Genomic DNA, 340664 nt, shown 5'->3' with positions numbered 1-340664 from the left:
CTTTGCAGGTTTGTCGGCCCGCCGTCAGTTGGCGGCGCAGAAATGGCGCTGCCCGTCATAACCCACGAAGGTGCCGCTGCTGGGGTCGAACGACCGGTAGCGGTTTTCGCAATAGCGGTACCATTCGGGGCTCCACGGCTCCATCGAGGCGCGATAGTAGACGCGCGGAGCTTCGCGGTAGACCGGCGCGGGACGGTAGTAGTCGCGGTCGGCATAGACCGGCTCGCGATAGACCGGGTAGGGCGCCGGGTAGACCGGTTCGCGATAGACCGGGCGCGGCGCGGCCGCACCGGCGATCAGCGCTCCGGTCGCAAGGCCCAGAACGCCGGCCGCGAGGAGTTCGCCGCCATTGTTGTGGTGCCGGTGGTGGCGCCAGCGTTCTCCCGCATTGGCGGGCATTGCGGCGAGCACGGTTGCCGCGACCAGGCTGGAAACAAGAGCATTCTTGACGATGCGGTTCATTGCAACAGTCTCCTTTTGCCGGGTAGATGGGGCGTTTCCGGCTTTCGGCAATAAAACTAGAAGCTTGTGGCTGAACGCAGGCTGAACAAGAAAATTCTTGTAACCGTTCGTTTCAGAACCGGCATTGCCAATGAAAAACAGCCCCACAAGGATGCGGGGCTGCAATTCGATTCCACGGCTCGTGAGGGAAAGTCAGACGACCGAGAGGTTGACGGCCTTCGGTCCCTTGCCGCGCTTGTCGGGCTCGGTATCGAAGGTCACCTTCTGCCCGTCCTCGAGACCCGGCAGGCCCGAAGCCTGGACGGCGGAGATGTGGACGAAGACGTCCTTCTCGCCGTCGTCGGGCGTGATGAACCCGAAGCCCTTGGCATGGTTGAAGAATTTGACGGTTCCGCTCTGGGGCATGGGAAAGCTCCTTATCTCCCATCGTTGCATGTGCAGGGACGGTAAGATCCCTCTGAGACTCGGTCCTTTACTGGGGGAGAAGAAACAGTTTCCTCGCGCCGGGATTTTGCCAAAACCCTCTCATTTCGCGTTCGGCCCGCCCTGCGCATATTGTTTTGGTTCTGCATTGTTATCGCAAATCCGGGGCATTCTATTCCAGTCTCCGGGCCGGCAAATGCCCGAACGGGCGAAACTGTCCTTCATTTTTTTGCGGCGGGCAAGAAAAAGATTCACGACGCTCTGCGGAAACGGAGAATGCCGGTCGTTTTGCCGGCGATCTACTGGCTTTTCTACCTGCTTGCACTATGTCTGCAGGGCGCCAGCGCGGTATCGAGTGCGGCCGCGGAGCTTTCCAACGGAAACTCCGCCATCGTCTCGAACGCGCTTCCGTCCGCCTCATTGCGTTCGGGAGTGACGTCGAAGACGAGGGATAGGTTCTTGCCCGCCTTCAGCGTCTCGATGAAATCGTCGCTGACGGAGGCCATGCCGTTCTGCATTTCCGACCCGGGGAAGAACAACACGGCCGCAGCGCCCGAGCCCGCCGCCACCAGCGGGAAGGTGCGGCCATCGATCCGCGCCTCGATCCTGCCGGGGATGTGGAAATATTTCGCCGGGTGATCTCCCTCGGCCGGCCGCACCGGCCCGCCGCGCGAATAGACCTCGACCAGATAGGGATCGCCGCAGGAGATGGCGAGCAACTCCATCGTGCTGTTGGTGGCTGCGGGCGCGACGATCGCGACGCCGTTGTCCAGCCGCCATTCGGCGAGCGCCGGCGTGGCGATCCCGAATGCCAGCAAGGCGATGACGGGCGGTTTCATGCGCCGATCCTGCGATGTCGGAAAGGGTTCGGCAAGCTATGCGGATGGATGAGCCCGGCGGGCCGCGTGAACCCGCCGGGCTATCCGCGTTTCGATCGTCCGCGCCGTTCAGCGGCCCAATGGAGTCGCGGGCGTCACGCAGCGGCGATAGAGATGCCAGGTGGCATGGCCGAGGATCGGCACGACCACCGCGAGGCCGGCGAAGAGCGGCAGGCTTCCGGCCACGAGCAGCGCCGCCACGATCAGGCCCCAGGCCGCCATCACCAGCGGGTTGGCAAGCACCACGCGCGCCGAGGTGTGGATCGCCGAATAGGCGCCGACATCGCGGTCGATGAGCAGCGGAAAGGCGATGACGGTGGTGCTGAGCACGATCACCGCGAATATGAAGCCGACCGCGTTGCCGATCACGATCAGCAGCCAGCCATTGGTGGTGCCGAACAGGTCGCTCACGAACTGGCCGATCGAGGCGGGCGGCATCGGCCCCATCAGCGAGGTGTAGAGGGCCTGGGCCACAAGCAGCCAGCTTATGAAGACGATGAAGAGCAGGATCCCCACGGCCGCGATCGAAGGCAGGGCGGGGGAGTGGCGCAGGTCGAAGGCGTGCCGCCAGGAAGCGTCCATCCCGAGCTCCCGGCGCCGGCTGATCTCATAGAGCCCGATCGCCGCGAAGGGACCGATCAGGGCGAAGCCGGAAGCCAGCGGAAACAGCAGCGGCAACGCGTTCGCGCCGGAAGTCCATGTGGCGAGAACGACGCCCATCAGCGGATAGATGAGACCGAGAAAGACGAGATGCGACGGCTTCGTCATGAAGTCGTCCAGTCCGGCACGCAGGCTGTCCGCGAGGTCCGAGAAACCAATGCGGCGAACCTGCGGATAGGACGGAGCTTCGTTTGCTCCGGCGATCACGTGGAAACTTGCCATGACCATTCCTCCAATCTTTGGGAGTGGTCACGGGTCCCTTCGGCCGTGCCTACAGCGAGGTTGTGGTCACGGCCCTATGGACCCACGACCCCTCGCGCCGGATCATAACGCAACCGGGGCCGGTTGTCGTCATTCCATATCGTTGGGGGAATCGCGCGTGTCCCCCCGTGTCCGCGCAAGCACTCCGCTCGGTCCGGAAGGAACAGGAGGCAGTCGAGGGGGCCAGCCTACCTCCCCGCCGACACGAGCAGGAACATCGGCCGGTCGCGTTCTTCCGCCCATTCGGGATGGTCGGCGAGTTGCTCGGCGCTGGGGCTCCATTCCTCCACATGGTGAATGGTGAAGCCGTTGGCGATCAGCGTGTTCAGCGTCGTGCCGATCGTGCGGTGGTGCTTCACCACGCCCTTGGCCAGCCAGTCGGTGACGCGCGGTCCCTCGATCGAATAGCCGTCGACGGGCCATGTTCGCCGGCCGTCCGCGGCGGTCACCCAGCCCGGATGCGTCGGTGCCATGTAGATCGGGTGTTCGATCGTGAAGACGAAGCGCGCGGCCGGCCGCAGTGCGCGGTGTACCGTCCTTGCCAGCCTGTCGAAATCCTCGACATAGTGGAAGGCCAGCGAGCTGTAGGCGAAATCGAAGGCGCCCTCGGGCAGTTCGAGCGCCTCCAGGTCCGCGATCGCGTATTCAACGGCGGGATCGTCGGTGTCGGTCCGCGCCCGCGCGATCATGTTTTCGGAAAGGTCGAGCCCGAGCACGTGGGCGGCTCCCCGCCGTCTCGCCCAGCGGCAGAACCAGCCGAAACCGCAGCCTAGGTCCACGACGCGCTTGTCTTTCATATCCGGAAGTATCGCCCGGATCGCGGGCCATTCCGCCGCGCCCTCCAGCCCATGCAGGGAGCGTTCCAACTGGCTGTATCCGGAAAAGAACTCCGGTTTGTCATAGATGTTCTGTGCCATTTTAGTGTCTTCTGAAGTTTCCGGCATGGATACTTGCGGTTGTGAATATCCGCCTCGTTCTCGACTTTACGTATCAAGGACAGGCGGGACGGTTCTCTTGCGCGGAGGCCTCTTTAACCGATTTCAGATTAGCAGCGGGCGGTCCATCTTGTCATTTTTGGCATTTCGTGCGATGTGTGCTTACGCTCGGGCATTTGCTGACCCGGAGACTGGACCGTTACGGACGACCTTTCCCCGACTTTGTGAACTCTCGACGGCCGCGACACTGTGCATGTAGCGCAGACGCAACAAACTAAAAAGGGAACAGGAGTTTTCCCATATGGCCCAGACCGGCACCGTAAAATTCTTCAACACCACCAAAGGCTTCGGCTTCATCACGCCGGATGGCGGCGCGAAGGACGTGTTCGTCCACATCTCCGCCGTTGAAGCCTCCGGCCTGCGCACTCTCGTCGACGGCCAGAAGGTTTCCTTCGACGTGGAGCCGGACCGCATGGGCAAGGGCCCCAAGGCGGTGAACCTCTCCGCGATGTGATTTTCCGCCGGCTCTATGGCCGGCAGGAATTCAAAGAGAAGGCGCTGCGAGCGATCGCGGCGCCTTTTCCGTTGGGCGATCCCCGCAACCCGGCGCCTTCGGCCGCGTTCTCTCCTCATGAACCATGGGAGAGAGCAATGCCGGACGAACTCACGGCCTTTGCCCTGAACTGCTCGCTGAAGGCGTCGCTGGACGAGGAAGCCTCCTCCACCGACAAGATGCTTTCCGACCTGCTCGACGCGCTGGAACCCTATCGGGTGACGGGCGAGATCGTGCGGGTGCTCGACCACGAGATCAAGCCGGGCGTCCTGTCCGATATGGGCGAGGGCGACGATTGGCCCGAACTGCGGCGCAAGATCGTGGAAGCCGATATCTTCATCCTCGGCACCCCGGTATGGATGGGCCAGCCGTCGAGCGTCGCGAAACGGGTGCTCGAGCGCCTCGACGCCTTCCTGTCGGAAACCGACGGCAACGGGCGCATGCCGGCGGCCGGAAAGGTCGCGCTGGTGGCGGTCGTCGGCAACGAGGACGGCGCGCACAATTGCCACGCCTGCTGTTTCCAGGCGCTCGCCGACGTCGGCTTCACCATTCCCGCCAATGCGGGCTGCTACTGGGTGGGCGAGGCGATGGGCAAGACGGACTACAAGGATCTGCCGAGAACGCCCGCCAAGGTGGGGCAGACGCTGGCCATGGCGGCATCGAACGCCGCGCATCTCGCGCGCCTTCTAAGGCGCGATCGGTTTCCCGGCGTGGAAGGATGACGCTTCGGCTGCGGCACGCGGCGGGTTGTCGTCATGACGAGCGACCGCCGCCGTTCGGATCTGATCGGCGGCGCTGGTTTCCGGCTTGGTAGCCGTCGCGGTCATACGGTGTGGCTCGGATCTTTCCTGATTTCCTCGAGCAATCCCGCATGCACCAGGTTCAGCGAGTGCCGGCGGCCCTGGCGATAGGCGTTCATCACGCGCTCGGCGATGGCGCGGCGGCGCGCAAGTTCGGCCGTTTTCACGCCGAGTTCGTCGCACACCGCTTCGAATGCCGATTGGATATGCGCAAGTTCGTCCGGCCGGTACACTTCTCCAGTGACACCGAACGGCCTTGCCTTCCCCGGTCGATTCATGACGGAGCTGGGCATCTCCAGATTCCTTCCCTGCCGGCGGAACCTTTTATCCGCCTTCTGCCCCTTATGCCCAAAACGAGTGTACGCCTTTCGATCTAGACATCAAGATGTAGAATATCGGGCCTCCTGATTCGCCTTTCCCGCTTTTTTCTGGATCGACATGCGCCGAAGTGTTAGCCGGGTAAGGGCTTGCAGGGGTGCGGGCCGTTCCAGGCGCGATCGCGCCGGCCTCCCCGGTGATGATGATTCAGCTCGCGGGACGATGCGGCAGGTAGACATTCCCATTTCCGGCTCATTCCAGGGTGGCGAAAGATGAGCGCGACGGTCTTTCTGGCCGTGCTCGCGGCCGCGGCGATGCACGCTTCCTGGAACGCGATGATCAAGGTGCGGCTCGACCGCTTCGCTTCGATCTCGCTGATGAGCTTCGCCATGGGCCTCGTGGTGCTGCCGCTCGTTCCCTTCGTGGCGTTTCCCAAAGGGGAGACCTGGCTGTGGATCGCGCTGTCGATGGTCTTCCACACCGGCTACAAATTCTTCCTCACCAAGGCCTACGAGACCGGCGATCTCGCCCAGTCCTATCCGCTGGCCCGCGGAACCGCGCCGCTCCTGACCACGATCGGCGGCGCCGTGCTCTTGGGCGAGTTGCCCGGCGGCGTCGCCGTTCTCGGCATTCTGCTTCTGTGCGCCGGCACTTTCCTGATGTCGTTTCGCGGCGGCGGCATCAACGGCTTGAGCAGGCGCGCGGTGGGCTTCGCGCTTCTCACCTCGGTCTTCGTCGCGAGCTACACGCTCACCGACGGTTCCGGCGCGCGGTCGGCGGCATCGGCCACGAGCTACGCGGTCTGGCTTTTCCTGCTCGACGCGGTCTGGTCGATCATATTCTGCGTGTGGTTGCGCGGCGCCCGGGTGATCCGCGTGATGCTTCCGGAATGGAAGAGCGGGCTTGCGGCCGGCCTGCTCGGCGCGGTCGCCTACTGGATCGCGATGTGGGCGATGACCAAGGCGCCGATCGCTTCGGTAGCCGCGCTGCGCGAGACCTCCATCCTCTTCGCCATGCTGCTTTCGGTGGCCGCCCTCGGCGAAACCATGACGCGCTGGCGCATCGCGGCAGCACTTCTCATCGTCGGCGGCGTGATCGCCCTGCGATTGGGATAAATTTTCGTCAAATCCGGTTTCGCGGCGGATATAATCTCGTCATTATCATTTGTTAGGGGGCTTCATTCTGTCACGAGGAATTTGATTCGATGAAGATTGCGGTTCTCGGTGGTGATGGCTTTATCGGTTGGCCCACCTGCCTCCACCTCTCCGACGCAGGTCACGAGATCCATATCCTGGATAACCTGTCGCGCCGCTGGATCGACACCGAACTGGGCGTCCAGTCGCTGACGCCGATGGATTCCATCCAGGAAAGGACGCGCATCTGGTATCAGGAGACCGGCCGGCGCATCCAGTTCCATCTGATCGATCTCGCCAAGGACTACGAGATCCTCAAAAACTGGCTGGCCGAGAACCGTCCGGACGCGGTCATTCATTTCGCCGAGCAGCGCGCCGCGCCCTATTCGATGAAATCCGACCGGCACAAGAACTACACGGTCAACAACAACGTCAACGCCACGCACAATCTGCTCAACGCGATGGTGGAGATCGGCCTCGACGCGCATCTCGTCCATCTCGGCACGATGGGCGTCTACGGCTATTCCACCGTCGGCGCGGCGATCCCCGAAGGCTATCTGCCGGTCGGCATCGACACCATGTCGGGCGAGACGGTGAAACAGGATATCCTCTATCCGGCCAATCCCGGCTCGATCTACCACATGACCAAATGCCTGGATCAGCTTCTCTTCCAGTTCTACGCGAAAAATGACGGGCTCCGTATCACCGACCTGCATCAGGGCATCGTCTGGGGCACGCACACCGAGCAGACGCGCCGTCACGTGCAGCTCATCAACCGCTTCGACTATGACGGCGACTACGGGACCGTGCTCAACCGCTTCCTGATCCAGGCGGCGATCGGTTATCCGCTGACGGTGCACGGCACCGGTGGCCAGACCCGCGCCTTCATCCATATCCAGGATTCCGTGCGTTGCATCGAGCTGGCGCTGAAAAGCCCGCCGGCGCGCGGCGACCAGGTGAAGATCTTCAACCAGATGACCGAGACCCACCGCGTGCGCGACCTCGCCGAGATGGTCGCGCGCATCGCCGGCGGCAAGGTCGCCTACCTGCCGAACCCGCGCAAGGAGGCCGCCGAAAACGACCTCGTCGTCAAAAACGACCAGTTCCTCGCACTCGGTCTCAATCCAATCACCCTCGAGGAGGGGCTGCTGGAGGAGGTGATCGACGTGGCCAAGAAATACGCCTATCGCGTCGACCGCAGCCGGATCCCGGCTGTTTCGGCGTGGACCAAGGACATCGAGCCGACGATCGACCGCGATCCGGAGGGCAAGCGGCTGAAGAGCGTGAGCTAGCACAACCGGAAACGTTTGTGCCTGCTGCTCCAATGACACGCCACGCCTACGTCACCCTCGTCACCAACGCCGACTATGCGCTCGGCGCGACGGCGCTGGTGCGCTCCTTGAAACTGACGGGCACGACGACCGACATCGTCGTCCTTCACACGGGCGGCGTTGCCGACGATGCTCTGCGCCCGCTCGCCGCGCTCGGCGCACGGCTGGAAAGGGCGGAGCTGCTGCCCACTTCCGAGGCCTTCAACGAGCGCCACCAGCGCGCGAGGCTGCACGCCAACGCCCCTTTCACCAAGGGCAACAAGCCGGCCTTCCACACGCCGCTCGACAATTTTGCCAAGCTGCGCCTCTGGCAGCTCGAGCGGTACGAGAAGATCGTCTTCATCGACGCCGACGCGATCGTCATCCGCAACGTCGACAGGCTCTTCGGCTATCCGGAATTCTCCGCCGCGCCGAATGTCTACGAGACGCTCGCCGATTTCCACCGGCTGAATTCCGGCGTCTTCGTCGCCAAGCCGTCGCGGGCGACCTTCGAGGCGATGCTCGCGCGGCTCGACGCGCCGGACGCCTTCTGGCCGCGCACGGACCAGACCTTCCTGCAGGCCTTCTTTCCGGATTGGCATGGTCTGCCGGTGTTCTTCAACATGCTGCAATATGTCTGGTTCAACCTGCCCGAGCTTTGGGACTGGAAGTCGGTTTCGGTGATCCACTACCAGTATGAAAAGCCATGGGAGGCGAACCATCCCAGGGCCGACCGGGTAAAGCCGCTGATCGAGTTGTGGCGCGCCTATGCGACGGGCGAGGGGATTCCCGACATTTCCACGCTCGCCAATCCGGGGGCTGCGCGATGAACGGTCCCGTCACGCTGGTCTCCGGAGGCACCGGCTTCGTCGGCCGCTTCGTCGTCGACGGACTGCTCGCCCGCGGGCATCGGGTGACGGTGTTCGGCCGGCGGCCGCCGGGGCCCGACTTTTTCGTCGGACCGGTGCGCTTCGTCGAGGGCGAACTCAATCCCGATCTCGATCAGGAGCCCGCCTTCGAAGGCGTCGAATTCTTCGTCCACGCGGCTTTCGACCATCTGCCCGGCCTCTATCGCGGCGGGGAGGGCGACGATCCGGCGGGCTTTCGCGAGCGCAATGTCCGCGGCTCCAACAGACTGTTCGACGATGCCCGCCGCGCCGGCGTGCGCCGCGCCGTCTTTCTCTCCAGCCGCGCCGTCTACGGCACGCAGCCGCCCGGCATGGAGCTCGAAGAGGAGACGCGGCCGCATCCCGATACGCTCTATGGCGATGTCAAGCTCGCCGTCGAACGGCAGTTGAAGTCGCTGAGCGACGAGGGTTTCGCCGGCGCCAGCCTGCGCATTACCGGTGTCTATGGCCAGGCCGGCCCCGGCCGCGAGGACAAGTGGACGCCGCTCATTCGGGCATGGCTCGAAGGCCAGGCGATCGAGCCGCGCGCCGGCACGGAGGTGCATGGCGAGGATGTCGCCGCAGCGGTCGAGCTGATGCTTTCGCTGTCGGAAGAGGCGGTGCGTGGCCAGGCTTTCAACGTCTCGGACATCCTGGTCGACAACAGCGACATCCTGTCGGTCGCCGCCCGCGTCACCGACTGCGCGAACGCTCTTCCCGCGCCGGCGGACGTCTCGCGCCTCAACGTCATGAACACCGAGCGGCTGCGCGCGCTCGGCTGGCAGCCGGGCGGCATGAGGCGCTTCCAGTCGACCGTGCAGACGCTCATAGAGCGCATCGTCAAGGACGGCCAGCCTGGCTGAGCTCGTTCCTCGCAAACGGATTCAACCTGTTCATGCGTTGATTCAAGTCGCTGCCGGGTTGAATCAACTGATTGACGAGCAGAATCCCGTTCTGCCGACAACCCTTTGAAATCACGGGAAAAGCGGTGTCTCCGTCATTTCCAGGTGCAGCGCCTGGCCATCCCACGGATGGGCATCGCACACCGCCTCGTCGAGTTCGACGCCAAGGCCGGGCTCCGTCGATGGAATGACCCAGCCATCCTGCCATTCGATCTTCTTCCCGAGAAGCCTGGCGTGGAAGCCGTCCCACTGCTTCAGCGATTCCAGGATCAGGAAGTTCGGCAGGGTGACGGCGAGCTGGATGTTCGCCGCGCCGACGATCGGTCCGCAATAGCAATGCGGCGCGATCTGGATGTGATGGGCCTCCGCCATCGCCGCGATCTTCTTCGTTTCCAGTATGCCGCCGGAGCGGCCGAGATCGGGCTGGAGAATGGCCGCCGCGCGCTGTTCGATCACGCGGGCGAATTCCCATTTGGTCGTCAGCCTTTCGCCGGTCGCGATCGGGATCGAGGTGCCGCGCGCCACCTCGGCCATCACCTCGGGCATGTCCGGCGGCACCGGCTCCTCGAACCAGAGCGGGTCGTAGGGTTCGATCGCGCGCGCCATGCGCAGCGCGCCGGCGGCGGTGAACTGGCCGTGCGTGCCGAAGAGGATGTCGGCGCCGGCGCCGACCGCCTCGCGGATCGCCTTCATCATGCGCGCGGAAAGATCGATGTCGGCGAGACGCGGCTGGTGGCCGTCGAAGGCGGTGTAGGGGCCGGCCGGATCGAGCTTCACGGCGTTGAAGCCCTGGGCCACATATTCGGCGGCGCAGGCGGCGGCAAGATCGGGATCGTTGTAGACGTTCTTCTCCGGGTTGTCGGCCTCGGCCGGCACCGCGCTTCCCGTCTGCGGATAGAGATAGGTGTAGGAGCGCAGCCGCTCGTGCACCTGGCCGCCGAGCAGCTTGTAGACCGGCTTGCCGGCCTCCTTGCCGATGATGTCCCAACAGGCGATCTCCAGCGCCGAGACGCATCCCATCATGGAAATGTCGGGGCGCTGCGAGAAGCCGGAGGAATAGGCGCGGCGGAAGAAGGTTTCGATGTCGTGCGGATCGCGGCCGACGAGGTAGCGCCCGGCGCAATCCTCGATCATCCGCGCCGTGAGGTGCGGGCCGAAGGTGGCGCTGTAGGCTTCGCCGTAGCCCGCCACGCCGCTATCGGTCGTCAGCTTCACGAAAATGAAGTAGCGCCCGCCGATGCCCGGCGGCGGATTGCCGACCACCCAGGTCTTCACGTCGGTGATTTTCATGCGGGCTCTCCCTTGGAATACTTACCTGCTCTCAATACCCCCTCCGGCCTTTCGGGCCGCTGCTCCCGCTTCGCAGGGCAGGAGCAGGCGTCGCGGCCGCCCGCAACCTGGATCCTCGCCGTTTACGGGGGAGGAGGACCGCCGAAGGCGGTGGAGGGGGCAACCGGCCTCATACATCCTCCAACACCATGTCCGCTCCCTTCCAGCCGGTCATGATCGCGGCGGCGTTGGTGTTGCCGGAAATCACGCTCGGAAAGACCGAGGCGTCGACGACGCGCAGGCCCTCGACACCGTGGACCTCGAGCCGGGGCGAGACGACGGCGCCTGCCGCGTCCGGTCCCATGCGGCAGGTCGAGACCGGGTGATAGACCGTGCCGGAGCGCCTGCGGAAATCCTCGATCAGCGCCTCGTCGGACGCGATCGAAGGTCCGGGCAGCACCTCCTCCTCGATCATCTCCGACATGGCGCGGGTGGCGGCCAGTCTTCTCAGGAATTTCACGGCGTCGAGCATCTCGGCCACATCGTGATCGGTCGAGAAGGCGTTCGCAACGATTTTCGGCGGCGCGAGCGGATCGTTCGAGCGGATCGCGATCGATCCCCGGCTGGTCGGACGGCAGTTCGACAGGCCCATCGAGAAACCCGGCCACGGATCGGGCGAAAGGATCGGCCGTTCGCCGGGTCTGGGCAGCACCGTCGAAAAAGCCTGGAAATAGAGCTGCATGTTGGGTCGGGTCTGCGACGGATCGGTACGGAAAAAGCCGCCGCCCTGATTCATGCTCATCGACAGCGGGCCGTCGCGCAGCAGGAGATAGCGCGATCCGGCGGCGAGCTTGCCCCACCACGGCCGCAGGTTCTGGTTGAGCGTCGGTGTCCTCGCCTTCCAGGTGTAGTTGATCCCCTGATGATCCTGGAGATGCGCGCCGACATTCGAATTGTGGTGGAGAACCGGAATTTCCAGCCCTTGCAGCAACTCGCCGGGACCTATGCCCGAAAGCTGCAGCAGTTGCGGCGAGTTGATCGAGCCGGCGCTTATGATGACCTCGCGGCCGGCACGGGCCTGACAGCTCCGCCCCTTGCGGGAATACTCGACGCCGACCGCCCGCTTACCCGCGAACAGGATTCTCGTCGCCAGCGCATGGGTTTCCACGCGGACGTTCGCGCGCTTCATCGCCGGCCGCAGGAAGGCGCGCGCCGCCGACATGCGGCGGCCGTCGCGCGTGGTGATCTGGTAGACGCCGACGCCCTCCTGCGAGGCGCCGTTGAAGTCCGCGTTGCGGCGCAGGCCCAGTTCCTCCGCCGCGGCGATATAGCGTCCGCAGAGCGGATGCACGAAACGGGTCAGGTCGCTGACATGCACCGGACCGTCGCGCCCGCGCCATTCGTCCGCGCCGGCTTCGTTGTTCTCCAGCGCCTTGAAGGCGGGAAGCACGTCGTCATAGCCCCAGCCGACATTGCCGGCGTCGCGCCATTCGTCGAAATCCTCGCGCTGGCCGCGTATCCAGACCATGGCGTTGATCGAGCTCGATCCGCCCAGAAGCTTGCCGCGCGGCCAGTGGTCCTCATTGCCGGCAAGGCCGGGATCGGGCTCGGCCCTGTAATTCCAGTTCACCCTCGGATCGAAGAAGGTCTTGCCGTAGCCGAGCGGCATCTGCACGAAGAAGCGGCGGTCGGTGCCGCCGGCCTCCAGCACCAGCACCGAATGCCTGCCGCTTGCCGAAAGCCGCTCGGCCAGAACCGATCCGGCGGAACCGGAGCCGACGATGATGAAGTCGTATGTCTGCGCGATTTCCGGCAAGGCTAGCCTCCTTCCCTACCGGCACTCTAGCGCCGGCCGCCACCGCCCGTCAGGCCGGCTTTCCGTCATGCCTTGTGAAAATTGCGACCGCCCGCTAGGTGGAAGGGAAGAAACGCAAGCCGAGGGGGAGTGCCACCCATGAACCGCAACGACGTCAATCCGGTGGGCGAGCTCACCCTGCGCACGCTGGCGATGCCGGCCGATGCCAACGCGGCGGGCGACATCTTCGGCGGCTGGGTGATGGCGCAGATGGACCTTGCCTGCGGCATCCGCGCGGCGGAACGCGCCAGGGGCCGCGTCGTCACCGCCGCCGTCAAGGAGATGTCGTTCGCCAAGCCGATGAAGATCGGCGACACGCTCTGCATCTATATCGACATCACCAGGATCGGCCGCACCTCGATGACCCTGCGCGTCGAGGCCTGGGCGCAGCGCTATCTCTCCGATCTGATGGAACGGGTGACGCATGCCGATTTCATCATGGTCGCCCTTGACGAAACCGGCAGGCCGAAGCCGGTGCCGGCGGAATAGCAAGAATGACAACACGGGAGCGAGCAATGCTGTCCAAGGCGAAAATCGGCAATATCTGCTATTATGTGAGCGATATCGACCGGACCGAGGCGTTCTACCGTGATGTCGTCGGTCTCGACGTCCAGCGCATGGGCGACGACGGAAGCGGCAACGACTGGCTGATGGCCAGCATTCCCGACAATATCGACCTGATCTTCTTCAAGCTGGATTCGCGTCCGGGCAACACGCCCATCATCGTCTTCGATCTCGCGGAAGGCGGTATCGACGACGTGGTCGCCGGGCTCGCGGGGAAAGGCGCGACCATCGTCACGCCGGTGAGCCCGGCCCCGGGCGGCTGGTCGGCCGATTTCGCCGACCCCGACGGTCATGCGATATCGCTCTACCAGTCCGAGGACATGCCGCGAAGCAAGGGCTGAACCGATCGCCGCCTACGCGGCCTCGGAGATCTTGTCGAATTTCGCCCGCGCGGCGTTGATGCGCCCGGCATTCTGCCTGGCCCATTCGCCGAGCGCGCGGACGGGCACCAGAAGGTCGCGCCCGAGATCGGTCAGTTCGTAGTCCACGCGGGGCGGGATCGTCGGATAGACGGTCCTCGTCACGAAACCGTCGCGCTCAAGCCCGCGCAGGGTCGTCGTCAGCATCTTCTGCGAGATGTTGCCGATCATCTTGCGCAACTCGTTGAAGCGTAGCGGCCCGCCGCCAAGGAACTCCACCACGAGTACGGTCCATTTGTCGCCGATCCGCGAGAGCACGTCGCTCACCGCCCTGCAATCCTCGGTTCTGTGTTGGTGACTAAGTGTCAACAAAGTGCCTCCTTGTGCAGTGCAAAACCGGTCTCTTATATAGCCCCAGTATCCAACGGATACCAGATTTATCGGAAAGGGAATAAATCAAATGGCAAAGCCGAAAATTGGGGTGATCATAGGTTCGACCCGTCCGGGCCGCTTCGCGGACAAGCCGGCGGAGTGGATCGCCGAACGCGCCGCGGCGCGTGGCGATTTCGACGTCGAGATCATAGACCTGCGCGACTATCCGATGCCGTTCTTCGACGAGGAACGCTCGCCGGCATGGGCGCCGTCCAAGAGCGAAGTCGCCCAGAAGTGGCAGAAGAAGATCGACGAGCTCGACGGCTACATCTTCCTCGCCGCCGAATACAATCACGGCCCGACCGCCGTCCTGAAGAACGCGATCGACTACGCATTCAACGAATGGTCGCGCAAGCCCGCCGCCTTCGTCGGCTATGGCGGCGTCGGCGGCGCCCGCGCGGTCGAGCAGCTTCGCCTGCACGCGGTCGAGGTCGAGATGACCCCGATCCGCGTCGGCGTCCATATCCTGTGGCCGGACTACATGGCCGTCACGCAGGGCACGGCGCTCGGCGAGATCGAGCACCTCAACACCAGCGCCGACACGATGCTCGATCAGTTCACCTGGTGGGTGAACGCGCTGAAGACGGCGCGCGACAAGGACGCGGCGACGGCGAAGGCCGCCTGAAACGCCTGATTTCGACTTGCGGGCGGCGCGGGGATCATCCTCGCGCCGCTTTCGCGTTTTGGGATGCTACCTGCCGAGGCTCTGGCGGTGAATTCCGGTGATGCGGCTCGCGAGGATCTTGTCGATCCGCCTCCCGTCGAGATCGACGACCTCGAAGCGCCAGCCGAGCGTCTTCACGTGTTCGCCGACCTTCGGCAGATGGTTCAATTCCGACAGGACGAAACCGGCAAGGGTCTCGTAGTCGCGATTCTGGGGCAGGGAAATGCCCAGCGTCTCGGCCATCTCGTCGGCCGGCATGAAACCGGCGAGCAGCCAGGAGCCGTCCTCGCGCTCCACCGCACTGGGCTCCTCGCCTTCTTCCAGGTCCGATTTGAAGACGCCGGCGATGGTTTCCAATATGTCGGCCGGCGTCACGATGCCTTCGAAATCCCCATACTCGTCGTGAACGAGCGCGAGCGGCGTTTCCGCTTCGCGCAGCGTCGTCAGCACGTCGAGCGCGTCGGCATAGTCGTGGACGACTGGCGCGGTCTTGAGATGGTCGCGCAGCTCGAAGCTCCGCCGCATGTTGAGGGCCGCGAGCGCCTCGCGCGTCCTGATCACGCCGACCATGTTGTCGACGCTGCCCTCGGCCGCCGGCAGCATGGAATGATTCGTCTCCAGGAGCCGCTTCCTGACGTTCGCCTTGGTATCCGACAGATCGATCCAGTCGACCTCGGTGCGCGGCGTCATGATGGCGCGTACGCTGCGGTCGGCAAGGCGCATGACGCCCGCGATCATCCTGCGCTCGTCGCTTTCGACCACGCCATGGCTTTCCGCCTCGGCGATGAGGCTGGCGATCTCCTCGTCGGTGACCTTGGTGCCGCTTTCCTCGTGCTGGCCCAACAGGCGCAGCACGATGCGGCCGGAGATGTCGAGCAGCCAGACGAGCGGCGCCGCAACCACCGAAAGGAGGTGCATCAGCGGCGCGACCTTGGCTGCTATGGCCTCGGGATTGCGCAGGGCGATCTGCTTGGGCACCAGCTCGCCGATGATCAGCGAGCCATAGGTGATGATCGCGACGACCGCGCCGACGCCGAGCGTGCTCGCTGCGCCGCTCGACATGCCGGCGTCGACGAGCCAGGCCGACAGGCGCAGGCCGAGCGTGGCGCCGGAGAAGGCGCCGGAGAGTACGCCCACCAGCGTGATTCCGATCTGGACGGTGGAGAGGAAGCGTCCGGGATGGGAGGCGAGCTTCGCGGCGCGCTCCGCTCCGCTCTCGCCTCGTTCGGCCATCGCCTTGAGCCGCGCGGGGCGGGACGAGACGACGGCGAGTTCGGACATGGCCAGGAGGCCGTTGACGCAGATGAGGACGACGACGATTGCAATTTCAAGGAGCATGGAAGTTGCAATAGCATTCATCGGGGCGGGTTGCGAAGAGCTATTTCGTACCCGCCAGACACGGCAGCCCTTCGCGGAAGGCGGGAACCAGCAGCCCGACGGTCGCCGTGCCGTCGGTGAAATAGGGATCGCCGCCGCCGTTGCGTCCCTTGCGTGTTGCTCCGACGCCCGCGATGCGCTGCGTCGACAGGAGCGCGCATGCCTTTTCGAGGTCGGCGATCAGGAGATCGCGCTCCGCGTCCACGTCCGGTCCGATGTGATGGGTGATCTGTCCCGTGTCGTGGCTGATGCCGACGCCCCGGTCGAAGCTTGCGGCGCCCAGCCACAGCGAGCTGCCGAGCCTGCTGCTCGCCTGCCAGAACCGGACATGGTGCCGCCGGTCGGCGCTTTCTCCCGCTGCCTTCTCGAAGGCGAGGTCCTGCGGGCGTCCTTCGAACAGCAGCGTGCTCACCGGCGCCCGCGCGTATGGGCGGTCGAGCACCACGCTAATGCCGATCTCGATGCTGGAGCGCAGCGTCACCGGATCGGCGGGATGCCAGCCCGCCGCCGCCATCGCGTTCAAGATATCGCCGTGCAGTCCGATCAGGCCGACATTGATCGGGTCGCCCGGAATACCTTGCTGCGTGTGCGTCACCATTTCGGAAGGCTCCCTGTTCAGGTCGCCCTCGTAGAGCTCCCACACGAAGGGGAGGAACAGATAGGCGGCGAGCAGATAGAGCGCGACGAGGCCGAGCACCGCCGTGGCCGCCGTCCGGAACCACCGACGGCGCCGTTTGATGGCCAAGGGTCCAGGCTCGCCGCTCATGCCGCGCAGGATATGCCGAAATTGCGCCTTGCGTCAGCGGCAGGCGACGTAGCCGTTCTTCCGGTTCTTTATGTCGAAATGGAAATGGTCGGCGTGGTCGGCATTGTAACCGGGACCGAGCACGGTGGTGAAGTAGTCGCAGCCGCCGGTGCGCACGTTCTTCAGCAGGCTGCGCTCGCGGAAGGCGAACCAGCCGGGCTTGCGCACGTCGATGTCCCTGCCGTTCTTCAGCTCGATGCGCATCACGTCGAGCGCGTTGCCCTTGGAGTGCTCCGACGGCACGCCGCCCGACCGCGCGATGTTGCGGCAGGAATAGCTCGACCCCTGGTGGATCGTCTTGACGCCGGAGAGATAGCGCCAGCGCGCCGCCGGGGCGAGCTCGTTCTTGGTCCAGGCCGCGAAGCTCGCGGCCATGCCGCAGGTAAGCGTGGCGGCGGGCTTCAGCCCGACGCTGCCCGAAAAACCGGTCACCTCGACTGGATAGTCGATGCGGCAGGCGCCGCCGTCGTTGATCGGCGCAAGGTTGCGATAGGTGACGCCAAGCCGGCGCAACTCCTTGCGGCAGGCGATTTCTTCCGCCGGCATCGTCATCTGCGGCGCGAGCGACGGGCGGTCGAGCTGCGGGTAGGTGGCCATGTATGGATTGGAGGGAACCAGCCTCTGCAGACCCCGCGCGGGGACCGATGCCGTCTGCACGCCGACGTCGACCTCCGGTATCGGCGTCAGCACGCTCGATACGGAGCAGGAGGCGAAGGCGAGCGCGCCGCCGCCGAGCACGGCCACCGTGGCGAGCGTGCGAATGCGATGTCTGAAAGCGGCGCAAAGCTTCGCTGCCCCGTTACGCGATACTGCGGGCATGTCGTCTTCCCAGTCCTGACCGAGGTCCCAATGTAACCGGCAAGGGTAAAGGAAACCTCAGCGCCCCGGTTTACGAGTGGGGCGGGAATGCGGCGTGGGGACCTGTCGTCAGCGGCAGTAGGTGCCGCCATTGCGCCGCTGCGCGAGGTCGAAATGGAAATGGTCGGCATGGTCGGCGTCGCTGCCGGGACCCAGCACGGTCTTGAACGGTCCGCAGGCGGCGCGGCGTATGCGCGACTGGAATTTCGAATTCTTCTGCTCCGAAAGCGGCTGCCGGGCGATCGTTATCACCTCGCCATTCGCAAGCTCGACGGAGGCCCAGTCGAGAGCGTTGGCGAAGGCGTGCTCGGAAAGCTTGGTCTGCCCGTTGCGCGACCGGCAGACATAGGCCGAGGCATGGTTCAGCGCGACGATCGGCGCGCCGAAGATATTCTCGGCCTCGGGCGAGGCGACGTCGCGCATGAAGCGTGCCGTCGCCTCCGCCATGCGGCAGTTCATCACCGCTTCGGGGCGGATCTCGACCTTTTCCGAAAGCGCGGTGACGGTGAGCGGGAAGGGCGCGCTGCAGCCCGACGCGTCCGCCAACGGCGGGTGGGGGGTGAACTCCACACCCAGATCCGAAAGGCGCTTGCGGCAGGCGATTTCCTCGTCGGACGGCTTGGCGGCGGTTTTCGGTTCCGTTTTCTCCTTCCCGGCGTCGGCGGGCTTTTCGCCCGCCTTTCCGCCCTCCGGTTCCCCCGGCCTTGCGGTCGGTGTCGGCGGCGTGGCGCCGTCGTCGAGTTTGCCCGCCTTTTCCTCGGCCATCGGCCGCAGCAGGTCCGGCGCCGCCATTTCCGCGGGCAGTTCCGGCGACTGGGCAAGCGCGAAGGACGCCTCTGCGAGGAGGCCCAGAACGATGAATAGAGGAGAAAATGCCGCGAATGCGGACCGGGAGCGGATCGTCATCACAAACAAAATGGCGTTCGCCCCGCGCGAGGCAATGCGATGAGGCATCACTTAAATTTACGGATCGTCGTCAGCCCTCCACGACCGCTTCCAGCCCTTCCTCGAGCCAGTCGCCCAGCATCGGCATGCCGAGGAGGTAGGTGGAAGTGCGGTTGTTGCCGCGCTGCTTGGCCTCGGCCACCGCGTCCACCCATTCGGAGACGTCGTAGTCTCCGCGCCCGATCCACATCAAGGCGATCAGTTCCGCCGCCTCGTCCTCGTTCAAATCGTCGATGAGCGCGCGAAGCTCCTTCTCGGTGAGGTCTTCTTCTTCCTCCTCGGCGAGCCCGTCATGCTGGTGCGCGTCGCGCGACTGGTCGTCCAGCTCGATCTCGTGATCGCCGCCGGCCTCGTAGTCGTGATTGAGGCCCGCACTCACCGCCCGCGCCTTCAGGATGAAAAGGCGCACGGTGTCGGGATCGATCGCCAGTTCCCATTCCCTTTCGACGGGTTTCTGCAATTCCTCCTCCCGCTATCCGCGCGAAATCCGACTTTGCGGCTTCAAGGTAGCGCAAAATCCGGCGGAAATCTCGCAGCGTGACGATTTGCATTGACAGTGCCGGAACCCGGCGCCAAATGGCGCGTCCTTTTCCTCGGGCCTTCCTCATGTCGCTGATCCTGTCGCCGAAAGTTCTTCCGGTACTGATGCTGCTCGCCTCGAACGTCTTCATGACCTTCGCCTGGTACGGGCACCTGAAATTCAAGGCCGCGCCGCTCTACGCTGCAGTGATCCTGAGCTGGCTGATCGCCTTCTTCGAATACTGGCTGGCGGTGCCCGCCAACCGCATCGGCTATCAGGCCTATTCGGCGGCCGAGCTGAAGACCATCCAGGAGGTCATCACGCTCTCCGTCTTCGCGGTCTTTTCCGTGCTCTACCTGAAGGAGGGCTTGAGCTGGAACCACCTCGCCGGCTTCGCGCTGATCGCGGGCGGGGCGGCCCTCATCTTCAGGGGCTGACGCGGCGCCGGGCGAGCCAGGGCGGCATCGCCTCGACGAGCAGGATCGCCGAGAAGATCAGCGCGCAGCCGACGAGGCCCGTCGCGCCGACGCGCTCGCCGAGCAGGATCGCGCCGAAAAGCGCGGCGAAGACGGCCTCCGTGGAAAGGAAGATCGCCGCTTGCGGAGCTGTCGTGTAGCGCTGGCCGACGGCCTGCAGCGTGAACGCGATGCCGCCTGAGAAGATGCCCGCATAGAGGATTTCGGGAAGGGCGGCGCGGATCGCGGTGCCGTCGACCGGCTCGATGGCGAAGGCTATCGCGAGGCCGAGCACCGCGCAGACCCCGAACTGTGTGACGGCCAGCGTCACCGGCCGGCCCGTATGCCCGGCCAGCCTGGCGATGAAGATGACCTGCAGCGCGCAGAAGGCGGCGCAGAGGATGGTCAGCCAGTCGCCGGCGGTCAGCGCGCCGAGCGAGCCGCCCGACAGCAGCCAGATGCCGACAAGCGCGAGAAGTGCCGCCGGCCAGACCACCGGATGCGGCCAGTGCCGGAACAGGAACACGCCGAAGAACGGCACCATCACCACATAGAGCCCGGTGAGGAAGCCGGAGTTGGTGACCGACGTCGTCAGGAGCCCGACCTGCTGCGCGGCGATGCTGGCGAAAAGCAGAAGCCCGATGAAGGCGAAACCATTCCAGTCCGCCACCGTCGCGGCGGTTTTGGCGGCGCGCGCCTCGCGCAGCGCGAAAGGCAGCATGGCGAACGTCGCGACCGCGAAACGCAGGCCGATGAACAGGAACGGTCCGATCGCCTGCATGGCGGTCGACTGGGCCACGAAGCCCATTCCCCACATGGCGCCCGCCACCAGGAGGACGAGATTTGCCTTGCTGCGTGTCATGCCGGATTGCCGCTTTCGAACGCTCCGGGCCTCCTTATCGATCTTCGCGCCGGGCGGGAAGAAGCCAGCCTTCGGTAACCGTTGCGTCACGCCATTTTGATTCTCGGGCGGGGACCGGGAGGGTCTATGTTTCGGAAGGGAGCTTTTTGCGGGCAAGCCGCCGCGGAAGGGCGGTGCCCTTTCGGAGGAATCCCGATGTCCAGAAACGTTCAACTTTGCGCGGCAGCATGGCTGCTGGCGACGCCTTTCCTCATTGTCCCGGCCTTTGCCGCCGGTGGTGGAGGTGGCGCCGACCCGGCCACGACCCAGTGCACCAAAGGCAAGGTCTGGGACAAGCAGCAGGGCAAATGCGTCGATCCCGGCCAGGGCTATATCGACACCGACAGCGTCTACGAGACCGGCCGGGCGCTCGCCGAGGCGAAGCGCTATGGCGAGGCCATCACGGTGCTCAGCATCGCCGCCGACCGCGGCGACCCGCGCATCCTCAACTATCTCGGCTATTCGCATCGCAAGCAGGGCAGGGTGCAGGTCGGGCTCGGCTACTATCAGGAAGCGCTGAACGTCGACCCGGACTACACGCTGGTGCGCGAATATATGGGCGAGGCCTATCTCCAGCTCGGCGACGTCGCCGCCGCTTCGGGCCAATTGCTGGAGATCGAGAAGCGCTGCGGCCGCGAATGCGCCGAATATTCCGAACTTTCCGAGCAGATCGCGGCGTTCCGCTAGAGCCGTGATCGTGGGTGGGCGCCGATCGGCGCCTGCCTGTGGTTCAGTCCGCGGGCGTGATGCGCAGGATTTCGCCGTCGGCGGCGTCCGTCAGAAGCCAGATCGAACCGTCGGGCGCGACGTTCACGTCGCGGATGCGGCCGAACTCGTTCTCGAACAGCCGTTCCTCGCCGGTGATCGCGCCGCTCTCGTCGCGCTCGAGGCGCGAGAGGAGCTGGAAGGCGAGTGCGCCGACCAGGAAGTCGCCTTCCCATTCCGGGAACATCTCTCCCTCGTAGACGGCGAGGCCCGAAGGCGCGATCGACGGGTCCCAATAGTAGACCGGCTGCTCGTAGCCCTCCGCCTCCGTTCCGACGCCGATCTTGGTGCCGCTGTAGTCGCGACCGTAGGAGATCACCGGCCAGCCATAGTTCTTGCCGGCTTCCGGCTGGTTGACCTCGTCGCCGCCGCGCGCGCCGTGCTCCACCGTCCACAGCGAGTTGGTGACCGGGTCGAACGCTGCGCCCTGGATGTTGCGGTGACCCTTGGACCAGATCTCGGGCAGGTGCCGCGAGCCGTCGGGCGAAGGGTTGTCCTGCGGCACCGAGCCGTCCGGATTGATCCGCAGCACCGCGCCGGCGTGGTCCTGCATGTCCTGCGAGCGGTCGCCCTGGCCGCGATCGCCGGTCGTCACGAACAGCGTGCCGTCGGGATTGAAGACGATGCGCGAGCCGAAATGCTGCCGCGTGGCGGTCTTCTTGTTCATGGAGAAGATGATTTCGAGATTGTCGAGGCGCGCCGCCTCGCCGTCGCGCACCAGCGTCGCGCGGGCGAGCGCGGTGCCGGCGCCGCCCTCGCCCGGTTCGGAGAAGGTGAAGAAGATCGTTCCCGTGGTCTCGAAATCGGGCGCGGCGGCGATGTCGAGAAGTCCGCCCTGGCCTTGCGCGAACACCTCGGGGACGCCCGCGACCGGCTCTGAAAGGTTGCCGTCGCTCACGATGCGGATGCGGCCCGGCCTCTCGGTTACGATCGCGGAGCCGTCGGGCAGGAAATCGAGCCCCCACGGGTGCTCGAGCCCGCCGACGACCGGCGCCACCTGGACGTTCGTCTGCTCGGTTTCATAAACCTGCTGCGAGAACGCCGGCGTCGCCGCCAGCCCGCTCGCCAGGAGCCCAATCATCGCCGCCTTGACCGTCATCCCGCATCATCCATTCGATTTCGTCGCTAGTCCTTTTGATCTAGTCGCGGGTGTGGGTGAAGCAACCTTTCGGCGTAGGCTTCCCACACACGAAAGGCATGGAGACGGTCACAAGCGTGTGAGGAGGATACGGCGAGGAGCGGTGCCGGCCGTCTGCGACATGACGTAACGTCATCCAAGAATTCACGTGAAAATCGCGTCAGGAGTGTTATATTCGACGAAACAAAGCTTGAACGGTTCGTTGGCCGAGGCTGCCGGACCGTTTTCTTTTTGTGTTTCGCGACAAGCGGACATGCGGAATCAACCAAGGAAGGGCAGAAAGGTCGATTGACATGAACAAGGTCCCGATGACCATCGGTGGGTTCGAGACGCTGAAGGAGGAGCTGCGCTGGCGCCAGCAGGAGGAGCGTCCGCGCATCATCGAAGCGATCTCGGAGGCGCGTTCGCATGGCGATCTTTCCGAAAACGCCGAATACCACGCCGCCAAGGAAGCCCAGAGCCTCAACGAGGGCCGCGTCAACGAGCTCGAGGACCTGATCGCGCGGGCCGAGGTGATCGACGTGACGAAGCTTTCCGGCGAGAAGGTGAAGTTCGGCGCGACCGTCGTCCTCGTCGACGAGGACACCGAGGAGGAACGAACCTACCAGATCGTCGGCGACCAGGAGGCCGACGTGAAGTCGGGACGGATTTCCATCTCCTCGCCGATCGCCCGCGCGCTGATCGGCAAGGAAGTCGGAGACGAGGTCGAGGTCAACGCGCCGGGCGGCGCGCGCGGCTACGAGATCGTGGAGCTTCGCTGGGTCTGACCCGCGCGCCCGAATCCGAGAGGTAAGCGCGTTGTCCAGCGTGGATATGTCCACGGTCAGGGTGATCGTGCCGAATTTCAAGCGCCGGCTGTCCGGCGTGACGAGCACGATCATCCAACTGGTGCCGCTGCAGGCCTCGCTGATCGGCATCGCCACGCTCGGACCCGGTTTGCCCGACCGCCTGCCAAGGATGCGCTGGTGGCAGGTGGCTTCCCTGCTGCGTCGCCCCGAGCGTTTCCCCGTGCGGGTGTGGCATGCGCGGCGCAACCCCGAGATGCTGGCCGGCGTGGTGTTGAAGAAAATCTTCCGCGCGCCGCTCAAGCTGGTCTTCACCTCGGCGTCGCAGCGTCGGCATACCGGCTGGACCCGCTTCCTGATTGGCCGGATGGATGCGGTGATCGCCACCAGCCGCAAGACCGCCGCCTATCTGCGGGTCCCCAACACCGTGGTCATGCACGGCATAGACACCGAAAGGTTTCGTCCGGCCGTCGATCGCTCCGAAGCGCAGCGCGCGGTGGGTCTGGAGCCCGGCCGGCATTATGTCGGCTGCTTCGGCCGCGTCAGGCGCCAGAAGGGCACGGATCTCTTCGTCGACGCGATGATCGAGCTGTTGCCGCATCATCCGGAATGGTCGGCGGTGATTGCCGGCCGAGCCACCGCGCAGCACAAGGCTTTCGAGGACGAGCTAAAGGCCCGCGTCGCCAGCGCCGGCCTTGCCGACCGCATCCTATTCGTCGGCGAGCATCGCGACATCGACCGCTGGTATCGGGCCTTGACGCTCTTCGTCGCGCCGCAGCGCTGGGAGGGCTTCGGCCTCACGCCGCTCGAGGCGATGGCGAGCGGCGTGCCGGTGGTCGCCGCCGATGTCGGCGCGTTTTCGGAACTGATTGAGGAAGGCAGCACCGGCACGATCGTCCCGGCGGACGATCCCATCGCCATGCGCGCGGCGATCGCCGCCTATCTCGACAAGCCGGAGCTCGTCGCGCTCCACGGCAGGCAGGCGCGTGATCATGTCGGCGCGCGCTTCCAGTTGCGCCAGGAAGCCGATAGGTTGATCGAGATTTACGAAGAGCTTGGCCGCGGGGCATGATGCTTCCGCGTTTGAACGGGTGAACGGCGATGCATGTCGAAGGCTTCGTGATACATCTGCCGCGCGCCGTGCAGAGGCAGCCGCAGGTCGAGCGCCTGTTGCAGGTGCTGCCGGTGCCTGCCCGAGTGGTCGAGGCGGTGGACGGCCGGGCGTTGACCCAGGAGCAGATCGCCGCGGTCTATCGACAGAGGCTTTACCGGCCGCGCTATCCCTTCGCGCTCGCCATTGGTGAGATCGGTTGCTTCCTCAGCCACCGCAAGGTCTGGCGCGAGATCGTCGAGCGCGGGCTGGACGCCGGCCTGATCGTCGAGGACGATGCCGAGATCGACGCGCGGCACTTTCCCGCGGCCATCGATCTTGCCCTGGAGCATCTGGGAACCAACGGCTATATCCGCTTTCCCTGGCGCAACCGCGGCGATGTCGGAGAAGCGCTCGCCGAGCGAAACGGCATCAGCCTCGTCGAGCCGAAGCTGGTGGGCCTCGGAACGCTGGCGCAACTCGTCAGCCGTGAGGCTGCCGCCAAGCTGCTGACGGCCACCGAGACGTTCGATCGCCCGGTCGACACGTTCCTGCAACTGCGCTGGCGCCACAAGGCGCGTATGTTGGCGATGCGCGGGGCCGGTGTTTCCAACGCCACCAACCAGGTCGGCGGCACGACCGTGCAAACGAAACAGAAGTCGCTTCAGAAGACCTTGTCGCGCGAGGTCAATCGCTCCGTCTACCGTCTGACGCTTCGCGCCCTGGCGGCGCGGCACGGCATATAGGCTGGCGATCAGATCGCGATCAGGCCTTCGTCCTTGACCTGGCGGATGGTGAGCGCGGTCCGCACCGTGTCGACGTTCGGCGCCGAGGTGAGCTCCTCGATGACGAAGGTCTGGAAGGTGGTGAGGTCGGACGCCACGCAGTGCAGCATGAAGTCGGAATCGCCGGAAACCATCCAGGCGCGGCGCACGATCGGCCAGAGGCGGGTGCGTTCGGCGAAAGCCTTCAACTCGGCGTCGGACTGGTGATGAAGGCCGATCAGGCAGAAGGCGACGACGTCGAAGCCGAGATCGCGCGCATTGAGCAGCGCCCTGTAGCCGCGGATGACGCCGGTGTCCTCCAGGCGCTTCACGCGCCGGAGGCAGGGCGGCGCGGAAATCCCGACGCGACGGGACAGCTCGACATTGGTCATCCTGCCGTCGCCCTGAAGCTCCTTCAAGATTTTCCAGTCGATCGCGTCGAGGTCGGCTTTCAAAGGCATCGGAGCATCCGGAGAGGCGAGAGAATCTCGTGTCGATTTTCGCGCAAAGCTAACGGATTATCGTTTCAGGGCCAAAGCATTTCCCGCTGTGGTGGTGCCGGTGCGGTGATTTGTGCACATTCGGCGGCGGTTTTTCTCCAGCTTTCAGGGGAGGAACGATTCGTCGCCTTGCAACTGGCATGTCCCAACACCTAAATTGCATGCGATAAGTGTATCTCGACTCTAGGATTTCCCTGCCGCGTGCCGTTGCGGCGGGAGCATTACGGAAAGCAAGGCGATGACCGCAAGACATGTTCCCGTCCTCATCATCGGTTCCGGCCCGGCCGGCTACACCGCCGCCATCTACGCGGCGCGCGCCGGCCTGACGCCGTTGCTGATTTCCGGGCTGCAGCAGGGCGGCCAGTTGACGATCACCACCGATGTTGAAAACTATCCCGGCTTCGCCGACCCGATCCAGGGGCCGTGGCTGATGGGCGAGATGCTCAAGCAGGCCGAGCATGTCGGCACCGAGATCGTCACCGATCTGGTGAGCGAGGTCGATATCGACGCGAGGCCGTTCCGGGTCAGGACGGACTCCGGCGCTGAATACACCAGCGATGCGCTCATCGTCGCGACCGGCGCGCAGGCCAAGTGGCTCGGCCTTCCCAGCGAGCAGACCTTCATGGGCTTCGGCGTGTCGGCCTGCGCCACCTGTGACGGTTTCTTCTATCGCGGCAAGGACGTGGTGGTCGTCGGCGGCGGCAACACCGCCGTCGAGGAGGCCCTCTATCTCGCCAATCTCGCCAAGTCGGTGACGATCGTCCATCGCCGCGACGAATTCCGCGCCGAGCGCATCCTGCAGGATCGTCTCTTCAAGAAGGAGAATGTCCGCGTCATCTGGGATCATTACATCGACGAGATCGTCGGCACGGTGCAGAAGGCGCCGCTGCCGCCTTCCGTCACCGGCATCAGGCTGAAGCACAGCAATACGGGCGAGGTCACGGAAATGGACACGCACGGCGTGTTCGTGGCGATCGGCCATGCGCCGGCGGTCGAGCTGTTCGTCGGCAAACTCAAGCAGAAGCCGAACGGCTATCTCTGGACGGCGCCGGATTCGACGGTGACCAGCGTTCCCGGCGTGTTCGCCGCGGGCGACGTCACCGACGACGTCTACCGTCAGGCGGTCACGGCTGCCGGCCTCGGCTGCATGGCCGCGCTGGAGGCCGAGCGCTACATCGCCGAGCTCGCCGTTCACCGCGAAGCGGCCGAATAGCCTGACGCCCGAGGGGAAACGGTGAGATGGCGCTCGATTGGGACAAGCTTCGCGTGTTTCACGCCGCCGCCGAGGCGGGGTCCTTCACGCATGCGGCGGAAAGCCTGCGTCTTTCCCAATCGGCCATCTCGCGCCAGGTAAGCGCGCTCGAGCAGGACGTCGGCGTCCCGCTGTTCAATCGCCACGCCCGCGGACTGGTGCTAACCGAGCAGGGCGAGATCCTCTACCAGACCGCGCATGAGGTGCTGATGAAGCTGGAGAACGTCCGGCTTCGCCTCACCGAGACCAAGGATAGGCCCTCCGGCCCGCTTCGGGTGACCACCACGGTCGGGCTCGGCTCCGGCTGGCTCACCGAGAGGGTGCAGGAATTCCTCGACCTCTATCCCGACATCCAGCTCCAGCTTATCCTCGCCAATGAGGAGCTCGACCTGACGATGCGGCAGGCCGACTGCGCGATCCGCCTGCGCCAGCCGCAGCAGCCCGACCTCATCCAGCGCCGGCTGTTCACGGTGCATTTCCACCTCTATGCCGCGCCGTCCTACATCGCCAAGTTCGGCAAGCCGACCTCGATCTCCGACCTCGACCGCCACCGCATCGTCACCTTCGGCGAGCCGGTGCCGCCGCATCTCGCCGACATGAACTGGCTGGAGATCGCCGGCCGGCCGGAAGGCTCGAAACGCATGGCGGCGCTGCAGATCAACAACATCATGTCGCTCAAATCCGCGGTGCAGAAGGGTGCCGGTGTCGCGATGCTGCCCGACTACGCGGTGGAGAAGGATTCCGGTCTCGTCCAGCTCATGACGGAGACCGAGGTGCCGTCCTTCGACACCTACTTTGCCTATCCCGACGCCATGAAGAACCAGGTGAAGCTGCACGTCTTCCGCGATTTCCTCATCGCCAAGGCGCGGAGCTGGTCATACTGACGCCAAACGCCCGCCGATGAGGCATCGGGCTGCGCCAAAATTCGTCATGCGCCTCATGCATAGGTGCAATGCAAAATACCCTGCTTGTTATTTGAGCAAATAAAGCCCATATCATAACCATCTCCCGGGCGCGTTCCTCCTCCCATTGGCGCCCGGTGAGTGTTCCCCTCTGGAGGTTTTGCCTAACGGCACTTCCAACAAACTCAGCCGGGTCTTTCCAGATCCGGCTTTTTTTGTGCCCGTCATGCGCTGAATCATCCTCCGGCCGACCCGGCTTCGGCTCCTTTTCGGCAGCGCCCGGGGGTTCGTCGGGGTTCGTTTTCGATCACGTATCGCCCGTTTCCCGGTCACAACAGGCGGTTTTTTCTCGAGGATGGAAACGCTACCGACGATGAAAATGCTAGCATTTACAATGGCATATACGAAAATGAACATATGTTACCGTGACGTGTAACATCTCGTAACCTGCGCAGCCGGGCATGACGGGTCTACCTTTAGGTCAGGACGCGGCGATGCTTCGACGTCTCGGAAGATGGGGGCATCATCCGAACCGCCGTAGCATGTCATGGCAACCGTCGTGTCCAACTTCTCCCCGGCCGGATCGCCCCTCCGGTCATGCGGCGGACCTGGCAGTGTCGCTTTGTCGATCGCGGTCTGCATGGAAACGGCGTCAGACCCCAAGACCTGGCGCCGTTTTCATTTTTCCTCGCTATTCCCTTGTCCGACCTCAGGCAGCCTTGCCGTGCCCGTTCGCCACGTCGTCGGCGAGCCTGCCGGTCAGCTCCGCCATATGCGCGAACCGCGCGACATAGGAAGCCACGCCGGCCGTCGCCGAGCGCAGCTCGACGATCAGACTGCCGATTTCGGCTTGCGGCATCATCGCTTCGACCACGTCCCAGCCGGCCCACCCGGCGCGCGCGTCGAAGCCGAGGATCTGGCCGCGCCGTTGCGGGACCAGCGCCGTGACCTTCGCCGTCGCCTCGTTGGGCGTGAAGATTTCCACCTTCAGGATCGGCTCGAGCAGCACCGGCGAGCAGGCGGACATGCCTTCCTTCATCGCCAGCTTCGCCGCCATCTGAAACGCCATGTCGGAGGAATCGACGGTGTGGTAGGAGCCGTCCGCGAGGTTCACCGAAAGATCGACCACCGGAAAGCCCATCGGCCCGCATTTGAGATAGTCGCGTATGCCGGCCTCCACCGAGGGGATGTACTGCTTGGGCACCACGCCGCCAGTGATCGTCTCGGTGAACTCGAAGCCGGTGCCGCGCGGCAGCGGCTTGATGTCGAGCACCACGTCGCCGAACTGGCCGTGGCCGCCCGACTGTTTCTTGTGGCGTCCACGCTGGGTGACCGGCTTGCGGATGGTCTCGCGGTAGGGAACCGAGGGCGCCCGCGCCTCCACGGGGATCTGGTATTTCCCTTCCAGCCGCTCGACGGTCACCCGCAGATGCATCTCGCCATGGCCGGAGACGATCGTCTCGCCGGTGTCCTGGTTCTGCTCCATCGCAAGCGAGGGATCCTCCTCGAGCAGCCGCTGCAGCGCGGCCGACAGCTTCACGTCGTCCTTTCGCTCCTTCGGGCGCAGGGCGACCGAATAGACCGCGGCGGGGGGAGGCAGGTCCACCAGTGCCGTCACGCTCCTGCTCGTGCCTACCGTTTCGCCGGTGCGGATGCCGTCGAGCTTGCCGAGCGCGACCGTCTCGCCTTCAGTCGCCGAGGCGAGCTTCGCCTGGTCCTTGCCGAGCATGCGGTAGACGCCCGATACCTTGGCCGTCGAGCCGTCCGAGCCGTAGACCTCGGTCGCGTCCGCGATCCTGCCCGAGAGCACGCGAGCGACGGAGAGCTTGCCGCCATGCGCGGTGTGGACCGTCTTCATGACCTGTGCGAGCGGCGAGCCGGTCGGCGCGCCCAGCCTCTGGCGCGTGGCCTCCACGTCGGGTGCGTCGTGGCGTATCGCCTTCAGGAGGCGCAGCACGCCGTTGCCCTTTTCGGCCGAGCCGATGAAGACCGGCGTCACCATGCCTTCGCGCAGGTCGGCCGCCAGATCGTCGAAGATCGCGTCGCGCGGCGGCTCGATCTCCTCCAGAAGCTGCTCCATCAGCGCGTCGTCGTGGTCGGCCAGCGTCTCCAGCATCGAGAAGCGCGCCTCGATCTCCCTGGCCTTCTCGTCGTCGGGAATTTCGGCGACCGTGCTTTCGGCGTGCTCGCGGTAGATATAGGCCCGCTCCAGCGCCAGATCGATCGAGCCGACGACGATGCTGTCCTTGCGCAGCGGTATCTGTCGCAGAAGCAGCGGTGTCGCGCTCGCCGGCTGCAACAGCTTCAGCGTCTCGCGCACGCCGGCGGTCGCCTTGTCGATCTTGTTGAGGAAGAGCATGCGCGGCAGGCCGAGATCGTCTATCTGGCGCATGATGAGCTGCAATGCGGGGAATTTCTTCTCGTCGGGCTCGGCAACGACGATCGCCACGTCGCAGGCGGCGAGCACCGGAGCCGCCTCGTGGGCGAACTCGATCGAGCCGGGGCAGTCGACGAAAGTGATGCTCTCGTCCATGAATTCGGTGGTGGCGAAGCTCGCTTCCACGCTCATCGCGTGCTCGCGCGCTTCCAGTGAATGGTCGCCTATCGTGTTGCCCGAAGAAACCGGGTTCTGCCGGGGGATGGCGCCGGTTCGCGCCAGAATGGCTTCGAGCAGGGTTGTCTTACCGCTGGCAAAGGGACCGATGATGGCGACGCATTTCGGTCCCGTGCGTCGTTCTCCGGCTCGTTTTCCCATGATCACCTGACCTCCTCTCACGCGTTTCCTCATGAGCGGCGGCCGGCCTGACGACCGTCGCAAGGCCGTGACGGCTCTGCGGCCGTCGGGGGCCTTGACCCATCGTCACACGAGAGCCGGGAGAGGGCAAGGGAGTAATGCCGCGAGGCTGGACTGCGGGGCGGGCGGAGGTTATCGAGTCCTGATGACAAGCGAGAACGCAGCCGCCGAACCCGAGTCCTCCTTGCAGCGTCTGCGGCTGAAGCTGCGCAAGCTCTATCACGGGCGCACGACCGCCGCGCTCCGTTTCCAGATCGCCGTCACCATCGTCGACCTGGCGATCATCGTCTTCTTCATCGTCTCGCCATTGCTGCGCGATCTGCCGTCCTTCCTCTGGATCGACTATTCCGTCGCGGCGCTTCTGGCCGCCGACATCGCGGCGCGGGCGTTTGCCTCCTCCGACGTCCTGCGCTGGCTCCGCCAGGCCACGGTGCTGGTCGACATCTTCGTTCTCGTCACGCTGCTCTTTCCCTACACGCTGTTCAATCTCGGCTTCCTGCGCATATTGAGATTGTGGTCGCTGTCGCGCAGCGGCGTGCTGTGGGCGCCGCTGGAGCGCAACGGCTACGGCGAATGGCGCGACGTGGTTCATGCGGTCATGAACCTGCTCACCTTCCTCTTCATCGTGACGGGGTTCGTCTATACGAGCTTCTTCAGCCACGGGCCGACCGTCGAGGGCTATGTCGACGCGCTCTATTTCACCGTCGCAACCGTAACCACCACCGGCTTCGGCGATATCGTGCTGCCGGGCGTGTGGGGCAAGCTGACGGCGATCGTCACCATGATCATCGGCATCTCGCTGTTCGTGCGGCTGGCGCAGTCGATCTTTCGCCCGGTGAAGGTGTTCTTTCCCTGCCCGCAATGCGGGCTTCAGCGCCACGACAAGGACGCCGTGTTCTGCAAGGCCTGCGGCAACATGCTGAACATCCCGAACGACGACGAGTGACCGGCGGCCTCACGCTGAAAGGGCGTGTTCCATGGGGCTGCTCTCGTTCACCCAGGACAGTTCCTCCTTACGGGCCGGCCGGCTGATGTGATAGCCCTGGAAGCGGTCGCAGCCGGCGGCCCTGGCGAGGATCAGTTCCGCCTCGGTCTCCACCCCCTCGGCGACGACCGCGAGATTCTGGATGCGGGCGATCTGCACCAGCGCCGAGACGAAGACCTGCGCCACCGGGTCGTGCCCAAGGCCCTGAATGTAGCTGCGGTCGATCTTGATGCTGTCGATCGGCAAGGTCTTGAGATAGTTGAACCCGCAATAGCCGGTGCCGAAATCGTCGAGCGCGATCTTGAAGCCCATCGATCTCGCGGCCTCGAGCCTGCGAAGGATCTCGGGCTTCGCGCCGGTCGCCACCGTCTCGGTTATTTCGAGGACGAAAAGGTCGGCGCGCCTGCCCGTTTCCTTCAGTACCCGGCCGAGCATCAGGAGGAAGCTGTCATGCTTCAACTGCTCTCCCGAAACGTTGATGGTGAGCCGGCAGCCGGGAAAGTGGACGATGTCGAGGCATGCCTGGCGGAACACCCATTCGCCGAGCGTGCCGATCAGGTTGGAGCGTTCGGCCACGGGAATGAAGTCGCCGGGCGGGATCATGCCGCGCACCGGATGCCTCCATCTCACCAGACCCTCGAGCGCGAGAACCGAGCCGCGATCGTTCGTGATCGGCTGGTAGTGTAGCTCGAGTTGGTTCAGGTAGATCGCGGCTCGAAGCTCGCGCTCTATAAAGCGGGAGTGCCGCTTGTCGGAAAGCATCTCAGGATCGAACACCGTCAGGCGGCCGCGGCCTGCCGACTTGCTTTCGTAAAGGGCGAGATCGGCGAGAAGCATCAGTTCCTCGGCCTGGCCGGCGTGGCGCGGCGCCAGCGCGGCGCCGGCCGAAACACTCAGCGAGACGGTGTGGCCCTCGTGCAGCCTTCCCATGCGAAGCGTGTCGAGAAGCGCTCTGACACGGGCGCGCGTCCGGTCGATGTCGGCGTCGCGCACGATCACCGCGAACTCGTCGCCGCCGAGCCGCCCCGTCGTGCAATCCGGAAAGAGCTGCTTGATGGACGATACGACATGAACCAGCGCCCGGTCGCCGAACGGATGCCCGAAGCTGTCGTTCAATTGCTTGAAATGGTCGAGATCGATCAGCACCAGCGTTGCATCGCGGGGCTTGAAGGGCGTGCCGAGGGTCCTCTGCAGTTCCTCGAGGAAGAAGCGGCGCGTCATTGCGCCGGTCAGGGCGTCGTCGCGCAGCAGCATGTGCCGTTCCTGCTCGGCAAGAGAGGCCTGGTTGAGCCGGTAGGCGATGGATCGCCTCAGATAGGCAAGCAGCGCGAAGCCCACGAACATGATCGCCAGACAGACGAGCAGGGCGGCAAAAACCCTACGGTCGTCGATGATCGTGAAAAGCGACCACACTATCATTCCGGCGCCGACCGTCAGCAGCAACTGGACCGTGTGGTAGCCGCGCTCGCTGTGGTCCTTGATCGACCTGTAATTGCTCATGGTTTCAGCCCCCGCCCCAACCCGGCGTTAGAGCTAAGCAACAGGCTTTAAAACTGTTTGAATCCGAATGATAAATTTTCGGCGCCGCGGCAAAAGAATCCACCGGGTTCCGCAAATGCGCGGGCTGGTCTCACCTAAACGAAAAACCCGGCCGTTGAGCCGGGTTCTTCGATCGTTTCGCGGTCGACCGTCTCAGCTCAGCGAGCCGGTGAAGCGCTGGATGCGCGTGCAGGCTTCCTCGAGCAGCTCGTCCGAGGTGGCGTAGGAGATGCGGAAGTTCGGGCCGAGGCCGAAGGCCGAGCCGTGGACCACCGCGACACCCTCGGTTTCGAGCAGTTCGGAGACGAAATCCTCGTCCGTCTCGATGACCTTGCCCGACGGAGCCTTCTTGCCGATCAGCGCCTGGCAGGATGGATAGACGTAGAACGCGCCTTCCGGCGTCGGGCAGGAGATGCCGCGCGCCTGGTTGAGCATCGAGACCACGAGATCGCGGCGGCCCTGGAAGATCGCCTTGTTCCTCACGATGAAGTCCTGCGGACCGTTCAACGCCTCGACCGAGGCCCATTGCGCGATCGTGCAGGCGCCCGAGGTCTGCTGGCCCTGGATCATGTCCATCGCCTTGATCAGGCTTACCGGCCCGGCGGCATAGCCGATGCGCCAGCCGGTCATGGCATAGGCTTTCGACACGCCGTTCATGGTCAGGGTGCGCTCGTAGAGCGCCGGTTCGACCTCGGCGATCGTCTTGAAGACGAAATCGCCGTAGGTGAGGTGCTCGTACATGTCGTCGGTCAGCGTCCAGACATGCGGGTGCCTGAGCAGCACGTCGGCAAGCGCGCGCAGCTCGGCTTGCGTGTAGGCCGCGCCCGACGGGTTCGACGGCGAGTTCATCAGCAGCCACTTGGTCTTCGGCGTGATCGCCTTCTCAAGCACCTCCGGCGTCAGCTTGAAGCCGTTCTCGATCGAGGTGTCGGCAAAGACCGAGGTGCCGCCGCAGATCGCCACCATCTCCGGATAGCTGACCCAGTAGGGGCGGGGGATGATCACCTCGTCGCCCGGGTTCAGCGTCGCCATGAAGGCGTTGAACAGGATCTGCTTGCCGCCGGTGCCGACGATCGTCTGCTCGGGCTTGTAGTCGAGATTGTTCTCGCGCTGGAACTTGGCGGCGATCGCTTCGCGCAGCGGCGCTATGCCCGAAACCGGCGGATACTTGGTCTCGCCGCGGCGGATCGCGTCGATCGCCGCGTTCTTGATGTTGTCCGGGGTATCGAAATCGGGTTCGCCGGCGCCCAGGCCGATCACGTCACGACCCTTGGCTTTCAGGTCGCGCGCTTTCTGCGTGACGGCAATCGTCGCGGAAGGCTTGACGCGTGAAAGGGCATCGGCAAGGAAGGCCATGACTTGATCTCTCCATTGGGATTCAGACCCGCCCGCGCGGGCCGGAGGTGTATTGTCCCATCGCGGGCGGAATCGCAAGGGATAAGCACCCCCAACGCGGCCTAAAATCGGGAAGTTTTTGCAGTTTAACAAAGGATCAAGTCTTGCGTGGGATGATCGGTGCTGAATATCGGGCCACCGGCATGGAGCAACCCGCGTGTCGCGCAGTATCGGGCTGGCGCATATCATCCGTCATGACGACGGCACCTCGACCGGGGTGTGGGGGCTGTTTACGCTCAAAAGCGCCTTCCAGCCGATCTTCGCGTTTCGCGACGGCAGGCTTTCGATAGCCGCCTTCGAGGGGCTGACGAGGTCGTTTCGCGAGAAGGAAAGCGTCGCGCCGCCGGCATTCTTCCGCGACGTTCCGGCCGCCGACCGGCTGCATGTCGAGACGCTGACGCGCACGCTGCATCTTCTCAACGCCGCACGCTTTCTCGACGACCGGTCGAAGATCTTCGTCAATTTCGATCCCTCGGTCTATTCGGAGCGCCGGCTTACCGAGGCGGCGATACGCGACATGCGGCTCGTGCTCCACGAAACCGGCATCGACCCGGACCGCGTCGTTTGCGAGGTGACGGAGCAGCGCTCCCGCTCGGAGCTGCAATTGAGCACCTTCGTTTCCGTGCTGCGCGACAGGGGCTTTCGCATCGCGGTCGACGATTTCGGCGCCGAAAGCTCCGACATGGAGCGCGTGACGACCCTCAAGCCGGACATCGTCAAGTTCGACGCCCATTGGATCAGCCGGCTGATGGAGACGCGGCCGGGCGTCGCGCTCCTCAAGGTCATGGTTTCGCAAATCGCCGACCGCGGGATCGAGACCGTATTCGAAGGCATCGAGCAAGGCCGGCAGCTCGAGCTTGCCGAACAGGCCGGCGCGGATCTCGTCCAGGGCTACGCGCTGGCGCGTCCGCGCATCGTTCCGGCCAATTTCACGGAATTCCAGGCGAGGATTCCGGCGGGCGAGATGGTGGATCGCGAGCACATATGCTCGCGCGAAAACGATCTCTCGCCCGCCAGACGACGCCGGGTGGACCATTCCCGACCTTTCGGACGCAGGGCATTATCTTAGCGCATGTATCATTTCACCGAGATCGACGACCTCATCGCCGCCGACGAGGTCGGCATCGAAACCGGGCTCCTGGGTGAGTTCAGGCTGAAGACGGCCTATGAACCCATCTTCCGGCGGCAGGGGCAGGGCTTCGTGCCGTTCGGGGTCAAGGGGCAGGCGAAGCCGTTCCTGCAGGGCCGGCCCTCATCGATGGAGGCGCTGTTCCGCAAGGTATCCGCGGAGAGACGCCGGGACATCGACCTGCTTTGTCGCGCGCTTTGCTTCCGCAACCACCGCAACATCGGCGTCGACGGCCTCAGGCTGTTTTTCGGTTTCGGGCCGGCCACGTCCGAGCGGGTCGACGAGGTGCTCGGCGGGCTCGACCGCATCGCCGGCGATCTCGCCGATATCGAGATCGCGCCGGAACTGATGGTTTGCGAGATCGCCGAGGGCGGCATGGCCGATCGCGATGCGCCGCGCCGGCTGGCCGACGGCCTTCGCGGGATCGGAATGGGCATTGCCGTCCGCGAATTCGGTTCCGGCCCCTCCAATTTCGACGCCGTCAGGCAGGTCTCGCCCGACATCGTGGCGCTCGGCAGCGCGTGGTTCCGCCGGATCGCGGAGAACGAGCAGGCCGTGCGCCTGCTTTCCGTCCTCGTCTCCGGCCTCAAGGCCGAGGGCGCGGAAGTCCTGATCGACGATATCGCGACGGTGCGCCAATTCGAGATCGCGCTGGAGGTCGGCGCGGACCTGGTGAAGGGGCCGGCGCTGAGGCGCGCCGCGCTGGTAGGCACGGTTTTTGACGAGACGCCCCTCGATGCCGCGCGCATCCTGCGGCAAGACGCGAACATCGTGCCCCTGTTCGGCAGGTCGCGCGCCGAGCCATAAGCGGCGCTGATGGAAGCTCGAAAACTACGAACTGGTCTTCGCCGCCCGCCGGCGCGATAATCCGCGCCGAAAGCTTCCATTCAGCCCGGAGGAACGATGCTCACCATCTATGGCATGCACGACAGCGGCAACTGCTACAAGCCACGCCTGCTCATGGCGAAGCTCGGCAGGCCGTTTCGCCACGTCGAGGTCAATTCCGTCTCCGGCGAGACGCGGACGGCGGAGTATCTCGCCAAGAATCCGAACGGAAAGGTGCCGCTGCTGGAACTGGAGGACGGCCGCCTCCTCGCGGAATCGAACGCCATCCTGCTCTATCTCGCCGAAGGCACCCGCTTGCTTCCCGGGGACGCCTACGACAGAGCGCTCGTCCATCAATGGCTGTTCTTCGAACAATACAGCCACGAGCCCTATATCGCGGTGCGCCGCGCGCTCATCAAATATCCCGAACGCGCCGCGCAGGCGACGCCGCAGCGCATGGAATTCCTGCTCGAGGCGGGAAGCAACGCGTTGCAGGTCATGGAGAACCAGCTTTCCAGGACGCCGTTCATAGCCGGCGACAGGATGAGCATTGCCGACATCGCGCTCTTCGCCTACACGCAGGACGCCGGTTTTGCCGGCTACGACATGTCGCGCTTCCCCGCCGTCGCGGCCTGGCTCGAGCGCGTGCGTGGCGACGAGGGCCATGTGCCGCTGCACTGGCTGCCGCTGTCGGCCTGACCTTCATTCGAAAGCTGAGGGTGCGTTTTTCCGCCTACGATTTTCGTATGATTTTCGCTTTGGTAGCGGTTTCTTGTGGAATTTGCGTTACGAAAGTTCACGAACCTGAAACAAAACTGTTGTGATCCTGTCATGGAGCGCCGATACTCCCGTCTGCGGAACTGATCCTTTCGCCAACGATATCGGGAGTGAAACCATGAAAACCTACGGCCTTGCGGCGGGCATTGCCGCCACCTTCAGCATTCTTTCCACCTCCTCCGCCCTGGCTGTCACCGAGATCAACTGGTGGCACGCGATGACCGGTGCGAACAACGAGGTCGTGGAGACCCTTTCGAAGGAATTCAACGAAAGCCAGAGCGACTACAAGGTCGTCCCGGTGTTCAAGGGCACCTATCCGGAAACGCTGAACGCCGGCATCGCCGCCTTCCGCGCCAACCAGGCGCCGCACATCATCCAGGTGTTCGACGTCGGCACCGGCGTCATGATGGCCGCCGAGGGCGCCGTGAAGCCGGTCGCGGAAATCCTTTCCATGGGCGGCAAGCAATTCGACAAGAGCCAGTACCTGCCGGGCATCGTGGCCTATTATTCCAAGCCCGACGGCACGATGCTTTCCTTCCCGTACAATTCCTCCTCGCCGATCCTCTACTACAACAAGGACATCTTCGAGAAAGCCGGCCTCGACGTCGACAATCCGCCGAAAACCTGGCCGGAAGTGTTCGAAGCGGCCAAGAAGATCAAGTCCAGCGGCGCCGCGCAGTGCGGCTACACCTCGACCTGGCTCACCTGGATCCATCTCGAGAACTTCGCCGCCTGGAACAACGTCTCCTACGGCACCAACGAGAACGGCCTCGCCTCGACCGACGTCGAGCTGAAGATCAACGCACCGATCTATGCCGAGCACTTCCAGCAGATCGCCGATCTCGCCAAGGACGACACCTTCCGCTACGGCGGCCGCACCTCCGAGGCCAAGCAGCTCTTCCTGTCGGGCGAATGCGGCATCTTCACCGAATCTTCCGGCGGTCTCGGCGACGTCATCAAGTCGGGCCTGAACTACGGCCTCGGCCAGTTGCCGTACGAGCCTTCCGCCGAGGGAGCGCCCCAGAACACGACGCCCGGCGGGGCGAGCCTCTGGGTGTTCGGCGGCAAGTCGGACGAGGAGTACCAGGCGGTCGCGGCCTTCTTCAACTTCCTCTCGCAGACCGATATCCAGGCACGCCTTCACCAGGTTTCCGGCTATCTGCCGGTGACGCTGGAGGCTTATGAGGCGACGAAGGAATCCGGTTTCTACGAGAAGAATCCCGGCCGCGAGATTCCGATCCAGCAGATGATGGGCAAGGAACCGACCGAGAATTCGCGCGGGGTTCGTCTCGTCAATCTGCCGCAGGTGCGCGACATCCAGAACGAGGAGTTCGAGAAGATGCTCGCCGGCCAGCAGACCGCCCAGCAGGCGCTCGACAACGCCGTCTCGCGCGGCAATGCGGCGATCCAGCAGGCGATCGGCAACTAACGCAAATCCAGGCACAACCGCCGCCCGCATGATTTCTCATGCGGGCGGCCGTTTTCCACGTCGAGGAAGTGATTTTTGTCCCCGCGCGTAACCTTCCCCAACAAGCTGTTGCCCTACCTGCTGCTGGCGCCGCAACTGGCGATCACCATCGTCTTCTTCTATTGGCCCGCCAGTCAGGCGCTGCGCCAGTCGCTGCTGCGCGAGGACCCGTTCGGCCTGCAAAGCACCTTCGTCGGGCTCGCCAATTTCCGCCGCGTGCTCAACGACCCCAACTACATCAATGCTGTCCAGGTCACGGTCATCTTCTCGATCGCGACGGCCTTTCTCGCCATGGCGCTGGCGCTGCTGCTCGCCGTCATGGCCGACAAGATCATCCGCGGGCGCGGCATCTACCGAACATTGCTGATCTGGCCCTATGCCGTCGCTCCGGCGATCGCCGGCATGCTCTGGCTGTTCATGTTCAATCCTGCGATGGGCACGTTCGCCTATATGCTGCGCTCCGCCGGTTTCGGCTGGGACCCGCTGCTCAATGGTCCGCAGGCGATGACGCTGGTCATCGCGGCGGCCGCCTGGAAGCAGATCAGCTACAATTTCCTGTTCTTCGTCGCCGGCCTCCAGGCCATTCCGAAGACGCTGATCGAGGCCGCCGCGATCGACGGGGCAGGGGAGAACAAGCGTTTCTGGACGATCGTCTTTCCGCTGCTCGCGCCGACGACCTTCTTCCTGCTCGTCATCAACACCACCTACGCCTTCTTCGACACGTTCGGCATCATCCACGCCGTGACCGGAGGCGGGCCCGGGAAGGCGACCGAAACGCTCGTCTACAAGGTGTACAATGACGGCTTCGTCAATCTGATCCTCGGCGACTCGGCCGCGCAGTCGGTCATCCTGATGATCATCGTCATCGCGCTTACTGCCATCCAGTTCCGCTACGTGGAAAAGAAGGTGCACTATGGCTGAGCAGGCGACCGCAAGGCCGTCCGGCAGAACCTCCACCGCCGCCTTTCTCGGGCGGCGTGAGGAAGGCGCGATGCTGGGCATCAGCCGCACCTCGCGCTACGTCGCTCACGCCATCCTGATCCTCGGCGTGCTGATCGTCGCATTTCCGATCTACTACACTTTCGTGGCTTCGACGCATTCGCTGCAGACGATCCTGCGTCCGCCTTTGCCGCTCCTGCCTGGCGACCGGTTCTGGGAAAACTATTCGACGGCGCTGTTCGGCGGCATCGGTCGCATCGGCGGGGTTGATGTCGGCACGCTGCTCTTCAACACCACCGCCGTCGCGCTCGCGATCGCGATCGGCAAGATCGTGATCTCGATCCTGTCGGCCTTCGCCATCGTCTTCTTCCGCTTCCCGCTGCGCATGTTCTTCTTCTGGATGATCTTCATCACGCTGATGCTGCCGGTGGAGGTGCGCATCCTGCCGACCTACAAGGTGATGGTCGATCTCGGCCTGATCGACACCTATACGGGCCTGACATTGCCGCTGATGGCGTCGGCGACCGCGACGCTGCTCTTCCGGCAGTTCTTCCTGACGATCCCGGGCGAACTGGTCGAAGCCGCGCGCGTCGACGGGGCGGGGCCGTGGCGGTTCTTCAAGGACATCCTGCTGCCCTTGTCGAAGACCAACATCGCCGCGCTTTTCGTCATCCTCTTCATCTATGGATGGACCCAATATCTCTGGCCGCTGCTGGTGACCAACCGCAACGACATGAACACGATCGTGATCGCGCTGAGGAAGATGATCTCCTTCGCCGACGCCGACACCGAATGGCATCTGGTGATGGTGACCGCCATGCTCGCGATCGTGCCGCCGATCCTGGTGGTGCTGTTCATGCAGCGCTGGTTCGTCAAGGGCTTGGTGGAAACGGAAAAGTGAGAAGAAGACCGAAATGGCAACCGTCGAACTGAAAGATGTGAGGAAGACCTACGGGGGTACCGTCGAGGCGGTGAAGGGCATTTCCCTGTCCATCCCCGACGGTGCGATGTGTGTCCTGGTCGGGCCTTCCGGCTGCGGAAAATCGACGCTCCTGCGCATGATCGCGGGCCTGGAGGCGATAACCTCCGGCACCGTCTCGATCGACGGCAAGGTGGTCAACACGCTGGGGCCGGCCGAACGCGACATTGCCATGGTGTTCCAGAACTATGCGCTCTACCCGCATATGAAGGTCTACGACAACATGGCCTACGGCCTGCGCAATCGCGGCACGCCCAAGGACGAGATCGACAGGCGCGTGCGCGGTGCAGCCGCCACGCTCGGCCTCACCGAATTCCTGGAGCGCAAGCCGCGCGAGCTTTCCGGCGGCCAGCGCCAGCGCGTCGCCATGGGCCGCGCCATCGTGCGCAATCCCAAGGCGTTCCTGTTCGACGAGCCGCTCTCCAATCTCGACGCCAAGCTGCGCGGGCAGATGCGCGTCGAGATCAAGAACCTGCAGCGCTCGCTCGGCGTCACCAGCGTCTACGTCACGCACGACCAGGTCGAGGCGATGACGCTGGCCGACACGCTGGTGGTCATGAACCAGGGCGTGGCCGAGCAGATCGACACGCCGATGGCGATCTATGCCAGGCCGGCGACGATCTTCGTCGCGGGGTTCATCGGCTCGCCGGCCATGAATCTCCTCGCTGCGGAAGGCGGCGACAACGGCAAGGGGCTGAAGCTCGCCTCGGGCGGCTTCCTGAAACCGCGCGACATAGTCCTGCCGGAGAGCGGCCGCAGCGTGCTCCTCGGCGTGCGGCCCGAGCACCTGACGCTGGTCGGAGATCGCAAGAATGCCGACATCGAGTTGAAGGTCACCGCGGTGGAGACGCTTGGCGCCGACACGCTGGCGCACGGCCATTCGGTAAGCGGAGATGCCCGCTCCGGCGAGCTGATCGCCCGGCTTCCGGGCAATGTCGGCGTCGACGTCGACGATCTCCTGCCGCTCGCCATCAATGCCGGCTCGGCGCATATCTTCGACGCGGGCACCGGCCGGCGCGTCTGACGTCTTCCGGTTCCAGTCGTTCGGCTGCCTGAAAATGAAAAAGGCGGGGGACTGGCCCCCGCCTCCTGTCGGCAATGCCGGCCGTCCGCGCGCCGGGCGCGGCCGCCAGTACATCCGTGACTTGCCGCGCTTTCGATCGAAACCGAGGCGCGAGCGGTCAGCCGGGCTTGCCGAGATTGTTGGGATCGTGCTTCGCGACGCTGCCGGAAATTCGGCTGTTCGCAGGAAGATCATCCGGATGAGACGACCGACAGTCACACCCGAAGCCATCGCCTCGGACCCATCGGCCGAATACCAACACGCCTCATATGGGAGTGCCGGTTCGCCGTTGCAAGAGCGGTCGCCTGTCGACGTGGAAGCGCGGCCTCGGGCTAGGCCACCTGCCGCCACTGCGGTGTCTGCCGTGCCCCAGGCCGGCTTTTCTCGGCCGGCATCGCGGCGAGAACGTCGTTCAGCTCGTCGACGTCGATATAGTAGTAGCGCGACAACTGGACCGCGATCTCCTCGTCCTTGAAGCCGCGGATCATCAGGAATTCCGCCGCGATCCTCAATTCCGTCCGCTCGGTGAGGCGGCGTTTGGCGCAATCGTCGGGGTGCTGGAACATTTCGATCCCTCTCGTTCGCTCGTTGAATGCGACGCGCACGCGGTACTCGAAATTCGAAGTAACCAGGGGAACAGGACTGAATATCCGCCGGGGATTCTCTTGGCGAATCAATAATTTCATTATGGCGATGGATTCGGCCGATGCAAGGACCCGTCGATGGCGATCGGCGCCCGCGCGGGCTTCAGAAGTCGAAGGCGGCCTGTGCCGACGGCGGCGGGCCGACATGCACGCCCTCCATCAGGAGCAGGCGTTCCTTGGTCGCGCTGCCGCCCGGCGCGGAAAAGCCGCCGATCTTGCCGCCGGCCGCGACGATGCGGTGGCATGGGACCACGATCGGCACCGGATTCTGCCCGAGCGCCTGGCCGGTCTCGCGCGCCATTTTCGGAAAGCCGGCACTGTCGGCGAGCTCGCCATAGGTCGTCACCTCGCCATAGGCGAGCCTGCGCGCGGCGGCGTAGATCGCGCGGCGGAAGGGATCGAGGCCGGGAATGTCGACCGGCACCGCCGAAAAATCCACCTGCTCGCCCCGGCAATATCTGGCAAGGAGGTCGAGCGTCCCGGCGACGAAGGCGGGTGCGTCTTCCAGTGCGGTCTCTTCCGTGTCGCCGGCGACACGGCGCGCGACGCTCTCGCGGCTCCTTCCGGGAAGCGCGAGGCGCGTCAGGCCGTCCCCGCTCCACCTGATGCCGATGAAGCCCAGCGGCGTTTCGAGAATATGATGACCGGTCCGATCGCATTCAGCCATGGGAGATCCCGTCCTTGCGCCCCGAACCTAGCATATTTTCGGCGTGGGAACAGACGGAGAACCGAATGTCCTGACAAGGCCCGCGATACCAGGCGCGACCGTCGCGCTTGCCGCGGGGCGTACAGGATCGTTGCCTCACTCTTCCGGTTCGGTTATTTAAATGTCGGGTGGGACCACGAAAATTCAACGAAAGAGAGAGCGCGGCCTTGCCTGCACTACGATCTTCCCTTGCGATCTGCGCACTCCTTTCCGGCATCGCCCTGTCGGGCTGCACCACGGCCGAACTCGCCACCGACCCGACGCTCGCCCTGAACGCCGACGATCCTTCCCTGCCGGATACGATCGCGGTGGTTCCTTCGCCCTCCAGTGCTGGCACGGTCGTGGCGTCGGCGGAAGATGCCGCGGTGACGCCGGCCGCCTATGCCGGCGCGACGCCCGACAGGCCGTTTTCCGAGGCCCTGATCGCCAACCGCCAGGTCGCCGCGCGCAGCCCCGAGCTCGACGCGCTGATTGCCCGCTATGCCTCGCACTACCAGGTCCCCGAGACGCTGGTGCGCCGCGTGGTGAAGCGGGAGAGCACGTTCAATCCGGCGGCGCGCAACGGACCCTATTGGGGGTTGATGCAGATCCGCCACGATACGGCGAGGTCGATGGGCTTCGACGGACCGGCAAACGGCCTGCTCGATGCCGAGACCAATCTGACCTACGCGGTGAAATATCTGCGCGGCGCCTATCTCACGGCTGGCGGCAACCACGACCAGGCGGTGCGTCTTTACGCACGCGGCTATTATTACGACGCCAAGCGCAAGGGCCTGCTGGAGGAGACCGGGCTCCGAGGTCCGCGCCGGGCGCATCTGCCGGCCGGCTCGCTCGCCGCGCAGGTGCCCGCACCGGCACCCCTGCCGCAGGCCGCTCCGACGCCGGCGGCCGAAAGGTTCGGCGCACCGGTCGCGGCCGCGTCCCTGCCCGGCGTCTCGGGCGAGGCGGCGGTCGGATTTGCCGCCGCGCAGGAAGAATCGCGCTAAAGTTCCCGCCTATTTCCGGTTCTCCAAGCCTTCTTAACCTTGGGTTGAAACGCAGGTGGACAACGCTTCCGCGGCATTTCATGATCGACCTGTTTTCGGACGGGATTGCTGAGAAACGGAGAGTTTCCATGAGGATGATTTTTGCCGCTCTTCTTCTGACCGCTGCCTTCACCACCGGGGCCCAAGCCGCCGACGCATGCGACAATGCCGAGGATCAGGCGACCCTCAACGAATGCGCCAACAAGGCATTCAAGACCGCCGACACGCAGCTCAACGCCGACTACAAGGAAATCGAGAAGCGGCTTGCCGACGACGCCGACGCCAAGAAGCTGCTGGTGGCGTCGCAGCGGGCCTGGGTCGCCTATCGCGACGCCGAATGCACCTTTCAATCGTCGGGCGTCGACGGTGGCAGCGTCTATCCGATGATCCACGCCAACTGCCTTGCGACGCTGACAGCCGCGCGGGTGGAGGATTTCAAGGCTTATTTGAGCTGCGAGGAAGGCGACATGAGTTGCCCGGTGCCCGCGGCGGACTGAGCGTCGTCGGAGACCGCGCGAACGCGCCGGTAAAATGTCGCTCAGGAAGATTTTACCGGCGCGGCGAAGATCGAGGGTGACGCGCGCGTTCCACTGCCTATCTTGTCGCCATGATCGCCAGACGCTCCCTCCTATCCCTTCCGTTCATTGCCCTTCTCCTCGCTGCCTTGCCCGTACGGGCGCAAACTCCGCTGGGCGGCGTCGCCGAGGAGGCGGAAGCGCTCGAACAGCTCGAAACGCTGATCGTGGCGCTCGATGGCGAGACCATTCTGGAGCGCGGCTTTCGCGGCCATTCGACCGAGCGCCCGACCAACATCAAATCCGCCTCGAAATCGGTGATCTCGGCGCTGGTCGGCATCGCCGTGGACAAGGGCCTGCTCGAAGGTCCCGACCAGAAGATCGCCCCGCTTCTCGCCGACGACCTGCCCGCCGATCCCGACCCGCGCATCAACGACATCACGATCGGCAATCTGCTTTCCATGCAGGCGGGGCTGGGGCGCACCTCGGGGCCGAATTACGGTCGCTGGGTGGCCAGCCGCAACTGGGTGCGCGCGGCGCTCGCGCAGCCTTTCGACGGCGAGCCCGGCGGCGGCATGCTCTATTCCACCGGCTCGACGCACCTGCTCTCGGCGATCCTCACCAAGGTCGGCGGCAAGTCGACGCTGGCATTGGCGCGCGAGTGGCTCGGGCCGGTCGACGGGTTCGCCATCGCCGGCTGGGACCGCGACCCGCAAGGCATCTATTTCGGCGGCAACCAGATGGCGATGACGCCACGCTCGCTGCTTGCCTTCGGCGAGCTCTACCGCAACGGCGGCATGGCGGGCGAAACGCGGGTCCTTTCGCGGGACTGGATCGAGCAGTCCTGGCAGCGGCGCACCAATTCGGTGTTCAACGGGGACGGCTACGGCTATGGCTGGTTCCTGCGCGAAATGGCGGGCCATGAGGTGCGCTACGGCTGGGGCTATGGCGGCCAGATGCTCTATATCGTGCCCGATCTCGGGCTCACCATCGTCATGACCTCGGCCGAGGAGGCGCCCTCCGCCCGCACCGGCTATCGCGATGCCCTGCACGGGCTCACCGAGAGGATCATCCGCGCCAGCGAAGCCGCCGAGTGAGGCATCGCGCACCGGCATGCGCCTTCATGAGGCGATGCCGTCCGGCTTGTCCTTCTCCCGGAGATTCCTGGCCGCGCCGAGCTGGCGCAGCTTCCGCAATGCCCGCCTCGGTTCCGAAACGATCCGGCGCGCCATTGCGAGCCGATCGCGCCAGCCACCGTAGCGGTTGATGGGCAGCACAAGCAGTTCGGGCCAGCGCAGCGCGATCGCATGGACGATCAGCGCGTTGCCTCGCCGCCATGCCGGCGGCGTCGAAAGCATCGCCGCGTAGATGCGCCGCGACACCAGCGGATTGAATTCGCGGTGGCGGGGCAGGGCGTAGGATTGCGCGAATGCCCATGAGCCCATGCGCAGCTCCATATAGGCGAGGTCGAGCAGCAGCAGGCTGTCGAGATGCTTCAACGGGGAGAGCCATTTCTCGACCGCCGCCGTCAGTTCCGCATTCGGCGGAAATTTCAGGCGGGAGACTATGCTCGCCGCGTCGACAGGCGTGTTCTCCTCGGCATTCAGCCAGAGAAAGCCGCGTCCGATCTCGCCGCCGAGACCACCGACGAATATCTTGCCGTCGAGCGGCCTCAAGCTCGGATGCATCGTCAGATTGGAGCCGGTCAGGCAATGGCTGACGCGCCGTTGCCATGCGCGCTTTTCCTCCTCGTTCGCTTCCGAATAGGGCAGGAAGGCGTGGGCGAGCCCGAAACGACGCGACAATTCGCGGGCGCGGGTCGTATCGAGGCCGGAGCCGGGTGCATTCACCGTGATGAAGCGGACATCGTTCAGCCGGTCCCTGCAGCAGGCGGCGAGCAGGCGGGTTTCGTGCCCGGCGGTCAGCGCGACGTGGACCTCGCCATCCCCGGCGAGCGCCTCGATCGCGCGTTCCACCTCGTCGGCGATCAGGCGCAGGACGGCCGCCTCGTCCGGCGCCGGTTCCACCGGCCCGCGCGGCCAATGCCGCGCCTGCGTCCAGCGGTCGAGATCGAGATAGTGGTTGCAGGTCAGCCTTTCGAGGCCCCGATGCGCGGTCAGGCCCGCCGGAAACCAGCCGTCCTGCGCGACGAGCAACGCATCGTAGAGATCGCGCCGGAAGCGGCTTTCATACTCCCTTGGATCGGAAATCGCGAGCGCGGCGGTCGCCGCGGCGGTCCGGGCTTCGGGATCGTAGACCAGCGACTTCGAGCCGTTGGCGTCGAGGTAGATGCGGCGCGTGCCCCAGCCGTCTAGAACGAACAGGAAGCTGCCGGAAAGCCTGTAGATGCCCGTCTCGACCGCCTCGTCGATGCCGGCGCCACCATCCGGCCGGCCATCGATGCGGTAGGTGCCTTTCACGACGCACCGGTCGTCGGTGTCGATCGGACTTCCGAGCAGCAGGCCGATGCGAGCGCCGGTCTCGTCCACTACCTCGACCGTGTCGAGCAGCGGAAAGACGTCGACATTCAGTGTGGCGAGCGGCCATCTGACGGCACCCGTGGGCGGCGCGGCGCCGTCCTTCTCCGAAACGAGAAACTGGCCTTCGAAATCCGCCATCGGCGCTCGCGCTCTCCCACGTTCCCCTGCCTTGGGCGGCAGGTCCTTGGAAGATTTGCACAGGCGACGGTCCCCGCAAGCTGCCCATCGGGCGGGGTGGCGTCGTGTTGCATCCTACTAAGGCGTGCCGGCCTCCTCATTGTGAGTAGGAAGGCGTCGTCGCGGGCGCCCTTCCGCGGACTCACGCCACCTTCGAAATGTCCGGCACCGCGTCGAGCAGCTTCCTCGTGTAGTCGGCCCGGGGGTTCTCGAATATCTCGTCGACGGGACCGTTCTCCACCAGCACGCCGTTGTGGAGTACGCCGACATTGCTCGACATTTGCCGCACGACCGCGAGGTTGTGGCTGATCAGCAGGTAGGTGAGGCCGAACTCCTCCTGCAAGGCGCTCATGAGGTCGAGGACCTGCGCCTGTACGGAAACGTCGAGCGCCGATGTCGGCTCGTCGCAGACGATGAATTCCGGCTGGCTGGAAAGCGTGCGGGCAATCGCGATGCGCTGCCGCTGGCCGCCGGAGAATTCATGCGGAAACTTGCGCATGGCGGCCGGATCGAGCCGCACCTTCTCGAGCAGCTCGGCCACGCGCGCCTCGATCTCGCCGCGGTTCCGCGAGAGCCCGAGGGCGCGGATCGGCTCGGCGATGATGTCCTTCACTCTCCAGCGGGGGTTGAGGCTGGCATAGGGATCCTGGAAGATCATCTGCACGCTCCTGCGCCGCTGCCGCCGTCCGAGGGCGCCGGCCCAGACGTCGTGGCCGTCGACGAATATCTGGCCGGCCGTCGGCGGCAGGAGCCCGACGATCATTTTCGCGCAGGTCGACTTCCCCGAGCCGGATTCGCCGACGAGACCGAAAGTCTTGCCCTTCGGAATGGAGAAGGAGACGTCGTCGACGGCGCGAAAAGTCTCGGTCTTGCCGCGAAGGCGGGCGAATGGCGCCATCGCGAATTCGAAGTCGCGCACCAGGCCCTTGATCCGGACGAAGGCGGAATCGTCGTTCGCCGCGACCGCCGGAGGGAACGCCTCGCCAGGCTTGCGCAAGATCGTCGGGATCGAGTCGATCAGCTTGATCGTATAGGGCTCGCGCGGGCGCCGGATGATGTCGGCGACCGTTCCCGTCTCGACGATCTTTCCGCGATGCATCACCACCATGCGGTCGGCCGTCTGCGCGATCACTCCCATGTCGTGGGTGATCAGCATGACCGCCGCTCCCCGGCTGGCGCAGAGCTTCTTCAATACCTTGATGATCTGCGCCTGCACCGAAACGTCGAGCGCGGAGGTCGGCTCGTCGGCGATCACCAGTTCCGGCTCGCCGGCAAGCGCCAGCGCGATCACCACGCGCTGGCGCATGCCGCCCGAGAACTGGTGGGGATAGGAATCGATGCGCTCGGCCGCCTTGGGGATTCCGGCCTCCGCCAGCAGGTCGATCGCGCGCCGGCGCGCCTGTTCCTCGGAGAGCGGCAGGTGCGTGCGGATGGTTTCCACGAGCTGCCGGCCGATCGTGTAGAGCGGATTGAGGCTCGTCAGCGGGTCCTGGAAGACCATGCCGATGCGTTTTCCCCGCAGCTTGGCCTTGATCTCCTCCGGCAGGTCGTCGATGCGCTCGCCCTGCAGGCGGATTTCGCCGCCCGCGATGTGGCCGGGGCGGTCGATCAGACCGATGACGGCCGAGCCGGTCATCGATTTTCCGGCCCCGGATTCACCGACGACGCCGAGGATTTCGCCGGGCATGATTTCGAAGGAAACGCCGTCCACCGCGCGAAAGACCGCGTTGCGGGAGGGGAATTCCACCACCAGATTCTTTACGGAGAGAACGGGTTCGCTCATCAGCGCAGCCTCGGGTTGAGGGCATCGCGAAGCCAATCGCCCAGGAGGTTGACGGACAGCGCCAGCGCCACCAGCGTGATTGCCGGGAAGAACAGGATCCACCATTCGCCCGAGAACAGGAATTGCTGGCCGATGCGGATCAGCGTTCCGAGCGAGGGTTGCGTGGGCGGAACGCCGACGCCGAGATAGGAAAGCGTGGCTTCCTCGATGATGGCGAGCGCGAGGCCGATCGTGCCGATGACCAGCACCGGCCCCATGACGTTCGGCAGAACGTGGCGGAGCAGGATGAGGAACGGGTTGACGCCGAGGATGCGGGCGGCGGCCACATAGTCCTTCTGGCGCTCCACCATGGTCGCGCCGCGAACGGTGCGGGCGAATTGCGCCCAGTTCGCCAGGCCGATCGCGATGATCAGCACCCAGACGGCGGCGCCCTCCTGCTGGTTGGGCGGAATGAGGCCGCGCGCGATGCCGAAGACCAGCAGCGCGATGAGGATGGCGGGAAAGGAAAGCTGCACGTCGGCGACGCGCATGATGATCGTGTCGGCCAGGCCGCCGGCATAGCCCGCGACCAGCCCCAGTCCCACCCCCATGACCATCGCCAGGAGCGTCGCCGATATGCCGACGAACAGCGAGACGCGCGAACCGTACATGATCGTGGAGAGCACGTCGCGGCCCTGGCTGTCGGAGCCGAGCAGGAAGTAGTTGCCCGACATCGACTTGGAATTGGGAGGCGTGAAGCCGTCCATCAGGTTGAGCGTTGCCGGATTGAAGGGATTGTAGGGCGCGATCCAGGGGGCCGCCGCCGCCATCAGGATCAGGGTCGCCGCCACGATCGAGGCGATGATCGTCACCGGCGAATGGCGATAGGACCATGCGAGGTCGGAATTGAGGAAAGCCGAAAGGCGCGACGTCTTGGCCGGCGCCGTTCGTTCCGAGTTGTGAGGCAAGTCTGTCACGGGCTATCTCCCGCTCTTGGCGCCGTCGCGCAGGCGCGGATCGACGAGGAAATAAAGGATGTCGACGATGAGGTTGATCACCACGAAGACGAGGGCGACGAAGACGAGGTAGGCGGCCATCACCGGCACGTCGACGACCTGCACGGAATTGACGAAAAGCGAGCCGACGCCCGGCCACTGGAACACCGTCTCTGTGATGATCGCGAAGGCGATGACCGAGCCGAGCTGCAATCCCGCGATGGTGATCACCGGGACGAGGGTGTTGCGCAGCGCGTGGCCGAAATTGATGGCGCGCTTGGAAAGCCCGCGCGCCCTGGCGAAGCGGATATAGTCCGTGCGCAGCACCTCCAGCATTTCCGCACGCACCAGGCGCATGATCAGCGTCAACTGGAAGAGCGAGAGCGTGATCGCCGGCAGGATCAGCGAGCGCAGGCCGGACTGGGTGAGCAGCCCGGTGCGCCACCAGCCGAGATTGACGACCTCGCCGCGGCCGAAGGACGGCAGCATCTTCAGCTCGACCGCGAACACGTAGATCAGGCCGATGCCGATAAGGAAGGTCGGCAGCGACACGCCGACGAGCGAGACGGTCATGACGACGGCCGTCTCGAGGCTGCGGGGGCGCAGCGCGGTATAGATGCCGAGCACGATGCCGAAGACCAGCGCGATCGTCGCCGAAGCGAAGGCGAGCTCGATGGTGGCCGGCAGGCGTTCCAGGATGAGCTGGGTCACCGGCTGCTGCAGGCGGTAGGAAATGCCGAACTCGCCCTGAAGCGCGTTGGCGACGAACCGGAAGAACTGCAGGTAGAACGGATCGTTGAGGCCGAGCCGCTCGCGCAACTGCTCATGGTCGGCCATGGTCGAATCCTGGCCGAGCATCGAGGAGACCGGATCGCCGACGAAGCGAAAGATGAGAAAGGCGACGAAGGCGACGACCAGCATGACGACGATCGACTGCAGGAGGCGCCGCAGGATGAAGGTCAGCATGACCCTATCTCCCAATATGAACCGCCGCGCCGGAACGGGATGCTCCGGCGCGGCGGTCGAGCTGCGCGATCAGGTCAGTCGAAGGCCACGTCGGTCATCAGCGGCTGGTTTTCCGGATGGACGGCCAGCGTGATGTTGTCCTTCATCGCGTAGGCGAGGACCTGATTGTGGACGGGCAGCAGGACGCGGTCCTCCTGCACGGTCTTCCAGATTTCGGCGATCGTGGCGTTGCGCTTGTCGAGATCGGTCTCGGTGCCGAGCGAGACGATCTTGGCGTCGAGCTCGGGGTTCGTGTAGAGGCCGACATTGTAGGTGCCGTGCTTGTCGGTCTTGGAATGGACCAGATCGTTGAAGATGTAGGCCGAATCGAAGGTCGGCACACCCCAGCCGAGCAAGTAGAAATCGCTCTGGTTGGCGAGGATGATCGGCGAATGCTCGGCCACCGGGCGCGAAGCCAGCGTGACCTTGATGCCGATCTGGCCCAGCATGCCGACATAGGCGGTCGAGACCGCCTCGTCGTTGACGTAGCGGTTGTTGGGCGTGTCGAGCGTGACGGTGAAGCCGTCCGGATAGCCGGCCTCGGCCAGCAGTTCCTTGGCGCGCTCGACATTCGGCGCCGGATAGGCGTCGAGCTCGGCCGTCCAGCCGTTGACGAAGGGCGGGGTGGCGACGCCGGCCGGAACCGACTGGCCGCGCATGACCACGCGCTTGATGGCGTCGCGGTCGAGCACGAGATGCATCGCCTCGAGCACCAGCGGATTGTTGAAGGGGTTGGAGTCCTTAATGTTGGACGATTTCAGCGGCTCCTCGCCGAAGCGGTAGCCGAAATAGATGATGCGGTTTTCCGGCCCGGTCTCGACCTTGAAGCCCGCCGTCGAGGACAGCCGCTCGATGTCCTGGACCGGCACGTCCTGGACGATATCGACGTCGCCCGAAAGCAGGGCGGCGATGCGGGTCGCGTTGTCGGCGATCGGCAGGTAGACGATTTCGGTGACGGCCGGCTTCGTCTCCGCCCAGTGGTCCTGGAACGCCGCCAGCACCGAGCGCACGTCGACCTCGCGCGACTGCAGCCTGTAGGGGCCGGTGCCGTTGGTGTTGAGGACGGCGTGGTTGGTCTCGCCGGCGGCGAAGTCCTGCACCTCGACCACGTTGTTGGCTTCCGACCAGCCCTTGTCCATGATGAAGGTGTTGGTGATGTTGTTCGGATAGAGCGGCGAGGGGCCCACCATGCGGACCTCGACCGTGTGGTCGTCGATCGCCACGACTTCCTTCACCTCCGCATGAAGCTGCTTCATGTTGGAGCCTTCGGAGCGGGCGCGGTCGAGCGAGAACACCACGTCCTCGGCGGTGAAGTCGGCGCCGTCGTGGAATTTCACGCCCTCGCGCAGCTTGAACACCCAGACGGTGGGATCGTCGGCCTTGACCGACCATTCGGTGGCGAGCCGCGGCTGCAGATTGCCGTCGGTGTCGCGGTCGAGCAGCGTCTCGTAGATGTGGTGGTTGAAATTGTGGGTGACGCCCTGGTTCTGCGAATGCGGATCGAGCGTCAGCGCGTCGGACGCGCGCGCCCAGCGCACGGTCTCGGCATGGGCGGCGCCGGCAAGCGCGGTCGAGACGAGGAGCGCGGACGCAATTCGGGCGAGAGTGGAATGCATGAATAGTCCCCCATTATCTTTGGTTATCCTCGTCGGCATCGTTGGCCGCGAGATTGAACTTCAGAAAAGCCTGTTTTTTCGCCACACGCAATGGGGGTATTTCCGGCGCGTCGGCACGCCTTGCTTTCAGATCGCCGGAAGGGGCGGGCTTTCGCGCGACGAAAGCAGTTCACCGATGATTTCAACCGGAAAAATACTTGCGATCCGCAGCGCCCGGAAGAAGCGCGTGGCTTGACCCCGGCCGATCCGCGGCAATGCGTCGCAGGGTCCGCGCCGGAGGGAGAACATGCTTCGCGTCGGTGCATCGGCCGCCGCGGTGGCGCGAAAAATTTCGCCGTGGCCATGTCGAAACGGACGTTGGCCGTTCGTCTTGTCGTCAGAACCGGCGCGGCCGGATCCGGACACAAGGAGAAATGGAAATGCTCAGAACCGCTCTCATCGCCGCCCTTCTGACGGCCGGCACCACCCTTGCACGGGCCGAGCCCGTGGGCGACCGCGTCGAGGTCAACGGCATGGAGATGTATTACGAGGTCTCCGGCGAGGGCGCGCCGCTGGTCGTGCTGCACGGCGCCTACATGAACATTCCCTCGATGGGCGAGATCATCCCGAGGCTCGCCGAGACGCGCAAGGTCTACGCGCTCGAATTCCAGGGCCACGGCCGCACCACCGACATCGACCGGCCGATCACCTATCCGAACCTCGCCGACGACGTCGCCGCCTTCATGGACGCGGTCGGCCTCGAGAAGGCCGACGTGTTCGGCTATTCGATGGGCGCGGCGGCCGGGCTGCAGCTCGCGATCCGCCATCCGGACAAGGTCGAGAAGCTGGTGGCCGCCTCCGTCGCCTACGACGCCGGCGGCTGGCAGCCGGAATTCACCGCCTTCATTCCGCAGATGACGGTGGAGATGTTCGTCGAGATGCCCTTCGCCGAGGACTACAAGAAGCTCGCCGCCGACCCGGACGGCTTTCCGGCGCTGGTCGAAAAGCTGATCCAGCTCGAGAAGGAGCCGATGGCCTGGGAGGAGGACGTAAGCAAGCTCGAGACGCCGGTGCTGATCATCTCCGGCGACGCCGACGTCAACACGCTGGAGCACGCGGTCTCGATGTTCCGCCTGCTCGGCGGCGGCGGCATGGGCGACATGGGCAAGCCGCTGCCGCGGTCGCGGCTCGCCGTGCTGCCCGCCACTTCCCACACCGCCGTCATCGGCCAGGTCGAGTTGCTTCATGGGCTGATCGAGCCTTTCCTGAAGGGCGAGACGCCGAAGGGCGTGTTCGAATAGGGGGCCACTGACGCATCGGGTTCACCTTTCTGATCCGGCGTTACCCCCACTCCTGACCCCTCCCCACAAGGGGGAGGGGGACTTGGCGGCCGCAATGTCCGCGCCCGCGCGTCGCCCCCGCCGGGGTTCCTGGCGGAACCGCCGGAGATTCTCCTCCCCCTTGTGGGGAGGGGTAAAGGGGTGGGGTGCGAAGCCAGCCTTCATCGGCGATCTCCTTTGACGGCGATTGTCCTTTGATCATGAAGCCGGGCGTTCTCCTTTGTTCCGCCTCCGCCTCGCCCGGCGACCAGCCGGGGGAGAGCCACGGGTCCCGATCCGTCCTTCGGCCCCCCTTGGGGGAGAGGAGACCGTCGAGGCCGGGCCATTCCTCCCGAAGGAAGCAAGGCGGGCGCGCCTCTTCTCCCCTTCTGGGAGAAGGTGGCCGCGAAGCGGCCGGATGAGGGGGCGCACTCAAGCCGAGGGATGGCGAGGCGTCGCGGCCGCGCGCCGTCCCCGCCACGCCCCGCTTCCGGTCTGGCCATTGATCCTTCGACCTTCGATCCTTCGACCCTTCGACGAGCTCAGGGCTCAGGGCTCAGGATGAGGGATGAGGGAGTAAGGTCGGGAGACGGGCGGCCGGAGGGTCGCTCATCTGAAAGTTGCGTGCGACCTTCCGGCCGTCCGCCCGGCGATTTGCGTCCGCGCCCGTTCCGCTGCCCTCCTGCGCCCCCGCGGGACCGTTCCCGCTCGAAACGCCGAAGGTTGCGTGCTCGCTCCAGCACACCCGGCGCGTAGTCGCCGGGGAGGAACCTCTGGACGCGGCCTCCCCGGCCGCGGCTTACGAGGCCGCGGCGGAGGCGCCGTCCCCTTCCCACGCAACCACCGTCATGATCGGCGCTCCCATGGAAGGGGCGCACGCAGGATAGACGCGGCGGCAAGGGCGTGGATGAAAAAGCGGACGCCGAAAGGCGAATGCGAGGGAAATGAAGGGGTTGGGCGGAAGGAGGGGGCGGATTTGTGCACGGTTCGTCTAGCGTCGTCTTCCCGCTTCGCCGGCGCGGAACGCCTGCGGTCGCCGTAAAGGGCGGCAGCCTTTCCGCTTCGTCATCCTCGGGCTCGACCCGAGGATCCATGCCGGAACGGCGACAAAGGCGGGACGGTTCAGAACGCAGGCCATGCCGGGTCTGCCGGGCAAGCACAACCGGACGAACAAAAAACACTTGTCGTCACGCTCGTGGTTGCGCAAAATCGCGCGGGGACAAAGGGGGGCGGAATTGATGAAATTGCCGAAGAAGTTCGTCGATCGTGTCGGCGCTAATCTGAAGAAGTACCAGCGTGTCGCGACTGCGCAGCAGAAAGCGGACGTTGCGGAAGCCGATACGGTAACGGTTGTCAAGGATATACTGGAAGACGTTTTCGGTTACGACAAATACGAGGAACTGACCTCGGAACATCAGATAAAATCCACTTACTGTGATCTCGCGATCAAGATCGGCGGCAAGTTACGCCTGCTCATCGAAGTGAAGTCCGCCGGAAGCAGTCTTGCCGACAACCATCTGAAGCAGGTGATCGACTACGGCGCACATCAGGGCATCCATTGGGTGATCCTGACGAATGCCGTCGAATGGCGGCTGATCCGCATCTATGTCGCCCACCAGATCAGCCATGAGGAAGTCTGCCGTTTCGTGCTTTCCGAAATCGCTCCGAGGAACGAGGATCATCTGAGACAGATGTTCCTGTTCGCCAAGGAGGGCCTTGCAACCGACGCGATGGACGCCTTCCACCAGCAGGCGCAATTGTTCAACAAATTCACCGTCGCCTCGATCGTCTGTTCCGAGCCCGTCGTCGCCGTGGTACGGCGCGAACTGCGGCGCCTGTTTCCCGACCTCAAGGTTGCGGCCGAAAACCTTCGGGCGCTGATCGCGGACGAGGTGATCAAGCGTGAGGCGATCGAGGGGGACAAGGCGAAGGAAGCCGCGACCCGGATCAAGAAGGCGCAAGGGAAGATCGAGCGGGCGAAGAGGAAAGAGGCGGTGGTGGTGGGATGAACGGGCCGTGAAAGCGGGGGATCGGAGAGACTGTCACTGAACCACCCCCTCCATGTTTCGCAGGAGAAGAGCCTCTAGCCTAGCGGGACAGCGCGCGCCTCTGTCCTGCCGGTCTTCTCCCCCTCGCGGGGGGAGACCGGCAGTTGCCCCCTCAAAAATAATCCTGCAGCGGCCTGACCTCCAGGCTTCCCGCCTTGAGCGCGGCGATGGCTTCGGCGACGGCGCCGGCGCCGGCCATGGTGGTGTAGTAGGGCACCTTCTGCATCAGGGTGGCGCGGCGGAGCGACTTGGAGTCTGATACCGCCTTCTGGCCGTCGGTGGTGTTGAAGACGATCTGGACCTGGCGGTTGCGGATCGCGTCCTCGATGTGGGGGCGGCCTTCGAGCACCTTGTTGATCTTCTCCGCGGCCACGCCGTTCTCGGCGAGGAAGCGCTGGGTGCCGCCGGTGGCGAGCACGCGGAAGCCGAGGCCGGCGAGGCGTTTCACGGCCGGCAGGATCTTCGGCTTGTCCTCGTCGCGCACCGAGACGAACAGCGTGCCCGAGCGCGGCAGGTCGACGCCGGCGCCGAGCTGGCTCTTGGCGAAGGCGAGCGCATAGTCGTGGTCCAGCCCCATGACCTCGCCGGTGGAACGCATCTCGGGGCCGAGCAGCGTGTCGACGCCGGGGAAGCGGGCGAAGGGGAAGACGGCTTCCTTGACCGCAATGTGGCCGAGGTCGCGCGTGTCGGGCTTGTCGCCGTAATGGGCGAAGGCGGCGTCGAGCGTCTCGCCGGCCATGATGCGGGCGGCGATCTTGGCGATCGGCCGGCCGACGGTCTTGGCGACGAAGGGCACGGTGCGCGAGGCGCGCGGGTTGACCTCGAGCACGAAGATCTCGCCGTCCTTGATGGCGTATTGCACGTTCATCAGGCCGCCGACCTCGAGCGCCCTGGCGAGCGCGGCGGTCTGGCGCTCGAGCTCGTCGACGGTCCCGGCGGTCAGCGAGTGCACCGGCAGCGAGCAGGCACTGTCGCCCGAATGGATGCCGGCCTCCTCGATATGCTCCATGATGCCGGAGACATAGGTCGTCTCGCCGTCGCAGAGGCAGTCGACGTCGACCTCGGTGGCCTCCGACAGATAGGTGTCGAAGAGCAGCGGGTTCTTGCCGAGCAGCGTGTTGATCTGGCCGGTCTTGTCGTTGGGGTATTTCTGCTTGATGTCCTCCGGCACCAGGCCGGGCACGGTGTCGAGCAGATAGGTCTGCAGCATCGTCTCGTCGTGGATGATCTGCATGGCGCGGCCGCCGAGCACGTAGGACGGGCGCACGACCAGCGGGAAGCCGAGCTCGGAGGCGACGGTGCGCGCCTGCTCGACCGACCAGGCGATGCCGTTCTTCGGCTGCTTGAGGTCGAGCTTCGTCAGGAGTTTCTGGAAGCGGTCGCGGTCCTCGGCCAGGTCGATCATGTCGGGCGAGGTGCCGAGGATCGGGATGCCGGCCTTCTCCAGCGCTTCCGCGAGCTTGAGCGGGGTCTGGCCGCCGAACTGGACGATGACGCCGTGGAGCTCGCCGGACGCCTGCTCGGCGCGCAGGATCTCCAGCACGTCCTCCGCCGTGAGCGGCTCGAAATAGAGCCGGTCGGAGGTGTCGTAGTCGGTGGAGACCGTCTCCGGGTTGCAGTTGATCATGATCGATTCGTAGCCGGCGTCGGCGAGCGCGAAGCAGGCGTGGCAGCAGCAATAGTCGAATTCGATGCCCTGGCCGATGCGGTTGGGGCCGCCGCCGAGGATGACGACCTTCTTGCGATCCGAGACCCTGGCTTCGTCGGCCGGCGCGCCCGCGAAGGGCACCTCGTAGGTCGAGTACATGTAGGCGGTCGGCGAGGCGAACTCGGCCGCGCAGGTGTCGATGCGCTTGTAGACCGGGTGGACGCCGAGCTTCGCGCGCTGCTTCTGGACCGCTTCCGCGTCGGTCTTCGTCAGCGAGGCGAGGCGGGCGTCGGAAAAGCCGCAAGCCTTCAGCATGCGCAGGTTTTCGGCGTCGTCAGGCAGGCCGTGCTCGCGGACGCGGTCCTCCAGGCGCAGGATGCCGGCGATCTGCTCGAGGAACCACGGGTCGATCTTGCACATGTCGTGGACGGCCTCGAGCGAGGTGCCCATGCGGATCGCCTGGGCGACCATGCGCAGCCGGTCGGGCGTCGGCGTGCCGAGCGCGGCGCGGATGGCGTTCTTGTCGTCGCCGGTTCCGATGCCGGGGATCTCGATCTCGTCCAATCCCGTAAGGCCCGTCTCCAGCCCGCGCAGCGCCTTCTGCAGCGATTCCTGGAAGGTGCGGCCGATCGCCATCACCTCGCCGACCGACTTCATCGCCGTCGTCAGCACCGGCTCGGCGCCGGGGAACTTCTCGAAGGCGAAGCGCGGGATCTTGGTGACGACATAGTCGATCGAGGGTTCGAAGGAGGCGGGCGTGGCGCCGCCGGTGATGTCGTTCTCGAGCTCGTCGAGCGTGTAGCCGACGGCGAGCTTGGCCGCGACCTTGGCGATCGGGAAGCCGGTCGCCTTGGAGGCGAGGGCGGAGGAGCGCGAGACGCGCGGGTTCATCTCGATGACGACGAGGCGGCCGTCGGCCGGATTGACGGCGAACTGGACGTTGGAGCCGCCGGTCTCCACCCCGATCTCGCGCAGCACCGCGATCGAGGCGTTGCGCATGATCTGGTATTCCTTGTCGGTCAAGGTCAGCGCCGGGGCGACGGTGATCGAATCGCCGGTGTGGACGCCCATCGGATCGACGTTCTCGATAGAGCAGATGATGATGCAATTGTCCGCCTTGTCGCGGACGACCTCCATCTCGTACTCCTTCCAGCCGAGCACGGACTCCTCGATGAGGACCTCGGTGGTGGGGGAGGCGTCGAGGCCCGACTGGACGATGTCGAAGAACTCGGCGCGGTTGTAGGCGATGCCGCCGCCGGTGCCGCCGAGCGTGAAGGAGGGGCGGATGATGGCCGGCAGGCCGACATGGTCGAGCGCCTGCGCGCCGATCGCCATGGCATGCGCCATGTAGCGCTGCTTGCGGTCGCCCTCGCCGAGGTTCCATTCGGTCTCGAGCTGGTCGAGGGCGGCGTCGAGGTCGGGGCCGGAATAGGTCGCCTTGAGCTTGGCGCGCTCCTCCTCGTGGCGGCGGCGGTCGGCGTCCTTGACCTCGGTGGCGTTGGCGAGCATGGAGCGCGGCGTCTCCAGCCCGATGCGGGCCATCGCCTCGCGGAACAGGGCGCGGTCCTCGGCCATGTCGATGGCCTCGGCGTTGGCGCCGATCATCTGGACGTTGTAGCGGTCGAGCACGCCCATGCGGCGCAGCGACAGCGCGGTGTTGAGCGCGGTCTGGCCGCCCATGGTCGGCAGGATCGCGTCGGGGCGCTCCTTGGCGATGATCTTGGCGACGACTTCCGGCGTGATCGGCTCGATATAGGTCGCGTCGGCCAGCTCCGGATCGGTCATGATCGTGGCCGGATTGGAATTGACCAGGATGATGCGGTAGCCTTCCTCCTTCAGCGCCTTGCAGGCCTGCGTGCCGGAATAGTCGAACTCGCAAGCCTGGCCGATGACGATGGGGCCGGCCCCGATGATCAGGATCGACTTGAGGTCGGTGCGTTTTGGCATGGATATGGTCCGTTCGGCGCGTTGCGCAGAAAACCGGGACGGGCGGACCCGGCCGGTTGTGCGCAAGGAGATTCTACTATCAGGCTAGGCGCGCCTTATAGGGTAAGGCGCGGGGCTATGTAACCCCAAAAAGTGCGAATCCGCACCGCGTTTCGGCAAGGCTGCCATGCGCGGGCGCGGGACGGGGTCGATCGGCGGGCTTTCGGGCCTGTCCGATGGCGGGGCGCTCAGGCCCGCACGGCCTCTTCCTCGGCCTCGACGAGCTTCTGTACCGCCGGCAATTCGACCGCCACGGCGATGATCGAATCGATCAGGCCGGGGAAGCGGCTGTTGAGATCGTCGCGGCGCAGCGTGACGATGCGCGTGGTGCCGGCGATCTCCGTGTGGGTGATGCCGGCCTCGCGCAGCTTGGCGAGGTGATAGCTGATGTTGGTCTTGGAGCCGAGATCGGTGAATTGCATGCAGATGGTGGGCTGGCCCTCGCGGCGGGCGAGATAGCCGATGATGGCGAGCCGCGTCTGGTCGCCCAGCACGGCCAGCACGTTCGGCAGCGCGATCTGGTCGATGTTGGGGTGCGGCAGGCTCATGGTCATAAGAAATAGCGCCGGGGACGCGGTTGTTCAATGAAGGGCAGGGGCGGTGACCTTGTTGTGAACGTCCGGCTTGTTTCGTGGGAGTGCCCCTCATCCGGCCACTTGGCGGCTGCTTTGTCGCCACGGGAGAGGCTGCTCGTGGAGGGGTATGCCGGCGTGGCATTCTGAGGTTTCGAGACCCGACTTTGCGATGTTGCGGAATAGTGAGCCTCTCGAGAAAACAATTGCTGATCTCCCGTTTACCCCCACACCCACAAGGCAGGGCGATCGCATATGGATCGGCCGGCATCCTCGCGGCTTCGTACCCCCACCCCTAACCCCTCCCCACGAGGGGGAGGGGACTGCCTGACTGCAACGCCGCGCATATTCGCCGATGAGCGGCGCCTTGACGCAATCCCTGCAAGGTCCCCCTCCCCCTTGTGGGGAGGGGATAGGGGTGGGGGTAAATCCATATGCGATTGCCTGCCGTAAGCGGAAGGGAAATCCGGCCGCGGTTCCGAATGCGCGCCTCCTGACATGAAGTTGGCAGGACGGATGTGCGAGAAGATTGACAGGTGGGCACGACAAGTTCAATAGTTCAATAACTTTTGAACTACGGCTATCCCGTCAAAGGCATTCCCATGGACAAGCGTCTCATATGGCTCGCCGTCGGCTCCTTCACGATGAGCACGGTGGGCTTCGTGTTTTCGAGCCTTCTGCCCTCGATCGCGGCGGACACGCACACGACCATCCCCGCGGCCGGCCATCTCATCACGGTGTTCTCGCTGTCCTACGCGATCGGCGCGCCGGTGCTCTCGGCGCTGACCGGGGCGGCGGACCGGCGCCGCGTGCTGGTGGCGGCGATGCTCGTCTTCGTTTCCGGCAACGCGCTCGCCGCGATGAGCACGTCGCTTTCGGCGCTGCTCGTCGCGCAGATCGTGATGGGCATGGCGAGCGGCCTCTTCGCCGCGACGGCGCAGGCGACGGCGGTGTCGCTGGCGGGGCCGGAGCATCGCGCGCTGGCAATCTCGGTGGTGGTCGGCGGCACGACCTTCGCCGTCGCGCTCGGCGCGCCGCTGGGCGCGCTGATCGCCGCGCTGTGGGGCTGGCGCGGAACCTTCGGCGCGATCTCGCTGCTCGCGCTCGCCTGCACGACGGTGCTGTGGCTGCGGCTGCCGCGCGGGCTGACCGGCGCCAGGCTGACGCTGAGGGAGCGCTTCAGCGCGATCGCCCGGCCGGGCGTCGCGCCTTCGCTGCTGGTGACCTTCCTCTATCTCTCCGGCGGCTTCATGATCATCTCCTATCTCGCGCCGCTGGCGATCGACGGGGCGGGGCTTTCCGCGCTGTCGCTGCCGGCGTTGCTGCTTGCCTTCGGGGTGGGTGCTGTGATCGGCAATCTCTCGAGCGGCTATCTCGCCGACCGGATCGGCGCGACACGGATGGTGGTGGCGTCGCTGATGGCGTCGGTGGCGGTCTCGATATCGATCGCGACGGGGCTGCACCTTTTGCCGCATCATCTCGCCGGCCCGGCGCTGATCGGCGTCATGGTGCCGTGGGGCATCATCGGCTGGGCCTTCCCGCCGGCCCAGGCAAGCCGGATCGTCGGTTATGCGCCGGACGCTGCGCATCTGACGCTCTCGCTCAACGCCTCGGCGATCTATCTGGGCATCGCCAGCGGCGCGGCGCTGGGCGGACGGATCCTGGAGAACATGCAGCCCGCCAATCTCGGCTTCTTCGCCGCGCTGTTCCCGGTGGCGGCACTCGCCGTGCTCCATGCCGGCATCCGCTCGCATCGCCGGACCATTGCGGCCGCGCCGGCGGAGTAGGGGGCGAGCATGCCGGCGCTATTCCGCCGGGCGTGCCGCTGCCTCGCCCCGGTCATGCGGGGTGGGGCCGGGTGGCGGGCGGAAGTCGAGTGCGAACGCTCATGACCGCCGGCTTGCCGGCCAGGTGGTCATCCGCAGCCGTGTCGCCGGATGGCTCGTTTCGACCGCCTGATAGCCGTTCGGCTCAATGCGACCTCGGCCGATAAGCCGCCCAAGCATGCGCCGTTCCTCGGTATGATCGGCGCGGCCGGTAGCTTGCTTAAAAAATGTATGGGTTGCTGTCGGATTTTGCAGGGCGCGTTCGTCCTAGAGAAGTAACGCCAGAACGAGGATCATGACGTGGTATCCAAAATCTCCATCAGCCTTCCAATCGAGAGCCGTAGAACGGCCCATGACTTCTATCGCAACGCACTTGATCTCATGACTGTGGGTGCGCCATCCGAAGATGGAATGCCTGAGCCGTTGCAGTTCGCCCTGGATGCGCGGACAAGCCTGTTACTCATTCCATCTGACGGTATGGAATGGGTGATCGGCAAAGGGCGGCTCGTTTCTGACGGCAGGAACGAATGTCTGCTATCACTCGAGGTGGCAAATGAGATGGATGTCCAACGCGTTTTTCAGCGGTGCGTCGACGCGGGAGCATCTGTGGTTAGCGAACCGAGCCAGAAAGAATGGGGATACGAAGGCATATTCGCTGACCCCGACGGGCATCTGTGGATGGTCGCCGCAGTTTCCAAGGAGAGAAAATAATCCAACCGATTGGCTGGGAATGTCGCTTCTTCAGGCGATCATTGACCGGCAAGCCACATATCTCACCCTCTGCGAGAGAAACGCTGTGGTACCATCTAGAGGCGCGCAATTCCTGAAGCCCGCTACATTGCCGGGTCGTGAGGATTTCGCAAAAGACAGGCTGCCGGAGGGTGACTGAACCGGCCCTTGTCGCCGTGAATTGAAGCTGCCGCTACGGTGCTCGATAGTGAGAAATCATTGATGCGTTCATTGCTTGAAGGGCTTACGACAGCCGCCTTTTTTCTTTTTAATCCATGGAGCATCGCGATGGCTAACGATAATCCGTATGCGGAGCGCTCGGCGACGGTTCTGCCAATCACACTGGAAATGGACCGCGGCGCGGCCGACGCTTTGGCACGCAGATCGCTGTCGGATCTGCAAGCAATTTATGCGCAACTACAGAAAGAAGCTGACCAGAGTGAGGAACTGATTAGCGATGGTGGCGTGGCCTGCGCTTGCGACGTTGCACACTCAAATCTGCTAATCGTCATCGGTTTTTCCATCAACAAGCTGGACGGGGAAGGTCGCTATCAGGATTGGATGGAAGATGACAGTCTTGGACTGCTGGCCGACTACCGTCAGCTTGTTGCTGCCTGTGGTGAAGATGCCCAATCCCCCGCTTTTTCCGGCATCACAGACGAGATGATCGAGAAGCTCTGAATTCATAGTTTGTCGCGCAATTTCCTGACTTTTGCGACAGTGATCTTGATGCGACAGGGAGCGCGTCAATGGACTTACGAAGCCTCAATCCGAAAGTCTTCCAGATGTGGGAACTGCAAAGGAGCGGAGGGACCGATTACTTCCAGCCAAGCACTCAAGAAGACATTACGGAGATCGAACGCTTGGTGGAAACAAGGATTCCGGACGACTACCGGGAATTCCTGCTGCAATATTCGACCGTTGTCGGGTCCATCAACGTAGGGGCCTATTTCTTCCCATGCCGCTTCAAGAAGAAGTCAGTCATCATGGGAGAATTTCTCGCTGGTGCCTTGGGCAAAGCTGACGATCAACGCCATCAGGGCCTATTGCAATCCCCATCCGGCTTTCGAAGGCGTCAGGCCGCGTGTATCTCGCGAACTGCTTCCGCTCACGCGCGACAACAACGCCACTTTGCTGATTGACCTTCGCCACGACAGCTTCGGCAACGTGTTGTATCTGCCCTATGTCCGGAAGCAGGTTTTCGGCAAGCACGCAAATTACGGTTGGGACAATGTCGGCTATGTTGCGCCGAGCTTCACCGACTTCATCGGGGAATTGGGAACCGAAGACGAACTAAAGGCGCGATATCCGGGCCGAAAGGTAATTTAGCCGTGTCGCGGAAGGTCCTGAAACCCGCTACGCTAAAATCCCTTCTTGCTGCGCGAACTGACTGCCAGTTTCTCAACGAGTTCTTCAGTGATAGGCTTGCTCACCGAGAACGTAACGCCGGTCTTGGTCGCCTTGAGTTTCAAAGACGCAATCTCGTCCACATGGGCAGCAATTGCAGCCGGATCAACATATAGACCGCATTGTTTGCTGAAGGCGGCATAGCCCGCGATGATCGTCTCTTCGATCTGAAATCCGGGCATATCGTACTTCATGACTTCCTCGGCGTCTGGGAGTGCCCGCGACAGCCGTGCACGCAGTCGACCCAACATGGCGCGAAACTGCTCCGGTGCGGCGGCTATATAGGCGTCATGGCTATCTTTCGTCATCGGGAAAGTATGCCTTTCGGCGTGTCCAAGCTCAAGGGCGGGCGTCGGTGCTCCAGAACAGGAATATCCGAGAGAGTAGACTTCTCTGAAAGGAGCCGTTCCGCTTTCCACCCCCTGTGCGACGGTCCGAAAGCGCGCCCAGGGCAGACCTCTGCTTGAACCAATCGACGCCTAATAGCCGTTGCTTTAGTGCCAGTGTACGTTGACGCAGGAGAAAACATAACTGGTACCTCGCGGACATACGCCAGCTTGCCTTGGGCAGACGTTTCGCGGGTCATCAGAGTGAGATGGTCGATGAGCCTAACAAAAGAATTCCAGGAAATTATCAACGACATCGGGATGCCGCAGAACAGTATGCCGCTGTCTGTGGAAAAGCTGAGCACCCTGGGGGAATGCGTACCTGGCACGATAAAGGAGTTCTGGGCGGCCTGTGGCATAGGCTCGTTCTTCGACGGGCTTTTCCAGATGTGCGACCCGGTGAAATTCGCATCGATACTGCCGCTCATCTTCAAATCGGATAAGGATTTCGACCACAGGGATTGCGTCGTGCTTGCCTACACGGCTTTCGGCTATCTCTACATATGGTCGCGCAGGCATGGTGTGGTGCGCATCGATCTTCCCCGCGGAATGGTTTTTTCGCGCACGCTTGCACCGACCGTTTTCAAGGGCGAACAGGCCGACGCCGTCCTGGCCGACAACGACGAGAGGACGGTCCTGTCGATCTTCCCGTTCTCCGCAGATGATGTTGACTATGCCGATGTGGACGGCAAGCCGATGTTCGAGCGGTGCCGTAAGGAATACGGATCGCTCGCTTCCGGCGAGTGCTATGGTTTCTTCCCCGCATTGGCATTGTCGGGTCGGGGGCAATCAGCGGGGCGCGTCGAGAATATCAAGCGTGTCGAGGCGCTGGGACATTTCACCATCCTCGCCCAGCTCGACACGTTCCATCTGACCAAGCTTTCGCCGGATGGATTCGCGGCAGTGCGGCCTATCGGATAGAGAGACCGCTGCTGTTGGTCGAGACGCGCGGAATGTGCAGCGGCCTGTCGCTTTTCACCCTATATCTGCCGTCACCTAGGTTCGCGACCTGAACCGTCTCCATAGGCGCGGCAGAATGCCTCCGCCAATTCCCAAGATTGCACCTATCAGCATGCCATGCAGCAGCAGCTTGGAAAACGACCACTGCTCAAAGGCGGTCACGAGATCCGTGCCGAGCGCGAACAGATAGAGCTGGAAGACGGCGAACAGCGCCAACCAGGAGGCGGCAACCCGAAGGATGGCCCGCGTTATTACAAAGCTGTCCTGATACTCGTTCATATAGGAAGGTTAACCTTCATTGTGGCTCCTGTCACGAAGGCTATGCAAAATAGCGTTTCGCTCCCACCCCCCTAGCGGCCCGTCGCAAACCACCCGAAAAGCGAACTGTCCGCTTTCCACCCCCCAACCCCGCCGCTTCGGACCTGCCGAGCGGCGTTGCGGCGACGCTGCTCGAACGGAGGACTTTCGACGCGGCCCCTTGGCTTTCTCCTGCATGATCTATATACGCTCCATATACGAAACATATATGGAGCCTCCGGTGGGCATCGTGAACATAGACGACGACCTGCACGATCAGGTGCGCAAGGCGAGCACGGTATCGTTTCGTTCGATCAATGCGCAGGCCGCCTACTGGATCAAGGTCGGCATGCTGTGCGAGACCAATCCGACGCTCAGCTTCACCGAGATCATCGAGCGCGAGCTCAGTTCCGCGGGCGTTTCGGCGCAATCGCTGGCCCTGGGTGAAGCATGACGAAAGAGCCTCGGGAGCTGGCGTTGCTGGCCGAATCCGGCCGGCTGCTGGCGTCCGTGTTCGAATTGCTGGATCGAACCGCGCTCGCCGGCATGTCGACGCTTCAGGTCAACGACATGGTCGAGCGTTTCATCGTGGACGATCTCCGGGCCCGACCCGCGAGCAAGGGCCAGTACGGCTACGGTTTCGTGTTGAATTCCTCGGTCAACGACGTGGTCTGCCACGGCGTTCCCTCACGGGCGGACGTGCTTCGGGACGGCGACATCGTCAATTTCGACATCACGCTGGAGAAGAACGGCTATATCGCGGATTCCAGCAAGACCTACCTCGTCGGCGAGGTAAATCCAGCCGCCAGGAGGCTGGTCCAGACCACCTACGAAGCCATGTGGATGGGCATCCGGGCGGTTCGCCCGGGCGCGCGGCTCGGAGACATCGGCTGGGCGATCGAACGGCATGCCAAGCGAAACGGCTGTTCCGTGGTGCGTGAATATTGCGGGCACGGCATCGGCCGGGAGATGCACGAGGAGCCGCAGGTTCGGCATTTCGGAAAGCCGGGAACCGGCCTCGCGCTGCGCGAGGGCATGGTTTTCACGATCGAGCCGATGCTCAATCGGGGCCGGCGCAGCGTGAGGACCGAGGCCGACGGCTGGACCGTCGTGACGAGGGACGGGTCGCTTTCCGCGCAGTTCGAGCACACCGTCGCCGTTACGGCTTCCGGCGTGTCGGTGCTGACGCTGCGTCCGGACGAACCAGACATGTCCTTGTCGCGACACAGCCGGGCCTCCGCCGCTTCTTTCGGTTGAGCCCGCAGCGAGCCTTCGTCAGCCGGTCGATGCGGCGGTGAAAACCGCCGCCTGAGCGTCGTAGGCCCGCTTGTAAGCGGGCCGCGTCTCGCCGCGGGCGACATAGGCGGAGAGGTTAGGATACTCCTCCAGAATGCCCATTCCTTCCAATCTGCGCAGCACCATGACCATCAACAGGTCGCCGGCGCTGAACGCGCCGTCGAGCCAGTCGGCATCGCCGAGCCGGTCGGAGAGCTCTCCCAGCCGCACGCGGATGCGACCCTCGAGGATCGGCAGGCGCTCCTGGTGCCAGGGCTTGTCGCCCTCCGCGTAGGGGGCCTGCTCGCGCTCGACGATCGGCGGTTCCACCGTGTTGAGCGCGGCGAACATCCACGTGATCGCGCGCGCCCTGGCATTCGCGTCGCCGGGCAGCAGGCCGGCATGGCGTTGCGCGATATGAAACACGATCGCCCCGGACTCGAACAGGGCGAGATCGCCTTCCTGATAGGTCGGAATCTGCCCGAAGGGATGAAGTGCCCGATGCGCGGGCTCCTTCATCGCCTCGAACGAGACAAGACGGACGTCGTAGGGCCGGCCCGCTTCCTCGAGCGCCCAGCGGACGCGCATGTCGCGCGCCAGCCCCCTGCCGCCGTCGGGCGAGCGTTCAAAGGCGGTGATGACGGGGGTCATTGGCTGCCTCCGCGTGATTGCATGATGCGATCGAGCGTGGCTCGAACGATCGCGACGATCCTTCTCATGGTCTTTCTCCGGTTTTGCGTTTCGCATCCAGAGGACGAATGGCGGGCGCGCCTTTCGACAAGCGGCCTCGGAAAAGCGGCAGCGTTCCCGCGCCCGGCGCCGTCAAACCGGCATGAAGCCCGTGCGCAGCGCGTGGGCCCATTCCGGCCGGCCCGCCTGCTCGGCCCGGCGCGCGGCACGCTCCCAGTCATAGGCGACGGCGAGGAACTCGAAGCGCGCCGCGCCGCCATCCTCCATGTCGACGATGCCGTAACGGGCATGCGGCGAACCCTGTTCCGAGGCGTGCGCCGGCTCGGTGTCGTCGAAATAGGCGGGGTCGCCGACGCTTCCCGGATTGAAGATCGTGCGGCCGTCGGGAAGCCAAACGAGCTCCGGCCGGTGGCTGTGGCCGCAAAGCAGCAGCCTGAAGGCGGGATCGAGCCCGGCCAGGCGCTTTTCGATCGCCGCCACCGGCGCGCGGACGAGACGGCCGCCGGCGATGGTCTCGGTGAGATAGCGTTCGTCGTGGTCGGGGCGCGCATGAAAGGCGAGCACCGAGGGCGCGACCTCCAGCCGGAGGGGCAGGGCGGCGAGCGCGCCGAGCCGTTCGGGTGTCAGCCGGTCACGGGCGAAGCGGTCGGACGGCCACATCGCGTCCGGCTCGTCCCCGGCGACGCGGCGGTCATGGTTGCCGCGGACGGTGGGCGCGGCGAGCCCTTCAAGGCGCTCGAAGGTCTCGCGCGGCCAGAGCGGCCCGGAAACGCAATCGCCGAGATTGACGACGAGATCGGCGCCGCCGCGCCTGTCGAGATCGTCGAGGACGGCATCGAGGGCCACGACATTGCCGTGGATGTCGGCGAGGACCGCTATTCTCATCAGCCTGCTCCCTGCTGCCGCCGATTTGTAGCCGCTGGCTGCGGGAATGTCAGGTGGTCCCGGCGATCACGGGACGGTATGTCGGCTGCGTCACGGAGGCGCCCGGCCGGATCGCGACCCGCCGCGAGGCGGGCCGCGCGGAGCCCGGATGGGCGGGGACTACTGGGCGGCGCCGATGGCGCTGAGACCCGCGGCGGCGCAGTTCGCGTCGATATCGCCCGAAGGCGCGCCGCCCACGCCGATGCCGCCCACCAGCGCGTCGCCGATCCTGACGGGCAGGCCGCCGCCCTGGATGACCATGCGCGAATCCATGTTGCGCATCCCGGCATTCGCCGGCTCCGAGGCGATGAACCCGGCGAGCCCCGCCGTGTCGCGGCCGAGCGCGGCCGAGGTGAAGGCCTTGCCTTCGGCGCTCGAACCCGTGTGCGGGCCGGAATTGTCGGCCTTGAGCAGCACCTTGGTGGCGCCATCGCGCGCCACGACGGCGACGCTGACATTGTTGCCTTCGGCAACGCAGGCTTCCAGCGCGGCCTGGGCCGCCTTGATCGCGGTTTCAAGCGGCAGATAGGGGGTGGTCGGCAGTTCCTGCGCGGTGGCGGCGGTGGGGGCGAGAAGCGCCGCTGCGAGCACGAGTTTGCGAATCATAGGACCTCTCCTTTTTCAGTCAACGTGGAAAGCTATCGCGCTTTGTGCCCGCTGTATAATTAGGGACTTATCACATAGACGGCGTCGAAACCCGCCAGGGTTGGGGGCCGCGTTGCCGGAGACCAAGACCATCGGCGGCTGGCGCAGTCGGTCGAGCGGGCGCTGGTCCTTGCGCGGCCTCGCGGGCCGTGCGAGATCGGTCCCGAACTTCCGGCGGAAGGCGGAAACACGATGCAGCTTGCAGGCGAGATACAGCACCTCCTGGCGGTCTACCTGGTCTATGTGATCGGGACGGCGAGCCCCGGGCCGAGCAACATGGCGATCATGGGCGTGGCGATGAGCCGGGGCAGGGCGGCGGCGCTTGCGCTCGCCTCGGGCGTGGTGACGGGCTCGCTGTTCTGGGCGACGCTGGCCGGGCTCGGCATCTCGGCGATCCTGGCGAGCTACGCCCAGGCGATCACCCTGATCAAGATCGCCGGCGGCTTCTACCTGCTCTATCTCGCCTGGAAATCGGCGAAAGCGGCGATGCGGAGCGCCGCGCCGGCCACCGGCCCGACAGCGCCGGCGGCGAAGTCGCTACGCAAGCTCTATCTCGGCGGCCTGCTGCTGCACCTGACCAATCCGAAGGCGATCCTCGCCTGGATCGCCATCATGTCGCTGGGGCTCAGGTCCGACGCGCCGGCCCATACGGTGGCGGCGATCATCGCCGGTTGCGCCGTGCTCGGCATCACCATATTCGGCGGCTATGCGCTGGTGTTCTCGTCCGCGCCGGTGGCGCGGCTCTACGGCCGGGCGAAACGCTGGATCGAGGCGACGCTGGCGCTGATGTTCGGCGCGGCCGGGCTGCGGCTGCTGTTGTGGAGGGCGTGAAAAGGCCCGCCGTCAGTGGCCCGAGGTCAGCTTGAGCCCGATCATGCCGGAAACGAGCAGCAGCGCGCTGACGATGCGGCCGAGCGTGGCCGGCTCGCCCATGATGGCGATGCCGACGAGGAAGGCGCCGACGGCGCCGATGCCGGTCCAGATCGCATAGGCGGTGCCGAGCGGCAGGGAGCGCATGGCGACCGCCAGCAGCCAGAAGGAGGCAGCCATCGCCACGAAGGTGACGATGGTGGGCATGAGCCGCGTGAAGCCCTGCGACTCCTTCATGAAGCTCGCCCAGACGATTTCCAGAATTCCGGCCACGACAAGGTAGAGCCACGCCATTTTCCGCCGTCCTTTTCGATGAATCCCGACTGTTGGCTCATATCGCATCGGCGGCGGGTTGGAAACGCGCCGGGGAGGCGACCAGCGGGCCGGTTGCGCGCTGATTGACCATGGCGTTTCTTTCCATCAGATAGACTGGTCTATCAATTGATCGGCGCCTCCATGCGAAAGATCGATCCGAAGAACATGCGGGATGGCGCCAAGTGATCATCGACGTCGCCAAGTCCTGTTTCGCCCAAAAGGGATTTCGCCGGTCCGGCACGGCGGAAATCTGCGCGGGTGCGGGCATGACCCCGGATCTCCATGCCGCGCTGCTGGCCGACATTTGCCGTACGCAGCCGGGAGACAGGTGATGGAAATTCCGGTTTCCGAGAAAGAACGCATCGTCGACGTGGACGCGCTGCGCGGTCTAGCCCTCTTCGGCATCCTCGTCGTCAACGTCACCGCGTTCGCCTCGGCCTATTACGCCTCCGGCGCCGTCGATCCTGCCTTCGACCGCGCCCAGGACCGTCTGGTTCTGTTCGCGACCGAACTTTTCTTCGCAACCAAGTTCTATCTCCTGTTCTCCTTCCTCTTCGGCTACAGCTTCACCTTGCAGATGCAGTCGGCCGAACGGTCCGGCGAGGCCTTCGTGCCGCGCCTCCTGCGCCGACAGGCCGGCTTGTGGGTGATCGGGCTCGCCCATGCGGTGCTGCTCTTCCACGGCGACATCCTCACCACCTACGCGGTGCTCGGCGTGGTGCTGCTGATGCTGCGCCGGCAAAGCGAGCGGCGCATGCTCAGGCTCGCCTTCTGGCTGATCGCCGGAACCGTGATCCTGTGGGCGGCGATCGGTCTGCTCGCGGCGATCGACCCCGACCAGGAGGCCGTCATTGCCGAAGCCGCCGCGAATGCGCAGGCGGCGATGCTGGCTTATCGCGGGACGCCGGCGAGCGTCATCGCTCAGCATCTGCGCGAACTTTCCTGGGTGTGGGTCGTTCTCGGCCTGATGCAGGCGCCATGCGCGCTGGCGATGTTCCTGATCGGCTTCGTCGCGGGAAGGCGGGAGATATTCACGCGGGCCGAGGCCCATGTCGGGCTCTTTCGCCGCCTGCTGCGCGTCGGCTTGGCCGTGGGCCTGCCCGGAGCTTTCGTCTTCGCCTTCTGCTCGATCTATCTTGAGGCCACGGGATGGGAGATTCTCGGGCTCGTGGTGGGCCTGGCGACCGCGCCGTTTCTGGCCGGCGCCTATGCGGCCGGCGCGATGCTGGCGTTCCAGAGCCCAGCGGGGCACAGGGTCGCGCGGGCGCTGGCGCCGGCCGGGCGGATGGCGCTTTCCAACTATCTCCTGCAATCCCTGGTCTGCGCCTTCGTCTTCCTGGCTTACGGATTGCGCATGATGGGCGAAATCTCGCCGCTGGCGGCCGCGGCCTTCGCGGCCGCGCTCTTTCTTGCCCAGCTCCTCTTCAGCCGATGGTGGATGGGGAATTTCGCCTACGGGCCGATCGAGTGGCTGTTGCGCGCCGTGACGATCGCCGGCCGGCCGCGCTGGCGCAGGAAGCCCGCCTAAGCCTTTCAGCCGGCGATGCGCAGGAGCGGGCCGGATTTGCGGGGCGCGGGCGTCATCAGGCAGAGGATGCGCTCGGCGGCGCGCGACTGGACGCCGTGCGGCGAGAGCGAGCGCGCCGCGCCGCCGTGGCGCGGATCGGCGCGTGCGACATAGCCCTGTCCGACGCGGAAGAACAGGTCGAGGCTTCGCGAGGAGGCGAGGTCGACGAGGGGCGCGAGGCTGTTCTTCGGAATGGGCTTCATAAGCTTGGCGGGCGGACGGAAGGAGGTGCGGCCGGAGCGTAGCGGCGGAGGCTTAACCGCTCGTTAACGATGATGGCGATCTCCGGGAACCGGCGAGGGGGCCGTCCGCGACCGCGCATGTTTTCGCTGCCACACCGCCACCCTTAACCCATCCCCACGAGGGGAGGGGAATCTCCGGCCGCAATGCCGGCTGATCGTCGACGATTGGCGCTGGCGAAACATCGCGCAAAATACTCCTCCCTTGTGGGGAGGGGGCAGGGTGGGGGGTTCCTCGTCCGCAAAGAGGAAATCGGCCTGCGTTACCCGTTACCGCGCGGGTGCCGCCTCGAGCGCGCGGCGGACCGCGTCGAAGGCGGGCTTGGGCTCGTCGTTCGCGTCGAAGAGCACCGGGCGCGGGTCCGGCTTGCGGTCGGCCTCGCCATGGCCCCTGGCGATCCAGTTGGCCGAGTCCGAAATGCCCCAGAAGCAGACGCGCCTGACCGCCTTGTTGGCGAGCATGGCGGAGAGGAATTCCTCGTAGTGGTCGGCGACCTGACGGTCGCGCGTGGCGACGTCGTCGGCGAAATCGACGTCGTTGAGATCGAGCTCGGAGATGTAGATGTCGAGGCCGAGATCGGCGACCTGGCGGACGAATTCGGCGGCGGCGCGCGGCGAGGTTTCGTAGCGCGAGGAGAGATGGCACTGCATGCCGACGGCGTGGACCGGCGTGCCGCGCTTCAGGAGGCTTTCGAGCAGGCGAAGCATGTTGGCGCGCTTGGCGTCGCACCAGCTTTCCCCGCAGGAGAGGTTGTAGTCGTTGACGACGAGGCGCGCTTCGGGCGCCGCCTCATGCACCGTGCGGAAACAGAAATCGACGAAGTCGTGGCCGAAGCGCGAGAGGAGGAAATCATCGCGCAGCGGCGTCTGTTCCTCGACGATCTCGTTGACCACGTCCCAGCTCGGGACGTCGGCGTAATGGGCGACGACGTCGCGCAGGAAGCCGCCATAGAGGCGCTTGACGGTGGAGAAATTCCCGCTTTCGGCCCAGCGGATGGCGTCGGCGTGCCAGAACAGCGCGTGGCCGTGCAGCTTCTGGCCGTTCTCGCGACAGAAATCGCGGATCGCGTCGGCCTCGGCGAAGCGGTAGGGGCCGAAGCGGTCGGGCTTGAGGAAATGCGGCTTGATCTGCCATTCGGGCGTGATCACGTCGCAATGGGTGCGCAGGATCTCGAGATATTCCGGCGAGCCGGAGCCGGAAAAAGCGCTGCCGACCTCGATTCCCCTGGCGCTGCCGATCTCGCGCAGGGAAGGGGCCGCGGCGCCTGCACGCGCGGGAAGGGCCGCCGCGGCGAGCGCGGCGGCGGTGCAGGCAAGGATTTCGCGGCGGCTGGGCAGCGTCCTGTCTCCCTGGATCTTCGCTGCGCCTTTATTAGCAGATGCCGGAACGGCGCGGGCGGCCATGCATTAACTTGGTAAACCGGGACCGGCCGGGTTTCGCCAACGGAGGATGCCGAGATGGGCATGAAGGAAGCGCAATCGAAGAAGGGCCAGGAATCAGCCGAGCGGGTGCACCGCGAGGCGATGAAGGAGGAGCGCAGGACCGAGGCGCGCAAGGGCTCCGACCTGAAGAAGGGCGGCGAGCGGTTCGAGGAGCGCGCGATGAGTTCGGACCGGCGCGGCAAGGACTGACACGGCAAGGACTGATCAAGATCGCCGATGGCCGTTGCCGGTCACTCAAGAATCCCTGTGACTTGCGTCATCCCTTCGGCTAGTTTTCCGCTTGTGGATTTCTGCATCAGGGGCCGGCGCGGCCCGCAAGCGAGGACGAAGAGATGCGTTGGAAAGGCCGTCGCGAAAGCGGGAATGTCGAGGATCGCCGCGGGCAGGGCGCGCCCGGAGGCTTTGGGCGCGGCGGGTTCGGCGGCGGACCGATGCGCATTCCGGTCGGCCGCGGCCTCGGCGGCGGCGGGCTTTCCGGCATCATCATCCTGGTGGTCCTGTTCTTCGCCCTGCGTGCCTGCGGCATCGATCCGATGCAGGTGCTGACCGGCGAGGGGCCGAGCGGCGGAACGACGACCACCCAGACCCAGCCGGGCGCGAACGACGAGATGACGCAATTCGTTTCCGTGGTGCTGGCCGAGACGGAGGACGTCTGGAACGGCATCTTCCAGTCGGAAGGCCTGCAGTACCAGGAGCCGACCATGGTCATCTTCAACGACGGCGTGCGCTCGGCCTGTGGCTTTGCGTCCGCCGCCGCCGGACCGTTCTACTGCCCGGGCGACAAGAAGCTCTATCTCGACTTCGGCTTCTTCGACCAGCTCGAGCGGCAGTTCGGCGCCTCGGGGGATTTCGCGCAGGCCTACGTCATCGCGCACGAGGTCGGCCATCACGTGCAGAACCTGATCGGCGTGCTGCCGCGCTTCAACCAGATGCGCCAGGGCATGAGCCAGGTCGAGCAGAACCAGATGTCGATCCGCGTCGAATTGCAGGCGGACTGCTTCGCCGGCATCTGGGCGCACTACACCGACCAGAAGGGCCTGCTGGAGCAGGGCGACATCGAGGAGGCGCTGAACGCGGCCAACCAGATCGGCGACGACACGCTGCAGCGGCGCACGCAGGGCTATGTCGTGCCCGACAGCTTCAACCACGGCACGTCGGAACAGAGGCGGACATGGTTCGAGAACGGCCTGCGCAACGGCCGGCTCGCCGATTGCGACACGTTCAACAATCCGGTGTGAAGGGTCGTGCGTCCTTCGAGGCTCCCCTTCGACAAGCTCAGGGTCGCACCTCGGGATGAGGGCGGTGGGGCGCTGCCGATGACCGCATCGCGGGGCCGGTGGCGCATGTGGTTCTCAAGCTCACCATGAAGGAGGCGCCGAGATGACGGCGCGTCGGCGTTCGCTCACATGCCGGCGAGGGTGACCAGCACCGCGCCGTCCTGGCCGAGAAGTTCCAGCTTCCCGCGCTGCGCGTCGATGCGCCAGGAGCGGACCTCATCGAGGGCGGCGAAGAACTTGCCTTCCTGATCCATCACCGCCGGCGGACAGGCCATCCGCGTACTGGCGATCGGGCCGAAGGTGATGTCGGCGCCGGAGACCGTCGCCTTTCCGGTCATGCGGTTGCAGCCGCCGCTGCCGGTCACAGCGCCGTCCTCGCCGATCTCCAGCACGGTCTGGAGGTTGTCGATGACGCCGCCGCCGCGAATGTCCTCGGCGAGCCAGCGCCCGACGGGGCTTTCGACCGTTGGCGCCTGGGTCTCCGCGCCGACGCGCTCGACCAGGATGTCGGTCTCGTCCTTTCCGCCGGCGAGAACGGAATGGCGGGTGGTGTTGATGAACCAGAGCCGGTCCTCCACCGTGATCCGCGCCTGAAGGGCGTAGGAATGGCCGGGCTGGATTTCGGCATCGTCGTAGCGAAGCTCGTAGGGGATCGGCACCTGCCGGTCGGCCGTCATCCTGGTTTCGGCGATGGTCCTGGCCGGCGCGTCGGCGAGTGAGACGTCGACGAGCTGCACCTCGATCACCGCGGCCGGCGGCAGGGCGACACGCTCGCGATAGACGACGTTGCCCTGGATCGTCCTGGCTTCAGCCATGGCGGACGCGGAATGAAGGACGACACCCAGCACGAGCAGGATCGTCGGCAAGAGCCTTGCGGCCGAGAAATTCATGAGAGAAATCCTTTAACAATGACGATCCCTTCACGCGAAACATAACCCATAAAGAAAAACCCGGCCAGCTTGCGCCGGCCGGGTCGAGACTTCGGACCGCGTTTCGCGGAATCAGCTGTCGAGGAACGAGCGCAGCTTGCGGCTGCGGCTCGGGTGCTTGAGCTTCCTGAGCGCCTTGGCCTCGATCTGGCGGATACGTTCGCGGGTGACCGAGAATTGCTGGCCGACTTCCTCCAGCGTGTGGTCGGTGTTCATGCCGATGCCGAAGCGCATGCGCAGCACGCGCTCCTCGCGCGGGGTGAGCGAGGCGAGCACCCGCGTGGTGGTCTCGCGCAGATTGGCCTGGATCGCCGCGTCGATCGGCAGCACGGCCATCTTGTCCTCGATGAAGTCGCCGAGGTGCGAATCCTCCTCGTCGCCGACCGGCGTTTCGAGCGAGATCGGCTCCTTGGCGATCTTGAGGACCTTGCGCACCTTCTCCAGCGGCATCGCCAGCTTCTCGGCCAGTTCCTCCGGGGTCGGCTCGCGGCCGATCTCGTGCAGCATCTGGCGCGAGGTCCGCACGATCTTGTTGATCGTCTCGATCATGTGGACCGGGATGCGGATGGTGCGCGCCTGGTCGGCGATCGAGCGGGTGATGGCCTGCCGGATCCACCAGGTCGCGTAGGTGGAGAACTTGTAGCCGCGACGATACTCGAACTTGTCGACCGCCTTCATCAGGCCGATATTGCCTTCCTGGATCAGGTCGAGGAACTGCAGGCCGCGGTTGGTGTATTTCTTGGCGATCGAGATCACGAGGCGGAGGTTGGCCTCGACCATCTCCTTCTTGGCGATCGCGGCCTCGCGCTCGCCCTTCTGGACCTGGTTCACGATCTTGCGGAACTCGGCGATCGAGATCGCGGTTTCCGTGGCGAGATTCTGGATCTCGGCGCGGATGTCGCGGATCGTGTCCTTCTCGTTCTGATAGAACTCCTTCCAGCCACGACCCGACAGGTTGGCGATCGATTTCATCCAGTTCGGATCGAGCTCGGTGCCCTGATATTCCTTCAGGAACTCCTCGCGGCGCACGCCATAGCTCTCGGCAAGCCTGAGCAGCCTGCCCTCGTTCTGCACCAGGCGCTTGTTGATGTCGTAGAGCTGCGCGACCAGCGCCTCGATGCGGGCCTGGTTGAGCGACAGCGACTTCACCGCCGTGATCAGCTCTTCCTTGAGCTTCTTGTAGGAGCGCTCCTGGCTGGAGGAAAGCGCGCCGGCGGCCGCCAGGCGCGCCTCAACCTGCTGATCCTGCAGCTTGCGGAGCTTCTTGTAGGTGGAGGCGATGACGTCCAGCGTCTCCATCACCTGGGGACGCAGCTCGGCCTCCATCGCGGCGAGCGACAGATTGGCCTCGTCCTCCTCGTCGTCCTCTTCCTCGGCACGGGTTTCGCCGCCGACATTGGTGATGTCGTCGTCCTCGCGCGAGCGGCGCGGCTTTTCCTCGGCCTTCGGCTTCTCGTCCTCGTCGGCGCGCACGACGACGGGCGCCTGCTTGGCCTCCGGGCCGGCATAGGTGGCCTCGAGATCGATGATCTCGCGCAGCAGGATCTTGGATTCGTTGAGCTCGTCGCGCCAGATGATCAGCGCCTGGAAGGTCAGCGGGCTCTCGCACAGCCCCGCGATCATCGTCTCGCGGCCGGCCTCGATGCGCTTGGCGATCGCGATCTCGCCCTCGCGCGACAGAAGCTCCACCGAGCCCATCTCGCGCAGATACATGCGCACAGGGTCGTCGGTGCGGTCGGTCGGTTCCTTCTTGGTGGTGGCGACGACGGCCGTGCCGGTCTGCTCGGCAAGCTCCGTCGCTTCCTCCTCCTCGTTGCCGCCGCCGTCGGCTTCCGCATCCTCGGCATTCTCGTCGTCCTCGACGACGTTGATGCCCATGTCGGAAAGCATCGCCATCGTGTCCTCGATCTGCTCGGAGGTGACCTCCTCGGAAGGCAGGACGGCGTTCAATTCATCCATCGTGACATAGCCGCGCTTCTTCGCGAGCTTTATCATCTTCTTGACAGCGTCGTCGGAAAGGTCGAGCAGAGGGCCGTCGGTGGCTCCGTCGCGTTCGGTTTCGACCTCTTCCTTTTCTTTAGTCGCCATATGCTGTATCTCCAAGCAGACGAGAGTACGTCGAAGCCGCCCCGGCTCCTGCGTTAGCGGGAAAATCAAGCGAATCCCGCGATTTAGCCGCGATAATCGCTTTTACCTTAATTCCCGATTAACCCTGCATATATGGCGGGAACCTTTGCCCGTCCACGACCCAGCGTTCCGCCGTTCATCAGCAGGGCGGGAAAAATACCCGCACATTAACTTTTATGGTCGTCCTGATTCCGTCATTCTAGCGGAAGGTCAAGCGGCAGAGACATGATTCGCGATAAAAAAGCGAATCAATTGCGAATCCGGTCGCCGTTCTCGGGGTCCTGAAACGACGGCGCGCCATATGGCCGCGCTTTCCCTGCGCCCCATATGTAGAACGCAAAAACGCATCCGCAAGGGCGCCGGCGCGCGGCGTCAGCCGGCAACCCGGCCGGAAGAGACGCCGAAACCGTCGACCAGCGCCTCCAGCCGCTCGAGATTGGCGATGTCGACGCTGATCGTGTTGAGCACCTGCAGGAGGTGCTGGCTCGACTGTTCTTCCCCGTTTTCCACAGCCTCGGCAAGCGCCGCCTGGACGCTGGCGCGCTGCTGGCGCAGCTCGCGGGCCCGCGAATAGAGCGCCGCCGCCTGGCCGAACGCCTCGCGCACGTCGTCGAGCGCGGCGTCCTCGAGTGCGGTCCATTGCCGCGCCTTGCGGATGAGCGCCACGGCGCGCTGCCAGATCTCGCCGAGGCCGGCCGCCTCGATTGCCCCGACCAGCGCCTGCCTCTCATGCGCGGTGCCGTGGGCCATGGCGTCGAGCAGGGCGCTGTGCAGCCGGCGCAGGTCGGGATGGCTCAGCGCCATGTCCTCGAACGCCTCGAAATATTCGTCGAGCAGAAGCGGGTGATTGACCATGGCGACCAGCATGGTGGTCTCGCGCAGGGGCGGGGTGCCGCCGCCGCTCTTGACCAGCGCCGAGCGGGCGAGGCTTTCCGTCATCGCCAGCCGGCCCGTGGCCTGGCCCGGCCGCCCGCGCGGGCCGTAGCCGCGATCGTTGTCGCCTCCCCGGCCGCGCTGCGGGCGCTGGGCGCCGAAGAAGCTGTTCACGCGCTCGCGCATGTCCTGCTGGTAATGGCGGCGCACGCTTTCGTCGCGAATGCGGCCGGTGAGCTCGCGCAGCGATTTTTCGAGCTCGGCGCGCCGCTCCGGCGTGTCGAAGACGCCGCCCGAGGTCTCGCGCAGCCAGAGCAGCTCGGCGAGCGGACGCGCCTCGGCGAGAACCTGCTGGAAACCGGCAGCCCCTTCGTCGCGGACGATGTCGTCCGGATCCTTGCCCTCCGGCAAGAGCGCGAAACGCAGCGTCCGTCCGGCCTGGATCATCGGCAAGGCGAGGTCGGCAGCCCGCCACGCGGCCTTGAGGCCGGCCTGGTCACCGTCGAAGCAGAGCACCGGCTCGCCGGTCATGCGCCACAGAAGCTCCAACTGGTTTTCGGTCAGCGCCGTGCCGAGGGGAGCGACCGCATTCTCGAAGCCGGCCTGGGCGAGCGCGATCACGTCCATGTAGCCCTCGACGGCGATGACGGTGCCGGCCTTGACCTGCGCCTTGCGCGCATTGGCGAAGTTGAAGAGCACGTTGCCCTTGTGGAAGAGCTCGGTCTCGGGCGAGTTCATGTATTTCGCCGGAATGTCGGCCGACATCGCCCTGCCGCCGAAGGCGATGACGCGACCGCGCGAATCCGGGATCGGGAACATGATGCGGTCGCGGAACCAGTCGTAGGAGACCGGCACGTCGGACCCGTGGCGCACCAGCCCGCAGGCCTCGATCTGCTCCTTGGTCACGCCCTTGCCGGCGAGGTGCTCCTTCAGCGCGTTGCGGCTGTCGGGCGCGAAGCCGAGCCGGAATTTCTGCTGGGTGACGGAGGAAAGGCCGCGGTCGCGCAGATAGGCCCTGGCCCTGGCGCCGTCGGCGCTGTGCAACCGTTCCTGGAAGAAGGCCGTCGCCATCTCCATCACGTCGATGAGCGAGGTGCGCTCCTTCTCGCGCTTCTCGGCCTCGACGTCGCGGGCGGGCATGGGCACGCCGGCCATCTCGGCCACGCGCTCCACCGCTTCCGGAAAGCTCAGCCCGTCATGCTCGGTCAGGAAGCGGAAATGGTCGCCGGAAACGCCGCATCCGAAGCAATGATAGCGGCCCTTCTTGTCCTCGCAGTGGAAGCTCGGCGATTTCTCGCCGTGGAAGGGGCAGCATGCCCAGAAGTCCCCCCGCGAGGTGTTGGTCTTCTTCCTGTCCCAGGTGACGCGCGGGCCGATGACCGAGGAAATCGGCACGCGGTCGCGGATCTCATCGAGGAAGGAGGTGGTGAAGCGCATTCTATGGGGACCCGTTCAGCCTTCCATATAAGCACGAAGCGGGAAAAGCGCGACATGCGGCTGCGGCTTTGCCCGTGATTCACAGGGGGGTGGTGGATATGGCTTACCCCCACCCCACAAGGGGAGGTGTATCGCATATGGAATCAGCCGGCATCCTCACGGCTTCGCACCCCCACCCCTAACCCCTCCCCACAAGGGGGAGGGGGACTTGCCCGCGCGGCGGCCAATCGTCGTGGATACCGGCGAGCGGCGCGCTCCCCCTCATCCGGCCGCTGCGCGGCCGCCTTCTCCCCGGGGGAGAAGAGGGCAGCGGCTGCGCCCGCTATTCGTCATTCCAGCGCGAAGCCGGAGCGCAGGCGCAGACCCTGGAATCCATGCCTAGACGTTCGGCAGGGAGCGGGTATCTGTGCCGCTCCGTCTCTCGCCACGGTTCCGGCATGGATCCTCGGGGCAAGCCCGAGGACGACGAAGGCGCGGGGCTCGATGGCGCAGGGACCGTTGGCCCTGGCGGGCCTGAGACTGCTCCTCTCCCGGAAAATGACGAAGTGGCGGGACGTGGCCGATCGCCCCGCATCCCCTTGTCGCCACAGGGTTTCACCGGACGGCGAGCTCGCCTCCGCCGATCGGATGGGCCGGCCCGCCGATGTCGTAAATTGGCGGTGAAAAAATTATCCGGCTAATATAAGATCGCATGGAACCATAAGGCTTTCCGGTGATTTGCAGATCATGATTCCAGCCTTTTCATCCATTTCGGGCGCCCTCGCGGCGGGCGGGCGGCGATGAGCGGATCGCTCGTTCTGGTCCATCTCGCCGGCGCGGTGGCGCTGCTGCTCTATGCCACGCGCATGGTGCGCACCGGCGTCGAGCGCGCCTATGGCGACGTGTTGCGCCAGAAGCTGCGCGAGACGATGCGCAATCCGTTCCTTTCGGTGATCGTCGGCGCGGCGCTCGCCATCGCCTTCCAGAGCTCGACCGCCGTGACGCTGCTCGTCGGCTCCTTCGCCGGGTCGGGCATCGTCGGCGGCATGGCGGGCCAGCTCGCCGTGCGCGGCGCGGAGATCGGCTCGGCGCTGGTCGTCAAGATCCTCTCCTTCGACCTGTCGCTGCTGGTGCCGATCTGCCTGGTGGCCGGCACGACGATGTTCCTCGCCACCGAGCGCCGCGCCTGGCGCCAGTTCGGCCGCATCCTCGTCGGCATCGCGCTGCTGATCCTGTCGCTGGAGATGATCGGCCACGCCTCGGAGCCGCTGCGCGACAGCCGCCTGCTGCCGGTGATCGTCGACTATTTCTCCGGCGACCCGGTGACGGCCTATCTGCTCGCCGCGCTGATGACGTGGCTGTTCCACTCCTCGATCGCGGCCGTGCTGCTGCTCGTCACGCTCGCCGGGCGCGGCTTCATTCCGCCGGAGCTCGGCATCGTGATGGTGCTCGGCGTCAATCTCGGCAGCTCGGTGATCGCGCCGCTCCTGACGCGGGCCGCCCCCGCCGCCGCGCGGGTGGTGCCGATCGGCAACCTCTTGATGCGCGGCGCCGGCTCGCTCGTCATGCTGGCGCTGTTCCTCTGGTTCCGGCCACCGGTCGAGTTCCTCGGCGCCGACGTCGCCGGCCAGATCATCAACGCCCACATCCTCTTCAACTGCGTGATCCTGATTGCCGGCATCCCGCTGGCGCGGCTCGTCTACCGCGCCTCGCAGGGCCTCGTGGCGCTCGGCACGCCGCCCGAGCCGGTGGATTCGCTCGAAACGGTCGAGCTCAGCGCGCTCGACGAAAGCGCGCTCGACCTGCCCGGCCAGGCGCTCGCGAACGCGACGCGCGAGGTGGTCGGCGTGTGCGAGACGGTGGAGATCATGCTCAAGGAGATCATGGAGCTCTACGAGGAGCCGGACCGCGACCGCATCAAGGCGCTGGCGGCCCTCGACGACCGGCTCGACCGCAAGCACGCGGCGATCAAGCTCTATCTGGCGAAGCTCACCACGCGGCCGCTGAGCGAGGACCAGGCGCTGCGCTGCCAGGAACTGCTCGGGGCGAGCGTGAAGCTGGAGCAGGTCGGCGACATCGTCGTGCGCAACATGCTGGTCCACGTGAAGAAGAAGCTCGACCGCGGACTGTCCTTCACGCCGGAGGGCTGGCGCGAGTTGAGCGGGCTGCATGCCTCCGTGCTTGCCAATGCGCGGCTCGCCTTCAACGTGCTGATCTCACGCGACCGCGACACCGCGCTGGAGCTGGTGCGCGAGAAGGACCGCCTGCGCGATCTCGAGCGTGACACCTCGCAGCGGCATTTCGAGCGCCTGCGCGAGGGCACGGCGAGGAGCCTGGAGACCAGTTCGCTCCATCTCGACACGGTGCGCGACCTGAAGCAGATCAACTCGCTGCTCGCCTCGATCGCCTATCCGGTGCTGGAGGAGCAGGGCCTGCTGCGCGAGTCGCGGCTGAAGGCGCTGTAGATCGTCCTTCGGACCCCCCCGCTTCGCAGGGAAGGATCAGGCGCGGCTGCCGGAGAGGCGCCGTTCGCGGGGACGGTCTCACCTCGTCCGGTTCAGTCCGCCTCGGTCAGCACGACGTCCATCGGGACGTCGTGCGGCTGCGGATAGATGGTCGGGATGCGCTGCATGGCGTAGCCGACGCCGGCGACGAGCCGGGGGCGCGGCAGGGCGGCAAGCGTGCGGTCGTAGAAGCCGCCGCCATAGCCGAGGCGGTAGTTGGAGGGATCGAAGCCGACCACGGGCGAGACGACGATGTCGGGCAGGACCGGCTCGCCATCGGCGGGAACCGGAATGTTCCAGATGCCCTTTTCAAGCCGGTCGCCGGGCTTCCAGCGGCGGAAGATCAAAGGCGCGGCCTTCTCGACGACGACCGGAAGGGCGACCAGCCCGCCGCGATCGATGATCGTTTGTGCCCAGCCCCGCGAATCCGGCTCGCCTCGGAACGGCCAGTAGAGCGAGACCGTCCCGCCGGCGACGTCGCCGAGAAGGGCGTCCAGCTTCGTGGCGATGCGCGCGGCATGGGCGGCGCGCGTGTCGGCGGGCAGGGCGAGGCGCTTGGCGATGAGCTGCGCGCGCTCGGCCTTGCGCCAGCGGGCGACATCGCCGGACGCCTGCCGGTCCGCCGCGCCTGCACGGAAGCCGGGCTCGAGCTCGTGCATGAAGCAGGGCGGCGAGGCGTATTGGCCGTGCTCTTCCTTTTCGTCCGCGACAGTCATGACGTCACCTCCGGACCAGAAGACTATGCGCTTCGCGCCCCGGAGGATATGCCGAAAACGACAGGCGTGCGTGTCGCCGCGCGGACGCGTCAGTCCTCCCGGCGGTCGTTCCAGTGGAAGAGGTGCAGCACGCGGTGCAGGACCGGCGCCAGGATGACGCCGAAGGCGGCGAGGAAGACGAGGCCCGAATAGAGCGCGTAGAAGCCGGCGAAGAGCTTGGCGCCGGTGCTCGCGGGCGCCGCGACGAGGCCGAGCCCGCCGAGCAGGGTCGCCGAATGGAGGAAGGCGTCGGGGAAGGAAAGGCCCTCGAAATAGACATAGCCGGAAACGCCGATCGCCAGCGACCCCAGCACCAGCAGAAGCACGACGCCGAAATGGAGGGCGACGCGCCTGAGGAAGGCCGGTAGGGGAAGGGGCGGTTGATCCGAGCTTTCATACATGGGCTGCGACGGCGTGTCCGGAGGGCTCTACGCGGCGCACATTATGCGGTTTCGGGGATTTGCGCGAGGGAGGGGGCGGCCGTTGGAATGCCAGCGACTTCGCACCCAAAGGACTCGACGTTCGTTCCACTTGCGGTAGAATTTCAAAATATGGCCGTGTCCCGCATGATCGACGAAATCGACACCCTCTTCGCAGGCTGGGCGCGGGCGGACTCGCCCGGCGCGGCGGTCTCCGTGATACGGGATGGTGAAATCCTTCTCAAGCGCGGCTACGGCATGGCCAATCTGGATCATGACGTGCCGATCGCGCCATCCTCCATCTTCCATTCGGCGTCTGTTTCCAAGCAGTTCACCGCCATGGCGGTCTATCTGCTGGCGGAAGAAGGCGGGCTCTCGCTGGACGACGATGTTCGCCAGTATGTCACCGAGGTGCCGGATTTCGGCATGCCCATCACACTCGACCATCTCATCCACCACACCAGTGGCTTGCGCGATCAATGGGAGTTGCTGATGTTGTCGGGCTGGCGCTATTCGAAGGACCTGATCACCGACGAGGATGTGCTGCGCACGATCGAGCGACAGAGGGTGCTGAATTTTCCGCCCGGCGCGCGCTTCATGTATTGCAACACCGGCTACACGCTGCTGGCCCGGGTCGTCGCCAGCATCTCCGGTCAGTCTTTCCGGCGATTCACATCGTCGCGGATATTCGAGCCGCTGAAGATGACGCGCACCTTCTTCCGCGACCGTCACGGCGAGGTCATCAAGGGCGCGGCCTATGGCTATCACCCGCATGAGGATGGTTTCGATCTCGCTCAGACCAACCTCGAAACGGTCGGCGCGACCAGCATGCTCACCACGGTGGAAGACCTCGCCCGGTGGGACGAGAATTTCCGTTCGGGCCGCGTCGGAGGCCGGTCCGTCTTCGAGCGGATGCACCGGCGCGGTGTCCTCAGCGATGGCTCGACCGTTCCTTATGGCGGCGGGGTGGGGCTCGGCACCTATCGCGGCCTCGAAATTGTCGAGCATACGGGCGGGGACGCCGGCTTTCGCTCGAACTTCATGCGGTTCCCGCACCATGGGCTTTCGGTCGCGATCCTGAGCAACCTTTCTTCCATCGAACCGCCGGCGTTGTCGCGGCGCATCGCCGATATCTGCCTGCGATCCAAGCTGGAAGCAGGGCGCAGGAACGATCCGCCGACAACGCCGCGCGTGTCCGATCCCGAGCGGCTCGCACGCATGGCGGGGCTCTATCTTGACCCGGAGGATGGCGACGAGTCTCTTCACCTTCATTTTCATGACGGTAAGCTGCGTGGCGGGGCGCCAGTCGCGGAACAGGCCCATGAATTGACAGAGATGGAAGACGGCCGGTTCCGCTATGCGCTCTATCCACGCACGGAATTCGTCGTGAACGAGGATCGGACGTTATCGGCGATGGTCGACGGCCGCTTTGCGAACCGCTTCATCCGATCCGAATGCTTCAGCTATTCTCCGCAAGACCTGGAAGAATTCGCCGGTATCTACGTTTCTCCGGAAACGGTCTACCCGTACGAAGTGGTTCTTCAAAAGGATGGTCTTGCCTCCACGGCGCTAAAGCATCCGCTTCAGCCCATGAGGCCGTTGGCGAAAGACCTGTTCATCGAAGGCCGCAGCCGCCTGCGCTTCACACGCGATGCCGCAGGGGCGATCCGTGGCCTCCTGCTCAACACCGACCGCTTGCGAAACGTGTGGTTCGAGCGGCTATAGCCTGACGACATGGGGCGGGACCCTCGTGGCCCGGTCGTTCCGGCATCGATCCTCGGGCTAGGCCCGAGGATGACGACGCCGTGCCGTCGGTGGCACACCATGGCACAGGCACGTGCGCAGGCTACTGGAGCAGGCCCTTGACGATGCCGCTGGCCTTGGAAAAGTCCATGCGTCCGGGGAACTTCTCCTTGAGCGCGTTCATGCAGCGGCCCATGTCGCGCAGGCCGTCGGCGCCGACCTCGTCGATGACCTGGCGGCAGGCGCGGCGTACGTCCTCCTCGCCGAGCTGGCGGGGCAGGAAGTCGCGGATGATCGCGATCTCCTCGCGCTCCTGCTCGGCGAGCTCGAGGCGGTTGCCCTCCTCGAAGGCCTTGGCCGATTCCTCGCGCTGCTTCACCATCTTGGAGAGGATCTGCAGGATCTCCTCGTCGCTGACGGGGTCCTTGCTGGCGCCGCGATTCGCGATGTCGCGATCCTGGATCGCGGCCTGGATCAGGCGCAGCGTCGACATGCGGCGCTTGTCCTGCGATTTCTGGGCGTCCCTGAGTGCCTGGGCGATCTGGTCGCGCATGGCGTCTTCTCCTGTTCTCCTGCGACGGACAATAGCGCCGGGCACTGCCCGGCGCAAACCGTTTCGGAACTAAGTCACTGTTCTTGCAGGCTTATGTTTTTCGGTCGGCGGAGCCGCCGCGGCATTGACCGCGCCAGCGCCTTCGCCTATTTTTCGTCACCTGCATGGATTGAACTTTTTCTTGCGCGGGGGAGTTGCGAAAAGCTGCTCTGCCCGTGCGTTTCGCTGCGCCATATGGTCCCGACGGGGCCATTTTTCAAGTGCGCCGCGCCCACGATGGAGAACCGGCCATGGCCGAAAGCACCGCCCAAGCCACCGCTCAAACCACCGCTCCCTGGGCCTCTCGCAAATCCACCGCGATGCTCGTGCTCGCCGACGGCACGGTGATCGAAGGCCACGGGCTCGGCGCCACGGGCGCGGCCAGCGCGGAGGTCTGCTTCAACACGGCGCTGACAGGCTATGAGGAAATCCTGACCGACCCCTCCTATGCCGGCCAGATCGTCACCTTCACCTTTCCCCATATCGGCAATGTCGGCACGAACGCCGAGGACATCGAGGACCTGAACCCGGCCGCCCGTGCCGGCGCGGTGGGCGCGATCTTCAAGGCCGACATCACCAACCCGTCGAACTTCCGTGCCGCCACCCATTTCGACGAATGGCTGAAGCGGCGCGGCGTCATCGCCATGAGCGGCATCGACACGCGCGCGCTGACCGCGCTGATCCGCGAGAAGGGCGTGCCCAACGCCGTCATCGCGCACGCGCCGGACGGGGTCTTCGACGTGGCGGCGCTGAAGAAGCAGGCGGCCGAATGGCCGGGCCTCGTCGGGCTCGACCTCGCCAAGGAGGTCACCTCCGGCCAGTCGTCGGTCTGGACCGAGACGCCGTGGGTCTGGAACGAGGGCTATGGCGAGCAGGCGGTGCCGACCATGCACGTGGTCGCCATCGACTACGGCGTGAAGCGCAACATATTGCGGCTGCTGGCCGGGCTCGGCGCCAAGGTGACGGTGGTGCCGGCGAAGACCTCGGCCGATGACATCCTCGCGATGAAGCCGGACGGCGTGTTCCTCTCCAACGGCCCCGGCGACCCGGCCGCGACCGGCGAATATGCGGTGCCGGTGATCCGCGAGCTGATCAAGGCCGAGATACCGGTGTTCGGCATCTGCCTCGGCCACCAGATGCTGGCGCTGGCGCTCGGCGGGCGCACGGTCAAGATGCATCAGGGCCATCACGGCGCCAACCACCCGGTCAAGGACCACACCACCGGTAAGGTCGAGATCGTGTCGATGAACCACGGCTTCGCGGTCGACGGCGAATCGCTGCCGGACGGCGTCGAGGAGACGCATGTCTCGCTCTTCGACGGCTCGAATTGCGGCCTCAGGCTCGTCGGCAAGCCGGTGTTCTCCGTCCAGCACCATCCGGAAGCCTCGCCGGGCCCGCAGGATTCGCACTACCTCTTCCGCCGCTTCGCCAATCTCGTCCGCGAGCGCCAGGGCGAGCCGGCGCTCGCCGAGCGGTAGCCCTTCGGATCCCCTGCCTTCGCAAGGGGAGGAGCCTTCGAGGTGGCTCGTGCGTCCTTCGAGGCTCGCTTCGCTCGCACCTCAGGATGAGGGAGGTGGTGCCTGGGATCGCCAGGCGGCGGGTTCGGGGGCTCCTTCGCTCGCTGCGCTCGCACCTCGGCCCTTCGAGGCTCCCCTTCAGGGAGCACCTCAGGATGAGGAGGTGGGCGCTGGGGGCTCGCCAGGCGGCGGGTTCGAGGGGTCATGAAGCGCTGAGGCGTTTGCCGGTAGCCAAGGCCGGGCGTTCTGGTAAAGACATGGCGTCTGGGAGGAGAATGCCATGTCGATCGAATTCCTGGTGACGACGCTGATCATCGTGGCTTCGCCGGGGACCGGCGTGGTCTACACGCTCGCGGCCGGGCTGTCGCGGGGAGGGCGGGCGAGCGTGCTCGCGGCGTTCGCCTGCACGCTCGGCATCGTGCCGCATTTGATCGCGGCGCTGACCGGGCTCGCCGCGCTGCTTCACGCCAGCGCGCTCGCCTTCGAGATCGTCAAATATGCCGGCGTCGCCTATCTCCTCTATATGGCCTGGAGCGCGCTTCGCGAGAACGGGGCGCTGAAGATCGAGGAGAAGCCGGACGCGCGCCGCGCCCGGCAGGTGCTGGTCGACGGCGTCCTGGTCAACGTGCTCAACCCGAAGCTGTCGATCTTCTTCGTGGCCTTCCTGCCGCAATTCATCGCCAGGGACGAGCCGCATGCGATGTTGCGCATGCTGGAGCTGTCGGCCGTGTTCATGGCGGCGACCTTCGTCATCTTCGCCATCTACGGCATATGCGCGGCGGTGATGCGCGCCCGCGTGGTGGGCAGCCCGCGCGTGATGGCGTGGTTGCGACGCAGCTTCGCCGCCGCCTTCGTGGCGCTGGGCGCAAGGCTCGCCCTGACGGAGCGGTAGGGCGGGCCTATTGCAGGCGCGTCGCCAATGCGAGGCGGGCGCCGAAGCCGACGAGAAGCCAGCCGAACAGCCAGCGCTGAACCCTCGCGGCCAGCGGCCGGCGCGCGATCCAGCGGCCGATGCCGCCGCCGGCCAATACGTAGAGGACGTCGAACGTAGCCCCCACGAGCACCAGCACGACGCCGAGGAGCGCGAAACGCCCCGCGACGTTGGCGGAACCGGAGCCGACGAATTGCGGCAGGAGCACGGAGCAGAAGAGCAGCGCCTTGGGGTTGAGGAGGTTGGTCAGGAAGCCGGCGCGGGCGGCGTGGACATGGGAGAATGCCGGCCCGGGCGCGGAGACGCCGCCCGCCTCGGGCGCCAGCGAGGACGCACGCAGGATGCCGACGCCGAGCCAGACCAGATAGGCGGCGCCGAGAATGCGGACGAGGTCGAAGGCTGCGGGATGAGTGCGCATGAGCGCAGCAAGCCCGAATCCCGCCAGCGCCACATGCGCCGAGCGCGCGGCCGCCAGGCCGGCGGCCGCGGCGAGCGCATGACGCCTGCCGCGCAGGGCGCCCAGCTGCAGCAGCAGGATCATGTCGGGGCCGGGGACGAGATAGGCGACGGCGAGCGCGCCGCCGAACAACCAGAGTTCGGACATTGCAGGTTCTTCCCGAGCTTCGTGAGCGTCGTGAGCCGACATTAGGCGGAATCGATGGGCAGATTTCTGCGAAATGTGCTTACGAACGGAAAGATGATGGCATAAAATGCCTCTTCCTGTTGGATTCGGGAGGATTCATGCCAAGTTTGGAACCGGACGCGATCGACCGCCGCATCCTGACCGCGCTGCAGCGCGACGGGCGGCTGACCAATGTGCAGCTTGCCGAGGAGGTGGGGCTCTCGCCGTCGCCCTGCCTGCGGCGCGTGAAGCTCCTGGAGGAGGCGGGCATGATCGCCGGCTATCACGCCACGCTCGACCGCCACAAGGTCGGGCTCGGGCTCACCGTCTTCGTGGGCGTGAAGGTGGAGCGCCACCATGACGAGGAGGCGAAAGCGTTCCGCGATGCGGTGCGGGCGCTTCCGCAGGTCGTGTCCTGCCATCTCGTGTCGGGCGAGGCGGATTTCCTGCTGCAGGTGGTGGTTCCCGATCTCGCCGGCTACGAGAGGTTCCTGCTCGGGACGCTGCTCAAGCTGCCGGGAGTCAGCGACATAAGGAGCAATTTCGCCATCCAGACCGTTAAGGCCGAGGGACCGCTGCCGCTCGCCCATCTCGGCGGGCGCTAGGAGGAAAGGCGATGGCGCAGACCACCATAACAGTCGAGACCGACGGCCAGGGCCTCTACGAGATCACCGACCGCGCGGAGCGCTTCGTGCGCGAGGCGGGCATGGGCACCGGGTTGATGACCGTGTTCGTGCGCCATACCTCGTGCTCGCTGGTTGTCCAGGAGAATGCCGACCCCGACGTGCGGCGCGATCTGGAGGAATTCCTTCGCCGGCTGGTGCCGCCGTCGAGCGATGCTTCGATGCGCTGGGTGACGCACCGGCTCGAGGGGCCGGACGACATGCCGGCCCATATCAAGGCGGCGCTCACCGCCGTCTCGCTGTCGGTGCCGGTCGGCGGCGGGCGGCTCCTGCTCGGCACCTGGCAGGGCCTCTATCTGTTCGAGCACCGCGACCGGCCGCACCGACGGGACGTGGTGCTGCATCTGTCGGGGTAGGGGCCTTTGGTGTGGGAGGCCTTGCGCCGTCTCTCCTCCACCATGCTGTGCGGTCCCTTTGTCAGGGTGAGCCGCTGGGTCTCGCTCGCCTTCGGACCCGCTTCGAAGGCAAGGCCATCGCGACATGCGCCCCCTCCACCGCCTTCGGCGGTCCCCCTCCCCCGTAAACGGGGGAGGATCCAGGCTGCGGCCGTCCGCGACACGGGTTCCTCCCCTGCGAAGCGGGGGTTCCGAAGGACGGGCGAGACCAGTGGCTCGCCCCGGCAGGGACCGCCGAAGGCGTGTATCGCGCGACAACTATGCCGTTGCGGGGAAAACCGGCTGGTGCGTCCTTCGAGGCTCGCTGCGCTCGCACCTCAGGATGAGGGAGGTGGTGCCTGGGCTCGCCATGCGGGGGTTCGAGGAGGGTCGAGATAGGTTTTTCTACGCTTCCGGGTGCCGTCGTTCGTCGCCGCCGGGCCGCCTCGCGGTTCGACGTGCTCACCATGACGGTTCGACGGGCTCACCATGGGGGCGCGAGGCTCACCGTGATGGCTGGCGCGGTGGTCCGTGCCATAGCCCATCCCGGCGATGGACCTTTGGGCCGGCCGGGTTCATGATGGAGGCGGGCGTGGGCACGGCAACACCGGTGCCTGACGGCACGGACCGGTCACGGCACCGAGGGAGGTGCAAGGTGACGACCTACATCATGCTCGTGAGCTGGACGGAAGCCGGCATAAGGAACGTGCGCGACTCGCCCAAGCGGCTCGACGCCGCCAAGAAGTCGCTGGCCGAGATGGGCGGCTCGTTCAAGGAATTCTACCTGACGATGGGCGACTGCGACATGGTCGCGGTGTGCGACGCGCCCGACGACGCGGTGGCGGCGCGTTTCGCGCTGCAGCTCGGAATGGGCGGGAACGTGCGCACCAAGACGCTGAAGGCGTTTCCGGAGGCGGCCTATCGCGAGATCATCAACTCGCTCGGCTGAGCGGCGACGCGACCGGGCTGGAGGACGCCTCGCCCAGCGCGGCGCAGGCGGGAAGGTGACGGCGCGCCCTTGCCCCTCATCGCCCCTCATCGCGCCGGGCCGCGGATGGAGCCGGCCGCGCGGCGGATGACCGGCGGATGACCGGCGCCTGCCGTCGATGACCATCGGAACTTCCGAAATGCGGGCTTCGTGATCCGGTCCCGGCTGCCCACCCGAAGCGGATGCGTTGCGCCGCGGCATGTCCACGGACAGCTCTCCGCCCCATGAAGCGCACGCCGTGCCGGATCGCAACGTCAAGCGCGACCTCGACATATCTTAAGATATATCTTGACTTGCGATCTGGCGGAGCCTATTTGCGATATATCTTAAGACATATCGAAAGGCATCGAAATGCGTAAACATCATCATTGCGGCGGCGGCCGTGTCGAACATGCCTTCTGGCAGATGGCGGGCCGCTTCGGCGGCGGACGCGGCCGTTCGGGCGGCTCCTTCGGCGGAGGAATGCGCGGCGGTCCCGGCGGGCCGGGCGACATGCTGCGCGCGGGCCGCATGCTCGGCGACGGCGATCTCAAGCTGATCACGCTGGCGCTGCTGGCCGAGGCGCCGCGCCACGGCTACGACATCATCAGGGAACTGGAGGAGCGCTCGAGCGGCTTCTACAGCCCGAGCCCCGGCGTGGTCTATCCGACGCTGACCTTCCTGGAGGAAGCCGGCTATGCCGCCTCGTTGCCGGAGGGCAACAAGAAGGTGTTCTCCATCACGGACGCCGGCCGGACGCATCTCAAGGACAATGAGGAACTGGTGGAGCGGGCGCAGCGCGCGCTCGACCATCTCGAGCGCTTCGGCCGCAAGATGGCCAAGGCGCGCGAATGGTTCGGCTGGGACGAGGACGGCGGGGAAGGGCGCGGCCGCAAGGGCGGCAATTCCGAGTTCCGGATCGTCAGGCAGCGGCTGCGGGCGGCGCTTGCCGAACTGGTCGACGCTCCGGCCGAAAGGCAGCAGGAGGCGATCGACATATTGAAGAATGCGGCCGAGGCGCTGGAAGGGCTCTTTCGTCGCTGAATTCCGCCGGGGCAGTTCAGGTTTTCACCGACCCCCCCCCTCCACCACTTCGTGGTCTCCCTCCCCCCATGAAAATGGGGGAGGATCCACGGTGTGGTCGGCCGCGACGCCGGTTCCTCCCCTGCGGAGCGGGGGAGGGGCGTTCCAAGCGGCGATTCCATTTCATCTGGAAACGCTCTAAGGCCGCTGGCCGTGGCAGCCGCTTCGGCCGCCGGGCACTTGCCGGGCGGGCTCGCGACCGGTACTGAACGGCAGGACATTCAAAATGCCGGACGGAACCTGAGGAGGTAGCCCATGTCTTTCCTGAAACGTCTCTTCGGCGGCGGTTCTTCCGAAGCGCCGGCGGCGAAGACGACCGCCAGCGATCCGGTCGACTACAAGGGTTTCTCGATCCAGGCGACGCCCTTCCAGGAGGGCGGGCAGTACCAGACCTGCGGCGTGATCCGCAAGGAGATCGGCGGCGAGACCAAGGAGTACCGCTTCATCCGCGCCGACCGGTTCACCTCGGTCGACGACGCCACCGACATCACCCTGCGCAAGGCCAAGCAACTGGTCGACGAGCAGGGCGAGCGCCTGTTCCAGTAGATCGCCGTCGGCGCGCGGCTAGCCGCGCCTGACGAGGCCGGAAATCATCGCCTCCAGCGTCTTGCGGTAGTCCCCGGCATCGCCGCCCGCCTCGACGGCGAGCGCGGCGCGGTCGAAGGCCGCCGACAGGAGCGCGGTCAGCGCGTCGAGCGGGAGCTCCGGCAGTTCGCCGGAGCCCATGGCGGCGGCGAGCCCCGTCCGCAAGGTGCGGGCGGCATGGCGGCCGTCGATCTCGTCCATGGCCGCGCGCCCGAGGACGGCCGGTCCGTCGAGCAGCAGGAGCCGGGTGCGGCCGGGAGCCGCCATCGCCTCGATGAAGGCGGCCCCGCCTTCGATGAGCGCGTCGCGCGCGAAGAGGACGGCCGGTGCCGCGCGGTCGATCTCGTCGGCGACGGCTGCGGCCTCCTCCTCCACCACGGCGCGGAACAGCGCCTGCTTGTCGGTGAAGTGGTGATAGAGCGCGCCGCGCGTGACGCCGGCGGCCGCTACGATCTCCGGCGTGCCGGTCTCGGCATAGGATTTTTCAACGAAGAGCCTTCGCGCCGCGGCGATCAGCGCCTTGCGGGTCGCCTCGGTGCGTTCGCGGTTCGACCGGCGTTCGGTTTTCTCTTGCATACATGCAGCCTGTATGTTAATAAAAGATACAGACTGAATGTATGTTATTAATCAGGGAAAGGGAAGCGCGATGAAGACGACCAGCTGTTATCCGGTGATCATGACCGACGACGTTGCGGGAACGGCGGCGTTCTACGGGACGCATTTCCGCTTCGTGGCGCTGTTCGAGAGCGACTGGTACGTGCACCTGCAGTCGAGCGAGGACGAGAGCGTCAATCTCGCCGTTCTCGACGGCAACCACCACACGATCCCGGCCGAGGGCAGGGGGCGGGTCTCGGGCCTGCTCCTCAACTTCGAGGTGGAGGACGTCGACGGCGAATACGATCGCGTGAAGGCCGCGGGCCTGCCGATCCTGCTGGAGCTGCGCGACGAGGCCTTCGGCCAGCGCCATTTCATCACGCGCGACCCGAACGGGGTGCTGATCGACGTGATCAAGCCGATCCCGCCGACGGGCGAGTTCGCGCAGCAATATCTCGATCCGGAAGCGGCCGGGTAGGGGCTGTATTAGAGCGTACGGGGGGTTGGTGTGCGCGAAGTACCCCCACCGCTTACCCCTCCCCACAAGGGGGAGGGGGATTTTGCGGTGGAGGGCGTGTATCGTGCGATAAGTCTGGCTCGTGGGGAAGATGCTCGGTGCGTCCTTCGAGGCTCCCCTTCGACAAGCTCAGGGTCGCACCTCAGGATGAGGGAGGCGGGGCGCCGGCGATGCCTCTTTCCGGCCGCCAACCTACCCGATCCAGATCAAACAATCCTCGGGCTCAGGGGCGCGCCCCTCCGGATGAGGGAGGTGAGGCGCTATAGCTAGCCTCCGTTGCGCTGCGCCCGGGTGGTGAGCGCGACGCCGGCGGCGATGACGGCGGCGCCGAGCCAGGTCAGCAGCGAATAGCGCTCGCCGAGGAAGGCCACGCCGGAGAGGAGGCCGACGGCGGCGGCGACATAGCCGATCTGGCTGAGATAGACCGGGCCGCCGACCGACTGGAGCCGGAAGAAGAAGGCGAACATGGCCGAAGACGAGGCGATCTGCGCCAGCACCAGAAGCGGCATGCCGGAAAGAAGCGCGAAGGAACCGGCGTCACCCTGGAGAAAAAGGCCGGCGAGCAGCATGGCCGCCGCCGCGAGATGGCTGCCGGAGGCGAGCTCGATAGGGCCGGCAGCCTTCGGCCAGTCGATCGTGCGGTAGATGTTGCCGGCGGCGAGACTGACCGGCACCATGAGGCCGACCACCACCCAGAAGATGTCGGCCGGCTGGCCCGCCTCGCCCCGCGTCATGGCGACCAGCGCCGCGCCGGCGAAGCCGACCACTATGCCGATGACGCCGAGCCTGTTGGGGCGGCGCACGCGCAGCAGGATCGACAGCATCAGCGTGATCACCGGCGACAGCGTGAACATGATGCCGGTGTAGCCGGCGCCGAGATGCGGCATGGCTGAGAACATCAGTATGTTGGGAATCGCATAGGAGATCGCCGCGGTGACGGCGAAATAGCGCAGGTTGCGGGGCGACAGCGAGATCGATTTCCTTCGCGCAAGGAGCGCGAAAAGCAGGATTGCCCCGGCGCCGAAGGAAATGACGAATGCCCACAGCATCGCCGGCACGCCGCTTTCGGTCGCCATCTTGCCGAAGGGGAGCGTGAGCCCGAGCAGGCCGCCGGTGACGACGAGGAGGCCGAAGGCGGAATTCCAGAGTTTCATTTGCCGGAAACCTTCTCGTCGAGATCGAAGGATTGGCCGCGCGCCGGCGCCGCGCGCGCCTTGACCGCCCCGCGGCTGAAGGATTTCCGGCGAAGGCCGCCAACGGAAATTGCGCCTCTGGTCATCGTTCGCCTCCTGAAAACGGGTGAGGGCGCCGAACGGCTTGGCGGCAGCCCTTTTTCAATGTAAGCTTAATGACAAGATTCTTTATGTCAAGATACTTAGTGGTGAGATAAATGGACAGGGCAGGCAGGGCGGTCGAGCAGTGGCGGCGCGAGCGGCCGGATCTCGATCCGAGCCCGATGGCGGTGCTGGGGCGGCTGAACCAGGCGGCGACGGCGATATCGCGCGACAGGCTGGCGCCGGTCTTCGCGCGTTTCGGGCTGCAGCAGGGCGAGTTCGACGTGCTGGCGACGCTGCGGCGGTCGGGCAAGCCATTCGCGCTGACGCCGACGGCGCTCTATGAAGCGACGATGGTGACGTCCGGGGCCATGACCAACCGGCTCGACAGGCTGGAAAAGGCGGGCTTGATCGCGCGCGGCCCGCATCCGCAGGACCGGCGGGGGGTGATCGTGCGGCTTACCGAGAAAGGACGCACGCTGATCGACGAGGCGGTCACCGTCCATGTCGAGAACGAGTGGGAGATACTGTCGGGGCTGACGCCGCAGGAGCAGGCGACGCTGGCGGGGCTTCTGGAAAAGCTGCTGAAGAGCCTGTCCTAGGCTGTTTCGGGCCGTCACTGAGCCTAGCCTCTGGACTTTCGGCGTCCTTCGGACCTGCGCTTCGCAGGGGGAGGCGCCGCGCTGTGGACGGCTGCAAGCTGGTCCTCCTCCGTTTACGGGCGAGGTGGCGCGAAGGACCGGAGGGGGCTGTCCGCAGAGGGACGAATCCACCCTATCCGGAAATGCTCGAAGGCCACCGAAGACGTTGGAGGGATTGTTTCCTCCGCGCGACGCGACGCCGCCTCATCCGCCACTATTCCAAAGGAGTAGGCGCAAAGCGGGAAACCTAGCCTTTTGGATGTGTCGGGACGCGTTTTCGCGCCGCAAGGGCGTGATGTAGTTTGCGCGCCGCGGGGATTGGGGCGCCAGACGACGGCCGGCGCAATGGCCGCGCTTTTCCAAGGCAGGTTTCCAGATGCAGACGATGAGCGACACAAGCTCGCCAACTCCTTTTGATCCGTCGGCTGGCGGCGGACGGCATGTCGCGCGCCGCGTCGCCTTCATTTCGCTGGCGGCGATCGCGCTCGGCTTCGTGATGCAGGCCGTCATCTTCGTCGCCAAGCTCGCCAGCGGCGCGGCCATCCCCGCTGCCCAGCTCTTCGTCGACATCGCGCAGGGCATCACCTGGTCGCTCCTCGTCTGCGTCGGCGTGGGGACCGCGACCTCGATAAGCAAGGCGCGCCCGGCGATGGCGGGGCTGCTTTCGATGCTGGTCGCGCCGGCCGCGCTGGCGGTCGCCCGGGCGAGCCAGAAGATCATGGCGAGCCTGGTGGAGGCGGCCGGCCAGCCGGCGGTGCTCTCGGTCGCCACGATAAGCACGCTGAAGGCGCTGGAATACGGGCTGCTGGGCTGGCTGCTGGCGCGGCTGGTGCAGCGCGGAAGCGCCTCGGCGCTGCCCTATATCTCGGTGGGCGCGCTGATCGGGCTCACCTTCGGAACCGCGATCTCGGTGCTGACCTACCGCGTGGCGGTGGCCAAGGGCACGCCGCCGCAACTGCCGGCGGTGGTCTCCACCTCGATCAACGAGATCATCTTTCCCGTCGGCTGCGCCTTCGTGATCTATCTCGGCCAGCTCGTCACCCGCAGCCTGATCGCGGGACCCGGACCGCAGGCGGGGTAGGCCCGGTCCAAAGGAAAGGGCGAATGCCGACGGGGCCGACAGGCTTTCTCGAAACGCGAAAACTGATGCCGTCACTTTGAACTTTGTCCGACCGGGCCGCCGCCATAGGATTTTCCCGGAAACGGGAGGATCGCCGGTGGCGCCGGAAATGCACGACCGCATCCGGTCGAACGCGGATCATTTGCAGAAAGCTTCCACTCGGGCCAGGGTCCGCCGGCTCGTGGATCGGCCGATCATTTCGCCGGACCTCTCCCCCGGCATCGGCTCGAACATAAACGGTCCGTCGCTGATCCGGGTGCCGGACTGGGTCCCCGATCCGCTCGGGCGCTATTACCTGTATTTCGCCTCCCATTATGGCGACCACATCCGCCTGGCCCATGCGGACGAACTCGCCGGACCCTGGCGGATATTCGAGCCGGGCGTGCTGCATGTGACGGAATCCCATTTCATCGATCACATCGCCTCGCCGGACGTCTTCGTCGACGAGGAGCGGCGCGAGATCCGGCTCTACTATCACGGGGTGGTCGACGCCTTCTCCAACCAGAAGACGCGGGTCGCGCTCTCGCGGGACGGGCTTCGCTTCGAGGCCGATCCGGCGATCCTCATGGATTGGTACGCGCGGGTTTTCCGATGGGACGGCATGGTCCACGCGATGACCATGCCCGGCACGATGTGGCGTTCCGGGGACGGGCTTTCGCCGTTCGAGCGCGGGCCGTCGCTGTTCACGCCGCAGATGCGTCATTCGGCGGTGCGGGTGCGGGGCGACGAGCTCGACATCTATTACACGAACCGCGGCGATTGCCCGGAATCGATCATCGCGACGACGCTCGACCTCAGACCGGACTGGATGTCCTGGAGCGTCGAGCCGGGCGCCGTGATCCTGAGCCCGGAGCGCCCTTACGAGGGAAGCGAGCTGCCGCTCGCCGCTTCCGAGATGGGCGGTGTCCGGCACCCCGTCCGCCAGCTCCGCGACCCCGCCGTCTTCGAGGAGGACGGCAGGACATATCTGCTTTACGCCGCGGCGGGAGAGGCGGGAATCTGCATCGCGGAATTGCTCTAACGGGAACGGACACAAACGGGAGGATGGAAATGATCGGGAAGAACCTGCTGGCGATCGCCTGTGCCGGAGCCTTGTGGCTCCTCACGGCCGTCGCGGCTCAAGCGGAAGACTGGGATGCGGTCGTCGAAGCGGCGAAGGCGGAGGGCGTGGTCAAGCTCTATTCGGCGCAGGTCGGCGTGCCGGAATTGAAGAAGATCACGGATTCCTTCGAGGCTAAATACGGCATACCGGTGCAGACGCTGGAGATGCGGGCGAGCGAACTCGTCGAACGCCTGCGGCTGGAGGGGGCGACCGGCAGAACCCAGGCCGACGTGGCCTTCAGCGGCGGCTCGGTGACGCTGGAGAAGATGGGCGTGCTGCAGCCGCATGGCGAGATTCCCAACATGGCGGGCCTGGACGAGATGTTTCCGGCGAGCGAATTCAGGGTGCCGATCTTTTCGCAGAGCTTCGCCATCGTCGTGAACGAGGGGCTGGTTCCGGAAGCAGACCGCCCGAAGAGCTGGGCCGACCTGGCGGACCCGAAATGGAAGGGCAAGATCCTCTCGGACGATTTTCGCGCGCTGGGTGGCGGCGGCCTGTTTTTCGCCGTGACCTACGACAAGCTCGGCAAGGAATTCCACGAGAAACTCGCCAGGAACGAAATCGTGTTCAGCCGCGAGATTCGGGAAAACGCGCGCCGGGTCGCGCGCGGCGAGTATCCGATCTACCTGCCCTATGTCCTACCCGACGCGCTCCTGAACAAGGGGCTGCCGCTGGCGGTCGTGCTGCCCGAGGAGGGGACGCCCTACGGCAATTTCGACGCGGGCGTCGTCAAGGACGCGGCCCATCCGAACGCGGCGCGGCTGTTCATCGACTTCTTCCTGTCGGAGGAGGCGCAGCTCGCCTATGCAGGGTCGGGCCGCCGGCCGACCGTGAAGGGGCTGGAAGCGTCGTATCCGGAAGACGCCAGACCGTATCTGGAGGTCGGGCTCCTGGGCACGCAGGAGGATCCGGAGGTGCGCGAGCGCATGCTCAAGCTGGCCGGCGAGATGTATCATTGAACACGGGACGGGCGGGCGTGACGCGGCTGGAGCCAGATTTGCCGGAAGACGGGAACTTCGTCTCCCGGCTCGCCGACGATCTCCGCCGCCATGCCGGCCTCTGGGAGAAATATTCGGGCGGACCCGGCGACGAGGGGACGGCAACATGGGTCGCAGAACGGATGCGCGCCGCCGGCCTGTCGGTCGAGGCGCAAGCCTTCGACGTCCCGTTCTTCACGCCGATGGTCTGCCGCCTGCAATGCGGCGACGCAATGGCAGAGGTTCTGCCGCAAGCCCCGGTCGTCACCACGGGAGCGACCGGCATCACCGCACGGCTGGCGCCGGTGCATGGCGCTCACGACGCCGCGGGGGCGGGCGGCGCGATCGCGCTCATTATTGCCCCGTACCGACGGCACGCGGCGATCTGGCTGCCGCCGATCGGCCCGTTGGTGCGGGCGGCGGCGGATGCGGGTGCCAGGGCGATCGTCATCGCGACGATGGGACCTTCGGGCGAGGCGGTAGCGCTCAACGCTCCGGCGGACGCGCCTTTCGTCGCCGTCCCGACGGCGATCCTCGCGCCCAGGAACCTGGAGCCCTTGCTTTCCGCCGCCGCGCGGGGCGAAACGGCGACGCTGACATTGGATGGCATCGCGGGGCGGAGGCCGACCGCCAATCTCGTCGGCAGGCTCGAACGCGGCCCCCGCTGGCTGGCCTTCTCGACGCCGAGGACCGGCTGGTTCGACTGCGTGGGCGAGCGCGGCACCGGGACCGCTGCGTTTCTCGCGCTGATCGAATGGGCCGCGATGCGCTACCCGGATCATTCGCTGTTCGCGCTCAATTCGGGAGGGCACGAATACCGCTTCGGCGGCGCGCACCGTGCGATGGAGATGGCGCCCGGCCCGCGCGACACGGCACTGTGGGTGCATGTCGGCGCGACGCTCGCCGCTCGCGACATGCTGGAGCTGCGCGATCGTTCCGTGGTTCTTCCCTCGGCCGATCCGCAAAGGATGCTGATGGCGACCGAGCCGCTGCTTGACGCGGCGGCGGCGGCGTTCGGCGGCCTCTCGGGCCTGGAACGCCCGCAGCCGGTGTTGAGCGAGGCTGGCGAGCTTTCCGTCATCACGGGGCGGGGATATGAAAAGGCCTTCGCCGTGCTCGGCGTGCACCGCTGGTTCCATACGCGGGAGGACACGCTCGACAAGGTGGACGCCCGGCTGCTCGCACCGGTCGTGCTGGCGCATATGCGGCTCATCGAGGCGGCAATCCCGGACTGAGTTCCCGAAAGCGTTCCGGCGGCCGTCTTCGCCTTCCATTCGTGCGGCACGATTCCGGTTTCCCCAGCCGGCGCTCGCCGCTAGGCTGCCCGCAATGCATGTCGCCATCGCCAGGGAGGTTTCGATGTCGCTCAGGAGCAAGACGCTGTTCATTTCGGGAGGCTCGCGCGGGATCGGGCTTGCGATCGCGCTGCGGGCGGCGCGGGACGGGGCCAATGTGACGATCGCGGCGAAGACCGCCGAGCCGCACCCCAAGCTGCCGGGCACGATCTACACGGCGGCGGAGGAGATCGAGAAGGCCGGCGGCAAGGCGCTGCCGGTCGTCTGCGACATTCGCGAGGAGGCGCAGGTGGCGGAAGCGGTGGCGAAGACCGCCGAAACCTTCGGCGGCATCGACATCTGCGTCAACAATGCCAGCGCGATCAACCTTTCGGGCACGCTCGACACCGACATGAAGCGCTACGACCTGATGCACCAGATCAACACGCGCGGCACCTTCCTGGTGTCCAAAATGTGCATTCCACACCTGAAGCAAGCCGAAAACCCGCATATACTGAACCTGGCGCCGCCGCTCGACATGCAGGCCAAATGGTTCAGGAACCACGTCGCCTACACCATGGCCAAGTTCGGCATGTCGATGTGCACGCTCGGCATGAGCGCGGAATTCGAGAAGGACGGCATCGCGGTCAACTCGCTGTGGCCGCTGACGGCCATCGACACGGCGGCCGTGCGCAACCTGCTCGGCGGGGCGGGAGTCGCGGCGATGAGCCGGTCGCCGGAAATCATGGCGGATGCCGCCCATGCGATCCTCAGCCGGCCCTCGCGCGGGACGACCGGCAATTTCTTCATCGACGAACTGGTGCTGCGCGAGGAAGGGGTTTCCGACTTCTCGAAATATGCGCCGGAAGCCAAGGGGCCGCTCGCGGGCGACTTCTTCGTGCCGGACGAGGTGTTCTCGAAGACGGACACCAAGGTGGCGGGAACATTCGGGTAGCGGCGCGAGGCCGGGGCGCGGCTCCAACGCCGCTCCCGGGCTCGTCCGCGCGGCAAATTAGTGGCTCGACGGCGCGGCTGCTCCAAATTATCTATAAATCATGACGACAGCCAGGGACGACACCATAGCCGTGCGGATCAGCAAGGTGCTGGCCGAGCGCATCATCGCCGGCGAGATCGAGGCCGGCGCCAAGCTCAGGCAGGACCATGTCGCCGAGGAATTCGGCGCGAGTCACGTGCCGGTGCGCGAGGCGTTCCGGAGGCTGGAGACGCAGGGCCTGGTGGTGAGCGAACCGCGGCGCGGCGTGCGGGTGGCAGGCTTCAGCCTCGACGAGGTCAAGGAGGTGGCCGAGATGCGCGCCGCGCTCGAGGTGCTGGCGCTGCGCCATGCCGCGCCGCATCTGACCAGGGCCATACTCGACGAGGCGGAGGAAGCGACGCGGGCGGGCGACAAGGCCGGCGACGTGCAGGCCTGGGAGGCGGCGAACCGGTCGTTTCACCGGCTGATCCTGACCCCTTGCGCCATGCCCCGGCTGCTCAGGGCGATCGACGACCTGCACACGGCCTCCGCGCGCTTCCTGTTTTCCGGATGGCGGGCCGAATGGGAGGCGCCGACCGACCGCGACCACCGCGCGATCCTCGCGGCATTGCGCGCGGGCCAGGTGGAGACCGCCGCCTCGGTGCTCGCCCGGCACGTGCAATGGGTCGGCCAGAAGCCGGGGACGCCCGCGGTCACGCGCCGTTGAGGAAACGTTTGTCGGGGGCTTCGCAAGCCGTGCCTTCGCGGCACCGGCGTTTCCCCCTCATCCGGCCGCTTCGCGGCCACCTTCTCCCCACAGGGGGAGAAGAGGGCGGTGGCGAGGCCGGTGCTTTTCCTGCGTAGGGCGTTTCCAGATGAAATGGAATCGTCGCTTGGAACGCCCCCTCCGCCATGCTTCGCGTGGTCCTTCAGGGCGAACCGCTTGTCTCGCCCGTCCTTCGGCCCCCCGCTCCGCAGGGGAGGAAGCAGCGTCGCGGCCGGCCGCACCTTGGATCCTGCCCCATTTTCATGGGGGAGGGGGACCACGAAGTGGTGGAGGGGGCGTGTCGGTGAAAACCCGAACTGTCCTAGGACCGGGAACGTGCATTGCGGCCGTTGCTTCTCCCGGCGGGGAGAGGTGGTTTGCGAAGCAAACCGGGTGGGGGAACGCAGGAAGTCGGTACGGCGCTCCACGATACCCCCACCCCTAACCCCTCCCCACAAGGGGGAGGGGGACTCTGGTTCTGCTCTCACCCCGTTCCCGCAAAGAGAAGGGAATTGTGATGCCGCGCCCACTCTTCTGCAGGAAAAATTCCCGTTTGTGGCGCGACGCAGATTCATCGGCGAGTCCGAATTCAAGCGAAGCCGCTGCAAAGTTCCCTTCCCCCCTTGTGGGTAGGGGTCGAGGTGAGTCCATCGCCGCGCCATTCCTCTCCCGCCCTGCCGTCTCTTTGTAGCATCCAACTGATAAACAAGGATAAATCCGGGCGTCGGGCGAAGCCGGAGCGCAAGCGGAGGCGCTGAGCTTGGGATCCTGTGTGTTTGTCCTGGTGCATGAAGGTTGTGGAAAGGAGGCTGATGGGACCTCGGTCGTCACGCCTGAACCACCCGGCCTGCACCTTCATCGCCGCTCCGACATGAATCCTCGGTCGAGCCCGAGATGGCGAAGCAGCGAGGGCGACGGCGCGTCGTGCCTTTGCCACTTATATCCGATTGAAAAACAACGGCAAATCCAGCGGCCACGTGCTTCGGAAAGGCGGGCTCTTGCCATCGCCGGATTTTTGTGGACTCCTTTAGAGATAGAATCGAAAAATTATCTATAATTATCCAAAGGAGATCCGAAATGAGCGATGCCGTCACCCGACCTGCCGCAAACCGAACCATGGCGGCCGCGCGAACCGTGCCGACGGTGATTGCCGGTGCGGTGCTGATGACGCTGGCGGCGAAGGTGCAGATACCGTTCTGGCCGGTGCCGATGACGCTGCACACGCTTGCCGTGATGGCGTTCGCCGTCGCTTTCGGGCCGCGCGTGGCGGTTTCGATCTTCCTCGCCTATCTGGCGGCGGGTGCCGCCGGCCTGCCGGTGTTTTCCGGCTCGCCGGAGCGCGGCGTCGGCCTTGCCTATCTGGCGGGGCCGACAGGCGGTTATCTCGCCGGCTTCCTCGCAGCCTCATGGCTGGTTGGCGTGCTGGCGAGGGGCAGGGGCGCGATCGGCCGCCTCGGCGCGATGCTTGCCGGGCTGGCGCTGGTCTACGCGGCCGGCATGGCGTGGCTCGCGGCCTTCGTTCCCGCCGGCCAGCTTCTCGCCGTCGGCGTCGCGCCGTTCCTGTTCGGCGACCTCGTCAAGATCGGCATCGTCGCGGCGGCCGGCGCGGTTCTGTCCTCCTTGCTCGCCCGGCTCAGGGACATGCGCCGATGACGGCGGCGGACGGAACGATGCGGCACGACTGGACGACCGAGGAGATCGTGGCGCTGCACGAACTGCCGCTGCTCGAACTGGTGGGGCGCGCCAACGCCGTGCATCGCCGCCACCACGACCCCAACAGGGTGCAGAAGGCGAGCCTGCTTTCGATCAAGACCGGCGGCTGTCCGGAAGATTGCGCCTATTGTCCGCAATCGGCGCATCATCGCGAGGTCGAGCTGACCCGCGACAGGCTGATGGACCCGGCCGGCGTGATCGCCATGGCGGCGAGGGCGAAGGCGGCGGGCGCGGAGCGCTTCTGCATGGGCGCGGCGTGGCGGCAGGTGCGCGACGGCAGGGAGTTCGACGCCGTGATCGCTATGGTCGAGGGCGTGCGCGCGCTCGGCATGGAGGCCTGCGTGACGCTCGGCATGCTGAAGCCGCACCAGGCGGAGCGGCTCGCGGCGGCGGGGCTGACCGCCTACAACCACAATCTCGACACCAGCCCGGAATTCTACGGCCGAATCATCACCACCCGCGCCTACCAGGACCGGCTCGATACGCTGGCGATCGTGCGCTCGCACGGGATCGACCTGTGCTGCGGCGGCATCATCGGCATGGGCGAGACGGTGCGCGACCGGGCGTCGATGCTGCGGGTGCTGGCGGCGATGGAGCCGCACCCCGAAAGCGTGCCGATCAACGCGCTGGTGCCGGTCGAAGGCACGCCGCTCGCCGGGCGGCCGCGCATCGACCCGCTGGAACTGGTGCGGATGGTGGCGACGGCGCGGCTGGTGATGCCAGCTTCCATGGTGCGGCTCTCGGCCGGCCGGTCGAGCCTCAACCGCGAGGCGCAGATCCTCTGCCTCGTCGCCGGCGCGAACTCGGTCTTCTACGGCGACAAGCTGCTTACTACGCCGAATGCCGGGATCGGCGAGGATGCCGAACTCTTCGCCGCGATCGGCCGGCCGGAGCCGATAGCCGAGCAGGCTTCGGCGGCGTGAAAACGGCGGGCCGACGGGGAGCCGCAACCTCTCCGTCATCCCGGGCAAGCGAGCGCGGCGAGGGCGATCCGGGACCTATTGAGAGGCGTGGCCGGGTTGCGGGTTCGCGCGGGCAAGGGGGCGCGCGTCGCTGCCGGGGCCGGGCGGCTGCCGAATGGTTCAAATCAGGGGCTCGCTTGGCCAGGGCGAGGACGAGGCCGTGCCGGACGATTTTCGGGCCAATGGGTCCCGGATAGCCTCCGCTTCGCTCCGGCTTCCGGGATGACGGGGAAGTGGATGGCTTCGCCCGGGATGACGGCGAAGCGGGTGGCTCGGCCGGAATGGCGCCGTGGGTATGGCTCAGGCCGGGATGACGGGTGGAGGAAGCTCAGGCGAACATCGCCGCCTGCACCAGGTCGGGAACGTTCTGGGCCGCTCGCAGGGCGGATTTGAGCTCGGATTGGCGGGCGCGGGAGAGCGCGGCGATCTCGACGCGGTTCGAGACCGGCACGCCGAGCTCGAGGTCACGGCTCTGCTGGGCGAGCAGCAACGAGAGAAGGAAGGCGTGGGCGTCGATCAGGTTCTCCAACTCGTCCGCGCCGCCGATGCCCTTCTCGATCAGGCCTTCGAGCCGGCCTCTCGTGCTGCGGCGGCGGATGCCGTGGCGGATCGAAAGCGTGCGCGCCGCCGTGACGATCGGGAACAGGCCGTAGTTCTTGAGGTCGAGGCGGCCTTCCTCTGCTCGCAGGCCGCCGATGAGGTTGAAGGGCGTCGCGAGCGAGGAGAGCGTTTCGCCCAGAAGCTTGGCGAATGCCGGCTCGGCCGAGCCGGCCGCGAAAGCGTGGGCGAAGAGCTGCGTGCCGAGCGAGAGCTCGCCGTGGACCGGCCGCTGGTCGAAGAAGATGTCGACATTGAGCAGATCCTCGGGGCGGGAGCGGCGGACCCATGCATCGATGCGCGCCCGCCAATGCGCGCTCGAGCCACGCCATTCGGCGTTTCTTGCCATGATGCCGCCCCTGCAATAGGCGATGCCGGTGACGTCCAGAATGTCGGCGATGCGGCGGCCGAGATCGGCGAACCAGCGATCCTCCGGTCCGTCGGGCGCGCCATGCTCGAAGACGATGGCGTTGTCCTGGTCGGCGGCGAGCAGGCTCTCGCCGCGCCCGCCCGAGCCCAGCACCATGACGGCGTAGCGGCAGGGCGGCCCGCCGGCGCCGGAAGCGCGCATGCCTTCCTCGGCAAGCTCGGCCGCGCGGCGCGTCGCCACCCGCAATTCCTCGCTGACGACGCCGGCGATCAGGCGGGCGTCGAGGCCTTCCGAGATGAGGGCGTTGGCGACCGCCGGCAGGGTCGCCCAGGCCTGCGCCATCTCCTCGGCGCCGCGCGCGGCATTGATGGCGTCGTCGAGATGGATCGCGGCACCCGCGCGCAGCCGCAGCAGGTCGCGCGAGGAGATGACGCCGGCAAGCCGCTCGCTTTCGTCGCGGACGGCGAGATGGCGGATGCCGAGGCGGTCCATGCGGCTGATGGCGCGATAGACGAAGGCGCCGCCGGCGATGCTCGCCAGCGGGCGCGAGGCGAATTCGCCGACCTTCATCGCCAGCGCCCTTTCGCCGTGCCCGGCGAGAAGGCGCATGACGTCGCGCTCGGTGACGATGCCGTAATCGGAAACGAGGCCGTTGCCGGCGGCGGCGTCGGAGACGAAGACCGAGCTGATCCGCCGCTCGGTCATCAGCTTCACGGCGTCCTGCGCGGTGGCGGAAGCCGTGATGACGGCGGCCGGCGTGCTCATCAGCTCGCGCACGCGGTGGCGATAGGCGTAGGGGTCGAACTGGCCGGTCGCGGGAAGGTCGGGGCGCGAGACGGGTTCCGCCCAGCCGGCGCGGTGGGCGTTTTCCAGATGGGAGGTGAGGTCGAGGCAGGCGCGCTCGGCCTCCGCCAGGGTGCGGATGCCGCGCTCGGCCAGATGCGGCTGGAGCGCGACGAAGATGTCGGCCGCGGCGCGCGCGTCGCCGATCGCGCTGTGGCGGCCGCCGATCCCGACGCCCAGCCACCCGGCCAGGGCTTCGAGCGAGGTGTCGGGCAATCTGGGATTGGCGATCGCGCCGAGCAGCCGCACGCAGAGCGAGCGCGGCTTGCGCCATTCGAACCCGGCGCGGCTGGCTTCGTTTTCGAGGACGGCGAGGTCGAAGCCGATCGAATGGCCGACGAGAATGCGGCCGGCGGCGAAGGTCTTCAGGCGCCCCCAGGCCTCCGCGAAGGGCGGGGCGCCGCGCACCATCGCATCGGTGAGGCCGTGGATGGCGGTGGATGCGGGAGGAATCACCTCGCCCGGGGCGACGAACGTGTCGAACGCTTCGTCGGGAACGACGCGGCCGCGCGAGACGGCGATGCCGGCGAGCTGGAGGATGCGGGCGGAAGCGGTGTCGAGCCCCGTCGTCTCGCTGTCGATCGCGACCGCCTCGAGTGCGGAGAGCGGCGTCGCGCCGGTCGTCCTTCTGGTCATCTGCGGTCCCTCCTCCCGCGCTAGGCCCGGCATATGGAACTCGACTTCGATCACCTCTCCCACACATCGCGGGGAGAGGAAGGGTGCCGGACATAGCGACCGGCGTTCCTCTCCCAAGCGAGGGAGCGGGGATCGAACCTGATATGCGGCAGCTCTGCTTCCCAGGCGGAAGGTAGCAGGGGAGGCCGGCCGAACAAAGCCTCGCGGACGAACCGGTCCCAGGGCGTTTCCAGATGAAATGGAATCGTCGCTTGGAACGCCCCTCCACCACGCTTCGCAGGGGAGGAACCAGCGTCGCGGCCAGCCGCACCGTGGATCCTCCCCCATCTTCATGGGGGAAGGGGACCACGAAGTGGTGGAGGGGTGTGTCGGTGAAAACCTGAACTGCCCTAGCGGGGTCTGGTCGCCTCCAGGAGCCGCTCGCGCAGTCGCGCGCGATCCGGCAGCGGAAGCTCGGCGAGATCGGCCAGCCAGATCCCGTCGGCCGCCAGCCGGACGATGGCGAGGCCGATATCGGCGTCGGTTTCCCGGTGCCTGTCGAGGCGCTTCCGGAACCATTCGACCCAGAGCGTGCGAAGCTCCGGTTCGGTGAGCATCGAGACCGACAAGGCCGCCCAGGGATTGACCTTGCTCGGCAGGCCGTCATGGAGAACGGCTTCCAGATAGGCGCGGGTGAAGGTCCCGTGGGCGACCGGGTCCGCCACCATGCGGCGATCGATATTGTCGTCGATCTGGTCCAGCATTTCCTGGAAGAGCGTGTCGAGGAGCGCCTGTTTGCTCGGGAAATGGTGGAGGAAGCCGCCCTTGGTGACGCCGGCCGCGTCGGCCACGCTCTGGACCGTCACGGCGGCAAGCCCTTGCTCGACGGCGATCCTGGCGGCTGCGTCGAGGAGCGCGCGGCGGACGACCTCCGGCTGCTTCTTCCGCTTATGGGCGTTTTCCATGGTCAGTGCGCGGCGGAGCTGGAAAAGGCGTTCACGACGATGACGCCGCCGACGATCATGGCGATGCCGATCATGCCCGGCAGGTCGATCGACTGGCGGAAGACGAAGGTGCCGACGAGGGCGACCAGAACGATGCCGAGGCCGCCCCAGATGGCGTAGGCGACGCCCAGCGGAATGACCTTCAGCGCGTGGGCGAGCAGGAAGAACGAGCCGGCATAGAAGGCGGCCATCGCCAGCGTGGGCGCCAGCCGGGTGAATTGCTCGGACTTCTGCAGGAAGGAGGTTCCCAGCACTTCGAGGACGATCGCGGCTGCGAGGGCGCCATAGGCGTAAAGCGGAGGCATGAGTTCACCGTGTGTAAAGTGAAAGAAACCGTCCGTACGGTATGTTTTGGAGGATGTCAAGCGGCTGGGCGGGCGGGTGGTTTACGCAGCAAGCGGCGAAGGGGCAAATAGTGTGGTCAAGAAAAATGCAGGCCAAAAAGGCTCTGCTCTCGGCCGCTGAAGGCAGGAGAGTTTGTCCACGCGGGCGAAGTGGCCCGCCCCTCCGACCCTTCGGACCACCTTCCCCGCTCCGCAGGCAGGGCGCGATCGCATATGGAATCGGCCGGCATCCTCACGGATTTACCCCACCCCTCACCCCTCCGCACAAGGGCAGGGCTATCGAATATGGGTGCGAAACACGCCCCCTCCACCGCCTTCGGCGGTCCCTCCCCCGTAAACGGGGGAGGGACCAGCGCTGCGGCCGTCCGCGACCTCGGCTCCTCCCCTGCGAAGCGGGGGAGGTGGCCCGAAGGGCCGGAGGGGCATCGGCCATGTGCGATTGCCCTGGCTCTACAGGGGAGGAGCCGTGTCGCGGATGCCCCCTAGCTCGGAGATTGCAAACGTGAAGCGCCGTGCCCCCATGCGTCCCCCACTCCGGTTCGCTTCGCGAACCACCTTTCCCACTTGAAGGGGAAGAGGTAGCGCCGGCGTGAGGCCTGGCACCACCACCTCTCCCGCGAAGGTGAGGCGAGGGCACTTCCGCCAACCCCCACCCCTCTAACCCGTTCCCACCAAGCGGGAGGGGGAACTTGCGCATATGACCGACACCCGAAGAATTCGGAGGGACGGGATCGCACCATATGCGATCGCTCATTCGCTTCGTGGGAAAGACGGTTCGGAGGGCGGGGTGGAGTATTTATAAGGAAGCCCGGCCGGCGGAGGGGGGAAACCGGCCGGGCTCCTTGCCATGTTCCCGAATGATCGGGAACGGGGCAGGGAAGCGTGGGGTCAATCCATTCGCGGTTTGGGCGCCGTGAAGGGATCGATCCTGGACCGCCGGGCGTCCGAAGGGACGTAAAGGAGGCGGTCCAGGTCGTGGTTCGAGCATCGGAAGCGTTCGAAGCCGGCTTCCGCTTTCGGACCGATGCTTAGTTGGCGCTCGCGACGGGCGCGACGAGCGGGGTGATCCTGCGGATCGCCACGCGCCTGTTCTCCCGTTCGGGCTCCTCGGTGTTCACCTTCAGATATTGCTCGCCATAGCCCTGGGTGACCAGGTTCTCGGGCGGAATGCCGAAGACGTTGGTGAGCGCGGCCGCCACCGATTCGGCGCGGCGATCCGAAAGGACGAGGTTCGCCTGGTCGGAGCCGACGGCGTCGGTGTGGCCTTCGATCAGGAAGCTCTCGGCGGGGTTCTTGTCGAGAAGCCGCTCCATGGCCTCGGCCACGCCCTCGAGCCTCGAAATCTCGCTCTCGGCGATCGAGGCCGCGCCGAACTCGAAGGTGATCGTGTCGAGGTCGATGCGGCGGACGCTGTCGCGCACGCGGGCCGAATATTTGACCTCGTCCACCGAATAGCGGCGTTGGATGCGCTCGACCGGCGGCTGTTCGAGGAACTCGTAATAGACGTCGGGATCCTCGACGCGGCCCGCATCGAGGATGTATTCCTCGACCGGAATGGCCAGATGCAGCGGCGGCAGGTCGGCGCCCGGATCGCGCCAGCGGCGCGGCGCCTCGTAGTCCTCGTCGCCGGCATAGACGAGCATGTATTCCTCGCCGTCCGGCATCACGCGCGAGCGCTGGATGATGTCGCCGTAGCGGTTGCGGATGGTGACGACCTGGACGCCGTTCGGACGCACGATGGTCTCACGGGTGCGGCCGCGCGGCAGCTCGTCGTAATAGACCTCGGTGGCGTCGCGCTCGACGCGCTCGCGGTCGTCGCTCTCGACGATCACCTGGTTGTTGAGCTGGATCACCATGCGGTCGCCCATCTCGCGGATGACATCGGCGCCCTCGCGGCGCTCGATGCGCTCGCCATAGGCCTCGCGGTTCTCGATGCGGCGGCCTTCCTCCTGGCGAAGCGACCGGATCTCGACGGGCGCGGCGCTGTCCTGAGCCTCGGCGTCGGTGGTCGGCGGAGGACCGGCTTCCGCCGGCGGCTGGGCGGGCTGTTCGGCCGGCCGTTCTATCGGCTGTTCGCCGGCGGCCTCGCCCTCGGTGCCTTCCGGAGCGGCTTCCTCGGCGGGAGGCGCCTCCTTCTCGCTGTCGAGCACGGGGGCTTCGCCCTCGGGACGAGCCTCCTCGCCCGGCTGGGCGCCTTCCTGCTCGCCGGCTGGCGGCTGGGTGGCGTCCTCGCCGGCGGGAGCTTCCTCTTCACCGGGCTGTCCGGTCTCAGTGCCGGGCTGCTCGGCGGGAGCCGGTTCCTCGGCGCCGGGCGCGGCTTCGCCTTCGGCCGGAGCCTGTTCGCCCTCGGTCGGAGCGGCGTCGCTCTCCGGAGCTGCCTCGCCTTCAGGGGCCGCAGGCCGTTCGTCGGCCGGAGCCTGCTGCTCGTCGGCGGGTGCTTCCCCGGCAGGCGGAGCGGCTTCTTCCTCGCCGCCAGGCGCGGCGGGCTGCTCTTCCTGCTGCCGCTGCTCGGGCGCCTCCTCCTCGGCCGGAGGCGCTTCCTCGCCGGCTGCAGGGGCCTCCTGCTGCGCGGGCGCTTCATCGGCCGGCGCCTGCTCGGGGGCGGGCGGTTCCCCCGCCGGGGCTTCCTGAGCGGGCGGTTCTCCAGCCGGCGGCTCGTCGGCTGCCGGAGGCTGCTCGGCGGGAGCTCCCTGTGGAGCAGGGGCTTCTTCAGGCGGAGCGGGCTCCTCCTGTGCCGGCTGTTCCTGCATTTCCTCGGAAGGAGCCTCCTGCGGCTCGGCAGGCTGTTCGGGCTCGGCCGCAGGCGGCTCTTCAGCGGCGGGCGGCTCCTCGGCCGGTGCCTGCTCGGCAGGCGCCTGCTCTTCCCGGGGCGCGGCCTCCTCGCCGCCTTCCTGTCTCCGGCGCAGCTCTTCCTCGCCCGGTTCTCCGTCGGACGCCTGCGCGAGGATGATCTGCGCGGTCCCGTGTGAAGCCGACACACCGATCGGCGCGGCGTCCGCCCGGCCCGGCGCGAGCGGCGCGGCGTAAAGCTGCGTCGTCGCCATGACCAGCCCGACGGCTGTTCCCGCCAGAATGTGCGATCTGATCTTCATCTGGAATTTCTCCTGTTAGGCGTCCCGTCCCGCCGGCAACTTAGAAGCTGCGTTTTTGTTCCCGAAAGGCGGTGAAATGGGCCATCCCGGGGCTTTTCGGGGGCGAAAGCGTGGCCGGCGGACCGTGCTTGACGAAGCGCCCGCAAAGGCTCACATGCGACGGATGACGGATGCTTTCTGGAAGACCAAGACGCTCGAGGAGATGAGCGCGGCGGAGTGGGAATCGCTCTGCGACGGCTGCGGCAAGTGCTGCCTGGCGAAGCTGGAGGACGAGGATACCGGCGAAATCCACTGGACGAGCGTCGGCTGCCGCCTGTTCGACGCCGGCACCTGCCGCTGCAAGGACTACGCGAACCGGCAGGCGAAGGTCTCGGACTGCATCAGGCTGACGCCGCAGACGGTGCGCACGATTTCCTGGCTGCCGGAAAGCTGCGCCTACCGGCTGGTGGCGGAGGGGCGCGACCTTTACTGGTGGCATCATTTGATCTCCGGCAGCCGCGACACGGTGCACGAGGCCGGCGTCTCGGTGCGCGGCCGCGTGACGGTGAGCGAGGACGACCTCGCCGAGCCCGAGGATTATTTCGAGCACATGCTGGATCACGAGCCTTGAATGGGGCATGAGGCTCGGGAAGGCTGTCCCGGAGGGCAGTCCGGCAAGGACAGAGAGGAGCACGGACGATGAGCGAAGCCGAAACCCGCAGCCTGATCGAGCGCTATTTCGCGGCCTTCAACGCCAGCGACAACGAGGGCATGCTGGCCTGTCTTTCCGAGGACGTGGCGCACGACATCAACGAAGGCGGGCGCGAGATCGGCAAGGACAAGTTCCGCTGGTTCCTCGGCATGATGGCCAGGCACTATCGCGAGGAGCTCTCCGACATCGTCGTGATGACCGGGCAGGGCGGCGGCCGCGCGGCCGCCGAGTTCACGGTCAGGGGCACCTATCTGTCGACCGCCGAGGGGCTTCCGCCGGCCACCGGCCAGACCTATTCGCTGCCGGCGGGTATCTTCTTCGAGATCGACGACGGGCTGATCTCGCGGGTGACGACCTATTACAACCTGAAGGACTGGAGCGCGCAGGTCGAAGGCGAGTGATCGTCGTCCGCAGGCTTTCCGACGAGGAGGTCCGCGCCGGCTTCGACGCGCTGGCGCGGCTGCGTATCGAGGTGTTCCGCGACTTTCCCTATCTCTATGACGGGGACATCGACTACGAGCGGCGCTACCTCGCCACCTACATGGAGGCGCCGGGCGCGGTCGTCGTCGGCGCGCTCGACGGAAGCGGGCGGCTCGTCGGCGTGGCGACGGCTTCCCCGCTCGCCGAGCATTTCGAGGAATTCGCCGGGCCCTTCGCGGCATATGGCCTCGAGGCGAAGGATTTCTTCTATTTCGGCGAGTCGGTGCTCCTGAAGGAATATCGCGGACAGGGGATCGGCGTGCGCTTCTTCGAGGAGCGGGAAAGGGCGGCGCTCGAGGCGGGGTTCGCGAACTGCGTCTTTTCGGCCGTGCTGCGGCCGGGCGACCACCCGCTGCGGCCGGCGGGCTACGTGCCGCTCGACGATTTCTGGGCGAAGCGCGGCTACGCGCGTCTCGAGGGGTTCGTCACCGGCTTTTCCTGGCGCGACATCGGCGCGGCGGAGGCGAGCGAGAAGCCGATGGAATTCTGGACGAAGCGGCTTTCCTGAAGGGGCGTGGGGCTGGCGGCTCCGAGAAGCGCCGTCACGCGGCCTCCGCTTCGCTCGGCCACCTCCCCCCGAGGGGAGAGGAGATCGGTGAAGGCCGCGCCTTTCCTCTTCTCCCCGCCGCCGGGGAGAAGGTGGTCGCGAAGCGACCGGATGAGGGGAGATAGCGGATACCTTTACGGCAATATTCTTCCAGACATTGTGCAGCTTTCCTGCTTGTCCGCGGCAAAAATCCCTCCATGAACACCGGATGAACGATGGGTTCGCGCCCGGTTCAGCTTGTCTCGTGCATCTTGCGGCCATCGCTCGAAGCGAACGGAATTCACAACCCTCGGGAAATGGAGATCGCAAAATGTTCAACTTCATCAAGACGGCCGCGCTTTCCGCCATGATCGGCCTGACCGCTCTCGCCGCCGCACCCACTGCCGCGAACGCGCAGAATGGCGGCGGCATCTATCTCGGCTTCGGCTCGGGCTATCACGGCGCCAATGGCGGCTTCCACTTCGGCGACCGCGACCGCCATCACCGGCCGGTCTACCGTCCCGGACGCCACGCCTGCACGCCCGGCCAGGCGGTGCGCAAGGCGAGCCGCATGGGCCTCCGCAACGTCCGGATCGTCGGCGAGAACCGCCGCGCGATTCGCGTGGTGGGCCGTGGCCACGGCCACCCCAGGACCATAATGGTCTTCGCCAAGGCGCCGCGCTGCCCGGTCATTCGCTGACGAGGAGACGCGGCGGTTCCCGACCGCTGCCTTCAGGAAAAAAGCAACGCCGGCGGATTTTTCCGCCGGCGTTGCGCGTTCGGGCTACTGCTTCAGCTCGAAGGTGACGTTGACCTGGACGCGATAGGTGTTCTCGCCGGCCTCCATCGGCACGTAGTCGGCCGCCGCCTCCATGCGCATCGCCTTGCCCTGAGCCATCGGCATGGGCGGGGGCATGCGCGACTGCTCCGACATCTCGAGGACCCGGCCGAGCTCGACGCCGGCGGCCTCGGCCAGCGTGCGGGCGCGATCGGTGGCATCCGCGACGGCGAGGCGGCGCGCCTCGCTCAGGGCCGCGGAAGGATCGTCGTTGACGAAGGAGACACTGCCGCCCTGGTTGACGCCGAGCGTCACGGAACGGTCGATCACCTCGCCGACCTTCTGCACGTCGCGCACGCGCACGGTCAGCGTGTTCTGGACCTGGTAGGCGACGATCCGCGGCTGCTGCTCGCCGTCGTTGTCCTTGGGATAGACGTAGCGCGGGTTGATCTGCAGGCCGGCGGTCTGCAGGTCGCGGCTCTCGATGCCGGCCTCCTTCATCGCCGCGATGACGTCGGTCATCGCCTTGTTGGCGTCGTCCATCGCCGCGCGCGCGGTCTCGGCCTCGCGCATGACGGTGAGCGAGAGGATCGCCATGTCGGGGGCGACGGCGGTCTCGCCTTCGCCGACGACCATGATGCGCGGCGTCGGCTCGCGATCCTGGGCATGGGCGGCAAACGGGCTGAAAAAGGCCGCGGCGGCGAGAAGCGGCAAATATCTGCGATGCATTTCGTTCTCCAAATGGTTGTAACCCCTTCACCCATCGCCGATAGGACGGGATTATGGGATGATTGCGGCGGTTGGCGCTTGTCTCGCGACGAAAAAGAAACTAACTCAACCCGCGTGGGGCCTGTAGCTCAATGGTTAGAGCCGGCGGCTCATAACCGCTTGGTTGGGGGTTCGAGTCCCTCCGGGCCCACCATTGGCATCCTTGCAGCAATGGTCGCACTTCCAAAGTCCGCTTCATTTTCCGCACGCAGAGTTATTATAGTAGCGAATATGGCCGCAGGGAGCGCATCCGACAGCGGAGGATTCCGCTCCAACCTCCTTGCCACAGATCCAGGCGGTGAACCCGATGAACGAAAGTTGCCCTGTCCCCACCCCGGCGCAAAGGCGGTACCTAGAGATACAGGACAAAGCCGAACGAACCATGTTGGCTGCGATTTACAAAGCTCTCGAGGATGCCGCCAAGCAAGCCGCCGAAGATCTGAAATCCACCGAATTTCAGAACAGCCCGCCAAGCTACGAATACTTTGCTGCGGTCGCGCACCAGAAGCTGTTCGCTTTGTTGTGTGGCGCCGACCCTCAAACCTTTGCGGGGGGAAATCCGGATATAGCCGCCCGTATCATCGAGAACGGGCAAAAATTATCCGACCACTATTGGGCTAAAAAGGGTGACGTCCCCCTCGACAGTTCTTCAAGCTGATCGGTAGATACTAGCTATATTCTGCGGCTTGGCCGCCGCGCATCCCGCCGGCAGGGCCCTTTCGAGGCGTTGCAGGCCCGGAGTCGTGCCGGCGGCCGTCGCCGGCTAGCCGCAGGAGGCGCGGACGATCTTGCCCGTGCTCTCGTCGGTCTCGATCGTCACGCGTTCCTGGCGGAAATCCATCGTGACCGGGTCGCCGGGCTTGATCTGGCGAACGCTGGTCGCGCCGGTCAATTGCTTGGCCTCCTCGTCGGTCACCCTGTCCTTGCCGACCAGGGCCTCGGCGGCCTCGGGCTTGCATGGGCCGCCCTCGGCTTCGGCGGCCTGAGGTTCGGCAACGGGCGATTCCTTCTGGCAGCCTGCTATTCCAAGGAGAAGAAAGGCGGTGGCCAGACCGATGAGGCGAGGTGCGCGAATCACGGATAAATTCCTTTCATCGAAAGCGCCAAAGTAATCAAAGGTGGATCGCGGTGGCAAGCGAACGGCCGAAAGCGCTCATCCCCGTATGTTCGTCATCTGCCTTGAATGACGCGAATGAACGCGGGGCTTCGCGTTCGGAAGTCGTCATATGAAATCCGGCCGTTTGCGATGCCGTTGAATGCCCGCGTGCAATAGATCCTCGCGACATTGCTCCTCGGGCTGACGTTCATGATCTTCGCCATCTCCGCCTTTCTCGCCGGCGAGGCACGATTGGTGCCCTGATAGCAGCGCTCGATGCCTTCGCGCTTCATGGCGGGACTGCCCCGCACGACCTCTTGCGCGCGGACGTAACTTGCTTCGGTCACACAGCCGGAAAGCACGATCGAGGCGGCGGCCAGCACGATCAGCGGCAAGGATCTCATTGTATCAACCCCCTCTCGGATGGCGAAGAGGATTCCCGCTATCCGTGCAAATGTCAAAGCCGCCGTCGCCTATGCCGCCGCAAGGTAGATAATTCTCCCGAGCGCGCCCAGCAGCAGGACGAGGGCCGCGATCGTCTGGATGAGGAAGCCGGGGTATCTCCTCATGGGATCGGAGAGGTAGCCGACGAAATAGGCCGCGCGACCGATCAGCCAGACGAGCCCCAGCGCCGCCGCCCAGGCCGCGCTCCAATAGATGGCGAACAGCCACATCGAGGGGAGGAAGATCGGCAGCCATTCGAGCGTGTTGGTATGCGCCCGAACCGCCCGTTCGAGCCGCGGATCGCCGGTCATCGCCGGAGCGAGTATCCCGGTTTTCGAATGGGCCCTCGCCACGGCGAGCGCCATCGCGAACAAGACGAGGCCGCAGAGAAGCGTCACCACGGCGACCGGATAGTATCGTTCCACGATCAACCTCCTTGACCACCCGCTTCAGGAGACCACATGCGGCATCGACCGACAATACTTCCGGATTGCTTCAGATTTTACTGAAATAACTGGCGCAACCGACCCATATTGCAAGAACAATCGGCATCTGCCATGTGGCGACCTCAAACAGGAGAGGCCCGCCTACATGCAAGAGAAAGTCCAATCATCCGTCGCGCTCCCGGTTCAGGTGGAGCGATGGCCAAGCGAGATACCGCTGCGCGTCGCGATCATATTGACGTCGATCGCGCTGTGGCTGCTGATCATCGTGGGAACGTTCGGGCTCGGCCTGATCTATGTGGTGCTGATCGCCGCCTTTCTGTTCTTCGTCCAGGTCGGCTTCATCGCGCATCTGCGCGGCAGCGCCATACGGCTCGGCCCGGACCAGTTTCCGGAAATCCATCAGCGCGTCGTCGAGTTCGCGCGGCGCGCGGGCATGAAGAAGGAGCCGGAAGCCTACATCATGCAGGCGGACGGCGCGCTCAACGCCTTCGCGACGAAATTCTTCCGCGGCCAGATCGTCGTGCTCTATGCCGATCTCCTGGAGGCCTGCGGCGACGACCAGGCGGCGCGCGATATGATCATCGGCCACGAGATCGGACATTTGCGTTGCGGCCATCTCGACTGGTTCATCCTGACCGCGCCCGGCCGGATCATTCCCTTCCTCGGCTCGGCCTATTCGCGCGCCTGCGAATACACCTGCGACCGCTGGGGGGTGGCACTCAGCGGCGGCGGAGAGGACGCGCGGCGCGGGTTGGTGGTGCTGGCCGCCGGCGGCGCCCACAAGAACAAGGTGAATGTCGGCGCCTATGTCCGGCAGCAGGAGAATCTCGATACGGGCTGGATGACCCTTGCCCGTTGGCTGTCGACATATCCGCCGCTGTCGGCGCGGGTGGCGGCGATCACGCCCGGCCTGGCCGAGCCGTACAAGGCGCGCCGCGGAAGAATGCGCGCGCTCGGGATCATCGCGGCCTTCATCGGCATTCCGGTGATCTTCGCCGCGTCGATGCCGACCGCCATTCGCTACCTGGAGCGGCCCATCAACATTCTGGCCGGGGACGTCGAGGCGGTGACGGAAACCGACGAGGGTGGAACGGCGGGCAGCGGCAGGTTTGCATCGGTCGACGAAATGCCGGCGCCCAAGCCCGTTCCCCAGATCGACGACGCCCGCTTCGCCGAACTGGCGACCGTCTGCCACGGCGGGGACATGGCGGCCTGCGACGAGCTCTATTTCGCGTCCGACTACGGCACCGTCGAGGAGGAATACGGCTCCACCTGCGCCGGCCGGATAGACGACAACGACCTCGAATGCACCAAGCTTCTGGCCGAGTGACACGCGGACCGGCCGGGACGCGGCAAACGCGGCGGCGCGGGTATCTCCCGCGCCGCTACTGAACGATCACCACCGTGATGGTCAATCGACCATCCATCAATTCTACTGCCCGGCCGCGCAGGGATTGGCGCTCGAGACGGGATTCGGGGCCGGAGCGGGGGCTGGCGCTGGCGCGGATGCGGGACGATCGCTGCTGTACTCGTCCGCCAGCCGGTCGTAGTCGCGCCGGGGCGCATCCCGGCCGGGCGTCTGACCGGCGCCGGCGCATGGATTGGAGGCCTCGGCTGCCTTCGGCGGAGCCGGCGCGGGTGCCGCGCGTTCGTCGGCCGCGATGGCGTTGGCGGCCGCGAGCATCGAGGCGCCGAATAGGAGTGTGCGTCTGCCGTTCATGTGCGCTTGTGTCCTTGTGGATGGATGGTTTGCCGGAATCGCCCGGGCGACGGGGAAGGCCCCTTATGCCTGCGCGAGAAGGCGGCGGGAAAGAAAGTCTGTTCCGAATCCGGCCGCCAATGGAAATTCCTTCACCTCAGGGCGATCGGAATAGAGGTTCGTTCCTTCAGGCGGCGCGGCGGCGCGAATAAAGTCGCCATGGTTCAACCGAGGCACCGAATCGTGACCATCCATGCAATCCGAGGCGCGCTGGCCGCGCTTGCGCTGGTGCTGGCCGGCGTCCAAGGCCCCGCCGTTCACGCCGCCGGCGCAAGTGCCGCGCAGCCGTCGCAGGAACGGGCGACGCTGGTGCAATATTCGGCCGAGACCGACCTCGAGGCATTGGCGGCCGAGGGAAAGACGGTCGTCTTCTTCTTCGCCACCTGGTGTCCCAACTGCATCCTGACGCTTTCCGAACTCTCGGAAAACTGGTCGGAGATCGACCCGGAGATCACGCTCGTGATCGCCGACTACGACACCGAGACCGCGCTCAAGGCGAAATATGGCGTGACCTATCAGGACACATTCGTCCTCCTCGATTCGGCGGCCGGCGCGGCGAAGCTCTGGAATGCCGGTGGCGTCGCCGGCCTGAACGAGAACACGCGGGCGGAATGAGCCTCGTCTTCGCGTTCGTTGCCGGCCTGGTGACGGTGCTGTCTCCCTGCGTGCTGCCGCTGTTGCCGGTGATCCTGGCCAACGGCGCGCTCGGGGGGCGCTTGAGGCCGATCGGGCTCATCATCGGCTTCACCGGCTGCTTTACCGCGATCACGCTCTTTCTGAGCATCTTCGTCCGTCAGTTCGCCATACCGCCGGACATCCACCGCACAGCGGCGGCCTCGATCTTCGTGGCGATGGGCCTGGTTCTCGCGCTGCCCGCGTTGAAGGCCCGCTTCGAGCTTTTCCTGTCTCCGCTGGCCGGCCGTTTCGCCGCCGCGGGCGGCACGTCCGACGGCTTCGGCGGCGGCCTCCTGTCCGGCGCCGGGCTGGGACTTGCCTGGACACCATGCGTCGGACCGATCATGGCGTCGGTCATAACGCTGGCGCTCAACCAGCAGACCACGGCCCTGTCGGCCCTGACCGCGCTCGCCTTCAGCCTGGGAACCGCCGTGCCGATGGCGGCCTTCGTCGTCTTCGGCAGCCGGGTCGTCGCGCGCATCGGCTTCCTCAAGCGTCACAGCGCCGGGATCCAGCAGGCGATGGGGCTCTTCATCCTGCTTGTCGGGGTGGCGATCTGGATCGGTCTCGACCGCAGCTTGCAGGTCGCGCTCTTCAGGGCGTTTCCCGGATGGGAACCGGCGCTGACGGGATGGGAACGCGCGGTCGCGAACTGATTTTGTGGTCCGTGCCCGGGACGGCGGAATATTAGTTCCGCCAGGCGGCTCAAATTGGCAGCGCTTTGATTGCCCGCCGGCATCGGCTCTGAAATCTTCATGCCTGGTTTTTTTGCAGGAGATTCAAATGCTTCCCAAATCGCATCGGCTGTTCGCCGCCAGCGCATTGTCCGTCCTCGCACTCGCCGCCGGGGCGCCGGCGGTCGGCGCGCTGGATATCCACCCGGCGCTGGCCATTTCGGCTCAGGCCCAGGAGGCGGCGCTTCCGATCATCGTCGATGCCGATCAGTTCAAGCAACTGGTCGACAAGGGTGCCAAGGTGGTCGACGTCCGCCAGCAGGCGGCCTTCGAGGAAGGCCACATTCCCGGCGCGGTCAACCTGCCGTGGGCAAAGCTGAACGTGTCGGAACGCGACGGCATCCGCAACGAGTTCGAGGACGACGAGATCATCGAGGCCGTCATCGGCCAGGCCGGGCTGGAGAACGGCGACACGCTGGTGATCTACGACAACAATTCGCTGCCGGGCCGCGCCTTCATCGCGCTCGAATATGCGGGCTTCAAGAACCTGCACGTGCTGGACGGCGGCATCGGCTCGTTCTCCGGCGAACTGGCGAAGGGAGCCGTCGAGGTGGCGGCCAGCGATTTCAAGATAACCGACAAATACGACGTTCGCGTCGACAAGGCCTATGTCGAATCGAAGCTCAAGACGGACGACGCGGTCATCGTCGACGGCCGCAATTCGGACGCCTTCGTCGACGGCCACATTCCCGGGGCGAAGTCGCTGGTCGCGGCCAGCCTGCTGACGGAGGACCGCAAGGTTCAGCCCGAGGACGTGATCAACAACCTGCTGGCGTCGCGCGGCATCGACAAGAACAAGGAGATCCTTTCCTATTGCGGCAGCGGCGTCGCGGCGGCGAACAACTATGTCGCGCTGCGCAATCTCGGCTACGCCAATGTCCGCATCTACGACGAGAGCTGGGACGAGTGGAGCCGCGATCCGGCCGCCGGCCAGTCGCTGGCGCTCGGCAACTTCGCCTTCACGGGCGACGACGTGTCGGGCGGCGGCGAGGAGGGGCCGCATTTCCTGACGGCGGACCAGGTGAAGGAACTCGCCGCCGACCCGAGCGTCGTGGTGCTCGACGTGCGCGCGCCCTCCGACTACAACGCCGGCCAGATTCCCGGATCGGTCAACGTCTTCTGGGACACCACGCTGGACGACAACCGCGTGCTGAAGGATGTCGCGGAGTTGAAGAAACTCTACGAGGAAGCAGGAATTACGCCGGACAAGCGGGTGATCCTCTTCACCCGTGGCGGCGTGCAACTGACCCACTCCTACACGGTCCTGTCGCTGCTCGGCTTCAAGAACGTCGACTTCTTCACCGGCAAGTTCGAAGGCTGGGAGAACGGCGCCATGCGCCGCGGCTAGCGCCTAGGCTTGGAAATCCTGATCCAAAGGCGATGCGGTGGCAGCGCGTTTGGATCAGGTCGGGCGGGCTGTCGTCATCGACCGCTCTACGAGTCGAGCGGCGAGGTTAGCGCTTCCGCGGACGCTCGAGGCTTCTCGACAGGACCTGACTCACGCCACGTACTCATATGTCGGTGACAGGTTGCGAAGCTTGCCAACGGCAAAATATCTTCCCGTTTCCCGGTACCCTATCGGTTCGATCACCGCCCTGATCGCCGATCTTTCCTTCTCTCCATGGGCTTCCGCGAAGAGCCGGGGCCTGGATTCTCGAAGGATGCGTTCGGCTCCGCGAAGAGCGGCGGGTTCCGCGCCCTCTATATCGATCTTCATCAGCGTTATGGGACAGGCGATCAGATCGTCCAGCCTTCGTCCCTCAAGCAGAACCGGTGCGGCGCCGACGACCGAGTGGACCTCGACCGGCGCATTCTCGTCCGACGCGGCATACGGAAGAATCTCCACCTTTTCAGTGAGATCGTTCGCCGCCAGGAATTCTCCCATCAATCGAATGGCCTTGGACGTCGGCTCGACGGCAATCACCTTCTCCGCCCGGGTGTTCAGCGCGAAGAAGACGCTGTGATTGCCGACATTCGCACCTACGTCGAGATATGTGCCGGCAATGCCGAGGGACGCGATATAGCTCAGCATCCTTTCCTCGTACCATCTGCCCTGATGGAGCTCGCCACCGATCCTTCCGCCAAGAGTGGCGGGGACGGTGACTTGTTTGGTCGGCATGGCGAAATTCAATACTTCCCCCATCGTGTTGTTCCAAGGATAGCAAACCCTTCGGCGGCGTGAAATCAGGAAGGGCTCCGCCGCAGCCGAACCATTCAACCAAGGCGGCAATGCGGCGTGCGGGCATTTCGTCCTCTGACGCCGGGCCAGCCTGACGATGTCAAAAGAGCCATTGCGGAGTCTAGACCCGTAAACTGTGGAATCATGCCAGCTTACAATAAAAAATAAATTTTGAATGCGAAGCGGGTTGTTCAATCGGATTTGATAACGAATCTTCCAAAACATCAAAAAATGAATCAGTGATATCTAATTGATGATATTTGCATAATGTGTATATTTAGATAGTTTTCAATTAATACTTAATATTTTAAAATATTTATTGATAAACAGGCGCGTATGGAAGGGTATCGAATTCAGTATCGGCTATATAGCGTGTGATCATGTCCTCAGGAACTCTGGCGTGCCTTCTGTTTGGTTGTTGACCTGCAGGGGGCGTGTAATTGATGGCGCCTATCGGAAAGAATTGTCATGAAGATTGCATTCGTTGTCCAGAAAATCGCCGGCAGAAATGGCGGGGCGGAAAGGGTATTAATTGAAACGGCGAATGAAATGGCTCGCCGCGGCCATCAGGTCGAGATTCTAGCTCACGAGAACCGCGGCATCGGCCCCTTCTATACTTTGGAGGACGGGGTCGTTCACCGAAACCTCTTCAAACGGCCGATCGAACACGTGGACAAGGAGCGGTACAAGAAATTTGAAAGATTCCGCGATTCTCTTCCGATCTCGTTTCCGGGTGTCCGCCTCTACAAATGGCATCTGCGCAACGGGCAGTTCATCAAGGATCTGCGCCAATACATCCTCGAACAGAAGCCCGACGTGCTCGTGCCGTTCATGCCGCCGGCAATGATCGCGAGCGCTTATGCGACCAAGGACATCGATGTTCCGATCGTGGCCTCCACGCACAATGCGCCGGAACAGGACTACGAAAATCCCGAACGCTGGGATCCCAATCCCGTCGACATACAGCGTCGCCGCAGGATACTCGAGCGGATGACGCGCATTCTGGTGCTCCTGCCGAAATATCGGGAATGGTACCCGTCCCACCTGCATGAGAAGATCATCGTGGTTCCAAATCCGGTGCAGCAGCTTCCGGAATCGGAGTTGAATGCGGCCGGGAGACAAAAGAGAGCCCTGTTCGTCGGCAGAATGGCGCATGTAAAGCGCCCTTTGTTCATGGTTAAGGTCTGGAAGCGGATCATCGACGAGTTTCCGGACTGGAGCCTCGACTTTTTCGGCGGCGGGCCGCTCGAGCATGATGTCGATCGCGCGACGGCTGCCTTTGAATTCACCCATCCGGGCAGGTTGCGCTATCGAGGCGTGACTTCGGAAATAAGCAAGGAATACCTGGCCTCATCGCTTCTTTGCCATCCGGCGGAGTACGAAGGATTCCCCCTGGCCGTTTCCGAAGCGCTCGCTCACGGATTGCCGGTTGTCGGTTTCAAGAGCTGTAGCGGGCTGAATGCGCTTGTAGAGGATGGCGTCAATGGCGTGCTAGTAGAGGACGGGAAGGACGAGGCCGAGTCGATAGAGCGATGGGTCGACGCCTTGCGCAAGCTCCTGTCATCGGACGAAACCCTGGCCCGGCTTTCAAAAAACGCTCCCGCGAGCGTGGCGAGCTATGCTCCCGTTTCGGTTTACGATCAGTGGGAGGAGATATTGCACGGGGTAACTGAAGCCAAGGAGCGCGGAGGAGCGCGTCTTGAAGCCGCCGGATGAGCTCGCGTTGGAGCACTCTGGTGGTCGAACCATTTCGTCCCTATCGCAAACAAAAATCGATAATATCATCCTGGATGACCAGTGTTGGGGGATGCTTGCAATCGTCACGTACGAAAAACGGATTTTCCCGGCTGTGGTCTGGCAGCCATGCGCGGCCGGGAAATTCAGGCATAACCGAGAGTTTAGAGCCGGAAAGCCGCGGAGCCCAGAGCCGGTTATCCGTTTGATGCGATGGGGGCAAATGAACGAATGCCGACGAAGCGCAACTGGGTGCAAAGCGTATCCCTATATCGCAGCCTCCGCCTCATCAAGAAAACGCACTCATTGATAGGAAGCCCCATGAGTACCAAGGAAGAAAGGCAGAAGCTCAAGCAGAGCATGCCGAGAACCCATTTGAGCCTCTTCCACACGGAGAATTGCCGCGTCCTGCCAAACAGGAGCGAACTGCTGTATCGCCTGCCGCATAACGGCGTCGCCGCGGAGATCGGGGCTGCTTTCGGCGATTACACGGCCGAAATCCTGGAGAAGAATCGCCCCAGTCAACTGTTCCTGATCGATGCTTGGGAGAGCGATCGCTACAAACAGGGATTGGAGAAGATCAAGGACACCTTCAGGGAGGTCATATCAGCCGGGAAGCTTCAATTCCGGCAGGGATATTCCACGGAAAAGCTCGCCGAATTCGACGACGAGTTCTTCGACTGGGTCTATATCGACACCAACCATTCCTATGGGACCACCTGGAAGGAGCTTCAGCTTTGTCATGCCAAGGTGAAGCGGGACGGCCGCATCGCGGGACACGATTTCTGCACGGGCAACGTCATCGATCCGGTTCCGTACGGGGTGATCGAGGCGTGCAACAGATTCTGCCATGATTACGGCTGGCAGTATGAATACCTGACCCTGGAATGGCACGGGCACTTCTCGTTCTGCCTTAAGCGACTCTGAAATCCGTCGATCGCGCGAGCGGCGACGCCGCGTGCGCGAAACGGAATTCCCCAGTCCTCGGCGGGTGCGGGAGCACTGTCATGGCGGCGTCGCCTCTCAGCGAAGCCGCCGGGTTTCACCTTCCGGCCATCGCCGGCCACGGGGGCGACATGGAAAGCGAGCCGCCACGCCAAGGCGCCCGCCTTGCTTTCTACGCCGACAGGTTGGAGCCGGCCTGCACGGCGGAGCGGAACTGCATCTCGGCCATGACCGCGTCCTGAAGGGCGTAGATCTCGGTGCGGATCGTTTCGTCGGAGAGACCGGTCGACCTCAGCTCATTCACGATCCCGGCGATGCGCGTTCGCCAGAATTCATTCGCGGCAGGACCATGGATGCGCTCCAGATCGTCGGCGATGGAGCGGACGAGGCGGGCGCGGGAGTTCAACGGGAAAGGAATCAAATCAGCCATAAGGTTAGAGCTAGCCGTTCATGGTTTACGGATGGTGAACGGGACGCGCGGCAAGTAACGGACGCGTGGGTCCGTGATGCCGACGAGGCGGCGATGGGCAACGTGCGGGCGACCGCATGTCGCCGATGCCCTCCGACCCTTCGGACCACCTCCCGCGCTACGCAGGGGAGGAGGCCAGGGCGCGGCTTGCGGCAACGTTGGATATTTCCCGGCGAGGCGGGCCCCGCATGAAGCATGGTGGAAGATGGGTTGGATCCTCCCGTTTGCGGAACCCGCGGGAATGGAGGAGACGGGCGGCTAGCCTGGGCGGGGACCGCCGAAGGCGGTGAACCGGGACGTGGATCGCGATGGCTCCGCCAACGAGATTGAGGGGTGAAGGACCGGCGAGACCGGCGGTTCGTCCGCAACGCGCCAAGTCCTGGATGCGGGACCCCTGGTCCTAGTTCCCGGCAGGGTCTTGCCGCGTCTCGCAGAACATGCGGTGGAGCAGGCGGATGAATTCGGCCGCGCGGCCGTCGGCAAGGCGGTAGAAGACCGATTTCGACTGCTTGCGGCCCTCGATGAGGCCGGCGCCACGCAATTCGGCGATCTGTTGGGAAAGGCCCGGCTGGCGGATGCCGAGCGTGTCCTCAAGGTCGCGCACCGAGCGCTCGCCCTCGACCAGCGCGCACACGATCATCAGGCGGTTCGGATTGGCGAGCTTCTTGAGGAAGTCGGCGGCCTCGGCCGAGCTTGCGAGCATTTCGGCGGTCGCGGGCGCAAGCTCCCGTTTCATCGGATCAGTCCCAGACGGCGCCCTCGAGGATGTCGAGGGGAAATTTCAGGTAGCGCTTGCCGTTGGTTTCGGGTTCGGGCAGGCGACCGCCATTGATGTTGACCTGCAGGGCGTGGAGGATGAGCTTGGGCATCGGCAAGGTGCGGTCGCGCTCCTCGCGGACCCTCACGAAGTCGGCCTCGCTGCGGCATTTCGAGATGTGCGTGTTGCTCGCCTTCTGCTCGGCGACGGTCGATTCCCACAGCGGCTCGCGCCCGCCCGGCTGATAGTCGTGGCCGGTGAAGAGGCGGGTCTCGTCGGGAAGGGCGAGGATCTGCTCGATCGAGCGGTAGAGCCGGCTGGCGCTGCCGCCGGGGAAATCGGCGCGCGCCGTGCCGCTGTCGGGCATGAAGAGCGTGTCGTGGACGAAGGCGGCGTCGCCGATCACATAGGTGATCGAGGCGAGCGTGTGGCCGGGCGAGAACAGGACCTTTGCCGGGATCGTGCCGACGCTGAAGGTCTCGCCTTCGGCGAAGAGCTTGTCCCATTGCGAGCCGTCGGCCGGAAGGCCGGGCCAATTGTAGAAATCCTTCCAGAGTTTCTGCACCTCGACGATCCGTTCGCCGATCGCGGTGGGTGCGCCGGTCCTTTGCTTCAGATAGGGCGCGGCGGAGAAATGGTCGGCGTGAGGATGGGTGTCGAGGATCCATTCGACCTCCAGCCCTTGCTCGCGGACATGGTCGAGTATGGCGTCGGCGTTCCTGGTCGCGGTCGCGCCCGACTTCTCGTCGAAATCCAGGACCGGATCGATGATCGCGCATCTGCGCGTCGCGGGGTCGGAGACGACGTATTGGATCGAGAAGGTGCGCTTGTCGAAAAAACCCTTGACCAGCGGTTTCGGCGTCATTCAGGTCTCCAATCGGTCAAAAAGAATCAATTGCATGTTATCGATTGCATAAGCTCGCAATCTTGGCGATGCCGACAAATCCTCCGTTCGGCCCGGCCGACAGCAAATCGGCCAATCGAAGCGCTTTCAATAGCCCGTTTGGATGAAATGTTCGGCTGAAATTCCAGCCGGTCAAGCATCGCGATGTCGCGTCCAATGGATGCCGTCGGCGGTGCATCGGTCGGAAGGGATTTTCGAGACCGCATTCGCCGGCGCATGGCCCACCAAGGAGATATCCCATGGATACGATGGTCAAAGGCGCGGCAGTCGCCGACGAAATGGTTCTAACCAATCCCAAGCAGAAGCTCACGGCTGAGGTGACGAAGGCGCTTTCGGCGCGCCGCAAGGCGCATGGCGAGCGGCTGGCGCTCCAAAACCAGGCCGATCTCGACCCGGATTTCAGGAAGCGCCTTCTCGAAACAAGGCGCTCGCTTCAGCGAAGCCGCACGGCCGGGGAGGCCGCGGTTTCAGGCTTCGAGGGCTACAATCCCGCCCTGAGCGACATCCTGGCCGAGAAGAACACCAAGGTCGCGACCCGGCTGAAGGACCGCGCCGTCAAGTGGAAGGACCTGGCCGGGGCGTTTCCCACGCTGCCGGTCTGGCCGCGACCGGTGAAGAAGGATCCGTCCTTCTGGTGGTCGGAGACGTGGTCGTTCGTCGCGCCCGACACGCGGGCGAGCTTCCACGACGACGGGCTGCGCTTCTTGGGCGGCCCGAAGGTGAACGATTACGACGGCGAGATGCATACCAGCTTCGGCGCGGTGGCGCGGTTCTGCCTGTCGCCCGACCGGCGCCCCAAGACCCCGAGCGGCTGGTATCGCTCGGCGCCGCATGTCGAGCTGTTCGGCGGTGTGGTCGCCTATGCGCCCGACTGGGACCTGATCCAGGGCAACGGCATCGCCTCGTGCAACATCTCGCTGAGGCACACGCTGTTTCAGTGGAAATTCGGTCCGGACGGGCCGGTCGCAGGCAAGGTGGCGGAGGCGACGGTGCAGGATCCGTGGCGCATCTACCTGAAGAACACCGGCTATTCGCGCCACGCGGCGATGCCGGGCTTCAAGCCGCTTCCCGCGCTCGACTTCCACCAGTCGCAGATGGTGATGCACGAGGATCTGTGGGCGGAGGTCGAGGTCCGCTTCGACATCTATCTGAACACGACGGGCGCGCTGGTGTGGTGCGATCCGAACGTGCTGCTGCGGACCTTCCAGTGGCCGCTGGTCGCGGTCTGAGCCGCATAAAAAAAGGCCAGACGCGAACGCCTGGCCAGTTGTGAAGGTAAAACCTCCAGAGGGGAACGCGTCGGAATCAATGGGAGGAGAAATTCCGACGCACCCTGGAGATAGGAGCTACATTTCACATGTTCAATAGTTGGCAGGTATTTTCGACGGAGCCAGCTTGGTTTGTCGGTTGGTCCAGAGGTTTGGGCCAGAGGCGATGCCCAAGGGCGGGGTTGGCACGAAACAGCTTCCGATTGTATATGCTGAAGGCATGAGCATCGAATCCGTTCGCGCCTTCTTCGCGGCGCATGCACCCGACATCGAGATCATCGAAACCGAGACGAGCTCCGCCACGGTGGCGCTGGCGGCCGAGGCGCACGGCGTGGAGCCCGCCCAGATCGCCAAGACGATCTGCCTGCGCGTCAATGAGGAAACCATGCTGATCGTGGCGGGCGGCACGGCACGGCTGGACAATCGCAAGTTCAAGGAACGTTTCGGCGGCAAGCCGCGCATGCTCGACGCCGAGCAGGTGGTGGCGACGACCAGCCACCCGGTCGGCGGGGTCTGCCCGTTCGGGCTTCCCGAGCCGTTGCCGATCTATTGCGACGTGACGCTGAAGCAGTTTTCCGAGGTGGTTCCCGCCGCCGGCGCGACCAATGCGGCGGTGAAGCTGGCAACCGACCGGCTGGCCTCGCTGGTCAATGCCGAGTGGGTCGACGTCTGCCAATAGCCGTTTCAGCTTATCACCGACAACGCTCCCTCCACCTCCTTCGGCGGTCCCTTGCCGGGGCGAGCCACTGGTCTCGCCCGACCTCGGGCCCCCCGTTAACGGGCGAGGAGCCGAGGTCGCGGACGGCCGCTGCGGCTCCTATGCGGACTTGCGCCACAGGATGGCGGCGATCGCGAGCCCTCCGACGAGGGAGACATGCTCGAGCGCGACCGTCATGTCGCGGAACGCCTCCTCGCCTTCCTTCGCCCAGAACGGATGCGCGATCGGGATGGTGAGGAGGGTGAAGACGGCGAGCGCGCCGGCCGCGAGCCAGACGCCGCGGCCGAAGACGATCATCAGCGAGCCGCCGATCTGAAGGATCAGCGTCGCCGTGTTGAACAGCCAGCCGGGATAAAGGCCGAAGCCTTCCATGACGGCGGCGTTGGCGCCGAAATCGAAGAGCTTGGCGAGCCCGCTCGACCAGAAGACCAGGGTGAGGACGACCCGCGCCAGGATGCCGAAGACGCGGGAATCGAGGATCGTCGCAATGATGGCCGGCATGCCTCACCCCTCTTTCCGGGTGAGGCGCACGGCCCTGAACGCCACCAGGATCGCCACGGCGGGCGCGAGCGCGAAGATGCCCGTGAGCCACAATGCGGCGCTCGAGGCTCCGACGACGCCGCCGGGATCCGCGATGCCTGCGAAATTGGCGACCATGCCGGCGCAGGCCGTGCCGAAGGCGATGGCGAAGAGCTGGACGGTCGTCATGCCGCCGGCCGCCAAATCCTGTTCGGTTGCGGGCGCGCTCCGGTAGATGCGGGTGACGAGGCTCGGCCAGGCGAGGCCGATGCCGAAGCCGACCAGGATCAGCCCGAGGCAGATCGGCGCGAGCAGCGTCCACTCGCCATTGCCCTCGACGGGTATGAAGGCGGCGAGCAAAGCGAGGCCGGCAAGGGTGAGGACGGGGCCGGCGACGACGAGGCGATCACCGCCATCGTCCTGCCAGCGCGCGCTGAGCAGGGAGGCCGCCGTCCAGCCGATCGACATCAGTGCGGCGAGATAGCCGGCCCAGAGCGGCGATTGCGCATGCAGGTTCTGGAGCAGGTAGGGCACGAATATCTCCGGCTGCATGGCGAGCATGAGCAGGGCGATCATCAGATAGAGCGCGCCGAGCGGGGTGGCGACGCTGAAGGACCGCCTGGGCAACAATCGCGCCTTGGCCCGCGTGTCGACGGCCGCGATCAGCGCGATCAGGGCAAGGCCGCCGACGAGGCCGGCGATCTTCCAGGCGGCGTTAAGGGAGAGGCTGCCGGCCGAGACGGAAACGACGGCGCCCGTCAGCATGACGAGCTGCAGGAGCGGCACGGCGGATTTCTCGTTCCGGTCGCTGCTGCTGCGAGGAAGGGTGGCGAAGGCAAGGATCGCGAACATGGCCGTGAAGGGCAGCAAGAACCAGAAGGCGGCTCGCCATTGGCCATATTCGGCGAACACGCCGCCGACGGCCGGGCCGATCAGCGTCGCGATGCCGAACATCGCAGAGATCAGCCCGATCGTGCGTCCCCATAGCCGTTCGGGAAGCACCAGCCGCGTCAGCCCATAGGCGAGGGCGTAGAGGAAGCCGCCGCCCAGCCCCTGGATGGCTCGGCCGGCGAGCATCACCGGCATGTTGATCGCCAGCGAGCAGACGAGCGTTCCGGCCGCGAAGAGCAGCGTCGCCGCGATGTAGGCGCCACGCGGGCCGGCGGTCTTCATGAGCTTGGCGGCGAGGGCGGCGCCGAGGATCGAGCCGACGACGAACAGCGTCGTCGCCCAGGCGTAGAAATCGAGCCCGCCGATGTCGATGACGACGGAGGGCATGACCGTCGTGGCGATGTACATGTTGACGGCGTAGAGGGTGACGCCGCCGGCAAGGGTGAGCGCGTAGATGGCGTTCTTTCCGCTGAGCAGGTCGCCCCAGCCGGCGGGGGCGGCTTGGACGCCGCTCGACCCCGGATCAATCGATCCCGACGAGAGCGTATCGTCAATATCACTGTGCAATGTCGGCACTCCTTTGTTGTTGCCGACATGGCTTATAGAACCTCAAGCATGGTTGAGATCAAGGTCGAAAAGACCCCCGCGGATGCGCGAAATTGTCCGCCGCCTCTCCGCGCGGGAAGCCGGCGGCCGTTACGTTCAGGAAGCGGAAATCACGGCTTCGAGATCAGCCTTCTGGGGCCGGCGCCCTGTCCGCCGAGCACGTCGTCAGGGTTCCTCAGCGGGCATTCCTCCAGCGAGAGGCAGCCGCAGCCGATGCAGCTCGTGATCTGGTTCTGGAGCTGCAGCAGGCTGGTGATGCGCTCCTGCAGCATGTCGCGCCAGGCTTCGGTGAAGCGCTTCCAGTCGTCGGCGGTGGCGACGTGCTCGTGGGGCAGGTCGGCGAGCGCGTCACGGATGGCGGAAAGCGGAATGCCGGCGCGCTGGGCGATGCGGATGATGGCGACGCGGCGCAGGACGGCGCGATGGTAGCGGCGCTGGTTTCCCTCCGTGCGCCAGCTTTCGATCAGCCCCTTCGATTCGTAGAAATGCAGGGTGGAGACGGCGACGCCGCTTCGCCCGGCCACCTCGCCCACGGTGAGGGTCTGCTTGACGGCGGCTTTGCCCATCGACTGTAACCTCAATTATGGCTGAGGTTATAGGTCGCCCATTGGATCGAGCACAAGCGACCGTCATGCTCCGCGGCGCGGACAAACTGTCGCGAATGGCCTCAGGGTCGCGGCTCCCGCGTGCTGCGCCGGCAGTAGATCGAGTAGCCGATCAGGCTCGCGAAATAGAGGCCGGTGCCGAGAAAGGGCGTGACGTAGATCACCGCGGCGAGCTCGCAGGCGCCGTCCTGGCAACTGCCGAGATAGCCGGCATGGGCGAGCCCGAGGGAAATCGCGAGCGCCATCGCGATGCTGAGCGAGAACACGGCGGCGATCGCCAGCGCGCGCAGGGCGGATATGAGAAGGGCCATCCTTCCTCCCGATAGCCGATGCCCCTTCCGCCACGCGAAAGCATAGGTCGAATGATGGCGAGAGCTGGGCAACCGGTGGTAGAGAACGTCGGTTCAGGTCGTGAGCGATTGCGAGAGGCCGGTGCGCCTGGCGAGCACCCGTTCGAGCGCGGAAAGCGCGTCGTAGATCAGCACCGCCAATATGCCGACGATCAGGCCGCCCTGCAGCACGAAAGCGAGGTTGTTGGAAAGCAGCCCGGCGATGATGACTTCGCCGAGCGTCCTGGCGGCGACGGTGGAGCCGATCGTGGCGGTGGCGAGGCTGATGACGACGGAGAGCCTTATGCCGGCGAGGATCACGGGCAGCGCCAGCGGCAGTTCGATGCGGGTGAGGCGTTGCCAGCCGGTCATGCCGACGCCGCGCGAGGCTTCGGTGACGGATTTCGGCAGCGTGGTGAGGCCGGTAAGCGAGTTCTCGAAGATCGGCAGCAGGCCGTAGAGGAAGAGCGCGATCAGCGTCGGTTTCTCGCCGAAGCCGACGGCGGGGACGGCAAGGGCAAGGACCGCGACCGGCGGGAAGGTCTGGCCGATATTGACCAGGCTGCGCGAGAGCGGCAGGAACTCCGCGCCGGCCGGCCGGGTGACTAGGATGGCCAGGCCGAGCGCCACGATGGTGGCGGCGACGGTGGCGATGAGCACCGTGCGCAGATGGAGCAGCGTCAGCGTCATCAGGCTGCCCTGGTTGTAGATCGCCGGCGCGTTGTTCTGGGTGAGCGGGCGGAAGACCGGCTCGAACCAGTCCGGCCGCGCGAGGAAGGCGACCAGGACGATGAGCGCGACGAGGCGCAGAACCGTCGGCAGCGACAGCCTCATGCGGCGGGCCTTGCTGCGCGCTTGACCAGCGCATCGATGGTGACGCGGCCGAGGATGGCGCCGTCGCCGGCGGCGACGGGCAGGGCGCGGCGGCCGGACCACAGGAGCTCGGCCAGCGCGTCGCGTTGGGTGGCCGTGGCCGGGATGGCATTGCCTGTCGCCTTGCCGGGTTCGATGGCGTCCTCTACCGTTTCGAGCGAGAGCAGCCGGAAAGGCCGGTCGCCCGTGCCGATCAGCGTCTCGACGAAGCCGGTGGCGGGCTTGGCAAGGATTTCGGCCGGCGCGGCGTACTGGATGAGCTTGCCTTCGTCCATCACGGCGATGCGATCGCCGAGATGGATGGCCTCCTCCATGTCGTGGGTGACGAGGATGATGGTGGTGCCGAAGCGCTTCTGGATGGCGAGGAGGTCCTCCTGCGCCTTGGCGCGGATGACCGGATCGAGCGCGCCGAACGGCTCGTCCATCAGGAGCACGTTGGGCTCGGCGGCGAGCGCGCGGGCGACGCCGACGCGCTGCTGCTGACCGCCGGAAAGCTCGTGCGGGTAGCGCGGACCGAACTGGGCGGGGTCGAGCTGGTAGAGTGTCAGCAGCTCGTCGACGCGTGCGTCGATGCGGGCCTCGTCCCAGCCGAGGAGCACGGGCACGGTGGCGATGTTCTGCGCGACCGTGCGGTGCGGGAACAGGCCGTGGCCCTGGATGGCGTAGCCGATGCGACGGCGAAGCTCGTGGCCGGGGACGGAGCGGTTGTCCTCGCCGTCGAGCCTGATCGTGCCAGATGTGGGCTCGACCAGCCGGTTGATCATGCGCAGCAGTGTCGTCTTGCCGGAGCCCGACGTCCCGACGATGACGGTGACGGTGTGCGGCTCGACGACGAAGGAGACGTCGTCGACGACGGCGATGTCGCCGTAGCGCTTGGTGATGTGCTCGATCTCGATCATGCGGTGCGGACCTCCGTGCGTTCGGTGGCGGTCATTTCGATGATGGCGTCAAGGATGACGGCGGCGGCGAAGGCGAGCGCGACGGTCGGCACCGCGCCGAGGAGCACGAGATCCATCGCCGTCTGGCCGATGCCCTGGAAGACGAAGACACCGAAGCCGCCGCCGCCGATGAGGGCGGCGATGGTGGCAAGGCCGATATTCTGGACGAGCACGATGCGGATGCCGGTGAGGATGACGGGAAAGGCAAGCGGGAATTCGATGCTGAAAAGGCGCTGCCAGCCGGTCATGCCCATGCCGCGAGCCGCGTCATTGGCCTCGCGCGGGACGCCGGCAAGGCCGACGACCGTGTTGGCGACCACCGGCAGCAGCGAATAGAGGAACAGCGCGACGAAGGCCGGCGCGACGCCGATGCCGCGTATGCCGAGGGCCGCCGCGCCCGGAACATTGGCCGCGATCCAGGCGAGCGGCGCGATCAAAATGCCGAAGAGCGCGATCGACGGGATGGTCTGGACGATGTTGAGCACGTTGAGGATCGCCGCGCGCACGCGCGGAACGCGGTGGCAGAGGAGGCCGAGCGGAATGCCGGCGACGACGGCGGCCGCGAGCGAGCCGAGCGCCAGCGTCATGTGCCGCGCCGCCTCGCTCCAGAAGGAATCGGCGCGGTTGGCGTATTCCTTGAGGATCGACAGGCCGTCCCAGGCGCCTGAACGCAGGATCAGCCCCAGGCAGAAGGCGGCCATCACCAGCGCCGCGATGCGCGCCAGCGGCGCGAGCCGCAGCCTGGTGAAGGCGTCGGTGGCAAGCAGCGCGAAGGCGAAGACCAGCAGCCAGAAGCCGGAAGCCGGCGAGACCCGGGCGTAGGTGTTTTCCGGAGGCGTGAGGTGATCGGCGGCAAGGCCGATCAGGAGGGCGAGGACGGTGAGCGCCGCGAGGCCGGCGGCAAGACGCAGCCAGGCGGAATTGCGCAGGAGCGCGACGACGATCGCCGCGGCTATCACCGCGAAGAGCAGCGCGGCCGCCCAGCCCGGAAGCGCGGCGGCGATCGCCTGCGCCTCGCCCTGGACGATGCGGTTCGCCCGGAAGGTCGCGAAGGGCACGGCGAGCGAGGCATAGGCCGCGATCGCCGCGATGACCACGCCGAGCTTGTCCGGACGGAAGCTCATGCGGGGCTTCCGGGAGTGTCGGTGGTGTTTGGGGATTTGCAATGTCCGGTTCGCCGAGGCCCGCGGTTTCCCGCAATTTTCTCGAAGGCGGAGCTTAGGCCGATGTTCCCTCCACCGCCTCCGGGGGCCTCATTCGCCCCCTCCGGCCTTTCGGGCGTCCTTCGGACCCCCCGTAAACGGAGGAGGAACCAGGGGGCGGCCGGCCGCGATGTCGGTTCCTCCCCTGCGAAGCGGAGGAGCGGGGCCATGCGAAGCATGGTGGAGGGGGCGGTTCCACTCCCCGATGAGGAGATCAACTCCCAACTCCGCGTCGGCCGACCGCCGCAGAAGGAATGACAAGGCGACCGTTCCGCCTGCTTCGGCGGACGACGGCTGCCTTTCGCCGAGGGCAAGGCGGACCGGAGAGCGGTGGCAAGGAGCGCCAAGGAAGGACTCTCCGAAAGCGTCAGTTCAGGAAGCCGTTCTGCTTCAGGAAATCCTCGGCCACGGCCTTGGCGGGCTCGCCGCCGACCTGCACGCGGCCGTTGAGCTCCTGGAGCGTGACGAGGTCGAGCTTCTCGAAGACCGGCTTGAGCAGTTCCTCGATCCGCGGATTTTCCTTGAGCACGGCTTCGCGGATGATCGGCGCCGGCTGGTAGACCGGCTGCACGCCCTTGTCGTCCTCGAGCACGACGAGGCCGGAGGGCGCGATGCCGCCGTCGGTGCCGTAGACCATGGCGGCATTGGCGCCGTTGGTCTGGTTGGCCGCCGCCGCGATGGTCGCCGCCGTGTCGCCGCCTGAAAGGGTGATGAGCTGTTCGGGCTTCAGCGTGAAGCCGTAGGTGGTCTGGAAGGCGGGCAGGGCGGCGGCGGAGTTGACGAATTCGGAGGATGCCGCAAGCACGACCTCGCCGCCGTCGGCCACGTATTTGCCGAAATCGGTGAGGCTGGCGAGGTTGTTCGGCTCGGCGACGTCCTTGCGCAGCGCGATCGCCCAGGTGTTGTTGGCCGGCGAGGGCGTCAGCCAGACGATCTTGTTGGCGTCGTAGTCGAGCTTCTTGGCTTCCTCATAGGCTTTCGCGGCGTCCTTCCACAGCGGATCGTCGGCCTTCTCGAAGAAGAAGGCGGCGTTGCCCGTATATTCGGGATAGATGTCGATCTCGCCGGCGGTGATCGCCTGACGCACGACCGGGGTGCCGCCGAGCTGGATGCGGTCGGTGGTGGCGATGTCGTTGGCGTTGAGCACGGCGAGGATGATGTTGCCGAGCACGCCGCCCTCGGTGTCGATCTTGGACGAGACGACGACCTGCGCGCTTGCCGCGGCGGTGGTGAGGCCCAGGGCGAGGGCGGCAATTGCGAAAGTCTTGCGGGGAGAATTCATCGGTCGGGTTCCTTGCGGTTCGTGAAGCTCTGTTGAACACGATTTTCGATGCGTTTTCGGAGCATGGCATTTCCTAAACGCCAGGTCGCGCAAAAAATATCCCTCTTTGTCAGTAGGGTTTACGCGAGGCGTGGCGGGCGATGCGGGCGAAATGGGGTTCGCACGAATTGAGCTTGGTCCGGCGCGGCTGTAAGTGAGGCGCTGGGTTTCAACAGGGAAGGCGCGGACATGAGACGGCAGGTTCTGGTGATCGGCATCGGCGCGGGCAATCCCGAACATTTGACGATCCAGGCGGTCGGGGCGCTCAACCGCGCGGACGTGCTCTTCATTCCCAACAAGGGCGACGAGAAGGAGGATCTCGCCGCGCTGCGGCGCGAGATCTGCGAACGCTACATCGAGAAGGATTTCCGTCTCGTCGAATTCGAGGTGCCGCGGCGTAGCGCCGCCGCCGGCTACCGCGCCGGCGTGGACGAATGGCACGGCGCGCTCGCGGCGATCTACGATCGGCTGCTGGCGGAGGAACTGGACGAGACGCAGGTCGGCGCTTTCCTGGTCTGGGGCGATCCCTCGCTCTACGACAGCACGCTGCGCATCCTCGACCGCGTCGAGGCGATCGGGCGGCTGCGGCTCGAGCGCGAGGTGGTGCCCGGCATCACCAGCGTGCAGGCGCTGACGGCCGCGCACGGCACGGTGCTCAACAACATCGGCGAGCCGGTCGTCATCACGACCGGGCGGAAACTGTCGGAAGGCTGGCCGCAAGGCGCGGGCAGCGTCGCGGTGATGCTCGACGGGGAAGGGGCGTTCACCAATGTGGAAGGCGATCCGGACGTGTTCTGGGGCGCCTATCTCGGCACTCCCGACGAGACGATCGTCGCCGGCCGGCTGAGCGAGGTCGGCGAGGACATCCGCCGCCTCCGGCGCGAGAAGCGGGCCGAAAAGGGCTGGATCATGGACATCTGTCTGTTGAGGAAGGGGTAGGCGGGCGCCCTCCGCACTGTCGCCGTCGCTCTATCCCCCGCGTCGCAGGGGAGGAGCCGATGTCGCGGACGGCCGCATCGTGGTTCCTCCCCCGCTTACGGGGGAGGGGGACCGCCGAAGGCGGTGGAGGGCGTGTATCGCACCCATATGCGATAGCCCTGCTGCGAAGCGGGAGACCCTGCGAAGCATGGTGGAGGGCCCCGGAGGGAAAGAGGCGAATCAGACGGAGAACCGCTGGCGGTGCGGTAGGAAGAAAGGAGGCGGAGGAGGTTCACCTTTTCACCTTACGCGTGCTCCCCGCTTTTTGGTGGCGTTCCCCGAATTGATCTCCATTCAGAAACCCGTCTCCGCATGTTGACATAAAGATATCTTTATGTGACTTATGCCTGTGTCGTCGCAGGTATGGATCATGTCGCAAACAAACACGTCACTCGATGAACTGTTCGGCGAAACCGCGCCGAAGCCCGATGGATCGGAGGTTCGCGCCGCGCTGGAAGCGGCGGCGCGCGAGCGCATCCTCGTGCTCGACGGGGCGATGGGCACGCAGATCCAGGGGCTCGGCTTCGGCGAGGACCATTTCCGCGGCGACCGCTTCACCGGCTGCGCCTGCCATCAGCAGGGCAACAACGATCTCCTGATCCTGACCCAGCCGAAGGCGATCGAGGACATCCACTACGCCTATGCCAAAGCCGGCGCGGACATCGTCGAGACCAATACCTTCTCCTCGACCTCGATCGCCCAGGCCGACTACGGCATGGAGGAGATGGTCTACGAGCTGAACCGCGACGGGGCGCGGCTCGCCAAGCGCGCGCTGCGGCGCGCCGAGCAGGAGGACGGCAAGCGCCGGTTCGTCGCGGGCGCGCTCGGACCGACCAACCGCACGGCCTCGATCTCGCCCGACGTGAACAATCCCGGCTATCGCGCCGTCACCTTCGACGATCTCAGGATCGCCTATGGCGAGCAGCTGCGCGGGCTCATCGACGGCGGCGCCGACATCATCCTGATCGAGACGATCTTCGACACGCTGAACGCCAAGGCGGCGATCTTCGCAGCGGAGGAAATCTTTGCGGAAAAGGACATCCACCTGCCGGTGATGATCTCCGGCACGATCACGGATCTTTCCGGGCGGACGCTTTCCGGCCAGACGCCGACGGCGTTCTGGCACTCGGTGCGCCATGCCCGGCCCTTCACGGTGGGGCTGAACTGCGCGCTGGGTGCCGCCGCCATGCGCCCGCATCTGGCCGAGCTGTCCGGCGCCGCGGAGACTTTCACCTGCGCCTATCCCAATGCCGGCCTGCCCAACGCTTTCGGTCAATATGACGAGAGCCCGGAATTCATGGCGGCGCAGGTGGAGGAGTTCGCCCGCGAGGGATTGGTCAACGTCGTCGGCGGCTGCTGCGGCTCGACGCCCGAGCACATAGCCGCGATCGCCGGGGCGGTCGCGAAGCACGCGCCGCGCGGCGTGCCGGAGCGCGCGCCGCTGATGCGACTTTCGGGGTTGGAGCCCTTCACGCTGACCAAGGACATCCCCTTCGTCAATGTCGGCGAGCGCACCAACGTCACCGGCTCGGCCAAGTTCCGCAAGCTGATCACGGCGGGCGACTATGCGGCCGCGCTGGTCGTCGCGCGCGACCAGGTGGAGAACGGCGCGCAGGTCATCGACGTCAACATGGACGAGGGTCTGATCGATTCGCAGAAGGCGATGGTCGAGTATCTCAACCTGATCGCCGCCGAGCCGGACATCGCCAAGGTGCCGGTGATGATCGACTCCTCCAAATGGGAGGTGATCGAGGCGGGCCTGAAATGCGTCCAGGGCAAGCCGATCGTCAACTCGATCTCGATGAAGGAAGGCGAGGAGGCGTTCCTGCACCATGCGAAGCTCTGCCGCATGTATGGCGCGGCGGTGGTGGTCATGGCCTTCGACGAGAAGGGGCAGGCCGACACCGAGGCGCGCAAGGTCGAAATCTGCACCCGCGCCTACAAGCTCCTGACCGGGGAAGCCGGTTTCGCGCCGGAGGACATCATCTTCGACCCGAACATCTTCGCGGTGGCGACGGGCATCGAGGAGCACGACAATTACGGCGTGGACTTCATCGAGGCGACGCGCCAGATCACCAAGACGCTGCCGCATGTGCATGTCTCGGGCGGCGTGTCGAACCTCTCCTTCTCGTTCCGCGGCAACGAGCCGGTGCGCGAGGCCATGCACGCGGTGTTCCTCTATCACGCGATCCACGCCGGCATGGACATGGGCATCGTCAATGCCGGCCAGCTCGCCGTCTACGACACGATCGATCCGGAGCTGCGCGAGGCGTGCGAGGACGTGGTGCTCAACCGCCAGCCGAAGGCGGGCGGCACCGCGACCGAACGCCTGCTCGAACTCGCCGAGCGCTTCAAGGGCACGGGCGGCAAGGAGGCCAAGGAGCGCGACCTCGCCTGGCGCGAGTGGCCGGTCGAGAAGCGGCTGGAGCACGCGCTGGTCAACGGCATCACCGAATTCATCGAGGCGGACACCGAGGAGGCGCGCCAGAACGCGGCGCGGCCGCTGCACGTCATCGAAGGTCCGCTGATGGCCGGCATGAACGTGGTGGGCGATCTCTTCGGCTCGGGAAAAATGTTCCTGCCGCAGGTGGTGAAGTCGGCTCGCGTGATGAAGCAGGCCGTCGCGGTGCTGCTGCCTTACATGGAAGCGGAAAAGCTTGCCAATGGCGGTGAAACCCGCGAGAGCGCGGGCAAGATCCTGATGGCGACGGTGAAGGGCGACGTCCACGACATCGGCAAGAACATCGTCGGCGTCGTGCTCGCCTGCAACAATTACGAGATCATCGACCTCGGCGTGATGGTGCCGGCGACGAAGATCCTCGAGACGGCCAAGGCCGAGAAGGTGGACATCATCGGCCTGTCGGGCCTGATAACCCCGTCGCTGGACGAGATGGTGCACGTCGCCTCCGAGATGGAGCGGGAGGGCTTCGACATTCCGCTGCTTATCGGCGGGGCGACGACGAGCCGCGTGCACACGGCGGTGAAGATCCACCCGCGCTACGAGCGCGGCCAGGCCGTCTACGTCACCGATGCCAGCCGCGCGGTGGGCGCGGTTTCAAGCCTGCTCTCGCCCGATGCCAACGCGGGTTATGTCGATACCTTGCGCGCCGAATACCGGAAGGTCGCCGACGCGCATGCGCGCTCGGAAGCGGAGAAGCAGCGCCTGCCGCTGGCGAGGGCGCGCGACAATGCCTACCGGATCGACTGGGCGGGCTACCAGCCGCCGAAGCCGTCCTTCCTCGGAACGAAGGTGTTCGAGACCTGGGACCTGGCCGAGCTTGCCCGCTACATCGACTGGACGCCGTTCTTCCAGACCTGGGAGCTGAAGGGTCGCTATCCGAAGATCCTCGAGGATCAGAAGCAGGGCGCGGCCGCGCGCCAGCTCTTCGAGGACGCGCAGGCGATGCTGAAGAAGATCATCGACGAGAAATGGTTCGCGCCGCGCGCCGTGATCGGCTTCTGGCCGGCCAACGCCGTCGGCGACGACGTCAGGCTCTATGCCGACGAAAGCCGCAAGGAGGAGCTGGCGACGTTCTTTACGCTGCGCCAGCAGCTCACCAAGCGCGATGGCAAGGCCAACATGGCGCTTTCCGACTTCGTCGCGCCGGAAGGCGCGGGCAGGCCGGACTATGTCGGCGGCTTCGTGGTGACGGCGGGCATCGAGGAAGTGGCGATCGCCGAGCGTTTCGAACGCGCCAATGACGACTATTCCTCGATCCTCGTCAAGGCGCTGGCCGACCGTTTCGCGGAAGCCTTCGCGGAGCGCATGCACGAGAAGGTGCGCAAGGAATTCTGGGGCTATGCGCCGGACGAGCCCTTCACGACGGACGAGCTGATCGGCGAGCCCTATCAGGGCATAAGGCCCGCGCCCGGCTATCCGGCGCAGCCCGACCATACCGAGAAGACGACGCTTTTCCGCCTGCTCGACGCCGAGAAGAACGCCGGCGTGACGCTGACGGAAAGCTATGCGATGTGGCCGGGCTCGTCCGTGTCGGGCCTCTATCTGGCGCATCCGGAGAGCTATTATTTCGGCGTCGCAAAAGTGGAGCGGGACCAGGTCGAGGACTATGCCCGGCGCAAGGGCATGGAAGTCGCCGAGGTCGAGCGCTGGCTGGGGCCGATTCTCAACTACGTTCCCGCGCCCTTCGCCGAGGCGGCGGAATAGCTTCCGGCCTCAATCGAGCACCGGCCCGCCCTGGTCGAGATAGGACAGGTCGAAGCCGATCATGTCGGCGAGCTTCTCCCTGTCGATGAAGCGGACGACGCCCTCGCGGAAGACGAGCAGGTTCGATTCGCGAAGCTGGCGCAGGACGCGGTTGAGGTGTATCGCGGTCATGCCGAGCGCGTCGGCGAGCATGCTCTGCGACAGCGGGCATTCGTAGCTGTCGTGCGAGCCGCGCCCGACGAGGCGCATGCGCGCGCCGAGCTCGAGCAGGAAATGGGCGGTGCGGGCGAGCGCGTCGCGGCGGCCGATGCTGACCAGATGCTCGACCACCATCGCCTCGTCGCGCGACACGGCCCACAGCAGCGCGCCGGCCAGGCGCGGCGTCTTGCGGAACGCATCCCAAAGCTTGCTGGTGACCACCCTTCGCACCTCGACGTCGGTCAGCGTCACGAAGCTCTGGTCCGAGGTGCGCAGGAGCAGGCTGCGCAGGCCGAGGAAATCGCCCGGCACGCCGATGTCGATGATCTGCCTGGAGCCGTCGATCAGGCGCTTGTAGGAGCACGCCCATCCCTCGCGCAGGACATAGGCGGCGTGGCCGTGCTGGCCTTGATAAACCACCTCCTTGCCCGCCGGGATGTAGGTTCGCGGCCCCTGGAGCTCGTCCAGCATCGCCAGCTCTTCCCGGCCGAGCGCCAAAAAGGTTCCGAGTTTCTGAGTAAGCGCATCAGGCGCAGCCGGTTTATGCGAGGACATGCCCCCGTCCTTTGTCTGATTTCATATCACGCCTGTATCTTCTCCATTGCTCGACAATTTCCGCATCAAAACGCTGCCGTTCGCGCCGTCCGCCACGCTATCGGACGGCGGGCGCAATCGACGCCCGCGCCGAGGACCCGTTCCGGCGGCAAAGGCCTTCTCATGTCAGGAAGCGGCGTTTCGCTTTGTCTTCGACTGAATTCATTTGCCTTTCCCCTCGAAAGGAGCCGGGACATCCGGCAGTTTCCGATACGCCGCATGTGAACTTCGACAGTGCAGTTTGAATAATTCGCAAAGGTCACATCCGTTCCCGAAATACAATCTCAAGGTGAGCGCGGTCTGGCCATACGCCCGTTTGGACGATGATCTTCGGATGGAGGCTGCTCAAAAGGGCAGAAAAACGAGACGGATCGGCATTCCGGATTCCCGACTTACCTGGCTGGTTGCGCGAAAGGAGTAGCGCCTACCTATTTTGGAGTAAGGCTATACTCCCGGAGGTCGTAGAGCTGATCGGCTGCGTTCACTTGTTTTGCTTAGTTAATGCTGGATTACATAGACTAATATTACGTTAAACGCGAAATTCGTGAGTTAGCTAGAAATTTAGCTCGTTAAATGTTTGTATTGAAAAACTCGATTTGAACGATGAAAGTCGAATTGTGGAAATCATATTAATCCAGATTAGTATTTCCCGTAAAAAGCAGGTGTAGGTTTCTACCTGTGCGGGGAACTTTCATACCCCTGCACTCAGCCATCAAAAGGTATCGCTCCACACGGTTTGTTCGTTAGGGGGTAGTCCGGGTAAGCGAGCCAGAGCGCGTTTTGGGTTTGATGGCGAAAGTAAAACTGTGAAATGCATCGCGTGCAGTGAAAGCGACCTCGATGAATTGCTGCGCAAGTGCATAGCGGGGAGAGTATTATGAGTTCTGCAACATCTGTGAATGAAATACACGTGCCTAGAAATATAGTGCCTGCCGGGGCGTTGGGGGCTGCGATTTCCGATGACGAGATGTTTGCGTCAGTCGAACCTTCGCATAACCAGCGTTCGATCGTGATGATCGACAGCCGCGCTCTCGATCGGGAGTGCTTCGCACGCAGCATCGCCGCGCATCGGGCGGGGATGACCGTGCTGCCTGTCGGCTCGCTCGATGAGTGGACCGCCAAGTCCAGGGAGGGCAATCCGCCGTCGGCGGTTCTCTTCAATATCGGTGGGCATAAAGTGACCGAAGCCGGCGTGAGCGACGAGATAAGGAAGCTCGTTTCCTCCTTCGGTTCCGTGCCGGTCGTCATACTGGCCGACACGGACGACCTCGCTCAGATCCTCAATGCGCTCGAGTTCGGGGTGAAGGGCTACATACCTTCGTCCGTCGGCATCGACGTGTGCATCGAGGCGATCGACCTCGCGCTGGCGGGCGGCATCTTCGTTCCGGCAAGCAGCGTCATGGCCATGCGCCAGATGCTCGCTTCGGGAATGGAGGCGCCGAAGCCGATGGCCGGACTGTTTACGGCCAGGCAGGCGGAGGTGGTCGAGGCGCTCAGACGCGGAAAGGCGAACAAGATCATCGCCTATGAACTCAATCTGCGCGAGAGCACGGTCAAAGTGCATATCCGGAACATCATGAAAAAGCTCAAGGCCACCAACAGAACCGAAGTGGCCTATAAGATAAATGATCTGTTCCCCATCACGTCCTATTCCCAGAGGGGCTTCAGCTAGAGAGGCAATTTCCGGCTGGTGGATTGCCGGCAGTTCCGGTCCGTAGCGTTATGAGAACCGGATCGCGGCCGTCGGGTTTTGCCGCGGAAGAGGACGAAAGCAGTCGGGCGCGCGAGATCATCGCGCGCCCGACCGTCTTAGTGGTGCCTCGTTGCCTGCAATGTTGCCTGATGCAGGAGGCTCTTGTTCAGAGGCCGGTTCCGCGGAACACCACCAGAGGCGTCATCGCCAGGATTCTCAGATCGGTCGCGAAGGACATGATGTCCGCATAGCGCGTGTCGTGCTTGGCGCGCTCGGCGAAGGTGCAGCCGTTGCGGTCGCTGATCTGCCAGAGCCCCGTCATGCCCGGGCGCAGCTCGTAATAGGCGGTGCCGGGGTAGAGCGCGCGCTGCTCGGCGAACATGGGGCGAGGGCCGACGAGGCTCATGTCGCCGGTGAAGACGTTCCAGAGTTGCGGCAACTCGTCGAGCGAATATTTGCGCAACAGGCGCCCGACGCGGGTAATCCGCGGATCGTCCTTCAGCTTCTGGTCGGCGTCCCATTCGGCGCGCGCGGCCGGGTCCCGGGCGAGATGTTGCTCGAGCCGCCGCTCGGCGTCGGGAACCATCGAGCGCAGCTTCCACATGGTGAAGAGCCTGCCGCCGCGCCCGATCCTGCGCTGGCCGTAGAAGGCGCCGGCACCGTCCGTGCGCACGAGCAGGGCAAGCCCGCCGACCAGCGGAACGGCGACGGGGGCAAGCAGGAACACCGCGAGCAGGTCGAGCCCGCGCTTTGCCGCCAGATAGGCGGGGCGCGAGGCGACACGGCGCAGCCGCGGCTCTCGAAGCGCGATGTCGAGGTTGGGTTCGTAAAGGCCTTTGAACATAAACGGTGTCCCCGCCCGCGAACGGAGCCGAGCTCCGCTGCCGATTCGTCGATGATTGAATATCGAGCTGGAATCCCGACCGTTATTTGTATGATTTATAATCGTTATTCCAATTCAAAATAAAAATACTGAAGTAATTCAGTATTATCATGTAATATACGATTTTAAGTTTTGACGGTCTTTAGATAATTCGGTCTAGATACTTCGATTATCTGTTCCAAAGGCTGAGGCTAAGCTGGATTGGGTATTCCCTCGCTCCTCGCTCACCGGTTCCACGCGCCGACCATCGCCGCCGTATCGTCGCGGACGGCGAGGCCGAGCATCCGCCAGGCGCGATAGAGGCGTACGCGCGTGAGGCAGGCGAGGGCGAGGCCGCGCTCACGCCAGCCCGAAACGCGGTCGGAGCGCATGATCTTCGGCACTTCGCCCAAGGGCGAGGCGGCCATCACCGCGCTTGCGGCGAGCCATTTGAGGAGGGCGGCCGGCCTTCGGCCGACGTGACGGAATTCATGGGCGATGTGCCTGTCCCATCTGCGCCTCAATTCGCCGAAGGAGGTGCAGGAAGGGGTGAGGACCCTCGCTTCCGGCAGATAGGCGATGCGGTATCCGCGTGCGCTCGCGCGCTGGCCCCATTCGGTGTCCTCCATCGTCGAAATGCCGCCGAACGGACCGACGGCGCGGAACACGCTCGCCCTGACGGCCATGTTTCCGGTGGCGGCGAAGCCGTAGCGCTCGACATAGGTCTGCGCGCGATAGCTGAAGATGCTTTCATAGGCCTCAATGGCGGTGAAACGGTCCGGCGAAGCCGGCAGGATGCGGATGTCGCCGCCGGCGAAATCGATGTCCGATCCGGGCGCGAGACGCTGAACGATGGCGCGAACCCAGCCGGGACAGGCGACACAGTCCGCGTCGATGAAGGCGAGGATTTCGGCCGTGGCGACCGCGGCGCCGCGATTGCGCGCCGGCCCCGGACCGGGGACGGGTTCGTTTTCGAGACGGACGCCGGGAAACCCGCCGCAGACATCGGCCGGCGATACGCGCGAGCCGTTGTCGACGACGATGATCTCGAAGGGGATGTCGGGGCTGCGCTGCGCCGAGAGCGCGGCGAGGCAGCGCCGCAAATCCTCGGGCTCGTTCAGGTGAGGAATGATGACGCTCACCAGCGGGAAGATCGACGACGCCATTTGTAACCGCGCGAAACCTCTGCATTCGTCCGTGTGCGGAACGAGGTTAGTGCGGAACGGCATGATTTCGGAACCGCTTCCAAAGAAGGCGTGCGGTCGAGGATGGACGCACGGCCTCATCCTTTTGAACCTCGAAAGGATGAGGCGTGCTTAGCGGCAACAACCTATGGGTGGAAGCCGCTAAACAACGGTCTGAATCGACACGTAAATTTCGCAATGCGTATATGAGAGAATGACTATACTTAATCTCTCAACTTTGGAAAATCCCCAAAGCACCGTGCAAGCTCCCATATGCGTCATCGGCGCCGGGATAGCCGGCCTTTTCTTTGCGCGGAAGGTCGCGCGTGAAGGCCACAAGGTGATCGTGCTCGAAAGCGGCTACGAGAGTTTCGACGCCGCGATACATGGGCTGAACGAGATCGAGGACGCTTCGCAAAGGTATTCGCGGGCGCTGACCGGCAGATACCGGGGCCTTGGCGGCACCTCGTCGCGCTGGGGCGGCCGGGTGATCCCGATCAGCCGACACGAAGCGGCGGAGCGTTCCTACATCTCCCAGACGGCCTGGCCATTCGATCTCGGCAAGCTCGACAAATACAATGGCGAGATCGAAAGCCTGCTCAAGCTCGACGACAGCTTCTACGACGGCAACGTGTTCGACGACGGGGAGGCGCCGGACCGGTTTCCCTCCGACGATCCCTATCTGAAGCTCCGGTGGGCGAAATGCCCGTCCTTCAAACGCTGCAACATCGCGACCGTCATCCGCAAGGAGCTCAAATCGCCCAATATCGAGATCTGGCTGGGGGCGACCGTATGCGGCTTCGGCGTCGACCGTGAGCATGGCCGGCTGAACAGCGTTACGGCGCGCGACATCGACGGCAACACGCTGGAAGTGCGCGCGGACGAGTTCGTGGTGGCGGCGGGCACGATCGAGACGACGCGGCTGCTGCTGCTCCTCGACGCGGCGACCGACAACCAGGCGTTCAGGCGTTGCGACGCGCTCGGCCGTTATTTCCAGGACCACCTGAAGTCGACGGTGGCGACCATCAGCCGGCGCAACGCGCTGCTCAGCAACAGCCTTTTTGCCTATCGCTTTCTTAACTCGACCCGCAGGGACCTGCATCTGGAGCTTTCGGAGGCCGCGCAGCGGGAGGACAGGGTTTCCAGCGCCTTCGCCTATGTGTCGATGGATCTCGAAGGCAGCCCGCTGGCGCAACTGAAGAAGGTGGCGCAGAGCGTGCAAAGACGCCAGTTCGACCTGGACAGCGCCTGGCGGATGTCGAGGAACATGAAGCTGCTTGCGCAGGCGGCGCGCTGGCGGCTCCTGCGCGGGCAACTCTTCGTGCCGGCAGACATCGATTTCAATCTTCTCGTGTGCGTGGAGCAATTGCCGAATCGCGCGAACCGCATTCGCCTCGCCGAGGCGCGCGACCGCTTCGGCATGCCGAAGGCCCTGTTCGAATGGAGCCCGCGGCAGGAGGACGAGCGCACTTTCCGCTCGGCGATCTCGCATATCGGCGCGTATTGGCGCCGCGCGGGGTTCGAGGAGAGCTGCCCGCTGGACTGGACGAAGGCTGCCGCCGATCCGGCGCTGCCGATCATAGAGGGGGCGGAAGCGTGCGCGCATCCCTCGGGCTCGACGCGGATGGGATCCGATCCGGCGCATTCCGTGGTCGGGCAGGATCTGCGCTGCCATGCCGTGCCCAACGTCGCGGTGGCGAGCGCCTCCGTGTTTCCGACCGCCGGCAGCGCCAACCCGACCTTCACCATCATGAAGCTGGCGCTGTGGCTCGCCGATTCCTGGCTGCAGAAGGCCAGATGCACGGCACCCGTCTACACCAGCGCCTCCCCGCTCGAACTCGGCGACGAGCTTGCCGCGATGTCTTCGGCCCCGGTGGGCCAGACCTAACCCATTTGTACTAGGCGGGGGTTTTCCGCTTTATCCCGTCCACCCTCCATCGGCGGTCTATCATATGATCCGCCGCAGCCCGAAAATGCAGGCCAAGGCACGTGTCGACCGAGAAGTTACGGCGGGGGTGAAAGCGCGATGGGCGACCTGGACTTGCGTTTCTACGCATCGATATTCTTCCGCAGACTGCCTCTGTTCCTGGCGGTCGCGATACCCGTCGCGACGCTCGGCTTGGCGGTCGCCTTCATGCTTCCCAAGATCTATCAGGCGAGCGCAAAGATCCTCGTCGAGGCGCCGCAGATCTCCGCCGATCTCGCGCGACCCACCGTCCAGACGAACGCCTACCAGCAGTTGCAGGTGATCGAGCAGCAGATCACCACGCGGGAAAATCTCGTGGCGCTGGCGCAGAGGCTCGGCGTCTATGGCGGCGAGTTCGCCAAGCTGGCGGAGGCCGACATCGTGGAAGACATGCGCGAGCGCATGACATTCGAGGAACTGCAGCAGGACGGCTATGGCGGCCAGGGCGCCAGGATGTTCTCGGTTTCCTTCGAGGGGCGGGACTCGCGGATTGCCGCAGACGTGGTGAACGAGGTCACCGAGATCATATTGCAGCGGAACGAATCCCTGCGCAACGACCAGGCGCGGGAGACGCTGCAATTCTTCCAGGACGAGGTGGCGCGCCTCGGCACGGAACTGAGTGTGATCGAGGCGAGGATACTCGAGTTCAAGAACACCAATCGCGACGCGCTTCCCGACAGCCTGGATTTCAGGCGCACGCAGCAGAGCACGCTTCAGGAAAGGATGGCCGCGCTGGAACGCGAGGAGGCGGCGCTGCGCGGCCGCCGCAACAATCTGGTCGAGCTGTTCGAGGCGACGGGCGTTATCGCCAACGCCGCGCCGCTGACGGCGGAGCAGCAATTGCTGCAGGATCTGAAGCGCACGCTTTCCGACCAGCTGGTGCTGTTTTCCGAGACGAGCCCGAACATAACGTCGCTGCGCGCGCGCATCGCCGCGCTGGAGGAATCGGTCCGGTCCAGCAATTCGGCGGACGAAGACCGTCTGCAAAAGACGAAGCCGCCTTCCGAACTCGACCTGCAACTGTCGGATATCGACCAGCGGCTGGCGTTCATCACCCGGGAGAAGGAGACGATCGGGAAGAGCCTCGCCAAGCTCACCGCATCGGTTTCGGCGACGCCGGCGAACGAGACGGTGCTGAATTCGCTCGAACGCGACCGGCTGAACCTGCAGAACCAGTACAATGTCGCGACCGCGAGGCTCGCCGAAGCCTCGACGGGCAAGCAGATCGAGGCCGGCTCGAAGGGTGAGCGCTTCACGGTGATCGAGCCGGCGATACCGCCGCAGGACCCGATCAAGTCCAACCGTCGGCGCGTCGCCGCGGCCGGAGCCGCCATGGGCGGCGGACTCGGGCTCGGACTGATCTTCCTGCTCGAACTTCTCAACAAGCGCGTGCGCCGGCCGGCCGAGATCGTCCAGATGTTCGACGCGCAGCCCTTGGCGACGATCCCCTACATCTCGCTGCCGGACGAGAAGCGGCGGTCCTATCTGCGGCCGGGCCTCCTGTTCGGTGCCGGCGCCATACCGGCCGCGCTGGCGTTGCTGGCGCTCTCCCACGCTTCCGTCGGGCAGTTCGTGCAGAAGATCGCGGCCCGGCTGGGCGAAGGCAGGATCATGTAAGGAAGACAGCAATCCCCCGATCCCTCGAAAGGGAAAATGCAGACGATGGAACGGATTCAGGCCGCCTTGCAGAAGGCGAAACAACAAAGCGAAACCCATAATTTTCCCGAGCGGGCGGTCTCCTTCGCGGCGGCGATCAAGGACGAGGTCTGGACTTCGCTCAAGCCGCTCAAGGCCGACCCGAGGCAGATCGCCGCCAACCGCCTGATCACGATGACGCATTCCGATCCGGCGCACACGCATTTCGACATATTGCGCACCAGGGTGCTGCAGCAGTTGCGCCAGAACGACTGGACATCGGTCGCCATCACCTCGCCGACGCCGGGCTGCGGCAAGACGCTGGTCGCGCTCAACCTGGCGTTCAGCCTCGCCAACCAGAAGGACTGCCGCACCGCGCTGATCGACCTCGACATGCGCAGGCCGCAGGTCGCCAAGCTGCTCGGGATCAGGGAAGCGCCGTCGATGGAGACGTTCCTGAAAGGGCAGAGCGAGGCCGAGGAGGTGTTCCTGCGCCATGGCGAGAACGTCGCGATCGCCGGCAACAGGGCCCCGGTGCAGTTCGCGGCCGAGCTTCTGCAAAGCCCGGCGGCGACGGCCGCGCTGAAACGCATGAAGCAGCGGCTCAAGCCGGACGTCGTCATCTACGACCTGCCGCCGATGCTGGCAAACGACGACGTGATGGCCTTCCTGCCTAGCGTCGACTGCGTGATACTGGTGGCGGCGGCGGAGGCGAGCACCTTCGGCGAGCTCGACGCCTGCGAGCGCGAGCTGGCCGAGAGGTCGAACTTCCTGGGCATCGTGCTCAACAAGTGCCGCTACGTTCCCGAGAAATACGGTTATTGAGCCGGCGGCGGGAAGCGGAAAACAATGTCCAGCACGCGTCTTCTCTACACCGACCATTTCGGCCTGAAGGCCCGGCCCTTCAGCCTGCTCCCGGATCCCGATTTCCTGTTCTGGTCGGAGAACCATGCGCGCGCCTATGCGATGCTGGAATACGGCATCGTCACCTTCGCGCCGATCACCATGATCACGGGCGAGGTGGGCGCAGGCAAGACGACGCTGGTGCGCCATCTGCTGCGCAGCGCCGACCAGGACCTGAAGATCGGGCTGATCTCCAACGCGCATGGCGAACGCGGGGAATTGCTGCACTGGATCCTGGCCGCGCTCGGCCAGCCGGTCGACAGCCACGCGCCCTATGTGGAGCTGTTCTCGCGGCTGGAGGCGGCCTTGCGCCGCGAGCGGGCGGGCGGCCGCCGCACGGTTCTCGTCTTCGACGAGGCGCAGAACCTGTCCGAGACCATGCTGGAGGAGCTTAGATGCTTCTCCAACCTCAACGGCGAAAGCGACGAGCTCCTGCAGATCGTATTGGTGGGGCAGCCGGAGCTCCGACAGACGATCGCGCATCCAAGGCTGGTTCAGTTCGCCCAGCGCGTCGCGGCGGATTTCCATCTGGCCGGCCTGACACGGGAAGGCGTGAGGGACTACGTTTCCCATCGCCTGACGACGGCGGGCGCCGCCTGCGAAATCTTCACGCCGGCGGCCTGCGACATGGCCTTCCAGGCGAGCCGCGGCATTCCCCGCGTCATCAACCAGATCTGCGACTACGCGCTGGTCTACGCCTTCGTCGACGAGCTCGACCAGGTGGACGAGGGCGTGGTCGGCCAGGTGATCGCCGATCGCGGGCTGAAGGCGCAGGCGCCCAACCCGCCGGAGCGGCTAGGAATGATGCTCTCCTTCTGAGGGCGGTCAGCGCTTGTTTTCGGTGACCACGAAAGCCTCGGCCGGGCGGATGAACTCCCGCGCGGTCAGAGCGAGGAAGGCGGTGTTGGCGCGCAGATAGCGCCACAGCAGCCGGCGCGGCTCCTGCAGCAGGCGATAGGCCCATTCCATGCCGGTTCTCTGCCAGAGGATGGGCGCGCGCCGGGTGAGGCCGGCAAGCACGTCGAAGGAGCCGCCGACACCGTGCAGGACCGGCACGTCGAGCGAGGCGCCGTGGGTGGCGAGGAAGATTTCCTTCTTGGGCGAGACCATGCCGAGGAACAGCATGTCGGCGCCGGATGCGCGGATGCCGGCGGCGATGGCCGGGGCGTCGGTGTCGTCGAAATAGCCATGATGGCTGCCGGCGATGCGCAGGCGGGGGAAGCGTTCGCCGATTCGCGCCTCCAGCTTGGCCAGGATTTCCGGGCGCGCGCCGAGCAGATAGACGGACCGGTCGTCGCGGTCGGCGAGTTCGAGGAGCTTTTCGAACAGGTCGATGCCGGCGACGCGCTCGGGCAGCGGGCGGCCGAGCAGCCGGCTCGCCCAGACGATCGACTGGCCGTCAGCCAGCAGGAGATCGCAATCGAGGAGAGAATCGCGCAGCAGCGCGTCGCGGCGCGCATTGACGACCTTGGCGGCGTTGAGCACGCCGACGAGCACGCGGCTGCGCGTCTCCAGCGCGAGCCTGCAGCGCTCGACCACCTCGTCCATGCGCAGCGGGTCGAGGCGGAGGCCGAAGAGCAGGCGCCGTTCCACGTGCGGTCTCCTCAGCCGCCCGCGCGCAGACGCTCGACCGCGCCGCCGGAAAGCCAGGCATAGAGCAGCCAGCCGAGTTCGTAGGGCCGGCATTCGTAGTCGATGCGGTTGGGCGGGAAGATCGCGTCGAGGCCCGGCAGATGCAGGCCGGGCATCAGCGCGGTGGTCATGGCCGACACGGCGCGGACGGCCTTGTTGGGCTCGCGGCGTCCGGCCTTGCGCCAGATGACGGCGTCCTCCTCGCATACCATCACCGAGGAGACCTCGGGATGCCGGTCGATCCAGTCGAGGCCCTTGATCATCGCGTTCCAGTGCGGCGTGCCGCCGGCCTCGCGCAGGTCGAGCAGCGCCATCGGCCCCATCGCATGCTGGTGAACGCTGTAGACGGGATAGCCCTCGACCACCGTTCCGTTGCGCACGTCATAGTGCCACCACCATTGGCCGGCCGAGCCCTGGAGCTCGCAGATGCGCGCGGCGCAGGCTTCCGCGGCGGCAAGCGCGGCGGGATCATCCTGGGCGACGGAAAGGCGGGCGAGCCCTTGCGTGGAATAGACCTGGTCGGCGAAGCAGCCGACATGCGCGCGCAGACGGCCATTGGCCGAGGCAGGCAGCATGTGCGGGAAGATGCCGGAAGGGCCCTGCGCCTCCATCAGGCGGTCGGCTGCCAATGCGGTGACGCCTTCGGTGTCGCCGAGATGGCGCGCGGCAAGCGCGGCGATCAGCGTCCAGGAGCAATCGACGGTGGCGATCGGTTCGTCCGAGGCCAGCAGGCGGGCGAGCCTGTCGAGGAGGGACTCGGCGTAGAAGTCGGCGACCTCGGCGGCGGCCCAGGCGGCGAGCGCGACCGCGCCGGGATCGTCGGAGGTCCTGGCGCGCCAGGCGGTGGTCAGCGCGAGCTCGGCCGCGGTGTCGCCGGCGAGTATGTCGCGCTGCGTGCCCTCGTCGAGATAGGAGACGCCGAGCGCGACATTGGTGGCATAGCGCAGGCTGTCGCCTTCGGGCTTCACCGCGCGGCCGGACGAGGTCTTCACCGCGCGGACCGTGTGCGCGAAGGCGCCGTCGGCGTACATCTGCGGCAGACCCCGCTTGGCGAGCTCCACGAATTCCTCAAGGCGGATGCGGGCGGAGGGAGATTCCTGTCCCAGCGCCTGTACACGGTTCAACGAGTTTGTCATGTCCGGGTTTAACAAAAAGAGCCTGGTGTTTGTGCGGGCCGACAAGGAAGCCTCCGAAACTTGCATGCGGCGCGTCGCGGATATGTGCCCCGGTTCGCGCCCCGATATCCGAGCGGCCTGCAAGGCCTGCCGCCGGAACATGGCAATGATGCTAGAAAATCCGCAGAATTTAGCCATTGGCCTGAAAGTCTTATGGCGCGAGGAACCGCTTATCCGGGAATGCGGAGGGCTACGCCAATAGGATTACGAGGGTCCACGGAGATCGTCATTTCATCGACATAAAGATGCCGTGCCTCGTCCATTGCCTACCGCAGCATGTTGTCTTTCACGCAAGCGTCAATCCTGCGATGAATGCTTGCATTTTCAGATATTTCGATGACGAGAGGGGAGGAATGGACAAGGTCGTGGAACCGCACGCGCACAACTCCGCCGGCCGGGCCTCACCCGCGGGCGTGGAACCGCTCGCCACGGCGCCGCTGGCGGTCGTGGTCGTCACCTACAACAGTGCCGACGTGCTCGGCGGGCTGCTGGACAGCCTTCCCGGGGGGCTCGACGGCATTGGCAAGCGCGACGTCATCGTCGTCGACAATGATTCAGGCGACGATTCCGTCGGGATCGCCAGAAACCATCCGACGCGGCCGACGGTGATCGAGACGGGACGCAATGCCGGCTACGCCGCCGGCATCAACGCGGCGACGCGGATGATCCGTCCGGACGCGAACGTGCTCGTGCTCAACCCCGATATCCGCCTGATGCCGGGATCGGCCCGCCTGCTGCGGGAAAGCCTGCGGGACAGTTCTGTCGGGGTCGCCGCGCCGATGGTCCTCAACGAGGACGGGACGCTGGCGAAATCGCTGCGCCGCGAGCCGTCGCTCTCGACCGCCTGGTCGGATGCGCTGCTTGGCACGCGGGTGGCGGCGGGCGTCGGTCTCGGTGAGATCGTCGACGATCCGGCGATCTACCAGCGCGGCGGAAAGGTGGAGTGGGTGACCGGCGCGATCCTCATGATAGCGGCCAGGGCACGCGGCGCGGTGGGGGAGTGGGACGAAAGCTTCTTTCTCTATAGCGAGGAGGTCGACTATATGGAGCGGGTGCGCCGCTGCGGCTTCTCCATCGGCTACGTGCCCGAGGCACGAGCGGTGCATATAGGCGGCGTCTATCACGAGAACGCCTTCCTCTCCGGGCTGATGACCACCAACAGGATAGGCTATTACGGCCGCCATCACGGCCGGCTGGCGACATCCATGTTCAGGCTGAGCATCATCGTGGGCGAGGGGATGCGGGCCGGCCTCGGCCCGGGACACCGCGCCGCGCTGCAGGCGGCGCTGCATTTCCAGCCTCAGGCGGCGGTGGCACCGCCGACCAGCTCGGCATAGATCTCGTCCATGCGGTCGAGCTTGGCCGACCACAAGCCGGTGCCGGTGACATGCTCGTATGCGGCCGCGCCCATGGCTAGCCGCCCTGCGCGATCGGCGGCGAGCCCGCGGACCGCCGACGCTATGCCTTCGGCGAGGGCCTCGGGCGTGGTCGCCTGCAGCCGCACGGAGCAGGCGGGCGAGGTGCTGCTGGCGGGGCCGCCGCGATCGACGATGACGAGCGGCAGCGAATAAGCCATCGCCTCCATGGCGACATTGCCGCCCGGCTCGCGATAGCTCGGAAAGACGAAGATGTCGGCGGCACGGTAGAAGCCGGCGACCTCCTCCTTGCTCTTCCATCCGTGCAGCGTGACGCGCCCGGAAAGCCCGTGCTCGGCGATCAGAGCCTCGCAAGGCGCGCGCTCGGGTCCCTCGCCGACGATGTCGAGGCGGACGGGGAGATCGCCGAGCATGGCCATGGCGCGGACGACGTCGCGCGCTCCCTTGGTGCGCACCAGCCGCCCGACGAAGAGCAGCTTCACCTGGCCCATGCGGTGCGAGCGGTCGATGAATGCGGGCACCCGGTCCATGCCGGTCTCGGACATGATCTCGAGCCGGCGCATCGGGATCGGCGCGAGCTGGTCGCGGACATAGGAGGCGATGGCGAGCACGCAAGCGGCGTTGCGATAGGTGGCGCGCAGCATCGGGTCCCAGCGCCAGCGATATTTGTCGAGATTGCGCAGGCCGACGAACCACGGCGCCGTCGCCTCGTCGGCGGCGAAGCCGGGAGGCGACGACAATCCGCCGCCGACCGGGCCGATGACGAGCGGCAGGCCGAGCCCCGCGGCCGGCGAGGGATAGCGCATCGCGACGGGGACCGGCTGATGGACGAGGTCGAAGCGCTCGCCCTCGGCAAGCGCGTGGCGGATCCATTTGCGGGCGCGCCAGTAGAACGGGACGTAGCCGGGCTTCAGCATGCTGTTGAGCCGCTCCGCCCTGCCGAGAAGGGGAGGCTCGGTCCATTCGACGACACGCATGCCGGGAAGCTGTTCGGCGGCGGGGCGTGCGCCGCGCTTGTGGTAGGTAAGCAGCGTCACGTCGTGCCGCTCGCCCAGTCGGCGCGCCCATTGATAGGCGACCCACGCCTCGCCGACGTCGTCGCCATTGCAGGTGGGGGCGACAAGCAGGAGCTTCATGACGAGGCCTTTTCCGCCGCGCGCCGGCGCCAGCCGGCCTTCAGCCGCCGTCCCCAGGAGGTGTCCCTGATGGCGCGCGCGGCAAGGTCGTTGAGTGCCGAGACTCCGGAAAGGGCGAGCAGCAGCGCGATGGCGCGCAACCGCGGCGCGGCGATCATGATTTCGCTTTCGTCGTGCGACCGCCGGCCGAAGGCGGATTTGTACTCGGCCTCGCCCTGGCCGAAATCGAGACGCCCTATCGCCGGATCGGCGCACAGATCCTCCGTCATCCTCAACATGGTGTAGATGCCGACCGAATCCTTCGTATAGCGCGGGTCGAAGCCCGGCGTGCCGATCGCGAAAGTGTCGCCATAGGCCATGCCGTTCCAGAAGGCGACCGGGGCGCCGTCGATATAAAGCACCCAGGCGCGGTGCCAGCCACGCCGCAGGCCGAGCTCGATGAGGCCGTGTTCGAGCGGCGTGCCGGTGTAACTGACGCCGAGGCCGCGCTGGTAGCTGCGCGCGGCGACCGATTCGAGGTCGCGGCAGAGCTCCTGCAGCTCCTCCGGACGGTCGAAGCGGCTCAATTTCATGCGGTCGGCGAAATTGGCGTGGAGGTTGCGCTCCTGCCGGCGAAGCGTGTTGCGGCTCTTGGCGGAGCGCACCTGCAGGAACGTCTCGAGCCGGTCGGGAATGTCGGCGATCCACCTGCTGGAGACGGAGCGCGCGTGACCCCAGCGCAGCCGGCCGGCCATCGCGCGGGCGGTTTTCCGCAGGCTGCCTGCGACGTCGACATTGCGCATCAGGATCACGTCGGCGACGCCCGCGTCGAGCGCCTTCAGGTATTCGGCCAGGAGGAGCCTTTCATCGGCCTCGCCGGCCGTTCCCACGATGCCGTCGAAACTGAAGACGATCGCACGCAGCGTGAAGCGGCCGATCGCGTGGCGGCCGAGCCGCAGCTTGACGGGAAGCTCCTCCAGCCGGGCGACGCCGAGCAGGTCGTCGCTGCCCTCGCGGCGAATGTGGACCACATGGGGTGCCACGACCCGCGGGGCATGCCGGACGACGGTCAGGAAATAGTCGATGTCGGAATCGATATTCGTGACCGGCAGTGCTGCCCAAGCCTCCCTCAGGCATTCGACGGCCTGGCGGCTCCTGGCGACGGTGACGACCGGTTCGGTCGCGGGCGCACGGGTCGCAGCTTCCGGCTGGCGGGGAACGTCAAGCATTGTCGGCGGTTTCCTGTCTTCGGGGCCGGTGGGAGCGAGGCGGACGGCGGCGGGTGTTCGCACGTCGGTGCCTGCTGCTTGCCGAACGGTCGGGCTCGGCCGTTTCCGGCAGGTCGAGGAACCAGACGCCGGCGCCGACCAGGAACATGAAGATCACGTAGGTCGAGTTCCAGAAATAGACGGTCCAGCCGACCATGAAGAGGCCGGTCATGGCGATGAGATAGCCGGTGCGATAGGCCTGGAGGCGCTCGTCGAGCCCGCGTTTCAGGGCGGCCGGCACCAGGACCGCGAAGAAGGCGAGCCCGATCAGCAGGCCGGCCGGCAGGCCGTGGCGGATGGCGTCGACCAGCCAGAACATGTCGATGCTGCTGCTCATCCAGTCGGGACGGTCCCAGCGGTTGAAACCGACGCCGAAGAGCGGGTGGTTCATCACCGATTCCGAGCCGAAGGTCCAGATCAGCAGGCGGTACTGGCCGGAGCCCTCGTTGAAGGCGAAATAGGAGATGAAGATCGCCGGCAGCGAGCGGTTCGAGAAGAGCTCGATGAAGATCGCCATGCCGGCGGCCGTGGTCAGAAGCAGCCGCCAGCGGCCCGGATATCCCGAGAGCACCCAATTCCATCCCAGAAGCAGCGATTGCGCGACAAGACCCGACAACGGGCCGCTGGAAAGCGAGGTGAAGGCGGCGAGGAACACGATGCCGGATTTGAACCATCGCCTCGCGAGCGACTGGCCGTAGCCGAGCACGAGATGGGTGAGCGCGAAGGCGCTGGAGCAGACCACGCCGAAGAGGATCGCGTGGTCGAACACGGTCTGCACCCGCCGCAGGCCCCAGCGCGGCTCCATCGGATGGTCGGGGAAGGTCGGATAGATCGCCCGGACGATCTCAAGCGCGATGTTGCGGCCGGTCAGCGTCTCGACCAGCGCAAAGGGCAGCAGGCAGGCGATAATGAGGAAGAACAGCGCCACCATGTTGCGGAAATCGTCCGCATTGCGGATGAAACAGCGCGCGAGCAGATAGCTGCCGAAGGCTTCGAGAAAGATGATGGCCGCCGGCTCGACCGCGTATCCCGGTCCGTGGACGACCGCGATGGCGAGACCGCACCACAGGCAATAGAAAAGCATCGCGATATCGGCGACGCGGATGCGACCGACCTTTCCCGAAAGCCACATGACGAGGCAGGGCAGGATCGTCGCCAGCAGGACCATCCGGTAGCCCGAGAGCCGGATCGGCCCGAGCATGATGATCCAGGGAAACAGGATCGAGACGAAGAACAGGAACACCGGCCGGGGCAATGCCGCCTTGTAGCTGCCGATGCCCCGTGCCCGCCGTCCGCCGCGCGCGGGACGGGAGGCGACCGATGTGGCGGGAGCATGCCCGGCATCGGCGACCAGCACGCCATGACCACCCCTGCGCTCGATCATTCCAGGCTACCCGCACCCCGCATGAACAAAAGTGTATATTGGATTTGTTGTTTTGTTTTGCGATATGTCTACATGAACAACATGAATATCCATCAATATATAAAGATAAAACATAAGCATATCGAATAGGGATCGAAGGTGAATCCTATGCCGTGCGTGGTATCCGTCATACTCCCGACCTACAACCGAAGCGGTAGCCTGCCCGCCGCGATCTCCAGCGTGCTTACGCAGTCGTTCCGGGACCTGGAACTGATCGTGGTGGACGACTGCTCGAGCGAGGACCTCGCGGAGGTGGCGAGGGCGTCCGGGGACGAGCGGGTGAAATATGTCAGGCGGCCGGTGAATGGCGGCGCCGGAGCGGCGCGCAACACCGGGCTCGATCTCGCGCAAGGCGACTACATCGCCTTCCAGGACAGCGACGACCTCTGGCTGCCCGGCAAGCTGGATCGCCAGCTGGCGCTTCTTTCGTCGCTGCCGCGTTCGGTCGGCGTCGTCACCGGCGCGAAGATCATCTATGGCCGCGACGCCCGCAAGCACGCGGGCGCGGGCAAGGTCGACTGCGCCCCCTCGCCGGGGAGGAGGCTTCGGCTCGACGCCGACCAGGTCGGCGAGCTTCTCACCGAGAACCGGCTGAGCGTGCAGAACGCGCTGTTTCGCAGGGAATGCTTCGACGACGGCACCCGTTTCGACGCCTGTGCGCGGGCAAACGAGGACTGGGAGCTCGCGGTCAGGCTGGCGCGCAAGACCAGGATCTACGAGGATGCGGAGCCGGTGGTGCTGGCCTTCGTGTCGGGAGACAGTATTTCGTCGGACACGCGCAAGGGCATGATCGGCATGCTGCGCATAGCGCGCGCAAACAAGGCGGAGCTCGCCGCGCGACCGAAGATACGATCGACGATGCTGATCGACATCGGCAGGCACCTCCACAAGGCGGGCAAGCGGTCGAGCGGACGGAAATTCATTCTCGCCGGTCTGTCGCATTATCCCCTGAACATCATGTTCGTGCCGGTCTCGCTGGCGCGGAAGGCCGCCTCGATGCTCGAACGGACATTGCGGGCGGCGCGGAGCGTGACCGGGAAAAGCCAGCCCTATTCGGGCTGATCCGGTCTAAAGCCCCTCGAAGGAGGGCGGCCAGAAGCCGGCGCGGGTCGAATCGAAGATCCGGTCCTCTCGCCGCCGCAGACGCCGCTTGCGGCGCGGATCGTGATTGTCGATCTCGATCTTCAGGGCAAGCCAGGCCGAGCGCAGCGCCTCGCGCGGGCGGATGGCGGGCGAGGTGGCGAGCAGTTTGCGGTAGATGCCGAGCTGGATGTCGACCGCGCGTTCGAGGCTGAACCTGCGAACGACCAGCTCGCGCCCGAAGGCGGCGTTCTCGTCGCGCCGGGAAGGGTCATCGATGAGGGTATCGACCTGCCCGGCGAGGCGGGCGGCTCCGCGCTCGTCGTTGGCGAGGCCGTAGAAACCCTGGCGCAGGAAGATGCCGAGCGTTTCGCGCTCGAAGATCTCGCTGAAGGCGCGTTCACCCTGGACGATCAGGGGCCGGCCGATCGCCAGCGCGCGAAGCGCCGAACTGCCCATGCCGAGGACGAGGTCGGCGGCCGCATAGGCGCCGCGCGGATCGAGCTCGGCTCCGGCGAGCGTGACCACCTCGCGGCTCCATCTCGCATTGACGGCTCGCGCCCGCACGTCGAGCGCCTCGCGCGACGGGCCGTCGCCGACGAGGATCAACCGTATGCGGCGGCGGGCGGCGAGAAGATCGGCGGCGTCGACGGCGCGGACCAGCGCGTCGAGTTTCAGGTCGAGCGCGAGCCGCGAAACGGCGACGATCAGGAATTCGTCGGGCGCGACATTGTGGCGGCGGCGGAAAGGCTCGCCGTCGATGCCGGGATGGTCGCGCTCGACGTCGATCGGCGGCTCCAGCACCCAGACCGCGCCGCGATGGGCGGCACGCGCCTCGTCGCCGAGATCGGCGGTGCCCATTACCAGCGGCACGGAAGCGGGCACCTGCGGCATGACGGACATGCTCAGAACGGTGCACAGAAGCGGGACGCGGAGGACGGCGGCGGCTCCGTAGTAGGCGTCGAGGCAGGACGGCCATTCATAGGCGTGAATCAGGTCGATGCGTTCCCGCGCGGCGACCGCGGCAAGCTGTGCGATGCGCGAGGGCGCGGGACGATAGCGCAGCCGCCTTGCCGGAACGAAGCGCAGGCCGCGCTCCTCGATATAGGAAACGAGAGGGCCGGGTATGCCGTAGACGGCGACCTCGTGGCCGGCGGCGGCCACGGCGGCCGCGAGATCGATGGCGTTGATCTGGCTGCCGCCGATCGACAGGTCGTGCGGATAGACGAGAAGGCGCATCCTGCCCCCATTTTCTTCCCGCCGGCGGAAAGTGCGATGCCGGGAGGCGCGAAATTCAGCAATGGTCTGAAGTTCCGGCGGGCGGGAAGCCAAGTCAATTGCGCGGCCATTCGCGCGCCTCGGCAGTTTGGTGGACCGGTTACCACTCAAAGCTGATCGTTCGGTCGGCCCTCTACGGCCTTTTCTCCGCTTTACCGCGATCCCCAAAGGAAACCACTCTGGGCGGGATTTTCCAGCCGGACAAAGCCGGCTTCCTTTTCGGATGGCCGCACGCACAGGGGGCAATTCAGCGTCATGATATCGGGCGACGTCGAACTTGAAGAAGGCGCGGTGATCCACCATCCGGACCTTGTCAATCTCTATGGCTGCCACGTCGGCGCGGGCTCGCGCATCGGCACTTTCGTGGAAATCCAGAAAGGTGCCGCCGTCGGGCGCAACTGCAAGATCGGAAGCCATTCCTTTCTCTGCGAGGGCGTGACGCTGGAGGATGGCGTGTTCGTCGGCCACGGGGTGATGTTCATCAACGACCTGCATCCGCGCGCGCTCAACGCGGAAGGCAAGCTGCAGACGGACCAGGACTGGCACGTGGTCGGAACGCTCGTCAGGCGAAACGCCGCGATCGGCAGCAACGCGACCATCCTCGCCGGCGTCACGATCGGGCGCAACGCGCTGGTCGGCGCGGGCGCGGTCGTCACCAAGGACGTGCCGGACAACACCATCGTTGCCGGCGTGCCGGCTCGGATCAAGGGCAGGGTCAAGGACGCGCCCCTGCGCAGCCTGGCGATCGGAGGGGTGAAATGATCGGCGTCGCCGTCGTCGGCTACGGCTATTGGGGGCCGAACCTGGTGCGCAACCTGGCGGAGGTGCCCGGCGCGCGGCTGGTTTCGGTGTGCGACATGCGCAAGGAGCGGCTCGCCGCGGTCCAGAGCCGCTATCCCGCGGTGGAGGTGACTGACGATTTCCAGGCCTTGCTCAGCGACCCGCGCGTCGATGCGGTCGCGATCGCGACGCCGGTGTCGACGCATTTCCGCCTCGCGATGAGCGCGCTGATGGCCGGCAAGCACGTGCTGGTCGAAAAGCCGATGGCGTCGAGCGCCGAGGAGGCGCGCCGGCTGGTGGACGAGGCGGCGCGGCGCAAGCTGGTGCTCGCCGTCGATCACACCTTCATCCACACCGGCGCCGTGCGCAAGATGCGCGAGCTCGTCGAGAACGGCCTGGGCGACGTCTACTACTACGATTCCGTCAGGGTGAATCTCGGGCTCTTCCAGCACGACGTCAGCGTCATCTGGGACCTCGCGGTCCACGACCTGTCGATCATGGATCACGTGCTGCCGATGAAGCCGGTGGCGGTTTCGGCGACGGGGGTGAGCCATGTCGCCGGCGAGCCGGAGAACATCGCCTATCTGAACCTGTTCTTCGACAATGCGACGATCGCGCATATCCACGTCAACTGGCTGGCGCCGGTGAAGGTGCGGCGCACGCTGATCGGCGGCAGCAGCAAGATGATCGTCTATGACGACCTGGAGCCGAGCGAGAAGATCAAGGTCTACGACAAGGGCATCACGCTCAACGGCAATCCCAAGGCGAACGGGGAGAAGGTCTACCAGATGCTGGTGGGCTACCGCACCGGCGACATGTGGGCGCCGCAGCTCGACATGGCCGAGGCGCTCGGCGTCGAGCTGCGCCAGTTCGTCGATTGCGTGGAGAAGGGCGGGACGCCCATCGCCGACGGCCATGCGGGCCTGCGCGTGGTGCGGATATTGGAGGCGGCATCGCAATCGCTCGCCCAGCGCGGGCGGGTGATCGAGCTCGAGGCGGCGAGGCGCATCGCATGATCCCCTTTCTCGACCTGAAGGCTCAGTATGCGTCGATCAAGGACGAGATCGACGCGGCGGTGCTGAACGTGCTGGGCTCCGCCCAATATGTGCTCGGCGAGGAGGTGGCCGCGTTCGAGCGCGAATTCGCGGCCTATTGCGGAACCAGGCACGCGATCGCCGTCAATACGGGCACCAGCGCGCTGCATCTCTCGCTGCTCGCCGCCGGCGTCGGACCGGGCGACGAGGTGATAACCGTGCCATTCACCTTCGTCGCGACGGCCTCGGCGATCTGCTACACGGGCGCGCGGCCGGTCTTCATCGACATCGATCCGGTGACGTTCACGATGGACCCGGAGAAGCTGGAAGCCTCGATCACGCCGCGCACCAAGGCCGTGATGCCGGTGCATCTCTACGGCCAGACGGCCGATATGGCGCCGATCATGGAGATGGCCGAGCGCTACGGGCTGGCGGTGATCGAGGATGCGTGCCAGGCGCATGGCGCGGAATACAAGGGAAGGCGCGCCGGCGGCATCGGCGTTTCCGGCTGCTTCAGCTTCTATCCCGGCAAGAACCTCGGAGCCTGCGGCGAGGGCGGCATCGTCGTCACCAATGACGACGCGCACGCGCACATGGTCCGCATGCTGCGCGACTGGGGGCAGGAGCGGCGCTACCATCACACGTTGAAGGGCTTCAACTACCGCATGGACGGCATTCAGGGCGCGATTCTGCGCGTGAAGCTGCGTCACCTCGAGCGCTGGACGGAGGCGCGCCGGCAGCATGCCAGGCGCTATACCGAGCTTCTCGCCGGCTCGGGGCGGGTGACGACACCGGTCGAACTGCCCGACCGCCGCCACGTCTATCACATCTACGCGGTGCGCTGCGGCGACCGCGACGCATTGCAGAGGGAACTGGTCGCCGAGGGCGTCCAGACGGGTCTGCACTATCCGGTGCCGATCCATCTCCAGCCCGCGCACGAGGATCTCGGCTATCGGGCGGGCGATTTCCCGGTGGCGGAGGCGGCGGCGCGCGAGGTGCTGTCGCTGCCGATCTATCCGGAAATGACGCAGAGACAGGTGGAACAGGTCGCCGACGCGGTGGAGCAGGAAATCCATGTCCATTGACGACAAGCGCCAGACGAGAATCGTCGCGGCCGTGCACGGCCGTCGCGACGCCAAAGCCGAGCCGGCCTACGAGACCGGCCTTACGGAGATGCTGAAGGTTTCCTACAGCGCGCGCGGGCTGCTGGAACTCTTCGGTCGCTTCTCCTGGGGCGACGGCGCGGTCGACGCGCTGATGCGTCGCGCGATCCTGCGCGGCCTCGCGCTCAGTTGCGGCGAGGGCCTGCAGGTGGGCAGCGGCGTTTCGTTCAAGCATCCGGAAACGTTCGAGTTGGGCGACCGCGTCTTCATCGGGGCGCAGGCCAACATACAGGGCCGCTACGACGGCACCTGCGTCCTCGGCGACAATGTCTGGATCGGTTCGCAGGCGTTCCTCGACGCGCGCGATCTCGTCATGGAGGAATATGTCGGCTTCGGCCCCGGCGCGAAGATCCTGGGATCCACGCACACCGGCGTCCCGGTCGACGTGCCGATCGTGCGCACCGACCTCGAAATCAGGCCGGTGCGCATCGGCGCATGGGCGGACATCGGCACCAATGCGACGATCTTGCCCGGCGTGACGATCGGCAAGGGCGCGATCGTCGGAGCGGGGGCGGTGGTGACCGCCGACGTTGAGCCTTTCTCGGTCGTGGCAGGCGTTCCGGCGCGCTTCCTGCGCTGGCGCACCGACGAGGACAACCCGCAAAACCTGCCTCGGAGGGCGGTTCAATGAAGAATAAGCGCGTGCTGATCACCGGCGGCGCGGGACTGATCGGCTCGCACATCGCCGATCTGGTCGCGCTGGAGGAGCCCGGCGAGATCATCATCCTCGACAATTTCGTGCGCGGCCGGCGCGAGAATTTGCGCCTTGCCGCTTCGCGCTTTCCGCTGAACGTGGTCGTCGGCGACATTCGCGACCGGGCACTGCTGGCCAAGCTCTTCGACGGTGTCGATATCGTCTTCCACCAAGCCGCGATACGCATCACGCAATGCGCCGAGGAGCCGAGGCTGGCGATGGAGGTGCTGGCGGACGGCACGTTCAACGTGCTGGAAGCGGCGGTGAAGGCGGGGGTGTCGAAAATGGTGGCCGCCTCGTCGGCCTCCGTGCTCGGGCTCGCCGACAGCTTTCCGACGACGGAGGCGCATCATTCCTACAACAACCGCACCATCTACGGCGCGGCCAAGGTGTTCAACGAGGCGCTGCTGCGCTCGTTCGCGGAGATGTACGGGCTCGACTACGTCGCGTTGCGCTATTTCAACGTCTACGGGCCGCGCATGGACGTTCACGGCGCCTATACCGAGGTGCTGATCCGCTGGATGGAGCGGATCGCGGCGAACGAAGCGCCGCTGATCCATGGCGACGGATTGCAGACGATGGATTTCGTGCATGTCGCCGACATCGCGCGCGCCAACGTTCTGGCGGCGAAGTCCGGCGTGACGGACGAGGTCTTCAACGTGGCGAGCGGCGAGGAGACGAGCCTGCTCGAGCTGGCGCTGATGCTGAGCCGCGTCATGGAATCGAAGCTCGCGCCCCAGCACGCGCCGGCGCGCAAGGTGAACGCGGTGACGCGCCGGCTGGCGGATACCAGCAAGGCAAGGGCGATGATCGGCTTCGAGGCGCGGATATCGCTGGAGGAGGGGTTGCGCGACCTGGTTTCCTGGTGGCGCGAAGAGCGCGCGATGACGCCGGAGGCAGCGGAATGACCAAACTTCAGCAACAGATCGCCGTCGCCAAGCCGGTTCTCGGCGAGGCGGAAGCGGAAGCCGCCCGCCGGGTGATCATGTCGGGCTGGGTGACGCAGGGGCCGGAGGTCGCCGCCTTCGAACGCGAGTTCGCCGAATATGTCGGCGCGCCGCACGCCTGCGCGACGTCGAACTGCACGACCGCGCTGCATCTGGCGCTTCTGGCAGTCGGCGTGGGCGCCGGCGACGAGGTCGTCACCGTCAGCCATTCCTTCATCGCCACCGCCAACGCCATCCGCTATTGCGGGGCCGTGCCGGTCTTCGTGGACGTGGAGGAGGGGGGCTTCAACATCGATCCCGAACTGATCGAGGGCGCGATCACCGCGCGCACCAAGGCGATCCTGTGCGTGCACCAGCTCGGCATGCCGTGCGACATACGGCGCGTGCTCGAGATCGCGCGGCGGCGCGGGATCAAGGTGGTCGAGGACGCGGCCTGCGCGATCGGCAGCGAGATGCTGTGGAACGGGCAATGGGAGAAGATCGGCCGGCCGCACGGCGACATCGCCTGCTTCTCGTTCCATCCGCGCAAGGTGATCACCACCGGCGACGGCGGCATGCTGACGACGGCGAACCCCGAATATGACGCGAAGTTCCGGCTGTGGCGGCAGCACGGGATGAGCGTGACCGACGCGGTCAGGCACGGCTCGCGGCAGGTGATCTACGAGGATTACCCGGAGCTCGGCTTCAACTATCGCATGACGGATTTGCAGGCCGCGATCGGACGGGAGCAGCTGCGACGCCTGCCGGAGATCGTCGAGCGCCGGCGGCACCTGGCGAGACTCTATGACGAGCGCTTGCGCCGGGTTCCGGGCATCCTGCCGCCAAGCGAGCCCGAATGGGCGCGGAGCAACTGGCAGAGCTATTGCATCTTCCTGCCGGAATGGGCCGACCAGCATGCGGTGATGCAGGAAATGCTCGACGCCGGCGTGTCGACGCGACGCGGCGTGATGAACAGCCACCGCGAGAAGGCCTATGCGGAGGCGTCTTCGCACCGTCTCGGATCGGGGCTGCGGCGCAGCGCGGCGGCACAGCTCGCGACCGTCATCCTGCCGCTCTATCCGCAGATGGCGGATGGCGACGTCGTTGCGGTGTGCGACCTGCTTGCCCGCGCCGCGAGCGCGAACGAAGGCGCGATCGCTCGCGCCTCGTGAGGCGCCGGGGTCAGGCCAGCCTGACGCCGGCCCTGCGCATGCGCTGCGTCATTTCAGCGAGCGAGCCGTCAAGATCGATGGCGCGGCAGGCGTCGAGCCGCACGGTGGCGTGAAAGCCCTCGCTGACGGCGTCGAGCGCCGAATAAGCGACGCAGAAATCCGTCGCCAGCCCCACCAGCGTCAGGTTGGAGATGCCGCGTTCGCGCAGATAGCCGGCGAGCCCGGTCGGAGTTCGGCGGTCGTTCTCGAAAAAGGCGGAATAGCTGTCGATCGAGGGGCGGAATCCCTTGCGGATGACGAGTTCCGCTTTGGCCCATTCGAGCTTCGGGTGAAACAGCGCACCTTCGCTGCCCTGTACGCAATGGTCGGGCCACAGCGTCTGCGGGCCGTAGCTGACGTCGATCGTCTGAAACGGATCCTTGCCCGGATGGGTGGAGGCGAAGCTGGAATGACCGGCCGGGTGCCAGTCCTGCGTGAGCACGACATGGTCGGCATCGGCGATGAGGCCGTTGACCAGCGGGACGATCTCGTCGCCGCTGGCGACCGCCAGCGCGCCGCCGGGGCAGAAATCGTTCTGAATGTCGATGACGACCAGGGCGCTACCAGCCATTTTCCACTCCAAGACAGTTCCATGGATTCCCGCCGCGAAACATCGCAGGCCGGGGTTGCGCAAGGCTGATCTCAAATCGCCGCTTTGGCAAGCCGCTCCGCAATATCGTTTGCATACGAACGAATTTCAGCGCATTCTTCCGATGGGAGAGATAGCCATGCGCTACGCGAGACCGAAGTCATTGGACGAGGCAGTCGCGCTACTCGGCGAGGACCACTGGCGGGTTCTTGCCGGGGGTACCGATTTCTACCCGGTGCAGGGCGCGAGACCGTTTCGCGAAAACATCCTCGACATCAACGGGCTTGCGGAGCTGCGCGCGATCGGGCGGACCGGGACGCATTTCGTCTTCGGCGCGCGGGCGAGCTGGACCGACATCATCCGCCACGACCTTCCCCGGGCCTTCGATGCGCTGAAGCTCGCGGCGCGCGAAGTGGGCTCCATACAGATCCAGAATTCGGGCACGATCGCCGGCAATCTCTGCAACGCCTCGCCGGCGGCGGACGGCGTGCCGCCGCTGCTCGCGCTCGACGCCGAGGTGGAAATCCGCTCGGTGGCGGGCGGGCGGCTCGTGCGGCTCGCGGATTTCGTTCTCGGCAACCGGCGAACGGCGCTGGAACCGGGCGAGCTGGTGACGGCGGTGCGCGTGCCGACGGCTTCCGCCGGCGGAAGCTCGCATTTCGTCAAGCTGGGAGCGCGGCGCTATCTCGTCATCTCGATCGCGATGGCGGCGGCGAGAATCTCCGTCGATGCGGAGGGAACGGTGCGGGAGCTCGCGCTTTCCGTCGGCTCGTGCTCGCCGGCGGCGCTGCGTTTTCCGGAACTCGAAGGAAGGCTTGTCGGAAGGCACGCCGATGCCTCGTTGGTCGAGGCCGTCGCGGGCTGGCCGTTCGAGGAGTTGAGGCCGATCGACGACGTACGCGCCACGGCCGAATACCGCCGAGAGGCGGCGCGCGAGATCGCGGCGCGCGCGTTGCGAGGCGCGCTGGCGACCGCCGGCACGGCATTCGAGCGGGCAGGGGGCGTGGCCGCATGAGCTTCGAACGCGCGACCGTCTCGCTGGAGGTCAATGGCGACGCCGTGACGGTGACGGTGCCGCCGGTGATGCGGCTCTCGGCGCTGCTGCGCGACGAGCTACACCTGACGGGCACGAAGGTCGGCTGCGACGCGGGCGATTGCGGCGCCTGCACGGTGATCGTCGACGATGAGCCGGTCTGCTCCTGCCTGGTGCCGGCGGCGAGCGTCGCGGGCGCCAAGGTGCGCACGGTGGAGGGGCTGGCGAACGGCAGGCTTTCCGACCTGCAGGCGTCGTTCCTGAGAAACGGCGCGGCGCAATGCGGCATCTGCACGCCGGGCCTGCTGGTGACGGCGACGGCGATGCTGGAGACGAACCCGGCGCCGAGCGAGGACGAGGTCAAGGACGCGCTGGGCGGCGTGCTCTGCCGCTGCACCGGCTATCGCAAGATCGTCAAGGCGGTGATGGAGGCGGGGGAGGGGCGCTCGGGAGGAATATCCTCCCCTGGCTTGCCGGCCGCTTCCGCGATGATCTCCTCAAACGCTGAAGAACCTGCGACTTACCAGCAATCGCTGGCCGGCAGGCCTGAGGGGGATGCTGATTGTGTCCCCCCATACAAGGCGGATGGAGGGTGCGGCGTCGGCGCTTCGGTCCCACGCCTCGACGGTGTGCAGAAGGTGACGGGCGCGGACCGGTTCGGCGCGGACGAGCGGCCGGCGGACGCGCTGTCGGTGCTGGCGGTGCGATCGCCTCATTGGCATGCGCGGTTCGCCTTCGGCGATCTCGCGGGCTTCGTGCGCGGCACGCCCGGCATCGTCGCCGTGTTCACGGCGAGCGACATTCCCGGCAAGAACCGTTTCGGCGTCATTCCGCCCTTCGCCGATCAGCCGGCGCTCGCCGAAGGCCGCGCGCGGTTTCGGGGCGAGGCGGTGGCGCTGATCGCGGGAGAGCGGACGGCGATCGAGGATTTCGACATTTCGGCTTTTCCGGTCACCTGGGAGGAACTGCCGCATGCGCTGACGCCGGCGCAAGCGCGCGACGGCTTCGCCGACCTGCACGAGGGCAGGAGCGGCAATGTGATGACCGAAGGCTTCGTCGAGCGGGGCGACGCGGCCGCCGCGATCGAGGCTTCGGCGGTCACCGTCAGCGGTGCGCTCGAGACGTCCTATGTCGAGCACGCCTATATCGAGCCGGAGGCCGGTTACGCCTTCATGGACGGCGAAATGCTGGTCATAAAGGCGTGCACCCAGTCGCCGATCATGGACCGCGACGACACGGCGACCGTGCTCGGCCTCGCGCCCGAGAAGGTGCGCATCGTTCCGACCGCGACCGGCGGGGGCTTCGGCTCCAAGCTCGACCTCTCGGTGCAGCCATTGATCGGCCTCGTCGCGCTGAAGACCGGGCGTCCTGCCACGCTGGTCTACACGCGGCAGGAATCGATGAGCTCGACGACGAAACGCCATCCCGCCTCGATGAAGGCGACGATCGGCGCCGACCGCGACGGCCGCGTCACCGGCATGGTCTTCGACGGCGATTTCAATACCGGTGCCTATGCGAGCTGGGGCCCGACCGTGGCGACGCGTGTGCCGGTCCATGCGTCGGGTCCCTATTTCACGCCGAACTATCGCGCGGTCGGGCGCGCGATCCACACCAATGGGCCGATCTCCGGCGCGTTCAGGGGCTTCGGCGTGCCGCAGGCGGCGCTGATGCAGGAAACGCTCTATGACGAGCTCGCCGGGAGGCTCGGCATCGACCGGCTCGACTTCCGGCTGAGGAACGCCCTGCGCAATGGCCAGCCGACGGTCTGCGGCCATGTCATGGAACGGGGCGTCGGCATCGTCGAATGCCTCGAGGCGCTGGCGCCGCACTGGCGGCGGGCGCTCGGCGAGGCGGAAGCGTTCAACGCCGCGAACGAAGGGCGCAAGCGCGGCGTGGGTGTCGCCTCCTGCTGGTATGGCTGCGGCAATACCGGCATTCCCAACCCCTCGACGATGAAGATCGGCATCACGGCCGAGGGCCGGCTGGTGATGCACCAGGGCGCGGTCGATATCGGCCAGGGCTCCAACACGGTCATTCCGCAGATCGCGGCGGAAGCGCTCGGCCTGCCTCTGTCGGATTTCACCCTCGTCCATGGCGACACGGCGGCGACGCCGGACGCGGGAAAGACGTCGGGCTCGCGCCAGACCTATATTTCCGGCAAGGCGGCGGAGAAATCGGCAAGGGCGCTGCGCGAGAAGATCCTGCGCTTCGCCAACGTCTCGGAAAATGCCCGTCTCGGGCTCGACGGCGCCGCGATCAGGGTGAGCGAGGGCGATGCGAGCCGCACGATAGAGCTCGGCGGGTTGCCGCCTGACGAGAACGGCTTCGTCTTCTCCGCCGTCGAGAGCTACGATCCGCCGACTGTGGCGCTCGACGCCAAGGGCCAGGGCAAGCCCTACGCCGTCTACGGCTACGGCGCGCAGATCGCCGAGCTGGAGGTCGACATGAGGCTCGGCACGGTCAGGCTCGTGAAGATCACGGCGGCGCACGATGTCGGCCGCGCGATCAATCCGTTGCTGGCCGAGGGCCAGGTGGAGGGCGGTATCGCCCAGGGCATCGGCATGGCGCTGATGGAGGAGTATGTGCCCGGCCGCACCGAAAACCTGCATGACTACCTGATCCCGACGATCGGCGACGTGCCGCCGATCGAGACGATTCTGGTGGAGGTTCCCGACCCGGAAGGCCCGTATGGCGCCAAGGGGCTGGGCGAGCATGTGCTGATCCCGACGGCACCGGCGATCATCAACGCGATCAGGCATGCCTCGGGCGCCAGGATCGAGCGCCTGCCGGCGACGCCTGACCGGGTGCTCGCGGCGATGAGGCGGGCGGGACGATGACCGCGGATCGGCATCGTTGCACGCGCCACCGTCTTCGGCGGTCAGTCGCCAGGGCGAACCGCCGGGCGCGCGCGTCCTTTGGCGCGCCAATGAACGTGGAGGGTCCGCCCCCTTCACCATGCTTCGCATTGTCCCCCTCCCCCGTGAACGGGGGAGGATCCGGCGTTGTGGCCGCCTGCGACCCGGGCTCCTCCCCTGCGAAGCGGGGGAGGTGCCGAGCGGAGCGAGGCGGAGGGGGCATGGCGCCATGAGCGAGCTTTCGGAACGTTTCGAGACGCATGAGCCCGGCGCGCGGCAGGCCGGGGAGAAGCTGCGCTGCGATGCCTGCCCGGTGATGTGCTACATCGCCGAGGGACGCACGGGCGCCTGCGACCGCTACGGCAATTTCGACGGCAGGATCGTGCGCTGCGACCCGGTGACCATACTCGAGCATCGGGCCGAGACGGGCGGGGAGGTCGTGCCTTTCGCGAGCGGCGGTGCGTGGGACGGCAATCCGGTCGGCACGGCGCGGCCCTTCGTCACCGGGATCGGTGCCGGCACGACCTATCCGGACTACAAGCCGGCACCCTTCATCGTCAGCCAGGAGGTCGAGGGCGTCGATCTCGTCACCGTGGTGACGGAAGGCATCTTCAGCTATTGCGGCGTCAAGGTGAAGATCGACACCGATCGCCATCTCGGCCACGAAGCGGCGACGGTGCGCGCCAATGGCGAGGCGGTCGGCCATGTGACGACGGCCGAATACGGCTCGCAGATGCTGTCGCTCGGTGGCGTCGCGCATCTGACCGGCGGCTCGAAATCGGAGGGCCGGGTCACCTGCGACACGCTGCTGGCGCTGTGCAACAGGCAACCGGTGGAGCTGACCATCGACGACGGCGCGACCGTCGTGGTTGAGGCCGGCAAGGCGCCGGTGATCGACGGCAAGCTGGAACAGAGGATGCGCGTCGGCTGCGGCTCGGCCACCATCGGCATGTTCGCCACGCAATGGAAGGACCTCGTCGACGAGGTGGTGGTGGTCGACGACCACATCACCGGCGTCGTCTCGGAGCACCAGGCGGGCAAGGTGATCGGCTGGCCGGATACCGGGATCAAGATCCTCGGGCGGCGCTCCACGCCCGGCCGCTATTTCAAGGTGTCCGAGCCAGGCCTCGGCTGGGGTGGCACGATGGTCTCCGATCCGCTCGAGATACTGGGCGAGTTCAACCCGAAGAAGGGCGCGCGGCCGGGATTGTCGCTTCTGATGGTGTCGACCACGGGCGAACAGTTCGCCTATTACGAGCTGAACGACGCGCTGAAGCCGGTCGAAAAGCCGTTTCCCGAGCGGCTGCGCAAATCGGTAGACCTGATCGAGGACAATTGCGAGCCGGCGCTTTGCACGGTGCTGTTCATGGGCGGAGCGGGCGGCTCGCTGAGGGCGGGGGTGACGGAGAACCCGGTCAACCTCACCCGCTCGGTGCACCGGCTGCAGACCTATGTGACCTGCGGCGGCGCGCCGGTCTATGTTTGGCCCGGCGGCGGCATCACGGTGATGGTCGACGTCACGCGCCTGCCCGGCAACGCCTTCGGCTACGTGCCGACGCCGGCGCTGGTCGCGCCGATCGAGTTCACGCTGCGGCGCGAGCACTACGAGGCGCTGGGCGGGTATGCCGGCAACGTCCGTTCCATCGAGGACGTGCGGAAAAAGGGCGGCGAATATTTCAACGAGCGCGCCGACAAGGCGGCGCCGGCGGCAAATTCATGGCCGCCGCTTGCCCAGCTTCGCCGGGAGCAGGGCAAGTGAACCGCCCGCAGGCATCGATGCTGCCGGACGGGCGCCGGCTGCATCTGAACCACGGCCCCATCGACCTCGTCATCGAGGCGTTCGGCGCGGCGGATGAAAGGCAGCGCGCCTATCGGCAGGCGGTCGACCGGTTCGGGACGGTGCTCGACGAGCTGGTGGCGGAACTCACGATGCTGCGGCAGCCTGCCGGCGCGCGGGCGCGCCGGTTCCGGGGAGCAGTGGCGCAGCGCATGGAGGACGCCGTCTCGCCGTTCTCGGAGCGGTTCGTCACGCCGATGGCGGCGGTTGCGGGAGCGGTGGCGGACGAGATGCTCGCCGCGATGATTGCCGGCCGGACGCTCGAGCGCGCCTATGTCAATGACGGCGGCGACATCGCGATCTTCCTTGCCGAGGGCGAGGAGATGAAGGCGGCGATCGCCGGCACCGGGCACGGCTTCGACGGCCGCGTGACCATTCGCGCGCAGCACGCGGTGCGCGGCATCGCCACCAGCGGCTGGCGTGGGCGCAGCCATTCGCTGGGGATCGCCGACGCGGTGACGGTGCTGGCCTCAAGCGGCGCCGCGGCGGACGCGGCGGCGACGCTGATCGCCAATGCGGTGGATCTGCCCGGCCATGAAGGCGTGACGCGCGCCCGCGCCGTCGATCTTGCGCCCGACAGCGATCTCGGCGAGCGGCTGGTGACGACGGGGGTGCCGGCCTTGTCCAGCGAGGAGGTCGCCGAGGCGCTCGGGCGCGGGCTCGCCGCCGCCGAGGAATTCCGCCGACGCGGGCTGATCGCGGCCGCCGCGCTGTTCCTGCAAGGGGAAGGGCGGTCGTGCGGGAGGCTTGCTCCGCCGCTGTCGCAGGCGTCTTCTCCATCCCCTTCGCCCGGATATGCCCCCTCCGGCCCCTTCGGGCCGCCTCGCTTTGCAGGTGGAGGAACCGCCGTTGCGGCCGTCCTCGGCCTGGCTCCTCCCCCGTTTACGGGGGGAGGGAGACCGCCGGAGGGGGTGTGCCGCAACCCGTGGATTTTCCAAGGGGCGGAGCGTTCGTATCGATATCTGGAACTTGTTCAAGGAGGCATTGAATGCCTGATTTTACCATCCGCAAGATCGCGGTTCTGACGGAGGAGATTTTCCACGAGGGAGGGCCGGCGCCGGTGATGCCGCGCCGCCGTGCCGCCGCGATGGCACTGGTGAGGAACCCGTTCGCCGGCTGCTACGCGGATGAGCTGCAGGGTGCGATGGAGGATCTGAAGCCGCTCGGCCTGATGCTCACCGACCGGCTGATCGCCGCGCTCGGCGGCGACATCTCCGCGATCGACGGCTACGGCAAGGGCGCGATCGTGGGCACCGACGGCGAGATCGAGCACGGCGCGCTCTGGCACGTGCCGGGCGGCTATGCGATGCGCGAGCGGCTGGGCGACGCCAAGGCTATCGTGCCGTCTGCGATGAAGGTCGGCGCCTATGGTTCCCGGCTCGACGTGCCGCTCGGCCATGTCAACGCCGCCTATGTGCGCAGCCATTTCGACGCGATGGAGGTGGGCATGAACGAGGGGCCGCGGCCGGACGAAATCCTCTTCTGCCTGGCCATGGCCTGCGGGCCGCGCGTGCATGCGCGCATGGGCGGGCTCGCCGTCGCCGACGTGAAGGGCGAGGACGGGTTGCGGTGACCGGCGAGGACAACATCCTGAAGCTGGTGGACGCCGAGGAAACCGAGGAGGATTACCGGCTACAGGAGCAGGTCGGCTTCGTGCTGCGCCGCGCGCACCAGCGCCACGTCGCGATCTTCGCCGCGCATATCGCCGACCTGACGCCGCCGCAATTCGCCGCGCTCGCCAAGCTGCACGACATCGGCGAGACCTCGCAGAACCAGCTCGGCGCGCTGATCGCCATGGACGCGGCGACCGTGAAAGGCGTGATCGACCGGCTGAAGGCGAGGGGACTGGTGGAGATTTCCCGCCACGAGGCCGACAAGCGCCGGCTCTTGGTCAATCTCACGGCGGAAGGCCGGGCGACGGTCGAAAGCCTGTTCCCGCTGGCGAAGCGGATCACCGAGGAGACGCTGTCTCCGCTTTCCACCAAGGAAATCGGCACTTTCCTGAGGCTGCTCAACAAGCTCGCGTGAGCACGGAGCTGGTAAAGCGGGGCTGAAACGGCCTCAGGGACTGGCCGGCGGTTTCGTTGCATCGGCCATGCCGGGCTCCTCCGCCGCGACGCCGAACAGTTCCGCCGCCTGCGCGGTCGTATAGTAGCCGAGCGCCACGTCGCGCCGCACGAGCGCGGGATCGCGCCTTCGCGGATCGCCATAGCCGCCGCCGCCCGGCGTACCGACCCTGACGCGGTCGCCCGCCTTCAGGGGAATGTCCTGCTCCTTGGAAAGGTGCGGCGGCACGTGTTCCCCGCCGTCGCGATGGACCACCACGCTGTTGACCGCGCCGTCGCGGCCTCCGAGCACGCCCTGGGGGCCGTAGCGGCCGTGGTCCATCACGAAGGAGGCGCGCGCCTCGCCGCGCAGAAGCTCGATCTCATAGTCGAGGCCGAAGCCGCCGCGTCGCTCGCCGGCGCCGCCGGAGCCCTCGCGCAGCGCGTAGTGGTTGTAGAGGATCGGGTAGTTCTGCTCCATGATCTCCACCGGCGGCGATTTGGAGATGCCGATGGTCGAGCAGCCATTGCTCAGCCCGTCGGTGCGGGCATTGCCGCCATAGCCGCCGCCGGAGAGCTGGTAGAGCACGTAGTTGCGGCTGCGTTCGGGGTCGAAGCCGCCGAGGCCGAAATTGCCGCTGGAGCCGGCGGGCGCGGCGGTGACCTGGTCGGGCAGCGCTTTCACCATGGCCGCGAAAACGGCCTCGGCGATGCGCTGCGAGACCTCCGCCGCGCAGCCCGAGACGGGGCGCGGATAGTGCGCGTCGAGGAAGGTGCCTTCCGGACGCCTGATCGCCAGCGGCTCGAACGCACCGGCGCTGATCGGCACGTCGGGGAAGATGTGGCGCATGGCGAGGTAGACGGAGGAATGGGTCGTCGCCAGCACGCTGTTCATCGGCCCTATGCAGGGCGGGCTCGAACCGGAAAAGTCGAAGGTGAGCGTGTCGCCCTGCTTCTCAATGGCGAGATCGATCAATAGCGGCTCGTCGACGACGCCGTCGGAATCGACATGGGCCGTGCCGCGATAAATGCCGTCGGCGATCCCGGAAATGCGGGCGCGCATCTGCTCGGCCGCGCGGCTGCGCAGCTCGGCGATCGCGGCGACGACGGTTCCGTCGCCATAGCGGTCGAGGATCGCGAACAGCCGTTCCTCTCCGACATGGAGGGCCGCGGCCTGCGCCTTGATGTCGCCGATGCGCTGGTCGGCGATGCGGATGTTGGAGGAGATGATCGCGAAGATTTCGGGGTCGAGGCGGCCCTTCTTGAAGAGCTTGACCGGCGGCAGGCGCAGCCCCTCCTGCTCGACCGCGGTGGCGGAGGCGGAGAAGCCGCCGGGCACCGCGCCGCCGATGTCCGGCCAGTGGCCGGTGTTGGACAGCCAGCAGAAGATGGCGCCGTTGCGCCAGACCGGCATGGCGAAGCGCACGTCCATCAGATGGGTGCCGCCGAGATAGGGATCGTTGACGATGTAGACGTCGCCGGGTTCGGGCGGCAGGCAGCGTGCGTCGGCGATCATCTCGATCAGCGTGCGGGTCGAATATTGCATGACGCCGACGAAGACCGGCAGGCCGCCCGAACCCTGCGCGATCAGCGAACCGTCCTCGGCCGAATAGATGCCGTCGGAACGGTCGTTCGCCTCGGCGATGATCGGCGAGAAGGCCGAACGCGAGAAGGCGAGGTCCATTTCGTCGCAGGTCTGCTGTAGCGCGGCCTGAATGACGGAAAGGGTGATGGCGTCGAGGGTCATGGCCGCCGGTCCCGCCGATAGCCGCCTGTCGCGAGAGACGGGAGTGCTTGGCACATCGCCGTGAGAGACATCACGCTCTTTCTCCCACTTCCACGATGATATTCCCGTCGCGATCGGACCTTGCGACATCGCCGGGCTCGATGACGGTGGTGGCGTCCATCTGCTCGAGGATGGCGGGGCCGGCGATCACGGCATCGAGCGGCAGTCTCTCGCGCGCGTAGACCGGCGTTTCCAGCCATTTGCCGTCGAACCAGACCCGCCGGGTCTCGTTCAGCGCGTCCTCGAGCCTTTCAGCGCGGCCAGCGGGATCGATGAGGGTGGAAAGGTCGATCGCCGCGCGCACGCCGATGACGGAGGTGTTGAGATTGACCAGATTGGCTCGGATTTCCGGCAGCTCGACCTTGAAGCGGGCGAAATAGGCGACCTCGAACAGGCGCTGGATCTCCTCGCGGGTGATTTCGGTCGAGGGTAGCGGGACGTTGATCAGGTGGGTCTGACCGACGAATTGCATGTCGGCGGAATGAACCAGCCTGATGGTCTCCGGCCGCACCGCTTCCTTGGCGATGAGGGCGCGGCCTTCCTCGCCCTGTGCGGCAAGGACGGCACGCAGCGCTGCCTCGTCGATCTCGGCCACCGGCCGGTTGACCGTCCTGACGAAGTCGTGGCGCAAATCAGCCACGACGCAGCCGAGCGCGTTGGTGATGCCCGGCCGCGCCGGCACGATCACACGCGGAATGGCGAGCTCGCGCGCCAGCGCGCAGGCATGCAGCGGACCGGCGCCTCCGAAGGCGAAAAGCGCGAAGTCGCGCGGGTCGTGACCGCGCGATATCGAGACCATGCGGATCGCGCCCGCCATCTTGAGGTTGCCGATCTTCAGCACCGCGCCCGCCGCCTCGACGCCGTCGACGCCGATCCTGTCGCCGATCGCCTCGGCGAAGGCGCGGCGGACGGTTTCGACGGAGACGGGATCGTCGACGGAGAGCAGCTTCCTCGGATTGAGGCGGCCGAGGACGAGGTTAGCGTCGGAGACGGTCGGGCGCGTTCCGCCCCTGCCGTAGCAGATCGGGCCGGGCGCGGCGCCGGCGCTTTCCGGGCCGACCTGGACCAGCCCGGCATCGTCGACATGGGCGATCGAGCCGCCGCCGGCGCCGACCGTGTGCACGTCCACCATCGGCACGTGGATCGGCATCGCGTATTCGATCTCGATCTCGTTGGAGACGGCCGGCTGGGCGTTGCGGATCAGGGCGACGTCGGTGGAGGTGCCGCCCATGTCGTAGGTGACGAGGTTGTCGAAACCGGCCCGGCGCGCGGTGTAGGCGGCGGCCATGACGCCGGAGGCGGGACCCGACATGACCGTCTTCGCCGCCTCCTCGGTGACGAAGCGGGCGGAGATCATGCCGCCATTGCCGTTCATGACGAGGAAGTCGCGGGCATAGCCGCGCGCATGCAGCTCGTCGCGGAGGCGGGCGACGTAACGCTTGAGGATCGGCTGGACGGAAGCATTGACGGCGGCCGTGACGCCGCGCTCGAACTCGCGCGCTTCCGAGAGCAGCGAATGGCCGGTCGTGACGTGATCGTTCGGCCAGAGCGCGCGGGCGATCTCGGCGGCGCGCAGCTCGTGCGCCGGATTGGCATAGGCGTGGAGGAAGTGGATGACGAGGGATTCGCACCCGGCTTCGAGCAGCCGCCGTAGGGCCGCGCGCAGCCCCTCCTCGTCGAGCGGCACGCGTACCTTGCCGGAGGCCTCCATGCGCTCGGCGACCTCCAGGCGCAGATCGCGCGGGATGACGGGAACGAAGACGCCGGTCATGCCGTAGGGTTGCGGCCGGGTGCGACGTCCGAGTTCGATCACGTCGCGGAAGCCGCGCGTGGTGATCATGCCGGTGCGTGCCAGGCGGCGCTCGAGCACGGCATTGGTGGTGGTCGTCGTGCCGTGCACGATGAGGTCGATCTCGGCCACGGGAAAGCCGGTGTCGGCGAGGGCGGCGACGACGCCGAAGGCCTGGTTGTCGACCGTGGTCGGCGTCTTGGCGATGCGGACCCTGCCGCCGGCGCGGCCGTCTATCAGGATCAGATCGGTGAAGGTGCCGCCGACGTCGATGCCTGCGACAACACTTCCGTCCATCACGCCGGTATTCTCAACCATGCCGGTATTCCGAAATATACAACCTACTGATAAGACGTAATTTAGAATGCCGCTCTACGCCATGATCTTGACGCGATATTCATTTGTATACTAATAAAAACCGCTGGCAAGCACCGACCTTGCCGACCGTCGAGAATGCGATTCCGACACATAGCCGACCCTCGTAAGGGTCCCAAGACAGGACGGTTCGAATGAACTCAGTCGCACCTCAGAATCTGGTCGATGCCAAGCCGCTGGAGTTTCCGATTCCGGCCGGCGTCTATGCCGAACAGGTCGTCTCGGTCACGCATTACACCGACAATCTCTTCGCTTTCCGCATCACGCGGCCGCAGAGCTTCCGCTTCCGTTCCGGCGAGTTCGTGATGATCGGCCTGCCGAATGCCGAGAAGCCCGTCTTCCGCGCCTATTCGATCGCCAGCCCCGCGTGGGACGAGGAGCTGGAATTCTTCTCCATCAAGGTGCCGGACGGTCCGCTGACCCAGCACCTGCAGAAGATCCAGCCGGGCGACACCGTGCTTCTGCGCCAGAAGTCGACAGGCACGCTGGTGCTCGACGCGCTGACGCCGGCCAAGCGCCTCTACATGATCTCGACCGGCACGGGCATCGCGCCCTTCGCCAGCCTGCTGCGCGACCCCGAGACCTACGAGAAGTTCGAAGAGGTCATCCTCACCCACACCTGCCGCGACGTGGCCGAGCTGACCTACGGCGAGGAACTGGCGCGCGCGGCCGCGGAGGATCCGCTGATCGGCGAGCTGACCGACGGCCGCTTCCGCCACTATTCGACGACAACCCGCGAGGAGCACCCGCGGACGGGTCGCATCACGACGCTGATCGAGAACCGCAGGCTGTTCTCCGATCTCGGCGTCGCGCCCTTCGATGCTGCCACCGACCGCGTGATGATCTGCGGCTCGATGGACATGATCAAGGACGTCAAGACGCTGGTCGAGGGTTTCGGCTTCGAGGAAGGCTCCAACAACAAGCCGTCGCATTTCGTCGTCGAGCGCGCCTTCGTCGGCTGATCAGCCGGACAATCCCAGGATATTTTATGGCGGATGGCCGCCGTCAACCTGTCCGGTTTCGCGAACCCAGCGGCGGAGCGGGACGGGCAGCCTGTCCCGCGGGACGAGGCCGAGCAGCATCCTCAGCGAATAGAGGCCGGTGAGCGCGGTCATCAGCAGGCCGAGACCCAGCGCCTGTAGGCCGGGCAGCGCGAGGAAGCCTGAAAACACCAATGCCGACGCCAGCAGGAAGACGAGGCCGAGCCTGACATTCTCGCCGCTCCAGCGGAAGCCGCTGAGCCGGGCGACGATGAAATAGATCAGCACCGCGTGCCAGACATAGAGGCCGAAGAAGGCCACGCCCGAGCCGGTGAGCCCGATCGAGGAGACGAGCAGCCAGGCGAGGCCGACATGAACGATCGTCGCGGCGACCTCCGTCCAGAAGAATATCTTCTGCGCGCCCTTGGCGAGCACGATATAGCCCATCGGCCAGGCGAAGATACGCAGCATCATGCCGAGACAAATCCAGCGCAGAATGCCGACTGCGGCTTCGAACTCGGCCGAATAGAAGATGCGCATGACGATCGGCGCGAGCGTCAGCGTCGCGATCAGCCCCGGCCCGGCAAGCAGGATGCTGACCCGCGCCTGCTCGTTGACGAGGCGGTTGCAGGCCCTGTCGTCGTTACAGATCGCGGTCAGGCGCGGATAGAAGTCGGTGCCCATCGCCTGGAGAATGAAGCCGGCATAGATGCCGCCCAGCGCCCAGGCGGCCTGATACAGGCCGGCCGCGGCGAAGCCGTCATGCCGCAGCACGATCAGACGTACCGCATAGGCGGCGCCAACCGTCAGGAAGGCGCTCGCCATGAAGGCGAAGCCGAGCTTCAGGAGCGGCGCGACTTCAGCCGCGATTTCGCCCGGCCGCATCGGTTGCGGCTCGACGCGTATCTTGCGCGCGTACCACCATGAGGTCAGCAGGGTGACGGCGGCCATCGCCACGAGTGAGGGAACGACGCCGTCGGTGCCGAGGAAATAGACCATCGGGATGGCGATGAGGGTGCTGAAGAGCGCGCCGAGCATGTTGATGCGGGTGAGGCTCGCTATCTGCCGCATGCCCTGGATCAGCGCGGTCTGCCCGGCCGAGACGAGCCGGAAGAAGACGGCGGCCGACAAGAGCACGATGCCGGCCGCGTGCTGCGCATCGCCGAAGGTGATGCCGGAAATCGGAACGGCGAAGGCGGCCAGGAGGGCCGCACCCAGGAGGCCGAGCAGCAGCGATATGCGCCTCAGCACGATCGCCGTGCGCGCCACGCGCCGGGTTTCGCCGGAGCCCGCGGCCTCCGCGATCTGGCGCACGCCGCTCGCCTGGACGCCGAGCCCGGCAAGGGTTTGCGCGAGGTCGGCGATCGCGCCGTAGAGCCCGAAGAGGCCGACGCCGGCCGGGCCGAGGAGCACGGCCATCGCCTTGTTGCGGACGACGGCGAAGAGGATGTTCACCGCGGAGGAGCCGCCGATCATGGCGGTCGATCTGAGTATCTGCAGATAGGACCTGCCACCGCTCGCATCGGCGGGCGCGAGGATCCGCGCATCAGCGGGAGCTATGGCTTCGGCCTTTCGCACAGGCCCTCCGCTGTTCGTCTGCTCACTGCGTCGCTTTGGGGGACGCCGCGGCGGCGGCGGCGTCCGGTGCCGCCCCGGCGTCGCGGACGAAGGCCGCCTTCACCACGTCGCCGGGCAGGAGCGGCGTGTCCTCCTCGGCTTCGAACTGTTTCGGCCGGCCGGCTTCCTGCCGCGTGATCGTGTAGGTGAGGGTCTTCGCGTCGCCGGCGGCGGCCGGGGCGGAGGAGAGCGTCTCCATGAGGAGCTTCTGCGATATCTCCTTCTTCAGCCGCGCCTCGTCGAGGTTAGCCTGCTCGCGCTGCAATTCGGCCGCGACCTCGGTCTGGTGCTGGTCGGCGAGGCCTTCGAGATTGCGCGTCGTCTCGGTCATGCCCTGCCGGGCGCGCATGACCGCCGTCATGTGGTCGAGGCGGTCGGAGCGGTATCCGGCGAGCACGCGTTCGAGATCGGTACGGCGGGAGACGACGGCTATGCCCTTGTCGACGAGGACCTTCACGCCGGAAAGCTCCTGCTCGGTGGTTCGGATGCCTTCCTCGGTGGCCTCGATCTTCTGCTCGAGCACCTTGATCTCGGCGGTCAGCAGGTCGCGAAGCTCTGACAGGGATTTTTCCTGCCGATCGAGCGCGTTGCGGCGCGCGGAGAAGATGATCTTCTCCTGCTCGAAAATCTCCGTTGCCAGGCGGCTGTTGGCATTGCCGGCCGGAACGGGCGGAAATTCTATCTTTCCGGCGCCGGCCATCTCGGCCTCCAGCCGGGCGATGCGCGACATCGAGCGAAGTATGCCGTCATCGAGGCTGCGCAATTCGCCGACGAGCCTTATTTCCTGCTGCGAGCGCGTGGCGTCCGCGTCGCGCAGCTCGCCGCCGCCCAGTGCAAGCGCCTGCAATACGGTGAGGTCGGTGCGATAGGCATATTCGCCGGGCTTCGCCACGTCGCCGACCACGTAGATCGGCGGATACTGAACCACTTCCACGGTGGTCTCCGGCCGGGTGACCAGCCCGATCTTCTCCTGGAGCCGGTTGGCGATGTCGGTGGCGAGGCTCTGGCTGTCGAGGTCGCCGACGGGGACCGCGCCGAGCACGGGGAGCATGACCGTGCCTGCCGCGGATACCACATACTCGCCCCCCAACGCCGGCCACTGCTGATACTCGCCGCGGGTCGGCATCCACTGCACGACGGTCAGCCGCAGTTTCGTCTGTGGATAGAGTTTCCCGCCCTCGGCGAACGCGGTACTCGACGCCGACGCGGCCAGCACCGCCGCCAGGGCGGCGAATGCGGGCCCGCGCAGCAAGGTTGCGACCAGACGATGCGACATGACCATTGTGATGCTCCGATGCCCCTATAATGACGCCCCCGAACGGGAAACCGATCGAACATCCCGGCTTCCTTTCCATTGCCCGTCGGCGATGCGACTTTGCGGTTTTGCCTCACGGTTGAGAAGGGGAAGCGGGGGGCGGTTCGCCTCATCCATCATGACGAGGCGGCTGGCTGATAGGGGAAGCGTGCCTGCCGAAGGGCAATGCGGGGGAGAGGGCGCCTCACCTGGAAGTAATGGAAAGCAACATCGCCTACCGCCTTAGGATGGGTTCGGAGCCAAACCGGGAGGCGGGGCCGTGCTCGGCCCACTCCTCCGCGAGCTGGAAAATAGGAGGAGCAGCGGCAAGAGGCCGATCCGCATCCAGGCCGGGCGATGCCCGTTACCGCTTCGGCGGTAGCCTTCGGACAGGGTGCTGCCCACGCCGCTATCAGATTTCATGACCCGGTTGGTCTGTATTTCAGGAAACGCTTGAGGGTAGATTCCGAGCATGTTCGACCGGGGAGGACGGTGACGGCCCGATGCAAGAGCTGAGCGAGTTGGAGGGAAAGGACAGGCCGTTCGCCAACGGCTCCGCGACCGTTTCGGCGGACGCCGCGCCGCGCCGCGTGGCGATCGTCGTTTCCGGCCCGCGCAAGCTCGCCGCCGCGCGCGTCGCGGCGATCGAGCGCGAGATGCCATGGCTGCTGGTCTCGCAGGTCGGCCGGGTCGAGCAGGCCTGCGTGGCCTATCCCTATCCGGTCGCGCTCATTCTCGTGGACCCCGCATTCCTGAAGGAGGCGGAAAGCCTTGGTGGCGAACTGACGAGAAGGCATCCGGCGGCGCTTGCCGCGGTGATGGATTACGGCGGCAGCCCCGCCTGTTCGCTTTCCCAATTGCTCGGCTCCAAGCTCATCCGCGGCGCGCTGCCGATGGATATGGAGCTGGAAATCTGGCTGTCGGTTATCCGGCTGATGCTTCGGGGTGGGGAGTATTTTCCGCCGCGCATGTTTCACGACCATGCCAGGCCCGGGAACGGCTCTGGCGCCGGATACGATCACGGCGCCACGCCACGCCCCGGCGGCGAGATGGTGGAGCTGACGGGGCGGGAGGCGGAAATACTGGAACTGGTCTCGCGCGGCCTGCAGAACAAGGCGATCGCGGCCGACCTTCGGCTCTCCGAGCACACGGTGAAGATCCACATCCACAACATCATCCGCAAGCTCGGCGCCCACAACCGCACCGAGGCGGCCGCGCGCTTCCACGACCGGCGCGGCGAGAAGAACCCGTAGCGGCTCGAATTTCCTACGCTCCGTTCGGCGAGAAATGCGCGACGACGGCGTGGCCGTCGCCGACATAGGTCAGCCGCACGCGCGTGATCGGCAGTTGGTCCGCCGACCATGTACGGCGCTCCACCACCAGGCAGGCCGTGCCCGGCGCGATCGCCAGAGCCTCCGCCATCTTCCGGTCCGCATTCCTGGCGCGGATCGCATGTTCGGCCGCGCTCCAGGGGACGTGGTCGAGCAGCCAGCCGCCGGGCGTGCCTTCGAGGAAGGGCTCGTCGGCCGCCTGCGGGACGGTTTCGAGACTGATCAGCCGTTCCTCGAAGCAGAACGGCGCGTTGCCGGCGAAGTGGCGGCAGGTGAGCTCGACGAGACCGGCGACGCTGGCGAAATCGTCGGTCTTCGCCGCCTTCCTGACCTGGCGCGAGATCAGCTCGTAGCGGTAGGGCAGGCCGAGCGCCGCGATCTCGGCCTTGATGTCGTGGATGTCGAGGACGGCCGCCTCGGAGCGCGGCCGGCGCACGAAGCTGCCGAGCCGCCGCCGTCGCTCGATCAGGCCCGACTGGGCGAGCTGTGACAGCGCCTTGTTCACGGTCATGCGCGAGCAGGCATATTGCTCGGTCAGCTCGTGCTCGAAGGGAATGCGATGACCGGGCGCCCACTCGCCCGAAACGATCCTTGCGCCGATCTCGGCGATGATGCGTTCGTGGAGCGAGCGCGGTTCGGCTGTCATATCCCTATTCGGATTTGAGGTCGGCTATCGCCGCGCAATAGCGCCGTTCGGCCTCGTCGCGCAAATGGTGACGACCCGATTCCACCAGCTTTCTGCCGCCGACCCAGACGCTGTCCACCTTTCCGGCGCCGGCGAAGATCCAGGCGTCGAGGATCGCGTCGCCGGATTTTCCGGAAAGAGTGGGGTGGCTCAGGCCGAGCGAGAAGAAATCGGCCGGGTTGCCGACGGCGATGCCGGCGGGGCCGGAGGCAAGCGCCGCCGCGCCGCCGGCGAGCGCGCCGTCGAGCAGCGCGCGGCCGGTCGAGCCGCCATTGGCGGTCAGCACGTTGCGGGCGCGGTTGCCGAGGCGCTGGGAGTATTCGAGCTGGCGCAGTTCTTCGGAAAGGCCGATCAGCACGTTGGAATCCGAGCCGACGCCGAAGGCGCCGCCATTTTCCACGAAGAGCGGAGCCGGGAAGATGCCGTCACCGAGATTGGCCTCGGTGATCGGACAGAGGCCGGCGGTGACGCCGCGCCTCGCCATTTCGGCGGTCTCCGCGCCGGTCATGTGGGTGGCGTGGATGAAGCACCAGCGGCGGTCGACCGGAGCGTTGGCGAGCAGCCATTCGACCGGACGGGCACCGGACCAGGCGAGGCAATCCTCGACCTCCTTGACCTGCTCGGCGACGTGGATGTGGACGGGGCCGCCCTCGGCCAGCGCGACGACGGCGGAGAGTTCCTCGGGCGCGACGGCGCGCAGGCTATGCGGTGCGACGCCGAGATTGGCGCGGGGCAGGCCGCGGATCGCTTCACGGGATGATTCAACCAGCTTGGCGAAACGTCCGACATCGTTGACGAAACGGCGCTGGCCCTCATTCGGCGCGCGGCCGCCGAAGGTGGAATGGGCGTAGAATACGGGAAGCAGGGTGAGGGAAATACCGGTCGCGTTTGCCGCGGCGGCGATGCGCTCCGCCATCTCGGCGATATTGGCGTAGGGCGAGCCGTCCGGGGCGTGATGGAGATAATGGAACTCGCCGACGCGACCAAATCCCGCCTCGAGCATTTCCATATAGAGCAGGGTGGCGACCGCCTCGACCTGTTCCGGCGTCATCGCCAGCGCGTGCGCGTACATCGTCTCGCGCCAGGTCCAGAAGGAATCGGCGTTGTCGCCGCGACGCTCGGCAAGGCCGGCCATCGCGCGCTGAAAGGCGTGACTGTGGAGATTGTCGATGGTCGGCAGGAAGAGGGCGTGGCGCTCGTCGGCGCCGGAAGGCGAGGCGTCGGGGATCAGGGATGCGATGGCGCCGTCATTGCCGATCTCGATCGCGACGTTCTCGTGCCAGCCGTCGCTGGCAAGGAGCTGTTCGGCGAAGATGCGCGTCATGACCGGCGGTTTCCCGAAGGGGGGAGGATTTGAAGGAGCATTAGAGTTTCCCGATCCGATATCCACAAGAGGCGCGGCCGCCGACATAGGGCAAAAGCATGACCGCTTGCCACATTCTTCGATATGTATATACATATTAGTCAATTCAGCAATGCGGAATTCGGATGCGGAGGCGAGAGCGAGGCTGAAAAATGACATTGAAAATCTGGCGAAACGCACGGTTGGCAACGCTGGCCGAGGGAACGGAAGGGCTCGGTGTCGTCGACAAGGGCGCAATCGCGGCCGAGGACGGACGCATCGTCTTCGCGGGCGCGGAGGGTGACCTGCCGTCCGGGCTTTCAGGCGCCGAGACAGTCGACTGCGGCGGACGCTGGATCACGCCGGGACTTATCGACTGTCACACCCACCTGGTGCACGCCGGCAACCGTGCCAACGAGTTCGAGATGCGGCTCGCGGGTGCGACCTACGAGGAAGTGGCGCGGGCCGGGGGAGGCATCGTCTCTTCCGTCAAATCGTTGCGCGCGGCCGACGAGGACGAACTCGTCGCGCAGACGCTGCCGCGCCTCGACGCGCTGATCGCGGAAGGCGTGACGACCGTCGAAATCAAGTCGGGTTACGGGCTAGACCTCGAAAACGAGGCGAAGTCGTTGCGCGCCGCGCGCCGGATGGGCGAGGCGCGGCCGGTCGGCGTTCGCACCACCTTCCTCGGCGCCCATGCGCTGCCAGTGGAAGCGCATGGCGAGAAGGACGCGTACATCGCCAAGGTGGCGGATGAGATGCTGCCGGCGATCGCCGCTGAAAAGCTCGCCGACGCCATCGACGGCTTCTGCGAAGGGATCGCCTTCTCGCCCGAGCAGATCGCGCGGGTGTTTGACGCGGCGAGGGCGCACGGCCTGCCGGTGAAGCTCCATGCCGATCAGCTTTCCAACCTGCACGGCGCCGCGCTCGCCGCCCGCTACGGCGCGCTTTCGGCGGATCATCTGGAGTACACGGACGAGGAGGGCGCGGCCGCGATGGCCAAGGCCGGGACGGTCGCCGTGGTCCTTCCGGGCGCCTATTACTTCATTCGCGAGACGAAGAAGCCGCCGGTGGCGCTGTTCCGCAAGCACGGCGTGCGCATGGCGCTCGCCACCGACTGCAATCCCGGCACGTCGCCGCTGACCTCGCTGCTGCTGACGATGAACATGGCGGCGACGCTCTTCGAGCTGACGGTCGACGAATGCGTCGCGGGTACGACGCGCGAGGCGGCCCGCGCGCTCGGGCTGCAGGCGGAAACGGGCACGCTCGAGCCCGGCAAATGGGCGGACCTCGCCATCTGGGATGTCGAGCGTCCCGCCGAGCTGGTCTATCGCATCGGCTTCAACCCGTTGCATCAGCGCGTCTGGAGGGGCCGGTGAGCGTTCTGGTATTCCAAGCCCTCCGGCGCGCCACCGCTTCGTCGTCCTCGACCTTGAGCCGAGGATCCATGACGAAGGTGGCCTCCTTCTCCACTGCTCTGGCTGGGGTGCCCGGGGGTAAATCCATGTGCGATCGCCCTGGAATCAGGGGCGGGAGGCGTTCTGCCGCCACATCGCGGGAGGTGTTTCATGCCTGACATTGTTCTGTCTGCCGGCTCCGTCACGCTCGCCGACTGGCGCGCGGTCTATCGCGGGGCGGCGGTGAAGCTCGACCCGGCCTGTTATCCGGCGGTGGAGGAAGGGGCGGCGGCGGTCGCCCGCATCCTCGCCAGGGGCGAACCCGTCTACGGCATCAATACGGGCTTCGGAAAACTCGCGAGCGTGCGCATCCCGCAGGAGGATCTGGAGACGCTCCAGCGCAACATCGTGCTGTCGCATGCGGCCGGCACCGGCGAGCCGATGCCGGTGGCGGTGGCGCGGCTGATGATGGCGCTGAAGCTCGCGAGCCTCGCGCAGGGCGCCTCGGGCGTGAAACGCGAGACGGTCGACCTCATCGCGGCCATGCTGGCGAAAAACGTCATCCCGGTCGTGCCGGCGCAAGGTTCGGTCGGCGCCTCGGGCGACCTTGCGCCGCTGGCGCATATGACGGCGACGATGATCGGCATCGGCGAAGTCTGGCACGACGGCGCGCGCAAGCCGGCCGATGAAGGGCTGAGGGCGGCCGGACTCGTGCCGGTCACGCTCGGCGCCAAGGAAGGGCTGGCGCTGCTCAACGGCACGCAGTTTTCCACCGCCTACGCGCTTGCAGGCCTGTTCGAGGCGGAGCTTCTGTTCCGCTCGGCGCTGGTGACGGGTGCGCTTTCGACCGACGCGGCGAAGGGCTCGGACGCGCCGTTCGATCCGCGTATCCACCTCCTGCGCAAGCATCGCGGGCAGATCGAGACGGCCGACACGCTGCGCGAACTGATGGCCGGCAGCGCCATCCGCGAAAGCCATCGCGTGGGCGACGAGCGCGTGCAGGACCCATATTGCCTGCGCTGCCAGCCGCAGGTGATGGGCGCGGCCCTCGACGTGCTGCGCAAGGCCGCCGAAACGCTGGAGACGGAGGCCAATGGCGTCACCGACAATCCGCTGATCTTCGCAGAGGACGACACCGCCCTTTCGGGCGGCAATTTCCACGCCGAGCCGGTGGCCTTCGCCGCCGACATGATCGCGCTCGCCATCTGCGAGATCGGCAGCATAGCCGAGCGTCGCATCGCCATGCTGGTCGATCCGGCGCTTTCGGGCATGCCGGCATTCCTGACACCCAAGCCGGGCCTCAATTCCGGCTTCATGATCCCGCAGGTGACGGCGGCCGCGCTGGTCTCGGAAAACAAGCAGAAGGCCTATCCGGCGAGCGTCGATTCGATCCCCACCTCCGCCAACCAGGAGGACCACGTCTCGATGGCGGCGCATGGCGCGCGCCGGCTCCTCGGCATGGCCGAAAACGCCACCGCCGTCATCGGCATCGAGCTTCTGGCCGCCGCGCAAGGCTGCGACTTCCATGCGCCGCTCGCCTCGAGCGCGCCGCTGGAAGCGGTGCGCAGGCTCTTGCGCGCCGGGGTTCCGCATCTCGACGACGACCGCCATTTCCATCCCGACATGGAGAAGGCCAACGCGCTGGTGCGGTCGGGCGCGGTGGTGGAGGCGGCGAGCGCGGTGAAATTGCCGGGGGTGGAGGGATGACTTCCCCTGAGCGCCCCCTCCGCCGCTTGCGGCGACACCTCCCCCGTGAACGGGGGAGAACCCGCGTTGAAATTGTCCGCGACCCAAGATCCTCCCCTGCGAAGCGAAGCATGGTGGGAGGGGCGTTCGCGGCAAGAAATGAAGGAACGCCGAGATGACCCTGCCCTGGCTCACGATCACCCGCGGCGAGGCGCCGCTGCTCGTCTCGATCCCGCATACCGGGACCGATCTGGCGGGGCTGGAGGAGCGGCTGGTCTCGCCCTGGCTTGGCCGCAAGGATGCCGACTGGTGGATCGAGAAGCTCTATGATTTCGCCGCCGGGCTGGGCGCGAGCGTGGTGCGCACCGCGATCTCGCGCACGATCATCGACGTCAATCGCGACCCGTCCGGCGCCTCGCTCTATCCGGGCCAGGCGACGACGGGGCTCTGTCCGATCGAGACTTTCGACGGCGAACCGCTCTATCGCGACGGCGAGGCGCCGGGCGCCGACGAGATCGCCGAGCGCCGTGCCGCCTATTTCGAGCCCTACCATGCTGCGTTGGCCGAAGAACTCGTCCGCCTGCGCCGAGCCCACGCGAAGGTCGTGCTCTACGACTGCCATTCGATCCGCTCGGTCATTCCGCGCCTGTTTCCGGGCGAGCTGCCGGTTTTCAACCTCGGCACCAACAGCGGCGCGAGCTGCGATCCACACTTGCAGGGACTTGTGATGGAGATCGTCGCCGCCAGCGGCGAGAGCCATGTCGTCAACGGCCGCTTCAAGGGCGGCTGGATCACGCGCAGCCTCGGCAGGCCGGAAGAGGGCGTCCATGCGCTGCAGATGGAGCTTTCCTGCCGGGGCTACATGCGCGAGCCGCTCGGCCCGGTGAGCGGCGACGACTGGCCGAGCGCATACGACCCGGAGTTCGCCGCGCCGATGCGCGCGAGGCTGAAGACGATTCTGCGGACTGCGCTCGACTGGGCGCGAGAGGGATGAACCTTCTGCCGTCAATAACAACAACCGGCTGGACGGACGGCTTCGTCCACAAAAGCAAGAATATTGGAGCCCACTGATGACCCAACACACCCGCATCGACAATTCGCGCACGATCCGCGCGGCCACCGGCACCGAGCTTTCGGCCAAGAGCTGGCTGACGGAAGCACCGCTGCGCATGCTGATGAACAATCTCGATCCGATCGTTGCCGAGAAGCCGAGCGAGCTGGTGGTCTATGGCGGCATCGGCCGCGCGGCACGCGACTGGGAAAGCTTCGACCGCATCGTCGCGGCGCTGAAGGAACTGGAGGCCGACCAGACGCTGCTCGTCCAGTCGGGCAAGCCGGTGGGCGTGTTCCGCACCCATGCGGATGCGCCGCGTGTGCTGATCGCCAATTCCAACCTCGTGCCGCACTGGGCCAACTGGGACCATTTCAACGAACTCGACAAGAAGGGCCTGGCGATGTACGGCCAGATGACGGCCGGCTCCTGGATCTATATCGGCTCCCAGGGCATCGTGCAGGGCACCTACGAAACATTCGTCGAAATGGGCCGCCAGCATTATGGCGGCGACCTTTCCGGCCGCTGGATCCTGACCGCCGGCCTCGGCGGCATGGGCGGCGCCCAGCCGCTGGCCGCGACCATGGCCGGCGCCTCGTGCCTCGCCATCGAATGCCAGGCGAGCCGCATCGAGATGCGGCTGAAGACCGGTTATGTCGACGTGCAGGCGAAGGACCTCGATGACGCGCTCGCCATCATCGACAAGGCGACGAGCGAGAAGAAGGCGCTCTCCGTCGCGCTGCTGGGCAACGCCGCCGAAATCCTGCCCGAGCTGGTGAAACGCGGCATCAAGCCGGATGCGGTGACCGACCAGACCTCGGCGCACGATCCGGTCAACGGCTATCTGCCGATCGGCTGGAGCGTGGCCGAATGGGAGGAGAAGCGCGAGCGCGATCCCAAGGCCGTCGCCAAGGCCGCCCGCGCCTCGATGGCCGTGCACGTCAAGGCGATGCTCGACTTCCACGACCAGGGCGTTCCGACCGTCGACTATGGCAACAACATCCGCCAGATGGCGAAGGAGGAGGGCGTCGAGAACGCCTTCGATTTCCCCGGCTTCGTGCCGGCCTATATCCGCCCGCTGTTCTGCCGCGGCATCGGGCCGTTCCGCTGGGCGGCGCTTTCCGGCGATCCGGAGGACATCTACAAGACCGACGCCAAGGTGAAGGAGCTCACGCCCGGCAACAAGCACCTGCACAACTGGCTCGACATGGCCAAGGAGCGCATCCATTTCCAGGGCCTGCCGGCGCGCATCTGCTGGGTCGGCCTCGGCGACCGCCACCGGCTCGGCCTCGCCTTCAACGAGATGGTGAAGAACGGCGAGCTGAAGGCGCCGGTGGTGATCGGCCGCGACCATCTCGATTCCGGCTCGGTCGCTTCGCCCAACCGCGAGACCGAGGCGATGAAGGACGGCTCGGACGCCGTCTCCGACTGGCCGCTGCTCAACGCGCTGCTCAACACCGCCTCTGGTGCGACCTGGGTGTCGCTGCATCATGGCGGCGGCGTCGGCATGGGCTTCTCGCAGCATTCCGGCATGGTGATCGTCTGCGATGGCACCGACGATGCCGCACGCCGCATCGAGCGGGTGCTGTGGAACGATCCGGCGACCGGCGTGATGCGCCATGCGGATGCCGGCTACGACATCGCCATCGAATGCGCCAGGGAGCACGGCCTCGACCTGCCGGGCATCCTGGGCTGACAAGCAACCACAACAACAAGAATGGCCGGGGAGGCCAAGAAATGACAGACATCACCAGCGACATGCAGGGTTCCCGGGGGCCGGCCCTGTTCAAGCTGATCGCCTACAGCGCGATCGGCATCTTCATGTTCTTCGTGCCGATCACGATCGGCGGCAAGTCGACCATTCCGCTCGACCACGCGGCGACGGCCGTCGTCACCTACGCGCATCCGGTCGCGGTGGCGTTCGTGTGCCTGCTCATCCTCTACGGCGCGGTCGCGCCCTTCGTGAACGGGAGCTGGAGCAAGAACGTCACCGAACGCGTCTTCTCCGTGCTTCGTCTGCTCGGCCTGGTGCTCACCGCCATGTATCTGGCGGGCGTGGGGCCGGCGGCGCTGTTCGCGCCCGACATGCTGCCCTTCCTGTTCGACAAGCTGGTGCTCTCGGTCGGGCTGATCGTGCCGATCGGCGCGCTGGCATTGGCCTTCCTCATCGGCTACGGGCTGCTGGAATTCACCGGCGTGCTCGTGCAGCCGATCATGCGGCCGATCTGGCGCACGCCGGGCTGGTCGGCCATCGACGCGGTGGCCTCCTTCGTCGGCAGCTACTCGCTGGCGCTGCTGATCACCGACCGGGTCTTCAAGGAAGGCAAGTACACGGTGCGCGAGGCGGCGATCATCGCGACCGGTTTCTCGACGGTCTCGGCCACATTCATGATCATCGTGGCGCGGACCCTCGACCTGATGGGCTCATGGAACCTCTATTTCTGGTCGACACTCGTCGTCACCTTCATCGTCTCGGCGATCACCGCGCGGCTGTGGCCGATCGCGGGCATGGATCATCCGGCCGACCGCGACACGCCGCTGCCGGAAGGCCGCGGCCGCCTGCAGACGGCCATCGACGCCGGCGTGGAGCAGGCGACCGTCTCCAAGGGCTTGCCGGTGATGCTGCGCGACAGCTTCGTGGACGGGCTGCGCATGGCCTCGCTGATCCTGCCGAGCATCATGGCCGTCGGCCTGCTCGGCCTGTTGGCCGCCAAGTACACGCCGCTCTTCGACATCCTCGGCTATCTGCTCTACCCGTTCACCTGGCTGGCGCAGCTCTCCGAGCCGATGCTGGCCGCCAAGGCGCTCGCCTCGGGGCTGGCCGAGATGTTCCTGCCGGCGATCCTGCTGCAGGACGCGGCACTCGATCTGCGCTTCGTCGCGGCGGTGGTTTCGGTGAGCCAGGTGCTGTTCCTGTCGGCGTCGATCCCGTGCGTGCTCGCGACCTCGATCCCGTTCACGATGAAGGACCTGCTCGTCATCTGGTACATCCGCACGGCGCTCAGCGTGCTCGTCACGGCGCCGATCGGCTGGCTCGCGGTCTCGATGGGCTGGCTGTCCTAGATGCGGATCGTCCGGGCCGCCCGGCACAAGGTGATGCCGTGGAAGAACGGCGGCGGCGAGACGACGGAGATCGTCGTCTCGCCGCCGGGCGCCGGGCTCGACGATTTCGACTGGCGCGTGTCGATGGCGCGGGTGGCGGACCACGGGCCGTTCTCGGTGTTTCCGGGGATCGACCGCACGCTTGCCGTCCTCGACGGCGAGGGGATCATCCTCGATGTCGAGGGACAGGCCCCGCTGGGATTGACCCGTCCCTACGCGCCGGTGACCTTCGCTGCGGATGCGCCGACGATCGGCAGGCTGATCTCGGGTCCGATCATCGACCTCAACGTGATGAGCCGACGCGGCCGCTTCACGCATTCGGTGGAACCGCTTCTCGTCGACGAGCGGCTGGAGCTCGAGATCGCCGAATTCGACACGCTCGTCGTCTGCGTCAGCGGCGGATTCGGCATCGAGGCGGACGGCTTCGCCGATCGTCTCGGGAAGAACGACGTTCTTTTCTGGGAAGCGAAGCCGGGCACGCTGACGCTTTCGCCCGGCGACAAGCCCGCCGTGGCGATGATCGTCGAGGTCGCAGCGCGGTCCGAATAAGCCGGTGGGCGGAGTTATCCGCCTACCAGCCCGCCCGTGCCCGACAGGCGCTCGGCGACGTCGATGTGGGGCGCCTTGCCGGAGATGATGTCGGCCATGACGTGACCGGAGCCGCAGGCCATGGTCCAGCCGAGCGTTCCGTGGCCGGAATTGACGTAGAGATTGGAATAGCGCGTCTTGCCGATCAGCGGCGGGCCGTCGGGCGTCATCGGGCGCAGGCCGGTCCAGAAGCTGGCCTTCGCCGTGTTGCCGCCGCCGGGGAAGAGGTCGTTGACCGAGAATTCCAGCGTCTCGCGCCGGGTCTGGTTCAGGCCCAGGTCGTAGCCGGAGATCGCCGCCGTGCCGCCGACGCGGATGCGGTCGCCGAGGCGGGTGATGGCGACCTTGTAGGTCTCGTCCATGACGGTCGATTCCGGAGCGCGCTCGGCGTTCTCGATCGGCACGGTGATGGAGTAGCCCTTGATCGGGTAGATCGGGACGTGAAGCCCGAGCGGGCGAAGCAGCAGCGGCGTGTAGGGACCGGTGGCGACGACGTAGGCGTCCGCCGTCAGCGTTCCTTCCGAGGTCGCAAGGCCGGCAATCTCGCTGCCGTCCTGGACGAAGCCGGCCGCCGTGACGCCGAAGCGGAAGGAGACGCCGCGCGCGCGGGTAAGTTCCGTGAGCTTTTCCGTGAACATCCGGCAGTCGCCGGTCTCGTCGCCCGGCAGCCGCAGGCCGCCCGCGAACTTTCCGCGGACGTTGGCGAGCGCGGGTTCCGCCCTGATGCAGCCTTCGGAATCGAGCACCTCGAAGGGCACGCCGAACTGCTTGAGCACCTCGATATCGCCGCCGGTGCCGTCGACCTGCCGCTGATCGCGGAAGAGCTGCAGCGTGCCCTTGGAGCGCTCGTCATAGGCGATGCCGGTCTCGGCGCGCAGCTCACGCAGGAGGTCGCGGCTGTATTCGGCGAGGGGTACCATGCGCGCCTTGTTGCGGGCATAGCGCGCGGAGGTGCAGTTCGCCAGCATGGCGAATATCCAGCGCCACATGGCCGGGTCCACGGCGGGACGCCAGACGAGCGGCCCATGCTTCATGAGCAGCCATTTGATCGCCTTGATCGGCACGCCCGGACCGGCCCAGGGAGCGGAATAGCCGGGCGAGATCTCGCCGGCATTGGCGAAGCTGGTTTCAAGGGCCGGCCCTTCGCGGCGGTCGACGACTTCCACCTCATGTCCGGCCCTGGACAGATACCAGGCGGTCGTCACCCCGACGACGCCGCTTCCCAGCACAAGCACTTTCATGTTCGGCTATTCCCTGCTTCTCAATCTTCTAGGCGGCCGACGGGCCGGAAGGGTCAAAATCGTCGCCGGCCTCGATCCGGTCGGCGGAATGCACGATCCTCAAAAAGGCCGCACCAGCCCGCTTGCCGTCGCCAACGACGCCGGCATCGGTCCGGCGCATCCTGTTGCGCGCGGCTTCGGGCTGATAGAGCACTTCGAGGACGGTGAGGCTTTCCTTCACGCCTGAGGGCATTTCAAGAACCACGCTCTGGCCGGCGCGTAGGCCAAGCATCGCGAGGCCGCGCTGGCTGGTGAGAGGCAAGGTCATGCCGACAAGCCCGCGCACCTCGTCGTGGATGAGGATGCGGGTCTCGACCGGCTCGTCGTCGATGCGGTAGGCGACGCGGCTGTTCATCGTGACCGCGTCGTCGGGGATGTCGTCGCGCAGCATCACCGTCGCCGCGTCGAGCTTGTGCCTGAGCGGGCGGTAGAGCGGATCGTCGGTTCCCAGGCACCGGTCCAGCATCACTTCCAGAATTGTGTAGTCCTTTGTGGTGAGGGTGATTTGCGGGTCACTCGACATGGCGTGTTTTCCTCCGCCGACGAAGGTCGCGCCGGCGTTTCAAGCGGGTTGCGTCTCGGCTGAAGATCGTCGCCCCTGAGCGCGGCGCACCGCGCGCAGGGGCTACGCTCCCGTGATGAGACTTCCCGAATGATTGAGGAAACGGTCGAGGCTGGCCGGCATCATGTCGCGACGTCCGCCGGCGCTTCGACGCTTTCGACGGTCAGGGCGTGCCGGCGCCCGTCGCGGGCGGTCCACTCCATGGACTGGCCGGGCGAAAGGCCGATAAGCGCGACGCCGACCGGGGTAAGCACGGAAATCCTGTTCTTCTCGATGTCCGCGTCGGCCGGCAGGACGAGCGTGGCCACGCGCTCCTCGCCCGTCTCGGTGCGGTAGGTGGCGGTGGAGCCGACGCGGATGACGGTCTCCGGCACGAGATGATCGGCGATGATCTTCGCGCGGTCGAGCTCGGTGAACAGCACTTCGGAGAGCTCGGCGTTGCGTTCGGCGATCGCGTCGGCAAGCAGCGTCAGGCGTTCGAAATCGCTCTTGCTGAGGGTGATGGTGCGTTTGCCGCGCGATTTGTTGTGTTCTGGCATTATGCGCTCATGGATGATCGGCGGACTGCTCCCGATGGGAGCGCCGCCAGGCGTTCGTCCTTCGTGGAAATTGGTGAAATGCGCTTGCCGGCCCTTGGTCCGGTCAGGTCCCGGCTTGCCTTTGACAAACCGAGCGGCCTTCCCCTCGGCTCGGAAGGCGCAAGGCAACCGAGCCGGGGGCTAATGTCCCGCGATGGGGCAAACCCGGAAAAGCGCTTCGACGCGTATGATGGCCACGGTGCACATGCGATCATAGTTCCTGAAGCCCGCCGGCGAGTCAAGCAAGGCAGGCTGCGGCATTTGTCGACAAGACGCGCGGGCGCTGATAACACCGGCGTGGGTAGGAGCAGATGGAGGTGCATTGTGAGCAGCGAGCCGATTTCCAGGGTTGTGATTGCGGGCAGCGGACAGGCGGGCGTGGAACTCGCCGCGACGCTTCGCCAGCGGGGCTTCGAAGGCTCCGTCATCGTGCTGGGCGACGAGCCCGACCTTCCCTATCAACGGCCGCCGCTTTCCAAGGAATTCCTGAAGAGCGTCGAGGACGCGCCGCTGCCGCTCAAGGGTCCGGCCTTCTACGAGGGCAAGGACATTGACCTGCGGCTCGGCGTGACGGCGAAGCGGATCGACCGCGCCGCCAAGGAGCTCGAGCTATCGAGCGGCGAGCGGCTGGCCTACGACCACCTGGTGCTCGCCACCGGCGCGCGCAACCGCATGCCGCCGGTGCGCGGTCTCGCGCAGGAGGACGTGATGGAGCTGCGCACGCTGGCGCATGCGCGTCTCTTGACGGGGCGGCTCGACGAGCTGAAGCACGTGACCGTGCTGGGCGGCGGCTTCATCGGGCTCGAGGTGGCGAGCCTGCTGCGCGCCCGCGACGTGACGGTGGAGCTCGTCGAGGCGGCCGACCGGCTGATGGGACGCGTGCTCTCGCACGAGATGAGCGACTATTTCCGCGGCTTCCACGAGGGGCTAGGCACCAGGCTGCGCTTCAAGACCTTCGCGGAGGAGATGCAGCGCCATGGCGACGGCTTCAAGGTGAGGCTGTCGGACGGCGACGTGCTGGAGACGGACGCCGTGATGGTGGCGGCGGGCGTGCTGCCCAATTCCGAAATGGCTTCCGAGGCCGGATTGCAGGTCAACAACGGCGTCGTCGTCGACGAGCGACTGCTGACCGAGGACCCGTCGATCTCGGCGATCGGCGACTGCGCCGCGCATCCCAACCCTTACGGCATCGGCATGGTGCGGCTCGAATCCGTGCAGAACGCGGTCGATCAGGCGAAATGCGTGGCCGCGAGGCTCACCGGCGACGACCAGCCCTATGACAGCCTGCCGTGGTTCTGGTCGAACCAGGCAAGCGCGCGGCTGCAGATCGCCGGCCTTTCCATGGGCGCCGACGAGGCGGTGGTGCGCGGCGATCCGGCCGAAGGCAAGTTCTCCGTCTTCCTCTATCGGCAGGGCAGGCTGGTGACGGTCGAGAGCGTCAACAGCGCGGCCGACCACATGGTCTCGCGCAAGCTGCTTTCGGCGCGGCTCTCGGTGCCGAAGGAAGTCGCCGCCGACACCTCCGTCGACCTCAAGGGCCTGCTGCCGAAGCCGGCGGTGGGCTCGGCCGCGTAGGCGGCGTCAGGGGTGCGTCCTTCGAGGCTCGCTTCGCTCGCACCTCAGGATGAGGAAGGTTTTTACTCGAACCCACGGCGTTGAGGGCTCGACAACCCACTTCCCTCATCCTGAGGTGCGAGCGAAGCGAGCCTCGAAGGACGCGCTATCGCTCCACGAACACCTTGACGCTGGCCGCGCGGCCGGCGGCGTCGATGACCGTCAGCGTCGAGAAGCCGCCGCCCTCGGGCTGCCAGCGCATGGTGCGGCGACGCGAGACTTCCGACAGGGGCCGGCCGTTGGCGAGCCACCGGAAGGGCGCACGGCCGCCCTGCAATTTCAACACCAATGGTGCGGCGTCGTCGCTGGCAAGCTCGACGCGCGCGCCGTCGGGCGGAAAGACGATGGCGGGCGCTGGCTCGGCGACCTTGCCGGCGGAAAGATCGTCACGCGACGACGAGAACCGCCTTTGCGTGACGGGAAGGTCGGCGCGCGCCAGCCGCACGGCGCCAGCCGGCGGGCGGGGCAGGGGCACGGTGCCGAGCCCCGATCTCTCGAAAGCCTCGAAGAGGATCGGTGCCGCCGAGACATAGCCGGAGAGGCCCGGCACGGCCGAGCCGTCGGGTCGCCCGACCCAGACGCCGAGTACGTAGCGCCCGTCGAAACCCACCGACCAGGCATCGCGGTAGCCGTAGCTGGTGCCGGTCTTGTAGGCGATGCCGCGGCGGCGGGCGCCCTCGGGCGGGACGACGCCGGACAGGATATCGGCGATCTGCCATGCCGCCGCCGGATCGAGCACGGCGGTTTTCCGTTCCGCCGTCTTCCTGTCGCTGATCGCGACGGCCCGCCCGCCATTGGGGAAGGCGGTGTAGAGCTGCACGAGGTCGCGCAATGTCAGGCCGACGCCGCCAAGCGCGATGGCGAGCCCCGGCGCCTCGCCCTTCGGCAGCGTCGCGTGAACGCCGGCCTGGCGGAAGCGCGAGGCGAGCCGCGCCGGTCCGATCGCGTCGAGGAGCCGCACGGCCGGGACGTTGAGGGACAATTGCAGCGCCTGGCGGATGCTGACGTCGCCCTGGTAGGCCATGTCGAAATTGCGGGGGCGGTAGCCGCCGAAGCTCGCCGGCCGGTCCTCGATGATCGTTTCCTGGGCGACGAGGCCTTCCTCGAAGGCGAGGCCGTAGATGAAGGACTTCAGGGTGGAGCCGGGCGAGCGCACGACCCGGGTCATGTCCACCCAGCCGGAACGCGCGGCGTCGAAGAAATCGGCCGAGCCGACCTCGCCGAGGATTTCGCCGGTTCCGGCGTCGGCCAGCACCATGGCGACGGAAAGGCGCGGCCCGAGCTTGCGCGCCGCCTCGCGGGCGACGGCTTCCAGCCCTTCCTGCGCGCGGCGGCTGACGGTCAGTTGCTGGCGGGGAAGGGAGGGCGCGGAGCGCAACGCCGCCTCGGCGGCGTGGGCGGCGAGCGCCGGCATCGGGCGGCGCCGGTCCGGGACGCCGTCGCCCCTGGCGCGTGCCGCCTCGCGCTCGCCGAGAACGCCGGCCGCGACCATCCGCTCCAGGACGCGGTCGCGCCCTGCCTCGGCGGCGCCCGCATTGCGGTCCGGACGGCGGCGCTCGGGCGACTGGGGAAGGGCGACCAGCAGGGCCGCCTCGCCGAGGCCGAGGCGCCTCGGCTCCTTGCCGTACCAGGCGAGCGTCGCCGCGCGGATGCCTTCGAGATTGCCGCCATAGGGCGCGAGCGTGAGGTAGCGTTCGAGAATCTCGTCCTTGGAAAGCCGCCGCTCGATCTGAAGCGCGCGTGCGATCTGCAGGAGCTTCGCCGAAAGCGAGCGCGCTTCGCGCGGCTCGATCAGGCGGGCGAGCTGCATGGTGATGGTCGAGCCGCCTGAAACGATGCGGCCATGGGTGGCGAACTGCCAGGCGGCGCGGCCGAGCGCCATGGGGTCCACGCCGAAATGACCGCGGAAGCGGCGGTCCTCGTAGGCGAGCAGCATCTCGACGAATTGCGGATCGACCTCGTCGAGACGGATGCGGAAGCGCCAGGCTCCGTCCGGCGTCGCGAAGGCGCGAAGCAGCGCGCCGTCGCGATCGACCACCTCGGCGGCGAGCGCCGGCGCCTCGTCGAGCGGAGGCGGGTAGGCGCGGTCGAGCGCGTCGAGGCCGACCGCGGCGGCCGCGCCTAGGATCAGGACGGCGGCGGCGGAGATCGAGAGGCGCTTGATCCACGGCTTCATGGCGCGGCTTCGCCGCCGGCGTGTCACGGCGCGGCGACGACCTCCATCATGCCGTCCGAGGTGCGCGCGGAGAATTGCGGCCGGTACATGTCCTCCACCACGGCGGCGGGATGCACGTAGACGCCGGGCGTGACCGCGCGCACGACATAGGCGACGCGGAACTCGCGGCTGCTGTCCCGGTTGCGGTCGAAGGCGGCGACGAAGCGGTCGTCGCGGAACTCGCTGTGGGCGGCTTCCGGATCGCCGAGCCATTCGAAATTCGAGAGTTCCGCGCTGCCGACGAGGCGCGGATTGTCGATCTCGAAACCGGCCGGCAGGAGGTCCGTGATCGCGACTCGCGAGGGCCAGGCATTCCGCTCGGTGATCGAAAGCACGACCACGTAGCGCTCGTTCTGCCGTGCCTCGGTGATGTTGGTCTCCTCGCCGTCGAGCGTGTAGTAGGTGCGCTGGATCGAAAAGCCGTCACCGCCGGCGGGCAGGGGATCGGCGGGCGCGGCGACCGTGGTGACCACGGCATCGACCGGCTCGTCGCCGCGGTTGACGATAGTGAGCGGGTCGTCGGAAAGGCTGCTGCCGTCGACGCGGCGGGCGAAGCTTCCGTCATGCTCCGCGCCGTCGACGTCGAGCCTGATCGCCTCGGCGCCGGTGCCCAGGGCGCGGGCGGCAAGCAGCATCCAGGCCTCCTCCTGCGTGCTGGTGTAGCGCGTCGCGTCGCGCGCCTCGGTGACGAAGCGCATCATCGCCGGAATGGCCGTCGGCGCTGGCTGCGTCTCGGCCGCCAGCGCCAGCATCGCCGCGCCGTCGCGCAGGCTGGAGCCGTAGTCCGAACGGCTGGCGTTGGACGGCTTCGTCTCGACATTGCGCAGCGCGGTCGCAAAGACGCGCTCGGCGCGCTGGCTGTCGCCGTAGAGCGCGAGGCTCGCGGCGATCTGGGCCTGCGCCATCGGGCTCGAGAATTCGTCGATACGGGTGTCGGCATAGTAGCGCAGATCGCCGACCGAGGCCTTCTTGTTGCGGGCGAGCACGTAGAGCGAATAGGCGATCTCGGTGCCGCTGCCGGCGACGTCGGTGGTGTAGCTCAGCGCATTCTGGAGGTTTTCCAGCGCGCTGCGCATCGCCTGTTCGGGCACGTCGAAGCGCTGCTCGCGGGCGCGCGTCAGGAAATCGCTCACATAGGCGTCCAGCCAGAGGTCGCCGGAACCCGGTCCCCAAAGGCCGAAGGAGCCGGACGAGGACTGGTAGGAAAGCACGTGCTTGATCGCCGCGTCGATGCGCTCGCGCAGCTTGGGGTCGTCCTCCAGGCCGGCCGCCGTGGAAAGCTCACTCACATAAAGGAGCGGCAAGGCGCGGCTCGTCGTCTGCTCGGTGCAGCCATAGGGATAGCGGTCGAGCGTCATCAGGAGTGACGGAACGTCGAAGGCGGCGGCACGCGAGACGCCGACGCTGACCGAGGCGCCGTCGAGCAGGCTCGCGGCAAGCAGTTCGCCGTCGACGCGCAGGCTGCCGCCGTTCGCCGCGAGGCTGACGACCTGCCGCGTGGTGACGGGCATGGCGCCGGGTCGGACCGGCAGGAAGAGCGTGCGCTCGACCCGCGTGCCTTCGGGATGGGCGAGGCTCACGGTGACGGTCGCGTCGCCCGTGGACGTGGCCGCGACCGGCACCGTGACGGTGGCGCGGCCGCCGGCGGCGAGCGGCACCGAGGCCGGCACCCGCCCGAAGGAGACCCCGGCCTTGCCCTGCGCTTCGATGGCGAGCGCGTAATCGCCCGCCGGGCCGTCCGTATTGGCGATGTCGAGGCGGATCGTCGCCTGGTCGCCCGGCGCGAGGAAGCGCGGCTGCCCGGCGGTGACCACGATCGGATCGCGGACGACGACGTCGGAACTGGCCTGGCCGACGCCGTTCTTCGACCAGGCGACCGCCATGACGCGCGCGGTGCCGTTGAATTCGGGAACGTCGAACGAAATCTCGGCCTTGCCGTCGGCATCGACCCGCACCGGTCCTTCGAAGAAGGCGACCAGCTTCTCGGTCGGCGGGCTGCCCTGGGCGGTGGGACCACCACCGTCGCCGCCGGTGCGGATGCGTCCCGTGGTGCCGGCCGAGCCGTCGATCAGCCGGCCGTAGAGGTCGCGCAGCTCGATGCCGAGTCGACGCTGGCCGAAATACCAGCCGACCGGATCGGGCGCCTTGTAGCCGGTGAGGTTGAGGATGCCGACGTCGACGGCGGCGACCATGACATGGGCATCCTCGCCGGGGGCAAGCCCGTTGAGCGTGACGGGAATAGAGAGCGGCGAGCGCGGCTCGATCTTCCGTGGCGTGCCGAGCGCCATTTCGAGCTTGCGTGGACCGGGATCGACCGAAAGCCATTTCACGCCGATGGCGCGGGCGGGCATGCGGCTTTCCTCGGCCTCGCCCGGGCGGTAGAGCGTTGCGGTGACATAGGCGCCCGCGCCCCAATCATCCGTCACCGGAATGTCGATGGTCGCGCCCTCCGCCGGAACGCTTGCCGTGAGCGTGGCGAAGAGACGTTCCGACCCGACCGCGACCAGAAGTTCTCCGGCGAAGCGCGGCGAGACCTGCAGCCTGGCGACGTCGCCCGGCAGGTAGTTCTCCTTGTCGAGCGCGATTTCGAGCCCGTCCGGTGTTTCGGTCGAGGTGGCCTCGACATACCAGCCTGCGTCGAAGGCGTAGCTGGCGACCGGGCCCGTGGGATCTGCGGATGCCACGTCGAGCCGGTAGCGGCCCCAGTCGACCGGCATGGAGAGCGCCGCTTCCGCGCCCTGCGAGATGTCGAAGGTGCCGTCGGCGACCTTGCGTTCGGTCGTCACCGGCTCGTAGTTCCAGGAGTTGTTGCTGCGGTACCACTGGTAATTGCGCTCGACCTTGACAAGCGACCAGCGCGCGCCGGAAAGGTCCTGGCGCTCGCCGTCCGGTGAAACGGCGATGACGCGGAAGCCGGCTGTCGCGCCCTGCGGCACCTCGCCGCCGGAAAAGTCCGGGCGGATGCCGATGACGCTTTCCTCGGGCGTGACGGTGAGGGGGAGCTTGCGCTCCACCGCGCGACCGGCCGGCTCGCGCATGCGTACGACCACTTCGGCGTTCACCAGGCGCGTGGTGGAGGGGAGCGCGTCGACGCCCGCCTCGAAGCTCGCCTTGCCCTGGTCGTCGGCCTCGGGCAGGTCGTCCAGCGCCACGCGGGTGCCGCCGTCGAGCTCCTCGTCGGCGAGGCCGAAGGCGTAGCCCGGGAAACGCGCCCAGTCGCGCGTCGTCGAGACATTGATCTCGCCCTCGAGCTCGAGGCCGGCGGCGGGCGCGCCGTAGAGATAGCGTCCGTTGACGGAAACTTCGGCGGCCTCGTCGGGCGCGATCTCTGTGCGGTCGCTCGAAAGATCGAACTCGATGCGGTCGGGAACGAAGTCCTCGACCAGGAACATCGCCTGGGCGATCGGCGCGGCCTTCGGGTCGGTGTGGATCTTCACCGTCCAGGTGCCGCGCTGCGCGTTGCCCTCCAGCCCGAGCGCGATGTGATGGCCGCCGAGCGCGCGGCCGTCGCTGACCTCGCGCCGTTCCTCGACGCCGTCGGGACGCACGAAGATGAAGGTCAGCGGCAGGTTCTCGACGGCATTCGCCGTGTCGTCGCGGGCAAGGGCGGCGGCATGGACCGTCTCGCCGGCGCGGTAGATGCCGCGCTCGGTCCAGGCGAAGACGTCGACGGCGCCGGGCGCGGCGCGGCCCTCGACGCCACGGTCCGAAAGGTCGAAGCCGGCGCGCGTCATGTCGAGGAAGACGAAATCCGCCTCGCCGTTCGACGCGGTCATGACGGCCGGTGCCATGCCTTCGGTTCCGCGTGCCAGGCCGGGCGTGAAGGTGGCGCGGCCCTCGGCATCGGAAATGGCGATGCCCAGCACTTCGTTGTTGCGGGCGAGGAGCTGCAGCTCCACGCCTTCCAGGGGCCTGGCCGTGGAGAGCGAGCGCACGAAGACGTCGAGCCCGTCCTCGCCGGTGTAGGTGGTGAGACCGATATCTGAAACGACGAACCATTGCGTGGCACGCGGCTGCCAATCCTCGCTGGTGTCGCCCTCGGGCCGGGCGGTGAGCACATAGACGCCGGGCTTGCGCTCCGGCAGCGCCTCGTTGACCGGGAAACTCGTCAGGACGTCCTTGTTGAGCTCGCTGGCCATGTCGATCCTGCCCTCCCAGACCGGCTCGCCGAGATTGTCGGCGAGGGAGGAGACCGAGTAGCCGTCGAGCTGGGTCAGGAACTGGTAGCCGGTGAGAAGCTGCGCCAGCGAGCGGTCGCCGACGCGATGAAGCGCCAGATCGGCGGTCGCGGTGTTGACGCTGACGAGCGGGATGCCGTGGCGGCCGGTGGCGGGCAGGACGAAATTGCCGCCGGTGAAGCGGATCGAGGGCGAACGGTCGCGTACATAGACGTTGAGCACCACCGGGCTTTCCAGCACCTCGCCGATCGCCGCCGGCAGGCCCTGGCGCAAGGTCACGCGGTAGTCGCGGCCATGCTCCAGCCCCTCGACGCAGATCTGGCGGTCCTTGGCCTCGATCGCCTTCGGGGCGGCATTGTCGACGGTCACGAAGGTGGAATAGTCGACGCCGCTGCGCACCAATTCCTCGGAAAGCTGGGCGCAGACGCGCGGGGCCGCCAGATCGGAATCGACGCTGTGGTCGACGATGCGGAAGCCCTTTCGCGCCTTCAGGTCGACATAGGCGGCACGCACCTCGCCGTCATTGGCGAGCGCGAGGCTCGCCTCGTAGGCCTGCAGTGCGGGGCGGTAGAGGTCGAGCCGGTCGAGGCCCGAGGCGAGGGCGGAAAGCGCGTCGGCGCGCGCAGCGGTGGAACGGGAGGCCTGATACGCGTTGAAGGCCGCCGACGCGCCGTTGCGGCTGCGTCGCGCGGTCTCGTCGCCGTCGTCCGAGCTGACGGCGAGCTCGGCGCGGGCGAGCTTCGTCCAGAGGACCTCGTCATCCGGCGTGATCGCCAGCGCGGCGCGATACTGCTCCACCGCCTGACCGGGATTTTGCCCTTGCAGCGCATCGTCGGCGGAGGAAAGGAGGAAGGAGTAGCCGGCATCCTCGCTCGGCCGCGCGGCGGTCGCCTCGTCGCGGTAGCGCCTGGCCTCGTCGCGGACGCTCTCCGGGACGTAGGAAAGCGCCGGCGGCGCGCCGATGTCAGGTCCGCGCGACCGGTCTACGACCTTGCCGGCGATCGAGCCGGGGAACGGCTTCATGACGCTGTAGTCGGATTTGAGGAAGCACCATTGCGCCTTGGGGTTGTAGGTGAAGGCGCGGCAGGACGGATCGCCGAGACAGATCGCCTTGCAGCGGTCGAGGGTGACGTCCCTTTCCGTGCGCAGGTCGAAGCCGAAATAGTCGCCGTCCGGCGTGGTTTCGACCGAGCGCAGGTCCTGGGCGAACGCCTGCCCCGCCAGCATCCAGACGAGGATCGAAAGGAAAGAGAAGATACGAACCGCGCGCCCAGCCATGGCTGCCTCCAAACGCTGCAATCGTCGATCGGGGAAAGTTGAGCAGCCTTCGCGCCGCATTGTCAACGAGCCAGCGTCCCGGAACAAGCAGGACACGGTTTCAGAGGTGTTTCCCGCGGTCAGGGTGGGGTGTCGCCGGTCAGGCCGGTGGGCGCGAGGATCATCCCGCCCCGGTCGTGGTCGATATGGGCGACGATGCCGAACACGGATTGCAGGCACTCGGGCGTCAGTATGGCGGCAGGCGGGCCGTCGGCCGCTATCCTGCCATCGCGCATCAGCACGACGCGGTCGCACCAGCGGGCGGCAAGCGTCAGGTCGTGCAGCGAGACGAGGATGGCGCGGTCCTTCGTGGCGAGTCTCCGCAGGGCGGCCATCATCGTCATCTGGTGGGCCGGGTCGAGACCGGAGGCGGGCTCGTCGGCGATGAGGACGGGCGTGTCCTGGGCGACCGCGCGGGCGATCAGCACGCGGGCCTGCTCGCCGCCGGAAAGCTCCGTCGCGGGCCGGTCGGCGAGATCGCCGACGTCCATCAGTTCCATCGCTTCGGCGCAGATCGCGCGGTCGTTTTCGGAAAAGCCTCTCGCGAAGGAACGCCACGGCATCCGCCCGAGGCCGACGACGTTGCGGACCGAAAGCGGCCAGGCGATGACGCGCGCCTGTGGCAGATGCGCGACGAGGCGGGCGCGTTCGAGCGCGGAGAGCGTTGCGAGGTCGGCCCCGTCGAGGCTGGCGCTGCCGGAATGGGGAAGATGACCGGCAATGGCGCGCATCAGCGTCGATTTTCCGGCGCCGTTCGGGCCGAGAAGGCCGACGACCTCGCCGCGCGCCAGCGAGAACGAGGCGTCCTCGACGATGCGGCGGCCGGCGAGCTCGACGGATACGCGCTCTGCGACGAGGCTCATCAGAATATCTCCCTGCGCGAGCGTACGATGAGCCAGAGGAAGAAGGGCGCGCCGATCAGCGCGGTGACGACGCCGACATTGAGCTCCTTGCCGGGAACGATGATCCGCACGGCGATGTCGGCGGCAAGCAGGAGTGCGGCGCCGCCGAGACCGCTCGGCAGGAGCAGGCTGCCCGGCATGCGGTCGGTGAGCGGGCGCACGAGATGCGGCACGACGAGGCCGACGAAGCCGATGGCGCCGGTGACGGCGGTGCCGGCCCCGACGGAAAGCGCCACCCCGGCGATGACGAGGAGGCGCGTTCGCCTCATATCGACGCCGAGGCCGGCGGCGGCTTCCTCGCCGAGCGAGAAGGCGTCGAGCGCGCGGCCGGAGAAGACCAGCAGCGCCCAGCCGGCGAGCATCAGCGGCAGCGCGATCCAGACGTCGTTCATCGAGCGGTCCTTCACCGAGCCGAGCAACCAGAAGATGATCTCGTAGCTGGCGAAGGGATTGGGCGAGAGATTGAGGACGAGCGAGGTGAGCGCACCGGCAAGGCTGGTGAGGGCCACGCCGGAGAGGATCAGCGTCAGGGTCGAGCCGTGGCGCGCCGCGATCGCCAGGAGGATGACGACGGAGAGCGCGGCCCCGGCCAGCGCGCCCGCCGGCAGGGCGTAGAAGGCGGCGCCCGCGAGACCGGAATAGAAGACCAGCACCGCGCCGAAGGAAGCGGCGGCCGAGACGCCGATGATGCCGGGCTCGGCCAGCGGATTGCGCAGAAAGCCCTGCAGCACGGCGCCGCATAGGCCGAGGCCGAAGCCGACAGCAAGCGCGAGGATGGCGCGGGGCAGCCTTATCTCGCGCATGATGATCATCGTCGCCTCGTCGCCGCCGGCAACCAGCGCGCGCAGGCTGTCGAGCGGGCCAAGCCTTGCCGGGCCGATCAGCATCGAGGCGAGGAACAGCGCCAGCACCAGTAAGCACAGGAGCAGGTTGAGGCGGGACTGGCTCATCCGGACGGAGCCTTGCCGCAGGGGGCGGCCTCCTCGCGCACGGCGCGCAGCGCGCGCACCGCGTCGAGGACGGCAGGGGCGCCGCAGGCCCAGGAGCCGGGCGGGACGTAGGCACCGACATGGCTGGTCTTCAGCGCGCGCAGCGCCGGATGACGCGTGATCTGGTCGGCGAGGGCAGGCGCCTCGGTGAGAGGCTCGCGCAGGATGACGATGTCAGGCCGATGGACAACCAGGAGCTCGAGCGGGAAAGGCGCCATGCCGGCATAGCCGAGTTCGGCGGCGAGATTGCGCAGGCCAGCCGCCCGCATGACGGAATCGGCCAGGGTTCCCGACCCCAGGGCGATGCCGTTCTGGTCGTAGGCGATCGCGGTGGGCGAGGGGCCGCAGAGCGAGGCCTCGACGTTCTTCAGCTCGGTCTCGAACCGGCTTGCAATTTCCTCGGCCCGGTCCCCGGCGCCCAATATCCCACCCATCCGACGGATTTCGCGCGGGATCGTGTCGAGCGTCTGCTCGAAGGAGAATTCCTCGACGCGGAAGCCGAGGCGACGCAGCAGCGCGGTGGTGTTGTGCAGCGAGAAGGTGCCGGTGACCACGGCATCGGGACGGGCAAGGAAGACCTCCTCCGCCGTGCCGGCATTCCTCGGATAGGCCGCCGCCTTTTCGTGGAGGAAGGACAGGCTCGGATCGCCGGCAAGCTCGGACACGGAGACGAGCTGGCCGGGCTTGGCCAGGAGCATCGCCAACTGGTCGGTGCAGACGTTGAGCGACATGACGCGGGCAGGCGCTTCCCCGGCATGGGCGGGCAGGGCGAGAAGGGCAAGCGTGGCGAGGGCGGCGAAGCGGTTGCGGAAGGCTGGATGCCTCTCCCTCGTCCGGCCGCTTCGCGGCCACCTTCTCCCCGCTGGGGAGAAGAGGTGCGCGCGACCGCCACCCGCCATCAGAACTTCATCCGGAAGCCGGCGAAGCCGGAAATGCCGGGCGTGCCGTAGCCGCGAACGGTCTCGTAGTCCTGATCGAGCAGATTTTCGCCGCGCACGTAAAGCTCGCTGTTTTCAGTCGGATGGTAGGCGATCTTGGCGTTGACGAGAAGATGGTCCTTCAGCTTGACGTCCTCGAACGCGCCTCCGGCGAGCGCGATTCTGTCGTTCACGTTGATGACACCGCGGGCGGATGCCGAGACCGTCCATTTCTCCGCCGGACGCACGGTCGCCGAAAGCACGATGTCGTGCAGCGGAATGCGCGGCCGGCGCTCGCCGTCGGGCTGCTCGGTATGGGTGTAGGTGTAGGAGGCGCCGATATCGAGCCAACTCGCCGCCTGCCAGGTCAGCGAGGCCTCGACGCCGCGCCGCTCCGTCGTGCCCGGTATCTGGACATAGGAGAAGGTCGAGTAGCTGTAGTCGATCAGGTTCCTGGTATCGAGCAGGAAGAAGGTGACGTCCGCAACCAGCCTGTCGTCGAAAAAGCGCTGCTCGACGCCGATATCGAAACTGGTGCTTTCCTCGGGATCGAGGTCGGGATTTCCCGCGAAAGGCGCGTAGAGCTCGTAGAGGCTGGGCGCGCGGAAGCCGGTGCCGAGCGAGCCGTGGAACTTCGTTCGGTAGTCGGGGAGGAAATAGGCGGCCGTCGCGCGCCAGGTGGTGTGGCCGCCGAATTCGCTGTGGTCGTCGTGCCGCACCGAACCGGTGAGCGTCAGGTTTTCGAGCGGCTCCAGAACGGCCTGTGTCCAGACGCCGTTGAGATCGAAATCGTCGTCGGTGTCGGTGCCGAAATTGTCGGTGACCGCGGCACTCTGGCGTTCGTGGTCGGCGCCGAATTGCAATGTCGCCCAGTCGGCGACGTCGAATTCGCCCTGATAGTCGATCTTGGTGCGACGTCCGAGATAGTGTCCCTCGAACGGGCTGAGGAAGCCGCCGAACACGCCGGCGCTGGAAATCTCGCGATCCATCTCGAAGATCTGGCCCGAAACCGTGTTGCGGAAGCGTCCGTCGAGGAGCGTCAGCGTCGCGCCGAGGCGTGCGGCCTTCTGGTTGGATTTGCCGGTGTTGAGCTCGTTGTCGGTGGGCGGATTGCCACTGTCGTCGAAATCGCCTTCGGAATTGATGAGGAGGCCGGAGCCGAACAGTGTCAGATACTCGCCGACCTGTTTCTCGCCGGCGAAGGTGCCGGTGAAGTTGCGGTAGAAATCGTCCTCCAGCCGGTTGGGATCGCCGTCGACCAGCGGATGGCCGTTCACCCTGGCGGAGGAAATTCCGTCGGTCGTCAGGCCGTGGAGCGTGAGCGCCGCCTTGCCGGTGCCGTCGGCGCCCGAAAGCTTGTAACCGCCGCGCGCGGTGGCGTTGGAGCCGAACTCGCCGAATATCTCGTGGTGAACGCCCTCCTCGATGCCGTCGAGCGTCGAGATGCCGAGGACGCCGGCGACGGCTTCCGAACCGTAGAGGGTGCCCTGGGAGCCCTTCAGCAGTTCGATGCCGCTGACACCACCCATGATGAGGTGCTCGTAGGAGCTCTGCACCTGCGTGGCGGTGGGATCGGAAATGTCGATGCCGTTGAACAGCGTCTTGACGTATTTCTTGTCGGCGCCGCGAACGAAGAGGCCGGTCTCCTGTCCAAGCCCGCCGCTGGAGGAGGTGGAGACGCCCGGCAGCAACGTCAGATAATCCACCACCAGCGGCAGCGCGCGCTGCTCGATCTCCTCGCTGGTAACGGTCTCCACCTTCGAGCCCACCTTGCTCGCCTCGGTGGGCGTGCGGTTGGGCGTGACGAGGATGGTGTCGAGCCGGAGCTCCTGCGCCGTGGCCGGCGCGAAGCCGGCGAGCGTCAGGGCGGAAGCCGCGCCGAGAAGCCGGATCGTGCGTGTGTAAATCATGATGTCCCCCGTGGCGTGGCGCCCGCTGCGATAATTTTGCCGGTGAGGACGGTCTTGTCCCGCCAGCGATGACCTTCGTCACCACTGCGAAATCACAGCTCCGGAAGCGTCCCGCGACCGGTGGGTGACGACCTGAGGCAGGTTTCCTGGCTCGCGCTTCGGCGAAATGCCCGCCTTCCCGGAATTGCTCCAGTGGCATTCGGACATTTCTCGGCGCTCACAGTTGCGGGGGCAGCTCCGGCTCGGACCCGTCTTGCGCGGGACCTTCCGGTATTCCCTCTTAACCTCGACCGGCAGCCGGCGAGGCACCTCAAGCGTAGACCTTGGTTGCTAACAAGCCGCCGGTTGCGCGTCAATCGACCTTGCCGCGACGATCACCCTTTCGGCCGAGGGACAGCGCAGATTCCGGTCGTCAGGAGATGTAGCGCGTTGTTTGTCATGAGACATTTGCCGGGGAAAGTGCGTCCTGAATCTTTGACTGCATGCCAATTTTGCGTCAAGTTTGTCGCAATTACGCCATCCGTACGCCTGTCAACGAGGCACATTCCGCAAAGAGGCATAAGTTCGGGAAGTCGATTTTCAAGACGAGACCCGGCCGGGGAATGGTAAAGTCAACAACACACAATGGGAGAACCTCGATGAAGTTCTACAGGAGCAACGGTGATCGTGTTCCCGATCACATCAGGAAACTCGCCGAAGACACCAAGGCCGGCAAGTTCGACCGTCGCGAATTCCTGGCGCTGGCCAGCGTCTTCGGAGCCAGCACCGCGCTTGCCTACGGCATGATCGGCGCGCCCGCTCCCGCCTTTGCGCAGGAGGAGCCGAAGAAGGGCGGCGTGATCAAGATCGCGATGTTCATCAAGGCGCCGAAGGATCCGCGGATGGCGGACTGGTCCGAGATCTCCAATTCGCAGCGTCAGTCGCTGGAGCCGCTGGTCAAGTACACGCGCGAATACACGTTCGAGCCCTACCTGCTGGAAAGCTGGGAGGTGAACGACGACGCGACCGAATACATCCTGAAGCTGCGCCAGAACGCGACCTGGACCAATGGCGACGTTTTCAACGCCGACGACGTCATCTACAACCTGAACCGCTGGTGCGACGCCAAGGCCGAAGGCAATTCGATGGCCGCCCGCATGGGCACGCTGGTCGACAAGGACACCGGCAAGGCGCGCGAGGGCGCGATCACGCGGGTGGACGATTTCACGGTGAAGGTGGCGCTGACGGAATCGGACATCTCTTTCGTCCCGAACCTTGCCGACTATCCGGGCCTCGTCGTCCACCGCACCTTCGACGAGACGGGCGCCGACTTCACCCGCAACCCGATCGGCACGGGTCCCTTCGAGCTGGTCTCCTTCGACGTCGGCAGCCGCGTCGTCTTCAAACGCCGCGAGAACGGTCAATGGTGGGGCGGCGAAGCCTATCTCGACGGCGTCGAGTTCATCGACTACGGCACCGACCCCGCCGCCATGGTCAGCGCGTTCGAGTCGGGCGAAATCCACAGCAATTACGAGACCTCCGCCGATTACGTCCAGATCCTCGACGATCTCGGCCTGGTGAAATCGGAAGTGGTTACCGCGACGACGCTGGTGGCGCGCACCAACGTCAACAACAAGCCTTATGACGACCAGAAAGTGCGCCAGGCGCTGCAGCTCGCCGTCGACAACGCGACGATCCTGCAACTCGGCTATGGCGGCGCCGGCACGGTGGCGGAGAACCACCATGTCTGCCAGATTCACCCCGAATATTTCGAGCTGCCGCCGATCTCCCGCGACGTCGAGAAGGCCAAGGCGCTGCTCGAGGAAGCCGGCCAGCTCGACTTCGAGCACGAGCTGATCACCGTCGACGAGGACTGGCACAAGAACACCGGCGACGCGATCGCAGCCCAGCTCCGCGAGGCCGGCATCAAGGTCAAGCGCACGGTGCTGCCGGGCTCCACCTTCTGGAACGACTGGACGAAGTTCCCCTATTCGATGACCAACTGGAACATGCGCCCGCTCGGCGTCCAGGTTCTTTCGCTCGGCTATCGCACCGGCGAGGCGTGGAACGAAAGCGGCTGGTCCAACCCGGATTTCGACAAGAAGCTGGGCGAGGCGCTCGCCGTGGCCGACGCCGAGAAGCGCAAGGGGATGATGGAGGACATCGAAAAAATCCTTCAGGAGTCGGGCATCATCATCCAGCCCTACTGGCGCAAGCTCTTCAACCACTCGGTCGAGGCGGTGAAGAACCACGGAATGCATCCCACCTTCGAGATCGACCTCGGCAAGGTCTGGCTCGACGAGGCGTAATGGTCGCGGTGCGGGGGAGGTTGCCAACTCCTCCGCAGCCTCCGATTACGATTGACCCCAAACCTGCCGGCAGGGGGCATTGATGCTTTCATTCATACTGCGTCGCTTCATCACGATGATGCTGACCATGCTATGCCTGACATTCGTGGTCTTCTTCCTCGTCAACCTCGAGCCGAACCTCAAGAAGCTGGCGATCAGCCAGACCGAGCAGAGGGCGACGACCGAACAACTGGAAAGCTGGCTCGTCAAGAACGGCTACCGACAGAATTTCTTCGTCCGCTACGGGCAATGGTTGGGCGTGCTGCCCAAGCAGCCCAACATCGATCCGGCGACCGGGGCGGTGACGCCGCGCTTCCGCTTCTGCGACGAACCGGACGTGCCGACCTATGCGGGCGTTCTGCAGGGCGATTTCGGCTGTTCCACGAAGTTCAGGGTGAAGGTGGCCGACAAGCTCTTTCCGGCGCTCGGAGCGACGGGCATCCTGATGTTCTGGGTGATGGTGGTGATGGTGCCGGTGGCGCTGCTGATCGGCATTCTCGCCGGGATGCGGGAGGGATCGCGGACCGACCGCGTGCTCTCGGTCGCCTCGATCGCCACCACGGCGACGCCAGAATACGTCTCGGGCGTCATCTTCACCGTCATCTTCGCCTCCTGGCTCGGCTGGCTGAACGGGTCTGCCGCGAGCGCCACGAACCAGGGCGTCACCTTCTACAACTTCACCCTGCCGGTGATGACCATGGCGGTCTACGGCATCGGCTACATCGCGCGCATGACGCGCGCCTCGATGGTCGAGGTGATGACGCAGCAATATATCCGCACCGCGCGTCTGAAGGGGCTCGGCTTCGGCTCTGTCGTCGTCAAGCACGCGCTGCGCAACGCGCTGATCGCGCCGTTCACCGTCATCATGCTGCAGTTTCCGTGGCTGCTCACCGGCGTCGTCATCGTCGAGACGATGTTCCGCTACCAGGGCTTCGGCTTCACGCTGGTGGAGGCGGCGGGAAACAACGACATCGACCTTCTGCTCGGCTGCTCGCTGGTCTCGGTCTTCGTGGTGCTGTTCACGCAGCTCATCTCCGACATCGGCTACGCCTACCTCAATCCACGCATTCGGGTTCAATAGGGGAGCGCCGGGAACATGCAACTGGAGTTCATCGGCGCTTTCCAGATCTTAATCGGGGTTCTCGCCCGGTTCTGGCCGGTCTGGCTGGCGATCGCTCTCGTGCTCGGCGCGAGCTTCACCTTTAAGAAGAGGCTCGGCCTCTACGGCCAACTCTTCGACAGCGGCGTGGGGATCGCCGGCGTCGCCATCTGCCTGTTCTGGCTGTTCACGGCGATCTTCGCGGGCACCGTCTCGCCGTTCAATCCGCTGGCGCAGATACCGATCATGAAGGACGCGCTGCCGGGGGCGGTCGTGCCGGACGGCGGCGGCATCTACCTCTTCGGCGGCGACAAGCTCGCCCGCGACGTCTTCAGCCGCATGGTCTATGGCAGCCAGATCGTGCTCATCATCGCGCCCGCGGCCACCGCCTTCGCGCTGATGGTGGGCATCACGCTCGGCCTGCCGGCCGGCTACTATGGCGGCAGGATCGACGCGGTCTTGTCGTTCCTTGCCAATCTTGTGCTCGCCTTCCCGGTGATCCTGCTCTTCTACCTGCTGGTGACGCCGGGCATCATGGACACGCCCATTCCCTACGCGATGGCCGGGCTGTTCTTCCTGTTCCCGATCATCTTCTTCTGCGTCCTGTTCTTCACCAGATTCAAGAATCGGCCGCAACTGCTTGTTCTGCAACTGGCATTGACGATCCTCATCGGCGGATGGATCTATGTCGGGCTGGTGTTCGACGCCGATCCGCTCGGCATCGTCTCGATCGATTCCAACCAGCTCAACATCTTCGTGGCGGTGGTCTTCGCGTCCAGTCCCGGCGTGTTCCGCATCGTGCGCGGGCTTACCATGGACATAAAGACGCGCGACTATGTCTCGGCGGCGCAGACCCGCGGCGAGACGCCCTGGTACATCATGCTGTGGGAGATATTGCCGAACGCGCGCGGGCCGCTGATCGTCGATGCCTGCCTGCGCATCGGCTACACCACGATCCTTCTCGGCACGCTCGGCTATTTCGGGCTCGGGCTCGCGCCGGAAAGTCCGGATTGGGGCACGGCGATCAAGGATGCCAGCCGGTTGTTGCGTTCGTTCATTCACCCCGCGCTGCCGCCGACGATCGCGCTGATGTCGTTCGTGCTCGGCCTCAACCTGCTCGCCGACGCGTTGCGCGAACAGTCGCTGAAGGATTGAGGACGATGTCGATGAGGAACCGTGTTTTCCCCTCACCCGCCGAGGCGAATATGGGAGATTGATGATGAACGAAGCCGTCAGAGCCACGAACATCGAAGGCACCCAGCCCATCCTGGAAATCGAGAACCTGTCGATCTCCTTCTTCACGCGCCGCGGCGAGATTCCGGCGGTGATGGATTTTTCCTGCACGGTGCAGCCCGGCGAGGCGATGGGAATCGTCGGCGAGAGCGGTTGCGGCAAGTCGACCGTCTCGCTCGGCATCATGCGCGACCTGTCGAATGTCGGGAGGATCGTCGGTGGGCGGATCCGGTTCCAGGGCAGGGACATGGGCGAGATGTCGGAGGAGGAGCTGCGCTCGATCCGCGGCAACAAGATCGCCATGATCTATCAGGAGCCGATGGCGAGCCTGAACCCCGCGATGAAGATCGGCCGGCAGTTGATGGAAGTGCCGCTGATCCACGACAAGGTTTCCAAGGAGGAGGCCTACCAGCGCTCGCTCGACATGCTGAAGGCGGTGCGCCTGCCCGATCCCGAGCGGATGATGCGCTCCTATCCGCACCAGCTTTCCGGCGGCCAGCAGCAGCGCATCGTGATCGCCATGGCACTGCTTTCGAAGCCGGCGCTGCTGCTGCTCGACGAGCCGACGACCGCGCTGGACGTGACGGTCGAGGCCGGCATCGTCGAATTGGTGAAGGGGCTCGGCAAGGAATTCGGCACGTCGATGATCTTCGTGTCGCACAATCTCGGCCTGATCCTGGAGACCTGCGACAAGATCACGGTGATGTATTCGGGCGAGGCGGTGGAGACCGGCCGCATCGAGGACGTGTTCGACCACATGCGCCACCCTTATACGCAAGGGCTGTTTCGCTCGATCCCGCTGCCGGGCGCCGACAAGAACTCGCGGCCGCTGATCGCCATTCCGGGGCAGCTGCCGCTGCCGCACGAGCGGCCCAGGGGCTGCAATTTCGGGCCGCGCTGCCACCATTTCGTGGAAGGCGTGTGCAACGCCGCCGAAATACCGATGATACCGGTCGCGGGGCATCCGGGCCATATGAGCCGCTGCGTGCGGTTCGATGAGATCGACTGGGCGGCGCTGCCCGATGGGGCCAAGACCGAGAAGGAACCGGTGAAGCCCGGCGCGTCCGTGCTGAAGGTCGACAATTTGAAGAAATACTACCATGTCGCCGCCAATGCGATCTTCGGCGGGGCGGAGGCGCGCACGGTCAAGGCGAACGAGCAGATCAGCTTCGAGGCGCGCGAGAGCGAGACGGTCGCGATCGTCGGCGAGAGCGGCTGCGGCAAGTCCACGCTGGCCAAGGTGTTGCTCGGGCTGGAGACGGCCAGCGATGGCACGGTGACGCTCGGCAATGCCGAAATCCAGTCCTCGCCGATCGAGGAACGCAACACCGACACGGTCTCGGCGATCCAGATGGTGTTCCAGAACCCGTTCGACACGCTCAATCCGAGCCATTCGGTCGGCTCGCAGATCATCCGGACGCTGGAGAAGTTCAAGATCGGCCGTTCGGTCGAGGAGCGGCGGCAGCGCATGTTCGAGCTGCTCGATCTGGTGAAACTTCCCCGTGCTTTCGCCGAGCGCATGCCGCGCCAGCTTTCCGGCGGGCAGAAGCAGCGCATCGGCGTCGCCCGCGCCTTTGCTGGCCAGGCAAAGGTGGTGGTGGCGGACGAGCCGGTCTCCGCGCTCGACGTCTCGGTGCAGGCGGCGGTGACCGAACTGCTGATGGACATCCAGCGCAAGAACAAGACGACGATGCTGTTCATCAGCCACGACCTGTCGGTGGTGCGCTACATCGCCGACCGGGTGATCGTCATGTATCTCGGCCATATCGTGGAGCAGGGGACGACGGACCAGATCTTCTCGCCGCCCTACCATCCCTATACCGAGGCGCTGCTTTCGGCGATCCCGATTGCCGACACCAGCGTGGTCAAGAAGCGCATCGTGCTGGAGGGCGACATTCCCTCGGCGATGAACCCGCCGCCGGGCTGCCCGTTCCAGACGCGCTGCCGCTGGAAGAAGTTCGTGCCGGACAATCTTTGCGAGACGCAGGTGCCGCCGCTCAAGGATCTCGGTGGCGGCCACAGGAGCCTGTGCTGGCTCGACGACGCGCAGCTTGCCACGATGGAGCCGGTGATCAGCTTCGCCGGCGAGCCGGAGGACGACCCGGCAACGGCGGCGCCGACGGTCGAGACGCGGAGACGGGGCGCCAAATCGCAAAAAGCCGTCGAACAGCCCGGAGGCTCCGAGGCGAGAACTCCCGCCGAGGCGCTGCGCGAGGAGGAGCATCCGAAGGTGCGGGCCTCGAAGGCGTTGACCGGAAAGGCCGGCGATTCCGCGCCGAAGAAATCGCTGACCGAAGTAGGCGAAGGGCGCGAGGCGGCGAGCGCGGAGGTGCGTCCGGGGACTGCAAGGACGCGCCGGGAACAGGCTGCGACCAAAGGCGCGGTCGGCGTCCAGCCGCGGCGGATCAAGACGGCGTCGTCGCCGAAAGCCGCCCGCGCGGCGATGGTCGCGGGACCGGCGAAGACGCCTCCCTCGACGCTCGTGCCGGCGGCTTCCTCACTGGTCGATCTTCCGCCTCCCGAACGGGGCAGGCCGGCGGGTACGGCGCGGCCGGCCAAGCCCGACGATCTCAAGCTGATCGCGGGCGTCGGGCCGAAGACCGAGCGCCTGCTGAACGAGCTCGGCATCCATACCTTCACCCAGGTCGCGGCGTGGAGGAAGGCGGAATGTGCCTGGATCGGCGGTTACATCAACTTCCCCGGCCGCGTCGAGCGCGAGGAATGGGTGCGCCAGGCGAAGGCGCTCGCCAAAGGCGGCGAGGCCGAATACATCAGGGTGTTCGGCAAGAAGCCGCGCTGAGGCCGGAGCGTTTTCCGCGCGGCTGTCCTCGATAGCCGCGGCTCACCGCCGGCATTGCTGGAGCTGTGCGGCGTAGCGCTGGGCCATCTGCTCGGTGTCGCGCGCATATTTCTGGATGCCGGGCTTGCTCTTCCAGTCGCCCCGGCCGTAGCCGCCCCAGCCGAGATAATAGGCGAGGTAGAGGCTATAGGTGTCGTCGCGGGCGACGCCGTGCCTGTCGGCCGTCTTGGAGTGGTACCAGCCGACGAAATCGACCGCGTCCGAGAAATTCGAGCGCCGCGCGCCGAAGCGACCGGTCTCGCGCCTGTACTGATCCCAGGTGCCGTTCAGCGCCTGCGAATAGCCGTAGGCCGACGAAGCGCGTTTCCAGGGAATGACGCCGAAAAGCTTGCCGCGCGGCGGCCGGGCATTGTGCTTGAAGCCGGATTCCTTGCGGATGGTCGCCATCAGCACCGGCACCGGCACACCATATTTCCGTTCCGCGCGCGATGCCGACGAATACCAGTTGTTGACCCATCCGTCGCGCTGGTCGAAGACCGCGCAGACATTGTTGATGCGGCTCGGTGGCGTGGCGCAGGCCGCCAACCCCAGCAGCAGAGCGACCGCTAAAACTCGACTAAAATTGTACCCGTGCATGCGGCGAGCTTTAGCCGCAAATCATAAAGGGAGTCTTGCCGAGGGGATTAACCATGTTTCCCGCGCGAAATGTGTCGATACCGATTGGCGATAACACGACATAAATGGTCGCCTGAGAGATAATTATATGAATCAGGTGCCGCTCCAGATAAAATTTCGCCTGCGGGTGACGCTTTTCTGGCAGTGATCGTCTCCGGCCGGTTGTTCAATGCGCCGTATGAGCACGCCGATCCGTCGCCGCCGATCCGCCGACCGCGCCAATGCCAGGGAGCACGGCGCGATCCCGCAACTGCCGCCGCGAAGGGTGCAAAGCCCCTATCCGCCGATGGCACTTCTGTCCGAGGACCAAGTCGAGGCGATTCACGACGCCTCGATGCTTATCCTCGAAAATCTCGGGATCGAGGTGATGAGCGCGCGCGCGCTTTCGCTGTTCGAGAAGGCCGGCGCGGACGTGGACCGTGCGAGCCAGACGGTGCGGCTCGACCGCGGACTCGTGGATGAAGCGCTCCAGACGACGAAGCCGTGCTTTACGCTGACGCCGCGCAATCCCGCCAGAGCAATCCATCTCGGTGGCAACGAGATCAATTTCACGCTCGTCGCCGGACCGCCCAACGTTCACGACATGGAGCGCGGCAGGCGGGCCGGCAACCTTGCCGACTATCGCGACCTCGTTCGGCTGGCGCAGCATTTCAACTGCATCCACATGCTCGGCAACCAGGTCTGCGCGCCGATCGAGCTGCCGGCGAATTCGCGCCATCTCGACACCTATCTCGCCAATCTGACGCAGACCGACAAGAGCTTTCACGTCTCGGCGATCGGGCGGGGCAGGGCGCTCGACGGCATCGCTATGATGGCGATCAGCCGCGCAATGACGCTCGGGCAGATGGCGGACGATCCGGGCGTGACGACGATCATCTCCGTCAACTCGCCGCGCCGCTTCGACGAGGCGATGGCCGAGGGGCTGATGACCATGGCCGAATTCGGCCAGTCGGTCTGCGTCACGCCGTTCACGCTGATGGGGGCGATGAGCCCGGTGACGCTTGCCGGCGCGCTCGCCCAGCAGAATGCCGAGGCGCTGTTCGGGGTGGTGCTGACGCAGCTCGTGCGGCCCGGCGCGCCGGTGATCTACGGCGCCTTCACCTCCAATGTCGACATGCGTTCCGGCGCGCCGGCCTTCGGCACGCCGGAGAACGCAAAGGCCAACATCGCGTCGGGCCAGCTCGCGCGGCGTTACGATCTTCCCTATCGCACGACGCCTGGCTCGGCCTCCAACGCCGCCGACGCGCAGGGCGCCTACGAGACGATGATGGCGCTATGGGGCGCGGTGCTCGGCCACGGCAATCTCGTCTACCACGCCGCCGGCTGGCAGGAGGGCGGGCTGACGGCCTCCTTCGAGAAGCTCGTCCTCGACGTCGAGATGATACAGCACATGATGGAGTTCCTGCGGCCGATCGCGGTCGACGCGGGCGAACTGGCGCTGGATGCGTTGGGCCGCGTGCCGACGGGCGGGCATTTCTTCGGCGATCCGCACACGCTGGAGCGCTATTCGACGGCCTTCTACCAGCCGCTTCTCTCCAATTGGCAGAATTTCGAGAGCTGGCGGGAGGCCGGCGGCCTCGATGCCACCGCGCGCGCCACGCTTCTCTGGAAGAAGGCGCTGCAGCAATATGAAGAGCCGGCGATGGATCCGGTCGTGCGGGAAGAGCTGGACGCCTATGTCGCGAAGCGGCGGGAAGAGATCGGCGCGGGCGAGCCGTGATGTGGGGCAACGGTTGGTGGCTCATGAATGGAATCAACTTCCTTTCATCCTGATTCCGAAATCTCTTTCAACCTGCTGAAGCGACAGGAAGAACGGCGCGCGCGGACGTTGGCCCCCGGTGCGGGCGGTTAACGCGACGGGCGCCGTCGGAAAATACTTGGCGGCGGGCCGGGACGGGAACAATCCGGAAATTCCGCGCTTCGCCAGGATAGGTCTTCATGTCGATGGAGGATGGAAGATGATCTTCGCCCTCGAATTGACGGCGATGCTGCTGGTGGCCGTCGCCATGGCTCTGTCGCTGGCCCACGCGCTCGAGCTTCCGGGCAAGATGCGGTTGTCGGAGAAGGAGTATCTGGCGGTCCAGCCGATCTACTATCCCGGCTTCACGATCGCCGGGGCGGCGGAGCCGCTGGGCATCGTCGCGCTCGCCGTGCTGGCTTTCCCGCAGCCGAGCGGGGCGGCGTTCCGGCTGACGCTGGGCGCGCTTGTGGCGCTTGCGGCGGCGCATCTCGCCTATTGGCTTCTCACCCACCCGGTCAACAATTTCTGGCTGAGAGAGACACGGCTCGAAGGGGCGGGAAGGGGGTTCTTCGGCGCGGGGCCGCGATTGGGCGGAAAGGGTGAGGCGGCCGACTGGAGGGCGCTCCGCAATCGCTGGGAGCGTTCGCATGTGGTGAGGGCCGTTCTGAGCCTGGCCAGCTTCATGCTTCTGGCCGCGGCGATTGCCGCGTGATCTTTCTTTCGTCGAAGAAAAGGTGATTATCGTAGTCAACTTTACTTGGCCACGCCTCGTGAGGACTCGAAAATTGACCAATTGATAAAAAAATAAACTGTGCTAGCCTTCCTCAAAACAACAATAACGGGGAACTGAGATGGAAGGTCAGTTCAAGGACGGCATAGCCGGCGGAAGGCTTGCACCCGCGCAATATGCCGAGAATTTTTCCGATCTGCACCCGCCGCTCGACCATCACGAGGCGCTGGTGGAGGCGGATCGCTGCTATTTCTGCTACGACGCGCCCTGCATGCAGGCGTGTCCGACCTCCATCGACATTCCGATGTTCATCCGGCAGATCGCGACCGGCAATCCGCTCGGCTCGGCCAAGACCATCTTCGACCAGAACATTCTCGGCGGCATGTGCGCCCGCGTCTGCCCGACCGAGACGCTGTGCGAGGAGGCCTGCGTGCGCGAGGCGGCGGAGGGCAAGCCGGTGCAGATCGGCCGGCTGCAGCGCTACGCCACCGATGCCGCGATGGGCGCGGCCAAGCAGTTCTACGCCCGCGCCGAGCCGACCGGCCGCAAGGTCGCGGTGGTGGGGGCGGGGCCGGCGGGGCTTGCCGCCGCGCATCGCCTGGCCCGCCATGGCCACGACGTCACCATATTCGAGGCGCGGCCCAAGGCCGGCGGGCTCAACGAATACGGCATCGCGGCCTACAAGAGCACGGACGATTTCGCACAGGCCGAGATCGACTACGTCACCGCGATCGGCGGCATCAGAACGGAGAACGGCAAGGCGCTCGGCCGGGACTTCCATCTTTCCGAGCTGACGGCGCTCCATGACGCCGTGTTTCTCGGCATGGGGCTTGCCGGCGTGAACGCGTTGCGTGCCGACGGCGAGGAAGCCGAGGGCGTCGAGAACGCGGTCGATTTCATCGCCACGCTGCGCCAGGCGCGGGATCTGACCGCGCTGCCGGTCGGAAGGCGCGTGGTCGTGATCGGCGGCGGCATGACGGCGATCGACGCCGCCGTGCAGTCGAAGCTGCTCGGCGCCGAGGAGGTGACGGTCTGCTATCGCCGCGGCCAGGAGCACATGAACGCTTCGGAGTTCGAGCAGGAGTTGGCGGCGTCCAACGGCGTGGTGCTGCGGCACTGGCTGCGACCGAGGCGGGTGATCGCCGAAGACGGCAGGGCGGTGGCGATCGAGCTGGAATACACGGCGCTGAAGGACGGCAGGCTCGCCGGGACCGGCGAGACGCTGACGCTGCAGGCCGACCAGATATTCAAGGCGATCGGCCAGAGCTTCTCGTCCTCGGCGCTCAACGGCAGCGGGCCGACGATCACGCTCGAGGGCGGGCGCATCAAGGTCGACGCAGAGGGCCGCACCTCGCTTCCCGGAGTGTGGGCCGGCGGCGACTGCATATTCGGCGGCGACGATCTCACGGTCTCCGCGGTGGCGCAGGGGCGCGACGCGGCGGAGAGCATCAACCGGGCGCTCGCATGACATATGCCGTCGTCATCATCGCCTTGCTCATGGGAACGCTCCCAGCCGCCGCGGCTGCGTGGCTCGACGGCGAATGGTGCGACCCGCGGAAAGAGGAACGGCTGCTGATCGACGGCTACGGGCTAGGCTTCAACGAGCACACCATCTGTGAATGGTCGCAAGGGCGGCCAGGCGGCGAAACGTTCGATACGACCGCTTCCTGCGCCAATGTCTATCAGAATGGTGACGAGACCGTGCGGATGGATGAACGGACGGTTCGCCTGCGGGCCGAGGGAGCCAGCGTCGAAACCATTTTCGTGAGCGTGGGAGACGGTGAGCCGGTGCCCTTCGCTCGATGTGATGGATAAGCCCGGACGTCCGTCGCGCCGGGAGCGTGCTTAGCAAGAGCGTGGCGGCGTCAGCACCCGCCGAGGCCAGAGGAAGAAACCCATGGCAGACATTCGCAACGATTTCGTGGGCATCAAGTCGCCGAATCCGTTCTGGCTTGCCTCCGCGCCGCCGACCGACAAGGCCTACAATGTCGAGCGCGCGTTCAAGGCCGGCTGGGGCGGTGTGGTGTGGAAGACGCTGGGCGAGGAGGGACCGCCGGTCGTCAATGTCAACGGTCCGCGCTACGGCGCGATCTGGGGCGCCGACCGCCGGCTGCTCGGCTTCAACAATATCGAGCTGATCACAGACCGCGACCTATACGTCAACCTGCGCGAGATGAAGCAGGTGAAGATGAACTGGCCGGACCGCGCGCTGGTCGCCTCGATCATGGTGCCCTGCGCGGAGGAGAGCTGGAAGGCGATCCTGCCGCTGGTCGAGGAAACCGGCGCGGACGGCATCGAGCTCAATTTCGGCTGCCCGCACGGCATGTCGGAGCGCGGCATGGGGGCCGCCGTCGGCCAGGTGCCGGAATATATCGAGATGGTGGTGCGCTGGTGCAAGCAATATACCCGCATGCCGGTCATCACCAAGCTGACGCCCAACATCACCGATATCCGCAAGCCCGCGCGGGCAGCCAGAGCGGGTGGAACGGATGCCGTTTCGCTGATCAACACGATCAACTCGATCACGTCGGTCGATCTCGACAATTTCTCGCCGGAGCCGTCGATCGACGGCAGGGGCTCGCATGGCGGCTATTGCGGGCCGGCGGTCAAGCCGATCGCGATGAACATGGTGGCCGAGATCGCCCGCGATCCGGAAACGCGCGGACTGCCGATCTCAGGCATAGGCGGCATCACCACCTGGCGGGACGCGGCCGAATTCATGGCGCTGGGCGCCGGCAACGTGCAGGTCTGCACCGCGGCGATGACCTACGGCTTCAAGATCGTCCAGGAGATGATCGCCGGGCTGGAGAACTGGATGGACGAGAAGGGCCATCGCAGCCTCGACGACATCGTCGGCCGGGCGACGCCGAACGTCACCGACTGGCAGTATCTCAACCTCAACTACGTCGCCAAGGCGCATATCGACCAGGATGCCTGCATCAAGTGCGGCCGCTGCCACATCGCCTGCGAGGACACCTCGCACCAGGCGATCACCTCGATGGTCGACGGCGTGCGCCATTTCGAGGTGATGGAAGAGGAATGCGTCGGCTGCAATCTCTGCGTCAATGTCTGCCCGGTGGAGGGCTGCATCACGATGGAGCCGCTCGCCGCCGGAGCCCTGGACAAGCGCACCGGACAGCCCGTGTCGCCAGCCTATGCCAACTGGACGACGCATCCAAACAATCCAGCGACGAAGGTGGCCGCAGAATAGGGGCTTTCTGCAGCATTCCTTCCGAAAACGGCGCCTTCGGGCGCCGTTTTTGCTGGAGTGCGTTTGTCAGCACACGGCATGAGCCCGGCACTTCCTTATTGTGGATACAAAATATCGATGATATAAATCATCCACGATAGGAGATCGGACATGAAACTCGGTGAAGGCGTTGAAGCGGCCATCCATTGCGCGACGATGCTGGCGAACCTCGAAGAAGGCAGGACGCTGCCGGCAAGCGCTCTCGCCGAGTATCACGGCATTTCGCAGAGCTATCTCCTGAAGCATCTGAAGGCGCTGGTGGAGGGTCGCATCCTCGAATCCGTGCCGGGTCCGCATGGCGGCTACCGGCTGGCGCGCCTGCCGGAGAAGATCACGCTGCTCGACATCGTGCTCGCGGTCGAAGGGGCCGCCCCGGCGTTCCGCTGCACGGAAATCCGTCAGCGCGGGCCGGGCAAACTGGAGGCGGCCGCCTATGTGAAGCCCTGCGGCATCAACGCCGCCATGCTGCGCGCCGAGCGGGCCTATCGCGCCGCCCTTGCCGAAACCAGGCTGTCGGACGTGATCGAAGGCTACCGTGCCGACGCCGATCCGCGCGCCATCAAATTCGCCTGCGGCTTCGTCGCGCGCCACCAGCGCCCGCAGGCCTGATCCCAGTTTTTCAAAAACCAAAGGAAGAAGATCGTGCAACCACGTCTCGATTACTGGAAGGCCGCGCCGACGCTGATGAAAGCCGTGCGCGCACTCAACGCCGCGGTCGACGAATCCGGCCTGGACAAGGGCCTGATGCATCTCGTCAAGCTGCGCGCCTCGCAGATCAATGGCTGCTCCTACTGCGTCTATATGCACAGCCGCGAGGCACGCGCGGACGGCGAGAGCGAAGAGCGGGTCTATCTCGTCTCCGCCTGGCGGGAATCGCCGCTCTTCAGCGATGCGGAGCGGGCGGCGCTCGCCTGGACCGAGAAGGTGACCCGGCTTTCGGAAGGACCGGTTGACGACGCCGCCTATGCCGAGGTGATGAGGCATTTCAGCGAGCAGGATGTGGTGAACCTCACCGTTCTGATCGGCATGATCAATGTCTGGAACCGGCTCTGCGTGCCCTTCCATGCCATTCATCCGGTCGCGGCCGCAAGCGTGGCTGCATAGAAATCCAACGGGCATGCCGCTCTCGCGCGACATGTCCGGCCCGCTCGAAGGAACGTCCCATGCTCACCGATCCAGTCTTCCTCATCGCCGTTGGACGTCTTCTCATCGGCGGCGTGTTCGTCTTCGCGGGCCTGCGCAACATCGCCAATTTTCAAACCCTGGAGGGGATCATCGGCCGGCGAGGCGTGCCCTGGCCAAAAGCGGCGCTCGCGTTCGGCATCCTTCTGCAGGTGCTGGCGGGAGGCCTGGTCATGGCCGGTGTCTGGCTCGTGCCGGCGGCCGCGGCGCTTCTTCTGTTCCTGGTCCTGGCGAGCCTGATGTTTCACAATTTCTGGGATCACGAAGGCATCGACCGGTCGAACCGCATCAACAGCCTTGCCGGCAATGTCGCGCTCGCCGGCGGCTTCCTGTTCGTCATGGCGATGTAGGGACTTCCCGCTGGACCTATCGTTTCCGGTTCCCCGGCGCGGCCGGTTCCGTTAGTTAGGAGCCGTCCGGAGGAACGCTCATTGACCGATCTCACCGAAACGGCCGCCCGTCGCTACCAGTTCGCCACCGGCAACCAGAAGCTGCTCGGCCATCTCGCCATGTTCGCCTTCTCCGCCTTCGTGGCCGGATCCTATTCGATCGGCGCGCTGGCGACGCCGCATATCGGCCCCGCGGCGGTCAACGCGGTGCGTTTCCTGATCGGCACGACGCTGATGGCGGTAGCGGCCTGGATATTGCTGAAGGGCCGTATTCCCGCGCCGCGCGCCGCCTGGCGCTTCCTCGTGCTCGGTGGGCTGATGGCGGTGTTCTTCGTCACCATGTTCGTGGCGCTGCGCCTGACCGATCCGGTCTCGACAGGCGCGGTCTTCACGCTGATGCCGCTGATGTCGGCCTTCTTCGGCTATCTCCTTCTCGGCCAGGTGCCGCGCGGCATCGCCATGGCGAGCCTGGTCTTCGCCTGTCTGGGCTCGATCTGGGTCATCTTCAACGGCGATCTCGACGCGCTGCTCGCCTTCGACGTCGGCGAGGGCGAGATGATCTTCTTCGTGGGCGTCGTCTGCCACGCCGTCTATGCGCCGCTGGTCAAGCGTCTCAATCGCGGCGAGCCGCTCGTCGCCTTCACGCTCTGGAGCCTGCTCGCGACCGGGCTCTGCATCGCGCTCTATGGGGCGCGGGAGATCATGGACACGGATTGGGGATCGCTGCCGCCGATCGTCTGGATATCGGTCGCCTATCTCGCGATCTTCACCACGGCCGGGACGACCTTCCTCGTGCAGTTCGCCGCGATGCGGCTGCCGGCGGCGAAGGTGCTTGCCTATACCTACCTGACGCCGTGCTACATCATTCTGTTCGAGGGACTGCTCGGCCACGGCTGGGCGCGGCCCAGCGTGGCGGCGGGCGCGATCGTCACCGTGCTCGGGCTCCTGGTTCTGGCGTTCTCGCGCGACGCGTAAAGACGCGTAAAGGAGAGGAAGAGATGAGCGACGACATGCTCGAATTCGGCCGCAAGGTGCTCGCCTCGCAGCCCTTCAGCGTCCTGCTCGGCACCGAGCTCGTCGCCTTCGCCAAGGGCGGGGCCGAACTCGCGCTCGACCTCAGGCCGGAGCACCTGCAGCAGCACGGCTTCGCCCATGGCGGCGTGGTGAGCTACCTGGCCGACAATGCGCTGACCTATGCCGGCGGCTCGGTGCTGGGGGATTCCCTGACGCTCGAATACAAGATCAACTATCTGAGGCCGGCGGTCGGCAGACGGCTTGTCGCGAAGGCGCGCGTGACGGGGAGCGGCAAGTCGCAGGCGGTCTGCCATTGCGACGTCTATGTGCTCGACGGAGAAGCCGAAAAGCTTTGCGCCACGGCACAGGGCACGATCTGGAAGGTCGGTTGAGGCCGATACCGGCGTCTACGCCTTCGTAAGGTAATGCACCCGCGGCAGGTCCATGAAAAGCGCGTCGCAGGTCAGCAAGTCCGCATCGGTGTGGAGCGTGGTGGCGTAGATGATCGCGTCGGCCGTCGAAAGCTTGCATTGGCGGCACAATTCGGCGGCGTGCAGCGCGATGGGTGTGGTGAGCTCGACGACGATGCATCGCGTCGTAAAGGCCATGATCGCCGCAGCCTCGTCATATGTCGCATTTCGGCTAAGCCATTTTGCCAGCTCCAGTTGTACGATCGTCGGTACGATCCACCGCGACCGCAGCGGCAACTCGTGCGAAATCGCGTTGCCATTCCCACCCCTGATCAATCCTTCGATCCAGGCGGAGGTGTCGACGACGCGCATCAATAGCGGTCGTTCCGATCACGGTAGCCGGTCGGATCGGCATTCGGGAGGCTGCCCAGCAAATCCTCAAGCTTGGGAACGGGCACCAGCATGACGCTCTTGCCGTGAGGAAGGAAGGCGAACTCCTGACCTGGCTTCCAGCCCTGTTCCTCACGAACCGCCTTGGGAATGGAGATCTGAAACTTCGATGAAAGAGTTGCCGTATCACCCATTTTTCTTACCTTATCGTGATCGATACTTATTAAGTAAGATAATGCGTGTCTGACGCATCCGCAACGTTCAGCCCTTTGGCTTCAGCCCCTCCATGAAGAGCTGCTCGAGGAAGCGGGCGGCGTCCTCGAAGCGGCCTTCACCGCCGCGATCGGGGCCGAGCACGGCGCGTACCTGCACGTCGAAATCGGCATAGTGCTGCGTCGTCGCCCAGATCGAGAAGATCAGATGATAGGGGTCGGTCCGCGCGATCTTGCCGGCGCGCATCCAGCCGCGGATGATCTGCGTCTTCTCGTCGACCAGCGTCTTCAACTCCCCCTCGATCATCGGCATGATGCGCGGCGCGCCCTGCAGTATCTCGTTGGCGAACAGCCGGCTCTCGCGTGGGTAGTCGCGCGCCATCTCCAGCTTGCGGCGGATGTAGCTCCTGAGCTCCGTCATCGGGTCGCCGATGTCGTCGAGCTCGCGCAGCGGCGCCAGCCAGGTGTCGAGCAGGCGCTGCATCAGCGTGGTGTGGATGTCTTCCTTGCCGCGAAAATAATAGAGCAGGTTCGGCTTCGACATGCCGGCGGCTTCGGCGATCTGGTCGATGGTCGAGCCGCGGAAGCCATGGGTGGAAAAGACCTCCAGCGCCGCTTCCAGGATCAGCTCCCGCTTCTCGATCTGGATGCGCGTGCGGCGCTTCGGCTTCACCGCTTCCATGCGAACCTTCCGGTAGGTGCGGAGAACGACTTCTGGACCAATACACTGGACCAGTTCGAAGTGGGCTGTGGAGCGCGCTGCCGCTTCGGCATTTGCGGTAGTAATCCCTTGACCGCCCATGTGGCGGTGCTAACGTTTGTCCAATCGGTCAAAAAATGCGTAGCACAACTGCGCCCGAAGAACCAAGCGTTGGCCGAAACGATACAGGGGCTACAAAAGAGGAAAGGCTTGGTCATGTCCAACAGGCTCAACGTTGCGCCGAACGATCTCAGCGCATTCTGGATGCCGTTCACCGCAAACCGTCAGTTCAAACAGGCACCGCGCATGCTGGTCGCCGCAAAGGACATGCACTACACGGCAAGCGACGGGCGCAAGATACTCGACGGCACCGCGGGCCTGTGGTGCGTCAATGCAGGTCACTGTCGCCCGAAGATCACCGAGGCGATCCAGAGCCAGGCGGCCGAGCTCGACTACGCGCCCGCCTTCCAGATGGGCCACCCGATCGTCTTCGAACTCGCCAACCGGCTCGTCGATATCGCGCCCGAGGGCATGGACCACGTCTTCTTCACCAATTCCGGCTCGGAATCGGTCGACACCGCGCTGAAGATCGCGCTCGCCTATCAGCGGGTGAAGGGCGAGGGATCGCGCACCCGGCTGATCGGCCGCGAGCGTGGCTATCACGGCGTCAATTTCGGCGGCATCTCCGTCGGCGGCATCGTCACCAACCGCAAGATGTTCGGCACGCTGCTGGCCGGCGTCGATCATCTGCCGCATACCCATCTGCCGGCCAAGAACACCTTCACCAGGGGCGAGCCAGAGCATGGCGCCGAGTTGGCCGACGAGCTGGAGCGCATCGTGGCGCTGCACGACGCCTCGACGATCGCCGCCGTGATCGTCGAGCCGGTGGCCGGTTCGACCGGCGTGCTCATTCCGCCGAAGGGCTATCTGCAGCGGCTGCGCGACATCTGCACCAAGCACGGCATCCTCCTGATCTTCGACGAGGTCATCACCGGCTTCGGCCGTCTCGGAACGCCTTTCGCCGCCGATTATTTCGGCGTCGTCCCCGACATCATCACCACCGCCAAGGGCGTCAGCAACGGGGTGATCCCGATGGGCGCGGTGTTCGTGAAGAAGGAGATCCACGACGCCTTCATGAACGGGCCGGAGCATCTGATCGAGTTCTTCCACGGCTACACCTATTCCGGCAACCCGATCGCCTCGGCGGCCGCGCTCGGCACGCTCGACACCTACAAGGAAGAGGGGCTTTTGACGCGCGGCGCCGAGCTCGCCCCTTATTGGGAGGAGGCGCTGCATTCGCTGAAGGGTGAGCCGCATGTCGTCGACATCCGCAATATCGGCCTCGTCGGCGCGATCGAGCTGGAATCGATCCCTGGCGAACCGTCGAAGCGGGCCTTTTCGGCCTTCGTGAAGGCGTTCGAGCGCGGCGCGCTGATCCGCACGACCGGCGATATCATCGCGCTGTCGCCGCCGTTGATCATCACCAAGGGCCAGATCGACGAGCTCATCGACCACGTGCGCGAAGTCCTGAGAATGGTGGACTGAGCCATGAGCCGCCCCCAGGCCACGCATCAGGTGCTGATCGACGACGACAAGGTCCGCGTCACCCGGTGGGATTTCGCGCCGGGGGCGGAGACCGGCTGGCATCGCCACGGCATGGATTACGTGATCACCACGCTGACGCCGTGCAGCATGTTGTTGGAAGAACCCGGCGGAGGAAGCCGCCGGGTCGACATGGAAGCCGGCATCGCCTATCGCCGCGACGAAGGCGTGGAACACAATGTCGTCAACGCGGCGGCCGAGCCCATGGCTTTCGTGGAAATGGAATTGAAGAACTGAAGGAAACGAAAATGGCGGCGCCGGGCGAGAACCTGCGAATCAATTCAGATCGTTTGTGGGATTCGCTGATGGAAATGGCGAAGATCGGCCCCGGCATCGCCGGCGGCAACAACCGCCAGACACTCACCGACGCCGACGGCGAGGGGCGGCGTCTCTTCAAGAGATGGTGCGACGAGGCCGGGCTCGAAATGGGCGTCGACCAGATGGGCACGATGTTCGCGCGCCGCGAAGGCACCGACCCCGACGCGCTGCCGGTCTATGTCGGCAGCCATCTCGACACGCAGCCGACCGGCGGCAAGTTCGACGGCGTGCTGGGCGTGCTCGGCGGGCTCGAGGTCATGCGCACGCTCAACGATCTCGGCATCAAGACGAAACATCCGATCGTCGTCACCAACTGGACGAACGAAGAGGGCACCCGCTTCGCGCCCGCCATGATCGCGTCGGGCGTGTTCGCCGGCATGCATGAGCAGGACTGGGCCTACGACCGCACCGACCGCGATGGCAAGCGCTTCGGCGACGAGCTGGAGCGGATCGGCTGGAAGGGCGACGAGAAGGTCGGCGCCCGCAAGATGAAGGCGTTCTTCGAACTGCATATCGAGCAGGGGCCGATCCTGGAGGACGAGGGCATCGACATCGGTGTGGTCACGCACGGGCAGGGGCTGTGGTGGCTGCAGGTGACGCTCATCGGCAGGGAGGCGCACACCGGCTCCACGCCGATGCCCAAGCGTCGCAACGCCGGCCTGGGACTGGCGCGGGTGACCGAGCTGGTCCACGAGGTGGCGATGGATTACCAGCCGGACGCGGTCGGCGCGATCGGCCATGTCGAGGTCTATCCGAATTCGCGCAACGTGATACCGGGCAAGGTTGTCTTCACCATCGACATCCGTACGCCCCATGCGAACGTGCTGGCCGAGATGAGGACGCGCATCGAGGCGGGGATAGCGACCATTGCCGAGGCGCTCGACATCTCGGCGGAAGTGGAGGCGGTCGGCCATTTCGAGCCGGTCGCCTTCGACGAGGGCTGCGTGAAGGCGGTGCGGGAAGCGGCGGAGCGGCTGGGCTACAGCCACCGCGACATCGTATCGGGCGCCGGGCACGACGCCTGCTGGATCAATCGCGTCGCGCCGACGGCGATGGTGTTCTGCCCGTGCGTCGACGGTCTGAGCCACAACGAAGCGGAGGAGATCTTCCCCGAATGGGCGGCCGCCGGCTGCGACGTGCTCTTTCACGCGGTGGTCGATACGGCGGAGATCGTGGAGTGAGAATTCGAGGCACCGGGCAAGCTTCCCCCCCCTTGTGGGGAGGGATCGAGGGTGGGGGTATCGTCATCGCCAAGCATCGCGGAGTGACAGCCGACGCGTAGAAATAGAACTGTGTGCGGTTGAAAAACCCACCAACCCCAGGGGAACGAGAGAATGACAAAAGTCATCAAGAACGGAACCATCGTAACCGCAGACCGCACCTACAAGGCCGACGTGCTGATCGACGGCGGCAGGATCGCCGGCATCGGCCAGAACCTGAAGGGCGACGAGAGCTTCGACGCGACCGGCTGCTACGTCATGCCCGGCGGCATCGACCCGCACACGCATCTGGAAATGCCCTTCATGGGCACCTATTCGGCCGACGATTTCGAAAGCGGCACGCGCGCGGCCCTTTCCGGCGGCACGACGACGGTGGTCGATTTCTGCCTGCCCAATCCCGGCCAGTCTCTGCTCGAGGCGATCACGATGTGGGACAACAAGTCGGTCAAGGCGAGCTGCGACTATACCTTCCACATGGCGATCACCTGGTGGGGCGAGCAGGTGTTCGACGAGATGGCGCAGGTGGTCGACCGCGGCATCAACTCCTTCAAGCACTTCATGGCCTACAAGGGCGCGCTGATGGTGGACGACGACGAGATGTTCTCGTCCTTCCAGCGTTGCGCGGCGCTCGGCGCGCTGCCGCTGGTGCACGCCGAGAACGGCGACGTGGTCGCGCAGCTGCAGGCCAAACTGATGGCCGAAGGCAACAACGGGCCCGAGGCGCATGCCTATTCGCGGCCAGCCGAGGTGGAAGGGGAGGCGACCAATCGCGCGATCATGATTGCCGACATGGCCGGCGCGCCGCTCTATGTCGTTCACGTGTCCTGTGAGCAGAGCCACGAGGCGATCCGGCGGGCCAGGCAAAAGGGCATGCGTGTCTTCGGCGAGCCGCTGATCCAGCATCTGGTGCTCGACGAGAGCGAATATTTCGACAAGGACTGGGACCATGCGGCGCGGCGCGTGATGAGCCCGCCCTTCCGCAACAAGCTGCACCAGGATTCGCTCTGGGCCGGCCTGCAGGCGGGCTCGCTGCAGGTGGTGGCGACCGACCATTGCGCCTTCACCACCGAGCAGAAGCGGACCGGCGTCGGCGATTTCACCAAGATACCGAACGGCACCGGCGGCCTGGAAGACCGCATGCCGGTGCTGTGGACGAAGGGCGTCAACACCGGCCGGCTGACGATGAACGAGTTCGTCGCCGTCACCTCGACCAACATCGCCAAGATCCTCAACATGTATCCGAGGAAGGGCGCGATCGTCGAAGGCGCGGAGGCCGACATCGTGGTTTGGGATCCGAAGCGCGGGAAGACGATCACGGCGGGCAGGCAGCAATCGGTGATCGACTACAACGTGTTCGAAGGCTTCGAGGTCGAGGGCCTGCCGCGTTTCGTCTTCACCCGGGGCGAGCTGGCGATCAAGGAAAGTGACGTAAGGACCAAGCCGGGACATGGCGAGTTCGTCGCGCGCGAGGCCAACGCTCCGGTCAACCGGGCACTGTCGAAATGGAAGGAGATCACCGCGCCGCGCAAGGTCGAGCGGACGGGCATTCCGGCGACGGGGGTCTGATGGACGCGCCCGTCAAGCCGGAGATCGTGATCGCCGCGGCCATCCTGATCGATCCGGAGGAGCGGACGCTGCTCGTCCGCAAGCGCGGCACCAGCGCCTTCATGCAGCCGGGCGGCAAGATCGACCCCGGCGAGGCGCCGCTCGAGGCGCTGCGCCGCGAACTGCGCGAGGAGATCGCCGTCGAGCTCGACGAGGAGCCGGTGTCGCTCGGCGTCTTCAGCGCTGAGGCCGCCAACGAGGCGGGAAGCCGCGTGGTCGCGCATCTCTTCGGCGCGCGCCTCGAAGCGGCGGTGCGGCCGGCGGCGGAGATCGAGGAAGCCGTGTGGGTGGCGGTGGACGAGGCGCTGGCCAACATGCCACTGGCGCCGCTGACGCGGTTCCACTGCCTGCCGGCTGTGGGGACCGTCGCCGAGCTTACGGGGCACGGCAGACGATGAACGCCATAGCCAGCGACATGAAGCCAGCTACTGAAACCCTCTCTCCGGTCGTCGAGGCGCGCGGGCTGGGCCTGACGTTCCACACCAATGACGGGCCGGTGAACGCGCTTTCCGACGTGAACCTTGCGATCGGCAAGGGCGAATTCGTCTCCTTCATCGGCCCCTCGGGTTGCGGCAAGACCACCTTCCTGCGGGTGATCGCCGATCTCGAGCAGCCGACGGCCGGCACGATCACCGTCAACGGCATGACGCCGGGCGAGGCGCGCGAGAAGCGCGCTTACGGCTATGTCTTCCAGGCAGCCGGCCTGTTCCCCTGGCGTACGATCCAACGCAACGTCGCGCTGCCGCTCGAGATCATGGGCTATTCGCAGGCCGAGCGGCGGGAGCGCATCCGCCGTACGCTGGAACTCGTCAACCTGACCGGTTTCGAAAAGAAATATCCCTGGCAGCTTTCAGGCGGCATGCAGCAGCGCGCCTCGATCGCCCGCGCGCTCGCCTTCGACGCCGACCTTCTGCTGATGGACGAGCCGTTCGGCGCGCTCGACGAGATCGTGCGCGACCATCTCAACGAGCAGCTTCTGCAGTTGTGGGCACGCACGACCAAGACCATCTGCTTCGTCACCCATTCGATTCCGGAGGCGGTCTATCTGTCGACCAAAATCGTGGTGATGTCGCCGAGGCCCGGCCGCGTCACCGACGTGATCGATTCGACGCTGCCGAGAGAGCGACCGCTCGACATCCGCGAGACACCGGAATTCTTGGCGATCGCCGCGCGCGTGCGCGACGGCCTGCGGGCAGGGCACAGCTATGAGGATTGAGGGTGGCAATCTCCCTCGCATCCCCACCGGGGAGAAAGTGGCCGCGAAGCGGCAGGGTGAGGCGGTGTGATGGACGACGCAACGAAACGGCGCGTCGGCGCGACGAGCAGGGCCAGAACACTGCGGCGGCAGGAAACGGAAGCCGAATATCGGCTTTGGGGCGACCTTCGGAACCGTCTCCTCAACGGCTACAAATTTTCGCGACAGATGCCGGTCGGCCCGTATTTCGCGGACTTTCTGTGCCGAGAGTACCGCCTCATCGTCGAGATCGATGGGAGCCAGCATGCGCTATCCTCGCACGACGCTCGTCGGACGCGATATCTGACGACAAATGGCTACTCTGTTCTGCGATTTTGGAATGAGGAGGTCTTGAGGGAAAGGCGCGCCGTTCTCGAAACCGTTCTTGCCGCGCTCGAAGGCCGGCTCTCCCCCTCACCCGACCTCCGCTTCGCTCCGGCCACCCTCTCCCCGAGGGGAGAGGAGGTCGCCAGTCTTCGAGACCGCGGCGCCGCGGCGATGTCTCGGTCGGGCGTTACGGCAAGGCGGTGTGGCAAGGAGGTCGACGACATGCTCCCTCCTCTCCCCCTCGGGGAGAGGGTGGCCGGAGCGAAGCGGAGGTCGGGTGAGGGGGCTGGCGCGCGCAAGCAAAAGGAGCCGCCGGCATGACGGACCGCTTGCGCGACAAGATCGTTCCGGTCACCGCGATCCTCCTCGGTCTCGTCGCCGCGTGGTATGTCTTCGCCTACGTCATGAACGCGCCGTTCCAGCGCGATCTCGACCGGCGGGCGGGCGAGACGCCGGGCTTTTCCGAATTCGTCGTCAAGACGATGACGCAGCCTAAGCCGACTTTGCCGGCGCCGCACCAGGTGGCGGTCAATTTCTTCGAAAACACGTTCCTGCGGAAGGTCACGAGCAACCGCAGCCTCGTCTATCATGCCTGGGTGACGCTTTCCTCGACGCTGCTCGGCTTCGCCTTCGGCACGGTGCTCGGCATCCTCATCGCCGTCGGCATCGTTCATTTCGCCGCGCTCGACCGCAGCCTGATGCCGTGGATCATCGCCTCGCAGACGGTCCCGATCCTGGCGCTCGCGCCGATGATCATCGTGGTGCTCGCCGCGATCGGCATCACCGGACTGGTGCCGAAGGCGCTGATCTCCACCTATCTCTCCTTCTTTCCCGTCGCGGTCGGCATGGTGAAGGGGCTGCGCTCGCCCGACATCATCCATCTCGACCTGATGCGCACCTACAATGCCAGCAAGGCGGAGACGTTCTGGAAACTGCGGCTGCCCGCCTCGGTGCCCTATCTCTTCGCCTCCATGAAGGTGGCGATCGCGGCGAGCCTGGTCGGCGCCATCGTCGGCGAGCTGCCGACCGGAGCCGTGGCGGGCATCGGCGCGAAGCTGCTCTCCGGCTCCTATTACAGCCAGACGATCGACATGTTCTCGGCGCTCGTGGCCGGCTCGCTGGTCGCGGTGCTGCTGGTGACGGCGGTCGGCATCGTCGGCCGCATCGTCGAACGCGCGATGGGAGGGCAATCGGCATGAGCACACAACGCGGGATGAATTTTGTCGCGACGGCCTTCCAGCGGACTTTGCTGTATCTCATCGTCATATTGATTATGCTTCTTTATCCCCTACTGGAGCCTCCATACTTGTCCGGACCGAGGTGGCTCTCGGTACTTATGTTGCCATTGCTGGCTTACATCATCTTGGTATTGGTTCAGCGATACCGGCGTAATGCGTTGCCGCCTCTTGAGATTGGCGTCGGTCTCTTTTTGCTCGCGTTCGTGCCTATCTGCCTTGCGTCTCTTCGGGGCTTTGCCGGTGAAGAAGCTCCCAGAAACTACTGGACTACAGTCGCTGCTTGTGTGTTGGCAGCATGGCTGTTGAACGACTTGCTTTCAGGCGCAAAATACAGGTCCGGTTGGTGGGGAAACATTGCGAAGTTTGCTGTTCCAACGATTTTCAGCCTAACTCTTCTCTTCCTATGGGAAGTTCTGGTGCGCGCTTTAGCTATCCCCTTCGTGCTCCTGCCGCCGCCGACGGCGATCGCGCAGCGCCTCGCCAATTCGCTGCCGGTGCTGATGGCCGACGTCAACCAGACCATCTTCCGCTCGGTGCTGATCGGCTATGCGCTCGGCTGCGCGGCCGGCTTCGCCGCCGCGATCGTCGCCGACCGCTTCGTGTTCCTGCGGCGTGGCCTCCTGCCGATCGGCAACATGGTTTCGGCGCTGCCGATCATCGGCGTCGCGCCGATCATGGTGATGTGGTTCGGCTTCGACTGGCAGTCCAAGGCGGCGGTCGTCGTCATCATGACCTTCTTCCCGATGCTGGTGAACACGGTGGCGGGGCTGGCGGCCTCCGGCCATATGGAGCGCGACCTGATGCGCACCTACGCGTCGGGCTACTGGCAGACGCTCGTCAAGCTGAGGCTGCCGGCGGCGATGCCCTTCATCTTCAACGCGCTCAAGATAAACTCGACCCTGGCGTTGATCGGCGCGATCGTCGCGGAATTCTTCGGCACGCCGGTCGTCGGCATGGGCTTCCGCATCTCGACGGAGGTCGGGCGGATGAATGTGGACATGGTTTGGGCGGAAATCGCGGTCGCGGCGCTCGCGGGATCCGTCTTCTACGGTGTGATCGCGCTTGTCGAAAGGGCGGTTACATTTTGGCACCCGTCTATCCGTGGTGGGTAGGCGAAAAACCAGAGGGTAACGACAATGAAAAAACTGATGATAGCGATGATGGCGGGAGCGATGTCGCTCGCCGCCGCGCAGGCCTGGGCGGCGGACAAGGTGACGCTGCAGCTCAAATGGGTGGCGCAGGCGCAGTTCGGCGGCTACTACACCGCGCTCGAGAAAGGCTTCTACGAGGAGGAGGGGCTCGACGTCGAGATCAAGCCCGGCGGACCGGACATCGCGCCCGAGCAGGTGATCGCCGGCGGCGGCGCCGACGTGGTCGTGACCTGGATGGCGGCCGCGCTCTCGGCCCGCGACAAGGGCGTCCCGCTGGTCAACATCGCCCAGCCGTTCCAGAAATCCGGCCTGCTGATGGTCTGCCCGAAGGACGGGCCGGTGCAGACGGAAGCCGATTTCAAGGGCCGCACGCTCGGTGTCTGGTTCTTCGGCAACGAATATCCGTTCTATGCCTGGATGAACAAGCTCGGCCTGTCGACGGAGGGCGGAGCGGACGGTGTCACCGTGCTGAAGCAGAGCTTCGACGTGCAGCCGCTGATCCAGAAGCAGGCCGACTGCATCTCGGTCATGACCTACAACGAGTATTGGCAGGCGATCGACGCCGGCTTCAAGCCGGAGGACCTCGTCGTCTTCAACTACACCGAGCTCGGCAACGACATGCTCGAGGACGGCCTCTACGTGATGGAGGACAAGCTCTCCGACCCGGCCTTCAAGGACAAGATGGTACGCTTCGTGCGGGCGTCGCTGAAGGGATGGAAGTACGCGATCGACAATCCGGACGAGGCGGCCGAATATGTCATGGAAGGCGGCGGCCAGGACGACAATCACCAGAAGCGCATGATGGGCGAGGTCGCCAAGCTCGTCGGCGACGCCTCCGGCAAGCTCGACGAGACGGCCTTCGAGCGCACCGCCAAGATGGTGCTCGACCAGAAGATCATCGAAAAGGCTCCGGAAGGCGCGTTCACGCACGAGATCACCGACGCGGCCTCCAAATAAGCCGCTCAGGGTGCGGCATGGGAAAAGGGGCGGGCGACCGCCCCTTTTCAATTTCCGGTGATCGGCCGCGGTCGCTGCAACGTTGAAGCCCGCCGCTCCGTTGATAGCGGTTGGGCGCAGGCGGCCGCCGGCCGCGCCGCCCGGCAATTCCCACGGGAGGATCAGATGCGTGTTTTCAAGCTTTCATTCGCCGGTGCCATTGTTTCAGCCGCGTTTCTCGCGGCGGCACCCGCTCATGCCGAAATGATGAAGATGGCGGCCACCCTGGACGGCGCCCAGCAGGTGCCGCCGGTGGAGACGGCCGGCAAGGGAACGGCCGAGGTCACTTTCGACACCGACACCAAGATGCTGGAATGGACCGTCGAATATTCGGACATGCCGGAAGCGCCGTCGGCCGGCCATTTCCACGGGCCTGCCGCGGCGGGCGAGAATGCGGGCGTCGCGATACCTTTCGAGGGAGATCTGACAAGCCCGATCAAGGGCTCGGCAACGCTGACGGACGCGCAGGCGGCGGACCTGACGGCGGGAAGGTACTACATCAACCTGCACACGGCCGCTCACCCCGACGGCGAAATCCGCGGCCAGGTCGAGAAAGGCATGTAGGCCGGCGGCCGCAAGTCGGGCAAAAGCAGGATGGATAGCCCGCTCGGGCTAGCCGGAAGCCTGAAAAAGCGGCGCTGTTCATGGAGGACGCCGATGGTAGATTGGCGGTGCGTTCCAAACCGGAATCACCGCCATGCGGCTTGCCGTCTACAATGTCGAAAACCTCTTCGACCGCGCCAAGGCGATGAATCTCGACAGCTGGGCCGAGGGCCGGCCCATACTCGAGGCGTTCGCCGCGCTCAATGCGCTTCTGGGAGAGATCACGTATTCTGCCGCCGACAGGACGAGGATGGTGACGCTGATGAAGCGGCTGGGGCTGGAGAAGTCCGATACCGGCGAGTTCGTCATCCTGCGGCGCAATCGCGGTGGTCTCCTCAAGCGGCCGCGTGACGGCGGCATCGAGATCGTCGCGGAAGGACGGGCCGACTGGGTCGGCTCGCTCGAGCTGCGCGACGAGCCCGTGAACGAGCACGCCATGCGCAACACGGCGCGCGTGATCCGCGATATCGGTGCCGACGTTCTCGGCGTGGTCGAGGCGGAGCATCGTCCGGCGCTGCTCGACTTCAACGACGTGATCCTGCCGGCGATCGGCGGCGAGCCCTTCCACCACACGATGGTGATCGACGGCAATGACGAGCGCGGCATCGACGTGGGGCTGATGACGCGGAAGGGCTTTCCCATCGGCCTCATGCGCAGCCATGTCGACGACCGCACGGATGACGGTTTGCGCATCTTCTCACGCGACTGCCCGGAATACCGGGTCGAGACGCCGGCCGGAAACCGGCTCGTCATTTTGGTGAACCACCTCAAGAGCAAGGGCTATGGCGGCGTCGCTGCCTCCAACGCGCGGCGGCGGCTGCAGGCCGAGCGTACGAGGGAGATTTACGAGCAGCTCATTGCAGGCGGCGACGAACTGGTCGCGGTGATGGGCGATTTCAACGACACGCCTTCGAGCGCGCCGCTTGCGCCGCTGCTTCAGGACACGGACTTGCGCGACGTTTTCGTTCATCCGGGTTTCGACGACGGCGGCTATCCGGGCACCTATGGCTATTGCAACGCCTCGAACAAGATCGACTACATCCTGCTGTCGCCGGCGCTCTTCGACAGGGTGGAGGAGGGCGGCGCCTTCAGGACGGGGATGTGGCCCGGCGTGCGGCCGAAGCGCTGGGACGCCTATGAGGAGGTGACGCGGTCGCAGGACGCCGCCTCCGACCATGCCGCGATCTGGGTCGATCTCGACATATGACGCTGGAACGGCGTTTCAGACCGCGAGCCGGTCACGCTCGGCGCGACGGAAGGCGCCGGGGGTGAGGCCGGTTTCCTTGCGGAAGAAGCGGTTGAAGTAGGCGGGATCGGCGAAGCCGAGCGACAAGGCGATCGCCTGAACGGGCGTCGGCGTGAAGATCAGTTCACGGCGGGCGCGGTCGAGCATGTGGCGGGCGATGAGTTGCTGGACGCTGAAGCCGGTCTCGCTGCGTGCGGTGCGGTTGAGATGGGTTGCCGAGATGCCCAGGCGGTCGGCGTAAAAGCCGACCGGGCGATGCTCGCGGAAATGCGCCGCGATCAGCGTCAGCAGGGTCTCTATGCGCTGGATGTCACGCGGCTCGACCGGTTCGTCCTCGGGCAGGGCGGCCTCGCCGACGCGCACCAGGCTAACCAGCGCCGTCGCCATCAGGGCTTCGAGAAGCACGATCCTGCCGGTCGCCCGGCTCGCAAGCTCGCCGTGAAGGCGTCGGATGCTCTCGCTCGCCAGGCGCGCATCCTTGCTTTCAGGCGGCAGGCCGACGATACGGATCGCCTCGGCGAAGCGGGCGATCTGCCGGTCGGCGGCCGCGATCGAGGCGAGGCGGTCGCCGAGCGCGGTCACCACCAGCCCGTCGACGTCGCGCGAATAGTTAAAGCCGTGCACCGCGCCCGGAGGTATGAAAAGCACCACCGGCGCGACGAAGCTTTCCCTCCCGTGCTCGAGCACGATCTCGCCGTGGCCGACGTCGAGATGGAAGATCTGGAAGAAGAGGTCGTGCCGGTGCCGCGCGATCTCCCAATTGTGCGGGTGCGTGCGCACCGGAATGGTTTCGCAGTGAATCCAGAAATCGGTCGAATCCCGCGGTTCCTCGCCATAAAGCTGGTAGGATGGTACGCTGCGCTGCACAAAATATCTCCTCTTCCGATGTTCGGATAGTGCAATTGATTGCCCGAAATGTCCATTGCCGTCCGCGCCGCGAAGGAGCAGGGTCCGCCGCGACGACCCAGGGAGGAAAGCTGGCTCATGCGAACCCAGGTAGCCATCATAGGATCCGGCCCGTCCGGATTGCTGCTGGGGCAGCTTTTGACGAATGCCGGGATCGACAACGTCATTCTCGAGCGCGTCACCAAGGATTACGTGCTCGGACGCATCCGCGCCGGCGTGCTCGAGGACGGCACGACCCGCATGCTGGACGAGGCCAAGGCCGGCGAGCGCATGCATGCGCAGGGCCTGCCGCATGACGGCTTCGACCTCACCTTCGCCGGCAGGCATCATCGCATCGACCTGTTCGAGCTGACCGGGCGCCGCGTCACCGTCTACGGCCAGACCGAGGTGACGCGGGACCTGATGGACAAGCGCGAGGAGACGGGCGGCCTCACGATCTATGAGGCGGCAAACGTCACGCCGCACGATTTCGATGAAGCGAAGCCCTACGTGACCTATGAGAAAGACGGCGCAACCCATCGCGTCGACTGCGACTTCATCGCCGGCTGCGACGGCTTTCATGGGGCCTCGCGCAAGGCGGTGGAGGGCAACGGGCTCGACGTCTTCGAGCGCGTCTATCCGTTCGGCTGGCTCGGCATCGTCGCCGATGTGCCGCCGGTCAGCCACGAACTGATCTACGCCAACCATCCGCGCGGTTTCGCGCTCTGCTCGATGCGTTCCAATACGCGCAGCCGCTATTACGTGCAGTGCGCGCTCGACGAGAAGGTCGAGGAATGGTCGGACGATCGGTTCTGGGACGAGCTGCGCCGCCGCCTGCCGGCCGAATCCGCGGCAGCCGTGACGACCGGCCCGTCGATCGAGAAGTCGATCGCGCCGCTGCGCTCGTTCGTTGCCGAGCCGATGCGTTTCGGCAGGCTGTTCCTCGTCGGCGACGCGGCCCACATCGTGCCGCCGACCGGCGCCAAGGGCCTCAATCTCGCGGCCAGTGACGTGCGCTATCTCTTCGATGGATTGCGTGAGCATTACCAGGAACGTTCCGAAGCCGGGCTCGATGCCTATTCGGCCAAGGCGCTGGCGCGGGTGTGGAAGGCGGAGCGCTTTTCGTGGTGGATGACCAACACGATGCACCGTTTCCCCGATACGGGCGCCTTCGGCCAGCGCATCCAGGAAGCCGAGCTCGATTATCTGGTGCATTCGCGCGCGGCTTCGACCTCGCTTGCGGAAAACTATGTCGGCCTGCCTTACCAGGTGGCCGAAGGAAAGACGGGACCGACAGGATGACCAAGGAAAAGTCCGAAAGATACAAGCAGGGCATGGCGACGCGCCGCTCGGTGCTGGGCGACGCCCATGTCGACCGGGCCGAGGCGAAGAAGACCGTGTTCGACGAACCGTTCCAGGAGCTGATAACCGAAGCGGCCTGGGGCCACGTCTGGTCGCGGCCCAACTGGACGAAGCGCGAGCGCTCCATCGTCACGCTGGCGCTTCTGGCCGCCCTCGGCCAGGACGAGGAAGTGGCCATGCATGCGCGCGCGACCGTCAACACCGGCGCAACCCGCGAGGACATTCGCGAAGCCATGCTGCATGTCGCGATCTATGCCGGCGTGCCGGCGGCGAACCACGCCATCAAGATCGTCAAGCAAGTGTTCGACGAGATGGACGAAAGGAAAGAAAAATGAGTTCGATCTCGAATCTCAAGCCGGAAACCGGCGCGTTCTTCCAGCGCGACCGCGAATGGCATCCGGCCGCATTCACGCCCGGCTACAAGACGAGCGTGCTGCGCTCGCCGCAGAAGGCGCTGCTGTCGCTCGACAACACGCTGTCCGAGATTACCGGCCCGGTCTTCGGCCACAACATTCTCGGCGAACTCGACGCCGACCTGATCCACAATTTCGCGAAGCCCGGCGAGAGCGCCATCGGCCCGCGCATCATCGTCTACGGCCGGGTGGTCGACGAACGCGGCAAGGGCGTGTCGGGCGCCCTGCTCGAATTCTGGCAGGCCAATGCCGGCGGGCGCTACCGCCACAAGAAGGAAGGCTACCTGGCCGCGCTCGATCCGAATTTCGGCGGCTGCGGGCGGGCGATCACCGACGAGGAGGGCAACTACGCCTTCCGCACCATCCAGCCCGGACCCTACCCGTGGCCGAACGGCGTCAACGACTGGCGCCCGGCCCACATCCATTTCTCGGTCTTCGGCCACGGTTTCGCCCAGCGGCTGATCACGCAGATGTATTTCGAGGGCGACCCGATGATCTGGCAGTGCCCGATCGTCAAGACGATCAACGATCCGGCCGCGATCAACGGGCTGACGGCCGCGCTCGACCGCGAGGCTACGATCCCGATGGATTCGCGCGCCTACAAGTTCGACATCGTACTGCGCGGACGCCGCTCGACGATGTTCGAGAACCGCATGGAAGGGAACTGACATGAGCCAGTCGCTGAACCGGTTGAAGGAAAGCGCGTCGCAGACGGCGGGTCCTTACGTTCATATCGGCCTGACGCCGAACTTCGCGGAGATCACCGGGGTCTATTCGGAAGATCTCGGCACCAGGATGGTCAACGACAAGACGAAGGGCGAGCGGATCACCGTCAAGGGCAGGGTGCTCGACGGCACCGGCACGCCGCTCAGGGACGCGCTGATCGAGATCTGGCAGGCGGATGCCGACGGGCTCTACAACTCGCCCTCGGAGATGCGCGGCACGGCCGATCCGAACTTCACCGGCTGGGGCCGCTGCCCGACCGACATGGATACGGGCGAGTTCCGCTTCGAGACGATCAAGCCGGGCCGATTGCCGTTCAAGGATGGACGCCCGATGGCGCCGCACATCACCTTCTGGGTCGTGGCGCGCGGCATCAATATCGGCCTGCACACGCGCATGTATTTCTCCGACGAGGAAAAGGCGAATGGCGAGGACCCGATCCTCGGCCGCATCGAGCACAAGGTGCGCGTGCCGACACTGATTGCCAAGCGCGACGGCAACACCTACACCTTCGATATCCACCTGCAGGGTGAAAACGAGACCGTTTTCTTCGATATCTGAGCGTGTAGACCCCGTGAGCGCGTCGCCCTTCGATCATCCGATCCTTTCCGGCCTCCTCGGCGACGAGGAGGTCTCCGCCTGCCTTTCGGCAGAGGCCGACATCGCCGCCATGCTCGATTTCGAGCGGGCGCTGGCGCGCGCCGAAGGCGAGGAGGGGGTGATCCCGAAGGACGCAGCGACGGCCATCGACGCCGCGCTTGCAAGCGCGGCGATCGACGTTGCGAGGCTGCGCGAGGGCGTCGCGCGCGACGGTGTGGTGGTGCCGGCGCTGGTCGCCGAAATGAAGCGGGCGGTGGGTGAGCCGCATTCGAAGCAGGTTCATTTCGGAGCGACCAGCCAGGACGTGATCGACACCGGCCTCTCGCTGCGGCTTCGCCGGGTACTCGAAATTCTGGCGGGCCGGATGGACGTCGTGGTCACGCGTCTCGAAGAGCTCGAAAGACGCCATGGCGGCGTCGAGACGATGGCGCACACGCGCATGCAGGCGGCAATCCCCGTGCCGGCGGCGCGCAAGATCAGGAGCTGGCGCGAGCCGATCGAACGGCACCGCGCGCGGCTTTCCGCGATCGAGGAAGAGGTGCTGGTGCTGCATTTCGGCGGCGCGGCCGGAACGCTCGAAAAGCTCGGCGAACGGGCGGGCGCGGTGACGCAGAACCTTGCCGGGCAACTCGGTCTGCGCGCCTTGCCGCATGCGCGCCACAGCGAGCGTGACGGCCAGGCGGAACTTGCATCCTGGCTGTCGCTGGTCACCGGAAGCCTGGGCAAGATGGGACAGGACATTGCGCTGATGGCGCAGACCGAGGTCGGCGAGGTGAAGCTTTCGTCGGGCGGCGGGTCGTCGGCCATGCCGCACAAGGTCAATCCGGTCGGCGCCGAGATCCTGGTGACGCTGGCGCGCTTCAATGCGACGCTGCTTTCCGGCATGCACCAGTCGCTGGTGCACGAGAACGAGCGCTCGGGTGCGGCCTGGACGCTGGAATGGATGCTGCTGCCGCAAATGGCGGTTGCTGCGGGGACCGCGCTGCACACGGCCGACGCGTTGCTGGCGTCGATTTCGTTCGTCGAAAGCGCCGAGTGAAGCCGCTTTCCATCGTCGTCTATTGCGGGCTGCTGATGTCGATCTCGGCATTCGCGGTCGACATCTCGCTGCCGACCTTCGCGGCGATCGCCGACGATCTCGCGGCGCCTTACGAACTCGTCCAATGGACGATCACCATCTACATGTTTTCCGCCGGCATCGCGCAACTGGTCTGGGGATCGGCCTCCGACCGCTTCGGCCGCAAGCCGGCGCTCGCATGGGGGCTTTCGATCTTCCTCGGCGGTTGCGTTCTTGCCACGCTGGCGCCGAACATCGGCCTGCTGCTCGCCGCCCGCGCCCTGCAGGGGTTCGGGGCGGCCGCGGCGATCGTCTGCTCGCGCGCGATCATCCGCGACCGCCACTCGGGCCCTGACCTCGCGCGGAACCTCGCGCTGGCGACCGCCATCTTCGCCGTCGGCCCGATCGTCGCGCCGCTGCTGGGGGCGGGGATCGCGCTTCCCTTCGGCTGGCGCGCCGTCTTCGTCATCCTCGGACTGATCGCGATCGGCCTGCTCTTCGTGCTCCTGCGCCTGCCGGAGACGGTACCGGCATTGTCGCCGGACGCGCTTAAGCCCTCCGTCTTCGCGGCGCGCACGAGACGTCTCTTCGCGCATCCACAGTCGCGCTATTTCCTCGTCATTTCCGCCGTCATCATGTCGGCGATGATGCTGATCCTCACCACGCTGCCGCGCATCTACGACACCTCGTTCGGCGTGACCGGGGTGGCGTTCGCGCTTCTCTTCGCGCTGCACGGCTTCGGCATCATCATAGGGCAAACCGCGAACCGCCGCCTCATTCCCCGGCTGGGGGTGGTGCCGACCATGCTTCTGGCCAATAGCGTGCTGATCGTCGCGGCAGGAGCGATGCTGGCGGTCACGCTCGCGGGGCTGGCTTCGGCCTATGTTTTCACCGCGCTGGCGATCCTTTTCGCGACCAGCTACCTGATCGTCTTCTCGAACGCCGCCGCGCTGGTGATGGACCCGCATGGCGACATTGCCGGCTTCACCGCCGCCTTCTACGGCTTTTCCAGCCAGATCGGCTCGGCGATCGTCGCCTCGCTCCTGGTGTTCCTCGTCGGCGACGACATCGTGCGCTTTCCGGCGGCGCTGCTCGGCATCTGTCTCGTCAGTTTCCTTGCGATCTTCCGGTGGCACCAGCGCCACCGGCGCTGATCACATCGCGTTCATCGTCAGGAGCTCGTAGCTCGCCACCTGCTCGCCGTCCTGGTTGTAGACGCCGACGTCCCAGCGTACCTCGCCATAATCGTCGTTGCGGCGGGTCTTCTGCTTGGCCGTCAGCCGCACCTTGAGGCTGTCACCGGGCGAGACCGGCTTCATGAAGCGCAGATTGTCGAGGCCGTAATTGGCGAGCACCGGGCCCGGCGCAGGGTCGACGAAGAGCCCGGCGGCGAAGGAGAGGATCAGATAACCGTGCGCGACGCGGCCGGGGAAGAACGGGTTCGCCTTCGCCGCCTCCTCATCCATGTGGGCGTAGAAGGTGTCGCCGGTGAAATTCGCGAAATGCTCGATGTCGTCTAGCGTCACCGTGCGGCTTGTCGTCCACAGCGTGTGGCCGATCTCCAGCTCCCCGAAGCGCATGCGGAAGGGATGCGCCTGCTTCTCGACGATCTTCGCGCCCGGCACCCAGCTTTCGAGAATGCCAGCCAGCAGGTCCGGGCTCGCCTGGATCGCGGTGCGCTGCATGTAGTGCATGACGCCGCGGATGCCGCCCATCTCCTCGCCGCCGCCGGCCCGGCCCGGCCCGCCATGAACCATATGAGGCAGGGGGGAGCCATGACCGGTCGCCTCCTTGCCGGTGTCGCGGTTGGCGAAATAGAGCCGGCCATGGAAGGCGCCGGCGTTCTCCACCACCTGCCGCGCGACGGCCGGATCGTGCGTGAAGACGGAGGCGACCAGCGAGCCGCCGCCGCGATTGGCGAGCGCCAGCGCGTGGGCGAGGTCGCGGTAGCCCATGACGGTGGAAACCGGGCCGAAGGCCTCGACATCGTGGACGTCGGACGCACCGTCCGGGTCGTCGCAGGAAAAGAGCAAGGGTGAGAAGAAGGCGCCGGCAGCAGCATCGGCTCCGCTGACCGTCACCTTGTCGAGGTCGCCGTAGACCAGCCTCGCCTCGCGGCCGATGCGCACCGCCTTCTCGCGGACGTCGTCGCGCTGGGCGAGGCTCGCCAACGCGCCCATGCGGGTCGCCTCGTCGCGCGGATTGCCGATCACGGTTTTGGCCAACCGCTCCGACAGCGCCTCGATCACGGCGTCGCGATGTGTCCCGGCTACGAGGATGCGGCGGATGGCCGTGCATTTCTGGCCGGCCTTGGCCGTCATCTCGCGGTGCGCCTCCTTGACGAAGGCGTCGAACTCGGGCGAGCCAGGTGCGGCGTCAGGGCCGAGGATGGAGGCGTTGAGGGAATCCTGCTCGGCGACGAAGCGCACCGAGTTGCGCAGGATGCCAGGGTTGGCGCGCAGCATGGCCGCCGTCGATGCCGAGCCGGTGAAGGAGACGACGTCCTGGCAGGTGAGGCGGTCGAGCAGATCGCCGGTCGGTCCCGCGATGAACTGGACGGCGCCGTCGGGCAGGATGCCGGATTCGACGATCATGCGGAACGCGGCTTCCGCGAGCCATGCGGTCGCCGAGGCCGGCTTGACGATCGCCGGAACGCCGGCGAGCAGCGTCGGCGCGAGTTTTTCGAGCATGCCCCAGACGGGGAAGTTGAAGGCGTTGATGTGGATGGCCACGCCTTGCAGGGAAGTGGCCACATGCTGGCCGAGGAAATTGCCGCCGCGCGAAAGCTGCTCGAGTCCTCCGTCGACGAAGATGGTATCGTCGGGAAGCTCGCGCCGTCCCTTCGAGGCGTAGGCGAACAGCGTGCCGATGCCGCCGTCTATGTCGATCATGGAGTCGGCTTTGGTGGCCCCGGTCTCGTAGGAAAGCTCGTAGAGCGGGTCGCGACGCTCGTTGAGATACTGCGCCAGCGCCTTGAGCATGGCGGCGCGCTGATGGAAAGTCAGCGCGCGAAGCGCCGGGCCGCCGGTGCGGCGGGCGTGGTCGGCCATGGCGGCGAAGTCGAGCCCGCCGGAACCGATCCGGGCGACCGCCTCGCCGGTGACGGCACTCCTCAGCATGGAGAGCTTGCCCTGGGGGGCGATCCATTCGCCGGCAGCGTAGCTGTGAAGGGGAAGGATAGTCATGCGATGTGCTCCTTCGCGATGTGCGGCTGCTGGAATGCAGACATTTCAGACATTCCTTCTATCAAACCGTCGCCGGCAGCGCGGCAAACCCCCGAAACCGGACGCGGCCGGTGCGTCGAGCCTCGCCGGCGAGCCGATAGCCCGGAAAACGCTTCAGGAAGCGCGAGATGGCGATGCGGCCCTCCATCCGCGCCAGCGAGAAGCCGGCGCACAGGTGCGGCCCTTGCGCGAAGGCGAGGTGACGGTTGGGTTTCCTTGCAAGATCGAGGCGATCGGGATGCTCGAACTGCCGGGGATCGCGGTTGGCGGCGCCGATCGCCAGGTGGATGCGCGTGCCGGCGTCGATCGTCTCGCCGTGGAACTCGACCGGCTCCGTGGTCATGCGGTTGCCGAGCTGGTTGGGCGACTGGAAGCGCAGGAACTCGTCGACCGCCGTGTCGATCAGCGCCGGATCGGCCTCAAGCCTGACCTTTTCCCGCGGCCATTGCAGAAGCTCGAAGAGGGCATTGCCGATCAGGTTCGTCGTGGTCTCGTGGCCGGCATTGAGGATGAAGATGCAGTTCTGCAGCAGCTCCACGTCGGAAAGCTGCTCACCCTCATTGCCGTTGATGAGACGGGTCAGCACGTCGGTTGCCGGGTCGCCGGGCCTTGCCCGGCGACGCGCGGCGAGATCGGCCAGATAGGCCTTGAAGTCGCCAACCGCCCGGTTGCCGCGTTCATGCTGCTCCGGCGTCAAGGTCGGCTCCAGCGCGCCGAGGATCGCCAGCGACCAGTCGCGCAGCGGCCCGCGCTCCTCGTGCGGCATGACGAACAGGTTGCCGATGACCTCAATTGGAATGGCGGCGGCGAAGTCCTCGACCAGATCGACCTCGCCCTTTTCGGCCATGCGGTCCAGCAGCGTGTCGACGAGCGCGACGAGACCCGGTTCCATCGCCGATATGGCGCGCGGGGTGAGCGCGCCCATCATGATCTTGCGCACCCGCGTATGCAGCGGCGGGTCGTTGAAGACGAGGCTCGTCGTGTGATGCTCGTAGAGTGGGGTCGCGCCGAATTTCGGCAGGAACTCGACCTTCTTGTCGGAGGAGAAGGCTTTCGTGTCGCGGTAGACGCGGTCGAGATCGGCGTGGCGCGACAGCATCACCGAGCCGTCGGCGAAGCGCTTGACCGGAGAATGCTCCAGAAGCGCGCGATAGGTGGGGAAGGGGTCTTCCGCGAAGCCGGGCGGGATCGACGCGATGTCGAAACGATCGGCAAGGGCGGAATCCGCCGCTCTCATCCCGGCCTGCATCATTGTCCTCCCTGGCGCCTCCCGCGCCTTCTTTCAAGTATTATTGACCGACTGGCCGGTTTATGCAAGGCTTCGATATCGCGGGGAGGCGGTGGAGGAACGATGTCGCTGAGCGCCGAGGAGATCGCACGAAGGAGCGCGGAAGCCATGTGGGCGCGGGACGACGCGTCGAAATGGCTGGGCATGTCGCTGGACGCGGTCGGGCCGGGGACGGCGGTGCTGTCCTTCACGGTCGAAAAGCACCACACCAACGGCCACGACATCTGCCATGGCGGCTACATCTTCACCCTTGCCGACAGCGCCTTCGCCTTCGCCTGCAACTCCCACAACCGGATCGCGGTGGCGCAGCACAACACCATCACGTTCCTGGCGCCCGGCCGCCTCGGCGACCGCCTCACGGCCGAGGCGCGCGAGATCGCGCGCGCCGGGCGCTCGGGCATCTACGATGCGCGGGTGAGCGATCAGTCCGGCCGGCCGATCGCCGAGTTCCGCGGTGTCTCGCGCGACATCGAGGGCAGGCATTTCGAGGAATGACGTCGGTGGCTGGATATCGTCTTTGCGGGATTGGGTGCGTCCTTCGAGGCTCGCTTCGCTCGCACCTCAGGATGAGGGCCGCCGTGCATCGAATCCGCGGAGCGGCGGGCTCGATGAACCACCTTCCTTGCCCAGAGGTGGGAGCGCAACGAGCCTGTGGAGGAGTGGATCCGACGAACCGCCTCTCTCATCCCGAGGTGGGAGTGCAGCGAACTCGGGGAAGGGTGGGCTCGACAAACCACCTTCCGCGTCCCGAGGTGGGGGTGCGGCGGACTCGGGGAAGGGTGGGCTCGACAAACCACCTCCCTCATCCCGAAGTGGGAGCGCAGCGAACTCGGGTAAGGGCGGGCTCGACAAACTACCTCCCTCATCCTGAGGTGCGAGCGAAGCGAGCCTCGAAGGACGCACCTCGTGGATATCGAACCATTGATGCAAGGTGGGCGAGGACCTGTATCGGGAGGAGAAGATGAAGGATCTTACGCCAAGGAAGGAAGAGCTCGACCCGATCGAGATCGCGTCGCGCGACGAGATCGCCGCATTGCAGCTCGTCAGGCTGAAATGGTCGCTCAAGCATGCTTATGACAACGTCCCGCATTATCGCAGGAGCTTCGACGTCGCCGGCGTGCATCCCTACGATCTGAAGGAGCTCTCCGACCTCAGCCGGTTTCCCTTCACGACCAAGCAGGACCTGCGCGACAACTATCCCTTCGGCATGTTCGCCGTGCCGCGCGAGAAGGTGGTGCGTGTCCACGCTTCTTCCGGCACGACCGGCAAGCCGACCGTGGTCGGCTATACAAGGAACGACATCGAGGTATGGGCCGAATGCGTCGCCCGCTCGATGCGCGCGGCCGGAACGCGGCCGGGAGACGTCGTCCACGTCGCTTATGGCTACGGGCTTTTCACCGGCGGGCTGGGCGCCCATTACGGCGCGGAGCGGCTGGGCTGCACGGTGGTGCCGGTCTCGGGCGGGATGACGACGCGGCAGGTCACGTTGATCGAGGATTTCAAGGCGACCACCATCATGGTGACGCCGTCCTACATGCTCTCGATCCTCGACGAATATCGCGCGCAGGGCCTCGATCCGCGCGAAAGCCCGCTGCAGGTCGGCATTTTCGGTGCCGAGCCGTGGACTAACGCGATGCGCGCCGAGATCGAGGAGGCCTTCGACATGCACGCGGTCGACATCTACGGACTGTCGGAAGTGATGGGACCAGGCGTCGCCAATGAATGCGTGGAGACCAAGGACGGCCTGCACATCTGGGAGGACCATTTCTATCCCGAGATCATCGACCCGGAGACGGGCCTGCCGGTGGCCGACGGCGAGCGCGGCGAGCTGGTCTTCACCTCGCTCACCAAGGAAGCTTTCCCGATCGTCCGCTACCGCACGCGCGACCTGACCCGCCTGCTGCCGGGCACAGCGCGCTCCATGCGACGCATGGAGAAGATCACCGGACGCTGCGACGACATGATGATCCTGCGCGGCGTCAACGTCTTTCCGACGCAGATCGAGGAGCAGATCCTGAAGATTCCAGCACTTAGTCCGCATTTCCAGATCGAGTTGCTGCGCGAGGGCCGCATGGACGAGATGGTGGTGCATGTCGAGGCGGCGAGGGACAGCGCCGGCGCCGAAGCGCGCGAGTCATCGGCGGCGATGCTCGTCGCCCGGATCAAGGAGGTCGTCGGCGTTTCGGTGCGCTGCCACGTGACCGAGCCCGAGCAGGTCGCTCGCAGCCAGGGCAAGGCGGTGCGCATCGTCGACAATCGGCCGAAGGGATAGGGAATGCAGACGCCGCCGCTTACCCGTCCCCTCGTGAGTAGCTCGACCGCATATGGTATCGAACAAAATTCCGGCGGCTTCACACCCCCACTCCCTCCTCGCAAGGTGGAGGGGGACCGCTCGACCGCGATGCCCAGCGGATTCCTTGGCGATTGGCGTCCTGGCGGAAACACAACAAAATACCCCTCCCCACAAGGGGAAGGATAGTATGGCTCGTACCCGCGCCAAGGACCATGACGAGAAGCGGGAGGCAATCCTGCGCCGGGCGGCGATGGTGTTCGCGCGCGACGGCTACGACCGGGCGTCGATGGCACAGCTCGCTGCCGAGTGCGGCGTGTCGAAGGCGCTGCTCTACCATTATTACGTCTCCAAGGAGACGCTGCTCTTCGACATCATCCGCAGCCATCTCGCCGAACTCGCCGAAATCGTGGAACTGGCCGACGACGAAAGGCTGGAGCCGGAGGCGCGGCTCGAGGCGCTGGTGCTGGCGCTGCTGGAGGCCTATCGCGACGCCGATGCCGAGCACAAGGTGCAGATCGGTACGCTGCGGTTGCTGCCCGAGGCCGAGCAGGAGGAGCTGAAGGCGCTGGAGCGGCAATTGGTGGAGAAGTTCGCCGCCGCCATCCGCGCGCTCGATCCGGTGCTTTTCGCGGGCAAGCCGCTGCTCAAGCCGGTGACGATGAGCCTCTTCGGCATGCTGAACTGGGCCTATATGTGGTTTCGCGACGGCGGGGCGGTCAGCCGCGCCGACTATGGCCGGCTTGCGACGCGCATCCTGGTGAGCGGGGTGCGCGGGCTGGGGGAATGAGGCGCGCGCCTCATCCGGTCGTTTCGCGGCCACCTTCTCCCCGGCGGGGAGACGGGGGAAGCTGCATCGTCCCCGCGCCTTCCCGGCCCTCCTCTCCGCTTGGCAAGAGGGTGGCTCGCGCAGCGAGCCGGGTGAGGGGATCGACAGGTCCGACAGCATGCTGCTTGCGGCACCGCGCCTTCCCATGTCATCTGATCGGCGATGATATCGAAGCAGAACCCGGCAGTCCGGGCCCTCGAAACCCTGATCGGCCGGCTCCATGAGCGCGGGCGGCTGCGCGTCTGGTCGCTGGTCATCACCGTCTTCGGCGACGCCGTCGTGCCGCGCGGCGGGCGGGTGCCGCTCGCCGTGCTACAGGAGATCATCGAACGGCTGCGGGTCGAGCCGGGGGCGCTGCGCACCGCCATGTCGCGATTGGCGGCAGACCGCTGGGTGGAGCGCGAAAAGCAGGGCCGCAACTCCTATTTCAGCCTCAACGCCAATGGCCGCCATGCGTTCGACCTCGCCACCCGGCGCATCTATGCGGCGGGGCCGCCGCAATGGGACGGCACCTGGACCGTGGCGATCGCGCCGCCCGGGGTGGCCGACGACCTCTGGCAGGACCTGACGAGCCTCGGCTTCGTGCGCATCAATGGCGGCGTCTATCTGCGGCCCGAGGCCGCGGACGCGCCCGAGGCGGGCAAGGAACTCGCCGGCCTGCTGGTGGTGCATGGCGAGAGCGCGGAACATCCCGAGGCGCTGCGCCTGCTTTGGCCTTCGGGCGAGGTCGAGGAGGCCTATAGGGGCTTCATCGACAACCACCGGCCATTGTTGAAGGCGCTGGATGAGGGTGAGGAACTGGGGGGCATCGACGCGATGGCCGCCCGCACGCTGGTCATTCACGACTGGCGCCGCGTCGTGCTGCGCGATCCGGGCCTGCCGGCCGCGCTACTGCCGGAGAATTGGCCGGGCGAGGAGGCGCGGGCGCTCGCTCGCGAGATCTCACGGCATCTTTCGGCTCAAAGCGAGGCATGGTTGGACGCGGCCGGACTGCCGCCGCAGATCCGCCCCGAGCAAGCGGCGGCCCGCTGGACCCGACAGCCTTCGCAGGTCGACGCTCAATCCTCGAGATAGGCGAAGGCGCTGGTGGCGGTAACTGCCACTTTCGTCTCGCTCCGGGCCTTCATCTCGACGCGCGTATAGGCCATGCGCCTGCCGTTCGACAGCACCTCGACGCGGATGTCGAGCGGCCCGGGCTTCAGCGGACGGATGAAATGGGTGGTCAGGTCGACGGTCGTGCACATGCGGAAGCGACCGTTGAGCGCGGCGAGCGTCACCACGCTGGCGGTGTCCGCCGCCGATGCGGTCGCCTGGCCGCAGATCACGCCGCCGCCATGCACGAGGCGCGGGTTTTCCGGCAGCACGAAATCGCCGCCGGCCGCATCGAAGGCGACCGCCTCCAGGCCCAGATCGACGATCCACGGCGCAAAAAAGCGCGTCAGGTTGGCTTTCGCCTGCTTGAGCGTGTCCGTCATTCCTTGCCCTCAAAACATGTTACGAAATATTGATTATCTGCCGATTTTTCGTTACATATTGGAAATCGGCGAATGCACCGGCATTCGAGCACGGAGGAGCAGCCATGTATAGCCAGGGCCTCATCGGCGCAAAGACCGAGACCGCGGAGGACGAGGCGTTCCTTGCCGCCTTCCAGGCGCGCATCGATGCCGAGGAGAAGATCGAGCCGAACGATCCGATGCCGGAAGGCTACCGCCGCACGCTGATCCGCCAGATCGGCCAGCATGCGCATTCCGAAATCGTCGGCATGCTGCCGGAGGGCAACTGGATCACGCGCGCGCCGTCGCTGCGCCGCAAGGCGGCGCTTCTGGCCAAGGTGCAGGACGAGGGCGGCCACGGCCTCTATCTCTATTCGGCCGCCGAGACGCTGGGTGTTTCCCGCGAGGAGATGACTGAGGAACTGCTTGCCGGAAAGGCGAAATATTCGTCCATCTTCAACTATCCGACGCTGACATGGGCCGATATAGGCGCCATCGGCTGGCTGGTGGACGGTGCCGCGATCATGAACCAGATCCCGCTCTGCCGCTGCTCCTACGGACCTTATGCCCGCGCGATGATCCGCGTCTGCAAGGAGGAGAGCTTCCACCAGCGCCAGGGCTACGAGATCATGATGACGCTCGCCGCCGGCACAGCCGGGCAGAAGGACATGGCGCAGGACGCGCTGAACCGCTGGTGGTGGCCGTCGCTGATGATGTTCGGCCCGCACGATTCCGAAAGCCAGCATGGCGACCAGTCGATGAAGTGGAAGATCAAGCGCTTCACAAATGACGAGCTGCGCAGGCAATTCGTCGACGCGACGGTGCCGCAGGCCGATTTCCTCGGGCTGACAATTCCCGATCCCGAGCTGAAGTGGAACGAGGCGCGCGGCCATTACGATTTCGGCCCGATCGACTGGGAAGAGTTCTGGCGCGTGGTGAAGGGCGGCGGCCCGATGAACAAGGAACGCCTCGAAGCCCGCCGCAAGGCGTGGGACGAGGGCGCGTGGGTGCGCGAGGCCGCGCTTGCGCACGCCGAAAAGCGCAAGGCCCGCCGCGAGGCGGCGAAGATGGCGGCCGAGTGATGGCGACGCTCCGTTCCATGCCGGTGCTGCAGGTGAGCGACGTGGCGCGCTCGCTGGTGTTTTACGAAAGGCTGGGCTTTACCAGCCATGGCGCGTGGGGCGACCCGCCGCTCTTCGCCATCGTCCAGCGGGGCGACGTCACGCTCGCGCTCGACAAGGCGCGGCAGGACGGCCCCATCCCGCTCAATCAGTGGTGGGCCGCATACATCTATGTCGACGATGCGAAGGCGTTGCGCGACGAGTTCGCCGCGCTCGACCTGCCGCAGCTCACCGAGATGCATTTCCCGGACGATTACGGCTGCATCGATTTCGACGTGGTCGATCCCGATGGCCACCGCATCGCCTTCGGACAGTCGCTGCATCCGGTGCCGGGACCGGGCCTCGACGCCGATCGCGGCAGGGGATGATGGAGGTTTGATCATGGCGAAGAACGAAATCCCCCTCTGGGAAGTCTTCATCCGCCCGCGCAACGGACTGGCGCACAAGCATTGCGGATCGGTGCACGCCGCCGACGAGGTGATGGCGCTGCAGGCGGCGCGCGACGTCTACACGCGGCGCGGCGAGGGCGTCTCGATCTGGGTGGTGCCGTCGTCGGCCATCACCGCTTCCGATCCGGAACTGAAGGACGAGAATTTCGATCCGGCGATGTCGAAGATCTACCGGCACCCGACCTTCTACAAGATCCCGGATGACGTGGGGCACATGTGATGGCGATCCCGCGCGACCATCTCGCCACCTTCCTGCTGCGGCTCGCCGACGATCACCTGATCCTTGGTCATCGCCTGTCGGAATGGTGCGGCCACGCGCCGATGCTGGAGGAGGATCTCGCCATGCCCAACATCGCGCTCGACCTGATCGGGCAGGCGAGGGTGCTATACCAGTATGCGGGCGAGGTCGAGGGCAGGGGCCACAGCGAGGACGATCTCGCCTATCTGCGCCGCGAGCGTGAGTATCTCAACTGCCTCATGGTCGAGCGGCCGAATGGCGATTTCGCGCATACGATGCTGCGCCAGCTCTGGTTCGCCGCCTTCATGCATCCGTTCTGGGAAAAGGCTTCGGCTTCCTCGGACGAGACGATCTCCGGCATCGCCGCCAAGGCGGTCAAGGAGGTCGCCTACCACATCCGCCATTGCGGCGAATGGGTGATCCGGCTGGGCGACGGTACGGAGGAAAGCGCTGCCCGGATGCAGGCCGCCGTGGAGGCGCTCGCGCCCTATCTGGACGAGCTGTTCGAGGTCGACGAGGTCAGCGATGCGATGGCTGCCGCCGGCATTGCGCCCGACCCCGCCTCGCTGCGTCCCGCCTTCGACGCCACCGTCTCGCGCATCTTCGCGGAAGCCTTCCTCGAAATGCCGTCAGCGGCATGGCCTCAGACCGGCGGGCGCGGCGGCCGCCACGGCGAGGCGATGGGTTATCTGCTCGCCGACCTGCAATACATGCAGCGCACCTATCCGGGAGCGGTGTGGTGAGCGCGGCTTTGCAGCGTTTTCCCATCCCGAGCGGCATGGCGATTGCGCGTGAAGACCGCGAAGCTCTGGGCGACTGCGCACCCCCACCCCTTCCCCCTCCCCACAAGGGGGAGGGGGATTCTGGACCGTGGATGCGCGGCACGAACGCTCCCGGGAATTGCGGGACACCAAGGCCCTCCCCCTTGTGGGGAGGGGTAAGGGGTGGGGGTGGTTTCCTGTCGGCGGACAGGAAAGAGGAAGCGTTGCGCCACCGCGCCTACGCCGCGGCAGCCGCCGTGCCCGACCCCGAAATTCCCTGCATCACGGTGGCTGATCTCGGTATCTTGCGTTCGGTGGATATCGTCGATGGCGTCGCGGTGGCCAAGGTGACGCCGACCTATTCCGGCTGCCCGGCGGTGCTGGCGATCGAGCTGGCGGTGGAGACGGCACTTCGCGAGGAGGGTTTCGAGGCACGGGTGGAGCGCGTGATGTCGCCTCCATGGACGACCGACTGGATCACGCCGGAAGGGCGCGAAAAGCTTGCCGCATACGGCATCGCGCCGCCGGCCGCCGCATCGAATTCGATCCGCGCGCTGTTCGGCGAGACCCAGGTCGATTGCCCGAAATGCGGCGCGCCCGAGACCGAGCGCGTCTCCGAATTCGGCTCCACCGCCTGCAAGGCGCTCTATCGCTGCACGGCCTGCCGCGAGCCGTTCGACTATTTCAAATGCATCTGAGGTGGCGATGGCTCCGCGTTTCCACGACCTGAAAGTCACCGAAATCTCGTGGCAGACGCCGGATGCCGTGGCGATCGCCTTCGAGGTGCCGGAGAAATTGCGCGAGGCCTTCGCCTTCCGGCCGGGCCAGTATCTGACGCTCGCCGCCGAAATCGACGGCGAGGAGGCGCGGCGCTCCTATTCTATCTGCTCCGCACCGGGAGATGCGCTCAAGGTCGGCGTGAAGAAGGTCGCCGACGGACGTTTCTCCAGCTTCGTGAACGAGCACCTCGCCGTCGGCGACACGATCCGCGTCATGCCGCCGGAAGGGCGCTTCACCTCGCTCGCCGGTGAGCGGCACGACTATATCCTGATTGCCGCCGGATCGGGCATCACGCCGATGCTTTCGATCGCCAAGACCGTGCTCGGCCACGAGCCGGAAAGCACGATCACGATGATCTACGGCAACCGCTCTACCGATACGATCATGTTCCGCGAGGAGCTGGAGGATCTGAAGGACCGCCATATGAGCCGTCTCAGCCTCGTCCATGTGCTGTCGCGCGAGGCGCAGGACGTGGAACTGCTCAACGGCCGCATCGACGGCGAACGCGTCGCCGAGCTTGCCTCGCGCGGGCTGATCGATCTTCTTTCAGCGGACGGGATCTTCCTCTGCGGCCCCGGCGAGATGATCGACGGCGTTTCGGCGACGCTGAAGGCGCTCGGCGTCGAGGAGGACCGCATCCGCTTCGAGCGCTTCACGCCGTCCGGCGATGCGCCGCGACCGCGCGCGCGCTCGGCGGAGGCTCAGAAGGCCGCCGAGGCGGGGGTCGAGGTCGAAATCGTGCTCGACGGCGTTCGCCGTTCATTTCCGATGAGCGAGGCGGATGCGACCGTGCTGGACGCGGCGCACCGTGTCGGGCTGGAGCTGCCCTATTCCTGCGCGGGCGGCATGTGCTGCACCTGCCGCTGCCGCGTGGTCGAGGGTAAGGCCGAGATGGCGGTCAACTATTCGCTGCAGCCCTGGGAGATCGAGGCGGGATTCACGCTCGCCTGTCAGACGCGGCCGGTCTCGGGCCGCCTGGTGCTCGATTTCGACGCGGCGTGAAGCACCTCAGAAGCGGTTGGCTTCCTCGCGGAACCATTCGACGAAATCGGCGATGCCGTCCTCCAGCACGACCGTCGGTTTGAAACCCAGATCGCATTCGGCAAGGGCGATGTCGGCATAGGTGCGCGGGACGTCGCCCGGCGGTCTCGGCTTGAATTCGATCTTCGCCTTGCGGCCGGCCGCCTTCTCGACGAGGGCGATGAAGTCCATGAGCGGCACGGACCGGTTGTCGCCCAGATTATAGAGCGGCTCCATTTCGCCCGCGGCGGCGAGGATGCGGTCGGCGGCGCCAGTCACGCCGCGGGCGACGTCGGAAACATGCGTGAAATCGCGCTCCATCTCGCCATTGTTGAAGACGGTTATCGGTTTGCCGTGAAGGATGGCGTCGGTGAAGAGCCACGGCGCCATGTCGGGCCGGCCGTAGCGGCCATAGACGGTGAAGAAGCGAAGCCCGACGGCGCGCAGGCCATGCGTGTGGCGGTAGGAATGCGCCAAGAGCTCGCCGGCCCTCTTGGTCGCGGCGTAGAGCGAAATCGGCCTGTCGACCCTGTCGCCCTCGCGGAAGGGGACGACCTCGTTGGCGCCGTAGACGGACGAGGAGCTTGCATAGACGAGCGGCAGGCCGCGCTTGGCGGCAAATTCCAGGAGCGAGACCTGCCCCATCACATTCGCCTCGACATAGGGGAAGGGGTTCTCCATCGAATGGCGCACGCCGGGTTGGGCCGCGAGATGGACGACCAGATCGAGATCGGAAAGTCCGCCGGCCGATTGCAGCGCCGCGTGATCGGCAAGGTCGAGCTTCAGGAAGGAGAAGCGTTCGAACCGGGCGAGCCGGTCGTTCCTCGCCGCCTTCAGGGCCGGCGAGTAATAATCGCTCATATTGTCGAGGCCGACGACCTCGTCGCCCCGTTCGAGCATCCGGTGCGCCACGTGATGGCCGATGAAGCCGGCGGCACCGGTGAGGAGCACTTTCATTTCCGGTTCCTACTCGGCGACGCGTTAGAAGGTGAGCTTGCGCGGTTCACCCTTGGGATAATTGATGCCCTCGATCATGCCAAGCTCGGTCAGACCCTGGGATCTGCCCGGCAGGGCGGCGGCGAAACGTTCGAAATCGACCCGATCGACGACCGCCACGGAGCAGGCCGGGCTTGTCGACGGAAGCCTCGCCGCCTCGCCGGCCGAGACCAGGGCCGTGCCGGTGTCGGTGAGGAAAACCAGGCTCGGCTCGTGATAGCCGAGTTCGCGGCTTCATTCTTACACGGAATGATGACCGAGATTGTCAGCATCTTCGGGACCAATCGGCATTCAGGTTTCGAATGCGTGCGAGGCGGATACGAAGCACGAGGGCGGCTTTCAGCGTCCTTCGCGGATGTCGGTCAGCGTGCGCGTCGGCGTGATCGCCTCCGGATCGAGCTTCACCTCGATGATCGACGGTCTGCCGCTCGCCCGCGCGCGCTCGTAGGCGGGGGCGAATTCCTCCGTGGTCGTGACCGTCTCGCCATGGCCGCCGAAGGCGCGGGCGTAGGCGGCGAAGTCGGGGTTCTTCAGCGAGGTTCCCGAGACGCGGCCAGGATAGTCGCGCTCCTGATGCATCCGGATCGTGCCGAAGATGCCGTTGTTGAGGATCACCACGATCACCGGGCGGTCATATTGCACGGCGGTCGCGAATTCCTGCCCGTGCATCATGAAGTCGCCGTCGCCGGCCCAGACCAGCACCTCGCGCTCGGGGAAGATGCCCTTCGCGGCCACGCCGGCGGGAACGCCGTAGCCCATCGAGCCGGAGGTGGGCGCGGCCTGCCCGTTGAAGCGGCGATAGCGGTGGAAGCGGTGCATCCACGTCGCGAAATTGCCGGCGCCGTTGGTGACGATGACGTCCTCGGGCAGGTTCTCCTCCAGCCACGCCATCACGCGGCCCATTTTCACGTCGCCGGGGCCGTCCTGGGGCGGCGTCGACCATTCCAGGTAGGATTGATGCAGCTCTTCCGTGCGGTTCGCCCAGCGCGGCGTCGCGTCCGGCGCGGTCCGCGCGAAGGCTTCGGCGAATGCCGTGTTCGAGGCGTTGATCGCCAGTTCCGGCCGGTAGACGCGGCCAAGCTCCTCGGGGTCGGGGAAGATGTGCACCAGCTTCTGGTCGGGGTAGGGGCTTTTCAAGAGCGTGTAGTCGGCCGAGGGCATCTCGCCGAAGCGGCAGCCGACGAGGATGACGAGGTCGCTCTGCTTGATGTAGTTCGACAGCTTCGGGTTGGCGCCGATGCCGATGTCGCCGGCATAGCTCTCGTGCAGCTGGTCGCACAAAGTCTGGCGGCGGAACGAGCAGCCGACCGGCAGCTTCCAGTTGCTGATGCCGGCGCAGACCTGTTTCACCGCGTCTTCCGTCCAGCGCGTGCCGCCCAGCACGAGGAACGGTCGCTCCGCACCGTTGAGCAGTTCCGTCAGCCGCTCCATCTCCGGTTGGCCGGGCCGCGTCTCCACCGGCGTGAAAGGCAGGGGTGTCGGCGCCTCGACCTTGTCGGTCAGCATGTCCTCCGGGAGCGCGACCACCACGGGGCCGGGACGACCCGAGGTCGCCACCGCGAAGGCGCGGGTGACGAGTTCGGGAACGCGTGCCGCATCGTCGATCTCGACCACCCATTTCGCCATCGTGCCGAGGAAGGCCTTGTAGTCGACCTCCTGGAAGGCTTCGCGCTCCTTGATGCCGCGCGCGACCTGCCCGATGAAGAGGATCATCGGATTGGAGTCCTGCTGCGCGATGTGGATGCCTGCCGAGGCGTTGGTGGCGCCGGGACCGCGCGTGACGAAGCAGATGCCGGGCCTGCCGGTCAACCTGCCCTCGCAGTCGGCCATCATGGCGGCGCCGCCTTCCTGCCGGCAGACGACGTTCTCGATCTTGGAATCGTGCAGCGCGTCGAGCACCGCCAGATAGCTCTCTCCGGGCACCGAATAGATGCGCTTGACGCCGTTCGCTTCCAGCGCGTCGACGATCAGTTGACCACCCGTCTTCATTTGCCGCTCCGTTCCAGTTCCTCGAGGATTTCCCGGGTATGCTCGCCCAGTCGCGGCGAAGGCCGCTCGTATTTGAGCGGCGTGCCCGACATCACCATCGGCGCGCGCACCGATGGCAGCTTGTTGCCATGGCCGTCGTCGAGGTCGAGCCGCATGCCGCGGGCGATCGTCTGCGGGTCGGCGAACATCTGGCCGATCGTGTTGATCGGGCTCGCGGGCACCGCGGCCTTTTCCAGTTCGGGGAGGAGGGCGTCCCGCTCCCACTTCTGCGTGGTCTCGACGATCTGCTCGCGCAGCCGCACGCGATTGACGACGCGCGCGGCATTGGTCGCGAAATCCGGGTCGCTTGCCAGATGCTCCAGCCCGGTGACCTTGCAGAAGCGCTGGAACTGGCCGTCATTGCCGACGGCGAGGATGACGTGGCCGTCCTTGACCGGCACCACCTCGTAGGGCGCGATGTTCATGTGGGCATTGCCCATCTGTACCGGCGACACGCCGGAAACCAGATAGTTGAGGTTCTGGTTGCCGAGGATGGAGATCTGCGTGTCGTAGAGCGCCATGTCGATATACTGGCCCTCGCCGGTGGCCTCCGCGTGGCGCAATGCGGCCTGTATGGCGATGACGGAATAGAGGCCGGTGAAGATGTCGGAAATGGCCACGCCCGCCTTCTGCGGCTCGCCGCCGGGCTCGCCGGTGATCGACATCATGCCCGCCATGGCCTGGATGATGAAGTCGTAGCCGGCACGCGGCGCATAAGGCCCGTCCTGTCCGAAGCCGGTAACCGAGCAATAGACGAGGCGAGGGTTGATCTTCTTGAGGCTCTCATGGTCGAGGCCGTATTTCCTGAGGCCGCCGAGCTTGAAATTCTCGATCATCACATCGGCCGTTGCGACCAGCCGCCTGACCGTCTCGGCGCCTTCAGGGGTCGAGAAATCGATCGCGATCGAGCGCTTGCCGCGGTTGGTCGAGTGGTAATAGGCGGCGGAAAGGTTCTCGCCGTCATGCGACTCGACGAAGGGAGGCCCCCATTTGCGCGTGTCGTCGCCGCCGTCGGGGTTCTCGATCTTGATGACGTCAGCGCCGAGATCGGCAAGGAGTTGACCGGCCCACGGCCCGGCGAGGATGCGGGCGAGTTCGATAACGCGGATACCTTTCAGCGGCGGTTCTGCTGCCATTTGCTTCGACGCGGCTCCATTCATGTTGGCCGTGCGTAGCAATATGCGGCCCCGGTGTCACGGGTTCGATGTGTCGCTCAAGCCCCTGGCGCAGGAATTTCGGCGTCCTGGGTCATCACCTCAGGCGCGCGAGGCGAGCGCGGGAAGCATCGCCGCCGCGACGGCACCGGCCTCCCGCTGGGCGCGCGCAGCACCCGACGGCAGTTCGCGGACGGGCCGGGGGCGCCCGAACAGGAAGCCCTGGGCCTCGGCGCAGCCCTGACCCCGGAGGAGTTCGAGATGCTCGTCGCGCTCGACGCCTTCGGCCAGCACGGAAATGTTGAGCGAGCGCGCAAGCTGGATCGTCGCCTTGACGATGGCGAGCGAGTCCGCGCTGGTCGTCACCACGCTGATGAAGGAACGGTCGATCTTGATCTTGTCGAACGGAAAAAGCTGCAATGTCGCCAGCGACGAATAGCCGGTGCCGAAATCGTCCATCGCGAGCGTGACGCCGAGCGCCTTGATCTGGCGCAGCACGTGGAGCGCCTGCGCGCGGTCCTCGATGAGGCTCGCCTCGGTAATCTCAAGCTCCAGGCGCCAGGGCGCCAGGCCGCTCTGCACGAGCGCTTCGCGTACGATTCGCGGCAGGTCGCTCTGGGTGAGCTGGGAGGCGGCGACGTTGACCGCGATCTTGCAGGACGAATTCCAGGAGGCGACCTCCCGGCATGCGCCGCGCAGCACCCATTCGCCGATCGGCAGGATCAATCCAGTCTCCTCGGCGATCGGAATGAACTCGCTCGGCGCGATCAGGCCGCGCTCCCTGTGGTGCCAGCGCAGCAGCGCCTCGTAGCCGATCGTTTCGCCGCTCGCGACGTCGACCTGCGGCTGATAGTAAAGCTCGAGCTCGCCGCGCTCGACCGCGTGGCGGAGATCCATCGCCAGCGCCTTCTGGCTGCGCTGGTTGCCGTCTATGGCCTCGTCGTAGAAGCAGATATTGTGGATCGCCGATTTCTTGGCGCGGTACATCGCCATGTCGGCTGCCTTGACCAGATCGTCCGGCGAGGCGCCGTTGTCGGGAGACATGCCGATGCCGAGGCTGGCGCCGACGGACAGCATCTCGTCGCCATGGGCGATAGGCAGGCAGATGCAGGAGAGAAGGCGGTTGGCGAAGTCCTGCGCGTCGTCGGACGATGAAAGCCCGCTCTTCACGGCGATGAACTCGTCGCCGCCGACTCGCGCCATGAACTCGCCTTCCCCGAGCATGGCCCGGAGCCGGCCGGCCAGTTCCTGCAGCAGCACGTCACCCGCGCCATGGCCATGCGCGTCGTTGACGTCCTTGAAGCGGTCGAGGTCGATCGCGATGATGCAGGCCTTGTCCTGCCCCCGAGACAGCATCGCCGGCAGCCTGTTCGACAGGGAGGCCCGGTTGGGCATGCCGGTCAGCGGGTCGTGCATCGCCGCGTGACGATAGTTTTCCAGCATCTCGCGCTGCGAGCGCGCATCGACCGAATAGAGGCCGATGCCCATCACCGCGGCGGTCACCGCCACGATGATCATGGCGATCAGCTCGTTGGAGAAGAAATCCCGGGCGCCGATCTCGATCGGCAGGGGAACGAAAGTGGCCGCTCCCATCGCCGTGAAATGCATGCTGCAGATGGCGGCGACGAAGGCCGCGGGGCGCGTCAGGCCGGTGTAGGGCGTCTTCGGCCTTATGCCGAGCGCGATCACGCCGAAGACGCAGCCGGCGACGATCGAGGTCGCGACCGCGACGAGGTCCCATTCGATCCGGGCGGCGATCCGATAGCCGGCGATGCCGGTGTAGTGCATCGCGGCGATGCCGACGCCGATGACCAGCCCTCCCGCCGGTGCCGCGTATTTCCACTTCGCCGACGCCGCCAGCCAGAAGCCCGCGACGCTGAAGCCGATGGCGATCAGCAGGGAAAGGGAGGTCAGGAGAAGGTCGTATGTGCGCTCGAACGGCGGGTTGAAGCCCAGCATCGCCACGAAATGGGTGGTCCAGATCGCGGTTCCGCCAAACAGTCCGGCGAGAGCCACCCATGTGATTTTGTTGAGCGCGGGAAAATTCAACGCCCGGTCGTAGAGGCGCATCGCCAGAACCGAGCCGATCGTGCAGACGATCGTCGCGACCAGCAGGAATTTGTGGTCGTGCTCATAGGCAAGGCAAGACAGAACCTTGTAGAACATTGGAACCCCATCCGCGCCATATCAGTAGCGGAAAGTATAGGTTGCAATGCTCAATTTATTCTAAAGAGAGCCGGCTCCATTTAAGTCAACTACGCTTTCGGCCCAGGTGGCGAGCTCGTCCATGATGAGATTCCGATTCAACTCGTTGAGGGATTCGTGGCGGGTTTCGGCGTAAACCTTTGAAACCAGATTCGAAAAACCCATCGCGCGCATCCTTCTCTCCAGCGCGGTCACCGACTTTCCACCAGCGGTTGCAGGATCCTTCTCCCCGCCGGCGAGATTTACCGGCAGGTCGCGCCGCATCGCGGCAAAGTTGCGGTCGTCGGCGCCCGCGAAGATCAGGTCGAACACGGCCTGCCACATGCCGACGGACGCGTCCCAGCCGCACAACGGGTCGGCGACATATCTGGCGACTTCCTTCTTGTCGCGGGAAAGCCAGTCGAAATCGGTGGTTGCGCCGGGGATCTGTCTTCCCCACGCCTGGAAGGTCAGGCGCGGCAGGAGTCGCGAAGGCACGTCGGAGCCGAGCCGGAAACGCTCCCAGGCAAGGAGCGCCTTGGCCGCGAGCCCCGGCAGGCCGGCAGTGAAGTTGGCGTTCCAGATCGCGGCACCCGCGATGCGGTCGGAATGGCGCAGGGCGAAGTTCAGCGCGATCAGGCCGCCCATGGAATGCCCGAAAAGGATCACCGGCAGGCCGCCATGGTCGGCAGCGATGCGTTCATGCACGGCAAGCACGTCGGCAAGCACGAGATCGACCTGCCGCTCGCGCCCGAACCTGCCGAGCGGCGCGTCGGGTGCGCGGGTATGGCCGTGGCCGCGATGGTCGTGCGCGTAGACGTGAAAGCCGCGTCCGGCCAGGAAATCGGCGAAGCGCGCATAGCGCGCCGCATGCTCGGCAAGCCCATGATTGACGTGCATGACCCCGCGCGCGTCCTCGGCATGGCTGATATAGAGTCGCAGCGTGGCTCCGGTCGGCGAGATCAATTCGGTTTGTGTGTCGAACGCCATTGCCTGTCCCCCCGTTTGCGGGCAGATTGAAGCCATCCCGAGCCTCCGGTCAATATCGTCGCTCGCCCGCTTTTTGGGCGAGGCCTGACGTAAAAATGTGCACTGCACAAAAATGCTGAACGCTTGTGCAAAAACACTTGCCAAGGGCGGCGCGCCTCTGCTTCATGAAGGAAGATTGAGAGGGCAGGGAGTATTTTTACATGATTACCAGAAGGCTTTTCTCGCTGGCCGCCGCGACCGCGCTTGCCGGCGGCATTTTCGGCGGGGCGGTCGCGCCGACGTTCGCCGAGACCGACGTCAAGTTCACGCTCGACTGGAAGTTCGAGGGACCGGCTGCGGGCTTCTTCCTCGCGCAGGACAAGGGCTACTTCAACGACGAAGGCCTCAACGTCACCATCGACACCGGCAACGGCTCGGTCGAGGCGATCCCGCGCGTCGCCACAGGCGCCTACCAGATGGGTTTCGGCGACATCAATTCGCTGATCAAGTTCCTCGACGAGGACAAGTCCCAGAAGGTCAGGGCGGTGATGGTCGTCTATGAGCGTCCGCCGTTCTCGATCATCGGACGCAAGAGCCTCGGCGTGACCGATGATCCGAAATCACTGGAAGGCAGGAAGCTGGGGGCGCCGCCGCCTGACGGCGCCTTCGCACAGTGGAAGGCCTTCGTGCCGGCCGCCGGTATCGACGAGACCAAGGTCACGATCGAGAGCGTCGGCTTCCCCGTCCGCGAGCCGATGCTGGCCCAGGGCCAGGTCGACGGCATCTTCGGCTTCGCCTTCTCCAGCGTTCTCAATCTCAAGTCGCAGGGCGTTCCCGCCGACGACATCTCGACCATCCTGATGGCCGAGAACGGCCTCGACCTCTACGGCAATTCGATCCTCGTCAACACCGATTTCGCCGCCGAGAATCCCGACGCGGTGAAGGGCTTCCTCAGGGCGATCGCCAAGGGCTTCGCCGATGCGGTCGCCGACCCCACGGCGGGCGCGGAGGCGGTGATGAAGCGCAACGAGGTGCTGATCAAGGAGATCGAGGTCGAGCGCCTCGAAATGGCGAACGCCATGAACATCAACACGCCCTACGTCAAGGAGAACGGCTTCGGTGGGATCGACGAGGGCAAGCTCGCAAGCTCCATCGAGGCACTGAAGATCTCCATGGGCCTGAAGGGCAATGTCGGTCCGGCCGACATTTTCGACGCCTCGTTCCTTCCGGCCAAGGAAGAACGGCTGCTGCCGTAACCGGCGCAAGGGCCATCTTGCCGGCGCCTCTCGCCCATGCACGGGCGGGAGGCGCCGGCTTCCAAATCAGCGCGCAATTCATGCCCCAATCCCTCGTCACCATCGACAATGTGGACATGCGCTACGGCGGGCCGGAAGGCCTGCTTGCCGTGCAGGGGCTCAACCTTTCCGTCGGGAAGGGGGAGTTCGCGGCCGTCGTCGGACCTTCCGGCTGCGGCAAATCCACGCTGATGAAGCTCGTCACCGGGCTCCATATCCCGCAGCGGGGCGTCGTCACCGTCGCCGGCGAACGGGTGACCAAGCCCGTTTCCATCGTCGGCATGGCCTTTCAGAACCCGACCATGCTGCCCTGGCGTACGACGCTCGACAACATTCTCCTGCCGCTCGAAGTGGTCGACAAGCACCGTCACCGCCTGCGCCGCAACAAGGCCGAATATGTCGCCAAGGCGGAGAGGCTCCTGGAAACCGTCGGCCTGAAGGGATTCGGACAGAAGTTTCCGTGGCAGCTTTCGGGCGGCATGCAGCAGCGCGCCAATCTCTGCCGGGCGCTGATCCACGAGCCCGACCTCCTGATGCTGGACGAGCCGTTCGGGGCGCTCGATTCCTTCACCCGCGAGGAATTGTGGTGCGTCATCCGCGACCTCCATGCCGCGCAGGGCGTCACCATCGTCCTGGTGACCCACGACCTGCGCGAGGCGGTCTTCCTCGCCGACCGCATCTTCGTCATGAGCGCGCGTCCCGGCCGCATCATCAAGGAGCAGACGGTGCCCTTCGCCCGTCCGCGTGACCTCGAAATCCTCTACGAGAGCGATTTCAACGACATCGTCCACGAACTGCGCGGCAACATCGCCGATGCGAGGAAGGCGGCATGAGCACGCCGTCGAAAGGCTTCGACTGGATCAAGGCCGCGCCGTGGCTCTACACGGTCGCGCTGTTCGTGATCTGGGAACTGGCGGTGCGGATCTTCGCGCTGCCGCAATTCATCCTGCCCGCGCCAACGCGCATCGCCGAGGCGATCGTCCAGTTCTGGCCGGCGATCTGGAAGAATTCGCTGCAGACGCTCTATACGACCACGCTCGGCTTCATACTGGCGGTGGTGGGCGGGCTGGCGCTCGGCATCCTCGTCGGCTGGTCGCGCTTCATCTATGCCGGGCTCTACCCGCTGATGGTCGGCTTCAACGCCATCCCCAAGGTGGCGATCGTGCCCATCCTCGTCATCTGGTTCGGCATCGGCACCGTGCCGGCGGTGCTCACCGCCTTCCTCATCGCCTTCTTTCCAATCGTGGTGAACGTGGCGACCGGCCTTGCCACCATCGAGCCCGAGATGGAGGACGTGCTGCGCGCACTCGGCGCCAGGAAGATGGACATCATGCTGAAGGTCGGCATTCCGCGCTCGATGCCTTATTTCTTCGGCTCGCTGAAGATCGCGATCACGCTCGCCTTCGTCGGTTCGATCATCGCCGAGACCGTAGCGGCCAATTCCGGGCTCGGCCACATGATGCTCGCCGCGCAGAGCCAGTTCAACGTGCCGCTGGTGTGGGCCGGCCTCATCATGCTCGCCGTGGAGGGCATCGTCATGTACGCGCTGATGGCGTGGATCGAGATGCGCATGACCGGCTGGGCGCATCGCAGCCAGATGGCGAACGGCTAACTGGCCGTTCGCGCCTCGCGGAACGATACGAGCCGCCCCCGGTTTTCGTCCCACAGCACCAGTTTCACGCAGCGCAGGCTGTCGGCGATGGTGATGCGGCCGATCCCGGCGAGCTCGGGGAAGTCGCGCAGGACTTCCGGCAAGCGGTAGCACGGCACCCTGCTGGAAAGGTGGTGAACGTGATGGATGCCGATGTTGCCGGTCAGCCACCGCAGAACCGGCGGCAGGTCGTAGTGGGAAGAGCCGTGCAGGGCCGCTTCCTGGAACTGCCAGTCGGAGCCTTGCGACCAGTGGGTCTCCTCGAACTGGTGCTGGACGTAGAAAAGCCAGATCCCGGCGGCTCCCGCCAGGATGACGATCGGCAGGTGGATTGCCAGGAAGGGTCCGAGGCCGACCAGCCAGATCAGTCCGGTCGCGAGCACCGCGATCGCCAGATTGGTGGTCATGGTCGATATCCAGGGCCGCGCGCCGGCTTTCATCATGCCGAAAGGCAGCCGCTGCTTGAAGATGAATAGCCATACCGGACCGATGCCGAACGTCACCACGGGATGCCGGTAGAGACGGTAGCCAAGCCGGCCCCAGCCCGACAGCGCCTCATACTCGGCCACGGTCAGCGTCGTGATGTCGCCGATGCCGCGTTCGTCGAGATTGCCCGTCGAGGCGTGATGCGCGGCGTGGGAGCGGCGCCAGTAGTCGTAGGGCGTCAATGTCAGCACGCCGATCGCGCGTCCGGTCCAGTCGTCGGCGGTCCGGTGCGCGAAAAACGAGCCGTGGCCGCAATCATGCTGGATCATGAACAGGCGCAGCAGAAAGCCGGCCGCGGGCAGGATCAGAACCAGCCCCCACCAGACCTCGAAATGGACGGCGGCCCAGCAGAGCGCCCACAAGGCGGCGAACGGGACGATGGTGACGATCAGTTCGAACGTGCTGCGAACACGGTCGGGCTGGCGATATTTGGAAAGGAGCTTTGGCCAAGCGCGGTTGTCTGGCCGGGATGTGGACTGCATGGGGTCTCCCGACGAGGCGGCCGGATGGGTTCAACTTGATCAGGGTTCTCCGCTTATGGACCGGAACGCGCTTTGGCAAGCCGCCAGGCGTCAATCCGCCGAACGTTTTGGCCAACGCCGCCTTCGAACGCGAAAAAAATGCGCCGTGTGTCGAAACAGGCCTCGTCGGTTCGTCGTTTGAACGGGGTGCGAAAAAGGGATCGACGATGCGATCCAAGGAGAAAACGATGCTGAAAACCAAGGAAGCGATGGCAACGGTGCCGGTACGCGACCTGAAGAGGTCGCGCAAATTCTACGAGGAGGCGCTGGGACTGACGCCGGCCCGCGATCCCGAGCCGCAGATGGTCGGCTACCAATGCGGCCGGTCGGTGCTGTTCGTCTACGAATCGCCGCATGCCGGCACCAACAAGGCGACGTGCGCGACGTGGAATCTGGGCGAGGACATTACGGAGATCGCTGCGGCGCTTGCCCAGCGGGGCGTCGTCTTCGAGCACTATGACGACATCCCGGCGGAGAACCGGCAGGGCGACGTCTACGTGTTCGGCGAGATCAAGACCGCATGGTTCGCCGATCCGGACGGCAATATCCATGCGCTGACGAACGGCTGAGCGGCCGGAACTTAGCTCAGGCGCTTCCGCGTGCGTCCCACCAGGCGACGAGCCAGATGCAGAGGCCGATAAGGGCGAGCGCGCAGCCGACCCAGCCCGACGACGGGAAGCCGTAGCCCATGGTGATGGCGATGCCGGCGAGCCACGGACCGAGCGCGTTGGCGGTGTTGAAGGCGCTGTGGTTGAGGGCGGCGGCCAGCGTCTGTCCGTTGCGCGCCACGTCCATCAGCCGCGTCTGCAGCACGGTGCCGAGGCTGCCGGTGAAGCCGACGAGAAAGATCACCAGGCTGATCGCCCAGATATTGGTTGCGGCGAATGGATAGCTCGCGAGCACCACCGCGCTTGCAATCAGCAGGCCGGCCGCCGTCTGCATCAGCGCCTTGTCGGCGGCCCAGGCGGCCGCGAGCGTGCCGAGGGTGAGGCCTACGCCGAAGACGGCGATGACCACCGGCACCAGAGCGGGCGAGACCTGCGTCACCGTGAGCAGGGTCGAGGCGGTGTAGGAATAGACGGCGAACATGCCGCCGAAGCCGATCGCGCCCGTCGCCAAGGTGAGCCAGACCTGACGGTTTTTCAGCGCGTCGAGCTCGCGCAGCGGGCTTGCGTCGGGCATCGGCCGGTCCCTCGGCGCGAAGGCCGCGATCAGCGCGAATGTGAGGAGCGCGAGCAGGCCGGTGACGGCGAAGCCCCAGCGCCAGCCCATCGCCTGGCCGAGCCATGTCGCCATCGGCACGCCGATGATCGTCGCGATCGTCAGGCCGAGCATGACCCGCGCGACCGCCTGGGTGCGCTTGTTGGAAGGCACCAGCGAGGCGGCGACGAGTGCCGCGACGCCGAAATAGGCGCCGTGCGGCAGGCCGCTCATGAAGCGGAAGAGGAGCATCCACGGATAGGAAGGCGAAAGCGCGCTCAGGCAGTTGGCGAGGCCGAACACCGCCATCAGGCCCATGAGCAGGGTTCGCCGCGAAAGGCGCGCGGAGAGGACGGCAATCAGCGGCGCGCCGACGACGACGCCGAGCGCGTAGGCGCTGATCGCATGGGCCGCGGTCGGCTCGTCCACGCCGAGCCCGGCGGAGAAATAGGGCAGGAGGCTCATGGCCGCGAATTCGGTGGTGCCGATCGCGAAGCCGCCCATGGCAAGCGCGAACATGACGAGCCCGACCTTCGTCGTCCGAAGCTCCGCGGCGGGTCTGGCAGCCGTCGCGGACCGGCCGACCGACATGTCGTTCATCGTCTTGGTTCCCCGTGTCTCGCTGCTCCTCCTTCAGCGATCTCGTCGGGGCGACGCTAGTGGAAGTCCGGCGCGCCAACAATCGCGCCGCATGCAGGGCGGCCATGCAAAAATCGCGAGGGTCGGCGGCTATCGCCAGAGCGTGATCGGCGTGCCGTCGGAAAGCGTGCCGGAATAATAATCGGCATCCTCGCGCTTCAGGACGGCGATCCGGTCGCCGTCGGCGGCATAGATCAGAAGCTCGGCGTCGTAGCCGGTCATCGTCTCGTCGAGCCGCCAGTCGTTCATCGTCGCAAGCAGCGGATTGCCGCAACCCTTCGACGAGACGCGGCCTTTTTCCGGGCTGCCGGCGGCCCAGGCGGAGGCCTGGAAGGTGACGGAGCAACCGCAGTCTGGCGCGCCGTCGATGATCGTCCAGGCGCCACCGCGCAAGTCGTAGCCGGAGCGGATGGTCCGCGCCGCGAAGCCGCCCGCGACGATGCCGCCAGCCGGTCCGCCGACCGCTACGCCGGTTCCGGTGATGACCGTCCGACCGACGCCTCTCCCGGCGTTCCAGGCGGCCGTGGTGCCGAAATTGCGCAGCCGATCCGGCCTGGGCGGCGGGCCGCCGGGCAGCGGAACGGCGCATTGCATCGGCCCGGCCATCGGGGCGGTTGCCCCCGCGGAAACGCCGGCAAGCCCGCTCTCGCCGCCCGACTGGCAGGCGGCGAGCAGCGCGCCGCCGAAGGCGAGCGCGATGAATCCGAACGAACGCTGAAACTGTCCCCGTGTCACGCGGACGGGATTGCGCAAAGACAATGGCGATTGTTTGATCGCCGCCGACCCGCGTCGGATAAAAATCGCGACGCGAAGTTCAATCCGATCAACGGTTTCGGCGCAGGTCATTGCGATGGCGCGGTGAAACCGACCTGCTCGCTTCCCGCTATTTTCCGCAGGCCGGCGATGCGGGAATGTGCATCCGGGCGCTTGAGGAGGGTATTTTCGAGCCGACCTGATGCGTGGCAGGGCGCGCCGATGCATTGCCCTCGGCGGCGGATTCGCCTACATACGCCTCGACTTTCGATTTCCCGAACACGAGCAACGGAGTTCGACGCGCGCCATGGCACGCCAGTTCATCTATCACATGTCCGGCCTCAACAAATCCTTCGGCGCCAAGAAGGTGCTGGAGAACGTCCATATTTCATTCTATCCCGACGCCAAGATCGGCATTCTCGGTCCGAACGGCGCCGGCAAGTCGACCGTGCTCAAGATCATGGCCGGCCTCGACAAGGAATTCACCGGCGAGGCCTGGCTCGCGGAAGGCGCGACCGTCGGCTATCTGCCGCAGGAGCCGGAGCTCGACCCGGCGCTCGACGTGCTCGGCAACGTCATGGAAGGCGTGGCGGCGAAGAAGGCGATCCTCGATCGTTACAACGAATTGATGATGGACTACAGCGACGAGACCGCCGACGAGGCCGCCAAGCTGCAGGACCAGATCGACAGCCAAAACCTGTGGGACCTCGACAGCCAGGTGGAGATGGCGATGGAGGCGCTGCGCTGCCCGCCCGGCGACGCCGACGTCACCAAGCTTTCGGGCGGCGAGAAGCGCCGCGTGGCGCTCTGCCAGCTCCTTCTGCGCCAGCCCGACCTCCTGCTGCTCGACGAGCCGACCAACCATCTCGACGCGGAGACGACCGCGTGGCTTGAAAAGCACCTGCGCGAATATCCGGGCGCGGTGCTGATCATCACTCACGATCGCTACTTCCTCGACAATGTGACAGGCTGGATTCTCGAGCTAGACCGCGGCCGCGGCATTCCCTACGAGGGCAATTATTCCGCCTATCTGGAAGCCAAGGCCAAGCGGATGGGGCAGGAGGAGCGCGAGGAAGGGGCGCGCCAGAAGGCGCTTGCGCGCGAGCGCGAATGGATCGCATCGAGCCCCAAGGCTCGGCAGGCCAAGTCGAAGGCGCGCATCAAGGCCTATGACGAACTGGTTCAGGCGGCGAACGACCGCCGCCCCGGCGATGCGCAGATCATCATCCCGGTCGGCGAGCGGCTCGGCCAGGTCGTCATCGAGGCGGATGGTCTCACCAAGGGCTTCGGCGATCGCATGCTGATCGAGGACCTCGAATTCAAGCTGCCGCCGGGCGGCATCGTCGGCGTGATCGGGCCGAACGGCGCCGGCAAGTCGACGCTGTTCAAGATGATCACCGGTCAGGAAAAGCCGGATGCCGGCGAAATCCGCGTCGGCGACACGGTCGATCTCGGCTATGTCGACCAAAGCCGCGACCATCTCGATCCGAACAAGACGGTCTGGGAGGAGATCTCGGGCGGCAACGACATCATCAAGCTCGGCAGGTTCGAGATGAACTCGCGCGCCTATTGCGGCGCCTTCAACTTCAAGGGCGGCGACCAGCAGCAGAAGGTCGGCAATCTCTCGGGCGGCCAGCGCAACCGCGTGCATCTCGCCAAGATGCTGAAAAGCGGCGGCAACGTCATCCTGCTCGACGAGCCCACCAACGACCTCGACACCGAGACGCTGGCGGCACTGGAAGACGCGCTGGAGAACTTCGCCGGCTGCGCGGTCATCATCAGCCACGACCGCATGTTCCTCGACCGCCTCGCGACCCACATCCTCGCCTTCGAGGGCGACAGCCATGTCGAATGGTTCGAGGGCAATTTCGAGGATTACGAGCAGGACAAGATCCGCCGCCTCGGCCCCGACAGCGTCAACCCCAAGCGGGTGACGTATAAGAGGCTGACGCGGTAGGTAGAGGCGAAGCGAGTAGGCGATGGAAGACTGGTCCGCATCCCAATATCTGAAATTCGAGGACGAGCGGACCCGTCCGGCCCGCGATCTGCTGGCGCAGGTGCGGCTCGGCGATCCGGCCCATGTGGTCGACATCGGTTGCGGGCCAGGCAATTCGACGGAACTGCTCGCCGCGCGCTGGCCGCGGGCGAAGGTTGGCGGCATCGACAGCTCGCCGGCGATGATCGAGGAGGCGCGGCGGCGCCTGCCGGACCTGGATTTCGCGGTCGCGGACGTCGCGGCCTGGGAACCGGACGGGCCGGTCGACGTCATCTTCGCCAACGCGGTGCTGCAATGGCTGCCGAACCATCGCGCAATCCTGTCTCGCCTGCTCGGCATGCTTTCGCCGGGCGGGTTCCTCGCGGTGCAGATGCCTGACAATATCGGCGAGCCCTCGCATGTGCTGATGCGCGAGACGGCGGCCGAAACGGCTTTCGCCGCGAAGCTGGCCGGGGCCAGCCGCGCGCCGCTGCCGCCCGTCGCCGCCTATTACGACCTCCTGTCGCCGCGGGCGCGCACGCTCGACGTCTGGCACACCTTCTACAATCATCCGCTCGCCGGCGCGGAAGCAATCGTGGAATGGGTGAAATCGACCGGACTTCGGCCGTTCCTCGACCCGCTCGACGAGGCGGAGAGGGAGGCGTTTCTCGAAAGCTACACGGCGAAGATCGCCAAGGCCTATCCGCCGGCCGCGAACGGCAAGGTTCTCCTGCGTTTCCCGAGATTGTTCATGGTGGCACAAAGGGCGTGAAACGGTTGGCTTTGCCAGCCGGATTAAGCTGACGTAAACTGCCGCGCTGCAAGATTGCCGTCGGGAAAACCGCGTTTCTGCCAGCGTGCGCAAGCAGATCGTGTAGGGTGCGCACGGGACAAGTTTAGTATGCATCGCGTCATCATCAGCGGGATGGGGATCGAAATTCCCGAGAGCTCGATCTCCAACGAAGAGCTCGTCGAAAGCTTCAATCTCTGGGTGGGTCAGGAAAACCAGCAGCGCGAGCGCGAAGGTCTCGAGCCACTGTCGTTTTCCAGCGCAAGCTTCATCGAGCATGCCTCGGGCATCCGCTCGCGCCATGTCCACACACCGAAGGGCATTCTCGATCCGGATAGGATGGCGCCCTACATTCCGGCGCGCGACGACGACGACCTCTCGGTAACCGCGGAGTTCGGCGCCAAGGCGGGGCGCAAGGCGCTGCTCGACGCGCGCGTGCCGCCCGGCGAGGTCGACATGGTGATCTGCGCCGGCTCGCATCTGCAGCGGCTCTATCCGGCGATCGCCATCGAGATCCAGAAGGAGCTCGGCACGGGCGGCGCCGCCTTCGACATGAGCCTCGGCTGCTCCTCGGCCGTCGCAGGGCTGCATGTCGCCTATCATCTTGTGCGCTCGGGCGCCCACAGGCGCGTGCTGGTGATCACACCGGAACTGATCACCGCGCATCTCAATTTCCGCGACCGCCAGACGCATTTCATCTTCGGCGATGCGGCGACCGCGCTGTTGGTCGAGGCGATCGAGGAGGGCGACGAACGGCCCGGCCGCTTCGAGGTGGTGGACACGCGGAGCTGGACGCAGTTCTCCAACAACATCCGCTCCAACTTCTCCTATCTGAATCGGGCAGCGCAGGAGGACACGAGCTCGGTGCCGGCCGAGGGCAACCTGATCAAGCAGCAGGGCAACAAGGTCTTCAAGGAAGTGACCGTCGCCGGTCATCGCTTCATCGTCGATTTCCTGGCCGAGCACGGCCATACGCCGGAGAGCATGCGCCGCTTCTGGCTGCACCAGGCCAATGCGCGCATGAACGCGATGATCCTGAAACTGTCCTTCGGCGGCGTCGATGTCGGCCACGACCGGGCTCCGATGGTGCTGGACCGACTCGGCAACACGGCGGCCGCCGGCGCGATCGTCGCGCTCTACGAGAACCACAAGGACATGAAGGCCGGCGACCACGGCCTGCTCTGCGCCTTCGGCGCCGGCTATTCGATCGGCGGCGCGCTGCTCAGGATGATGTGAGGGCGCGGAAGCGCGTCGTCGCAGCCTGTTTTCCGGGCCCTTGATGGAGACTGGCGTTGTTCCCCCTCATCCGGCCGCTTCGCGGCCACCTTCTCCCCGACGGGGTGAAGAATACGGCGACGATGTCGACTTCCGCTTCTTTCCCGACAGGGCGAGGTGGCTCGTGCAGCGGGCCGGGTTGAGGTATCCCGCATCGATAAGCGCCGCTCATCGAACGATCAGGCTTTTTGGCTGGACTCGAAGCGCGTTTCCCCGGCATTTCTCATCGACCGAGAACGAGGACGAGAACATGGTCGATCTGCTGAGCGCGCTCGAAGCCGACATCGAAATCCTGCCCGCCCGCAAGCTGGCGGCGCGGGTGACGGGTGCCTATACGGCGCCGTCGGACCGTTTCGAGACATGTGCGATCGACGCGCTGGAGCTTTCGTTCGAGGGAATCGCTGGCGATTTCCACGCCGGCCACACACGCCGCTCCGGCGGACGCGAGCCCTGGTATCCGCGCGGCACGGAGATGCGCAACGAGCGGCAATTGTCGATCGTCGCGGCCGATGAGCTCGCGATCGTCGCGCGACGCATGGAGATCGCCGAGATCAGGCCGGAATGGATCGGCGCCAATCTGGTCGTCGAGGGTGTGCCTCGCCTTTCGATGCTGCCGGCGGGCACGATGATGTTCTTCGAGAATGGCGTGACGCTGAAGATCGACGCGCAGAACGGGCCCTGCCGCATCGCCGGCCGTTCCATCGCCGAGAACGCGGGCATGGCCGATGCCGAGGCCGGCGCGCTGCTTTTCCCGAAGGCCGCCAAGCGGCTGCGCGGGCTGGTGGCGTGGGTGGAGAAGCCGGGGCGCATCACGACCGGCGAGGCGATCTCGGTGCGCGTTCCGGAGCAGTGGATCTATCGGACATAGGTCGCCGCTATTTCGCCTTCGACGCCGATTTCTCCTTCATCACCGTGACCTTATGGACCTTGCCGGTTCCGTCGTATGTCGTCCATTCGCCGACCTGGACGCCGCCGCGGAAATGGCCGGAGCAAAGCTTGGTCCCGTCCTTGCGGAACCATTCCCAGTAGCCTTCGGCCTGGCCGTCGCGGAGCTGCCCGACGGCCCAAAGGCTGCCGTCCTTGTGGTAATGGCGATAGGGTTCGGTGCTTTCCGCCATGTCGTGCCTTAGCCCTTCAAAGCTGGCTGGCACTCAAGGAAAACCAGATGTGGCGTTAGCCGACAAGCGGCGCTCAGCCGTACCGCACCGGGCTCGACCATGCCGGGTCCTTGTGCTTGGTCCAATAGAGGTCCTTCAGGCGCCGCGTGACCGGGCCGACCTCGCCGTCGGCCACTGGCGCGCCGTCGACGGCGGTCACGGGCATGATGCCGCCGGCGGTGGAAGTGATGAACACCTCGTCGGCGCTCCTCAGGGCCGCCACCGGGAGATCGGCGGCGACCGCCTCGATATCTTCCTCGGCGCAAAGGTCGAAGACGCTGCGCCGCGTGATGCCCGGCAACACGCCGCTTGCCGGCGTCGTCAGCCGGCCTTTTTGTACCGCAAAGACGTTGAAGCCCGGGCCTTCCGCGACATTGCCGTCGGCATCGACCAGCAGGGCGGTCTCGGCGCCACGGTCATAGGCGTCATAGAGACCGCGCACCAGGTCGAGCCAGTGGTAGTTCTTGATCGCGGGATCGATCGAGGACGGCGGAATGCGCACGCGGCCGCTTATAGCGACATGCAGCCCGCGTTCGAGCTGTTCGGCGTCGGCGACGGAGCCGAAGGGCACGGCGAACGCCATGAAGCGGTTCACCGCGTCGCGCGGGTCGCGGCTGAAGGTGGGCGAGGCGCCGCGCGTGCACAGCATCTCCACATAGGCCGAGCGGTGACCGGAAAGCGCGACGCAGTCGTGCAGGATCTCCTCCAGCCGCTCGCGGCCGAAGGGCAACGTCATCCGCAGGCGCTCCAGGCCGCCGAAGAAGCGGTCGATATGCAGGTCGAGGCGGAAGAAGCGGCCGTCCCATACATGCACCGTGTCATAGGTGGCGTCGGAGTGGAGAAAGCCCCAGTCCAGGACGGAAATCTTGGCCTCCGACATCGGCAGGAACTGTCCGTCGAGATAGGCGACGCCACTCGGATAGGCATGCGGGTCGACATGGCGGGTGCCGAGCGCGGGCAGGGTGCGTTCTTGCCGGTCCATTCTCCATCCTCCCTCACTTTCGCGCGATGCTGTCCGGGCGCCGTGGATCGCACCATATCCCAAGGCGGGCAGATCATGGGGCCACCGGAGGGACGGGACCGCCTATTCGTCCTCGTCGTCCGGGTCGAGCAGACGGGTGGCGCGCCAGCGGGTCAGCGTCTCGTTGATCTCGCCCACGACAAAGAAGCGGGCGGCGTCGCGGTCGTAGCCTTCATCGAGCAGCGCGTCGTAGCCGGTGTGCTCATGGCGCACGTGGGTGACTGTCGCGATCCAGACGGCGATCGAGGCCGGCAGCTCGCGCATCTTGCGCGCGCTTGCCATCTCGCGGATCTTCTCCGTGTCGGCGTAGGGCGCCAGCGGCAGGAGCGCTGTCAGCGATTTGGCGATCGCCCGCTGGCGGTTGGTGGAAGGCTTCGTCATCGCTTCTTGCCGGTCACCGCGTCGGGAACGGAATCGGTGGAGGCGTAGTAAGGCTTGACGTCGACGACGGGCGTGGCGTCGAGCACGTCGATCGCCTCGAGGCGCAGCAGGCCCGCCTCGACGTCGACGCCCGTCAGCCTCGCGACATGCAGGCCGATCGGATTGGGGCGTGCCGGCGAGCGCAGCGCGAATACGCCGCGCGGGCTCTCGGCGTGACGGGGCTTCTGGACGACGAGGTCGCGCGGGGCGCGGTCGAGCCATGTGAGCAGGGCGACGTGGCTGACGGCTTCGAGGCCGGCAAGGCCCCGACGGTAGGGCGCATGGATCTCGACGGTCGCGGGTTCGCCCGTCTCGCGCGCGGCGGCCATGTTCTTCGGGCAGGTCTCGCGGTCCTTCCACGGCGAGCAGACGCGGCCGATGAAGACCACCCGCCCGTCGCCGGAAAGGGTGGCCGGGTCGAAACCAAGTTCAATCTCGCCTTCGCGCTTGTCGGACATGTGCATAAGCTCAACGTCATTTTCTTGTTCGAACGCGACATGCCGGTTGCAAGTCAGGTCAAAACAATATAAAGATATCTTTATGTCTTTTCGGAGATTGGAATGCTGACACGCTCCCCGATCGGTTTGAACACCATGGTTGATACCTTGAAGGCGGCTGCCGAATCCAGCCGTCTCAGGATATTGGTGCTCCTGTCGCGCGGCGACCTGACGGTCACCGACCTGACCGAGATCCTCAACCAGTCGCAGCCGCGTGTCTCGCGTCATCTGAAGCTGCTGATGGAAGCGCAACTCATCGAGCGCTACCAGGAGGGTTCGTGGGCCTATTTCCGCCTTTCCGACAGCGATGCGGCCCTGGAGTTCCTCAACGGTGTGATCGCACGCATCGACCGGGCGGACGCCGTGGTGGAACGCGATCTAGAGCGCCTCGCCGCGGTCAAGCGCAAGCGGCAGGAGAAGGCGTCCGACTATTTCCGCGCCAATGCGGCAAGCTGGGACCAGATACGCTCGCTGCACGTGCCGGACGGCGCGGTGGAGACTGCGCTCAGAGAACTCGTCGGCGAGCGGCCGTTCCAATCCATGCTCGACCTTGGCACCGGCACCGGCCGGCTCCTTGAGGTCTTCGCGCCACTCTATCGGCGCGGCGTCGGCATCGACCTTTCGCGCGAGATGCTCTCGGTGGCGCGCGCCAATCTCGACAATGCCGGTATCGCCCATGCGCAGGTGCGCCAGGGCGATCTCTATGCCCCGCCGGTCGAGCGCGACTCCTACGATCTCGTGACGATGCACCAGGTGCTTCACTATCTCGACGAGCCGGGCGAGGCGATCAAGGAGGCCGCGCGCCTCCTGCGGCCCTCCGGGCGGCTCGTGATCGTCGATTTCGCTCCGCATGCGCTGGAGTTCCTGCGCGAGGAGCATGCGCATGTGCGCATGGGCTTCTCCGACCGGCAGATCGGCGAATGGCTCGATGAAGCGGCTCTCGACCTCGAAGGCGAACGCTCCTTCGCACCGGAAGCCAGTTCGGGGCTCACGGTGAAGCTCTGGATCGCCAGGGATCGGCGCCTGCTGATCGCTGATCCCGTTCAAGACAATGCAACCACAAGGGAAATTGCCTGATGGCCGACCCCCGTCTTTCCCGCCGCTCCGACCTCGGTGATCGGATCAAGGTATCCTTCGAGTTCTTCCCGCCGAAATCCGACGAGATGGAAGGCCGCCTGTGGGACACCGTCACCAAGCTGGAGCCGCTTTCGCCGCATTACGTTTCGGTGACCTACGGCGCCGGCGGCTCGACGCGTGAGCGCACGGCGCGGACGATCTCGCGCATCCTCACGGAGAGTTCGCTGCGGCCGGCCGCTCACATGACCTGCGTCGACGCCACGCGCGGCGATGTGGACGAGGTGATCCGCCAGTTCGCCGACATGGGCGTGACGCGCTTCGTGGCGCTGCGCGGCGATCCCGCCGCCGGCGTCGGCGCGAAATACCGCCCGCATCCTGACGGCTATTCGAACGGCGCCGATCTGGTCGGCGCCATCAGGCGGGCAGGGGATTTCGAGGTTTCGGTTTCCGCCTATCCGGAAAAGCATCCGGAGAGCGCGGATTTCGCCACCGACATCGACATGCTGAAGCGCAAGGTCGACAACGGCGCGACACGGGCGATCACCCAGTTCTTCTTCGACAACGATCTCTACGAACGCTATGTCGAGCGGGTCCGCCGTGCCGGCATCTACGTGCCGATCGTGCCGGGCGTGCTGCCGATCCACAATTTCAAGCAGGTGGCGAATTTCTCCTCGCGTTGCGGTGCCCACATTCCCGCCTGGATCGCGGAGCGCTTCGACGGGCTCGACAAGGACCCCCAGACGCACGCCTTGGTTGCAGCCGCGATCGCCGCCGAGCAGGTGCACGATCTCATCGAGCGCGGCCTCGGCGAGTTCCATTTCTACACGATGAACCGCGCCGATCTCGCCTATGCGATCTGCCATATGATCGGGGCCCGTCCGGAGATCGCGGTGGCTGCGACGTCCGCGGCCGCCTGAAAATGAAAAAGGCCGGATGTTGATCCGGCCTTTTCGTGATTTCTTCCTCGTTCATGGGATGGTTGGGTGGTCCCCGGTCAGGCAATCAGTCCCATTATCAGGGCGCCGATAAAGGTAAACGCAGCGCAAATTATTATGGCATTGATCGGCCGTGTAAGTCCCATGGCGTAGTCTCCTCTTCAGACTATCGGCGGAGTCTAAGGCAGTTTCGGTAACTGGCAAGGCCAAAATGTGCTGCATTGCGACACCGCTATAGGAAAAGCGACCTATTTTTGCCCGCTAGTTTTTGTTTTTGCAGGAAAAACAAACGTGGCGGGCTTGTGAATAAATTGTGTCATAACGCCCGCCGCATCTCGGCCGGCAGCGCCTGAAAGGAATGAAAGGGCGCTTCTTTTCAAACGATTTGCCCGCGACGCCTGAAGAGCCGCCCGTCGATGGTCAGCAGGCCGGCCGCGATCAGGCCCATTCCCAGAAATTCGAAGGTTTCCAGCCTTTCGCCGAGGAAAAGCGCTCCGAGAATGATCGCGCTCACCGGCACGATGAGCGTCACCAGCGAGGCATTGGTGATACCGGCCGAGCGAATCAGTTGAAAATAGATGATGTAGCCATAGGCGGTTGCAATCATGGCGAGTGCGAACACCGCTGCCCAGACATGCGCGCTCGCCGTGAAAAGGCCGGGCAGGCCATGCCAGAACAAGATCACCGGGATCATGATGATGGTGGAGGCGGTAAGCTGGCCCGTCGCCACGACCGGTGGCGGAAGCGAGCGGAACCGCCGCGCGTAGATGAAGGCGAAGGCATAGGAGAAAGCCATTCCGAGCAGCGCGAATTTCGCCCATACCGGTCCGCCGATGCCGGCGAGAAGGCCGGGACCGATCATCACCGCCGTTCCCGCGATGCCCAGCGCGACGCCGGCCAGCTTGTTCCAGGTGAGCTTTTCGTCCGTGGTGAGGATGTTGGCGAAAATCATCGTCCAGAACGGCGTGGTCGCGTTCAGCACCGAGGCGAGGCCGGCGCCGAGCTCGGTCTGGCCGGCGAACATCAGGCTGAAGGGAATGATGTTGTTGAGAAGGGCGAGTACGAAGAAGCTTCCCGCCATCGGAAAGGCCAGCCGGAAGGATGGCCCCCGCATCGCGAGGTAGAGATGCAGGGTGATGGCGGCGATCGCCACGCGGAAGAGGACGAGGTTGAGCGGCGGAATTTCCGCCACCGCCACGCGGGCGAAGAAGAACGATCCGCCCCAGATGGCGCCAAGGAGCAGGAGCAATCCCCATTCCCTCGCGGACATGGTGCGCGCGGCGGGCGCCGCGGCGGCGATTTCGGTCATGGAGGTTCCCCGCGAAAAACGAGTTCGCGGGCACATTACGGCCTCGTGCGCGCCCGCGCCACCCGATTGTTGCGCGGATTTGAGAGGGGTCAGGCCTTGCCGACGGCGCCCGCGGTCGGCGTGGTGACGATCACGGCCTCGCCCGCTTCGAGAACCGTCTGGTCGCAGGCCTCGAGGCTCTCGACGCTGCCGTCGAGGCGGCGCACCCGCGTCGTCCCCGCCTGACCGTCGCCGCCATCTTCCAGCCCGCGCGGCGGATGCGAGCGATGGGAGGAGAGGATCGCGCATTCCATCTTTTCCAGGAAGCGGATCGTGCGCCGCGTGCCGTCGCCGGCGTTCCACCTGCCCTTGCCGCCCGAGCCCTGGCGAATGTGGAAATCCTCGAGCAGGACGGGAAAGCGCAGTTCGAGAATTTCCGGGTCGGTGAGACGCGAATTCGTCATGTGGGTGTGCACGCCCGAGGTGCCCGCAAAGCCCCTGCCGTCGTTCATCCTGCCGGCCGGCGAACCGGAACAGATCGTCTCGTAGTATTGATAGGTCGCGTTGCCGAAGGTCAGGTTGTTCATCGTGCCCTGGGCGTTGGCCATCGCGCCCATCGCGCCGAACATGGCATTGGTGACGTGCTGCGAGGTCTCGACATTGCCGGCCACCACGGCCGCCGGATAGGACGGCCGCAGCATGCAGCCCTCGGGGATGATGATGTTTATAGGTCGCAGGCAGCCGGCATTCATCGGGATGTTGTTCTCGACCATCACGCGGAAGGCATAGAGAACGGCCGCGCGGGCGACGGGTTCGGGGGCATTGAAATTGTTCTTCATCACCGGCGAGGTGCCGGTGAAGTCGACGGTCGCCGCGCGCTTCTCGCGGTCGACGGTGATCCTCACCTTGATCACCTGGCCCGTATCGGTCGGATATTCGTATGAGGATTCGTCCGGCAGGCGCTCCAGCACGCGGCGCACGCTCTCGGCAGCATTGTCCTGGACGTGGCCCATATAGGCCTCGACCACGGGAAGCCCGAAATGGGCGACCATCTTCCGGAGTTCCGCCACGCCCTTCTCGTTGGCGGCGATCTGCGCCTTGAGGTCGGCGATGTTCTGCTGTGGATTTCGGGCGGGGTAGGGGTGGTCGGTAAGGAGCCGGTGGAGCTCCTTCTCGCGAAAGCGCCCGCGCTCGACCAGGCGGAAATTGTCGAAGAGCACGCCCTCCTCGTCGACCGTGGTCGCCAGCGGCGTCATCGAGCCCGGTGCCGTGCCGCCGACATCGGCATGATGGCCGCGCGAGGCGACCCAGAAGAGAATGCGGGGTTCGCTCGTGCCCCCTCCACCACGCAAGGCGGTGGAGGGGGCGGTCGGCCTTATCTCCTCGAACACCGGCGTCACCACTGTGATGTCCGGCAGGTGCGTGCCGCCATTGTAGGGCGCGTTGAGCGCGAAGACGTCGCCGGGATGGATGTCGCCGCGGTTGAGGCGGATGATCGTCTCGACGGAACGGTCCATGGAACCGAGATGGACGGGCATGTGCGGTGCGTTCGCCACCAGCGCGCCCTCGTGGTCGAACACGGCGCAGGAGAAATCGAGCCGCTCCTTGATGTTGACCGAATAGGCGGTGTTCTGCAACGTCACGCCCATCTGCTCGGCGATCGACATGAAGAGGTTGTTGAAGACCTCCAGCATGACCGGATCAGCCTCCGTGCCAAGCGCGGCCTGCCGGCGCTTCTTCTCGAAACGGCGCAGGAGGACGTGGTTCTTGGCGGTGATCTCGGCCTGCCAGCCGGGCTCGATCACGATGGTCTGATGGCTCTCGATGAGGAGGGCGGGGCCGGCGATGCGGTTGCCGGGCGCAAGCTCCTCGCGGCGGAAGATGCCGGTGTCGCGCCATTCGCCGTCGAAATAGACCTTGCGGGCCTGCGACGGCGCGGTTTCGCCGGCGGTGGTGTCGCGGTCGGCCTCGTCGCGGCCCGTGTTGCGGATGTCGGAACCCTCGAGACTCACCGATTCCACCACGATCGGCTTGTTCTCGTAGACGAAGCCGAACTGCGCCTTGTGGGCGGCCTCGAAATCGGCCCTCGCCGTGTCGATCGAGCGTGCCTCGAAGTTGACGGGCAGCGCGGTGTCGGTTCCATCGTAGCGGATCTGCAGCACGGGTTTCCAGCCGATATGCTCGCCGGTGACGCCCTGCGCGGCGAGTTCGGCCGCGACCGCCTCGCGCAAATCGGCCAGGGTGCCCTCGATCTCCTCGCGGGACGCCTCGACGAACGGTTTCAGCAGTGCCTGCTGGCGCGAGGCGAAGATGGCCGAAAGCCCGATACCGTAGGCCGAGAGCAGGCCGGAGAAGGGATGCACCAGCACCGCCTCCATGCCGAGCGCGTCGGCGACGAGGCAGGCGTGCTGGCCGCCGGCGCCGCCGAAGCAGTTGAGCAGATATTCGGTGACGTCGTAGCCGCGCTGCACGGAGATCTTCTTGATGGCGTTGGCCATGTTCTCGACGGCAATGGTGACGAAGCCCTCGGCCACCGCCTCGGGATCGCGGCCGTCGCCGATCTCCGCCGCCATCTCTACGAAGCGGTCGCGCACGATCTGCCCGTCCAGCGGCTGATCCTGGTTCGGGCCGAAGATCGCCGGGAAGAAATCCGGCTGGAGCTTGCCGAGCATGACATTGGCGTCGGTGACGGCGAGGGGGCCGCCGCGCCGGTAGCAGGCGGGGCCGGGATTGGCGCCGGCCGAATCCGGGCCCGCCTGGAAGCGTCCGGCCTCGTAGTGGAGCACCGAGCCGCCGCCGGCCGCCACCGTGTGGATGCGCATCATCGGCGCGCGGATGCGCACGCCGGCGACCTCGGTGTCGAAGGCGCGCTCGTAATCGCCATCGTAATGGGTGACGTCGGTCGAGGTGCCTCCCATGTCGAAGCCGATGACCTTGTCGAAGCCGGCGAGCCGCGCCGTCTCCACCATGCCGACCACGCCGCCGGCGGGACCGGACAAGATCGCGTCCTTGCCCTGGAACATCTCCGCCGCGGTCAAACCGCCGGAGGACATCATGAACATCAATCTTGGGCTCACGGCCGGGCGCTCGCCTGGCTCCGCCCGTTGAGGCAGAACGCCCAGCTCCCCCGCCACCTGGCGCACATATCGCGACAGGATGGGCGAAAGATAGGCGTCAACCACCGTGGTGTCGCCGCGCCCGACGAGCTTGACCAGCGGCGAGACACGGTTCGAGACCGAGATCTGCGAGAAACCGGAATCCTCGCAAAGCCTTGCCACCATTTCCTCATGTCGCGGATATTTCCAGGCATGCATGAAGACGATGGCTACGGCGTCGATGCCGTCGGCACGCGCCCTGGCGATCTCACGGTTCACGGCGTCCATGTCGGGAGCGGCTTCCACCGTGCCGTCGGCCCGCACGCGCTCGTCGACCTCGACGACACGCTCGTAGAGCTGTTCGGGCAGGACGATCTCCTTGGCGAAGATGTCGGGCCGCGCCTGGTAGGCGATGCGCAGCGCATCGCGAAACCCCCTGGTAACGAGGAGCAGCACCCGGTCGCCCTTGCGCTCCAGGAGCGCGTTGGTGGCAACTGTCGTGCCCATCTTGATGTCGCCGATGCGCTGCGAGGGGACCGGCTCGCCGGGCTCGACGCCGAGCAGGGTGCGGATGCCCTCGATCGCGGCATCGCGGTAGGCTTCGGGATTCTCGGAAAGAAGCTTCAGCGGATGCAGGCCGCCGTCGGGATCCCGGCCGATGACGTCGGTGAAGGTGCCGCCGCGATCGATCCAGAAATCCCACCTGCCCGTCATCGCGCTCGTCTCCCCTCTTTTTCCAGTTTCCTACGTGTTAGGCAGGAATGGACCCGGGAGCAACGAGTAAGTCGCGTCCCATGTCGGAAGTCCCTGTAACAGTGCGTAATTCAACGTTACGAAACCAAGCGCCGGCATGCGCATTCTTCTCTCGGATGCCCGCTCCCATCGGGCGTCATGAGAAGGAGAATTGAGATGAAAAAGCTGATCCTGGCTTCTATTTCCGGCATCGCCCTTCTGGGTCTTGCCGCCTGCAGCGACACCGACGAGACGACCACCCAGGGCGTCCAGCCGGAAGCGCCGGCGACCACGCCTGACCCGGGCGCCGCGCCGACCGATCCTGCAACTCCGCCGGCCACCACGCCGCCGGCGACGGAGCCTGCTCCGGCGCAGTAAGTGCGCGACAGTCGACAATCGAGGGCCAGGCAGGTGCCTGGCCCTTCGCATGCGATGTGATCATCCGACACGTAGAAACTGGTCTCGCCTTCCGCGGGAAATCATCCTATTAAACGGCGATGTCTGTCTGGGCCCGCATAGCCGAATTTGTAGCCAGAGCGCCGGGTTCGGCGCTTTCGAATCTCCTGGAGGTGTTCCGCACCATCCTGGAGGGCGACCCGGAGCTTCGCCGCCGCGTGGCCTTTTCCGTCGCCATGATCGCATTGTCGGCCAAGATGGCGAAGGCGGACGGCATCGTCTCCCATGCCGAGATCCGGGCCTTCCACGAGATATTCTCCGTGCCGCGCGAGGAGGCCCGCAACGTCGCGCGGCTCTACGATCTCGCCAAGCAGGACATTGCCGGCTTCGAAACCTATGCCGAACGCATGGCGGGCCTGTGCGGCTCCGGCCGGCCGAACTGCATGATGCTGGAGGACATTCTCGACGGGCTGTTCCACATCGCCAAGGCGGACGGGCTGGTGCATGAGCAGGAAATGGCCTTTCTGCACCGCGTCGCCGAGATATTCGAGATAAACGATGCTCATTTCGACCAGATCGCCTCGCGGCACGTCATTCTCGGCGAGAGCGATCCCTACATCGTCCTCGGGCTCCAGGCAGCGACGCCCTTCGAGGAGGTTCGGCGCCGCTACCGCACATTGGTGGGGGAGAACCATCCCGACAGGCTGATCGCGCGCGGCGTGCCGGAGGAATTCATCGCGATCGCCAATGCGAGGCTCGCCGCCATCAACACCGCCTATGAACGGATCGAGCGAAACCGGCGTGTGCATGAGCGGATTTGAACCCGACTATCCCGGAGCCGAGGTTCATGTCTCGCCGAATTTCGGCGCGAGGCGCGACGGGCTCAAGCCGGACTGCGTGATCCTGCACTATACCGGCATGGAGAGCGGCGCGGCGGCGGAAGCCTGGCTGTGCAATCCAGACAGCGAGGTCTCGTCCCACTATCTGGTCTACGAGGACGGCAGGATCGTGCAGCTCGTGCGCGAGGCCGACCGCGCCTGGCACGCGGGCAGGGGTTCCTGGCAGGAAAGGGCGGACGTCAACTCCTTTTCGGTCGGCATCGAGATCGTGAATTCGGGCGATCTTGCCGATTTTCCGGAATTTCCGGAGGTCCAGATCGACGCGGTTGCAGGTCTTTGCCGTGACATTTGCGCGCGCCACGCGATTTTTCCGGAACGCGTTCTCGCGCATTCCGACGTCGCGCCCGGGCGAAAAATCGACCCGGGATCGCGGTTTCCGTGGCGTCGGATGGCCGAGCTCGGCGTCGGCCACTATGTCGAGCCGTCGCCGGTGCGCGGCGGCCGATTTCTGGCGATGGGCGACGGCGGCGAACCGGTGGAAGCGCTGCAGTCGATGCTCGGCCTTTATGGATATGGCATAGAAATCAACGGTTTGTTCGATGACGCGACGCACAGGGCCGTCGAAGCCTTTCAGCGTCATTTCCGGCCCGAGCGGATTGACGGCGTTGCCGACCAGTCGACGATCGAGACGCTTCATCGCCTGCTGTCGGCGCTGCCCGACCGGATCGGGTGACGATCCGTCGTTTCAGCATATGGTAATATTCTGTAACTTTTTTTGACTTGGCCGGTCATCATTGACGCCAAGTCGCTCGGCACATCGCTTTTCCATCGCCGTCGTCGAGCCTTCTTGTGTGTGGCCCGGCGCAACGAAAACCTGCCGCGCGACTTCATCGCACGGCCAGCAAGAACGATAGGTACTGATGAGAAAAGTGACCGTGCTGGCGGCAGCCCTCGCTGCCGGGCTGACCACTATTGCCGCGCATGCGGATTCCTCCCGTGACATGGACATGCGTGCCATCTGGGAGAAAACCGGAAAGGCGCAACAGGCCAAGGAAAACAACAAGACGAAGCCGTCGGCTCAGAAAGAAACCCAAGCCAGCGCGAAACCCGCGGCAAGTCCGCAGGCCAACTGGCACAAGGTCAACGAGTACAATAGCGTTGCCACCTATCCCGCCCGGACCGCTCCGGTCGCCGAGGTGGCGGAGAAGGCCAAGGCTCCCGCCGCGAGGAGCAAGGCCCCGGCCGCGAAGGCCGAGAAGACGGCCAAGGCGCCCAAGGTCACCGCAAGGGCCAGGAAGTCCACGTCGAAGCGCGGCGTCGACAAGACGACCACGGCCTCCGTCGCAGCCAAGAAGGGTTCGGACCTGCCGGCAAGCACGAAAGCCAAGGCCGCATCCCTCGCGGGCGGCACGCGCTACCAGACCATCGTCACCAAATATGCGAGCGCCCACGGGATCTCCCCGGCGCTGGCGCATGCGGTCATCAGGGTCGAAAGCAATTATCGCCAGGACGCCCGCGGGCAGGCGGGCGAAATCGGGCTGATGCAGATCAAGCCGGCGACCGCGCGCATGCTGGGCTACAGCGGCAGCGTCAAGGGGCTCTATGATCCGGACACGAACATCCGCTACGGCATGAAGTATCTCGCCATGGCGCAGGAGCTTGGCGGCGGTTCGACCTGCGGCACGATCCTCAAATACAATGCCGGCCATGCGGCCAAGCGCATGAACAAGATCTCGGCGGCCTATTGCGCCAAGGTCAAGCAGCACATGGGCAAGTAATCGCCATCGGGAGCGTCGTTCGGCGGGAGGCGGAATTTTTTCCTGCCGACGGCGCTTCAAGAGGTTGCGTTTTTAACCGCGAACCCCTTTATACGCATTGTCAGCCGGCCGGGCGGCCGCACCAGCAAACGCCGAAAGGCCGCTGGTGAGGAAAGTCCGGGCTCCATGGAGACACGGTGCCGGATAACGTCCGGCGAGGGCGACCTCAGGGAAAGTGCCACAGAAAGCAGACCGCCCCGCCTGTATTTCGGCTCAGCCGGCGATGACCGGATCGATCGAGCCGAAATACTGGCGGGGTAAGGGTGAAAGGGTGGGGTAAGAGCCCACCGCGCGACTGGCAACAGGAGCGGCACGGTAAACCCCACCGGGAGCAAAACCGAATAGGGGCGGCGCGAAGGGAAACCTTCAGGGCAGTTTCCGGCCCAGTCGCCCGGGTAGGTTGCGTGAGGCGGATGGTGACATCCGCCCAAGATGAATGGCCGCCACGTTTCGGCATCCGCAAGGGTGCCGGGGCCATACAGAACCCGGCTTACAGGCCGGCTGACGCTTTACTTTTCAATCCCTTGGCCGGATCGGCGGAGAAACCGATTCAAGTTGTCGCACGGTCGAGCGCCTGCTCGATCGCCGCCCACAGCGCTTCCGTCGGCTCGCAGCCGACCGACAGGCGCACGAAGCCATCGTCCACCGCATCGCCCCAGCGCGCACGCCGCTCGGCGGAAGTATGAACGCCGCCGAAGGAGGTCGCGGGCTGGATCAGCTCGCATTCGCCGATGAAGCGTTCCGCCGTTTCCTTCGACGCCAGCGTCAGGCCGACGAGGAAGCCGAAGCGCTGCATCTGCGCGCGGGCGAGATTGTGCGACGGGTCGCCAGGCAGACCCGGATAGCGCACGGATTTCACCGCCTCGTGCGCGGCGAGCCGCGGCGCGATCGTCTCGGCGGTGTCGCACATGCGCTCGAAGCGGACGTGCAGGGTTTCGAGCCCGCGATGGACCAGCCAGGCCTCGAAGGGGCCGGGTATGCCGCCGGCGAGCTTGCGCCAGTCAGCCACGGCGGCCATGATTTCCGTGTCGCGGCTCGCGACATGGCCGAAAAGCACGTCGGAATGGCCGTTGGGCGCCTTGGTGTCGGCGGCCACGACGATGTCGGCACCCAGATCGAGTGGTCGCTGGCCGTAGGGCGTCATCGTCGTGTTGTCGGCGACGACGATCGCACCGGCCTCGTGCGCGGCCCGGGCGACGGCCGCGATGTCGCAGATGTCGAGGCTGGGATTGGCCGGCGTCTCGACGAAGACCATGCGATAGCCGTCGAAGCCGCCGTCGAGGAAGGTCGCGGTCGGACGGGTGTCGAAGCCGATGCCCATGCGGGTGAGGAAACGGTCCGAAAGGACGCGCGTGGTATAGTAGCCGTCGGACGGCAAGAGGATGCGGTCGCCGGTCTTGAGCAGCGCATAGAAGACCGCGCTGCTGGCCGCCATGCCGGACGGGAAGCCCAGCGCAGGCGCGTCCTCCAGATGCGACAGCATCTCTTCGAGCGCATCCCATGTCGGGTTGGAGAAGCGGCCATACTGCTTGAAGCCCGCCGGATCGCCCGGCAGATGGAACATGGTCGACATCGTCAGGGGCAGGGCGACGGGATCGCCCTTCTTCAGCCTCTGCCCGCGCAGATGCGCCAAGCGGGCGGCGCGTTCATCGGGACCGTGCGGCATCGACTGTTCTCCGGAGCTGTTGTGCCGGCCCGCAGGCAGGCGGCGACCCGGACAATCGCCCGGATCGCGCGGGGTTGGAAGGGATCACTCGCCGGCGACGCGATAGTCCAGCGGCGGCTCGCGATCACCGATCAGCGGGCGGTATTCGAAGCCCTCGCCGCGGGCTTTGTCGAACTCTGCCCTGGCCTGCTCGACGAGCGCCGGTTCCGAGAAGAGCCTGACCGCCATCGCGGCGAGCGTCTTGGCCGCGACATCCATGCCCTTGTAGCCGATATCCATGCCGCCCGAGGCGACCGCCTGCCAGCTATGGGCTGGAACGCCCGGGACCCATGTCGCGGTTCCGAGCCCGACCGTCGGCGCCGCCCAGCTCACGTCTCCGACGTCGGTCGAAGCATAGCCCACGCCGCCGAAAGTGTATTCCCCTATCTCGGCCGCGCTCGACAGCGGCGGCTTGTTCTGCAGCGACTGCTGCAGTTCCTCTGCGAATTTCATGTCGGCCTCGCTCCATTGCGGCGCGCCGACACTTGCGAGGCTCTCATGCATCGCCTTTCCGAGCGTGTCGTTGGGAAGGATGCTGTAGACCCCGCCCAGCACCTCGAACTCGTAGCTCGTCTCGGTTCCGAGCGCCGCGCCCTCGGCCGCCTTCTTGACGCGCGCTATGACGTCGGCGACGACGGCCGGGTCGGGGTGGCGGACGTAGTAGTAGACCTCGGCGAAGTCGGGCACGACGTTCGGCGCGGCGCCGCCATTGGTGATCGCGTAGTGGATGCGGGTCTCCTGCGGGACGTGCTCGCGCATGGCGTTGACCATGAAGTTGAGCGCTTCCACGCCGTCGAGCGCGGAGCGGCCCTTGTCGGGCGCCATGGCGGCGTGTGCCGACTTGCCGTGGAAACGGAACTTGCCGCTGATGTTGGAGAGCGTGCCGCCCTGGGCGGCCGAATTGCCATCGCTCGGATGCCAGTGCAGAACCGTGTCGACGTCGGAGAACAATCCGCCGCGGACCATGTAGACCTTGCCGGAACCACCTTCCTCGGCCGGCGTGCCGTAGAGGCGGATCTGGCCGGGCGTGCCGGTCTCCTCGAGCCACTTCTTGATCGCGATCGCCGCGCCGACCGATCCGGCGCCGAAGAGATGATGGCCGCATGCGTGCCCCGAGCCGATGCCATCGACCGCCTCCTTCACCGGCGTCGCGGCCTGCGAGAAGCCGGGAAGGGCGTCCATTTCGGCCAATATCGCGATGACCGGTCCGTCGCCGCTTCCCGCCTTCGCCGTGAAGGCCGTGGGAATGCCGGCCACGCCGCTTTCGACCTCGAAGCCCGCGGCCTTCAGCTCTTCCTGCAGAAGGGCGGAGGTCTCGTTTTCCAGATAGCCGAGTTCCGGGTGCTCCCAGATTTTGTGCGCCACCTCCTTCATGCGGGACGAGTACTCGGCAACGATGGCCGAGGTATCGACATCGGCCGACTTGGTCTCCTGTGCGAAGGCCGACGTGGCCGCCGAACTCATCAACGCCGCGAGCAGGATCGAGCGCATCTTCATCATTTCCTCCCTTTGCCGCAAACCGGTCGCCGTGAAGCCGGCGCCGCGGCGATTGTTAACGGGGCTCGCGGACGAGTCCAGTTCGCGGGGAAGATGAACTGTGCATGACGCGTGAAGCCGCACGCGCAGGGAAGGCGGCCGCATGTCAAATCAGCCCGCTAACCGTTCGTTAGGCTTAATGCGCGATAAACGGATGATGCCCTCATGCCGCCTGCGGAAACCCTCCTCTGGCGTGTTGGTGGAGGTTATTCCCGTTGACGCCCATATATCCCCATGTTATCCCTTAGCTCCAATCAGGAATTCGTTTCAGTAGCGGGTGAAGCGTTCACCAAACCGGCGGCCGAGGGGGCTTTCCGGCAGGGCGACGCAATGTTCGATCCAGACGGAAGGACGGGCCTGAAGGATGCGCCTGGCGGCGCCGGTGGAGAGATGAGGGGCACGGCGGCGAAGGCGGCCGTATCGAAGGATGGACCGGTTTCTGTCGAGTGCGGTAAACAGGATAGATGCGAAGGGACGGGTTTCCGTGCCCGCGCATTTCCGCGCCGTGGTGCAGAAGCGCGGCTATGGCGATCTTTATGCGCTGCGGGCGCTGGACGTGCCGGCACTGGATGTCGGCGGGCTCGACCTTCTCGACCGCTACGAGCAGCGGATTTCGCTGGAGGATCCGTTCCTGCAGGCTGCGGACGACATGTCGTTCTTCATTCACGGGGACGGAGCTTTTCTGAAATTCGACCAGGATGGACGCATAACGGTGACGGATTTCATACGCGAGCACACGGGCATCACCACGGATGTGGCATTCGTCGGCCGCGGGACCTTCTTTCAGATGTGGGAGCCGTCGCGGCTCGAGGAATATGGGGCGCAGGTGCGGCAGCGGCTGTTGAGGCTGCGGCAGGCGGCATCGGCCAGGAGCTTGGGCGAGGGCACGGAATGATGGCGGGTCCCGGCGAGGAGCTTCCCGCCGGTGGCGGACCGGCCCGCCACATTCCCGTCCTGCTCCGCGAAGTCGTCGATGCGCTGCAACCGGCCGAAGGCCAGGTCTTCGTCGACGGCACGTTCGGCGCCGGCGGCTATACGCGCGCGCTTCTGGAGAGTGGCGCCGACGTCGTGTCGATCGACCGCGATCCGGACGCCATCGCCGGCGGGCAGGCGCTCGCGCGGGAGTTTTCCGGCCGGCTGAAGCTCGTCCACGGGCCGTTCTCCCGCCTCGACGAATATGTCGAAGGGACCGTCGACGGCGTCGTTCTCGACATCGGCGTCTCCTCGATGCAGCTAGACCAGGCCGAGAGGGGCTTCTCCTTCCGCAATGACGGCCCGCTCGACATGCGCATGGCGCAGGCGGGACCGAGCGCCGCCGACGTCGTCAACCGTTTCAAGGCGGGCGACCTTGCCCGCATCTTCGGTTTTCTCGGCGAGGAGCGGCATGCCGGCCGCGTGGCGCGGATGATCGAGAAGCGGCGCGCCGACAAGCCGTTCGAGCGCACGCGGGACCTGGCGGAAGCGATCGAAGGTGCGCTCGGGCGCAAGCCGAAGGACAAGATCCACCCCGCGACGCGCTCCTTCCAGGGGCTGCGGATCTACGTCAATGACGAGCTCGGCGAGCTCGCCCGCGCCCTCTTCGCCGCCGAACGCGTGCTGAAACCGGGCGGCAGGCTGGCGGTGGTCACCTTCCATTCCCTGGAGGACCGCATCGTCAAGCGCTTCATTTCCGACCGCTCCGGCAAGGCGGGCGGCTCGCGCCACATGCCGGCGGTCGAGGCCAAGGCCGCCACCTTCGAGAAGCTCGGCGGGGTCGTCGGACCGAGCGCGGAGGAAGAACGCGAGAACCCCCGGGCCCGCTCGGCCAAGCTGAGAGCCGCGCTGCGCACCGACGCGGCGCCGCGTGCGGAAGACGTTTCGATATTCGGATTGCCTGCGCTGCCCGAAATCCGGGCCGCAGGAGAGAGGTAGGACCAGGTGTTTCGAACAACCGACATAGTGCTGATCGCCGCGATGGTTGCCGCGGCCGCCTTCACCTACACGACGAAGCACCAGGCCGAGGCCGAGCTTTCCAAGCTCCGCAAGATCGAGGCGACGATCCGCTTCGAGGAAGAGACGATCGACGTGCTCAAGGCCGACTGGAGCCTGCTCACGCAGCCTTCCCGGCTGCAGCGGCTGGCCGAAGTCTATCAATCCGAGCTTCAGCTCGAGCCGGTCGACGCGCATCAGATCGCCGACATAAACGAACTGCCGATGCGCGCGCTGGAGATCGAGGATCTCCTGAACCAGCCGCTCGGCGGCATGGCGGATGCGGGCATCGACGGCACGGTGACGAGCGGGGTCGTGCAATGATCGGCAGGTGGCGCAAGACGCGGACGTCGGAGGAGACCGGCGCCGATATCGTCGTCAGGGCCGGCAGCGGCTCCAGCGCCGCGCGCGCCAGGACGCGCATCTTGATGACCATGGCCGTCTTCTTCGCGATCTATGGCGTGATCACCGGCCGCCTCGTGTTTCTCGGCATGCAGGATCTGGAAGCCGGGCGCTTTCCGATCGGCCAGCCGACGGCCTCGCGGCCGGACATCCTCGACCGCAACGGCGAGGTGCTGGCGACCGACATCAACACGGCGTCGCTCTTCGCCGAGCCGCGCCGCATCGTCGACGCCGACGAGGCGATCGAGAAGCTGCTCACCGTCCTGCCCGACCTCAATATCGAGCAGACCTACAATCGCCTGAACAGCGGCACGGGCTTCATCTGGTTGCGCCGCCAGCTCTCGCCGCGCCAGCAGCAGGCGATCATGGAGCTCGGCATCCCGGGCCTCGGCTTCCGCACCGAGAAGCGCCGTTTCTATCCCGGCGGAGCGACGGCTTCGCACATTCTCGGCCTCGTCAATGTCGACAACAAGGGCATTGCCGGAATGGAGAAATATATCGACGACCAGGGCCTCGCGGACCTGCAGGCGACGGGGCTTGCCCTGCCGAAGGACCTGCAGCCGGTGAAGTTGTCGATCGACCTGCGCGTGCAGCACATCGTGCGCGACGAACTCGTGCAGGCGATGGAGCGCTACCACGCGATCGCCGCCGGCGCGGTGGTTCTGAACGTCAAGACCGGCGAAGTGCTGGCGATGGCCTCGCTGCCCGACTACGACCCCAACAACCCGTTCAACGCCAACGACAAGGACAGGCTCAACCGCATGTCCGCCGGCATTTATGAAATGGGCTCGACGATCAAGAGCTTCACGACGGCGATGGCGCTGGATTCCGGCAAGCTGAACATGAGCAGCACCTTCGACGCGACGCGTCCCATCACCATCGGCCGGCAGACGATCCGCGACTTCCACGGCAAGGGCCGCGTGCTGACCCTGCCGGAAGTCTTCCTCTATTCCTCCAATATCGGTTCGGCGCGTCAGGCCGACGTGGTGGGCATCGAAGGTCACCGCGAGTTTCTGAAGCGCCTCGGCCTGCTCGATCGGCTGCACACCGAGCTTCCGGAAGTGGCGACGCCGACCGAGCCGAAGGTCTGGAGAAAGGTCCATTCGATCACCATCGCCTTCGGCCACGGCATGGCCACGACCCCGCTCCAGACGGCGGTCGGCGCGGCGGCGCTCGTCAATGGCGGCAAGCTGCTCGACCCCACCTTCATGGCGCGCGACGCCCAATCCGAGGCGGACGGCAAGCAGGTGGTCTCAGCCCAGACCAGCGCGAACATGCGCTATCTCTACAACATGAACGCGACCCAGCCGGGAGGGTCCGGCCGGCGCGCCACGGTTCCGGGCTATCGCGTGGGCGGCAAGACGGGTACGGCCGAGAAGGTCGTCAACGGACGCTACGCCAAGGATGTGCGCTTCAACGCGTTCCTGGCGGCGTTCCCCATGGACGACCCGCAATATGTGGTTCTCACCATTATCGACGAGCCGAAACCCGAGAAACCGGGGATGGTGGCGACGGCCGGCCTCAACGCGGCGCCGATGGTGAGCAACATAATCCGCCGCTCGGCGGTGCTGCTTGGCGTGAAGCCCGAATTCGGCCATGAAAGTAATGCCCTGCTCGTTTCGCATCAGTGATTCTCGCAGGGAGGCGGGGCGGCAAAATTGCGGACCAATGGAATTTGATGAAGCTCAGCCAATTTACCGGTGTTCTGCCCGTTGACGGCATCGAAGCGGGCGATACCACGATTACGGGCATCACCTCGGACTCCCGACAGGTAGGCCCCGGTTACATCTTCGCCGCGCTTCGCGGCAGCAAAGCGGACGGTTCAGCCTACATAGCCGACGCGATCGATCGCGGCGCGGCCGCCATCGTCAGCGACCACCCGGCGGAAACCGCGGGAACTCCGCTGCTGGTGGTCGAGGATTCGCGGCTCGCGCTGGCGCGCGCCGCGGCCAGGTTTTACGGGCGGCAGCCGGAGACCATGGTCGCCGTGACGGGAACCAGCGGCAAGACCTCGGTCGCCTCCTTCACCCGCCAGGTCTGGGAGCAGACGGGTCATTCCGCCGCCAGCATCGGCACCACCGGCGTGGTCGCGCCGGGGCGCAACGAATATGGCGCGCTGACCACGCCCGACCCGGTGACGCTCCACAAGCTGCTCGCCGAGCTGGCCGACGCCGGTGTCACCCATGCCTCGATGGAGGCATCCAGCCACGGCCTCGACCAGCGGCGTCTCGACGGGGTGCGGCTCGCCGCCGGCGGCTTCACCAATCTCGGCCGCGACCACATGGACTACCACCCGACGGTCGAGGAGTATCACGCCGCCAAGATGCGGCTGTTCGACAGCCTTCTGCCGAAGGGCGCGCCGGCCGTGATCTTCGCCGACGATCCGTGGACGGAGCCGACCGTCAAGGCGGCGCGCGAGGCGGGCCTCGATGTGCGCACCGTCGGCCGCCATGGCGAGTTCCTTCAGTTGAAGCGTGTCGAGCATGAGCGTTTCCGCCAGCGCGCCGAAATCATCGCCGATGGCAGCATCTATGAGATCGATCTGCCGCTGGCCGGCGATTTCCAGGTTGCAAACGCGCTTGTCGCGGCCGGTCTCGCGATTTCCACGGGCGTGCGCGTCGGGGCGGCACTCGACGCGCTGGAAAGGCTGCAAGGGGCTTCCGGGCGGCTCGAGCTGGTCGGCGCCACGAAGGCCGGCGCGCCGGTCTATGTCGACTACGCCCACAAGCCCGACGCGCTGGAGAACGTCCTTTCGGCGGTGCGGCCGTTCACGACCGGCCGCGTGATCGTGGTCTTCGGCTGCGGTGGCGACCGCGATCGCGGCAAGCGGCCGATCATGGGCGAGATCGCGACGAGGCTCGCCGACATATCCATCGTCACCGACGACAATCCGCGCTCCGAGGAGCCGGCGTCGATCCGCGCCGCCATCATCGCGGCCGCACCCGGCGCGATCGAGATCGGCGACCGCCGCAAGGCGATCCACGAGGCCGTCGCCATGCTGGGAGCGGGCGACACGCTCGTCGTGGCCGGCAAGGGCCACGAGGAAGGCCAGACGATCGGCGACGTGACGCTGCCCTTTTCCGACCATGCCGAGGTCCGCGCCGCGATAGCGGAGTGCGCGGCATGACGCTCGTCTGGCGCAGCGAAGCCCTCGTCGCAGCCACCAGGGGCAGGCCGTTCGGAACCATGCCGGCGGGCGTTACCGGCATTTCGATCGACAGCCGCACACTGCAGCCGGGGGAGGCGTTCTTCGCCATCAAGGGCGACCGGTTCGACGGCCACGATTTCGCGACCGCCGCCATCAAGGCTGGCGCCGGCCTGCTCGTCGTTTCGGACGGCAAGCTTCCCGCGCTCGGACGCATCAACGCGCCGATGATCGTGGTGCCCGACGTGCTCGCGGCGCTCGAGATGACGGGCATTGCGGCGCGCGCGCGCTCGAGGGCGAAGATTTTCGCCGTCACCGGATCGGTGGGCAAGACCAGCACCAAGGAGGCGCTGCGCCACGCGCTGTCTTCCGTCGGCAAGGTGCACGCGTCGAATCGTTCCTTCAACAACCATTGGGGCGTGCCCTTGACGCTGGCGCGCATGCCCGAGGATGCCGACTACGCCATCTTCGAGATCGGCATGAACCATCCGGGCGAAATCCGTCCGCTGGTGAAGTTCGTGCGGCCGCATATCGCGATCGTCACGCTGATCGCGGCCGCCCATCTCGGCCATTTCCGCGGCCTGGAAGAGATCGCGGCCGCCAAGGCCGAGATATTCGAGGGCGTGGAGCGCGGCGGCCATGCGCTGATCAACCGCGACGATCCGCGCTGGAAGGTGCTCGAAAAGGCGGCGCGCGACGCGGGCATCGAGCATGTCTGGGGCTTCGGCGCGCATGCACGGGCGACGTTCAGGCTGGTCGATTGCGAGCTTCGCGGCGACGGCTCGACGCTGACGGCGAAGATGGCCGGCCACGAGGTGGTCGTGCCGGTCGGCGCGCCGGGCAGGCATATCGTCCAGAACGTGCTCGCGGTGCTGGGAGCGGCCTATCTGGCGGGTGCCGACATGAGCAAGGTCGCGAAGTCGCTGGGCAACCTTCGGGCCGAGGCGGGGCGCGGCATGCGCCACACGCTGCGGCACCCGCAGGGCTCCTTCACGCTGATCGACGAAAGCTACAACGCCAATCCGGCGTCCATGAAGGCCGCGCTGGAACTGCTCCAGTCCGCGCCGGTGGGCGAGGGCGGGCGCCGCATCGCCGTTCTCGGCGACATGCTGGAGCTCGGCGCCTACTCCGAACGGCTGCATGCGGGGCTCGCGGATGTCGTCGCGTCCACCAGGCCCGATATCGTCCTTCTCGGCGGACAGGAGATGAAGGCGCTGGCGGCTACGCTGCCCGCTGAAATCCGCTTCGAGCATATGGACGACGTGGAGGCGTTGAAAACCGCGCTCCTGCGTACGCTCAGGCCCGGCGACGCGGTGATGATCAAGTCCTCCAAGAGCATCGGCTTCTCGAAACTGGTCGATGCGATGGTGGCGCAATTTCCGGCGGTCGAGCCGCCGGCAACGGAATCCGAACAGATTGATTTGAACTGAGACGTCGGGGGACGCCAAACATGCTCATGCTGCTCGTTGGACTCGCCGACCAGATATCGGCCTTCAACGTCTTTAGATACATCACCTTCCGCACCGGCGGCGCGCTGATCACCTCGGCGCTCATCGTCTTCATGTTCGGACCGGCTATCATCGATTCGCTGCGTATCCGCCAGGGCAAGGGACAGCCGATCCGCGCGGACGGTCCGCAGACACATTTCAAGAAGGCCGGCACGCCGACCATGGGCGGGCTGATGATGCTGACGGGCATCATCGGCTCCGCACTGCTCTGGGCCAATCTTTCCAGCGTTTATGTCTGGGTGGTGCTCTTCGTGACGCTGAGCTTCGGCGCGATCGGCTTCTACGACGACTATCTCAAGGTGACGAAGCAGTCGCATCTGGGCGTGTCCGGCAAGGTGCGGCTTCTGGCCGAATTCCTGATCGCGGGCGTTGCCGCCTACGTGATCATGCGGGCAGGCCAAGCGCCGTTCTCCTCGTCGCTGACCTTTCCCTTCATCAAAGACCTGCTCCTCAATCTCGGCATCTTCTTCGTGCCGTTCGCGGCCTTCGTGATCGTCGGCGCCGGCAATGCCGTCAACCTGACCGACGGTCTCGACGGGCTCGCGATCGTTCCGATCATGGTCGCGGCCGCCTCGTTCGGCGTGATCGCCTATCTCGCCGGCAACGCGGTGTTCGCCGACTACCTGCAGATCCATTTCACGCCTGGAACCGGCGAGCTCGCGGTCATCCTCGGCGCGGTGATCGGCGCCGGCCTCGGCTTTCTCTGGTTCAACGCGCCGCCGGCGGCGATTTTCATGGGCGACACCGGATCGCTGGCGCTCGGCGGCCTCACCGGCGCGGTCGCGGTCGCCACCAAGCACGAAATCGTGCTGGCGATCATCGGCGGATTGTTCGTGGTCGAGGCGCTGTCGGTCATCATCCAGGTGTTCTGGTTCAAGCTGACGGGCAAGCGCGTGTTCCTGATGGCGCCGATTCACCACCATTTCGAAAAGCTCGGCTGGACGGAGAGCCAGGTCGTGATCCGCTTCTGGATCATAGCGGTCATCCTCGCCCTGATCGGCCTTTCAACCCTCAAGCTCAGATAACCCGATGATCCCCGCACGTTCGTTCAACGGAAGGAAGGTCGCCCTCTTCGGGTTGGGTGGCTCGGGAATAGCGACGGCGCATGCGCTGGTCGAGGGCGGAGCCTACGTCACCGCCTGGGACGACAATCCCGAAAGCGTCGCCAAGGCTCGCGACGAGGGATTGCCGGTCGGCGATCTGGCGCAGGCCGACTGGGCGGGTTTCGCTTCCTTCGTGCTTTCTCCGGGCGTGCCGCTCACCCATCCGAAGCCGCACTGGACGGTCGACCTTGCCCGCGGCGCGGGCGTCGAGGTGATCGGCGACATCGAGCTTTTCTCGCGCGAGCGGGCGGCACGCGCACCCGACGCGCCCTTCATCGGCGTGACTGGCACCAACGGCAAGTCGACCACGACCGCGCTGATCGCCCACATCCTCCAGTCTTCCGGGCGCGACACCCAGATGGGCGGCAATATCGGCCGCGCGGTGATGACGCTCGACCAGCCCGCGCCCGACCGCTTCTACGTGGTGGAGTGCTCGTCCTACCAGATCGACCTCGCGCCTTCGATCAACCCCAATGCCGGCATCCTGCTGAACCTGACGCCCGACCATCTCGACCGGCACGGCACCATGCAGCACTACGCGGAGGTCAAGGAGCGCATGCTCGCGGGCAGCGATGCCGCCATCGTCGGCGTGGACGACGCCTATTGCGCGCAGATCGCCGACCGACTCGAACGCGTGGGCAAGGATGTCGTGCGCGTCTCCAAGCGCCTGCCGCTGACCGATGGCTATTTCGCCGACGGAACCGACCTCATGGAAGCGGTGCACGGACAGTACAGCCGGGTCGGTTTCCTGGAGGGGATCGGCTCGCTGCGCGGCCAGCACAATGCGCAGAACGCGCTCGCCGCTGTCGCCGCCTGCCTGAAGATCGGCCTCGACCTCGGCGAGATCCAGTCGGGGCTCGAGAGCTTTCCGGGCCTGGCGCACCGCATGGAGCAGGTCGCCAGGCGCGACCGGGTGCTCTTCATCAACGATTCCAAGGCGACCAACGCGGATGCCTCGGCCCCGGCGCTTTCCAGCTTCCAGAACATCTACTGGATCGCCGGCGGGCTCGCGAAGGACGGCGGGATCGAGACGCTGCGGAGCTTCTTTCCGCGCATCGCCAAGGCCTATCTGATCGGCGAGGCGGCGCCCGCCTTCTCGGCGACGCTCGGGGGGGCGGTGCCCTACGAGATTTCGGGTACGCTGAGCGCGGCGGTGGAGCATGCGGCGGCGGAAGCGGCAGGCGACGAGGCGAGGGAATCCGTCGTGCTGCTGTCGCCCGCCTGCGCGAGTTTCGACCAGTTCAGGAATTTCGAGATCAGGGGTGATGCCTTTCGGGAAGCGGTGATGGCGCTCGACGGCATTGAAGCGATTGGAGGGAGACGCTGATGGTAAGCCGTGTCGACCGTAGTCCCGTAGCCAATTGGTGGTGGACCATCGACCGATGGTTCCTCGCCTCGTTTCTGAGCCTGATGGTGCTCGGGATCGTTCTGTCCTTTGCCGCAAGCCCTGCGGTGGCCGAGCGCATCGGCCTGGACAGCTATCATTTCGTGACCCGTCAGGTGCTGTTCATGGTGCCGGCGCTCATCGTCATGATCGGCGTTTCCTTTCTCGATGCGCGCCATGTGCGACGGCTGGCCCTCCTGATGCTCGTCGGCTCGCTGGTGCTGATGGTCGCCGCGCTTTATGTCGGCGTCGAGATCAAGGGCTCGCGGCGCTGGATCCATATCGCGGGCGTTTCCATCCAGCCGTCCGAATATCTGAAGCCGGCCTTCGTCATCATCTGCGCCTGGCTGTTTTCGGAGAATGCGCGACGGCCTGAAATCCCGGGCAATCTCTTCGCGATGATCCTCCTCGGGGTCGTGCTGGCACTGCTGGTGGCCCAGCCCGATCTCGGCCAGACGCTTCTCGTTCTGGCGACATGGGGCGGCATGTTCTTCATGGCGGGCATGCCCTGGTTCTGGATCGCGGTTCTGGGCAGCATCGGCATGGCCGGCGGTTTCGTGGCCTATACGTCGTTCCCGCACGCCGCCGAGCGCATCGATCGCTTCCTCACCGGCGAGGGAGATACGTTCCAGGTCGACATGGGCCGCGAGGCGTTGATCCGCGGCGGCTGGTTCGGTCAGGGACCGGGCGAGGGCACGGTGAAGCGCATCCTGCCCGACAGCCACACCGACTTCGTCTTCGCGGTCGCCGGCGAGGAGTTCGGCATCGTCGTCTGCTTCCTCATCCTGGCGCTGTTCGCCTTCGTCGTGCTGCGTGGCCTAAGCAAGTCGGCCAGGGAAACCGACGATTTCTCGCGCTACGCCGTCGGCGGGCTGGTGATGTTCTTCGGCTTCCAGTCGATCATCAACATGGGCGTGAACCTGCAACTCCTGCCGGCCAAGGGCATGACGCTGCCCTTCGTCTCCTATGGCGGCTCGTCGCTGATCGCCATGGCGATCTCCATGGGCATGGTGCTGGCATTGACGCGCAAGCGGCCGGAGCGGCGCACGTCGCTCGGCTTCGACCGGCTCGGCCGCGCCATAGCGCCGGCCGAATGACATGACCAAGGGGGCGATCCTGCTTTCCGCCGGCGGTACCGGCGGACACCTCTTTCCGGCCGAGGCGCTGGCGCACGAGCTCGGCGCGCGCGGCTGGTCGGTGCATCTGGCGACGGACCGGCGCGCCGAGCGCTATGCGGGCGGGTTTCCGGCGAGCGCCATCCATCCGATTTCCTCGGCGACCTTCGGCTCGCGCAACCCGATTGCGATCGCCCGCGCCTTCTGGACGATATGGCGGGGCGCGCGCGAAGCCTCGAAGCTGATCGGCGCGTTGAAGCCCAGGGCGGTGGTCGGCTTCGGCGGTTACCCGACGCTGCCGCCGCTGTGGGCAGCGACGCGCCGCGGCGTGCCGACCATCATTCACGAGCAGAATGCCGTGATGGGCCGCGCCAACAAGGCGCTCGCCGCGCGCGTCAATGCGATCGCGGGAGGATTCCTGAAGGCCGCCGGGCCGCACGCCGCCAAGATCGTGGAAATCGGCAATCCGGTTCGGCCGGCCGTGCTCGCCGTCGCGGATACGCCCTTCGCCGCTCCGGCGCGGGATGATGCGATCAACATCCTCGTCTTTGGCGGGAGTCAGGGCGCACGCTTCTTTTCCGACATGGTTCCGGATGCGATCGGCGGGCTTCCCGGGGATATCCGCAGCCGTCTGCGCGTGGTCCAACAGGCCCGCCCGGAGGACGAGGCGCGGGTCAGCGCCCGCTACGCCGAACTCGGCATTCGGGCGGACGTGTCGCCCTTTTTCCCGGACCTGCCGGCGCACATGGCCGCGGCCCATCTCGTGATCTCGCGCGCCGGCGCTTCGACCGTCCTGGAATTGTCGGTGATCGGACGGCCGTCCATACTCGTGCCGCTGCCTCACGCGCTCGACGACGACCAGGGTCATAACGCGCAGATACTCGTCGAGGCGGGCGGGGCGCTCATGCGGCGCCAGGCGACGATCGACGCGTCGAGCCTCGCGGCCGACATTGCCTCCCTCATCGGCGAGCCGGGACGGTTGGCGGCAATGGCCTCGGGCGCGCGCAGCGTCGGACGGACCGACGCCACGAGGTTGCTTGCCGATCTCACAGAGGTTATTGCCTCTGGTGAATCCGTCGACGAATACAAAAAAGGAGCGCGGCCATGAAGATGCCGCAGACAATCGGCGTCGTGCACTTCATCGGCATTGGCGGCATCGGCATGAGCGGCATCGCCGAGGTGCTGCACAATCTCGGCTACCAGGTCCAGGGCTCCGACCAGGCCGAAAGCGCGAACGTGCAGCGCCTGCGCGACAAGGGCATCGAGTGCTTCGTCGGACATCGAGCGGAAAATCTCGGCAAGGCCGAGGTGGTCGTGGTCTCCACCGCGATCAAGAAATCGAATCCCGAGCTGGCGGCCGCCCGCGAGAAGCTGCTTCCGATAGTGCGCCGCGCCGAAATGCTCGCCGAGCTGATGCGTTTCGGCCAGGCGATCGCCATCGGCGGCACGCACGGCAAGACGACCACGACGTCGATGGTGGCGACGCTGCTGGAAGCCGGTGGCCTCGACCCGACCGTCATCAATGGCGGCATCATCAACGCCTACGGCACCAATGCGCGCATGGGCGACGGCGAGTGGATGGTGGTGGAGGCCGACGAGAGCGACGGTACCTTCCTGAAGCTGCCGGCCGACGTCGCCGTGGTCACCAATATCGATCCCGAGCATCTCGACCATTACGGCTCGTTCGACAAGGTGCGCGAGGCGTTTCGCAACTTCGTCGAGAACGTGCCGTTCTACGGCTTCGGCGTGATGTGCATCGACCATCCGGAAGTGCAGGCGCTCGTGAGCCGCATCGAGGACCGCCGCGTCGTCACCTATGGCGAGAACCCGCAGGCCGACATGCGCTTCTCCAACGTGCGCGTCGACGGCGGCACCTCGACCTTCGACGTTTCGATCCGCGACCGCAAGAGCGGCGAAATGATCGCGATCGCCGACCTGCGCCTGCCGATGCCCGGCAGGCACAACGTCTCGAACGCGACGGCGGCGATCGCCGTCGCGCATGAGCTCGGCCTTTCCGTGGAAGACATCAAGCGCGGCCTGTCGTCCTTCGGCGGCGTCAAGCGGCGTTTCACGCTGACGGGGGCGTGGAACGGCGTGCAGATATTCGACGATTACGGCCACCATCCCGTCGAAATAAAGGCGGTGCTGCGGGCGGCGCGCGAAGCCTGCAGGGGTCGCGTCATCGCGATCGCCCAGCCGCATCGCTACACGCGCCTGCGCGACCTGTTCGACGATTTCTCCTCCTGCTTCAACGATGCCGACACGGTCATGATCGCGCCGGTCTACGCGGCCGGCGAGGACCAGATCGAGGGGGTCAATTCCGAGGCCCTGGTGGCGCGCCTGCGCGCCGGCGGCCATCGCGACGCGCGCCATATCGAAGGCGCGGCCGCGATTGCCCCGATCGTCAGGAACCTGGCGAAGGAAGGCGATTTCGTCATCTTCCTCGGCGCCGGCAACATAACCCAGTGGGCCTATGCGCTTCCCAAGGAATTAGAGGCCGGTACATGACGGACGGCGCGGCTCTTCTCGCACGGCTTGGTGATCGGCTGGCGGGTGTTCGCGGCAGGCTGACGCCCGACGCGCCGATGGACGCGATCACGTGGTTTCGCGCCGGCGGGCCGGCGGAAGTGCTGTTCCAGCCGGCCGACGAAGAGGATCTTGCATTGTTCCTCAAGGCCTTGCCGGCGGAAATTCCGGTAATGGTTGTGGGGATCGGCTCAAACCTGCTGGTCCGCGAGGGCGGCATTCGCGGCGTCGTCATCCGGCTTTCGGCGAAAGGCTTCGGCGAGGCGGCAGCCATCGGCGACAACCGCATCCGTGCCGGAGCGGCCGCTCCCGACAAGCGCGTCGCCGCGGCGGCGCTGGAAGCCGGCATCGGCGGATTTCATTTCTATCATGGCATTCCCGGCGCGATCGGCGGCGCCCTGCGCATGAATGCCGGCGCCAACGGCGTGGAGACGCGCGAGCGGGTCGTCGAGGTGCGGGTGCTCGACCGTCAGGGCGAGGTGCATGTCCTTTCCAACGCGGAGATGGGCTATGCTTACCGGCATTCCTCCGCGCCGAAGGATTTGATCTTCGTCGGCGCCGTCCTCGAGGGCCATGCGGAGGAGCGTGAGGCGATCAAGGCGGCGATGGACGCAGTCCAGCTCCACCGCGAAACCGTGCAGCCGATCAGGGAAAAGACCGGCGGCTCGACCTTCAAGAACCCGGAAGGCACGTCAGCCTGGAAGGAGATCGACAAGGCGGGCTGCCGCGGCCTGATGATCGGCGGCGCGCAGATGTCGCCCCTGCATTGCAACTTCATGATCAACACGGGTGCCGCTACCGGCTACGACCTCGAGTTTCTCGGCGAGACGGTGCGCGCCCGCGTGCTGGAGCATTCAGGCATCCGCCTCGAATGGGAGATCAAGCGACTCGGCGAATTCAAGCCCGGCCACGAGGTACAGGAATTCCTCGGCCAGTTGCTCTGAAACCGGCTGTTTCGACGTGACTTGGCGTCAATGTTTCGTGTTTTGTCGCCAAAAGTGAATCTCTTTGAATCCCAACCCCTTGTCACAGAGTCAAAGCTCTGATTCTTTGGGGTCAGATTCGTTTCCTGATTTGAGTCGAGCACGCGTTCTCGTCGTGTTTTCGTCCGGCGGTACCTCCGCGGGAAGACTCGGATTCAACTTCGGCGAAACGTGAAAGAGAGGCCCGACGGAAGAGGGGATTGCCGGGCATGGCGAAGAAACACGTGGCTGTTCTGATGGGCGGATTCTCCTCCGAGCGGCCTGTTTCGCTTTCTTCCGGAAATGCCTGTGCCGATGCGCTCGAGGCGGAAGACTATCGGGTGACGCGCGTCGACGTTTCCCGCGATGTCGCCTCCGTTCTCGTCGATCTTGCGCCCGATGTCGCCTTCAACGCCCTGCACGGGCCGTTCGGCGAGGACGGGACGATCCAGGGCATCCTCGAATATCTGCAGATCCCCTATACGCATTCTGGCGTTCTCGCCTCGGCGCTTGCCATGGACAAGGAGCAGGCCAAGCGCATCGCCAAATCGGTCGGCATTCCGGTGGCGGAATCGAGGGTGGCGAGCCGCTTCGAGATCGGCAACGTGCACCCGATGCGGCCGCCTTATGTCGTCAAACCGGTGAACGAAGGGTCGAGCTTCGGCGTCGTCATCGTCAAGGAGGACCAGTCGCATCCGCCTCAGGTGATTTCCTCGAACGAGTGGCGCTACGGTGATGAGGTGATGGTCGAGCGCTACATATACGGGCGCGAGCTGACCTGCGCGGTGATGGGCGACGTGGCGCTCGGCGTGTGCGAGATCATTCCGACCGGTCATTCCTTCTACGACTACGATTCGAAATATGTTCCGGGCGGATCAAAACACGAATGCCCGGCAAAAATTTCACCGAATATTTACCAAAAAATACAGACACTGGCGCTTAGGGCGCATCAAGCGATTGGCTGTCGTGGGGTCTCTCGGTCCGACTTCCGCTACGACGACCGCCATTCCGAGAATGGCGAGCTTGTCTGGCTGGAGGTGAATACGCAGCCGGGCATGACGCCGACGTCGCTGGTGCCGGAAATCGCCGCTGAGGCGGGTCATGGTTTTGGTGAGTTGTTGAGTTGGATGGTGGAGGACGCTTCGTGTTCGCGTTGAGGTCAGGGCGGTCGGATTTCACTGCGCGCCGCGGTTGGCTTCCCGCGTCCGGCAGTTTCGTGCTGCCGCGCTGGCTGCGCCGGCCGGCGCGTTTCTTCGGGCGCATGACGTCCGGCGAGGTCGAGGCGCCGCCTTTCGCCGCGACCATCCTTTCAGCCGTTTTCCTGGGTGCGACGGGAATCTACGGCGCCGTCCAGGGCGGGCATATGCCGGTCATGGTGCAGGCGACGACCGCCCGCACCGGCTTTGCCGTCGACGAGATACGCGTTTCCGGCAATCTGGAAACCTCCGAGATCGATATTTTCGACCGCGTCGGCCTCGACGGCTGGACTTCGCTGGTCGGCTTCAACGCGGAAGCGGCGCGCGAGCGCATTCGCAGCCTCCCCTGGGTGGAAAGCGCGACCGTTCGCAAGGTCTACCCTTCGACGCTGGAGGTGAAGATCGTCGAGAAGACCCCCTTCGCTATCTGGCAGCGCGGCAGCCAGCTTTCCCTAATCGAGGAGGACGGCAAGGTGATCGCGCCGCTCACCGGCGTGCGTCATCTGAACCTTCCATTGGTGATCGGGGAGGGCGCGGAGACGCGTGCGGCCACCTTCGTCGCCGAAATCGCCGGTCACACGGCGCTCGCCTCGAAGGTGAGGGGGTATGTGCGCATCTCGGACCGCCGCTGGAATCTGCGGCTCCGCAACGGCATCACGATCAAGCTGCCCGAGCACGATGTCGATTCGGCGATCACGGACCTGCTGGCGCTCGACAGGCAGTACGACCTGCTGTCGCGGGATGTGGCGTCGGTCGACATGCGCTTCGGCGATCGTCTGGTCGTGCGCTTGACGCCCGATGCCGCGACCGCGCGCGAGGCGGCGCTGAAGGAGCGCCTCGGCAAAAACTACAAGCCGAGGGAACGTCAGATATGAGCTGGCTTGGAGGACAGAACGACAGCAGTGCGGGCCGTTCCGGCGTCGTCACCGTGCTCGACGTCGGGTCGAGCAAGATCTGCTGCGTCGTCGGCAAGCTGAAGCCGCGCGAGGAAAGCCAGGCGCTTCCCGGCAGGACGCATCAGGTCAAGGTGATCGGCATCGGCCACCAGAAATCACAGGGCGTGAAGTCCGGCGTCATCATCGATCTCGACCGGGCCGAACAGGCGATCCGGCTGGCCGTCGACGCGGCCGAGCGGATGGCAGGCCTCACCGCCGAATCCCTGATCGTCAACATGTCGGCCGGAAGGTTGAAGAGCGAGACCTTCTCGGCGACCGTCAATCTGGGCGGCCATCAGGCGGGCGAGGGCGATATCCGCCGCGTGCTGGCGGCCGGCGCCAAGCAGGCGCTGCGCGCCGAGCGCGAGGTGGTGCATTCGCTGCCGGTCGGCTTTTCGCTCGATGCGGAGCGCGGCGTGCGCGATCCGCGCGGCATGCTCGGCGAGATGCTCGGCGTCGACATGCATGTGATGACCGCCGACGCCGCGCCGCTGCGCAATCTGGAACTCTGCATCAACCGCTCGCATCTTTCCGTCGAGCGGATGGTCGCAACGCCCTATGCCAGCGGGCTTGCTGCACTCGTCGACGACGAGGCAGAGATGGGCGCCGCCTGCATCGACATGGGCGGCGGCACGACGACGATTTCCGTCTTCGCCGACGGCAAGCTGGTTCATGCCGATTCGATCCCGGTCGGCGGCCACCACGTCACCATGGACCTGGCGCGCGGCATGTCGACGCGCATGGAGCATGCGGAGCGGTTGAAGGTCATGCACGGCTCGGCCCTGCCGGGCGGTGACGACGATCGCGACATCGTTACGATCCAGCCGATGGGGCCGGACGACGGCGACGTTCCGCAGCAGCTTCCCCGCGCCGTGATGAACAAGATCATTCGCGCGCGGATCGAGGAAACGCTCGAAATCGTGCGTGATCGTTTGAACAAATCAGGTTACGGCAGCGTGATCGGCAAGCGAGTCGTGCTGACGGGCGGCGCCAGCCAGCTCACCGGCCTGACGGAGGCTGCGCGCCGTATCATGGCGCGTAACGTGCGGCTGGGAAGGCCGCTTGGAGTAACGGGTTTGCCCGAAGCGGCGAAGGGTCCTGCATTCGCGACCACGGTCGGTCTGCTGATCTACCCGCAGGTGGCGAGTTTCGAAAGCCGGTACGGAAAGGGTGGTGGTCTGCGTTTCCTGGCCACCGGTACCGGTGGACGTTTTCAACGCGTAAGTCAGTGGTTCAGAGACAGTTTTTAATCAGCGGGGACAGCCCCACGGCAGCCGCGGCGGCGTAGCGGCAGGAAAGGCGAAAAGGACGAGGACAATGACCATCAATCTGCAGAAGCCGGACATCACCGAGCTCAAGCCGCGGATTACCGTATTCGGCGTCGGCGGCGGCGGCGGAAATGCCGTGAACAACATGATCACGGCCGGTCTGCGCGGGGTCGAGTTCGTGGTGGCCAATACCGACGCGCAGGCGCTCACCCAATCCAAGGCCGACCGGTTGATCCAGCTCGGCGCCCACGTCACCGAAGGCCTCGGCGCGGGCTCGCAGCCGGAAGTCGGCCGCGCGGCCGCGGAGGAGTGCATCGACGAGATCGTCGATCATCTTTCCAACACGCATATGTGCTTCGTCACCGCCGGCATGGGTGGCGGCACGGGCACTGGCGCGGCTCCCGTGGTTGCCCGCGCGGCGCGCGAGAAGGGCATTCTGACGGTCGGCGTCGTCACCAAGCCGTTCCACTTCGAGGGACAGCGGCGCATGCGCACCGCCGATCTGGGCATCGAGGAACTGCAGAAATGCGTCGATACCCTGATCGTCATCCCCAACCAGAACCTGTTCCGCATCGCCAATGACAAGACCACCTTCGCCGACGCCTTCGCGATGGCGGACCAGGTGCTCTATTCCGGCGTCGCCTGCATCACCGACCTGATGGTCAAGGAAGGCCTGATCAATCTCGATTTCGCCGACGTCCGTTCGGTCATGCGCGAGATGGGCAAGGCCATGATGGGCACCGGCGAGGCTTCCGGCGAGGGTCGCGCGATGGCCGCGGCAGAAGCCGCGATCGCCAATCCGCTGCTCGACGAGACCTCGATGAAGGGCGCCAAGGGCCTGCTGATCTCGATCACCGGCGGCCGCGACCTTACCCTGTTCGAGGTGGACGAGGCTGCGACCCGCATCCGCGAGGAAGTCGACCAGGACGCCAACATCATCCTGGGTGCTACCTTCGACGAGGAACTCGAGGGCGTCATCCGCGTGTCGGTCGTCGCCACCGGGATCGACAAGTCGATGGCGGAAATGGCCGCTCCCGCGGTTTCGATCCGTACCGCGCAGAAGCCGGCGCAGCCGCGTCCGGCCCAGCCGGCCGAGGCACGCCAGCAGCCGGCCGAGGCTCCCCGTCATGTCGATCCGGTCGCCGAGGCGATCCGTGTGGCCGAGATGAATGCCGAGCTCGCGGCAGCGCCGCGCGCCCAGGCACCGACGGAGAGCGATTTCCGCCCGCAGAGCAAGCTCTTCGCGCCGCCGGCCGCCCCCGTGCAGGCCGCTCCGGTGCAGCAGGCGCCCGTCCAGCACGCGCCCATGCAGCAGGCGCCCATGCAGCAGCATATCCAGCCGCAGCCGGCCCCGCAGCACATGATGCAGCCCGAGCAGCGCCCGGTCGCCGCCGCGCCGCGCATGCCGCGCGTCGAGGACTTCCCGCCGGTCGTCAAGGCCGAGATGGCGGGCGTTCCCGAGCATGATCACGAGGAGCGCGGCCCGATGGGCCTGCTCAAGCGGCTGACCCAGGGCCTGTCGCGGCGTGAGGAAGAGCCGGCACGGCTGCAGCCCGCGCAGCCGCGCGAGCCGAAGCTGCGGCAGCCGCAGATGGAGCCTCGCCGCGCGCCGTCGCCGGAAAGCCAGCTCTACGCGCCTCGCCGCGGCCAGCTCGACGATCACGGCCGCATGTCGGTGCAGCCGCGCGTCGCCCAGGAAGACGATCAGTTGGAGATTCCGGCGTTCCTGCGCCGGCAAGCTAACTGAGGTTGAAATTCCTGTAGAATGATTGTAACAGGCGGGCGCCGGGCAGCCCGCCTGTTCGCACATAAGGTGAAGAGATAACAAAGAGTTAACGACCCATACATAATTGTTAACGGTCGTAACAAGAGGTAAGAAACCGTGATTTGGAGTCTCTTTCCCGCGTCACTATCTTCGCCAACGAGTTCAGCCGAGCTTGGATTCGTGGGGTTAGGATCCAGCTAACGGTTTCATTATCCGCTATAATTCAGCCTAGCGGACGCTTTCCGGGACGGGCTTATGGGGATCGATTTGCACGAGTACCAGACGACGCTCAAGTCACGCGTTACGTTGTCCGGAATTGGCGTTCACAATGGAAAGCCTGTTTCCATTCACTTCAATCCGGCCGACCCCGATACGGGGATCGTCTTCACGCGCGTAGGTGACGGCCACGAAGGACGCGAGATTCGGGCCCTGGTGTCCGAAATCGGCGCGACCGATCTCTGCACCGTTCTCGGTGATCCGGCCGGCGTTCACGTCGCGACGGTCGAGCATCTGCTCGCGGCCCTCTCCGGCCTCGGCATCGACAATGTTGCAATCGAGATCGACGGATCGGAAGTGCCGGTTCTCGACGGCAGCGCGGCGATGTATGTCGAAGCGTTCGATCAGGCTGGCATGCAGATCCAGGCGGTCAAGCGCCGCTATATCCGCATCATGAAACCCGTCAGGATCGAGAACGGCGCCTCCTGGGCGGAATTCCGACCGTATGACGGAACGCGTTTCGAGATCGACATCGACTTCGAGAGCCCGGCGATCGGCCGGCAGTTCTTCGCCATCGACATCGATCCGGAAACCTTCCGCGCCGAGATTTCGCGGGCGCGCACCTTCGGCTTCATGAAGGACGTGGAGCGGTTGTGGGCAGCGGGCTATGCGCTCGGCTCGTCGCTGGAGAATTCCGTCGTCATTGGCGACGACAACCGCGTCATCAACATGGGCGGACTGCGCTACAAGAACGAATTCGTTCGCCACAAGATGCTGGACGCCATGGGCGATCTCGCGCTTGCCGGTGCACGCTTCATCGGCTGCTTCCGTTCCTATCGCGGCGGGCACAAGCTCAACGCGGCGGCGCTGCGCAGGCTGCTTTCGGACCGTTCCGCCTTCCAGATCGTCGAAACGAGCCGGCGCGAACGCGGGCGCTCCGCCGAGATGGTCGCGGTCAACGCGCCGGTCTACGCTCCCTGGATGATCTGATTTCGCCACGGGCGGACGGGAATGCCGTCCGTCGCGGTTCTTCCCTGTGGGCAACGGGCGGCGCCGGCATTCTCGCCACAAAAAAGTGCCATTGCGCCGCGATAGCGTTGCCGAGGGCCGGCAGTTCATCTATGACTGCCGCGAAATTTGAGATTGAACGCGCCAGAGGGGCGAATAGCCATCATGAATTTCTTCCGAGCTGCCAATGCGGACAGGCGGGGTCGATTCCCGGCGATGATCGTGCCGGCCCTGGTGCTGCCCCTGCTGGTCGGCGCATGCGCCACCGAGAAGGACATCGATCTCGCATCCTACGTGGACAGCATCGAGCCGGCGGACACGCTCTACAATCAGGGCCTGGCCAATCTCGAGGCCGGCAGGCTCAACGAGGCCTCCAAGAAATTCGACGCCATCGACCGCCAGCATCCCTATTCGGAATTCGCCCGCAAATCGATGCTTATGTCGGCGTTCACCAATTATCGCCAGGGCAAGTACGAGGAAGCGATCACGGCGGGCAAGCGCTACGTGACGCTCTACCCGACGACCGACGACTCGGCCTACGCGCAGTACATCGTCGGCCTCAGCTATTTCCGCCAGATCAAGGACGTGACGCGCGATCAAAAGGAGTCGCGCCGCGCCATCGAGGCGATGGAAGAGGTGGTGCAGCGCTGGCCCGAATCCGAATATGTCGAGGACGCCAAGGCCAAGATCCGTTTTGCCCGCGACCAACTCGCCGGCAAGGAGATGCAGATCGGCCGCTACTATCAGGAGCGGCGTGAGTACATCGCCGCCGCGAAGCGTTTCCGCAACGTCGTCGAGGTCTATTCCAACACCCGCCACGTCGAGGAGGCGCTCGCCCGTCTCACCGAGACCTACTACGCCATGGGGCTGACCTCGGAGGCGCAGACGGCCAGCGCGGTGCTCGGCCACAACTATCCCGACAGCCAGTGGTACAAGGAATCCTACGCCCTGCTTCAGTCCGGCGGTCTCGAGCCGAACGAGAACAAGGGCTCGTGGATATCCCGCGCCGGCGCCGCCATCGCCGGCGGTTGATCAGCCGGCGGCCATGCTTTGCCATCTGTCGATCCGCGATATCGTACTGATCGAGCGGCTCGATATCGATTTCTCGTCCGGCCTTTCGGTGCTGACGGGCGAGACGGGTGCCGGCAAATCGATCCTTCTTGACGCCCTGTCGCTCGCGCTCGGTGCGCGGGGAGACGCCTCGCTCGTGCGCCACGGGGCGACCCAGGGCAGCGTCACGGCGATCTTCGACGTGCCGGCCAACCATCCGGCGCGCGAGCTGCTGCGCGGCAACGCGCTTTCCGACGACGGCGACGTGATTTTGCGGCGCAACCAATCCTCCGACGGGCGCAGCCGCGTTTTCGTCAACGACCAGCCGGCCAGCGTGACGCTGTTGCGCGAGATCGGCCGTGCCCTGGTCGAAATCCACGGCCAGCACGACGATCGCGCGCTGGTGGACGCTTCGGCGCATCGCGACCTGCTCGACGCCTTCGGCGGCCATGTCGGCGAGGCGCAGTCGGTCGGACGCGCCTGGCGCCACTGGCGCGAATGCGAGCAGGCGCTCGCGCGCCATCGGGCGAAGGTCGAGGCGGCCGCGCGCGAGGCCGACTATCTGCGCGCCTCGGTCGACGAGCTTTCGAAACTCGATCCGCAGCCCGGCGAGGAGACCGAGCTCGCCGAGAAGCGCGCGGCGATGATGCGCGCCGAAAAGATCGCCTCCGACATTTCGGATGCGGAGGAGGTGCTGTCGGGCGCGAATTCGGCCGTGCCGCAGCTCGCGAGCCTGCTGCGGCGGCTGCAGCGCAAGGCGGCGGAGGTGCCGGGCCTGCTCGACGAGATCATCAAGACGCTGGACGAGGCGCTCATATCGCTGGACGCCGCTCAGGTGGCGGTGGACGAGGCGATGCGGGCGACCGAATTCGACCCGAAAGCGCTGGAGCAGGCCGAGGAGCGGCTGTTCGCGCTTCGCGCGCTGGCCCGCAAGCATTCCGTGGCCGTCGACGATCTCGCCAGGCTGCGCGATACGATGGTCGCGGATCTTGCCGATCTCGACGCGGGCGAGGAACGGCTGACGGCGCTCGAAAAGGACGCAGTCGCGGCCCGCGGCGCCTATGACGAGGCGGCCGCGCACCTTTCGGCGCTGCGCACAGGTGCCGCTCAGGCGCTCGCCAGGACGGTGATGAAAGAGCTTCCCGAACTGAAGCTCGAGCGGGCCGAGTTCATCGTGGAAATCTCGGCCGAGCCCGACGACCGCACGGAAAACGGCATCGATCAGGTCGAGTTCTGGGTGCGTACCAACCCCGGCACCAAGCCCGGCTCGATGATGAAGGTGGCTTCGGGCGGCGAGCTTTCACGCTTCCTGCTGGCCTTGAAGGTGGCGCTTGCCGACCGCGGTTCGGCCCCGACCCTCGTCTTCGACGAAATCGACACTGGGGTGGGCGGTGCGGTCGCCGACGCGATCGGCCAGCGGCTGGCGCGGCTTTCCCAGCGCATCCAGGTGCTTTCGGTGACGCATGCGCCGCAGGTCGCCGCGCGGGCGACCACGCACTACCTGATCTCAAAATCCGGCGGAGCGGACAAGGTGGCGACCGGCGTCGCCGCGATGGACAGGTCCGCCAGGCAGGAGGAGATCGCGCGCATGCTGGCCGGCGCGACGATCACCGAGGAGGCGCGGGCGGCCGCCGAACGATTGCTGCGGGAGAACGCGGCGGTATCCTGACATTTGCTGCTTGAGAACCTGACTGACCGGGCTAGTTTAGCCTCGAACCGCAGCCGGATTCGAACCATGTCCAAAACCCAGAAACCCGTCGACGAACTGAGCGCCGAGGAGGCTGCAGACGAGCTCGCCGCGCTTGCCGCCGAGATCGCCCGGCACGACCGTCTCTATCATGGAGATGATGCGCCGGAGATTTCGGATGCCGACTATGACGCGCTTCGGCTGCGCAACGCCGCGATCGAGGTGAAATTTCCGGAACTGGTGCGCGAGGATTCACCTTCCAGGGTGGTGGGCGCGGCACCTTCGGGCACGTTCGGGCAGGTCGTGCATGCCAAGCCGATGCTGTCGCTGGACAATGTGTTCTCCGACGAGGACGTCACCGATTTCGTCGCCTCGGTGCGGCGCTTCCTCGCTTTTCCGGCGGATCGGGAACTGGCTTTCACCGCCGAGCCCAAGATCGACGGGCTTTCCATGTCTCTGCGCTACGAGGGCGGCCGGCTGGTGACGGCGGCGACGCGCGGCGACGGCACCACGGGCGAGAACGTGACCGCCAATATCCGCACCATCGACGAAATCCCGCAGACGCTGCCCGCGGACGCGCCCGACATCGTGGAGGTGCGCGGCGAAGTCTATATGCGCCGCGACGACTTCATCGCGCTCAACGAACGCATGGCCGAGACCGGCCGCACCTTTGCCAATCCGCGCAATTTCGCTGCCGGAAGCCTGCGCCAGAAGGACCCCGAGATGACGCGGTCGCGGCCGCTGAAATTCTTCGCCTATGCGTGGGGCGAGACCAGCGCGCCGTTGGCCGAGACCCAGTTCGAGGCGGTGCGCCGGCTGGGCTCGTGGGGCTTCCGCGTCAACGATCACATGGCGATCTGCCGGTCCGTCGAGGAGATGCTGGCGCGCTACCGGGCGATCGAGGCCGAGCGGGCGAGCCTGCCCTACGACATAGACGGCGTCGTCTACAAGGTCGACCGGCTCGACCTTCAGGAACGGCTCGGCTTCCGCTCCCGCAGCCCGCGCTGGGCGACGGCGCACAAATTCCCCGCCGAGAAGGCGACGACCGTTCTCAACGCGATCGAGATCCAGGTCGGCCGCACCGGTGCGCTCACGCCGGTCGCCCGGCTGGAACCCGTCACGGTCGGCGGCGTGGTGGTGACGAACGCGACGCTCCACAACGAGGACTACATCAAGGGGATCGGCCAGAACGGCCAGCCGATCCGCGAGGGCAGGGACATTCGCGTTGGCGATACGGTGCTGGTGCAGCGTGCCGGCGACGTCATCCCGCAAATCCTCGACATCGTGCCGGAAAAACGCCCGGCCGACGCCGAGCCCTATGTCTTTCCCGACAAATGCCCGGCCTGCGGCAGCCATGCCGTGCGCGAGGAAGGGGAGGCGGTTCGCCGCTGCACGGGCGGCCTCATCTGCCCGGCACAGGCGGTCGAACGGCTGCGCCATTTCGTTTCGCGCAACGCCTTCGACATCGAGGGGCTGGGCGAGAAGCAGATCGAGTTCTTCTTCAACAACGAGGACCCGTCGCTGCGCATCCGTTCGCCGGCCGAGATATTCACGTTGAAGGCCAGACAGGCCGACTCGCTGACCAAGCTGGAGAACATAGACGGCTTCGGCGCGACCTCGGTGAAGAAACTCTTCGCCGCGATAGACGGTCGACGCGAAGTGCCGGTGTCGCGCTTCCTCTTCGCGCTCGGCATCCGCCATATCGGCGAGACGAATGCCAAACGCATCGCCCGCCACTACCTGTCCTTCGAAGCGCTGCGAAGGGGCGCGTCCGAGGCGGAGATTCCGCAGGGCAAGGGCGATCCCGGCAATTCGGCCTGGCAGGAGCTCGTCGGCATCAACGGCATCGGCGCGATCGTTGCCGAAGCAGCCGTCGAATTCTTCGCCGAGGCGCACAATCGCGAGGCGCTCGACGCGCTTTTGAAGGAGGTGACGCCGGTCGACGAGGAGCCGGTGGGCGACGTCTCCTCGCCGGTGGCCGGCAAGACGGTGGTTTTCACAGGGGCGCTGGAGCGCATGTCGCGCGACGAGGCCAAGGCGATGGCCGAGAGGCTGGGCGCGAAGGTGGCGGGCTCGGTGTCGAAGAAGACCGATCTGGTCGTTGCCGGTCCCGGCGCGGGTTCCAAGCTCAAGCAGGCGACCGATCTCGGCATCGAGGTCATCGACGAGGACCAATGGTTCGAGCGGGTGAGTGGATAAAGCGGTGGTGCGGCCCATCCATATCGTTGAAGCCTGGCTCAAGGAAATTCATGTGACAGGACAGCCGCGCTGACCTAAAGACACCTTCATGAACCGGCTCTTCGCCCTCTGACTAGGCGGCGGTCGCGAAGGGACAATGTCTGTCCGCGCGTGGCAGGCTCTGGAGATCGAATGTCGACTGTCATTGACGATCGTGCCGCGCCTTCCGGCGGCAGCGAATTCCTGGCCGGGATGCGCCGGGGAATTCCGATCATGCTGGCCTCGGCGCCGTTCGGGCTGCTGTTCGGCGCGCTCGCCGTCGACAACGGCTTCACCGTCGGGGAAGCCGTGCTGATGAGCGCGACGATCTATGCCGGAGCCAGCCAGATGGTGGGGCTGGAGCTCTTCGGGCAGAAGGTCGCTCCCTGGCTCATCGTCTTCTCCATCTTCGCGGTCAACTTCCGCCACGTCCTCTACTCGGCGGCGGTTGGGCCACTGGCTACCCGCTGGACGACGCTGCAGCAGGCATTCGGCTTCTTCTTCCTCGTCGATCCGCAATATGCCGAGGCCGAGCGCAGGAACGAGCAGGGCAAGCCGGTGGGCTTCGCGTGGTACATGGGCATGGCCACGCCGATCTATATCTGCTGGGTGGCCGAGGCCGGCATCGGCGCCGCTTTCGGCGGGATGATCCCCGATACGTACGCGCTGGGCGTCGATTTCCTGCTGCCGATCTATTTCCTCGGGCTGGTGATGGAGTTCCGCAGCCGCCCCATGTGGCTGCCGGTGGTGCTCGTCAGCGCCATCGCCTCAATCGCGGCCTACTATACGATCGGCTCGCCCTGGCACGTCTCCGTCGGCGCGCTGGCCGGCATCGTGCTGGCGGCAATCTTCGCGCCGGTGCGGGAGAGGGCCGAATGAGCACCACCGTCTGGATCATCCTCGCGGGCGCGGTCCTGACCTATCTCACGCGCGTGGGCGGGCATCTGGTGCTCTCCCGTTTCGAGCGCATCCATCCGCGCGTCGAGGCCGGCCTCAACGCCGTTCCCGCGGCGGTGCTGACGACGCTGGTGGCGCCTGTCGCCACGACCGGCGGACTTCCCGAGCTTGCGGCACTGGTCGTTGCGGGCCTCGTCGCCCTGCGCGGCGGCATGATGACGATGTTCATCAGCGGCGCGGTGGTGCTGATCCTGCTGCGCAATTTGCTCTGAGGACGAGCCGCGCCGGCTACGGCAGCGGCGCGGTGGCTTTTTCCAGCCAGGTTCGGACCTCGCCGTCGAGCAGCGGTGCGATCTCTTCCCTGACGCGGGCGTGATAGTCGTCGAGCCACTGCCGTTCGGCCGGCGAGAGCATGTCGGCTCGGACCATGCGGCGGTCGAAGGGTGCGAGCGTCAGCGTCTCGAAGGAATGCATGTCGATGTCGCCCCCGGCGATCGGCGCGGGTGACGCGACGACGATGAGGTTCTCCAGCCGGATGCCGTAGGCGCCTTCCTTGTAGTAGCCGGGCTCGTTCGACAGGATCATGCCCGCGAGCAGCTTTTCCACGCCGGTCTTGGCGATGCGTTGCGGTCCCTCATGCACGGCCAGGAAAGAGCCTACGCCGTGGCCCGTGCCATGCGCGTAGTCGAGGCCGGCGTTCCACAAGGCCTGGCGCGCGACGATGTCGATGTCCATGCCGCGCGTGCCGGGCGGGAAACGCAGCATCGAGATGCCGATCATGCCCTTGAGGACGAGCGTGTAGCGCTCGCGCATCTCCTCGCTCGGCGCGCCCACTGGGACGGTGCGGGTGATGTCGGTGGTGCCGTCCTGATACTGGCCGCCGGAATCGACGAGGAAGAGCTCGCCCGCCTCGAGCTTCCGGTTGGTCTTCGTGGTGACGCGGTAGTGGACGATCGCCCCGTTGGGGCCGGCGCCGGAGATCGTGTCGAAGGAGATGTCGCGCAGTGGCATCTGCGTTTCCTCGCCGGTGCGGGCGCGAAAGCCCTCGAGCGCCTTCACCGCCGAAATCTCGTCCGTCGAGCCCGGCTCGCGGGTGTCGAGCCAGTGCAGGAATTTCGTCATCGCCGCGCCGTCGCGGCGATGCGCGGCGCGGGCACCGGCGATTTCCGCCTGGTTCTTGGTGGCGCGCGGCAGGCGGGCCGGATCGGGCGAGGTGATCACCGCGCCGCCATTGTCTTCGACGATCTGTCGCAGCCGATCGGCGGCGAGGGCAGGGTCGAGGGCCACTTTCGCGCCGTCGCTCGCAAGCCGCGCCAGTTCGCTCTCCAGCGTTTCCGGCGGGCGGATGTCGGCGAGCTGGGTCAGATAGGCCTCGGTCTCCCTGTTCAGCTTCTTCCTCGAGAGGAAGAGCAGGGGCAGGCCCTCGGCGCCGAGGATCACGAAGCCAAGCGGCAGCGGAGTGTGGGCGACATCCTTGCCGCGGATGTTGAAGGCCCAGGCGATCGAGGACGGATCGGTCAGCACCGCATGGGTGGCGCCGGCCGCGCCCAGTTCCTCCGCCAGCCGCTTGAGCTTGTCGATGGCGAGCTCGCCGGCGAAGCCGATCGGCTGGATCTCGACCTTGTGCGCCGGAGGCGCGGGCTGGTCTTCCCAGATCTCGTCGACGGGGTTTTCGGTGACAGGCACGAGCTGCGCGCCATTCGCCTCGAGCGCGCCGCGCAGGCCGCGCACCTCGCTGATCGTGTGGAGCCAGGGGTCGAAGCCGAGCCTGGCTCCCTTGCCGATGTTCGCGCCCGCCCATTTGGCGGGCGGATTGTCGATCAGGCTTTCGACCGTGAAGATCTTCGTGTCGACCTGAATGCGCACCTGCAGCGTGTAGCGGCCATCGACGAAGATGAGCGCGCGGTCCGACAGCACGAGGGCAGCACCGGCTGAGCCGGTGAAGCCGGTCAGCCACATCAGTCGTTCCGAATGGGGGGCGACATATTCGCCCTGATGCTCGTCGGCGCGCGGTACGAGGAAGCCGTCGAGACCCGCGGCGGCGAGCTTCTCGCGCAACAGCGGAACCCGCTTGGTGCCTTGGGAAGGATCGGTTCGCGATTCGAAATCCTGGAACATCCGCGCCTCGGAAAACATGACTGAAATCGCGCCGAACGTACTCGCGGGCCACGGCTTGCGCAACGTAGCGCGGAGTTGTTTTCCGGGGCCCATTTTATGTTGCGGCGCAATATTTCTCTTCGCATATGCAAAAAAGTATTGGGTGCCATGCACAATCGTCGGTGGTAAAATAGGTCAATCGTACTTACCTTTCATATCGTGAAGGAACTTCCTTCAACCAGGCAAGGAGAAGCAAAGTGGCACAGAATTCTGCAGGTCGCGGTTTTTTCCGCAACGCGGTCGACGCTCTTATGGCGGCACGTGAAAAGCAGGCCGCACGCTACGTCAATGGCGCGCTCCTGATGCTCGACGACGAGACGCTGAAGTCCCACGGCCTCACCCGTGACGAGCTCAAGCGCCGCGGAGCGCAGTACTACCTCTAGTTCGATGCTATCCCAGGCGCGGTTCCGTATGGGCTTGGGCGGCGCGACTGGGTTGAAGGGGCGGTCTCTCGCGAGGCCGCCTTTTTCACGTCAGCGTTTCAGGTGAAGCGTCACCCAGCCCTCGCGGTGCAGGGTGCGGACGTGGCGGAAGGACTGGCCGACATAGGCGGCGATGACGGCGTTGCGCTGCCTCTCCAGAATGCCCGACAAGATCAGCGAACCGCCCGGCACCAGATGCGCCGCCATCTCGGGCGCGAGCTTCATCAGCGGGCGGGCGAGGATGTTCGCCACGATCAGGTCGAACGGCCCGCGCCTGCGGAAGACGGGATCCTGGAAGCCCGCGGCCGTCGCTGATTCCACCAGCGCGGCGACGCCGTTCAGCCTCGCATTCTCGGCGGCGACCTTGACCGCGACCGGATCGATGTCGGTCGCCAGAACCGGAACATGCGCCAGCTTTGCCAGCCCGATCGCCAGCACGGCGCTGCCCGTGCCGAGATCGAGCGCGTTGCGCGGGCGTTCGCGGCGAACCACGTCGGCGATGGTTTCGAGGCAGCCGGCCGTGGTGCCGTGGTGGCCGGTTCCGAAGGCGAGGCCGGCCTCGATCTCGATGGTGAGATCGCCGATGCGGCGTCTGTCGCGATCATGCGCGCCATGGACGAGGAAGCGCCCGGCGCGCACCGGCTTCAGCCCTTCGAGCGATTTGGTCACCCAGTCGATGTCGGGGAGGAGCTCGCGCTCTATATCGACCGCGATGCCGTGAGGCTCGACGACGGCCCTCATCCTTTTCTCTATCTCGGCCGGATCGCCTTCGGCGTAAAGCGAAATCTCGTCCAGCCCTTCGGCTTCGTCGAGCTCTATGATCGCCAGGGGGTTGCCATCCTCCTCGAAGGCCAGTTCGAGCGCGCTGAACATCGCGCCGGAGGCGGGGCGCCGCGCGATGAAGTGGAGACGGGTCTGGGCCAAGCGAATACCTGCGGTGAGGAGGATCAGGCGCCTGCCGCCAGGCGCTTCAGCTTCGCTATCGCATTATCCGGATTCTCGCCATAGGCGATGGTGCCGGCGAAGTCGCCGGCGCGGTCGAGGAGCAGGATCGAGGCGGTGTGATCCATGGTGTAGTCGCCGCCCTCCAGCTCGACCTTCTTGGAGTATATGCCGAAGGACTTCGCCATGGCGGCGACGCGCTCCGGCTCGCCGGTGATGCCGACGATGCGGTCCGAGACGTTGCCGATATAGGCGTCGACCACTTCCGGCGTGTCGCGTTCGGGATCGATCGAGACGAAATAAGCCTTGATGTCCTTGCCCTCGTCGCCGAGCTGCTTCAGCCAGCCATCCAGCTCGAACAGGGTCGTCGGGCAGACCTCGGGGCAATGGGTGAAGCCGAAGAAGACGGCCGAAGGCGCGCCGCGGAAGGCGGCCTCGGTGATCTCTCCGCCATTCTGGTCGACGAGAACGAAGGGCTCTCCGAACGCGCGACCGGCCTGCTGCGAGCTGTACCAATCGAAGGTCAGCCAGCCGACCGCCGCCGCCAGGATGCCAAGAATGGCTACGAGAATGGTGCGCATCATCGGACTGCTCTTGAATTTGATGTGGCCAGGGTCAGAAACACCAGGCGAGACCGGACTGGATCAGCGACATGAATATGCCGGGGCCGTGCTCCATCCAGCCGGCGAACGCAAGGCCGGTGGCTGCCCCCAGGCCGATTATGCCCAGTAAGGCCGCGGTGATGGTGCGGGCGTGCAGGTCGCTCGTTTTCATGAGGGTAAACATAGCGCTATCCACCGCCTGGAAAAAGATGTCATCTTGCCGCCGGGCAACCGGACTTGCAGGGGCGCCGGGCCGGACCCATTTGAAGAGCCGCATTCGCCATCCAGTCCGGAGATCTCCATGCTTTCCAGATATGCAGCACTCGCCCCGATCTTCCTTCTCCTCGCAGCCGCGCCGGCCGATGCGCAGCAGGTCGGCGAGGTCGGCGTCGACTGGCTCGGCAACGACATCATCGTCGAAGCGGTCAAGGACCCGAAAGTGCAGGGCGTTACCTGTCACATATCCTATTTCGAGCGCGGCGTGATCGACCGCCTGCAGAAGGGGAACTGGTTCGAGGACCCGTCGAACACCGCCATTTCCTGCCAGCAGACCGGACCGATATCGATCGGCGAGATCAGCCTTTCGAAAGGCGGCGAGGAGGTCTTCAAGCAGGGGATAAGCCTGATCTGGAAGAAGCAGGTGGTGAACCGCATCTACGACAAGGAAAACGACACCCTGGTCTATCTCTCGCACAGCCGGCAGGTCCAGGACGGTTCGGCCAAGATGGCGATATCGACGGTTCCGCTGTTCGGCCAGGAGGTGACCTGGGAGAAGGGCAAGCCGCAATAGAGGGTTGCCGCCGGTAAGCTTGCGGGCGTGGTTCCCGCCGCGTAAACCAGTCCGATGACCGGGCCCATCGCATCCGATTCCGAACCGCGCATCCATTCCACGGCCGAGCTCAAATCGTGCAAGCTCGGCCGCCATGCCTCGATCGGCGAGCGTGTGATCCTGCGCGAGGTGACCGTCGGCGACTATTCCTATTTCGAGCGGCACGGCGAGGCGATCTATGCCTCGATCGGCAAGTTCTGCTCGATCGCGGCCAATGTGCGCATCAACGCGCTCGAGCATCCGCTGGAGCGGGTGACGACGCACAAGGTCAGCTACAGGCCGAACGAGTATTTCAAGTATCTGGGCGTCGACCAGGAGTTTCGCGAACGCCGCGGGGCAAAGCGCGTGACCATCGGGAACGATGTCTGGATCGGCCACGGCGCCGTCGTCCTGCCCGGCGTCGCCGTCGGCAACGGCGCGGTGATCGGCGCCAACGCGGTGGTGCGCCGGGACGTCGCGCCCTATGAGATCGTCGCCGGCGCGCCGGCGAAGAGGCTGCGCATGCGCTTCACACCGGAGATCGCAGAGAGGATCGAAAGGCTCGCCTGGTGGGACTGGCCGCCCGAAAAGATCGCGCGCGCGGTGCCGCATATGCAGGCGATGCCGATCGAGGAATTTCTCGATCGCTGGGAAGGCTGAGCGTGTGGAAACGTCGTTTCCGGCATTCTGAGCGGCAACAAGACCAGCGCGGGCAACGGCCCTGCTCGGCAACGTTCTGATCGGCATACTGGGCGGCGGCAACGCCACGGCGAGGGCGGCAAGAGTGGCGCGCAGGACCCGTCTTCATCATCTGGCTTCCGGGGTACCCCTTCCGCCGCGGGGGTGGTGAGACGGAAGGGGGCCGGAGGTAACCCGCTCGGAAGCGGAAGGTGCGGGCACAATTGCCCGCGCATGAAACATAACCCAACGTAAGCAAAAGTTGTATTGAATTATTTTGCAACTTAAGGATGTCGAATTGCGAAGGACGCGGGCCATCCGTCGGCCACCCGTCCCTGCCGGTTGGAGGTAGAAAGTCTCCGAATGGATGACTTTCGCGGCGGCGCGGATTTGCTAGACCTGCCAGCGGCGGGGCGGCTTTTCCGGAGACCCAGGAATGTTCTTGCAGACGATATCGGAAGCAGAGGCCACCGGCAGGATCGCCGAGATCTACGACAAGCAGAAATCGCAGCTCGGCTTCGTCATGGAGGCGACGAGCTGCTTCACCGCGCGTCCCGATCTGCTGCCGCTCTACAGCGATTTTTCGAACGGCATCCGTGCCGGTTTCTCGCTGGGAGTGCGGGAGTGGCGCCTGATCACGCTGATCTGCGCCAAACGCATCCCCTCGACCTATTGCTCGCAGGTTTACGCCAGGCAGTTGATCGACGATCTCGGCTCGAAGGAGGCGGTTCTTGCGGCCCAGCGGGATTTCCGCAATGCGGGCCTTTCCGACCGCGACGTCGAAATGCTCGCCTATGCCGAGAAGATCGCAGTCGACGCGTCCCGGATCACCGAACAAGACATCGAGCGGCTGCGAAGGGTCGGTTTCAGTGACCGGCAGATTTGCGACATCGCGCTTTGCGCATCGTTCCGCTGCTTCGTCAGCAGGTACTTCGATGCGGTCGGTGCGGGTCCCGAGGTGGTATTCCTGGACGAGGACGCGGCCTTCCGCGAAGCGATGACTGTCGGCAAGCCCTGCTGAAGCCGTTCAGACGGCGCTGACGAAGCCGTCGAGCACGCGCTTTTGGCCGGCCTTGTCGAAATCGATGGTGAGCTTGTTGCCGTCGATGGCGGAGACGTTGCCGTTGCCGAACTTCTGGTGGAAGACGCGGTCGCCGACCTTGAACGGGGAAGGGCTGTCGGAAACCGACTTGGCGACCAGTTCGCCCTCGATCGTGCGACCCTTCACCGAGCCGCGGCCGGCACCGTAGCCCGAATCCGTCTCGCCATAGCCGATGCGCTCGACCGCGTGACCGGAGCGCGAGCCCCAGTTGCGGTCGGTCGCTTCGGTGCGATTCTGCTGCGCGCGCTGCCAGCCGGGCGTGGCGTAGGTGTTGGAAAAGGAACCGCTGCCCTGGCCGACATTGTCGAAGCGCGAGGCGCCGTAGGGATTGCGCCGGCCGACATCGCCATAGCCGCCGTAGCCGCCATAGGATGAGCCGGTCTCGGCCACCTCGACATGCATCTCCGGCAGTTCGTCGAGGAAGCGCGAGGGGATCGTCGATTGCCAGAGGCCGTGGATGCGGCGGTTGGAGACGAACCAGAGATGCAGGTTCTTCTTGGCGCGCGTGAGCCCGACATAGGCGAGACGGCGCTCCTCCTCGAGGCCGGAGCGGCCGCCCTCGTCGAGCGAGCGCTGGTGCGGGAAGAGCCCTTCCTCCCAGCCGGGGAGGAAGACGGTGTCGAACTCCAGCCCCTTGGCCGAATGCAGCGTCATGATGTTGACCGCGTCGAGCTCTTCCTGCTGCTCGGCGTCCATGACGAGAGCGACATGTTCGAGGAAGGAGCGCAGCGACTCGTATTCCTCCATGGAGCGGATCAGCTCCTTGAGGTTTTCGAGCCGCCCCGGCGCCTCCGCCGAGCGGTCGTTCTTCCACATGTCGGTGTAGCCGGATTCCTCCAGGATGGTCTCTGCGAGCTCGGTATGCGGGGTCGTGTCGATGAGGCCCTGCCAACGGGCGAAATTGGCCGCCACCTCTCGCAGCGCGGCACGCGGCTTGGGCTTCAGCTCGTCGCTCTCGGCGAGCTTGGCGGCCGCCTCCAGCATCGGCACCCGCAGCGCACGCGCGGTGTCGTGGACCTGCCTGACTGCGGCCTCGCCGAGCCCGCGCTTGGGCACGTTGACGATGCGTTCGAAGGCGAGGTCGTCGGCCGGCTGAGCGACGACGCGGAAATAGGCCATCGCGTCGCGGATCTCCTGGCGCTCGTAGAAGCGCGGGCCGCCGATGACGCGGTAGTTGAGGCCGAGCGTGACGAAACGGTCCTCGAACTCGCGCATCTGGAAGGACGCGCGCACCAGGATCGCCATGTCGTTGAGATTGCAGCCCTTGCGCTGCAGGGCCTCGATCTCCTCGCCGACGGCGCGCGCCTCCTCCTCCGAATCCCAGGCGGCATGGACCATCACCTTGGGGTCGTCCGGGTCGGGGGCATCGGTGAAGAGCGTCTTGCCGAGCCGGCCTTCATTGTGCGCGATGAGATGCGAGGCCGCACCGAGGATATGCGCGGTCGAGCGGTAGTTGCGCTCGAGCCGGATCACGGTCGCGCCGGGAAAATCCTTCTCGAAGCGCAGGATGTTGTCGACCTCGGCGCCACGCCAGCCGTAGATCGACTGATCGTCGTCGCCCACGCAGCAGATGTTGACCTTGCTTTCGCTCACGGGCCGCACCGCCGTCGTCGACGGCGGGCTCTCCGCGGGGCCGGGGTTCCCGTTGGTGCCCGGCCGCTGCGCCAACAGCCGCAGCCACATATACTGCGCGGTGTTGGTGTCCTGATACTCGTCCACCAATATGTATTTGAACTTGCGGTGATATTCCGAAAGCACGTCGTGGTGCTGGCGCAGGACGCGGATCGGATGACAGAGCAGGTCGCCGAAATCGCAGGCATTGAGCGTCAGGAGCCGGTCCTGATAGGCCTTGTAGAGTTCGCGGCCCTTGCCGTTGGCAAAGGAGCGGGCGTCGCCCTCGGGAATTTCGGCCGGGCCGAGGCCCTTGTTCTTCCAGCCGTCGATCATCATCGCGAATTGGCGCGCAGGCCAGCGCTTGTCGTCGAGCCCCTCGGCCTGGATCAACTGCTTGATCAGCCGGATGACGTCGTCGGTGTCGAGGATGGTGAAGTCGGAGCGCAGGCCGACCAGTTCGGCATGGCGGCGCAGCAGCTTGACGCCGATCGAATGGAAGGTGCCGAGCCAGGGCATGCCCTCCACCTGCTCGCCGACGAGCACGCCGATGCGGCTCTTCATCTCGCGCGCCGCCTTGTTGGTGAAGGTGACGGCAAGGATCTGCGAGGGCCAGGCGCGGCCGGTGGCGAGGATGTGCGCGATGCGCGTCGTCAGCACGCGGGTCTTGCCGGTGCCGGCGCCGGCGAGCACCAGCACCGGGCCTTCGGTGGTCTCCACGGCAAGCCGCTGCTCGGGGTTGAGCCCCTTCAGATAGTCGGGCGCGCTGCCGCCCTGCCTTGCCGCCATGGCGCGCGCGGCGATGCCACCCGCCGCTGGGGCAGGGGCGCGGCGCGGCGCGTCCTCCTCGTCGAAGAAGGGAATATCGTCAGGGGAACCGGACATTTGCTCCGAATGTAGTGATTCGGGCCGGAAAGGCCAGCACGAAGCGGGTTTCTCCTGCCGCCGGCCGTCAAATGTGAAGAAGCGGGCCACGAGGGCCCGCTTCGAGAAACTCGACCGAGCTTCGCCTCAGTTGGACTGGCGGGCGGTTTCCAGCCAGCCGTCGACCAGATCGCGGTTGGCCTCGATCCATTCGGAGGCGTGACGGTCGACATCCGACTGGCTGCCCTCGCCGTCATTCATCTTGGCGTTCTGCGCGAAGATGTCCTCGACCGGAATCGAAGCTTCCTCGAGCAGCTTGCGCACCGCCGGGTTCTCGTCGAGGAACGCCGTGTTGGCGACAGGACGGATGTCGTTCGCCGGGAAGCCGAGCGTGCAGGGATCGGCAACGCAGCCGGTCACGCCGTCGAGCGTCGCGGCGTCGGCGAGATCGGCGATCTCCTCCGGCAGGTCCACTTCCGGCACCTCGATCCAGACCACGTCCTCGCCCGGAACGAGCGCGTTGACGGTCCAGTTCGGCGTCCAGGTGTAGAACAGGATAGGCTCGCCCTGCTCGTAGGCGGCGATCGCATCGGCCATCGAGGCCGCGTAGCTCGCCTTGATCGGGTTCACGTGATCGCGCAGCTCGTAGGCGTCGAGATGGTGTTCGATATTGACCTCGCAGCCCCAGCCGGGCGGGCAGGCGACCAGATCGGCCTTGCCGTCGCCGTCACGGTCGAAGGCTTCCTTGACCTCGTCGCGCTTGAAGTCGTCGAGCGTCTTGATGTCGAACTTCTCGGCCGAGGCCTTGTCGACCAGATAGCCCTCCAGCGCACCGCCCTCGGCGACCGCGCCGACAATCTCGGCACCCTGCGAGAAGGTGCTTTCATAGGTGTTGTGCAGCGGGAACCAGCCATTGACCCACAGGTCCAAATCGCCCTGGGCGACGGCCTGGTAGAAGGGCGGGTTGTCGAGCGTGGTCGGTCCCTCGACCGTGTAGCCGAGCGCCTCCAGCATCTGCTTGTAGATCGCGGCCTCGAACCAACCCGTGTCCCAGGTCGCCTGCGCCATCCTGACGGTGGTGCCGTCGCCGGGATTGTCCTGCGCGACGGCGGGCAATTGCATCGCTCCGATGGCGGCGATTGACACGCCGAGTGCCAGCGCCCGGGAGAGAATTGCTCTCTTCATGATGGTTCTCCTTTGATTTTCTTTGCCTGATCGCCTGCAAGAAGCAGGACGCGGATGCCGCCCCAATGGAATGCGGCCGGGCAGACCGGATCAGCCTGCCCGTTCGGTGCGGTCGACAGGAGGCGCCGACACGCTGAAGAGCTGCTTGAGCGTCGCAAACAGCGACGTGGTGCGGACCTGCCGCTGCTCGCCGAGCGCCTGGGTGATGCGATCGAGGATGATCGCGATCAGCACGATGCCGACGCCGCCGGCGGTCGCGTTGCCGACGTCGAGGCGGCCGAGGCCGGTGAAGACCACGAGGCCGAGCCCGCCGGCGCCGATCATCGCCGCGATCACCACCATCGACAGCGCCAGCATCAGCGTCTGGTTGAGGCCGGCCATGATGGTGCGCAGGGCGAGCGGGAACTGCAGATCCCACAGCATCTGCCAGCGGGTCGAGCCGAACGTCTGCGCCGCCTCGATCAGATCATGGCGCACGTTGCGGATGCCGAGATTGGTCAGGCGGATGATCGGCGGCAGCGCGAAGATGATCGTCGCTATGATGCCGGGGACCATGCCGACGCCGAACAGCATGACGATGGGCACGAGATAGACGAAGGAGGGGATCGTCTGCATGATGTCGAGCACCGGGCGCAGCACCATCTGGAAACGGTCGCTGCCGGCCGCGATTATGCCCAGCGGAATGCCGATCACGGTGCAGAAGAAGACCGCGGTGACGACCATCGACAAGGTCGTCATCGTTTCCGGCCAGAGGCCGATCATATCGATGAAGCAGAGCGCGATCGCCGTGAATATCGCAACCCGGTGGCCGGCGGTTCGCCACGCGACGAGTGCGAGGACCGCGGTGAAGGCCAGCATCGGCACGGCATTGAGAAACGCGTCGAGATTGTTGAGCACCAGCGTGACGGGCCATTGCAGCGAGCGGAAGAACGGCCGGAAATTCGGCACCAGCCAGTCGCGCACGAAGCTGTTGACCCATTCGTTCAAGGGAATGGTGAGAAGGTCTGAGGGACTGAACATGAAAAACTCCTGGCCTCAGGCTGCCGGCTGCTGTTCGCCGGCGAGCTTCGCGAACACGGCTTCCGGCGGAACGATGCCCTCCAGCCGGCCCTTGCGGTTGGTCACGGCGATGGGAAGCCCGCTCTGGGCAAGCGGATAGAGCTCGAAAAGCTCGGTCGAACGACCCGCCTTCGGAAAGTCGGAAAGGATGGCGTCGCGAAGCGCGCCGCCATTGTCGCGGACGGAAGCCGTCAGGTCGCGATAGGTGACCAGGCCGGCGATGTTTTCGCCGTCGACGATGTAGAGCGCGTCGCGCCCCAGCTCTTCCATGCGCTGGATCGCCGATTGGGCGGTGGCGGATGAAAGCTCGAGCGCCTCGGGGGCGACGGAGACGCTGGCCGCGGTGAAGACGCGCGAGCGGTCGATGTCCGCGGTGAAGGCCGCGACATAGTCGTCCGCCGGCGTGTCCACGATCTCCTCGGCCGTACCGATCTGGACGAAGCGGCCATCCTTCATGATCGCGATCTTGTCGCCGAGCGTGAGCGCCTCGTTGAGGTCGTGGGTGATGAAGATGATCGTCTTCTTCATCGTGCGCTGCAGTTCGAGCAGTTCCTCCTGCATGTCGCGGCGGATGAGCGGATCGAGCGCCGAGAAGGGCTCGTCCATGAGGAGAACTTCCGGCTCGGCCGCAAGCCCGCGGGCAAGTCCCACGCGCTGCTGCATGCCGCCGGAAAGCTCGTCGGGATAGCTGTCGGCATAGGCCTCGAGCCCGACCTGGGCGAGGGCGGCGATCGCGCGCTCGCGTCGCTCGGCAGCGGCCATGCCGCGGATCTTCAGGCCGTAGGCGGCGTTCTCGGCAACCGTCTTGTGTGGGAACAAGGCGAAGTGCTGGAACACCATCGCGACCTTCTCGCGCCGGATGCGGCGCAGTTCCTGCGCCGAGCAGGAGGCGACATCGACGCCGTCGACGAGCATCTGGCCCGAAGTCGGCTCAATCAAGCCGTTGATCATGCGCACCAGCGTCGACTTGCCCGAACCCGACAGGCCCATGACGACGAAGATCTGGCCTTCGCCCACGTCGAAGCTCGTGTCCTGGACGCCTACGGTGTGGCCGGTTTCGGCGAAAATCTCTTCCTTGCTGCGGCCTTCACGCAAAAGGCGAAGCGCTTCTTCGGGATGAGTGCCAAAAATCTTGAAAATGTTCTTGGCAGATACCTTGAATTTCATGGAGCCTTCTAAATCTATCGGATTCCTTCGTCAGTCAAATGACAGCTATGTTCGAGCACAAAAAGGAATCCCACAGCCAGTATCATTTCAAGATATTGACCGTGACATTGAGGATTTCGTTTGTTGATCTGTCCAACATAGGCCGTGAGATTCACGGAGGCAACCCTTTTGCTCAATTTTATCGCAGAAACGCCGTAATCGGTTTCGGAGCAAAGGAAGAATTGACGCGGCGACGATCGGCTTCTACGACTGTCTGGCAAGGGCCGGGAGCGGCCTGCAGTCCGCGCCCTCCAAGGGTTTGGCGAACGCTTCCATGATCCTTTCAACCGGTCTTTCCAATCCGGCGAAGGCATCGGCAATGCGGACGCTGATGATTTGTTTCGCCGGTTCGAAGGATCGGACGCAATGCGCAATTTCCGTGATGCCAAAGCCATGGCCAGGGCCATGCGCGAAGCCCTTGCCGAAAAGAACGTCTCCGTATCGCACAGCGAGGCGCTGGAGATCGTGGCCAGGCAGTTCGGCCTCGCCACCTGGAACGTCCTGAGTGCGAAGATCGAGGCGGAGGACTCCGCCGGCAGCCCGCAATTCCAGCAGGCGGTGCCGATCGTGCGCATATTCGACGTCGACAAGGCGATGGAGTTCTATGTCGGCTTCCTCGGCTTCAGCGTGGACTGGGAGCACCGCTTCGGCGAGAATTTCCCGCTTTACTGCCAGGTCTCGAACCGCGGGCTCAGGCTGCATCTGAGCGAGCATTCGGGCGATGCCAGCCCCGGCGGCAACATGATCGTCTACATGAAAGGCATCGAGGCCTGGCACAGGACGCTGCTCGCCAAGAACTACCGCTACAACCGACCCGGACTGGAGCGCCAGGATTGGGGACTCGAGGTCGAGGTGATCGACCCCTTCGGCAACCGCATCCGCTTTCTGGAAAACCAGGCGTCGAAGGACGACGAATAGGACATTCTGGGCGCGCGCGCGGCCGTCACGCATGGTTGACTGGACCGCGCGCGCCTCTCTCCTATCCTTCGGGTGATGGACACGAAGGGAGGAGCAAATGGCGAAGCCCCAGATAACGCAGGCGATGATCGACGCCTACGACGAATACACGCATCTCACCCTCGACCGCCGTGCCTTCATGGAGAAGCTGACCCGGCTTGCGGGTTCCGGAGCGGCGGCGGCCGCGATCGTGCCGCTGCTGGCCGCGAATTCGGCTCATGCGCAGATCGTTCCCGAAGACGATGAGCGCCTGAACGCGCAGGACGTCACTTATCCGGGGGCGGGCGGCGACATGAAAGGCTATCTCGTTTCGCCCGCGGATGCGGAAGGCAGGCTGCCGGCAGTGATCGTCATCCACGAAAATCGCGGGCTCAACCCGCATATCAGGGATGTCGCGCGCCGCATGGCGCTCGAAGGCTTCGTCGCGCTTGCGCCGGACTATCTGTCGCCTGCCGGTGGGACGCCGGCCGACGAGGACGAGGCCCGTAGCATGATCGGGCAGCTCGACCAGCGCGGCGTCGTCGACAACGGCGTGGCGACGGTCGCCTGGCTCGAAAACCACGAGGCGTCCAACGGCAATGTCGGCGCGATCGGCTTCTGCTGGGGCGGTGGGGCGGTCAACGACCTCGCCGTCAACGCACCGACGCTGAAGGCCGGCGTCGCCTATTATGGCAGGCAGGCCGCCACGGAGGATGTCGAGAAGATCAATGCGGCGCTGGTCCTCCACTATGCGGGGCTCGACGATCGCATCAATGCCGGGATCGAACCTTACAGGCAGGCGCTGGAGGCGGCCGGCAAGGAGGCGACCATCTACATGTACGAGGGCGCGAACCACGCCTTCAACAACGACACGTCGGAAGCCCGCTACGACGAGGCGGCGGCGAAACTCGCGTGGGACAGGACGGTGGCGTTCCTGAAGGAAAAACTGGCCTGAAGTCCCGCGCGGGACGGGCGGCCCTAGCGCCTCGCGCAGCGCTTGCGGCGCGCGGTCTCTATGATCTGGCGCGCGTAGATGACGTTGATGGGGATCGGAAGACTCGATCGCTCGATGCGGTAGAGTTCGTTGTCGAGCGTCTTCAGCGCCCGCCAGAAATCATAGTCGCTGATGGTGTCGTCATCGGCGAGAAAGCTCGAAAGACGGGCAACGTCCATGCCCGTCCGCTTCGCCGGACCATGCCCCCGCCACTGGCTCGTTCCGGTTCGATTCGTCATGCCGGGATTTTTTCGGCGGCGGGCGGAGGGTTCAACCCCGGGGGGAGGAACGATTTGTGTAAACTCCGTTAGGGTTAACGATGTCCTAACGGCGCGGAAAGCCGCTCAGACCTTCCTGCGACGGATGCCGATCGGCCGTCCGATCCGCTCGGAGACCGGCAAGGCCGTATGCGCGGCCCGCATCTTCTCGACATTGGCGAGGATGTCGGCCGGGAAGCGGCAGACCCTCGGCCCGGTCATGTCGACGTGGAGCGTCAGCGATTCGGAGGTGGCGGCCAGCCAGCCGTCCCGGTGATGGAGTTCCTGGAAGACGTGAAACCGCTTCTCGTCGTGGTCGAGCATCTGGAACGTGGAGGTCACCCTGTCTCCCAGATGCAGCTCGCGCACGTAGCAGACGTGGATTTCGGCCGTGTAGGTGGTGAGCCGCCTTTCCTTCGCGTATTCGGCGCCCATGCCGAGAAACTCGAACGCCTCGTCGGAGGCGCGGTCGAAGAGGACGTTGTAGTAGGCCATGTTCAGATGGCCGTTATAGTCGATCCAATCCTTCTCGATCTCGAGGACGCTGGAAACGAACGGGGCAGGGGCGGAGGTCATGCGGATATCCTGTTGCTGGCTGGTCGCTGGACAACGGCCCGGCGATTTGCAACTGGGATACAAAACGAAACGGCGGGGCCGCACAAGGCTTGCCGTTTGGTCGAACGGAGGAGCACGCGATGGCACTGGCGCAACTGGCTCAGGTCGAACGGAACGATGCCGGCATCGCTGAGGCGGTCGGCATTTTCAGGCAGCGATTCGGCGACGCTTTCGTTACCGGCCACGCCGTGCGCGAGCAGCATTCGCACACGACGACCTACATTCCCTCGCAGCTTCCCGACGGCGTGGTGTTTCCCAAGACGCTGGAGGAGATCCAGGACGCGGTCCGCATCTGCGCCGAGCATCGCGTGCCGATTATCCCCTTCGGCACGGGAACCTCGCTCGAAGGCCATGTGAACGCGCCGGGCGGCGGCATCTCGATCGACACCTCGCAGATGAAGGGCGTGCTTTCGGTCAACGCGGAGGATCTCGACTGCACGGTCGAGGCCGGAATCACGCGCGAGGAGCTCAACGCGCATCTGCGCGACACCGGACTGTTCTTTCCGATCGATCCGGGCGCCAACGCCAGCATCGGCGGCATGACCTCCACGCGCGCCTCCGGCACGAACGCGGTGCGTTACGGCACGATGCGCGAGAACGTTTTGTCGCTCACCGCCGTGATGCCGGACGGCCGCGCCGTCACCACGGCGAAGCGGGCGCGCAAATCCTCCGCCGGCTACGACCTGACGCGGCTGCTCGTCGGCTCGGAAGGCACGCTCGGCGTGATCGCCTCGGTGACGCTCAAGCTGCATGGCATCCCGCAGGCGATTTCGGGCGGCGTATGTCCGTTTCCGAGCGTCGACGCGGCCTGTCGCGCGGTCATCATGACGATCCAGATGGGCATACCGGTGGCGCGCATCGAGTTGATCAATGCGCTCGGGATGAAGTCCCTCAACGCCTATTCGAATCTCGGATATGCCGAATCTCCCTGCCTGTTCGTCGAATTCCACGGCACCGAGGCCGGCGTGGGCGAGCAGGCGGAGATGTTCGGCGAAATCGCGGCCGAGTACGGCGGCGGACCTTTCCTGTGGACGAACGTCGCCGAGGAACGCGCCAAGCTGTGGAAGGCGCGCCACGATTCCTATTGGGCCGGGCTTGCGCTCCGGCCCGGCTGCAAGGCGCTTGCCACCGACGTCTGCGTGCCGATCTCGCGGCTCGCCGAATGCATCAACGAAACCGAGGAGGAAATTGCCCGTTCCGGCCTGATCGCGCCCATCGTGGGCCATGTCGGCGACGGTAATTTCCACGCCATGGTGCTGATGGACGCCGACGATCCGAAGGAGATCGAGGCGGCGGAAGCGTTCGTGGCGCGGCTCAACATGCGCGCCATCGCCATGGAGGGCACCTGTACCGGCGAGCACGGGATCGGGCAGGGCAAGATGCCGTTCCTCGAACGTGAGCTCGGCGCGGGCGTCGATGTGATGCGCGCGATCAAGCAGGCGATCGATCCGCTCGGCATCATGAACCCGGGAAAAGTGTTCACCTCCACCTCCGGCTGAGGGACATCGCCTCTGCATAAGGCGATTTGCCACTTTATCGACACGCTAATGCGGCTAAACTATTGGCCGGTTTCCGGATTCCCGCTGGAGGATTCAACTGGCCCGATTTTTCGTCGCCATCGGTGGATTGATCGTACTGGCGCTGACCTTCGCGCTGGTGGCGCCGTATTTTATCGACTGGACTTCCTATCGGGCCGAGTTCGAGCGCGAGGCCGGCCGCATACTCGGCCGCGAGGTGAAGGTGGAAGGCTCGGCCACCGCGCGGATACTGCCGTTCCCTTCGGTTTCCTTTTCCGACGTGGTCGTGGCGGGCGCGACACCCGACGAACCGGCGATGACGGTGGAAACCTTTTCCATGGATGCCGAGCTCGCTCCCTTCATGCGCGGCGAGCTGCTGATCTTCGACATGCGGCTGGTGCGCCCCAGCGTCGTCATCGACGTGGCCAAGGACGGCATGGTCGACTGGTCGGTGCGCCCCTCCGTGCCGATGGACGCCCGCAACATCTCGCTCGAAAAGCTGACGATCACCGACGGCACGGTTTCGCTACGCCATGAGGCGAGCGGGCGCACCCATGCGCTGACGGAGGTGAATGCCGACATTTCGGCGCGTTCGCTGGCGGGGCCCTGGCGCATGGATGGTTCGCTGCGGCTCGACGGCATGAAGACGGCCGTTTCGGTCTCGACCGGCTCCGTGGACGAGAAGGGCGGCATGAGGCTGAGGGTCAAGGCGCAGCCGGAGCGCTACCCCTTCGCGTTCGAAGCGGACGGCACGGCGCGGCTCCTGGACGGCGCGGCCGACTACGCCGGCGACTTCAGGCTCAACGCCAGCCCCGGCCGCGCCGAGCGGACGGGTGAAGAGGCCGCCGTGGCGGAAAAGGGCCCGCCGGCCTATCGCCTCAGCGGCAAATTCGATCTCGACCACACCCGGATCGCCGTCGACGAGTTCCGCTTCGAGACGGGACCGCTGGAAGATCCCTATACCGCCGACGGTTCGGCCGAGTTCGACCTCGGCGCCTCGCCGCGCTTCGCCGTTCGCGCCGACGGCGCGCAAATCAGGTTCGCGGGCGCGGCCGAGGGCGAGGACGGCAAGGCGAGCTTCGACGAGCGGGCGGCTGGCTTCCGTGAATTCGTGATGGATCTGCCGAAGCCGGCCATTCCCGGCACGGTCGAGGTGCAGCTGCCGGCGATCGTGGCGGGCGACACGACGATCCGCGACGTAAGTCTCTCGGCGCAGCCTTCGGATGCGGGCTGGACGATCGCCTCGCTCGGCGCTTCGCTGCCGGGGCGCACCACGCTGGAAGCCGAAGGCGAGCTTGCCACGCGCGAGGAACTCGGCTTCAAGGGCTCGCTGCTGCTCGCCGTCGGCCAGCCCTCGGGCTTCGCGGCCTGGCTTTCGAAGGACATAGACGAGGCGATCCGGCGGCTTCCCGCCGCCGGCTTCAGCGCCAAGGTGGACCTGACGGAGCGCCGGCAGCTTTTTTCCGATCTCGAATTGATGCTGGGGTCGGCGAAGTTCCGCGGCGAGATCGACAACCGCCAGCCTGAAAACGCCAAGCCCTCCATGATCATGCGCCTCAAGGGCGACCGGCTCGACGTCGAGGGCATGACCGCCTTCGCCTCGCTCTTCGTCAGCGACAAGGGCGTGAACCGGCTTGCCGACCACGATCTGGACTTCGAGATCGAAGCCGGGCCGGTCGAGGCGGCGGGTCTCGAGGCGGAAACCGTGGACACGGCGCTTCGCCTGCGCGACGGCCAGCTGGAGATCGACCGGCTGACGATCGGCGGCCTGGCTGGCGCCAGCGTGAGCGCGACGGGCACGATCAAGGATCTGTCGGGCGAGCCGGCCGGCGATATCGACGCCACGATCGTTTCCGTCGATCTGGACCCGCTCGTCACGGCGATCTCGCGGCGTTATCCGCAAAACGTCGCCATGCGCGAGCTCGCGCGCCGCGCCGCCGATTTTCCCGGCCTGCTTTCCGATGCGAGAATCGACGCGGTGGCGAGCATCGCCGGCAATGGCGACGGCACCAGCGGACTTGGGATAAATGCCAATGGCGAAGCCGGCGGGACAAGCTTCACGCTGGCGAACTCGTTCAAGAACCTGCGCGGCGATCTTGCGAGCACGCCTCTGTCGCTGACCGCCAAGGCCCAGAACGATGAGGCCGCGAAGCTCTATGCGTTGCTCGGCCTGCCGGCGCTGCCGCTCGACTTTATCGGCAAGGCGGAAGCGGAATTCTCGCTCGACGGTGTGCTGGCCGACGGCGCGGGGACGAAGCTGGCTTTTCGCGGCGACGGGCTGGAAGCGGGCTTCGAGGGTCAAAGCACGCTTGCCGATGACGGATTCTTCGCGAAAGGCGCGAGCAGCATCACCTCTGACGATCTCGCGCCGTGGCTGATGACGGCGGGCGTGGCGCTGCCACAGATGAGCATCGGGCTTCCCGTCGATCTCAAGGCGCAGCTCGACTATGCCAGGGGGCTTACGGTTATGTCGGGCCTCGGCGGAAGCATCGCCGGAGCACGGGTCAGCGGCGACCTCAACGCGCAGGGGAAGGACGGCGTGGCGCATCTGACTGGCTCGCTCGGCATCGACGCGCTCGATCTACGCCTTCTGGCGGAAATGGTCCTCGGCGAGCAGGCGCTCGCCGGCGGCGGGACAGACTGGTCGACCACGCCGTTCCAGCAGGCGACCTCCTTGCCTTTCACCGCCGATGTCGACATCAGGGCCGAGAAGCTGCTCGCGGGCGCGCAGGCCATCCAGGACGGGCGCATGTCGGTGCGGCTCGGTCCGGAAGGCGTCGCCGTCTCGGACATCGGCGGCAAGCTCAGCGGTGGCGCGGTGAGCGGTCTGGTCGAGTTGAAGAACGACAACGGGACCGGGCTTCTGTCCGCGCAACTGCAGCTCGAGGAAGCCAATCTCGCCACCGTTCTCGGCTTGCCCGGGGTCGAGGGCATGGCCAACATATCCGCCAATGTCACCTCCAGCGGCAAGTCGCTCGACGGCCTGGTGTCGGCTCTGGCGGGCTCCGGCTCCATGAAGCTGCGCAATCTGGTCGTGGTCGGCATCAATCCGGCCGCCTTCCAGCCCATCCTCGCCGAGGCGGACAAGATCGGCCGGGACATCGATGCCGTGCGCACGGCCGGCTTCGCGCCGCAGATCGCGACGAACGGCGCCTTCAGCGCCGCCGGCGCGGACCTCGCGCTGACGATCGCCAACGGCGTGGTGCGCGCCCCGCCGCTCAGGCTCGAAACGCCCGGCGCGGTGCTCAGCGCCGATGTCGGCGCCGATCTCGGCACATCCGCCTTTTCCGCCAATGCGGCGATCTCCTACGATCCGGGGCAGGAGGCGCTTGCCGGCTCGGAACCGGCGGTTCGCTTCCGCGTCGAGGGCACCCGCGGCGACGTGCAGGTGTCGGTCGATACCGAGCCGCTGGCGCAGTTCCTGACCCAGCGGGCGCTCGAGCGCGAGCAGGAGCGGGTCGAGGCGATGCAGGCTTCGCTTCTGGAGAAGCAGCGCTATCGCCGCGAGGCGCGCTACTACCAGGAGCGGCAGGAAGCGCGCGTGCGCGCCGCCGAGGAGGAGCGCCGGGCCGCCGAGGAGGCGGAAGAGGCGCGGCTTGAGGCCGAGGCACATGCGAAGCGCGAGGCGGAAGCCGCCGAGCAGCGCCGCCTGGCCGAGGAGGAACGCACGCGCCAGGCGGAAGAGGAGGCACGGCAGAAAGCCGAGGCCGAAGCCAAGGCGCGGGCCGAGGAAGAGGCGCGCGCGAAGGAAGAGAAACGCCTGCGCCAGGAGAACGAGAAGCTGCGCGCCGAGGTCGAGGCCCTGATGAAGGCACGCGAGACCGTGGGTGATCCTTTACCGGCGGAGATGGAGCGTGCGCCGATACCGGCTCCGCGGGGCGGCAACGCACCGCCGGAACGCGCGGCCGGCCGCGCCGCGGGGGAGGGGCGTTCCGATCTGCCGGGCGTTTCGGACATCTTTTCCGAGCGCAACATGTCGATCGACGGGCTGCTGCGGTCGCTCGACACGGAGCAGTAATCAGGAGCCGC

316 protein-coding genes, 1 tRNA gene, 1 other RNA gene, 3 pseudogenes and 1 riboswitch (1 of these 322 only partly in view) are annotated in these 340664 nt (G+C 65.7%); of the genes and pseudogenes, 193 read left to right on the top strand and 128 right to left on the bottom strand.

Going from position 1 to position 340664, the window contains the following annotated elements; genetic code table 11:
- Positions 1-24: 24 nt before the first annotated feature.
- From XW59_RS08745 to XW59_RS08725, 5 genes are all read right to left on the bottom strand, one after another.
- Positions 25-462, bottom strand: coding sequence for a BA14K family protein (locus XW59_RS08745; protein WP_047143931.1), 438 nt, complete (start codon positions 460-462; stop codon positions 25-27).
- A 192-nt stretch (positions 463-654) separates the two neighbouring features.
- The gene (locus tag XW59_RS08740) at positions 655-867 is read right to left on the bottom strand and encodes a cold-shock protein (protein WP_047143932.1); all 213 of its coding nucleotides are present in this window, start codon (positions 865-867) and stop codon (positions 655-657) included.
- A 329-nt stretch (positions 868-1196) separates the two neighbouring features.
- Positions 1197-1724, bottom strand: a complete 528-nt coding sequence (locus tag XW59_RS08735; RefSeq protein ID WP_047143933.1) for a hypothetical protein — start codon at positions 1722-1724, stop codon at positions 1197-1199.
- A 108-nt stretch (positions 1725-1832) separates the two neighbouring features.
- A complete protein-coding gene (locus XW59_RS08730) occupies positions 1833-2645 on the bottom strand; it encodes a DUF2189 domain-containing protein (protein ID WP_047144451.1) in 813 nt (270 codons plus the stop codon).
- Positions 2646-2872: 227 nt separating this feature from the next.
- The gene (locus tag XW59_RS08725) at positions 2873-3601 is read right to left on the bottom strand and encodes a class I SAM-dependent methyltransferase (protein WP_047143934.1); all 729 of its coding nucleotides are present in this window, start codon (positions 3599-3601) and stop codon (positions 2873-2875) included.
- 319 nt (positions 3602-3920) lie between these two features.
- On the opposite strand from XW59_RS08725, the gene XW59_RS08720 reads away from it, so the two are divergent.
- Both XW59_RS08720 and XW59_RS08715 read left to right on the top strand, forming a co-directional pair.
- A complete protein-coding gene (locus XW59_RS08720) occupies positions 3921-4133 on the top strand; it encodes a cold-shock protein (protein WP_047143935.1) in 213 nt (70 codons plus the stop codon).
- A 137-nt stretch (positions 4134-4270) separates the two neighbouring features.
- Complete coding sequence (locus XW59_RS08715; protein ID WP_047143936.1) at positions 4271-4894, top strand: NAD(P)H-dependent oxidoreductase; 624 nt, start codon at positions 4271-4273, stop codon at positions 4892-4894.
- A gap of 101 nt (positions 4895-4995) precedes the next feature.
- On the opposite strand, the gene XW59_RS08710 is transcribed toward XW59_RS08715, so the two are convergent.
- Positions 4996-5265 carry a hypothetical protein gene (locus XW59_RS08710; RefSeq protein WP_136067984.1) on the bottom strand — a complete coding sequence of 90 codons (270 nt, stop codon included), beginning with the start codon at positions 5263-5265 and terminating at the stop codon, positions 4996-4998.
- Between the two features lie 297 nt (positions 5266-5562).
- On the opposite strand from XW59_RS08710, the gene XW59_RS08705 reads away from it, so the two are divergent.
- The 4 genes from XW59_RS08705 to XW59_RS08690 all read left to right on the top strand — a co-directional run bounded on the left by XW59_RS08705 (position 5563) and on the right by XW59_RS08690 (position 9483).
- On the top strand, positions 5563-6405 hold the full coding sequence (locus XW59_RS08705; protein ID WP_047143937.1) for an EamA family transporter: 843 nt from the start codon (positions 5563-5565) through the stop codon (positions 6403-6405).
- Between the two features lie 89 nt (positions 6406-6494).
- Positions 6495-7715 carry an NAD-dependent epimerase/dehydratase family protein gene (locus tag XW59_RS08700; protein ID WP_047143938.1) on the top strand — a complete coding sequence of 407 codons (1221 nt, stop codon included), beginning with the start codon at positions 6495-6497 and terminating at the stop codon, positions 7713-7715.
- 32 nt (positions 7716-7747) lie between these two features.
- Positions 7748-8563 (top strand): glycosyltransferase, encoded by an 816-nt coding sequence (locus XW59_RS08695; RefSeq protein WP_047143939.1) that lies wholly within the window; start codon positions 7748-7750, stop codon positions 8561-8563.
- Entirely contained in the window at positions 8560-9483 is a 924-nt protein-coding gene (locus XW59_RS08690; protein ID WP_047143940.1) for an NAD(P)-dependent oxidoreductase, read from the top strand. Before XW59_RS08695 ends, XW59_RS08690 begins: the two co-directional genes overlap by 4 nt.
- A 111-nt stretch (positions 9484-9594) precedes the next feature.
- Here XW59_RS08690 and XW59_RS08685 read toward each other — a convergent pair whose 3' ends face one another.
- Complete coding sequence (locus tag XW59_RS08685) at positions 9595-10812, bottom strand: mandelate racemase/muconate lactonizing enzyme family protein (protein ID WP_047143941.1); 1218 nt, start codon at positions 10810-10812, stop codon at positions 9595-9597.
- Positions 10813-10981: 169 nt separating this feature from the next.
- Positions 10982-12607 carry a GMC family oxidoreductase N-terminal domain-containing protein gene (locus XW59_RS08680; RefSeq protein WP_246666033.1) on the bottom strand — a complete coding sequence of 542 codons (1626 nt, stop codon included), beginning with the start codon at positions 12605-12607 and terminating at the stop codon, positions 10982-10984.
- 138 nt (positions 12608-12745) lie between these two features.
- Between XW59_RS08680 and XW59_RS08675 the strand changes: the two genes are divergently transcribed.
- Complete coding sequence (locus tag XW59_RS08675) at positions 12746-13135, top strand: acyl-CoA thioesterase (protein WP_047143942.1); 390 nt, start codon at positions 12746-12748, stop codon at positions 13133-13135.
- 26 nt (positions 13136-13161) lie between these two features.
- Positions 13162-13551 (top strand): VOC family protein, encoded by a 390-nt coding sequence (locus tag XW59_RS08670; protein WP_047143943.1) that lies wholly within the window; start codon positions 13162-13164, stop codon positions 13549-13551.
- 12 nt (positions 13552-13563) lie between these two features.
- Here the strand turns inward: XW59_RS08670 and XW59_RS08665 are convergent, their stop codons facing one another.
- On the bottom strand, positions 13564-13938 hold the full coding sequence (locus XW59_RS08665) for a helix-turn-helix domain-containing protein (RefSeq protein WP_047143944.1): 375 nt from the start codon (positions 13936-13938) through the stop codon (positions 13564-13566).
- A 91-nt stretch (positions 13939-14029) separates the two neighbouring features.
- On the opposite strand from XW59_RS08665, the gene XW59_RS08660 reads away from it, so the two are divergent.
- Positions 14030-14626, top strand: a complete 597-nt coding sequence (locus XW59_RS08660) for an NAD(P)H-dependent oxidoreductase (protein WP_047143945.1) — start codon at positions 14030-14032, stop codon at positions 14624-14626.
- Between the two features lie 66 nt (positions 14627-14692).
- On the opposite strand, the gene XW59_RS08655 is transcribed toward XW59_RS08660, so the two are convergent.
- From XW59_RS08655 to XW59_RS08635, 5 genes are all read right to left on the bottom strand, one after another.
- A complete protein-coding gene (locus XW59_RS08655) occupies positions 14693-16003 on the bottom strand; it encodes a hemolysin family protein (protein WP_047143946.1) in 1311 nt (436 codons plus the stop codon).
- Between the two features lie 40 nt (positions 16004-16043).
- Positions 16044-16700 carry an LssY C-terminal domain-containing protein gene (locus XW59_RS08650; protein WP_246666041.1) on the bottom strand — a complete coding sequence of 219 codons (657 nt, stop codon included), beginning with the start codon at positions 16698-16700 and terminating at the stop codon, positions 16044-16046.
- A gap of 141 nt (positions 16701-16841) precedes the next feature.
- Positions 16842-17666 carry an extensin family protein gene (locus XW59_RS08645; protein ID WP_082137429.1) on the bottom strand — a complete coding sequence of 275 codons (825 nt, stop codon included), beginning with the start codon at positions 17664-17666 and terminating at the stop codon, positions 16842-16844.
- Between the two features lie 108 nt (positions 17667-17774).
- Entirely contained in the window at positions 17775-18611 is an 837-nt protein-coding gene (locus XW59_RS08640) for an extensin family protein (RefSeq protein WP_047144456.1), read from the bottom strand.
- A gap of 70 nt (positions 18612-18681) precedes the next feature.
- Positions 18682-19110, bottom strand: coding sequence for a DUF3775 domain-containing protein (locus tag XW59_RS08635; protein ID WP_047143947.1), 429 nt, complete (start codon positions 19108-19110; stop codon positions 18682-18684).
- 146 nt (positions 19111-19256) lie between these two features.
- Here XW59_RS08635 and XW59_RS08630 point away from each other — a divergent pair, with 146 nt between their 5' ends.
- Positions 19257-19607 carry a DMT family protein gene (locus XW59_RS08630; RefSeq protein ID WP_047144457.1) on the top strand — a complete coding sequence of 117 codons (351 nt, stop codon included), beginning with the start codon at positions 19257-19259 and terminating at the stop codon, positions 19605-19607.
- On the opposite strand, the gene XW59_RS08625 is transcribed toward XW59_RS08630, so the two are convergent.
- Positions 19597-20487, bottom strand: a complete 891-nt coding sequence (locus XW59_RS08625; RefSeq protein ID WP_047143948.1) for a DMT family transporter — start codon at positions 20485-20487, stop codon at positions 19597-19599. The two genes, XW59_RS08630 and XW59_RS08625, sit on opposite strands and share 11 nt — an antisense overlap.
- Before the next feature lie 195 nt (positions 20488-20682).
- Here XW59_RS08625 and XW59_RS08620 point away from each other — a divergent pair, with 195 nt between their 5' ends.
- Positions 20683-21213, top strand: coding sequence for a tetratricopeptide repeat protein (locus XW59_RS08620; RefSeq protein WP_047143949.1), 531 nt, complete (start codon positions 20683-20685; stop codon positions 21211-21213).
- A 43-nt stretch (positions 21214-21256) separates the two neighbouring features.
- Here XW59_RS08620 and XW59_RS08615 read toward each other — a convergent pair whose 3' ends face one another.
- On the bottom strand, positions 21257-22390 hold the full coding sequence (locus XW59_RS08615; protein WP_047143950.1) for a PQQ-dependent sugar dehydrogenase: 1134 nt from the start codon (positions 22388-22390) through the stop codon (positions 21257-21259).
- A gap of 332 nt (positions 22391-22722) precedes the next feature.
- Here XW59_RS08615 and greA point away from each other — a divergent pair, with 332 nt between their 5' ends.
- The 3 genes from greA to XW59_RS08600 are packed head-to-tail and all read left to right on the top strand — an operon-like array spanning position 22723 to position 25050.
- A complete protein-coding gene (greA, locus tag XW59_RS08610) occupies positions 22723-23196 on the top strand; it encodes a transcription elongation factor GreA (protein WP_047143951.1) in 474 nt (157 codons plus the stop codon).
- A 46-nt stretch (positions 23197-23242) separates the two neighbouring features.
- The gene (locus XW59_RS08605; RefSeq protein WP_047143952.1) at positions 23243-24286 is read left to right on the top strand and encodes a glycosyltransferase family 4 protein; all 1044 of its coding nucleotides are present in this window, start codon (positions 23243-23245) and stop codon (positions 24284-24286) included.
- 29 nt (positions 24287-24315) lie between these two features.
- Positions 24316-25050, top strand: coding sequence for a glycosyltransferase family 25 protein (locus XW59_RS08600; protein ID WP_047143953.1), 735 nt, complete (start codon positions 24316-24318; stop codon positions 25048-25050).
- Between the two features lie 8 nt (positions 25051-25058).
- On the opposite strand, the gene XW59_RS08595 is transcribed toward XW59_RS08600, so the two are convergent.
- A complete protein-coding gene (locus tag XW59_RS08595) occupies positions 25059-25529 on the bottom strand; it encodes an Lrp/AsnC family transcriptional regulator (protein ID WP_047143954.1) in 471 nt (156 codons plus the stop codon).
- 277 nt (positions 25530-25806) lie between these two features.
- Between XW59_RS08595 and trxB the strand changes: the two genes are divergently transcribed.
- Both trxB and XW59_RS08585 read left to right on the top strand, forming a co-directional pair.
- A complete protein-coding gene (trxB, locus tag XW59_RS08590) occupies positions 25807-26781 on the top strand; it encodes a thioredoxin-disulfide reductase (RefSeq protein ID WP_047143955.1) in 975 nt (324 codons plus the stop codon).
- A gap of 26 nt (positions 26782-26807) precedes the next feature.
- On the top strand, positions 26808-27704 hold the full coding sequence (locus tag XW59_RS08585; protein ID WP_047143956.1) for a LysR family transcriptional regulator: 897 nt from the start codon (positions 26808-26810) through the stop codon (positions 27702-27704).
- A 727-nt stretch (positions 27705-28431) separates the two neighbouring features.
- Here the strand turns inward: XW59_RS08585 and XW59_RS08580 are convergent.
- A complete protein-coding gene (locus XW59_RS08580) occupies positions 28432-30477 on the bottom strand; it encodes an elongation factor G (protein ID WP_047143957.1) in 2046 nt (681 codons plus the stop codon).
- A gap of 184 nt (positions 30478-30661) precedes the next feature.
- On the opposite strand from XW59_RS08580, the gene XW59_RS08575 reads away from it, so the two are divergent.
- The gene (locus XW59_RS08575) at positions 30662-31462 is read left to right on the top strand and encodes a potassium channel family protein (protein WP_047143958.1); all 801 of its coding nucleotides are present in this window, start codon (positions 30662-30664) and stop codon (positions 31460-31462) included.
- A gap of 9 nt (positions 31463-31471) precedes the next feature.
- Here XW59_RS08575 and XW59_RS08570 read toward each other — a convergent pair whose 3' ends face one another.
- Both XW59_RS08570 and XW59_RS08565 read right to left on the bottom strand, forming a co-directional pair.
- Positions 31472-33001 (bottom strand): EAL domain-containing protein, encoded by a 1530-nt coding sequence (locus XW59_RS08570; RefSeq protein ID WP_047143959.1) that lies wholly within the window; start codon positions 32999-33001, stop codon positions 31472-31474.
- A gap of 192 nt (positions 33002-33193) precedes the next feature.
- Positions 33194-34396 (bottom strand): pyridoxal phosphate-dependent aminotransferase, encoded by a 1203-nt coding sequence (locus XW59_RS08565; RefSeq protein WP_047143960.1) that lies wholly within the window; start codon positions 34394-34396, stop codon positions 33194-33196.
- 196 nt (positions 34397-34592) lie between these two features.
- Here XW59_RS08565 and XW59_RS08560 point away from each other — a divergent pair, with 196 nt between their 5' ends.
- From XW59_RS08560 to ugpC, 7 genes are all read left to right on the top strand, one after another.
- Positions 34593-35504 carry an EAL domain-containing protein gene (locus XW59_RS08560; protein WP_047143961.1) on the top strand — a complete coding sequence of 304 codons (912 nt, stop codon included), beginning with the start codon at positions 34593-34595 and terminating at the stop codon, positions 35502-35504.
- Between the two features lie 3 nt (positions 35505-35507).
- Positions 35508-36371: an EAL domain-containing protein gene (locus XW59_RS08555; protein ID WP_047143962.1), complete on the top strand. Its 864-nt coding sequence runs from the start codon at positions 35508-35510 to the stop codon at positions 36369-36371.
- Between the two features lie 96 nt (positions 36372-36467).
- Positions 36468-37088: a glutathione S-transferase family protein gene (locus XW59_RS08550; protein ID WP_047143963.1), complete on the top strand. Its 621-nt coding sequence runs from the start codon at positions 36468-36470 to the stop codon at positions 37086-37088.
- Positions 37089-37284: 196 nt separating this feature from the next.
- The gene (ugpB, locus tag XW59_RS08545; RefSeq protein ID WP_047143964.1) at positions 37285-38595 is read left to right on the top strand and encodes a sn-glycerol-3-phosphate ABC transporter substrate-binding protein UgpB; all 1311 of its coding nucleotides are present in this window, start codon (positions 37285-37287) and stop codon (positions 38593-38595) included.
- A gap of 75 nt (positions 38596-38670) precedes the next feature.
- Entirely contained in the window at positions 38671-39555 is an 885-nt protein-coding gene (ugpA, locus tag XW59_RS08540; protein WP_047143965.1) for a sn-glycerol-3-phosphate ABC transporter permease UgpA, read from the top strand.
- A gap of 70 nt (positions 39556-39625) precedes the next feature.
- A complete protein-coding gene (gene ugpE / locus XW59_RS08535) occupies positions 39626-40474 on the top strand; it encodes a sn-glycerol-3-phosphate ABC transporter permease UgpE (RefSeq protein WP_137327003.1) in 849 nt (282 codons plus the stop codon).
- A gap of 13 nt (positions 40475-40487) precedes the next feature.
- A complete protein-coding gene (ugpC, locus tag XW59_RS08530) occupies positions 40488-41576 on the top strand; it encodes a sn-glycerol-3-phosphate ABC transporter ATP-binding protein UgpC (RefSeq protein ID WP_047143966.1) in 1089 nt (362 codons plus the stop codon).
- A 371-nt stretch (positions 41577-41947) separates the two neighbouring features.
- On the opposite strand, the gene XW59_RS08525 is transcribed toward ugpC, so the two are convergent.
- Both XW59_RS08525 and XW59_RS08520 read right to left on the bottom strand, forming a co-directional pair.
- Positions 41948-42181, bottom strand: a complete 234-nt coding sequence (locus XW59_RS08525; protein ID WP_047143967.1) for a hypothetical protein — start codon at positions 42179-42181, stop codon at positions 41948-41950.
- A 181-nt stretch (positions 42182-42362) separates the two neighbouring features.
- Positions 42363-42926 carry a methylated-DNA--[protein]-cysteine S-methyltransferase gene (locus tag XW59_RS08520; RefSeq protein WP_047143968.1) on the bottom strand — a complete coding sequence of 188 codons (564 nt, stop codon included), beginning with the start codon at positions 42924-42926 and terminating at the stop codon, positions 42363-42365.
- Between the two features lie 206 nt (positions 42927-43132).
- Between XW59_RS08520 and XW59_RS08515 the strand changes: the two genes are divergently transcribed.
- From XW59_RS08515 to XW59_RS08505, 3 genes are all read left to right on the top strand, one after another.
- Positions 43133-43951: a lytic transglycosylase domain-containing protein gene (locus XW59_RS08515; protein WP_047143969.1), complete on the top strand. Its 819-nt coding sequence runs from the start codon at positions 43133-43135 to the stop codon at positions 43949-43951.
- 128 nt (positions 43952-44079) lie between these two features.
- Positions 44080-44487 (top strand): lysozyme inhibitor LprI family protein, encoded by a 408-nt coding sequence (locus XW59_RS08510; protein WP_047143970.1) that lies wholly within the window; start codon positions 44080-44082, stop codon positions 44485-44487.
- A 110-nt stretch (positions 44488-44597) separates the two neighbouring features.
- Positions 44598-45602, top strand: coding sequence for a serine hydrolase (locus XW59_RS08505; RefSeq protein WP_137327000.1), 1005 nt, complete (start codon positions 44598-44600; stop codon positions 45600-45602).
- 24 nt (positions 45603-45626) lie between these two features.
- Here XW59_RS08505 and XW59_RS08500 read toward each other — a convergent pair whose 3' ends face one another.
- The 5 genes from XW59_RS08500 to XW59_RS08480 all read right to left on the bottom strand — a co-directional run bounded on the left by XW59_RS08500 (position 45627) and on the right by XW59_RS08480 (position 52540).
- Entirely contained in the window at positions 45627-47123 is a 1497-nt protein-coding gene (locus XW59_RS08500; RefSeq protein WP_246666032.1) for a hypothetical protein, read from the bottom strand.
- A gap of 181 nt (positions 47124-47304) precedes the next feature.
- Positions 47305-48945 (bottom strand): ABC transporter ATP-binding protein, encoded by a 1641-nt coding sequence (locus tag XW59_RS08495; RefSeq protein ID WP_047143972.1) that lies wholly within the window; start codon positions 48943-48945, stop codon positions 47305-47307.
- Positions 48945-49892, bottom strand: a complete 948-nt coding sequence (locus XW59_RS08490; protein ID WP_136068059.1) for an ABC transporter permease — start codon at positions 49890-49892, stop codon at positions 48945-48947. The genes XW59_RS08495 and XW59_RS08490 overlap by 1 nt, the downstream gene beginning before the upstream one ends.
- 12 nt (positions 49893-49904) lie before the next feature.
- Positions 49905-50885 carry an ABC transporter permease gene (locus XW59_RS08485; RefSeq protein ID WP_047143974.1) on the bottom strand — a complete coding sequence of 327 codons (981 nt, stop codon included), beginning with the start codon at positions 50883-50885 and terminating at the stop codon, positions 49905-49907.
- Positions 50886-50959: 74 nt separating this feature from the next.
- Complete coding sequence (locus tag XW59_RS08480) at positions 50960-52540, bottom strand: ABC transporter substrate-binding protein (protein ID WP_047143975.1); 1581 nt, start codon at positions 52538-52540, stop codon at positions 50960-50962.
- On the opposite strand from XW59_RS08480, the gene XW59_RS08475 reads away from it, so the two are divergent.
- From XW59_RS08475 to XW59_RS08465, 3 genes are all read left to right on the top strand, one after another.
- Complete coding sequence (locus XW59_RS08475; protein ID WP_136067986.1) at positions 52539-52775, top strand: hypothetical protein; 237 nt, start codon at positions 52539-52541, stop codon at positions 52773-52775. The genes XW59_RS08480 and XW59_RS08475 overlap by 2 nt on opposite strands.
- Positions 52776-52959: 184 nt before the next feature.
- Positions 52960-53820, top strand: coding sequence for an alpha/beta hydrolase (locus tag XW59_RS08470; RefSeq protein WP_047144460.1), 861 nt, complete (start codon positions 52960-52962; stop codon positions 53818-53820).
- Between the two features lie 1256 nt (positions 53821-55076).
- Positions 55077-55847: a type I restriction enzyme HsdR N-terminal domain-containing protein gene (locus XW59_RS08465; RefSeq protein WP_047143977.1), complete on the top strand. Its 771-nt coding sequence runs from the start codon at positions 55077-55079 to the stop codon at positions 55845-55847.
- A 151-nt stretch (positions 55848-55998) separates the two neighbouring features.
- Here the strand turns inward: XW59_RS08465 and carB are convergent, their stop codons facing one another.
- A complete protein-coding gene (carB, locus tag XW59_RS08460) occupies positions 55999-59481 on the bottom strand; it encodes a carbamoyl-phosphate synthase large subunit (RefSeq protein WP_047143978.1) in 3483 nt (1160 codons plus the stop codon).
- 227 nt (positions 59482-59708) lie between these two features.
- Entirely contained in the window at positions 59709-60068 is a 360-nt protein-coding gene (locus XW59_RS08455; protein ID WP_047144461.1) for a helix-turn-helix transcriptional regulator, read from the bottom strand.
- Between the two features lie 626 nt (positions 60069-60694).
- On the opposite strand from XW59_RS08455, the gene XW59_RS08450 reads away from it, so the two are divergent.
- From XW59_RS08450 to XW59_RS08435, 4 genes are all read left to right on the top strand, one after another.
- A complete protein-coding gene (locus tag XW59_RS08450; RefSeq protein ID WP_137326999.1) occupies positions 60695-61879 on the top strand; it encodes an MFS transporter in 1185 nt (394 codons plus the stop codon).
- A gap of 339 nt (positions 61880-62218) precedes the next feature.
- Positions 62219-62629, top strand: a complete 411-nt coding sequence (locus XW59_RS08445) for a VOC family protein (RefSeq protein ID WP_047143979.1) — start codon at positions 62219-62221, stop codon at positions 62627-62629.
- A gap of 240 nt (positions 62630-62869) precedes the next feature.
- The gene (locus tag XW59_RS08440; RefSeq protein ID WP_047143980.1) at positions 62870-63328 is read left to right on the top strand and encodes a hypothetical protein; all 459 of its coding nucleotides are present in this window, start codon (positions 62870-62872) and stop codon (positions 63326-63328) included.
- Between the two features lie 68 nt (positions 63329-63396).
- Complete coding sequence (locus tag XW59_RS08435) at positions 63397-63789, top strand: SMI1/KNR4 family protein (RefSeq protein WP_136067990.1); 393 nt, start codon at positions 63397-63399, stop codon at positions 63787-63789.
- Between the two features lie 219 nt (positions 63790-64008).
- Here the strand turns inward: XW59_RS08435 and XW59_RS08430 are convergent, their stop codons facing one another.
- Positions 64009-64362, bottom strand: a complete 354-nt coding sequence (locus XW59_RS08430; RefSeq protein WP_047143982.1) for a DUF1801 domain-containing protein — start codon at positions 64360-64362, stop codon at positions 64009-64011.
- Between the two features lie 282 nt (positions 64363-64644).
- On the opposite strand from XW59_RS08430, the gene XW59_RS08425 reads away from it, so the two are divergent.
- Positions 64645-65361 carry a GAD-like domain-containing protein gene (locus tag XW59_RS08425; protein ID WP_136067992.1) on the top strand — a complete coding sequence of 239 codons (717 nt, stop codon included), beginning with the start codon at positions 64645-64647 and terminating at the stop codon, positions 65359-65361.
- Between the two features lie 75 nt (positions 65362-65436).
- Here XW59_RS08425 and XW59_RS08420 read toward each other — a convergent pair whose 3' ends face one another.
- On the bottom strand, positions 65437-65679 hold the full coding sequence (locus XW59_RS08420; RefSeq protein ID WP_047143984.1) for a hypothetical protein: 243 nt from the start codon (positions 65677-65679) through the stop codon (positions 65437-65439).
- A gap of 259 nt (positions 65680-65938) precedes the next feature.
- On the opposite strand from XW59_RS08420, the gene XW59_RS08415 reads away from it, so the two are divergent.
- A complete protein-coding gene (locus tag XW59_RS08415; protein ID WP_047144463.1) occupies positions 65939-66151 on the top strand; it encodes a ParD-like family protein in 213 nt (70 codons plus the stop codon).
- Positions 66148-66954 carry a type I methionyl aminopeptidase gene (gene map / locus XW59_RS08410; RefSeq protein ID WP_047143985.1) on the top strand — a complete coding sequence of 269 codons (807 nt, stop codon included), beginning with the start codon at positions 66148-66150 and terminating at the stop codon, positions 66952-66954. Before XW59_RS08415 ends, map begins: the two co-directional genes overlap by 4 nt.
- Positions 66955-66972: 18 nt before the next feature.
- Here the strand turns inward: map and XW59_RS08405 are convergent, their stop codons facing one another.
- From XW59_RS08405 to XW59_RS08395, 3 genes are all read right to left on the bottom strand, one after another.
- Positions 66973-67623, bottom strand: a complete 651-nt coding sequence (locus XW59_RS08405) for a glutathione S-transferase family protein (RefSeq protein WP_047143986.1) — start codon at positions 67621-67623, stop codon at positions 66973-66975.
- Positions 67624-67794: 171 nt separating this feature from the next.
- Entirely contained in the window at positions 67795-68547 is a 753-nt protein-coding gene (locus XW59_RS08400) for a metallophosphoesterase family protein (RefSeq protein WP_047143987.1), read from the bottom strand.
- A gap of 159 nt (positions 68548-68706) precedes the next feature.
- The gene (locus XW59_RS08395; RefSeq protein ID WP_047143988.1) at positions 68707-69192 is read right to left on the bottom strand and encodes a heme-binding protein; all 486 of its coding nucleotides are present in this window, start codon (positions 69190-69192) and stop codon (positions 68707-68709) included.
- Between the two features lie 231 nt (positions 69193-69423).
- Here XW59_RS08395 and XW59_RS08390 point away from each other — a divergent pair, with 231 nt between their 5' ends.
- Positions 69424-70062 (top strand): LysE family translocator, encoded by a 639-nt coding sequence (locus XW59_RS08390; RefSeq protein WP_047143989.1) that lies wholly within the window; start codon positions 69424-69426, stop codon positions 70060-70062.
- A 12-nt stretch (positions 70063-70074) separates the two neighbouring features.
- On the opposite strand, the gene XW59_RS08385 is transcribed toward XW59_RS08390, so the two are convergent.
- A complete protein-coding gene (locus XW59_RS08385) occupies positions 70075-70395 on the bottom strand; it encodes a multidrug efflux SMR transporter (RefSeq protein ID WP_047143990.1) in 321 nt (106 codons plus the stop codon).
- 203 nt (positions 70396-70598) lie between these two features.
- Here XW59_RS08385 and XW59_RS08380 point away from each other — a divergent pair, with 203 nt between their 5' ends.
- Together XW59_RS08380 and XW59_RS08375 are read left to right on the top strand one after the other, a co-directional pair.
- Positions 70599-70748, top strand: coding sequence for a TetR family transcriptional regulator (locus XW59_RS08380; protein WP_246666031.1), 150 nt, complete (start codon positions 70599-70601; stop codon positions 70746-70748).
- Positions 70748-71944, top strand: a complete 1197-nt coding sequence (locus XW59_RS08375) for a DUF418 domain-containing protein (protein WP_047143991.1) — start codon at positions 70748-70750, stop codon at positions 71942-71944. Before XW59_RS08380 ends, XW59_RS08375 begins: the two co-directional genes overlap by 1 nt.
- Positions 71945-71949: 5 nt before the next feature.
- Here the strand turns inward: XW59_RS08375 and XW59_RS29310 are convergent, their stop codons facing one another.
- Both XW59_RS29310 and XW59_RS08365 read right to left on the bottom strand, forming a co-directional pair.
- Positions 71950-72186 (bottom strand): hypothetical protein, encoded by a 237-nt coding sequence (locus XW59_RS29310; protein ID WP_047143992.1) that lies wholly within the window; start codon positions 72184-72186, stop codon positions 71950-71952.
- 306 nt (positions 72187-72492) lie between these two features.
- Positions 72493-73626, bottom strand: a complete 1134-nt coding sequence (locus XW59_RS08365; protein WP_047143993.1) for an endo-1,4-beta-xylanase — start codon at positions 73624-73626, stop codon at positions 72493-72495.
- 54 nt (positions 73627-73680) lie between these two features.
- Here XW59_RS08365 and XW59_RS29305 point away from each other — a divergent pair, with 54 nt between their 5' ends.
- Both XW59_RS29305 and XW59_RS08360 read left to right on the top strand, forming a co-directional pair.
- Entirely contained in the window at positions 73681-73854 is a 174-nt protein-coding gene (locus XW59_RS29305; RefSeq protein ID WP_170990114.1) for a hypothetical protein, read from the top strand.
- A gap of 143 nt (positions 73855-73997) precedes the next feature.
- A complete protein-coding gene (locus XW59_RS08360) occupies positions 73998-74903 on the top strand; it encodes a neutral zinc metallopeptidase (protein WP_047143994.1) in 906 nt (301 codons plus the stop codon).
- Between the two features lie 164 nt (positions 74904-75067).
- Here XW59_RS08360 and XW59_RS08355 read toward each other — a convergent pair whose 3' ends face one another.
- From XW59_RS08355 to dnaG, 3 genes are all read right to left on the bottom strand, one after another.
- The gene (locus tag XW59_RS08355; RefSeq protein WP_052958002.1) at positions 75068-75832 is read right to left on the bottom strand and encodes a YbaY family lipoprotein; all 765 of its coding nucleotides are present in this window, start codon (positions 75830-75832) and stop codon (positions 75068-75070) included.
- 111 nt (positions 75833-75943) lie between these two features.
- Positions 75944-77959 (bottom strand): RNA polymerase sigma factor RpoD, encoded by a 2016-nt coding sequence (gene rpoD, locus XW59_RS08350; RefSeq protein ID WP_047143995.1) that lies wholly within the window; start codon positions 77957-77959, stop codon positions 75944-75946.
- Positions 77960-78370: 411 nt separating this feature from the next.
- Entirely contained in the window at positions 78371-80308 is a 1938-nt protein-coding gene (gene dnaG, locus XW59_RS08345) for a DNA primase (RefSeq protein WP_047143996.1), read from the bottom strand.
- Between the two features lie 779 nt (positions 80309-81087).
- Here dnaG and XW59_RS08340 point away from each other — a divergent pair.
- A complete protein-coding gene (locus tag XW59_RS08340) occupies positions 81088-82752 on the top strand; it encodes a Na/Pi cotransporter family protein (protein WP_047143997.1) in 1665 nt (554 codons plus the stop codon).
- Between the two features lie 92 nt (positions 82753-82844).
- Here XW59_RS08340 and XW59_RS08335 read toward each other — a convergent pair whose 3' ends face one another.
- The gene (locus tag XW59_RS08335; protein WP_246666030.1) at positions 82845-83507 is read right to left on the bottom strand and encodes a 5-formyltetrahydrofolate cyclo-ligase; all 663 of its coding nucleotides are present in this window, start codon (positions 83505-83507) and stop codon (positions 82845-82847) included.
- 89 nt (positions 83508-83596) lie between these two features.
- Entirely contained in the window at positions 83597-83947 is a 351-nt protein-coding gene (locus XW59_RS08330; RefSeq protein ID WP_047143998.1) for a hypothetical protein, read from the bottom strand.
- A 150-nt stretch (positions 83948-84097) separates the two neighbouring features.
- On the opposite strand from XW59_RS08330, the gene XW59_RS08325 reads away from it, so the two are divergent.
- Positions 84098-85690, top strand: coding sequence for a serine hydrolase domain-containing protein (locus tag XW59_RS08325; RefSeq protein ID WP_047143999.1), 1593 nt, complete (start codon positions 84098-84100; stop codon positions 85688-85690).
- Positions 85691-85811: 121 nt separating this feature from the next.
- Here XW59_RS08325 and XW59_RS08320 read toward each other — a convergent pair whose 3' ends face one another.
- Positions 85812-86261, bottom strand: coding sequence for a GatB/YqeY domain-containing protein (locus tag XW59_RS08320; protein WP_047144000.1), 450 nt, complete (start codon positions 86259-86261; stop codon positions 85812-85814).
- Positions 86262-86551: 290 nt separating this feature from the next.
- On the opposite strand from XW59_RS08320, the gene carA reads away from it, so the two are divergent.
- Complete coding sequence (gene carA, locus XW59_RS08315; protein WP_047144001.1) at positions 86552-87778, top strand: glutamine-hydrolyzing carbamoyl-phosphate synthase small subunit; 1227 nt, start codon at positions 86552-86554, stop codon at positions 87776-87778.
- A 319-nt stretch (positions 87779-88097) separates the two neighbouring features.
- A complete protein-coding gene (locus XW59_RS08310) occupies positions 88098-88709 on the top strand; it encodes a LysE family translocator (protein ID WP_047144002.1) in 612 nt (203 codons plus the stop codon).
- 7 nt (positions 88710-88716) lie between these two features.
- On the opposite strand, the gene XW59_RS08305 is transcribed toward XW59_RS08310, so the two are convergent.
- The gene (locus XW59_RS08305; protein ID WP_047144003.1) at positions 88717-89352 is read right to left on the bottom strand and encodes a LysE family translocator; all 636 of its coding nucleotides are present in this window, start codon (positions 89350-89352) and stop codon (positions 88717-88719) included.
- Between the two features lie 137 nt (positions 89353-89489).
- Between XW59_RS08305 and XW59_RS08300 the strand changes: the two genes are divergently transcribed.
- From XW59_RS08300 to XW59_RS08280, 5 genes are all read left to right on the top strand, one after another.
- Positions 89490-89975, top strand: a complete 486-nt coding sequence (locus XW59_RS08300; RefSeq protein WP_047144004.1) for an Lrp/AsnC family transcriptional regulator — start codon at positions 89490-89492, stop codon at positions 89973-89975.
- 11 nt (positions 89976-89986) lie between these two features.
- On the top strand, positions 89987-90409 hold the full coding sequence (locus XW59_RS08295) for a secondary thiamine-phosphate synthase enzyme YjbQ (RefSeq protein ID WP_047144005.1): 423 nt from the start codon (positions 89987-89989) through the stop codon (positions 90407-90409).
- 673 nt (positions 90410-91082) lie between these two features.
- Complete coding sequence (locus XW59_RS08290; RefSeq protein WP_047144466.1) at positions 91083-91376, top strand: GYD domain-containing protein; 294 nt, start codon at positions 91083-91085, stop codon at positions 91374-91376.
- Between the two features lie 390 nt (positions 91377-91766).
- Entirely contained in the window at positions 91767-92438 is a 672-nt protein-coding gene (locus XW59_RS08285) for a PadR family transcriptional regulator (RefSeq protein WP_047144006.1), read from the top strand.
- Between the two features lie 294 nt (positions 92439-92732).
- Positions 92733-93023: an HlyU family transcriptional regulator gene (locus XW59_RS08280; RefSeq protein ID WP_047144007.1), complete on the top strand. Its 291-nt coding sequence runs from the start codon at positions 92733-92735 to the stop codon at positions 93021-93023.
- An 18-nt stretch (positions 93024-93041) separates the two neighbouring features.
- Here XW59_RS08280 and XW59_RS08275 read toward each other — a convergent pair whose 3' ends face one another.
- Positions 93042-93638: a TetR/AcrR family transcriptional regulator gene (locus XW59_RS08275; RefSeq protein WP_047144008.1), complete on the bottom strand. Its 597-nt coding sequence runs from the start codon at positions 93636-93638 to the stop codon at positions 93042-93044.
- 70 nt (positions 93639-93708) lie between these two features.
- Here XW59_RS08275 and XW59_RS08270 point away from each other — a divergent pair, with 70 nt between their 5' ends.
- On the top strand, positions 93709-94134 hold the full coding sequence (locus XW59_RS08270; protein ID WP_047144009.1) for a VOC family protein: 426 nt from the start codon (positions 93709-93711) through the stop codon (positions 94132-94134).
- Positions 94135-94439: 305 nt separating this feature from the next.
- On the opposite strand, the gene XW59_RS08265 is transcribed toward XW59_RS08270, so the two are convergent.
- Both XW59_RS08265 and XW59_RS29785 read right to left on the bottom strand, forming a co-directional pair.
- Complete coding sequence (locus tag XW59_RS08265; protein ID WP_047144010.1) at positions 94440-95327, bottom strand: DMT family transporter; 888 nt, start codon at positions 95325-95327, stop codon at positions 94440-94442.
- Positions 95324-95452, bottom strand: coding sequence for a hypothetical protein (locus tag XW59_RS29785; protein ID WP_281406222.1), 129 nt, complete (start codon positions 95450-95452; stop codon positions 95324-95326). Before XW59_RS29785 ends, XW59_RS08265 begins: the two co-directional genes overlap by 4 nt.
- A gap of 111 nt (positions 95453-95563) precedes the next feature.
- On the opposite strand from XW59_RS29785, the gene XW59_RS08260 reads away from it, so the two are divergent.
- The 9 genes from XW59_RS08260 to bioB all read left to right on the top strand — a co-directional run bounded on the left by XW59_RS08260 (position 95564) and on the right by bioB (position 104936).
- Complete coding sequence (locus XW59_RS08260) at positions 95564-96049, top strand: MarR family transcriptional regulator (RefSeq protein WP_137326998.1); 486 nt, start codon at positions 95564-95566, stop codon at positions 96047-96049.
- A 424-nt stretch (positions 96050-96473) separates the two neighbouring features.
- Positions 96474-97169 (top strand): hypothetical protein, encoded by a 696-nt coding sequence (locus tag XW59_RS08255; protein WP_136067994.1) that lies wholly within the window; start codon positions 96474-96476, stop codon positions 97167-97169.
- Positions 97170-97305: 136 nt separating this feature from the next.
- The gene (locus XW59_RS29300) at positions 97306-98229 is read left to right on the top strand and encodes a hypothetical protein (RefSeq protein WP_170990113.1); all 924 of its coding nucleotides are present in this window, start codon (positions 97306-97308) and stop codon (positions 98227-98229) included.
- 29 nt (positions 98230-98258) lie between these two features.
- Positions 98259-99269 carry an extracellular solute-binding protein gene (locus XW59_RS08250; RefSeq protein ID WP_170990112.1) on the top strand — a complete coding sequence of 337 codons (1011 nt, stop codon included), beginning with the start codon at positions 98259-98261 and terminating at the stop codon, positions 99267-99269.
- A complete protein-coding gene (locus XW59_RS08245; RefSeq protein ID WP_052958004.1) occupies positions 99266-100522 on the top strand; it encodes a hypothetical protein in 1257 nt (418 codons plus the stop codon). Before XW59_RS08250 ends, XW59_RS08245 begins: the two co-directional genes overlap by 4 nt.
- Before the next feature lie 124 nt (positions 100523-100646).
- Complete coding sequence (locus tag XW59_RS08240; protein WP_047144469.1) at positions 100647-101516, top strand: NAD(P)-dependent oxidoreductase; 870 nt, start codon at positions 100647-100649, stop codon at positions 101514-101516.
- A 100-nt stretch (positions 101517-101616) separates the two neighbouring features.
- A complete protein-coding gene (locus tag XW59_RS08235; protein ID WP_047144014.1) occupies positions 101617-102261 on the top strand; it encodes a GntR family transcriptional regulator in 645 nt (214 codons plus the stop codon).
- Positions 102262-103416: 1155 nt separating this feature from the next.
- Positions 103417-103953, top strand: a complete 537-nt coding sequence (locus XW59_RS08230; RefSeq protein ID WP_246666039.1) for a biotin transporter BioY — start codon at positions 103417-103419, stop codon at positions 103951-103953.
- Positions 103950-104936 (top strand): biotin synthase BioB, encoded by a 987-nt coding sequence (gene bioB, locus XW59_RS08225; protein ID WP_047144017.1) that lies wholly within the window; start codon positions 103950-103952, stop codon positions 104934-104936. Before XW59_RS08230 ends, bioB begins: the two co-directional genes overlap by 4 nt.
- Before the next feature lie 367 nt (positions 104937-105303).
- Here the strand turns inward: bioB and XW59_RS08220 are convergent, their stop codons facing one another.
- The 4 genes from XW59_RS08220 to XW59_RS08205 all read right to left on the bottom strand — a co-directional run bounded on the left by XW59_RS08220 (position 105304) and on the right by XW59_RS08205 (position 111840).
- A complete protein-coding gene (locus XW59_RS08220) occupies positions 105304-107421 on the bottom strand; it encodes a DUF294 nucleotidyltransferase-like domain-containing protein (RefSeq protein WP_047144470.1) in 2118 nt (705 codons plus the stop codon).
- 389 nt (positions 107422-107810) lie between these two features.
- Positions 107811-108365: a TetR/AcrR family transcriptional regulator gene (locus XW59_RS08215; RefSeq protein ID WP_047144018.1), complete on the bottom strand. Its 555-nt coding sequence runs from the start codon at positions 108363-108365 to the stop codon at positions 107811-107813.
- 2 nt (positions 108366-108367) lie between these two features.
- The gene (locus XW59_RS08210) at positions 108368-108709 is read right to left on the bottom strand and encodes a multidrug efflux SMR transporter (RefSeq protein ID WP_047144019.1); all 342 of its coding nucleotides are present in this window, start codon (positions 108707-108709) and stop codon (positions 108368-108370) included.
- 1067 nt (positions 108710-109776) lie between these two features.
- Complete coding sequence (locus tag XW59_RS08205) at positions 109777-111840, bottom strand: OmpA family protein (RefSeq protein WP_047144020.1); 2064 nt, start codon at positions 111838-111840, stop codon at positions 109777-109779.
- A gap of 163 nt (positions 111841-112003) precedes the next feature.
- Between XW59_RS08205 and XW59_RS08200 the strand changes: the two genes are divergently transcribed.
- From XW59_RS08200 to XW59_RS08185, 4 genes are all read left to right on the top strand, one after another.
- Positions 112004-112450: a YcgN family cysteine cluster protein gene (locus XW59_RS08200; RefSeq protein ID WP_047144021.1), complete on the top strand. Its 447-nt coding sequence runs from the start codon at positions 112004-112006 to the stop codon at positions 112448-112450.
- A 68-nt stretch (positions 112451-112518) separates the two neighbouring features.
- Positions 112519-112932 (top strand): ketosteroid isomerase-related protein, encoded by a 414-nt coding sequence (locus tag XW59_RS08195; RefSeq protein ID WP_047144022.1) that lies wholly within the window; start codon positions 112519-112521, stop codon positions 112930-112932.
- A complete protein-coding gene (locus XW59_RS08190; RefSeq protein ID WP_206077696.1) occupies positions 112929-113519 on the top strand; it encodes a GNAT family N-acetyltransferase in 591 nt (196 codons plus the stop codon). The genes XW59_RS08195 and XW59_RS08190 overlap by 4 nt, the downstream gene beginning before the upstream one ends.
- A gap of 349 nt (positions 113520-113868) precedes the next feature.
- Positions 113869-114237 carry a hypothetical protein gene (locus tag XW59_RS08185; protein WP_137326996.1) on the top strand — a complete coding sequence of 123 codons (369 nt, stop codon included), beginning with the start codon at positions 113869-113871 and terminating at the stop codon, positions 114235-114237.
- 84 nt (positions 114238-114321) lie between these two features.
- Here the strand turns inward: XW59_RS08185 and XW59_RS08180 are convergent, their stop codons facing one another.
- Positions 114322-115044, bottom strand: a complete 723-nt coding sequence (locus XW59_RS08180; RefSeq protein WP_047144472.1) for an SIMPL domain-containing protein — start codon at positions 115042-115044, stop codon at positions 114322-114324.
- Positions 115045-115161: 117 nt separating this feature from the next.
- Here XW59_RS08180 and XW59_RS08175 point away from each other — a divergent pair.
- Positions 115162-115237: transfer RNA gene (locus tag XW59_RS08175), tRNA-Ile, on the top strand.
- 126 nt (positions 115238-115363) lie between these two features.
- Positions 115364-115741, top strand: a complete 378-nt coding sequence (locus XW59_RS08170; RefSeq protein WP_348639302.1) for a hypothetical protein — start codon at positions 115364-115366, stop codon at positions 115739-115741.
- A gap of 105 nt (positions 115742-115846) precedes the next feature.
- Here XW59_RS08170 and XW59_RS08165 read toward each other — a convergent pair whose 3' ends face one another.
- The 3 genes from XW59_RS08165 to XW59_RS08155 all read right to left on the bottom strand — a co-directional run bounded on the left by XW59_RS08165 (position 115847) and on the right by XW59_RS08155 (position 117048).
- Positions 115847-116161, bottom strand: a complete 315-nt coding sequence (locus tag XW59_RS08165) for an I78 family peptidase inhibitor (protein ID WP_047144024.1) — start codon at positions 116159-116161, stop codon at positions 115847-115849.
- A 92-nt stretch (positions 116162-116253) separates the two neighbouring features.
- On the bottom strand, positions 116254-116583 hold the full coding sequence (locus tag XW59_RS08160) for a hypothetical protein (RefSeq protein ID WP_047144025.1): 330 nt from the start codon (positions 116581-116583) through the stop codon (positions 116254-116256).
- 69 nt (positions 116584-116652) lie between these two features.
- Entirely contained in the window at positions 116653-117048 is a 396-nt protein-coding gene (locus XW59_RS08155; RefSeq protein ID WP_136067996.1) for an MAPEG family protein, read from the bottom strand.
- A 166-nt stretch (positions 117049-117214) separates the two neighbouring features.
- On the opposite strand from XW59_RS08155, the gene XW59_RS08150 reads away from it, so the two are divergent.
- The gene (locus XW59_RS08150; RefSeq protein WP_052958005.1) at positions 117215-118399 is read left to right on the top strand and encodes a M48 family metallopeptidase; all 1185 of its coding nucleotides are present in this window, start codon (positions 117215-117217) and stop codon (positions 118397-118399) included.
- A gap of 102 nt (positions 118400-118501) precedes the next feature.
- On the opposite strand, the gene XW59_RS29510 is transcribed toward XW59_RS08150, so the two are convergent.
- Positions 118502-118789: a hypothetical protein gene (locus XW59_RS29510; protein ID WP_047144026.1), complete on the bottom strand. Its 288-nt coding sequence runs from the start codon at positions 118787-118789 to the stop codon at positions 118502-118504.
- A 222-nt stretch (positions 118790-119011) separates the two neighbouring features.
- Here XW59_RS29510 and XW59_RS08140 point away from each other — a divergent pair, with 222 nt between their 5' ends.
- From XW59_RS08140 to XW59_RS08130, 3 genes are all read left to right on the top strand, one after another.
- Positions 119012-119443, top strand: a complete 432-nt coding sequence (locus XW59_RS08140) for a thioredoxin domain-containing protein (protein ID WP_170990111.1) — start codon at positions 119012-119014, stop codon at positions 119441-119443.
- Positions 119440-120159, top strand: a complete 720-nt coding sequence (locus tag XW59_RS08135; RefSeq protein WP_052958007.1) for a cytochrome c biogenesis protein CcdA — start codon at positions 119440-119442, stop codon at positions 120157-120159. Before XW59_RS08140 ends, XW59_RS08135 begins: the two co-directional genes overlap by 4 nt.
- A 127-nt stretch (positions 120160-120286) precedes the next feature.
- Positions 120287-121585 carry a rhodanese-like domain-containing protein gene (locus XW59_RS08130; RefSeq protein WP_047144027.1) on the top strand — a complete coding sequence of 433 codons (1299 nt, stop codon included), beginning with the start codon at positions 120287-120289 and terminating at the stop codon, positions 121583-121585.
- 150 nt (positions 121586-121735) lie between these two features.
- Here the strand turns inward: XW59_RS08130 and XW59_RS08125 are convergent, their stop codons facing one another.
- Positions 121736-122641, bottom strand: coding sequence for an FkbM family methyltransferase (locus XW59_RS08125; protein WP_082137434.1), 906 nt, complete (start codon positions 122639-122641; stop codon positions 121736-121738).
- Between the two features lie 243 nt (positions 122642-122884).
- On the opposite strand from XW59_RS08125, the gene XW59_RS08120 reads away from it, so the two are divergent.
- Positions 122885-124132, top strand: a complete 1248-nt coding sequence (locus tag XW59_RS08120) for a glycosyltransferase (protein ID WP_047144028.1) — start codon at positions 122885-122887, stop codon at positions 124130-124132.
- Between the two features lie 339 nt (positions 124133-124471).
- Positions 124472-125077 carry a class I SAM-dependent methyltransferase gene (locus XW59_RS08115; protein WP_047144029.1) on the top strand — a complete coding sequence of 202 codons (606 nt, stop codon included), beginning with the start codon at positions 124472-124474 and terminating at the stop codon, positions 125075-125077.
- A 190-nt stretch (positions 125078-125267) separates the two neighbouring features.
- Here XW59_RS08115 and XW59_RS08110 read toward each other — a convergent pair whose 3' ends face one another.
- The 3 genes from XW59_RS08110 to XW59_RS08100 form a co-directional block, all read right to left on the bottom strand.
- On the bottom strand, positions 125268-125525 hold the full coding sequence (locus XW59_RS08110; RefSeq protein WP_047144030.1) for a DUF6074 family protein: 258 nt from the start codon (positions 125523-125525) through the stop codon (positions 125268-125270).
- Between the two features lie 439 nt (positions 125526-125964).
- Positions 125965-126300: a metalloregulator ArsR/SmtB family transcription factor gene (locus XW59_RS08105; protein WP_047144031.1), complete on the bottom strand. Its 336-nt coding sequence runs from the start codon at positions 126298-126300 to the stop codon at positions 125965-125967.
- Between the two features lie 4 nt (positions 126301-126304).
- On the bottom strand, positions 126305-127186 hold the full coding sequence (locus tag XW59_RS08100) for an MBL fold metallo-hydrolase (RefSeq protein WP_047144032.1): 882 nt from the start codon (positions 127184-127186) through the stop codon (positions 126305-126307).
- A gap of 278 nt (positions 127187-127464) precedes the next feature.
- On the opposite strand from XW59_RS08100, the gene XW59_RS08095 reads away from it, so the two are divergent.
- Together XW59_RS08095 and XW59_RS08090 are read left to right on the top strand one after the other, a co-directional pair.
- Positions 127465-128454: a hypothetical protein gene (locus XW59_RS08095; RefSeq protein WP_047144033.1), complete on the top strand. Its 990-nt coding sequence runs from the start codon at positions 127465-127467 to the stop codon at positions 128452-128454.
- 259 nt (positions 128455-128713) lie between these two features.
- Positions 128714-129172, top strand: a complete 459-nt coding sequence (locus XW59_RS08090; RefSeq protein WP_047144479.1) for a YbaK/EbsC family protein — start codon at positions 128714-128716, stop codon at positions 129170-129172.
- Between the two features lie 138 nt (positions 129173-129310).
- Here the strand turns inward: XW59_RS08090 and XW59_RS08085 are convergent, their stop codons facing one another.
- The 8 genes from XW59_RS08085 to XW59_RS08050 all read right to left on the bottom strand — a co-directional run bounded on the left by XW59_RS08085 (position 129311) and on the right by XW59_RS08050 (position 136456).
- Positions 129311-129712 (bottom strand): DoxX family protein, encoded by a 402-nt coding sequence (locus XW59_RS08085; RefSeq protein ID WP_047144034.1) that lies wholly within the window; start codon positions 129710-129712, stop codon positions 129311-129313.
- Between the two features lie 3 nt (positions 129713-129715).
- Positions 129716-131188, bottom strand: a complete 1473-nt coding sequence (locus XW59_RS08080) for an MFS transporter (RefSeq protein WP_082137435.1) — start codon at positions 131186-131188, stop codon at positions 129716-129718.
- A gap of 149 nt (positions 131189-131337) precedes the next feature.
- Positions 131338-131793: a redox-sensitive transcriptional activator SoxR gene (gene soxR / locus XW59_RS08075; RefSeq protein WP_047144035.1), complete on the bottom strand. Its 456-nt coding sequence runs from the start codon at positions 131791-131793 to the stop codon at positions 131338-131340.
- 101 nt (positions 131794-131894) lie between these two features.
- Positions 131895-132143, bottom strand: a complete 249-nt coding sequence (locus XW59_RS08070; RefSeq protein WP_047144036.1) for a hypothetical protein — start codon at positions 132141-132143, stop codon at positions 131895-131897.
- 93 nt (positions 132144-132236) lie between these two features.
- Positions 132237-132995: an ABC transporter permease gene (locus XW59_RS08065; RefSeq protein ID WP_047144037.1), complete on the bottom strand. Its 759-nt coding sequence runs from the start codon at positions 132993-132995 to the stop codon at positions 132237-132239.
- Positions 132992-133933, bottom strand: a complete 942-nt coding sequence (locus XW59_RS08060) for an ABC transporter ATP-binding protein (RefSeq protein WP_047144038.1) — start codon at positions 133931-133933, stop codon at positions 132992-132994. Before XW59_RS08060 ends, XW59_RS08065 begins: the two co-directional genes overlap by 4 nt.
- Entirely contained in the window at positions 133930-135096 is a 1167-nt protein-coding gene (locus XW59_RS08055; protein WP_047144039.1) for an ABC transporter permease, read from the bottom strand. Before XW59_RS08055 ends, XW59_RS08060 begins: the two co-directional genes overlap by 4 nt.
- A 445-nt stretch (positions 135097-135541) precedes the next feature.
- Positions 135542-136456: an ABC transporter substrate-binding protein gene (locus tag XW59_RS08050; RefSeq protein ID WP_047144040.1), complete on the bottom strand. Its 915-nt coding sequence runs from the start codon at positions 136454-136456 to the stop codon at positions 135542-135544.
- 228 nt (positions 136457-136684) lie between these two features.
- On the opposite strand from XW59_RS08050, the gene cobF reads away from it, so the two are divergent.
- Positions 136685-137434 carry a precorrin-6A synthase (deacetylating) gene (gene cobF, locus XW59_RS08045; protein WP_047144041.1) on the top strand — a complete coding sequence of 250 codons (750 nt, stop codon included), beginning with the start codon at positions 136685-136687 and terminating at the stop codon, positions 137432-137434.
- Positions 137435-137843: 409 nt separating this feature from the next.
- Positions 137844-141638, top strand: a complete 3795-nt coding sequence (metH, locus tag XW59_RS08040) for a methionine synthase (protein ID WP_047144481.1) — start codon at positions 137844-137846, stop codon at positions 141636-141638.
- A 9-nt stretch (positions 141639-141647) separates the two neighbouring features.
- On the opposite strand, the gene XW59_RS08035 is transcribed toward metH, so the two are convergent.
- Positions 141648-142391: a Crp/Fnr family transcriptional regulator gene (locus tag XW59_RS08035; protein WP_047144042.1), complete on the bottom strand. Its 744-nt coding sequence runs from the start codon at positions 142389-142391 to the stop codon at positions 141648-141650.
- A gap of 1006 nt (positions 142392-143397) precedes the next feature.
- Here XW59_RS08035 and XW59_RS08030 point away from each other — a divergent pair.
- Positions 143398-144102 (top strand): response regulator transcription factor, encoded by a 705-nt coding sequence (locus tag XW59_RS08030; protein WP_052958010.1) that lies wholly within the window; start codon positions 143398-143400, stop codon positions 144100-144102.
- 187 nt (positions 144103-144289) lie between these two features.
- On the opposite strand, the gene XW59_RS08025 is transcribed toward XW59_RS08030, so the two are convergent.
- A complete protein-coding gene (locus XW59_RS08025; protein WP_082137436.1) occupies positions 144290-144967 on the bottom strand; it encodes a sugar transferase in 678 nt (225 codons plus the stop codon).
- Between the two features lie 263 nt (positions 144968-145230).
- Positions 145231-146151, bottom strand: a complete 921-nt coding sequence (locus XW59_RS08020) for a glycosyltransferase family A protein (RefSeq protein WP_047144043.1) — start codon at positions 146149-146151, stop codon at positions 145231-145233.
- A 277-nt stretch (positions 146152-146428) separates the two neighbouring features.
- Here XW59_RS08020 and XW59_RS08015 point away from each other — a divergent pair, with 277 nt between their 5' ends.
- The 4 genes from XW59_RS08015 (at position 146429) to XW59_RS08000 (ending at position 151492) form a co-directional block, all read left to right on the top strand.
- Positions 146429-148057 carry an FAD-dependent oxidoreductase gene (locus tag XW59_RS08015; protein WP_170990110.1) on the top strand — a complete coding sequence of 543 codons (1629 nt, stop codon included), beginning with the start codon at positions 146429-146431 and terminating at the stop codon, positions 148055-148057.
- A 138-nt stretch (positions 148058-148195) separates the two neighbouring features.
- Positions 148196-149752: a Wzz/FepE/Etk N-terminal domain-containing protein gene (locus XW59_RS08010; protein WP_047144045.1), complete on the top strand. Its 1557-nt coding sequence runs from the start codon at positions 148196-148198 to the stop codon at positions 149750-149752.
- Between the two features lie 45 nt (positions 149753-149797).
- Positions 149798-150595: a CpsD/CapB family tyrosine-protein kinase gene (locus XW59_RS08005; protein WP_052958062.1), complete on the top strand. Its 798-nt coding sequence runs from the start codon at positions 149798-149800 to the stop codon at positions 150593-150595.
- 24 nt (positions 150596-150619) lie between these two features.
- Positions 150620-151492, top strand: coding sequence for an AAA family ATPase (locus XW59_RS08000; RefSeq protein WP_047144046.1), 873 nt, complete (start codon positions 150620-150622; stop codon positions 151490-151492).
- A 6-nt stretch (positions 151493-151498) separates the two neighbouring features.
- On the opposite strand, the gene XW59_RS07995 is transcribed toward XW59_RS08000, so the two are convergent.
- Positions 151499-152266 (bottom strand): WecB/TagA/CpsF family glycosyltransferase, encoded by a 768-nt coding sequence (locus tag XW59_RS07995; protein ID WP_246666028.1) that lies wholly within the window; start codon positions 152264-152266, stop codon positions 151499-151501.
- A gap of 11 nt (positions 152267-152277) precedes the next feature.
- Positions 152278-153429, bottom strand: coding sequence for a hypothetical protein (locus tag XW59_RS07990; protein WP_246666027.1), 1152 nt, complete (start codon positions 153427-153429; stop codon positions 152278-152280).
- Between the two features lie 404 nt (positions 153430-153833).
- On the opposite strand from XW59_RS07990, the gene XW59_RS07985 reads away from it, so the two are divergent.
- Complete coding sequence (locus tag XW59_RS07985) at positions 153834-154817, top strand: glycosyltransferase family 2 protein (protein WP_047144047.1); 984 nt, start codon at positions 153834-153836, stop codon at positions 154815-154817.
- Here the strand turns inward: XW59_RS07985 and XW59_RS07980 are convergent.
- Genes XW59_RS07980 through XW59_RS07970 form a run of 3 tightly spaced genes read right to left on the bottom strand, consistent with a single transcriptional unit; the run spans position 154781 to position 158623 of the window.
- Positions 154781-155992 carry a glycosyltransferase family 4 protein gene (locus tag XW59_RS07980; RefSeq protein ID WP_047144048.1) on the bottom strand — a complete coding sequence of 404 codons (1212 nt, stop codon included), beginning with the start codon at positions 155990-155992 and terminating at the stop codon, positions 154781-154783. The genes XW59_RS07985 and XW59_RS07980 overlap by 37 nt on opposite strands.
- On the bottom strand, positions 155989-157200 hold the full coding sequence (locus XW59_RS07975) for a GNAT family N-acetyltransferase (protein WP_047144049.1): 1212 nt from the start codon (positions 157198-157200) through the stop codon (positions 155989-155991). The genes XW59_RS07980 and XW59_RS07975 overlap by 4 nt, the downstream gene beginning before the upstream one ends.
- Positions 157193-158623 (bottom strand): hypothetical protein, encoded by a 1431-nt coding sequence (locus XW59_RS07970; RefSeq protein WP_052958011.1) that lies wholly within the window; start codon positions 158621-158623, stop codon positions 157193-157195. The genes XW59_RS07975 and XW59_RS07970 overlap by 8 nt, the downstream gene beginning before the upstream one ends.
- Before the next feature lie 147 nt (positions 158624-158770).
- On the opposite strand from XW59_RS07970, the gene XW59_RS07965 reads away from it, so the two are divergent.
- Positions 158771-159724 (top strand): glycosyltransferase, encoded by a 954-nt coding sequence (locus XW59_RS07965; RefSeq protein WP_052958012.1) that lies wholly within the window; start codon positions 158771-158773, stop codon positions 159722-159724.
- Positions 159725-159730: 6 nt separating this feature from the next.
- On the opposite strand, the gene XW59_RS07960 is transcribed toward XW59_RS07965, so the two are convergent.
- Positions 159731-160981: a glycosyltransferase gene (locus tag XW59_RS07960; RefSeq protein WP_052958013.1), complete on the bottom strand. Its 1251-nt coding sequence runs from the start codon at positions 160979-160981 to the stop codon at positions 159731-159733.
- A 294-nt stretch (positions 160982-161275) separates the two neighbouring features.
- Here XW59_RS07960 and XW59_RS07955 point away from each other — a divergent pair, with 294 nt between their 5' ends.
- The 6 genes from XW59_RS07955 to XW59_RS07930 are packed head-to-tail and all read left to right on the top strand — an operon-like array spanning position 161276 to position 166789.
- On the top strand, positions 161276-161782 hold the full coding sequence (locus XW59_RS07955; RefSeq protein WP_047144050.1) for an acyltransferase: 507 nt from the start codon (positions 161276-161278) through the stop codon (positions 161780-161782).
- Positions 161779-162816, top strand: a complete 1038-nt coding sequence (locus XW59_RS07950) for a Gfo/Idh/MocA family oxidoreductase (protein ID WP_047144051.1) — start codon at positions 161779-161781, stop codon at positions 162814-162816. The genes XW59_RS07955 and XW59_RS07950 overlap by 4 nt, the downstream gene beginning before the upstream one ends.
- Entirely contained in the window at positions 162813-163919 is a 1107-nt protein-coding gene (locus XW59_RS07945; RefSeq protein WP_047144052.1) for a DegT/DnrJ/EryC1/StrS family aminotransferase, read from the top strand. Before XW59_RS07950 ends, XW59_RS07945 begins: the two co-directional genes overlap by 4 nt.
- Positions 163909-164628: an acyltransferase gene (locus XW59_RS07940; protein ID WP_047144053.1), complete on the top strand. Its 720-nt coding sequence runs from the start codon at positions 163909-163911 to the stop codon at positions 164626-164628. Before XW59_RS07945 ends, XW59_RS07940 begins: the two co-directional genes overlap by 11 nt.
- Positions 164625-165599, top strand: a complete 975-nt coding sequence (locus XW59_RS07935; RefSeq protein WP_047144054.1) for an NAD-dependent epimerase/dehydratase family protein — start codon at positions 164625-164627, stop codon at positions 165597-165599. The genes XW59_RS07940 and XW59_RS07935 overlap by 4 nt, the downstream gene beginning before the upstream one ends.
- Entirely contained in the window at positions 165596-166789 is a 1194-nt protein-coding gene (locus tag XW59_RS07930) for a DegT/DnrJ/EryC1/StrS family aminotransferase (RefSeq protein ID WP_047144490.1), read from the top strand. The genes XW59_RS07935 and XW59_RS07930 overlap by 4 nt, the downstream gene beginning before the upstream one ends.
- Positions 166790-166799: 10 nt before the next feature.
- Here XW59_RS07930 and pncA read toward each other — a convergent pair whose 3' ends face one another.
- A complete protein-coding gene (pncA, locus tag XW59_RS07925; RefSeq protein ID WP_047144055.1) occupies positions 166800-167399 on the bottom strand; it encodes a bifunctional nicotinamidase/pyrazinamidase in 600 nt (199 codons plus the stop codon).
- A gap of 157 nt (positions 167400-167556) precedes the next feature.
- Between pncA and XW59_RS07920 the strand changes: the two genes are divergently transcribed.
- From XW59_RS07920 to XW59_RS07895, 6 genes and pseudogenes are all read left to right on the top strand, one after another.
- Positions 167557-168432: a xanthine dehydrogenase family protein subunit M gene (locus XW59_RS07920; protein WP_047144491.1), complete on the top strand. Its 876-nt coding sequence runs from the start codon at positions 167557-167559 to the stop codon at positions 168430-168432.
- Positions 168429-171287, top strand: coding sequence for a molybdopterin-dependent oxidoreductase (locus tag XW59_RS07915; RefSeq protein ID WP_047144056.1), 2859 nt, complete (start codon positions 168429-168431; stop codon positions 171285-171287). The genes XW59_RS07920 and XW59_RS07915 overlap by 4 nt, the downstream gene beginning before the upstream one ends.
- 247 nt (positions 171288-171534) lie before the next feature.
- On the top strand, positions 171535-173064 hold the full coding sequence (locus XW59_RS07910; RefSeq protein WP_047144057.1) for a 6-hydroxynicotinate reductase: 1530 nt from the start codon (positions 171535-171537) through the stop codon (positions 173062-173064).
- Positions 173061-173894: pseudogene (locus XW59_RS07905) on the top strand (UPF0280 family protein); the annotation flags it as partial. The gene XW59_RS07910 and the pseudogene XW59_RS07905, both read left to right, overlap by 4 nt.
- Before the next feature lie 236 nt (positions 173895-174130).
- A complete protein-coding gene (locus XW59_RS07900) occupies positions 174131-174715 on the top strand; it encodes an amino acid synthesis family protein (RefSeq protein ID WP_047144058.1) in 585 nt (194 codons plus the stop codon).
- Positions 174712-175170, top strand: coding sequence for a MarR family transcriptional regulator (locus XW59_RS07895; protein ID WP_047144059.1), 459 nt, complete (start codon positions 174712-174714; stop codon positions 175168-175170). The genes XW59_RS07900 and XW59_RS07895 overlap by 4 nt, the downstream gene beginning before the upstream one ends.
- Positions 175171-175203: 33 nt before the next feature.
- Here XW59_RS07895 and XW59_RS07890 read toward each other — a convergent pair whose 3' ends face one another.
- Positions 175204-176934 carry a hydantoinase B/oxoprolinase family protein gene (locus XW59_RS07890; protein WP_137326995.1) on the bottom strand — a complete coding sequence of 577 codons (1731 nt, stop codon included), beginning with the start codon at positions 176932-176934 and terminating at the stop codon, positions 175204-175206.
- Between the two features lie 70 nt (positions 176935-177004).
- A complete protein-coding gene (locus XW59_RS07885) occupies positions 177005-179080 on the bottom strand; it encodes a hydantoinase/oxoprolinase family protein (RefSeq protein ID WP_047144060.1) in 2076 nt (691 codons plus the stop codon).
- 191 nt (positions 179081-179271) lie between these two features.
- Between XW59_RS07885 and XW59_RS07880 the strand changes: the two genes are divergently transcribed.
- A complete protein-coding gene (locus XW59_RS07880; protein WP_047144061.1) occupies positions 179272-180099 on the top strand; it encodes a ferredoxin--NADP reductase in 828 nt (275 codons plus the stop codon).
- 24 nt (positions 180100-180123) lie between these two features.
- Here the strand turns inward: XW59_RS07880 and XW59_RS07875 are convergent, their stop codons facing one another.
- Both XW59_RS07875 and XW59_RS07870 read right to left on the bottom strand, forming a co-directional pair.
- Positions 180124-181656 (bottom strand): O-antigen translocase, encoded by a 1533-nt coding sequence (locus tag XW59_RS07875; protein ID WP_281406223.1) that lies wholly within the window; start codon positions 181654-181656, stop codon positions 180124-180126.
- A gap of 61 nt (positions 181657-181717) precedes the next feature.
- Complete coding sequence (locus tag XW59_RS07870; RefSeq protein ID WP_047144062.1) at positions 181718-183016, bottom strand: polysaccharide biosynthesis/export family protein; 1299 nt, start codon at positions 183014-183016, stop codon at positions 181718-181720.
- A 515-nt stretch (positions 183017-183531) separates the two neighbouring features.
- On the opposite strand from XW59_RS07870, the gene XW59_RS07865 reads away from it, so the two are divergent.
- Entirely contained in the window at positions 183532-184281 is a 750-nt protein-coding gene (locus tag XW59_RS07865) for a response regulator transcription factor (RefSeq protein ID WP_082137442.1), read from the top strand.
- A 13-nt stretch (positions 184282-184294) separates the two neighbouring features.
- Here XW59_RS07865 and hutC read toward each other — a convergent pair whose 3' ends face one another.
- Both hutC and XW59_RS07855 read right to left on the bottom strand, forming a co-directional pair.
- A complete protein-coding gene (gene hutC, locus XW59_RS07860) occupies positions 184295-185005 on the bottom strand; it encodes a histidine utilization repressor (RefSeq protein WP_047144063.1) in 711 nt (236 codons plus the stop codon).
- Positions 185006-185009: 4 nt separating this feature from the next.
- Positions 185010-186368 carry a formimidoylglutamate deiminase gene (locus XW59_RS07855; RefSeq protein ID WP_047144064.1) on the bottom strand — a complete coding sequence of 453 codons (1359 nt, stop codon included), beginning with the start codon at positions 186366-186368 and terminating at the stop codon, positions 185010-185012.
- Positions 186369-186559: 191 nt separating this feature from the next.
- Between XW59_RS07855 and hutI the strand changes: the two genes are divergently transcribed.
- The 6 genes from hutI (at position 186560) to XW59_RS07825 (ending at position 194171) form a co-directional block, all read left to right on the top strand.
- The gene (gene hutI, locus XW59_RS07850; RefSeq protein ID WP_047144065.1) at positions 186560-187765 is read left to right on the top strand and encodes an imidazolonepropionase; all 1206 of its coding nucleotides are present in this window, start codon (positions 186560-186562) and stop codon (positions 187763-187765) included.
- A gap of 189 nt (positions 187766-187954) precedes the next feature.
- Positions 187955-189490, top strand: a complete 1536-nt coding sequence (gene hutH / locus XW59_RS07845) for a histidine ammonia-lyase (RefSeq protein WP_047144066.1) — start codon at positions 187955-187957, stop codon at positions 189488-189490.
- Between the two features lie 154 nt (positions 189491-189644).
- On the top strand, positions 189645-190463 hold the full coding sequence (gene hutG / locus XW59_RS07840) for an N-formylglutamate deformylase (protein ID WP_047144067.1): 819 nt from the start codon (positions 189645-189647) through the stop codon (positions 190461-190463).
- A 76-nt stretch (positions 190464-190539) separates the two neighbouring features.
- Entirely contained in the window at positions 190540-192216 is a 1677-nt protein-coding gene (gene hutU / locus XW59_RS07835) for a urocanate hydratase (RefSeq protein WP_047144068.1), read from the top strand.
- A gap of 41 nt (positions 192217-192257) precedes the next feature.
- Complete coding sequence (locus XW59_RS07830) at positions 192258-193583, top strand: YjiH family protein (protein ID WP_047144069.1); 1326 nt, start codon at positions 192258-192260, stop codon at positions 193581-193583.
- A complete protein-coding gene (locus tag XW59_RS07825; protein WP_047144070.1) occupies positions 193584-194171 on the top strand; it encodes a HutD family protein in 588 nt (195 codons plus the stop codon).
- Positions 194172-194185: 14 nt separating this feature from the next.
- On the opposite strand, the gene XW59_RS07820 is transcribed toward XW59_RS07825, so the two are convergent.
- The 3 genes from XW59_RS07820 to rnk form a co-directional block, all read right to left on the bottom strand.
- Positions 194186-195451, bottom strand: coding sequence for a D-amino acid dehydrogenase (locus XW59_RS07820; protein ID WP_047144071.1), 1266 nt, complete (start codon positions 195449-195451; stop codon positions 194186-194188).
- 28 nt (positions 195452-195479) lie between these two features.
- Positions 195480-196013: a GreA/GreB family elongation factor gene (locus XW59_RS07815; RefSeq protein ID WP_047144072.1), complete on the bottom strand. Its 534-nt coding sequence runs from the start codon at positions 196011-196013 to the stop codon at positions 195480-195482.
- A 161-nt stretch (positions 196014-196174) separates the two neighbouring features.
- A complete protein-coding gene (rnk, locus tag XW59_RS07810) occupies positions 196175-196591 on the bottom strand; it encodes a nucleoside diphosphate kinase regulator (protein WP_047144073.1) in 417 nt (138 codons plus the stop codon).
- A gap of 363 nt (positions 196592-196954) precedes the next feature.
- Here rnk and XW59_RS07805 point away from each other — a divergent pair, with 363 nt between their 5' ends.
- Positions 196955-198205 carry an FAD-dependent oxidoreductase gene (locus XW59_RS07805; protein ID WP_047144074.1) on the top strand — a complete coding sequence of 417 codons (1251 nt, stop codon included), beginning with the start codon at positions 196955-196957 and terminating at the stop codon, positions 198203-198205.
- Between the two features lie 145 nt (positions 198206-198350).
- Here the strand turns inward: XW59_RS07805 and pbpC are convergent, their stop codons facing one another.
- The 6 genes from pbpC to XW59_RS07775 all read right to left on the bottom strand — a co-directional run bounded on the left by pbpC (position 198351) and on the right by XW59_RS07775 (position 210672).
- On the bottom strand, positions 198351-200420 hold the full coding sequence (gene pbpC / locus XW59_RS07800; RefSeq protein ID WP_047144075.1) for a penicillin-binding protein 1C: 2070 nt from the start codon (positions 200418-200420) through the stop codon (positions 198351-198353).
- Between the two features lie 23 nt (positions 200421-200443).
- Positions 200444-205915 carry an alpha-2-macroglobulin family protein gene (locus XW59_RS07795; protein WP_047144076.1) on the bottom strand — a complete coding sequence of 1824 codons (5472 nt, stop codon included), beginning with the start codon at positions 205913-205915 and terminating at the stop codon, positions 200444-200446.
- Positions 205916-206034: 119 nt separating this feature from the next.
- On the bottom strand, positions 206035-206817 hold the full coding sequence (locus XW59_RS07790) for an ABC transporter ATP-binding protein (protein ID WP_047144077.1): 783 nt from the start codon (positions 206815-206817) through the stop codon (positions 206035-206037).
- Positions 206817-207806 carry an iron ABC transporter permease gene (locus XW59_RS07785; RefSeq protein WP_047144078.1) on the bottom strand — a complete coding sequence of 330 codons (990 nt, stop codon included), beginning with the start codon at positions 207804-207806 and terminating at the stop codon, positions 206817-206819. Before XW59_RS07785 ends, XW59_RS07790 begins: the two co-directional genes overlap by 1 nt.
- Positions 207803-208744, bottom strand: coding sequence for an ABC transporter substrate-binding protein (locus tag XW59_RS07780; protein WP_082137443.1), 942 nt, complete (start codon positions 208742-208744; stop codon positions 207803-207805). Before XW59_RS07780 ends, XW59_RS07785 begins: the two co-directional genes overlap by 4 nt.
- Complete coding sequence (locus tag XW59_RS07775) at positions 208744-210672, bottom strand: TonB-dependent receptor (protein WP_047144079.1); 1929 nt, start codon at positions 210670-210672, stop codon at positions 208744-208746. The genes XW59_RS07780 and XW59_RS07775 overlap by 1 nt, the downstream gene beginning before the upstream one ends.
- A gap of 118 nt (positions 210673-210790) precedes the next feature.
- A riboswitch (cobalamin riboswitch) is annotated at positions 210791-211000 on the bottom strand.
- Positions 211001-211310: 310 nt separating this feature from the next.
- On the opposite strand from XW59_RS07775, the gene XW59_RS07770 reads away from it, so the two are divergent.
- The 4 genes and pseudogenes from XW59_RS07770 to XW59_RS07755 all read left to right on the top strand — a co-directional run.
- Positions 211311-212960, top strand: a complete 1650-nt coding sequence (locus XW59_RS07770; protein WP_047144080.1) for an ABC transporter substrate-binding protein — start codon at positions 211311-211313, stop codon at positions 212958-212960.
- 82 nt (positions 212961-213042) lie between these two features.
- The gene (locus XW59_RS07765; protein ID WP_136068000.1) at positions 213043-214080 is read left to right on the top strand and encodes an ABC transporter permease; all 1038 of its coding nucleotides are present in this window, start codon (positions 213043-213045) and stop codon (positions 214078-214080) included.
- A gap of 15 nt (positions 214081-214095) precedes the next feature.
- The gene (locus tag XW59_RS07760; RefSeq protein WP_047144081.1) at positions 214096-215253 is read left to right on the top strand and encodes an ABC transporter permease; all 1158 of its coding nucleotides are present in this window, start codon (positions 214096-214098) and stop codon (positions 215251-215253) included.
- A 64-nt stretch (positions 215254-215317) separates the two neighbouring features.
- Positions 215318-217411, top strand: a pseudogene (locus tag XW59_RS07755) (ABC transporter ATP-binding protein); the annotation flags it as partial.
- Positions 217412-218173: 762 nt separating this feature from the next.
- Here the strand turns inward: XW59_RS07755 and XW59_RS07750 are convergent.
- On the bottom strand, positions 218174-218767 hold the full coding sequence (locus XW59_RS07750; RefSeq protein ID WP_047144082.1) for a membrane protein: 594 nt from the start codon (positions 218765-218767) through the stop codon (positions 218174-218176).
- A gap of 217 nt (positions 218768-218984) precedes the next feature.
- On the opposite strand from XW59_RS07750, the gene XW59_RS07745 reads away from it, so the two are divergent.
- The 10 genes from XW59_RS07745 to XW59_RS07700 all read left to right on the top strand — a co-directional run bounded on the left by XW59_RS07745 (position 218985) and on the right by XW59_RS07700 (position 227504).
- Positions 218985-220526 carry a trimethylamine methyltransferase family protein gene (locus tag XW59_RS07745; protein ID WP_047144083.1) on the top strand — a complete coding sequence of 514 codons (1542 nt, stop codon included), beginning with the start codon at positions 218985-218987 and terminating at the stop codon, positions 220524-220526.
- 238 nt (positions 220527-220764) lie between these two features.
- Positions 220765-221259 carry an anthrone oxygenase family protein gene (locus XW59_RS07740; RefSeq protein ID WP_047144084.1) on the top strand — a complete coding sequence of 165 codons (495 nt, stop codon included), beginning with the start codon at positions 220765-220767 and terminating at the stop codon, positions 221257-221259.
- A gap of 139 nt (positions 221260-221398) precedes the next feature.
- The gene (locus tag XW59_RS07735; protein WP_047144085.1) at positions 221399-222745 is read left to right on the top strand and encodes an NAD(P)-dependent oxidoreductase; all 1347 of its coding nucleotides are present in this window, start codon (positions 221399-221401) and stop codon (positions 222743-222745) included.
- Positions 222742-223092, top strand: coding sequence for a hypothetical protein (locus tag XW59_RS07730; protein ID WP_047144086.1), 351 nt, complete (start codon positions 222742-222744; stop codon positions 223090-223092). Before XW59_RS07735 ends, XW59_RS07730 begins: the two co-directional genes overlap by 4 nt.
- 82 nt (positions 223093-223174) lie before the next feature.
- Positions 223175-224488: an NAD-dependent dihydropyrimidine dehydrogenase subunit PreA gene (gene preA / locus XW59_RS07725; RefSeq protein WP_047144087.1), complete on the top strand. Its 1314-nt coding sequence runs from the start codon at positions 223175-223177 to the stop codon at positions 224486-224488.
- 150 nt (positions 224489-224638) lie between these two features.
- Positions 224639-225136 (top strand): Rrf2 family transcriptional regulator, encoded by a 498-nt coding sequence (locus XW59_RS07720; protein ID WP_047144088.1) that lies wholly within the window; start codon positions 224639-224641, stop codon positions 225134-225136.
- 33 nt (positions 225137-225169) lie between these two features.
- Entirely contained in the window at positions 225170-225631 is a 462-nt protein-coding gene (locus tag XW59_RS07715; RefSeq protein ID WP_047144089.1) for a carboxymuconolactone decarboxylase family protein, read from the top strand.
- Between the two features lie 59 nt (positions 225632-225690).
- Positions 225691-226059, top strand: a complete 369-nt coding sequence (locus tag XW59_RS07710) for a DoxX family protein (RefSeq protein WP_047144090.1) — start codon at positions 225691-225693, stop codon at positions 226057-226059.
- Positions 226060-226140: 81 nt separating this feature from the next.
- Entirely contained in the window at positions 226141-227073 is a 933-nt protein-coding gene (locus XW59_RS07705; protein ID WP_246666026.1) for a DMT family transporter, read from the top strand.
- A gap of 23 nt (positions 227074-227096) precedes the next feature.
- Positions 227097-227504, top strand: coding sequence for a PaaI family thioesterase (locus XW59_RS07700; protein WP_047144091.1), 408 nt, complete (start codon positions 227097-227099; stop codon positions 227502-227504).
- Positions 227505-227519: 15 nt separating this feature from the next.
- Here the strand turns inward: XW59_RS07700 and XW59_RS07695 are convergent, their stop codons facing one another.
- From XW59_RS07695 to XW59_RS07685, 3 genes are all read right to left on the bottom strand, one after another.
- Positions 227520-227894, bottom strand: coding sequence for a type II toxin-antitoxin system VapC family toxin (locus XW59_RS07695; RefSeq protein WP_047144092.1), 375 nt, complete (start codon positions 227892-227894; stop codon positions 227520-227522).
- Positions 227894-228106 (bottom strand): AbrB/MazE/SpoVT family DNA-binding domain-containing protein, encoded by a 213-nt coding sequence (locus tag XW59_RS07690; protein ID WP_047144093.1) that lies wholly within the window; start codon positions 228104-228106, stop codon positions 227894-227896. Before XW59_RS07690 ends, XW59_RS07695 begins: the two co-directional genes overlap by 1 nt.
- Before the next feature lie 67 nt (positions 228107-228173).
- Positions 228174-228806, bottom strand: a complete 633-nt coding sequence (locus tag XW59_RS07685; protein WP_047144094.1) for a TetR family transcriptional regulator C-terminal domain-containing protein — start codon at positions 228804-228806, stop codon at positions 228174-228176.
- A 234-nt stretch (positions 228807-229040) separates the two neighbouring features.
- Between XW59_RS07685 and XW59_RS07680 the strand changes: the two genes are divergently transcribed.
- From XW59_RS07680 to XW59_RS07625, 12 genes and pseudogenes are all read left to right on the top strand, one after another.
- Positions 229041-230369, top strand: a complete 1329-nt coding sequence (locus XW59_RS07680) for an aspartate aminotransferase family protein (protein ID WP_047144095.1) — start codon at positions 229041-229043, stop codon at positions 230367-230369.
- A 3-nt stretch (positions 230370-230372) separates the two neighbouring features.
- Positions 230373-230663 (top strand): cupin domain-containing protein, encoded by a 291-nt coding sequence (locus XW59_RS07675; RefSeq protein ID WP_047144096.1) that lies wholly within the window; start codon positions 230373-230375, stop codon positions 230661-230663.
- A gap of 11 nt (positions 230664-230674) precedes the next feature.
- Positions 230675-231925: a Zn-dependent hydrolase gene (locus tag XW59_RS07670; RefSeq protein ID WP_047144097.1), complete on the top strand. Its 1251-nt coding sequence runs from the start codon at positions 230675-230677 to the stop codon at positions 231923-231925.
- A 153-nt stretch (positions 231926-232078) separates the two neighbouring features.
- Positions 232079-233530, top strand: a complete 1452-nt coding sequence (gene hydA / locus XW59_RS07665; protein WP_047144098.1) for a dihydropyrimidinase — start codon at positions 232079-232081, stop codon at positions 233528-233530.
- The gene (locus tag XW59_RS07660) at positions 233530-233967 is read left to right on the top strand and encodes an NUDIX domain-containing protein (protein ID WP_047144099.1); all 438 of its coding nucleotides are present in this window, start codon (positions 233530-233532) and stop codon (positions 233965-233967) included. Before hydA ends, XW59_RS07660 begins: the two co-directional genes overlap by 1 nt.
- A gap of 17 nt (positions 233968-233984) precedes the next feature.
- On the top strand, positions 233985-234785 hold the full coding sequence (locus XW59_RS07655) for an ABC transporter ATP-binding protein (RefSeq protein ID WP_047144500.1): 801 nt from the start codon (positions 233985-233987) through the stop codon (positions 234783-234785).
- A 102-nt stretch (positions 234786-234887) separates the two neighbouring features.
- A pseudogene (locus XW59_RS29590) lies at positions 234888-235244 on the top strand (endonuclease domain-containing protein); the annotation flags it as partial.
- Positions 235245-235447: 203 nt separating this feature from the next.
- Complete coding sequence (locus tag XW59_RS07645) at positions 235448-236329, top strand: ABC transporter permease (protein WP_047144100.1); 882 nt, start codon at positions 235448-235450, stop codon at positions 236327-236329.
- Between the two features lie 14 nt (positions 236330-236343).
- Positions 236344-237480, top strand: coding sequence for an ABC transporter permease (locus XW59_RS07640; RefSeq protein ID WP_047144101.1), 1137 nt, complete (start codon positions 236344-236346; stop codon positions 237478-237480).
- A 24-nt stretch (positions 237481-237504) separates the two neighbouring features.
- The gene (locus XW59_RS07635; protein WP_047144102.1) at positions 237505-238476 is read left to right on the top strand and encodes an ABC transporter substrate-binding protein; all 972 of its coding nucleotides are present in this window, start codon (positions 237505-237507) and stop codon (positions 238474-238476) included.
- 165 nt (positions 238477-238641) lie between these two features.
- On the top strand, positions 238642-239079 hold the full coding sequence (locus XW59_RS07630) for a CHRD domain-containing protein (RefSeq protein ID WP_047144103.1): 438 nt from the start codon (positions 238642-238644) through the stop codon (positions 239077-239079).
- A 133-nt stretch (positions 239080-239212) separates the two neighbouring features.
- Complete coding sequence (locus XW59_RS07625) at positions 239213-240325, top strand: endonuclease/exonuclease/phosphatase family protein (RefSeq protein ID WP_047144104.1); 1113 nt, start codon at positions 239213-239215, stop codon at positions 240323-240325.
- Between the two features lie 15 nt (positions 240326-240340).
- On the opposite strand, the gene XW59_RS07620 is transcribed toward XW59_RS07625, so the two are convergent.
- Positions 240341-241231 (bottom strand): helix-turn-helix domain-containing protein, encoded by an 891-nt coding sequence (locus XW59_RS07620; protein ID WP_047144105.1) that lies wholly within the window; start codon positions 241229-241231, stop codon positions 240341-240343.
- 117 nt (positions 241232-241348) lie between these two features.
- On the opposite strand from XW59_RS07620, the gene pobA reads away from it, so the two are divergent.
- Genes pobA through XW59_RS07590 form a run of 6 tightly spaced genes read left to right on the top strand, consistent with a single transcriptional unit; the run spans position 241349 to position 246558 of the window.
- On the top strand, positions 241349-242551 hold the full coding sequence (gene pobA, locus XW59_RS07615) for a 4-hydroxybenzoate 3-monooxygenase (protein WP_047144502.1): 1203 nt from the start codon (positions 241349-241351) through the stop codon (positions 242549-242551).
- The gene (gene pcaC, locus XW59_RS07610) at positions 242548-242946 is read left to right on the top strand and encodes a 4-carboxymuconolactone decarboxylase (RefSeq protein WP_047144106.1); all 399 of its coding nucleotides are present in this window, start codon (positions 242548-242550) and stop codon (positions 242944-242946) included. The genes pobA and pcaC overlap by 4 nt, the downstream gene beginning before the upstream one ends.
- Complete coding sequence (gene pcaH, locus XW59_RS07605) at positions 242943-243692, top strand: protocatechuate 3,4-dioxygenase subunit beta (protein ID WP_047144107.1); 750 nt, start codon at positions 242943-242945, stop codon at positions 243690-243692. The genes pcaC and pcaH overlap by 4 nt, the downstream gene beginning before the upstream one ends.
- Before the next feature lies 1 nt (position 243693).
- Positions 243694-244308: a protocatechuate 3,4-dioxygenase subunit alpha gene (gene pcaG / locus XW59_RS07600; protein ID WP_047144108.1), complete on the top strand. Its 615-nt coding sequence runs from the start codon at positions 243694-243696 to the stop codon at positions 244306-244308.
- Between the two features lie 13 nt (positions 244309-244321).
- The gene (locus tag XW59_RS07595) at positions 244322-245386 is read left to right on the top strand and encodes a 3-carboxy-cis,cis-muconate cycloisomerase (protein ID WP_047144109.1); all 1065 of its coding nucleotides are present in this window, start codon (positions 244322-244324) and stop codon (positions 245384-245386) included.
- Positions 245383-246558, top strand: coding sequence for a multidrug effflux MFS transporter (locus XW59_RS07590; RefSeq protein ID WP_170990108.1), 1176 nt, complete (start codon positions 245383-245385; stop codon positions 246556-246558). The genes XW59_RS07595 and XW59_RS07590 overlap by 4 nt, the downstream gene beginning before the upstream one ends.
- On the opposite strand, the gene paaZ is transcribed toward XW59_RS07590, so the two are convergent.
- Both paaZ and XW59_RS07580 read right to left on the bottom strand, forming a co-directional pair.
- A complete protein-coding gene (gene paaZ / locus XW59_RS07585) occupies positions 246559-248589 on the bottom strand; it encodes a phenylacetic acid degradation bifunctional protein PaaZ (RefSeq protein ID WP_047144111.1) in 2031 nt (676 codons plus the stop codon).
- Between the two features lie 61 nt (positions 248590-248650).
- Positions 248651-249880: a cytochrome P450 gene (locus XW59_RS07580; protein WP_047144112.1), complete on the bottom strand. Its 1230-nt coding sequence runs from the start codon at positions 249878-249880 to the stop codon at positions 248651-248653.
- A 99-nt stretch (positions 249881-249979) separates the two neighbouring features.
- Between XW59_RS07580 and paaI the strand changes: the two genes are divergently transcribed.
- The 4 genes from paaI to XW59_RS07560 all read left to right on the top strand — a co-directional run bounded on the left by paaI (position 249980) and on the right by XW59_RS07560 (position 254109).
- Positions 249980-250411 (top strand): hydroxyphenylacetyl-CoA thioesterase PaaI, encoded by a 432-nt coding sequence (gene paaI / locus XW59_RS07575; protein WP_047144113.1) that lies wholly within the window; start codon positions 249980-249982, stop codon positions 250409-250411.
- A 466-nt stretch (positions 250412-250877) separates the two neighbouring features.
- A complete protein-coding gene (paaK, locus tag XW59_RS07570; RefSeq protein WP_047144503.1) occupies positions 250878-252188 on the top strand; it encodes a phenylacetate--CoA ligase PaaK in 1311 nt (436 codons plus the stop codon).
- Between the two features lie 208 nt (positions 252189-252396).
- Positions 252397-252996 carry a TetR/AcrR family transcriptional regulator gene (locus XW59_RS07565; protein ID WP_047144114.1) on the top strand — a complete coding sequence of 200 codons (600 nt, stop codon included), beginning with the start codon at positions 252397-252399 and terminating at the stop codon, positions 252994-252996.
- 201 nt (positions 252997-253197) lie between these two features.
- Positions 253198-254109: a PaaX family transcriptional regulator C-terminal domain-containing protein gene (locus XW59_RS07560; protein WP_052958015.1), complete on the top strand. Its 912-nt coding sequence runs from the start codon at positions 253198-253200 to the stop codon at positions 254107-254109.
- On the opposite strand, the gene XW59_RS07555 is transcribed toward XW59_RS07560, so the two are convergent.
- Positions 254094-254510 (bottom strand): PaaI family thioesterase, encoded by a 417-nt coding sequence (locus XW59_RS07555; RefSeq protein ID WP_047144115.1) that lies wholly within the window; start codon positions 254508-254510, stop codon positions 254094-254096. The two genes, XW59_RS07560 and XW59_RS07555, sit on opposite strands and share 16 nt — an antisense overlap.
- Positions 254511-254614: 104 nt before the next feature.
- On the opposite strand from XW59_RS07555, the gene paaA reads away from it, so the two are divergent.
- The 6 genes from paaA (at position 254615) to paaE (ending at position 258879) form a co-directional block, all read left to right on the top strand.
- A complete protein-coding gene (paaA, locus tag XW59_RS07550; RefSeq protein WP_047144116.1) occupies positions 254615-255610 on the top strand; it encodes a 1,2-phenylacetyl-CoA epoxidase subunit PaaA in 996 nt (331 codons plus the stop codon).
- A complete protein-coding gene (locus XW59_RS07545) occupies positions 255610-256017 on the top strand; it encodes a VOC family protein (protein ID WP_047144117.1) in 408 nt (135 codons plus the stop codon). Before paaA ends, XW59_RS07545 begins: the two co-directional genes overlap by 1 nt.
- Positions 256018-256030: 13 nt before the next feature.
- The gene (paaB, locus tag XW59_RS07540) at positions 256031-256318 is read left to right on the top strand and encodes a 1,2-phenylacetyl-CoA epoxidase subunit PaaB (protein WP_047144118.1); all 288 of its coding nucleotides are present in this window, start codon (positions 256031-256033) and stop codon (positions 256316-256318) included.
- Positions 256318-257079 (top strand): 1,2-phenylacetyl-CoA epoxidase subunit PaaC, encoded by a 762-nt coding sequence (paaC, locus tag XW59_RS07535; RefSeq protein ID WP_047144119.1) that lies wholly within the window; start codon positions 256318-256320, stop codon positions 257077-257079. Before paaB ends, paaC begins: the two co-directional genes overlap by 1 nt.
- Positions 257080-257321: 242 nt before the next feature.
- Complete coding sequence (paaD, locus tag XW59_RS07530) at positions 257322-257795, top strand: 1,2-phenylacetyl-CoA epoxidase subunit PaaD (RefSeq protein ID WP_246666025.1); 474 nt, start codon at positions 257322-257324, stop codon at positions 257793-257795.
- Positions 257796-257802: 7 nt separating this feature from the next.
- Positions 257803-258879, top strand: a complete 1077-nt coding sequence (gene paaE / locus XW59_RS07525; RefSeq protein WP_047144120.1) for a 1,2-phenylacetyl-CoA epoxidase subunit PaaE — start codon at positions 257803-257805, stop codon at positions 258877-258879.
- Between the two features lie 6 nt (positions 258880-258885).
- Here the strand turns inward: paaE and XW59_RS07520 are convergent, their stop codons facing one another.
- Positions 258886-259854 (bottom strand): NAD-dependent epimerase/dehydratase family protein, encoded by a 969-nt coding sequence (locus XW59_RS07520; protein ID WP_047144121.1) that lies wholly within the window; start codon positions 259852-259854, stop codon positions 258886-258888.
- 64 nt (positions 259855-259918) lie between these two features.
- On the opposite strand from XW59_RS07520, the gene XW59_RS07515 reads away from it, so the two are divergent.
- Positions 259919-260110, top strand: coding sequence for a hypothetical protein (locus tag XW59_RS07515; protein WP_136068006.1), 192 nt, complete (start codon positions 259919-259921; stop codon positions 260108-260110).
- Positions 260111-260232: 122 nt separating this feature from the next.
- On the opposite strand, the gene XW59_RS07510 is transcribed toward XW59_RS07515, so the two are convergent.
- The 4 genes from XW59_RS07510 to XW59_RS07495 form a co-directional block, all read right to left on the bottom strand.
- Positions 260233-261882 (bottom strand): thiamine pyrophosphate-binding protein, encoded by a 1650-nt coding sequence (locus XW59_RS07510; RefSeq protein WP_047144122.1) that lies wholly within the window; start codon positions 261880-261882, stop codon positions 260233-260235.
- Positions 261879-263057, bottom strand: a complete 1179-nt coding sequence (locus XW59_RS07505; RefSeq protein WP_047144506.1) for a CaiB/BaiF CoA-transferase family protein — start codon at positions 263055-263057, stop codon at positions 261879-261881. Before XW59_RS07505 ends, XW59_RS07510 begins: the two co-directional genes overlap by 4 nt.
- Before the next feature lie 120 nt (positions 263058-263177).
- Positions 263178-265241 (bottom strand): EAL domain-containing protein, encoded by a 2064-nt coding sequence (locus XW59_RS07500; RefSeq protein WP_137326993.1) that lies wholly within the window; start codon positions 265239-265241, stop codon positions 263178-263180.
- Between the two features lie 60 nt (positions 265242-265301).
- Entirely contained in the window at positions 265302-266249 is a 948-nt protein-coding gene (locus tag XW59_RS07495; protein WP_047144124.1) for an alpha/beta hydrolase, read from the bottom strand.
- Positions 266250-266449: 200 nt separating this feature from the next.
- On the opposite strand from XW59_RS07495, the gene XW59_RS07490 reads away from it, so the two are divergent.
- The 3 genes from XW59_RS07490 (at position 266450) to XW59_RS07480 (ending at position 269135) form a co-directional block, all read left to right on the top strand.
- Positions 266450-267484, top strand: coding sequence for an ABC transporter substrate-binding protein (locus tag XW59_RS07490; protein ID WP_047144125.1), 1035 nt, complete (start codon positions 266450-266452; stop codon positions 267482-267484).
- Positions 267485-267564: 80 nt separating this feature from the next.
- Positions 267565-268356 carry an ABC transporter ATP-binding protein gene (locus XW59_RS07485; protein WP_246666024.1) on the top strand — a complete coding sequence of 264 codons (792 nt, stop codon included), beginning with the start codon at positions 267565-267567 and terminating at the stop codon, positions 268354-268356.
- On the top strand, positions 268353-269135 hold the full coding sequence (locus XW59_RS07480) for an ABC transporter permease (protein WP_047144126.1): 783 nt from the start codon (positions 268353-268355) through the stop codon (positions 269133-269135). Before XW59_RS07485 ends, XW59_RS07480 begins: the two co-directional genes overlap by 4 nt.
- On the opposite strand, the gene XW59_RS07475 is transcribed toward XW59_RS07480, so the two are convergent.
- Complete coding sequence (locus tag XW59_RS07475; RefSeq protein WP_047144127.1) at positions 269132-270142, bottom strand: fatty acid desaturase; 1011 nt, start codon at positions 270140-270142, stop codon at positions 269132-269134. The genes XW59_RS07480 and XW59_RS07475 overlap by 4 nt on opposite strands.
- A 227-nt stretch (positions 270143-270369) precedes the next feature.
- On the opposite strand from XW59_RS07475, the gene XW59_RS07470 reads away from it, so the two are divergent.
- A complete protein-coding gene (locus XW59_RS07470; RefSeq protein WP_047144508.1) occupies positions 270370-270750 on the top strand; it encodes a VOC family protein in 381 nt (126 codons plus the stop codon).
- 16 nt (positions 270751-270766) lie between these two features.
- On the opposite strand, the gene XW59_RS07465 is transcribed toward XW59_RS07470, so the two are convergent.
- Together XW59_RS07465 and XW59_RS07460 are read right to left on the bottom strand one after the other, a co-directional pair.
- Positions 270767-271972, bottom strand: coding sequence for an MFS transporter (locus tag XW59_RS07465; protein ID WP_082137483.1), 1206 nt, complete (start codon positions 271970-271972; stop codon positions 270767-270769).
- Between the two features lie 138 nt (positions 271973-272110).
- On the bottom strand, positions 272111-272755 hold the full coding sequence (locus tag XW59_RS07460) for an AprI/Inh family metalloprotease inhibitor (RefSeq protein ID WP_170990107.1): 645 nt from the start codon (positions 272753-272755) through the stop codon (positions 272111-272113).
- A 325-nt stretch (positions 272756-273080) separates the two neighbouring features.
- Between XW59_RS07460 and ettA the strand changes: the two genes are divergently transcribed.
- The 4 genes from ettA (at position 273081) to XW59_RS07440 (ending at position 277681) form a co-directional block, all read left to right on the top strand.
- Positions 273081-274730, top strand: a complete 1650-nt coding sequence (gene ettA, locus XW59_RS07455) for an energy-dependent translational throttle protein EttA (protein ID WP_047144510.1) — start codon at positions 273081-273083, stop codon at positions 274728-274730.
- Between the two features lie 22 nt (positions 274731-274752).
- Positions 274753-275520, top strand: a complete 768-nt coding sequence (gene tam, locus XW59_RS07450; protein ID WP_047144129.1) for a trans-aconitate 2-methyltransferase — start codon at positions 274753-274755, stop codon at positions 275518-275520.
- 129 nt (positions 275521-275649) lie between these two features.
- Complete coding sequence (locus XW59_RS07445; protein ID WP_047144130.1) at positions 275650-276774, top strand: beta-ketoacyl-ACP synthase III; 1125 nt, start codon at positions 275650-275652, stop codon at positions 276772-276774.
- A gap of 289 nt (positions 276775-277063) precedes the next feature.
- Positions 277064-277681, top strand: a complete 618-nt coding sequence (locus XW59_RS07440) for an MOSC domain-containing protein (protein WP_047144131.1) — start codon at positions 277064-277066, stop codon at positions 277679-277681.
- 7 nt (positions 277682-277688) lie between these two features.
- Here the strand turns inward: XW59_RS07440 and XW59_RS07435 are convergent, their stop codons facing one another.
- From XW59_RS07435 to tsaA, 4 genes are all read right to left on the bottom strand, one after another.
- On the bottom strand, positions 277689-277931 hold the full coding sequence (locus XW59_RS07435) for a hypothetical protein (protein WP_047144132.1): 243 nt from the start codon (positions 277929-277931) through the stop codon (positions 277689-277691).
- A gap of 73 nt (positions 277932-278004) precedes the next feature.
- Complete coding sequence (locus tag XW59_RS07430; protein WP_047144133.1) at positions 278005-278952, bottom strand: aminotransferase class IV; 948 nt, start codon at positions 278950-278952, stop codon at positions 278005-278007.
- 102 nt (positions 278953-279054) lie between these two features.
- Positions 279055-279372, bottom strand: a complete 318-nt coding sequence (locus XW59_RS07425; protein ID WP_047144134.1) for a DUF2293 domain-containing protein — start codon at positions 279370-279372, stop codon at positions 279055-279057.
- Positions 279369-279869 (bottom strand): tRNA (N6-threonylcarbamoyladenosine(37)-N6)-methyltransferase TrmO, encoded by a 501-nt coding sequence (tsaA, locus tag XW59_RS07420; RefSeq protein ID WP_047144511.1) that lies wholly within the window; start codon positions 279867-279869, stop codon positions 279369-279371. The genes XW59_RS07425 and tsaA overlap by 4 nt, the downstream gene beginning before the upstream one ends.
- Before the next feature lie 102 nt (positions 279870-279971).
- On the opposite strand from tsaA, the gene XW59_RS07415 reads away from it, so the two are divergent.
- Positions 279972-280985, top strand: a complete 1014-nt coding sequence (locus tag XW59_RS07415; protein WP_047144135.1) for a metalloregulator ArsR/SmtB family transcription factor — start codon at positions 279972-279974, stop codon at positions 280983-280985.
- Entirely contained in the window at positions 280985-281902 is a 918-nt protein-coding gene (gene metF, locus XW59_RS07410; RefSeq protein ID WP_047144136.1) for a methylenetetrahydrofolate reductase [NAD(P)H], read from the top strand. The genes XW59_RS07415 and metF overlap by 1 nt, the downstream gene beginning before the upstream one ends.
- Positions 281903-282296: 394 nt before the next feature.
- On the opposite strand, the gene XW59_RS07405 is transcribed toward metF, so the two are convergent.
- Together XW59_RS07405 and XW59_RS07400 are read right to left on the bottom strand one after the other, a co-directional pair.
- Positions 282297-283229, bottom strand: a complete 933-nt coding sequence (locus tag XW59_RS07405; protein WP_047144137.1) for a DMT family transporter — start codon at positions 283227-283229, stop codon at positions 282297-282299.
- A gap of 89 nt (positions 283230-283318) precedes the next feature.
- Entirely contained in the window at positions 283319-287017 is a 3699-nt protein-coding gene (locus XW59_RS07400) for a hydantoinase B/oxoprolinase family protein (RefSeq protein ID WP_047144138.1), read from the bottom strand.
- Between the two features lie 195 nt (positions 287018-287212).
- On the opposite strand from XW59_RS07400, the gene XW59_RS07395 reads away from it, so the two are divergent.
- The 5 genes from XW59_RS07395 (at position 287213) to rnpB (ending at position 290596) form a co-directional block, all read left to right on the top strand.
- A complete protein-coding gene (locus XW59_RS07395) occupies positions 287213-287413 on the top strand; it encodes a hypothetical protein (RefSeq protein ID WP_047144139.1) in 201 nt (66 codons plus the stop codon).
- A gap of 119 nt (positions 287414-287532) precedes the next feature.
- Entirely contained in the window at positions 287533-288252 is a 720-nt protein-coding gene (locus XW59_RS07390) for a DnaJ family molecular chaperone (RefSeq protein WP_047144140.1), read from the top strand.
- The gene (locus tag XW59_RS07385) at positions 288239-289003 is read left to right on the top strand and encodes an N-acetylmuramoyl-L-alanine amidase (protein ID WP_047144141.1); all 765 of its coding nucleotides are present in this window, start codon (positions 288239-288241) and stop codon (positions 289001-289003) included. Before XW59_RS07390 ends, XW59_RS07385 begins: the two co-directional genes overlap by 14 nt.
- A gap of 187 nt (positions 289004-289190) precedes the next feature.
- Complete coding sequence (locus XW59_RS07380; RefSeq protein WP_047144142.1) at positions 289191-290048, top strand: lytic transglycosylase domain-containing protein; 858 nt, start codon at positions 289191-289193, stop codon at positions 290046-290048.
- Positions 290049-290148: 100 nt separating this feature from the next.
- Positions 290149-290596: RNase P RNA component class A (rnpB, locus tag XW59_RS07375), an RNA gene on the top strand.
- A gap of 41 nt (positions 290597-290637) precedes the next feature.
- Here rnpB and XW59_RS07370 read toward each other — a convergent pair.
- Both XW59_RS07370 and XW59_RS07365 read right to left on the bottom strand, forming a co-directional pair.
- Positions 290638-291753, bottom strand: coding sequence for a cystathionine gamma-lyase (locus tag XW59_RS07370; RefSeq protein ID WP_047144143.1), 1116 nt, complete (start codon positions 291751-291753; stop codon positions 290638-290640).
- An 84-nt stretch (positions 291754-291837) separates the two neighbouring features.
- Complete coding sequence (locus tag XW59_RS07365; RefSeq protein WP_047144512.1) at positions 291838-293289, bottom strand: amidohydrolase; 1452 nt, start codon at positions 293287-293289, stop codon at positions 291838-291840.
- A gap of 466 nt (positions 293290-293755) precedes the next feature.
- On the opposite strand from XW59_RS07365, the gene mraZ reads away from it, so the two are divergent.
- From mraZ to XW59_RS07255, 22 genes are all read left to right on the top strand, one after another.
- Entirely contained in the window at positions 293756-294223 is a 468-nt protein-coding gene (gene mraZ / locus XW59_RS07360) for a division/cell wall cluster transcriptional repressor MraZ (protein WP_047144144.1), read from the top strand.
- On the top strand, positions 294220-295239 hold the full coding sequence (gene rsmH / locus XW59_RS07355; protein WP_047144145.1) for a 16S rRNA (cytosine(1402)-N(4))-methyltransferase RsmH: 1020 nt from the start codon (positions 294220-294222) through the stop codon (positions 295237-295239). The genes mraZ and rsmH overlap by 4 nt, the downstream gene beginning before the upstream one ends.
- Before the next feature lie 6 nt (positions 295240-295245).
- Positions 295246-295620, top strand: a complete 375-nt coding sequence (locus XW59_RS07350; RefSeq protein WP_047144146.1) for a hypothetical protein — start codon at positions 295246-295248, stop codon at positions 295618-295620.
- Positions 295617-297329 carry a penicillin-binding protein 2 gene (locus tag XW59_RS07345; protein WP_082137447.1) on the top strand — a complete coding sequence of 571 codons (1713 nt, stop codon included), beginning with the start codon at positions 295617-295619 and terminating at the stop codon, positions 297327-297329. The genes XW59_RS07350 and XW59_RS07345 overlap by 4 nt, the downstream gene beginning before the upstream one ends.
- A 47-nt stretch (positions 297330-297376) precedes the next feature.
- Positions 297377-298825: a UDP-N-acetylmuramoyl-L-alanyl-D-glutamate--2,6-diaminopimelate ligase gene (locus XW59_RS07340; RefSeq protein WP_047144147.1), complete on the top strand. Its 1449-nt coding sequence runs from the start codon at positions 297377-297379 to the stop codon at positions 298823-298825.
- The gene (locus XW59_RS07335; protein WP_047144514.1) at positions 298822-300273 is read left to right on the top strand and encodes a UDP-N-acetylmuramoylalanyl-D-glutamyl-2,6-diaminopimelate--D-alanyl-D-alanine ligase; all 1452 of its coding nucleotides are present in this window, start codon (positions 298822-298824) and stop codon (positions 300271-300273) included. Before XW59_RS07340 ends, XW59_RS07335 begins: the two co-directional genes overlap by 4 nt.
- A 20-nt stretch (positions 300274-300293) precedes the next feature.
- Positions 300294-301376, top strand: coding sequence for a phospho-N-acetylmuramoyl-pentapeptide-transferase (gene mraY, locus XW59_RS07330; protein WP_047144148.1), 1083 nt, complete (start codon positions 300294-300296; stop codon positions 301374-301376).
- Between the two features lie 4 nt (positions 301377-301380).
- Positions 301381-302781, top strand: coding sequence for a UDP-N-acetylmuramoyl-L-alanine--D-glutamate ligase (gene murD, locus XW59_RS07325; protein ID WP_047144149.1), 1401 nt, complete (start codon positions 301381-301383; stop codon positions 302779-302781).
- Positions 302781-303935, top strand: a complete 1155-nt coding sequence (gene ftsW / locus XW59_RS07320) for a putative lipid II flippase FtsW (RefSeq protein WP_137326992.1) — start codon at positions 302781-302783, stop codon at positions 303933-303935. The genes murD and ftsW overlap by 1 nt, the downstream gene beginning before the upstream one ends.
- A 1-nt stretch (position 303936) precedes the next feature.
- A complete protein-coding gene (gene murG, locus XW59_RS07315) occupies positions 303937-305061 on the top strand; it encodes an undecaprenyldiphospho-muramoylpentapeptide beta-N-acetylglucosaminyltransferase (RefSeq protein ID WP_047144151.1) in 1125 nt (374 codons plus the stop codon).
- The gene (gene murC / locus XW59_RS07310) at positions 305058-306461 is read left to right on the top strand and encodes a UDP-N-acetylmuramate--L-alanine ligase (protein WP_047144152.1); all 1404 of its coding nucleotides are present in this window, start codon (positions 305058-305060) and stop codon (positions 306459-306461) included. Before murG ends, murC begins: the two co-directional genes overlap by 4 nt.
- Positions 306458-307423, top strand: coding sequence for a UDP-N-acetylmuramate dehydrogenase (murB, locus tag XW59_RS07305; protein ID WP_047144153.1), 966 nt, complete (start codon positions 306458-306460; stop codon positions 307421-307423). The genes murC and murB overlap by 4 nt, the downstream gene beginning before the upstream one ends.
- A 248-nt stretch (positions 307424-307671) precedes the next feature.
- Positions 307672-308598 carry a D-alanine--D-alanine ligase gene (locus XW59_RS07300; RefSeq protein WP_047144154.1) on the top strand — a complete coding sequence of 309 codons (927 nt, stop codon included), beginning with the start codon at positions 307672-307674 and terminating at the stop codon, positions 308596-308598.
- A complete protein-coding gene (locus tag XW59_RS07295) occupies positions 308586-309512 on the top strand; it encodes a cell division protein FtsQ/DivIB (protein ID WP_047144155.1) in 927 nt (308 codons plus the stop codon). Before XW59_RS07300 ends, XW59_RS07295 begins: the two co-directional genes overlap by 13 nt.
- Complete coding sequence (gene ftsA, locus XW59_RS07290) at positions 309509-310822, top strand: cell division protein FtsA (protein ID WP_047144156.1); 1314 nt, start codon at positions 309509-309511, stop codon at positions 310820-310822. The genes XW59_RS07295 and ftsA overlap by 4 nt, the downstream gene beginning before the upstream one ends.
- A gap of 67 nt (positions 310823-310889) precedes the next feature.
- Positions 310890-312587: a cell division protein FtsZ gene (ftsZ, locus tag XW59_RS07285; protein ID WP_047144157.1), complete on the top strand. Its 1698-nt coding sequence runs from the start codon at positions 310890-310892 to the stop codon at positions 312585-312587.
- 273 nt (positions 312588-312860) lie between these two features.
- On the top strand, positions 312861-313811 hold the full coding sequence (gene lpxC, locus XW59_RS07280) for a UDP-3-O-acyl-N-acetylglucosamine deacetylase (RefSeq protein WP_047144158.1): 951 nt from the start codon (positions 312861-312863) through the stop codon (positions 313809-313811).
- Between the two features lie 234 nt (positions 313812-314045).
- A complete protein-coding gene (locus XW59_RS07275) occupies positions 314046-314861 on the top strand; it encodes an outer membrane protein assembly factor BamD (protein WP_047144159.1) in 816 nt (271 codons plus the stop codon).
- 13 nt (positions 314862-314874) lie between these two features.
- Positions 314875-316548 (top strand): DNA repair protein RecN, encoded by a 1674-nt coding sequence (gene recN, locus XW59_RS07270; protein ID WP_047144160.1) that lies wholly within the window; start codon positions 314875-314877, stop codon positions 316546-316548.
- Between the two features lie 66 nt (positions 316549-316614).
- Positions 316615-318765, top strand: a complete 2151-nt coding sequence (gene ligA, locus XW59_RS07265; RefSeq protein WP_137326991.1) for an NAD-dependent DNA ligase LigA — start codon at positions 316615-316617, stop codon at positions 318763-318765.
- A 171-nt stretch (positions 318766-318936) separates the two neighbouring features.
- On the top strand, positions 318937-319662 hold the full coding sequence (locus XW59_RS07260) for an AzlC family ABC transporter permease (protein WP_047144162.1): 726 nt from the start codon (positions 318937-318939) through the stop codon (positions 319660-319662).
- Complete coding sequence (locus XW59_RS07255) at positions 319659-319952, top strand: AzlD family protein (RefSeq protein WP_047144163.1); 294 nt, start codon at positions 319659-319661, stop codon at positions 319950-319952. The genes XW59_RS07260 and XW59_RS07255 overlap by 4 nt, the downstream gene beginning before the upstream one ends.
- A 16-nt stretch (positions 319953-319968) precedes the next feature.
- Here XW59_RS07255 and XW59_RS07250 read toward each other — a convergent pair whose 3' ends face one another.
- Positions 319969-321798 (bottom strand): aminopeptidase P family protein, encoded by a 1830-nt coding sequence (locus XW59_RS07250; protein ID WP_047144515.1) that lies wholly within the window; start codon positions 321796-321798, stop codon positions 319969-319971.
- Positions 321799-322034: 236 nt separating this feature from the next.
- On the opposite strand from XW59_RS07250, the gene XW59_RS07245 reads away from it, so the two are divergent.
- The gene (locus XW59_RS07245; protein WP_047144164.1) at positions 322035-322220 is read left to right on the top strand and encodes a hypothetical protein; all 186 of its coding nucleotides are present in this window, start codon (positions 322035-322037) and stop codon (positions 322218-322220) included.
- A 90-nt stretch (positions 322221-322310) separates the two neighbouring features.
- On the opposite strand, the gene XW59_RS07240 is transcribed toward XW59_RS07245, so the two are convergent.
- From XW59_RS07240 to XW59_RS29295, 3 genes are read right to left on the bottom strand one after another with little or no spacing between them, the layout of a single operon-like run.
- On the bottom strand, positions 322311-323183 hold the full coding sequence (locus XW59_RS07240) for a 50S ribosomal protein L11 methyltransferase (RefSeq protein WP_047144165.1): 873 nt from the start codon (positions 323181-323183) through the stop codon (positions 322311-322313).
- A gap of 23 nt (positions 323184-323206) precedes the next feature.
- Complete coding sequence (locus tag XW59_RS07235; RefSeq protein ID WP_047144166.1) at positions 323207-323785, bottom strand: SCO family protein; 579 nt, start codon at positions 323783-323785, stop codon at positions 323207-323209.
- A gap of 31 nt (positions 323786-323816) precedes the next feature.
- Entirely contained in the window at positions 323817-323987 is a 171-nt protein-coding gene (locus XW59_RS29295; protein WP_170990101.1) for a hypothetical protein, read from the bottom strand.
- Positions 323988-324104: 117 nt separating this feature from the next.
- On the opposite strand from XW59_RS29295, the gene XW59_RS07230 reads away from it, so the two are divergent.
- The 3 genes from XW59_RS07230 to XW59_RS07220 all read left to right on the top strand — a co-directional run bounded on the left by XW59_RS07230 (position 324105) and on the right by XW59_RS07220 (position 326310).
- Positions 324105-324593, top strand: coding sequence for a CreA family protein (locus XW59_RS07230; protein ID WP_047144168.1), 489 nt, complete (start codon positions 324105-324107; stop codon positions 324591-324593).
- 54 nt (positions 324594-324647) lie between these two features.
- Positions 324648-325271 (top strand): DapH/DapD/GlmU-related protein, encoded by a 624-nt coding sequence (locus XW59_RS07225; protein WP_047144169.1) that lies wholly within the window; start codon positions 324648-324650, stop codon positions 325269-325271.
- A 454-nt stretch (positions 325272-325725) separates the two neighbouring features.
- On the top strand, positions 325726-326310 hold the full coding sequence (locus tag XW59_RS07220) for an alkylhydroperoxidase (RefSeq protein ID WP_047144170.1): 585 nt from the start codon (positions 325726-325728) through the stop codon (positions 326308-326310).
- A 6-nt stretch (positions 326311-326316) separates the two neighbouring features.
- Here XW59_RS07220 and XW59_RS07215 read toward each other — a convergent pair whose 3' ends face one another.
- The 4 genes from XW59_RS07215 to XW59_RS07200 all read right to left on the bottom strand — a co-directional run bounded on the left by XW59_RS07215 (position 326317) and on the right by XW59_RS07200 (position 332277).
- On the bottom strand, positions 326317-328887 hold the full coding sequence (locus XW59_RS07215; protein WP_137326990.1) for a UvrD-helicase domain-containing protein: 2571 nt from the start codon (positions 328885-328887) through the stop codon (positions 326317-326319).
- A gap of 126 nt (positions 328888-329013) precedes the next feature.
- The gene (proX, locus tag XW59_RS07210; protein ID WP_047144172.1) at positions 329014-330051 is read right to left on the bottom strand and encodes a glycine betaine/L-proline ABC transporter substrate-binding protein ProX; all 1038 of its coding nucleotides are present in this window, start codon (positions 330049-330051) and stop codon (positions 329014-329016) included.
- A gap of 90 nt (positions 330052-330141) precedes the next feature.
- The gene (locus XW59_RS07205) at positions 330142-331071 is read right to left on the bottom strand and encodes a proline/glycine betaine ABC transporter permease (RefSeq protein WP_047144173.1); all 930 of its coding nucleotides are present in this window, start codon (positions 331069-331071) and stop codon (positions 330142-330144) included.
- Positions 331072-331086: 15 nt separating this feature from the next.
- Positions 331087-332277 (bottom strand): glycine betaine/L-proline ABC transporter ATP-binding protein, encoded by a 1191-nt coding sequence (locus XW59_RS07200; RefSeq protein WP_047144174.1) that lies wholly within the window; start codon positions 332275-332277, stop codon positions 331087-331089.
- 405 nt (positions 332278-332682) lie between these two features.
- Here XW59_RS07200 and XW59_RS07195 point away from each other — a divergent pair, with 405 nt between their 5' ends.
- Positions 332683-333234 (top strand): glyoxalase superfamily protein, encoded by a 552-nt coding sequence (locus XW59_RS07195; RefSeq protein ID WP_047144175.1) that lies wholly within the window; start codon positions 332683-332685, stop codon positions 333232-333234.
- Between the two features lie 97 nt (positions 333235-333331).
- Positions 333332-334207, top strand: a complete 876-nt coding sequence (locus tag XW59_RS07190) for a dienelactone hydrolase family protein (protein WP_047144176.1) — start codon at positions 333332-333334, stop codon at positions 334205-334207.
- Between the two features lie 23 nt (positions 334208-334230).
- Here XW59_RS07190 and XW59_RS07185 read toward each other — a convergent pair whose 3' ends face one another.
- Positions 334231-334485 carry a hypothetical protein gene (locus XW59_RS07185; RefSeq protein ID WP_246666023.1) on the bottom strand — a complete coding sequence of 85 codons (255 nt, stop codon included), beginning with the start codon at positions 334483-334485 and terminating at the stop codon, positions 334231-334233.
- A gap of 105 nt (positions 334486-334590) precedes the next feature.
- Positions 334591-335079 (bottom strand): thioesterase family protein, encoded by a 489-nt coding sequence (locus tag XW59_RS07180; RefSeq protein WP_047144177.1) that lies wholly within the window; start codon positions 335077-335079, stop codon positions 334591-334593.
- Between the two features lie 119 nt (positions 335080-335198).
- Between XW59_RS07180 and XW59_RS07175 the strand changes: the two genes are divergently transcribed.
- Together XW59_RS07175 and XW59_RS07170 are read left to right on the top strand one after the other, a co-directional pair.
- Positions 335199-336617 carry an FAD-linked oxidase C-terminal domain-containing protein gene (locus XW59_RS07175; RefSeq protein WP_047144178.1) on the top strand — a complete coding sequence of 473 codons (1419 nt, stop codon included), beginning with the start codon at positions 335199-335201 and terminating at the stop codon, positions 336615-336617.
- Positions 336618-336744: 127 nt separating this feature from the next.
- Positions 336745-340653, top strand: a complete 3909-nt coding sequence (locus tag XW59_RS07170; protein WP_246666022.1) for an AsmA-like C-terminal region-containing protein — start codon at positions 336745-336747, stop codon at positions 340651-340653.
- Here the strand turns inward: XW59_RS07170 and XW59_RS07165 are convergent, their stop codons facing one another.
- Positions 340654-340664: the 3' portion of a ribbon-helix-helix domain-containing protein gene (locus XW59_RS07165; RefSeq protein ID WP_047144180.1), read on the bottom strand. 217 nt of this gene lie beyond the right edge of the window; the window shows 11 of its 228 coding nt (coding positions 218-228); its start codon lies off the right edge, out of view; it ends in the stop codon at positions 340654-340656. It abuts the gene before it with no gap.

Origin of the sequence: Aquamicrobium sp. LC103, assembly GCF_001014615.2 — a bacterium.
Taxonomy (GTDB): domain Bacteria; phylum Pseudomonadota; class Alphaproteobacteria; order Rhizobiales; family Rhizobiaceae; genus LBCQ02.
This window is presented reverse-complemented; position numbering and strand designations above follow the sequence as displayed.

Bases quoted from the DNA above. Each gene is read 5' to 3' on its own strand.
- XW59_RS08745 (WP_047143931.1), bottom strand. From the start codon at position 462: ATGAACCGCATCGTCAAGAATGCTCTTGTTTCCAGCCTGGTCGCGGCA.
- XW59_RS08740 (WP_047143932.1), bottom strand. From the start codon at position 867: ATGCCCCAGAGCGGAACCGTCAAATTCTTCAACCATGCCAAGGGCTTC.
- XW59_RS08735 (WP_047143933.1), bottom strand. From the start codon at position 1,724: ATGAAACCGCCCGTCATCGCCTTGCTGGCATTCGGGATCGCCACGCCG.
- XW59_RS08730 (WP_047144451.1), bottom strand. From the start codon at position 2,645: ATGGCAAGTTTCCACGTGATCGCCGGAGCAAACGAAGCTCCGTCCTAT.
- XW59_RS08725 (WP_047143934.1), bottom strand. From the start codon at position 3,601: ATGGCACAGAACATCTATGACAAACCGGAGTTCTTTTCCGGATACAGC.
- XW59_RS08720 (WP_047143935.1), top strand. From the start codon at position 3,921: ATGGCCCAGACCGGCACCGTAAAATTCTTCAACACCACCAAAGGCTTC.
- XW59_RS08715 (WP_047143936.1), top strand. From the start codon at position 4,271: ATGCCGGACGAACTCACGGCCTTTGCCCTGAACTGCTCGCTGAAGGCG.
- XW59_RS08710 (WP_136067984.1), bottom strand. From the start codon at position 5,265: ATGCCCAGCTCCGTCATGAATCGACCGGGGAAGGCAAGGCCGTTCGGT.
- XW59_RS08705 (WP_047143937.1), top strand. From the start codon at position 5,563: ATGAGCGCGACGGTCTTTCTGGCCGTGCTCGCGGCCGCGGCGATGCAC.
- XW59_RS08700 (WP_047143938.1), top strand. From the start codon at position 6,495: ATGAAGATTGCGGTTCTCGGTGGTGATGGCTTTATCGGTTGGCCCACC.
- XW59_RS08695 (WP_047143939.1), top strand. From the start codon at position 7,748: ATGACACGCCACGCCTACGTCACCCTCGTCACCAACGCCGACTATGCG.
- XW59_RS08690 (WP_047143940.1), top strand. From the start codon at position 8,560: ATGAACGGTCCCGTCACGCTGGTCTCCGGAGGCACCGGCTTCGTCGGC.
- XW59_RS08685 (WP_047143941.1), bottom strand. From the start codon at position 10,812: ATGAAAATCACCGACGTGAAGACCTGGGTGGTCGGCAATCCGCCGCCG.
- XW59_RS08675 (WP_047143942.1), top strand. From the start codon at position 12,746: ATGAACCGCAACGACGTCAATCCGGTGGGCGAGCTCACCCTGCGCACG.
- XW59_RS08670 (WP_047143943.1), top strand. From the start codon at position 13,162: ATGCTGTCCAAGGCGAAAATCGGCAATATCTGCTATTATGTGAGCGAT.
- XW59_RS08660 (WP_047143945.1), top strand. From the start codon at position 14,030: ATGGCAAAGCCGAAAATTGGGGTGATCATAGGTTCGACCCGTCCGGGC.
- XW59_RS08655 (WP_047143946.1), bottom strand. From the start codon at position 16,003: ATGCTCCTTGAAATTGCAATCGTCGTCGTCCTCATCTGCGTCAACGGC.
- XW59_RS08645 (WP_082137429.1), bottom strand. From the start codon at position 17,666: ATGCCCGCAGTATCGCGTAACGGGGCAGCGAAGCTTTGCGCCGCTTTC.
- XW59_RS08640 (WP_047144456.1), bottom strand. From the start codon at position 18,611: ATGACGATCCGCTCCCGGTCCGCATTCGCGGCATTTTCTCCTCTATTC.
- XW59_RS08630 (WP_047144457.1), top strand. From the start codon at position 19,257: ATGTCGCTGATCCTGTCGCCGAAAGTTCTTCCGGTACTGATGCTGCTC.
- XW59_RS08625 (WP_047143948.1), bottom strand. From the start codon at position 20,487: ATGACACGCAGCAAGGCAAATCTCGTCCTCCTGGTGGCGGGCGCCATG.
- XW59_RS08620 (WP_047143949.1), top strand. From the start codon at position 20,683: ATGTCCAGAAACGTTCAACTTTGCGCGGCAGCATGGCTGCTGGCGACG.
- XW59_RS08615 (WP_047143950.1), bottom strand. From the start codon at position 22,390: ATGACGGTCAAGGCGGCGATGATTGGGCTCCTGGCGAGCGGGCTGGCG.
- greA (WP_047143951.1), top strand. From the start codon at position 22,723: ATGAACAAGGTCCCGATGACCATCGGTGGGTTCGAGACGCTGAAGGAG.
- XW59_RS08605 (WP_047143952.1), top strand. From the start codon at position 23,243: ATGTCCACGGTCAGGGTGATCGTGCCGAATTTCAAGCGCCGGCTGTCC.
- XW59_RS08600 (WP_047143953.1), top strand. From the start codon at position 24,316: ATGCATGTCGAAGGCTTCGTGATACATCTGCCGCGCGCCGTGCAGAGG.
- XW59_RS08595 (WP_047143954.1), bottom strand. From the start codon at position 25,529: ATGCCTTTGAAAGCCGACCTCGACGCGATCGACTGGAAAATCTTGAAG.
- trxB (WP_047143955.1), top strand. From the start codon at position 25,807: ATGACCGCAAGACATGTTCCCGTCCTCATCATCGGTTCCGGCCCGGCC.
- XW59_RS08585 (WP_047143956.1), top strand. From the start codon at position 26,808: ATGGCGCTCGATTGGGACAAGCTTCGCGTGTTTCACGCCGCCGCCGAG.
- XW59_RS08580 (WP_047143957.1), bottom strand. From the start codon at position 30,477: ATGGGAAAACGAGCCGGAGAACGACGCACGGGACCGAAATGCGTCGCC.
- XW59_RS08575 (WP_047143958.1), top strand. From the start codon at position 30,662: ATGACAAGCGAGAACGCAGCCGCCGAACCCGAGTCCTCCTTGCAGCGT.
- XW59_RS08570 (WP_047143959.1), bottom strand. From the start codon at position 33,001: ATGAGCAATTACAGGTCGATCAAGGACCACAGCGAGCGCGGCTACCAC.
- XW59_RS08565 (WP_047143960.1), bottom strand. From the start codon at position 34,396: ATGGCCTTCCTTGCCGATGCCCTTTCACGCGTCAAGCCTTCCGCGACG.
- XW59_RS08555 (WP_047143962.1), top strand. From the start codon at position 35,508: ATGTATCATTTCACCGAGATCGACGACCTCATCGCCGCCGACGAGGTC.
- XW59_RS08550 (WP_047143963.1), top strand. From the start codon at position 36,468: ATGCTCACCATCTATGGCATGCACGACAGCGGCAACTGCTACAAGCCA.
- ugpB (WP_047143964.1), top strand. From the start codon at position 37,285: ATGAAAACCTACGGCCTTGCGGCGGGCATTGCCGCCACCTTCAGCATT.
- ugpE (WP_137327003.1), top strand. From the start codon at position 39,626: ATGCTGGGCATCAGCCGCACCTCGCGCTACGTCGCTCACGCCATCCTG.
- ugpC (WP_047143966.1), top strand. From the start codon at position 40,488: ATGGCAACCGTCGAACTGAAAGATGTGAGGAAGACCTACGGGGGTACC.
- XW59_RS08525 (WP_047143967.1), bottom strand. From the start codon at position 42,181: ATGTTCCAGCACCCCGACGATTGCGCCAAACGCCGCCTCACCGAGCGG.
- XW59_RS08520 (WP_047143968.1), bottom strand. From the start codon at position 42,926: ATGGCTGAATGCGATCGGACCGGTCATCATATTCTCGAAACGCCGCTG.
- XW59_RS08510 (WP_047143970.1), top strand. From the start codon at position 44,080: ATGAGGATGATTTTTGCCGCTCTTCTTCTGACCGCTGCCTTCACCACC.
- XW59_RS08505 (WP_137327000.1), top strand. From the start codon at position 44,598: ATGATCGCCAGACGCTCCCTCCTATCCCTTCCGTTCATTGCCCTTCTC.
- XW59_RS08500 (WP_246666032.1), bottom strand. From the start codon at position 47,123: ATGGCGGATTTCGAAGGCCAGTTTCTCGTTTCGGAGAAGGACGGCGCC.
- XW59_RS08495 (WP_047143972.1), bottom strand. From the start codon at position 48,945: ATGAGCGAACCCGTTCTCTCCGTAAAGAATCTGGTGGTGGAATTCCCC.
- XW59_RS08485 (WP_047143974.1), bottom strand. From the start codon at position 50,885: ATGCTGACCTTCATCCTGCGGCGCCTCCTGCAGTCGATCGTCGTCATG.
- XW59_RS08475 (WP_136067986.1), top strand. From the start codon at position 52,539: ATGAATAGTCCCCCATTATCTTTGGTTATCCTCGTCGGCATCGTTGGC.
- XW59_RS08480 (WP_047143975.1), bottom strand. From the start codon at position 52,540: ATGCATTCCACTCTCGCCCGAATTGCGTCCGCGCTCCTCGTCTCGACC.
- XW59_RS08470 (WP_047144460.1), top strand. From the start codon at position 52,960: ATGCTCAGAACCGCTCTCATCGCCGCCCTTCTGACGGCCGGCACCACC.
- XW59_RS08465 (WP_047143977.1), top strand. From the start codon at position 55,077: ATGAAATTGCCGAAGAAGTTCGTCGATCGTGTCGGCGCTAATCTGAAG.
- carB (WP_047143978.1), bottom strand. From the start codon at position 59,481: ATGCCAAAACGCACCGACCTCAAGTCGATCCTGATCATCGGGGCCGGC.
- XW59_RS08455 (WP_047144461.1), bottom strand. From the start codon at position 60,068: ATGAGCCTGCCGCACCCCAACATCGACCAGATCGCGCTGCCGAACGTG.
- XW59_RS08450 (WP_137326999.1), top strand. From the start codon at position 60,695: ATGGACAAGCGTCTCATATGGCTCGCCGTCGGCTCCTTCACGATGAGC.
- XW59_RS08440 (WP_047143980.1), top strand. From the start codon at position 62,870: ATGCGTTCATTGCTTGAAGGGCTTACGACAGCCGCCTTTTTTCTTTTT.
- XW59_RS08435 (WP_136067990.1), top strand. From the start codon at position 63,397: ATGGACTTACGAAGCCTCAATCCGAAAGTCTTCCAGATGTGGGAACTG.
- XW59_RS08430 (WP_047143982.1), bottom strand. From the start codon at position 64,362: ATGACGAAAGATAGCCATGACGCCTATATAGCCGCCGCACCGGAGCAG.
- XW59_RS08420 (WP_047143984.1), bottom strand. From the start codon at position 65,679: ATGAACGAGTATCAGGACAGCTTTGTAATAACGCGGGCCATCCTTCGG.
- map (WP_047143985.1), top strand. From the start codon at position 66,148: ATGACGAAAGAGCCTCGGGAGCTGGCGTTGCTGGCCGAATCCGGCCGG.
- XW59_RS08405 (WP_047143986.1), bottom strand. From the start codon at position 67,623: ATGACCCCCGTCATCACCGCCTTTGAACGCTCGCCCGACGGCGGCAGG.
- XW59_RS08400 (WP_047143987.1), bottom strand. From the start codon at position 68,547: ATGAGAATAGCGGTCCTCGCCGACATCCACGGCAATGTCGTGGCCCTC.
- XW59_RS08395 (WP_047143988.1), bottom strand. From the start codon at position 69,192: ATGATTCGCAAACTCGTGCTCGCAGCGGCGCTTCTCGCCCCCACCGCC.
- XW59_RS08390 (WP_047143989.1), top strand. From the start codon at position 69,424: ATGCAGCTTGCAGGCGAGATACAGCACCTCCTGGCGGTCTACCTGGTC.
- XW59_RS08385 (WP_047143990.1), bottom strand. From the start codon at position 70,395: ATGGCGTGGCTCTACCTTGTCGTGGCCGGAATTCTGGAAATCGTCTGG.
- XW59_RS08375 (WP_047143991.1), top strand. From the start codon at position 70,748: ATGGAAATTCCGGTTTCCGAGAAAGAACGCATCGTCGACGTGGACGCG.
- XW59_RS29310 (WP_047143992.1), bottom strand. From the start codon at position 72,186: ATGAAGCCCATTCCGAAGAACAGCCTCGCGCCCCTCGTCGACCTCGCC.
- XW59_RS08365 (WP_047143993.1), bottom strand. From the start codon at position 73,626: ATGGCCGCCCGCGCCGTTCCGGCATCTGCTAATAAAGGCGCAGCGAAG.
- XW59_RS29305 (WP_170990114.1), top strand. From the start codon at position 73,681: ATGGGCATGAAGGAAGCGCAATCGAAGAAGGGCCAGGAATCAGCCGAG.
- XW59_RS08360 (WP_047143994.1), top strand. From the start codon at position 73,998: ATGCGTTGGAAAGGCCGTCGCGAAAGCGGGAATGTCGAGGATCGCCGC.
- XW59_RS08355 (WP_052958002.1), bottom strand. From the start codon at position 75,832: ATGAATTTCTCGGCCGCAAGGCTCTTGCCGACGATCCTGCTCGTGCTG.
- rpoD (WP_047143995.1), bottom strand. From the start codon at position 77,959: ATGGCGACTAAAGAAAAGGAAGAGGTCGAAACCGAACGCGACGGAGCC.
- dnaG (WP_047143996.1), bottom strand. From the start codon at position 80,308: ATGCGCTTCACCACCTCCTTCCTCGATGAGATCCGCGACCGCGTGCCG.
- XW59_RS08340 (WP_047143997.1), top strand. From the start codon at position 81,088: ATGAGCGGATCGCTCGTTCTGGTCCATCTCGCCGGCGCGGTGGCGCTG.
- XW59_RS08335 (WP_246666030.1), bottom strand. From the start codon at position 83,507: ATGACTGTCGCGGACGAAAAGGAAGAGCACGGCCAATACGCCTCGCCG.
- XW59_RS08330 (WP_047143998.1), bottom strand. From the start codon at position 83,947: ATGTATGAAAGCTCGGATCAACCGCCCCTTCCCCTACCGGCCTTCCTC.
- XW59_RS08325 (WP_047143999.1), top strand. From the start codon at position 84,098: ATGGCCGTGTCCCGCATGATCGACGAAATCGACACCCTCTTCGCAGGC.
- XW59_RS08320 (WP_047144000.1), bottom strand. From the start codon at position 86,261: ATGCGCGACCAGATCGCCCAGGCACTCAGGGACGCCCAGAAATCGCAG.
- carA (WP_047144001.1), top strand. From the start codon at position 86,552: ATGGCCGAAAGCACCGCCCAAGCCACCGCTCAAACCACCGCTCCCTGG.
- XW59_RS08310 (WP_047144002.1), top strand. From the start codon at position 88,098: ATGTCGATCGAATTCCTGGTGACGACGCTGATCATCGTGGCTTCGCCG.
- XW59_RS08305 (WP_047144003.1), bottom strand. From the start codon at position 89,352: ATGTCCGAACTCTGGTTGTTCGGCGGCGCGCTCGCCGTCGCCTATCTC.
- XW59_RS08300 (WP_047144004.1), top strand. From the start codon at position 89,490: ATGCCAAGTTTGGAACCGGACGCGATCGACCGCCGCATCCTGACCGCG.
- XW59_RS08295 (WP_047144005.1), top strand. From the start codon at position 89,987: ATGGCGCAGACCACCATAACAGTCGAGACCGACGGCCAGGGCCTCTAC.
- XW59_RS08285 (WP_047144006.1), top strand. From the start codon at position 91,767: ATGCGTAAACATCATCATTGCGGCGGCGGCCGTGTCGAACATGCCTTC.
- XW59_RS08280 (WP_047144007.1), top strand. From the start codon at position 92,733: ATGTCTTTCCTGAAACGTCTCTTCGGCGGCGGTTCTTCCGAAGCGCCG.
- XW59_RS08275 (WP_047144008.1), bottom strand. From the start codon at position 93,638: ATGCAAGAGAAAACCGAACGCCGGTCGAACCGCGAACGCACCGAGGCG.
- XW59_RS08270 (WP_047144009.1), top strand. From the start codon at position 93,709: ATGAAGACGACCAGCTGTTATCCGGTGATCATGACCGACGACGTTGCG.
- XW59_RS08265 (WP_047144010.1), bottom strand. From the start codon at position 95,327: ATGAAACTCTGGAATTCCGCCTTCGGCCTCCTCGTCGTCACCGGCGGC.
- XW59_RS29785 (WP_281406222.1), bottom strand. From the start codon at position 95,452: ATGACCAGAGGCGCAATTTCCGTTGGCGGCCTTCGCCGGAAATCCTTC.
- XW59_RS08260 (WP_137326998.1), top strand. From the start codon at position 95,564: ATGGACAGGGCAGGCAGGGCGGTCGAGCAGTGGCGGCGCGAGCGGCCG.
- XW59_RS08255 (WP_136067994.1), top strand. From the start codon at position 96,474: ATGAGCGACACAAGCTCGCCAACTCCTTTTGATCCGTCGGCTGGCGGC.
- XW59_RS08250 (WP_170990112.1), top strand. From the start codon at position 98,259: ATGATCGGGAAGAACCTGCTGGCGATCGCCTGTGCCGGAGCCTTGTGG.
- XW59_RS08240 (WP_047144469.1), top strand. From the start codon at position 100,647: ATGTCGCTCAGGAGCAAGACGCTGTTCATTTCGGGAGGCTCGCGCGGG.
- XW59_RS08235 (WP_047144014.1), top strand. From the start codon at position 101,617: ATGACGACAGCCAGGGACGACACCATAGCCGTGCGGATCAGCAAGGTG.
- XW59_RS08230 (WP_246666039.1), top strand. From the start codon at position 103,417: ATGGCGGCCGCGCGAACCGTGCCGACGGTGATTGCCGGTGCGGTGCTG.
- bioB (WP_047144017.1), top strand. From the start codon at position 103,950: ATGACGGCGGCGGACGGAACGATGCGGCACGACTGGACGACCGAGGAG.
- XW59_RS08220 (WP_047144470.1), bottom strand. From the start codon at position 107,421: ATGACCAGAAGGACGACCGGCGCGACGCCGCTCTCCGCACTCGAGGCG.
- XW59_RS08215 (WP_047144018.1), bottom strand. From the start codon at position 108,365: ATGGAAAACGCCCATAAGCGGAAGAAGCAGCCGGAGGTCGTCCGCCGC.
- XW59_RS08210 (WP_047144019.1), bottom strand. From the start codon at position 108,709: ATGCCTCCGCTTTACGCCTATGGCGCCCTCGCAGCCGCGATCGTCCTC.
- XW59_RS08205 (WP_047144020.1), bottom strand. From the start codon at position 111,840: ATGAAGATCAGATCGCACATTCTGGCGGGAACAGCCGTCGGGCTGGTC.
- XW59_RS08200 (WP_047144021.1), top strand. From the start codon at position 112,004: ATGACGGATGCTTTCTGGAAGACCAAGACGCTCGAGGAGATGAGCGCG.
- XW59_RS08195 (WP_047144022.1), top strand. From the start codon at position 112,519: ATGAGCGAAGCCGAAACCCGCAGCCTGATCGAGCGCTATTTCGCGGCC.
- XW59_RS08185 (WP_137326996.1), top strand. From the start codon at position 113,869: ATGTTCAACTTCATCAAGACGGCCGCGCTTTCCGCCATGATCGGCCTG.
- XW59_RS08180 (WP_047144472.1), bottom strand. From the start codon at position 115,044: ATGCATCGCAGATATTTGCCGCTTCTCGCCGCCGCGGCCTTTTTCAGC.
- XW59_RS08160 (WP_047144025.1), bottom strand. From the start codon at position 116,583: ATGAGATCCTTGCCGCTGATCGTGCTGGCCGCCGCCTCGATCGTGCTT.
- XW59_RS08150 (WP_052958005.1), top strand. From the start codon at position 117,215: ATGCAAGAGAAAGTCCAATCATCCGTCGCGCTCCCGGTTCAGGTGGAG.
- XW59_RS29510 (WP_047144026.1), bottom strand. From the start codon at position 118,789: ATGAACGGCAGACGCACACTCCTATTCGGCGCCTCGATGCTCGCGGCC.
- XW59_RS08135 (WP_052958007.1), top strand. From the start codon at position 119,440: ATGAGCCTCGTCTTCGCGTTCGTTGCCGGCCTGGTGACGGTGCTGTCT.
- XW59_RS08130 (WP_047144027.1), top strand. From the start codon at position 120,287: ATGCTTCCCAAATCGCATCGGCTGTTCGCCGCCAGCGCATTGTCCGTC.
- XW59_RS08125 (WP_082137434.1), bottom strand. From the start codon at position 122,641: ATGTTTTGGAAGATTCGTTATCAAATCCGATTGAACAACCCGCTTCGC.
- XW59_RS08120 (WP_047144028.1), top strand. From the start codon at position 122,885: ATGAAGATTGCATTCGTTGTCCAGAAAATCGCCGGCAGAAATGGCGGG.
- XW59_RS08115 (WP_047144029.1), top strand. From the start codon at position 124,472: ATGAGTACCAAGGAAGAAAGGCAGAAGCTCAAGCAGAGCATGCCGAGA.
- XW59_RS08110 (WP_047144030.1), bottom strand. From the start codon at position 125,525: ATGGCTGATTTGATTCCTTTCCCGTTGAACTCCCGCGCCCGCCTCGTC.
- XW59_RS08105 (WP_047144031.1), bottom strand. From the start codon at position 126,300: ATGAAACGGGAGCTTGCGCCCGCGACCGCCGAAATGCTCGCAAGCTCG.
- XW59_RS08100 (WP_047144032.1), bottom strand. From the start codon at position 127,186: ATGACGCCGAAACCGCTGGTCAAGGGTTTTTTCGACAAGCGCACCTTC.
- XW59_RS08095 (WP_047144033.1), top strand. From the start codon at position 127,465: ATGGATACGATGGTCAAAGGCGCGGCAGTCGCCGACGAAATGGTTCTA.
- XW59_RS08090 (WP_047144479.1), top strand. From the start codon at position 128,714: ATGAGCATCGAATCCGTTCGCGCCTTCTTCGCGGCGCATGCACCCGAC.
- XW59_RS08085 (WP_047144034.1), bottom strand. From the start codon at position 129,712: ATGCCGGCCATCATTGCGACGATCCTCGATTCCCGCGTCTTCGGCATC.
- soxR (WP_047144035.1), bottom strand. From the start codon at position 131,793: ATGGGCAAAGCCGCCGTCAAGCAGACCCTCACCGTGGGCGAGGTGGCC.
- XW59_RS08070 (WP_047144036.1), bottom strand. From the start codon at position 132,143: ATGGCCCTTCTCATATCCGCCCTGCGCGCGCTGGCGATCGCCGCCGTG.
- XW59_RS08065 (WP_047144037.1), bottom strand. From the start codon at position 132,995: ATGAGGCTGTCGCTGCCGACGGTTCTGCGCCTCGTCGCGCTCATCGTC.
- XW59_RS08060 (WP_047144038.1), bottom strand. From the start codon at position 133,933: ATGATCGAGATCGAGCACATCACCAAGCGCTACGGCGACATCGCCGTC.
- XW59_RS08055 (WP_047144039.1), bottom strand. From the start codon at position 135,096: ATGAGCTTCCGTCCGGACAAGCTCGGCGTGGTCATCGCGGCGATCGCG.
- XW59_RS08050 (WP_047144040.1), bottom strand. From the start codon at position 136,456: ATGAATTCTCCCCGCAAGACTTTCGCAATTGCCGCCCTCGCCCTGGGC.
- cobF (WP_047144041.1), top strand. From the start codon at position 136,685: ATGAGACGGCAGGTTCTGGTGATCGGCATCGGCGCGGGCAATCCCGAA.
- metH (WP_047144481.1), top strand. From the start codon at position 137,844: ATGTCGCAAACAAACACGTCACTCGATGAACTGTTCGGCGAAACCGCG.
- XW59_RS08035 (WP_047144042.1), bottom strand. From the start codon at position 142,391: ATGTCCTCGCATAAACCGGCTGCGCCTGATGCGCTTACTCAGAAACTC.
- XW59_RS08030 (WP_052958010.1), top strand. From the start codon at position 143,398: ATGTTTGCGTCAGTCGAACCTTCGCATAACCAGCGTTCGATCGTGATG.
- XW59_RS08025 (WP_082137436.1), bottom strand. From the start codon at position 144,967: ATGTTCAAAGGCCTTTACGAACCCAACCTCGACATCGCGCTTCGAGAG.
- XW59_RS08020 (WP_047144043.1), bottom strand. From the start codon at position 146,151: ATGGCGTCGTCGATCTTCCCGCTGGTGAGCGTCATCATTCCTCACCTG.
- XW59_RS08010 (WP_047144045.1), top strand. From the start codon at position 148,196: ATGGGCGACCTGGACTTGCGTTTCTACGCATCGATATTCTTCCGCAGA.
- XW59_RS08005 (WP_052958062.1), top strand. From the start codon at position 149,798: ATGGAACGGATTCAGGCCGCCTTGCAGAAGGCGAAACAACAAAGCGAA.
- XW59_RS08000 (WP_047144046.1), top strand. From the start codon at position 150,620: ATGTCCAGCACGCGTCTTCTCTACACCGACCATTTCGGCCTGAAGGCC.
- XW59_RS07985 (WP_047144047.1), top strand. From the start codon at position 153,834: ATGGACAAGGTCGTGGAACCGCACGCGCACAACTCCGCCGGCCGGGCC.
- XW59_RS07980 (WP_047144048.1), bottom strand. From the start codon at position 155,992: ATGAAGCTCCTGCTTGTCGCCCCCACCTGCAATGGCGACGACGTCGGC.
- XW59_RS07975 (WP_047144049.1), bottom strand. From the start codon at position 157,200: ATGCTTGACGTTCCCCGCCAGCCGGAAGCTGCGACCCGTGCGCCCGCG.
- XW59_RS07970 (WP_052958011.1), bottom strand. From the start codon at position 158,623: ATGATCGAGCGCAGGGGTGGTCATGGCGTGCTGGTCGCCGATGCCGGG.
- XW59_RS07965 (WP_052958012.1), top strand. From the start codon at position 158,771: ATGCCGTGCGTGGTATCCGTCATACTCCCGACCTACAACCGAAGCGGT.
- XW59_RS07960 (WP_052958013.1), bottom strand. From the start codon at position 160,981: ATGCGCCTTCTCGTCTATCCGCACGACCTGTCGATCGGCGGCAGCCAG.
- XW59_RS07955 (WP_047144050.1), top strand. From the start codon at position 161,276: ATGATATCGGGCGACGTCGAACTTGAAGAAGGCGCGGTGATCCACCAT.
- XW59_RS07950 (WP_047144051.1), top strand. From the start codon at position 161,779: ATGATCGGCGTCGCCGTCGTCGGCTACGGCTATTGGGGGCCGAACCTG.
- XW59_RS07945 (WP_047144052.1), top strand. From the start codon at position 162,813: ATGATCCCCTTTCTCGACCTGAAGGCTCAGTATGCGTCGATCAAGGAC.
- XW59_RS07940 (WP_047144053.1), top strand. From the start codon at position 163,909: ATGTCCATTGACGACAAGCGCCAGACGAGAATCGTCGCGGCCGTGCAC.
- XW59_RS07935 (WP_047144054.1), top strand. From the start codon at position 164,625: ATGAAGAATAAGCGCGTGCTGATCACCGGCGGCGCGGGACTGATCGGC.
- XW59_RS07930 (WP_047144490.1), top strand. From the start codon at position 165,596: ATGACCAAACTTCAGCAACAGATCGCCGTCGCCAAGCCGGTTCTCGGC.
- pncA (WP_047144055.1), bottom strand. From the start codon at position 167,399: ATGGCTGGTAGCGCCCTGGTCGTCATCGACATTCAGAACGATTTCTGC.
- XW59_RS07920 (WP_047144491.1), top strand. From the start codon at position 167,557: ATGCGCTACGCGAGACCGAAGTCATTGGACGAGGCAGTCGCGCTACTC.
- XW59_RS07915 (WP_047144056.1), top strand. From the start codon at position 168,429: ATGAGCTTCGAACGCGCGACCGTCTCGCTGGAGGTCAATGGCGACGCC.
- XW59_RS07910 (WP_047144057.1), top strand. From the start codon at position 171,535: ATGAGCGAGCTTTCGGAACGTTTCGAGACGCATGAGCCCGGCGCGCGG.
- XW59_RS07900 (WP_047144058.1), top strand. From the start codon at position 174,131: ATGCCTGATTTTACCATCCGCAAGATCGCGGTTCTGACGGAGGAGATT.
- XW59_RS07890 (WP_137326995.1), bottom strand. From the start codon at position 176,934: ATGACCCTCGACGCCATCACCCTTTCCGTCATTCAGGCCGCGCTACAG.
- XW59_RS07885 (WP_047144060.1), bottom strand. From the start codon at position 179,080: ATGGTTGAGAATACCGGCGTGATGGACGGAAGTGTTGTCGCAGGCATC.
- XW59_RS07880 (WP_047144061.1), top strand. From the start codon at position 179,272: ATGAACTCAGTCGCACCTCAGAATCTGGTCGATGCCAAGCCGCTGGAG.
- XW59_RS07870 (WP_047144062.1), bottom strand. From the start codon at position 183,016: ATGGTCATGTCGCATCGTCTGGTCGCAACCTTGCTGCGCGGGCCCGCA.
- XW59_RS07865 (WP_082137442.1), top strand. From the start codon at position 183,532: ATGCAAGAGCTGAGCGAGTTGGAGGGAAAGGACAGGCCGTTCGCCAAC.
- hutC (WP_047144063.1), bottom strand. From the start codon at position 185,005: ATGACAGCCGAACCGCGCTCGCTCCACGAACGCATCATCGCCGAGATC.
- XW59_RS07855 (WP_047144064.1), bottom strand. From the start codon at position 186,368: ATGACGCGCATCTTCGCCGAACAGCTCCTTGCCAGCGACGGCTGGCAC.
- hutI (WP_047144065.1), top strand. From the start codon at position 186,560: ATGACATTGAAAATCTGGCGAAACGCACGGTTGGCAACGCTGGCCGAG.
- hutH (WP_047144066.1), top strand. From the start codon at position 187,955: ATGCCTGACATTGTTCTGTCTGCCGGCTCCGTCACGCTCGCCGACTGG.
- hutG (WP_047144067.1), top strand. From the start codon at position 189,645: ATGACCCTGCCCTGGCTCACGATCACCCGCGGCGAGGCGCCGCTGCTC.
- hutU (WP_047144068.1), top strand. From the start codon at position 190,540: ATGACCCAACACACCCGCATCGACAATTCGCGCACGATCCGCGCGGCC.
- XW59_RS07830 (WP_047144069.1), top strand. From the start codon at position 192,258: ATGACAGACATCACCAGCGACATGCAGGGTTCCCGGGGGCCGGCCCTG.
- XW59_RS07825 (WP_047144070.1), top strand. From the start codon at position 193,584: ATGCGGATCGTCCGGGCCGCCCGGCACAAGGTGATGCCGTGGAAGAAC.
- XW59_RS07820 (WP_047144071.1), bottom strand. From the start codon at position 195,451: ATGAAAGTGCTTGTGCTGGGAAGCGGCGTCGTCGGGGTGACGACCGCC.
- XW59_RS07815 (WP_047144072.1), bottom strand. From the start codon at position 196,013: ATGTCGAGTGACCCGCAAATCACCCTCACCACAAAGGACTACACAATT.
- rnk (WP_047144073.1), bottom strand. From the start codon at position 196,591: ATGCCAGAACACAACAAATCGCGCGGCAAACGCACCATCACCCTCAGC.
- pbpC (WP_047144075.1), bottom strand. From the start codon at position 200,420: ATGAAGCCGTGGATCAAGCGCCTCTCGATCTCCGCCGCCGCCGTCCTG.
- XW59_RS07795 (WP_047144076.1), bottom strand. From the start codon at position 205,915: ATGGCTGGGCGCGCGGTTCGTATCTTCTCTTTCCTTTCGATCCTCGTC.
- XW59_RS07790 (WP_047144077.1), bottom strand. From the start codon at position 206,817: ATGAGCCTCGTCGCAGAGCGCGTATCCGTCGAGCTCGCCGGCCGCCGC.
- XW59_RS07785 (WP_047144078.1), bottom strand. From the start codon at position 207,806: ATGAGCCAGTCCCGCCTCAACCTGCTCCTGTGCTTACTGGTGCTGGCG.
- XW59_RS07780 (WP_082137443.1), bottom strand. From the start codon at position 208,744: ATGGCGGGTGGCGGTCGCGCGCACCTCTTCTCCCCAGCGGGGAGAAGG.
- XW59_RS07775 (WP_047144079.1), bottom strand. From the start codon at position 210,672: ATGATTTACACACGCACGATCCGGCTTCTCGGCGCGGCTTCCGCCCTG.
- XW59_RS07770 (WP_047144080.1), top strand. From the start codon at position 211,311: ATGAAGTTCTACAGGAGCAACGGTGATCGTGTTCCCGATCACATCAGG.
- XW59_RS07765 (WP_136068000.1), top strand. From the start codon at position 213,043: ATGCTTTCATTCATACTGCGTCGCTTCATCACGATGATGCTGACCATG.
- XW59_RS07760 (WP_047144081.1), top strand. From the start codon at position 214,096: ATGCAACTGGAGTTCATCGGCGCTTTCCAGATCTTAATCGGGGTTCTC.
- XW59_RS07750 (WP_047144082.1), bottom strand. From the start codon at position 218,767: ATGCACGGGTACAATTTTAGTCGAGTTTTAGCGGTCGCTCTGCTGCTG.
- XW59_RS07745 (WP_047144083.1), top strand. From the start codon at position 218,985: ATGAGCACGCCGATCCGTCGCCGCCGATCCGCCGACCGCGCCAATGCC.
- XW59_RS07740 (WP_047144084.1), top strand. From the start codon at position 220,765: ATGATCTTCGCCCTCGAATTGACGGCGATGCTGCTGGTGGCCGTCGCC.
- XW59_RS07735 (WP_047144085.1), top strand. From the start codon at position 221,399: ATGGAAGGTCAGTTCAAGGACGGCATAGCCGGCGGAAGGCTTGCACCC.
- XW59_RS07730 (WP_047144086.1), top strand. From the start codon at position 222,742: ATGACATATGCCGTCGTCATCATCGCCTTGCTCATGGGAACGCTCCCA.
- preA (WP_047144087.1), top strand. From the start codon at position 223,175: ATGGCAGACATTCGCAACGATTTCGTGGGCATCAAGTCGCCGAATCCG.
- XW59_RS07720 (WP_047144088.1), top strand. From the start codon at position 224,639: ATGAAACTCGGTGAAGGCGTTGAAGCGGCCATCCATTGCGCGACGATG.
- XW59_RS07710 (WP_047144090.1), top strand. From the start codon at position 225,691: ATGCTCACCGATCCAGTCTTCCTCATCGCCGTTGGACGTCTTCTCATC.
- XW59_RS07700 (WP_047144091.1), top strand. From the start codon at position 227,097: ATGAGCGACGACATGCTCGAATTCGGCCGCAAGGTGCTCGCCTCGCAG.
- XW59_RS07695 (WP_047144092.1), bottom strand. From the start codon at position 227,894: ATGCGCGTCGTCGACACCTCCGCCTGGATCGAAGGATTGATCAGGGGT.
- XW59_RS07690 (WP_047144093.1), bottom strand. From the start codon at position 228,106: ATGGGTGATACGGCAACTCTTTCATCGAAGTTTCAGATCTCCATTCCC.
- XW59_RS07685 (WP_047144094.1), bottom strand. From the start codon at position 228,806: ATGGAAGCGGTGAAGCCGAAGCGCCGCACGCGCATCCAGATCGAGAAG.
- XW59_RS07680 (WP_047144095.1), top strand. From the start codon at position 229,041: ATGTCCAACAGGCTCAACGTTGCGCCGAACGATCTCAGCGCATTCTGG.
- XW59_RS07675 (WP_047144096.1), top strand. From the start codon at position 230,373: ATGAGCCGCCCCCAGGCCACGCATCAGGTGCTGATCGACGACGACAAG.
- XW59_RS07670 (WP_047144097.1), top strand. From the start codon at position 230,675: ATGGCGGCGCCGGGCGAGAACCTGCGAATCAATTCAGATCGTTTGTGG.
- hydA (WP_047144098.1), top strand. From the start codon at position 232,079: ATGACAAAAGTCATCAAGAACGGAACCATCGTAACCGCAGACCGCACC.
- XW59_RS07660 (WP_047144099.1), top strand. From the start codon at position 233,530: ATGGACGCGCCCGTCAAGCCGGAGATCGTGATCGCCGCGGCCATCCTG.
- XW59_RS07655 (WP_047144500.1), top strand. From the start codon at position 233,985: ATGAAGCCAGCTACTGAAACCCTCTCTCCGGTCGTCGAGGCGCGCGGG.
- XW59_RS07645 (WP_047144100.1), top strand. From the start codon at position 235,448: ATGACGGACCGCTTGCGCGACAAGATCGTTCCGGTCACCGCGATCCTC.
- XW59_RS07640 (WP_047144101.1), top strand. From the start codon at position 236,344: ATGAATTTTGTCGCGACGGCCTTCCAGCGGACTTTGCTGTATCTCATC.
- XW59_RS07635 (WP_047144102.1), top strand. From the start codon at position 237,505: ATGAAAAAACTGATGATAGCGATGATGGCGGGAGCGATGTCGCTCGCC.
- XW59_RS07630 (WP_047144103.1), top strand. From the start codon at position 238,642: ATGCGTGTTTTCAAGCTTTCATTCGCCGGTGCCATTGTTTCAGCCGCG.
- XW59_RS07625 (WP_047144104.1), top strand. From the start codon at position 239,213: ATGCGGCTTGCCGTCTACAATGTCGAAAACCTCTTCGACCGCGCCAAG.
- pobA (WP_047144502.1), top strand. From the start codon at position 241,349: ATGCGAACCCAGGTAGCCATCATAGGATCCGGCCCGTCCGGATTGCTG.
- pcaC (WP_047144106.1), top strand. From the start codon at position 242,548: ATGACCAAGGAAAAGTCCGAAAGATACAAGCAGGGCATGGCGACGCGC.
- pcaH (WP_047144107.1), top strand. From the start codon at position 242,943: ATGAGTTCGATCTCGAATCTCAAGCCGGAAACCGGCGCGTTCTTCCAG.
- pcaG (WP_047144108.1), top strand. From the start codon at position 243,694: ATGAGCCAGTCGCTGAACCGGTTGAAGGAAAGCGCGTCGCAGACGGCG.
- paaZ (WP_047144111.1), bottom strand. From the start codon at position 248,589: ATGACTATCCTTCCCCTTCACAGCTACGCTGCCGGCGAATGGATCGCC.
- XW59_RS07580 (WP_047144112.1), bottom strand. From the start codon at position 249,880: ATGATGCAGGCCGGGATGAGAGCGGCGGATTCCGCCCTTGCCGATCGT.
- paaI (WP_047144113.1), top strand. From the start codon at position 249,980: ATGTCGCTGAGCGCCGAGGAGATCGCACGAAGGAGCGCGGAAGCCATG.
- paaK (WP_047144503.1), top strand. From the start codon at position 250,878: ATGAAGGATCTTACGCCAAGGAAGGAAGAGCTCGACCCGATCGAGATC.
- XW59_RS07565 (WP_047144114.1), top strand. From the start codon at position 252,397: ATGGCTCGTACCCGCGCCAAGGACCATGACGAGAAGCGGGAGGCAATC.
- XW59_RS07560 (WP_052958015.1), top strand. From the start codon at position 253,198: ATGATATCGAAGCAGAACCCGGCAGTCCGGGCCCTCGAAACCCTGATC.
- XW59_RS07555 (WP_047144115.1), bottom strand. From the start codon at position 254,510: ATGACGGACACGCTCAAGCAGGCGAAAGCCAACCTGACGCGCTTTTTT.
- paaA (WP_047144116.1), top strand. From the start codon at position 254,615: ATGTATAGCCAGGGCCTCATCGGCGCAAAGACCGAGACCGCGGAGGAC.
- XW59_RS07545 (WP_047144117.1), top strand. From the start codon at position 255,610: ATGGCGACGCTCCGTTCCATGCCGGTGCTGCAGGTGAGCGACGTGGCG.
- paaB (WP_047144118.1), top strand. From the start codon at position 256,031: ATGGCGAAGAACGAAATCCCCCTCTGGGAAGTCTTCATCCGCCCGCGC.
- paaC (WP_047144119.1), top strand. From the start codon at position 256,318: ATGGCGATCCCGCGCGACCATCTCGCCACCTTCCTGCTGCGGCTCGCC.
- paaE (WP_047144120.1), top strand. From the start codon at position 257,803: ATGGCTCCGCGTTTCCACGACCTGAAAGTCACCGAAATCTCGTGGCAG.
- XW59_RS07520 (WP_047144121.1), bottom strand. From the start codon at position 259,854: ATGAAAGTGCTCCTCACCGGTGCCGCCGGCTTCATCGGCCATCACGTG.
- XW59_RS07515 (WP_136068006.1), top strand. From the start codon at position 259,919: ATGCCCTCGATCATGCCAAGCTCGGTCAGACCCTGGGATCTGCCCGGC.
- XW59_RS07510 (WP_047144122.1), bottom strand. From the start codon at position 261,882: ATGAAGACGGGTGGTCAACTGATCGTCGACGCGCTGGAAGCGAACGGC.
- XW59_RS07505 (WP_047144506.1), bottom strand. From the start codon at position 263,057: ATGGCAGCAGAACCGCCGCTGAAAGGTATCCGCGTTATCGAACTCGCC.
- XW59_RS07500 (WP_137326993.1), bottom strand. From the start codon at position 265,241: ATGTTCTACAAGGTTCTGTCTTGCCTTGCCTATGAGCACGACCACAAA.
- XW59_RS07495 (WP_047144124.1), bottom strand. From the start codon at position 266,249: ATGGCGTTCGACACACAAACCGAATTGATCTCGCCGACCGGAGCCACG.
- XW59_RS07490 (WP_047144125.1), top strand. From the start codon at position 266,450: ATGATTACCAGAAGGCTTTTCTCGCTGGCCGCCGCGACCGCGCTTGCC.
- XW59_RS07485 (WP_246666024.1), top strand. From the start codon at position 267,565: ATGCCCCAATCCCTCGTCACCATCGACAATGTGGACATGCGCTACGGC.
- XW59_RS07480 (WP_047144126.1), top strand. From the start codon at position 268,353: ATGAGCACGCCGTCGAAAGGCTTCGACTGGATCAAGGCCGCGCCGTGG.
- XW59_RS07475 (WP_047144127.1), bottom strand. From the start codon at position 270,142: ATGCAGTCCACATCCCGGCCAGACAACCGCGCTTGGCCAAAGCTCCTT.
- XW59_RS07470 (WP_047144508.1), top strand. From the start codon at position 270,370: ATGCTGAAAACCAAGGAAGCGATGGCAACGGTGCCGGTACGCGACCTG.
- XW59_RS07465 (WP_082137483.1), bottom strand. From the start codon at position 271,972: ATGTCGGTCGGCCGGTCCGCGACGGCTGCCAGACCCGCCGCGGAGCTT.
- ettA (WP_047144510.1), top strand. From the start codon at position 273,081: ATGGCACGCCAGTTCATCTATCACATGTCCGGCCTCAACAAATCCTTC.
- tam (WP_047144129.1), top strand. From the start codon at position 274,753: ATGGAAGACTGGTCCGCATCCCAATATCTGAAATTCGAGGACGAGCGG.
- XW59_RS07445 (WP_047144130.1), top strand. From the start codon at position 275,650: ATGCATCGCGTCATCATCAGCGGGATGGGGATCGAAATTCCCGAGAGC.
- XW59_RS07440 (WP_047144131.1), top strand. From the start codon at position 277,064: ATGGTCGATCTGCTGAGCGCGCTCGAAGCCGACATCGAAATCCTGCCC.
- XW59_RS07435 (WP_047144132.1), bottom strand. From the start codon at position 277,931: ATGGCGGAAAGCACCGAACCCTATCGCCATTACCACAAGGACGGCAGC.
- XW59_RS07430 (WP_047144133.1), bottom strand. From the start codon at position 278,952: ATGGACCGGCAAGAACGCACCCTGCCCGCGCTCGGCACCCGCCATGTC.
- XW59_RS07425 (WP_047144134.1), bottom strand. From the start codon at position 279,372: ATGACGAAGCCTTCCACCAACCGCCAGCGGGCGATCGCCAAATCGCTG.
- tsaA (WP_047144511.1), bottom strand. From the start codon at position 279,869: ATGTCCGACAAGCGCGAAGGCGAGATTGAACTTGGTTTCGACCCGGCC.
- XW59_RS07415 (WP_047144135.1), top strand. From the start codon at position 279,972: ATGCTGACACGCTCCCCGATCGGTTTGAACACCATGGTTGATACCTTG.
- metF (WP_047144136.1), top strand. From the start codon at position 280,985: ATGGCCGACCCCCGTCTTTCCCGCCGCTCCGACCTCGGTGATCGGATC.
- XW59_RS07405 (WP_047144137.1), bottom strand. From the start codon at position 283,229: ATGACCGAAATCGCCGCCGCGGCGCCCGCCGCGCGCACCATGTCCGCG.
- XW59_RS07400 (WP_047144138.1), bottom strand. From the start codon at position 287,017: ATGACGGGCAGGTGGGATTTCTGGATCGATCGCGGCGGCACCTTCACC.
- XW59_RS07395 (WP_047144139.1), top strand. From the start codon at position 287,213: ATGAAAAAGCTGATCCTGGCTTCTATTTCCGGCATCGCCCTTCTGGGT.
- XW59_RS07390 (WP_047144140.1), top strand. From the start codon at position 287,533: ATGTCTGTCTGGGCCCGCATAGCCGAATTTGTAGCCAGAGCGCCGGGT.
- XW59_RS07385 (WP_047144141.1), top strand. From the start codon at position 288,239: ATGAGCGGATTTGAACCCGACTATCCCGGAGCCGAGGTTCATGTCTCG.
- XW59_RS07380 (WP_047144142.1), top strand. From the start codon at position 289,191: ATGAGAAAAGTGACCGTGCTGGCGGCAGCCCTCGCTGCCGGGCTGACC.
- XW59_RS07370 (WP_047144143.1), bottom strand. From the start codon at position 291,753: ATGCCGCACGGTCCCGATGAACGCGCCGCCCGCTTGGCGCATCTGCGC.
- XW59_RS07365 (WP_047144512.1), bottom strand. From the start codon at position 293,289: ATGAAGATGCGCTCGATCCTGCTCGCGGCGTTGATGAGTTCGGCGGCC.
- mraZ (WP_047144144.1), top strand. From the start codon at position 293,756: ATGGACCGGTTTCTGTCGAGTGCGGTAAACAGGATAGATGCGAAGGGA.
- rsmH (WP_047144145.1), top strand. From the start codon at position 294,220: ATGATGGCGGGTCCCGGCGAGGAGCTTCCCGCCGGTGGCGGACCGGCC.
- XW59_RS07345 (WP_082137447.1), top strand. From the start codon at position 295,617: ATGATCGGCAGGTGGCGCAAGACGCGGACGTCGGAGGAGACCGGCGCC.
- XW59_RS07340 (WP_047144147.1), top strand. From the start codon at position 297,377: ATGAAGCTCAGCCAATTTACCGGTGTTCTGCCCGTTGACGGCATCGAA.
- XW59_RS07335 (WP_047144514.1), top strand. From the start codon at position 298,822: ATGACGCTCGTCTGGCGCAGCGAAGCCCTCGTCGCAGCCACCAGGGGC.
- mraY (WP_047144148.1), top strand. From the start codon at position 300,294: ATGCTCATGCTGCTCGTTGGACTCGCCGACCAGATATCGGCCTTCAAC.
- murD (WP_047144149.1), top strand. From the start codon at position 301,381: ATGATCCCCGCACGTTCGTTCAACGGAAGGAAGGTCGCCCTCTTCGGG.
- ftsW (WP_137326992.1), top strand. From the start codon at position 302,781: ATGGTAAGCCGTGTCGACCGTAGTCCCGTAGCCAATTGGTGGTGGACC.
- murG (WP_047144151.1), top strand. From the start codon at position 303,937: ATGACCAAGGGGGCGATCCTGCTTTCCGCCGGCGGTACCGGCGGACAC.
- murC (WP_047144152.1), top strand. From the start codon at position 305,058: ATGAAGATGCCGCAGACAATCGGCGTCGTGCACTTCATCGGCATTGGC.
- murB (WP_047144153.1), top strand. From the start codon at position 306,458: ATGACGGACGGCGCGGCTCTTCTCGCACGGCTTGGTGATCGGCTGGCG.
- XW59_RS07300 (WP_047144154.1), top strand. From the start codon at position 307,672: ATGGCGAAGAAACACGTGGCTGTTCTGATGGGCGGATTCTCCTCCGAG.
- ftsA (WP_047144156.1), top strand. From the start codon at position 309,509: ATGAGCTGGCTTGGAGGACAGAACGACAGCAGTGCGGGCCGTTCCGGC.
- ftsZ (WP_047144157.1), top strand. From the start codon at position 310,890: ATGACCATCAATCTGCAGAAGCCGGACATCACCGAGCTCAAGCCGCGG.
- lpxC (WP_047144158.1), top strand. From the start codon at position 312,861: ATGGGGATCGATTTGCACGAGTACCAGACGACGCTCAAGTCACGCGTT.
- XW59_RS07275 (WP_047144159.1), top strand. From the start codon at position 314,046: ATGATCGTGCCGGCCCTGGTGCTGCCCCTGCTGGTCGGCGCATGCGCC.
- recN (WP_047144160.1), top strand. From the start codon at position 314,875: ATGCTTTGCCATCTGTCGATCCGCGATATCGTACTGATCGAGCGGCTC.
- ligA (WP_137326991.1), top strand. From the start codon at position 316,615: ATGTCCAAAACCCAGAAACCCGTCGACGAACTGAGCGCCGAGGAGGCT.
- XW59_RS07260 (WP_047144162.1), top strand. From the start codon at position 318,937: ATGTCGACTGTCATTGACGATCGTGCCGCGCCTTCCGGCGGCAGCGAA.
- XW59_RS07255 (WP_047144163.1), top strand. From the start codon at position 319,659: ATGAGCACCACCGTCTGGATCATCCTCGCGGGCGCGGTCCTGACCTAT.
- XW59_RS07250 (WP_047144515.1), bottom strand. From the start codon at position 321,798: ATGTTCCAGGATTTCGAATCGCGAACCGATCCTTCCCAAGGCACCAAG.
- XW59_RS07235 (WP_047144166.1), bottom strand. From the start codon at position 323,785: ATGATGCGCACCATTCTCGTAGCCATTCTTGGCATCCTGGCGGCGGCG.
- XW59_RS29295 (WP_170990101.1), bottom strand. From the start codon at position 323,987: ATGTTTACCCTCATGAAAACGAGCGACCTGCACGCCCGCACCATCACC.
- XW59_RS07230 (WP_047144168.1), top strand. From the start codon at position 324,105: ATGCTTTCCAGATATGCAGCACTCGCCCCGATCTTCCTTCTCCTCGCA.
- XW59_RS07225 (WP_047144169.1), top strand. From the start codon at position 324,648: ATGACCGGGCCCATCGCATCCGATTCCGAACCGCGCATCCATTCCACG.
- XW59_RS07220 (WP_047144170.1), top strand. From the start codon at position 325,726: ATGTTCTTGCAGACGATATCGGAAGCAGAGGCCACCGGCAGGATCGCC.
- XW59_RS07215 (WP_137326990.1), bottom strand. From the start codon at position 328,887: ATGTCCGGTTCCCCTGACGATATTCCCTTCTTCGACGAGGAGGACGCG.
- proX (WP_047144172.1), bottom strand. From the start codon at position 330,051: ATGAAGAGAGCAATTCTCTCCCGGGCGCTGGCACTCGGCGTGTCAATC.
- XW59_RS07205 (WP_047144173.1), bottom strand. From the start codon at position 331,071: ATGTTCAGTCCCTCAGACCTTCTCACCATTCCCTTGAACGAATGGGTC.
- XW59_RS07200 (WP_047144174.1), bottom strand. From the start codon at position 332,277: ATGAAATTCAAGGTATCTGCCAAGAACATTTTCAAGATTTTTGGCACT.
- XW59_RS07195 (WP_047144175.1), top strand. From the start codon at position 332,683: ATGCGCAATTTCCGTGATGCCAAAGCCATGGCCAGGGCCATGCGCGAA.
- XW59_RS07190 (WP_047144176.1), top strand. From the start codon at position 333,332: ATGGCGAAGCCCCAGATAACGCAGGCGATGATCGACGCCTACGACGAA.
- XW59_RS07185 (WP_246666023.1), bottom strand. From the start codon at position 334,485: ATGACGAATCGAACCGGAACGAGCCAGTGGCGGGGGCATGGTCCGGCG.
- XW59_RS07180 (WP_047144177.1), bottom strand. From the start codon at position 335,079: ATGACCTCCGCCCCTGCCCCGTTCGTTTCCAGCGTCCTCGAGATCGAG.
- XW59_RS07175 (WP_047144178.1), top strand. From the start codon at position 335,199: ATGGCACTGGCGCAACTGGCTCAGGTCGAACGGAACGATGCCGGCATC.